Source organism: Pseudomonas sp. PsB (assembly GCF_043658375.1).
Lineage (GTDB): Bacteria > Pseudomonadota > Gammaproteobacteria > Pseudomonadales > Pseudomonadaceae > Aquipseudomonas > Aquipseudomonas putida_Z.
On record NZ_JBIGLU010000001.1, the window covers coordinates 56812 to 504043 of the forward strand.

Sequence of the window (447232 nt, forward strand, 5' to 3'; positions counted from 1 at the left end):
GCCAGCGGCAGGTGCAGCAGCACATTGCTGATGCCCAGGCCGACTTGCACCACCAGCGCCAGCAGCACCAGCCGCGCCAGGCCAGGGAGGCCGCAGCGGTGCAGCTTCCAGCTGAGCATCAGCAGCACGCAGGTCACCAGCAATGCGCCCAGGCGGTGGCTGATGTGAATGGCCGTGCGCGCATCACTGTCCAGCTGCCCGCCCAGGTAATTGGGCCCGACGTGCTGGGTCAGGTGGAACCCGTTGCTGAAGTCCGCCGCCGGCCACCACTGGCCGTGGCAGGTGGGCAGGTCGATGCAGGCGACGGCCGCGTAGTTGGCACTGACCCAGCCGCCCAGGGAGATCTGGCCGATCACCACCAGCAAGGCCAGCGCGGCGATCCGGCGCAGGCTCAATGGCAGCTTTGGCAAGGGCGCAAAGGCCCGCGACAGACGCAGGGACAACAGGAACAACAAACTCAGGGTAGTGAAGCCGCCGAGTAGATGCGCGGTGACCACCTGCGGCCACAGCTTGAGGGTGACCGTCCACATGCCGAAGGCTGCCTGGGCCAGCACCACGCCCAGCAGCAGCAAGGGCAGGCGGTAAGGCTGGCCATCGCGGGCATGCCGGCGCAGCGCCTGCAAGGCGAGCAGGGCGATCACCATCGCCAGGGTGCCGGCGAAGTAGCGGTGGACCATCTCGGCCCAGCCCTTGGCGGCTTCCACCGGGTGTTCGGGGAAATGCAGCTCGGCATGAGCCAGCTGCGCTTCGCTCTTGGGCACGCTGATGAAGCCGTAGCAACCCGGCCAGTCCGGGCAGCCGAGGCCGGCGTGGGTCAGGCGGGTATAGGCACCGAGCAGGACGACCAGCAGTGCCAGCAAGGTGGCGAACACAGCAAGGCGGAATCCGGGTCTGGCCATGGCAGGCTCCTAGCCGATGTTGGACAGCTTGAGCAGGTGGCGCAGGTCGTCCAGCACATGCTTGCCGTTGACCTTGGCGTCGTAGCGCAGCACCAGATTGCCGTGTGGGTCAACGATCCACAGCTGCGGGCCGGCCTCGCCGACCTTTTGCAGGTAGCGTTGCGCATCCAGCGGGTAACGCTGCAACTGTGGGTATTCGCGGCCGAGCAACGCCTGGTAATCGGCACTTGCCGGCTGGGCGGCCGCCAGGGCATGGCTGGCACGGCTGGCATCACGGCCCAGGCCGACCTGGATCTGCCGGGCCAGGTACACCAGCCGCTGGCAATCCTCGGCACAGGCTGTGGGTGTGCTCACCAGCAGCTGCCAGCGCTCGTCCTGGCCCGCCACGCCGATATCGGAAAGGCTCTCACCGTTGCCGATCATCACGCCGTGGTAGCTGCGGCCGTCCGGCACCCAGAACTTGAGCTTGTACATGCTGGTAGCCAGAACCATCGGCCCGAGCACCACCAGCAGAATCAACAGCAGCTGCAAACGCCCGCGGGTTCTGGGTTTGCTACGTTCAGGCACTTCCAGTGGAGTGGCGGTGGCCATGGCGTTTCTCCTTGTTGTGGTGCCAGCCGAAGTAGAGGTAGAGCAGTACCAAAGTGGTTGCCAGGGCAAACCACTGCACGGCGTAACCCAGGTGTTTTTCCGGGCCCATGGCAACGACCGGCCAGTCCAGGCGATAGGTCGCCGGGCCGGGTTCCAGGCGCAGCTCATGGGCGAAGCCTTCGCGATCGAGCTGTTGCCATAGCTGCGCGGCATCCACGGCAGTCAGCAGGTGCGGCCATTGGCCGCCTGCAGGGTCGGGGTGCAGCTGGAACGTGCTGCCAGGCGCGACATACACCGAAGCGTCCAGCGCCAACGCCTGGGCAGGGGTATCGAAATGCACCGGCACGCGGCGGTCCGGCCAGGGCAGCCAGCCGCGATTGACCAGCAGCCACACGCCGCTGGCCTGATCATGGAAGGGTTGCAGCAGCTCGACACCGGCCTGGCCATCACGCATGCGGTTGTCCAGCAGCAGGCTGTGCTCGGCGTCGAAGCGGCCATAGAGATGCACGCGGCGGAAGGCATTGTCCTGGTTCGCTGTCAGCTGGGCCGTGGCCACGGGCGCTTCGACCCGCCGCTCGGCATAGGCGGCCAGCAGCACGCGCTTTTCCTCGGCACGGCCGAGTTGCCAGCAGCCAAGCGCGATCAGCCCCGGCAGCAGCGCAAGCACCACCAGGGTTGGTACCCAGCCCGGACGAAACGGCCTCATCGGAGCCTCGTCGGGCCGATCGCTATACTTATCCACATCACCGCATCCCCCCGGAGTATCGCCATGCTCAAGGCCGCGATTGTCCTGATGCTGTTGGCCACGATTGCCAGCCTGTTCAGCGGCCTGGTGTTTCTGGTCAAGGACGATGAAAGCTCGACCCGTTTACTGAAAGCGCTGACCGTACGGGTGACCCTGGCGGCGCTGACCATCGGCCTTGTCGCCTGGGGCTTCATTAGTGGTCAGCTCGTATCTCACGCCCCCTTCTGATACCTGAACCTTGCGCGTTTCCTTGTAGGAGCGGCCTTGCGTCGCGATGGGCCGCAAAGCGGCCCCAAAACCTGCAACCTGATTCACCTGGCAGAGCGCCTTGGCTGCTTTGGGGCCGCTACGCGCCCCATCGCGACACAAGGCCGCTCCTACAAGGGTTCGCAGTCGGCTGTCAGAGTACGTAGACAAAGATGAACAACCCCACCCACACCACATCGACGAAGTGCCAGTACCAACTGGCCGCCTCGAAACCAAAGTGTTTCTCCGGGTTGAAATGCCCGCGCAAGATGCGCACGAACATCACGATCAGGATGATCGTGCCCAACGTCACGTGGGCGCCGTGGAAGCCGGTGAGCATGAAGAACGTCGCGCCGTAGATGCCCGACCCCAGCGTCAGCCCCAACTTGGTATAGGCCTCGTGGTACTCGTAGGCCTGCAACGCGATGAAGCTGGCGCCCAGGACGATGGTCAGCGCCATCCAGAATTTCAGCGGGCCACGGTGGTCGCGACGCAGGGCATGGTGGGCGATGGTGATGGTCACGCTGGAGCTGACCAGCAAGATGGTGTTGATCAGCGGCAGGTGCCACGGGTCGATCACTTCCTTGGGCGGCGGGAACAGTTTCGGGTCGGGCGTGTGCAGCAGCGGCCAGGTGAATTCGAAGGTCGGCCACAACATGTGCGCAACACCCTTGGCCCCTTCACCGCCCAGCCACGGCCCGGCCAGCACGCGCACGTAGAACAGCGCACCGAAGAAGGCCAGGAAGAACATCACCTCGGAGAAAATGAACCAGCTCATGCCCCAGCGGAACGAGCGGTCCAGTTGCGGGCTGTACAACCCCGCGCGGCTCTCCCGCACCACCGAACCGAACCAGCCGAACAGCATGTAGGCCAGGAACAACGCGCCGATGAAGAAGATCAGCGGCCCGTGCGACTCGGGGTGGCCGGCCTTCATGTCGTTGAACCAGGTACCCAGGCCGAACACCGTGATGAACATGCCGATGGTGGCGATGATCGGCCACTTGCTCTGCGCCGGAACGTAGTAGTGCTCATGACTTGCCATTGCTGTTCTCCTTCCCTTAACGGGCGCCCTGGACGTCCTGGGCCGCGACATGCGCGACCGGCGGGTGGCGAGCGGTGATGTCGAACAAGGTGTAGGCCAGTGTCAGGTGCTTCACGCTGGCCGGCAGGTCGCGGTCGACGATGAAGCGCACCGGCATCTCGATGCGTTCGCCGGGCTGCAGCACCTGCTGGGTGAAGCAGAAGCACTCGGTCTTGTGGAAGTACGCCGCGGCCTCGGCGGGGGTGATGCTGGGGATGGCTTGCGCACTCATCGGCCGATCGGTCGGGTTGTGGGCGATGAAGATCATCTGGTTCACCGCACCGGGGTTGACCTCCAATTGGTCGGCGGTGGAGTAGAAGTCCCAGACCATGTCGCTGGCATTGGTCGACATGAACTGCACCCGCACCGAACGCGTCGGGTCGCTGACCTGGCTGCCTTCGTACTGCCCTCCGGTCTTGCCGTTGATGCCGAAGGCCTTGCACATCACGTCATAGATAGGCACCAGGGCGAAGCCGAAGGCGAACATCACCACCGTCAGCATCAACAGGCGCAACACCAGGCGTTTCAGCGAAAGGCCGTTCATGGCACGGTTCCTATTTCACTTCCGGTGGCGTCTGGAAGGTGTGGTAGGGCGCAGGCGAAGGGATCGACCACTCCAGGCCCTCGGCGCCATCCCATGGCTTGGCCGGTGCCGGCGCGCCGCCGCGGATGCACTTGATGACGATGAACAGGAAGAAGATCTGCGTGGCGCCGAACATGAACGCGCCGATCGAGGACACCATATTGAAGTCGGCGAACTGCAGGTTGTAGTCGGGGATCCGCCGTGGCATGCCGGCCAGCCCCACGAAGTGCATGGGGAAGAAGGCCATGTTCATGCCGATGAACGATAGCCAGAAGTGCAGCTTGCCGAGGGTTTCGTCATACATGTGGCCGGTCCATTTCGGCAGCCAGTAGTAGGCCGAGGCGAAGATGCCGAAGATAGCCCCAGGCACCAGCACATAGTGGAAGTGCGCCACCACGAAGTAGGTGTCGTGGTACTGGAAGTCCGCCGGGGCGATGGCGAGCATCAGCCCGCTGAAACCGCCGATGGTGAACAGGATGACGAAGGCGATGGCGAACAGCATCGGCGTTTCGAAGGTCAACGAGCCTTCCCACATGGTGCTGACCCAGTTGAACACCTTCACCCCGGTAGGCACGGCGATCAGCATGGTGGCGTACATGAAGAACAGCTCGCCGACCACGGGAATACCGACCACGAACATGTGGTGGGCCCAGACGATGAACGACAGGAAGGCGATGGCGCCGGTGGCGTACACCATCGAGGTGTAGCCGAACAGCGGCTTGCGCGAGAACGCCGGGATGATCGAGCTGACCGCGCCGAAGGCCGGCAGGATCATGATGTACACCTCAGGGTGGCCGAAGAACCAGAACACGTGCTGGAACAGCACCGGGTCACCACCGCCGGCGGCACTGAAGAAGCTGGTACCGAAGTGGATGTCCATCAGCATCATGGTCACGACGCCGGCCAGCACCGGCATCACCGCAATCAGCAGGAATGCGGTAATCAGCCAGGTCCAGACGAACAGTGGCATCTTCATCAGGGTCATGCCCGGGGCGCGCAGGTTGAGGATGGTGGCGATCACGTTGATCGCGCCCATGATCGAGCTGATGCCCATCAGGTGGATGGCAAAGATGAAGAAGGTGACGCTGGCCGGCGCGTAGGTGGTGGACAGTGGGGCGTAGAAGGTCCAGCCGAAGTTGGGCCCGCCGCCCGGGCTGAACAGGGTCGAGACCAGCAGCAGGAAAGCCGCCGGCAGCAGCCAGAAGCTGAAGTTGTTCATCCGCGGCAGGGCCATGTCGGGCGCGCCGATCATCAGCGGGATCATCCAGTTGGCCAGGCCGACGAAGGCCGGCATCACCGCACCGAACACCATGATCAGGCCGTGCATGGTGGTCATCTGGTTGAAGAACTCCGGCTGGACGATCTGCAGGCCGGGCTGGAACAGCTCGGCGCGGATCACCATGGCGAACGAGCCGCCGAGCAGGAACATGATGAAGCTGAACCACAGGTACATCGTGCCGATGTCCTTGTGGTTGGTGGTCAGCACCCAGCGCATCAGGCCCTTGGCCGGGCCGTGCGCATGGTCATGGCCGTGGGCGTGGTCGTCGATCACTGCACTCATGTCCTGTCTCCTGCAATCCATTGATTGCCGCGAGTAACCCGGTTCATTGCGCTTCTGCCTGCTTCAGCGCCAGCACGTCCTTCGGCGTGACCATGTCACCCTTGTTGTTGCCCCAGGCGTTGCGCTCGTAGGTGACCACGGCGGCGATGTCGACTTCCGAGAGCTGCTTGCCGAACGCGGCCATGGCAGTGCCGGGCTTGCCGTGGAAGACGATGCCCAGGTGGGCTTCCTTCGGCCCGGTGGCGATCTTCGAGCCCTTGAGCGCCGGGAACATCGGCGGCAGGCCCTGGCCTTCGGCCTGGTGACAGGCCACGCAGGTGGTGTGGTAGATCTTGTCACCACGTTCCACCAGCTCCTCCAGGGTCCATTCCTTGCTGGTCAGCTCCTTGAGCTTGGCAGCTTCGGCCTTGCGCTCGCCCAGCCAGGTGTCGTAGTCGGCCTTGGACTTGACCTCGACCACCACCGGCATGAAGCCGTGGTCCTTGCCGCACAGCTCGGTGCACTGGCCGCGGTAGATGCCGGGCTTCTCGATACGGGTCCAGGCTTCGTTGACGAAGCCGGGGATGGCATCACGCTTGACCGCGAAGGCCGGCACCCACCAGGAGTGGATGACGTCGGCAGCAGTCACCAGGAAACGCACCTTGGCGCCCACCGGCAGCACCAGCGGCTGGTCGACTTCGAGCAGGTAGTGCTCGTCCTTGGGTGCCTTGTTGTGGATCTGCTCAGTGGGGGTGGCCAGGTTGCTGAAGAACTCCACGTCCTGGCCCAGGTATTTGTAGTGCCACTTCCACTGGTAGCCGGTAACCTGGATATCGATGTCCGACTCGCTGGCATCGTAGATGTCGATCAGGGTCTTGGTGGCCGGGATGGCCATGGCCACCAGGATCAGGAAGGGGACCACGGTCCAGAGGATTTCCACCCAGGTGTGCTCGTGGAAATGCGCAGCCTGCTGGCCGGTGGAACGGCGGTGGATGACCATGGACCAGAACATCGCGCCAAAGACAACGATGCCGATGATCACGCAGATCCAGAAGATGGTCATGTGCAGGTCGAAGACGGCGTTGGAGACTTCCGTCGCCCCTGGGTGCATGTTCACGGTCCAGGCGGCGTTCGCCTGACCAAAAACCGACCACAACAGGAGGCCCATCCAGACATGTGGATGTCGCATCATTGCGGGTTCCCCTTCTCGTTCTTGTAGTCCCGGAGGCGTGGCCTGCGGCAAGAGGGAACGGTGGTCAAGACTGCCTGGCTTCGACGACCGAGCCCCTGCTAAAAGCAGTTGGGCCTCATCAACGAATCACGTTCACCGGGAGTATAGACAGCGACCAACGGCACGCAACGAAGGCCGTGAAATGAACTTCATGAAAGGGCCGAACGCCCCGAAAACCGCGCGCTTGATAGGGTATGGCGCAATAATGGCATTTCGATATGCCTGAGCATGCACACGTTTGCGCGACTTATAACAAATACGTCTTAGGTATTCTGTATACCGAGCTAATTTAGTGTCTTCCGTTTGAAACGTAATGTCCCTGGAGTTGTCATGAACATCGCTGCTGTACGCGAGCAGGTAAGCCAAGCCCATCAACACGAAGGCCAGACCGGCCAACTGAAAAAGCGTCTCGAGCTGCAACTGCCCCACCTGCACCCCTCGATCCAACTGCCTGAGCAGGACGCCCAGGGTACTTTGGCGCGCTTCGTCAGCGCCTACATCGAACAGGTTCCGGAACTGCTGGAGGCGGCCCATGAGGTCGCCCGCGAGGCCGGGATCGAATCGCAGATCAAACCTGTACTGAAAATCGCCGAAGCCTATTTCCTGCAGCCGCCCAGCGTAATGCAAGGGCATGTGGGCCTGGACTGCCTGCTGGATGAGGCCTACTTGGCGCACCGCCTGGTGGAAGAGGTAAACGACCTGTACATCCGTCACTTCCAGCAGCCGCTGATCCCGGTCGACACCACCGTCGCCAACCTGATTGCCCACCAGTTGATTGGCGAGACGTTTGCCAACCAGCTGGATGAAGTGGTGCACCACTCGGTGGACGAAATGTTGGATGATGAAAGCTTCGCGGTGGAATCGGTGGAAGCCTACCGCGAGAAATTGAGCAGCCCGGAAACAGGCGCGGCGTGGAAGCGCTGGCCGTGCCTGTCACGGCAGCTAGGGGTGGAGCTGGGCCAGCCGGCCTGAGGTTCCTGGCCCGGCCTCTTCGCGGGCACGCCCGCTCCCACAGGGAAAGCACATGCCTTGATGACTGTGGATTACCTGTGGGAGCGGGCGTGCCCGCGAAAGGGCCGGCTCATGCAGCAAAGATTCCGGCTCTAGGCCCCAACCCCGGCGGTAGTCCGCATCCGCCCCTCGATCCGCCGCTTCAAGCGCCGCTGCTCGATCAGCAACCGCGACCCATTGGCCGAATTACTGCGTCCCCAATCTTCAAGCAGCTCAAGGCACGAGTGGTCGATATAGCTGAGGTTACCCAACGGCACATGCAGCGTGGTCCCCGCCGGCACGCTATCCAGCACCTGGGTCAGCGCCGGCACCTTGAGGAAGGTGGCCGCGCCACTAAGCCGCAATTCCATGTGCCCAGCCTTCTCCAGGCTGACCAGGTTGATCTTCAACCGCGCCGCCTTCAGTGCCAGCTTCAGCAAGGTCAGGGCAAAGCCCAGCAATACGCCAGTCAGCAGGTCGGTAAAGATGATCGCCAGCGCCGTCGCCGCGTAGGTGAACATCGGCATGCGGCCATAGCGGCCCAGCCCACGAAACGCCTTGAAATCCACCAGCTTGACCCCGGTAAACACCAGCACACCCGCCAGGCTCGCCACCGGGATCTGCTGCAGCACGCTGCTCAGCGCCACCACGAACGCCAGCAGCCACAGGCCATGGAAGATCGCCGAAGCCCGGGTCTGCGCACCCGCCTGCACATTGGCCGAGCTACGTACGATCACCCCGGTCATCGGCAACGCGCCGAGCACCCCGCACAGCATGTTGCCGATGCCCTGGGCCGACAGCTCACGGTCGAAGTCCGAACGCTGGCCGCTGTGCATGCGGTCAACCGCTGCAGCCGACAACAAGGTTTCGGCACTGGCGATGAAGGCCAGGGCAAAAGCGGCGACCAACAGGGTAGGGTCAGCCAGTTGCATCAGGTCACCAGGGCGGATCCAGTCGATGGCCTCGGACAGGTCGGCCGGCACCTGTACGCGGTTCACCGGCAAGGCCAGCCACATGCTGATGGCCGTCATGGCCGACACGCCCAGCAGGGCACCCGGGACGAAGCGCAGCCGCTGCGGCCGCAGGCGCTCCCAGCCCCACATGATGGCGATGGTGCCCAGGCCCAGCGCACCAGCCATCCAACCGGAGCCGGCGCTTTCCTGTGGCAGGGCCGCGGCCACGGTCGCCGGGAACTCCAGCAGGTTCTGCATGCCGGATGGTTGCGGCGCGGTGTCGAACATCACATGCACCTGCGACAGCACGATCAGCACGCCAATCCCCGCCAGCATGCCGTACACCACCGCCGGCGCGGTAACCCGGAACCAACAGCCCAGGCGCAGGCGCCCGGCCAGCAACTGCAGCAGGCCGGCCAGCAGCAGGATCGGCCCGAGCATGGCCATGCCATGTTGGCGTACCAGCTCGAACACCAATACCGCCAGGCCGGCGGCCGGGCCACTGACCTGCAGCGGCGAACCGGCGAGGAAACCTACGACAATGCCGCCGATAATGCCGGTAATCAGGCCTTTGGCCGGCGGCATGCCCGAGGCGATCGCAATGCCCATGCACAACGGCAGGGCCACCAGGAAGACCACCACCGACGCCAGCAACTCACGCGGCAGGGCCGCTTTCAACTGTGTAATGTTCACCGTGTTTCTCCTTTCTCTGTCACACAGCCATTCCGCTGGCCGTGGGCACGTTTGCCCCTGACGAGCGCGCAGGCGCGGGCCGCCAGCGGGCGTGCCGGCAGGCAGTCAGGGAATTCAAGGCAGCCGAAGGCCGCGCCACACCCCTGCAGGGTGCAGCCGGCTATCAAGGTTCAAGCGGGTGGATGGGTCGCTTAGTAGCGGCCTCTCGGAGTAGCGCAGGGGACCGGCTCGCCAGCAGCCAGGGGCAGGAAGGTGTCGCTGGCGGCGTCGTAGGCTTCGATCTTGCTGGTCTCGATGTCGTAAACCCAGCCATGGATGTACAGCTCACCGGCTGCCAGGCGCGAAGCCACCGAAGGGTGGGTGCGCAGGTGATGCAGCTGGGCGATGACGTTTTCCTTGGTCAGCACTTGCATGGTTTCGTGTTCGCTGCCGCACGAGCAGTTGTTCTCGACCACGGTGCGGGCCACTTCGGCGTGGCGCAACCAGGCGGACACGGTCGGCATCTTGGTCAGCGATTGCGGGTTGAGCACGGCACGCATGGCGCCGCAGTCGGAGTGGCCGCAGACGATGATGTGATGCACTTTCAACGCCAGTACGGCGTATTCGATGGCGCTGGAAACGCCGCCGTTCATCTGGCCATAAGGTGGTACCACGTTACCGACGTTACGGGTCACGAACAGGTCGCCAGGCGAACTCTGGGTGATCAGCTCGGGAACGATGCGCGAGTCGGCGCAGGTGATGAACATGGCACGCGGGGTTTGCGCGGTGGCGAGCTTCTTGAACAGCTCTTGCTGCTCGGGGAAAACGTCATGGTGAAAACGCAGGAAGCCGTCGACGATGTGCTTCAGGGCGGCATCGGCGCTCTCCGCGGGGACCTGCGGTACGACCTTGGATGGGTCCTTGACGGGCATGATTCATCCTCTTGACGGTGTGTAGGTAAATCCATTTTACCGGTGAAAGATTCTGGCTATGCAGGGATTTAGATGACACGCACGGGCCATAGATCACAGTCGGTGAAGACTGATTTCCTACGCTAGCGGGGAAAACTTAACTGAAACTTAATTCGAAGGCTCTAGAACGGGTGTTCCAGATAGGAAAGGCGGGTATTGGATAATAGCAAAAAAACATCAACTGCCAAGAGCCATTACTGCAATTATCAACTTTAATTAGTTGCATTGAGGGCTGGCAATGCGCCACATGCAGACACCCGGAACCTGCGCAGAACCTGTGGGAGCGGGCGTGCCCGCGAAGGAGGCAACTCGGTACATGGCACCGGCTGCGCCGGTGTTCGCGGGCGCGCCCGCTCCCACAAAGGCCGTGCTCTGCTCAAGCATCAGAACAACGCCATCTGCCCTCCCGGCGGGCAAAACGCCGAGCAATCCAGCGCCTGCGCTTCTCGCCCCTCGAACTCCAGCCGCTTCATGGCCTTGGCAAAGCGCTGCGCCAGCAACTCGGCAAACACGCCTTCACCGCGCATGCGCGCACCAAACCGGCTGTCATACAGTTCGCCGCCGCGGCTCTGGCGGATCAGGCTCAATACATGCGCCGCCCGCTGGGGGTAATGGTCCTGCAGCCATTGCTCGAACAACGGTGCCACTTCCAGCGGCAGGCGCAACATCATGTAGGCTGCGCTCTGTGCACCTGCCTCCCTCGCCGCCTCCAGCAGTCGCTCCAGTTCGCTGTCGTTGATCATCGGAATCATCGGCGAACACAGCACGCCCACCGGCACTCCCGCTTCGCGCAATACGCGGATCGCCCGCAAGCGCGCCTTGGGTGACGCCGCACGCGGTTCCAGCACCCGTTTCAGGTTATCGTCCAGCGTGGTCAGGCTGATCATCACCCGTACCAGGCGCTGGCGAGCCATCTCGGCCAGCAGGTCGAGGTCGCGCAGCACCAGCGCTCCCTTGGTGACGATGGTCACCGGGTGGCGAAAACGCAGCAGCACTTCGAGCAGGCGCCGGGTCAGCAGTTGTTCACGTTCGATCGGCTGGTACGGGTCGGTATTGGAACCCAGGTTGATCGGCGCGCACACGTAACCCGGTTTGCTCAACTGCTGCGCGAGCACCTCGGCGGCGTTGGTCTTGGCAATCAGCTTGGTCTCGAAATCCAGGCCGGGGGAAAGGTCCCAGTAGGCGTGGGAAGGGCGGGCATAGCAGTAGATGCAACCGTGCTCGCAGCCACGGTAAGGGTTGATGGAGCGGTCGAAGGGCAGGTCGGGCGAGGTGTTGCGGCTGATCACCGACTTGGCCGTCTCTACCCGCACCTCGGTGCCCTGGGTTTGCGGCACCTCCTGGTACCAGCCGTCATCCTCCGCCACCGAATGGCTGGGGGCAAAGCGGTTGTGCGGATTGTTCGCCGTGCCACGGCCCTTTTGCGGTGCTGGAGGAATCATGGCCTACCCCATATACTGTATTCATATACAGTATATTGCCTGCCTGATTCTTTCCAGCACCTCCGGTCAGCGCACCTTCACTTCAGGCCATGCCAACGTAGAAAGGGCAGCTGGCTCGACTGCCGGCCGAGGAACAGCTCGATATCTTCACGCAACGGTCGCGATGCCCCTGGGGCAAGCAATGTCTCCTGCAGCGTCCGGCCTCTATTCCGGTCCAGCAGGCCTTGGGCCTCGAAGCGGGTGAACAGGTCGAAGGCGTGCACGTCCGACCACAGATAGGCGTAATAACCGGCATCGTAGCCGTTTACCAGATGGTCGAAGGCATGCGCCGGGTGCTCGAAATCGGCCAAGGGCCAGTAGCCACAAAGCTCACGGGCATCGCCCAGGCGCTGCTCGAGGGATCGGCCATCGTTGGGTGTGCCATGAAGGTCCAGGTCGAACAGCGCCATGCTCAGGTCGCGCGCGGTTTCCTCCACACCTTGCTGCCGCAAGCGGCGCAGGCATTCATCGACCCGGGCCCGGGAAAGTTTGCTGCCATCCTGAAGTGGCGAAGAGATCGCCACCAGGTAATCCGCGTCCCAAACCCAGCGCTCAAACAGCTTGCCGAACAGTTCCACGCCATCGGTACCGAGTTCGGTGACGTTGGACATCACGTGGTTGGTCGTGCGCACCAGCAAATGGTGCAGGGCATGGCCAAATTCATGGAATAGCTTGCGCAGTGACAGATGGTCCAGCAACGGCTGGCTACCCGGCAGCGCTGCAGGCACGTCGCTGTAGACCACCACCGAGGCCGCCTGGAAGATGCCCTCGGCATCGACCCGACGATTGCGAATGTAGGTGGTGAACACCGAGTCAGGTTGCTTGCCGGCATGCTGTACGGCGTCCAGGTACAGGAAACCGATCAAGGCGTTGTCCTGCCACACCTCGAACGGTTGCACGCTGTCATCCCAGGTTGCCAGCGGCTTGGCCAGCAGCGTTAAACCAAACAGTTCTTCCGCCAACTGCTGCAATGCGCTGACCACGGCATTCAGCGGGAAGTGTTCGCGCAAGGCTTCGGTGGAAAGCACCTCGCGCGACGAGGCCTGCAGGTAGGCAATGTCCCAGGGTTGGACATTCCCCAGCCCTTTGGCTGAGGCCTGATGCTGCATATCTGCACGCCACTGCAGCACCGCCGGCCGCACATGGTCGGCCAGGTCATGAAGAAAGCCGCGCACCTGGGCAACCGAACCTGCGCTCTTCATCTGCAGGCTCTGCTCCAGATGGCTGGCAAAGCCGAGCAGGTGGGCCTTTTCTTCCAGCAGCCTCGCCAGTTGCTCCAGGTGCGAGCGATTATCCTGCTGTTGGTCAAGGCCGACGCCTCGGGTGTTATAAGCCCGGTACACGCGCTCGCGCAGCTGCCTGTTGTCAGCATGTTTGAGCACGGCGTCGGTGGTCACGCTTTCACACGCAATCAACCACCCCGGCTCACCCGCCTCCTGTGCCCTTGTAGCTAGCTCGTCACGAATGCGTTGAGGTACACCGCTCAGTTCAGATTCATCCGTGATGCTCAGCCCTGGCCGGTTGATGTTGCTGCGAAACGCCTCCCGCGCAGCGCCAATCTGTTTCAGCAGTTCAGCCAGGCGCAGCTTGCCTGCGGGGTCGAGCGATGCGCCACTGGAGGCGAACTTGTGCAGATGCCAGCGCAACGTAGCGCGTTTCTGGGCATCCAGCTGCTTGCCGATGTCGCTGTTGGCCAAGCGCTCATACAGGGCCTGCAGTGCGGAGTTGGTGAATTTCTGTTCGAACCGCTCCGTAGCCTTGGCGAAGAAGTCGGAAATGGCACCAGCCCAGGCTTCATCCCGACCAACCAATGGCGAGGCGGCATACAACACCGTCAGAAGCTGACTATCCAGCCCGTCCACCGCCAGCACCATGTCATCCCAGGTTGGCAGTGCCTGCTGGTCGCGGATGATGCGTTCGATGCCTTGCTCGTGCGCCAACAGCACGTGGTCGAAGGCAACTTGCATGTTTTGAAGCGTGATCGACGGATAATCGACGGGGATATGGCTATCTTGCAGAAGTGGGTTATCCATGGTGCAACACCTCGCTCGTAGGGAAGAGCAGGTGAGCTTGCATGGCCAGCGTGCGGCAGGTGGCCTGATTATCTACCACCCGGGCATGCCGGCCCGGGCACGGCGCCCGGGCGGCACGACGGCTTTATTCAGCCGGTTTCTTCAGCTTCGGGTTGGGGAAGAACTGCACCGTCTGTACCTTGGCCGGCGCGGCTTTCGGCTCCAGATGGTTGACCCGGGTGCCGAGTTCCTTCGGCACCGACAAGCCCTGCTCGTTGAGGGTGTCGGTAAAGCCGCAGGCCACGCACTCGCGGTGCGGTACGCCGTCTTCGTTCCACATCATCAACTTGTCGGTCTCGCTGCACACCGGGCATACCGCCCCGGCAATGAAGCGTTTCTTGGTCTTGTTCACGGCTACCTCGCTCATGCTGCAGCGTCCTCGCTCAGGCCACTATGGCGCAGCAAGGCATCGATGGAAGGCTCACGGCCACGGAAGTCGACGAACAGCTCCATCGGCTCGCGCGAACCACCGCGTGCCAGGATAGCCTCGCGGAAGGCACGGCCGGTTTCGGCATTCAGCACGCCTTCTTCCTCGAAGCGCGAGAAGGCGTCGGCCGACAGCACTTCGGCCCACTTGTAGCTGTAGTAGCCCGCGGCATAACCACCAGCGAAGATGTGCGCAAAGCTGTTGGGGAAGCGGTTGTACGCCGGTGGGCGCATGACCGACACCTCGTCGCGCACGCCTTCGAGCACCTGCAGCACGCTGCGGCCGTCGCCATGGGTGGCATGCAGCTCGAAGTCGAACAGCGAGAACTCCAGCTGGCGCACCATCATCATGCCCGACTGGAAGTTCTTCGCCGCCAGCATCTTGTCCAGCAGGTCCTGGGGCAGGGCAGCACCGGTTTCGTAATGGCCGGAGATCAGCGCCAGGCCTTCCGGCTCCCAGCACCAGTTTTCCATGAACTGGCTCGGCAGTTCGACTGCGTCCCAGGCCACACCGTTGATGCCGGAAACACCGGCGTGCTCGATGCGGGTCAGCATGTGGTGCAGACCGTGGCCGAACTCGTGGAACAGCGTGGTGACTTCATCGTGGGTCAGCAGCGCAGGCTTGCCAGGTGCTGCCGGGGTGAAGTTGCACACCAGATTGGCGACCGGGCTCTGCAGCTCACCGCCAGCCGTGCGGCGACGGTCGCGGGCGCCGTCCATCCAGGCACCGCCACGCTTGTTGGCGCGGGCGTAGAGGTCGAAGAAGAAGCGGCCGACGTGCTGGCCGTTTTCCTTGATCTCGAACAGGCGTACGTCCGGGTGCCAGCTGTCGAAGCCCTTGAGTTCAGCGATTTCGATGCCGTAAAGGCGCTGGACGATGCTGAACAGGCCGCTGAGTACCTTGTCGATCGGGAAGTAGGCGCGCAGGGTTTCCTGCGACACGCTGTAACGCTGCTCGCGCAGCTTCTCGCCGAAATAACCGGCGTCCCAGCTGGCCAGCTCAGGGCAGCCTTGCTCGGCGGCGTAGACCTTGAGCTGCTCTAGGTCCTGGGCGGCAAACGGCTTGGAGCGCTTGGCCAGGTCACGCAGGAAGCTCAGCACCTGGTCGCTGGACTCGGCCATCTTGGTCGCCAGGCTCAGTTCGGCGTAATTCTTGTAACCCAGCAGCCCGGCCAGTTCCTGGCGCAGGTCGAGGATTTCCTGCATCACCGGGCCGTTGTCGAACTGGCCGGCATTCGGGCCTTGGTCCGAGGCGCGAGTGCAGTAGGCAGCGTACACCTCTTCGCGCAGGGCGCGGTCGCTGGCATAGGTCATCACCGCGTAGTAGCTGGGGAATTCCAAGGTGATCAGCCAGCCGTCGAGGCCCTTGGCCTGGGCGGCGGCGGCCATCTGCGCCTTGGCCGAATCGGTCAGGCCAGCCAGCGCGGCTTCGTCGGTAACGTGCTTGGTCCAGGCCTGGGTGGCGTCGAGCAGCTGGTTGGAAAAACGGCTGCCCAACTCGCTGAGCTTGCTCTGCACTTCGGCGTAGCGCTGCTGTTTATCCGCCGGCAGGTCGATACCCGACAGGCGGAAGTCACGCAGGGCGTGCTCGAGGATAGTCTTTTGCGCCACGTCGAAACCGGCGGCCTCGGGGCTGTTGATCAGCGCCTGGTAGGCTTCGAACAGCGCACGGTTCTGGCCCAGTTCGGTAGAGTAGGCGCTCAGCGCTGGCAGGCACGACTCATAGGCTTCGCGCAGCTGCGCGCTGTTGCACACCGCATTGAGGTGGCTGACCGGGCTCCAGGCGGCGCCCAGGCGGTCGTTCAATTCGTCCATGGCCAGCACCAGGCCAGCCCAGGTAGGGTTCTTGCCCTGCTTTTCGAGGATCTCGGCAATGGCTTTACGGTTGTCGGCCAGGATCGCTTCGATTGCCGGCAATACGTGTTCGGCACGGATTTGCGAGAAGGGCGGCAGATCGTAGGACTGCAGAAGCGGGTTGTTCGCACTCACGGTTTGGATACCTTGGCAGAAGAAACACTGCCCCATCTTAATTACAATCGACGCCGACCGCAGCAGGCAGCCTGCCTATCGGCACAGATGAGAGACGCTATCATGGCTATCCGAAGCTTCCAGCAACACACTCCGAAAGTTGGGCCCAGGGCCTTCGTCGACCGATCGGCGGTAGTGCTGGGCGACGTGGAAATCGGTGAAGACAGCTCCGTCTGGCCGTTGACCGTGATACGCGGCGACATGCACCGCATCCGCATTGGCGCGCGTACCAGCGTGCAGGACGGCAGCGTGCTGCACATCACCCATGCCGGCCCGTTCAACCCGGACGGCTTCCCGCTGATCATCGGTGACGAAGTGACCATCGGCCACAAGGTCATGCTGCATGGCTGCACCCTGGGCAACCGCATCCTGGTCGGCATGGGCAGCACCATCATGGACGGCGCCATCGTCGAAGACGAAGTGATCATCGGCGCCGGCAGCCTGGTACCGCCGGGCAAGCGCCTGGTCAGTGGCTACCTGTACATGGGCAGCCCGGTGAAACAGGCCCGACTGCTGAACGAACAGGAACACGCATTTTTCGCCTACAGCGCCAGTAACTACGTGAAGCTCAAGGACCAGCACCTGGCCGAAGGCTACGATCAACCTGAATGACCGCATTCGCGGGTAAACCCGCTCCCACAGGTACGGCGCCGGCCTCAGGCCCTGTGATATCCCTGTGGGAGCGAGCGGGTTTACCCGCGAAGAAGACCACGCAGCATTCAAAGTGGAACCCGCAAATGCACCAGCAAAACATCCTCTTCGACCTCGACGGCACCCTGACCGACCCGCGCCAGGGCATCACCCGCTCGATCCAGTATGCCCTGGCCAAACTGGGCATCGACGAGCCGGACCTGACCCGCCTCGAGCACTTCATCGGCCCACCCCTGCTGCAGGCCTTCATGCAGTTCTACAGCTTCGACGAAGCCAAGGCCTGGGATGCGGTGAACTTCTATCGGGAACGCTTCAGCGTCACCGGCCTGTACGAGAACCTGGTGTTCGAAGGTGTGCCGGAGCTGCTCGAAGTACTCAACGGCCAGGGTCGCACGCTGTACATCGCCACCTCCAAGCCGTGGAAGTTCGCCCGTGAAATCGCCCGGCACTTCGCCTTCGACCACCACTTCAAGGTGATCTACGGCAGTGAACTGGATGGCACGCGCACCAACAAGGTCGAGCTGATTCGCCACCTGCTTGATGAAGAAGGACTGGACCCGGCGCAGACGCTGATGATCGGCGACCGCAAGCATGACCTGATCGGTGCGCGCAGCAATGGCTTGCAGGCGGTGGCGGTGGGGTACGGGTTTGGTAGCCAGGAAGAACTGGTGGCCGAAGTGCCGGCCTACCACTTTGCTACCTTGGCCGAGATGCATCAGGCTTTCCTCAAGGCTTGATGGCCCTGGGGGCTGCTTTGCAGCCCATCGCGACACAAGGCCGCTCCTACAGGCGATCGCGTACCTTCTGTAGGAGCGGCCTTGTGTCGCGATGGGCCGCAAGGCGGCCCCAAAATCTCACCGGCTAACCATCAACCGCCGTAAGGCCGCCTTCCTCTCATCGATCGGCAACCGCCCCAATTGCTCGACCCGGTGATAAAAACGCTGCCAATCCCCGCCAACCTCACGGAACACCGCCGCAAACGCCGGTACCCATTGGTCATACAGCCCGAACGGCAGCAACTTGGCATTGCTCATCGGCCCATACATCCAGGCGTCATAGCGCTTGTCACCACCCCACTGGGCATCACGCACCTGCCGGTATTCCCGCCTAAGCCGCTCGAACTCCGCCTGCTTGGCCGTCCGCTTCTGCGCATCATCCAGAGGCCCGGCATAAATCGCCTGCAACCGCTCGCGGCTGGCAAGCACCAACCGGATGAATTGCTCACGCTGCTGCCCCTGCTCCCCGCCAGAGGCAGCAAGGCCCCGCGCCACGCGCCATTGCTGCGTGCCTTCCTGCTCGACGAATGAGGCAAACGACTCGTTGAACTCGGTGTCGTCCTGCACATAGAAGCGCTGGTGGGCCAGCTCATGGAAGATCAGCGCGGCCAGGCGCTCGTCGCTCCAACCCACCATCGACGACAGGATCGGGTCGTCGAACCAGCCCAGGGTCGAATAGGCCTCCACGCCGCCCACGTATACATCCATGCCGTCCTGGCGCATCAACGCCGCCGCCCCACGCGCCGCGCCTTGCTGGTAATAGCCGCGATAGGCCACACACCCTGCGATCGGGAAGCAGTGCGTCACTGGCTGCAACGACAGCTCGGGGGTGGCGAACACATTCCATACCACGTAGGGCCGGCCAAGGTCGGCGTACACCCGGTAGCTGCGGTTGTCCGGCAGCTTCAGCTGCTGGCTGGCAAATGCCCGTGCCTGCTTGGCGTGTTCCAGGCGCGCGCGCAATTGCGCTGAAGTGGCCGGGTTGGCCACTACCTGATCCACTGGCTGCCGTGCGCGTAGCAGCTGCCACTGGCCCTCGGCCAACTGTCCATAGTAGGCGGCGCTGCTGCAACCGTTCAGCAGGAGCACCGCAAGCAGGGGAACCAAACGGGTGAAAACAAGGTCGAGTGGCCCAGGGCCTGAGCGCTGCATAAGAATAAGTCGAAGCATCCGGGACTGTCTGACTCGCTCAAGGCCGATTCACTCCAAGACTATCTCGCCAAGGGGGAGTTTCGCCATGCGTGCACTGTTGGTCACCGGGTCACTGTTGCTGATATCCGCCTGTTCGACCTTGCCAGACCCGGACCCGAACCAGGCCTGGATCGACCTCACGCCCTACGACAACACCTCGCTGCACGCCGTGCAGGTAGATGAACGCGACTGGGCCGACAGCCGTTATTTCGAAGTACAGCCCGGCAGCCACGAGCTGACCGTGCGCTACCAGTTTCCGGTTACCCCCAGCAATATCGGCCCGGTCGAGGAGCCTTTGTGGCGGGATTGCCAGGTCAAACTGACCTTCAAGGATTTCAGTGCCGGCCAGCGCTACCAGCTGCAGGCTGGCAGCATCGGTTTCCGCCCCTGGATCAAACTCTACGACCATCAGCAAAAACTGGTTGGCCAGGGCTTGCCTGCAGGTTGCCAGCGCACCTGAAACGCACAAACGGCGCTATGCTTGTAGCCTATGAATCGCAAGTGGGAGTCTTGCCATGCGCCAGCCCATGATGCTGATCGCCCTCAGTGCACTGGGGGCTTGCGCCAGCCCCTTGCCGCCCGTCGACCCCAAGCAGGCCTGGGTCGACCTGTACACCATGACTCCCGGCAGGGTGATCATGGCCGACCGCCTCGACGGCAAGCGCCTGGAGGATGGCCGCTACTTCCAGGTGACGCCAGGCAAGCACGAACTGGTAGTGCGCTTCGATTACGAGATATATGGGGGCGGCCTCATGACCCAGCCCAGGGACCGTACCTGTTACCTGACCGTGCGCTTTGACAACTTCAAGGCCGGTGAACGCTATCGCCTGGAGGCACGGGCGCCGGTGATGGAACCGCAGGTGCTGCTGTATGACGGCAGCCGCAAGGTGGTGGTGAACGAGCCTAGCGAGGTGTTCTGCATTCCTTGACCTGGGGCTGCATTGCTCCTACAGGAGATACGCGATCCCTGTAGGAGCGGCCTTGTGTCGCGATAGGGCCCAAAGCGGCCCCCAAAATCCTGAACCTACCGATCATTCTTCTGATAAATGATCTTCTTGGTCCCACCATCGCAGGTCCCGACGACCATGTTCTGGTCCTTGACCTCGCTGTTGGGCACGATCTCCAGGGTATAGGACGAAACACCCTGGGCCTGGATCTTGGCCTCGATCTCGGCTTTGAGCTCCTCGCACGGCTTGACCGCCGCCAACGCAGATGTGGCGACCAGGGAAGCCAACACGGTGATTGCTACGCGAATCATGAAACGGCTCCTGAAAGGGCAGCGTGCTGCCGACGCTGTTTAGACTACAACAAACCGCCCTCATTGCACTGCTTCAACCCACCAGTGCCGCATCCAGGCTGATCTTCGCGTTCAGCACCTTGGACACCGGGCACCCGGCCTTGGCCTTGTCGGCGATCTGCAAGAACTGCGCTTCACTCGCCCCAGGCACCTTGGCCCTGAGCACCAGATGCACCGCCGTAATGGCAAAGCCATCAGCTTGCTTGTCGAGTGTCACTTCGGCAGCGGTGTCGATCCTGTCCGGGGTGAACCCCGCTTCGCCCAGCATCATCGACAGTGCCATCGAGAAGCAGCCGGCGTGCGCCGCGCCGATCAGCTCCTCCGGGTTGGTCCCGGGCGAGCCCTCGAAACGGGTATTGAAGCCGTAGGGGTTCTGCTTTAGCGCGCCGCTTTCGGTAGAAAGCAGGCCTTTGCCGTCCTTCAGGCCACCTTGCCAGATCGCCGATGCTGTCTTTTTCATGATGCCTCCTGGTCTCGGGTTTACATGCTTATGGCTTCAGAGGTCAGCCGCCTACGGCAAGTTCAGAGCAATCGCACGGCAAGCATTGAATCCGTCGAATGTGCCCATACAGAGTTGAAAAGGCCTGTGGCCAAATACCTTTGCGGAGGCTCCATGACGCAGCTGCGTGACCTGAAGATTTCCACCCTCGACCTGGTGCCAGTACGCGCCGACGCCGGCCCGGCGCAGTCGCTGCGCAACTCGCTGGACCTGGCGCAGCACGTCGAGCGCTTTGGCTACAACCGCTTCTGGGTGGCCGAGCACCACAACATGGACGGCATCGCCAGTTCGGCGACTTCGGTGCTGATCGGCTACCTGGCGGGGGGTACCTCGAGCATTCGCGTGGGCTCTGGCGGGGTCATGCTGCCCAACCATGCGCCGCTGGTGATCGCCGAGCAGTTCGGCACCCTGGCCAGCCTGTACCCGGGGCGCATCGACCTGGGGTTGGGCCGCGCGCCGGGTTCCGACCAGATGACCGCCTACGCCCTGCGCCGCGACCGCGCCGGCGGCCCGGATGACTTCCCGGACGATGTCGAGGAACTGTCACGCTACCTCGGCCCGCGTACCGATGATCAAAAAGTGATCGCCGTGCCAGGGCACGACACCGACGTACCGATGTGGCTGCTCGGCTCCAGCCTGTTCAGCGCTCAACTGGCCGGCATGCGCGGCATGCCCTACGCCTTCGCCTCGCACTTTGCGCCGCGCTACATGCACGAGGCGATCCGCGTGTACCGCAACCACTTCAAGCCCTCGACCACATTGGACAAGCCGTATGTGATGCTGGGCATCCCCATGGTGGTGGCGGAAACCGACGAAAAGGCCGAGTACCTGGCCACGTCGGTGTACCAGCGCATCCTCGCGCTGATTCGCGGGCAGAGCCTGATGCAGAAGCCGCCGGTGGAAAGCATGGACGGGTTGTGGCTACCCCATGAACGGGATGCGGTGGGCAGCTTCCTCGGCCTGGCGATGATCGGTAGCCCGCAGAAGGTGCGGGCCAAGGTGGAAGTGCTGCTGGAGCAGACCGGGGCAGATGAACTGATCTTTACCTGTGATTTGTATGAGCATGCGGACCGGATTCGGTCCTATGAACTGATGGCGCAGGCTCTCAAGGCCGCGTGATCTTCTTCGCGGGCTTGCCCGCCCCCACAGGTACAGCGTCGCTCTCAGGCCTGTGATATCCCTGTGGGAGCGGGCGAGCCCGCGAAGAAGCCAGCACACTAGCCGCGCCGGTACACAATCTCCTTGGTACCAGCCTCGCAGCTGCCAATCACCTTGCCGGCCGGGTCGCCCTTGTCGACGATCTCCAGCTTGTAGCCGGTAACACCCTTGGCATCCAGCTTGGCCGCAATCTCTGCCTTGAGCTCCTCGCACGGCTTGCCCGCCGCCAGCGCACCACCGGCCAGGGTCATCAGGCCCAGCGCCAGAATCAGTTTGTTCATCACTCGCTTTCCTTGTGCAGATGAAATCAGAAAGGGCGCCCGCCAAGGCGCCCCCTCCCTAAATACCCCATCATGCCGGGCTCATCCAGCCCGGCAGTGTTTCAGCTATTGGCGATACGGAAGCCGACCTTCAGCGTGACCTGGAAGTGCGCCGCCTTGTTGTCACGGATATGGCCACGGGTATCTATCACTTCGAACCACTCCAGGTGCTTGATGCTCTTGCCGGCTTCGGCCAGGGCATTGTTGATCGCCTCTTCGATGCTGGTGGTCGAAGACCCCACCAGTTCTATCTTCTTGTAGGTGTGATGATCGGTCATGAGCGCTCTCCTCGGATGATGGTGAGATTGAGCCTAGCAGCGCAGGCCTGGTTTACCTGCGAGCGGTCACCATTGGCGAAAGTTCGATCGCACTTTCCTGCGGGCCCAAGGTCGCAATCCTTACAGTCCATACTGCAAAGGAGAGTCAACATGCACCGCAATTCGCTGCGTAGAACGTCCCTGGAAAGCATGGAAGCGGAGATCGAGAGCCTTCTGAAAAGCCTGGAAAACCTCAAGCATGATGCGTCGGAGGAGTCCCAGAAATCGGTGAAGGCAATCCGCAGCAACGCCGAGAGTGCCCTGCGTCATTCGCGCCACCTGTTGAGCGATGCCTACGAGGAAGTGAAGCACCGCACCCGCCAGACCGGCATCGCCACCCGCGACTATGCCCAGGAACACCCATACACCACCGCCGGCGTCGCCATTGGCGCGCTAGGCCTGCTGGCGGCGTACCTGATGTGCAAACGCAACTAAGCGCCCTGTCGCGCCAGTTCTGCCCTTAGCCACTGCGCCAACTGCTCGGCGCGCCCGTCCGCGGCGCGCCTGGGCACCCACAGCGCCAATGCCGCAGGGGTAGGTGAAAAGCCCCACGGCGCACTCAAACGGCCCGCCCGCAGGTCATCAGCGACCAGCGGCTGCGGCGCAATCGCCACACCCAACCCGGCCACCGCAGCTTCCAGCAGGTAATACAGGTGCTCGAAAGCCTGGCCATAGTGCAGGGTCGCCGGCTCCAACCCCTGTTCCAGCGCCCAGGTCGGCCAAGCCTGCGGGCGCGAGGTGGTGTGCAGCAAGGCTTCGCCCAGCAAAGCCTTGGCCGGCGCGCCCTGCAAGCGCTCGAAACCGGCGAAATGCGGGCTGAGCACCGGCCCGATGCGCTCCTCGGCCAGCACATGCACCTGCATGTCCGCCGGCCATGGCGGCTCGGCATACACCAGCAGCGCATCCAGCCCTGGCCGCCGCGGGTCCAGATCGCCTTCACCGGCCGACAGGTGTAGACGCAGCTCTGGCAAATCCGCCTGTAGCCGGCCCAACCGCGGGATGAACCAACGAGCCAGCAGGCTGCCCGAGCAGCCCAGCACGAACGGCGCCTCGCTGACATCGTGGCTGAGCTCGGCGCACACGCTGCGCAGGCGGTCGAAGGCTTCGCTACTGGCATCGCGCAGACGTACGCCGGCATCTGTGAGTTTGATGCCACGCCCGTCCTTCACGAACAGCGCGACGCCCAGGTGCTCTTCAAGTACCTTGATCTGCCGGCTGACGGCGCCATGGGTGACGTGCAGCGCTTCGGCCGCCTGGCTGACGCTGTTGAGCCGTGCGGTAGCCTCGAAGGCCCGCAGGGCATTGAGAGGAGGGAGGTCGTGGGCCATTTTACCTGTGAGTTTTTCTGACAAGTTTGCGCAATCTTATCGGTTTTCAGCCGGGCTTGCCGTGGTTAGAGTAAAGCCCATCACTCATTCATTACGCCCTGGAGCGCCCCATGACCCAGTCCCAATACCGCCCCGGCCCCGACGCCAACGGCCTGTTCGGCTCGTTCGGCGGCCGCTACGTGGCCGAAACCCTGATGCCACTGGTGCTGGACCTGGCCCGCGAATACGAAGCGGCCAAGGCAGACCCCAAGTTCCTCGAAGAGCTGGCCTACTTCCAGCGCGACTACATCGGCCGCCCCAACCCGCTGTACTTCGCCGAGCGCCTGACCGAGCACTGCGGCGGCGCGAAGATCTTCTTCAAGCGTGAAGAACTCAACCACACCGGCGCGCACAAGGTGAACAACTGCATCGGCCAGGTGCTGCTGGCCAAGCGCATGGGCAAGAAGCGCCTGATCGCCGAAACCGGCGCCGGCATGCACGGCGTGGCCACCGCCACCGTCGCTGCCCGCTTCGGCCTGCCTTGCGTGATCTACATGGGCGCCACCGACATCGAGCGCCAGCAGGCCAACGTGTTCCGCATGAAGCTGCTGGGCGCCGAGATCGTCCCGGTCACCGCCGGCACCGGCACTCTGAAGGACGCCATGAACGAGGCCCTGCGCGACTGGGTCACCAACGTCGAAGACACCTTCTACCTGATCGGCACCGTGGCCGGCCCGCACCCGTACCCGGCCATGGTCCGCGACTTCCAGTCGATCATCGGCAAGGAAACCCGCGCCCAGCTGCAAGAGAAGGAAGGCCGCCTGCCAGACAGCCTGGTTGCCTGCGTCGGTGGCGGCTCCAACGCCATGGGCCTGTTCCATGAGTTCCTCGAAGAGCCAAGCGTGCAGATCATCGGCGTCGAAGCCGGTGGCCATGGCGTGCACACCGACAAGCACGCCGCCAGCCTGAACGGCGGGGTACCGGGCGTGCTGCACGGCAACCGCACCTACCTGCTGCAGGACGAAGACGGCCAGATCACCGACGCCCACTCGATTTCCGCCGGCCTGGACTACCCGGGCATCGGCCCGGAGCACGCCTACCTGCACGAAGTGAAGCGTGTCGAGTACGTCAGCATCACCGACGACGAAGCGCTGGATGCGTTCCACGCCACCTGCCGCCTGGAAGGCATCATCCCGGCCCTGGAAAGCTCCCACGCCCTGGCCGAGGCGATCAAGCGCGCACCGAAGCTGCCCAAGGACCACCTGATGGTCGTGTGCCTGTCGGGCCGCGGCGACAAAGACATGCAAACCGTCATGAACCACATGGCCGCCCAGGAGAAACAGGCATGAGCCGTCTTGAACAACGCTTCGCCGAGCTGAAGGCCGAAGGCCGCTCGGCACTGGTCACCTTCGTCACCGCGGGCGACCCGGGCTATGACGCCTCGCTGCAGATCCTCAAGGGCCTGCCGGCAGCCGGTGCCGATGTGATCGAACTGGGCATGCCGTTCACCGACCCGATGGCCGACGGCGTGGCCATCCAGCTGGCCACCCTGCGTGCCCTGGAAGCCGGTCAGACCCTGGCCAAGACCCTGCAGATGGTTCGCGAATTCCGTGTGGATAACCAGGCCACACCGATCGTACTGATGGGTTACTACAACCCGATCCACCGCTTTGGCGTGGAAAAGTTCGTGGCCGAAGCCAAGCAAGCGGGTGTCGATGGCCTGATCATCGTCGACCTGCCGCCAGAGCACGACGCCGAACTGGCGACCCCGGCCCAGGCTGCGGGTATCGACTTCATCCGCCTGACCACCCCGACCACAGACGACGCGCGCCTGCCGCGCGTGCTGGAGCGCAGCTCCGGGTTCGTCTACTACGTGTCGGTGGCCGGTGTCACCGGCGCCGGCTCGGCGACCACCGAGCACGTGACCGAAGCCATTGCCCGCCTGCGTCGGCATACCGATCTGCCGATCAGCGTTGGTTTCGGTATTCGTACGCCGGAGCAGGCTGCGGCTATCGCCCGCCTGTCGGACGGCGTGGTGGTGGGCTCGGCACTGGTCGACAAGATTGCCCAGGCAAAGAGTGCCGAGCAGGCAGTCAACGATGTATTGAGCCTGTGCTCGGCACTGGCTGAAGGGGTGCGCGGCGCCCGCCGTTAAACCGCGTCGCCTGCTTCGCGGGCACGCCCGCTCCCACAGGGACAACACAGATGCTGAAAGCTGTGGAGGACCTGTGGGAGCGGGCTTGCCCGCGAAGAGGCCAGCACAGGCTATAGAGGCCTATCCCCCGAAAATCGACAGATCCAGCGGCCGCACCGCCCCCATCCAGATCGCATGGTCACGGTGGTCCGCCAGTTCATCACCGGTCAGCGGGTGCATGAACACCACCAACCCCTTCCGATACAGCGCCAACCACGGCAGCACCACCCCCACAAACTCCGGCTCGAAGGCCAGCTGGCAGCTCCAGTCCGGGTGCGGCCCCACCGGTTTCTGGTGCATGCGCCCCATGGTCACGGGAAACAGCCGCGCCGCCTCCTCGCACAGTTCACGGGCCTGGTCCATGGTCGCTGCGTCGTAGTAAACGTGGGCGTGGTAACCCTTGATCCTCTGCACGATAACTCCTGATTGCGGTCCAACCATCACCACCTGCAAAGGGAGTGATGCAGTGAAAAATGCCGAAACCCCAGTGTTCAAACTGGTCCTGTTCGGGCCTGAAAGCAGCCTGGGCAACGCCCTGATGGTAGAGCTGCTGTCGCGCCAGCACGAAGTCACCGCCGTGGTCGACGACCTCAACCGCCACGCGCCGCGCCCCGGCCTGCATTTCAAGATAGGCGGGCTGGGCGATGCCAACCAGGCGGAGCAGGGCGCGGCAGGCGGGTCGGCAGTAATTGCCCTGTTGTCGACGCTGGCGCCGGGCGATCTGCCCGGGCAAGCCCGCATGAGCGAGGCGCTGGTGGCGGGGCTGAAACGTACGACTATACGCCGGCTGCTGCTGGTGGGCGATTTCGATGTGCTGGATGAGCCGGGCAAGTACAGCGAGGCGGAGCGGGAGTGTGTGGACCAGGTGGTGGACGGGTTACAGCGCAGTGCGTTGCACTGGACGCTGATCAATGCCCCGCAGGAACTGGCCGGGTTGGGGATGGAGCATTTTCGCAGCACCGAAGGTACGCTGGAGCCGGGGTTGGCCGAGCCGTTGCGGCACCTGGCCAGGGTCGCGGCAGGGATGGTGGATATACTGGAGCTGGATTTGCACCGGGGCGAGCATCTGAACTTCGTGGTCTAGATTGCCGGGGCTGCTGTGCAGCCCATCGCGACACAAGGCCGCTCCTACACGGGCCGGCCTTGTAGGAGCGGCCTTGTGTCGCGATGGGCCGCAAAGCGGCCCCAAAATCTCAAAGGCTACGCTCTTGCTCCAGCCAATCCACAAACCGCTCGATCAACGCCCCACGCCGCTTGCGTGGTGGCAGCACCGCGTAATACCCGCGCGCCGAGCGCAAACTCCCCTCCAACGGCCGGCATAGCAACCCTTGCTCCACCAGCCCATCCACCAGGTGCCCCCAGCCAATCGCCACCCCTTGCCCGGCAATCGCCGCCTGGATCAACAACGTATAGTTATCAAACCGCAACTGCCCGGCCGGCGGCGGGCTGGCCACACCAAACCCGCGAAACACCCCCGCCCAGTCAAACCAACGGCTAGCCTGCTCGCCCTTCAAGTGCAGCAAGGGCAATCGTTGCAAAGCCACGGCTGACAAGGGTTTGCCATGAATCAGCCGGGGGCTGCACACAGGGAAAACCTCCTCATCGAAGAGCCAGCGGCTCTCGCCCTGGTGAAAACGCCCGTCGCCAAACAGCACCGCCACATCGATGTCCGGTCGCAACATGCCCTGACTGCGCTCACCGGTCACCAGGCTCACGTCCACCTGTGGATAAGCCTCGTGAAAACGCTGCAGCCGTGGCATCAGCCAGAACGCCGCAAAGGCGAAGTCGGTAGCCACCTGCAGCACTTCGCGCTGGCCGCGCCCACTGGCCTGGGCGATGCCGTCCTCCATGGCCTGCAGGCCCTGATGCACCTGTTCGAACAGCACCTGGCCAGCCTCGGTCAGCTCGATACCCCGGTAAATGCGGTCGAACAGGCGCGTGCCCAACTGTGCCTCCAGCCGTTTTACTTGCTGGCTCACCGCTGGCTGCGTGGTACCCAGCTCCAGCGCCGCGGCGGTAAAGCCGCGCAACCGTGCGGCGGCCTCGAACACGCGCAAGGTATCCAGCGACAGCTCGGCAAGGTGGTCAAACATAAGCGTGGCTAATCCCAGTCATTGCCCACCGTGGGCTTTACCCATGTTATCCACAGTCGCATCTTGATAGGCAAGCGGTTCGCATAACCCTCAACGATGGAAGCCACCATGACGCGCCCGAATATCCTGTTCATCATGGCCGACCAGATGGCCGCGCCCTTGCTGCCGATCTACGCCTCTTCGCCGATCCAGATGCCGCACCTGAGCCGCCTTGCCGAACAGGCGGTGGTGTTCGACTCGGCTTACTGCAACAGCCCGTTGTGCGCGCCGTCGCGCTTTACCCTGGTCAGCGGCCAGTTGCCCAGTCGCATCGGCGCCTACGACAACGCCGCCGACTTCCCCGCCGATGTGCCGACCTACGCCCACTATCTGCGCCGCCTTGGCTACCGCACCGCGCTGTCGGGCAAGATGCACTTCTGCGGCCCGGACCAACTGCATGGCTACGAAGAACGCCTGACCAGCGATATCTACCCCGCCGACTACGGCTGGGCGGTGAACTGGGATGAGCCGGACGTGCGCCCGAGCTGGTATCACAACATGTCCTCGGTACTGCAGGCCGGCCCGTGCGTGCGCACCAACCAGCTGGATTTCGACGAGGAGGTGGTGTTCAAGGCGCGCCAGTACCTGTACGACCATGTGCGCGAAAACGATGGCCGACCGTTCTGCCTGACCGTGTCGATGACCCACCCGCACGACCCCTACACCATCCCCCGGCGCTATTGGGATCGCTACGAGGGTGTGGATATCCCCATGCCCCGCGCCGAATTCGACCAGGCAGAACTCGACCCGCACTCACAGCGCCTGCTGAAGGTCTACGACCTGTGGAACAAGCCGCTGCCTGTGGACAAGATCCGTGACGCCCGCCGTGCCTACTTCGGCGCCTGCAGCTACATCGATGACAATATCGGCCTGCTGCTGCAGACCCTGGAGGAATGCAACCTGGCCGACGACACCCTGATCGTGTTCTCCGGCGACCACGGCGACATGCTTGGCGAGCGTGGCCTCTGGTACAAGATGCACTGGTTCGAGATGTCGGCGCGGGTGCCGCTGCTGGTGCACGCGCCGAAGCGCTTCGCGCCAGCCCGGGTCAGTGCCTCGGTGTCTACCTGCGACCTGCTGCCGACCCTGGTCGAGCTGGCCGGAGGTGCTGTGGATAACCACCTGCACCTGGATGGCCGCTCGCTGGTCGGCCACCTGCAAGGGCAGGGCGGCCATGACGAAGTGATCGGCGAATACATGGCCGAAGGCACCGTCGGCCCGCTGATGATGATCCGCCGCGGGCCGTACAAGTTCGTGTACAGCGAAGACGACCCATGCCTACTCTATGACCTGAGCCGCGACCCGCACGAGCGGGAGAACCTCACCGGCAGCCCGGAACACCAAGCGCTGCTGCAGGCATTTGTCGATGAAGCACAGCAACGTTGGGATATCCCCAGCCTGCGCCAGCAGGTTCTTGCCAGCCAGCGGCGCCGCCGCCTGGTGGCCGAGGCGCTGGCCATCGGCAAGCTGAAAAGCTGGGACCACCAACCGTTGGTGGATGCCAGCCAACAGTACATGCGCAACCACATCGATCTCGACGACCTCGAGCGCAAGGCACGTTATCCACAGCCCGCCCCCCTGGATTGAGAAAAGAGGCCGCCATGCACAAGTTCTCCGCCGCCGTGTTCGCCCTGGCCCTGAGCCTGGGTACCGCCACGGCCCACGCCGCCGACAGCGACGCGCAATGCACCACCGTGAAGATGGCCGACCCCGGCTGGAGCGACATCGCCACGACCAACGCCTTGGCCCGCCTGCTTCTGGAAAGCCTGGGTTACCAAGTGAAAATCGACAGCCTGGCCGTGCCGATCATCTACGGCGGCCTCAAGGATGGCCGCGTCGATGCCTTCCTCGGCAACTGGATGCCGGCACAGCAGGGCTTTCATGACAAGTTCATCGCCAACGGCGATGTGCAGCAGCTTTCACGCAACCTGGAAGGAACCGAGTTCACCCTGGCAGTGCCCGACTATGTGTGGAATGCCGGGGTGAAGGATTTCGCCGACTTGCAGAAACACGCCGACCAGTTCGACAAGAAGCTGTACGGGATCGGTTCCGGGGCACCGGCCAACCTGTCGTTGAAGGAAATCATCGACAAGAATGAATTCAACCTCGGCCAGTGGAAGCTGGTGGAGTCCAGCGAGCAGGCGATGCTGGCGCAGGTCGACCGAGCGGTGAAGAAACAGCAGTTCATCACCTTCCTCGGCTGGACCCCGCACCCGATGAACGTGAAGCTGAAGATGCATTACCTGAGCGGCGGGGAGAAGTGGTTTGGCAGCAAGGGCGAGGTGTATACCCTGACCCGCAAGGGTTATCCACAAGCCTGCCCGAATGCGGCCAAGCTGCTGGGTAACCTGAAGTTCACGCTGGACATGGAAAACACCATCATGGCCGAAGTTGTGGACAAGAAGATCAGCTTCGATGATGCGGCCAAGGCTTGGCTGAAGGCGCACCCCGAGTTGCTGGAAGGGTGGTTGGCCGGGGTGACGACCAAGGCCGATGGCAATGCGCTGGAGGCGGTCAAAGCCAAACTGTAACCTCACAAGCAAACCTCTATCCCTGTGGGAGCGGGTTCACCCGCGAATGCGACGGTAGATTCACTGCAGCATTCGCGGGTAAACCCGCTCCCACAGGGGACAGTGCAATTTCAGGATTGTGGATAACCCATGCATCGCCTCACTCACCTGCTGCCCTTCCTCTCCTGGCTCCCCCGCCAATCGGGCCGCAGCCTGCGCCAGGACCTGCTGGTGGGCCTGAGCGGTGCAATCCTCGCCCTGCCGCAATCCATCGCCTACGCCCTGATCGCCGGCCTGCCGGCCGAGTACGGGCTGTACGCTGCCATCGTGCCAGTGCTGATCGCCTGCCTGTGGGGCTCTTCCTGGCACCTGATCTGTGGCCCGACGGCTGCTATCTCCATCGTCCTCTACGCCAGCATCAGCTCGCTGGCCGTGGCCGGCAGCGCCGACTATGTCACCTTGGTGCTGCTGCTGACCTTCGTCGGCGGCATCTTCCAGTTGCTGCTGGGGCTTTTGCGCTTCGGCGCACTGGTCAATTTCGTCTCCCATTCCGTGGTGCTCGGCTTCACCCTGGGCGCCGCTGTCGTCATTGCCCTGGGCCAGTTGCCCAACCTGCTGGGCATGGACCTGCCAAGCCAGGCCACGGCGTTGAAGACCGTGCAGGACCTGGCCAGCCATGCCGGCGAGGTCGACCTGCCGTCCTTGATTCTGGGCCTGGCCACAGTAGTGATCGGCGTGGGCTTCAAGCTCTGGCGCCCACGCTGGCCCAGCCTGTTGATAAGCCTGATTTTGGTAAGCCTGCTGGCCTGGCTGCTGCCTGGGTTCTTTGGCCATGTGCCGCGTGTGCCGGCATTCACCGGCCAGCTGCCACCCTTCAGCCCGCTGCCCTTGCTGGATGTGGAACTGATCCTGCGCCTGCTGCCCAGCGCCGTGGCAGTGGGCATGCTCGGGCTGGTCACCAGCCTGTCGATCGCCCGCTCGTTGTCGGCACGTTCGGAGCAGTTGATCGACGCAGACCAGGAAATACGCGCACAGGGCCTGTCGAACATCGTCGGTGCGTTTTTCTCCGGTTACCTGTCTTCCGGCTCCTTCACCCGCTCCGGGCTGAGCTACGACGCCGGCGCCCGCTCGCCCATGGCCGGGGTATTCTCGGCGCTGTGGGTGGCGGTGTTCGCCGTTGCCGGGGCCGGTCTGATCGCGCACCTACCGATTCCGGCCATGGCCGGCAGCATCCTGCTGATCTGCTGGGGGTTGGTGGACCACCAGGGGATTCGTGCGCTGTTCCGGGTCAGCCGCTCGGAGTTTCTGGTAATGGCGCTGACGGCGGCAGCGACCTTGTTGCTGGAGCTGCAGACGGCGATCTATGCCGGAGTGCTGGCGTCGCTGTTCTTCTATCTGAAGCGCACCTCGCGGCCACGGGTGCAGCAGAGCCGTGAAGGGGAGGCGGATGTGCTGCGGGTTGGCGGGTCGATCTTCTTTGGTGCGGCGCATTACCTGCAGGTGCGCTTGCAGCGCTGCCAGGGGCCGCATGTGGTGATCGATGCGCGGCAGGTGAACTTCATCGATTACTCGGGTGTGGATATGTTGCACCGCGAGGCGCGGCGGTTGCGGCGGGCGGGGGGGAGTCTGACCCTGCACCGGGCCAGGCCACAGGTGATCGAGGAATTGCAGAAGCTGGAAGGGGTGGAGCTTTGTCCGATCCGGTTTGAAGAGTGATGTTGGGTTGAGATTTTTGGGGCTGCTGCGCAGCCCATCGCGACGCAAGGCCGCTCCTACACCGACCGAGCAATGCCTGCTGACGCGGTCCCCTGTAGGAGCGGCCTTGTGTCGCGATGGGCCGCAAAGCGGCCCCGGCAATCTCAGCCCCGAGCCAGCTGCCGGCGCAACTCAGCCAACACTGGCGCCGTATCCGGCCGCACCCCACGCCAGATAAAGAACGCCTCAGCCGCCTGCTCAGCCAGCATCCCCAGCCCATCCAGCACTTTGGCCGCCCCCAACTTCTCTGCCCACTGGCAAAACGGCGTAGGCTCCTTGCCATACATCATGTCGTAGCAAACCGTGCGCCCCGCCTCGACCAGGCTGTCGGCAATCGGCGGCAACTCACCGGCCAGGCTCGCCGAAGTGGCATTGATGATCACATCCACCGGCTCCTGCAACCAGGCAAACCCACTGGCCACCACCGGCCCCAGTTCATCGAACTCACGCGCCAGCTGCTCGGCCTTTTCCACGGTACGGTTGGCTATCACCAGCGACTGCGGTTTGTGCGCCAGGATCGGCTCCAGCACGCCACGCACCGCACCACCAGCACCCAGGATCAGAATGCGTTTGCCCGCCAGTTCGACCCCGGCATTCACCGTCAGGTCGCGCACCAGGCCAGCGCCATCGGTGTTGTCGCCCTGCAGGGTGCCATCGGCCAGCTTGCTCAGCGTGTTCACCGCGCCAGCGCGCTGGGCACGCGGGGTCAGGCTGTCGCACAGGCGGAAGGCCTCTTCCTTGAACGGCACGGTGACGTTGGCACCGCTGCCTTGCTTGAAGAAGCCGCGCGCGCAGTCGCTGAACTCGTCCAGCGGCGCCAGCAGGGTGGCGTATTCCAGGTCCTGGCCGGTCTGTTCGGCGAACAGACGATGGATCAGCGGCGACTTGCTGTGGCCGATGGGGTTACCAAAAACGACGTACTGGTCCATGACGGCTCCTTGATTGTCCACAGGCTTACTGGCCGAGCCAGTCGCGGTCCTGCAGGAAGTACTCGGTCAGGCGCGCTTCTTCACTGCCGGGCGCGGCCTTCCAGTCGTAGCCCCAGCGCACCTGCGGCGGCAACGACATGAGGATGGACTCGGTGCGGCCACCGGACTGCAGGCCGAACAGGGTGCCACGGTCGTAGACCAGGTTGAACTCCACGTAGCGGCCACGGCGGTATTCCTGGAACTCGCGCTGCTGCGGGGTGTAAGGGGTGTCCTTGCGGCGCTGGATGATCGGCAGGTAGGCGTTGACGTAGGCGTCGCCGATGGCGCGGATGAAGGCGAAGCAGGTGTCGAAGTCCCACTCGTTCAGGTCATCGAAGAACAAGCCACCGATGCCGCGTGGCTCGCCACGGTGCTTGAGGTGGAAGTAGCGGTCGCACCAGGCCTTGTAGCGCGGGTACACGTCGGCGCCGAACGGCGCGCAGGCCTGCTCGGCCACACGGTGCCAGTGGATGCAGTCTTCTTCATTGCCGTAGTACGGGGTCAGGTCGAAGCCGCCGCCGAACCACCAGACAGCCTCTTCACCTTCCTTTTCGGCGATGAAGAAGCGCACGTTGGCGTGGGAAGTGGGCACATGCGGGTTGTGCGGGTGGATCACCAGCGACACGCCCAGGGCCTCGAAGCCACGGCCCGCCAGCTCGGGGCGGTGGGCACTGGCCGACGGCGGCAGACCGGCGCCGAACACGTGGGAAAAGTTGACCCCGCCTTTCTCGATCACCTTGCCATCGCCGATCACCCGCGTGCGGCCCCCGCCGCCGGCTTCGCGCACCCAGGCGTCCTCGACGAAGCGGGCGCCGCCGTCTTCTGTTTCGAGGGCAGAGCAGATGCGGTCTTGCAGGTCGAGCAGGTAGGCTTTCACGGCCTCGGTGCGGCTAGTCATCGGGTCACCAGGAGCGGGCAGGGAAGAATTCGCCGGGTAGCATACCACCGCCAGCCCGCGTGCCGCAGTTGACGGCGATCAAGCAAAGGCGTCCGATAGGAAGCCTTTCCCGATCCCGACGACAGGAGTGCGAGATGGCCAAGCGTATCCAGTTCAGCCAGCATGGCGGCCCGGAAGTGCTGCAGTTTGTGGAGTTCGAACCTGCCCCGCCCGGGCCACAGCAGGTGCGTGTGCGTAACCATGCGATCGGCCTGAACTTCATCGATACCTACTTCCGCAGCGGGCTGTATGCGCCGCCATCCCTGCCTTCGGGGCTGGGTACGGAAGCGGCGGGCGTGGTCGAGGCTGTGGGCGAGGGCGTGACGCGGCTGAAGGTTGGGGACCGCGTGGCCCATGCCGGTGGCCCGCTGGGGGCATACAGCGAGGTACATACGTTGCCGGAGGCCAACCTGGTCAAGCTGCCCGATAACATCAGCTTCGAGCAGGCAGCGGCAGTGATGCTCAAGGGTTTGACCGTGCAGTACCTGCTGAAGCAGACCTATGAGGTGAAGGCGGGTGACGTGATCCTGTTCCACGCAGCAGCTGGCGGCGTGGGTTCGTTGGCGTGCCAGTGGGCCAAGGCCTTGGGCGCCAAGCTGATCGGGACCGTGAGCTCTGCCGAGAAGGCCGAGCGGGCCAAGACGCTGGGGGCGTGGGCGACCATCGATTACAGCCGTGAAGACGTGGCCCAGCGGGTGCTGGAGCTGACCGACGGCAAGAAATGCCCGGTGGTGTATGACGGTGTGGGTGCCGACACCTGGCTGACCTCTCTGGACTGCCTGCAGCCGCGCGGGTTGATGGTGAGCTTTGGCAATGCCTCGGGGGCGGTTAGCGGGGTTAACCTGGGGATTCTGGCGCAGAAGGGCTCGCTGTATGTGACCCGGCCCACGTTGGCGACCTATGCCAACAATGCCGAGAATACCCAGGCCATGGCCGATGACCTGTTTGCGATGATTGGCAGCGGCAAGCTGGTTGTGGATATCCAGCAGCGTTATCCGCTGAGTGAGGCGGCCAAGGCGCAGGCGGAGCTGTCGGCGCGCAGGACTGTGGGGTCGACTGTACTGATCCCCTGAGCCCACTCCCACAGGTTCCCAAGAACTGGGGCCAATCACTTTACCTGTGGGAGCGGGTTTACCCGCGAAGAAGACACCGCGGTGCATGGCACCGGCTACGCCGGTGTTCGCGGGTGAACCCGCTCCCACAGGTACTGCGTCGGCCTTGAATACGGCGCCATCCCTGTGGGAGCGGGCATGCCCGCGAAGCAGGCACCGCGGTGCATGGCCGGCTGCGCCGGTGTTCGCGGGCGCGCCCGCTCCCACAGGTACTGCACCAGCCTTGAATACAGCGTTATACCTGTGGGAGCGGGTTTACCCGCGAAGAGGGCACTGCGGTGTATGGCACCGGCTACGCCGGTGTTCGCGGGCGCGCCCGCTCCCACAGGTATTGCGTCGGCCTTGAATATGGCGCTATGCCTGTGGAGGACGGGTGGTTGGCATCGACTCGATACCATCGAGAATCGCCTCCACCAATCCCTCCGCCAGTTCAATGGAATGCAGGCTCGACCAATACATGCCACGGCCTTCTTCGCGCAGGTACTCGAGGGCTTTCGAACCCGTTTCGTAGGCGCCTCGCAGATACAGAGCTACATGAACCAAGGCGTCCTCGGCGGAAATGTTCGGGTTTACGGTGAACAGCGGTTCGTGGCCGGCGTCGCAGCGGCCGAAGGGGCGGGTGGATGTGCAGGGTAGGGGTGGATCGGGGACAATCTTCTTCATCACTAGATCTCGCTTCATGGCACCACCCAGTCGTTACCACACGAATAGGTGGCAGCTGTACGCAGGGTGGTAAACCGGGTGGGAGATCTAAAACCCAGCAGGCACGAAGCCTCCTGCGAACAGCCGCCATGGACTGCCAAGATCACCCAGAACCCGGGTTACCACACCCGATCGCCAAGTTATTCGGCGACGGCTGAAGCCTAAGGGCAGAGGTTCCCACTGAGAAGGTGATGGCAGAGGACGCGGCTCGTAGGATATTTCCCAAGCCGCAGGCTGGACAGCCATTCGAGACAAAATCAGAAAAATCTGCGGGGTTCTGGGGCCGCTTTGCAGCCCAATCGCCGGCAAGCCAGCTCCCACACCGACCGCGTCGATTTCAAGTCATGTGCAGTACCTGTGGGAGCTGGCTTGCCGGCGATCGAGGGCGAAGCCCTCGCCAGCGGTATCAGCCTGGACGAACGACTTCGCCAGTCACCAGGTCACGAATCACACTCGGGTTCTTCCTTCCACCCAATGCCCCGCCCAGTACCAGATCCAGCTGGCCATGGAAGTACTGCTCCACCCGCAACCGGGTCTTCGCCGCCGGGCGCCCGCCCGGGTTGCACGAAGTGGAAATCAACGGCCCCACCAACGCACACAGCTCACGTACCACCGGGTGGTCACTGACCCGCAGTGCCACGGTGTCATGTTGCCCGGTAACCCATTCGGGCAACAGGTCCTGGTGCGGTACCAGCCAGGTGTTCGGCCCCGGCCAGGTGCTGCCCATGCGGTCGATCCAGTCTTCGGGGAAATCCTCGAACAAGAAGTCGAACTGGCGGATGTTGTCTGCAACCAGGATCAGGCCTTTATCCACAGGCCGCGACTTCAGCGCCAGCAGGCGATACACCGCATCCTCGTTCCACGGGTCGCAGCCCAGGCCCCAGACCGCTTCCGTCGGATAGGCGATCACTGCGCCCGCCCGGATCTCACGTGCGGCTTGTTGCACACGAAAACTGCTCACCATTTCTGTTACTCCGCCTATATACCTTGCTTGTGAGCAGTGTACTTAGCCCGCGCGGGCAAACCAACGCCCGGCTTCATTGCTCACCCGGCCCTCCAGCTCCAGTTCGGTCAGCTGCGCCAGCACGTCGGCCAACGGCTGCTCGCTGCAGTGGGCCAGGCTTTCGCTGGTTTGTGGCGCAGCATGCAGCAGGGCGAGCAGGGGATGGTCGAATTTATCCACAACCGCAGGCGGCAGGTTCTGCCAGCCCTGCAGGCTTTCCAATATCTGCTCCACGCTCTCCACCAGCAGCGCGCCGTCACGGATCAACTGGTGGCAGCCCTTGGCCCCGGGGTGGTGAATGGAGCCTGGTATGGCATACACCTCGCGGCCTTGCTCGGCAGCCAGGCGTGCGGTGATCAGCGAACCACTGGCCAGGCTGGCCTCGACCACCAGCACGCCCAGCGACAGGCCACTGATGATGCGATTGCGCCGCGGGAAGTTGCCAGGTAGCGGCCCGGCATCCAGCGGGTACTCGGAAACCAGCGCGCTACCGTTGTCGATCATCGCTTGCGCAAGCGACTTGTGGCGCTGTGGATAAAGTTTTTGCAACCCCGTACCGAGCACGCCAATCGTGCCCCCACCAGCCTGCAATGCGGCCCGATGAGCGGCACCGTCGATGCCCACGGCCAAGCCGCTGGTAATGGTGAAACCGGCCTGCGCCAGGTAGCGGGAAAATGCCGCAGCAGTGTCGAGCGCCGGGGGTGAAGCACGCCTGCTACCCACAATTGCCAGCTGTGGGCGCTCGAGCAAGGCCGGGTTGCCAGCGACGAAAAGCAGCGGAGGGGCATCGTCGATTTCCGCCAATAGTGGCGGGTAGCCAGGGCCGTCCCACATCAGTAAATGCTGGCCCGGGCGCTCTAACCAGGCCATTGCGGCCAGTGCGCCTTCACGTACTTCGGCACTGCGCCGGGCATCGATGGTGGCCTGTGGTATGCCCAATGCGCGCCACGCGCCGGCCGGTGCGCACAGTGCCGAAGAGGCACTGCCAAAGGCCTCCAGCAAGGTGTTAAAACGACGCAATCCCGTTTCCGGCAGCTGGTGCAGGCGTAATCGCGCCTCCAGTTCGGCAGGCGGAAGAGGCGACGAATGGTAAGTCTGCATGGGGATCATCCTTGATCGAATTGGGGCCATCGACGTGGCACAAACTGTGGATAACTTTGTTGATAACGCTTTGACAACCTGTCCATCGAATGGGCTATAAGCGGCCCTTGAAAACCCTAGCCGAGCTTTGCCAGGTGCTGAAATCCCCGTTTCCCTTTATTATGTGTGCTCAGTTTTCAACCGAACGCACAGTGACTGCCTGACCTTATGGCCATCTTGAACATTCTCGAATTCCCGGACCCGCGCCTGCGCACCATCGCCAAGCCGGTGACGGTGTTCGACGACGCCCTGCGTCAGCTGATCGACGACATGTTTGAAACCATGTACGAAGCCCCTGGCATCGGCCTGGCCGCCACCCAGGTCAACGTGCACCAGCAAGTCGTGGTCATGGACCTCAGTGAAGACCGCAGCGAGCCGCGCGTCTTCATCAACCCCACGGTCGAAGAGCTGACCCACGACATGGGCCAGTACCAGGAAGGCTGCCTGTCGGTACCTGGCTTCTACGAGAACGTCGACCGCCCGCTGCGTGTGCGGGTCAAGGCCCAGGACCGTGACGGCAAGCCATACGAGCTGGAGTGCGAAGGCCTGCTGGCGGTGTGCGTGCAGCACGAATTCGATCACCTCAACGGCAAGCTGTTCGTCGACTACCTGTCGCAGCTCAAGCGCGACCGGATCAAGAAGAAGCTGGAAAAGCAGCACCGCCAGCAAGCCTGATCCCCACCTTCCAGAAGGCTTGCTCCGGCAAGCCTTTTTCTTTTTTGAAGCGAGAACTCCATGCGCATCGTCTTTGCAGGCACTCCAGAGTTTGCCGCCGAACACCTCAAGGCCTTGCTCGACAGCCCCTACGAGATCGTGGCCGTCTACACCCAGCCCGACCGCCCGGCCGGCCGTGGCCAGAAGCTGATGCCGAGCGCGGTCAAGCAACTGGCTGTGGCCCATGACATCCCGGTGTTCCAGCCGCCGACCCTGCGCAACGCCGAAGCCCAGGCCGAACTGGCCGCACTGAAGCCGGACCTGATGGTGGTGGTCGCCTATGGCCTGATCCTGCCGCAGGTGGTGCTGGATATCCCGCGCCTGGGCTGCATCAACAGCCATGCCTCCCTGCTGCCACGCTGGCGCGGTGCCGCACCGATCCAGCGCGCCGTGGAAGCCGGCGACGCCGAGAGCGGTGTGACCGTGATGCGTATGGAAGCGGGCCTGGACACCGGCCCGATGCTGCTCAAGGTGGTCACCCCGATCAGCGCCGAAGACACCGGTGGCAGCCTGCACGACCGCTTGGCCGAGATGGGCCCGCCCGCAGTCGTCCAGGCCATTGCCGGCCTGGCCGACGGTTCGCTGCAAGGCGAAGTGCAGGACGATGCCCTGGCCACCTACGCGCACAAGCTGAACAAGGACGAAGCACGCATCGACTGGAGCCGCCCGGCCGTCGAGCTGGAACGCCTGATCCGTGCCTTCAACCCGTGGCCGGTTTGCCACAGCACCCTCGATGGCGAAAGCGTGAAAGTGCTGGCCGCCAACTTGTCCACAGCGACAGGCACCCCCGGCGAGATCCTCTCCGCCAGCAAGGACGGCCTGGTGGTCGCCTGCGGTGACCAGGCGCTGAGCCTGACCCGTCTGCAACTGCCCGGCGGCAAGCCGCTGAACTTCAGCGACCTGTTCAACAGCCGTCGCGAGAAATTCGCCAGCGGCAAGGTGCTGGGCCAATGAACCCACGCCTCGCCGCCGCCCGTGCCCTTGCCGCTGTGCTCAGTGGCAAGGCCTCGCTGAACAGCTCGCTGCCGGCGCAACTGGACAAAGTCGATGAACGCGACCGCGGCCTGACCCAGGACCTGGCGTTCGGCACCGCGCGCTGGCAGCCACGCCTCGACCTGCTGGCCGCGCAGCTGCTGCAGAAGCCGTTCAAGGCCGCCGATGCCGATGTGCAGGCGCTGCTGCTGGTCGGCCTGTACCAGCTGTTCTATAGCCGTATCCCGGCCCACGCGGCCATTGGCGAGACTGTCGGCTGTGCCGACAAGCTGAAGAAGCCGTGGGCCAAGGGCCTGCTCAATGCCGTGCTGCGCCGCGCCCAACGCGAAGGCGAAGAATTGCTGGCCGGCATGGAGCGCGACCCGGTGGTACGCACTGCCCACCCGCGCTGGCTGCAGAAGTCGCTCAAGGCCTTCTGGCCGGAGCAGTGGGAGGCCATCTGCGCCGCCAATAACGCCCACCCGCCGATGATCCTGCGGGTCAACCGCCGCCACCACAGCCGCGATGCCTACCTGGCACTGCTGGCCGAGGCAGGTGTTGGCGCCAGCGCCTGCCAGTACAGCCGTGACGGTATCGTGCTGGCCGAAGCCTGCGACGTGCGCGGCCTGCCAGGCTTTGCCGAAGGCTGGGTGAGCGTTCAGGACGAAGCCGCGCAGCTGTCCGCCGACCTGCTGGAACTGGCCCCCGGCCAACGCGTGCTCGACGCCTGCTGTGCACCGGGCGGCAAGACCTGCCACCTGCTGGAAGCCGAAGCCGGCCTGGCCCACGTGGTGGCCATCGACCTCGAAGCCAAGCGCCTGACCCGCGTGCGCGAGAACCTCGACCGCCTGCAACTGGACGCCGAGCTGATCGCCTGCGATGCCCGCGACACCGCCAGCTGGTGGGACGGCAAGCCATTCCAGCGCATCCTGCTCGACGCACCATGCTCGGCCACCGGCGTGATCCGCCGTCATCCGGACATCAAGCTGACCCGTCAGGCCGACGACATCCCGGCCCTGGCCACGCTGCAAGGCGAGCTGCTCGATGCCCTGTGGCCGACCCTGGAAGTGGGCGGCATGCTGCTGTACGCCACCTGCTCCAGCCTGCCGACCGAGAACACCGAAGTGATCGATGCCTTCCTCGCCCGCACCCCGGGCGCCCGTGAGCTGGACCTGGCCACCGAAGCCGGCCTGCGCCAGCCTCACGGCCGCCAGTTGCTGGCCCAGGAAGGCGGCCACGACGGTTTCTACTATGCCAAGCTGATCAAGATCGCCGCCTCGCGCGGGTAAGAACAAAAGGTAGGGAGTAGCGGATGAAGATCATCATCCTCGGCGCAGGGCAGGTAGGCGGTACGCTGGCGGAGCACCTGGCCAGCGAAGCCAACGACATCACCGTGGTCGACACTGACGGCGACCGCCTGCGCGACCTGGGCGACCGCCTGGACATCCGCACCGTGCAAGGCCGCGGCTCGCTGCCTACGGTGCTGCGCCAGGCCGGTGCCGACGACGCCGACATGCTGGTGGCGGTAACCAACAGCGACGAAACCAACATGGTCGCCTGCCAGGTGGCCTATTCGCTGTTCCACACCCCGACCAAGATCGCCCGGGTGCGCGAGTCGGCCTACCTGACCCGCGAAGAGCTGTTCGACAACGACCATATCCCGGTCGACGTGCTGATCAGCCCCGAGCAGGTGGTGACCAACTACATCAAGCGCCTGATCGAGCACCCGGGCTCGCTGCAGGTGATCGACTTCGCCGAAGGCAAGGCCCAGCTGGTGGCAGTGAAGGCGTACTACGGTGGCCCGCTGGTAGGCCAGCAACTGCGCCAGATCCGCGCGCACATGCCCAACGTCGACACCCGCGTGGCGGCCATCTTCCGCCGCGACCGCCCGATCACCCCGCGGGGCGACACGGTGATCGAAGCCGACGACGAAGTGTTCTTCATCGCCGCGAAGAAGGACATCCGCGCGGTGATGGGTGAGCTGCGCCGTATCGACGAAACCAACAAGCGTGTGGTCATCGCCGGTGGCGGGCAGATCGGCGAACGCCTGGCCGAGGCCATCGAAAGCCGCTACCAGGTGAAGATCATCGAGATGAGCCCGGCCCGTTGCCGACACCTCTCCGACACCCTGGAAAGCACCGTGGTGCTGCAGGGCAGCGCCTCGGACAAGGACCTGATGCTGGAGGAGAACATCGCCGACGCCGACATCTTCCTGGCCCTGACCAACGACGACGAGGCCAACATCATGTCGTCGCTGCTGGCCAAGCGCCTGGGTGCGCGCAAGGTGATGACCATCATCAACAACCCGGCCTATGTCGACCTGGTGCAGGGTGGCGACATCGACATCGCCATCAGCCCGCAGCTGGCCACCATCGGCACCCTGCTGGCGCACGTGCGCCGGGGCGACATCGTCAGCGTGCACTCGCTGCGCCGTGGCGCTGCCGAAGCTATCGAAGCGGTGGCGCACGGGGATTCGAAGTCGAGCAAGGTGGTCGGCAAGGCGATCGAAGACATCGCCCTGCCGCCGGGCACTACCATCGGCGCGATCATTCGTGACGAAGAGGTGATGATTGCCCACGACGACACCATGATCGAATCGGGCGACCATGTGATCCTGTTCGTTGTGGATAAAAAGCATATTCGGGATGTGGAGAAGCTGTTCCACGTCGGCTTGAGTTTCTTCTAGGAGCACAGGGCATGCGCGAATCGCTGGAGAAGATGCTGGCCAAGGGTGTGGATAACCCGCTGCTGAGGTTTGGCTTGGGCAAGGCCTGGCTGGACGAAGGCAATGGTGCTGAAGCGGCAGTGCATCTGGCACGGTGCGTGGAACAGGACCCGAAGTACTCGGCGGCGTGGAAGCTGCTGGGCAAGGCGCATCAGCTGCAGGGCGACCTGGCGGCGGCGCGCAAGGCCTGGGAGGAGGGGATCGTGGCGGCGCAGGCCCATGGGGACAAGCAGGCCGAGAAAGAGATGACCGTGTTTCTGAAGAAACTGAACAAGGTCTGAAATCGCCGGGGCTGCTTTGCAGCCCATCGCGACACAAGGCCGCTCCTACAGGAGACCGCGATCCCTTGTAGGAGCGGCCTTGTGTCGCGAAAGGGGCGCGAAGCGCCCCCAGAAATATCAGTACCAGCGCGGCTCGCCAGCCGGGCGCTTCTTGAAGCGCTTCATGCTCCACATGTACTGGCTCGGGTACTCGCGCACATAGCGCTCGACCACCTTGCTCATCGCCGCTGCCGACACGGTCACGTCGGTGCTGTACATCTCTTCCGGCGCCGCCTCCAGGAACACCTTGAAGCCCGAGCCATCCGGCAGCCGCAGGGCATGCAGGAACACCCCCACCGCCTTGCCCCCGGCCAGCATGTTCGGCACGAACTTGCTGGTCAGCGCCTGGGTACCCAGGAACGGCACGAACACCCCCGCCGACTCTGCCGGCTCCGGGTCGGCAGGAATACCTACCTGGCCACCACGGCGCACTTCCTTGATCACGCTGAGGATGCCTTCCTTGGTCGAAGGCGCCACGCGGTTGCCCATCTGCACCCGCTGCTCGCGCAGCAGGTCATCCACCGCCTTCAGCTTCGGCGGGCGGTAGAAGATGATCGGTTTGCACTGGTTGCAGTAGAAGTGGTTCAGCACTTCCCAGTTGCCCAGGTGGCTGGTGATGCCGACCACGCCCTTGCCCGAGGCCAGGGCCTGCTCCAGCACTTCCAGGCCGTGCACTTCCTTGACCAGCTCCAGCGAGCGCTGCGGCGGCCAGATCCAGGCACAGGCACTTTCGACGAAGGATTTACCGATATCCTTCAACGCGCGGCCAACCAGCTGCTCGCGCTCGGCCGGGTCCATCTCCGGGAAGCACTTGGCCAGGTTGATGCGCACGACATTGCGCGAGCCGTTGGGGATCTTCCACATCAGCCAGCCGATACCGGCGCCGACGCGCTGCACAGCACCCCAGGGCAGCTTGGCAAACAGACGCAGCACCCCGACCATCAGGGCGCCCTTGAACTTTTCCACAGGCGAATTCCTTATTTCAGCAAGGCGCGCATTGTAACCCCTCAGCGCAACAAGGCGGCGTAGCGATCGCAATCGGTGGTGTGGTCCATGACCATGCCGGTGGCCTGCATGAAGGCATAGCAGATGGTCGGGCCAACGAACGTGAAGCCGGCTTTCTGCAGGGCTTTGCTCATCGCCTTGGCTTCATCGGTAACCGCTGGCACCTCGCTGCGGCCTGTGAAGTGGTTGATCTTCGGCGCACCACCAACGAATGACCAGAGCCAGTCGGCGGGGTTGTCCACAGCCAGCCAGGCCTGGGCATTGCGCCTGGCAGCCTTGAGCTTGAGGCGGTTGCGGATGATGCCGGCATCCTGCATCAGCTCCTCGATGCGTTCGTCGCTCATGACGGCGAGTTTCACCGGATCGAAGCCGTGCATCACCTCGCGATAACGCTCGCGTTTACGCAATACGGTGATCCACGAAAGCCCCGCCTGGAACCCTTCGAGCAAAAGCATCTCGAACAGCAACGCCGGGTCACGCTGGGGCGTTCCCCATTCCTGGTCGTGGTAGGCCTGGTACAACGGATCGTCGGTACACCAAAAGCAGCGTGGCATAAGGCTCCAATGAGTAGAGGGCGAGGCGAATCAGGTTATACTCCCGCTCTTTACATCCGCATCCCCAGATACAGGTGAATTTCGTGAGCCAGCCTACGCCAGCCGTGCGTACCTTCCAAGACCTGATCCTCGCCCTGCAGAACTACTGGGCCGAGCAAGGTTGTGTGGTGCTTCAGCCCTACGATATGGAAGTAGGCGCCGGCACTTTCCACACCGCTACATTCCTGCGCGCCGTGGGTCCAGAAACCTGGAACGCCGCCTATGTGCAGCCTAGCCGTCGCCCTGCCGACGGGCGGTATGGCGAAAACCCCAACCGCCTGCAGCACTACTACCAGTTCCAGGTGGTACTGAAGCCCAACCCGGCCAACTTCCAGGAGCTGTACCTCGGCTCGCTGAAAGCCATCGGCCTGGACCCGCTGGTCCACGACATTCGCTTCGTCGAAGACAACTGGGAATCGCCGACCCTCGGCGCCTGGGGCCTGGGCTGGGAAATCTGGCTCAACGGCATGGAAGTCACCCAGTTCACCTACTTCCAGCAGGTAGGCGGTATCGAGTGCTACCCGGTCACCGGTGAAATCACCTACGGCCTGGAGCGCCTGGCCATGTACATCCAGGGCGTCGACTCGGTGTACGACCTGGTGTGGGCCGACGGCCCGTTCGGCAAGGTCACCTACGGCGACGTGTTCCACCAGAACGAGGTGGAGCAGTCGACCTACAACTTCGAGCACGCCAACGTCGAGAAGCTGTTCGAGCTGTTCGACTTCTACGAAAGCGAAGCCAACCGCCTGATCAAGCTGGATCTGCCGCTGCCGACCTATGAAATGGTGCTGAAGGCCTCGCACACCTTCAACTTGCTGGACGCCCGCCGTGCCATCTCGGTAACCGAGCGCCAGCGCTACATCCTGCGTGTACGTACCCTGGCCCGGGACGTGGCGCAAAGCTATCTGCAAGCCCGCGCACGCCTGGGCTTCCCGATGGCCACCCCTGAACTGCGTGACGAAGTGTTGGCTAAGCTGGAGGCTGCACAATGAGTGCTCAAGATTTCCTGGTAGAACTGGGCACCGAAGAGCTGCCACCGAAGGCCCTCGCCAGCCTCGGCGAAGCCTTCCTGGCTGGTATCGAGAAAGGCCTGCAGGCCGCTGGCCTGAACTACACCGGCAAGCAGGTTTACGCCGCGCCGCGTCGCCTGGCCGTGCTGATCCGCCAGCTGGATGTGCAACAGCCTGACCGCAGCATCAATATCGACGGCCCGCCCCTGCAGGCTGCTTTCAAAGACGGCGAGCCGACCCAGGCTGCCTTGGGCTTTGCCAAGAAATGCGGTGTGGATCTGTCGGAAATCGACCAGACCGGCGCCAAGCTGCGTTTCTCCCAGCACATCCCGGGCAAGGCCACCGCTGGCCTGCTGCCGACCATCGTCGAAGACTCGCTCAACGACCTGCCGATCCCCAAGCGCATGCGCTGGGCGGCCAGCCGTGAAGAGTTCGTGCGCCCGACCCAATGGCTGGTGATGCTGCTGGGCGACCAGGTGGTCGACTGCACCATCCTGTCGCAGAAGGCCGGCCGTGAATCCCGTGGCCACCGCTTCCACCACCCGGAAAACGTGGTCATCACCACCCCGGCCAACTACGTCGAAGACCTGCGCAAAGCCTACGTGCTGGCCGACTTCGCCGAGCGCCGCGAGCTGATCAGCAAGCGTACCGCCGAACTGGCCATGCAGCAGGAAGGCAGCGCCATCGTGCCGCCGGCACTGCTGGACGAAGTGACCGCCCTGGTCGAGTGGCCGGTGCCGCTGGTGTGCTCGTTCGAGGAGCGTTTCCTCGAAGTGCCACAGGAAGCCCTGATCACCACCATGCAGGACAACCAGAAGTACTTCTGCCTGCTGGACAGCGAAGGCAAGCTGCTGCCGCGCTTCATCACCGTGGCCAACGTCGAAAGCCGCGACCCGAAGCAGATCGTGCAAGGCAACGAGAAGGTCGTGCGCCCACGCCTGACCGATGCCGAGTTCTTCTTCAAGCAGGACAAGAAGCAGCCGCTGGAAACCTTCAACGAGCGCCTGAAGAACGTGGTGTTCCAGGCTCAGCTGGGTACCGTGTACGACAAGGCCGAGCGCGTTTCCAGGCTGGCCGCCTTCATCGCCCCGCTGATCGGCGGCGACGCCCAGCGCGCCGGCCGTGCCGGCCTGCTGTCGAAGTGCGACCTGGCCACCGAGATGGTCGGCGAGTTCCCTGAAATGCAGGGTGTTGCCGGTTACTACTACGCGCTCAACGACGGTGAGCCGGAAGATGTGGCCCTGGCCCTGAACGAGCAGTACATGCCGCGCGGTGCTGGCGCCGAGCTGCCGCAGACCCTCACCGGTGCTGCCGTGGCCATCGCCGACAAGCTCGATACCCTGGTCGGCATCTTCGGCATCGGCATGCTGCCTACCGGCAGCAAGGACCCGTACGCCCTGCGCCGTGCCGCCCTGGGCGTGCTGCGTATCCTGATCGAGAAGCAGCTGGACCTGGACCTGACCGGTGCGGTCGAGTTCGCGGTCAAGCAGTTCGGCACCAAGGTCAAGGCCGCCGGCCTGGCCGAACAGGTGCTGGAGTTCATCTTCGACCGCCTGCGTGCGCGTTACGAAGACGAAGGCATCGACGTGGCCACCTACCTGTCGGTACGTGCCCTGCAGCCAGGTTCTGCCCTGGACTTCGACCAGCGCGTACAGGCTGTACAAGCCTTCCGCAAGCTGCCGGAAGCCGAGGCCCTGGCCGCGGTGAACAAGCGCGTGTCGAACCTGCTGAGCAAGGCCGAAGGCGCCATCGCCGATCACGTCGAGCCGAAGTACTTCGACAACGCCAACGAGTTCTCCCTGTACTCGGCCATCCAGCAGGCCGACCAGGCCGTGCAACCGATGGCTGCTGCACGCCAGTACAGCGAATCGCTGGCCCGCCTGGCGGCCCTGCGTGACCCAGTCGACGCCTTCTTCGAGGCGGTGATGGTCAACGCCGAGGATGCCAAGGTACGCGCCAACCGTTATGCCCTGCTCAGCCGCCTGCGCGGCCTGTTCCTGGGCGTGGCCGACATTTCGCTGCTGGGGTAAGCCTTGAAACTGCTGATTCTCGACCGTGACGGAGTCATCAACTACGACTCCGACGCCTATATCAAGACGCTGGACGAGTGGGTGCCGATTCCTGGCTCGGTCGAAGCGATCGCGCAGTTGAGCAAGGCGGGCTGGACGGTGGCCGTGGCCACCAACCAGTCCGGCATTGCCCGTGGCTACTATGCGCTGGCAACCCTCGAGGCCATGCACGCGCGCCTGCGCGCGCTGGTGGCCGAGCAGGGTGGCGAGGTGGGTCACATCGTGTATTGCCCGCACGGGCCGGACGAAGGCTGCGATTGCCGCAAGCCCAAGCCTGGCATGCTGCGGGCGATCGCCGAGCATTACCAGGTCGGCCTGGAAGGCGTCTGGTTCGTTGGCGACAGCAAAGGTGACCTGGAGGCCGCCCTGGCCGTCGGTGCACAACCTGTGCTGGTGAAAACCGGCAAGGGCGAGCGGACCCTGGAAAAAGGCGTCCCGGAAACTACACTGATTTTCGACGATCTGGCAGCTATCGCCAGAGAACTAATTTAAACAGTGCGCCTTCGGGCGCATTTTTCTCAGGCGGGCATGCCCCGCAATGGTACAAGCCACTATGTCGATCCTGCAGGCGATCAGAATCTTTCTTTTTTACCTGCTGCTGGGCACCAGTTCGCTGCTGTGGTGCTCGCTGAGCTTCTTCGTCGCGCCGTTCCTGTCGTTCCCCAAGCGCTACAAGTTCATCAACGTGTACTGGTGCCGTTGCGCGTTGTTCCTGGTGCGCACCATCCTGGGTATCGACTACAAGATCACTGGCGCCGAGAACGTGCCTGATGAGCCTTGCGTGATCCTGTCCAACCACCAGAGCACCTGGGAAACCTTCTTCCTTTCCCAGTATTTCTCGCCACTGAGCCAGGTGCTCAAGCGCGAGTTGCTGTACGTGCCGTTCTTCGGTTGGGCAATGGCCATGCTGCGGCCGATCGCGATCAACCGCGATAACCCCAAGGAAGCCCTGCGCCAGGTAGCCAGCAAGGGTGACGAGCTGCTCAAGCAGAAGACCTGGGTGCTGATCTTCCCGGAAGGCACTCGCGTGCCATTCGGCACCATGGGCAAGTTCTCCCGTGGTGGTACCGCGCTGGCGGTGAATGCCGGGCTGCCGGTGCTGCCGATTGCCCATAACGCCGGCAAGTTCTGGCCGAAGACCGGTTGGGGCAAGCGCGCTGGCACCATCGAGGTGGTGATTGGCGAACCGATGTACGCCAACGGCACCGGGCCACGGGCCATCGCCGAGCTCAACGACCGCGCCGCGGCGTGGAACGAAGCGACCCAGCGGGCCATGGGTTCGCTGCCGCCAGCAGAGGAAAAACCCCAGGAACAGATGGCCTGACCATCTGTGGATAACTTGTGAACTGTTTTTGGATTAAAAGCTTGAAGTGATCGCTAAGTGTTTGAATTAGCTGTTTATTTCTGTGTATGACATTTTTCTGAAAATCGTGCATAAGTTTTTTCGGAGCATAAGAAAACCGGCTTTTACAGCCGGTTTTTTTATGGGCTCATACGGGTGTGGGTGATCGGTGTAGGAGCGGCCTTGTGTCGCGATAGGGCTGCAAGGCAGCCCCAGCAATTTGTGCATCACTGCTGATGCCTCGGGGCCGCTTTGCGGCCCTTTCGCGACACAAGGCCGCTCCTACAAGAAGCCCGTGCCAACCGTCAGATCTTGTCGATATCCACGTCCTTGGTTTCCTTCAGGCAGAAGATCCCCACCACCAGGCTGACCCCGGTCACCAGCACCGGGTACCACAGCCCGTAGAAGATATCCCCGGTATACACCACCAGCGCGAACGACACCGTTGGCAGGAAGCCACCGAACCAGCCGTTGCCAATGTGGTAGGGCAGCGACATGGAGGTGTAGCGGATGCGGGTCGGGAACAGCTCGACCATCACCGCCGCCAGCGGGCCATAGGTCATGGTCGCGATCAGGATCATCGCCACGATCAGCACCACCACCATCACCTGGTTGACCTGCCCAGGGTCGGCCTTGGCCGGGTAGCCGGCCTGTTCCACCGCCGCACGCATGGCTGCTTCGTCGAAGCCGTTGATGGTCTTGTCACCGATGTTGACCACCACATCGCTGCCGGCCACATCCACAGAGCTGTACGGTAGGCCTTGCTTGACCAGGAAGGTCTTGACCTTGTCGCAAGGGCTGTCGAAACGCGCCTTGCCCACCGGGTCGAACTGGAAGGTGCAGCCTTGCGGGTCGGCAGTGACAACGATCGGCGCCTGGCGGCTGGCCGCGTCGATCTGTGGGTTGGCGTAGTGGCTCAGCGCCTTGAACAGCGGGAAGTACAGCACCGTGGCCAGGAGCAGGCCGAGCATCAGGATCGGCTTGCGGCCAATACGGTCGGACAACCAGCCGAAGAACACGAAGAACGGCGCACCAATGACCACGCTGATGATCAGCAGGGTGTTGGCCTGGGCCGGGTCCATCTTCAGCATCTGGGTCATGAAGAACAGCACGTAGAACTGCGCCGTGTAGAAGGTCACGGCCTGCCCGGCGTTGATGCTGAACAGGGCGGTGAGCACCACTTTCAGGTTCGGCCAGGAGGTGAACGACTCACGGATCGGCGACTTGCTGACCTTGCCTTGGGCCTTCATTTTCACGAAAGCCGGCGACTCGTGCATGCTCATGCGGATCCAGGTGGAAATCGCCAGCAGCACGATCGACAGCAGGAACGGCAGGCGCCAACCCCAGGTTTCGAACTGGTCGCCACTGATATAGCGGCTGCCCAGCACCACCACCAGCGACAACAACAGGCCAAGGGTGGCGGTGGACTGGATGAAACCCGTGTGGAAACCGCGCTTGCCGGGCGGAGCATGCTCGGCCACATAGGTGGCCGCACCGCCGTATTCACCACCCAGCGCCAGCCCCTGCAGCATGCGCAGGACCACCAGGATGATCGGTGCCGCGATGCCGATGCTGGCGTAGGTGGGCAACAACCCCACCGCGAAGGTGGACAGGCCCATCAGCACGATGGTGACCAGGAAGGTGTACTTGCGCCCGATCATGTCGCCCAGCCGGCCGAACACCAGCGCACCGAACGGCCGCACCAGGAAGCCGGCGGCAAAGGCCATGAGGGCGAAGATGAAGGCGGTGGTGTCGTTCACGCCAGCGAAGAACTGCTTGCTGATGACCGCTGCCAGCGCACCATAGAGAAAAAAGTCATACCACTCGAAAACTGTCCCGAGGGATGACGCGAAAATGATCTTGCGTTCTTCACGACGGCTGGAGCTGCTGGCCGCCGCACCCTGCTCTTGGATGTAATCCGACATCGTTGCTGTCCTCGGCCCGCAGGCCACAGTGATTATTCTTGTTGTTCCACTGTCGGCAGCTTCTGACCGCCAGCTGCCGGTACTGCACGCACCCGGGGTCAGGGCGTCGGTATTGCGTCTTCGTTCAGATAGGTCTGGGTAGCAGCTCCTTTGAGGATCAGTTGAGCCGCCTTCTCGGCGATCATCAGGGTGGGTGAACAAGTATTGCCGGAGGTGATCTGCGGCATGATCGAGGCGTCCGCCACGCGCAGGCCAGGGATGCCGTGTACGCGCAACTGGTTATCCACAACGTCCAGTTCGCCATTGCCCATGCGGCAGGTGCCTACCGGGTGGAAGATGGTGGTACCTATCTTGCCGGCGGCTTCGAACAGCTCTTCTTCGGTTTGCAGGGCTGGGCCCGGCAGGTATTCCTTTGGGTCGAACGCAGCGAGGGCAGGGGCCTGGACGATACGCCGGGTAAGGCGAATGGAATCGGCGGCGACGCGCAGGTCCTGGGGGTCGCTGAGGTAGTTGGGGTCGATCAGCGGTGTGCTGTTCATGTCGCTGCTGCGGATATCGATACGCCCGCGGCTGGCCGGGCGCAGGTTGCACACCGAGGCGGTAAAGGCCGGGAACCTGTGCAGTGGCTCGCCGAAGCGCTCAAGTGACAGCGGCTGCACGTGGTACTGCAGGTTGGCGGTGGCCTGCTCCGGGCTCGAACGCACGAACGCGCCCAGTTGGCTCGGCGCCATGGCCAGCGGGCCACTGCGGTCATAGAGGTAGCGCAGGCCCATGCCCATCTTGCCCCACAGGCTGTTGGCCATCTGGTTCAGGGTACGGGTATTGCGGATCTGGTAGATCAGGCGCAGTTGCAGGTGATCCTGCAGATTGCCGCCAACACCGGGCATGTCGTGACGCACGCCAATGCCCAGGCTTTCCAGTAACTGCCGCGGGCCGATGCCGGAGCGCTGCAGGATACCGGGAGAGCCCACAGCACCCGCACAGAGGATGATCTCGCGACGCGCCGCAAACTCGTGCCAGGCACCCTGCCAGAACGCCTTTACCGCCCGTGCACGGGTGTTGTTGAGCAGCACCTGGTCAACCTGAACGCCGGTCAGCACCGTGAGGTTGGGGCGGTCCTTGATCGGCCGCAGGAAAGCCTTGGAAGCGTTCCAGCGCACACCGCTGCGCTGGTTGACCTGGAAATATCCACAGCCCTGGTTGTCGCCGGTATTGAAGTCATCGACCTTGCCGATCCCGCTTTGCTCGGCGGCATCACGGAAAGCATCGAGGATCGGCCAGCTGTAGCGCTGGCGCTCGACCCGCCATTCGCCATCACCACCGTGGTGCTCGCTGGCGCCGGCAAAGTGGCTTTCGCTGGCCTTGAACAGCGGCAGTACGTCCTTCCAGGCCCAGCCGTCGTTGCCTTGCTCGGCCCAACGGTCGTAGTCGGCGGCCTGGCCGCGCATGTAGATCATGCCGTTGATCGAGGAGCAGCCACCCAGCACCTTGCCGCGTGGATAGCCCAGCGCACGACCGCCCAGGCCGGGCTGCGCCTCGGTCTTGAAGCACCAGTCGGTGCGCGGGTTGCCGATGCAATAGAGATAACCGACGGGGATATGGATCCAGGGATAGTTGTCGCGCCCACCCGCTTCCAGCAGCAGCACTCGGCAGGAAGGGTCGGCGGACAGACGATTGGCCAACAGGCAACCGGCGGGACCGGCCCCTACGACCACGTAGTCGAAGACAGAATCGGCTGATGGCATGTGCAACCTCGGGCCTGATTATTATTCTTGTCCCGATCCATCTTAGTGAGTAATTTCGTGGAGGAAACACGAGATTTCGCGCAGCCGCTGTGCGTTTTAGCACAGCGATCATCACGGCAACGGCGCGGCCCTGTAGGAGCGGCCTTGTGTCGCGATGGGGCGCGCAGCGGCCCTGAGTCAGCACATGTGGTCCTTCAGGTAGACCGATTTTGCTGAATTCAGGGCCGCTGCGCGCCCCATCGCGACACAAGGCCGCTCCTACAAAGGTTCGCGCGGTCTGGATGCATAGGGACAAGCATGTTCGACTGGAACGATCTGCGGTTTTTCCTCGAGTTGCAGCGCAGCGGCCGCCTGCTTACCGCCGCCAAGCGCCTCAACACCACCCACAGCACCGTGGCCCGGCACATCGAGAGCATCGAGCAAAGCCTGGGCACCGCGCTGTTCGTGCAGCATGCCCAGGGCTATGAACTGACCCCCTCGGGCCAGGCCCTGCTCAAGCACGCCGAAGCCATGGAAAACGTCGCCCTGCTGGCGCAGGAAGAAATCACCCAGGCCATCACGCCGCTGGGCAAGATTCGCCTGGGGGTGACCGAAGGCATCGGCATCATGTTCTTCACCCCGCGCATGAATGCGCTGTTCGACCGCTACCCCGGCCTGGAAGTGGAGCTGGTGGCAGTGCCGCGCTTCGTCAGCATCCTCAACCGCGAGGCAGAGATCAGCATCCACCTGGAACGGCCCAACGCCGACCTGCTGATCACCCGCAAGCTCACCGACTATCGCCTGGCCCTGTACGCCAGCCAGGACTACCTGGATCGCGCGCCCCCGCTGCGCAACCGCGAGGACCTGGCCCGGCACAGCTGGATCGGCTACGTCGACGACTTGCTGTTCAGCCAGGAACTGCTGTTTCTCAACAGCTTCTGCCGGGCCCCCAACGTGGTGTTTCGCAGCACCAGCGTGATCGCCCAGCAAACCGCCGCCCGCGCCGGGTTGGGCATCGCCGTACTGCCCAACTACATGGCCCGCCACGACCCCACGCTGGTGCGCGTGCTGCCTGGCGAAACCATCCAGCGCAGCTACTGGATCTGCACCCGCCGCGAACTGCACAAGTCGGTGCGCCTGCGGGTAGTGTGGGACTACCTGCTGGCGCTGTGCGCGGCAGAACAGAGCGAGCTGCTAGCCCAGTAGCGCCTTGCCGGCCAGCAGTAGGGCGGCAGCCCAACCGGCCACGGCAAACATCTGCTGCAAGCGCGGCCCGGCCAGCCTGGCCGCCAATGGCCGCGCCAGCAGCAGGCCGAGCACCGCACCGACGGCGAACGGGGCGCCAACCTGCCAGTGCATGACCCCTGCCAGGCTGGCGCTGACCACACTGCCGGTGGACACCAGCGCGATCACCGCCAGCGAGGTGGAGACGATGCTGGCCATGCGCAGGTTGGTGTAGCGGTTAAGGGCCGGGATGATGACAAAGCCACCGCCCACGCCGAGCAGGCCGGACAGCAGCCCGGACAATGCGCCGGTGAAGGCCAAGGCGCGCGCGCAGGGCAGGGTCCAGCGCAAACGGCCCTGCAGCGGGTTCAGCACGCAGGGTTCGATGTAGCGATGGGCATCATTGGCTTCGCCGCGCAGTTCCTTGGCCGCCTTGCGCCAGATGCGCAGGCAGGCATACACCAACACCCCGGCGAACACCAACTGCAGTGGCGTGTTCGGCAGGCGGTGCGCCAGCATCAGCCCGAACGGCGCCGCTGCCACACCGATCAATGCGATGAACAGCGCCGCGCGGTAGCGCACCAGGCCCTGACGCAAGCCCAGCACAGCACCCACCGCTGCCGCCATGCCTACGGCCAGCAGGCCGACCGGTGCCGCCTCGACCATCGACAGCCCCAGGCCGAACACCAGCAAAGGCACTGCAAGAATGCCACCGCCGGCACCGGTCAACGCCAGCACGGCACCGATGATCGCGCCCAGGCCCGCTCCCAGTATTTGATGTTCGATCACTGCCGACCCTCGGCTACCAACGGCTGTGGCCGTGCCAGCCACTCGCGGCCCTTGAGCATGCCTTTCCAGTACAAGGGTGGCAGCACCTGCGCCTTGAGCAACCAGGCCAGACGTGTCGGCTTGCGGCCATCCAGCAACCAGTTGGGGAAGCTTGGAGCCAGCTTGCCGCCATAGGTGAACTCGGCCAGGACGATCTTGCCGCGCTCGACGGTGAGCGGGCACGAGCCATAACCATCGTATTGGGCCAGGGTAGGCAACCTGCCCAGGGCCACCAGCACGTTGTTGGCCACGACCGGAGCCTGCTTGCGTGCAGCGGCGGCTGTCTTGGCATTGCTGGTGTTGGTCACGTCCCCAAGGGCATGGACATTGGTGAAGTGGCGATGGCGCAGGGTGTGCGGGTCGACATCGACCCAGCCGGCGCTGTCGGCCAACGGGCTTTCACGAATGAAGTCCGGTGCCACCTGCGGCGGTACCACGTGCAGCATGTCGAAGGCCTCGATACGGGTTTCGCTGCTGCCATCGGCCAAGGTGCGCACGAAGGTGGCGCGCTTGTTCGGGCCGTCCACGGCGACCAGGCGGTGGGAAAAATTGAGGTCCACGGCGTACTTGTCGATGTACTTCATCAGTGCGGGCACGTAGTCCGCCACTCCGAACAACACTGCGCCGGCATTGAAGAAGCTGGCTTTCACAGCCCCCAGGTGACCATGCCGCAGCCAGTGGTCGCAAGACAGGTACAGCGCCTTCTGCGGCGCGCCTGCGCACTTGATCGGCATGGGCGGCTGGCAAAACAGGGCTCGCCCTTGCTTGAGCTTCTGTACCAGTTCCCAGGTGTAGGGCGCCAGGTCGTAGCGGTAGTTGGAGGTGACGCCGTTGCGGCCCAAGGTCTCGCTGAGGCCATCAATGGCCGCCCAATCCAGCTTGAGGCCGGGGCAGACCACCAACTGTTCATAACTGATGGCGCGGCCGCCTTCGAGGAGGACCAGTTGGCCCAGCGGGTCAAACCCCTGCACACGTGCCTTTATCCAGCGCACGCCGCGCGGAATGGTCGAGGCCATGGTGCGGGCAGTGCTTGGCGCCTTGAACACACCGGCACCGACCATGGTCCAGCCGGGCTGGTAGTAATGCACTTCGGCGGGGTCGATCAAGGTCACATCCAGCGACGGGTCACGGCTGATCAGGCTGGAAGCGGTGGCGATTCCGGCGGCGCCGGCACCGACGATGACCACTTTGTGGTGGTCGGTATTGGCAGGGGACAACAAGGCAGGCATGGCGGTAAATCCTGTAAATCTGGTTATGGGGCAGGGCGGTCATAGCTTGTTCAGCGGAATCTTCAGGTAGCTCACACCGTTATCTTCCGGCGCGGGGAACTGGCCGCTGCGCATGTTCACCTGCACCGAAGGCAGGATCAGCACGGGCATGTCGAGGGTCTTGTCGCGGGCTTCACGCATGGCGACGAAGCTGTCCTCATCGATGCCCTGGTGGATATGAATATTGTTGGCGCGCTGCTCGGCCACGGTGGTGACGTACTGCATGTCACGGCCACCTGGCAGGTAGTCGTGGCACATGAACAGCCGGGTCTGGTCGGGGAAGGCCAGCAGGCGACGGATCGAGCGGTACAGGGTACGGGCATCGGCCCCAGGGAAGTCGCAACGGGCGGTACCGTAGTCGGGCATGAACAGGGTGTCGCCGACGAACACCGCAGTCTCGCCGGCGTCCTCGATCATGAAGCTCATGCACGCAGGTGTGTGCCCCGGGGTGTGCAACGCGCGGGCATGCAGGTTGCCAATGCGGAAACCTTCCTCGTCCTCGAACAACACATCGAACTGGCTGCCATCGCGGGCGAAGCCAGGCTCGGCGTTGAACAGGGCACCGAACACTTTCTGTACCTGGGTGATATGCGCGCCGATGGCGGTATGGCCGCCGAGCTTTTCCTTCAAATAGGCCGCTGCCGAAAGGTGGTCGGCATGCACATGGGTTTCCAGCACCCACTGCACGCTGGCTTCAAGCTCGGTCACGCGCTGGATCAGGCGGTCCGCCGACGCAGTGCAGGTGCACCCGGACTTTGGGTCGTAATCCAGCACACTGTCGATCAATGCGCATTGGCGGGTTTCACGGTCCATGACCAGGTAGCTGATGGTCGAGGTCGCCTTGTCGTAAAAGGCGTCCACGTGCAGGTTGTTGCCGATGATCATCGCGTTCTCCAATTTATCCGCCCAGCCTTGTACAGGCGTAGGCAGTGCCAGGAGGTTTATCAAGATGCATGCCAGGCATTTTCCTGCGCTTGGGCCAATGAAACCGGCCCGTTGCTGATAATTGCCGACGACAGTGGCAGCGCAGATGGCAGTCGACTGTCAGCCAATGGCAGTGTTTGGCAGTCCTTGTTACCCTGCGCCGGTCATCCAATCGGTGCCGTCATGCCTGAAGCCCATCCCCTCATCCTAGCTTTGGTTTCCTATCTAGAGCACGATGCCCTGCCAACCATCGTGCTGGATACCGACTACAACATCCTGGCGGCCAACGCTGCCTATCGCCGCCAGTTCGGTCGCCATGAGCAGGCGCCGCTGGGCGAGAAATGCCACAAGGTCTCGCACCACTACGCCGTGCCTTGCGACCAGGCCGGCGAGCATTGCCCGATGCGCAAGGCGTGGCAAAGCAAGGTTCCGGAGCGGGTGTTGCACATTCATCACACGCCACGCGGCCCCGAGCATGTGGATGTCGAGCTGCGGCCGATCCTGGATGAACAGGGCAGGGTGGTGGCCTTTGTCGAACGCCTGACCAGCATCACCCTCGCGTCGGCGCAGCCTCAGGAACAAGGCCTGGTCGGCCGGGCGCCAGCGTTCAAGGCGGCCCTGGCCAGCCTGCAACGTGCGGCGCCGGCGCAGATCCCGGTGTTGCTGCAGGGTGAGTCAGGTACCGGCAAGGAACTGTTCGCCCGTGCGGTGCACATGGGCAGCCCCAGGGCCAACGGCCCATTGGTGGTGGTCGACTGTACCGGCCTGACCGAGTCGTTGTTCGAGAGCGAGTTGTTCGGCTACGAGAAGGGCGCGTTCACCGGCGCCAACCAGCGCAAGATCGGCCTGGCTGAAGCGGCGCATGGCGGCACTCTGTTCCTCGATGAAATTGGCGAGGTACCGCTGGCGATGCAGGTGAAGCTGCTGCGCCTGATCGAGTCCGGCAGCTTCCGCCCGGTGGGTAGCCTGCGCACAGTGCATTCGGATTTCCGCCTGGTGTCGGCAACCCATAAACCGCTCAGGCAAATGGTCGCGGACGGCAGCTTCCGCGAAGACCTGTACTACCGCATCAGCGGCTTCCCGATCCGTCTGCCGGCGTTGCGCGAACGGGTAGAAGACCTGCCCTTGCTCGCCCAGAGCCTGCTGCAGCGCATGGCTGGCAAGCCGACGCCCAGGCTGAGCGACGAAGCTTTGCAGCAGCTTGGGCTGCATCCATTCCCGGGCAACATTCGCGAACTGCGCAATATTCTGGAAAGGGCGCGCTTGTTTGCCGATGACGGGCTGATTCGGCCCGAGCATTTGCCGGAGGATATTGGCCCAGCGGGGACGATCAAGACAGGTGGCCGGCGCAATCACCTGGGTGAGCTGGCGCAGGCACTGGAACAGTTCAAGGGCTCGCGCAGTGAACTGGCCCGTCACCTTGGCCTGAGCGAGCGCACGCTGTATCGTCGGTTGAAGGAGCTTGGCCTGAATTGACGCGTTCGGTTAACGCGGTCTACAAGGGCCCGCGTATCCCCGAGGGCAACACACATCCTGTGGGAGCGGGTTCACCCGCGAACACCGGCGAAGCCGGTGCCATCCGCCGCGCCTCCTCAGACCTTTACCGGACCTTTACCTCTGTCCTGACATTAAGCGGGAATGATTGTGGTCTGATCAGTTAACCGAACCTGGCAGCCAGTCAGCCCCCGCCAGGCGTCAACATGCAGAGGACCGCAAAATGAAGAAAACCCTGACCGTGATCTGCGCCGCGCTCATGCTAAGCGCCCCCTTGGCCAGTTTCGCGCAACCAGGCCCACCTGACCGGCATGATGGCCACCCATCGCACCAGGGCAACCCACCGCATGGGCAGCCACAGTACCAAGGCCGACATGATAATGGTCGCGGTCCCGCCTACCGCGACCCGAACTTCCGCCCACAACAGGGCATGCCGGTTCCGCATCAGCAGTGGAAGCGTGGCCATGTGGTTGACCCGCACTACCGTGGCGACCGGTACTGGGTGGCCGACTGGAAAGCACGCCACCTGTATGCGCCACCGCGTGATCACCGTTGGTTGTATGTGAACGGGGACTATGTGCTGGTGGCTATTGCCAGTGGTGTGATCGTCAACGTCCTCAGCGGTTACTGATTTCTGCAGGCACTAAAAAGCCCGCTTCCGCGGGCTTTTTAGTGCCTGACGATCTACACCGGATGTAGGTTCACAAAATAGGTGATAGGCCAGACCCCGTGAAATTGGAATCTTCGCCATTTTTTTTGTGAAATGAAGGGGTGCTTTTCACAGAAAAGCCGAGAAATCCCTACTCACCAATCACAAAAGTTGATTGGCCTGGAAAGGGCCGTTTACGACCGACGCGTGACTTTTCGGTAAGGGATGAGGAGTAGTCGCAGCGATCCTTTAGCTCCTAGTCTGGCGACCTTGGGTTCAGAATCCGACTGGCAATGCCCGCCGTCACTACTTCAGAGGAACCAGCTTCCTCTGCTGCCAAAATTGCGGGGGGCTCATGCTGGTACCCAGGCCCGACAAATGCGCAGTTGCAGCCCTCAATTGCAAGGCTATCCAAAGCGGCACGCGTGTCAATCAAGATCTGATGCATGACGATGGCCGGCCTCACGGAGGTGAAACCGGAGATTCAGATTGACTAAACCGACCCCGTAGACACCAACCTCCACGAAGGCCGCTATCGACCCAAAGCTGTCCTTCAAGAAAGGCAGCTAACGGCGAGAAGCGGTCATTTTGTATCTACAGGTTTCGGGGCGATTCACTCGTCTGATGCTCAGGAGCACCAGGATGGGCGTCAAGGAGGTGGTCATCTTGAGGTGGACTATGCTGACCAGTTGCTCTCAAATCTAATCGTGAGGTCCTCCATGGCAAACCCCAATCTGCTGGCTCTATTCAGAGATGAAGTCCTTCTGACCGGGCCTGAAAGCTCCCTTCCAAGCAACCTATCTCAGTTCTGGCTTGAGGAGCTCCAGAGTCATCTGGAGAGGTATTTCGACGGTTTGAACTCGGATTCAGATGCAGAAGAGAAGGATCTCGACATCTCTCTCCCACTCGCAGCGATCATCCACATCTTGTTCGCGAAGAATGGTGGGGAGGAGATATCCGAGAGCTCTGAAAAGCTGTACGAGTATTTCCAAGACTACCGGCTCGAACTGGCCCTTGAAGAGATCACGCGAAAGACTCATGTGGCTGCCGAGGCTGCAACCATTGAGACCATCTTCACCAACCGAGATGTCCTGGTGGAACAAGGCCCCCTTCTTCAATAGGTACCTCCACCGATGCCATCGCCGGCGGGCACGCTCCGAGGCATTGATGGAATGCATTTTGACGGCTGCCGAGATCAGCGAATGAAAGAAATTGCTGCGCCGATGTTCGATCTAATCGCTTTGTCGCTTCCACGAGGGTTGGGGTTTGGGGACAGCCCGCCAGTAGGGGCATGGCTTAGTGAGGACGGAATTTCTTGTGCCGCTCTAACCCGAAATATCCATTCCGGCAGCTTCGGAATTGTCACCTTGCGGCGTCGTGTCGATAGCGTGTGGGTGCTCCTCAGCCATAGTGAGCGCACCACTGGCGAGTCTGAAGCCCGCGCCTCAATCAGCCATTTTCTCTATACCCAAGCCCATCCGCTTCCACTCCCTTCAGGTGAACGACGACGTGCTCCTCTAAGCAGAATGGGTAAGCGCACACCAAGCGTGGTGTTCAAATCACTATTTGATCCAAGCCGCCGTATTGGGGCGTGGGCGCTGAATCAACTGTATCTCGCACTGCCATCCCCAGACAGAAATTGGGTTCCCGATTGCCAGACTGAGAATTTTCACACCCGCCTCTGGGAAGCCCACCTATTAGCGATTTTTCGTGAACAGGGACTCTTGGTCACCCAGCCTAAAGAATCACCCGATTTTCACATCGAGAATAGGCTGGGAGATGAGGCCTGGGTTGAAGCAGTGACAGCCAACCCGGAAGAGCGGTATGAGCATTTTGGCGCCTCGCCGGTCCCCCCCACCCGCTGACCGACATGAGCGTTTCTTAGGAGCGGCTGCAGAAAGGTTTGCGAGGACCATCCAAAACAAATTGGACAAGCGTTACGAATCCCTACCGCACGTGGAGGGTAAGCCGCTCATTCTGGCCTTAGCCGATTTCCATGCGCCCAGTTCAATGCTGTGGAGCAGGGAGTCGCTCATCAGCTATCTCTATGGCTTTGCAGTTCACTCATCTGCGCATCGTGGTACGCACCTGATAACTGTGGAGGAAGAGACATCTCTGCTATCAGGGCGCCCCAACGGCCTATTTACGCTAATGGAAAATGCCCATCTTTCAGCGGTCATTTTCACCAATGCCTGCACAGTGCCAAAGCTCAGCCGAGTGCCGATCTCAGGTGGAGCTCATCTAGACGGGTACCGATACTTGCGGTTTGGTGAGTTTTTCGACCGTTCTCCGGGAGCATCACGAGGTATCCCATTTCTGTTGGATGTAGCGTCCAGCGACTACGGTCAGCTCTGGCCGCAATATGGCTACGAGCCGTGGTCTGCTGAAGTGGAGGTATTCCATAACCCTATGGCACTATACCCGGTGCCTAATGAGTTGATACCAGAAGTCACCCACTGGAGAGAAGTAAACGGAAGAGTCGAGTGCGAATCTTTCTTTGATGTATCCATACTCCGATCCAGAACACTCGTCCTCAGTGCAAACGCTAAGGTTCCGTCACTCGATGAGTTGCTGACAGCAGCCAGTCCTCCAGAGCTCTGACGGCGGCGGGGTGGCCGCATCGTTGCCACGCAGGTAGATGAGAATTTCTCAGCAAGCTACCCAGCCAGGGGAAGGACATGAGATCCCCTGCGCAATTCAGGACCGTTGAAGCGTCACCTCTCTTCGGGTAAAAGCATGACCGTCATACAACGCTACAACAGCGTCATACCCGAGAGCATAGGAAGAAAAATGTCGATCCAAGGACTAAAACGATACTTTGGAAACAAGATTCACGCAGTGATAATGATGGCCCCGCTTAAGCGGGAAATGATACGCCTCGGCATATGCACCCTTATGGCGATTATTCTGAATATCATCTTGTATACCGGCGTTGAAGTAGACGGCACCATCAAGCCGTGGGCAGAAACCCCGATAAAACTGTTTGCATCGTCGATGTTATTCGCCTTCATGATCAAGGCTTTTCTGCCAGTTCTCGGCTGGACGATACTGAAAGCAATGCTGTTGAGTGCGAACAATGCCTTCAGCGGCATACTGAGTTTTTTGGGCAATCAGTTCACAGGCGTCATGTACTGTACCGGAATTATTATGGGTTCTATCACGATTAAATTGTATATGGTTTCCGGGGTTTTAGACTCTGAGTTTGCTTATCTGTCCGCAATCGTATTTGCTTCCGGGGTTTTATATTTCTATGTGCTGCAATGCGCCATTCAAAAAACAATGAGTCCGGCCCTGCGTACACCAGCAGTACCGCGTTAAACCACTAGGCTGTGACTATTCATCTCTGGTGCTCAGTAGGCGCTCGCTCTGCTGAACCCTCACCCATACACAACCATTAATGGACTGGCCCGCCTTCGACTTTATGAAGAAGGCGAGCGAGCACGTGACTGATTGCGCATGTATTCCGAGATGAGACTTTCGAAATTGATGTCCGCCTCCTCAACGAGAATATTGACGTGACAGTACAGCTCTTCAGGACCTCTGAGATAATTGAAAATCCTTGATCTAACGATGCCGCAAACCCCTTCTTTGACCGCCGTAGAGGGGAGGTTGATAACATCGCCAACGCACGGGATAAGAGCTAGGCCATGGTCGCTGTTGAAGACAATGTCAGCTGGACAGGCATCAATGCTGGCATCGGATTGTCCTTGCGAAACCTGCTGATAATCAATGCTATACCTCATGTACAGCCTACCTCATTTGTTGAGTGAGGAATCAGCGCCGCGGATCGTAAACAGAAACCTCAAGTTCGCAAGCGACGGGAGCATGTAGCGGATTTTCGGTACTAGAGAGCTTGGCAACTATCGTTTTTCAAGCACATACCCTACGCCCCGAAGCGTATGTATCAGTTTGGTCTCGAAAGGGTCATCTATCTTGGCTCTGAGTCTTCGAATCGACACCTCTACAACGTTTGTGTCGCAGTCAAAATTCATATCCCAAACCTGCGAAATAATTTGGGTGCGGCTCAGCACCACACCGGTATTACGCATCAGGTAATGCAGTAACGCGAATTCTTTCGTGGTCAGGTCAATGCGCTGACCGTCCCTGAATGCCCTGTGCCGGCTCTGATCAAGCTCCAGGTCAGCGACGCGAATGACCTCTACGGATGCAGGGTGATCTGACCTGCGCATCAAGGCGCGAACCCGGGCCAGCAGCTCAGGGAACTCAAATGGCTTGATCAGGTAGTCATCTGCTCCGTTCTCCAGCCCCCGGACCTTATCCGCCAGCCGGCTTCTCGCCGTCAGCATCATGATACGGGAAGGGCAGTTTTTACGACGCAACAACTCAAGGACCTGCCAACCGTCCATCTCTGGCAGATTTATATCCAGGATAATCAGCTCATATTCGTGCTGCTTAGCCAAGAATAATCCATCTGACCCGGTGTGGACGCAATCTACGACATAGCCACATTCCGTCAGACCTTGACGCACATACTCCGCAGTTTTTACTTCATCCTCAATTACCAGAATTCGCATGGGATTTTGTCTCGATATCACTGAGCAATTAACCGCGCACGCGCGCCGGCATTATTGAAAGGGATGGTAAATCAAAATGAGCGTGCCGGGGCTCAAATGACGGATTTGTAATTTCTAGGTAATACAGTTGATAGTCTGGCGGTATATCTTGTCGCGGTTTGGGTTTGACAGTTGCGGGCCCTCTCTCCAGCAGGTGATTTGACCTTATGAAGTATTGGGTTATTTTCTTCTTTGTGCTGGCTTCGTTCCGCTCAGACGACGGCGAGGTCGCTCACATTGAAGAGACTGGTCATTGGTGTAGTCATGAACTTCACCGGCATGCGATGCGTACAATCGAACGCCTACTTGAATTTTAGGCAAAAAAAGGCGCCCAATGGGCGCCAAATATCCACCTTTTACCAAAGGAGCACTTAAGCCACTCAAGGTGAATTCGTAATGCTCGTTTTACTAATAGGACCAGTTAATGAATAACTGGTCCAGTTAGCGAATTACAGAATCGAAAGCGGGTACTCAATGATCACACGGGTTTCATCCAGATCCGATTCGAATGCAGTGGCACGTGTGGTTGCCTGGCGCAACCGGAAGGACAGATCTTTTGCTGGACCGGTTTGGACAACGTATTTGACTTCGACGTCACGCTCCCAACGCTTCTGATTGTCGAGCGGGTTGCCGTTGTCATCAGTGCGCATGTAGAACTGGTTAGCGTTCGAGTAATCCGCGCCCGAGCCTCTGGCGTAGCGGGTCATGAACGTCAGGCCTGGAATGCCGTAGCTGGTGAAGTTCAGGTCATAGCGCAGCATCCAGGAACGCTCTTTCGGCGAGTTGAAGTCGCTGTACTGGATGGAGTTGTCGACGAAAATCGAGTCCGACTGACGCAGGTAGTCAAAATCGTCGTCGCCGTTGTTGCGCTGGTGCGACAGGGCTAGGGTATGGGCACCGTAACGCACGCCGACCTTGGCACTCCAGATGTTGTTGTCGAATTCACCCAGGCGCTTCTTACCTTCATCTACGGCTTTGTAGTAGTTGAAGCCACCGATCAGCGCCAGATCGTCGCTCAGCGGGTAAACCACGCTGGTGCCGGCGTAGTACTGATTCCAGACGTCTTTCAGCTGGCTGGCGTAGACGCTCACAGTCCAGTTGTCGTTGATCGAGTAGTCACCGCCACCGTAACCGATCCATGGCGAGTTGACCGGGCCGCCGTAGAACGTCACGAAGTTGTCGTTCAGGTTGCTTGAGACCGGCTGGCTCATCGCATGCAGACGACCACCCTGCAGGGTGAGGCCTTGGATGCTGGTGTTCTCAACGGTCACGCCGCGGAAGCTTTCTGGCAGCAGGCGAGAGTCGCCGGATGCAACGACCGGAGTCGATGGGAAAACATCACCTACTTTCACGATGGTATCGAACAAGCGGACTTTGGCTGCGCCGCCGACCTTGGTGTATTCGTCGCGAGCTTCGCCCTTGTTATCAACGGGTAGCACGTCGAAGGAGCTACGGCCGCCGTTGCGCCCATCACCGGTGTCGAGCTTGAGGCCGATCATGGCGAAGGCATCAACGCCAAAGCCAACGGTTCCCTGGGTAAACCCAGAGTTGAATTTGCTGATGATCGCGTGCGCCCAGGCTTCGGAGTAGCCGTTGGTGTTGCCCTTGCCACTGTTATAAGTGGGGGCAGTGCTGTCGCGGTTATCACGGTTGAAGTAGAAGTTACGGTTCAGCACTGTAAGGCTGCTGCCTTCAATGAAGCCTTCTGGCTTGTCTTCTGCCTGTGCCGAAATAGCATAGCTTCCAGACAGCGCAGAAACTGCCGCCAAATACAGTGGTACTTTGATTTTCATCCGATGCTCCTTTGATTCACGGCAGTTTTTATTATGTTTACCGGCGCGGGTGTCGTTAATTGTTCTGACCAGGCGGCGCGCCTAGCGTAGCGCGAGCTCATATTTGCAGGCCGAAGATAACGGGGGGGTGATAGGAAAATTACAATTTCGTCATCTACCTGTTGTTCGGGCCTTCGCACCGCGTGTTTGCCATCTCCGTTGCTTGTAACGAAATCATCGTGTCGGGTTTGGTTTCCCAGTATTTTCGGGCATTACAGGACATTCTTACGGAATTGTAATTTTCTAGCCACCCCTCTGATAGCTACCGCTCATTAGAGTGCCATCACCTAATCAAGTGGGGCTTGGCAGCTGTTTCGGCGTTCTCGCCAAGCTTTATCGAAGTTTGTGCACGAGGACCATCAAAGTGCCCCGGTATAACCGCAATGTCTTACCCAAGACCCCCGTCTCGCCCTGGAAGATCGCTGCACTCTGTGCAGTCATCTCTGGGTTGATGGCGCCTGCAGCCCTTGCCCAAAGCATCAGCTTGCCCCAGGCGCTTTCGACGGCCATGGATGCCAACCCAGACCTGGCCGCGGCCAGGCAAGAAATTGGGATCGCTGATGGTGCTCGCAAGCAGGCCGGGCTTATCCCCAACCCCACAATCTCGTATGACGTGGAAGACACCCGTCGTAACACCAGCCAGACGACTGTCTCTCTCAGCCAGACCCTTGAGCTGGGCGGTAAGCGGGGGGCTCGTGTTGACGTCGCCACATACGGGCAGACCGCCGCACAGCTTGAGTTAGACCGTCGCGTTAACGGCCTGCGTGCAGATGTCGTCCAAGCCTTTTACGCCGCGTTGCGGGCCCAGACAGGTCTCGACCTGGCCAAGCAATCTCTCGAACTGACTGAGCGCGGTCTTCGCATCGTCGATGGCCGTGTTCGCGCAGGTAAGTCGTCCCCAGTGGAGGCGACCCGCGCTCAAGTGCAACTGGCCGAAGCCCAGCTGCAAGTTCGACGTGCAGAAACGGAAAAAGCGACCGCTTACCAACAGCTCGCTCAAATTACCGGGAGCTCAGTCACCGTGTTTGATCGACTCGAATCGCCAACCCTCTCCCCGGGCTTGCCACCTCGCACTGAAGATCTGCTGGCTAAGCTCGACCAAACAGCAGAAATGCGTCAGGCCGTGGTGCAGATAGACAAGAGCGATGCCTCGCTCGGCTCAGAGAAAGCTCAGCGTATCCCGAACCTTACTGTCAGTGTAGGTAGCCAGTACGACCGCTCTGTGCGCGAGCGGGTCAACACTGTGGGCCTGTCTATGCCTTTGCCGCTGTTCGATCGTAACCAGGGCAACATTCTTTCCGCTTCTCGTCGTGCAGATCAGGCCCGGGACCAGCGCAATGCTGTTGAGCTGCGCCTGCGCACCGAAACCCAAACCGCGTTGAACCAATGGTCCACCGCCATGCAGGAGGTCGAGTCCTACGACAAGACCATTCTGCCTTCAGCCCAACAAGCCGTAGAGACCGCAACCCGCGGCTTCGAGATGGGCAAATTCGGTTTCATCGAAGTGCTGGATGCCCAGCGCACCTTGATCGTCGCTCGTGGCCAATACCTCGAATCGTTGGCAGCGGCGACCAATGCGCGTGCGCAGGTGGAAAGGGTTTATGGCGAAGTCGGCTCAACCGCCGGCACTCGCTGAACGGGCCAAACATTTTCTTCGGCACACAGCCTTGAACAAGCCGGTGCCTACGATCAGCAGGAGTAGCAATGGATAACAAACGCAAGATCGCCCTCGCGGTAGCCGCTGTGGCAGCCCTCGGATTTGGCAGCCTTGCCTGGAACAACAGTTCCGGACAGCAGGCCGCCAGTACTGCCGAGCATGGCGCTAACGATGGCCATGGCGACGAAAAGAAAGCCGCATCTGCCGCCAAAGAGGAAGGTGATGAGGGCCATGGTGAAGAAGGCCACAGCGAAGAGGGCGGTGAAGAAGAGGGCAAGCTGACGCTCAGCGCTGAACAGATCAAGGCCGCTGGTGTTGCCCTGGAAGCTGCAGCGCCTCGTGACCTCGGTACCGTCGTGAGCTTCCCTGGCGAAATTCGCTTCGACGAAGATCGTACTGCCCACGTGGTTCCTCGTGTTCCTGGCGTTGTTGAGGCTGTCCAGGCCAACCTGGGCGAGACGGTCAAGAAAGGGCAAGTCCTCGCGGTAATCGCCAGCCAGCAGATCTCTGACCTGCGCAGCGAACAACAGGCCGCACAGCGTCGCGTCGAACTGGCGCGTGTGACCTTCGAACGTGAGAAGCAACTGTGGCAGGACAAGATCTCTGCAGAGCAAGACTACCTCCAAGCACGCCAAGCGCTGCAAGAAGCGGAGATCTCCTTGGCCAACGCCAAGCAGAAGGTCGGCGCAATCGGTGCCTCGGTTAACTCCGTTGGCGGTAATCGTTACGAGCTCCGCGCTCCCTTCGACGCCGTGGTAGTGGAGAAACACCTGACCGTCGGCGAAGTCGTCAGCGAGGCGACCAACGCCTTCATCCTTTCCGACCTGAATCAGGTCTGGGCGACCTTCGCAGTTCCGCCGACAGATCTGGGCAAGGTCACGACTGGCCGTGCAGTGAAAGTCTCTTCGCCTGACATGAACGTCGAGGTCGAAGGGAAGGTGGGTTATGTCGGCAGCCTGCTGGGCGAGCAAAACCGTGCAGCTACTGTCCGCGTCACCTTGACCAACCCCAACGGCGCCTGGCGTCCAGGCCTGTTCGTAAACATTGCGGTCACCTCCCAGACCGATCGAGTTGCCGTAGCGGTCCCTGAGCACGCTGTGCAGACCGTTGAAGACAAACCTTCGGTATTCGTACGCACCCCAGATGGCTTTGACACCCGCCCGGTAAAACTGGGTCGCCGCGACAATGGGTACGTGGAAATCATCGACGGTATTGAAGCCGGCGCCCAGGTAGCAACCAGTGGCAGCTTCACACTCAAGTCCGAGCTCGGCAAAGCTTCTGCCGAACACGGTCACTGATGCGAACTGACAGGATGATTTCTCATGTTTGAACGTATCATCAGATTCGCCATCGAGCAGCGCATCGTAGTAATGATCGCCGTTCTGATCATGGCGGGTATCGGTATCTACAGCTATCAAAAGCTGCCCATCGATGCGGTACCCGATATCACCAACGTCCAGGTGCAGATCAACACTGCAGCGCCTGGTTACTCGCCCTTGGAAACCGAACAACGGATCACGTTTCCAGTTGAAACGGCCATGGCCGGTCTCCCGGGCCTTCAGCAGACCCGTTCCCTGTCTCGCTCTGGCCTGTCTCAGGTCACCGTGATCTTCAAGGATGGCACTGACATCTTCTTTGCCCGCCAGTTGATCAACGAGCGGCTGCAGGTTGCGAAGGAACAGCTGCCAGAAGGTGTAGAGGCCGTCATGGGTCCGGTATCTACCGGCCTCGGCGAGATCTTCCTGTGGACTGTTGAAGCCGAAGATGGCGCGGTCAAAGAGGACGGTACGCCGTACACCCCGACCGACCTGCGCGTGATCCAGGACTGGATCATCAAGCCTCAGCTGCGTAACGTCCCGGGTGTGGCCGAGATCAATACCATCGGCGGTTATGCCAAGCAGTTCCTGGTTGCGCCGGATCCAAAGCGCCTGGCTACCTACAAGCTGACACTCAATGACCTGGTCGCAGCGTTGGAAAGTAACAACGCCAACGTCGGTGCCGGCTACATCGAGCGTAATGGTGAACAGTTGCTCATCCGTGCACCGGGTCAGGTAGGCAATATCGAAGACATCGCCAACATCGTGATCACCAGTGTGGATGGTGCACCGATTCGCATCAGCAGCGTTGCTGACGTCAGCATCGGTAAAGAGCTCCGTACAGGTGCTGCTACTGAGAACGGCCGCGAAGTCGTGCTCGGTACCGTGTTCATGCTGATTGGTGAAAACAGCCGCACCGTATCTCAAGCTGTCGCCGCCAAATTGGCGGACATCAACCGCACCCTGCCAAAGGGCGTGGTGGCTGTGACTGTTTACGACCGTACCAACCTGGTTGAAAAAGCCATCGCGACGGTGAAGAAGAACCTGGTGGAAGGCGCGATCCTGGTTATCGCCATTCTGTTCCTGTTCCTCGGCAACATCCGTGCGGCTCTGATCACCGCGATGGTGATTCCGCTGTCCATGCTGTTCACCTTCACAGGCATGTTCAACAACAAGGTCAGTGCCAACTTAATGAGTTTGGGGGCACTCGACTTCGGCATCATCGTCGACGGTGCCGTGGTTATTGTAGAAAACGCGATCCGTCGACTGGCTCATGCGCAACATAAGCATGGCCGCATGCTCACCAAAACCGAACGCTTCCACGAGGTCTTTGCCGCGGCGCGAGAAGCTCGCCGGCCGCTGATCTTCGGTCAGCTGATCATCATGGTGGTGTACCTGCCGATCTTCGCCCTCACCGGCGTCGAAGGCAAAATGTTCCACCCGATGGCCTTCACCGTTGTGATGGCGCTGCTGGGTGCAATGGTCCTGTCCGTTACCTTTGTTCCTGCAGCTATTGCCATGTTCGTCACTGGCAAGGTGAAGGAAGAGGAAGGCGTGGTCATGCGCACAGCTCGACTGCGCTATGAACCGGTTCTGCAATGGGTGCTGGGACATCGGAACATCGCTTTCTCGGCCGCAGTAGCCTTGGTCGTGCTCAGTGGTTTGCTGGCAAGTCGTATGGGTAGCGAGTTCATCCCAAGCCTCAGTGAGGGTGACTTTGCGATGCAGGCCATGCGTGTGCCTGGAACGAGCCTCACTCAATCTGTCGAGATGCAGCAGCGTCTGGAGAAAGCGGTGATTGCGCAGGTGCCTGAAGTTGAGCGGATGTTCGCACGCTCGGGTACCGCAGAAATTGCATCTGACCCGATGCCGCCGAACGCCTCTGACGCCTACATCATGCTCAAGCCTCAGGATCAGTGGCCTAACCCGAAGAAGCCTCGTGATGAGCTGATTGCTGAAGTGCAGAAGGCCGCAGCGGGTGTTCCAGGAAGCAACTACGAGTTGTCGCAGCCAATCCAACTGCGTTTCAACGAGCTGATTTCGGGCGTGCGTAGTGACGTCGCTGTGAAAGTCTTCGGCGATGACATGGACGTGCTCAACAACACCGCCAACAAGATCGCGGCAGCGCTCAAAGCGGTCCCGGGCTCATCGGAAGTGAAAGTTGAGCAGACATCCGGCCTGCCGGTGCTGACCATCAACATTGACCGCGAAAAAGCAGCACGCTACGGCCTGAACATCGCGGATGTTCAGAACTCGATCGCTATCGCCGTGGGTGGCCGTCAGGCCGGCACGCTGTATGAGGGCGACCGTCGGTTCGACATGGTAGTACGCCTACCAGAGACCGTTCGCACCGACGTAGCGGGTATGTCCAGCTTGCTGATCCCGGTACCTGCCAATGCGGCACAGGGTGCCAATCAGATCGGCTTCATCCCGCTGTCCCAGGTCGCCAATCTGGACCTGCAACTGGGCCCGAACCAAATCAGCCGCGAGAACGGCAAACGTCTGGTTATCGTCAGCGCCAACGTTCGAGGCCGCGATCTGGGGTCCTTCGTTGAGGAGGCGACCGCATCGCTGGACAAGAAGGTGCAAATCCCTGCGGGCTACTGGACGACTTGGGGGGGCCAGTTCGAGCAGCTGCAGTCGGCTGCCAAACGCCTGCAGATCGTTGTTCCAGTCGCCTTGCTGCTGGTCATGACCTTGTTGTTCCTGATGTTCAACAACCTGAAGGACGGCATGCTGGTCTTCACCGGTATTCCATTCGCACTCACCGGTGGTGTTGTGGCGTTGTGGCTGCGGGACATCCCACTGTCGATCTCGGCAGGTGTCGGCTTCATTGCACTGTCCGGCGTTGCAGTACTGAACGGCCTGGTGATGATTGCCTTCATCCGCGGGCTAAGGGAGGAGGGACGAACGCTCAGACAGGCAGTCGATGAAGGTGCATTGACCCGTCTGCGACCTGTTCTGATGACAGCCTTGGTAGCGTCCCTGGGCTTCATCCCGATGGCTTTGGCCACCGGCACCGGTGCCGAAGTTCAGCGGCCATTGGCGACGGTGGTGATTGGCGGGATCCTGTCCTCCACCGCACTGACCTTGCTGGTACTGCCTGCCCTGTATCACTGGGCACACCGCAAGGATGAAGACGGCGACGAGGCCGAAGTGGTTAGCTAACAGCCTCCGCTAAAGAGAAGCCCACAACACGTGTTGTGGGCTTTTTTGTTTAAAGTGAAGTAGATGCACTTACCTTTCAAAATTGTAAGTTTCTCGTCATGCCGGTGATGCCTATGCATTGCTAAGGTTACGCCCGAGAAGTTTTGAAATTGAGAGGGTTTTATGAAAAAGCTAATTATCGCTGCTGCACTTGTTGTTTTCTCGGTGGCTTCGCAGGCCAACACTTTCTCCGAGAGCAAGCAGCTTCAATACACCAAGGAACACCAGACCGCAGTGGCCAAGTACGCGGAGAAAAATGGCAAGCCAATGCCAGAGATTCAGGATTACAAATATGGCATGAAGATAGACGTTGCGAAATTCGTACGTCAGTCGCAGGACCCCCGTACCTGCCAGGTCTATCCACGGTTGATGACCTTCGAGGACTCCCAGGGCACGCTCAAGACTGTTCGTTACTCGATGTATTCGCAATGCATCAACAACAAGTAGTAAACGATTTGAACAGAACAATTAGAGAATTCATAAATGCCAGGCAGTGCCTGGCATTTTTTATTACGCCCGATACCCCATAGCTTCGAAATGTTAACGCCTGGGCTCGGGCAAACCGTGCAATAGATCTTAGCCAACCAACAGAGACGGCTCCCCAACTGCAGAGGGCAATTGGAAGCCTTGACCCCAGAAGGGACGAGTTATGAAGAGTTTGCTTGAACGCCCTGATGACCAAGCCGGGCATGAAGGTCATAGCCATGAGCATGGCGGCATTTTTGGAATGAACACAGAGCTGATTTTCGCGCTGATCTGTGGTGCTCTCCTGGGTGCCGGAGCTCTCGCAGGAAAACTTGGCCTGATTGATCGTCTGCCTCTGATTCTGTACGTGTCGGCCTACGTGTTCGGTGGATGGTTCACCACTAAGGAAGCGGTTACCAACATCCGTCAGAAACGCTTCGAGATCGACTCGCTGATGCTTCTCGCCGCAGTCGGTGCCGCGAGCATCGGCGCCTGGGCGGAGGGGGCTCTGCTGCTGTTCCTGTTCAGTCTGGGGCATTCCCTTGAAAGCTACGCGATGGGGCGGGCCAAGAAAGCGATTGAGGCACTGTCCAAGCTCGCACCAGCCACCGCGATCGTACGCAGAGCAAATGGCACGGTGGAGATGCCCGTGGAGCTGCTGGTTCCCGGTGACGTTGTCATCGTGCGCCCCAATGACCGCCTGCCGGCCGATGGTTTTGTAGTCGTAGGCTCCTCAAGTATCAACCAGGCGCCAGTAACCGGTGAGAGCGTCCCCGTGGACAAGCAACCTGTTCCTGATGCCGAACTCGCACGCAGCAAGCCAGATGCAGTGGATGCAGCCTCGAAAGTCTTCGCCGGTACCATCAATGGCGAAACGCTCATCGAGGTTGAGGTAACACGGCGCTCTACGGAGAGTACCTTGGCGCGGGTCATCAAGATGGTCAGTGAAGCCGAAGTCAGGAAGTCACCGACCCAGCGATTCACGGACCGCTTCCAACGCATATTCGTCCCGTTGGTTTTACTGCTGGTAGTCGGGCTGCTATTTGCCGGCATTTTCCTTGACGAGCCGTTCCGTGACTCGTTCTACCGGGCGATGGCCGTACTGGTTGCAGCCAGCCCCTGCGCGCTCGCGATCGCTACACCAAGCGCCATTCTCTCTGGCATCGCCAGGGCAGCCCGAGGTGGCGTGCTGATCAAGGGCGGTGCGCCACTTGAAGAGCTTGGATCATTGAATGCCATGGCATTCGACAAGACCGGTACCCTGACCGAAGGGCGCCCACGTATCACCGATGTAATACCCATAGGCGGCACGCAGATCGAGGATCTGCTAAACGTCGCCATCGCTGTGGAGTCGATGAGCGACCATCCGCTGGCTGCGGCAATTGTGCGTGACGGTGAAGAGATGATTGGCACACGGCGCCGATTCCAAGCCAAGAACATGAGCAACATGATTGGCCGCGGCGTGCGTGCTGAGCTTGATGGGCAGTTCGTCTGGATTGGCAAGGTCGAGATGTTCGGTACCAATGGTATTCCCGCACTCAGCAAGGCAGCCCTGGAGGCTGCGGAGCGTCTACGTCAGTCAGGCCGTACCACCATGGTGGTACGGCGTGCTGACAAGGATCTGGGCGCTATCGGGCTATTGGACACACCCCGGGAGGGGGCCAAAGAGGCACTCCAGAAGCTTAGAGAGATGGGCATCGAACGCATGGTCATGATTTCTGGAGACCACAACCGCGTTGCAGAGGCTGTAGCCAAACAAGTTGGCTTAGATGAAGCGTGGGGAGACCTGATGCCGGAAGACAAGGTCAAGGCCATCAAAAACCTGCGCCTTAGCGCCAAGGTGGCCATGGTGGGTGACGGCGTCAATGATGCCCCTGCCATGGCCAGTTCGAGCGTTGGTATCGCAATGGGGGCTGCTGGATCTGATGTTGCCCTGGAAACGGCTGATATCGCGCTTATGGCTGACGACATCAGGCAACTCCCATTTGCGGTGGGGCTGAGCCGTCACACGCGATCGATCATCCACCAGAATCTGTTCGTCAGCTTGGGGATTGTGGCCATCCTGGTTCCGTCCACCATCATGGGCTTGAGCATTGGTGCCGCTGTTGCGATCCATGAGGGCTCCACACTGTTGGTCGTCTTCAACGCCTTGCGCCTGTTGGCCTACCGCAGAAGCACCTGATCCCTGAGCTTCAATCATGAAGCTAAGCAGGGAAATGACCTGAAGTAGAAGTACGGGTCGTGCGCGATCAGCGCACGACCCGTACTTTTCTCTCACTCGTCGATCCCGATGCGCTTGAGGCTTTCAAGGGCCTTTCCGCACTCAGGTGAGCCATGCCGTAAGCCGCAGGCCAATGCAGCTTTGAGGCTCATGACACCGGCTACGAAACCGACTTGATTGCCGACTCCGTGTCCGTCCGCAAATCCCTGATCATACGCAATCTCGACAAGCGCATTGATCGCCGCCAGGGTGTCCTGTTTGTTTTTACTCTTTTGCATATCTACTCCGCGAGCATTCAGCTCATATCGCTCGGTTAGGTGGCGGCGCCTTCAGGTTTGGGGTGAGCGAATCCCGCTCCCATAGCCAATCCCTAACGGGGGGCTCAGCCCGCCACCGTAAGGAAAATCAGCTATTGAGAGCAGATGACTCGTTTTGGTCACCCGTGCTGCTCGCCTCACCGCATTGGCACTGAGTGGGTACATCCGGGTAGTCGCTGTGATTCTCAATGAACAGCGTTCGGCAGGTTTCGCACCCATAGATCCGGGGCAGGGATTTAAGGCCGCTCGGAAGCACGTCACTCAGAGGCTCGTTATGCCAAGGAGCCCCGTCAAGGATTCTTGAACGCAGGATGTTTCCCAGGCGCCAGGTGTCACTTTGTGCGCGCCAGGACCACATCGGCGCAGAAAGCGAATACTGGATGAAGGTCTCTTGTGACTGCCTGGATAGCGGGTACTTGGGGCGGGTCCAGCCGGAATCGATGATGCTGAACCCCATGCCCATTTCTGCGCTCGGGTGGGTCTTTTCACCAAAGAAACGGTCATGCGTCGCTGGAGCCGTCGCATGATGGTCAGTCGGTGGGAATACCCACAGATAACACTCATCCCGGTTGACCATGCTGATGAGCTCGCTTGGCCCCCGCATGGGGGAATTTGCAGCCAGGGCGAAGCGATCCTTCCACGACATTTTGGGAGGCGGCGCAATACCAGCAGCGATGGCCAACGTGGCAGTCTTGGGGACGAAGCGATCGCCTAGCTCGTTCAGATCCAGGTTCTTGCAGAGAGCCTTGAAGGCCTTTTTGCGAGTCTTCGAGCTGAAGGAGGGGTCAAGGAGCAGGCGAACCTGGTTCACGCCGATTCCCGCAGTTCGTAGCACCTCAATGACTTCTTCAGCCACACCGACTGCTTGAAGATCGGTCAATCCTAAGCACGTTTTCGCCCGCTCGACCGCCGCGTAGAGGTTGTACTGCCGTGTCTCGTTGTCACGACAGACCTGAATTGGCAGCTTGTCTTGGATGGCAACTTGCGGTGCAACGGAGCCGATGGCCGCGTGGAACAGCTGGTGGAGGTGCAGATGAGAGTACGGGCGGCCAGAAGCCGAGAACGAGGCGTGCAGCTGAGCAGCGAGAGGTTGAAGCAGCTTTTTTGCAGACATGACTATCCCCTAATGAGCGACGTTGGGGTAGCTGCGCTTGTAGGGCCGTTAGACGCGAAGCTGGACGTCGAATCAGGTTCAATCATGAATAGGAGTCAGGTTTGATTTGCTTGCACGGCCACCATGCAAAGCCCGACGCGGCAATCACATCAGATTCGCCGAGCTTTGGCAAGAGCGGTCATCGGTAAGCGAAAGCAGGTAGGAGGAGGGCGCTCCATGCTTGATCACCTCCAGAAACAGGAAAGCCGGAAGCACGTTGAGCGCTTCCGGCTTTCTCACGTCAGACTGATGAGAGGGATCAGAAGACGTATTGCAGGCGGGTCACGATGGCATTGCCGCTGTCGTCGCCCACGGTGTTCTCGTTGTTGTCGGTGCGCACGTTGATGTAGTTGGCACTGACTTTCACCGCCTCGTTGACGTACCAGTTCACACCCACCGTGTGGCTCTTGGCCTTGCGCTCGTTCGATTGGTCCGCCGCGGTGACCAGGTTGCCGTCTTCGACCTTGATATCGTCAAAGCGGTAGAAGACTTCCCAGGCCCCCAGTTCCTTGTTCTCTGGTTTGATAGTGTCGAACTTGGCACCATCGAGCTTGTAGATACGCGGCTCGCCGGTCAGGGTGTAAGCCATCTGGGCGTAGTAACCGGAGGCCTTCATGTCGTTGTTGGCCTGGTCAGCTTTCAGCTTGCGGCGAAGGTATTCCGCTTGAACCGAGAACGGGCCGGTGGCCCAGGCACCTTCGAGACCCCAGACCGAGTCGTCCTTCCACAGGCCATCTTGTGCAGCAGCACCGCCAAACAGCATGCGGTTGCCGTTGGTGCCGGCATCGCCGCCGCCATTGGTATCTACACCGCGGACGCCCAGACGCGAACGAATCCGGGTATCGACCGCACTGTTTTTGAGGTCGCGGTAAGCGTACTGAGCACCGACGTGCAGGACGTTGCCATCACTGTGCAGCGGTGCGAACACGCCACGTACGTTGTAGCGCTTGGTGCTGTCGCCATCCGAGTTGTTATTGGTTTCGCTGAAAACGCTACCGGAAACATAAGCCATGTCAGCGATGGTGCTGGTGGCTTGAACACCCATGCCGGCGTTGTCGTTGATCCAGTCCGCCAGGTCGTACGAGAGGTTCCGCTCCATGGCGGTGGTCCACTTCGAACTGGTGGCTTTCTCAAGACCGAAGTCGGTGTAGAAACGGCCAAAGCGCAGTTGCACCGGCTTGAAACCCGTGTAGGTCAGGCTGGCTTCGTCGAAGTAGCCGTCGGAGTCGTTGCCCGTGTTGCGGGAAAGGTCGTAGTTGAGCTGATACTTCCAGTCGCGGTACAGCACGCCACCGAGCTCAAGGTAGGCGCGACGGAAGTAGCCTGCGTCAGCGGTATCGCCATTCTTGGTGAAGACACCATCGAAACGGCCGTAGTCGGCCTGAACTCGGCCGCCCAGTTTGAAACTGAATTCCTTGTCAGAAGTCGATACTTCAAGACCGCCCTTGGTCTTCAGAACGATGTCAGCTCCGTCAGTGGTTACTGTTCCGGAGAATGCTTGCGAGGAAAATGTGCCTATTATTGCGGCAGCCAACAGCTTTTCCCGCATGTTCGAAGAACGGATCATTGCTTGCCTCTCGTATGTTAAGTGCTTAGCTACCGACGTTATATTTCGCCCTGCGCCGGCCTAAATTTATCTTGCAGATGGGAGCAGGCCACGGTTGTCACCCGCTGTAACAAGATGCCTTTGTTCTAAGCACTCTGACTAGGTTGCAAGCGAATATGACAGTTGTGTTTCTGTAGTGTTAACGGAGGAGTTTGAAACCTAACAAAACTGTTACCGAACAAGCCAGTCCTTCTTATCAAAGAAGCTCTTCTTGATCAATCTTCGAATTTCCAAAACCTGCGGATTGCGGACAAGCTTCGTTTTGATAACAAGATAGACATCTTTCTCCTCCAGGTCGTCCAGGAAACCCGGCACGGGTAGGATATTTCTCTCCAGTTTTCGGCTGTAGTCGGGCAGCACTCCAATACACGCACCGCCAACGACAAGGCCTCGTGATAGGTTGTAGCTCTTGACCCGAGTGGTACCGCCCTGATGCTCAGCCATTATCGATGCCCACTTTCGTGAGCCCGCCAAGATCTCTTCATCCCAAGGGACAACGAGCATGAAGTTGTGCAAATCCAAGCTCTCCACTGGAAGGGTGACGCTTCTTGAATAGCGGCTGGAAATGAACAGGGCGTGCCCAATCCGGCCAAGCCTTTCAAACCTATACGTAGGATGGCGATCAAGCGCGCCTTTATCATCTGGGCTCACCAAAGCGATACCCACATCGACTTCACACTCAGAAAGCATCTGCGTTGTGCATTCTGAATGGATTTCCAGCTGCATTTCGGCATGATCACGCACGTAGGCGACTAGATCGCGGTTTACGATGTCGTTCAGCACTGGCTCTGTGATCGCGATGGTAAGCCTGGGGACTTCCTTTTCACCGGACTTGCCAAGGCCGTCTGGGCCGAAGAGCTGGCACAGGTAATGGCTGACCCTCTCGCCTGTGCGGGTCAGGGCAAGCTTGTTGTGTTTGTAGACAAACACGGGAGCACCAATGTGCTCTTCCAGTTTCTCCAAGCGTTTCCGCAGGCCTACCACTGGCACATTGAGCCCTCGGGCAGCCTGTTTGAAACTGGCACAACGTGCTGTTGCGAAAAACTCTACGGCCAGCTGATCATCAATTGGCAAATCATCCAATATGTCAGGGCTGTAAGGAACAACGCTGCTTGTATATGTTTCATTTTGTGTAACCATTAGGTCCCCCTTAATTCGGGGAATCTATCTCAATGCCACCCGGTGTTTCCTTATCTTGTCAACATTGTAATCCACGGGTCATGCATGCGTTATCGGAAGGCTTTTATTTCGAAAGCGTAATTTTCAGGCAATCCCTCTGATATTGTAGCGTGCTAGCCTAGTGCGCCGACTTGTTACTTACCATATATAGATTCGGCTAATTACGCATTTACATTTAGTTCACTATTTTTTCACCTTTGCCTCCATAGGCTTTGGGCATGGAAAATCAAACCCCACCTCTTACTACCTTACTGATTCGTTATCTGGGGATCGGCTTCATAGCAACGGGAGTCCATTATGCGGTGTTCCTATTGCTGGTTACGACAGAATTCGTTACTCCGTTACTGGCCAGTATCTGTGGCGGCATGGTTGGCGCAATCGCGAGCTTCATTGGAAATAGGGCGCTCTGTTTTGTGGCAGATGGCTCTCGTAAGTTTCAGCCTGTCAGGTTTGCACTGGTCGCGTTAACCACAAACTTCGGCAATGGCGTGGGTATGTGGTTCCTCATCAAGTCGAATCTGTCACCGCTCATCTCCCAAGTCGTAGTGACCTTAAGCCTCACTGCACTTGGATTCATTGCACATCGTTTTTGGACATTCAATCATGCAGACATTACATCGCTTTCCCGAGCGCCCTGATCCCTTGTTAACCATCGTGGTCCCTTGCTTCCAGGAAGAGGAAACCATCCCCGAGTTCCACCAGCGAATCACCCGCGTGGTGAAGCGCTTACCCGTCTCCTGCGAAATCCTCTATGTCGACGACGGCAGTAATGACCGGACGGCCGACATTCTTCGCCACTATCAGGATGGGTCATCTGTACGTTGCCTGTCCCTGAGTCGCAACTTCGGCAAAGAGGCTGCACTGAGCGCCGGGATAGACCATGCCCGTGGCAGTGCGCTGATCTTCATTGATGTCGACCTGCAGGATCCACCAGAGCTCATCGCGGCCATGGTGGACTACTGGCAACGCGGCTACGACGTGGTGAACATGCAGCGCAACCTGAGAATCGGTGATTCGTGGTTCAAGCGCATGAGTGCCCGGGCTTACTACTGGGTCATGCAGCGCCTGGTGGAGAAGGTGGACATGCCGGCCGATGTCAGCGATTTCCGATTGATTGGGCCTGCGCCGCTGGCAGCCCTGCGGGCCCTGGATGAACGCTCCAGGATTCTCAAAGGCATGATCGGCTGGGTAGGCTTTCGTACCATCGAACTGCCCTACAATCGCACTGTTCGCCATGCCGGGAGCACCAAATGGAATGCAGCTGGCCTGTTCAATCTGGCCATCGAGAGCATCGTCAGCTTCTCTCGCAAACCACTGCGCATTTTCAGCCTCATCAGTTTCGGTCTTTTCGTCTCCAGCATCTGCTACATGCTTGCGTCGCTTGTGGCAGGCAGTTTCGACATCCATCACCTGATCGTCGGAATGGCTTCATTCATGTGCGTCGGTGTCGCCATGGTGGGGGAGTACCTGGGCGTGACACTCGCGGAAGTGAAGCGCCGGCCTCTCTATTTCCTGAAGCACAGCAACAAGGCAGATCCCGTGTCACTCCACCCTTCGATGGCTTCGATCGAGGGTAAGAAATGCTGAACCTGAAGAACGAGAGGACGCTGTGGTGGGTCCTGGGTTCGATTTTGCTATTGCGTTTGGTGGGGCTGGGCATCTACCCGCTGATGGACACATCTGAGGCCCGTTACGCTGAAATGGCTCGCAAGATGGTCGAGTTGAATGACTGGATCACGCCCATGTTCGACTACGGGGTACCGTTCTGGGGCAAGCCTCCGTTGTCCTTCTGGACCCAGGCCGCGAGCATGACGGTCTTCGGCGTTAACGAGTTCGCTGCGCGCTTCCCAGCGTGGCTACTCCACCTGGCAAGCTGTTTCATCATCATCAAACTCGGCACGCAGCAGATTTCTCGTAACGCCGGCATCTGGGCTGCCATTATTTTTTCCAGCACCACACTTGGCCTGGTCTCCAGCGGTGTTGTGCTGACTGACCCTGTTTTGTCGTTCTCGATTCTGCTGGCCAGCTACGGTTTCTGGCGTTGGATGAAGTGCGCCAGCAAGGCGGATGCCTACCTGATGTTCGCAGGTCTCGGGCTGGGCTTGCTTGCCAAAGGGCCGCTGACCCTGGTGCTTATGGGGGCGCCGGCATTCGCCTGGTTCGTTATCTACAAGGAATGGGGACGGGTACTGAGGCTTCCCTGGATTAGCGGCCTTGTACTCATGTTCGGTATATCCGTGCCATGGTATGTCGCGGCCGAGATGAAAACGCCCGGCTTCATGGAGTACTTCTTCGTTGGTGAGCACTGGAGCCGCTACGTCGTCAGTAACTGGGCAGGGGACCTCTATGGTAGTGCTCATGCCAAGCCGTACGGCAGCATCTGGATCCAGCTCGGATTGTCGCTACTGCCATGGGCCTTGTTTCTACCACTGTTGATCCGCAAGCGTGGATCGATGCAGCGCTTCAAAGCCTACCTCTGGCTGTGGGCCTTGGCGACACCGGTCTTCTTCACATTTGCAGGCAACATTCTGTGGACCTACCTGCTACCCGCGCTGCCAGCGTGGGCATTGCTGCTGTCTGCACGGGTCAGCGAAGTTGGCCCGAAGACCACCTGGGCTGCCGCTGCGAGCGCATTGGTGTTGCCAATCATCGGTGCGGGCATCATCTACGCCGGGGTACTAGAGGAGCGCCCTCAGAATCAGCGGGATGTGGTTCAAGCCTGGCTCAATGTGCAGTCTGCTCATTCCGCTCCCCTGATCTATCCTGGCCGCCGCTCATACTCGTCGGAGTTTTACAGCAGCGGGAAGTCCGAGAACATCAAGGATCCTGCCAAGTGGCCGCGGGATGGCTCGTTCTATCTGTCCAGGCGCTTGCGAGACAGCAAGGATGGTCTGCCCGCTGATCTAGCTTGCACATCGATCACCGAAGCGAACGCCAGCCAGCTCCTGCTGTGCCATTGGAAACGCCCCGCACAAGGTGCCGAGGGTCTGGCCGGAGAAAGCAATGCGGAAACGCCTCGCAAGAACGAAGGCTAAATTCCAAGCACAAAAAAGCCAGGTTTTACCCTGGCTTTTTTGTCGATTTCTTTCGTCATTTGAAGTCCTATTTAACCGCCGATTAATTGTCGGCTTGTTCCTTACCATCCTTGCTTTCTTTCTTTTGCTCTTGAGCGACTTGTTGTTTGTTCTGGTCCGAAGAGTCATCGCTCCATAGGCGAGCCTGTTCGGTTCGGAAGTTCTCGTTGAACTGTTTCGTTCGCTCGAAGCCGCCTTCAGCGTAAGCGGTACCCATGAGACCCAGCAGCAGGCTGCCAATAGCGATAGATTTGACAAATTTCATTGTGAACCTCGGTTCATACTAGGCCAACCTGATTAGCGGCCTTTGTTGGTTTGTAGTTTAGGAACGCGAAGCTAACGACAAGGTGAGTCAATAATTACAATTCCGTAATTTTGGCTGCAGATAGGATGCGTTAAATCTTCAAATCTGGAAGGATCATGTCTATCTCGGCACTGTCGAGGGCGACTTCGAATTTTCTCTTAAATTACAATTTTGATATCTAGCGCGTTAATTCAGCGCGGCGTTGTTGGCCGCCCTAGGAGATAGCCATGAATGACATAGAGCCCTGGGCAGTTGCTATCGGTGACTTTCGCCGCTGCACTGAAAAACTCACTGTCCAGCTCGATGAGCTGACCTCGCAGACGCGCACCTCCAGCGCTGTTCTGGAGAGGTCGAACGAACTGGTGGAGCAGGTGGACGCTGTCGGCCGGCAGATTCAGGAGGAGGTGCGAAAGGCGGAGAAGGCTTGGTCGAACGCGGAGGAGGTTGCCTTGCGCGCCGCTGCATCAGCGTATTCAGCTGCATGCCGCGGAGTCGACACCGCCATCCAGCCACTGATCTCGGAGCTTACAGCAGCGACAAAGGCGGCGGACGCCTCTATCCAGGAGCTCAAGCGGGCACCGGTGCTGGCCAAGCGTTATGTGATGGTGGTCGCCACGGCGTTCTTCATTCTGGCGCTGATCTGTGTCTACTCGACCATGCGCCTGATCGATGCCGCCGGCAGCGTAAGTGCTCAAGAGAAAGTGAATGCTCAGTACTTCTCACACCTGTGGAAAAACGCCAATCCTGACGAACAGAAGATTATTAAGTCGGTGATTCTGCGGTCGCCCATGGACCCTGTGGTCCTTCGGCACTGATGCATTGAGGCAAACAAAAGGCCCGTCGATTGACGGGCCTAATCGTGTCTGCGCAATTTAAGCGGCGGTCATTGCCGGCTGCATTTGCTGGGCTTCCGGAAAGTGAAGGTGGAACCAGGTGAAGTTTTCTTCGGTCACCTCCACGCTCGCCGATCCCTGGTGCAGACTCATGATCGACTGCACAATGGCCAAGCCAAGACCGGTACCGCCTTCGCTCCGTGCTCGGCTCTTGTCCACACGGTAGAACCGCTCAAACAAGTGCGCGTGGTGTTCCTTGGCAATACCACGGCCGGGGTTGCCGACACTCAACGTCGTACCGCTCGCACTATGCTGCACCTTAACGTAGACCGTGCGGCCGCGAGGGCAGTAACGGATCGCGTTCGAGACCAGATTCGAGACGGCACGTTGAACCATCAGGCGATTCCCGCGCACCACGTCATCACTGCCGGAGATCTGCAGCTGAATCTCGCCTTCTTCTGCTGAAATGCTGAAGAGCTCGCACACTCGCTGAACCTCGTCGACCAAGGAGACGGATTCGAACTCCACCATTGATGCTGGATGACTGACCTGGGCCAAGAACAGCATGTCGGAAACCATGCGGCTCATGCGGTCCAGCTCTTCTGTGCACGACTCCAGAACCTCCCGGTACTCGGAAAGCGATCGTTCTCTGGTCAAGGCAACCTGGGCCTTGCCCATCAGGTTGGAAAGCGGTGCTCGAAGTTCGTGAGCAAGGTCGTCAGAAAACTGCGAGAGCTGCTGAACCCCATCATCCAGGCGAGCCAGCATGATGTTGATGCCGTCGGCGAGCATTTTGAGTTCTGCCGGCATCCCATCAGTTGGAAGGCGATGGTCGAGGCTCTCGGTTGAGATTTTCGAGGCGATCTTGAGGAACTTGGTCAGTGGTAGCAGGCCTCTGCGCACAGTCCACCAGCCAATGGCCAAGATCAGTGCGAGGATGACGGGGGACATCATCAAGGCCCAGGTCAGCAACGCATCGAGCAGCGCCTCACTGGATGACTGGTCCATGGTCATATAGACGCTGACCTCTGTTCCATCGCCCAAACGCATGATTCGAGAAGCACTCAGCAGAGGACGGTCCTGCGTATCACGCCATTCGTGCTCTTTGGGCTGGGCCGCCGGCTGAAACTTGTGCACCTCCAGATTGACCTGTTTCGAGCCAATCGAGAGCAGGGGAGTCTGATTCTGTGAGGTATCGAATATGCTCACATACAGGTTGTTGTGGCCCATGACCAAATCGACAAGCTGATGCGCATCCGCGTTGACGCCGGAGATGTCCGGGATGGTGGACAGGTTGTGAGCCATCCCCGCCATCTTTACTTCCAGGTCTGCTCTGGCATTTCTTTCCAGAGCCTTGCCTACCATCAGATAGCCAAAGGTGGCGAACAGAAGCAGCAACGCTGCGCTCATCAACCCAACTTTTAACCCCAGCTTTGCAGCCAGGCTGAATGGCCTCATGCGCGTTCCTCAAAAACGTACCCAACGCCACGAAGCGTGTGAATGAGCTTGGTTTCAAACGGCTCATCGATCTTCGAGCGCAAGCGCCGGATGGCTACATCGATGACATTGGTGTCGCAATCGAAATTCATATCCCAGACCAACGAGATGATCTGAGAGCGAGTCAGCGCTTCGCCCGTTCGGCTCATGAGCAGGTGCAGAAGCGCAAATTCCTTGGTGGTGAGATCGATGCGTGTGCCACCGCGGAAGACGCGATGGCGGACGGAGTCGAGTTCCAGATCGGCAATTTTCAGCGAGCTCTTCTCGACTAACTCATCACCACGGCGTTGCAGCGAACGGATGCGAGCAAGCAGCTCAGGGAATTCGAATGGCTTCACAAGGTAGTCATCCGCGCCGCCGTCCAAGCCCTTGAGCTTGTCATTGATGCGTCCGCGGGCGGTCAGCATGATGATGCGGACCCGGCTGGTCTTACGGATGGTTTCCAGCAGGTCCCAGCCGTCGATACCCGGGAGGTTCACGTCCAGGAGGACCAACGAATAGACATTAGTGTTGAACAAGTGCAGAGCATCTACACCGTTGTGCACGATATCTACGACATACCCGCTTTCGGATAGGCCCTGCTGAAGATATTCGGCAGTTTTAATTTCGTCTTCCACAACTAGAACGCGCATAACTTATCTCAAGGTGTGAGGAAGGAGTTGGCCTAATCCGCCAAGATTATGGTTGCAGGCTGTTCGAAAGTTTGGCTGAGGGTATGGCATGTGGTAGTCGCTACCTCTGTCCATACGCCGGGTCACCTGAGGACGCTTGAATCTTAACGCGAAGAAGCTGGCCGCGGCGAAATCCTACAAATTTGTAATGTAGCCGCAAGATTTCTGACAGTCATGCAGGCTCCACCCCTAAGCATAGCGGATTCTGGGGCCTGCGGCGGTGTATGACAGATTCGCCTGGCAGGTGGAATCGGCCAGGACAGGCAGCATTTCGGTCGTTAGCTTGCAAGGACTGGTACTGGCCTTGGATCGAGGGCGCCACGCAGGCAGACCCCATGCACGGCCGCAAACCGCAGCGCCTTTCTGCAAATTAGTTCACGTGGCGGCTCGATATTCTCTCGAATAATTATCTTACAATCTATTACATGTCCAAATTGTAATTGCCCGATCATCTTGGTGTTAGCCTCCTTTGCTAGTTTAAGGGCAGCGGAAGAGGCATCGCTGCTTTGGAAATTGTCTCATTTCAAAGCAGCTTGGCAAGAGCACCGAGCAGTTGTTCGCGCCAGTGCATTCACCTGTAAACCATACGCTCCTTTGGTAGGTGAATTTTAGCGCCCCCCTACGGGCGCTTTTTTATTAAGGGACTTCTTATGAACACTACTGTATCAGCGATCGCCGTGTTTTTGCTCTTTACATCACTAACAGCCAATGCCCAAAGCGGTATGGAGATCAATAAACGCATCGAGCGTACTGCTAGAGAGGCTACAGCGGATTATGCTCAACGCGTAAAAAAGCCCATGCCTCAACTAGAAGACTACGCCTATGGCATGGACCTGGACGTTGGTAAGTTGGTGTATGTATCACCCAGTGTGCGGTACTGCGGTAATGTAAGAAGCATGATGACCTACGAAGACTCGAAAGGCGAACTGCACATGGTTCGCTACCTGGTGAAGGGCGAGTGTGTTAATAGCCGTTAAGACTCATCAAGATGATCCCTGCGGCCACCGGATCATAGAAGCTCAATGCCGAACCGGCGCAGCAGTATGGCGAAGCCTCCGAAGCTGGCCATTGTGATGAGGATGCTGCTGATCAGTGTCGGCCAAAAGCCGAGCTTAGGTAGCAGCAATGGAAAAGCAATAAACATCGGTAGGGTCGGAAGCACGTACCAGAACGTGTACCAAGCATGGTTGGAGATCTTCTCCATGCTCTGGTTCTCTAAATAGAGCCAGACCAACGTCACGACCGTGACCAAGGGTAGGGCGGCGACCAAGCCGCCCAGCTTGTCGCTGCGTTTCGCCAGCTCTGACACGAGAATCACTATACCGGCAGTGAGTAGGTACTTCGTGATGATCCAGGCCATCGCTGAGCCTTCTGGAGGTTGTTGACGAGGGCAGGCGAAGCCATTCACCAACCCCCTTGAAGCGCTCCTGCCGTTTACGGCATCCCTCACCGCATTTTTTTTGCAACATCACCCTCAGCCAGGAGGGTGATGTGTTTGCATGGTGTTTACCGATCGGTCAGTGCGAGGGTGAGGGAACGCTCTCGTGGAAAGCTGCCCGCTCGATCTGGATGGTGCAGTGATGGATTTCGAATGCATCGCTGACAGCATCCACGACGGCCGCCAACACAGCATCCCCATCTGCAGAATCCCGAACCACTACGTGCGACGTCATCACGTTACTGCCACTGCTGACAGCCCACACGTGCAAGTCATGAACGTCCGTCACGCCATCTACTCCGAGGATGGTGGCCTCGATTGCCGTAACGTCGAGCCCCCTCGGGACACCCTCCATGAGGATCCCCAGGCTTTCGCGAAGCAACTGCCACGTCCGCGGCAGAACCCAAAGGCCGATCGCCACAGCGACAATCGTGTCGACCCAGGTCCAGCCGGTGAAGCGGATGATAAGTGCCGCGATGATTACGCCAAGCGAGCCGAGCATGTCGCTCCAAACTTCGAGGTAGGCTCCTTTGACGTTGAGGCTTTCGTTGCTCGCAGATGCCAGAAGGCGCATCGAAATTAGGTTGATGATCAGGCCGGCGATTGCGATCCACATCATCGCTCCGGTAGCGATCTCCGCCGGCATGAAGAAGCGCTGGTAGGCCTCATACAAGATGTACATCGCCACCAGGAAGAGCAGCACGGCGTTGAACGTCGAAGCCAGAATTTCCAGGCGCGCATAGCCGAAGGTTCTTTTCTGATCCGCCGGCCGCTTGGCTATCTGAAGTGCAATCAGTGAGATCGCCAAGGCGGCAGTATCTGTGAACATGTGAGATGCGTCCGACAGCAGCGCCAGGCTGCCGGTAATCCACGCACCGATCACTTCTGCAATCATGAAGCTGCCAGTCAAGCCGAGCGCCATGATTAGCTTCTTCTGATGCCCCTCGCGTACTGCAGCGCTGCCATGGTCATGATTTGAACCCACGTATTTCTCCTTGCGCAGGGTTGTGGTCTCGTTGGCCTTCCTGTCTACCTAGCCTTAGAGCGTCGCTTGGCCACAGTGACTGCAAAATCTTGCTCCTGCACTCAGCAGCGAGCCGCAGGCGGTGCAACCACTCGATAGCGGTGTTCCGCAGTTTAGACAAAAGCGTGCTGACGGATCGTTGGCCGTCCGGCACTGCCTGCAGCCCTGCAGATCTTTGATGGGGGCAGGAGTGGGAGGGCGCCCGCCGTCATACACCTGATTACCGCCGTCGCAGCCCTGCTGCCGGCCATGGCGATCATATTGCTCGGCCCCATGTCCCCCGCTGTGGTGCTTGCCTCCACCGTGGTTTCCACGGCCATGGTGCCCGCCCAGGATGTTTTTGAAAAAGCTCATGGTATTCGCCCCTCATTGATGGGTGACATATTAACGAGCAAAAGTTGAAAATAATATTCTGCTCGCGAGAAAGACTTGTAAGTTGAATTGAAAGTTCAAAATTAGCCTACGACAAAACGAAACCGTTTTGTTTGTGAAATTAAATTTATCTAGCTGAGCGGAGCATTGCTTTTGGTGGGTAGTATCCCCCTAATTTTGATCATAGCGTGATCAATGACAATCAAAACAGCAGTAATTGGATTTCTGTCAGCATTGTAATCCCGAGGTCATCGTGTCGTTATCAGGTCCCGGAAATAATGCGCTCAGCGAGATTCATTTCTCTTTTTATCCCTATGCCTCACACATACTAAGCGTCCCCAACGCCTAGGGGCCTAAGGCCTCTGACGCTCCGCACATTGCGCAATCGCTCAGCATCTGTCGACGGTTTGCCTTGTAGCTCCCGCTAACTCCATAGCTACCGCCATGGATAAGCAGCTTCCAGAGTTTGATAATGACACCTTCCAAATCCATTGTTCACACCCTGTTAAGCAAATGGATCTTTGCTATTCGCAATGCGCGGCAGAAAGGCATCAGTACTAATTTGCTAATCGGCCTGGTGACTTTTTGGTTACTGCTATTCGCGAACGCTGAGCTCTGGAACGTGCTCTGGAAGCTGGTATTCAAAACCGATGAAGTGAACTGGCAGCTAGCGGCTAGCCTCCCAGTCATAGTATTCGCATGGGTGTTTACCGTTCTGAGCTTGCTGTCATGGGGGCGGCTGGCCAAACCCATACTGTGCCTGGTACTGATCAGCGCGTCTTTTGCGAGTTACTTCATGAATGCCTACGGCATCGTGATCGATTACACAATGTTCACCAACGTTGTGGAGACCGACGTCGCTGAGGCAACCGAGCTGCTGAATTGGAAGCTCGGTCTTTGGGTCGCAATGGTTGGGGTGTTGCCCGTCTACCTGATTGCCCGGGTTCCCCTCCGGCGCAAGCCTTGGGCCAAAGCTTTGGTCAGCAGGTTCATTGCTCTGTCGCTCGCTCTGTTGACCTTATCTGGCATCGCGTTGAGTCAGTACCAGTCGTATGCCTCCTTGCTGCGCAACAATCGGGAGATCCGGCTGATTCTGGTACCTACCAACTTGTTTGCGGCTGGCCATGGGTACCTGAAGCGTCAGCTGGCCTCACCTAAAACGCTGACGGCCATTGGTACTGATGCGGTAGTTAATCGACAGGGTGCGGCTCGTAAACCCAGGCTGCTGGTACTGGCAGTAGGAGAGACCGCTCGCTCCGCCAACTTCTCCCTCAACGGCTACTCCCGTGAAACGAATCCGGAACTAGAAAAGCGAAATGTCATTAGCTTCACGAACGTGAGCTCCTGCGGTACCGCTACCGCGGTCTCGCTGCCATGCATGTTCCTGGACGTGGGTAAGGCCCAGTACAAAGATGGCTTGGCCAAGAGCCGAGAAGGGCTGCTCGACGTGCTTCAACGCGCTGGCATCAGTGTCATGTGGACTGACAACAACTCGGGGTGCAAAGGGGTCTGCGACAGGGTTCCCAACCACAAGGCTGCCTCTCACGCGGATTCCCAACTGTGCACCAGCGAGGAGTGTAAGGACGGGGTGCTGCTCACGGAGATGCAAGACTTCATCAAGCGCCAGGAAGGCGATGCTGTCCTGGTGCTCCACTACAAAGGCAGTCACGGCCCGGCCTACTACAAGCGCTACCCCTCGCAATTCAAGAAATTCGCACCGGTGTGCGAGACCAACGAGCTCGACAAATGTAAGCAGGAGGAGGTGGTCAATGCCTACGACAACTCAATCCTCTACACCGATTATGTGACTGCAAATCTCATCGATATCCTGGCGGCCAACACCAAGTTCGACACTGCGCTGATGTACGTTTCGGACCACGGCGAATCGCTGGGGGAGGGTGGGCTCTATCTACACGGGCTGCCTTACGCGATGGCTCCTGACGAGCAAACAAAGGTGCCGTTGGTACTTTGGATGTCTGACTCGCTCGCGAAGAGCGAAAAGGTCAACGTGGGTTGTTTGAAAGCTCAAACCACGTCACCGCTGAGCCACGACAACCTGTTCCACACCGTGCTCGGCATGATGAACGTCCAGACGTCTTCGTATCGCTCAGCGCTGGATTTCACTGCCCCTTGTAAGCCCTTTGTCGGAGGCTCTTATTCTGGCCTCTGAATGTTCGATGTGGACCGGATCATCGGCCAGGCGGTTCTGCACCAGCCTGCTTTGACAGCTGAGAGAAGCTGGACTAATTACATAGCTGCATTCAACAACCCAAGCGGAAAAGGAAGTTTTGCATGAGCATCAAGCCAGGCCCAAAGCGCACCAATGAAGATGGCACTCCGGACAAAAGGCAGCGAGTCACCCCTGAAAAGCAGAAGGACCATCCGGACCTGAAACCCCACAAGCACAAAAAGGGGGAGTAAGAAAAAAGCAGCTCTCGGGAGCTGCTTTTTTTTTGGGGCTGTGTGCAAACCCTCCCGACCGTCTCGCTGATCAATCGGACCGCGTCGTGAGTCTTCCGCTTGGCTTGATGGATTCTGAAGCTACCTCCGGATCGGTTATCCCTTCAGTGCGGACGACGAGACTGATATCCCAGAGCGTTGAGCTGATACTCGCTGACAGCCCGAAATTGTGATTCTGCGATTTGACGCAGGCGCTCAACCTCTTCGGCAGATGAGCCAGAAGCCTGCGCCTCGTGGTATTGCTTCATCGCATCCACTGCGTCGGTATACATGGGGTGGTCGGGGAGAAGAGCTGGTATCTTTTTCGTCATGTAGCGGCAGGTCCTCACTGGATAGTCGACGGTGGTTTACCTGCTTTGAGGAGCTGAAAATCAATGACCGCCTGATAGAGCGAATCTGCCAATAGGTGAAGACGCTGTACCTCAAGGTCTGGCAATCCAGCAGCCTCCGCTTCGTGGGCCTGTCGGATAGCTTCAAGCGCTTGCCTCATCAGTGGCTCACCAGCCTCGACCATTCCAATGAATGTGCGCTTCACAACATTTTGCTCCATTCAGCTGAAGATGAATTATAGGACACCGCGGCGTGGCAAGGCCCCGAGCAGCACAGGTGTTCGACGTCCGGCTGAACGAACCAATGAGGAGCGCGCTGGCCTGGGGAGTGGCCAGGGCGCGTGTCATAGCTACGTTGTAAACCACTTTTTTCACTGTAAACCACTGTGGTTTACAGTGAAAAAAAGTGGTTTACAGCAGGCCTCCTCAGGCCTGAGTCAGCTCCAGCAGATCGCCCAGTTCCTCCCGGGCCATCTTCACGATCGTTGCGGGGAGCTGGTTGACTGCTCATCTTTGATCCCCTGAGACACTATCCATCGGGCGCGTCACGGTATGCAATCTGAAGCCGTTCATCTAATCACACGTCTTCCTCTTGGCTTTTTCTTTGCCGCAGCTAGCACCCATTCTGGGGCGGATGACAGCAAGGCTTTGGGGGCGATACCGCCCAGAGACGAATTTTCTGATTGGAACCAAGCCGCCATAGACCACTCGTCCATGCGAGTCGAGAGAACGGACAATACGTCGCAAAGGCTGCTGATCGGTTGATAGCCGTTGCTACCGTCCAAAGCATAAGCGGGGAAGAAGTCGACCTTCCCAGGTCGAAGCGAGAAGATCTGACCATCAGCCAGTAGCTGGTCGGGGTCAACTCCACCCCCTGGGGTGGAGGTAGATGCGAGCTGAAGCCATTGCTTGCCTGATATCCAGTCTCCGCTTTGGAAGACCCTGGAGCGGATGAGCCCGGCTGAAACGCCACTCTTCAGGATGGATTGAGGCACCGACTCTGCGGGGAGAAAGCAGTCGATGATGAGATCTAGCGCTTCCTGGGGGTATTCATCCAGCCGCCACTCGAATAGATCGTTGTACATCTGCAGGCCACCAAGGTAAGCATCGATCGTCCGGTCTGAATTGGCTTCAATCGACAGGGTAGCAACCAAAGCGACCTTGCTTTTATTCAGGGCGGTTGAAGGCTCATGTCGGGTCTGGATGTGAGCAAAGGGAGTGGTCATATGCACCTCCCGCGATGGGGCTAGAGATAGCTGTAGGTCGGGTAGCTGAAATCCATTGGAGGTTTACTAGAGCGGTAGCAGCAGTATGCGGCACCCTGCGCTCTACGCTTGGTTTTCCGATCAAACGCGAGTGCTTTAGCTGGGATGTGCGGCCGTTACCGTGTTTACTGCAAGGGAGTCCCCGCTGCGGGGCTGAGGTGTGTCCAATGAGCAATTTGCAAAGAGCTGCTGAGGCTTTGCGCAGGTCCAAGAGGGTCGTTTTTTTCACGGGTGCTGGCATCTCTGCTGACAGCGGAATTCCGACCTTCCGCGACAAGCTGACAGGCCTCTGGGCGAAGCATGACCCTCAGCGTCTCGAAACAGCGGACGCCTTTCGCAAAAATCCAGCTCTCGTCTAGAGCTGGTATCTTTGGCGCCGGCAGCAGGTTGGCCAGGCCAAACCTAACTTGGCTCATCTATCTATTCCACGGATAGCTGATGCTGGCTGGAACGTATCTGTCGTTACCCAGAATATTGATGATCTGCATGAACGAGCCGGCTCCAGTTCGGTGATACACCTTCATGGCCGCTTGATGGACGTGAAATGCTTCGGATGCCACCGGCCAGCAGAGTTATCACCAGATCAACTGGCGGTTCCCCCGGCGGGACAGATGATCGAGCCTCCGCGGTGCACTCGATGCAACGGGAGGTTGCGCCCTGGGGTGGTCTGGTTCAGAGAGAATCTTCCAGAGGATGCGTGGCGTTCAGCAGTAAGGCTTGTGGAAGCCTGTGACTTGCTGATTTCGGTGGGTACATCTGGCGTAGTCATGCCGGCAGCCGGTATTCCAGATATGGCTCTGGCGGCCGGGGCAACCGTGATCCATGTGAACCTTGACGACGTGGGGATGGACGGGGCGGAAGAGATAATGCTCGTTGGGCCTGCAGGGGTGGTATTACCCGCTTTGCTTCAAGCCGCAGGAGTTGCAGGTCCGTTGCAGCTTGATGGTTTTACTTAAGGAGCCAAGCCAGCTCTCCAATCCGCAGATGCTGTGCACATTTTTTTGCACATATCTCACGCCACGATACCCCAGTAGATTCAGGCTTTTCGCAGCCTTTGCATAGGTGAGTCGCGATGGATTTCTACACATCTCAATGAGGAAACCTAAGCTCCGTTTTCCACGTATTCCTCCGCTACAGAACGCTTTTCTGCGGTGTGTCCCCTGACATTCGCTTTTCAGGGCGAGCTATGGGGGCCACTCAAGACGGCTATCTTTTGCCTGGCACCAATGAAAAGGCCCTCAATATTGAGGGCCTTAAATTCAATGCGGATCCGTCACGCGGGCATTTTTTGCAGCTGTCGAACTCGATCATGGACCACAAATTTAATGATTCCTTTGACATCGTTGGTGCAGTTTTCAAAGGCAAGGCGCGATACCACCTGGCGACCCTCCTTCAGAATCAGCGCCCCGATCAACTCGTCGACGAAGGACTGAGTGACATCGTTCCCAGCGAAATCTATGACAACGCTCTCACCACTGCTGAGCGAGCGTTCGATTTCGGTACGGTAGGGGATCGCTGAAGCTCGCATTCCGTACGTTCGGATAGAACTATCCCTACTTAATCGAATTTGAGTTTGCATGTCGTAACCCCTTGTATTGCATAATCCTTTTTTGCAGCCCGAGAGTTTCAGTTGACGCTGAATCTCCCATTTACCGCTCCTTGCATGATCGACTCTAGCCCTCGAGCTATCAAAAAGCCAGAGCTAGCGGAAATTCAGATCTAGGTCGAGATCGTCGTCAACCTGTCCTGCATCGTCCTTCGGCAGCAAGTCACTGATCGAAATGGTGGGCAGCAGCTCACGGGTACAGCTAAACGCGATCGATACACCATTCCACAGCGCATCATGCAGCTCCTGAGACTGCCGACGCTTTGTGTCATGTATGCCATTGCCGCTCACGATGATCAAACCACCGCCCGCCGCGTCTGCAATTTTTGCGGTAGTTGTTAACCCGATACCTTGGTTCTCGCTACCCAGGATCTGGGCCATCGCACCCCGGTTGCAGCTCACTCGCGGTTTGAGTGCCGCCTCGATCGCGTGCAAATGCGTGCGGTCATGAAGCTCAGGGTGATTCCTCAGTGTCGCGAGAAACCCACACCCATTATCGACGATGGCCATGCGTACAAGGTTCAATTTTGGATAAAACTGACAGGTCAGCCAAACGGCGGCGTCACCACGTCCCTCTCTGCGGGCGTGAGTAAGCGAGTTTTCCAATAGCTCCTTGAGCGAATACTCCAGAGGGCCCCGGTAGGAGTCAAACTCATTCCGTCCCGTGTGCTCGTCGACTGGGGCATCCGGGTCCGATTGAGTCAACCTTCCCGTAATAGCTCTAGCGAGGCGAGAGGCTGCAGCCTCTGCTTGATGGTGTTCGCTGATTTTGGTGATTTCCACCAACGAGGTGCTTCGGTCGTTTCGACGTCCTACCCCCGATAGATCTACACCCTCTACATCAATGTCCTTGAAAAAATCCATCCTGGCCAGGTAGGAGGTCAGGTCTCTGCTCAAAAACTGCATCGAAACTCGCTTCTGGACCAACTGGTTTTCAAACAACGCTCGCAGCGTGGCCATCCCTAACGGATCGATATACGAGAGGTTGCTAGCGTCTAAAACGATGTCACCAGGGCAGTTAATGATTTCTGCGCACACAGAAAACAGGTCATGGGGCGATCTTGAGCCAAGCCCCCAAGGAAGAACGATCGCGTTTTCAATATCGATGGCCTGCATGCAATTCCCTGGCAACGGAGCTAACCCTTTCGGATAGATATAGGGCTCGATAGTAGCCCATTGCCTGCCGGGTAAGCACTCACCTATTTTTTGACGAGTAGTGCCGGCATAGAATTGGCGCGCGGCAGTAGCGGCCTGTGGATGGTGGATCGCGCTCGCCTTGGGCTCAACACGCACGAAGAAAACACGGCCAACGCCCTGCCACGGGTCAGCCATTCAAGCAAAGATGGCCAGATCAAAGCCTTGTGCGAGAGCACTGGAGCAGGTTTGTGAGTCCGCCGAGCAGTTTCATCTCCGACGTCTGCTGTGGGCAAAGGCAAAGCTGGAAGGGGAACAGCGAAGAGTGACCCGATCAGCGCTGTACCGCACCGCATGTATCAGGTCTGGGGCTTGAGCTGTTAGATCGCATAAGGCTACCTTGGCCGGCAACTGGAGAACGAACTGCACCTCGTCTTCCAATGCGTTGGCGTGGAAGTAACTGAGGAAGTACTCGCTTTGACGGAACTGGTCAGAAGCGATCTCCTCCAGGCGTTACAGCCCACTGGGCAGGCCTTCCTGACAGGCCTGGTAGAAGGGGTCGAGCAAGTATAGGCCGTCCAGGCAGGAAAGCATGGACGGCGTTCCCCACCGGGAGCCGGCGTCGTACTCCTCCAGCGGCTTGGGCACTCCCTCGCCGGGGTACAAGGCAGCCAGCGCATTGTCGAAGGGCAACCACTGGTGCAGCAGCAGGATCAGCAACCTCCAGAAATGATCTATGCCATGACGCTACACCACAACAATAATCGACACGCTTACAGGAGCATTGATTGGCGTCACAGCTGTTCAAGGAGATGTTGTCTAGGCTGGACAATACGGCAGCGGCCGATATTTCCCACCCAGCTTGGGAGTTGATCATGACGGAGCCCATCGCCGTGGTACAGATCTGGCAATACCTTTTTGGCGGACTAAAGGCGGTATTGCACTGATCATGCTGGCCATATTTGGCCTGTTTTATGTGGCTCGTGCACTATGGCCACCTGTCACAGGCACTACAGTTATTTAATTTTGTTGCTCTGTCCGCTGACGCAACTCTTCGGGCACAACCATGGCGGGTATTCTCACCAGAAGGGTGAAAACTCGTCCAAACCGGACAACAAAGGGAACTACTTCATGCACACCGAATCGTGCCAGCATGACCATGACCATGACCATGACCATGACCACTCGCACCCGCATGAGCAACCGGATGGTAGTCAGCGCGATTTGGTATGCGGTATGACGGTGCCACCGGATAGTCGCTACTTCGAGCTATACGAGGGAAGGACATACCGCTTCTGCAGTGAAAAGTGCCTGACGAAATTCCGCGCAGCGCCTGTGCATTATCTTAGCCCTCCCCAGGACCAAGAACACGCGGGCCATCTCCACTCGGCTGCCCCGCAGCCAAGCAACGCGGCGGACGCCGAATACACTTGCCCGATGCATCCCCAAATCCGCCAGCGTGGGCCGGGCAGTTGCCCAATCTGTGGCATGGCCCTAGAGCCGGTAATACCGGAGCTTGAGGAAGACGAGAACCCGGAACTCAAGGACTTCTCCCGCCGCTTCTGGTGGACCTTGCCCCTGACGGTCATCGTGACCGTGTTGGCCATGACTGCCCACCAACTCCAATTGCTGCATGGTGCCACACAGAATTGGGTGGAGTTGATTCTGGCCACTCCCGTGACACTATGGGCTGGCTGGCCGTTTTTCGTGCGTGGGGTCGCATCGATTCGTAATCGCAGCCCGAATATGTGGACCCTGATAGGTTTGGGAACGGCTGCGGCGTACCTATACAGCGTTGCGGCCACAGTGTTCCCGCAGGTTTTCCCGACGACTTTCATGCAGGATGGCCGCATCGGTGTCTACTTCGAAGCGGCTGCAGTCATCATCTCATTAACGTTGCTCGGCCAAATGCTCGAGCTCAAGGCGCGCTCACAAACCTCCGCCGCCATCAAGTCGCTCCTGGGTCTTGCCCCCAAGACGGCCCGTCGCATCGGGGCCGATGGTCAGGAGGAAGATATTCCGCTCACCCACGTGCATACGGGCGACCACCTGCGCGTTCGCCCTGGCGAGAAGGTGCCGGTCGACGGGGTGGTCCTGGAAGGCGAAAGTGCTATCGATGAATCCATGCTGACAGGCGAGCCCGTGCCAGTGATGAAGAAAGCTGGGGATGCACTCATCGGTGCCACGCTGAATACCCACGGCAGCCTTGTGATGGCGGCGCAGAAGGTCGGCGCCGAGACAGTGCTCTCGCAAATCGTGCAGATGGTCGCGCGGGCTCAGCGCTCGAAAGCCCCGATGCAGCGGATGGCGGACACCGTGGCCGGCTATTTCGTCATGGGGGTGATTCTGGTCGCGCTGGTCACGCTCTTCGGCTGGGGGCTTTTCGGACCGGAGCCTGGCTGGGTCTTCGGCCTGATCAATGCGGTCGCGGTCCTGATCATTGCCTGCCCCTGCGCGCTCGGCCTAGCCACTCCCATGTCGATCATGGTCGCTACCGGGAAGGCTGCCAGCAGTGGCGTGCTCTTCCGAGACGCCAGTGCTATCGAGAACCTCTGCAAGATCGACACGCTGATCGTCGACAAGACCGGGACCCTCACCGAGGGCCGGCCAGTGTTTCATAGCGTGGTCGGTACCGGGCAGTTCATGCCACCCGAAGTCTTGCGCCTTGCCGCCAGCCTGGACCAAGGCAGCGAGCATCCGCTGGCACATGCGATTGTCGATCATGCGCGAGCGCATGGACACAGCTTGTCCAAGCCAGAGGCGTTTGAGTCGGGCTCTGGGATCGGTGTACGTGGCCAGGTGAACGGCAAACGGCTGCAGCTTGGCAACACGACCTTGATGGAAGAGGCTGGCCTCGACACCAGTCCGTTGCGAGACCGCGCCGAGCAGCTGCGTCTGGAAGGCATGAGTATCATGTACTTGGCCGTCGATGGCGTGCTCGCTGGCCTGCTAGCGGTGTCCGATCCGGTCAAACCCACCTCCAAGGAGGCGGTAACCCGGCTACAGGCAGAAGATGTGAAGGTCATCATGGCCACCGGCGACGGCCTGACTACGGCACGTGCGGTCGCGAAACAACTCGGCATCGAGGAAGTCCACGGAGAAGTGAAACCCGAGGACAAGGAGCAACTGGTGGCGCTCCTGCAGGGCGATAAGCGCCGGGTTGCCATGGCAGGAGATGGGATCAACGATGCCCCTGCGCTGGCCCGGGCTGATGTCGGGATCGCCATGGGAACTGGCACCGATGTTGCCATGAACAGCTCCCAGTTGACGCTGGTCAAGGGCGACCTGATGGGCATCCTGCGGGCCAGAACACTATCCGTGGCCACGGTGAAGAACATGCGTCAAAACTTGGGCTTCGCATTCTTCTACAACGCTATGGGCATACCGCTGGCGGCAGGTTTGTTCTACCCGCTTACCGGCCATCTATTGTCACCGATGATTGCGGCATTGGCCATGAGCGTAAGTTCGGCTTCCGTGGTATTCAACGCACTGCGGCTGAAGCGCGTAGTCACAGACTGAAATGGGCACACCGCAACCTATGAGAGGAAGTTCCGCCATCAGCGTTTCAACGCCTGATCCATATGACTGACTGTCTAGGGCTTTGGCCTTAGCGGGTATGTCCGCGAGTTCGGCGCCAATCTGGTCCTGATGGAGGACATCGGGCAACTGCGACGTCCGCCATCTTCTGCCAAGATCGTAAGGGACAATTGTGATGCAGCAGGGGCCGCCGCCAGAGGAGTTGGACAAGATTTCAGGGCGAAGATAAATCCTTTGACCGGGCCTTGACCTTGTCATCGTGTCAAGGTTGAAGCTGTAAATGCGGCGAGAAAAGCCGTACCAGCATGAGAGGCCCGCTATGTTCGTTTTGGAAGTTTCCGGTATGGGATGTGGCAGTTGTGTCAACAAGATCACCAAGGCCATCCAGGCTGCCGATGGCGACGCGAAGGTGATCGTTGATCGTGCTGCCGGTACAGTGAGTGTCCAAAGCAACATCGAGGCGGAACGCGTCGGTGCACTGGTCCAGGCGCTTGGTTACCCAACCAAAGTCAGTCGCTAAGTCTCGTTACCGCTCAGATGGCAAGCCGCCGTGCCATGTTTCATGGCGCGGTTTCTTCATATACAGCCTGATGTCGACTGACTCCGGGTCGGGATAGCCAGCAATACTCCCCAAGAAATGGACGGCCTTCGATCACCCAGTGCCGAGTCAAGCTGTGGACGTTGACGCTGATCAAGAAAATGCTTCGCGATTGGTGTTTATCTTGAGTAAATGTATAGGCCAGCCTGGCTCACATACCCCGGCCCCTCGTTGGAGCTCATTCACAATGATGACTGCCAAGCGGTTTAGTTCTATGGCCTTGGGGATATCCCTGCTCATCCCTCTGGGGCTGGTCATGGCAAACCCTACGGGTAACGTCTACACGGCCAATGAACGGTCCGCTTCCATTAGCCAGGTAAATCTTGCGACAGGTGATGTGAGCACGGTCGCCTTGCCGATCGCACCCCACAACCTACAGGTTTCGCCCGACGGCAGCTTGCTTCTGGTTGTTGGAGTGGCTGGACATGCGGGGCATTCGAGCGGTGAAAAGCCCGGTGGGCAGTTGCTGGTGTTCAGTACCAGCGCGCTGGACAGGCCACCGTTCAGCTTCCCGGCAGGCGATCACCCGGCTCATGTGGTCACCGACGTCACCGGGCTGCGAGCTTTTGTGACCGATTCCGCTGCCAACCAGGTGCGAGTATTTGACCTTGAGCAGCGAATCGAGTTGCCCGGTATTCCAACTGGGCGTTATCCCCATGGGCTGCGCTTGAGCCCTGATGGCCGGACACTCTATATCGCGAACATGAAGAGCGACAGCGTATCGCTTATCGATGTCGTCACACTCAAAGAAACCGCGCAGATTCCCGTGGGCAAAGGCCCTGTCCAGGTCGGCTTTGCCCCTGACGGTCGCCTGGCATTCGTCTCGCTCAGTGCGACAAATCAGCTTGGCATCATCGACACGGCCAGACGCAAGGTGATCAGCAAGGTTGATGTCGGCCGCACGCCAATCCAGATGATGGCCACCGTTGACGGTCGCCAGGTCTATGTCGCGAATCAGGGCAGTGGCCAGAATCCGGACGACCGAGTCTCCATCGTAGATCTCCAGACGCGTAGCAGCCTGGGCACCGTGACCACCGGCAAGGGTGCCCATGGTGTGGCCATCAGCAGCGACGGCGCTTATGTGTTTGTCAGCAATATTGAAGCGGGCACCGTATCTGTCATCGATACGAGCAGCCGAAAGGTCGTTGCTACCCATAAGGTTGGCGCCGGGCCAAACGGGATCAGCTTCGAGCCGCCGAGTGCCCAATAATAGCCCGTCGGTGTACAACCCGAGCACGACGCGAAAAATGAGCATTCACGCCGGCGCAGTAATTTGCTTGTCGTGCCAGGTGAGGCCTAGCGCCCAGACCAAGGCATCCGGCTTTAAAACAGTGCTAAGGAGATGATGATGAACAACGTTCGAAATTTACTGATCGGACTTTGTTTGGCCGCAGCGTCCGTGGGCGCCATGGCGCAAAACACCGATGAACACTCGACACATCACCCGGCCGATGCGCCAAGCGCGGCGGCTACCGAGAAGACGCCTTCTCAGCCAATGGACAAAGGGCAAATGGCGGCGATGGACCAGCAAATGAAGGCCATGCAAGCCATGCACGAAAAGATGGCTGCAGCCAAAACGCCGGAAGCCCGTCAGGCGTTGATGGCCGAGCATATGGCGCTGATGAAAAATGGCATGGCCATGATGAAGTCCATGGAGGGTGGCATGCCTGAAATGGGGGGCATGCATGGCGGCATGGGCGGGGATATGGCCGCCCGCCACCAGATGATGGAAAAGCGCATGGACATGATGGAGTCGATGATGCAGATGATGATGGACCGCATGCCATCTGCTGCATCGAAGTAACCCATCTCCTTTCCCAGGAGTCGCTATGAACCCTCACTTCGATGAAAACGGCTCACCACACAGTTTCTGGCGTTCACGCTATGCAATCGGCCTGGTGGTAATCGGTGGGATCGCCGTCTACTTCCTGCTCACCGAGCACCTTGCCCATGTCGTTGGAGCCCTGCCTTATCTGTTGTTGCTCGCCTGTCCGCTGATGCATGTCTTCATGCATCGAGGACATGGGGGACACCATCACCAGGGCCAGAGCAAACCGGCCCCCTCCGATAAGGCTGATATCCATAAGCCGGGAGATCCATCATGAATCATGGTGAAAGCGCGTATGGCCTCTGGTCGCTGGTTTTCATCAACTCCGCGATCTTCATCATGTTTGCCTTCAGTTTCTTCAAGCCGGCAACGGCGAGAGACTGGAGGAGCTTCGGTGCATTCTCGGCCTTCATCGTTGCCCTGTTTGTGGAAATGTATGGCTTCCCCCTGACGATCTATCTGTTGTCAGGCTGGTTGCAGGCCAGGTTCCCCAACCTCGATCTGCTTTCCCACGAATCCGGCCATCTGTGGTCGACGTTGCTCGGTGACCAGGGCAACCCACACTTCAGTGTTTTGCACATTGCCAGTTACCTATTCCTGGGTTTCGGCTTCTATTTGCTTTCTGCCGCCTGGAACGTGCTATATCACGCGCAACGCCGCCGTTCACTTGCAACGGTCGGGCCCTATGGCTGGATCAGACATCCGCAGTACGTGGCATTTGTGCTGATTCTTCTGGGCTTTCTCCTTCAGTGGCCGACGCTGCTGACGCTGGCAATGTTCCCGGTGTTGCTGGTGATGTACGGGCGTTTGGCGGTTTCCGAAGAGCGGGAAATGCACAAGCAGTTTGGCGCTGCCTACGAAGCTTATACCCGCGTTACGCCTAGGTTCGTTCCGCACCTGCGCGAAAGGTTGGGTGGGGGTCATAGAGGCTGAAGCGTAGGACGAAGGAGCTACATGCCAGGAGGGTTTCAGCGGCAGTGTTTCTAGCGGGAATAGGGTATCCAAAGTCTGTTTGCTCGGATAACACTCTGAGTTGTCGCGGGTTTTCTTGTCGACAAGCTCGGTGGAATCCTTGTTGGCGTTCGGATAACTCAGGCAGTTGGATGACTTTGCGATGCCCTGTCCGCTTTCGACCCATATAGATCGTGATGCACGAAGATCTCTGCTCAAACGTCAGCTACTACTCTGATCTGAATGCATCCCGGCTACAGAGCGCAAAGACCAACTAGCGTCCCGAGGCACAGAGCTGAAGGCGGCGCGGTCAGGAATTGCGGCAGCACTTTTTCCAAAGTTTGGCTAAATGACCCTGCCTATCAGCTCTAATAGGCAGGGTTAGAAGTCAATCCGTCACTGCTTGCGAATGCCTACGATCGTCGCTGTGCCCCCATTCATTCGGAAATCGAAGCTGACCTTGTCGCCTACCTTGAGTCCCTTGAGTTGCTGCTCGGTAGCGCTGAAGCCCATGGTCATTGCCGGCCATTTCAGGGCTGATACTGGTCCATGCGCCAAGGTAACTTTACCTGGTTCCAAAGCTTTGATGGTTCCCTCAGCCGATGCAGTCGGAGCCGCCTGGCTGCCTTGGGTCTCGTTGCCTTCCATGGGCATATTCTTCATATCCGTGCCATACATGTCTTGGGCCTGCACCGCCGCCGCAACGGCGAACACCAGGCCAGCGCTGATCAGTAGCTTCTTCATCGGGTTACTCCTGTTTGGGGGTTATCGTGTACAGCGAGTCCGCGGCGCCTGACGAGCCAGTAAGCCGCAGGGATTACAAATAGTGAGAGCAAAGGCGCGGTGAGCATGCCGCCGACCATGGGTACAGCGATCCGGCTCATGACTTCGCTGCCGGTACCGCTACTCCAGAGGATTGGCATCAAGCCTGCGACGATCACTGCTACGGTCATGGCTTTGGGGCGGATGCGCTGCACGGCCCCTTCGCGGATAGCATCCAGAAGCGCAGGTTGCCCCTGCGTACCGTTGCCGTTTCGTTCAGTCCAGGCATTGTTGAGGTAGATCAGCATGATGACTCCAAACTCTGCTGCGACCCCAGCCAAGGCGATAAAACCGACACCCGTGGCCACCGACAGGTTGTAGCCCATCATGTACAGCAGCCATACGCCGCCGGTTAGCGCAAATGGCAAGGTAGCCATGATCAGCAGCGCTTCACCGAGGCGGCCAAACGTGAGGTAGAGAAGGACGAAAATAATGGCCAGCGTCGCCGGTACTACCCATGCTAAGCGCGCATTGGCGCGCTCCAGGTATTCGAACTGCCCGGAATAGCTCAAGCTTATGCCAGGATCGAGCTTCACCTGCTGATCGACTAGCCGGCGCAGGTCGGCAACGACGGAGGACAGGTCCCGTCTCCGCACGTCGATATACACCCAGCCCGAGGGGCGCGCGTTTTCACTCTTGAGCATGGGTGGACCGTCCGCAATACGCACCCGTGCCACGGTTCCCAGTGTGATTCGCCCCCCTTGGCTGGTGTAAATCGGTAGCTGCCGCAGGGCATCAACAGAGTCACGCCACTCCCGTGGGTACCGAACACTGATGGGATATCGCGCCAGGCCTTCTACGGTTTCGCCGATGTTTTCGCCCCCAACGGCGCCGGCAACAATCGCTTGGACATCAGCAATGTTCAGGCCGTAACGCGCTGCGAATTGGCGGTCGATATCCAGATCGATGTAGCGTCCACCGGTTAATCGCTCGGCGAGGGCGGAAGTCACCCCTGGAACCGTTTTGGCCACCTTCTCGATAGCCAGAGTCACCCGGTCGATCTCATTCAAATTGCTGCCGGCAACCTTTACGCCGATCGGGCTTTTGATACCGGTTGCGAGCATGTCGATACGGTTTCGAATCGGTGGGATCCAGATATTGGTTAGCCCAGGTACCTGCACGGTACGGTCCAGCTCTTCGATCAGCTTCTCAGTGGTCATCCCTGCTCGCCACTGATCCTTCGGTTTAAGTCGGACAGTCGTCTCGAACATCTCCAGCGGGGCCGGGTCGGTCGCTGATTCAGCCCGGCCCGCTTTACCGAAGACACTGGCGACCTCCGGTACCGTTCGGATCAGCCGGTCCGTACGTTGCAAAAGCTCAGAGGCTTTCTGCGCCGAAAGACCTGGCAGGGCAGTCGGCATGTACAGCAAATCGCCTTCATCCAGTGGCGGCAAGAATTCGCCGCCGAGCTGGCTCAGGGGCCAGACACTGCTGAGCAAAATCAACAGTGCACCCGCCAACGTGAGCTTTGGCCGGCGTAGAACGATCTCCAATGCTGGGCGATAGAGCCGTATCAGGGTTCGATTGAGTGGGTTGCGCTCTTCTGCCGGTAAACGACCCCGAATCCAGTACCCCATCAGCACGGGTACCAGGGTAACCGAAAGGCCCGCTGCTGCTGCCATTGCATAAGTCTTGGTGAATGCGAGGGGCGCAAACAGCCTTCCCTCCTGAGCCTGCAAGGTGAATACCGGTATGAAGGACAGCGTAATGATCATGAGGCTGAAGAACAGCGCAGGCCCGACCTCGACTGCTGCCTCAGTCATCACTTTCCAATGATCTTCGCCACGCAACGACTTTCCAGGGTGCCACGTATGCCAAGCCTCAACCCGTTTGTGCGCGTTCTCAATCATCACCACAGCGGCGTCCACCATCGCACCGATTGCAATGGCTATGCCCCCAAGCGACATGATGTTGGCGTTGATGCCCTGGTGGCGCATGACGATCAGGGCAATGAGGACACCAACCGGAAGCGAGACGATGGCGACCAACGATGAGCGCAGATGCCAAAGAAATGCAGCGCACACCAGTGCGACCACGATGAACTCTTCAATCAGCTTCTGGCTCAGATTTTCCACAGCACGATCGATCAACTGGCTACGGTCGTAGGTAGTGACCAGCTCGACCCCGGCAGGCAGGCTTTTTTCCAGCGATTCAAGCTTGGATTTGACGTGAGCGATGGCATCTTTCGCATTCTTGCCACTGCGCAGAATTACTACGCCGCCCACCGCTTCGCCCTGTCCATCAAGCATCGCCGATGCCGCGACGTGCCTCAGGGCCCAGCTGTACAGTGGCTACATCGCCCAGTGTTACGGGTATACCCTTCGCAGCCAGGCGCAGGGGAATGGCTCGGAAATCATCGAGTGACTTCAGATAGCCGGAAGCCCTTACCATGAACTCAGCTTCGCCTTGTTCGAGCACGCCGCCACCGGTTTCCTGATTGGCCTTGGCGATGGCGTCCGAAACCTCAACTTGAGTGATTCCCAAGCTGGCCATGCGCAGCGGATCGAGCACTACCTGGTACTGCTTGACCATCCCGCCTATCGTCGCCACTTCGGCAACGTCCGGAAGAGTTTTCAACTCGAAGCGCAGGAACCAGTCCTGAAGGCTGCGCAGCTGTGCCAGGTCATGGGTACCACTGCGGTCCACCAGCGCATACTGGTAGATCCAGCCTACACCAGTGGCATCGGGTCCGAGCACTGGCTTAGCGGACGCCGGTAATCGAGACTGAACCTGGCTTAGGTATTCGAGCACCCTGGACCGCGCCCAATAGAGATCTGTGCCGTCCTCAAACAACACATATACGAAGCTGTCTCCAAATGCTGAAAAGCCCCGCACTGTCTTGGCTCCGGGTACGGAAAGCATTGTGGTGGTCAGGGGATATGTCACCTGATTTTCCACGATCTGCGGTGCCTGCCCTGGGTAGGAGGTGCGGATAATCACCTGCACATCTGACAGGTCAGGCAACGCGTCGATCGGCAAACTGCGCAGAGAGAAAACGCCCCAAGCTACGGCAAACAGTGTTGCCAGCAGGACCAGGACGCGGTTGCCAACCGACCAACGAATCAGGTTCGCGATCATGGCTGGTTCTCCTGCTGGGTTATTTGCTCGATGACCATGCCTTCATCGCGCTCGCGCACTCCAAACCGGATGCGTTCGCCAACCTTGAGTCCGGCAATCAAGCGGGGATCTGCCACAGGGAAAGTCATCGTCATACCAGGCATGCCCAGCGTCACGAACGGTCCATGAGCGATGGTCAGCTGATTACCTTCTATTTGAACGATGCGCCCATTGGCCTGATGTAGAGCCGGCTGTACAGGTTGCGCAAGTGGAGCATCGCCAGCAGTAACGGCCTCGATACCTTTCAAGCTCGCTTCGGAGTCCAGCAGAAACTGCCCGGACGCCACAACGCGCTGGCCCGCCTGAAGGCCTCGCAGCACGACCACCTGGCCAGCACTTTCCTGGCCGAGCACTACTTCCACCGGCCGGAATCGACCTCCGTCTTCTGACACCATTACGAGATCGCGTTTCCCCGTCCGAATGATCGCCTCGGCTGGCACCAGTAGGCTGTCATCCTGTTGCCCGGACGGATGGAGGGAAACCTGCGCGGTCATGCCTGGGCGCAACCGGCCGCCGGGGTTGGGCAGTTCTATACGAAGCCGCAAGGTGCGGCTTTGCAGATCCGCATCAGCCAGCAATGCGGTCAGCTTGCCGGGAACAGGTTCGCCTGGGAACGCTGCCAGATTCGCCTGCACTGCCTGTCCTTCCTGTAGGCCTTGGGCTTGCGCTTCAGGTACTGCGGCCTCAAGCCAGACGTTCGCGATACCATTGATCTTCGCCAACGTTGCACCCGGTGTCATTGTCATGCCTGGCCGCAATTCCAGAGCCTGAAGGACGCCTGCTGTTGGGGCCAAGAGCGTTACCGAATTCTGGACCCTTCCCGTACGGTCAATCCGGTTGATAAGATCGGCAGGCATACCCGCCAGCAGTAGTCGTTGCCGAGCTGCAGCGCGCAATTCATTGTCCCCAGATCGCTGAAGCGCCAGGTACTCTTCCTGCAAGCCCGCCCATTCAGGCGTCAACACATCTGCCAATGGGGCGCCCTTGGCAACCACGTCGCCTGTAGCGCGGCCATAGGTGCGTTCGACGTAGCCACCGGTACGAGCCTGCAGAACGCTAAAATCCCGCTCATCGAAGGTAAGCACGCCGCTCACCTGGAGGGTTCGAGCAAGCTGCCCTTTCGCTACGGTAGCCAGACGGACCCCCAGGTTTTGTTGGAGCCCCTGTGAAACTTGAACTGCGGGGCTCACCTCAGCAGCGGTGCTTTCCTGGTACTTCGGCACCAGTGGCATGTCCATGAAGGGCGACTTGCCCGGTGCTGGAAAGTGCTGCTGGGGGTACATCGGGTCATACCAATACAGCACCTTCTGTAGCGTTTCAGGGGAGGCAGTGGACACCTGCCCACGCTTTGCTAGCTGATAGCCAACGCCACCGCCGATAGCCAACGCGGCCAATACCACAAGGCTGATAGTTGAATTTCTCATGCGCGCACCTCTCCATACGCGAAGTGCAGCCGTGCAGCTGTCGCGGCCAACTGTCCTTGCAGATCGATGTCTTGCAGTCGTGTTTCAACCCGCTGACGTCGAGCGGTGAGAACCTCACTTAAGGGTGATTTACCGGCTCGATAGTCAGCAAGGGCGAGGCGGACTCGATCCTCCGCTAGCGGTAACAATGTTTCACGGCTGCGCTGCACTGCTCGCTGCAATCGCTGGTAATCCGCAAGATCTGTCTCCAGCTGCGCTTTATGCTCACGCAATGCCGCTTCCTGTTCGTCCTCCAGTTGCCGGACTTGTGCGCGACGTGCCGCGATCATCGGGTCCTGCCGTGAGCCAGCGAACAAGGGCAGTTGGAAACTTACCTGCAGGCTCACCATATTGCTGAATTCAGGCCCGCGCCGCTGGTAATCCACCTGCCACCCCCAGTCCGACTTCTTTTCTGCCAAGGCTTGGTGCACTTGAGCTTGTGCTTCCCGCGTAAGGGCGTTGTAGGTCGCCAATTCTGGATGTGCATGTATAGCGTGTAGATAGTCCGGCGCGCTCACTGGCCAGCGCGGAAATGCTTGAGCTTGCGGATCAGCATCCTCTCCAATCCATCGCTTGAGTGCAGCCCGTGCCTGAGCGGCCTGTGTGAGCAGAACATCTTTTTGCTCATCGAGTTGCGCAGCTTCCTGGTCAGGAGCAAGTGCGTCGGCCGTCGCGCCGGTACCGCCGGCCAGGCGTGCGCGGATTGCTGCGGCCAACAGACGGTTTTCTTTGTAGAAGTCCTCAAACTGCTGCAGTTTCCGTTGAACGGTGTACGCCGCGACCCAAGCTTGGGCTGTGGCAGCACGCACTTTTAAGCGCTCGAACACCGCCTCTGCATCGGCTCGCTCAACGCTCGCTCGTGCCGTCTCAACTCGTGCCTCCCGCTTGTCCCGGTTTGGTACTTCCTGGGAGAGGCCGACAACCTGCATCGTCATGAAATCGCGGTTCATGCTCCAACGATCACTGCCGTCAACAGGAAGGTTCTGCACTCCTAGGTTGAGACGTGGATCAGGCAGCTCGCCTGCTGGGATCACAGCGTGTCGAGCGGCCGTCATTTGCTCTTGCCTGGCCTGGAGGATGGGGGCATTGCGTTCGGCAAGTTGAAGCGCTTCCTCCAGAGACAACGGTGTAGCCTGAGCCGGTAACGTCGACAACAGGCTGATCAGAGCGGCCAGACATGCCATCCCTAATCGGTAACGTGGGGGAGTCATGGAAATGATTCCTCAAAAAATCAGCGCGCAAGCGCATGCCATCATCCGGCTGCAAAACAGGACGATGGGGTGAATTTAAGAGGTAATCAGGCGCGGGGTGGCCGCCAAGGGTCAGGAGGCGCCCTGTTTACGAGGCTCACCGCATAGGTATCTACTGGCCTAGGCGCAGAATAGGTGAGCGTGGGGTTAATTATTTCGACCTGAACTGTGCTCGCGGTTCTACACTCCTGGCCCACTTTGCAGGCTTTGGAGTGGTCGGCAGCTGATCCTGGATCAGTATCCTGGCAACAATCGTGATCCATCCCCGCCATCATCTCCATCCCCATGGTTTGCATGGGGCATGGTTCAATGGCTGAGTCGACTCCCGCCATGCCGTTGAGAGGAAGCGATGCGATTAGAAGCAGGATGGTGAACAGTCGTAGGAGCCGGTTCATGATGGCCGAGTATAGGTTACACGCATGAAATGAGCATTAAGCCGTTTGAGGCTTGGAAGTGGATTGTTTGGCGTGCGGCAGAGCGATGTGAAAACTCGTCACGCCGTCAGCGGAGGTACACCAAATTCGCCCACCATGAGCCTCGATGATCGAACGCGTTATGGCCAGACCCAAGCCGGCGTTGCTTGGGCTTCCTTCCCGCCTTGCAGGGTCAGCGCGATAGAACCGGTCGAAGATTTTGTTGATATGTTCCGGATCAATCGTGGCCCCATTGTTCTGGACGGACAGGTTCACTTGATCAGCCGCCTCGACAATCCGGACGGCGATATCGTGGCCTTCGGGGGTATAGCGCAAAGCGTTGGATAGAATGTTGGAAACCGCCCGGTCAATCATTAGCCGGTCACCACGGATCGTACCTTCGCCTTGAAGGGCAAGCCGAATGCTTCGGTCTTCGGCTGCAAGCTGGTAGTACTCAATCAGTCTGGACACTAGCCCGACCAGATCGATATCAACCTGCTCGGGGATGATCAAGCCGTTATCAGCTTTTGCCAGGAACAGCATGTCATCGATCATGCGCGACATGCGCTTGAGGTCTTCAAGATTGGAGTAGAGGTTGTCTTCGTAGGCATCGAGGTCGCGTTTTTTGGTCAGAACGACTTCGGTATGCGTCAGAAGATTACTTACCGGAGTCCGCAGCTCATGTGCGATGTCGGCTGAGAAGTTTGATAGCCGGACGAACGCGTCTTCCAGGCGTGCAAGCATTCCGTTGAAGGAGAGGATCAGCTCCTGCAATTCAAGCGGCACGGGCTCCAATGGAATTCGCTCGCGAAGGGACCGGGCAGACATGGATGTCGCCACCTTGGTGATCTGCCCAACCGGCCGAAGACCGCTCTTGGCCACGATCCACCCCAATCCTGCACTAACCAGAGCGCTGATGACCAAGCCAATGCCGAACCACCATTGCAGCGTCTTGAAAAAGTGGGCATGGCTGGTGACATCCAGCATCAACATGACTGTTACCGGCGCCTGCGCCTGCGCTATAGCCAGTTGAGAGGTAATCCCCCGGAAGTTCCGCGAGTCGATTTGCCAGTCCCAAACGGCGCCAGAAGAGGCCTGCTTAAAGCGCTCAGGGATGCGGGATGCCTTGGAGTCCGAGAACAGGACAGTACCGTCAGCATCAAGAATCTCCGCAGAAAGGTCCTGATGAGCCCCCAACAAAGCACGCAGTTGAGGCTCCTGATCCTCAAGTTCATCACGTGCTGCTGAAAGTGAAAGGATGTGCCGGGTGGATTCGAGTTTCTCGGCCAGGGCTTGCTCATCCAGCATCTGGAAATGGTGCTGACTGAGCATGTAGAAGCTCACGCCGGCAACGACCAATACGGCGATGACCGCGAACATGAACATGAGGGTAAGGCGTTTAACGAGCGACGATTGGGCGCGCATTACTCGGGAACATCCATCAGATAGCCCATGCCACGAACTGTATGTATGAGCTTGGGGGCGAAATCGTCATCAATCTTGGCCCGCAACCTACGAACAGCAACCTCGATCACGTTAGTGTCGCTGTCGAAGTTCATATCCCACACCTGCGATGCGATCAGGGACTTCGGCAGTACCTCGCCGCGTCGGCGCATGAGTAGTTCCAGTAAGGAGAACTCCTTGGCTGTGAGGTCGATCCGCTTGCCATTTCGGGTGGCCCGGCGCTTAAGCAGGTCTACCTCCAGGTCAGCCATCTTCATAGTGGTCTGAGCATAGCCACTGCTGCCTCTTCGCAGCAAAGTGCGCACACGCGCTAGCAGTTCCGAGAATGCAAAGGGTTTGACCAGGTAATCGTCAGCCCCGAGTTCTAACCCTTTCACGCGATCGTCCACGCCATCACGGGCCGTCAAAAACAAGACTGGGACCTCTTTCCCTGCCGCACGTACCATCCGCAGCACCTCCCAGCCGTCTAGCCCCGGCATCATTACATCAAGAATCAGCAGGTCATACGCCTCGCTCAAAGCGTATTGCAGCGCGTCGGTCCCTGTGACCACACGATCGACGGTAAAGCCTGCCTCCGTCAGCCCTTGCTGCAGGTAGGCCCCGATTTTTGGCTCATCTTCGGCTACGAGTAATTTCATCTGCTGCGCCCCCTTGGATGCCCTTCAGTGTGCAGCAAAAAAGGCACCCAACCAGAAGCTGACGGAAAAGTAATGTCGGGCTCAGCTTGCTGACAGTGCCGGGTAGCTAGCTTGAGCACTGTGAACGGCGCCAATCAGGCGAAACTGACCCTTAGAGGAAACGCAAATGAACATGATCAAAGCGATTGTGATGGTAGTCACCTTCGGCATGGCGAGCCTCGCCCTGGCTGAAGGCGGCGCGGATCGCACCTTCGCCAGGATGGAAGCTGCACGTGCATCTTCCATGCAGGCTTACCAGGTTGCTCAGGAGAAAAAAGCAGAGGCTCCTGTTACCGCCCAAAGCCAAAAGCACCCCGGCCACGAGAGCTGCTGAGCTTAGCTTACAGAAATGTAATCACCCCGGAATCTGAACTATGTCAGCTTTCGGGGTATTGCCTCCCGCAATCCTTGTGCTTTGGCGAAAGTCTACGAGGCTTGGGGGAGCTCAATTGAAACCAGATGGCTGCGGATCCCGCAGTCTGGATATCAGCGATCTACCTGATTGGACGCAACGGCATGCAAAGCAAAACCACGAGACGTTCATTCGTCAAAGGCCTGGCTGCTACCGGACTACTGGGTGGGCTGGGCATGTGGCGCGCGCCGGTCTGGGCCGTAACCAGCCCTGGCCAGCCTAACGTACTGACCGGCACCGATTTTGACCTGTACATCGGGGAGCTCCCGGTGAACATTACCGGGGCAGCTCGAACGGCGATGGCCATCAACGGTTCGCTGCCAGGACCAATACTCCGTTGGCGCGAAGGCGACACGGTCACGCTACGGGTTCGCAACCGCTTGAAGCAGGACACGTCCATCCACTGGCACGGCATCATCCTGCCGGCGAATATGGACGGCGTGCCGGGTCTAAGCTTCCATGGCATCGCTCCCGACGGCATGTACGAGTACAAGTTCAAGGTCCACCAGAACGGCACCTACTGGTACCACAGCCATTCGGGCTTCCAGGAGCAGGTCGGTGTTTACGGTGCGCTGGTGATTGATGCCAAGGATCCAGAGCCTTTCACCTACGATCGTGACTATGTCGTCATGCTGAGTGATTGGACCGACGAAGACCCGGCGCGGGTTATGTCCAAGCTCAAAAAACAGTCGGACTATTACAACTTCCACAAGCGCACCGTTGGCGACTTCGTCGACGACGTGAGCGAGAAAGGTTGGTCTGCTGCTGTGGCCGATCGAAAGATGTGGGCCGAGATGAAGATGAGCCCAACCGATCTCGCTGACGTGAGCGGGCACACCTACACCTACCTCATGAACGGCCAGGCGCCAAATGGGAACTGGACGGGAATCTTCAAGCCAGGGGAGAAAATCCGGCTTCGCTTTATCAATGGCTCGGCGATGACCTATTTCGACGTGCGGATCCCCGGCTTGAAAATGACGGTTGTCGCAGCCGACGGTCAGTACGTTAAGCCAGTGTCGATCGATGAATTCCGGATTGCCGTTGCTGAAACCTACGATGTCATTGTCGAGCCTGAAAACGAGCAGGCTTACACCATCTTTGCTCAATCCATGGATCGCACCGGCTATTCAAGGGGTACCTTGGCTGTCCGTGAGGGCCTGCAGGCACCGGTGCCGGCTGTAGATCCAAGGCCTCTCATCTCCATGAGTGATATGGGGATGGACCACGGCAGCATGGGTGGCATGGATCACGGCAGCATGGCCGGTATGGACCACAGCAAGATGGCTGGCATGGACCACGGCAGCATGGCCGGTATGGACCATAGCAAGATGGCTGGCATGGACCACGGCAGCATGGCCGGTATGGACCATAGCAAGATGGCTGGCATGGACCACGGCAACATGACCGGTATGGACCAAAGCAATATGGCCGCCAGCGGTGCCATGCAGAACCATCCCGCCTCCGAAACAAACAACCCTCTGGTCGATATGCAGACCATGACCCCTACGCCAAAGCTGAGCGATCCGGGGATCGGGCTTCGCGATAACGGGCGTCGGGTTCTCACGTATTCGGATTTGCGTAGCACCTTCATCGACCCTGACGGCCGGGAACCTGGCCGGACAATCGAACTGCACCTTACCGGGCATATGGAAAAGTTCGCTTGGTCCTTCGATGGGATCAAGTTTTCTGACGCAGAGCCGCTGCGGCTCAAGTACGGCGAGCGCCTGCGTATTACCTTGGTCAACGACACCATGATGACTCACCCCATCCATCTGCACGGCATGTGGAGTGACCTGGAGGATGAGGACGGCAATTTCATGGTGCGAAAACACACGATCGATATGCCGCCTGGCTCGAAACGAAGCTATCGCGTAACCGCAGATGCACTCGGGCGCTGGGCCTATCACTGTCACCTCATGTACCACATGGAGATGGGCATGTTCCGAGAAGTCCGCGTGGACGAATGAACTGGAGATACGAGATGAGCAAACCAATGAAACGAAGCGCCTTTTTCCTCTCTGCCGCGATGGTTGGCCTGCTCGCGGTGTACGCCCCGTCTTCCTGGTCCAGTGACAACCATGATCAGCACTCTCAAAAGTCGTCCAACGCGGCGCAATCGAACGGCTCGAAGAGCAAGCAAGCCCAGGGCATGAACCATGAAGGCATGGATCACGGCTCCATGAAAGGCATGGATCATGGCTCTATGGAGGGCATGGATCATGGTTCCATGGAAGGAATGGATCACAGCAAAATGATGGAATCGCATGGCAGCGACAAAGCTAAGGCAGGGAAAAATGGCCAATAGCGTTGCACGACCATCGCTGCTGGCATTCGCCGTTTCTTTAGGTGTGCTGGGCGTTTCGCCCAGCTTCGCCGCTGAAATGGATCATTCCGGAATGGACCACTCGGCAATGGGCCACGGTGCCATGCAGATGGACCACGCCTCATCACAGGCTGCGATGCCGGGCATGGACCACAGCCAGATGGGCGCGAGCAAGCAACCCACGCAACCTGCACCCGTTGATCACAGCAAAATGGGCCATGGCCAGCCCAAAGCGAAACCCGCCTCGATGGACCACAGCAAGATGGACCATGGAAGCATGAAAGGCATGGATCACGGGTCCATGGAAGGCATGGATCATGGCGCGATGGGTCATTCCACGATGGGAAACGGGAACGCTGATTCGCCGACCCCGACCAGCCGTACGCCAATCCCGGTGCTGACTGATGCCGACCGGCAGGCTGCCTTCCCCCCGCTTGACGGGCACAAAATGGATGACAGCGGGTTCAACAGCTTTTTCTTGCTAGACCAACTGGAATACCAAGATGCCGATGAAGGTAGCACGCTTGCTTGGGATGCATCCGGCTGGGTGGGCGGCGATATCAATAGGCTCTGGATTCGCTCGGAAGGTGAACGAACCAATGGTGTGACTGAAGATGCTGAGCTGCAGCTCCTCTATGGCCGCTCGGTAAGCCCGTGGTGGGATGTTGTCGCCGGCGTCCGGCAGGATTTCAAACCGGAGGATCCGCAGACCTGGGCTGCGTTCGGTATTCAGGGCCTGGCCCTGTATGACTTCGAAGCTGAAGCCACCGCCTTTATCGGCGAGAACGGTCAAACCGCTGCCCGTCTGGAGGGCGAGTACGACATCTTGCTAACCAATCGTTTAATTCTTCAGCCAACCGCTGAGGCCAACTTTTATGGCAAGAACGACCCGGAACGCGGCGTCGGCTCTGGCCTGGCAAACACCGAAGTCGGGCTGCGGTTACGGTACGAGATTGTTCGCCAGTTCGCGCCATACATAGGTGTCACCTGGAGCCGTTCCTACGGCAAAACCGCCGATTTCATTCGGGATGAAGGCGGGGACGTGGACGAAGCTCGTTTTGTGGCCGGTATTCGGATGTGGTTTTGAGAACTCAACATGAAAAAAACAATTACAACGCTGGTGGCGGCAGGTGCTGTTACTAGCGCAGCAGTGCTAGGTGCTGCTTACTTCGGTCTCGTGAACGTTGGTGCGGACGACCCACACTTCCCCGCTGTGCATGCGTTTTTGGCCATGGCGCGGGATCGCTCGATTGAAGTCCGAGCAAGCGACATTGAGGTGCCAAACCTTAAAGATCCTGCTCTCATCCAAGCAGGGGCAGGCAACTACAACGCCATGTGTATCGGTTGCCACCTCGCGCCAGGGGTGGAGAAAACTGAACTCAGCCAAGCCCTATACCCATCCCCACCAAACCTCACCGAGATAGGTGTAAGCGGTGACCCTGCTGCTGCGTTTTGGACCATCAAGCACGGTATCAAAGCGACAGGCATGCCAGCCTGGGGTAAGAGCATGGACGACCAGTACATCTGGGGAATCGTCGCGTTCCTGGACCAGCTACCGCAACTCAATGCTGAGCAGTACCAGATGATGGTCGCTTCCAGTGGTGGTCACCAACATGGCGGTGGCGAAAGCGATATGCATAACCATGAAGGCCAACACGGTGGTGCGAAATCAGGTCATGGAAATCATGATGATTCCGCAGCAAACGGCGTGGCTGAGGAAAGTCATGATCATGGCAGTTCGCATTCGGAGTCTTCATCAGTAGCGGAGCACCACGGTGAACACGAGTCCGGCGAGGCGCACTCGGACCACCACACAGGTTCTACTCCCAAAACCCATGTGCACAAAGACGGGAAGGAGCACACTCATGACAAGTAAGCGCCGCTTCCTCGGTTTAAGTACCGCAGCGTCACTTCTAATCGCCTCAGCCGCCTTTGCTGCGGAGCCCCTGACTATCGATGTGCACCGGGACGCTAATTGCGGTTGCTGTAAGAAATGGATAGCGCACTTGGAGGCAAACGGCTTCAAGGTCGTCGACCACGTTGAAACGGACATGAGGGCGGTGAAGCAAGAGCTAGGAGTAGCTCCGAGGCTGGCTTCGTGTCACACCGCGGTTATCGATGGCAAGTTTGTGGAAGGTCACGTCCCCGCAGCCCAGGTGCAGGAGCTCATAAAGCGCAACGACCTGGCAGGCGTCGCGGTACCTGGCATGCCCGCTGGCTCACCAGGTATGGAGGTTGATGGCATGAAACACGCCTATCAAGTCATCGGCCTCACCAAGAGTGGGGACGATCAAGTAGTTGCCAGTTATCCTGACACGTAATGCAAGATGCCCCGGGGGAAGGGCTTCTGCCGGCCAGCCGACCAGCTGCAGCGCTGGTCGTGGTCAGCTTACTCCAAGACTTACCCTGTCCCTTCGGTCAGTTTTGACCTCTACAGTTAATTCCAGCAGAGCGATATTCGAGGATTTTCAACTCACCTGTTGAGTCCTCGTAATTCATCTGTGTCGGCATCACGTCGCAGCTACCTTTGAGCGAAGTCATACTGATAACTCTCGCCACATCCAGTTTCATTCCGTAGCGATAATGGATCACTTCAGGTGGTTTTTTTCCATTGGCAGCGGCGTAGGCACGCATTGCTTGCTCATTTGCCTGAATCATCTTTCCGTGTAAGCGATCAGATCCTCCTTCAGCTAAAGCGGATGAGGAGGCGATTACGAGCATGAGGGCGGCAATGCTTTTAGCGGTGTTCATTTCTGTTACTCCATGAAGACATGAGTGAAGCTTACCGACTGGGAGCTGTCATCCACGTGATCCAGGAATTACATGTTTGTAAGCAGGCTATCGATAATGATGGCTCTGAATACACGTGAAAGCCGCGTCGTTTCAGGCTGCGACAGTTTTAATTCTCTAGCGAATCAGTCTGAACCGGCGTTTTGGGTGATTGCGACAGTTTTGCGTTTCCTCTCCAAATGGCTGCAGGCCGCGAAAGACGGGACCCTCTAGCGACAGTTTTAATTCTCTAAATCCACCACCCGCAGAAAATTTCGTCACGCCCCAGAATGGGAATTTGCATTCGGGGCGCACCACGATTCATCTCGTGCCAGAAGCCGCCTGCAGTGCAATCAATTGGCGAGCCAAGACTCGACTACCTCAGCGCCATACTCGTTTTTCCAGGCCTTAAGCGTACGCTGATTACCACCCTTGGTCTCAACAACCTCTCCGCTGTGTGGATTCTTGTAGACCTTCACTTCGCGTGGTTTCCGAGAGGTTTTTGGGGCCATATCAGTGGAAGCCACCGCTTGCGGATCGAGGATCAGCACCACTTGGCGCAGGCCGTAGCCATACTCGTTGAGCAAACTGCGCAGCTTCGTTTCAAATTCCATTTCCTGCTTCAGGGCAGAGTCATTTTTCAGCGCTTCCAGCTCCGCCAGTTGGGCTGCGAGCTGTTGTTCGAGCAGGCGGAATTCAGCGAGACGGGACATAAGATTCTCCAAAATGGGTTCGATGATTTTAGCAATCAAGAAAGAAAGCGTGCTAACTATCTTGATCCCACATGCCTGAATCGGCAATCACGAGGCTGAGCGATCGGTGTGGATAAAAACGTGATGGCTTCAGGATCGTCGATCTGGGCGGCTTCACTTGCGAGGTAATCGATCAGCTTTTTGCTTCTTACCCAAACGTACTGCCGGCAAGCCGCGTTTGGAATGGATGGCCCCGCAACGGGGCGAAACCTGGCCTCCCAAAGGTGCTTGAACGCCTCCCTGGTCGACTTCCCCAAATACACCGCAATCTCCGGTCCCAAGATATAGCCACGCCTGAATCTGTCGATGGCTTGAGGCTTAACCATCAATTGCGTACGCCGGCCTCGTTCGACAGCAGTGCTCCATAGCAGACCCAGTCGAACGAACGCGTATGCGCATTGTTCTTTGACGCCTAACAGCGCAGCAGCCTTGACTACCGACAGGCCGGGAAAGACCGGACTCTTGTTCTCAGCTCGGGCTTGTTGCCACGCTGCAAAATCTTGCGGCTTGAGTAACCACGCCCCTACCGCAACCGAGCCATTCTCAGCTGGGCCGTAAGCGCGAAGTTCACCTGCACGTATTGCCTGAACCAACTCGACCAACCCACCCCCCTTGGGCAGAGAATGCTTGGCCAAGTAGTTGATCGACACCAGGCTCTGGTCAGAGCTGGTAGGCAGCTTCTCATCAATCAATTCGTTGATCGAGCGGCAGTCAATCAGCCACCTTTCGCCTGGGCGCGGTTCTCCACCAAAGAACTGGAGGGTACCACCAGCTAGCAGCTGCCTAACCCGATTGCGACAGAGGCTTAGCAAAGTCGAGGTTTCTTTCATATCAGCCACGCCCTGGAGATGCTGCGAGATTGCCTTCAAATGATCCAGGTCCACGACCGTAAAGACTCGATCTTCATGGACCTTCTCCCGATAGGCGATTTGTCCCTCCTGATGAAGGCGTTTTATGACTGATACCCCGAGACCACAAGCTTCAGCAGCAGAATCGAACGACACCCAACGATGTCTCTCAATCGTCTCCTCACTCAAATTGCGATTTCGCTTCGCTAACGGTGCTTCCCACGCATGCTGCAGAAATGATTCGAACTCTCGACGAAGAAAGTCAAAACAAGAGTCATCCAGATCACGGTGGATGTCGTGGTATATCGGGCCGAACGATCTGCTGAGCGTCCAATGTTCGTTATCGGAATGGACTGCCTTGAGGCCACTCAGCAGTTCTCTGAATGCGAGAGGCCAGTTCATGAGAACCACGCCCGCCGCGTTTGCCATAAGCCGCGATATCTCTAGCGAACCCGAATCAGCAACCTTCAGCGGCTGGGTTCTTTCCGTAGGCAAACTTCTGACAGCGAGACGCGATGACAACTCGTGAAACTGTTCGTAGGTGAGGGCCGCCAATCCCGCGTCAGCTGGCAACGAGTCGGCGTAAAACCTATCTTCAAAGCCAGAGGTGAGCCAGGCGGCCGTATCACTCGCCGGCGCGATCTCAAAATTGGTCCCACTCAATGAGGTGCCACACGCTTGGCAACTATTCGCACTCATTGCGCTTGGATCGGTTTCCTTCAGACAGTTGGGGCACCGCCCGTGGAGTTCAGTGCCGTGGACAGAACACGTCGTAACCAGGGTCAAGCCCCAGCTTTCTCTCCAATAACCGGCTTCGCCCAAACAGATCGGACAGTAACGAGCGTGATGAGTCGTCCATAACTTGACCCCCTTGGGCCTTGGATCACGAAACTCAGCAGATACCGCAGGCCAGCTCAGTGGTCCTTCCATCATCTGCAGCCAGTCCGCAACATCGGTCTCGTCGGCTCGTGCAAAGGCGGTGAGCAGTTCCTTTCTGGGTAATCCGTTGGCTTTCGCCAGGCGCTGCAGGTACCCCAAAAGACTTTCGTCTTGGTGTGGTCGTGGGTTGATTAAAAGACCAAACATTCCTACACATCCATGAAATCGAAGACATAAAAATCAGGGGAGTAGAGCCGGGCCGATAAGCCCGGCCCTTGGCCGTCAGGTACTGCTCTCTTCGAACGTCTCAAACGGCTCCCGCTTCCCGAACAGAGGCTGGAAATTGAAGCTCGCACTGAAGGGGTTTCGATCCTCGGTGGCGTAGCTCCAAACCTCGTCTTCAAAAGCCTGGGCCAGCACAGGAAGTTCAATCCCGACAAGGTCCTGGACTTGAACCAGCCAAACAGCCCTGTCCACAATCTTGATGAGGTAGTCGATCAATCCATAGGAAGCCAGGTAGAAGCGTTTAATCATCGCTGGCTCTACAAAACTGATGGTTTGAACAGGCAGTTCGCCCTCGATTGCCTGCAACAACATCACGAAATGAAGAGACGTATTAGCGGAGAAGGTGAAGCGATCGTATGCCACCGTGGCCGAAAACCTGCGTCGCAGTTGCTCGTTTGCTAGCAGGAGATTTTCGGTGCGCTTCAGCCCAATCAGAACAAACGCGATACTGGTTTCATTCATCAGACTCTTGATCCAGTCTGCTGCCTCATACGCACCATTACGACGATAATCGACCAGGTGCTGCGCCTCATCGAGGACCAACATCTCCACGCCAAGGTTCTTCAGCAGCAGGACTACTCGCGCAAATTTAACCTCTGCCGAATGTCCTCGTGCCTCTGCGAAGGGATCCTTCAGCTCTGCCAAAATGGCTGCTGCCAGGTTCTTTTTGGTTGGAGACGAAGGCATCTCGACGAACAGAACTGTCCGCTTCTGTGGGTCATGGCTCTCCAATTCCTCCAATGACCGAATGTACTCCTTGACCAATGTGCTCTTGCCCACTCCGCTTGGACCTTGGATCAGCAACCCTTTACTTGCTCTGGTACGCCGACTATCGCCGTGGATATCGCCTAGTCGCGTCAACGCTCGCTCGACTTGAGGGCTGTGAATAAAACGATCGCGGAGCGTAAAGCTGTATTCACCATGCTCGTAGCATTCGTACAGATTGATGGCGTTCATGGCTTAGAACTCCCAGCAGGGCGACGAACCGAGACCTTGAAGGCTGCTGGCGGAATGTTAGGAATAGAGTCACCGGTCCATTCCACTTCAGCGAGTACCTTGGGTGGAGGCGTGCTTTCGGTCACTCGACCCTCCTTGTCGATTTTCGCTATGGCAGCTGCGCGTCGTTTTCTGAGCGTCTGCGAACGGCGGGCCTCGTCTGCATCTTCCATAATTTCCTGGTAGCACCTGTGCGTAGCCTCGAAGCTAGGCTGCTCATTATATTTTTCTCGCAGCGCTTTCTCGGCAGCCTTCCACACCTCCCTGCTCTTACCGGCCATTCGCTCATCTTTGGCGGGCACTTTGAAGAACAAGTTTCTGAAGCGGTCGTGAACCCAAACGTGCCCGGCTTCGTCTCGATAGCGGACGTTTACCTTTTCTCCGTCTGCCAAACGCATACGGAGCTCAGCAAGTTCCGTAGAGTGGTAGCCCACTTTGGCAACCTCGATGCCGTAATGGTGAACCTTCACCGAGGCCCGCTTGGCCAGAATGCACTCCAACGAGTCCAGGTCGACGGGAAGGCTGATGACATGGTTCGCCTCGCTAGTCCCCCAGACTTGAGCCGGTGTTCTGTTGTCCAGCCCCCGATGAGGAGTCTGGTGGTAACCATCGACGATCCATTTCACTACCACCGCCTCCAATTGAGGGAGCGTGAAACATGCATTCTTCTCCGAGTCGTAATCGCCACGCTGCTGGATATTCGAGAAGGTGGTACCCGGGAGGTTGTGGATAAGCCCCAGGTTCTGTGTGCTGAAAAAGCGTTCGACGGCACCTTTCCTTTGAGGGGCCCTTGAAGCGGGATACATGATCTCGATACCCAACTCGTTGAATCCCATGATGAGATCGCCCGCGTGAAATTCCGCTGCGTTGTCTGGGACTATTCGAGCCGGCAGCCCACGTGCCCACCATTCATTTCTCACTTTCGGAAAGCGCTTCAGCAATTCGGCTTTTGGACGGATTGAGCGTTCGATCACACGAAGCACGGTTTCCGTATTTGGCGCCGACAGGTGGAGCAAATATCCCATCACCATTCGAGAGAAGCGGTCGAGGACGATCGTCAGATAGGGGCGCCCAATGCACAGCCCCGAGGTTTCATCCACAAGCTGGACGTCCAACAAGGTGTGATCAATTTCCCAACGTTCCAAAATCTCATGGACACGTAGGACACCCGCCGCAACACGGTGCTTCTTGTCTGCTGCGTGTTTTCCGAGCCTCTCCTTATCCACAAGGTACGGATCCAGCTTGGCGATGTACCTTCGGACAGTCATTCCGCTTGGGATCTTGAGCTGATCCGAAGGCAAACGACTTTTGTTCCTCTCTTTTATCTGATCCTCGAATTCTGAAACGACCACGCTGACCGCTGGAATCGTATCCTGCAGGTAGGTTTTATTAATCACCCCTTCAAGAATAACTTCGAGCTCTCCCTGTATCGCGGCAGCCCGACCCTTTTTGGCATGCTGAGGGATAAGCTTTACTACGTTCTGGCCAATGTATTTGGCTGCCCAACGTCGAATAGTGGAAACCGAGGGTGCGCACGCATCCCCAATCTTTTTGGCGATATCTCTAAGCTTCTTGATCATGTCTTCGTCACCCGGTAGCTTGTATTTACCGCGCTTAGTTAGGTCGTCCAGATACTTGCGTCGACGCAATGCCTCATCTCCATGTTTTTTGGGGAAGCATGAAATATCTGGAGGGACGTTCCGCACATACGGAACCCTCCCAAGGTATGGCTGATCAGCGGAGATCTCGATCTCGCGCTTCTCGTAGGCCTCATAGAACTCCTTCTCGGATAGCTTCGTGGGCTCACCAAGCTCATCGAAAAAGAGCAGCTTCCGGTCAATAAGCCTCTTCTCAAGCACCATCAGTACGCCACGAACGATGACGACCAATTTCACCCTAAGGGAAAAGGTTTGCATGACGGTGCCCCCCTTGCAGGAAGACCGGGGAGTCAGTGTCAATTGACCTATCAAGGTCAATGCCCACCACCCCAAGGCCTAACAAGCGCCAGGCTTTCCCCTCACCAACCACGTAGAGCAGATCTGCAACGGTCATAGGCGGCCATTCGTTGAAGGTCGCCATTACCTCCTCCAACGCCTGATGCGAAAGCTCTGGACCGCGCCGGTGATACATCAGCCTTCTAAGATTGGTAGCCAGGGGTTCAGCTTCAATTAACTTTTCAGTGATCACCGAAAAGTTACGGGCAGTGGCGTTGAAGTAGCGCTCAGCGGCATCCAGTCGCTGCCTGACGCTGGCAATCTTCAGTCGGTCGTGAGGCTTCACTTCAAACCACCACTCGCGCCCATCCGCGAGGAAAACCTGTACGTCTGGGTAATATTTGAAGTAGCCCTGGAGCGATGGAACACGTTCCTCACTGGGCTGCGGGACGTAGCCGATGACCGCAGGAGACAGCTCAAGAAGCCGAAAAAGAGCGCCTTCGAGCTGGGACTCCCAGGGCACAGGCTTTTTATTTTTGAGCGATGGGAAGTAGCCGCGGTAATGGTTGGACCGCCGCGTGACCACCTTTCGTACTGTCATGAAACACCTCCGAAAATCTCGAAACGAGCGCCGACGCTGCGCCAAAAAATCAAGGCGCAGGGCGGGCGAAGTGAGGCCTTTCGACAGGCAACACTGTGCCGTCGAGTAACCTCGCTAAGGTCGAAAAAATGGGAGAGGATTGACAGTCGCTTCGAAAAAGCAGACATTGCGGGTTCTGAGGACGCAAGTCTGCTTCGCTAAGCGCGGTCAGTCCTCTCGGGATTGATCGCGTTTTTCTACATTTTCAGGTCTCCTTTTCTCTCATTGGTCATGACTCTCATGACTGATCAGAATCTAAAGCAATCGGCTTGCTCTCTTTATTTCTAAACGGCCACTTCGTGATCGCTGGAGCAATTTGGATCAGGTCTGAAGCTCTCGCTTCAAACAGCTGATTTGGCTGAAAATCTTCAGTGCAAAGCGGAAAAGTTGGTCATAGATCTTATTCCAACATCCCTTCGAAATCTACAAAAAATCCAAAATGGCAACTTCCACCAAATTCCATTTCCATACTAAATTGTTCAAATTAATACTTAACACGTACGCTTAATTAACTATTAAGGTGTTCAAATATTAGTTTTAAAGTCCTCTCAATCTCTCTGCTGCTCAGATCCGCCCGCCGACCCTCTCAGCACTTCCAGCGCCCCATCAAATCACTTCCTCAAATCCCCCCATCTGCATCATTTTCCAATGAGCGGAGTAGGGCGCCCCGGCAGGAATTCCAGGCAAAAAAAAGCCCGCGAAGGCGGGCTTGATGGTGACCGACAGGGGCCATGGTTGAAGCCCGGCCGGTCATCTATTTGTGAAAGCGTGCAGCTTTTCTGTGAACCTACACCGGATCAGAAGTCCAGGTTCGATACCGACAGCGCGTTGCTTTCGATGAAGTCACGACGCGGCTCGACCGCATCACCCATCAGGGTGTTGAAGATCTGGTCGGCAGCGATCGCATCCTCGATGGTGACCTTGAGCATACGGCGGACGGTTGGGTCCATGGTGGTTTCCCACAGCTGCTCAGGGTTCATCTCGCCCAGCCCTTTGTATCGCTGGATGGTGTGGCGCTTGGTGGTTTCGTTCATCAGCCAGTCCAGGCCTTCCTTGAACTCGACAATTGCCTTGCGGCGCTCACCGCGCTGCACATAAGCACCTTCGCCCAACAAGCTGGAAAGCTTGGCACCAATGTTGACTACGGTACGGTAGTCATTGCTGCCGAAGAAGTCCCGGTTGAAGGTGACGTAGCTGGCCAGGCCGTGGGAGGTAACTTCCACTTCTGGCAACCATACGTTGCGCTCTTTGTCTTCGCGCAGGCTGGCTTTGTAAACCAGGCCGGACTTCTGGCTGTTGTTCAAACGTTCCTGGAACTGGGCCAGCCAGGCTTGCATCACAGCGTGGTCACCCAGCTGTTCCAGGCTGACCTCCGGCAAGTAGATGAAATGCTCGGTCAGCTCTTCCGGGTACAAGCGCGACAGACGCTTGAGTGTCTTCATGACACTACGGAATTCGTTCACCAGTGCTTCCAGCTGCACACCGGAAACCGCTGGTGCCGACTCGTCCAGGTGCAGGCTGGCATCTTCCAGGGCCGACTGGGTCATGTACTCTTCCATGGCCTCGTCGTCCTTGATGTACTGCTCCTGCTTGCCTTTCTTCACCTTGTACAGCGGTGGCTGGGCAATGTAGATGTAGCCGCGCTCGACCAGCTCCGGCAGCTGACGGAAGAAGAAGGTCAGCAGCAGGGTACGGATGTGCGAACCGTCAACGTCAGCATCGGTCATGATGATGATGTTGTGATAACGCAGCTTGTCGATGTTGTACTCTTCGCGGCCAATACCGCAGCCCAATGCAGTGATCAGCGTGCCCACTTCCTGGGACGAGATCATCTTGTCGAAGCGCGCTTTCTCGACGTTGAGGATTTTACCCTTCAACGGCAGGATTGCCTGGGTACGACGGTTGCGGCCTTGCTTCGCCGAGCCACCCGCGGAGTCACCCTCCACCAGGTACAGTTCGGAAAGGGCAGGGTCCTTTTCCTGGCAGTCCGCCAGTTTGCCTGGCAGGCCGGCAATATCCAGCGCGCCTTTACGGCGAGTCATTTCACGGGCTTTACGTGCCGCTTCACGGGCACGGGCAGCGTCGATCATCTTGCCAACGACGGCCTTGGCCTCGTTCGGGTTTTCCAGCAGGAAGTCGGCGAAGTACTTGTTCATCTCCTGTTCCACGGCGGTTTTCACCTCCGAGGAGACCAGCTTGTCCTTGGTCTGCGAGCTGAACTTAGGGTCCGGCACCTTCACCGAGATGATCGCGGTCAGGCCTTCACGGGCGTCGTCGCCAGTGGTCGCCACCTTGTTCTTCTTAGCCAGGCCTTCCTGTTCGATGTAGCTGTTCAGGCTACGGGTCAGCGAGGACCGGAAGCCCACCAGGTGAGTACCGCCATCACGCTGCGGAATGTTGTTGGTGAAGCACAACAGGTTTTCGTTGAAGCTGTCGTTCCACTGCAGGGCGACTTCAACACCCACGCCATCGTCACGCTGGACGTTGAAGTGGAATACCTGGGAGTTGACCGGGGTCTTGTTGGTGTTCAGGTATTCAACGAACGCACGCAGGCCGCCTTCGTACTTGAAGAACTCTTCCTTGCCGCTACGTTCATCCTTCAGCAGGATGCCAACGCCCGAGTTGAGGAAGGACAGTTCGCGGATACGCTTGGCCAGGATGTCCCAGCTGAAGTGAATGTTCTTGAAGGTTTCAGCCGAAGGCTTGAAGTGGATGTGGGTACCGGTGGTTTCGCTGTCACCGACAACCGCCATCGGCGCCTGTGGAACACCGTGAACGTAGGTCTGTTCCCAGATTTTGCCGCTACGGCGAACGGTCAGTACCAGTTTCTCGGACAGGGCGTTCACTACAGAAACACCTACGCCGTGCAGACCGCCGGATACCTTGTAGGAGTTGTCGTCGAACTTACCGCCAGCGTGCAGCACGGTCATGATGACCTCGGCTGCGGAAACGCCTTCTTCTTTATGCACGTCGACCGGAATGCCGCGACCGTTGTCGCGCACACTGATGGATTCGTCCGGGTGGATGATGACGGTGATGTCATCGCAGTGACCGGCGAGGGCTTCGTCGATCGAGTTGTCGACCACCTCGAAGACCATGTGGTGCAGGCCGCTACCATCATCGGTGTCGCCAATGTACATGCCGGGGCGCTTGCGCACGGCATCCAAACCTTTCAGCACCTTGATGCTGGAGGAGTCGTACGTTTGATTTTCGCTCATGCATTCACTCCCGATGGTCGTGGGTCTGGGTGATACGGCCTTGTTCCACGTGGAACAAAGCAACTGGCGTTTCCGTCTGCCAGCCTTCCCTCAGTAATTCGTGATCTACACAGGTGATGAACACCTGGCAGCGTAATTCTTCAAGCAAGCGACACAGCGCGCGGCGATGCTGGTCGTCCAGTTCGGACGGCAAGTCATCCACGAGATAAATACAGTGACCGCGGCGAGCCTGACTAACGAGGTGGCCTTGGGCAATGCGCAATGCGCACACCACCAGCTTTTGCTGACCACGCGACAGGATGTCGGCTGCATTGTTGGCAGCCAGACGAAGACGCAGATCAGCACGCTGCGGACCGGCCTGGGTGTGGCCCATCTGCTGATCGCGAAGGAGAGAGGAAGCGAGTACTTCTTGCAGTTCCCGGTCCTTGTCCCAGCCTCGGTAGTAGCTAAGGGTCAACCCGTCCAGCTCGACCAGTTCGCTCAGGGTTCGCTCGAAGACGGGCTTCAAGGCCTTGATGTAGTTGCGACGGTATTCATCTATTTCCGCACTGGCCAGGCACAATTCCCGGTCCCAGGCGGCTTGCGAAGCTGGGTCAAGTGTACCATGCCGCAACCATGAGTTCCGCTGCCGCAGTGCCTTCTGCAGCCGTTGCCAGGCTGGCAGAAAACGAGGTTCCACGTGGAACACCCCCCAATCCAGGAACTGGCGGCGTATTTTCGGAGCGCCTTCCAACAAGCGGAAACTGTCCGGATTGATGAGCTGAAGCGGTAGCAATTCAGCCAGTTGCGCCGCACTCCGCGCATTCTGCCCATCGATGCGAATAGTGAACTCCCCCTGCCGCTCCCGGGATACACCCAGGTTACTGCTGCCACCCTCGGCCAATTGCACTTCGCCGAACACGGTACAGGCCGATTGTTCGTACTGGATAACCGGGTTCAGGCGGGTGCTGCGGAACGAGCGCGCCAGCCCGAGCAGGTGCACGGCCTCAAGCACGCTGGTTTTGCCGCTGCCGTTGGCGCCGTAAAGGATGTTGATGCGGGGGGACGGTGATAGTGTCACCGGGTGCAAGTTGCGCACCGCGGTGACCATGATACGTCGAAGAGACATTTCGCCTGCTACGTTACAGACGCATCGGCATGACAACGTAGGAAGAATCGTCATTGCCAGCTTCCTGCAGCAGGGCACTGCTGTTGGAATCGGACAGGATCAGACGAACTTGCTCGGTAGTCATTACGCCCAGCACGTCCAGCAGGTAGCTGACGTTGAAGCCGATTTCCAGCGAGCTACCTTCGTAGTCCACGCTGATTTCTTCTTCAGCTTCTTCCTGCTCGGGGTTGTTGGCCTGGATTTTGAGTTGGCCAGCAGCCAGTTGCAGGCGGATACCGCGGTACTTTTCGTTGGAAAGAATCGCAGTACGGCTAAAGGCTTCACGCAGCGCCTGACGGTCGCCGACCACCAGCTTGTCACCGCCCTTGGGCAGTACGCGCTCGTAGTCCGGGAACTTGCCGTCCACCAGCTTGGAAGTGAAGGTGAATTCACCGGTGGTGGCGCGAATGTGGTGCTGGCCCAGGACGATGCTGACCATGCCTTCCGGATCGGTCAGCAGGCGTGCCAGTTCGAGGATACCTTTGCGTGGCACGATGACTTGGTGGCGATCATCCTGCTCGATCGGTGCGCTCATGGAGCACAGCGCCAGGCGGTGACCGTCAGTGGACACAGCTCGCAGGGTGTTGCGGGAAACCTCCAGCAGCATACCGTTGAGGTAGTAGCGCACATCCTGCTGGGCCATGGCGAAACTGGTGCGCTCGATCAGGCGGCGCAGCTTGCTCTGTTCCAGGTTGCAGGTCAGCGAGCCCGGGCCTTCTTCCACGGTCGGGAAGTCATTGGCTGGCAGGGTCGACAAGGTAAAGCGGCTACGGCCGGCCTTGACCAACAGTTTCTGCTCGTCGACCTTGATATCGATCAGGGCGTCGTTAGGCAGGCTTTTGCAAATGTCCATCAGCTTGCGTGCCGGGACAGTGATTTCGCCAGGCTCGGCCGGCTCTTCCAGTTGCACGCGGCCTACCAGTTCGACTTCCAGGTCGGTACCAGTCAACGACAGTTGCTGGCCTTGCACGACCAGCAATACGTTGGACAGGACCGGCAAGGTCTGGCGGCGCTCGACGACACCGGCGACCAGTTGCAGGGGTTTCAACAGGGCTTCGCGTTGAATGGTGAAATGCATGGTCTAGTCCCTTGCCTTCAATTAGCTGCGCAGACGGCCATCAGGTCGTCAGCGTCCGCAGCAGGTTCTTGTAGTCCTCGCGGATGTCCGCGTCGGATTCCTTCAGTTCGTTGATCTTGCGGCAGGCGTGCAGCACGGTCGTATGGTCGCGACCACCGAACATGTCGCCGATTTCCGGCAGACTGTGGTTGGTCAGTTCCTTGGACAAGGCCATGGCCACCTGGCGTGGACGCGCCACGGAACGCGAACGACGCTTGGACAACAGATCGGAGATCTTGATCTTGTAGTACTCGGCGACGGTGCGCTGAATGTTATCCACACTGACCAGTTTGTCCTGGAGCGCCAGCAGGTCCTTGAGCGACTCACGAATCAGTTCGATGGTGATGTCGCGGCCCATGAAGTGCGAGTGAGCGATAACCCGCTTCAATGCGCCTTCCAGTTCACGGACGTTGGAACGGATGCGCTGGGCAATGAAGAAGGCCGCGTCATGCGGTAGTTCGACCTTGGCCTGGTCGGCCTTCTTCATCAGGATCGCCACGCGGGTTTCCAGCTCTGGTGGCTCGACGGCAACCGTCAGGCCCCAACCAAAGCGCGACTTCAGACGCTCTTCCAGGCCTTCGATCTCCTTGGGGTAGCGGTCAGAGGTGAGGATTACCTGCTGACCACCCTCGAGCAGGGCGTTGAAGGTGTGGAAAAACTCTTCCTGCGAGCGCTCTTTACGGGCAAAGAACTGGATATCGTCGATCAGCAACGCATCCACCGAGCGGTAGAAACGCTTGAATTCGTTGATGGCGTTGAGCTGCAGCGCCTTGACCATGTCCGCGACGAAGCGCTCCGAATGCAGGTACACGACCTTGGCGTTCGGGTTCTTCTTCAGCAGGTGGTTACCCACAGCATGCATGAGGTGGGTTTTACCCAGGCCCACACCACCATAAAGGAAGAGCGGGTTGTAACCATGCTTGGGGTTGTCTGCCACCTGCCAGGCAGCCGCGCGCGCCAGCTGGTTCGACTTACCTTCGACGAAGGTGTCGAACGTGAAGGTGCGGTTCAGGTAACTGGTGTGTTTGAGCGCACCTTCAACCTGCACGGTGCGCTGTTCGGTCCGGGCACTGCCGGCCGACGCTGAAGCCGGCTCGGCCATGGCATCGAAGCTGTCACGCGAGGATGGCTCGGCCAGTTCATCGACCAGCACAGGCTCGGCAGCCGCCACGGCGACGGGTTCGACCGCTGCCGGCACTGCCTTCTGTGTCTGGCTCTGGGCCTGGGTCTGGGCCAGCGAGGCGGCCACCGCAGCACTTACTGGCGCGTTGGGTGCGGCACGTGGCGCAGAGCTGCGACGGCTGCCGATCAACAAGGAAAGGGCAGGCGCTATGCCGCTGCCGTTTTCGCCCAACAGCTCGAGCAAACGACCCAGGTACTTTTCATTGACCCAATCGAGAACGAAACGGTTAGGCGCATAGACGCGCAACTCGTCGCCTTCGGCTTCGACCTGTAGCGGACGGATCCAGGTGTTGAATTGCTGGGCAGGCAGTTCATCGCGCAGAAGCTCCACGCACTGCTGCCAAAGTTCCACTGACACGGATATCCCCTGAGTTTGAAAGCCGGATGAGGCAAAAACAAACCGCCATTGTACCGGTCGAGCGTTCAGTTATCCACATGTGGACACGTTAGGAACCATGACAAAACAGCCATTTATCGACCAAAACGGCTTCTTCGCACTGTGAATAAGCCCTGTGGATAAGCAGCCATGAGCGCTATGCACAACCCTGAGGTCAAGCCTGTTGATAACTCTGCTGTGGATAAGCGGCTATTTAATCCACAGCTTTTGACCACGAATAAAACAAGCGCAGCACCGGTTGAGAACACAGTTATAAAACTCTGTACAGTCCGGATTTTCTGGCCTAAAGCAGGTTATCCACAGAAGGTTATCCACTTAAGATTTATAGATTCTTCAGAAAAGCTTTTTATATGTCTCTTCTTTTTTTTCATGTTGTCCCCAATTCGTGTGTCCGATCAAGCACCCTTCGGGGATGGACAAGCACGCACCGTCCATCACGTGCTCTATATGGAAAGACTGGTTGGAAATTGACCTACGGGCTTGCTTTCTCTAGAATCGCCGGTCTCTTAAAAAGGGGGCCATCCCGGCCCGTCGTCGACAAACCAGGTAACACGCCATGAAACGTACTTTCCAACCAAGCACCATCAAGCGCGCGCGCACCCACGGCTTCCGTGCCCGTATGGCTACCAAGAACGGCCGCGCTGTTCTGTCGCGTCGTCGTGCCAAAGGCCGTAAGCGTCTGGCCATTTGATTTTTCGGCACAGGTGGTGAGTCAGGACTTCAGTCGGGAAAAGCGACTGCTTACACCCCGACATTTCAAAGCGGTCTTCGACTCCCCAACCGGCAAGGTTCCAGGGAAAAACCTGCTGATCCTTGCTCGCGAGAACGGCCTCGATCACCCACGCCTTGGCCTGGTGATCGGCAAGAAGAGCGTCAAGCTCGCCGTTCAACGCAACCGCCTCAAGCGCTTGATGCGCGATTCCTTTCGCCTGAACCAGCAATTGCTTGCCGGGTTGGACATTGTGATCGTCGCGCGCAAGGGATTGGGTGAGATAGAAAACCCGGAATTGCACCAACACTTTGGCAAACTCTGGAAACGCCTGGCGCGCAGCCGGCCCACTCCAGCAGTGACCGCCAATTCCGCAGGGGTAGACAGCCAAGATGCGTAAACTGGCGCTCGTTCCGATCCAGTTTTACCGTTACGCCATTAGTCCTCTGATGGCCAACCACTGTCGTTTCTTCCCCAGTTGCTCCTGTTACGCTTATGAAGCCATCGAAAACCACGGCCTCTGGCGTGGTGGGTGGCTAGCCGTTCGTCGCCTGGGGCGTTGTCATCCGTGGAACGACGGCGGTTTCGATCCCGTTCCTCCCGCTCCTTCCTCCCGAACTTCTTCGATAGCCGAGTAATCATGGATATTAAACGCACGATCCTGATCGTCGCCCTGGCAATCGTGTCCTACGTCATGGTCCTCAAGTGGAACCAGGACTACGGCCAGGCTGCCCTGCCGACTCAGAATACTGCTGCCAGCACCGTTGCCCCGGGTTTGCCGGATGGCGTACCGGCCGGTAACGCCGGCGCCAGCGCCGATGTGCCAAGCGCCAACGCCGAAACCAGCGCAGCCGAACTGGCACCGGTTGCGGTCAGCAAGGACCTGATCCGGGTCAAGACCGATGTTCTGGAGCTGGCTATCGATCCGGTCGGTGGTGACATCGTCCAGCTGAACCTGCCGCAGTACCCACGTCGCCAGGACCACCCGGACATTCCGTTCCAGCTGTTCGACAACGGTGGCGAGCGTGTCTACCTGGCACAAAGCGGCCTGACCGGCGTCAACGGTCCGGATGCCCGTCCTGCCGGTCGCCCCCTGTACGCTACCGACAAGAAGGGTTACCAGCTGGCCGATGGCCAGGAACAACTGGTGGTCGACCTGAAGTTCAGCGACAACGGCGTCAACTACATCAAGCGCTTCAGCTTCAAGCGCGGCGAGTACGACCTGACCGTCAGCTACCTGATCGACAACCAGAGCGGTCAGGCCTGGAGCGGCAACATGTTTGCCCAGCTCAAGCGTGACGCCAGCTCCGATCCGTCGTCGAGCACTGCCACCGGCACCGCCACCTACCTGGGCGCTGCCCTGTGGACTGCTTCCGAGCCTTACAAAAAGGTCTCGATGAAGGACATCGACAAAGGTAGTTTGAAAGAAAATGTGTCCGGCGGCTGGGTTGCCTGGCTGCAGCACTACTTCGTGACCGCCTGGATTCCGGCCAAGTCGGACAACAACGTTGTTCAGACCCGCAAGGACAGCCAGGGCAACTACATCATCGGCTATACCGGCCCGGCCATCAGCGTGCCTGCTGGCGGCAAGGTCGAAACCAGCGCCATGCTGTACGCCGGCCCGAAAATCCAGTCCAAGCTGAAAGAGTTGTCCCCAGGCCTGGAACTGACTGTCGACTACGGCTTCCTGTGGTTCATCGCCCAGCCGATCTTCTGGCTGCTGCAACATATCCACAGCCTGCTGGGTAACTGGGGCTGGTCGATCATCGTGCTGACCATGCTGATCAAAGGCCTGTTCTTCCCGCTGTCGGCTGCCAGCTACCGTTCGATGGCGCGCATGCGTGCCGTTGCGCCGAAGCTCGCTGCACTGAAGGAGCGCTTCGGTGACGATCGCCAGAAGATGTCCCAGGCGATGATGGAGCTGTACAAGAAAGAGAAGATCAACCCGTTGGGCGGCTGCCTGCCGATCCTGGTGCAGATGCCAGTGTTCCTGGCCCTGTACTGGGTACTGCTGGAAAGCGTGGAAATGCGCCAGGCTCCATGGATGCTGTGGATTACCGACCTGTCGATCAAGGATCCGTTCTTCATCCTGCCGATCATCATGGGCGCCACCATGTTCATCCAGCAGCGCCTGAACCCGACGCCGCCGGATCCGATGCAGGCCAAGGTGATGAAAATGATGCCGATCATCTTCACCTTCTTCTTCCTGTGGTTCCCGGCTGGTCTGGTGCTGTACTGGGTTGTGAACAACTGCCTGTCGATCGCACAGCAGTGGTACATCACCCGCAGCATCGAAGCAGCCAGCAAAAAAGCTGCTGCTTGACAGGCTACTGCGCTAGCCTGTGAATAAAAAACGCCCCCTAGTGGGGCGTTTTTGCTATCTGTCGTTTTTGTCGTAGAGGCTTTCGAGCATGAACACTGTGCGTGAAACCATCGCCGCCATCGCCACCGCCCAAGGCCGCGGCGGTGTGGGTATTGTCAGGTTGTCCGGCCCTCTGGCTGCCAAGGCCGGCCAGTTGATCACCGGCCGTACGCTTACCCCGCGCCACGCCCATTACGGCCCGTTCCGCGACGAGGAAGGCCTGGTGCTGGACGAAGGGATCGCGCTGTTCTTCCCTGGGCCGAATTCGTTCACCGGCGAGGACGTGCTGGAACTGCAGGGCCATGGTGGCCCGGTGGTGCTGGATATGCTGCTGCAGCGCTGTGTACAGGTTGGCTGCCGGCTGGCTCGCCCAGGTGAGTTCAGCGAACGTGCATTCCTCAATGACAAGCTCGACCTGGCCCAGGCCGAAGCCATTGCCGACCTGATCGAAGCCAGTTCCAGCCAGGCTGCGCGCAACGCACTGCGTTCGCTGCAGGGCGAGTTCTCCAAGCGCGTGCACAGCCTGACCGAAGCACTGATAGCCCTGCGCATCTACGTCGAGGCGGCGATCGACTTCCCCGAGGAAGAAATCGACTTCCTCGCTGATGGCCATGTACTTTCGATGCTCGATAACGTTCGCGGCGAGTTGTCCACAGTGCAGCGGGAAGCCGGGCAGGGTGCCTTGCTGCGTGACGGCATGACCGTGGTCATCGCCGGTCGGCCGAATGCCGGCAAGTCGAGCCTGCTGAACCAGCTGGCCGGGCGGGAAGCGGCCATCGTCACCGATATTGCCGGCACCACGCGGGACATCCTGCGCGAACATATCCATATTGACGGCATGCCGCTGCACGTGGTCGATACTGCGGGCCTGCGCGACACCGATGACCATGTGGAAAAGATCGGCGTGGAACGTGCGCTGAAGGCTATTGGCGAGGCCGACCGGGTGTTGTTGGTGGTGGATTCCACCGCGCCCGAGGCCAGCGACCCGTTCGCCCTGTGGCCAGAATTTCTCGACCAGCGGCCAGACCCGGCCAAGGTGACGCTGATTCGGAACAAGGCCGATCTTAGTGGTGAGCGGGTAGCGCTGGAACAGTGCGATGACGGCCATGTAACGATCACCCTCAGTGCCAAAGGGGACGATGCAGGGCTGCAGTTGCTGCGTGACCACCTGAAGGCCTGCATGGGTTATGAACAGACGGCGGAGAGTGGTTTCAGCGCTCGCCGGCGCCATCTGGATGCCCTGCGCCAGGCCAGTGAGCACCTGGAACATGGCCGTGCACAACTGACCCTGGCTGGCGCGGGTGAGCTGTTGGCGGAAGACCTGCGGCAGGCGCAGCAGGCCCTGGGGGAGATTACCGGGGCATTCAGCTCTGATGACCTGCTGGGGCGGATTTTCTCCAGCTTCTGCATCGGCAAGTAACTCACAGCCAGGCAAAACCAAGAGCCGCTCCTTCGGGAGCGGCTTTTTTTTGCCTCAAATTCTTTGCAACAGATGACTGTGTTCAGGCGAACCGAGTACCAGTGGGAGCGGGCGTGCCCGCGAAGAGGCCCTTACCAGCCCTGAGTCTGTGTGGCTGTACCGACGCATTCGCGGGCTCGCCCGCTCCCACCTTGTCCGTATCTGGCCGCCAGCTCGAGGATTTTTTCAATCTCAGGCTGACTACGGGGCGCAGGAGCCCTGTGGAAAACTTGCCTTCAGCTCCGTTGATAAGCAGGCTTTTTTTCTGAGGACAAACCCGCTTGTGGGTAAACAGCCATTTAATCCACAGGCTAAATCGTGTTATCCATAGCCCTCATGGTACTCCAGCCACAGGGTTTAATTTTTCTCTACACGGCATGAATAAAGGCCTACATAACCTTATCCACAGAGAAGCTTGTGCATAAGAATAAACATAAAAACAAAGCTTTTTTAAATTTTTCCTCTTTGATTTCTGTTGGCTGCCACTCATCCACAGACTGGTCAAAATTTGCTCAGACGGTTTCTTTACAGGGGGTGAAGTCCCTATACTTGTCCGCTTACCTTCTCTATTCGCAAAAACAGGCACGAGGTGCGTGGTGGATTTCCCTTCCCGTTTTGAAGTGATCGTCATCGGCGGCGGCCATGCCGGTACCGAGGCTGCGCTTGCGTCTGCACGCATGGGTGTGAAAACCCTGCTGCTGACCCATAACGTGGAAACCCTCGGTCACATGAGCTGCAACCCCGCCATTGGCGGTATTGGCAAAAGCCATCTGGTCAAAGAGATCGATGCCCTCGGCGGCGCCATGGCGCTGGCCACCGACAAGAGCGGCATCCAGTTCCGCGTTCTGAACAACCGCAAGGGCCCGGCCGTACGCGCCACCCGTGCACAGGCCGACCGCGCCATCTACAAGGCAGTGGTGCGTGAAATCCTGGAAAACCAGCCGAACCTGTGGATATTCCAGCAGTCCTGCGACGACCTGATCGTCGAGCAGGACCAGGTCAAAGGCGTGGTGACCCAGATGGGCCTGCGTTTCTTCGCCGAATCGGTGGTACTGACCACCGGTACCTTCCTCGGCGGGCTTATCCACATTGGTTTGCAAAACCATTCCGGTGGTCGCGCCGGCGATCCGCCTTCGATTGCCCTGGCCCACCGCATGCGTGAACTGCCGCTGCGCGTCGGCCGCCTGAAAACCGGTACCCCGCCACGCATCGACGGCCGCTCGGTGGACTTCTCGGTGATGACCGAGCAGCCAGGCGATACGCCGATTCCGGTGATGTCGTTCATGGGCAATGCCCAGATGCACCCGCGCCAGGTGAGCTGCTGGATCACCCACACCAATGCGCGCACCCACGAGATCATCGCCTCGAACCTCGACCGTTCGCCGATGTACTCGGGTGTCATCGAAGGTGTCGGCCCGCGCTACTGCCCGTCGATCGAAGACAAGATCCACCGCTTCGCCGACAAGGAAAGCCACCAGGTGTTCATCGAGCCGGAAGGCCTGACCACCCATGAGCTGTACCCCAACGGTATTTCCACTTCGCTGCCGTTCGACGTGCAGCTGGAGCTGGTGCGGTCGATCCCCGGCATGGAGAACGCCCACATCGTTCGCCCGGGCTATGCCATCGAATACGACTACTTCGACCCGCGCGACCTCAAGTACAGCCTCGAGACCAAAGTCATCGGCGGTTTGTTCTTCGCCGGCCAGATCAACGGCACCACCGGTTACGAAGAAGCCGGCGCCCAGGGTTTGCTGGCCGGGACCAACGCGGCCCTGCGGGCGCAGGGCCGAGACAGCTGGTGCCCGCGCCGCGACGAGGCGTACATCGGCGTACTGGTCGACGACCTGATTACCCTGGGTACCCAGGAGCCGTACCGCATGTTCACTTCGCGTGCCGAGTACCGCCTGATCCTGCGCGAAGACAACGCCGACCTGCGCCTGACCGAAAAGGGCCGCGAACTCGGCCTGATCGACGACCAGCGTTGGGCCGCCTTCTGCGCCAAGCGCGACGGCATCGAACGCGAGGAGCAGCGCCTGAAGTCGACCTGGGTACGCCCGAACACCGAGCAAGGCCAGGCCATTGTGGATAAGTTCGGTACCCCGCTCAGCCACGAATACAGCCTGCTCAACCTGCTGGCGCGCCCGGAAATCGACTACGCCGGGCTGATCGAGGCAACCGGCGGCGAAGCGATCGATCCACAGGTCGCCGAGCAGGTCGAAATCCGCACCAAGTACGCCGGCTACATCGACCGCCAGCAGGATGAAATCGCACGTCTGCGCGCCAGCGAAGACACCCGCCTGCCTGTGGATATCGATTACTCGACGATTTCCGGCCTGTCCAAGGAAATCCAGGGCAAGCTGGGCCAGACCCGACCGGAAACCCTGGGTCAGGCTTCGCGTATCCCGGGCGTGACCCCGGCGGCGATTTCCCTGTTGCTGATTCACTTGAAAAAACGCGGCGCTGGCCGCGAATTGGAGCAAAGCGCTTGAGTTCCCTGGTCACCCCGCAACACGCTGAAGAGTTGTCCACAGGTGCGCGCCAGCTCGGTGTCGAGCTGAGCGCCGAGCATCACGAAAAGCTGCTCGGCTACCTGGCCCTGTTGATCAAATGGAACAAAGCCTACAACCTAACCGCCGTGCGCGACCCCGACGAGATGGTGTCGCGTCACCTGCTCGACAGCCTCAGTGTCATGCCGTTTATCCACAGCGAGCGTGACAACTGGCTGGATGTCGGCAGTGGCGGTGGCATGCCCGGTATCCCATTGGCTATCCTGCATCCGCACAAGCGCGTGACGGTGCTGGACGCCAATGGCAAGAAGACCCGCTTCCTGACCCAGGTGAAAATGGAGCTCAAGCTGGACAACCTCACGGTTATCCACAGTCGGGTCGAAGCCTTCCAGCCGACACAACCGTTCAGCGGAATCATCTCCCGCGCCTTCAGCAGCATGGAGAACTTCACCAACTGGACCCGCCACCTGGGCGACACCGGGACGCAATGGCTTGCAATGAAGGGGCTGCATCCTGCCGATGAACTGGTAGCATTGCCCGCAGACTTCACAGTGGAAAGCGAGCAGGCCCTGACCGTTCCAGGTTGCCAGGGCCAGCGCCATCTGCTGATACTGCGCCGCAAGGCATGACTGGGAACACACGCAACAATGGCTAAGGTATTCGCAATCGCGAACCAGAAAGGTGGTGTGGGCAAGACAACCACCTGTATCAATCTCGCCGCCTCGCTGGCCGCGACCAAGCGTCGTGTGCTGCTGATCGACCTCGATCCGCAGGGCAACGCCACCATGGGCAGCGGTGTGGACAAGCACGAGCTCGAGCACTCGGTCTACGACCTGTTGATCGGGGAATGCGACCTGGCCCAGGCCATGCATTACTCCGAGCACGGTGGTTTCCAGTTGCTGCCGGCCAACCGTGACCTGACCGCCGCCGAAGTGGTGCTGCTGGAAATGCAGGTCAAGGAGAGCCGCCTGCGCAACGCCCTGGCGCCGATTCGCGAGAACTACGACTACATCCTCATCGACTGCCCTCCGTCGCTGTCGATGCTCACGCTCAACGCCCTGGTCGCCTCCGATGGCGTGATCATCCCGATGCAGTGCGAGTACTACGCACTGGAAGGTCTCAGCGACCTTGTGGATAACATCAAGCGCATCGCCGCCCGGTTGAACCCGGAGCTGAAGATCGAGGGCCTGCTGCGGACCATGTACGATCCGCGCCTGAGCCTGAACAACGATGTCTCGGCGCAGCTGAAGGAGCACTTTGGCCCGCAGCTGTACGACACGGTCATTCCGCGCAACATTCGCCTGGCCGAGGCCCCGAGCTTCGGCATGCCGGCCCTGGCCTACGACAAGCAATCGCGAGGCGCGCTGGCTTATCTGGCCCTGGCCGGGGAACTGGTACGCCGTCAACGCCGTCAATCACGCACTGCACAAACAACTTAAGGAATCCGTATGGCCGTCAAGAAACGGGGTCTCGGACGTGGGTTGGATGCACTGCTCAGTGGTCCTTCCGTCAGCGCGCTCGAAGAGCAGGCTGTGAAGATCGACCAGAAAGAACTGCAACACCTGCCGGTCGAGCTGATCCAGCGTGGCAAGTACCAGCCGCGCCGGGACATGGACCCGGAGGCGCTGGAAGAGCTCGCGCACTCGATTCGCAACCATGGCGTGATGCAACCGATCGTGGTGCGCCCGATCGATGGCAACCGCTTCGAGATCATCGCCGGTGAGCGCCGCTGGCGCGCCACCCAGCAGGCTGGCCTGGACAAGATCCCGGCGATGGTCCGCGAAGTGCCCGACGAAGCCGCCATCGCCATGGCGCTGATCGAGAACATCCAGCGCGAAGACCTCAACCCGCTGGAAGAGGCCCTGGCCCTGCAGCGCCTGCAGCAAGAGTTCGAGCTCACCCAGCAACAGGTGGCCGATGCCGTGGGCAAGTCGCGGGTGACCGTGGCCAACCTGCTGCGCCTGATCACCCTGCCTGACGCGATCAAGACCATGCTCGCCCATGGCGACCTGGAGATGGGCCACGCCCGTGCATTGCTCGGCCTGGAAGAACACCGCCAGGAAGAGGGGGCGCGTCATGTTGTCGCACGTGGCCTCACCGTGCGCCAAACCGAGGCACTGGTTCGTCAGTGGCTCAGCGACAAACCTGATCCGGTCGAACCGAGCAAACCTGATCCGGATATCGCACGCCTTGAACAGCGGCTCGCAGAGCGCCTGGGCTCGGCCGTGCAGATCCGCCATGGCAACAAGGGCAAAGGCCAATTGGTTATTCGCTACAACTCGCTTGACGAGTTGCAAGGCGTGCTTGCTCACATCCGCTGAAACAATTCCCGTTGTAGCGCGCAGTCGGAAATCACTACCGAATAGTTGAATAGGGGTTAATCCACCCCTATACTCTGCGCGCATTTTGTCGGCACAAATTATGCCAAGTCATAACTGACTTGCTGGTCGACTTCCGAGGAGCAGTTGTGATGGAAATCCGCACGCCAAACCGCCTGCCTTTCCATCGCTGGGCGGTTTTCCCGGTACTGCTGGCTCAATTCGTCGTACTGCTGCTGGCAACGTTGGTGTTGTGGCAGTGGAAAGGGGCGGTCAGTGGATATTCAGGCCTTTGCGGAGGTTTGATTGCCTGGCTACCCAATGTGTATTTCGCCTGGAAGGCCTTTCGCTTCAGCGGGGCCCGGGCGGCACAAGCCATCGTCAAGTCGTTCTACGCTGGCGAGGCAGGCAAGATGATTTTGACGGCAGTGCTTTTTGCACTGACCTTCGCAGGAGTGAAGCCACTGGCGCCGTTAGCAGTATTCGGCGTCTTCGTGTTGACCCTTTTGGTCAGCTGGTTCGCGCCCCTGCTGATGAATAAAAGACTTTCGAGACCTTAGGGCGTTTGAGGCAACCATGGCAGCAGAAACCGCTTCGGGCTATATCCAGCACCACTTGCAGAACCTGACCTACGGTCAACTACCAGACGGCAGCTGGGGCTTCGCCCATTCGGCTGCAGAAGCCAAGGCAATGGGCTTCTGGGCGTTCCACCTGGACACCCTGGGTTGGTCCGTCGCGCTGGGTCTGATCTTCCTGTTCATCTTCCGCATGGCGGCCAAGAAGGCGACTTCCGGCCAACCTGGCGGCCTGCAGAACTTCGTAGAAGTGATGGTGGACTTCGTCAACGGCAGCGTGAAGGACTCCTTCCACGGCCGTAGCCCGGTAATCGCTCCGCTGGCGCTGACCATTTTCGTCTGGGTATTCCTGATGAACGCCGTCGACCTGGTACCGGTCGACTGGATTCCTCAGCTGGCCATCCTGATCTCCGGTGACCCGCACATTCCGTTCCGCGCCGTGTCGACCACCGACCCGAACGCGACCCTGGCCATGGCCTTCTGCGTGTTCGCCCTGATCATCTTCTACAGCATCAAGGTCAAGGGCCTGGGCGGCTTCATCGGTGAGCTGACCCTGCACCCGTTCGGCAGCAAGAACATCTTCGTTCAGATCCTGCTGATTCCGGTCAACTTCCTGCTGGAATTCGTCACCCTGATCGCCAAGCCGATCTCGCTGGCACTGCGTCTGTTCGGCAACATGTATGCCGGCGAACTGGTGTTCATCCTGATCGCTGTAATGTTCGGCTCCGGCCTGCTGTGGCTCAGCGGCCTGGGTGTGGTGCTGCAATGGGCGTGGGCTGTGTTCCACATCCTGATCATCACCCTGCAAGCTTTCATCTTCATGATGCTGACCATCGTCTACCTGTCGATGGCCCACGAAGATAACCATTAAGACCGCCTGGCGTGTCTGATAGCCTTCCCCGCCTGTTCGGGGGGAGGGCTTAAAAAGTCCGCAAGGGCATGCTGTACCAAACGATTTGTTTTACCGCTTCAAACTAAAAACCTAACCAATACGACGTAAAAGTCGGGAGGAAAGATGGAAACTGTAGTTGGTCTGACCGCTATCGCTGTTGCTCTGCTGATCGGCCTGGGTGCTCTGGGTACCGCCATTGGTTTCGGCCTGCTGGGCGGCAAGTTCCTGGAAGGCGCTGCTCGTCAACCAGAAATGGTTCCGATGCTGCAGGTTAAAATGTTCATCGTTGCCGGTCTGCTCGACGCCGTAACCATGATCGGTGTTGGTATCGCTCTGTTCTTCACCTTCGCGAATCCGTTCGTTGGTCAGATCGCCGGCTAATCACTCGTCACCACGAGTTGATGGCTGTATGAATTAAGACCGAGCGAGGTGTTGGCGTGAACATTAATGCAACCCTGATTGGCCAATCCGTTGCTTTTCTGATTTTTGTACTCTTCTGCATGAAGTATGTATGGCCTCCGGTCATCACTGCCCTGCAAGAGCGCCAAAAGAAGATTGCCGACGGCTTGGACGCTGCCAACCGCGCAGCTCGCGACCTGGAGCTGGCCCAAGAGAAAGCGGGTCAGCAACTGCGTGAAGCTAAAGCACAGGCAGCCGAAATCATCGAGCAAAGCAAGAAACGCGCTGCTCAGCTTGTCGAGGAAGCCCGTGATCAGGCCCGCGTCGAAGCTGACCGTGTGAAAGCTCAGGCTCTGGCCGAGATCGAACAGGAACTGAACAGCGCTAAAGACGCCCTGCGTGCCCAAGTGGGTGCCCTGGCCGTTGGTGGTGCTGAAAAGATCCTTGGCGCCACAATCGATCAAAACGCGCATGCGGAGCTGGTTAACAAACTGGCCGCTGAAATTTAAGCGAGGGCGATCATGGCAGAACTGACCACGTTGGCCCGACCTTACGCTAAGGCTGCCTTTGAGCATGCCCAGGCCCATCAGCAACTGGCCAATTGGTCAGCCATGCTCGGCCTGGCTGCTGCGGTGTCGCAAGACGACACCATGCAGCGCCTGCTCAAGGCCCCGCGACTGACGAGCGCAGAAAAGGCCGCCACGTTCATTGACGTGTGCGGTGACAAGTTCAATGCACAGGCACGGAATTTCATTCATGTTGCCGCGGAAAACGACCGTCTCCTGCTTCTGCCGGAGATTGCCGCCCTGTTCGACCTGTACAAGGCCGAGCAAGAGAAATCCGTGGACGTGGAAGTCACCAGTGCCTTCGCGTTGAACCAAGAACAGCAAGACAAACTCGCCAAGGTTCTCAGTGCACGGTTAGGCCAGGAAGTGCGCCTGCACGCGTCGGAGGATGCCAGCCTGATTGGCGGCGTCGTCATCCGCGCTGGTGACCTGGTAATCGATGGCTCTGTTCGCGGCAAAATCGCGAAACTGGCCGAAGCATTGAAATCTTGAGTTTGAAGGGGCAGCAGAGCAATGCAGCAACTCAATCCTTCCGAAATTAGTGAAATCATCAAGGGCCGCATCGACAACCTCGATGTGAGCTCCCAAGCCCGTAACGAAGGTACCGTTGTTTCGGTATCCGACGGTATCGTGCGGATCCACGGTCTGGCCGACGTCATGTACGGCGAAATGATCGAGTTCCCTGGCAGCGTATTCGGCATGGCCCTGAACCTGGAGCAAGACTCCGTAGGTGCAGTGATCCTGGGTGCCTATGACACCCTCGCCGAAGGCATGAGCGCCAAGTGCACCGGTCGCATCCTGGAAGTTCCGGTCGGCAAAGGCCTGCTGGGCCGCGTCGTCGACGCTCTGGGTAACCCGATCGATGGCAAAGGTCCTCTGACCACCACCGAAACCGACGCGGTCGAAAAGGTCGCTCCAGGCGTGATCTGGCGTAAGTCGGTAGACCAGCCTGTACAGACTGGCTACAAGTCCGTCGACGCCATGATCCCTGTCGGCCGTGGCCAGCGCGAGCTGATCATCGGTGACCGTCAGATCGGCAAGACCGCCATGGCCATCGACGCCATCATCAACCAGAAAGACTCCGGTATTTTCTGTGTTTATGTTGCTGTCGGCCAGAAGCGTTCCACCGTTGCCAACATCGTTCGCAAGCTGGAAGAAGCCGGTGCCCTGGCCAACACCATCGTGGTCGTTGCCAGTGCTTCGGAATCCGCCGCACTGCAGTTCCTGGCGCCATACGCCGGCTGCACCATGGGCGAGTTCTTCCGTGACCGCGGTGAAGACGCCCTGATCGTTTACGATGACCTGTCCAAGCAGGCTGTTGCCTACCGTCAGATCTCCCTGCTGCTGCGCCGTCCACCAGGACGTGAAGCGTACCCAGGTGACGTGTTCTATCTCCACTCCCGTCTGCTGGAGCGTGCATCGCGCGTTTCGGAAGAGTACGTCGAGAAGTTCACCAACGGTGCTGTGACTGGCAAAACCGGTTCCCTGACCGCCCTGCCGATCATCGAAACCCAGGCTGGCGACGTTTCCGCGTTCGTCCCGACCAACGTGATTTCCATCACCGACGGTCAGATCTTCCTGGAATCGGCCATGTTCAACTCGGGCATCCGCCCTGCAGTGAACGCCGGTGTTTCGGTATCCCGCGTAGGTGGTGCCGCTCAGACCAAGATCATCAAGAAGCTGTCCGGTGGTATCCGTACCGCTCTGGCTCAGTACCGTGAACTGGCTGCATTCGCCCAGTTCGCTTCCGATCTGGACGAAGCGACCCGCAAGCAGCTGGAGCATGGTCAGCGCGTTACCGAGCTGATGAAGCAGAAGCAGTACGCGCCGATGTCCATCGCGGACATGGCCCTGTCGCTGTACGCCGCTGAGCGTGGCTTCCTGACTGACGTAGAAGTCTCCAAGATCGGTAGCTTCGAGCAAGCACTGATCGCCTTCTTCAACCGTGATCACGCTGAACTGATGGCGAAGATCAACGTGAAGGGTGACTTCAACGACGAAATCGACGCAGGCCTGAAAGCCGGTATCGAGAAGTTCAAGGCCACCCAGACCTGGTAAGCCGCAGCGGGGGCTCAGGCCCCCGCTTGCTAACCTGATAGGTGATACATGGCAGGCGCAAAAGAGATTCGCAGTAAGATTGCGAGCATCAAAAGCACGCAAAAAATTACCAGCGCCATGGAGAAAGTGGCGGTCAGCAAGATGCGCAAGGCACAAATGCGCATGGCTGCTAGCCGTCCTTACGCGGAGCGTATCCGCCAGGTGATCGGTCATCTGGCCAACGCCAACCCGGAATACCGCCACCCGTTCATGATCGAGCGCCCTGTAAAGCGCGCCGGTTATATCGTGGTGAGCAGCGACCGTGGTCTGTGCGGTGGCTTGAACACCAACCTGTTCAAGGCCCTGGTCAAGGACATGAACGAAAACCGCGAACAGGGCGTGGAAATCGACCTGTGCGTGATCGGCAGCAAGGGTGCGACTTTCTTCCGCATCTTTGGCGGCAACGTCGTAGCCGCGATCAGCCACTTGGGCGAAGAGCCATCGATCAACGATCTGATCGGCTCCGTCAAAGTAATGCTGGACGCCTACCTGGACGGCCGTATCGATCGCCTCTCGGTGGTTTCGAACAAGTTCATCAACACCATGACCCAGAAGCCAACGGTCGAGCAATTGGTACCGTTGGTGGCAACCCCGGATCAGGATCTCAAGCATCACTGGGACTACCTGTACGAACCCGACGCAAAAGAGCTGCTGGACGGCTTGATGGTGCGTTACGTGGAGTCGCAGGTGTACCAGGCGGTGGTCGAGAACAACGCTGCTGAACAAGCGGCCCGGATGATCGCCATGAAGAACGCCACAGACAACGCCGGTGATTTGATCAAAGAGCTTCAGTTGATCTACAACAAGGCGCGTCAGGCTGCGATCACCCAGGAGATCTCGGAAATCGTCGGCGGCGCTGCCGCGGTTTAACGGTTCAAATATTCAGAGGATCCAGCTATGAGTAGCGGACGTATCGTTCAAATCATCGGCGCCGTCATCGACGTGGAATTCCCACGTGACGTCGTGCCGAGTGTTTACAACGCGCTGAAAGTACAAGGCGCGGAAACCACCCTGGAAGTTCAGCAGCAGCTGGGCGACGGCGTGGTTCGTACCATTGCGATGGGCTCGACCGAAGGCCTGAAGCGCGGTCTGGAAGTCGTTGACTCCGGCGCTGCCATTTCCGTTCCTGTTGGTAAGGCCACCCTGGGCCGTATCATGGACGTACTGGGCAACCCGATCGACGAGGCCGGCCCGATCGGCGAAGAAGAGCGTCGCGGTATCCACCAGCCAGCGCCTTCGTTCGCTGACCAGGCAGGCGGCAACGACCTGCTGGAAACCGGCATCAAGGTTATCGACCTGGTTTGCCCGTTCGCCAAGGGTGGTAAGGTTGGTCTGTTCGGTGGTGCCGGTGTCGGCAAGACCGTAAACATGATGGAACTGATCCGTAACATCGCCATGGAACACAGCGGTTACTCCGTGTTCGCTGGTGTGGGTGAGCGTACTCGTGAGGGTAACGACTTCTACCACGAGATGAAGGACTCCAACGTTCTCGACAAGGTAGCGCTGGTCTACGGTCAGATGAACGAGCCACCAGGAAACCGTCTGCGCGTAGCGCTGACCGGCCTGACCATGGCCGAGAAGTTCCGTGACGAAGGTAACGACGTTCTGCTGTTCGTCGACAACATCTATCGTTACACCCTGGCCGGTACCGAAGTATCCGCACTGCTGGGCCGTATGCCTTCGGCAGTAGGTTACCAGCCGACCCTGGCTGAAGAGATGGGCGTTCTGCAAGAGCGTATCACCTCCACCAAGGAAGGTTCGATCACCTCCGTTCAGGCCGTATACGTACCTGCGGACGACTTGACCGACCCGTCGCCTGCGACCACCTTCGCCCACTTGGACGCCACCGTCGTTCTGTCCCGTGACATCGCCTCCCTGGGTATCTACCCAGCGGTCGACCCACTGGACTCGACTTCGCGCCAGCTGGACCCGAACGTGATCGGCAACGAGCACTACGAGACCGCTCGTGGCGTTCAGTATGTTCTGCAGCGCTACAAAGAGCTGAAGGACATCATCGCGATCCTGGGTATGGACGAACTGTCCGAAGCCGACAAGCAACTGGTAGCCCGCGCTCGTAAGATCCAGCGCTTCCTGTCGCAGCCGTTCTTCGTGGCCGAAGTCTTCACCGGTTCGCCAGGCAAGTACGTTTCCCTGAAAGACACCATCGCTGGCTTCAGCGGCATCCTCAAAGGTGACTACGACCACCTGCCAGAACAAGCGTTCTACATGGTCGGCAGCATCGACGAAGCGATCGAGAAAGCCAAGAAACTGTAATTCCTGCGCCCCGCAAGGGGCGCTATCAGGTTGAGGCAAGCAGATGGCTATGACAGTCCATTGCGATATCGTCAGCGCGGAAGGAGAGATCTTCTCCGGCCTGGTCGAGATGGTAGTTGCGCACGGTAACCTGGGTGATCTTGGTATCGCTCCGGGTCACGCGCCGCTGATCACCAATCTCAAGCCTGGTCCGATCACGCTGACCAAGCAGGGTGGCGCCCAAGAGGTGTTCTACATCTCTGGTGGTTTCCTCGAGGTTCAGCCGAACATGGTCAAGGTGCTTGCCGATACCGTGCAACGTGCTGCAGACCTGGATGAAGCTCAGGCTCAGGAAGCCCTCAAGGCTGCCGAGAACGCCCTGAATCTGAAAGGCGCGGACTTCGACTACGGCGCCGCCGCCGCACGTCTGGCCGAGGCCGCAGCTCAGCTGCGTACCGTCCAGCAAATGCGCAGAGGCAAGTAATCGGCCCTCGGCTGATAACTTCTGTAGCGATTGAGTAAAAGGGTAGCCTCGGCTACCCTTTTTCTTTTTCTGATTTTTCCCCCCGGTCATTTCACTGACCACCCAGGATTGGTAGCCAGTAATGTCACTCGATATCGTTATTCTCGCCGCCGGCCAAGGCACCCGCATGCGCTCGGCGCTGCCCAAGGTGCTGCACCCGGTAGCCGGCAACTCCATGCTCGGCCATGTTATCCACAGCGCGCGCCAGTTGCAGCCGCAAGGTATTCATGTGGTCATTGGCCATGGTGCCGAGTTGGTTCGAGAGCGCCTGGCCGCCGACGACCTGAACTTCGTCATGCAGGACAAGCAGCTGGGTACCGGTCATGCGGTTGCCCAGGCACTACCGGCCTTGACCGCCGAAACCGTGCTGGTGCTGTACGGTGATGTGCCGTTGATCGAAGTGGAAACCCTGCAGCGTCTGCTGGCCAAGGCCAACGAGCAGCAACTGGGCCTGCTCACGGTTACCCTCGACGACCCGACCGGCTATGGCCGCATCGTGCGTGACGAGCAGGGCAAGGTGACCGCCATCGTTGAGCACAAGGACGCCAACGAAGCGCAGAAAGCGATCAAGGAAGGCAACACCGGTATTCTGGCCCTGCCAGCCGCGCGCCTGGCCGACTGGATGGGCCGCCTATCGAACAACAACGCTCAGGGCGAGTATTACCTGACCGACGTCATCGCCATGGCTGTGGCCGATGGCCTGGTGGTGGCTACCGAACAGCCGCACGACCCGATGGAAGTGCAAGGTGCCAACGACCGCCGCCAGTTGTCGGAGCTGGAGCGCCACTACCAGTTGCGCGAAGGCCGTCGCCTGATGGCCCAGGGTGTGACCCTGCGCGACCCGGCGCGCTTCGATGTCCGCGGTGAAGTGACCGTTGGCCGTGACGTGCTGATCGACATCAACGTGATTCTCGAAGGCAAGGTGGTCATCGAGGATGATGTGCAGATCGGCCCTAACTGCGTGATCAAGAACACCACCCTGCGCAAAGGCGCAGTGGTCAAGGCCAACAGCCACCTCGAAGGCGCCGTGATGGGCGAGGGCAGCGATGCCGGCCCGTTCGCCCGCCTGCGCCCGGGCAGTGTGCTGGACGCCAAGGCCCATGTGGGTAACTTCGTCGAACTGAAAAACGCCCACCTCGGGGAAGGTGCCAAGGCCGGTCACCTCACCTATCTGGGCGATGCCGAAATCGGTGCGCGCACCAACATCGGCGCCGGCACCATCACCTGCAATTACGATGGCGCCAACAAGTTCAAGACCGTGATGGGCGAGGACGTGTTCATCGGCTCGAACAACTCGTTGGTAGCGCCTGTGGAAATCAAGGCTGGTGCGACCACTGCTGCCGGTTCGACCATCACCCAGACCGTGGAGGCAGGCGACCTGGCGGTGGCTCGTGCACGGCAGCGCAACATCTCGGGTTGGAAGCGGCCGGAAAAGATCAAGAAGAGCTGAGTTATACACAGCTGTTTCGATCGAAAGCCGACTTATGTGAATAAGTCGGCTTTTTTCTTGGTCGTTTGGTGTTACTTGTGGGAGCGGCCTTGTGTCGCGAAAGGGCTGCGAAGCAGCCCCGGCAATATTCGCGTTACCTTTGAAATGATTGGGGCCGCTTTGCGGCCCTTTCGCGACACAAGGCCGCTCCCACAAGGGCATGGCGAGTGCCGGAAGAAACTATCCACAGGCAGTGACACCTTGACGAATCGCTCATCTTAGGTTTTGATTGCCACCATTATCTTTCGAATCGAAACTTAAGCGCTCATGTCGAAACGAAACACCCCGCAGCGGCGGCACAACATCCTGGCTTTGCTCAGCGAGCAGGGCGAGGTGAGTGTGGACGCGTTGGCCAAGCGTTTCGCTACCTCGGAAGTCACCATCCGCAAGGACCTCGCTGCCCTAGAAACCAACGGCCTGTTGCTGCGGCGCTACGGTGGCGCGGTCCCGGTGCCACAAGAGTTGCTCGGCGAACCTGCCCAGCCGGTGTCTTCCTATAAAAAGGCCATCGCCCGCGCCGCCGTCGCACGTATCCGCGAACATGCGCGCATCATCATCGACAGCGGTAGCACCACGGCAGCCATGATCCCCGAACTGGGGCGCCATCCTGGCCTGGTGGTGATGACCAATTCGATGAACGTGGCCCGAGCCATCTGCGACCTCGAACACGAGCCGGTGCTGCTGATGACCGGTGGCACCTGGGACCCGCATTCCGAGTCGTTCCAGGGCCAGGTGGCCGAGCAGGTGTTGCGCTCCTACGATTTCGACCAGCTGTTCATTGGCGCCGACGGCATCGACCTCGGTCGTGGTACCACCACCTTCAACGAACTTCTCGGGCTGAGCCGGGTCATGGCCGAAGTCGCCCGTGAAGTGATCGTGATGGTCGAATCGGACAAGGTAGGGCGCAAGATCCCCAACCTCGAGCTGCCCTGGGGCAGCGTGCACACCCTTATTACCGACGAACGCCTGCCCGCAGCGGCACGCGAACAAATTCAAGCCCGCGGCATCAACTTGATCTGCGCCGCGATCAGCCAGGAGCAATAAACCATGTGTGGAATCGTTGGTGCCGTCGCCGAGCGCAACATCACTGCCATCCTGATCGAAGGCCTCAAGCGTCTTGAGTACCGCGGGTACGACAGCGCCGGCCTGGCCGTCCTCACCCAGAACGGTGAACTGCAGCGCCGTCGCCGTATCGGCAAGGTCAGTGAACTGGAAGCCGCTGCTGCCGCCGAGCCACTGGCCGGCCAGCTGGGCATCGCCCACACTCGCTGGGCCACCCACGGTGCGCCGACCGAGGGCAACGCCCACCCCCACTTCTCGGGCAATGAAGTGGCCGTGGTGCACAACGGCATCATCGAGAACCACGAAGAACTGCGCGAAGAGCTGAAGGGCCTTGGCTATGTCTTCACTTCGCAGACCGATACCGAAGTCATCGTCCACCTGATCCACCACACCCTGAAGAGCATTCCGGACCTGACCGATGCCCTGAAGGCTGCGGTGAAGCGCCTGCATGGTGCTTACGGCCTGGCGCTGATCAGTGCCAAGCAGCCTGACCGCCTGGTAGCTGCACGCAGTGGCAGCCCGCTGGTCATCGGCCTGGGCCTGGGCGAGAACTTCCTGGCGTCCGACCAGCTGGCCCTGCGCCAGGTCACCGACCGCTTCATGTACCTGGAAGAAGGCGACATTGCCGAAATCCGCCGTGACCAGGTCTCCATCTGGGACCAGGATGGCCACAAGGTCCAGCGCGAAACCGTGCAGTACCACGAAGGTGCCGAAGCTGCCGACAAAGGCACCTACCGCCACTTCATGCTCAAGGAAATCCACGAGCAGCCAAGCGTGGTGCAGCGCACCCTGGAAGGTCGCCTGGGCAAGGACAACGTGATGGTCCAGGCCTTCGGCCCGCAGGCTGCCGAACTGTTCGCCAAGGTGCGTAACGTACAGATCGTTGCCTGCGGTACCAGCTACCACGCCGGCATGGTCGCCCGTTACTGGCTGGAAAGCCTGGCCGGCATCCCGTGCCAGGTCGAAGTGGCCAGCGAGTTCCGTTACCGCAAGGTGGTAGTGCAGCCGGACACCCTGTTCGTCTCCATCTCGCAGTCTGGCGAAACCGCCGACACCCTGGCCGCCCTGCGCAACGCCAAGGAGCTGGGCTTCCTCGGCAGCCTGGCGATCTGCAACGTCGGTATCAGCTCGCTGGTGCGTGAGTCGGACCTGACCCTGCTGACCCTGGCCGGCCCGGAAATCGGCGTGGCCTCGACCAAAGCCTTCACCACCCAACTGGTTTCGCTGATGCTGCTGACCCTGGCTCTGGGCCAGGTGCGCGGAACCCTGGAAGCCGGCGTCGAAGCCGAGCTGGTTGAAGAGCTGCGCCGCCTGCCGGCCCGCCTGGGCGAAGCCCTGGCCATGGACGCCACCGTCGAGAAGATCGCCGAACTGTTCGCCGACAAGCACCACACCCTGTTCCTCGGCCGTGGTGCGCAGTACCCGGTGGCGATGGAAGGTGCGCTCAAGCTCAAGGAAATCTCCTACATCCACGCCGAAGCCTACCCGGCAGGCGAGCTGAAGCACGGCCCGCTGGCGCTGGTGGACAGCGACATGCCGGTGGTTACCGTTGCGCCGAACAACGAACTGCTGGAGAAGCTGAAGTCCAACCTGCAGGAAGTACGCGCCCGTGGTGGCGAGCTGGTAGTGTTTGCCGATGAGCAGGCCGGCATGACCAATGGCGAAGGTACCCACGTGATCAAGGTGCCGCACATCGCCGACGCCCTGGCGCCGATCCTGTACACCATCCCGCTGCAGCTGCTGTCTTACTACGTCGCCGTGCTCAAGGGCACCGACGTGGACCAGCCGCGTAACCTGGCCAAGTCGGTTACGGTCGAGTAAGCCAGAAGCCAGGGGCGCTTTGCGCCCCATCGCGACACAAGGCCGCTCCTACAGGAGAACGCAATTTCCTGTAGGAGCGGCCTTGTGTCGCGATGGGCTGCAAAGCAGCCCCCGGCTATCTCACATCAAATCTGCATCGCCATCCCGTCCACATTCATCGCTGCCTGGCGCAAGGCCTCGGAGCGGGTCGGGTGGGGGTGGCAGGTGAGGGCGATGTCTTCCGCCGAGGCCGAGAACTCCATGGCCACGCAGAACTCACCGATCATCTCGCTGACACTTGGGCCTACCAGGTGCACACCCAGCACTTCGTCGGTCTCGGCATCGGCGATGACCTTGGCGAAGCCTTCGGTCTCGTGGTTGATCTTGGCCCGGCTGTTGGCCGTGAACGGGAACTTGCCGACTTTATAGGCACGCCCTTCGGCCTTGAGCTGCTCTTCGGTCTTGCCCACGGTGGCCAGCTCCGGGCGGGTGTAGATCACGCCAGGGATAAGGTTGTAGTTGACCTCGTGGGGCTTGCCGGCGATGCGTTCGATGCAGGCCACCGCTTCGTCTTCGGCTTTGTGCGCCAGCATCGGGCCGGAGGTGACGTCGCCAATCACCCAGATACCCGGCACGGAAGTGCGGTGGTGGTCGTTGCCGAGCATGCCGCGCTTGTCGGTTTCCAGGCCCACGCTTTCCAGGTTCAGCCCTTTGGTATAGGGGCGGCGGCCAATGGCGACCAGTACGTAGTCGGCCTGCAGCGTTTCTGCGGTGCCACCGGCGGCCGGCTCCAGGGTCAGGCTCACGCCTTCGGCGCTGGCGCTGGCCTGGGTCACCTTGCTGCCCAGCTTGAACACCATGCCTTGCTTGGCCAGGGCCTTCTGCAGGGTCTTGGCGGTTTCTTCGTCGGTGCCCGAGCAGATGCGGTCGAGGTATTCGATGACCGTGACCTGGCTGCCCAGGCGGCGCCATACCGAACCCAGCTCAAGGCCGATCACGCCGGCGCCGATGACGACCAGGTGCTTGGGCACCTGTGGCAGCGACAGCGCGCCGGTCGAGTCGATGATGCGCTGGTTGTCGATGGTCACGCCTGGCAGGGGCGTAGGTTCGGAGCCGGTGGCAATGACAATGTCCTTGGCCTGCAGTGCGGTTTCGCTACCGTCCTCAGCCTTGACCACGACCTTGCCGACGCCGTCCAGGCGGCCCCAGCCCTTGATCCAGTCGACCTTGTTCTTGCGGAACAGGTACTCGATGCCCTTGGTCAGGCCGGTCACGCTCTCGTCCTTCTGTTTCATCATCTGGGCGAGGTTGAGGGTAGGTTTGACTTCGATACCGAGGTGGGCGAACTCGTCACCACTGGCGGCTTCGTACAGCTCGGAAGCATGCAGCAATGCCTTGGAGGGCATGCAGCCCACGTTCAGGCAGGTGCCGCCCAAGGTCTGGCGGCCTTCCACGCAGGCTACGCTCAGGCCCAGTTGGCCGGCGCGGATGGCTGCGTTGTAGCCGCCAGGGCCACCGCCGATGATCACCACGTCATAGGATTTCATGGGTTCAACTCCAGGATGAAGAAGCGCAAGAGGGGCACAAGGTTAAGCTGAGATGCAAAAATTGTATACAATCTGCTGCGTGGATAAGATCAGTTGGTTCTAGACCATGGTCTCGTTTAGAGGAAACATCCCACGAATGAACTACTCTGATCCGGCGACGTTCGAAATATCAGGCGTCGTGGCCAAATACGGACAGGAGGGTCGTTCATGCTTGCGCAACTTCCACCGGCACTGCAGAGCCTGCATCTGCCGCTGCGGCTGAAACTGTGGGACGGTAACCAGTTCGATCTGGGGCCTAGCCCGCAGGTCACTATCCTGGTCAAGGAGCCACAGCTGATCAGCCAGTTGAGCCACCCGAGCATGGACCAGCTGGGCACAGCTTTCGTCGAAGGCAAGCTGGAGCTGGAGGGCGATATTGGTGAGGCCATCCGCGTATGCGATGAGCTGAGCGAAGCGCTACTGACCGATGAGGACGACGCCCCACCGGAGCGCCGGGCCCATGACAAGAGCACCGACGCCGAAGCCATTTCCTACCATTACGATGTTTCCAACGCGTTCTACCAGCTATGGCTGGATCAGGACATGGCCTACTCGTGCGCCTACTTCCGCGAGCCGGACAACACCCTGGATCAGGCACAGCAGGACAAATTCGATCATCTATGCCGCAAGCTGCGCCTGGACGCAGGTGAGTACCTGCTCGACGTCGGCTGCGGCTGGGGCGGGCTGGCGCGTTTCGCTGCTCGCGAATATGGCGCCAAGGTGTTTGGTATCACCTTGAGCAAGGAGCAACTCAAGCTCGGTCGCGAGCGGGTGAAGGCAGAGGGGTTGGCCGACAAGGTCGACCTGCAGATTCTCGACTATCGCGACCTGCCTCAGGATGGCCGCTTCGACAAGGTTGTCAGCGTTGGCATGTTCGAGCATGTCGGGCATGCCAACCTGGCGCTGTATAGCCAGAAGCTGTTCGGTGCCGTGAGGGAAGGGGGGCTGGTGATGAATCACGGTATCACCGCCAAGCATGTCGATGGCCGCCCGGTCGGGCGTGGCGCTGGCGAGTTCATCGATCGCTACGTCTTCCCCCATGGCGAGCTGCCGCACCTGTCGATGATCAGTGCCAGCATCTGTGAAGCGGGACTGGAGGTGGTAGACGTGGAAAGCCTGCGTTTGCACTACGCCAAGACCTTGCACCACTGGAGCGAGAACCTGGAGAATCAGCTGCACAAGGCGGCGGCGCTGGTGCCCGAGAAGACTTTGCGCATCTGGCGCCTGTACCTGGCCGGGTGTGCCTATGCCTTCCAGAAAGGCTGGATCAACCTGCATCAGATCCTGGCCGTGAAGCCGTACGCCGATGGGCACCATGACCTGCCTTGGACGCGTGAAGACCTGTATCGCTGAATTGCTCCAAAGCATGCAAGCGCGCCACCATACCCTGTGGGAGCGGGTTTACCCGCGAATGCGTCGGTACAGCCACTGACGTCTTCGCGGGTAAACCCGCTCCCACAAGGTCCGCGATAACCAGAGAGGGGCGTACTCGCATCAGAGAATCGGCGAAATCAGCCGCGCAATCCGCATCCCCAGTTGCTGCAGGCGGTGGGTATCGCGGCTGTCCTCCGCAGTAATTTCCCGTGCCTGTTCAAAGTCATTGTTCAGCATGTTCTCGACCTGGTCAGCGAAGCCGCGGTCGACCGTGAGCAGGGTAATTTCGAAGTTCAGGCGGAAGGAGCGGTTGTCCAGGTTGGCACTGCCAATCGCGCTGACATCGTCATCCACCAGCACCACCTTCTGATGCAGGAAGCCCGGTTGGTAGCGGAACATGCGCACACCCGCACGTACCGCTTCGAAGGCGAAAAGGCTGGAGGCGGCATAGACGATGCGATGGTCTGGGCGTGACGGAATCAGCACTCGCACATCGACCCCACGCAGTACCGCCAAACGCAATGCGGCGAACACCGCCTCGTCGGGGATGAAGTACGGGCTGGTGATCCACACGCGCCGGGTGGCTGAATGGATCGCCTCAAGGAAGAACAGCGAGCAGGTTTCCTGTGGGTCGGCCGGGCCGCTGGCCAAGGCTTGGCACAGCACGCCGTTGTCTGGGTAGGCATCCGGCAGAATCAGCGGTGGTAGCTGGCGCGTGGCCCAGTACCAGTCTTCGGCGAACGATTCCTGCAGGCAGGCCAGCACTGGCCCGCTGATCTGCACATGGGTGTCGCGCCAGGGTGAGAGCTGCGGATGGCCACCGAGGTACTCATCGCCCACGTTGTGCCCGCCGATGAAACCGAGCAAGCCATCCACCACCACGATCTTGCGGTGGTTACGGAAGTTCACCTGGAAGCGGTTGAACCAGCCACGACGGGTTGCGAAGGCATGAATCTGTACACCACCGTCGCGCAGCAACTGGCTGTAGCTTGCCGGCAAGGCATGGCTACCGACACGGTCATACAGCACGAACACCCGCACCCCCTCGGCGGCCTTGCGCAGCAGCAGTTGCTGCAGCGCTTTGCCAAGGTTGTCGTCATGGATGATGAAGAACTGCACCAACACCACGTCGCAGGCTTTTTCGATGGCGGCGAATATTGCATCGAATGTTGCCTTGCCATCGATCAGCAGCTTCACCTCGTTATTGGCAAGGCAGGGCATGCGCCCGAGTTTGGGCATGGCGCGCAAGGCCGCATAGCTTTCCGACTCGCGGGCGGTAAGGGCTTCTTCTACCCAAGGCCGCCAGTTGAGGTTGGCCATGGCCACATGCATTTCCTGGTTGGCCTGGCGCCGGGCCTTGATGTAGGCATAGAACGAGCGCGCACCGAAGATCAGGTAAGGGATCAGAGTGAGGTAGGGGATAAAGAACAACGGCATGGCCCAGGCGATTGCGCCTTGGGCAGTGCGCACGGTGAACAGTGCGTGCAGTGCGGCGACGATACCCAGCAGGTGAACCAGGCCGAGTAGGTAACCGAAGAAGTAGGGGCTGTGGTAGTCCATATGCATCCTGCTTGCCGAGTACACTTGAGTAACAGAACACGTTCCCGGTCCGCCTTGCAACCTGCAGGTGGATTTGGCGTCTAAGGCTCAGCCCGGCCCGCTTGGCCGGCTTTTTCCAGGAGCGTTCGTCCATGAAGATTCGTCTGCCACTGTTGGCGTTGGCCCTAGGTGTGAGCAGCCCGCTGGTGCATGCTCAGATGCTACAGCCAGGTTTGTGGGAGCTGACCACCAGCAACATGCAGGTCGATGGCAAGCCGTTACCCGACATGGAGTTCATGCTCGGCCAGTTGAAGAACCTGCCGCCAGAGCAGCGCGCGATGATGGAAGGGGTGCTGGCCAAGCAGGGAGTGACTGTTGGGGGTAAGGGGGTACGCTCGTGCCTGACGCCAGAACAAGTGGCAACCAACGATATCCCGCTGCAGGACCCGAAGTCAGGGTGTACCCAGAAGATCACCGACCGCACCGGCAATGTGTGGAAGTTCCAGTTCAGCTGCCCCAAAGCGCAGGGCAGCGGCCAGGCCACTTTCCTCAGTGACCGGGAATTCACCACCCAGGTCAATGGAACCTTCAACGCCTCGGGTGTACAGCAGCAAGGCAGCATGAACACCCGTGCCGTGTGGTTGGGCAATGACTGCGGCTCGGTCAAGCCGCGCAGCTGACATCCCATTGCCACTGGCTGGTCGCGACAGCATCGTGGGCATGCAGGCTTTCTGCATGTTCCACGCGCAGCTTGAAGGCCGTGCTCCATTCCATTTGCCGTAGCGCCTTGTGCAGGCGTCGTGCGGCGTCCTCGCAGAACATCAGGTTCTGGCCGTTGGCCAAGGCAAAGGCTTGTTCGTCTGCGCGCTTCACTGCGGTCTGCACCGCTGTCCCCAGGCTTGCTTCTATGCGGTCGATCAACTCGGTGATTGGCAGAACCTGCTGATTGCTGCGCAGTCTTACCTGGATTTGCGCGCTACTACGTTGGCTATGGGGCGTCGCTACGATGCCTTCGGCGCTGCCAAGCCACTGCAACACTGCGGATTTGTCGACCTGCTCGGCGCTGAAATGCGTCTGGAACTGCTGCTGAATCAGCTGCCGTGCAAGTGCAGCCGAGCATGGGCAGGTCGAGGAGTAAGGGACGGAAACGGATAGTTCCACGTGGAACATTTCATTTTCGATCCTTGCATCGACTGTGACGGCATAGCTTTTCCAACCCTCCAGCGGGCTGATCAATGCAGGCCTTTTCAGCAGATGCTCGAAGCGCAGACGCAGATAGGCGGCGGAAGAAAGGCCTTCGTGGCTGCTGAGGAAGTCACCCAGCAGCTGGCGGATGGTGAGCGGCGTCAGAGGCTGATGCTCCAACGACTCCAGGGCGAGATAAAGCCGCGACATATGGATACCGCGTGAGCTGCCGTCTACCAGGCTAACGCCGGCATCGACAGTGGCAGCTACTGTGCGCCCTTCGAACTGCACAGGTTGGGCGATCCCGCACATACCCACCCAGTTCAAAGGCAGGGCGTAGTCATGGGTTTGTGCGGCAATGTCGGGGAGCTTGAGCTGAGTCATCTGGTATTCCAAACAAAAGGGAGATCAGCGGCCACCACCGATCAAGCTGCAATGCCGGGAGGGGCACCCTGGCACGTGGCGGGTTCATTTGTAGTCCCGGTGGGCATTCGTTCGTCACGAACGGCTTGGCGAAATTGTATTGTTACTTGATAACATTGCGCAATGCATCGTTTCGAATGCGCTCGCCTGAAGAGGTTTCGCCATGTCCAACCGTCTCCCTGTCACCGTGCTGTCCGGCTTCCTTGGCGCCGGCAAGAGCACCTTGCTCAACCATGTGCTGCGTAACCGCGACAACCTGCGGGTTGCGGTCATCGTCAATGACATGAGCGAAATCAACATCGATGCCAGCGAGGTGCAGCGCAACGTAAGCCTCAACCGTGCCGAGGAGAAGCTGGTGGAGATGAGCAATGGCTGCATCTGCTGCACGCTGCGTGAAGACCTGCTCGAGGAAGTGGCGCGGCTGGCCGAAGAGGGGCGTTTCGATTATTTGCTGATCGAGTCCACGGGGATCTCGGAGCCACTGCCGGTGGCCGAGACCTTCACCTTCCGCGACGAACAGGGCCGCAGCCTGTCCGACATGGCGCGCCTGGACACCATGGTCACTGTGGTCGATGGCCTGAACTTCCTGCGTGATTACCAGGCAGCAGACAGCCTGGCCAGCCGTGGCGAAACCCTGGGTGAGGAGGACGAGCGCTCGATCAGTGACTTGCTGATCGAGCAGGTCGAGTTCGCCGATGTACTGTTGCTGAGCAAGATCGACCTGATCAGCCAGCACGAGCGCGAAGAGCTCATGGCCATTCTGCGCAGCCTCAATGCCCGGGCGCAGATCGTGCCCATGGTCATGGGCCAGGTACCGCTGGAACGCATCCTCGACACCGGCCTGTTCGACTTCGACCAGGCCGCCCAGGCACCGGGCTGGCTGCAAGAGTTACGCGGCGAGCATGTGCCGGAAACCGAAGAGTACGGCATTGCCGCCACCACCTGGCAGGCCCGGCGCCCCCTTCATCCACAGCGCTTTTTCGATTTTATCCACACGCCCTGGAGCAATGGCCGACTGCTGCGTTCGAAAGGCTTTTTCTGGCTGGCCAGCAAATACCAGGAGGCCGGCAGCTGGTCGCAGGCAGGTGGCATGATGCGCCATGGTCTGGCGGGCCGCTGGTGGCGTTTCGTGCCGCGCGAGCAGTGGCCACAGGATGTGGATAACACCACCGCGATCTTGAAGAACTGGGTTGCCGAGAGCGGTGACTGCCGCCAGGAACTGGTGTTCATCGGGCAGAATATCGACTTCGAAAAATTATCCACAGCACTCGATGCATGCCTTTTGACCGATCAGGAAATGGAATTGGGGCACATGGGCTGGTTGCGCCTGCCCGATCCGTTCGGTCCATGGCATGAGGAGGCGGCAGCATGAACCCTGCACGCAAGCCTGTGGATATTTTTCAGGTATTTGGCGAGACACCGCAGGTGCTGACCGATGTGCTGCAGGATGGCGTGAACCTGGCGGTATGGCGCCGACGCTTGCCGCCACAACTGGAGGACTTTGCCGCCCTGGTAGTCAGCCTCGGCCAGCCCTTGGCAGACCAGCGCGTTATCGATGTGGACGAGCAGCACATGCCGGTATTCACCGAACTCTTGCGCGAAGCGGCCGACTTGCACGGCTATGAGGCATTCGTGGCGGATGTGGCTTGGCTGGTGGCGGCCTATACCTGCCTGGTGGGTGCGCAGCGGGTAGGTTTGCGCCTGCGGGTACTGACAGGCCCGATGTGCCCGCGCTTCCATGTGGATAACGTTCCGCTGCGTCTGCTCACTACCTACGCAGGCCCAGGTAGCGAGTGGTTGAAAGAGGACGCGAGCCCTCGTGGCAACTTACACACAGCAATACTGCCTGTGGATAACGTTCAGCACCTGCAAGCTGGCGACGTGGCTGTGCTCAAAGGTGAAAAGTGGCAGGGCAACGAAGGCGCGGGTCTGGTGCACCGCTCGCCCTCGGGGCAGCTGGGGCGCCTGCTGCTCAGCCTTGACTGGCTGGCCTGACAGCGCATAGTGAGGCATCCCCATCGCCCGAAGCCGCCCCATGCTGCAGAACATTCCCACCCACGTGATTGCCGGCCCGCTGGGGGCCGGCAAGACCACCCTGATCCGTCACCTGCTGGCCCAGCGCCCCGCCAATGAGCGCTGGGCGGTATTGATCAACGAATTCGGCCTGGTAGGCCTGGATGCGGCCTTGCTCAGCCGTGACGAAGACGGCATCGCCATCGGCGAGGTCGCAGGTGGCTGCCTGTGCTGCGTCAATGGCATGCCGTTTCAGGTGGGCCTGGGCCGACTGCTGCGCAAATCCCGCCCTGACCGGCTGTTCATCGAGCCGTCCGGGCTGGGTCATCCCTTGCAGTTGCTTGCTCAGTTGCAAAAAGCCCCTTGGGCTGGAGTGCTGACAATACAGCCCCTTCTGATGGTCGTGGACGCGCAGTCGATGGTCCGGAACGAGCAGCTTCCGGAGGCTCAACAGCAGGCGTTCGATGCTGCTGAAAGCGTTGTCTTGAACAAATCAGAGGCTGTGGATGAAAGTACTAAGTTGTTGATAACTGATAGATTTCATCAAAAGAAAATCTTTTGGACCGTCCAAGGTAGGCTGCCCTTGTCGGACCTTCCGGCTGTAACTAATGGCATTGTCGACAGCTCGGTTGTGGATAACAGGATTGTCGACAATCTTGTAAATCCACCGACAGCGCTATGGGCAGACCCCGGGCAGCCGATCTGTCTTGCACAGCAGGGAGAGGGAGGTTGGAGCATCGGCTGGCGCTGGCACCCTGGCCAGCAGTTTTATCCACAGCGGCTGCAGGCGTTCTTGCGGGCTTGGCCGTGGCGGCGCGCGAAGGGGGTTATCCACAGCGTGGAGGGCTGGCAATCATTCAATGGCCTGAATGGGGACATGCCTGCCTGGCAGCCAAGCGACTGGCGCAGGGATACGCGTATCGAGCTGATTTTCGACCAGCCGCAATCGCAATCCGCGCTGCAGGCCGGGTTGAGCGAATGTCGTGTCGGTTGATCAGTTGCGCCAGCGGTTGTGCTCCTGGCGCCACTGCTGCATCTCGATGACATTGTCGGTGCGCGGTGGGGTCTTGATCTCGAAGGGGTAGGGCGCCAGTTCAATCTGCACGCTGTGGGCGCCGAACTGGGTCACGGTACCGGGGTGGCGCTGCTCGCCCGTGACGGTGAACTCGAAGGCGTAGACGCGCGCCAGGCGCTTGCGGCCGTTGGCGTCACGGACAAAGGCGATACGCTTGAGTGCGACCGCGTCGTCGAGCAGTTCGAGGTCGAGCTTGGCGCAATGCTGTTTGACCCGTTCCAGGGCTTTCTCGCGCAACCCGTGGTTGTGCCACAACCAGGCGCCTGCCGTGGCGACCAGCATCAGGACGAAGAGGTTTTCCAGGGTCAACATTTGCGTATGCTCCAAACAGGTCGATCCAGCTTAACTGCGTCCCTGGCCTGTCGTACAGGTGGCAATCGAGTTCATACTGCGTTGCGCACAATCCCTGAAACAGCTTTGGAAACCTCCTGCATGAAACGTACCCCGCACCTGCTCGCCATCCAGTCCCACGTGGTGTTCGGCCACGCCGGCAACAGCGCCGCGGTGTTTCCCATGCAGCGTATCGGGGTCAATGTGTGGCCGCTCAATACCGTGCAGTTCTCCAATCACACACAGTATGGCCAGTGGGCGGGTGAAGTGCTTGCCCCCGCGCAAATTCCTGCGTTGGTGGAAGGCATTTCCAACATCGGCGAACTGGGCCATTGCGACGCGGTGCTGTCCGGTTATCTGGGCAGCGCCGAACAAGGTCGGGCGATTCTGGCCGGCGTCGAGCGGATCAAGGCAGTCAACTCAAAGGCTTTGTACCTTTGCGACCCGGTCATGGGGCACCCTGAGAAGGGCTGCATCGTGCCAGCGGAAGTCAGCGAGTTCCTGCTCGACGAGGCGGCTGCCAGGGCTGACATCCTGTGCCCCAACCAGCTGGAACTGGACAGCTTCTGTGGCCGCCGAGCGCAGTCGCTGGAGGACTGCGTGAACATGGCGCGCAGCCTGTTGCAGCGCGGGCCGCAGGTGGTGCTGGTCAAGCACCTGGCCTACCCCGGGCGCGCCGAGGACCAGTTCGAGATGCTGCTGGTGACCGCCGAGCAAAGCTGGCACCTGCGCCGCCCGCTGCTGGCGTTCCCGCGGCAGCCGGTAGGGGTGGGTGACCTGACTTCAGGCCTGTTCCTGGCCCGCGTGCTGCTCGGCGACAGCTGGGTGCAGGCGTTCGAATTCACCGCTGCGGCCGTACACGAAGTGCTGCTCGAAACCCAGGCCTGCTCCAGCTATGAACTGCAGCTGGTGCGGGCCCAGGACCGCATTGCGCACCCGAGGGTGCGCTTCGAGGCACAGCTGCTGGCGCTTTAAATCGCGTCGGTTTTCAGGTCCTGGTAGCGCTTTTCCAGCTCCTGACGGATCTGTCGGCGCTGCTGGCCCTGCAGGAAGCGGCGCTTTTCTTCACTGCTTTGCGGCTGGCGCGGCGGCACCTGCACCGGGCGACGGTTGTCGTCGACCGCGACCATGGTGAAGAAGCAGCTGTTGGAATGGCGCACCGAGCGCTCGCGGATGTTCTCGGTCACCACCTTGATGCCCACCTCCATCGAGGTGTTGCCGGTGTAATTGACCGACGCCAGGAAGGTCACAAGTTCACCCACGTGCACCGGCTCACGGAAGATCACCTGGTCAACCGACAGGGTGACTACATAGCTGCCGGCATAGCGGCTGGCGCACGCATAGGCCACTTCGTCGAGGTACTTGAGCAGGGTGCCGCCATGTACGTTGCCAGAAAAGTTGGCCATGTCCGGGGTCATCAGGACGGTCATGCTCAGCTGGGCGTTTCCAGGTTCCATAGTGTGCTCACGGTGAGGTTGCGCTGAATCGGGCGAATGGGGGGCATTATCTGCAGACACTTCTGTTCCCCTCTTTTGAATTTGCCTTCCTGGTACGGGACGTTGGCTGACGCTCCATCGTCACGCCGATCATGCCATCAGCGGCGCTTTTCCAGCCGATCTGTTTCTGCATATTGCACCGCCTTTTTGCGGCGGGGTGCGATGTTAACCTGACTACACCCATGCAACATGGGCTTTTCCTGCATTCAAAACAGTATGTACTTGCTGCTCGCTCAGGGTTGCCTTGGCAGAGGAGCGGTCTGCCCAGGCATCCAGCAACGGACGAGAAAAGGAGTATCACGCCATGCATGCCATCAGCTTCATCCAGGACCTGGCAGTCATCATGCTGGTTGCTGGCGTGGTCACCATTCTCTTTCACCGCCTCAAGCAGCCTGTGGTGCTGGGCTACATCGTCGCCGGCTTCATCATCGGCCCGCACACCCCACCGTTCGGCCTGATCCACGACGAAGACACCATCAAGACCCTCGCCGAGCTGGGGGTGATCTTCCTGATGTTCTGCCTGGGGCTCGAATTCAGCCTGCGCAAGCTGTTCAAGGTAGGCGCCACGGCGTTCATCGCGGCGTTCCTGGAAATCGTGCTGATGATCTGGATCGGCTTCGAGATCGGCCGCTGGTTCGGCTGGAACACCATGGATTCGCTGTTCCTCGGCGCCATCCTGGCGATTTCCTCGACCACCATCATCGTCAAGGCGCTCAACGACCTGAAGATGAAGAACGAGCGTTTCGCCCAGCTGATATTCGGCGTGCTGATCGTCGAGGACATCCTCGGTATCGGCATCATCGCCCTGCTGTCGGGCATTGCCGTCAGCGGCACGGTCAGCTCGGGCGAGGTGTTCTCCACTGTCGGCAAGCTGTCGCTGTTCATGATCGTTGCGCTGGTCATCGGCATCCTGCTGGTGCCGCGCCTGCTGGCCTACGTGGCCAAGTTCGAAAGCAACGAGATGCTGCTGATAACCGTATTGGGCCTGTGCTTCGGCTTCTGCCTGCTGGTGGTGAAGCTCGAGTACAGCATGGTGCTTGGCGCCTTCCTGATTGGCGCGATCATGGCCGAATCGCGCCAGTTGCTGAAGATCGAGAGCCTGATCGAACCGGTACGGGACCTGTTCAGCGCCATCTTCTTCGTCGCCATCGGCCTGATGATCGACCCCCAGGTGCTGATCGACTACGCCTGGCCGATCGTGGTCATTACCCTGGCGGTGGTGTTGGGCAAGATGTTGTCGTGTGGCATGGGCGCGTTCATTGCCGGAAATGACGGGCGCACATCGCTGCGGGTGGGCATGGGGCTTTCGCAGATTGGCGAGTTTTCCTTCATCATCGCCGCGCTGGGCATGACCCTGCAGGTGACCAGCGACTTCCTCTACCCGGTGGCTGTGGCGGTATCGGCAATCACCACGCTGCTGACACCCTACCTGATCCGTGCCGCCGACCCGCTGTCGCTCAAGCTGGGCAAGGTGGTGCCCAGCCGCCTGGCGCGGGTGCTGTCGTTGTATGGCGAATGGTTGCGCAGCATCCAGCCGCAGGGCGAGGGCGCCATGCTCGCGGCGATGATCCGGCGCATCCTGTTGCAGGTTGGGGTGAACCTGGCGCTGGTGATCGCCATCTTCTTCAGTGGTGGCTATTTCGCCGGGCGGATCGGCAACTGGCTCAGCGAGTGGGTCAGCGATGCCAGCCAACAGAAAGCGCTGATCTGGGGCGCAGCGCTATTGCTGTCGCTGCCATTCCTGATTGCCGCCTATCGAAAGCTCAAGGCGCTGTCGATGCTACTGGCAGAGATGGGCGTCAAGCCGGAAACGGCCGGGCGGCATACCCAGCGCGTGCGCCGTGTGATTGCCGAGGTGATCCCCCTGTTGTCGCTGCTGGTGATTTTCCTGCTGCTGTCGGCGCTGTCGGCGAGCATTCTGCCCACCAGCGAGCTGCTGCTGGTGATTGCCGTGGTGGCTGCGGTGGTGGTGGCCTTGCTGTGGCGCTGGTTTATCCGCGTGCATACGCGCATGCAGATTGCCTTGCTGGAGACGCTGGAGAACAGCCGCGAGAATACGCACTGAAGGGGGCAATGCTCCCTGCGCAAGATTTCACCGTCGTCCGAGGGGATGGAGCGGTAGCGATGTCGCCAGGCGCAGAAAGCCTGGCGATTTTAACTACATTGATGGCACGGGGCCATATTTTTTCCTATTCCTGTGCCGGCCTCTTCGCGGGTAGACCCGCGAAGAGGCCGGCACAGGCAGCATCAAATCAGAGGTTGGAATCAGCTCTCCAGCCAGACATCCCGTGCCCAGTGCCACACCGATTCCCAGCTGTCTTCACCGACGATTTCCTCTTCGGCATCCCACAGCACCACGGTGCCATCCTCTTCGACGCAGTAGTAGTTGTCGCCGTCCTGGCACAGTGGAATCAGGTCACGTGGCACGCCGGCATCCCAGGCGTTGGCGGCGACTTCTGGCAGGTAGGTATGCGACTGTGGGTCGGTAACGGTCACCGGCTCCAGTGAGCCATACACCACGTCACTGACGGTCAGCAGGAACTCTTTGAACACGAACGGAATGTTGATGAACAGCTCTTCTTCGATCTCGACCAGTTGGTCCTCGTCGGGAAGCTCAAGGGGCACCGGCACTGGCTCGTTGGCTTCACGGAGTTGTTCGATCACTTCTTCCACGGTTCACTTCCTCTGACCTAGATGACAACGCTGCGCGTTATACCCTAGTAGGCCACTCTGGCAAAAGCAAAAACCCCGGGACAGGCCCGGGGTTTTTTGTGCAGCACGCAGCGGTTAGCCGTTTTGACGGATACCGGCCACCAGCCACGGCTGGTTTTCGCCCTGGGCGCGGACCATGTGCCAGCTTTCGCTGAACACTTCGCCCTGGTCGAAGCGCGAGTTCTTCGACACGCCACGGAAGGTCAGGGTGGCGTCGGTACGGTCGGCGCGGTCGTCGACACCGTCCAGCTGTACCTCGAGGTTGTCGATGTAGGTGGACTGGAAGCCATCACCCAGTTCGGCGCGCTCGCGCTTGAGGAACTCGAGCATCTGCGGGGTGACGAACTCGGCGATCTTGTCCATCTCGTTGGCGTCCCAGTGCTGCTGCAGCGCCTGGAAGTGGTTACGGGCAGCAGCCAGGAAGTTCTGCTCGTTGAACCAGGCCGGGGCGTTGATCACCGGGGCGGCTGCGGCAGCAGGTGCGGCCGAACCACCGAAGATCGACGGCTGGGCAGGCTGCGCGTGAGTTTCACGCTGCATCGGCGCATGGCCCGGCATGGCCATTTGCGGCTGCTGCTGACGACGGCGCGCGGCGATGAAGCGGAACACCAGGAAGGCGATGAGCGCCACGATCAGGAAGTCCATGATCTGGAAGCCTTCGAAACCGTCGCCCATGAACATGGAGGCCAGCAGGCCACCGGCGGCGAGGCCGGCCAGAGGGCCCAACCAGCGCGAAGCACCGCTGGTGGCCGGGGCGGCACGGCCAGGTGCGGTCGGCGCGGCGGCAGGCGTGGTTGGCGTGGCCTGGCGGGTCTGGTGAATAGGCGCGGAGCCCGAGCTCTTGCCGCCGCCAAAACGCTTGGCGTTGGCGTCCAGGCTCAGCGTCAGGCCGACGCAGAGCGCCAGAGCGATGCTAAGAAAACGTTGCATAAGTGGGATATCCCCTGTTGTGGATTGCACGCGCGTCATGGTGCACAGGTTCCCGGGCACATGACCAGCGACATAATGTTTCGAGCTTTTGCCTGAATGTTACAAACCCGGCACGACCTGCCCTCGGAATGCTGGCGCATTACCTGTGGGAGCGGCCTTGTGTCGCGATAGGGCTGCGAAGCAGCCCCAAGATATCAGCGTCAAAGCCACAATCGTGGGGCCGCTTTGCGGCCCTTTCGCGACACAAGGCCGCTCCCACAAAGGCCGATCCACAAGGGACCTCGCAGGCTTTTAGATGGCCTCGAGCTTGGCATACCCCAGCATCAGCCACTTGCTGCCTTCGGCAAAATTCACCTGCACCCGCGCCTGGGCGCCGGAGCCTTCGAAGTTGAGGATCACACCCTCGCCAAACACCGCATGCTGAACACGCTGGCCCAGGTTGAACGCGGTCTGCGGAATGCTGGCATTGGCGAACAGGTTGCTGTTCGTGGCCGTCTTGGCCCCGCCGAACGGGCGGCTGACGCTGTTGGACAGGCGCACTTCCTGAACCAGGCCTGCCGGAATTTCGCGTACGAAACGTGACACCTTGTTGTAGGTCTCGCTGCCATACAGGCGACGCGTTTCGGCGTAGGTCATGACCAGCTGGCGCATGGCGCGGGTGATGCCCACGTAAGCCAGGCGGCGTTCCTCTTCCAGGCGGCCAGGCTCTTCCAGGCTCATCTTGTGCGGGAACAGGCCTTCTTCCATGCCCACCAGGAACACATACGGGAACTCCAGGCCCTTGGCGCTGTGCAAGGTCATCAGCTGGACGCTGTCTTCATGCTCGTCGGCCTGGGCATCGCCTGCCTCGAGCGAAGCGTGGCCGAGGAACGCCGAGAGTGGCGAGAGGTCGGCGTCTTCTTCGGTGGACTCGAAGTTGCGCGCTGCGCTGACCAGTTCCTCAAGGTTTTCTACCCGTGCCTGGCCCTTCTCACCCTTTTCTTCCTGGTGATAGATGATCAGCCCGGACTGCTCGATGGTTGTCTGGGTCATGGTATGCAGTGGCATGTCCAAGACCTTTGTCGCCAACCCCTCGATCAGCTCGATGAACGCACCCAGGGCACTGGCCGCGCGGCCTTTCAGGGCTTTGGCAGCGAGCAGCTGGCACATGGCCTCCCACATCGACAGCTGGCTGTGGCGGGCGTGCTCGCGGATGGCTTCGACGGTTTTTTCGCCAATGCCACGTGGTGGCACGTTGATCACCCGCTCCAGGGCTGCATCGTTGCCACGGCCTTCGATCAGCCGCAGGTAAGCCATGGCATTCTTGATTTCGGCGCGCTCGAAGAAGCGCTGGCCACCGTAGATGCGGTAGGGGATGCGTTCGCGCAGCAGGGCTTCTTCCAGCACCCGCGACTGGGCGTTGGAGCGGTACAGAATGGCGATTTCGTTGCGCGCATTGCCCTGCTTGACCAGGCTCTCGATGGTTTCCACCACGTAGCGGGCTTCGTCGTGCTCGTTGTAGGCCGCATACAAGGTCAGCGGTTCGCCTTCGCCCATGTCGGTCCACAGCTCCTTGCCCAGGCGCCCGCTGTTGTTGGCGATCAGTGCGTTCGCTGCCTTGAGGATGCCGCCAGTGGAGCGGTAGTTCTGCTCCAGGCGGATCATCTCGGCGTCGGGGAAGTCGGCAGTGTACTGGTGAATGTTCTCGATCTTGGCACCGCGCCAGCCGTAGATCGACTGGTCGTCATCGCCCACCGCCATCAGGCTGTCACCGCCGCGCGCCAGCAGGCGCAGCCAGGCGTACTGCACGGCGTTGGTATCCTGGAACTCGTCCACCAGCACGTGGCGGAAGCGCCGCTGGTAGTGCTCCAGCAGGCCCGGGTGGTCGCGCCACAGGTCCAGGGCGCGCAGCAGCAGCTCGGAGAAGTCGATGACCCCGGCGCGCTCGCAGGCCTGCTCATAGGCGGTATAGACGTCGCGCATGGTCGACAGGAACAGGTCGCCCCCGGCCTGGATATGCTGTGGTCGCAGGCCTTCGTCCTTCTGCCCGTTGATGAACCACTGGGCCTGGCGTGCCGGCCATTTCTGCTCGTCCAGGCCCAGCTCGCGCATCACCCGCTTGATCAGGCGCTGCTGGTCGTCGCTGTCGAGGATCTGGAAGTTCTGCACCAGCCGTGCTTCCTGCCAGTGGGCCCGCAGCAGGCGATGGGCCAGGCCGTGGAAGGTGCCGACCCACATGCCCGCCGGGTTGATGCCCAGCAGTTGCTCGATCCGCTGGCGCATTTCTGCCGCGGCCTTGTTGGTGAAAGTCACCGACAGGATCGAGTGCGGCGATGCCTGCTCCACCTGGATCAGCCAGGCAATGCGGTGCACCAGCACGCGGGTTTTACCGGAACCGGCGCCAGCAAGCACCAGTTGACGCCCGAGCGTGGCCGCTACGGCCTGGCGTTGGGCATCGTTGAGGGAATTCAGCAGGAGGGAGAGGTCGTCTGTGCGCATCGGGCCATTCTAGGGCGCGGCAAGAAATGGGGCAAACCTCTACTGTATAAATATTCACCTGCCGCATGCCCGTTCATCGAGCCGATGGCAGGTGCCAGGCCACCGCTCGGGCGGCCTGGCAGGTAGCTGTTCAGTCAATCGCCTCGATGGTGCGAATTTCGCAGCGCTGCGAACCGCCGGCATGGATGATCTCCACTGTTTTCCAGCCAGTGCCGCCTGCACGTTCGAAAACCACGGTTTTTTCGGTCAGCACCTGCGGGGTGATTGCGCCGCTATCCAGCAGCTGAAGCTCCAGCACTTCCCAGCCACCCCGGTGGCGCAGCTTGGGTTCGACCAGCACCGGTTCGATGGCCGGGGAGGCGACCGTAACAGTGCCGTGAACCCTGAAAACCTGATTGCCGTGAGCGATGTCGTTGATTGCAACGAGGTTGGTGATAGTAGCCATTGTCTGCTCCTGTCTCGGGTTGAAAGTAGCGCCAGCGCGCCGGGGCTACTTTCTGCCCTTTCGCCTGCCGCAGGAGCAGGGCAGTGCTTCAGCTATGCCAGTGCCTGCCGTGCCTGGCCAGCAGGCTGTTGGCTTGCTCCGGCCCGTTACTGCCTGCCGGGTACGGTCGCGGTGCCTGGAAGTGCTCTTCACAGCCCTTGATGATCGGGTCGATCCAGGCCCAGGCCGCTTCCACTTCATCGCGGCGCATGAACAGCGTCGAGTCGCCCTCCAGCACATCCAGCAGCAGGCGCTCGTAGGCGTCCCAGCGGCGGGTCTGGCTGAACACCTGGGCCAGGTTCAGGTCCAGGTCCACAGGTTCCAGGCGCATGCCCTTGCCCGGGCTCTTGGTCATCATGCGCAGGCTGATGCGTTCGTCCGGTTGCAGCTGGATCAGCAGCTGGTTGACCTGGCCGCCATTGAAAAGCTCGTGGGGCACCGGCTTGAACTGGATGACGATCTGCGATGAGCGCCGTGCCATGCGCTTGCCGGTCCGCAGGTAGAAGGGCACGCCCGCCCAGCGCCAATTGTCGATGTGCGCCTCGATGGCGATGAAGGTTTCGGTGTCGCTGTCGTTGTCGACGTCCTTTTCGAAGTAATAGGCCGGCACTTCCTGGCCGCCGATGCGCCCGGCGCCATACTGGCCGCGTACGGTCTTGTCCTGCACGTCCTGGCCAGTGATGGGCTTGAGGGCCCGCAAGATCTTCACCTTCTCGTCACGCACCGCTTCGGCCTCGAACTGCGCGGGGGGCTCCATGGCCACCAGGCATAGTAGCTGTAGCAGGTGGTTCTGCAACATGTCGCGGGTCGCCCCGGCGCGGTCGTAGTAGGCGCCGCGGTTCTCTACACCCAGGGTCTCGCAAACGCTGATCTGCACGTGGTCGACCTGATTGTTGCGCCACACCGGCTCCAGCAGGGCGTTGGCAAAACGCAGGGCCATCAGGTTCTGCACGGTTTCCTTGCCCAAGTAGTGGTCGATGCGAAATACCTGGTTCTCCTCCAGCACTGCGCCAATCGCTTCGTTGATGGCGGTAGCCGATTCCAGCGAGTGGCCGATCGGCTTTTCCAGCACGATGCGCGCTTCGGCGTCGGCCAGGCCGGCGTTATGCAGGTGCTTGGCAATCGGCACGAACAGGTTGGGGGCGGTAGCCAGGTAGAAGATGCGCGTCAAGCCGCCGGGTTCGCCCAGGTAGCGCGCCAGGCGGCCGAAGTCGGCGCTTTGCGAAGCATCCATGGCGAAATAGTCGACCCGCGCGGAAAACCGCTGCCAGACCTCTTCGTCGAAGTCGTTGCGGGCAATTTGTGCCCGGCAATGGCGCTCGGCGAGCTTGAGATAATCGTTACGTGGCAAGTTGCGTCGTGCCAGCGCGATGATGCGCACGGCGCTGTTCAGACGGGCCTCGCGAAACAGGTGGTAGAGCGCCGGAAGCAGTTTGTGCAGGGCCAGATCGCCGGTGCCGCCGAAGACCAGAATGTCGCAAGGAATAGTCAAACCACCACTCTCCACGTTCGTTTAACTGGGCGGGTTGGCGTCCATGTAGTATAACTACAAGATAGCTACAACCCGGCCAGCCGATCATAACCGAGTCCAGCCTGTGAATCTGTTGCAACATATCGCCCAATCGCGCCACCTGCTGCGCAAATCGGAACTCAAAGTAGCCGACCACGTGCTACTCGACCCGGCTGCCGTCATGCACAGCTCCATGGCCGACCTGGCGCACAGCGTGGGTATAAGCGAACCGACCATCGTGCGTTTCTGCCGCGCGATCGGTTGCTCGGGCTTCCAGGACCTGAAGCTGAAGCTGGCGCAGAGCCTGGCTGCGGGGGCCAGTTTCGGCCAGTTCGCCATCCATGAAGACGACTCGGTCGCCGACTACAGCCTGAAGATCTTCGACACCACGCTGCACACCCTGATGGAAGTGCGCGAGCACCTCGACCCGCAGGCGCTGCAGCAGGCGGTGACCGCCATGGCCCAGGCGCAGCGTGTGGAGTTCTATGGCTTTGGCGCCTCCGGTGCGGTGGCGGCCGACGCCCAGCACAAGTTCTTCCGCCTGCTGCTCAGCGCGGCAGCCTATTCCGACCCGCACATGCAGGCGATGTCTGCGGTGACCCTGAAGCCGGGTGATGTGGCGGTATGCATTTCCCAGTCGGGCCGTTCCAAGGACCTGCTGATCACCGCCAACCTGGTCCGTGAGAGCGGCGCCAACCTGATTACCCTGTGCCCCAGCCAGACACCACTGGCGGAGCTGTCGACGGTCAACCTGGCGATCGACGTGCATGAAGACACCGAAATCTACACCCCGCTGACCTCGCGTATCGCCCACCTGGTGGTGATCGACGTGCTGGCCATGGGCGTGGCCATGGCGCGCGGGCCGAGCCTGGTCAACCACCTGAAGAGCGTGAAGCGCAGCTTGCGCAGCCTGCGCTTGTCGCCCAAGTCGATCAAGGCTACCGACGACTGATCTGCATTGCCTGTGCTGGCCCTATCGCCGGCAAGCCGGGCTCCCACACAGTCACCACAGGCCTCGAGTCCTGTGGAGTACCTGTGGGAGCTGGCTTGCCGGCGATAGGGCCAGCACAGGCAGCAAAAATTCACTGTTTTGTCACCATTCCACAGCCAAACCGTAAACCACTCGAGCCAGTCTGAAACTCCCGCATCCTATCTGGGAGACAGGCAATGGCTCGTGACTTCGACGGTACGTACCAACCCAGCGCCAAGGCTCGCAAGCAGCAGGAAAAGGATCAGCGCCGCATGGAATACCGCCGCGCGATCGAGAGCTATTGCGACCAACGTCAACTGCTCCGCGAACTAGTGGACTACCCCGAGCTGCAAGAGCTCACGGTCTGGCAGGCGTCGGCAGCATCTTCCCCGAAAAACGCTCAACCAGTGCGCTGATCAGCGCACGTTCGCTGCGGATGAACGCCAGGAAAGCCAAGGCCACCGGCGACTGCCGTTTGGCCTTGGACTGCACCACGCACCAACTGCGGTACAGGGGTAGTTCCTCCACGGGCAGCTCCCTCAGCACACCGGTGGCCAGCTCCAGGTTGACCGCATGGCGGGTAAGCATGGCAATGCCCAGGCCGGCGATCACGCACTCGCGCTGGGCGTCGGCCGAGGCCACCTCCAGGGTCTGGGTGAAATGCACGCGCTTGTCCTTGAAGTATTCCTCGCAAGCCTTGCGCGTGCCCGAACCCTGTTCGCGGACCAGCAGGGTATGAGGCTCCAGGTCCTGCAGACGCAGTTGCTCCAGCTTGCACAGCGGGTGCTCGGGCGGCGCCACCGCGACGATCGGGTTGTTGAGGAACGGCAGAAACTCCAGGCCCATGTCCTGCGGCACCATGGACATGATGATCAGGTCGTCGCGGTTGTCCGACAGGCGGCGGATGGCCTGGGCGCGATTGACCACCGTCAGGGTCAGGTTGACCTCCGGGTGACGCTGCTTGAAGGCCGCGAACAGGTGTGGCACGAAGTACTTGGCACTGGACTCGATCGCCAGTTTCAACTGCCCCTGCAATGAGCCCTGCATGTCCGAAAGCTGCATGTCCAGGCTCTCCAGGCGCCCGAAGATGTCGCGGCTGGCGCGTTGCAGGGCCTCGGCAGCTTCGGTCAGGTAGAGCTTCTTGCCCACGTACTCGAACAGCGGCTGGCCGATCAGCTCTTCGAGCTGGCGGATCTGTAGACTAACGGCGGGTTGCGTCAGCGCCATCTCTTCCGCCGCACGGCTGTACGAACGCAAATCGCATACCTCGTTGAAGATCTGCAATTGACGCAAAGTCATACGCATCAAGGACTTACGCATTTTTATCCGCCCTTCGGCAACACCTTGTTACCGCACTATAAGCTTTTGCTAATACAGCCCCTAACAAATATTGATTTTTGTTTATCAATCTACAGCGCTAGGGTGAATGTGCGACTGGCCAGCAACGTCTGGTCACGCGCCGACCGGGAGAACCGGCTCGACTGTTCCTACGGCTTTGGGAAGACTCCAGTGATAAAAAAAATCCTGATCGCCAACCGAGGTGAAATTGCAGTTCGGATCGTGCGTGCCTGCGCCGAGATGGGCATTCGCTCGGTGGCGATCTATTCCGATGCCGACCGCCACGCGTTGCACGTCAAGCGCGCCGACGAAGCCCACAGCATTGGTGCCGAGCCGCTGGCCGGTTACCTGAACCCGCGCAAGCTGGTGAACCTGGCTGTGGAAACCGGCTGTGATGCCCTGCACCCGGGCTATGGTTTCCTGTCGGAAAACGCTGAACTGGCAGAGATCTGCGCCGAGCGCGGGATCAAGTTCATCGGCCCGGCCGCCGAGGTCATTCGCCGCATGGGCGACAAGACCGAAGCACGCCGCACCATGATCGCCGCCGGTGTACCGGTAACCCCGGGTACCGAAGGCAACGTTGCCGATATTCACGAAGCCCTGAGTGAAGGTGACCGCATCGGTTACCCGGTCATGCTCAAGGCCACCTCTGGTGGTGGCGGCCGTGGTATTCGCCGTTGCAACAGCCGTGAAGAACTGGAACAGAACTTCCCCCGCGTCATCTCCGAGGCTACCAAGGCCTTTGGTTCCGCGGAAGTGTTCCTGGAAAAGTGCATCGTCAACCCCAAGCACATCGAGGCGCAGATCCTCGGTGACAGCTTTGGCAACGTCGTGCACCTGTTCGAGCGCGACTGCTCGATCCAGCGCCGCAACCAGAAGCTCATCGAAATCGCCCCGAGCCCACAGCTCACCCCCGAACAGCGCGCCTACATCGGCGACCTGGCGGTGCGTGCGGCCAAGGCAGTGAACTACGAGAACGCCGGTACCGTGGAGTTCCTGCTCGCCGATGGCGAGGTGTACTTCATGGAAATGAACACCCGGGTGCAGGTGGAACACACCATCACCGAGGAAATCACCGGTATCGACATCGTCCGTGAGCAGATCCGCATTGCCTCGGGCCTGCCGCTGTCGGTCAAGCAGGAAGACATCCAGCATCGCGGTTACGCGCTGCAGTTCCGCATCAACGCCGAAGACCCGAAGAACAACTTCCTGCCCAGCTTCGGCAAGATCACCCGTTACTACGCCCCCGGCGGCCCGGGCGTGCGTACCGACACGGCGATCTACACCGGCTACACCATTCCGCCGTTCTACGACTCCATGTGCCTGAAACTGGTGGTGTGGGCGTTGACCTGGGAAGAAGCCATGGACCGCGGCCTGCGAGCCCTGGACGACATGCGCGTGCAAGGGGTGAAGACCACCGCCGCGTACTACCAGGAAATCCTGCGCAATCCCGAATTCCGTAGCGGCCAGTTCAACACCAGCTTCGTCGAAAGCCACCCGGAACTGACCAACTACTCGATCAAGCGCAAACCCGAAGAGCTGGCCCTGGCCATCGCCGCTGCCATCGCCGCCCACGCAGGCCTGTGAGGAACCCCATAATGTCCAAGAAAATTCACGTAACCGACACGATCCTGCGCGACGCCCACCAGTCCCTGCTGGCCACCCGCATGCGTACCGAAGACATGCTGCCGATCTGCGACAAGCTCGACAAGGTCGGCTACTGGTCGCTGGAAGTCTGGGGTGGCGCCACCTTCGACGCCTGCGTGCGCTTCCTCAAGGAAGACCCGTGGGAGCGCCTGCGCAAGCTGCGCGCGGCGCTGCCCAACACCCGCCTGCAAATGCTGCTGCGCGGCCAGAACCTGCTGGGCTACCGCCACTACAGCGACGATGTGGTCAAGGCGTTCGTCGCCAAGGCAGCGGTCAACGGTATCGACGTGTTCCGCATCTTCGATGCGATGAACGACGTGCGTAACCTGCGCGTGGCAATTGAAGCGGTCAAGGCTGCCGGCAAGCACGCCCAGGGCACCATCGCCTACACCACCAGCCCGGTACACACCATCGAAGCCTTCGTGAAGCAGGCCAAGCAGATGGAAGCCATGGGTTGCGACTCGGTGGCGATCAAGGACATGGCCGGCCTGCTGACCCCGTTCGCCACCGGCGAACTGGTCAAGGCGTTGAAGGCTGAGCAGTCGCTGCCGGTGTTCATCCACTCCCACGACACTGCCGGCCTGGCCGCAATGTGCCAGCTGAAGGCTGTGGAAAACGGCGCCGATCACATCGACACCGCCATCTCCAGCTTCGCCTGGGGCACCAGCCACCCGGGTACCGAGTCGATGGTTGCCGCGCTCAAGGGCAGCGAATTCGATACCGGCCTGGACCTGGAGCTGCTGCAGGAAATCGGCCTGTACTTCTATGCCGTGCGCAAGAAGTACCACCAGTTCGAAAGCGAGTTCACCGCCGTGGACACTCGCGTGCAAGTCAACCAGGTACCGGGCGGCATGATTTCCAACCTGGCCAACCAGCTCAAGGAGCAGGGCGCCCTCAACCGCATGAACGAAGTGCTGGCTGAGATCCCGCGCGTGCGTGAAGACCTCGGCTTCCCACCGCTGGTAACCCCGACCTCGCAGATCGTCGGTACCCAGGCGTTCTTCAACGTGCTGGCCGGCGAGCGCTACAAGACCATCACCAACGAGGTGAAGCTGTACCTGCAAGGCGGTTACGGCAAGGCTCCGGGCGTGGTCAACGAGCAGCTGCGCCGTCAGGCGATCGGCAGTGAAGAAGTGATCGACGTGCGCCCGGCCGACCTGCTGAAGCCGGAAATGGCCAAGCTGCGTGCCGATATCGGCGCCCTGGCCCGTTGCGAAGAAGACGTGCTGACTTTCGCCATGTTCCCGGACATTGGCCGCAAGTTCCTCGAAGAACGCGAAGCCGGCACCCTGACCCCTGAAGTCCTGCTGCCAATTCCTGAAGCGGGCGCAGTGGCGTCTCATAGCGGTGAAGGCGTACCGACCGAGTTCGTCATCGATGTGCACGGCGAAACCTACCGCGTCGACATCACCGGTGTGGGCGTGAAGGCCGAAGGCAAGCGCCACTTCTACCTGTCGATCGACGGCATGCCGGAAGAAGTGGTGTTCGAGCCGCTCAACGAATTCGTCGGCGGCGGCAGCAGCAAGCGCAAGCAGGCCAGTGCCCCGGGCCATGTCAGCACCACCATGCCAGGCAACATCGTCGATGTGCTGGTCAAGGAAGGCGACATGGTCAAGACCGGCCAGGCCGTGCTGATCACCGAAGCCATGAAGATGGAGACCGAAGTGCAGGCGGGTATCGCTGGCAAGGTCGTGGCCATCCACGTGGCCAAGGGCGACCGTGTGACACCGGGCGAGATCCTGATCGAGATCGAAGGCTGAGATAAGCCCTCATCTACAAGCGGTTTACCTCTGGGGAGCGGATGCTCCCCTTTTTTTTGCGTTGAATCTGCCGGCCTCTTCGCAGCACAAGGCTGCTCCTACAGGACCCCGCAAGCCTAAGGTCAGTGTTGTACCTGTGGGAGCGGGTTTACCCGCGAATAGGCCGGCTGATCCAACACAACCCTCAACCTTTACGGCATGCCTCAAGTGTTTCTACCTGACCTCCAGGTTGTTGGTTGGTATCACTCAACCACCGCTCGAACCCGGCAACCACCGCCGGCCACTCATCATCAGTAATCGAATACCACGCCGTATCCCGATTGTGGTCCTTCACCACCAGGTGCTTGCGGAACACGCCTTCATAGACAAAGCCAAACCGCTCCGCCGCACGCTTGGAGCGTGCGTTGGCGTTGTTGCACTTCCATTCCAGCCGGCGGTTGCCCAGCTCGAAGCCCAGCTTGCCCAGCAAATACACCGCCTCGGTGCCCTTGGGCGTACGCTGCATGGCAGCGCCGAAGGCGATGTGGCCGATTTCGATGCGGCCGTGGTCGGGCACGATCGACATCAGGCTCAGGATGCCCTGGGCCTGGCCGCTGGCGCGGTCGATGACGGTGTAGAACAGCGGGTCGCGGCCAGCGGCGTTGCCTTCCAGCCAACGGTCGAAGGCGGCACGTTCGGTGAAAGGGCCATAGGGCAGGTAGTCCCACAGCGCCGGGTCGGCCGCCGGGCCTTGCAGCACCTCCCAGAGGTCGTCGCCATGGCGCGCCGGGTCGAGCTTTTCCAGGCGGATGAAGCGGCCGTCGATGGGCTCGGCCTGGGGAGCTGTGGCGGGTTTCCAGTTCAATGCGTCGGTCATGTTCGGCTTAGAACTCTTTGCGGAATTGGATGAAGCCCGAGCGCTCGGCAACCTGTTGGTACAGGCTGATGGCGGTGGCGTTGGTTTCGTGGGTCAGCCAGTGCACCTTGGCGCAGTTGTCGGCCTTGGCTTTGGCGTAGACGTGCTCGATCAGCTGGCGGCCGATGCCCAGGCCGCGCTGTGTGCTGTCCACGTACAGGTCCTGCAGGTAGCAGGCGTTCCCGATGCTCCAGTTGGAACGATGGTAGATGAAGTTGACCATGCCCACTGCCTTGCCATCGACCCAGGCAAGGGCCGAATGGGTCGGTTCGTTCGGGTCGAGCAGGCGTTGCCAGGTGCTGAGGCTGACCTCTTCGGTCAATTCGGACTCATAGAAGTGCAAGTAGGCCTGCCACAGGCCGAGCCAGGCAGCATGGTCTTGGGTGGTAACAGGACGCAGGGTAACGCTGGACATGGGCTATTCCTTCAGAGTTGGCGCATGTGCGCCGCGAGTTGGTTATCCAGGTAATCGGGGCTGGCGCTCAGGCCTTCACGCACGCCGGCAATGTCTTGCTCAGAGCGGTTCTGGCTGAGCTTGCGCGCGCCTTGCAGGCGGGCGATGGGCAGGCGGATGCCGACGATGGCGCGGAGCATGCCATCGAGGTAGTCACGCGGGGCATCGGTGACGTTCCACGGTTCGCCGCGGCCTTGTTCGTGGCGCTCGGTCAGGCGGCTGACAATGGCCAGCAATGGCTCGGCTTCGTGAATCACTTCGGCCGGGCCATAGGCGTGCACGGCCAGGTAGTTCCAGGTTGGCACCACCTTGGGGTTGTCGGCCTTGCTCGGGTAGTAACCGGGGCTGACATAGGCATCGGCGCCGGGGAACACCAGCAGGGCTTCGCCACCTTGCTTCAGGTCGTGCCACTGGGGGTTGGCCCGCGCCAGGTGGGCATAGACGGTGCCGAATTCGCCTTCGGCGATATCGACCAGCACGGGCAGGTGCGTGGCCAGCAGGCCTTGTTCGCCCTTGCTGACCAGGATGGCCAGGCGGGTGTCGAGCATGTGCTGGTGCAGGCGCCCGAGGTCGTGTTCCTGATGGGGTTTGCTGTTGTACATGCTCGGTTTCCTTGTGCGATGGCTCCATCCTAGGCAGGCTATTGGTTCATAGTAAGAGCCATTAACAGCTGTTTTTATAGGTCCAATACCGTGAGCGAGCGCACCCTAGTATTGCCTTTCGACCCTGCCGGAATCGCCCTCGATCGCCGCCGCGGGCTCAGCCAGCAGCTGTACCAGGCGCTACGTGCGCGGGTGCTGGATGGGCGCCTGAGCAGTGGCACGCGGCTACCGGCCACTCGTGATCTGGCCGCCATGCTGGCGCTGTCACGCAACAGCGTGGTGCGGGCATATGACCAGCTATATGCCGAGGGCTACATCGAAAGCCGGGTAGGCGACGGCACCTATGTCAGTCAGTTACCGAAACTCTCCACTGCAAAACTATCCACACAAGTATCCACAGGGTTATCCCGGGGGTTATCAACAGACTTATCCACATTCTCCTCAGAAAATACTGAGGATTTATCCAGCAAACGCTGTTCCAGCGAGCCTTTGCAGCGCCTGAAAAGTAACCATCTGCCGCCCCCAAGAAGCGGTGCACCGCGTGCTTTTCGCGTCGGTATTCCGGCGTTCGACCTGTTCCCGTTCGACGTCTGGGCCAAGCTGCAGGCGGGTTTCTGGCGCAACCCGGCTCCGGCGCAGTTGGGTTATGGTGACCCGGCAGGCGAGCCACTGCTGCGTGAACTGATCGCAGCCTACCTGCGTCGCTCGCGTGGGCTGAGTTGCACTGCTGAACAAATTGTGATCACCAGTGGTGCGCAGCAGGCCATCAGCCTTTGTGCACAGTTGCTGTTGCAGCCGGGCGACGGTGTGGCTGTGGAAAACCCGGGTTACCGCGCAGCCGGGCATGCCTTTGCGCTGGCCGGTGGCAGGTTGTGTGGCGTGCCGGTGGACGAGGATGGCATGGACTGTCGCCGGCTCGGGCAACTGACGGATTGCCGGCTGGCCTATGTCACGCCAGCTCACCAGTACCCGACCGGGGTGACCATGAGCCTGGCGCGCCGCCTGGAACTGCTGGCCTGGGCCGAGCGCAGCGAAGGCTGGATCATCGAAGACGACTACGACGGCGAGTACCGCTACAGCGGTGCGCCCTTGGCCCCGCTAGCGGCGCTCGACCGGCACGGGCGGGTACTGTACGTCGGTACCTTCGGCAAGATCGCTTTTCCGGCGTTGCGCCTGGGCTATCTGGTACTGCCGCCGCAACTGGCGCAGGCGTTCAGCCAGGGCAGGGCGCTGGCGGTGCGGCATTCGGAGGTCAGTAGCCAGTGTGTGATGGCCGAGTTCATGGCCCGGGGGCACTTCCAGCGGCATATCCGGCGCATGCGCAAGGCGGCGTTGAGCCGGCGAAATGTGCTCAAGGCCGGCTGGCCTGTGGATATTCCGGGGTTGGGCGGCATGCCGGAAGTGGCGGCCGGGCTGCATGTGAAAGTCGATGTGGATAACTTTGCGCGGGAGCAGGAACTGGTGGCCAAGGCTGAAGCGGTGGGGGTGGAGGTGACGCCGCTGAGCAATTTCTGGCTGGCGGACAGCGAGGTACCTGTGGATAAAAGGGCAGGGCTGGTGCTGGGGTTTGCGGCGGTGCCGGAGGGGGAGATTGCCGAGGCGTTGATGAAATTGCGCAAGGCTTGGCGGCCTATTCGCGGGTAAACCCGCTCCTACAGGTACAGCGCTGGCCTTGAGTGTGGCGCAGATCCTGTGGGAGCGGGCGTGCCCGCGAAGCAGGCGACTCAGGTACCGGACTTGATCCGCGTCCAGGCCCGGGTCCGCGCCCGCTCTGCATCTCGCGCCAGGGGCTTGAGGGTATACAGCTTGGCCATCGCCTCCGCCGTCGGGTACAGGTTGGGGTTGTTGCGAATCGCCGGGCTCACCTTGTCGGTCGCATCCTTGTTCGGGTTCGGGTACCCGACAAAGTCGCTGATCGGCGCAATCACTTCGGGCCGCAGCAGGTAGTTGATGAACGCGTGGGCATCTTCCGGGTTGGCCGCGTTCTTCGGAATCGCCAGCATGTCGAACCAGATCGGTGCACCTTCCTTGGGCAGGCGCATGTCCACCACTACGCCATTCTTCGCCTCGACAGCGCGGTTGGCGGCCTGCGAGAAGCTGCCGCTGTAGCCCACTGCCACGCAGATATCGCCGTTGGCGATGTCGGCCATGTATTTCGAGGAATGGAAGTAGGTGATGTGCGGGCGAATCTTCAGCATCAGCGCTTCGGCTTTCTTGTAATCAGCCGGTTTGTCGCTGTTCGGTGGCAAGCCCAGGTACTGCAACGCCAGCGGCATGATCTCCGACGGCGAGTCGAGCAGGGCCACGCCGCACTGCTTGAGCTTGGCGATGTTCTCTTCCTTGAAGATCAGGTCCCAGCTGTCCACCGGGGCGTTGTCGCCGAGCGCAGCCTTGACCTTGGCCGGGTTGAAGCCGATCAGCACGGTGCCGTACATGTAGGGCACGGCAAATTTGTTGCCGGGGTCGTTGGCCTCGATCAGCTTCATCAGCGCCGGGTCCAGGTGCTGCCAGTTCGGCAGCTTGCTGCGGTCCAGCGGCTGGAACACCCCCGCTTCGATCTGCTTGGCGAGGAACACGTTGGACGGCACTACCACGTCATACCCGGAGTTGCCGGTCAGCAGCTTGGCTTCCAGCGCCTCGTTGGTGTCGAAGATGTCGTAGACCAGCTTCACCCCGCTGTCTTTCTGGAACTCGGTGAGGGTTTGCGGGGTGATGTAGTCGAACCAGTTGTACACCCGCAGGGTGCGCTGTTCGGCCTGGGCATGCAGGGCACCGGTGAACAGGGTAGCGGCGATGAACGGGGCGAGCAGACGCTTGAGTCGGACCATTACCGGGCTCCTGGCTGGGCGCGCTGGAAGCCTTCCAGCACATTGACCGCGTTGATAGCGATTTCTTCCACAGCGTAGCCGCCTTCCATCACGAACAGGGTCGGCTTGCCGAGTTGAGCGATGCGCTTGCCCATTTCCAGGTAGTCCGGGCTGTCCAGCTTGAACTGCGAGATCGGGTCGTCCTTGAAGGTATCCACGCCCAGCGAGATCACCAGCACATCGGCGTCATAGGCGGCGATGCGCTGGCAGGCGTCCTCCAGGGCAGCGCTCCAGGCGGCCCAGTCGCTGCCGGCCGGCAGTGGGTAGTTGATGTTGCAGCCTTCACCGGCACCCTCGCCGGTTTCATCGGCATAGCCGAGGAAGAACGGGAACTCGTCGCGCGGGTCGCCATGGATCGAGGCGAAGAACACATCGTTGCGGTTGTAGAAGATGTCCTGGGTGCCGTTGCCGTGGTGGTAGTCGACGTCGAGGATGGCGACCTTGCGCCGGCCCTGGTCGAGGAAGGCCTGTGCGGCGATCGCGGCGTTGTTCAGGTAGCAATAGCCACCCATGACTTCGCCGGCGGCATGGTGCCCTGGCGGGCGGCACAGGGCGAAGGCGGAATGGGCACCTTGCTGGATAGCCGCCTGGGCGGTGAGGGCGACCTGGGCGGCGCTGTAGGCGGCCTGCCAGGTACCGGCGGTGATCGGTGCGCCGGCATCGAAGCTGTAGTAGCCCAGCTCACCGTGCAGGCCGATGGGTTTTACCTGGCGCAGGGTGCGTGCGGGCCAGGTGAACGGCAGCAAGTCGCCTTCCTGGCCCAGTGCGGCCCAGCGCGCCCAGGCGCCTTCGAAGAAGTCCAGGTAGCCGGCGCTGTGGATGCGCAGCAACGGTGCGCGACCGAAGTCGGTGGGGCCCTGGATGTCGCCAAGATTGCGCTTTTTGACCTGGTCGAGCACATGGTCGGCGCGTGACGGCATTTCGAAACAGGGCATCAGCTTGCCGTCGATCAGCTCGCAGCGGCCGTGGTGCAGGCGGTGGTCATCGGAATAGATCGTCAGCATTGTTGTTCTCCGGTGGGTACTGGCGTGGGCCCATTCTCATGGGCGGGCCAGTGGGGGAGAACGACGCAAGTGGCCAAAAGGGGATCGATATGGCCAAGCTCTTTGGCCCGCTTCTCCTGTACCGGCCTCTTCGCGGGCTTGCCCGCTCCCACAGGTATCCCGCAACACTGGAGAGTTGTGCAGAACCTGTGGGAGCGGGCAAGCCCGCGAAGAGGCCGGTACAGGTCAACCGCGGAAGTGACTGGGCGCGACGCCACTCCAACGCTGGAAGGCATGCCGAAAACTGGCGGTCTCGCTGAACCCCAGGCACTCGGCAATCCGATAGATCGGCATCTGCTCATCAGCCAGCATCTGTTTGGCCCGCTCGAACCTCAGTTCATCCAGCAGCTGTTGATAACTGCTGCCCAACGCCTGCAAATGCCGGCGCAGGGTGCGCGATGAGCAGTTCATCTGCCGCGCCAGCCCTTCCAGCCCGGGCGCTGCATCCAGTTGCTGCGCCAGCAGTTGGCGAATCCGCCCCAGCCAGGCCTGGCGGCCGGTGAATTCCAGGTTCAGGCGCCGGCAGCGTTCGCTCATGGCCTTGTGGGTAATCGGGTCGGCCAGCGGCAGTGGCGTGTCCAGCCAGCGCTGTTCGAAGGCAAAGGCATTGTCCTCGGCGTCAAAACCGACCGGGCACTGGAATGCCCCGGCATAGAGTGCGTGGTAACCGGGCCGTGGGTGTTCGAAACGGGCTGCCAGCAGGGGCAGCGGGCGGCCGAGCAGGTCGTCGCAGATGACCTTGAGCGACACCAGGCAGAACTCGGCGTTGAAGGCGGTCAGCGTCGGGCTGTCGTGGTAGTCGCTGGCGCTGAACCAGACGCGCTGGCCGTCGTCGAGCAAACGCAGCTTGAAGACTGTTCCCAGCAGTGCCGGATACTGCAGAGCCAGGCGCAAGGCGTCACCCAAAGTGGCACTGGAGAGCAGGGCGTAACCGAGCATGCCGTAGCATGACACATGCATGCGCCGGCCCAGTTCCAGGCCGATATCCTCGCGCCGGGCAACGGCGTTGGCGCACACCTGCAGTTCCTGCTGGGTGGTGATGCGCGCATCGGCATGGCCCAGGTCTGCCGGGCCGATGCCGCTGCCGGCCAGCAGCGCCGACGCGTCGCAACCGTCTGCCTGGAAGACGTTGAGGATCAGCGAAACCGCGTTGAGGGTGGTCAGGTGGCTGTGCAGCATGCTGGGTAATCCCGTTGGGCTGGGACGCATTATGGAGCAAGTTGTGTGCCGATGTTCGGGGGCCGCTCCCACATTGGCCGGTGTACGCAGGGCTCTTGCAGGAGCGGCCTTGCGTCGCGATGGGCTGCAAAGCAGCCCCAAATCCTTCAGGCAAAAAAAAAGGCCCGAAGCATAGGCTCGGGCCTTGGAAAGGTTGAGAGGTGTCTAGTCCCTCGACCTGGTGAGACTGTTTACAGCGGCCTGGTTACGCCTTCAGCGGAACCAGACGGGGAGCGATCATGTTTTCCGGACGCAGGATGTCGTCGAGCATCGCGTCGTCCAGCAGCTTCTCTTCGCGCACCAGTTCCAGTACGCCGCGGCCGGTTTCCAGGGCAACGCGGGCGATACGGGTGGCGTTTTCGTAGCCGATGTACGGGTTCAGGGCGGTGACCAGGCCGATCGAGTGCTCGACCAGTTCACGGCAGCGCTGTTCGTTGGCGGTGATGCCGACGATGCAGTGCTCGCGCAGCATGTCCATGGCGCGTTGCAGCAGGCGGATCGAGTCGAAGATCTTGTAGGCGATCAGCGGCTCCATAACGTTCAGCTGCAGCTGGCCACCTTCGGCGGCGACGGTCAGGGCCAGGTCGTTGCCCATGATGGCGAAGGCCACCTGGTTGACGGCTTCCGGGATAACCGGGTTGACCTTGCCTGGCATGATCGAGCTGCCTGGCTGACGCGCTGGCAGGTTGATCTCGTTGATGCCGGTGCGCGGGCCGCTGGACAGCAGGCGCAGGTCGTTGCAGATCTTCGACAGCTTGACGGCGGTACGCTTGAGCATGCCGGAGAACAGCACGAAGGCGCCCATGTCCGAGGTGGCTTCGATCAGGTCGGCAGCCGGTACCAGTGGCTGGCCGCTAATGGCAGCCAGGCGCTGTACGGCCAGGGCCTGGTAGCCAGGGTCGGCGTTGATGCCGGTGCCGATGGCGGTACCGCCCAGGTTGATTTCGGTCAGCAGTTCCGGGGCCAGCGAGCGCAGGCGCTGCAGGTCTTCGGTCATGGTGGTGGCGAAGGCGCGGAATTCCTGGCCCAGGGTCATCGGTACGGCGTCCTGCAGCTGGGTACGGCCCATCTTCAGTACGTGGTCGAACTCTTTACCCTTGGCAGCGAAGGCCTGGATCAGGCTGTCGAGGCTGGCCAGCAGGGCGTCGTGGCCCAGCAGCAGGCCCAGACGGATGGCGGTCGGGTAGGCGTCGTTGGTCGACTGCGCCATGTTCACATCGTTGTTCGGGTGCAGGTACTGGTACTCACCCTTCTGGTGGCCCATGGCCTCCAGCGCGACGTTGGCGATGACTTCGTTGGCGTTCATGTTGGTAGAAGTACCAGCACCGCCCTGGATCATGTCCACCACGAACTGGTCGTGGTAATCGCCTTTGATCAGGCGGGCGCAGGCTGCGGTGATGGCAGCGTGCTTGGCATCGCTCAGGTGACCCAGCTCACGGTTGGCGTCGGCAGCAGCCTGCTTGACCATGGCCAGGGCCACGACCAGTTTCGGGTAGTGCGACAGCGGAACACCGGAGAGGTGGAAGTTGTTGGCAGCGCGCAGGGTCTGGATGCCGTAGTAGGCATCTGCAGGAACTTCAAGGGTACCCAACAAATCTTTTTCGACGCGGAACGATGCAGCGGAGGACATGATGTATATCATCTCGATTTTGACCCGGCACATGCCGGAATGGCGCCAATCCTAGGCCTGAAGGTGATTTTGCGGCCAATGCTGTTGCACGCTAACCTATGCACAAACGGCATAGTGTTTCATGTGACGCCAATTGACATTCGAGCGTGTTCCATTTTGGTGCACGCCAGGAGATGTGCTTCGTGAACCTTGAAAGCAAATGGCTGGAAGACTTCAGCGCGCTGGCCGCCACCCGCAGTTTTTCCCAGGCGGCAGAGCGGCGTTTCGTCACCCAACCGGCCTTCAGCCGGCGCATTCGCAGCCTGGAAGCAGCCTTGGGCCTGCAATTGGTGAATCGTTCCCGCACGCCGATCGAGCTGACAGAGGCCGGCCAGCTGTTTCTCGTCACTGCGCGTACTGTTGTCGACCAGTTGAGCGAAATTCTCCGCCACTTGCATCATCTGGAAGGCGGGCAGGGTGAGGTGGTGCAGGTAGCCGCGGCACACTCCCTGGCATCGGGCTTTTTCCCGCGTTGGGTGGCCCAGTTGCGCAACGACGGGTTGAACATCGCCACCCGCCTGGTTGCGACCAACGTCGGAGATGCCGTGCATGCATTACGCGAAGGTGGCTGCGACCTGATGCTGGCCTTCTATGACCCGGATGCCGCCCTGCAGATGGATGCCGAGATCTTCCCGTCGCTGCACATGGGCACCACTGAAATGTTGCCGGTATGCGCCGTGGACGCCGACGGCAAGCCGTTGTTCGACCTGGAAGGCGAGGGCAGCGTGCCGCTACTGGCCTATACCGCCGGCGCCTTCCTCGGTCGCTCGGTCAATCTGCTGCTGCGTCAGCGCAACCTGCGCTATACCACCGTCTATGAAACCGCCATGGCCGACAGTCTGAAGAGCATGGCGCTGGAAGGCATGGGCATCGCCTGGGTGCCGCGCCTGTCGATGCGTGGCGAACTGGAACGGGGTGAACTGGCGATCTGCGGCGGCAGCCAGTGGCACGTGCCGCTGGAAATCCGCCTTTACCGCTGCGCCCTGGTGCGCAAGGCCAATGTAAGGCTGTTGTGGCGCAAGCTCGAGGGGGCGGCGATGGTTGACCCAAAAGTCAGTCAAAGCCCCGAAAAATAAGGGGCGACAGTTGGTCGCCGGGGTGCCTTAAACGCACCACCTTACGGTATACTGCGCGGCCTTTCGACCGGATGCGTCCGGTCCTGATCAGCAAACAAGCCACGCCGGTCGTCCCGCGTGGCTTGTTGTTTTTTGACGCGCCCAAGGGCGCACAAGCGAAGAGGCTCGACGATGAGTGCACTGGTTGGCGTGATCATGGGCTCCAAGTCCGATTGGTCCACCCTTAGCCACACCGCCGATATGCTGGAAAAACTCGGCATTCCCTACGAGGTGAAGGTGGTTTCCGCCCACCGTACCCCGGATCTGCTGTTCCAGTATGCCGAGGAGGCTGAGGGCCGTGGCATCGAGGTGATCATCGCCGGTGCCGGTGGCGCAGCCCACCTGCCAGGCATGTGTGCCGCCAAGACCCACCTGCCGGTGCTGGGCGTGCCTGTGCAATCGTCGATGCTGTCGGGTGTCGATTCGCTGCTGTCGATCGTACAGATGCCAGCCGGCGTGCCGGTTGCCACCCTGGCCATCGGTCGTGCCGGTGCGGTCAACGCCGCGCTGCTGTCGGCCAGCATCCTCGGCGCCAAGTACCCGCAGTACCACGCGGCGCTCAAGCAGTTCCGCACGGAACAGACCGACACCGTGCTGGACAACCCAGACCCGCGCCAGGCTTGAGGCTCAACCCATGAAGATCGGTGTAATCGGTGGCGGCCAGCTGGGCCGCATGCTGGCCCTGGCGGGTACCCCGCTGGGCATGAACTTCGCCTTCCTCGACCCGGCGCCGGACGCCTGCGCTGCGCCGCTGGGCGAGCACCTGCGTGCCGACTACGGCGACCAGGACCACCTGCGCCAGCTGGCCGACGAAGTCGACCTGGTCACCTTCGAGTTCGAAAGCGTCCCGGCCGAGACCGTGGCCTTCCTCTCGCAGTTCGTGCCGGTGTACCCCAGCGCCGAAGCGCTGCGCATCGCCCGTGACCGCCTGTTCGAGAAGAGCATGTTCCGCGACCTGGGTATCCCTACCCCGGCCTTCGCCGACATCCTCTCGCAGGCCGACCTGGACGCCGCGGTGGCCAACATCGGCCTGCCGGCCGTGCTGAAAACCCGCACCCTGGGTTACGACGGCAAGGGCCAGAAGGTGCTGCGCACGCCTGAGGACGTGGTCGGTACCTTTGCCGAGCTGGGCAGCGTACCTTGCCTGCTGGAAGGCTTCGTGCCATTCACCGGCGAAGTGTCGCTGGTGGCCGTGCGTGCCCGTGATGGCGAAACCCGCTTCTACCCGCTGGTGCACAACACCCACGAAAGCGGCATCCTGCGCCTGTCGGTCGCCAGCCAGGCGCACCCGCTGCAGGCCCTGGCCGAAGACTACGTGGGCCGTGTGCTCAAGCAACTGGACTATGTGGGCGTGATGGCCTTCGAGTTCTTCGAAGTCGACGGTGGCCTGAAGGCCAACGAAATCGCCCCGCGCGTGCACAACTCCGGGCACTGGACCATCGAAGGCGCCGAGTGCAGTCAGTTCGAGAACCACCTGCGTGCCGTCGCCGGCCTGCCGCTGGGCTCGACCGCCAAGGTCGGCGAGAGCGCGATGCTCAACTTCATCGGTGAAGTGCCGGCGGTGGACAAGGTGGTTGCCATCGGTGACTGCCACCTGCACCACTACGGCAAGGCCTTCAAGGTTGGTCGCAAGGTTGGCCACGCCACCCTGCGCTGCCACGACATGGCCACCCTCGAGCGCAAGATTGCCGAAGTAGAAGCCCTGATCGGCAACTGATCGAACTTCTACCAGCGGCTTGCCCTCTGAAATGGCAACAAGCCAAAGCGCTGTCTAGGCTTTGGCTTGTTCCATCTTCACTGCAGAGGGATTGCCATGGGTATCATTGGAACCATCTTCATCGGCCTTATCGTCGGCCTGCTGGCCCGCTTCATCAAGCCGGGCGACGACAGTATGGGCTGGATCATGACTATTCTGCTGGGGATTGCCGGCTCGCTGCTGGCCACCTACGGCGGCCAGGCGCTGGGTATCTACCAGGCCGGGCAGGCTGCCGGTTTCCTTGGCGCGCTGATCGGTGCGGTGATCCTGCTGGTGATCTACGGATTCATCAAGAAACGTTGAATACTGGTTAGAATGCCCGGCAATTCATTCGAGTTGCCGAGCATTTTGATGCGTGCCTTTTTTCTCGCCCCACTGCTGTTGGCCAGCGCCCTGGCCCATGCCGAACTGCCTGAAACCGACTGGCTGGAGCTGATGCCCAAGTCGGACCAGCAGGCACTCGAGCAAATGCCCGATATCGACCACAATTCGCCGGAAGCCATGGGCACCTTTACCGACAAGGGCGGCCTGAAGCAGAGCAAGGGCCTGCCGGCGGTGATGTACTCGACCAAGACCGTGGCGGCCATGAACGGCAAGGATATTCGCCTGGGCGGCTACCCGGTGCCGCTGGAGAGCGATGCCAAGGGCAACAGCACGTTGTTCTTCCTGGTGCCGTACCCGGGCGCGTGCATCCATGTGCCGCCACCACCACCGAACCAGCTGGTGCTGGTGCGCTACCCGAAAGGCCTGAAGATCGATGATATCTACACACCACTGTGGGTCAGCGGCAAGCTGAAGGTGGAGAAGGTCAGCAATGACCTGGCCGATGCGGCCTATGCGCTGGATGCCGGGAAGGTGAGGGTGGTGGAGGACGCAGACCTCTGATTGCCTTGAAGGGGCTGCTTTGCAGCCCGTCGCGACACAAGGCCGCTCCTACAGGCGACCGTATACCCTTGTAGGAGCGGCCTTGTGTCGCGAAAGGACTGCGCAGCGGTCCCAACGGCTTCAGATCAAAGCGCTTCGCTAGCCACCACCAAGCCAAGCGAATGACTGGCCCCAGGCTTCAATTCCACCAGGTCATCCCACACATTCGCCGTCTCGATGCACAGCATCCGCTGCCACCCGTCATCGGCCATGTCCGGCAGTTCCTTGGCCCGCTCGGTCCAAGGGTTCCAGATCACCGCCGAGCGCGACCCACTGCTGGTCAAGGTAATGCGCCGCTCCCAATGCGGGTCGACGATGCTCAGGGTTTGCGGGGTCGCCAGGTAGATCCGGTCTGTTTCCCCGACAAACCCCAGCGGCCCCTGCTGCTGGCGCTGCTCCCAGTCAGCCAGGGTCTCGATATAGCTCAGCCCCTCGACCCCTTCGACCCGCGCCTGGCGCACGTCACTGACCGCGAAGTAGCTGTGCAGGGCCTGGCTGATGGTAACGGGGGTATTGCCCATGTTGCGGCTGGTCAGGTTCAGCTGCAGGTCTTCGCCCAGCTCCACTACCAGCTTCAGTTCGACGTCATGAGGCCAGCCAGGCAGGTCACCCTGCGCTTCCGGCAGTTCGAATTCGATGCGCAGGCCTTCGCCCGCTTCCTCGATGCCCAGCAATTGCCAGTCGCGCGCGCGCGCCAGGCCGTGGGCGGGTGCCTGTTTGCCGTGGTACATGGCCTGCACGGCCTGGGGGTTGCGCTGCAGGTTGCCGAACCATGGCCAGCACACCGGCACACCGGCGCGTACCGACTTGCCCTGACGGAAGATGGCCTGGTCGCTCAGCCACAGCAGCGGTGGCTCGCCAACGCGCTGGTAGCTGAGGATCTGCGCGCCCTGCTGGGCGATCAGTAGTTCGGCTTGGTCGCTGCTGATACGCCAGCAGTTGAGTTCGCCATGTTGCTCGGTTACGACCTGGAAGGTAGCCATTGCATTCATCTCATTGATTGCCAGTGGGCCTTGGACCCGGGCACATGCAATGAGTTTACCGCCGGCGTGGCTCAGCGACGAGGTACGGAGCGGGTGCGGCCACTGCCGTCGATGGCGACGAAGACGAAGACTGCTTCGGTGACCTTGCGCCATTCGCTGGACAGCGGGTCGTCGCTCCATACTTCGACCATCATCTGGATCGAGCTGCGGCCGATTTCCAGGGTCTGGGTATAGAACGACAGCTGCGCGCCGACGGCGACCGGGACCAGAAAGGCCATGCGGTCGATGGCTACGGTGGCCACTCGGCCGCCGGCGACACGGCTGGCCATGGCGGTGCCGGCCAGGTCCATCTGGGCGACCAGCCAGCCGCCGAAGATGTCGCCAAACCCGTTGGTTTCGCGCGGCAGTGCGGTGATCTGCAAGGCCAGGTCGCCTTGCGGGATTGGATCTTCTTGTTCGAGCTCAATCATGCGATGGGGCCTCTGACCCGTGACGCTTTTCGTTGGTGTGGCGCAAAGGCCGGGTAAACGATTCAGCTTGAAACATACTACGCCGATTTCGTTTCACTGAGCGGCCGTAGGGAAACTCTGCGAAACCGCCTGACATAAAGACCGGCGTTTTCGCACAACATCCCACGCTAGCAGCAACCTTTTCCTACGAACTGCCAGTATATAGAGCATAACGGCCAGCGACGACCGTGCATTCATGAATATGTGTAGGGATTTTGTATCGCTTCCGGCGCAGCTCAGCAATTTGCTATCTTCGCCTGTCTCCCACTCCAGAAGCCGCGTGCCAAGCGGCCTGCATGCCTACAAAGAGAACAATCAGCGATGACTTCCGTGCCGAGCAGTATCGAGCAGCCCTCGCGGCCGCTGACCCGCAGTGACTACAAGACTCTCTCACTGTCCGCCCTGGGCGGCGCGCTGGAGTTCTACGACTTCATCATCTTCGTGTTCTTCGCCACGGTGGTCGGCAAGCTGTTCTTCCCCGCCGACATGCCCGAATGGCTGCGCCTGATGCAAACCTTCGGCATTTTTGCCGCCGGCTACCTGGCGCGGCCGCTGGGCGGCATCATCATGGCCCACTTCGGTGACCTGCTCGGGCGCAAGAAGATGTTCACCCTGAGCATCTTCATGATGGCCCTGCCAACGCTGATCATGGGCCTGCTGCCCACCTATGCACAGATTGGCATGTGGGCGCCGATCCTGTTGCTGCTGATGCGCGTGATCCAGGGCGCGGCCATCGGCGGCGAGGTACCCGGCGCCTGGGTATTCGTGTCCGAGCACGTGCCAGAGCGCAACACCGGCTACGCCTGCGGCACCCTCACCGCAGGCCTGACTGCGGGTATCCTGCTTGGCTCGTTGGTGGCGACCCTGATCAACAGCGTCTACAGCGCACAGGAAGTGGCCGATTACGCCTGGCGTATCCCGTTCCTGCTCGGCGGTGTATTCGGCCTGTTCTCGGTGTACCTGCGCCGTTGGCTGCACGAAACCCCGGTGTTCGCCGAGATGCAGCAGCGCAAGGCGCTGGCCGAGGAACTGCCGTTGCGCGCGGTGCTGCGTGACCATCGCGGTGCGATCATCCTGTCGATGCTGCTGACCTGGATGCTGTCAGCCGCCATCGTGGTACTCATCCTCATGACTCCGGCGCTGCTGCAGAGCATCTACCACATCAGCCCCACCGACTCGCTCAAGGCCAACAGCCTGGCCATCGTGCTGCTCAGCTTCGGCTGCATCGGCGCTGGCAGCCTGGCTGATCGTTTTGGCGCGGGCCGGGTGTTCGTGATCGGCAGCCTGTTGCTGCTGGCGACCTCCTGGACCTTCTACCACAGCCTGCCTACGCGCCCCGAGCTGCTGTTCCCGCTGTATGCGGTGACCGGCCTGTGCGTGGGCGTGATTGGCGCGGTGCCTTATGTGATGGTCAAGGCGTTCCCGGCGGTGGTGCGCTTCAGCGGGCTGTCGTTCTCGTACAACGTGGCCTACGCAATCTTTGGCGGGCTGACGCCGATGGTGGTGACTGCGCTGCTGAAAGTGAGCCCGATGGCGCCGGCCTACTATGTGGCGGGGCTGTGTGCCGTTGGTCTGGTTGTGGGCCTGTACCTGCTCGCCAACAAGCGCTGATCGGCACCGATTGGTCAACGCAGTCATTGTAGGAGCGGCCTTGTGTCGCGATGGGCTGCGCAGCAGCCCCAGAGATCGCAAACCCGGCACAAATTGCCGGGGCTGCTGCGCAGCCCATCGCGACACAAGGCCGCTCCTACAGGTATTGCCAAGCAGCTGAGCGGTGATGGCTTTTCATCCAATTGTCATATTCAAGTCATATCGTATTCATGCGGCCTGCAGATACTTGGGCCCGTTCCATCCAACACCCCAATATTCCTGCTAGGAGCAAGGCATGAAACTGAAGCGTTTGATGGCGGCCCTCACCTTTGCCGCCGCTGGCGTTGCAACCGCCAACGCGGTAGCCGCTGTCGATCCTGCGATCCCGACCTACACCAAGACCACCGGTGTGTCGGGCAACCTCTCCAGCGTCGGTTCGGACACCCTCGCCAACCTGATGACTCTGTGGGCCGAGGCCTACAAGAAGGAATATCCGAACGTAAACATCCAGATCCAGGCTGCCGGCTCCTCCACCGCGCCACCCGCGCTGACCGAAGGCACCGCCAACCTCGGCCCGATGAGCCGCAAGATGAAGGACGTCGAGCTGCAGGCCTTCGAGCAGAAGTACGGCTACAAACCGACCGCCATCCCGGTCGCCGTAGACGCCCTGGCTGTGTTCGTGCACAAGGACAACCCGATCAAAGGCCTGACCATGGCCCAGGTCGACGCTATCTTCTCTTCCACCCGCCTGTGCGGTGGCAAAGCCGACGTCAAGACCTGGGGTGACCTGGGCGTGACCGGCGACCTGGCCAACAAGCCAGTACAGCTGTTCGGCCGTAACTCGGTATCGGGCACCTACGGCTACTTCAAGGAAGAAGCCCTGTGCAAAGGCGACTTCAAGCCTAACGTCAACGAACAGCCTGGCTCGGCTTCGGTCGTGCAGTCGATCAGCTCCTCGCTGAACGGCATCGGCTACTCGGGTATCGGCTACAAGACCGCCAGCGTCAAGACCGTGGCCCTGGCCAAGAAGGAAGGCGGCGAGTTCGTTGAAGACAACGAAGCCAACGCCCTGAACGGCACCTACCCGCTGTCGCGCTTCCTGTACGTCTACGTCAACAAGGCCCCGAACAAGCCTCTGGCCCCGCTGGAAGCCGAGTTCGTCAAGCTGGTGCTGTCGCAAGCTGGCCAGCAGGTCGTGGTGAAGGATGGCTACATCCCGCTGCCGGCCAAAGTCGTCGACAAGACCTTGGCTGACTTGGGCCTGTCCCACGCTGGTAACGTCGCAAAAAAGTAAGTAATTGAAGGGGAGGCCGGCGCTGATGCCTGGCCTCTTCCACGAAATTCCAGTCCGAAGCCAGGTTTCCTGTGCGGCGGGCTTTCGTGCGTCACCACTTTGTAATGTTTTTGTCACACGGGACCGCTAGGGTGTGCGCATGAATGATCTGGCCAACTCCAACATGACCCAAAACTCCCAGCCCGTGCGGATTGATTTCAATACGCCGGAGTTGCAACGCAAGCGCCGCATGCGCGCGCTCAAGGACCGCCTGACCCGCTGGTATGTACTGGTGGGCGGGCTTGCCGTATTGGCGGCGATCACCCTGATCTTCTTCTATCTGGCCTATGTGGTGCTGCCGCTGTTCCAGGGCGCCGAGCTGACCAGCAAGAAAGCCCTGGAGCCGACCTGGCTGCAACAGGATGCCGGCAAGCCGCTGATGATCGCGCTTGAAGAGCAGAACCTGGTGGGCATGCGCGTTTCGGACAAGGGCCAGGCACTGTTCTTCGATACCAAGACCGGTAACGAGCTCAAGCGTGTCGACCTGCCACTGCCGGCAGGCACCCAGGTCACTTCGATCAGTGCCGACCAGCCGGGTAGCCCGCTGCTGGTGCTGGGCTTGTCCAATGGCCAGGCGCTGGTGTTCCACCACACCTACAAGATCACCTACCCGGACAACAAGAAAACCATCGCCCCCGGCATCGACTACCCGTACGGCGAGCAGCCGTTCGTGCTCGACGAGCAGGGCCGTGCGCTGGAGCATGTCAGCGTCAACGTCAATGGCGACACCCTGCTGATGGCCGGTTCCACCGGCGCGCACCTGCAGGTGGTCGAGCTGACCCGCACCGAAAACATGATGACCGAAGAGGTCACCACCGAGCAGAACCGCATCGAATTGCCGCAGATGACCGAAACGGTGAAGAACATCTTCATCGACCCGCGTCAGCAGTGGCTGTATGTGATCAACGGCCGCGCCACCGCGGACGTGTTCAACCTGCGCGACAAGAGCCTCAACGGCCGCTACAAGCTGTCTGAAAGCGCCGACACCGAAATTACCGCCACCGCCCAGCTGGTCGGCGGCATCTCGCTGATCATCGGCGACTCCAAGGGCGGCCTGGCCCAGTGGTTCATGGCCCGTGACCCGGATGGCGAATCCCGCTTCAAGCTGATCCGCACCTTCCAGATGGGCAAGGCCGCGGTCGTGCAGATCGACGCCGAAGAGCGCCGCAAGGGCTTCGTCGCCCTCGACGCCGCAGGCGAGCTGGGCGTGTTCCACAGCACCGCGCACCGTACCCTGCTGGTCGAGCCGGCCGCCGAAGGCCCTGGCATCCTGGCCCTTTCGCCACGTGCCAACCGCATCATCATCGAAGAAGGCGGCAAGCTGCTGCCACTGAGCCTGCGCAACCCGCACCCGGAAATTTCCTTCAGCGCGCTGTGGGGCAAGGTGTGGTACGAGAACTACGACGAGCCGAAATACGTCTGGCAATCGACCGCATCGAACACCGACTTCGAGCCCAAGCTGAGCCTGTCGCCGCTGACCTTCGGTACCCTGAAGGCCGCGTTCTACGCCATGATCCTGGCGGCCCCGCTGGCGATTGCCGCGGCCATCTACACCGCCTACTTCATGGCCCCGGGCATGCGCCGCAAGGTCAAGCCGGTGATCGAACTGATGGAAGCGATGCCGACCGTGATCCTCGGCTTCTTCGCCGGCCTGTTCCTCGCCCCGTACCTGGAAGGCCACCTGCCGGGCGTGTTCAGCCTGTTCCTGCTGATGCCGCTCGGCATCCTGCTGGCCGGCTTTGCCTGGACCCGCCTGCCCGAGTCGATCCGCCTGCGTATCCCGGATGGCTGGGAAGCGGCGATCCTGATCCCGGTCATCCTGTTCACCGGCTGGTTCGCCCTGACCATGAGCCCGCACCTCGAGAACTGGTTCTTTGGCGGCGACATGCGCCTGTGGATCACCAACGACCTGGGGATAACCTACGACCAGCGCAACGCCCTGGTCGTGGGTATCGCCATGGGCTTCGCGGTCATCCCGAACATCTACTCCATCGCCGAAGACGCCGTGTTCAGCGTGCCGCGCAGCCTGACCCTGGGCTCCCTGGCCCTGGGGGCGACGCCATGGCAGACCCTGACTCGCGTGGTCATCCTCACCGCCAGCCCGGGTATCTTCTCGGCGCTGATGATCGGCATGGGCCGTGCGGTGGGCGAGACCATGATCGTGCTGATGGCCACCGGCAACACCCCGGTGATGGAGCTGAACCTGTTCGAGGGCATGCGCACCCTGGCCGCCAACGTGGCCGTGGAAATGCCGGAGTCGGAAGTCGGCGGCAGCCACTACCGCGTGCTGTTCCTGGCCGCGCTGGTGCTGCTGATGTTCACCTTCATCATGAACACCTTGGCCGAGCTGATTCGCCAGCGTCTGCGCAAGAAATACTCGTCGCTTTGATAGAAAGGTAGCGATCCGTGAAAAAGGATTCCCTCAAAGGCTGGTTCAAGAGCGGCGCCCCAGGCGTCTGGATGAGCGGCGGCGCGGTGGCCATGGCAGTGATCATGACCGTTGGCCTGCTGGCGGTGATTGCCGTGCGCGGCCTGGGCCACTTCTGGCCGGCCGATCTTGTCCAGGCCACCTACAAGGTGCCGGGCCAGGCCGACCATGTCGTCATTGGCGAAGTGGTGCAAAAGGAAGAAGTACCCCGTGCCCGCCTGAAAGGCGCCGGCCTGCCAGTGCCTGACCAAGGCCCGGAGTTCATGACCCGTGAGCTGATCAAGGTGGGCAACCGCGACCTCAACGGCAGCGACTTCACCTGGGTGGTCGGCGACTGGCTGGTCGACGAAAAGCGCCCGACCGACCTGATCGCCCTGGAGCGTCGCGAGTGGGGCAACTTCTACGGCTACCTGGTCAGCGTCAAGGAAGAAGGCCGCGTGGTCGCCGAAGGTGCTGCCGCCTGGGCCGAGCTGCAGGCCCGCCTCAAGCGCGCCAACCAGCTCAACAGCGAACTGCAAAGCCTAGAGAAGAAAGACATCGGCGCCATCAACCATGGCCTCGAGCGCCTGCGTCTGCAGGCGCGCAAGCTGGAGCTGGACGGCAAGCTGGACGCCGCCGCCCAGGCCGACATGGACGCCGAGCGCGCCGAGCTGAACAGCCGCTACAAGGCCATCGAAGACCGCCTGACCGGCCTGCACCAGGCCTTCGCTCGCGACAGCCTGGTGGCCCGCGATGGCAACGGCCGTGAAGTGGAAATCAACCTCAGCAAGGTGGTGCACGCCATCCAGCCGAACGCCATGTCGGGGTTCACCAAGCTGGGCACCTACTTCACCAAGGTCTGGGAGTTCCTCAGCGACGACCCGCGTGAAGCCAACACCGAGGGCGGTATCTTCCCGGCCATCTTCGGTACCGTGATGATGACCCTGATCATGGCCGTGATCGTCACCCCGTTCGGTGTGCTGGCTGCCGTGTACCTGCGCGAATACGCCAGACAGGGCCCGGTGACCCGCCTGATCCGCATCGCGGTGAACAACCTGGCCGGTGTACCGGCGATCGTCTACGGCGTGTTCGGCCTGGGCTTCTTCGTCTATGTGCTGGGTGGCTCGATCGACCGCCTGTTCTTCCCCGAAGCACTGCCGGCGCCAACCCTGGGTACCCCGGGCCTGCTGTGGGCATCTTTGACCCTGGCGCTGCTGGCCGTGCCGGTGGTGATCGTGGCCACCGAGGAAGGCCTGGCGCGTATTCCGCGTACCGTGCGTGAGGGCTCGCTGGCCCTGGGCGCGACCAAGGCCGAAACCCTGTGGAAGATCGTCCTGCCAATGGCCAGCCCGGCGATGATGACCGGCATGATCCTCGCCGTGGCCCGCGCCGCCGGTGAAGTGGCACCGCTGATGCTGGTAGGTGTGGTGAAGCTGGCCCCGTCGCTGCCGGTGGACGGGAACTACCCGTACCTGCACCTGGACCAGAAGATCATGCACCTGGGCTTCCACATCTATGACGTCGGCTTCCAGAGCCCCAACGTCGAGGCCGCGCGGCCGCTGGTATATGCCACGGCGTTGCTGCTGGTGCTGGTGATTGCGGCCCTCAACCTCTCGGCCGTGTGGATCCGTAACCACCTGCGCGAGAAGTACAAGGCCCTCGACAGCTGATCCTGATTGCAAGCGTGCCGCCCGTGAGCCGGGCGGCCCTTTGAAACGAATTGTTAGCGTATGGAGTTGACCATGCAGCAAGAATCCCATACCCACGGCATCGACATGTCTGCCCTGGGCCGCGACAAGCAGAGCCTGCGCCTGGCCGAAGAAACCGTAGCCATCGAAGTGCCGGGCCTGAGCCTGTTCTACGGCGACAAACAAGCGCTGTTCGATGTGCAGATGAATATCCCCAAGCAGCGCGTGACCGCCTTCATCGGCCCGTCCGGCTGCGGCAAGTCGACCCTGCTGCGCACCTTCAACCGCATGAACGACCTGGTTGACGGCTGCCGCGTGGAAGGCGCCATCAACCTGTACGGCAACAACATCTACCGCAAGGGCGAAGACGTGGCCGAGCTGCGCCGCCGTGTGGGCATGGTGTTCCAGAAGCCCAACCCGTTCCCCAAGACCATCTACGAAAACGTGGTCTACGGCCTGCGCATCCAGGGCATCAACAAAAAGCGCGTGCTCGACGAAGCGGTCGAGTGGGCGCTGAAGGGCGCGGCCCTGTGGGACGAGGTCAAGGATCGCCTGCACGACTCGGCACTGGGCCTGTCCGGTGGCCAGCAGCAGCGTCTGGTCATCGCCCGCACCATCGCCGTGGAGCCGGAAGTGCTGCTGCTCGACGAACCGTGCTCGGCACTGGACCCGATCTCGACCCTGAAAGTCGAGGAACTGATCTACGAATTGAAATCCAAGTACACCATCGTCATCGTGACCCACAACATGCAGCAGGCGGCCCGTGTTTCGGACTACACCGCGTTCATGTACATGGGCAAACTGGTCGAATTCGGGGATACCGACACCTTGTTCACCAACCCGGCGAAGAAGCAGACCGAAGACTACATCACCGGTCGCTACGGCTAGCAGCCGCTCGGGATAGGTACCTGGCCCCTGTGGGAGCGGGTTTACCCGCGAAGCAGGCGCTGCGGTGCTTGGCACCGGCTTCGCCGGTGTTCGCGGGTGAACCCGCTCCCACAGGATGTGTTTGCCAGGGTGGGCCAGGGAATGACACGAACTACTTGAAGCTTGCAGCTTCTTCGCGGAGCGAACGATGATCAACAAAGAAAGCCTTACGCATCACATTTCCCAGCAGTTCAACGCCGAGCTCGAAGAGGTGCGTAGCCACCTGCTGGCCATGGGCGGCCTGGTCGAAAAGCAGGTCAACGACGCAGTTACCGCGCTGATCGAAGCCGACTCGGGCCTGGCCCAGCAAGTGCGCGAAGTCGATGAGCAGATCAACCAGATGGAGCGCAACATCGACGAGGAGTGCCTGCGCATCCTCGCCCGTCGTCAGCCGGCGGCCTCCGACCTGCGCCTGATCATCAGCATCTCCAAGTCGGTGATCGACCTGGAGCGCATCGGTGACGAGTCGACCAAGATCGCCCGCCGCGCCATCCAGCTGTGCGAGGAAGGCGAGTCGCCGCGCGGCTATGTCGAGGTGCGTCACATCGGTGACCAGGTGCGCAACATGGTCCGCGACGCGCTGGACGCCTTTGCCCGCTTCGACGCCGACCTGGCGCTGTCGGTGGCCCAGTACGACAAGACCATCGACCGTGAATACAAGACCGCCCTGCGTGAGCTGGTGACCTACATGATGGAAGACCCGCGCTCGATCTCGCGGGTACTGAGCGTTATCTGGGTCCTGCGTTCGCTGGAGCGTATCGGCGACCATGCGCGCAACATCTCCGAGCTGGTGATCTACCTGGTGCGCGGCACCGACGTGCGTCACATGGGCCTCAAGCGCATGACGGCAGAAGTGCAGGGCACTGCTGTTTCCGACGGCGAAAACGCTAATGTTCCGGCCGAACCTGACGATAAGTAAGGTTGCTCCCGAGCATCGACGCCCGGCCTTGGCCGGGCGTTTTCGTTTGCGGTCGAGGAGCCGGCAGGCACCCGCGAACGATGTGAAGAAGTCCCGGCGTGACCAGGTTGTAGCAAGTGGCCATTATTCGGCGGTAGGCTAGTCGGGATTCAGAAGGAGTATCGATGAGTAAAGTGAATGTGCTGGTCGTGGATGACGCCCCGTTTATCCGTGACCTGGTCCGCAAATGCCTGCGCAATGCCTTCCCGGGCATGACCATCGACGACGCCGTCAACGGTCGCAAGGCCATGGCCATGCTGGGCAAGGAAGCGTTCGACCTGGTTCTGTGCGACTGGGAGATGCCGGAAATGTCCGGTCTGGAACTGCTCACCTGGTGCCGCCAGCAGCCTGAGTTGAAGAACCTGCAGTTCATCATGGTGACCAGCCGTGGCGACAAGGAAAACGTCATCCAGGCTATTCAGGCGGGCGTTTCCGATTTTGTCGGCAAGCCGTTCACCAACGAGCAATTGCTGACCAAGGTGAAAAAAGCCCTGACCAAGATCGGCAAGCTCGACAGCCTGATGGCCAGCGGCCCGGCACGGGTCAACTCGGCGTTCGCCAATGACTCGCTGAATGCGCTGACGGCCGGCAAGCCTGAAGCGGTGAAGGTCACGGCGCCAGCGTCGGCACCAGCACCCGCCAGGCCAGTGGCCAATGCCCCCCGGCCCGCCGCTCCCGCGCCGACCGGCCGTGGCCAGGGCCAGTTGCGCCTGGCCGGCGGCATGCAGCCATGCGTGATCAAGGCGCTGAGCCTGAAAGAGGCCTTGCTGGTGGTGCGCCGTGGCGAAGCGCTGCCCCAAGTGCTGGAAGGCGCGGTGCTGGACCTGGAGCAGGGCGAGAACGCCGAAGTCGCGCGCCTGAACGGCTACTTGCATGCCGTCGCGGCACTGGAACCCAAGCCCGACAGTGACTGGTTGCAACTGACCTTCAAGTTCGTCGACCAGGATGCCCAGAAGCTCGACTATCTGTCGCGGCTGATTGCCCGCGGGACGGCGCAGAAGCATTTCACCCCGGGCGCCTGACCGCAGCCTCACACCGCGCTTTTTGTAGGAGCAGCCTTGTGCTGCGAATGGGCTGCGAAGCAGCCCCGGCAATGCTTGCGGCGGCATTGATACCTGGGGGCTGCTTTGCAGCCCATTCGCAGCACAAGGCTGCTCCTACAAAAAACTGTGCACCCCAGGGCCATCCGACCAACTGTCATACCCGCCGCAAAACCCCCTGCTAGGCTTCGACAAATCATAACTGTCAAAAAGCCACTATCATGCCCGCCCGCCTGCTGCTGTTCTGTGCATTGCTCATGGCCTCGGCGTCGAGCCTGGGCATGACTATCTACGAGATCACCGATGATGGCCGCGTGACCTCCTATTCCGACCGGCCCGGCCCCGGTGCCAAAACCTTTGTGCGGCGCGTACCTATGGTTGAGGTGCCCGAAGGCCAGGTTCTGCTGAACGCGATAACCTTCAACGGCGGCGTGAGCTTTTCGGCCCGCAACCAGCTACACGTGCCAGTGGAGGTGGAGTTGCGCCTGGACAACCTGGTGAATGCACAAGGTGGCAATGCCCCGCGTACCGTGCGCCGGGTACTGCCGCCGCGCACCACGCAAATGCTCAGCGTGCTCAGGGGGCGCCCCGGGATGCTGCTGAACTACCGCTCGACCCTGCTACAGGCCATGGGCGACCCGGGCAAGCGGCCCCAGGGCTTCCGCTATGCATTCCCTTGGATTGGCGGGCCGTTCCGCGTGACCCAGGGCCCCAATGGCCGGGTCAGTCATTTTGGGCCCAAGGGGCGTTACGCCATGGACATCGCCATGCCCGAAGGCACCACCATCATCGCGGCGCGGGAAGGGGTGGTGGTGAAGACGGAGAACAGCCAGAGCGGGCGCGGCCCCAACCCCTCGGGCAATTTCGTCAGGATCCTGCACCCGGACGGCACCATGGGCGTGTACCTGCACCTGATGCGCGGGTCGGTGGTAGTGGCGGAGGGGCAACGAGTGCGGCAGGGGCAGATGCTGGCCAAGTCGGGCAATACCGGCAACAGTACCGGGCCTCACCTGCATTTCGTGGTGCAGCGCAATGTGGGGTTGGCGCTGGAGTCGATACCTTATCGGTTCGACAGGCCGATCGGAGGGTTGCCTGACTTCACTGCGGGTAACCCTTGAGATTTTGGGGCCGCTTTGCGGCCCCATCGCGACACAAGGCCGCTCCTACAGGGATACGCGAACCCCTGTAGGAGCGGCCTTGCGTCGCGATGGGCTGCAAAGCAGCCCCCTTGCCCTCAATCCAGCTTGAGCACCTTGGCCAGCACGATCTTCGGCCCTTTCATCTTCTTGATGATGATGCGCAGCCCTTCGACCTCCAGCACTTCCTCTTCTTCAGGCACGCGCTTGAGCGTCTCGTAGACCAGCCCGGCGAGGGTTTCTGCTTCGATATGGTCAAGGTCGACGCCCAGCAGGCGCTCGACCTTGAACAGCGGCGTGTCGCCACGCACCAGCAGCTTGCCCGGCTGGTAGGCGAGGATGCCGCGCTCGGTCTTGCGGTGCTCGTCCTGGATGTCGCCCACCAGCACTTCCAGCACGTCTTCCATGGTCAGGTAGCCAATCACCTTGCCATCGGCTTCCTCCACCAGCACGAAGTGCGCGCCGCCCTTGCGGAACTGCTCCAGCAACTGCGCCAGCGGCATGTGCCGCGACACGCGCTCCAGTGGCCGTGCCAGGTCGTCGAGGTCGATGGTTTCGGGCAGGTGCTCGAGTTCGGCCAGCTCCAGCAGCAGGTCCTTGATGTGCAGCAGGCCGGTGAATTCTTCACGCTCGGCGTCGTACACCGGGTAGCGGCTGAACTTGTGGCGGCGCACCAGGGCCAGGATCTGCTTCAACGGCGCATGGGCGTCGATGCTGACCATGTCCTCGCGCGAGTTGGCCCAGTCGACCACCTCCAGCTCGCCCATTTCCACGGCCGAGGCCAGCACGCGCATGCCTTGGTCGCTGGGGTCCTGGCCACGGCTGGAGTGCAGGATCAGCTTGAGCTCTTCACGGCTGTAGTGGTGCTCGTGGTGTGGGCCGGGCTCACCCTGGCCGGCAATGCGCAGGATGGTGTTGGCACTGGCATTGAGCAGGTAGATGGCCGGGTACATCACCCAGTAGAACAGGTACAGCGGCACGGCGGTCCACAGCGACAGCAGCTCGGGCTTGCGGATGGCCCAGGACTTGGGCGCCAGCTCGCCGACCACGATGTGCAGGTACGAGATGACGAAGAAGGCGACGAAGAACGAGATGGCCTTGATCAGCTCGGGCGTGTCCACGCCCAGGTAGGCCAGCAGCGGCTCGAGCAGATGGGCGAACGCCGGTTCACCGACCCAGCCCAGGCCCAGCGAGGCGAGGGTGATGCCCAGTTGGCAGGCCGACAGGTAGGCGTCGAGCTGGTTGTGTACCTTGCGCAGGATGCTGCCACGCCAGCCATGCAGCTCGGCGATGGACTCGACGCGGGTGGCGCGCAGCTTGACCATGGCGAACTCGGCGGCAACGAAGAAGCCGTTGAGCAGCACCAGGAGCAAGGCAAAGATGATCATGCCGAAATCGGCGAATAACGAGGTGAGGCTGATACCAGGGGAAGGGTCCATGATGGAGTTTTTACGGGGTCCGTCTTCGAGATAAGGAGAAAAAAAGTGCCAGCTCTTGCTGGCACAGGGGGTCCAATGTAGCGGCTGGGGCCGTAAAAGCAAAGGGCGATGGATTCTTTGGGGGCGCTTTGCGCCCCATCGCGACACAAGGCCGCTCCTACAGGAGACCGCGATCCAGTGTAGGAGCGGCCTTGTGTCGCGATGGGCTGCAAAGCAGCCCCCGAAGCCCTCAAGCCTTGCCGTTGGCCAATTGTGCCGGCGCGAAGTGACAGGTAAAGGTACTGCCATGCCCCGGCACGCTGCTGATCTCCAGCTTGCCGCGGTGGCGCATCAGCACATGCTTGACGATCGCCAGCCCCAGCCCGGTGCCGCCGGTATTCGACGCACGGCTGGAATCGACCCGGTAGAAGCGCTCGGTCAGGCGTGGCAGGTGCTTGGCATCGATGCCCACCCCCGAGTCCTGCACCGACAGGTGCGCGCCCTGGGCATCGGCCCACCAGCGAATACGGATGCTGCCTTCGTCCTGGGTGTACTTGACCGCATTGAACACCAGGTTGGAAAAGGCACTGCGCAGCTCCGACTCGCTGCCTTTCAGCTGCACGCCGGGTGCGGCTTCCAGGGTGATGCGCTGGTTGCGGGGCCCGGACAGGGCCTGGGCGTCGTTCTTGATCGCGGCGAGCAAGGCATCGACCGCCACTGGCTGGTTGTCCGACGGGTAGTCGGTGGCCTCCAGCTTGGCCAGCAGCAGCAGGTCGTTGAGCAGTGTCTGCATGCGCGAGCCTTGCTGGCTCATCTGCTGCAGGGCTCGGCCCCAGCGCGGGTTCACGTCTTCGACGTTGTCCAGCAGGGTTTCCAGGTAGCCGGTGATCACCGTCAGCGGCGTGCGCAGCTCGTGGGACACGTTGGCGACGAAGTCCTTGCGCATCTGCTCCAGCTGGTGGATGCGGGTAACATCGCGCACCAGCATCAGGTGCTCGTTGTTGCCGTAGCGGGTGATGTGCAGCTGCACGCGCATGCGGTCGTTGATCGGCGAGGGGATTTCCAGCGGCTCGAGGTAGTTCTCCGCCTCGAAGTATTCCTTGAAGCGCGGGTGGCGCACCAGGTTGGTCACCTGCTGGCCGCCGTCCTGTGGGGTCTTGAAACCCAGCAGAGTCTCGGCGGCGCGGTTCCACCATTCCAGGTTGCCGTCACTGTCCAGCATGATCACCGCGTCACGCAGCGCGGCGGTAGACTCCTGCACCCGGTCGATTACCGCCTGCAGGCGGCCGCGCACGCGCTGGTCGCGGCGTTGCAGGTGGTAGATGCTGTCGAACACCTCGCCCCACAGGCCGTAGCCATCGGGCGGTGCTTCGTCGGGTTGGTGGTTGCGCAGCCAGTCATGCAGGCGCAGCAGCTGCTTGAGGGTCCAGCCCAGGTAGAGCGCCAGGCCGATGGCCAGGCTCCAGCCATAGTAGCCGCTGACCAGCCCGCCGATCAGGCAGACGGTTATCAGCAGCAGCAGGTGGCGAATCAGGGTCGCGTGCCAGTTCTGGTTCAATTGACGGTCCTTGTACAACGACGTGCAGCTTGGCGCTTTTCAGCTCGATCAGCTCTTGGTCGAGAAGCGGTAGCCGGTGCCCCGGACGGTTTGTACCAGATTTTCGTAGGCTTCACCCAGCGCCTTGCGCAGGCGGCGGATGTGTACGTCGACGGTGCGCTCTTCGACATAGACGTTACCGCCCCACACCTGGTCCAGCAGCTGGCCACGGGTGTAGGCGCGCTCCTGGTGGGTCATGAAGAACTGCAGCAGGCGGTATTCGGTAGGGCCCATCTCGGCCGGCTTGCCGTCGATGGTCACGCGGTGGCTGATCGGGTCGAGCAGCAGGCCGCCGACTTCGATCGGTGCCTCGCTATCGCTCGGGCCAGTGCGGCGCAGCACGGCTTTCAGGCGGGCGACCAGTTCACGCGGCGAGAACGGCTTGGTGATGTAGTCGTCGGCGCCCACTTCCAGGCCCTGGATCTTGTTGTCCTCTTCACCCTTGGCGGTGAGCATGATGATCGGGATGTCGCCGGTCAGCTCGTCGCGCTTGAGGCGGCGGGCCAGCTCGATGCCGGAGGTGCCCGGCAGCATCCAGTCGAGCAGGATCAGGTCCGGTTTGCGGTCGACGATGATCGCGTGGGCCTGTTGGGAGTTTTCCGCTTCCAGGCAGTCATAGCCGGCCATTTCCAGGGCAACGGCGATCATCTCGCGAATTGGTGCTTCGTCGTCGACGATCAGAATGTTCCTGCCAACCATGCTCAAAACCTCTCCTGGATACGGTGTCTTGGCCCGCATTAGATAACGGAATTATTGCAGCTGTGTGACAGGGTGTTGGCCGTTCTGGCGACATTCCATGACTGAACTAGGCTTGAAAGGGCCGTAGTTGTGGCAACCAGAACTCAATCCCCCCCGAAACAATGGTGAATCCAATGACACGACAAACGCTGAGCTGGATGGCCCTTTTCACTACGCTGGCGCTCCCGGGGGTGGCCTTGGCCGACCATGCGATGGAGAAGGGCGGGATGTTGGTCGATCATGCCGGCATGACCCTGTACACCTTCGACAAGGATGCGGGCGGCAAGTCGATGTGCAATGGCGAATGCGCCACCAACTGGCCGCCGCTGATGGTCAAGGCCAATGACGAACCGGCCAAGGACAAGTGGACAGTGGTGATGCGCGATGATGGCAGCAAGCAGTGGGCCTATGACGGCAAGCCGCTGTACACCTTCGTCAAGGACAAGAAGGCCGGCGATATGACCGGTGACGGCATGAAGGACGTTTGGCACGTTGCCAAGCCTTGAGATTGCCGGGGCCGCTTTGCGGCCCTCTCGCGACACAAGGCCGCTCCTACAGGAATGCGCGATCCCCTGTAGGAGCGGCCTTGTGTCGCGATGGGCTGCAAGGCAGCCCCAGAATCCTCAGCGCAACGCGTAATCCAGCACCACCCCGATAAACACCAGCATCCCCGCCCAGTGATTGTGCAGAAACGCCTTAAAGCACGACTCCCGGTCCAGCTTGCGCGTCGACCAGTACTCCCAGGCAAAGCACGCCGCCGCGCCCAGCAGCCCCAGGTGGAACCAGCCACCCAGCTCGAAGCGGCTGCCGGCCAACAACAGGCAGCCCAGCGACAGCAGCTGCAAGGTCAGGATGATGGTGCGGTCTGCGTCGCCGAACAGGATAGCGGTCGACTTCACGCCTATCTTCAGGTCGTCATCACGGTCGACCATGGCGTAGTAGGTGTCGTAGCCCACCGTCCACAGCAGGTTGGCGATATACAGCAGCCAGGCGCTGGCCGGCAGCTCGCCACCCGCTGCGGTGAAGGCCATGGGAATGCCCCAGGAATACGCCGCCCCCAGCACCACCTGCGGGTAATAGGTGTAGCGCTTCATGAACGGGTAGCAGAACGCCAGTGCCACCGCACCGAACGACAGCCAAACCGTGCGGCTGTTGGTACACAGCACCAGCAGGAAGCTCACTCCGACCAGGATGGCGAACAGCGCCAGTGCTTCGCGCGGGCGGACCCGGCCGCTGGCCAGTGGGCGGTCGGCGGTACGTTTGACGTGGCCGTCCACCTTGCGGTCGGCAAAGTCGTTGATGCAGCAACCTGCAGCGCGCATCAGCACCACACCTAGGCCGAAGATCACCACGTTGGCCAGGGTTGGTGAACCGTTGCCGGCAATCCACACCGCCGACAAGGTCGGCCACAGCAGCAGATAGATACCAATCGGCCGGTCCATGCGGCTGAGCTGGACGAAGTCCCAGGCCCGCGGGTGCAGGCGGTTGAGCGACTTGAGCAATTGCAGGTACATCAGCGGTTTTCCTCCTTGGCCGCTTGCCACAATGCTGGCAGAAACACCTCTGCCACCAGCAGGTCCAGGCCGCCACGTTCGAAGCGCGAACGGCGGCCCCACAGCGCCGCGTGGGCGGCTTCACCCGGCAGCCAGGCCTGTGGATAACTGCACACCTCGATGGGGTGGCGGATGAATGCCTGGTCACAGAACAGCAACTCGCCCAGCGAACGGCTGCCCAGGGTTTCCAGGTCCAGCCCGCCGCGCTCCAGGGCGCTGCGGCTGGCGACGCTGCGGGCGAACACCCAGGGTTGGCCATGGCCGCGCAGGTAAACCTCACGCACCCAGCCTTCGGCGCCAGCGGCGATGCCCAGTGCCTGGCATTCGTCATCGCGCAGCGGCTGCCAGCCCTCGAACAGCGGGGTGACGGAGAAGTGATCGTTGGACAGGCGGGTCAGGCGGCGGGTCAGCGAGCCCTCGTCGAACAGCCAGTCAAGGGTGGGCTGGTCGATGTCGGTCGCCAGCCGTGAATACGGCAGCCACGCGACAGCGGCTGCTTGCGGGGATTCGTACGACACGTCGGTCTGCTTGTTACAACCAGAGAGGCGGCGAGCTTAGCATGATTGCCCCGACTGCTTGCATACTGCCGACAGGGCCGCTACAAAGCCCCACGAATTGCGCGCTGGCCTCTTCGCGGGCGCGCCCGCTCCTACAGGTTATGCACAATTCCTGTGGGAACGGGCATGCCCGCGAAGAGGCCATCAGCAGCAACACAACGCTCCAGCCTGAACCGAGGAAACCCACCCCCATGAAAAAGTGGCAATGTATTGTCTGTGGCCTGATCTACGACGAAGCCGAAGGCTGGCCAGACGACGGCATCACCCCCGGCACCCGCTGGGAAGACGTGCCTGAAGACTGGCTGTGCCCCGACTGCGGCGTGGGCAAGAGCGACTTTGAAATGATCTCCATCGGCTAATCGAGGAAAGCACGACATGACGTCCCCTGTGGTAATCATCGGTACCGGCCTTGCGGGCTACAACCTGGCCCGTGAATTTCGCAAGCTCGATGCGCAGACGCCGCTGCTGCTGATCACCGCCGATGACGGTCGTTCCTACTCCAAGCCCATGCTGTCCACCGGCTTTGCCAAGCAGAAGGACGCCGATGGCCTGTGCATGGCCGAGCCGGGCGCCATGGCCGAGCAACTGAACGCCGAGATTCGCACCCATACCCGCATCAGCGGCATCGACCCGGGCCACAAGCGTTTGTGGATAGGTGAAGAGGCGGTGGAATACCGCGACCTGGTGCTGGCTTGGGGCGCGCAGACAGTGCAGGTGCCGATCGAAGGTGATGGCGGCGATCGGGTGTTCCCGATCAACGACCTGGAAGACTACGCGCGCTTCCGTGCCGCCGCCGTCGGCAAACAGCGCGTGCTGATCCTCGGTGCCGGCCTGATCGGCTGCGAATTCGCCAACGACATGAGCCTGGGCGGCTTCCGGGTCGATGTGGTGGCGCCGTGCGAGCAAGTCATGCCGACCTTGCTGCACCCGGCCGCTGCCACTGCCGTGCAGGCCGGGCTGGAAGGCCTGGGCGTGCGTTTTCACCTCGGCCCGGTACTGACCCGCCTGCAGCAGGTGGCCCAGGGCCTGGAGGCGCACCTGTCCGACGGCAGCGTGATCGCCTGCGACCTGGTGGTTTCGGCCATCGGCCTGCGCCCGCGCACCGACCTGGCCGCCGCCGCTGGCCTGCAGACCAACCGCGGCGTTTGCGTGGACCGCCAGTTGCGCACGTCCCACGCCAACATATTCGCCCTTGGCGACTGTGCCGAAGTCGATGGCATCAACCTGCTCTATGTGATGCCGCTGATGAGCTGTGCCCGGGCCCTGGCGCAAACCCTGGCCGGCAAGCCGACAACGGTCGCCTACGGACCGATGCCGATCACCGTGAAAACCCCGGCCTGCCCGCTGGTGGTCTCACCGCCGCCCCAGGGCCACGAAGGCACCTGGCAGGTAGAAGGGCAGGGCAGTGACCTCAAGGTGCTCTGCCTTGATGCAGAGGGCAAGCTGCTGGGCTACGCCCTCACCGGAGCGGCCGTGATGGAGAAGCTGGCCCTGAATCGCCAGCTGCCGGCCGTGATGGCGTAAATAGCTGGCGTTCTGTCGGATTTATCCTGTTGTTGCTTGCACAATGGCCGCCCAGATACTGGCGCGGCCCCTGTGCACGTGCCATCCTCACTTCCGTCTGCCGCAGATTAGAGCCTGCGGTGCCTTGAGCGCTGCTCCCAGGGCAGCACGGCATAACAACAAGAATTCCGTCAAAGAGGCTTCACTATGCGCAAACCAGAACTCGCCGCCGTCATCGCCGAAAAGGCCGATCTGACCAAGGAAAAGGCCAATCAGGTTTTGAACGCGATTCTCGACAGCATCACGGGTGCCCTGGACAAGGACACCGTGACCCTGGTCGGTTTCGGCACCTTCGAAAAACGTCATCGCGGTGCGCGTACCGGCAAGAACCCGCAAACCGGTGAACCGGTCAAGATCAAGGCCAGCAATACCGTGGCTTTCAAGCCAGGCAAGAACCTGCGCGACAGCGTCAACGCCCCTGTCAAGCCGGCCAAGAAAGGCAAGTGATCGCTCCCTGACAACCCCAGTGTCAGCCAAGCGGGCGCCCCAGGGCGCCCGTTGTGCTTTCTGCAGGCAAAATGTTTCGAACTTGCATAAATAGTTCCGGAAAAGGATAGACTGCGCGCCTTAGTCACTTTTAATTCGAGGCGCGTTGATGAAGTTCCGCTTTCTTCTCTGGGCCATGGGGCTGTTGATGGCCAGGGCCAGCCGCAACAACCCGGCATTCCAGCAGCAGCTCAAGGGCAAGGACCTGGTGTTCCAGATGCAGACCCTGGACGGCAAGGTCGCCCGGCACTTCATCGTCAACAACGAACGCGTCAGCAGCAAGGGCGGCGCGCACCCGCAGCCGGCGTTCGCCATTGCCTTCAAGGACGCCGCCTATGGCTTCGCCACCATGCAGGCAGGTAACAAGCAGTTGGCGTTCATGCAGGGGATCCAGGACAAGCACATCCAGATCAAGGGTAACCCGGCGCTGGTGATGTGGTTCCAGGGGTTGATGAAGTACCTGAAGCCGAAGAAGAAGGGCTGAAACTCAATAGGCCTGCTGACTCATACCCTGTGGGAGCGGGTTTACCCGCGAACACCGGCAACGCCGGTGCCATGCACCGCGTCGCGATCTTCGCGGGTAAACCCGCTCCCACAGGGGCCAATCATGTCAGTGCGGTGTGTGGAACTGCGAAGCCAGCTCACGCAGCAGGCTCTCTGCCTCGAGCACCTTGTTCACCACATCCTCGGCCTTGTCCCGGGTAATCCCCAGCCGTTCCAGCAACTCGTCTGGAATCTCCTGCTGCGGCCCCGAGCCAATCCCCCGCGAGCGCAGCAGGCGGGTGGCCAGGCACACCAGGTTGGGGAACGCCGAAAACTCGCCTTCATAGGCAGGGTCGTGCTGGAAGCGCAGCGCGGTGGACAGCTCTTCCGGCATGTCCCACAGCTTCATCAACCAGGCACCGATCTGCTCGCGGCTGATGCCCAGCAGGTGTTGTTCCACGTAGGTGTGGCACAAGTGCGGGTTGACCTCCAGGTGGCGGCAGATCAGCGAGAAGTGCGGCGGGAAAACGTGCGCCAACAGCAGGTAGCCAAAGTTGTGCAGCAGCCCGGCCAGGTAGGTCAGGCCGGCCTCGGGGCGCTCGGCCCGTGGCATGGCGCGGGTCAGGCCTTCGATGATCGCGGCGGTGTAGATCGACTGCTGCCAGTACGGCGTGGCTTGCTGCGGGTGGTCTTTCGGCAGGCTCAGGGTCTTGCCCAGCGCCAGGCCCAGGGCCAGGTTGATCACCAGATCGAAGCCCAGCACACGCACGATGGCATCTTCTACCGAACGGATCTTGCCAGGTGAGGCGTAGTAGGGCGATGCCGCCCAGCTCACCACCTGTGCTGCCAGCGCCGGGTCGGTTTCGACCACGCCGGTGATATCGTCGATGCTGGCGTTGGGGTCTACCCGCAGCTTGATGATCTTTTGCGCGGTGTCGGCCAGCGGCGGGATTTCGATGGTTTCTTCCAGGCGCTTCTGGATGCGCCGGGCAGTGAAGGCCTGGACGGCGTTGGTGATTTCCCGGGTGTCATCATCGGGGCGGTCGAGGTTGGGGCTGATGGCCTCGACTTCCTGGCCGAAGCTGCTGGCGCTGGCCTTGACCAGCATGCGCTTGAAGTGCGCGCGTTCGATTTCCAGCAGCAGGCCGGCTTCGCCAGACTGGATAAACACTTTATCAGCGTCGAGCAGGCTCTTTTCGTACTGGCACGGCGAGCTGGTCAGCGCCGGGATGCCCGGCAGGGCCTTGAGCTGGTGCTTGTCCAGCATCTGCTTCAGGCGTGGCACCGACACCGCGGTGAGCTTGCGCCCGGTCAGTTCGGCGAGGCGGTTGAGGTCCAGCAGCTGGCTCTGCGGGAACAGCACCATCAGGGCGCCGACCTCGTCGTCGAGCAGCACGGCCTGTACCCGCGACGCTGCCGGCAGGTGCGGATGTTCGACCACCTCGCGGTAGGCCACGCCGAGTTTGTCGAGCAGCAGCCGGATGACCGAGGGAGCGTGTGGGGTTGCGGTGTCCAGGGCAACTTCAGTCATGGTCCGTATCCACTGATTCTTTTAAACGCGAAGTATAACCAGCCTGGGAGCAAAACTGGATCCATTATGGGACCAGCGTCACACTTGGCCATATTGCTGGCCATGGCGCAGCCAGCGATCGAGCAGGGGGCTGACGTGCTCCGGCCAGCGTGCGATCAGGGCCTGGGCGGCGTCGCGCACGGCCGGCAGCAGGTCGGCGTCGCGCATCAGGTCGGCGACCTTGAACTGCAACAGGCCGGTCTGGCGGGTGCCGAGCATCTCGCCTGGGCCACGCAGTTCCAGGTCTTTCTCGGCAATGATGAAGCCGTCGTTGGTTTCCCGCATGATCCCTAGGCGCTCGCGGCCGATCTGCGACAGTGGCGGGTGGTACAGCAGCACGCAATGGCTGACGGCGCTGCCCCGGCCAACCCGGCCGCGCAGCTGGTGCAACTGGGCCAGGCCCAGGCGCTCGGGGTTCTCGATGATCATCAGGCTGGCGTTGGGCACGTCCACGCCCACCTCGATGACCGTGGTGGCAACCAGCAGCTGCAGGTTGCCGGCCTTGAACTCGGCCATGATCTCAGCCTTTTCCGCCGGCTTCATGCGCCCGTGGATCAGCCCCACCCGCAGCTCGCCCAGGGCGCTGCCCAGCTCCTCGTAGGTGCTTTCGGCGGCTTGGCAGGTCAGCTCTTCGGATTCTTCGATCAGGGTGCACACCCAATAGGCCTGGCGCCCTTCGGCGCAGGCGGCGCGCACCCGCTCGACCACTTCGAAGCGGCGGCTGTCGGCCACCAGCACGGTGTTCACCGGGGTGCGCCCGGGCGGCAGCTCGTCGAGCACCGAGGTGTCCAGGTCGGCGTAGGCGCTCATGGCCAGGGTGCGCGGAATGGGCGTGGCGGTCATGATCAGCTGGTGCGGGCACAATTCCCCGGCCACGCCCTTCTTGCGCAGGGCCAGGCGTTGCTGCACGCCAAAACGGTGTTGTTCATCGATGATCGCCAGGGCCAGGTGCTTGAACTTCACCTCTTCCTGGAACAGCGCATGGGTGCCGACCACCATTGGCGCACCGTTGGCGATCTGTTCCAGGGCGCCTGCCCGGGCCTTGCCCTTGAGCTTGCCGGCCAGCCAGGCCACTTCGATGCCCAGCGGTTCGAGCCAGCGCTTGAAGGTGATGTAGTGCTGTTCGGCGAGGATCTCGGTGGGCGCCATCAAGGCCACCTGGTAGCCGGCCTCCAGGGCCTGCAGCGCGGCCAGGGCGGCGACCACGGTCTTGCCGGCACCCACATCGCCCTGCACCAGGCGCATCATCGGCTCGTGCTGGCTGAGGTCGTAGGCAATTTCGTTGGCCACCCGCTGCTGCGCGCCGGTCGGCTGGAAGCCCAGGTTGGCCAGGTACTGCGCCTGCAGGCGCTGGGCCTTGGGCAGCACCGGCGCGCGCAGGCTGCGCAGGCTTTCGCGCAGGCGTTGCTGCGACAGCTGGTGGGTCAGCAGTTCTTCGAAGGCCAGGCGGTGCTGGGCCCAGTGCTGGCCTTCGGCAAGCTCGTCGAGGTCGGCGTCGGCCGGCGGGTTGTGCAGGTAGCGGATGGCATCGTCCAGCGGCGCCAGCTGGTAGTCCCGGGCCAGTTCGTCGGGCAGCCAGTCCGGCAGGCTGCGCGGGCCGAGCAGGCCCAGGCTCTGCTGGCACAGCAGGCGCAGGCGTTGCTGGGTAAGGCCTTCGGTGGACGGGTAGATCGGCGTCAGGGTCTGCTCGACCGGTGGCGGCGGCTCGTCGCCGTTCAGTGCGCGGTATTCCGGGTGGTAGATTTCCAGGCCCGAGGCGCCGGGGCGGGCTTCGCCGTAGCAGCGCAGGTGGGTACCACGCTTGAGCCCTTCCTTCTGCGCGTTGCTGAAGTGGTAGAAGCGCAGGCTCAGCACGCCGCTGCCGTCACCCAGGCGCACCACCAGGCTGCGGCGCTTGCCCATGGTCACGTCGGCGCCGCTGACCACGCCCTCGATCACCGCGTCCTGGCCAGGGCGCAGCTGGCCTATCGGCACCACGCGAGTGCGGTCCTGGTAGCGCAGGGGCAGGTGGAACAGCACGTCCTGCAGGTTCTCCAGGCCGACCTTGGCGAGTTTCTCCGCCATGGCCTCGCCAACCCCCTTGAGTACCGTGACCGGGACCTTCGACAGCTCACTCATGACTCAGGCCGGTTGTTCCGCAGGGGCTTTGGCGACCGAGCACAGGCGGATCGAGTCGGCGAGGATCTCGATGGCCTTCGGCCGCGGGAAGCTGGCGCGCCAGGCGATGGCCACGGTGCGGAATGGTGCCGGTGCGGTCAGTGGGCGGACCTCGATGACGCCGGGGGCGTAGTGGTGGCTGTGCACCGCCGACAGCGGCAGGATCGACACGCCAAGGCCCGAGGCCACCATGTGGCGGATGGTTTCCAGCGAGCTGGACTCGACCGTGGTGTGCTTGGAGCCTTCACCGCCCTTGTTCAGCGTTGGGCAGGCTTCCAGCACCTGGTCGCGGAAGCAGTGGCCTTCACCGAGCAGCAACAGGCTTTTGTCATTGAGCATGGCGGTGTCGATGGTCTTTTTCGCCGTCCATGGGTGGTCGGCCGGCATCAGGGCGCAGAACGGTTCATCGTACAGCGGCAGGGTCAGCACGTCGGCTTCGTTGAACGGCAGGGCGATGATCACCGCATCCAGTTCGCCATTGCGCAGCTTTTCGCGCAGTACATGGGTGAAGTTTTCTTCGATGTACAGCGGCATTTGCGGCGCCACGCGGTGCAACTGAGGGATCAGGTGGGGGAACAGGTACGGGCCGACGGTGTAGATGGCACCGACCTTGAGCGGGGCGGTCAGCTGGTTCTTGCCGGCCTGGGCCAGCTCGCGAATGCCCTGGGCCTGCTCCAGTACCTTTTGCGCCTGGGCGACGATGCTTTCGCCGACCGGGGTCAGGCGGACCGCGCTCTTGCTGCGCTCGAAGATCAGCACGCCAAGCTCATCCTCGAGCTTCTTCACACCGACCGACAGGGTCGGCTGGCTCACGTGACAGCGTTCGGCGGCATGGCCGAAGTGCTGCTCCTGGGCGAGTGTGACGATGTAGCGTAATTCTGTGAGGGTCATAACGTGCGTCCATGAAGTTGCGAGCCCAGCATAGCGGCTGCAATCGATAGACGCACGTTATCAGACTTGCCGATTTGTGACAGAAACAAAAGTCTCAGCGGCGGTCCAGCGAGTAGACGAACGGTGCCACGACTTCGATCGTGCCATTGTTCAGCAACTCGGGTGGCGGTTTGGGTACCGTGCCGGCCCGACGGATCATTTCCAGCGTCGCCCGGTCCAGGGCGGCACTACCCGAGCCACCGGCCATGGAGTACGACACCACCTTGCCTTCGGCGTCGACCACGAAGCGCAGGCGGTTGATGCCCTGCAGGCCGCGACGGCGCGCGTCTTCCGGGTAACGCTTGTACTTGGCCAGGTGACGCAGCAGGTCGCTCTGCCAGGTCGGCAGGGCGTTGCTGTTGGACGCAATGCTCGGCGCCGGTGCCGCGGACTTCTGCGGTGGCGTGTTGCTGGGCGGTGCGTCTACCGTTTGTTCGGTCGGCGGTGCTTCCTTCGGCGGTTCAGGCTTTTTCTCGGGCTTGGGCGGCTGTGGCTTGGCCTTTGGCTTGGGCGGCTTGGGAATGGCGATCTTGGGCTTGGGTGCCTCGGCCAGCTTCGGCAGCGGCGGTTCCTCGACCGGCGCCGGTGGCTGCGGCGCCGCTTTCGGGGGCGGTGGTGGCGCAGGCTCCGGCAATGGCGCCAGCTCGACCATCATGGCTGCCGGTGGCAGTTCGATGGCCTGGGGCACCGACCAGTTGAGCGTCAGCAGCACGGCGACCACGTGCACGCCCAGCACGATCGCCAGGCTGCCACCGTAGCGCGCCATGTTAGAGCGCGTTTTTGTCATTTCTTGGCTGCCGTCTCGAGACCTACCAGACCGACTTTCAGGTAGCCGGCCGCGCGCATGTTGTTCATCACTTCCATCAGATCACCGTAATCCACGCCTTTGTCAGCCTGGAAGAAGATGGTGGTTTCCTTGTCGCCCTTGGTCTTGGCATCGAGCATCGGGCCAAGCTGGTCGGGGGCAGGGACCTGATCGTCGCCGACGTACAGCTTCTGGTCGGCCTTGACGCTGACGAACACCGGTTTCTCGGGCCTCGGCGCCGGTTTGGCGGTCGAGGCCGGCAGGTCGACCTTGATGTCGACCGTGGCCAAGGGGGCTGCGACCATGAAGATGATCAGCAGCACCAGCATCACGTCGATGAACGGCGTAACGTTGATTTCGTGGTTTTCGGCGAGGTCGTCGCCACCTTCGTTGAGATGCAGGCCCATGGCTTACCCCACTTTCACCATGTGCGGGGCGGCGCGCTCGCTGCCCTGGTGGTCCAGGTCACGGCTGACCAGCAGCAGCACCTGGGCGGAGGCGTCGGACACCTGGGCCTTGTAGCCGGCGATGGAGCGGGCGAAGACGTTGTAGATGACCACGGCCGGGATTGCAGCGACCAGGCCCAGGGCGGTGGCCAGCAGGGCCTCGGCGATACCCGGGGCAACCACGGCCAGGTTGGTGGTCTGGGTCTTGGCGATGCCGATGAAGCTGTTCATGATGCCCCATACGGTACCGAACAGGCCGACGAATGGCGCAGTGGAGCCGATGGTGGCGAGTACGCCGGTGCCGCTGCTCATGGTGCGGCCGCTGGCGTGTACCAGGCGCTCCAGGCGGAAGCTGACGCGCTCCTTGATGCCTTCTTTTTCGCGGGCGTTGGCCGACAGGCGCATCTCTTCGAGGGCGTCGTGGACCAGGGTGTGGGCCAGGGTGCCTTCCTTGTTGGAAACGTCGCTGGCTTCCTTGAGGCTGGCGGATTTCTTCAGCAGGGCGATTTCACCACGCAGACGACGCTTGGCGCCCATCAGCTCGAAGCCTTTGGCGATCCAGATGGTCCAGGTGATGATGGAGGCGATGGCCAGGCCGATCATCACCGCCTTGACCACCACGTCGGCGTTCTTGTACATGCCCCATGGGGACAGGTCGTGGGCCATGCCCAGCGAGGTGTCTTCAACCAGGGCTTCGACGCTCGGGTCTGTAGCGACCGGGGCATCAACCGGGGTGGCGGCCACTGCGTCGGCAGCCGGTGCTGCGGCTGGGGCAGCGGCCGGCGCAGCTGGTGCGGTAGCGGCAGCAGGCGCGGCAGCATTGGCGGTTGGCTCATCGGCCATGGCCACCGGGGCCAGCACCAGGCTGAGCGTCAGCGCGGCGATGGCGCGCCAGGCGCGCGACGGGGTTGGCGAAGCGGAAGGTTGAGTACGTGTCATGCTGGCCGGACCTGATGAAGAATAAAGTGAACGTTCTCCAAGGCCTCGAGGTAGGCCGAGAACAATTTGGCGGCCATTATTGCAAGTAATTCTTGTTAACAAAAGTAATCTTGTTGCTTTTTTCGCCTATGGTCTAGCCATCCATCGTGTAGCGTGGTCGGGCTGATCAATTGGTCTAGGGAGTTTAGAGATGTCAGACCTTTCCGTGATGGTGGTGGGATGTGGTGATGTAGGCGGGCGTCTTGCCCGGCAGATGCTTGCGCGCGGCTGGCAGGTGAGCGGCCTGCGTCGCTCGGTCGGGCAGTTGCCTGCGGGGGTCGTGCCGGTGGCGGCGGACTTGTCCGAGCCATCGATCCCCGACGCCTGGCCGCAGCGCGCGCCGGACTACCTGGTGTATTGCGTGGCGGCCAGCCAGCACGACGAGGCGGGTTACCAGGCAGCCTATGTCGACGGTTTGCGCCATGTGCTGGGTTGGCTGGCCGAGCGCGGCCAACGCCCACGGCGCCTGCTGTTCGTGTCCAGCAGCAGCGTGTATGCACAGAAGGACGGCGAGTGGATCGAAGTAGGCGCGGCCACCGAGCCTGAAGGTTATTCCGGGCGGTTGATGCTGGAGGCCGAGCGGCTGGCGCTGGCCAGCGGCATCCCGGCCAGCGTGGTGCGCCTGACCGGCATCTATGGCCCCGGCCGCGAGTGGCTGCTCAGTCAGGTGCGCCAGGGCTACCGCGTGGCCGAGGAGCCACCGCTTTATGGCAACCGCATCCATGCCGAGGATGCCGCCAGCCTGTTGGCGTTCCTGTTGCAGGCCGATGCCGACGGCAAGGTGCTCGACGATTGCTACATCGGCGTCGACGACGACCCGGCACCGCTGGCCGACGTGGTGGCCTGGCTGCGGGCGTACATGGGGGTAACCGAGTGGTCGGATGAGCAGCGAGTGCGGCGTACCGGCAGCAAGCGCTGTAGCAATGCCCGGGCGCGGGCGTTGGGCTGGGCGCCGGTGTATCCGAGTTACAGGGAAGGCTATGCGGCCATCCTCGAGGGTAAAAACCAGCCTCAGGCCTGATGCGACCCCCTGTAGGAGCGGCCTTGTGTCGCGATGGGGCGCGCAGCGGCCCCAGGATTTCACAGGATTTCAGCGTCGCCGCATAGAATGCCGGGGCCGCTGTGCGGCCCATCGCGACACAAGGCCGCTCCTACAGGGACCGCGCAGGTTTTCAGTCCAGTTCCAGCACCCACTGGCGCTTGCCGGCCGCCAACACTGGCATTTCATCCGGCTGCGCGCGGTTCACCGCCTGGAAGATCTCCAGCTTGTCGCCATCGCGCTTGAGGATGAACGGCGCGCCACGCTGGTTACGCTCCAGCCACAGGCTGTCATTGCTGCCACCCATGGTCGCGCAATCACCCGCCAGGCACAGGGCGAAACGGTCTGGCCCTGGCAGGCCGGTGACGTTGCCGGTGTCGCCGAAGCGCACGCTGGCACCTTTGCCCTGGCCTTCGACGATCTTCCAGTTGCCGCCCAGATAGGCCTGGTACAGGGCTTTCTCGAAGCTGCTGCCCAGTGGCGCATTGGTCGCCGCCGGTGCTTTGGCGCGCACGAAGGTCTGCTTGCCGCCGCGTTGATCGACCGCCTGCAGTTCGTCGCCATCGAGCGACAGCTGTTCGGTCTGGCCACCCCGGAAGCTGGCCTGCCATTGCTTGTCGGTGGCGCTCAGCTGGCCGTCGGCCGCTTCGAAACCATTGCTGTAGCTGGCCTGTTGGCTGGCGACGTCGAGCTTCCACTCGAACACCGGCCCGTGCTCATTGAGCGCCTGACGCAGGCTGCCGCCCTTGACGGCCGCATTGATGGCGTCCTGGTTGATCCAGGTGCCGTTGAAATCTTCGGGTTTGTGGCTGGCGCAGCCGCCCAGAAGCAGGGCTGCCAGCGCGAGGGGCAGTGCTTGACGCATGACGGGGTAACCTTGCAGAGAAGGGAAGGTGACGGACAGGGCGCCCGTCACCGGGGGCATCATTCGATGACCAGGATGGCGTCCATTTCGACCTGGGAGCCTTTCGGCAGTGCGGCAACGCCGATGGCGGCGCGGGCCGGGTAAGGCTGCTCGAAGTAGCGGCCCATCACCTCGTTGACCTTGGCGAAGTGGCTCAGGTCGGTGAGGAAGATGTTCAGCTTGACGATGTCCTTGAACGAACCGCCAGCGGCTTCAGCCACGGCCTTGAGGTTCTCGAACACCTGTACGGTCTGGGCTTCGAAGCCTTCGACCAGTTCCATGGTCTTCGGGTCCAGCGGGATCTGGCCCGACATGTACACGGTGTTGCCGGCCTTGATCGCCTGCGAGTAGGTGCCGATGGCGGCAGGGGCCTTGTCGCTGTTGATGACGGTCTTGCTCATGATGACTCCTTGCGGTTGGCGGACTACGTACGCATGCGGGTGATGCGGACCACACCGGTCAGGGTACGCAGCTTCTTGATCACACGCGCCAGGTGCACGCGGTCGTGCACGCTGACCACCAGTTGGACCACGCTGATACGGCCGTCGCGTTCGTCCATGCTGATCTTCTCGATGTTGCCGTCGGCGGCGTTGACACTGCTGGCCAGCAGGGCAATCAGGCCGCGCTGGTGCTCCAGTTCGACACGTAACTCGACATTGAATTCACCGGTGATGTCCTTGGCCCAGGAGAGCTGTACGCACTTCTCCGGGTTGTGGCGGATTTCACTGATGTTGCGGCAGTTTTCCAGGTGCACGACCATGCCCTTGCCGGCTGACAGGTGGCCGACGATCGGGTCGCCCGGGATCGGCGTGCAGCACTTGGCGTAGCTCAGCACCAGGCCTTCGGTACCGCGGATCGCCAGCGGGCCTTCCGGTGCCGGCAACTGCTCGCCTTCGGCCGACAGCAGGCGGCGCGCGACCACGTAGGCCATGCGGTTGCCCAGGCCGATGTCTTCGAGCAGGTCTTCGATCAGCTCCAGGCGGTACTCGGCGAGAATCGCCTGGATACGCTCCTGGGGGATCATCTCAAGGCTGCTGTCGAAGCCGGTGAGCACCTTGTTCAGCAGGCGTTCGCCCAGGCTGATGGACTCGGAGCGGCGCTGTTGCTTGAGCGCGTGGCGGATGTGCGTGCGCGCCTTGCCGGTAACCACGAAGTTGAGCCAGGCCGGGTTCGGCCGTGCGCCCGGGGCGCTGACGATTTCCACCGTCGAGCCGCTTTGCAGCGGTTCGGACAGCGGCGCCAGGCGGCGGTTGATGCGGCAGGCGATGCAGCTGTTGCCGACGTCGGTGTGCACCGCGTAGGCGAAGTCGACCGCCGTGGAGCCTTTGGGCAGCTCCATGATGCGGCCTTTGGGCGTGAACACGTAGACCTCGTCCGGGAACAGGTCGATCTTCACGCTTTCGATGAATTCCAGCGAGTTGCCGGCACGTTGCTGCAGCTCGAGGATGCCCTTGACCCACTGGCGGGCGCGGGCGTGGCTGCCCTTGGGCTGCTCGTCGTCGTTGGATTTGTACAGCCAGTGCGCGGCGATGCCGTTGTTGGCCATCTCTTCCATCTCGCGGGTGCGGATCTGGATCTCGATGGGCACGCCGTGCATGCCGAACAGCGTGGTGTGCAACGACTGGTAGCCGTTGGCCTTGGGGATTGCGATGTAATCCTTGAAGCGACCGGGCAGCGGCTTGTACAGGTTGTGCACCGCACCGAGTACCCGGTAGCAGGTGTCGACCTTGTCGACGACGATGCGGAAGGCGTACACGTCCATGATCTCGTTGAAGGCGCGGCGCTTGCCGCGCATCTTCTTGTAGATGCCATAGAGGTGTTTCTGCCGGCCGCTGACCTCGCCCTCGATGCCGTCGGCGGCCAGGCAGTTGGCCAGCGAATGCTCGATCTTGGCGACGATCTCCTTGCGGTTGCCGCGAGCGCTTTTCACCGCACGGTGGATCAGCGACGAACGCATCGGGTGCATGGCCTTGAAGCCGAGGTCCTCGAACTCCACGCGCACGGTGTGCATGCCCAGGCGGTTGGCGATGGGGGCGTAGATCTCGAGGGTTTCCTTGGCGATGCGCCGGCGTTTTTCGCCGGACAGCACTTCCAGGGTGCGCATGTTGTGCAGGCGGTCGGCCAGCTTGACCAGGATCACGCGGATGTCGCGGGCCATGGCCATGGCCATTTTCTGGAAGTTTTCGGCCTGCGCCTCGGCCTTGGTCTCGAAGTTCATCTGGGTCAGCTTGCTGACCCCATCGACCAGCTCGGCCACGGTCTCGCCAAACTGCTGGCTGAGGGCTTCCTTGGCGATACCGGTATCTTCGATCACGTCGTGCAGCATGGCCGCCATCAAGCTCTGATGGTCCATGTGCATGTCGGCGAGGATGCTGGCCACGGCCAGCGGGTGGGTCACGTAGGGCTCGCCACTGCGGCGGCGCTGCCCATCGTGGGCCTGTTCGGCGTAGAAATAGGCGCGCCGGACCAGGTTGACCTGTTCGGGGCCAAGATAGGTCGACAGCCGTTCGGCCAAGGCTTCTATACCCGGCATGGGTTCACCTCCTGCCGAGGAAGGGGGCCTTGCGCCGTGCGACGTCGACCTGGCATCAATCAGACAGCCTCGTTGTTCTCGTCCTCGAACGCGGCGAACACCGGATCCTCGGTGACGATCTCTTCAGCGGCGATGAACTCGTTGGTGACGATGCCTTCGGCGATTTCACGCAGGGCAACAACGGTCGGCTTGTCGTTTTCCCACGCAACGCGTGGCTCTTTGCCGCCGGTCGCCAGCTGGCGAGCGCGCTTGGTCGAGAGCATGACCAGCTCAAAGCGGTTATCCACGTGTTCCAGGCAGTCTTCAACAGTTACGCGGGCCATGGTCTTCCTCAGTAGCAATTGCGGTGGGCGTGCAGCCCAATAATGGGCAGGCGGACTCGATAGTTTAAAAAATCACCAGCCAATAGGGAAGCGCTGTTTTGTCGGGTGGTTACCTTCAAGCCCTGTGTTGCCTTCTTCGCGGCTGAAGCCGCTCCCACAGGGACCGCATTGTCCTCAGGTTCATCACCGCACCCTGTGGGAGCGGCTTCAGCCGCGAAAAGGCCGGAGCAGACGCTATCAATACTTGAACCTGACGATAACCTCAGAGCATCGCGTCACGCAACCGCGGGGTCAGCTCCTCGAACAGGGTCTGCACCGAGCGCAACGCCCGGCAGTCCGGCCGGGTCAGCAGCCACAGCTGGGTGTCGCAACCCGGCAGCGGCCCGCTCAGCGCATCCACCCCGGGCAGCGCGTGCACCATGTAGTCCGGCAACGCTGCCACGCCGAGCCCGGCCGTGACCAGCTGGGCGATAGTCGACATGCCGCTGCACTGGTAGCGCGGGCTCAAACCCGGGTGCTGCTGGTTGCGCCAGACCACCGTGGGGTGGTCCTGCATCGAGTCGTCGGGGGCGATCCACGGCACGCTGGCAGGTGACTCGGCCAGGCGCTCGCGCCACTGCGGTTGGCCGCAGACCACGTAGGAGGTGGACCCCAGGTTGCGGCCCACCAGGTGCTCCGGCGGCGTGTTGGTCAGGCGCAGGGCAATGTCGGCATCGCGCCGGCTGAGGTTGGCGAAGGTGTTGGAGGTGCCCATCTCCAGCGACAAGGCCGGGTAGTTGGGCATGAACTCGGCCAGCGCCGGCAGCAGCAGGCTGTGCATCACCGCCTCGGTACAGGTCAGGCGCACGGTGCCGCTGACCACCTGCTCGCCACTGGTCATGGCGATGCGCGCCGCCTCCAGCGCCTGCTCGGCGCGTTCGGCCTGCTCGGCCAGGGCCTGGGCGGTGTCGGTCGGCAGGTAGCCTTTGCGGCTCTTGACGAACAAGGCTGTGCCCAGCGCCGACTCCAGCCGGCGGATCGAGCGGAACACCGTCGAAACATCGACCTTGAGCAACTCGGCAGCCTTGGCCAGCGAGCGGCCACGTTCCAGGGCCAGGACCAGGGAGAGGTCGGCATGGGTAATCTGATATTGCATTGGTGCACGCTCTGCTTGCCGAATTGCCAATGTCTGTTGCGTTTTGGCCATTTTATAGTGAAACGGCCCCCGGGAATCAATGCGCCCGGTCGGGTAACCAATCCCCACGATGGGAAAGTGAAAAGAACAACAGCTGCAACCATCGTCGCCCGTGAGGCGCCAGCCGTATCCCCCACATCGCCGCAGCAAATCAAAGGATGTACAGCCATGACGTCGGTAACCCCGTGCGCCAGTTCTTCCAGCGAGATGAATGACTTCCTCCAGGCCCATCCGGACACGCAGTACGTCGACCTGCTGATCTCCGACATGAACGGCGTGGTACGTGGCAAGCGCATCGAGCGGGCCAGCCTGCACAAGGTGTACGAGAAGGGCATCAACCTGCCGGCATCGCTGTTCGCCCTGGACATCAACGGGTCCACCGTCGAGAGCACCGGCCTTGGCCTGGACATCGGCGATGCCGACCGCATCTGCTTCCCGATCCCCGGCACACTGTCGGACGAGCCGTGGCAGAAGCGCCCCACCGCCCAGCTGCTGATGACCATGCACGAACTGGATGGCCAGCCGTTCTTCGCCGACCCGCGCGAAGTACTGCGCCAGGTGGTGAGCAAGTTCGATGACCTGGGCCTGGATATCTGCGCCGCGTTCGAGCTGGAGTTCTACCTGATCGACCAGGACAACCTCAACGGTCGCCCGCAGCCGCCGCGCTCGCCGATTTCCGGCAAGCGCCCGCAGTCGACCCAGGTGTACCTGATCGACGACCTAGATGAATATGCCGACTGCCTGCAGGACATGCTCGAAGCGGCCAAGGAACAAGGCCTGCCCGCCGACGCCATCGTCAAGGAAAGCGCCCCGGCGCAGTTCGAGGTCAACCTGCATCATGTTGCCGACCCGCTGAAGGCCTGCGACTACGCGATCCTGCTCAAGCGCCTGATCAAGAACGTTGCCTACGACCATGAAATGGACACCACCTTCATGGCCAAGCCCTACCCGGGCCAGGCAGGCAATGGCCTGCACGTGCACATTTCGTTGCTGGACAAGAAAACCGGCAAGAACATCTTCGCCAGCGACGACCCGCTGCAAAGCGACGCGCTGCGCCATGCCATCGGTGGTGTGCTGGAGACCATGCCGGCGTCGATGGCCTTCCTCTGCCCGAACATCAACTCCTACCGCCGCTTCGGCGCGCAGTTCTACGTGCCCAATGCGCCAAGCTGGGGCCTGGACAACCGTACCGTGGCGGTGCGCGTGCCCACCGACAGCAGCGACAACGTGCGCCTCGAGCACCGCGTGGCCGGTGCCGACGCCAACCCCTACCTGATGCTCGCGGCGATCCTCGCCGGTGTTCATCACGGCCTGACCAACCAGGTCGAGCCGCAGGCACCGATCGAAGGCAACTCCTACGAGCAGCTGGAGCAGAGCCTGCCGAACAACCTGCGCGATGCCCTGCGCGCGCTGGACGACAGCGAAGTCCTCAACCAATACATCAGCCCGGACTACATCGATATCTTCGTGGCCTGCAAGGAAAGCGAACTGGCCGAGTTCGAAGTGTCGATTTCCGACCTCGAGTACAACTGGTACCTGCACACGGTGTAAGCCCATGAGCGCAAATGCGGTCCCCTTGATCGGTGTCAGCGCCTGCCGCCAGCAGGTGGGGAAGAACTCGTCGCATACGGTAGGCGACAAGTATGTCGAGGCGGCCGGCTTTGCCGGCTTGCCATTGATCCTGCCGGCCCGTGACGGGGGCAGCGACACGCAGGCGCTGCTGGCCCGTCTGCACGGCATTGTTTTTACCGGCTCACCTTCAAATATCGAACCGCATCATTACAATGGCGCCCCCAGCGCGGCGGGTACCCGGCACGATCTGGCACGTGATCGCCTGACCCTGCCGTTGTTGCAGGCGGCCATTGCCGCCGGTGTGCCGGTGTTCTGTATCTGCCGTGGCTACCAGGAATTGAATGTGGCCCTGGGCGGCAGCCTGCACCAGCGCGTGCAGGAACTGCCCGGCTACCTTGACCACCGTGAACCTGAGGACGCACCCCTGGAGGTGCAATACGGCCCTCGTCACCTTGTCGGCATCGAGCCTGGCGGGTTGTTCGAGCGCCTGGGCCTGGCGGCGCAATTCGAGGTCAACTCGCTGCACAGCCAGGGCATCGACCGACTGGCCCCGGGCCTGCGCGTCGAGGCACGGGCCCCGGATGGCCTGATCGAAGCGGTGTCCATGCCGGCGGCGCCGGGCTTTGTGCTCGGCGTGCAGTGGCACCCGGAGTGGCGATTTACCGAAAACCCGGTCTCGCTGCGCCTGTTCCAGGCGTTTCGCGAGGCCTGCATTGCCTACGCAACACGGGAGGGCGCACGGCAGGAGGCATTCTGACGTCACCCGAAGGTCTCGGATGACTTGTTCCCGGCAGCAAGCTTTCAATGAGTGAAAGCGGGCCTTGTACGCAAGGCCTGTGAAAACAATTCCAAAATTTACGGCAAATACTCATGAGCAATTACACAGAAGCCGGCCGCCCACCCGACGTGGCGGCCGACGCGGGCAACACCCAGCGCAGCAAGGGCCTGGCCACCGGCCGGCTGGGCTTGCTGGCCAGCGTGGTGCTGGGCATTTCCACTATCGCCCCGGTCTACACCCTTACCGGTGCCCTTGGCCCGACCGTGCGTGAAGTGGGCGCGCACCTGCCGGCGGTGTTCATCGTCGGCTTCCTGCCGATGCTGCTGGTGGCCTTGGGCTACCGCGAACTGAACTCGGCGGAGCCGGACAGCGGTACTTCGTTTACCTGGTCGGCGCGTGCCTTCGGCCCGATGATCGGCTGGATCGGTGGCTGGGGCCTGGTGGTCGCCACCACCATCGTGTTGTCGAACCTGGCAGGGGTGGCGGTCGACTTCTTCTACCTGTTCCTTGGTCAGATCACCGGCAAGCATGAACTGGCGGCCTTGGCCGACAACCTGCTCATCAACATAACCACCTGTTGCGTGTTCATCGCCCTGGCGGTGTGGATCTGCTGCCGCGGCATGACTACCACCATGACGGTGCAATATGGCTTGGTGGCCCTGCAGTTGCTGGTGCTGATCGGCTTTGCCTTTGCCGCTTTCGGCGAAACCACCGCGCCGCCACCGCTGGAATTCGATTTCGCCTGGTTCAACCCGTTCGGCGTCGAATCGTTCTCGGCCTTTGCCGCCGGGCTGTCGCTGTCGATCTTCATCTTCTGGGGCTGGGACGTGTGCCTGACTGTCAGCGAGGAATCGGTCGGCAGTGACGAGGTGCCGGGCAAGGCGGCCACCTGGACCGTGCTGCTGATCCTCGGCCTGTACCTGTTCACCGCGATTGCCACCCTGCAGTTTGCCGGTATCAGCGAACAAGGCCTGGGCCTGAACAACCCGCGCATCCAGGAAAACGTCTTCGCCCACCTGGCCGGTCCGGTCATGGGGCCGCTGGCGATCCTGATGTCCATCGCCGTGCTGGCCAGCACCGCGGCGTCGCTGCAGTCGACCTTCGTGTCGCCGGCGCGCACCCTGTTGGCCATGGGTTACTACGGTGCGGTGCCGCAGAAGTTCGCCAGCGTCTGCCCTCGTTCGCAGACCCCGCGTTACGCCACCATCTGCGCTGGTGTGGCTGCGGGCCTGTTCTACGTGACCATGCGCACCCTGAGCGAGAACGTGTTGGCGGATACCATCACTGCACTGGGCATGATGATCTGCTTCTACTATTCGCTGACGGCCTTCGCCTGTGTCTGGTACTTCCGCCACAGCCTGTTCGACAGCCTGCGCCACTTCCTGATGCGCGGCTTGTGCCCGCTGGTGGGTGGGGTGATCTTGTCGGTGATCTTCGTGCGTACCGCCATCGACAGCGCCTCGCCGGACTTCGGCAGCGGCTCGCATGTGGGCGGGCTGGGGCTGGTGTTCGTGATCGCCGCGATCATTTCGGTGCTGGGGATCGTGCTGATGATGCTGTCGCGCCTGCGCGCGCCGGCGTACTTCCTGGGGGCTACCCTGCGTCAGCAGGCTACCTTGCCACTGCAGGAATAAGGCTGGGGGCGCTTCGCGCCCCATTCGCAGCACAAGGCTGCTCCTACAATGGCGCGATGTACGCCGTCGATGTAGGAGCAGCCTTGTGCTGCGAATGGGCTGCAAAGCAGCCCCATGCGGTCTTTCAGGAGAGCAGTTCTTTCAGCAGCCCGCTGTTGCGCTGTTGCTGCTTCTTCAGCACCAGGCGGTTCGAGCGGAACACTGCCTTCAAGTCTTCCAGCGCCACGTCGAAGTCATCATTGATGATCACGTAGTCGTACTCGTCGTAGTGCACCATCTCGCTGACCGCTTCTTTCATGCGCCCGGCGATGATCTCTTCGCTGTCCTGCCCGCGGCCATCCAGGCGCTCGCGCAGGGCCTGCTGGCTCGGCGGCAGGATGAACACCGACAAAGCCTCGGGCATCAGCTTGCGTACCTGCTGGGCGCCTTGCCAGTCGATTTCCAGGATCAGGTCATTGCCCTGGTCGAGTACCTCTTGCAGCGCGCTGCGCGAAGTCCCGTAGAAATTGCCGAACACTTCGGCGTGCTCGAGGAAGTCACCCTTGGCGATCAGCCCCTTGAAGTCGTCATGGCTGACGAAGTGGTAGTTCACGCCGTGCTGCTCGCCCGGGCGCATGGCGCGGGTGGTGTGCGAGACCGAGACGCTTACGCGCTTGTCGGCCTTGATCAGGGCGGTGACCAGGCTGGTCTTGCCGGCGCCCGAAGGGGCCGAAACGATGTAGAGGGTGCCGCTGCTGTGGTTCATGGTCGGGGTGGCCTTACTCGATGTTCTGTACTTGTTCACGCATCTGTTCGATCAATACCTTCAGGTTGACCGCCGCTTGCGTGCTGCGTGGGTCGAAGGCCTTGGAGCCGAGGGTGTTGGCCTCGCGGTTGAGTTCCTGCATCAGGAAGTCCAGGCGCCGGCCGGCGGCGCCGCCACCCTTGAGCACTCGGCGCACTTCGGTGACATGGGTGCTGAGGCGGTCGAGTTCCTCGGCCACGTCGCTCTTCTGGGCCAGCAGCACCATCTCCTGCTCCAGGCGCTGCGGGTCGAGTTCGGCCTGCATGTCGCCGAAGCGGTCGAGGATCTTCTGCCGCTGAGCTGCCAGCATTTGCGGCACCAGGGCGCGCAGGGTGGTGACTTCGCTGGCCATGTTGTCCAGGCGTTCGTTGATCAGCCGGGCCAGTTCCTGGCCTTCACGCTGGCGCCCGGCCTTGAGCTCGGCCAGTGCTTCATCGAACAGCGCCATGGCTTCGGTATTCAGTGCCTGCGGGTCGCTGGCGTCGGCCACCAGCACGCCTGGCCACGACAGCACCTCCAGCGGGTTCAGTGGTGCCGGCTGCTTGATCAGGCCAGCCACCTCCTCGGCGGCGGCAACCAGCTGCGCGGCGCGCTCGCGGTCCACCTTCAGCGGTTTGCCGTTGCTGTCTTCGTTGAGGCGCAAGGTGCATTCCACCTTGCCCCGCGACAGGCCCTGGCGCAGGCCTTCACGCACGGCGCCTTCGAGGTCGCGCAGGGCCTCGGGCAGGCGCAGGTGCGGCTCCAGGTAACGGTGGTTGACCGAACGCAGCTCCCAGACCAGGGTGCCTTGGCTGCCGGCGCGCTCGACACGAGCAAAAGCGGTCATGCTGTGCACCATGGGGAGTACCTCGCGTATATGAATGAACGGTGGGAGCCTCTCGGCTGCAAGGCGCAGGATTGTAGCGCAGTGGGGCCTTGGCGCCCAATCCACCCATGTTACCGACGGGTGGCCTGGCCGGCAGGAAAAGGCGACGGGCTGTGTCGGGCGCGACAATAGGCATGTCTTCCCCGGGCCGTGGGCTCTATAATGCTCGGCAGATTCAAAGTCCCAGTACAGGTATCCCAGATGAAACGTCCAAGTGGTCGCGCCGCCGATCAGCTCCGCTCGATCCGCATCACCCGCAACTACACCAAGCACGCCGAAGGGTCGGTACTGGTCGAGTTCGGTGACACCAAGGTCATCTGCACGGTCAGCGTGGAAAACGGTGTGCCGCGCTTCCTCAAAGGCCAGGGCCAAGGCTGGCTGACCGCCGAATACGGCATGCTGCCGCGTTCCACCGGCGAGCGTAACCAGCGCGAAGCCAGCCGTGGCAAGCAGGGTGGCCGCACCCTGGAAATCCAGCGCCTGATCGGCCGTTCGCTGCGCGCCGCGCTGGACATGAGCAAGCTCGGTGACATCACCCTGTACGTCGACTGCGACGTGATCCAGGCCGATGGTGGCACCCGTACCGCGTCCATCACCGGTGCCATGGTCGCCCTGTGCGACGCCCTGGCGGTGATCAAGAAGCGCGGTGGCCTGAAGGCCGGCAACCCGCTCAAGCACATGATCGCCGCAGTGTCGGTGGGCATGTACCAGGGCGAAGCGGTGCTCGACCTGGACTACCTGGAAGACTCCGCCGCCGAAACCGACCTGAACGTGGTCATGACCAGCGCCGGTGGTTTCATCGAAGTGCAGGGTACTGCCGAAGGTGCGCCGTTCCAGCCTGAAGACTTCAACGCCATGCTCGCCCTGGCACAGAAGGGCATGAGCGAGATCTTCGAACTGCAGCAGGCGGCACTGGCCGACTGAACCCAGCCAGGGAGGTGCGGGGCATGAGCGAATCGAACCTGTCGATCACCCCGCCCAATGCCGAAATCCGGCAGTGGGCGATGTTCTGCCACCTCTCCGCGCTGCTGGGCCTGGTGGTGCCGCTCGGGCACTTGCTGGGCCCGCTGGTGCTGTGGCACCTCAAGCGCGAGCAAGACCCTTTCATCGATGCCCAGGGCAAAGAGGCGCTGAACTTTCAGATCAGCGTGACCATTGCCGGGTTCATCTGCTTCCTGCTGATGTTCGTGTTCATCGGGCTGGTGCTGTTCGCCATGCTGATGGTCGCGGTGATGATCCTGATCATCATTGCGGCTGTGCGGGCGAATGAGGGCAAGCCGTATCGCTACCCGATGATCTGGCGGCCGATCAAATAATGCTGGGGCTGCTTTGCAGCCCTATCGCGACACAAGGCCGCTCCTACAAGGGATATGCATTCCCCTGTAGGAGCGGCCTTGTGTCGCGATAGGGCCGCAAAGCGGCCCCATGCCTTCAGATGGTCAACGTCCAGTCATAGTCGACAATCAGCGGCGCATGCTGGGAGAAGCGCGGCTGACGCGGCAGGCGGGCATTGCGCACGAAGCGGCGCAGGCCCGGGGTGAGGATCTGGTAGTCGAACCGGTAGCCCAGGTTGAGCATCTCGGCCTGCTCGTTGTCCGGCCACCAGCTGTACTGGTCGCCCTCACGGCTGACTTCGCGCAGGGCATCGACGTAACCCATCTCGCCTGTGATCGCGTCCATCCAGGCACGCTCCGGCGCCAGGAAGCCCGGCGACTGCTGGCTGTCACGCCAGTTCTTGATATCGAGCTTCTGCTGCGCCACGTAGAACGAGCCGCAGTAGATGTATTCGCGACGCTTGCGACGCTGTTTGTCCAGGTACTTGGCGAAGTCGTCCATCAACTTGAACTTCTGGTTCAAGTCTTCGTCGCCGTTCATACCCGAAGGCAGCAGCAGGCTGGCAATACTGACTTTGTCGAAATCTGCTTGCAGGTAACGCCCGTAGCGGTCGGCTGTCTCGAAGCCCAGGCCGGTGATGACTGCCTTGGGCTGCATGCGCGAATACAGGGCCACACCACCTTGGGCAGGCACCTCCGCGTCGCAGGCATAAAGGAAATAGCCATCGAGCTGGAAAGCTGGGTCATCGAGTTCAAAGGCCGAGGCGCGGGTATCCTGAAGGCAGATGACGTCGGCATTCTGGGCTTGCAGCCAGCTGAGCAAACCACGCTCGGCCGCAGCCTGAATGCCATTTACGTTCACACTGATGATCCGCATAAATGGCCCCAAAAATCTCGTGCGTGTATGATACCCGAGCTCAACCCATTTAGCTAAATCCGTGGTGTCCGGGACTATCCATGCAGCCGTATCAGCGCGACTTCATCCGTTTTGCCATCGATCGCGGGGTACTGCGTTTCGGTGAATTCACCCTGAAATCGGGGCGTACCAGCCCGTATTTCTTCAATGCCGGCCTGTTCAACACCGGTTCCGCCCTGGCCGAATTGGGCCGTTGCTATGCCGCAGCCATCGTCGACAGCAAGATCCCGTTCGATGTGCTGTTCGGCCCGGCTTACAAAGGTATCCCGCTGGCAGCGACTACTGCCGTGGCCCTTGCCGATCAGCATCAGCTCGACGTGCCATGGTGCTTCAACCGCAAGGAAGCCAAGGACCACGGTGAAGGTGGCAGCCTGGTCGGTGCCCCGCTGGCCGGTGACGTGCTGATCATCGACGACGTGATCACCGCCGGTACCGCCATTCGTGAGGTCATGCAGATCATCAATGCCCAGCAGGCCAAGGCCGCTGGCGTGCTGATCGCGCTGAACCGCGAAGAGCGCGGCAATGGCGAGCTGTCGGCGATCCAGGAAGTGGAGCGTGACTTCGGTATCCCTGTGGTCAGCATCGTTTCGCTGACCCAGGTGCTGGAGTTCCTGGCCGATGACCCACAGCTGAAGCAGCATCTGCCAGCTGTCGAGGCTTACCGGGCGCAGTACGGTATCTGATCCGGGCCCGGAAATGAAAAAGGCGACCTTCTTGTGAAGGTCGCCTTTTTTTGTCGCCGGTTTCGGCCCTGTCGCAGGCAATTCCTCGAAGGGGGCCGGAACAGGCCGGACTCAGTCGGTGCCGTACTTGGGCGACCGTGGCCCATAGAGGATGCCGCCGTTCGGGTGCGGCGTCAGCAGGCGTGCGCTGGTCATGCCAGCGATCGGGTAACCTGCATCATCCTGCACACTGCTGATGATCTGGTTGACCGCCGCAACGATCAGCATGCCGATGATGCCGCCCTGGTTCTGCTGGTTTTCCTGGCTGGAGGCAGTGGCGCTGCCAGTCCACAAGGTGGTACCGGTCTTCAGGTCGACCAGCTTGGCATTGGCGGTGACGATGGTCGCACTGCTAAGCACCATGTAGCGGGTGCCGTAGTCCGATACCGTGACGTACAGGCCGGCGTCGGCGCCAAAGATCTCATTCAGCTTGGTCGTCGGTAGCTGGTGGATGTCGGCTGGCGTGGTCATGCCGTTTTGGCGGAAGGTCTCGTCCACCAGCGCCACCGGCATTACATAGTAGCCGGCCTCGGCCAGCGGGTAGGTCACCTGCGACAGCATGCTGTAGCTCGCCTTCACATCGGGCGACTCGTTCAGTGGCGGCAGGATCAGGATCGACTTCGGGCGGCTCTGTTTGTAAGCCGAGTAGTCGATGGTCTTGCGCTCGGCGCAGCCCGCGAACAGGGCCAGCACGCAGGCGCCGACGACAAGGCGGCTAAGGCGCTTGATCATTGCTTGACCCCCTTGGTGGCGTTGCTTAGCAGAAAGTCCATGTACGCCGCCGACTCCGGGAAGAGCGCCTTCTCGGTGCGGAATTGCTGGATCATCTGGTCATCCTTGCCCAGGCTGGAATACAGCAGGCCCAACTGCGCATGGTAGCCAGGCGGGACGGCGCCATTCTTGGCCTTGATCTTTTCCAGGTCGCGCTCCAGCGCAATGACCTGTTCTTCTTTCGAATCGCCTTTGAGGTAGCCATAAACCTGGGGTTGATAGCTTTCCCATTGGTACAGCGGCTTGGGCGCATTGCAGCCGGCCAGCAAGACGCTGCCCAACACAAGGCCAGCGCAGATGCGCATAGCCGGGAGGGTGATGCTCATGGGAGGGGTCCTTCCTGGAAAAATCTTTTACTGGGCCTTTGGATTCCATTGGCCGTTTTCGACAGCGTTCACCAATTTGTTCACGGCTTCGCGCATGGCCAGGTCGAGAACCTTGCCGTTGAGCGTCGAGTCGTAGCTGGCGGTGCCGCCGAAACCGATGATTTCGCGGTTGGACAACGCGTATTCACCTGCCCCCTGGCTCGAGTAGACGACTTCGGAGGTGCTGATGTTGACGATGTTCAACGCCACCTTGGCGTAGGCGATCTGGGTCTTGCCACGGCCGAGGATGCCAAACAGTTGGTGGTCGCCGACTTCCTTGCGGCCGAACTCGGTGACATCGCCTGTTACCACGAAGTCCGCACCTTTCAGGCGTTGTGCCTGGCCCTTGATTGCGGCTTCCTGCTGGATCTCGCTCATGTTGTCGCGATCGAGCACGTTGAAGCGGTTGGTCTGCTGCAGGTGGGTGATGAGGATGGTCTTGGCCTGGCCGCCGAGGCGGTCGACGCCATCGGAGAAGATACCGCGCATGTAGCTGGAGCGGTTGTCGAACTTGCCTACGGCAATCGGCGCGCGCGCGCCGCTGTAGGGGCGGCTTACGCTTTCGACCTGTTGTACGGCAACAGCGGTGGAGGTTTCGGTGGCACAGCCGGCGATGGACCCGACAGCCAGGGCGGCTGCCAGCACGAGTCCGTGTGATGCGTATTTCACGCGTGTACTCCAGATGGATAGTGGCAATTTGCAGTGAGCCTGCATATTGCCACGTTGTATCGGCTGCTGGTCAGGAATCTTATGATCGAACCTGAATTGACCGCCTTGCACCACCTGTCCGCGTACATCGGGCTGAAAGCACAGCGGGCCAGCCGCCGTGTATTACAGCCGGATCAGTGACGCTTGCGGTTGGTAATCAGGGTACCCACGCCGCTGTCGGTGAAGATCTCCAGCAGCACCGCATTCGGCACGCGGCCGTCGATGATGTGCGAGCTGTTGACACCGCCCTGCACCGCATCCAGCGCGCACTTGATCTTCGGCAGCATGCCGCCGTAGATGGTGCCGTCGGCGATCAGTTCGTTGACCTGCTCGGTGGTCAGGCCGGTCAGTACTTCGCCCTGCTTGTCCATCAGGCCGGCGATGTTGGTCAGCAGCATCAGCTTCTCGGCCTTCAGCGCTTCGGCTACCTTGCCTGCCACCAGGTCGGCGTTGATGTTGTACGACTCACCATTGGCACCCACGCCGATCGGTGCGATCACCGGGATGAAGTCGCCCTTCACCAGCATGTTCAGCAGGTCGGTGTTCACGCTTACCACTTCGCCAACGTGGCCGATGTCGATGATTTCCGGGGTGGTCATCTCGGGCGTCTGGCGGCTGACGGTCAGCTTGCGGGCGCGGATCAGCTCCGCGTCCTTGCCGGTCAGGCCGATTGCGCTGCCGCCGTGGCGGTTGATCAGGTTGACGATGTCCTTGTTGACCTGGCCACCCAGCACCATCTCCACCACGTCCATGGTCGCCGAGTCGGTGACGCGCATGCCGTCGATGAAGTGGCTTTCGATCGACAGGCGCTTGAGCAGGTCGCCGATCTGCGGGCCACCACCGTGGACCACCACCGGGTTGATGCCCACAGCCTTCATCAGCACGATGTCACGGGCGAAGCCGGTCTTGAGCTCCTCGCTCTCCATCGCGTTGCCGCCGTACTTGATCACCAGGGTCTTGCCGACAAAGCGGCGGATGTAAGGCAGTGCTTCGGACAAAACCTCGGCTACATGGGAAGCGGCATCGCGATCGAGGGTCATGCAGGGCTCCTGTAAGGAACAGATAGTCGGTCAGAACGGCAGTTGCAGCTCAGGCTCAACCCGCAGCAACTGAGTACGGAAAACATCCTTGATACGTTGCAATTCGGCGTCGCTGTCGGCCTCGAAGCGCAGCACCAGCACCGGGGTGGTGTTGGAGGCGCGAACCAGGCCCCAGCCGTGCGCGTAATCCACCCGCACACCGTCGATGGTGGTCAGGTTGGCTTCGCCCCAGTCGGCGTCGCGTTGCAGTGCATCAATGATGCTGAATTTACCCTCGTCGGTCACATCAATATTGATTTCCGGCGTGGAAATATCGTTCGGGAACGCGGCGAACAGGTTTTCGGCGCTCTGCCCGGCCTTGCTGAGGATCTCCAGCAGGCGCACGGCGCTATAGATGCCGTCGTCGAAACCGTACCAGCGTTCCTTGATGAAGATGTGACCGCTCATCTCGCCGGCCAGCAGCGAGCCGGTCTGCTTCATCTTCTTCTTGATCAGCGAGTGACCGGTCTTCCACATCAGAGCGCGGCCGCCGTGCTGCTCGATCAGCGGGGTCAGGCGACGGGTGCATTTGACGTCGAAGATGATCTCGGCGCCCGGGTTGCGCGACAGCACGTCCTGGGCAAACAGCATCAGCAGGCGGTCGGGGTAGACGATGCTGCCGGTGTTGGTCACCACGCCGACGCGGTCGCCGTCACCGTCGAAGGCCAGGCCGATATCGGCGCCGGTTTCCTTGACCTTGGCGATCAGGTCTTCGAGGTTTTCCGGCTTGCCCGGGTCCGGATGGTGGTTGGGGAAGTTGCCGTCGACTTCGCAGAACAGCGGGATCACTTCGCAGCCCAGGGCTTCGATCAGTTGCGGCGCGACCACGCCGGCGGCACCGTTGCCGCAGTCCACGACCACCTTGAGCTTCCTGGCCAGCTTCACGTCCTCGACGATCTGCTGGAAGTAGCGGTCAAGGATCTCGACCTTTTCCACGCGGCCTTCGGCGCGGGTCAGGTCGTTGGTTTTCAGGCGCGTCAGCAGGGCCTGGATCTGTTCGTTGGCCAGGGTATCGCCAGCGATGACGATCTTGAAGCCGTTGTAGTCCGACGGGTTGTGGCTGCCGGTCAGCATCACACCGGACTTGCCGGCCAGCACGTTGGCTGCGTAGTACAGCGCCGGGGTGGGTACCAGGCCGACGTCGCTGACTTGGCAGCCGGCATCGACCAGGCCCTTGATCAGCTGTTCGACCAGCATCGGGCCGGACAGGCGGCCATCGCGGCCGACCGAAACCTGCGGTTCGCCCTGGGCCAGGCTCTGCGCGCCGATGGCGCGGCCGATCCAGTAGGCGGTTTCGGCGTGAAGGGTTTTGCCGACCACGCCGCGAATGTCATACGCGCGGAAAATGCTGTCTGGCAGTGCGGCGGGTACCAGGTGGGCCATGTCGTTCATCTCTGGAAGCTCCATTAGTCAAAGGCTTTCTGGGCAGGCGCAAACTGAACGCTTGGACGGTGGTTTCGCCAGAGAGTTCGCCATCCTTGGCCTGAACGGTCATTTCTCGGCTCAGTGGCTGCCGGAATGGCCGAAGCCGCCAGCACCGCGCTGGCTTTCATCGAACGCTTCGACGATGTCGAAATGGGCCTGTACCACCGGTACCAGCACCAGCTGGGCAATGCGCTCGCCAACGGCGATGGTGAACGGGGTGTTGCCGCGGTTCCAGCACGACACCATCAACTCGCCCTGGTAGTCCGAGTCGATCAGCCCGACCAGGTTGCCCAGCACGATGCCGTGCTTATGGCCCAGGCCCGAGCGCGGCAGGATCACCGCCGCCAGGCCCGGGTCGCCGATGTAGATCGACAGGCCGGTGGGGATCAGCAGGGTCTGGCCTGGCTCGAGGACGGTGTCTTCCTTGAGCAGGGCGCGCAGGTCCAGGCCGGCGGAGCCGGGGGTGGCGTACTGCGGCAGGGGGAATTCGGTGCCCAGGCGTGGGTCGAGGATCTTGGCTTGAAGAGCGTGCATGTAACTTATTGAACCTGATTGAGCCGTTCGGCGATGAAGGCGACCAGTTGCCGGGCAATCTTGCCCTTGCTGGTCTGCGCGAAGAGGGTCTGGTGCTGCTGGCGGTCGATCACGGTCAAGGCGTTTTCCTCGCTGTTGAAGCCGATGCTGGGGTTGGCCACATCATTGGCGACGATCAGGTCGAGGTTCTTGTCCTTGAGCTTGCGCGTGGCGTAATCGAGCAAGTGTTCGGTCTCGGCGGCGAAACCGACGCTGAACGGGCGGTCGGCGCGGCCAGCGATGGTGGCAAGGATATCGGGATTGCGCACCATCTGCAGCAGCATGCCGTCGCCGGTCGTAGGATCTTTCTTCAATTTTTGCGTGGCAACGACTTCCGGGCGGTAGTCCGCAACCGCCGCAGAGGCGATGAACAGGTCGCACGGCATGGCCGCTTCACAGGCCGCGAGCATGTCCCGCGCGCTGACCACGTCGATACGGCTGACCCGGTCGGGGGTTGGCAGGTGCACCGGGCCAGTGACGAGGGTCACCCGAGCCCCGGCTTCGGCGGCCGCTTCGGCCAAGGCGAAGCCCATCTTGCCGGAGCTATGATTGGTGATGTAGCGCACCGGGTCGATGTTTTCCTGGGTCGGGCCGGCGGTGATCAGCACGTGCTTGCCGGTCAGTGCCTGGCGCTTGAAGCTTTCCGCGGCACACCAGGCCAGGTCGGTGGCTTCGAGCATGCGGCCCAGGCCGACATCGCCACAGGCTTGGCTACCGGACGCCGGGCCGAACACCTGGATGCCACGGCTCTTGAGCAGTTCGAGGTTGGCCTGGGTGGCCGGGTCGCGCCACATGGCCTGGTTCATGGCCGGGGCCACGGCAACGGTGGCATCGGTAGCCAGCACCAGGGTGGTCAGCAGGTCGTCGGCCATGCCTTGGGCCATGCGCGCCATGAGGTCGGCGGTGGCCGGGGCGATCAGCACCAGGTCGGCCCATTTGGCCAGTTCGATGTGGCCCATGGCCGCTTCGGCGGCAGGGTCGAGCAGGTCCATGTGCACCGGGTGGCCCGACAGCGCCTGCAGGGTCAGCGGGGTGATGAACTCTGCACCACCACGGGTCATGACGACGCGCACCTGCGCGCCGTGCTCCAGGAGTCGGCGAATCAGTTCGGCGCTTTTGTAGGCGGCAATGCCGCCACCCACGCCGAGAACGATGCGCTTGCGATACAGCCGCTGCATAGGCTTGCCTTTTTCCAGTGAGAGCGGGCGGCGACGTTTGAAAATGCCTGCGGCAGAACGTCGCATGTACGAGGCGAAATAGATTAACACAGGGCCGAAATGGGCCGCAGCAAGGGCAGAGGGGCGGGATGAATATCAGGGAGTGGCCGGCTGAAGAGCGGCCGAGGGAGAAGTTGCTGCAGCGTGGGGCCGGAAGCCTGACGGACGCGGAATTGCTGGCTGTATTTCTCGGCTCAGGTGTGCGTGGGCGCAATGTCGTGGAGCTGGCGCGAGGTCTGCTCGTGAAGTTCGGGGGCTTGCGCCAGTTGCTGGAGGCCGACCGTGAGGCTTTCGTCGGCGAGCTTGGGTTGGGCCCGGTGAGGTTCAGCCAGCTGCAGGCGCTGCTGGAGATCGGGCGCAGGCACCTTGCAACTTCGATTGAGCGTGAATCCGCGATGGACAGCCCGGCAACGGTGAGGCGCTATTTGAAAGCGATGCTGCGACATGAAGTCAGCGAGGTGTTCGGATGCCTCTTTCTCGATACCAAGCACAGGCCGTTGGCGTTTGAAATCCTCTTCCGAGGCACGATAGATCGGGCCAGCGTCTACCCGCGGGAAGTGGTGCGGCGGGCATTGCTGCATAACGCAGCGGCCTTGATCTTGTGCCACAACCACCCCTCGGGCAACAGTGAGCCCAGCCAGGACGATGTGCACTTGACCCTGTCGTTGAAGCGGGGGCTGGCGTTGATCGATGTGCGGGTGCTGGATCACATCATCATCGGTGACGGGGAGCCGCTGTCGATGGTCGAGCATGGGTGGATTGTGGCTTAGGCACTTGTGCTGCCTGTCCCGGCCCTTTCGCGGGTAAACCCGCTCCCACAGGGAAAGTGCCATGTTGAAAGTTGGCGCGGTCCCTGTGGGAGCGGGTTTACCCGCGAAGAGGCCGGTGCAGGCTTACTTGTTCACAGACACCTTGCTGAAATCCAACCGCCCGAACGGGCTCACCTGATACCCCTCGACCCCTTGGCGCAGTAGCGTCGCCGCCGTCGGGTGCGCCAGCGGCACCCACAGCGCCTGCTGCTGGATCAGCGTCTGTGCCTGCTGGTAAAGCCGGCTGCGCACGCTCTGGTCGTTGGTGGTGCGTCCGGCGCTGATCAGCTGGTCCAGGCGGCTGTCGCAGAAGCGTGCGAAGTTGGTCCCCGACTGCACCGCCGCGCAGGAAAACTGCGGGCTGAGGAAGTTGTCCGGGTCGCCGTTGTCACCCGCCCAACCCATGAACAGCAGGTCATGCTCGCCCGCCTTGGCGCGGCGGATCAGCTCGCCCCACTCGATCACGCGGATCTCGGCCTTGATGCCAATCTTGGCTAGGTCGGCCTGCAGCATCTGCGCACCGAGGCTGGGGTTGGGGTTGAGCAGGCTGCCCGACGGGCGGGTCCAGATCGTGGTGCTGAAGCCCTCGGCCAAACCGGCCTTGGTCAGCAGGGCCTTGGCTTTCTTCAGGTCCAGCGGGTAGCCGGGCAGGTCCTTGGCGTAGCTCCAGGTATTGGGCGGGTAGGGGCCGTTGGCGGCCACCGCGGAGTCTTCGAACACGGCCTTGAGGTAGGCCTGCTTGTCGAAGGCCAGGTTGATGGCCTGGCGCACCTCCGGCTTGTCCAGCGGCGGGTGCTGGCTGTTGATGGCGACGAAGGCGGTCATGAACGCCGGGGTGGTGGCCACCTTGAGGTTGCCGTCCTTGCCGGCTTCGGCAATGTCCAGCGGCTTGGGCGACAACGCGACCTGGCACTCGCCGCGCTTGAGCTTCTGCAGGCGCACGTTGGCATCGGTGGTGATGGCGAAGATCAGCGGGTCGACCGCCGGCTTGCCGGCGAAGTAGTCAGGGTTGGCGCGGTAGCGCACCACGGCGTCCTTCTGGAAGCGCTGGAAGATGAACGGCCCGGTGCCGACCGGCTGGCTGTTGAGCTTCTCCGGCGTGCCGGCCTTGAGCAGTTTGTCGGCGTACTCGGCGGAGTAGATCGAGGCGAAGCCCATGCTCAGGGTGGCCAGGAAGGTGGCGTCCGGGTGGCTGAGGGTGAAGCGCACGGCGTTCGGTGCCGGCGCCTCGATCGCCTTGATCAGGCTGCCCAGTTGCAGCGACTGGGCATGCGGGTAGCCGCCTGGCGCAGTCTTGTGCCAGGCATGGGCGGGGTAGAGCATGCGCTGGAAGCTGAACAGCACATCGTCGGCGTTCAGTGCGCGGCTTGGCTTGAAGTAGGCGGTGGTGTGGAATTTCACGTCATCGCGCAGGGTGAAGTCGTAGATCAGGCCGTCGGCCGATACCGTCCAGCTGGCCGCCAGGCTCGGCACCACCTTGCCTTGCGCCGCGTCGAACTCCACCAGGCGGTTCATCAGCACATCGGCCGTGGCGTTGGTGGTGGTCAGCGAGTTGTACTGCACCACGTCGAAGCCTTCGGGGCTGGCCTCGCTGCAGACGCTCAGCGGGGCGGCCTGGGCAACGCCGGCGGCGAACAGGGCGCCTGCGGCGAACAAGGAGTTGAACAATAAGGAAAGGGCGGCTGTACGCATGGTGGCTCCTTGGCTGTCAGTGGCCCATCTGCCAGTGCAGTCTGGAAAAGGCCTACCCTAGTGTGCCCGTCGGGAAATGACCACACCCTTTTTTACAAAATTGGCGACGGGCGGTCGACGGCTGGCGGGGCCTGCCGCTATGCTGGCCCGGCGCGTTCCGGCTCGTGACAATGTGCATCTAATGTTGTTGCGGCCAAGTCTTTCTGGTATAAAGCAGCGCTCTTTTCTAGGGGCTCGGCCTGTCGCATAAGCGGATCCGGTCGATAAGACCTCCAGAATCACGGCGCCTAGGCGCCAAAGACTGAGAGATTAAGCGGCCAACCCATGCCGGGTTGGGCATGTGGTTTTAGAGGGCTGAGTCATGTCGAGAGTCTGTCAAGTTACTGGTAAGGGTCCAGTAACCGGGAACAACATTTCCCACGCAAACAACAAAACCCGTCGTCGTTTCCTGCCGAACCTGCAGCACCACCGTTTCTGGGTTGAATCCGAGAAGCGTTTCGTGCGTCTGCGCGTATCTGCCAAAGGCATGCGCGTTATTGACAAGCGTGGTATCGACGTAGTGCTGGCCGAGCTGCGCGCTCGCGGCGAAAAGTTCTAAGGAGAACGTCATGCGTGAATTGATCCGTCTGGTTTCGAGTGCTGGCACTGGCCACTTCTACACCACCGACAAGAACAAGCGCACCACTCCGGACAAAATCGAGATCAAGAAATACGATCCGGTTGTTCGCAAGCACGTGGTGTACAAGGAAGCCAAGATCAAGTAATTGATCGGCGACCTGAAAAAACCCGCATCCGAAAGGACGCGGGTTTTTTTATGCCTGCAAGAAAGCCGGGGCCGCTTCGCGCCCCTTTCGCGACACAAGGCCGCTCCTACAGGGACCGCGCAATGCCTGTAGGAGCGGCCTTGTGTCGCGAAAGGGGCGCGGAGCGGCCCCAGAGGCTTACTTCTGCTCGAACATCACATAGATCTTGCGGCAAGGCTCCAGCACCTCCCAGGTGCCCTTGAAGCCGGCCGGGATGACAAACCGATCACCGGCACGCAGGGTCTTGGCTCCGCCATCCTGGTCACGCAGCACCGAAACGCCCTGGACGATCTCGCAGTACTCATGCTCGGTGTAGTTCACCGTCCACTGCCCCACCTCGCCTTCCCACACGCCCGCGGCAAACTGCCCGCACGGGCTGGAATAATGGTTGTAGACCGCCTGGTCGGGCTCGCCCTTGAGGATTTTTTCCGCCGCCGGGCGGTAGCGTTCGGCCTCGGTAATGACCTGCGCGAAGTCGATGATGCTTTCGATGCTCATGGTTCGGCTCCTGTTGTTGTTTAATAAAATGCACATGAGTAGGCTTTTGAGCCATTCGTGTCAAATATATTGATAGTTTACACGGGCTGGTTTAGGGTGTCGGTAGCCAAAATGCCCTCGACGCTTGGGCAGAATTCTGACAACGCCTGTGAGTCCTCAGTGCGGCGTTGCACCTATACAAGAGGAGGAGTTTCGTATGACCACCCTGACTCGTGCGGACTGGGAACAACGTGCCCAGCAACTGAAGATCGAAGGCCGTGCCTTCATCAACGGCGAATACACCGATGCCGCATCCGGTGAAACCTTCGAGTGCCTGAGCCCGGTCGACGGACGCTTCCTGGCCAAGGTTGCCAGCTGCGACCTGGCCGATGCCAACCGCGCTGTGGAAAACGCCCGTGCCACCTTCAACTCCGGCGTGTGGTCGCAACTGGCCCCGGCCAAGCGCAAGGCCAAGCTGATCCGCTTCGCCGACCTGCTGCGCAAGAACGTCGAAGAGCTGGCGCTGCTGGAAACCCTGGACATGGGCAAGCCGATCGGCGACTCCTCCAGCATCGACGTACCTGGCGCGGCCAATGCCATCCACTGGACTGCCGAAGCGATCGACAAGGTCTACGACGAAGTCGCCCCGACCCCGCATGACCAGCTCGGCCTGGTCACCCGCGAAGCGGTGGGTGTGGTCGGTGCCATCGTACCGTGGAACTTCCCGCTGCTGATGGCCTGCTGGAAGCTCGGCCCGGCCCTGGCCACCGGTAACTCGGTAGTGCTCAAGCCGTCCGAAAAATCGCCGCTGACTGCCATTCGTATTGCCCAGTTGGCCATCGAAGCCGGTATCCCGGCTGGCGTGCTGAACGTGCTGCCAGGCTACGGCCACACCGTGGGCAAGGCCCTGGCCCTGCACATGGACGTCGACACCCTGGTATTCACCGGTTCGACCAAGATCGCCAAGCAGCTGATGGTTTACGCGGGCGAATCGAACATGAAGCGCATCTGGCTGGAAGCCGGCGGCAAGAGCCCGAACATCGTCTTCGCCGACGCTCCGGACCTGCAAGCTGCCGCCGAAGCTGCTGCCAGCGCCATCGCCTTCAACCAGGGCGAAGTGTGCACCGCCGGCTCGCGCCTGCTGGTCGAGCGTTCGATCAAGGACAAGTTCCTGCCGATGGTGGTCGAGGCCCTGAAAGGCTGGAAGCCAGGCAACCCGCTGGACCCACAGACCACTGTCGGTGCCCTGGTCGACACCCAGCAGATGAACACCGTGCTGTCGTACATCGAGGCTGGCCACAAGGACGGCGCCAAGCTGCTGGCCGGCGGCAAGCGCACCCTGGAAGAAACCGGTGGCACTTATGTCGAGCCGACCATCTTCGACGGCGTGACCAACGCCATGAAGATCGCCCAGGAAGAAATCTTCGGCCCGGTGCTGTCGGTGATCGCCTTCGATACCGCCGAAGAAGCCGTCGCCATTGCCAACGACACGCCGTATGGCCTGGCCGCTGGCATCTGGACCTCGGACATCTCCAAGGCTCACAAGACCGCCCGTGCCGTGCGCGCTGGCAGCGTCTGGGTCAACCAGTACGACGGCGGCGACATGACCGCGCCGTTCGGTGGCTTCAAGCAGTCGGGCAACGGCCGTGACAAGTCGCTGCATGCGCTGGAGAAGTACACCGAGCTGAAGGCGACCTGGATCAAGTTGTAATCCCGTGGGGCCGCTTCGCGGCCCATTCGCGGCACAAGGCCGCTCCTACAGGGGTATGCGTTTCCCTGTAGGAGCGGCCTTGTGCCGCGAATGGGCTGCAAAGCAGCCCCAAGAACTCAAGAGGTCAAGGATGCGTTGGGGTACCTACTTCGCCGTACTGGCATCGGTGCTAAGCGTCGGGCTGGCACTCGGCGTGAGCATGCCGCTGGTATCCCTGCGCCTGGAGGCCTGGGGCTACGGCAGCTTCGCCATCGGCGTGATGGCTGCAATGCCGGCGCTGGGCGTGCTGGTAGGTGCCAGCATGGCCAGCCGCCTGGCCGGCTGGGTCGGCGTGCCCTCGGCCATGCGCCTGTGCCTGTGGGGCGGGGCGCTGTCGATCGGCCTGGTCGCACTGCTGCCCAGCTACCCGTTGTGGCTGCTGTTGCGGCTGCTGATCGGTATGTCACTGACCGTGGTGTTCATCCTCGGCGAAAGCTGGATCAACCAGCTGGTGATCGAGCAATGGCGCGGCCGCCTGGTGGCGCTGTATGGCAGCAGCTATGCCCTCAGCCAGCTGGCCGGGCCGCTGGTGCTGGGCTTTCTCGGCTCGGATGACGACTTCGGCTTCTGGGCCGCTACCGGCCTGCTGCTGGTGGCACCGCTGATTCTCCTGGGCCGTGGCGGGGCACCCAGCACAGAGGCCTGCAGCGTCACCTTCGGCGACCTGTTCGCCTTCTGCCGGCGCTTGCCGGTGATCGCCTGGGCCATTGCCCTGTTTGCCTCGTTCGAGGCAATGATCCTGACCTTGTTGCCGGTGTATTGCCTGCAGCAAGGCTTTACCACTGAAATCGCCCTGTTCATGGTCAGTACCGTGGTGGTGGGCGATGCGGTGTTGCAACTGCCCATCGGTGCGCTGGCCGACCATATGTCGCGGCGCGCTCTGTTCACCGGCTGTGCGGTGACCCTGCTGGTATCCAGCCTGGCGATTCCGTTGCTGCTGCATACACCGGCGATCTGGCCGCTGTGGGTGCTGTTCGGGGCCAGTGCGGGGGGCTTGTTCACCTTGTCGCTGGTGCTGATTGGTGAGCGCTACCGGGATGATGCGCTGGTGCGGGCCAACGCCCATGTGGCGCAGCTGTGGGGTATTGGCTGCCTGCTCGGGCCACTGCTGGCCGGGGCAGGCAGCCAGTGGATCAGCGGGCATGCGTTGCCGTTGCTGATGGCGGCGGGGGCTGCGGGGTTGGTGGTGTTGACCCGGCGGCGCGGGGCGTTTGAGCCTGCCTCTGCCTGATGGATTCTGGAGCCGCTTTGCGGCCCATCGCGACACAAGGCCGCTCCTACAGGAGATACGCGATCCCATGTAGGAGCGGCCTTGTGTCGCGATGGGCTGCAAAGCAGCCCCAAAATCGCCGCTACAACATCTTCTCCAGGCCTACCGCCTTGCTGATCCAGGCATTGAACCGCCGCCACATCCCGCCCGGTTCGGATGTAAGCATGCGCCGCCTGCCATTTTCCTCGGTCACCCATACCATCTGGTTACCCACCAGCGTCGGCTGATAGCTCAAGGCCGGGGCCATGCCCTGTACCGCCAGTGCGCGGGTGTACTCGGCCAGCTCCGGGCTGTCCACCAGCACTCCGACCTCGGTATTCCACAACACCGAACGCGGGTCGAAGTTGAACGAGCCGATGAAGGTCTTGCGCCGGTCGAACACGATCGCCTTGCTGTGCAGGCTCGAGTCCGAGCTGCCATGGAAGCTCACGCGGTGCTGCGCGCTGGGGTCGCCGGGTTGGCGGCGCAGCTCGTACAGCTGCACGCCATGCTCCAGCAGCGCCCGCCGATACGGCGCATAGCCGCCATGCACCGCCGGCACGTCGGTAGCCTCCAGCGAGTTGGTGAGCAGCTTGACCGATATGCCCGCGTCGGCGCTGTGGGTCAGGTACAGCAGGCCGGACTCGCCGGGTACGAAGTACGCCGATACCAGGATCAGCTCGTGTTGCACCTTGCTCAAGTCCGGGGCCAGTTGCTGGGTCAGCAGCAGTTGCGGGTCCGGTTCGTCATCGGCCAGCACTTTGCTCGGCGCATCCCACAGAGCCTGGGCGTGTGCCCAGATAAGCTCGTTGCGCCACACATCCAGGCGCGGCTGCGACTGGTAGGCCATCAAGCGGTCATACAGGGCTTTGCGCTGGGTCCTGGCTTCGGCCAGTGAAACTTCCAGGCGGTGGCGGCTGGCGCGCAGGTCGCTGGCATCCGGGTCGCGCCAGAGGAAGTCGGTAATCGGCCGGCTCAGGGCGCTGTTCCAGTATTGGTCGAAGCTGTGGCCGAGCTGTTCGGCCACCGGGCCGACGCCCAGCAAGTCGATGTCGGTGAAGTTGAGGTTGGGTTCGGCATCGAAATACTCATCGCCCAGGTTGCGCCCGCCGACGATGGCCATGCTGTTGTCCACCAGGAACAGCTTGTTGTGCATGCGCCGGTGCTGGCGCGACAGGTTGAACAGGCGGCCCACTGCGCGCGTCACGCCGGTGCTGCGGCCCAGGTGCAGCGGGTTGAACACGCGTATCTGAATGTTCGGGTGGGCATCGAGGGTGCCCATGATGACGTCCAGGCCGTCGCTGGTGGTGTCGTCGAGCAGGATGCGCACGCGCACGCCACGGTCGGCGGCGCGCAGCAGTTCATGCACCAGGGCGCGGGTGCTGAGGCCATCGTGGACGATGTAGTACTGCAGGTCGATGCTCGCCTGGGCGTTGCGGATCAGTTCGGCGCGGGCGCGGAACGCCTCGTTGCTGTTGGGCAGCAGGCGAAAGCCCGAGCGGCCGCCGTAGGGCGCGGCCTGGCGCAGAACCGAACGGCCGAAGGCCGAGTCGTTGGCCGGCAGCGCCTGGCTGGTTTCGCGGGGCGTGCCGACGCTGGCGCAGCCGGCAAGGCCGAGCAGTAGCACCAGCAGCAGAGGCAGGGCTCGCTGGAGTCTCAAGGGTGGATCGTCCTGTGCAGCAAAGGCTTGATAGGTTGGACCGTGGCGGGCGGCGCAAAGTTACGCGCCGGCGCTTTCTTCATCCAGTAGACGAAGGGCGGTTTCACCAACTTTGCGCACGGCGGCTTCGATCTGCGGCGTCGGCCGCGCGGCGAAGTTCATGCGCAGGCAGTGGCGGAACTTGCCCGAGGCCGAGAAGATGCTGCCCACGGCAACCTGTACGTCCTGCTCCAGTAAAGCCCGGTTCAGGCGCAGCGTATCGAAATGTTCGGGTAATTCCACCCACAGCATGAAGCCACCTTGCGGCCGGCTGACCCGGGTGCCCGCCGGGAAGTAGCGGGTTACCCAGTCGCTCATCAGGTCGCGGCCACGCTGGTACTGGCTGCGCATGCGCCGCACGTGGGGTTGGTAGTGCCCGCCGGCGATGAAGTCGGCAATGGCCAACTGCGGCTGGCTGGCCGTGCTGCCGGTGCTGATGTACTTCATGTGCAGGACCCGCTCCAGGTAACGACCGGGCGCCACCCAGCCTATCCGCAGGCCGGGAGCGAGGGTCTTGGAGAACGAACTGCAAAGCAGCACGCGGCCGTCGTCGTCAAACGACTTGAGGGTGCGTGGGCGCGGGTAGGTGTAGGCCAGGTCGCCGTACACATCATCTTCGAGGATCGCCACGTCGTAGCGCTGGGCCAGGCTCAGCAGGGACTTCTTGCGGGCCTCGGGCATGATGTAGCCGAGCGGGTTGTTGCAGCTGGGGGTGATCTGGATGAGCTTGATCGGCCACTGCTCCAAGGCCAGCTCCAGCGCCTCCAGGCTGATGCCGGTGACCGGGTCGGTGGGGATTTCCAAGGCTTTCATGCCCAGGCCCTTGAGGGTTTGCATGGCGCCGTGGAAGCTGGGGGAGTCGACCGCGACGATATCGCCCGGCTCGCACACCGCGCGGATGCTGCATGACAGCGCCTCATGGCAGCCGGTGGTTATCACCAGGTCGCCCGGGCCCAGGCGGCAGCCGGAGTCGAGCATCAGCCGGGCCACCTGTTCGCGCAGGGCCAGGTTGCCGTGGATGTTGTCGTAGTACAGGCCGGGCATGTCCTGCCGCCGGCTCAGCTGGGCGAGGCTGCGCAGCAGTGGCTTGAGGGTGGGACTGTCGATGTCGGGCATGCCGCGGCCGAGCTGGATCACGCCTTGGCGTGGGGTGCTGCGCACCAGTTCCAGCACCTGCTCCCATTGCGAGATGTCTACCGGGCGCTGGGCCGGGCGGCTGACGGCGGGCAGGGCTGGCAGGTGGCGGTGGTCGTTGACGAAGTAGCCGGACTTGGGCCGGGGCGAGACCATGCCGCTGTCTTCCAGCATGCGGTAGGCCTGCTGCACGGTGCTCAGACTGACCCCGTGCTCCACACTCAGGGCGCGCACTGACGGCAGGCGCTGGCCGGGGCGGTAGAGGCCCTGTTCAATGCGCGCACCGAGCAGCTCGGCGAGGTTCAGGTAAAGGGTCACGGCATACTCCTTCGCTGCAATAGCGTGGCGACCGGTACAGTTGCGCTGAAAATACAGCATTCAGTCGGCCTGCGGCCAATTCTGTATGGGAATAATAAGGCTGTATTGGATCTGTATTGCCGGTGCTGCCGACGCGCATGCTTTCTCCACGGTATCAACTGAACGAGAGGATGCGGTGATGGGTGGCATGAGCGATGTGCGCTTGCAACTGTTGGCCAAGGAACTGGAAGCCGGGCAGCAAGCCAAGGTGTTCAACGCGCCGGAAGGGTTGGGGCGTTGGGGGCTGATGCTGCATCGCTGGCACACCCGCAGGGCGCTGCTGCAGTTGACCGATGACGAGTTGCGCGATGTCGGGCTGAGCTGGGAGCAGGCCCGGACCGAGGGGCGTAAGCCCTTCTGGAGAGACTGACCATACAGATGTTGCGCGGTCAATGTAGGAGCGGCCTTGTGTCGCGATAGGGCCGCAGAGCGGCCCCAGCGATATTTGCGGCAAAGCTGAAACCTGGGGGCGCTACGCACCCCTTTCGCGACACAAGGCCGCTCCTACAGGGACCGCGCGGCTTTCAGATCAGCTCTTTCAGACGATGCCACAGCATCCCCAGCGCCAGCAGCGGCGAGCGCAGGTGCTGGCCGCCGGGGAAGGTGATGTGCGGCACCTTGGCAAACAGGTCGAACCGCCCGCTTTCCTGGCCGCTGATGGCTTCGCCGAGCAGGCGCGCAGCCAGGTGGGTGGCGTTGAGCCCATGGCCGGAATAGGCCTGGGCGTAATACACGTTCGGCTGGCTTGCCAGGCGGCCAACCTGCGGCAGGCGGTTGGCGCCGATGCCGATCATGCCACCCCACTGGTAGTCGATGCGCACGTCGGCCAGTTGCGGGAAAACCTTGAGCATCTTTGGCCGCATGTAGGCGGCGATGTCCTTTGGGTCGCGGCCTGAATAGTGGCAGGCACCGCCGAACAACAGGCGCTGGTCGGCGGACAGGCGGTAATAGTCCAGTGCCACGCGCTGGTCACACACCGCCATGTTCTGCGGCAGCAGCGAACGGGCACGTTCCTCGCCCAGCGGCTCGGTGGCGATGATGTAGCTGCCGGCTGGCAGCACCTTGCCGCCCAGTTCGCGGTTGAGGTCGTTGTGGTAGGCGTTGCAGCACAGCACGAGAGTCTTGGCGCGCACCCGGCCCTGGGCGGTGTGTACCTGTACTTCCGGGCCGTAGTCGATGCGTGTGACCTCGGACTGCTCGAACAGCTTCACGCCCAGGCGGCTGGCCACGGCAGCCTCACCCAGTGCCAGGTTTAGCGGGTGCAGGTGCCCGGAGCCCATGTCGACCAGCCCGCCCACATAGCAGTCGGCGCCGACCACGCTGTGGATATCGTCCTTGCCGACCAGGCGCAGTTCATGTGCGTAGCCGAGGCTGCGCAGTTCTTCTGCATCCTCCGCAAAGCCCAGCAGTTCGGCGGGTTTGTTGGCCAGGTCGCAATAACCCCAGGTCAGGTCGCAAGCGATGGCATGCCTTTCGACCCGCTCGCGGACGATCTGCACGGCTTCCAGGCCCATCAGTTTCAGGCTGCGTACGCCTTCCTCGCCGATGACCGGGAGGAATTGTTCCAGGCCGTGGCCGACGCCACGGATCAGTTGCCCACCATTGCGCCCGCTGGCGCCCCAACCAAGCTTGCGCGCTTCCAGCAGGATGACCGAGAAGCCGCGTTCGGCCAGTTCGATGGCGGTGTTCAGGCCCGAGTAGCCGCCGCCGACGATGCACACGTCGGCGCTGTGCTCGCCTTGCAGGAAGGAGTGGTCGGGGTGTGGCGCGCTGCTGGCGGCGTAGTAGGAGGCGGCGTGCTGCGCGCTGTGGATCATTGGGCAGGTCCTGAGGCTGGTGGGCTGAGGGGGAGGAGGATAAGCCGGGGTAGGGTGGTGGGCAACAAGGCGAGGGCTGCGCCCGCGAATGGGCCTATAATCTGGCCAATTTCCTAGTTTTGAACCCAGCCATGTCCTGCAACCGCCACAAGATCCACTTCCTGCGCGAACTCATTCCTTCCTTCGAGTGCGAGCCCGGCTGCCACGACTGCTGCGGCCCGGTCACCACTTCGGCGGAAGAAATGGCCCGCCTGCCGCGCAAGTCCCAAGCCGAGCAGGACGCCGCCCTGGAGCGCCTGGACTGTGTGCACCTGGGCCCCAACGGCTGCACGGTGTATGAAGAGCGCCCGATGATCTGCCGCCTGTTCGGCACCACCCCGCGCCTGGCCTGCCCGCGTGGCCGTGGCCCTGAACAGATGATCGAGCCCGCTGCCGAGCAGTTGGTCCACCAGTTCATTGCCACCACCCGCCAGGTGCTGGTCTGACTTCAGTCCGGGATCGGCAGGCAAAGGCTCTCCTTCACCTCTTCCATCACGATGTAGCTCTTCGATTCGCGCACGTGCGGCAGCTTCAGCAGGATGTCGCCGAGCAGCTTGCGGTACGAGGCCATCTCGGAAATACGCGCCTTCACCAGGTAGTCGAAGTCGCCTGAAACCAGGTGGCATTCCAGTACGTGCGGCAGTTTCAGCACCGCGCGGCGGAACTCCTCGAAGGTGTCGCCCGATTTGTAGTCCAGGCTGATTTCCACGAACACCAGTAGGCTGCCCTTGAGGTGCTGCGGGTTCAGGCGGGCGTTGTAGCCCATGATGATGCCCTCGCGCTCCAGGCGGCGGACCCGCTCGGTGCAAGGGGTGGTGGAAAGCCCAACTTTCTCGCCCAGTTCGGTGAAGGAAATACGCCCGTCATTCTGCAGGATACGCAGGATGTTACGGTCGATCTTGTCCAGTTCACGCTTGCTCTGGTGCTGGGTTCTCATAGGGGATGCCCCTCCGTGAAAGGCGATTTTGCCGAGAATTCTCGCCAATAATAGGCTTTTATATAGTGAATTGCACTGCCTTCAAATTCCTATACTGCGCGCATTCATGCCATTTCAATAAAAGTCTGCGGCGCGCCGCGTGCGAGGGATAAAACGATGCGAGTTCTGGTACTTGGTAGCGGTGTGATCGGAACCGCCAGTGCCTACTATCTGGCCCGGCAAGGTTTCGAAGTAACGGTGGTCGATCGCCAGCCGGCGGTGGCCATGGAAACCAGCTTTGCCAACGCAGGCCAGATCTCGCCCGGCTATGCCTCGCCCTGGGCCGCCCCAGGCGTGCCGCTGAAGGCCATCAAATGGCTGCTGGAGCGCCACGCGCCCCTGGCCATCAAGCTCACCGGCGACGTCGACCAGTACCTGTGGATGGCACAGATGCTGCGCAACTGCACCGCTAGCCGTTACGCGGTGAACAAGGAGCGCATGGTGCGCCTGTCCGAGTACAGCCGTGACTGCCTCGACGAACTGCGCGCCGAAACCGGCATCGCCTACGAAAACCGCAGCCTGGGTACCACCCAGCTGTTCCGTACCCAGGCCCAGGTGGATGCCGCGGCCAAGGACATTGCCGTGCTGGAGCAGTCCGGCGTGCCTTACGAGCTGCTCGACCGCGACGGCATTGCCCGCGTCGAGCCGGCCCTGGCTGGCGTCAAGGACATCCTGGCCGGCGCCCTGCGCCTGCCAAACGACCAGACTGGCGACTGCCAGCTGTTCACCACTAAGCTTGCCGAAATGGCCGTGAAGCTGGGCGTGGAGTTCCGCTTCGGCCAGGACATCCAGCGCCTGGACTTCGCGGGTGACCGCATCAATGGCGTATGGATCGACGGCAAGCTGGAAACCGCCGACCGTTACGTGCTGGCGCTGGGCAGCTACTCGCCGCAGATGCTCAAGCCGCTGGGTATCAAGGCCCCGGTGTACCCGCTGAAGGGCTACTCGCTGACCGTGCCGATCACCAACGCCGACATGGCCCCGACCTCGACCATTCTCGACGAGACCTACAAGGTCGCCATTACCCGTTTCGACAACCGTATCCGCGTCGGCGGTATGGCTGAAATTGCCGGTTTTGACCTGTCGCTGAACCCGCGTCGGCGCGAAACGCTGGAGATGATCGTCAACGACCTTTATCCTCGCGGCGGTGATCTGAGCCAGGCCAGCTTCTGGACCGGCCTGCGCCCGGCGACCCCGGACGGCACGCCGATCGTTGGTGCCACGGCGTTCCGCAACCTGTTCCTGAACACCGGTCACGGTACCTTGGGCTGGACCATGGCGTGCGGCTCCGGTCGCCTGCTGGCCGACCTGATTGCGCGCAAGAAGCCGCAGATCAGTGCCGAAGGCCTGGACATTTCCCGTTATGGCAACAGCCCGGAAGTGGCCAAGCACGGGCAGACTGCGCCGGCTCACCAGCAGTAAGTTCGCCTGTACCGGCCTCTTCGCGGGCTCGCCCGCTCCCACAGGAACACCACAGATATTGAAAACTGTGCAGTACCTGTGGGAGCGGGCGAGCCCGCGAAGAACCCAACACCGTTTTCAACCTGTGAACCACCATAAGGCAGCCGCCATGCGTCCCGCCCGCGCCCTGATCGACCTCCAGGCCCTGCGCCACAACTACCGTCTGGCCCGTGAACTGACCGGTGCCAAAGCCCTCGCAGTGATCAAGGCCGACGCCTATGGCCACGGCGCCGTGCGCTGTGCCCTGGCCCTGGAGGCCGAAGCCGACGGCTTTGCCGTGGCCTGCATCGAAGAAGCGCTGGAGCTGCGCGCCGCCGGTATCAAGGCCCCGGTGCTGCTGCTGGAAGGCTTCTTCGAAGCCAGCGAACTGGCCCTGATCGCCGAACACGACCTGTGGTGCGTGGTGCACTCGCTGTGGCAACTGGAAGCGATCGAAAAGACCCAGCTGCACAAGCCGCTCACCGTCTGGCTCAAGCTCGACAGCGGCATGCACCGCGTCGGCCTGCACCCCAAGGACTACCACGAGGCCTACCAGCGCCTGCTGGCCAGCGGCAAGGTCGCGCGCATCGTGCTGATGAGCCACTTCGCTCGCGCCGACGAACTGGATGCCGACGCTACCGCCCAGCAGATCGCCGTGTTCGAGGCCGCGCGCCAGGGCCTGGCCGCCGAGTGCAGCCTGCGCAACTCCCCCGGTGTGCTGGGCTGGCCGCAGGCCCCCAGCGACTGGGTGCGCCCGGGCCTGATGCTGTACGGTGCCACACCGTTCGAAGTGGCCCAGGCCGAGGCCGAGCGCCTGCAACCGGTGATGACCCTGCAATCGCGGGTGATCAGCGTGCGCGAACTGCCTGCCGGCGAGCCGGTGGGCTATGGCGCCAAGTTCGTCAGCCCACGGCCAACCCGCGTTGGTGTGGTTGCCATGGGCTATGCCGATGGCTACCCGCGCCAGGCGCCCAACGGTACCCCGGTGCTGGTAGCCGGCAAGCGCACCCAACTGATCGGCCGGGTGTCGATGGACATGCTCAGCATCGACTTGACCGATGTGCCGGAAGCCACCGTCGGCAGCCCCGTCGAACTGTGGGGCAAGCATGTGCTGGCCAGTGAAGTGGCTGCGCACGCGGGTACCATTCCGTACCAGATTTTCTGCAACCTGAAGCGGGTACCTCGGGACTACGTCGGCGAATGACACGCTGAAGCGGACAGGTTGAGGGGCGGTGTGTTGTAAATACTGAACGGCATTGCCATGATATCGTTCACATCCACCCCCCTTTCCACCGTTTCAGGAGGCTCCAGCTTTGGACGTCGGCGAACGACTGCAAGCCATCCGCAAGCTCAAGGGCCTGTCCCAGCGTGAACTCGCCAAGCGTGCCGGCGTGACCAACAGCACCATCTCGATGATCGAGAAGAACAGCGTGAGCCCGTCGATCAGCTCGCTGCGCAAGGTGCTGAGCGGCATTCCCATGTCCATGGTCGAGTTCTTCTCGGTCGAACTGGAACCTGAAAGCCCCACGCAGATCGTCTACAAGGCCCATGAGCTGATCGATATCTCCGACGGGGCGGTGACCATGAAGCTGGTCGGCAAGTCGCACCCCAACCGTGCCATCGCCTTTCTCACCGAGGTGTATCCACCGGGTGCCGATACGGGTGCCGAAATGCTTACCCACGACGGCGAAGAAACCGGCATCCTGCTCGAAGGCCGCCTGGAGCTGGTGGTCGGCAACGAGATCTTCATCCTTGAAGAGGGCGACAGCTACTACTTCGAAAGCACCCGTCCGCACCGCTTTCGCAACCCGTTCGACCGGCCGGCGCGGCTGATCAGTGCGGCGACGCCTTCAAACTTTTGATCCAGCGCAGTGCATTGATTCGGCAATACCCCTTTCCTGTGTGGGGTCGTTTCACGGCCTCTGGGTTCCCGCTATACTTTTCAACGCTCGCCGATCCGTGGCCGCGAGCGTGATTAGCCACCATGAGGGTGTTCGCGTGAACCAAATCAAGAAGATGCTGGCCGTACCAGCAGCCGTATTCGCCCTCTGGGCAATGAGCGCAACCGCTGCGACCAATGATGACATCGCCAAGCGCCTGGAGCCGGTTGGCCAGGTGTGCGTCCAGGGCCAAGAGTGCAAAGGCATGGAAGTGGCCGCCGCCGCAGGTGGCGGTGGTGCCAAGACGCCGGACGAGATCATCGCCAAGCACTGCAATGCCTGCCATGGCTCCGGCCTGCTCGGCGCACCGAAGATTGGCGATACCGCGGCGTGGAAGGAACGCGCCGACCATCAGGGCGGCCTGGACGGCATCCTGGCCAAGGCCATTACCGGCATCAACGCCATGCCACCGAAAGGCACCTGCGCGGACTGCTCGGATGACGACCTGAAAGGGGCGATCAAGAAAATGTCCGGGCTGTGAGAAACAGCTGAATTGCATGAGGCCCGCCATTGATGGCGGGCTTTGTTTTTGTGGTGCCTGTGCCGGCCCTTTCGCGGCTAAAGCCGCTCCCACAGGTGCAGTGCAGGCTTCAAGGGCTGTGGGGCCCCTGTGGGAACTCACAGGTACAGCACAGGACTCAAGGGCGGTGAGGTCTCTGTGGGAGCGGCTTTAGCCGCGAAGAGGCCGGCACGGGCAACCAACCCACCAAAGCCCATGTCCAACCCCTGAACCCATGGATGTCTCAGGAGGCCCCGATGCACCTCTGCTCCATCGACCAGGCCGTCGAGCAAGTCCTGTCGCGCCTGCCAGCCCACATCCACATGGGCCTGCCGCTGGGCCTGGGCAAGCCCAACGCCTTCGTCAATGCGCTTTACGCCCGCATCCGCGAGCTGCCCGAACGGCAGCTGACCATCTACACGGCCCTGTCCCTCGGCCGTCCGTCACTGGGTGACGGTTTGCAACGGCGCTTTCTCGAACCCTTTGTCGAACGCGTTTTCGCCGACTACGAAGAACTCGCCTACCTCACCGACCTGCGCAACGACACGTTGCCATCCAACATTCGCGTCGAACAGTTCTTCATGCAGCCGGGCAGCCTGCTGCACAGCGCGTCGGCCCAGCAGAGCTACATCAGCAGCAACTACAGCCACGCCGCACGCGACATCAACGCCAAGGGCCTGAACCTGATCGCGCAGCTGGTGGCCGCCACCCCCGAGAGGCCGGTGCACCTGAGCCTGGCCTGCAACCCCGACATCACCCTCGACCTGCTGCCGATGATCGCCAAGCGCCGCGCCGCCGGCGAGACCATCCTCATGCTCGGCCAGGTGCATGCCGAGCTGCCCTACATGCCGGGTGACGCCGAGCTACCCATCGATACGTTCGACCTGCTGATCGATACAGCCGAGCAACGCCGCCTGTTCTCCACGCCGAACATGCCGGTCAACACCCAGGACCACTGCATCGGCCTGCACGCCAGCAGCCTGGTTCGCGACGGCGGCACGCTACAGATCGGCATTGGTGCCATGGGCGATGCGGTAGCTGCCGCATTGCTGGCGCGCCAGGGTGACAACGCCGGTTATCGTGCCGTGCTCGACGCGCTGGGTGCTGGCTCGTGGCAAGCGCTGATCGAACGGGAAGGGGGCCTGGATACCTTCGCCCAAGGCCTGTACGGCTGCAGCGAGATGTTCGTCAACGGCTTGCTGGCGCTGGCCGAAGCGGGCCTGTTGCGGCGCCCGGCGGACGAGCAGGGGGCGGCAGTGCTGCATGGCGGTTTCTTCCTCGGCCCCCAGGCGTTCTACCAGCGCTTGCGCGACATGCCGCTGGAACAGCGCGCACGGTTTGCCATGACCCGTATCAGCTTCATCAACGAGCTGTACGGGCAGGAGGAACTCAAGCGCCGCCAACGCCGTGATGCGCGCTTCATCAATACCGTATTCGGCATGACCCTGCTCGGCGCCGGGGTGGCCGACCAGCTGGAGGATGGCCGGGTACTCAGTGGCGTGGGCGGGCAGTACAACTTCGTCGCCCAGGGCCATGCGCTGGAGGGCGGGCGTTCGATCCTGCTGCTGCGCAGCTGGCGTGAGGCGGGCGGGGAGGTGACCTCGAACCTGTTCTGGAACTATGGCCATTGCACCATCCCCCGGCACTTGCGCGATATCGTGGTGACCGAGTACGGCATCGCCGACCTGCGTGGGCAGACCGACAGCGAGGTGATCGCACGGTTGCTGGCGGTATGTGATTCACGGTTCCAGCAGGGGCTGATCGAGCAGGCAAAGGATGCCGGCAAGCTGGCCAAAGATTTTCAACTGGAGGCGTGCTTTACCAACAATACGCCGCAGCACCTGGAGGCGATCAGGGCGCGGCACTCGCGGTTGTTCCCGGAGTATCCGCTGGGCACGGACTTTACGGCTGAAGAGCGGGATTTGCTGCGGGCACTGAACTGGTTGAAGAGCAAGTTCAAGCTGAGCGAGGTACTGGAGCTGGGCAAGGCAGCGCTGGATGCGCCGGGGCCGGAGGGGTATGCGAGGCATCTTGCGCGGATGCAACTGGATCAGCCGCAGGGGCTGAAGGAAGAGCTTTACCAGCGGTTGTTGCTGGCGGGGTTGGCGGCTGCCAGGTAGAGAGGGTTGAGGCCATTCGCGGGCATGCCCGCTCCCACAGGTACACCACAGCATTCAAAACCTGTGGTGTACCTGTGGGAGCGGGCGTGCCCGCGAAGCAGGCGCCGCGATTACTCGATGAAGGTAACCACACCACCTTCCAGCGACTTCACCCGGGCCAGCGACTCAACGCGATAGCCCTGGCTGTCCAGCTCGGCACGGCCGCCCTGGAACGACTTTTCGATCACGATACCCAGGCCGGCCACGGTGGCGCCGGCCTGCTTGATGATCGAGATCAGGGCCTGCGACGCCTTGCCGTTGGCCAGGAAGTCGTCGATCACCAACACGCGGTCGCTGCTGTTGAGGTGACGCGGCGAGATGGCCACGGTGTTCTCGGTCTGCTTGGTGAAGGAATACACCGAGGCGGTCAGCAGGTTCTCGGTCAGGGTCAGCGACTGGTGCTTGCGGGCGAAGATCACCGGCACGCCCAGCTTCAGGCCAGTCATCACCGCCGGGGCAATGCCCGAGGCTTCGATGGTGACGATCTTGGTCACGCCCGCGTCGGCGAACAGGCGTGCGAACTCGTCACCGATCAGCTGCATCAGCGCCGGATCGATCTGGTGGTTGAGAAACGCGTCGACTTTGAGAACCTGATCGGAAAGCACGATGCCTTCTTCGCGAATCTTCTGATGCAGTGCTTCCACTTTGTTTTCCTCGATGTAGCAAAGGTGGCCGCAAATAGCGGCAAAGTTAAAGAGTAATGGTTGATCAGCGTTTGAGCATTGCCCGGATATCGGCCAGGGCATTGTTGCCCCGTGCGGCCTTTACCTCGACCGGCGCATCGTCCAGGCCTTCCCAGGCCAGGTCGTCCGGTGGCAGTTCGTCGAGGAACCGGCTGGGCGTGCAGTCGATGATTTCACCGTACTGCTTGCGCTTGGCGGCGAAGGTGAAAGCCAGGGTCTGGCGCGCGCGGGTGATGCCCACGTAGGCCAGGCGGCGTTCCTCTTCGATGGTGTCGGCCTCGATGCTGGAGCGGTGCGGGAGGATTTCCTCTTCCATGCCCATGATGAACACGTAGGGGAATTCCAGGCCCTTGGAGGCATGCAGGGTCATCATCTGCACACCTTCGGCGTTCTCTTCCTCTTCCTGCTGGCGCTCGAGCATGTCGCGCAGCACCAGCTTGCCGATGGCGTCCTCGATGGTCATGTCACCCTCTTCGTCCTTCTCGAGGGTGTTCTTCAGCGCTTCGACCAGGAACCAGACGTTGCTGATGCGGAACTCGGCAGCCTTGTCGCTGGCGGTCTGCTGGCGGATCCAGTTTTCGTAGTCGATATCGCGGATCATCTCGTGCAGCGCGGCAATCGGGTCTTCCAGGGCAACCTTGTGGCGCACCCCGTCCAGCCAATGCTTGAAGCGCTGCAAACGCTCGGTATAGCGGGCGTCCAGATGCTCGCCCAGGCCAAGCTCCTCGCTGGCGGCGTACATCGAAATACCGCGCTCGGTGGCGTAATTGCCGAGCTTTTCCAGGGTGGTGGAGCCGATTTCGCGGCGCGGTACGTTGATCACCCGCAGGTAGGCGTTGTCATCGTCCGGGTTCACCAGCAGGCGCAGGTAGGCCATCAGGTCCTTGACCTCCTGGCGGCCGAAGAAGCTGTTGCCGCCCGACAGGCGATACGGCACCTGGTGGTGCTGCAGCTTCAGTTCGATCAGCTTGGCCTGGTAGTTGCCGCGGTAGAGGATGGCAAAGTCGCTGTACGGGCGGTTGGTGCGCAGGTGCAGGGTGAGGATTTCCATGGCCACGCGTTCGGCCTCGGCTTCCTCGTTCTTGCAGCGGATGACGCGGATCTCGTCGCCCACGCCCATCTCGCTCCACAGCTGCTTCTCGAACGCGTGCGGGTTGTTGGCGATCAGCACGTTGGCGCAGCGCAGGATGCGGCTGGTGGAGCGGTAGTTCTGCTCCAGCATCACCACTTTCAGGGAGGGGTAGTCCTCCTTGAGCAGCATCAGGTTTTCCGGCCGGGCGCCACGCCAGGCGTAGATCGACTGGTCGTCGTCGCCTACCACGGTGAACTGGTTGCGCATGCCGATCAGCATCTTCACCAGCAGGTACTGGCTGGCGTTGGTGTCCTGGTATTCGTCCACCAGCAGGTAACGCACGCGGTTCTGCCAGCGCTCCAGCACATCGGGGTGTTCCTGGAACAGCTTGACCGGCAGCAGGATCAAGTCGTCGAAGTCCACCGCGTTGAACGCCTTGAGCGTGCGCTGGTAGTGGTTGTAGACGATTGCTGCGGTCTGCTCGCGCGGGTTGCGCGCCTTCTCCAGGGCTTCGGCGGGCAGGATCAGGTCGTTCTTCCAGGCACCGATCATGTTCTTGATCTCGTCGATGCCGTCGTCGCCGGAGTATTCCTTCTGCATGATGTCCGACAGCAACGCCTTGATGTCGGACTCGTCGAAGATCGAGAAACCCGGCTTGTAGCCCAGGCGCTCGTGCTCCCTGCGGATGATGTTCAAGCCCAGGTTGTGGAACGTGCATACCGTCAGGCCACGGCCTTCCCCCGGGCGCAGCAGGGTGCCGACCCGCTCCTTCATCTCGCGCGCGGCCTTGTTGGTGAAGGTCATCGCCACGATGTACTGGGCACGGATGCCGCAGTTCTGGATGAGGTGGGCAATCTTGCGCGTGATCACGCTGGTCTTGCCCGAGCCTGCACCGGCGAGCACCAAAAGAGGGCCGCCGACATAGTCACGGGCTTCCTGCTGCCGGGGATTGAGTCGGGACATGCTAGAAACCGGGGGTCGCCAGAAAATAGCCGCGCATTCTAACAGGCATGGGGCGTTTGTGGCGCGACCGTCTGACGTCTGAGTCAAATATGTAAACGGGATTTGCCGGCTGGCGCAGTTTCGCGCAGGATGCACGACAAAATACGTCGGGATGCTACACCCGTAAAAACATGTATTAAATTGAAAATCATTTTCATTAATGCAGTAGCATACCTGGCAGTTTCCGTTGCACCGTGAAGCCCTAAGGAGCCCGCTTGTCCACGCCTGTCGAACCATTGCGTTTGCTGCTGTTGGCCGATGAGCCGGAATGGGGTGCGCTGCTACGCGAGTGCACGCCCGCACTGGGTGGCAGCGCCGTACTGCTGACGGCGCCGAACTGGGAGTCGGTCGACAGCCTGTTCAACCAGGACCGCCAGGCTGTCGTGCTGGCAACCCCGGCCCTGCAGCCCGCGCCCGGGCGCTGCGAGTTGCCGACCATCCTGCTGCTCGACCACGAGCCCCAGGTAGCGCCTAACGCTGTCAGCGACTGGCTGGTGCGCGACCAGCTCAATGTCGACACATTGCGCCGCTCGCTGCGCCATGTGCGCGAGCGCGGCGTGCTGGTGGCCACCCTGCAGCGCCTGGCCGAGCAGGACCCGCTGACCGGCATCGCCAACCGCCAGGGCTTCCAGGCCTTGCTGACCGCGCGGCTGGCCGAGAACGACGGCCGTGGCCTTGCCCTCGGCCACCTGGACCTGGACAACTTCCGCCACGTCAACGACGCGCTCGGCCACCAGAGTGGCGACCGCCTGATCCTGCAGGTGGTGGCGCGCCTGAAACAGCAACTGGAGGCGGGTGACCAGCTGGCGCGCCTGGGCAGCGACGAGTTCGCCCTGCTGATCGACACCCGACGCGACCCCAATCGTGCCGAATCGATTGCCGAGCGGATTGTCGAGGCGTTGGCCGAACCCTACTGGATCGACGGCGAAAGCCTGCTGCTGGGCTGCAGCCTGGGCCTGGCCCATGCCCGCGCCCAGGGTGGTGCCGACCCACTGATGTGGCACGCGCACATCGCCATGCGCCAGGCCAAGGGCAGCCAGGGTTGCACTTTCCATGTGTTCAACGAACGCATCAACCGCAACGCCCGCAGCCTTGCCGACCTGGAAAGCGAACTGCGCCGCGCCCTGCGCCGGGACGAACTGGAGCTGCATTACCAGCCGCGGTTGAACCTGGCCGACGGGCGCATCGTCGGCCTCGAGGCGCTGGTGCGCTGGCGGCATGCCGAGCGCGGCCTGTTGCCGCCCAGCGAGTTCGTGCCGCTGGCCGAGCAGAGCGGCCTGATCGTGCCGCTGGGCTACTGGGTGATTTCCCGTGCCCTGCGCGACATGCAGGCGCTGTGCGAGCGCGGCCTGGAGCCGCTGCACATGGCGGTCAACCTGAGCTTCCGCCAGTTCCAGGACAGCCAGTTGCTGGCGACCTTGAGCCGCCTGATTCTCGAACATGGCGTTGATGCCCGCTGGCTGGAGTTCGAACTGACCGAAACGGCGGTGATGCGCCGCAACGAACTGGTGCGCCAGACCATGGACGCCCTGGGGCGTCTGGGCGTGCGCTTTTCGCTCGATGATTTCGGTACCGGGTTCTCTTCGTTCGTGCACCTCAACAGCCTGCCGATCACCTTGCTCAAGGTGGACCGCAGCTTTGTCGCGGAAATGGAAATGCGCGAGGAGAACCGCAAGCTGGTGCACGCCATGATCAACCTGGCGCACAACCTCAATCTGGAGGTGGTGGCCGAAGGGGTGGAGAGCGAAGAGCAGATGGCGTTGCTGCGCGGGTTTGGCTGTGACCAGGTTCAAGGCTTCCTGGTCAGCAAGCCGCTGCCGGTGGGGGAGTTGATGGAGTTCTTGCTGCAGGCGACCGGCTGCCAGTTGGAGGCTGCCCGTTAGGGACCTTTCGCGGGCACGCCCGCTCCCACAGTGTCCGTGTCTGTACCTGTGGGAGCGGGCGTGCCCGCGAATAGGCCCTTGAGTCAGGCCGAGGCGGTAGCCTCTCGACTACCCCCTGCCTTGCCCAAAAGCCGCTTCATCCGCCACTCAAAGCCAAAGGTCAATGCCACCGCCGCACACGCCAGCCCCAACGCCAACCCCCACCACACCCCGACCGCGCCACCGCCCAGGGTGAAGGTGAACAGCCAGGCGCTCGGCGCCCCCACCAACCAGTAGCACACCAGGCCGATCAGGAAGGTGGTCTTGGCATCCTTCAGCCCACGGATCGAGCCCATCGCGATCGTCTGCATGCCATCGAACAGCTCGAACCACGCAGCCACCATCAGCAACTGCACCGCCAGCTGGAAGATCGCCGCAAATGCCGGGTCGTCACGGTCGATGAACAGCCCCACCAGCGCATCGGGCAGCAGCCAGAACAACGCGGCGAAGGCAAACATGATCATCGCCCCGAAGCCGATGCCCACCCGCCCGGCACTGCGCGCCGCCAGCAGGTTGCCGGCGCCGTAATACAGCCCCACGCGCATGGTCACCGCATACGACAACCCGGTCGGCACCATGAACGCCGTGGAGACGATCTGCAGGGCGATCTGGTGCGCCGCCAGCTCTGTACTGCCCAGCACGCCCATGCACAGCGCGGCGAAGGCGAACAGGCCGACTTCCACCATGTAGGTGCCGCCAATCGGCAGGCCCAGCCGCCACAGCTCGCGCAGGGCTGGCAGCGAAGGGCGCGACAGGCCCTTGCGCAGTGGGTAGGCGGTATAGGCCGGGTGCCAGCGGATATACAGCGCCAAGGCAATGGCCATGCCCATCGACACCACCGCGGTGACCAGGCCGATGCCCATCAGGCCCAGCTTGGGCAGGCCGAACATGCCTTCGATCAACGCCAGGTTGAACAGGTAGTTGAGTACCGTGCCGACCAGGCTGATGACCATCACCGGGGTCGAGCGGCCCAGCGCGCTGGTGAAGCCGCGCAAGGCCATGAAAGTCAGGTAGCCGGGCAGGGCCAGTGGCAGCAGGGTGAGGAATTCGGCGGCCGAGGCAACGTTCTCGGGCTTTTGCCCGAACAGCAGCAGTACCGGCTCAAGGTTCCACAGCACCAGCGCAGCGAACAGCGCCAGGCCCCAGGCCAGCCACAGGCCACCTTGCGCCAGGCGGGTGGCGCCCTCGATGTCGTTGGCGCCCTTGCGAATGGCCACCAGGGTACCGACCGCAGCGATCACGCCAAGGCAGAAGATCGACACGAACGAGTAGCTCGCCGCGCCCAGGCCGCCGCCAGCCAGGGCTTGCGGGCTGATGCGGGCCATCATCAGGGTATCGGTCAGCACCATCAGCATGTGCGCCAACTGCGAGGCGATCAGCGGCCCGGCCAGGCGCAGCAAAGCCTTGAGTTCTGTGGTGGGCGCGACGTGCATGGGGGCAGTCCTTTTCCTGGGGTGATCAACGAAGGGCGATTCTGAGGCTTTGGTCAACTTTGCACAAAAGGATAAAAGCGATCATTGGCATGAGTCTGACTCATGTATATATGCTTCCCGGTGATTCATATCACAGCCCCGTATGGCAGGTGCCTCATGTCCCGTCAGCTCCCCCCGCTGTATGCCCTGCGCGCATTCGAAGCCGCCGCGCGGCTAAGCTCCTTCACCCGTGCCGGCGAAGAGCTGTCGATTACCCAGAGCGCGGTCAGCCGGCATATCCGCACGCTGGAGGAGCATTTTGCCTGTCGCCTGTTCGTGCGCAGCGGCCGCAGCCTGCAACTGACCGAAGCAGCGCGGGTGTTGCTGCCCGGTGTGCGTGAAGGATTTGCCGCGCTGGAACGGGCTTGCGATACCTTGCGCGGTGAGGATGACATCCTGCGCATGAAGGCCCCCTCGACCCTGACCATGCGCTGGTTGCTGGCGCGCCTTAGCCGCTTTCGCCACTTGCAGCCTGGCAACGAAGTGCAGCTGACCAGCGCCTGGATGGATGTCGACCATGTGGACTTCAACCAGGAACCGTTCGATTGCGCGGTGTTGCTAAGCGACGGGGTGTTCCCGCCGGAATGGGAAGTGCGCAGGTTGTTCCCGGAGCTGCTGATCCCCGTGGGTGCGCCAGACCTGCTCGACGAGGAACCCTGGGACGAGCGTCGGCTGGCCTGCATCGAGCTGCTGCACCCCACGGTGGACAAGCGCGACTGGCGGGAATGGTTGGAGCGCATGGGGCTGAGTGACAAGGTTTCGCTCAAGGGCGGGCAGGTGTTCGACACCCTGGAGCTGGGCATGATTGCCGCGGCGCGTGGCTATGGCATTTCCATGGGTGATTTGCTGATGGTGGCCGAGGATGTCGCGCAGGGGCGCTTGAGCCTGCCTTGGCCGACGGCGGTGCCCAGCGGGATGGATTATTACCTGGTGTGGCCGCGCACTCGGCCAGGGGGCGAGCGGTTGCGGCGTTTGAGCGCGTTTCTGGAAGAGGAGGTGGCGGCGATGGATTTGCCGAATGTGCAGATCCTGCCGGCCCTTTGATCACCTGTACCGGCCTCTTCGCGGGCTTGCCCGCTCCCACAGGGTTATCGCATGCCTTGAAACCGGCACTGTACCTGTGGGAGCGGGCGAGCCCGCGAAGAGGCCGCAATGACTTACATCGAGCCCAGGTTCAACGCCTGTGCACACGCCTGCAGCGACCGACGCTCGCTCTGCGCATACAGCGCCAGCTCATCCTGCACCTGCAGCCCCAGCGCCGCTTCGAACGCGTCGCGGTTGGCGTTGCTGCCGTACTCGGCCTGCGCATCGTCACCCAGGTTGGACTGGAAGATCCCCGCCGCGCTCACCGGCAGGAAGTCCTCGTACACCAACGCCTCGAAGTGCACATGGCCAGCCTCGATCAGCCCTTCCAGAGTGGTCGGGCGGCCGTCCTGATCGCGCGCAGCCAGGCCTTTCTCGGTGGCGAAGTAGCGGAAGTAGGCCAGCCCTTGTTCACGCATCTGTGCCAGGTCATCCGGGAATTCGGCAAAGGTGTCCTTCAGCAACGCCATGTAGCGTTCGGCATTGGCCTCGGCCGGGGCGCCACCCAGGGCGGCGCGGGTGGCGTCGAGCAGCTTGTCGTACAGCTGGCGACCTTTCGGTGTCAGCGCCGCGCCGCGTTGCTCGATTTCGCCAAAGCGCGCGGTGTGGCTCCCTTCGCTGCCCTGCTGGTCGCTGAACGCGACCTTTTCCTGCAGGGCCTTGAAGCTGGTCTGGCGCAACAGGATCGGGTGGCGGCGGGTGGGCGGGCCTTCGACCACGGCCTTTGGCGGGATGCCCTTGGCCGGCATGCCAAGCTGGATTGCATCGATGTCCAGGGTGCGCGGGGTCAGGTGGTTGATGTGCGGGCCCTTGAAGGCCACCACATCGGCGATCAGGCGGTGCTGGTCGTGCAACTGCTGGTACTGCTCGGCAGTGACGGTGGCGTCATGGTGCCAGCGGAAGGTGTGCAGCGCTTCCTGCACGAACGCTTCGGCATCGGCGGCGTTCAGGCCACCATCGCGCTCGCATTGGGCGATCAGTTCGAGGGCACGGGCGGTGAAGATCTGGCGCTTGGCCAGGATGCTCTCTGCCAGCTCGCGCAGTTGCGGGTTGTCGATCAGTTCCAGGCGCAGCAGCGAGGTGAACACGCGGAACGGGCTGACGTGCAGCGACTGCTCGTGCACCGCGCGGAAGGCGGTGGAATGCACCGGCACGCCAGCGGAACTGAGGTCGTAGTAGCCGACTGGCTGCATGCCCATGACCGCGAACAACCGGGCGATGGTGGCCAGCTCTGCGGCGGTGCCCACACGGATGGCGCCGTGACGCTCCTGATCCAGGCGCTCGATTTCGCCGGTCCAGCGCAGGGCCTCGGCAACCTCGGGTTGCTGGGCCATGACCTGCTGGTTGATTTCGCTCACCAGCTCCAGCAGCGTGCCGTACAGGGGCACTTCCTGTTTGTACATGAGCGACATGGCGGCAGAGAACTGCGCGCGGATGCTGTCGGGGCTGACGAAATCGTGGGCGGGCATCGCTAGCTTCCTGGTTGGGTTCGGACGCTTACATGAAAGCTGGGAATGCACTTTGCTCACAAGCGAAAAAAAGTGAGTGTGTCATTCCTTTTTTGATCGACCTCAAGGGCCCTTTCGCGGGCACGCCCGCTCCCACAGGGTGCGCAGTCTGAACCTTATGAAGTACCTTGTGGGAGCGGGCGTGCCCGCGAAGAGGCCCTCAAGCCGATAACTGCTCACGAATCCATTCCACCAACGCCCTTACCTTGGGCACCTCCGCCGCATGCTCGGCATACGCCAGGTAATGCGCCCCGGCACTGCGCATCGCATGGTTCCACGGCACCACCAAACTCCCCTCGGCCAGCTCCTTCGCCGCCAGGTAGCGCGGCACCAACGCCACCCCGCACCCGGCCTGCGCCGCGCTCAAGGCCATGTAGAAGGTATCGAAGCGCGGCCCGTGGTAGGCGCTGACGCTCTGCAAACCCAATTCCAGGAACCACTCGTGCCAGGCTTCTGGCCGCGACGTGCTCTGCAGCAGCACCAGTTCGGCCAGCTCCCCGGCATCGTTCAGTTCTCGCCCGGCCAGCAACTCCGGCGCGCACACCGGCACCACCTCCTCACCGAACAGCTCCACGCAGGTGGCCCCCGGCCAGGTGCCCTGGCCATAGAAGAACACCACGTCCGCCGAGCCCTGCAGCAGGGCGAACGGTTCCATCTCGTTGCGGATGTCCAGGTGGATGTTGCTGTGGCGCTTGCCAAAGCCCTTTAGGTGCGGGATCAACCAGCGCACGCCAAAACTCGGCTGAGTGGCTACCTTCAATATCTCGGTCTGCTCGCCGTAGGTGAGCACGTAGCGGCTGGACATATCCACCTGGGTGAGGATCTTGTTGACCTCGGCCAGGTACAGGCTGCCCGCCGGCGTCAGCTGCAGGCGGCGACGGATACGCAGGAACAGGTGGTGGCGCAGCATGTCTTCAAGCTGCGCCACCTGCTTGCTGACCGCGCTCTGGGTCAGGTGCAGCTCTTCGGCGGCACGGGTAAAGCTCAAATGGCGGGCTGCAGCTTCGAAGCACTGCAGGGCGGTCATGGAGGGCACCAGGCGTTTGGACATAGCGGTCTCTGCGGCTCAAATCATTACCTGACGGAATGATATGCGGAATAAAGGTCGTTTGTTGCACCGGTGTGATCGGATTAATACTGATCCACATCATTTTTCCACCCCATCACCCGATGTAGGAGATGCACAAATGGTTGCTGGACTGCTCGAGCGCCTTGGCGTTGCTGCCGAGGCTTACACCCAGGGCGACTACCCTGTTCACACGCCGATCGACGGCAGCCAGATCGCCTCGGTGAAACTGCTCGGCAAGGCCGAGACCATCGCCCGCATCGATCAGGCCCAGAGCGCCTTCGAAGCCTGGCGCAGCGTGCCGGCCCCGCGCCGTGGCGAGCTGGTGCGCCTGTTCGGCGAAGTGCTGCGTGAGCACAAGGCCGACCTCGGCGAGCTGGTTTCGATCGAAGCCGGCAAGATCACCCAGGAAGGCCTGGGCGAAGTGCAGGAAATGATCGACATCTGCGACTTCGCCGTTGGCCTGTCGCGCCAGCTGTACGGCCTGACCATCGCTTCCGAGCGCCCTGGCCACCACATGCGTGAAACCTGGCACCCGCTGGGCGTGGTCGGCGTGATCAGCGCCTTCAACTTCCCGGTCGCAGTCTGGGCCTGGAACACCGCCCTGGCCCTGGTCGCCGGTAACTCGGTGGTATGGAAACCGTCCGAGAAGACCCCGCTGACCGCCCTGGCCTGTCAGGCGCTGTTCGAAAAAGCCCTGAAAGCCTTCGGTGATGCCCCGGCTGGCCTGGCACAACTGGTGATCGGCGGCCGTGAAGCCGGCGAAGCCATGGTCGACGACCCGCGCGTACCGCTGGTCAGCGCCACCGGCAGCACCCGCATGGGGCGCGAAGTCGGCCCACGTGTGGCTGCCCGCTTCGGCCGCAGCATCCTCGAACTGGGCGGCAACAACGCCATGATCCTGGCCCCGAGCGCCGACCTCGACCTGGCCGTGCGTGGCATCCTGTTCTCCGCAGTCGGCACCGCCGGCCAGCGTTGCACCACCCTGCGCCGCCTGATCGTGCACCGTTCGATCAAGGACGAAGTGGTTGCCCGCGTCAAAGCCGCCTACGGCAAGGTGCGCATCGGTGACCCACGCAAGGACAACCTGGTGGGCCCGCTGATCGACAAGCAGTCGTTCGACGCCATGCAGGGCGCGCTGGCCAAGGCCCGCGACGAAGGTGGCCAGGTATTTGGTGGCGAGCGTCAGCTGGCCGACCAGTACCCGAACGCCTACTACGTATCGCCTGCCATCGCCGAAATGCCGGCGCAGAGCGACGTGGTGCGCCACGAAACCTTCGCCCCGATCCTGTACGTGCTGGCCTACGACGACTTCGAAGAGGCCCTGCGCCTGAACAACGAAGTGCCACAAGGCCTGTCGTCGTGCATCTTCACCACCGACATCCGTGAGGCCGAACGCTTCCAGAGCGCCTCGGGCAGCGACTGCGGCATCGCCAACGTCAACATCGGCACCAGCGGCGCCGAGATCGGCGGTGCGTTCGGTGGCGAGAAGGAGACTGGCGGTGGCCGTGAGTCCGGTTCGGATGCCTGGAAAGGTTACATGCGTCGCCAGACCAACACCGTGAACTACTCGCGCGAACTGCCGTTGGCGCAGGGTATCGTGTTCGACTGATCGGCTGATGCTGCATGGCCGGGGGCCTGGCCCCCGGTTCGCGGGTAAACCCGCTCCCACAGGTACAACACAGTTCTTGAAACCTGTGATGCACCTGTGGGAGCGGGTTTACCCGCGAATGGGCCGCACAACGGCCCCAAACAAGAACAAATTGCTGGAGCCGGGCCATGTCCGAACTGCGTCAAGAATGCTTGTGGGAATTCGTCAGCAAACCGACCGTCGCCGCCCAGGCCCTGGCCGGTGAGCACAAGGCCGATGTCTGCGTGATCGGTGGCGGCATTACCGGCCTGTCGGCGGCCATCCACCTGCTCGAACAGGGCAAGTCGGTGATCCTGCTGGAGGCCTGGAAGATCGGTCACGGTGGCTCCGGGCGCAACGTCGGCCTGGTCAACGCCGGCACCTGGATCCGCCCCGACGATGTCGAGGCCACCCTCGGCTTGCAGCAGGGCAGCCGCCTGAACAAGGTGCTCGGCGAAGCCCCGGCCGAAGTGTTCGCCATGATCGAACGCCTTGGCATCGACTGCCAGGCCCAGCACAAAGGCACGCTGCACATGGCGCACAACGCCACCGGTATCGCCGACCTCGAGGCCCGCCACGAACAATGGCGCCGCCGTGGTGCCGATGTGGAGCTGCTGACCGGCGCCCAATGCCAGGAATACTGCGGCACCGACAAGATTTCCGCCGCGCTGCTCGACCGCCGCGCCGGCACCATCAACCCCATGGGCTACACCCAGGGCCTGGCCGCAGCGGTGGCACGCCTGGGTGGCAAGCTGTTCCAGCAGTCTTCGGTCGAAGGCCTGGAGCGTGACGGCGATGCCTGGCGGGTGAAGACCGCACGTGGTTCGGTGCGCGCCGACAAGGTGGTGATTTCCACCGGCGCCTACACCGAAGGCGACTGGAGCAACCTGCAGAAGCAGTTCTTCCGTGGCTACTACTACCAGGTGGCATCCAAGCCGTTGCAGGGTGCTGCAGCCGACAAGGTGCTGCCACATGGCCAAGGCTCGTGGGACACCCGCACCGTGCTCAGCAGCATCCGTCGCGACGACCAGGGCCGCCTGCTGCTCGGCAGCCTGGGCCGGGTCGACAACAAGCCGGCGTGGTTCGTGCGCAGCTGGGCCGACCGCATCCAGAGCCACTATTACCCGGAGCTGGGCAAGGTCGAGTGGGAAATGCACTGGACCGGCTGCATCGACTTCACCCCGGACCACCTGATGCGCCTGTTCGAACCGGCGCCGGGGCTGGTGGCGGTGACCGGCTACAACGGGCGGGGCAATACCACCGGGACCGTGATTGGCCGGGCGTTTGCCGAGTTTTTGCTGAAGGGGGAGGCGGGCAGCCTGCCGATTCCGTTTTCGCCGATGAAGGGCGTGAGTGCGCCTTCGCTGCGGACTGCGTTCTACGAGTCCGGGTTCTCGCTGTACCACGCGGGGCAATGTTTGAGAGTTGTGTTGTAAATACTGGCCTCTTCGCGGGTAAACCCGCTCCCACAGGTACTGCGCAGCGTTCAGATTTTGCGCGGTCTCTGTGGGAGCGGGTTTACCTGCGAAGAGGCCGGCACAGGCTTACTTGTGCAACCAGCTGAGAAAGCCGCCCTTCTTGATCGAAACCGGCTTCTGCAGCAACAACGACTCCCGGCTCTGCCGCCGAAACCGTTGCAACTTGCTCAACGCCGTCTGCACATCGCCGCGTTGCACCAGGCAGCTCTTCACCTGTTCCTTGTCGATCCGATACAGCACGCAACCGGTCAGCGTGCGGAACTCGGCCAGCGAATCCTCTTCGTCGATGATTCCTTCGATCCCCAGCACCTCGCCCGGCCCCATGCGCCCGGCCTCGACCAGCTTGTCGCCATCGCGGATCGACGCCGAAACCACCCCGCTGCCAATCACCAGCAAATGATCGGAATGCTCGCCCACGCCCAGGATTACCTGGTCGGCCAGGTATTCCACCGCCGTCATGCGCTGGCTAAGCGCATCGCGCTCTTCCGCGCTCAGCGAGCGGAACACCCGCACCTCGTCCAGCACCTCGCGCTGGCGGCTGCGTGGTGGCATGGCCAGGTCGGTGTTCCACATCACCCCACTGGCCTCCAGGTGCCGGTGGGCCAGGTCGAACAGTTGGTTGCGCGCGTCGCCCTTGGCGCCCGCATCGGCCACGAAGCCACTGGCTTCGTATTCCACTGATTCCAGCGTCGAGGCTTTCACCGTCACCTTTGGTCTTGGTGTAGCCAGGATGGCACTGACGCCTTGCAAGGCTTTTTCCAGAGCATCGAACACCCGTTTGGGCCGCACCTTGGCCGGTACCACCACGCTGACCGACACCCCGTGCACATCGGCAGGGCGGCTGTGGTTGAGCAGCCGGGCCTTGGCCGCCACCGAGTTGGGGATTACCGCCAGGCTTCCGGTGCTGGTGAGCAGGCGGGTGGCACGCCAGTCGATTTCCAGCACCTTGCCTTCGGTGCTGTCGATGGAGATCGAGTCGCCAATCTGATACGGCCGCGTGGTGTTCAGGATGATGCCACTGAACACGTCGGCCAGTGTGCTCTGCAGCGCCAGGCCGATGACGATGGCCATTACCCCCGACGTGGCCAGCAGGCCCTTGACCGGCAACTGCAACACATAGCCTGCGGCAGCGACCACGGCAGCCAGGAAGATCAGCGCCCCCAGCACATCCTGCAGCAAACGCCCGCCATGGCTGCCGCGGGCCACCAGCAACAGGCCGAACACCACCGTCACCGTGCGGGCGCCGAACAGCCACCAGCCGATCGCCAGTACCGTGGCGATCAGGTTGCGCGAGACATCATCGGGCCAGGGTGGTGGTTGCATCGGGCTCATGCCGGCAGCCACCAGTACCGAGCTGAACAGCAGGAACAGCACCAGCCGCGCGCCGATGCGCCAGGCGCGTTGCTGGAGAGGGATCAGTTGCCAAAGCACGAGGTCGAGCAGGATCAGGGCGGTGCCGAGCAACAACGGGTATGACTGGATGAACGCCAGCATGGTGGTCTCGGGTGAGGGGAGGGCTGTGGGTAGTAATAGAGCAGGTTGGCCGGGCAGGCAATGGGGCCTGTGCCGGCCTCTTCGCGGCTAAAGCCGCTCCCACAGGTACTGCACACGATTCAAATCCAGCGCAATGCCTGTGGGAGCGGCTTTAGCCGCGAAAGGGCCGGTCGAGCCTATACAAAGCCATCGTTCATAAAACAGAACGCTAGAGCAAAAAACTGCTATCTACCGCCAGAAAGGTCATGGTTTTAATCTTCTCCCATCAACGCGAAACACCCAACTTACTGAAAAGATCAAAACCCTTAGGAGCAACGACCATGACCAACTTCAAATACAACCGCCTGAACAAAGACGACGCCGCTGTCCTGCTGGTCGACCACCAGGCTGGCCTGCTGTCCCTGGTCCGCGACATCGAGCCGGACGCGTTCAAGAACAACGTATTGGCCCTGGCCGACCTGGCCAAGTTCTTCAACCTGCCGACCATCCTCACCACCAGCTTCGAACAAGGCCCGAACGGCCCGCTGGTACCAGAACTGAAAGCCCTGTTCCCGGACGCCCCCTACATCGCCCGCCCAGGCCAGATCAACGCCTGGGACAACGAGGACTTCGTCAAGGCGGTGAAGGCTACCGGCAAGAAGCAGCTGATCATCGCCGGCGTGGTGACCGAAGTGTGCGTAGCCTTCCCGGCGCTGTCGGCCCTGGAAGAAGAGTTCGAAGTGTTCGTGGTCACCGATGCCTCCGGCACCTTCAACGCCATGACCCGCGACGCCGCCCACGACCGCATGAGCCAGGCCGGCGCACAACTGATGACCTGGTTCGGCGTGGCCTGTGAGCTGCACCGCGACTGGCGCAACGATATCGAAGGCCTGGCCGCGCTGTGCTCCAACCACATCCCGGACTACCGCAACCTGATCACCAGCTACAACGCTTTCAACGCCAACAAGTAAGCCAGATGCGCGGGCACCGCCAGCCGGTGCCCGCCAAGGCAGCACACCTGTCCAATCCAGCGCCCGTCCGCCGTTGCACAGTGGATGCGGGCAAGCTCATCCCAAGGAACGCTGATGAACACCGCACTCCAAGACAACCGCGAAGTGGTAACCGTATGCCTGCAACACCAGGTTCTTGATAGCACCCCGGGCACCACGGCAGCGCAACCGCCGCGCTGGAAGCAGGCGCTGCTGACCTACCTGGTGATCTGCCCGATGACCATGATCATTCCGCAACTGCTGGCACCGCTGTTCGCACGCTTCCCGCAGCTGGGCGGTGTGATTGCCGGCAACCTGATCGTCAATGTGTTCGTCATCCTGCCCGTGGTGTTCTACATCATGCCTTGGGTAACCCGCCGCTGCGCCAACTGGCTGCGTGGCTGAGCCAGGCCTTTACCTCGACATTTTCAAGGAGATACCGACATGAGCACGTTCGTTACCCGCGATGGCACTTCGATCTACTTCAAGGACTGGGGTAGCGGCAAACCTGTGCTGTTCAGCCACGGCTGGCCACTGGATGCCGACATGTGGGATTCGCAGATGGAATTCCTGGCCAGCCGCGGCTACCGCGCCATCGCCTTCGACCGCCGTGGTTTCGGCCGTTCGAGCCAGCCATGGAACGGCTACGACTACGACACCTTCGCCGATGATATCGCCCAGCTGATCGAACACCTCGACCTGCGCGACGTGACCTTGGTGGGCTTCTCGATGGGTGGCGGCGACGTCAGCCGCTACATCGCCCGCCACGGCAGCGAGCGGGTGGCCGGGTTGGTGCTGCTGGGCGCGGTGACGCCGGTGTTCGGCAAGCGTGACGACAACCCTGAAGGTGTCGACCTGTCGGTGTTCGAGGGTATCCGCGCCGGCCTACGTGCCGACCGGGCGCAGTTCATCGCCGATTTCGCCGCACCGTTCTATGGCATCAACCATGGGCAGCAGGTGTCCCAGGGTGTGCAGACCCAGACCCTGAACATTGCGCTGATGGCATCGATCAAGGGCACTTTGGATTGTGTGACGGCGTTTTCCGAAACCGACTTCCGTCCAGATATGGCCAAGATCGACGTGCCAACCCTGGTGATCCACGGTGACGACGACCAGATCGTGCCGTTCGAGAGCACCGGCAAGCGGGCGGCGGAGCTGATTCGCGGGGCTGAGCTGAAGGTGTACGCGGGGGCGCCGCACGGGTTTGCGGTGACTCATGCACAGCAACTGAACGAGGACCTGCTGGCGTTCCTTCAGAAGTAACTGTGCTGGGGCATTCGCGGGTAAACCCGCTCCCACAGGGGATACCACAGTCTTCAAGGCCGGTGGTGTCCCTGTGGGAGCGGGCGTGCCCGCGAAGAGGCCAGCCCAGGCAGCACAAATGCTGAACAGGGCTAACCTTCAACCACCCACCGCACATCCATCCAAGCCTTGCCCCTACACCAACCGGCATGCTCCGCAGTTGCGCCTGCCCGCTGCCGCACCAGACGGAGAACCCCATGTCCCAAGACCGCAACGACAAGACCCGTCGCCAGTTCCTCGCCACCAGTACCGTGCTCGGTGCCGCCGGCGCGCTCTGGTCCGCATTGCCTTTTACCGGTTCCGCCGGTTCCGCTCACGCATCCACCCAAGGAGGTTCCATGACCGCCGATCTGATTCTGTTCAACGGCAAACTGCACACCGTTGATCGTGAAAAGCCCACCGCGACCGCTGTCGCCATCAAGGATGGCCGTTTCATCGCAGTGGGCAACGACGCCGAAGCCATGGCCCACAAGGGCGCCACCACGCAGATCATCGACCTCAAGCAGCGCACGGTCATCCCCGGCCTGAACGACTCGCACCTGCACCTGATCCGTGGTGGCCTGAACTACAACCTGGAACTGCGCTGGGAAGGCGTGCCTTCGGTGGCCGATGCCCTGCGCATGCTCAAGGACCAGGCTGCGCGCACGCCAACCCCGCAGTGGGTGCGCGTGGTCGGTGGCTGGAACGAGTTCCAGTTCGCCGAAAAGCGCATGCCCACCCTGGAGGAAATCAACCAGGCCGCACCTGACACCCCGGTATTCCTGCTGCACCTGTATGACCGCGCACTGCTCAACCGCGCCGCGCTCAAGGCCGTCGGCTACACCAAGGACACGCCCAACCCGCCGGGCGGCGAGATCCAGCGTGACAAGTTCGGCAACCCGACCGGCATGCTCATCGCCCGCCCCAACGCGATGATCCTCTACGCCACCCTGGCCAAGGGGCCGAAGCTGCCGCTGGAATACCAGGTCAACTCCACCCGCCAGTTCATGCGCGAGCTCAACCGCCTGGGCCTGACCAGCGCCATCGATGCCGGTGGTGGCTACCAGAACTACCCGGACGACTATCAGGTGATCCAGGAGCTGGCCGACAACAACCAGCTGACCGTGCGCATTGCCTACAACCTGTTCACCCAGAAGCCCAAGGAAGAGCTGGACGACTTCCGCAAGTGGACGTCCAGCGTGAAGCTGCACAGCGGTACCGACTTCCTGCGCCACAATGGCGCCGGCGAAATGCTGGTTTTCTCCGCCGCCGACTTCGAGGACTTCCTCGAACCGCGCCCGGACCTGCCGCAAACCATGGAACAAGAACTGGAGCCGGTGGTGCGCCACCTGGTCGAGCAGCGCTGGCCGTTCCGCCTGCATGCCACCTACAACGAATCGATCACGCGCATGCTCGACGTGTTCGAGAAGGTCAACCGGGACATTCCGTTCAATGGCCTGCCGTGGTTCTTCGACCACGCCGAAACCATCACCCCGCAGAACATCGAGCGTGTGCGTGCGCTGGGCGGCGGTATCGCCATCCAGGATCGCATGGCCTTCCAGGGTGAGTATTTCGTCGACCGCTACGGCGCCAAGGCTGCCGAGCAGACCCCGCCGATCAAGCGCATGCTCGACATGGGCGTGCCGGTGGGCGCCGGTACCGACGCCACTCGCGTGTCCAGCTACAACCCGTGGACCTCGCTGTACTGGCTGGTCAGCGGCAAGACCGTCGGTGGCATGGAACTGTACCCGGAAGGCCTCAGCCGTGACACCGCGCTGCAGCTGTTCACCCAGGGCAGCGCCTGGTTCTCCAGCGAGCAGGGCAAGAAAGGCCAGATCAAGGTGGGCCAGCTGGCCGACCTGGCGGCGCTGTCGCTGGACTTCTTCAGTGTCGATGAAGAGGCGATCAAGGGCATCGAGTCGGTGCTGACCGTGGTCGACGGCAAGGTGGTGTATGGCGCGGCGGAATTCGACAAGCTCGGCCCGCCCCAGGTGCCGGTGCTGCCGGAGTGGTCGCCGGTGACCAAGGTGCCGGGCCACTGGCGCGTGGGCACGCCGTCGCTGGCAGCGGTGGCGCACCAGTGTGTCGGGCCTTGCGGGGTGCATGCGCACAGCCATGAGAAGGCACGGCATTCGAGTGTGCCGGTGAATGACTTCCAGGGCTTCTGGGGGGCGTTGGGTTGTTCGTGCTTTGCTTTCTAAGCTGAGCTGATGTGAAAAAGGGGGCCAGTTATTGGCCCCCTTTTTTGTTCCTTCTGTGCTGGCCCTATCGCCGGCAAGCCAGCTCCCACAGGTACTGCACAGCCCTCAGGACCTGTGGAGACCTTGTGGGAGCTGGCTTGCCGGCGATAGGGCCGGAGAGGCCAGCATCAATGGTGAGCCTTGTGCTCAGCTCCAGCCAACAGATGCCGAATCTTCACTTTCACCCCATCGGTCTGCAGCATCCGCACCCTGGCCTCGATCTTCAGCTCACCCCGGGTAACCCGGTGGTGATGCCTCAAATGCTCCAGCCACGATTCCTCGAAGAAGAACTCCAGCCACAACGCCGGGTCCGCACTGTCGCGCATCAACCCCCACGACAACGCGCCATTGCGCTTGCGCATCGCCTCCAGCTCCCGCGCTGCCTGCTGGAACGCCTCGGCCTTGGCCGGGTCGATGTGGTATTCCACGGTGACCATCACCGGCCCGCTTTCCTTGTCCATGTCGTCGCTCAGCAGTGGCACCGGCCAATGCAGTGACGGCGTCAGCTCCTCGGCTGCGGTTTCCGGCAGCGTCACCTTGCAGGTCAGCAGCGTGCCCAGTGCCAAGCCTCCTGCGGCCAGCAGCAGGCTCAAGGTGATCGTTGCATGGCTGGCCAGCGTGCCCCATAGCAACCCGCCACTGGCCATGGCACCAAAGAAGATCAGGATGTACACCGACAGCGCCCGCGCCCGCACCCAGGCCGGCACCGAGGTCTGCGCCGCCACCTGCAGGTTGGACAGCACGGCAATCCACGCCGCGCCGCTGAGCAGCATTGCCGGCAGCAGCACATAGAAGTTGCGCACCAGCGCCAGGGCCAGCAGGAACAGGGCATACAGCAGGCTGGCCAGCAGCACCAGGCGGTCGCGGCTGATGCGTTCGCGCAGGCGTGGCAGCAAGGTGGCGCCGGCCACCGCGCCAATGCCGATGGCCGCCAGCAGCAGGCCGAAATCGGCGGCGGTGCCCTGCATCTCGCCACGCACGATCAACGGCAGCAGCGAGGTGCCGGCGCTGGCGCAGAAAAAGAATGCCAAGGCGCGCAATATCACCGCCTGCAAGGGCTTGGCACTGCGCGCGAAACGCAGCCCGGTGCGCATGGCGCCGACGAAGCGCTCGGCCGGCAGCAGCGGCTCCTTCACCTCGCGCTTCCACAGGAACAGCACCAGAATCACCCCGGCGAACGAGATGGCATTCAGGGCGAAGGTCAGCCACGGGCCGACCATGCTCACCACCACGCCCGCCAAAGCCGGGCCGATGGCGCGCGACACATTGATACCGACACTGGAAAGCGCCACCGCGTTGGCCAGGTCGTCCTTGCCCACCAGCTCCGGTGTCAGCGCGCTCCAGGCCGGCATCATCAGTGCCGTGCCGATGCCCAGCGCCAGGGTAAGCACCAGCAGCAGGGTGACGTTCATCAGCCCGAGCAGGGTCAGGGCCGCCAGCACCACGGCCACCGAAGACATCCACAGTTGCACCAGCAACAGGTAGCGGCGCTTGTCGACAATATCCGCCGCCGCGCCGGCCGGCAGGGCGAGGAAGAACATCGGTAGCGAGCCGGCTACCTGGATCAGGGCCACATGCAACGGGCTGGCCGACAGTGTGGTCATCAGCCAGCCGGCGCCCACCTCGTGCATCCAGGTGCCGATGTTGGAAGCGATGGTGGCGATCCACAGCATGCGGAAGGTGGCGTTGCGCAATGGGCTCCAGGCGCCTGAAGGGGTCGTGCTCATGTCAGAAGCTGCCTTTGAGTGGGTATTCGATGATCAGGTAGATCCGGTCGATGTCATCGCCGGCCTGTGCCTGGTTGGCGCGGTGGCTGACGTGGGAAAACGACAGGCTCAGGTCCTTGGCGGCGCCCGACTGCACCACGTATTTCAGGTCGATGTCGCGCTCCCAATGGTTGCCGCCGTCGCCGTACTGGCCCACATAGGCGCCGCCTGCCGGGGCATGGCTGCCGTCGATGCCACGGCCGCTGACGTAGCGGCCCATCAGGCTCAGGCCGGGGGCGCCGAGGGTGGCGAAGTCGAGGTCGTAGCGCAGTTGCCACGAGCGCTCGCCGGGGCCATTGAAGTCGGCGTACTTGATCGAGTTGGCCAGGTAGATGGAGTCGCCGCCGACGAAGTCGAACGGGGTATCGCCCTCGACCTTCTGGTAGGCCAGGCTCAGCGCCTGGGCGCCAAAGCTGTACCTGGCCAGCAGGCTGTAGGCGAGGGTGTGGATTGCCCCGGCACTGGCATTGCCGGTGTCGCGGGTCTTGTACAGGTTGCCGTCCAGGCGCCAGTTGCCCTCGGCCAGGTTCAGGTTGAGGTAGGCCTGGCGCCAGGTGTCCTCCAGTTGGCCTGCGTACAGTGCGCCACCAAATGGCCCGTCGGGTGCGAACGCGGCGCCGGCCAGGCTGATGGCACGGTTGTCGGTGATAGCGCCGTAGCCGCTGAAGTCATCATGGCTGGAGCTGTTGTCCTGGTTGTTGAAGGCGGTGAAGTGCCCGGCCTGCAGGCGCCAGTCGGGCAGGTCGGTGTTGTCCAGGAACCAGCCGGTGGCGTACTCCGGGTGCAGGCGTTTGTCGCTGGTGTCGAACACCGGGGTTTCCACGGTCATTTCGCCGTAGCGCAGTTGGGTGTTGCCCATCCGCAGCTTGAGTGCGGCGCCGGCGCTGGAGTAGTCGGACTCGGCGCGGCCATCGCTGTCGCGCGGCAGCAGGCCGGTGCCGGCATGGCCGCGGCCGCCGTCCAGCTTGAGGCCGAGAAAACCATGGGCATCGATGCCGACGCCGAGTGTGCCCTCGGTGAAGCTGGAGCGGATTTCGCCAATGAAGCCCTGGGCCCATTCCTGGCGGTAGTTCTGGCCACTGCCGGAGGGCGAGCGGAAGTCGCTGTGCAGGAAGTAGTTGCGGCTGAGCAGCGACCAGCCGGGCTCTTCGGCCTGGCTGAGCGCCGGGCACAGGGCGAGGGTGGCGAGCAGGGCGCGGCCTGGTCCGTGAGTGGCGCGGATCATGGGGGCTCCGGGAGGGATGATCCGGGAATGTGGAGGAAGGATAGGCCAGGGGTCTTGTATGTGTGTGCTCTGGCTGGGTTTGCCTGTGCCGGCCTCTTCGCGGGCTCGCCCGCTCCTACAGGTTTTGCACAGGGTTCAGAGCCTGTGGTGAACCTGTGGGAGCGGGCGAGCCCGCGAAGAGGCCGGTACAGCCAACCCAGAACTCAAGCCATGTCGCTGATCGCAAACTCCTCGGCCAGATGATCGATCAGCGCCCGCACCGACGGTAGCAACCCCCGCCGCGACGGGAAGATCGCATGCACGATGCCGCAACGCGGGTGCCATTCCGGCAACAACTCCACCAGCCGCCCCGCCGCCAGGTCTTCACGCACCGCCACCCGCGGCAGGTGCGCGATACCCACCCCGGCCACCACGAAATGGCGCAGGGCGAACAGGTCGTCCGTCACCATGCGCGGTGTGTGCGGGATGACGATGCTGCGGCTGCTGTCCTCTCCCTGGAACAGCTCCCATTGGTACTCACGCTGGGCGCTGCCCCAATGCAGGCTCGGCAGGGTGCCGAGCAGCTGCGGGTCGAAGCCCTTGGGCAACTGCTCCAAGTACTGCGGCTGGCCGACCAGGCACTGGGTACTGTTGCTCAGTACCTTCATCACCATGTCGGTGTTCTCCAGCGGCGGAAAGCGCACCCGCAGGGCAATATCGAAGCCCTCGTGCAGCAGGTCGACGCGGCGGTTGGTGCTCTCGATGAACAGCTCCACCTGCGGGTACTTGAGCATGTAGCGGGTCAGCATCGGCCCGACCCAGGAATTGAGCAGGGTGGTCGGGCAACTGATACGCACCAGACCGCGCGGTTCGCTGCGGTTGCGCTCGATGATCTCCGCCGCGCCCTCGGCCTCCACGCGCATGGCCAGGCAGCGGTTGTAGTAGGCCTGGCCGATCTCGGTGAGCGAACAATGGCGGCTGGTGCGGTGCAGCAGCCGCACGCCCAGGCGGTCTTCGAGATCGGCGATGCGCCGGCTTAGCTTCGACTTGGGCATGTCCAGCGCCCGGCCAGCCGGGGCGAAGCCGCCGTGCTCGACTACCTGGGTGAAGTAGTAGAGGGAGTTGAGGTCTTCCAATGATCGGTCTCCGGATTGTTGGCTGCCTGTACTGGCCTCTTCGCGGGCACGCCCGCTCCCACAGGGATCGCACAAGATTCAAAGCCAGTGCAGTAGCTGTGGGAGCGGGCATGCCCGCGAAGAGGCCAGTAACTCCAGCGCCAATCTATCGTTCATAAAACGGAACGCTAAAGCCAAATTCTGCTATCTACCGCCACAAAGGTGATGATTTTAATCTGTGCCCATCAACGCGAAACACCCCCGAATGCTGAAAAATTCATAACCCTTAGGAGCACAGACCATGAGCAAATTCACCTACAACCGCCTGAACAAAGACGACGCCGCTGTCCTGCTGGTCGACCACCAGGCCGGCCTGCTGTCCCTGGTCCGTGACATCGAGCCGGACAAGTTCAAGAACAACGTGCTGGCCCTGGCCGACCTGGCCAAGTTCTTCAACCTGCCGACCATCCTCACCACCAGCTTCGAGCAAGGCCCCAACGGCCCGCTGGTACCAGAGCTGAAAGCCCTGTTCCCGGACGCCCCGTACATCGCCCGCCCGGGCCAGATCAACGCTTGGGACAACGAAGATTTCGTCAAGGCGGTGAAGGCCACTGGCAAGAAGCAGCTGATCATTGCCGGCGTGGTGACTGAGGTCTGTGTAGCGTTCCCGGCGCTGTCGGCCCTGGAAGAGGAGTTCGAAGTGTTCGTGGTAACCGATGCTTCCGGCACCTTCAACGAAATGACCCGCGATGCTGCCCATGACCGCATGAGCCGCGCCGGCGCGCAAATGATGACCTGGTTCGGCGTGGCCTGTGAGCTGCACCGCGACTGGCGCAACGACATCGAAGGGCTGGCGGCGCTGTGCTCCAACCACATTCCGGATTATCGCAACCTGATTACCAGCTACAACGCGCTGACTGCGGGTAAGTAACAGCCCGTTAGTTGAATGCAAAAAGGCCGGCTTCCTCTGTAGGGAGCTGGCCTTTTTTGTTTGCTGCGCTGGCCCTTTCGCGGGTAAACCCGCTCCCACAGGTACTGCACAGTTTCAGCGCCTGTGGTGATCCTTGTGGGAGCGGGTTCACCCGCGAAGAGGCCAGCAAGGACAACATCAATTCATGGGCTGCGACTCAATCCCATCCAGCAATGCCTCAACCAATCCTTCTGCCATTTCGAGCGCATTCAGGTTGCTCCAGAACAGGCTCTTGCCGGTTTCATCCAGGTGTTCCAGGGCTTTGTAGCCACAGTCGTAGGCGCCGCGCAGGTACTGGGCGACATGCACCAGGGCGTCGTGGGCAGAGACGCCCGGGTTTACTGTGAACAAAGGTGGATGGCCGGCATCGCAGCGGCTGAAAGCGCGCTCTTTGGTGTCGGGAAGAGGTGGATTGGGGACAATTTTTTTCATAGCCAAACTCCGATAGAGGTTGGCCGGCACCATCCGTTTCCACGCGAAGGGTGGCGGCTGCACGCGGGGTGGAAAGCCAGGCTATCGGAACCCCGGCAGGCCATTCGGCCTCCCGCGCGCAGCTGCCATGACAACAGCTATTCCGATTTACCTGCCGGGTTTCCACACCCGATCGCTGAACCGACAGCGACCCGGCAAGCCTAGAGAGCAGGCTTTCCCCGGACAATCAGACGGGCTTCGACACGGTGCGTAGGATAATTCGTCAGATGGTATGGCTGAGTAGGAAATGGCTCGCAACGAAGTAGGATGCTGCTGATATTTTTGTGCACTGGGTCCGCTGCGCGGCCCTTCGCGGGCACGCCCGCTCCCACAGGAATAGCGCAAGCCTGGCAAGCGGTGCAGTACCTGTGGGAGCGGGCATGCCCGCGAAGGGCTGCATAGCAGCCCCAGTTGTGGGAAGGATCAGGAACGCTCTGACAATGCGGTCAGACGTTGCGACCTGATGTCTAGAGCTGAAAGGGAGGAGCATTGGGGAGCCAATCTAGGAGATTTCAAATGCCCCTCTATAACCCACCGCATCCGGGAGAGTCGCTGCTCTGCGATGTGCTGCCAGCGATTGAAATGACAGTTTCGGGATTAGCCCAGCACCTTGATTATCCACAGGTGCAATTGGCCGCTGTACTTGATGGTAGTGCCGCCATTTCACCCGATCTAGCTTATAGACTTGAGCGCGCCGGCCTCGGCCCAGCCCGGCAGTACCTCCGCGAGCAGGCTGCTTATGATCTTTGGCAGGTCACTCACGGTGATCATCCTTAGTTAGCGCTGTTTTGCCTGTTTACTCGCTTGACGGGGCATTGAGTCACGGCCACCAAGAGTATGTCGTGAGGCCTCTGGCGCCTATGAGATCGAGCGCCGCCCGCGCGGCGCTTCGCAGCACAAGGCTGCTCCTACATCTGTTTCGGGCCAATTATTCCTGGGACAGAAGCGCGCGGCCTCCTGGTGTCCATCTCTAATCGCGCCGGACAAACAAGGCGGTCGCGCGCGCAGGTACAGGCGTTACTGGCCCGAAACAGATGTAGGAGCAGCCTTGTGCTGCGAAGCGCCGCGCGGGCGGCGCTCGATCGCAAGGGCGCTGCATCTCTACAGCCAATGCGCTCGAAACCCTCAATCCGCATCCGAATCAAACAACCGCTCCAACTCCGCCCGGGCCTCCTTGGCCGTCTGCATCACCTTGGCCCGGTCATCACGCACCTGCCCCTGGGCCACCAGCACTTCTTCGTCATGCTGGGTAAACCGCGCAATCCGGTCCGCCGCCTGCGCGTCGCTCAACCCCAACCCCACCAATGCCCGGCGTGTCATCTCCAGGCTGGAGTAGAACGTCTCGCGAATCGGCTCGGCGCCGACATCCGCCAACTTGTGCACATGCTGGCGGTTACGCGCGCGGGCCAGCACTTTCAGGTGCGGGTACAGGCGTTTCACCCGTTCCGCCGTGTGAATGGCAGCTTCCGGGTCATCGATGGTGATGATGAAGTATTCTGCCTCGCCCACCTTGGCGGCATGCAGCACCTCGGGGCGCAGTGGGTCGCCGTAGAACACGGGTACCTGTTCGAACATACGGGTCATCTCGATGGTGTCCACCGAGGTTTCCAGGGCAATGAACGGAATCTTCTGTGCCCGCAGGATGCGCGCGACGATCTGGCCCATGCGGCCCATGCCGACGATCACCACCCGTGGCGTGTCAGCCTGGATCTGCTTGTAATGCTCCGGCACCTCACGCGCCGGTTGCGGGCGCTTGAGGGCGTGGGCGCAGCCAATCATCAGCAGCGGGGTAATGGCCATCGACAGGGTGATGGTCATCAGCAGCAGGTCGTAGGTCTGGGTGTCGAACAAGCCTTGGTCCTTGCCCAGCTTGAACACCACGAAGGCAAATTCGCCACCGGCAGCCAGCACCATGCCCAGGCGCAGGGCGCTGGCGCTGTTCAGGCCACCGGCCAGGCGCCCGACGCCGATCAGCAGTACCAGCTTCACGGCCACCAGCAGCAGGGTCAGGCCCAGCACCACCAAAGGCATTTCCAGCAGCAGGCGCAGGTTGGCGCCCATGCCGACGCTGATGAAGAACAGCCCCAGCAGCAGGCCCTTGAACGGTTCGATCTGCGATTCCAGCTCGTGGCGGTATTCCGAGTCGGCCAGCAGCAGGCCGGCGAGGAAGGCACCCAGGGCCATGGAAATGCCGGCTTCTTCCATCAGCCAGGCAGTGCCGATCACAACCAGCAGCGCGGTGGCGGTGGACACTTCCGGCAGGCCGGTGCGGGCCACGGTGCGGAACACCGGGCGCAGCAGGTAGCGGCCACCGACGATGACCACGGCGATGCTGGCGAACACCTTCAGGCCATGCTCCAGGCTGTCGCCGTGGCTGGTGTCCGGGCCACTGGCGGCCAGCAGCGGAACCAATGCGATCAGTGGGATGGCGGCGATGTCCTGGAACAGCAGGATGGCGAACGCCAGGCGGCCGTGCGGGGCGTTGAGCTGCTTGCTTTCGGCCAGGCTCTGCAGGCCAAGGGCGGTGGACGACAGCGCCAGGCCCAGACCGAGCACGATGGCCGCCGGTAGCGTCTGGCTGAAGCCGAACAGGGCGATGGCGCCGATCAGCGCACCGGTCAGCAGCACCTGGGCGGTACCGACGCCGAATACCGACTTGCGCATCAGCCACAGGCGCTTGGGCGACAGCTCGAGGCCGATGATGAACAGCAGCAGGACCACGCCCAGCTCGGAAATGTGCGCCACGCTTTCGGTGTCGCGGATCAGGCCCAGCGCCTGCGGGCCGATGATCACGCCGGCGAGCAGGTAACCGAGCACGGCCCCCAGGTGCAGGCGCTTGGCCAGGGGGACGGCGAGGACAGCGGCGAGCAGGAAGATCACCGCGGTTTGCAGAAGGCTGCCTTCGTGTGGCATTGGCTCTTACTCCATGAGCTGCCGGGGCAGCGTTAGATCAGTTTGGCGGACAATTCTGGGGGTTGAGATGGAGTCAGACAATCTGCCATCGGGGAGAAACATTGTCCCGGTACAGGTGACAACCTGTGGTGGCCTCTTCGCGGGCACGCCCGCTCCCACAGGTACAACACTGCCCCTGAGGCCGGTGTTATCGCTGTGGGAGCGGGCGTGCCCGCGAAGAAGGCAGCGCAGATCTGACTATTCACCGCCACCAAACTGCGCCCGATACTGCGCCGGCGTCATGCCAATCCGCTCGCAGAACACCTTGCGCAAATGCCGGTCACTGCCAAACCCGCACTGCGCAGCCACTACCTTCAACGGCAGGTCGGTGCCTTCCAGCAGTTTGCGCGCGCGGTCGATGCGTGCGTTCTGCAGGTATTGCAGCGGCGTGATGCCCACCTCGCGTTGAAAGGTGCGGGCGAAGTTGCGCCCGCTCATGGCCACCAGGTCGGCCATCTTCTGCACGGTGAAGGCTTGCTCGATATGGTCGACGATATACGCCTGCACCCGGGCAATCGGCGAATCATCCCGCGGTACAGCCGCCAGCAGTGGCCCGTAGGGTGTTTGCCCACCCTGGCGATGGCGGGCGACCAGCAGCACCTTGGCCACTTCCAGGGCCAGCGCCTTGCCGTGGTCTTCGGCCACCACCGCCAGTGCCAGGTCGATGCCAGCGGTGATGCCGCCCGAGGTAATCAGGCAGCGGTCGATCACGTAGATCTGTTCGGTCTCGACCTTCGCCTCGGGGAACGCCTGTGCCAGGCGCTCCACGTAGTTCCAGTGGGTGGTGCAGCGATAGCCGCCCAGCAGCCCGGCCCGGCCCAGCAGGAATACCCCGGTGCAGATGGCACCAAAGCGTTTGGCCTGGCGCACGGCCTGGGGCAGCCAGCGCTCGATGCCTGGCAGGGCGATGTCATAGGCCCCCGGGCCGCCTGGCACCAGCAACAGGTCGACGGCTTCCGGCAAGTCCTCCAGGCGCAGGTCGGCTACCACTTTCAACCCGCAGGAGCCGCGCACCGCTGCCTGCCCTTCGGCCAGGGTCAGCAGCCGGTACTTCCGCTCGGCAGGAAGGAAGCGGTTAGCAATGGCAAACGCGTCCATGGGCCCGGTCACGTCCAGCAACAGCACATCATTGAACAGCACCATGGCCACGGTGCGGTGGGCGGGTTTTTCCTGCATGGCTCTTTTGCCTTGAATGCCGGCCGCCACTGGCGGCCTGAAGCTGAATACGAAACGCATCTTAAGGTATCGGTAAAACAGCCAGGGCCAGCAGCGCGCAATTAACAACAATTCAGGTTTGGCTCAGGACTTTGTCATGTGCCGGGGGCGAGACTTCCTGCATTGAACAGGAGAGTCGCCATGCACCCCGGGACGCCCCAAGCACCGCTGCAAACCCCCGGCGCACTGACGCCAGCACGGTTGCGCCGGGCCAAGGAACTGATGTTGCACAGCCCGTTGTCGATCATCGAAATCGCCGGGGTATGCAACCTCACCCGCAGCCACTTCTCCCGCGCATTCAAGGTCAACACCGGCCTCTCGCCCCAGGCCTGGCGCCTGCTGGCACGCATGGAAAAGGCCAAGCGCCTGCTCGCCACCGAGGCGCCGATCACCCACGTGAGCCTGGAATGCGGCTTCTGCGACCAGGCCCATTTCACCCGTGCCTTCAGCCGCCTGGTCGGCCAGCCGCCCAAGGCCTGGCGCCAGGCGCAGGCCCATCCTTAAGCCGAACCTATCCGCCGGTATAGCCCCTTGTGGACAGTGCCGGCCCGTTTTCCCAACCCAAGGAGTCACCCCGATGAGCCAACCCGATTACAAGCGCCTGAACAAAGACGACGCCGTGGTGCTGCTGGTCGACCACCAGACCGGCCTGATTTCGCTGGTGCAGGACTTCTCGCCCAACGAGTTCAAGAACAACGTGCTGGCCCTGGGCGACCTGGCCAAGTTCTTCGGCCTGCCGACCATTCTCACCACCAGCTTCGAGCAAGGCCCGAACGGCCCGCTGGTGCCCGAGCTGAAAGAGATGTTCCCGGATGCGCCGTACATTGCCCGCCCTGGCCAGATCAACGCCTGGGACAACGAAGACTTCGTCAAGGCGATCAAGGCCACTGGCCGCAAGCAGTTGATCATCGCTGGCGTGGTGACCGATGTGTGTGTGGCGTTCCCGACCCTGTCGGCGCTGGCGGAAGGTTTTGAAGTGTTCGTGGTGACCGATGCTTCCGGCACCTTCAACGAAACCGTGCAGCAGGCGGCCTGGGTGCGCATGACCCAGGCGGGTGCACAGATGATGAACTGGTTCTCGGTGGCCTGTGAGCTGCACCGCGACTGGCGCAATGACATCGAAGGGCTGGGTAACCTGCTGTCGCAGCGCATTCCCAACTACCGCAACCTGATGAACAGCTATGCGGCCCTGAGCGCCCGTTGATGTAAACCTGTACCGGCCCCTTCGCGGGTGAACCCGCTCCCACAGGAACCGTGCAGTTCTCAAGCTGTGCACTATCCCTGTGGGAGCGGGTTCACCCGCGAAAGGGCCGGTACAGGCTCAAGAAGGATTCACAGGCAGCGTAAAGCGAACCCGACACCCCCCCAACTCCGACACCAGCGCCTGCAACTGCCCACCATGGGCCTGCACCACCGAGTTGCAGATCGCCAAGCCCATCCCCATGCCGCCGATCTTGGTGGTATGAAACGCATCGAACACTCGCTCGCGCTCATCCGCTGCAATCCCCGGCCCGTTGTCGTCCACGCAGATTTCCACCCCATCCCCGACCACCGCCGACGCAATCCGCAGCACCCCATCGCTGCGATACCCCGCCAGCGCCTCCAGGCCATTGGTAATCAGGTTGAACACCAACTGCTGCAACTGCACCGGGTCGGCCATCACGCTCACCCCCGCCTGCAAGCGCATCTGCACATCCACCATGCCCTTGGCGGCATCGGCCGAGGTCAAGCGCACCACTTCGCGGATCAGTTCGTCCAGCTTCACTACCTTGAGCTGCATCGGTGACTGCTTGGCCAGCGAGCGCAGTGCACGCACGATGTTGGCGGCCCGTTCGCTGTCGTTGCGGATGTCTTCCAGGCCGGCAATCGCCTCTTCCAGGTCGGGCTTGGCGCGTTTCAGCCAGCGCAGGCTGGCAGCGGCGTTGGAGGCGATGCCCAGCAGCGGCTGGCTGATCTCGTGGGCGATGGACGCGGACAGCTCGTTCATCACCTGCAGATGCGCCGTGCGCGCCAACTCCGCGCGGGAGCGGCGCAACTCGGCCTCCATCTGGGCGCGGGTCTGGTTGTCTTCGGCCAGGCGTGTGTAGAACTTGGCGGTTTGCAGCGACACCGCTGCCTGCGAGGCGAGGATTTCCAGCATGGCCAGGCGCTGACTGCCGAACAGGTTCGGGACCAGGCGGTTTTCCAGGTACACCAGGCCGATCAGCACGCCCTGGATCACCAGCGGCAGGCACAGCACCGAACGGGCCTTGCGCGCCTGCAACTGCTGGCGGAAGGCCTCGGGGCAATCGCTTTGGGCATCGTTGAGCACCAGGGGCTTCTTGGTGCGCATGGTGGCGTTGATGATCGACAGCGGCGCCTGGGTCATGAACTTCTGGCAGTCGTCCATGCTCACGTGCAGCCCGGCGTCGTCGATGTAGGCGAGGGCCGCCATCTGGAATTCGGCACCGCTGACGATCAGCAGCGCACCGTGGTCGGCGCCGGAATGCTGGGTCAGCTGGCCCATCAGGGTTTCGATCAGGCCCTCGAGCAGCACTTCCTCGGACAGCGCCCGTGCTGCCTCGATGCCGGCTTCCAGGTCGAGCTTGGCCTGGTGGGTGGCGCGGTGGCATTCCTGGATCGGCTGGGTGCGCAGGAACGGGTGCAAAGCCTCCAGCTGGTGCACCTTGCCGGTCGCGCCCCAGATATGGAAACAGTCGCGGGCGATGCGCAGGTGCAGGTTGGCGCCGGAGATCAGGCCGCTGGGGATGCATACCTCGGCCAGCTGTTCGTGGGCCAGCGCCTGCTCGTGGATGAAACCGGCGGCGGTGGCGGCGATCTGTGCCTGGTCGAAGCAGCGGATGGCGGCCAGGCCGTCGCCTTCGAGCTTGGCGATCACACCTTCGATCAGCAACAGCTTGTTGCGGAAGGTGGCCGGGTTGAAGCCGGCCCAGCGGCCGAAGCGCTCGCGCAGGGCGTGTAGCTCGCGCAGCTTGTCGGCAAGGCTGCCAATGGCCTCGGGGCTGCCAAGGGCCAGGCCGCGGAACAGGTGATAGTCGGCCAGGTTGATGTGCGCCGGTACCGCCCAGGTGTTGTCGCCGGTCAGTGCCAGGTTGCGCATGGCCTGCGGGATGTTGCCCAGGTAGAAATCGCACATGCCGGCCATCAGGTACTGGAAGAACCGCGTGGCAGGCGATTTCGAGGCTGTGGCCGAGGCCGGGCAGGGCGTGCCGCTCAATTTGGCGACGAACGCTTGCTGGGCCTGCAGGATCTGCTCGATGTCGCGGTAACCGTAGCGACGCACGGTGGCCAGGCCTTGCGCCAGTTCCTCCACCACGTCCGGCAGGTAGCGGCCCATGAACAGCGAATCGGAAACCAGGTGGTTGCAGGCATAGCAGCTCATCGCCAGGTCACCGCTCACGCGCCCTGAATCGACCGCATCCAACGCGGTGCGGCGGGCGAACTCCATGGGCGAGGTCCAGGCGCTGACCTGGTCCAGGGCCAGCAGCGCGCTGGTCAAGTCAGCGTCGAAACCGTGTCGTTCTATCAGCTTGAGCGCAGCCAGGCAGCAAGCATGGCCATCATGGTAGGCGCCGAAGCGCTCGGCAATCATCACCCCGTACCAGGCCATGCCGTAGGTGCTGCCCGGGGCGACGCCGTGCAGCAGCGACAGCTCCATGAGCTTGGCCAGGTGCAGGAAGCAGATGTCGTCCTTTACGAAAAACGATGACGACAGGGTGGCCAGCAGGCTGATGGCAACCGTCACTTCCTCCGAATCGGTGCGCTGCAGCGACTCCAGGCAGTGGCGGCCTTTCTGTTCGACCAAGGCCTGTACATGGGCATGACTGGCCTCGACCTGTTGCCAGTCGACACCCCGCACCGGGCTTATACCCAGCAAGTCCAGGCCGGATATGGCGCTGTCGATGGCCGCCTGATAGTCGCCGCGCAAGGTGTACAGCAGCGCCTGCAGGCGGCACACCCGCGCCTGGTCCAACGCCGAGCGAGCGCGCTGGCGGCATTCTGTGATGCGGGCCTCGGCCGCGATCATTCGCGACAGTTGCATGTCGCACTCGGTGGCCATGCAGGCGATGGCAAAGCCATGCGTGGCGCGGCTTTCCAGCGTTGCGCCGTGGTGCAGCAACTGCTCGGCCGTGTGCAGGTAGCCAGCTGTCTGTTCGAAAGCGCCGCCGTCGCGTGCGCGTGCTGCGGCTTCGCGTAAAAGCTGCAGGAACGCTTCGCAGTCATCCGCTGCAAACCCGCATGGGCTGGCGCGTTGCAGCTGGTTGGCAAGCTCGAACAGTGCCTCGTGCAGGCGCCCCGGCCAGGCCTGGCGCATGGCCAGGGCGATATTTGCATGCAGCTGGGCGCGCTCGCGCGCGGGCGTGAGAGCGTACGCGGCTTCCATCACCCGCTCGTGAGCGAAGCCCAGGCCGTTCTGGCCCGATTGCAGGAAACCCGCGCCAATCAAGGCTTTCAACGGTTCGCCGGGCACTTGAGAGAGCACCTGCTGAAGCAGGCGTTCATCGCAGCGGCTGCCCGCTGCGCTGGCCACTCGCAGCAGGTCGCGCTGCGGCTCTGGCAGGCGCGCCAGGCGGTGGATCATCAGGTCGGCGACATTGTCGGAATAGCGGTGGCGGGCCACGGCCTTCAGGCACCATGACCAGCGCATGGCCTGGGTGTCGAAGGTGAACAGCTGGTCCTCGACCAGGGCCCGGAGAATCTGATTGATGAAGAACGGGTTGCCCGCCGTCTTGTCGTGCACCAGCTCGGCCACCTGCAATGCGTCCTCGGGGCCGACGTGGTAGCGCTCGCCGATCAGCTCGGTCACCGCGCCCACCGCCAGGGGCCGCAGGTTCAGCGTGGTGCTGCGCACCGCTGCAGGCAGGGCAAGGGGTGTACTGCTGGCTGGCGCATCATTGCGCCGGGCGAAGATCAGCAACAGGTTGCCGGGCGCGTGAGCCAGCAGTTGCGCCAGCAGTTGCTGGCTGGCGTCGTCGACCCACTGCAGGTCATCGAAGAATAGCACCAGCGGCTGGCCGGGGCGGCTGAACACCTGCAGGAATTCGACGATCGCCCGCAGCTCCTTCTGCAGCGCCAGGCGTGTGGGCTTGGCTGGCAATTCGGGCAGGGGGCCGAGGACCAGTTGCAGGTCTGGCGCCAGCTTGCCGAGCAGCCGGCCGTGGCCCTTGATGCGGCGCAGGATCTCGCGGCGCAGAGTGTCGAGGTCCTGGCTGTTCTGGGCCAGCAACTGGGTGGTCAGCGCGCCGAGAATTTCGACCCAGGGCGCGTAGGGCACGGCCTGGGCAACGCCGTTGCACTTGCCGGTGGCCCAGTAACCCTGGGCGTTGGCCTTGAGTGCTGCCTCGACCAGGCTCGACTTGCCCATGCCGGTAGCCCCATTGATGAACAGGGCCTGTGGCTTGCTGTCACGGCGCAGGGCCTTGAGCAGCAGGGCGATGGCCTTCTGCTCGGCGCAGCGGCCATACAGGCGTGCGCGGTCGGGCGTGACCGGGTCGGCACAGCCTGGTTCGAAGGCCTCCATGGACTTGCTGGCGGCCCACTGCCGCTGGCAATGGGCCAGGTCCACCGCCAGGGCGCGGGCACTCTGGTAGCGGGCGTCCGGCTCTTTGGCCAAGGCCTTGGCCAGGATCCTGCTGAGCGGTTGCGGCACATTGCTGTCCACTTCGCAGGCCGCTCGTGGCTGCACGCCGGCATGCAGCTGGCGCCAGTGCTGGGTGTCGCGTCCGGCTAGCGGCAATTCGCCCAGCAGTAGCTGGTAGAGGATCGCGCCAAGGGCATAGATGTCGGTGCGTCGGTCGCTGCTGCTGCCGTGCGGGCAGACCTGTTCCGGTGCCAGGTACGCCCAGTTGCCGAGCGCGGTGCCCTGTTCGCTGATCAGCTCCGCCGGGTCGGCGCGAAAGCAGCCCAGCCGCACTCGCTGGTTGGAGTGCAGGCACACATGTTCGGGCTGCAGCGCGCCGTGCAGCACGTTGCGTTCGTGGGCCTGGGCCAAGGCAGTGGCCGCGTTTACCGCAATCTCGAGAAACGGCGTCAGGGCTGCAGGGCCTTCTGCGATAAGGTCGGCGATGGAGCGGCCGGCCGGGTACACCAGTAGCGGGCCTTCGGCCGAACGCACGAACGCCGAGGGGATCACCGCCCACTGCGGGTCGAGTTGCAGGCGGTAGTCACGTTCCAGGCGCTGGCAGGCGGCGGGGGCCTCGCGCGGGGCGCGCACGGCGATCCAGGCCTGGTGGGTGGCAGGGTCGCGCAGGCGGAAGTAGCTGAGCTCACCTTCCTGGCCCAGCGCGCTGATGTCGCACCGGTTCAGCCAGCCCTCGTCGACGGTCTGGTCGTAATCGATGGGCCTGTGGGCAAGGCGTTCATCGAGCATAAGGCACCCCTGCTAGCGACATCCTGACGCGCGAGTATACGCAGCGAGCCCAGCACGGATGCGGCCTGCAGCCTGCTTGGCAGGAACGGGCACGCTGTTGTCCGTTATCGTCCCCTGGGGGCTGGCGGGCTTTTGTATAGTCCCCAGGCCAACCTATCCCTCGGGATAATTGTCTGAAGGCGTACGCTGGCCTAGGCTGCCCGGGGCTGGGAAACGCCCATGCCCGCGCGAGGAAGCCATGATCCGAATAGGTAATGCCCAGGTGTCGCTGGAGCGGCGCGAAGCCTTTGTTGATGGCAAGCCGATCCTGTTGGGCGGGCGTGCCTTCGAGGTGCTGGCGACGCTGATCAAGGCCAAGGGCCGGGTGGTCGGCAAGGACGAGCTGTTCAGCCAGGTGTGGGCTGGCACGGTGGTGGAGGACAACAACCTCCAGGTGCAGGTGTCCTTGCTGCGCAAGGCCTTTGGTGACCGTGGCCTGATCCAGACCGTGCCGCGCCGGGGCTACCGCCTGGCCGCCGAGATCAGCCTCGAGGTGCCTGGCGAGGCGTTGGGCAAATCGCCGCTGTGCGCCGTGGCCGACACTGTCGAGTTGTTCGATGAGCACTTGAACGTGCCGGTGCTGGTGGTGGATGACGACCCGTCGGTGCGTACGGCGTTAGGCCGCCTGCTGCGCTCGCAGGACATTCCGCATCATTTGTTCGCCAGTGCCGAGGCGTTGTTCGAGGCCCGCCTGGAAACCCCCTATGCCTGCCTGTTGCTGGACATGCACCTGCCCGATACCAGCGGCCTGGAGGTACAAGACGCGCTGCGCCGGCTGGCGCTGCCCTGGCCGATCGTGTTCATGACCGGCTTCGGCACCATCCCGATGACCGTCCAGGCCATGCGTGCCGGGGCCGTGGAGTTCCTGACCAAACCGTTCGACGAAGACCAGCTGCTGACACTGCTGCAGGCGGTGCGCACGCGTGCCGTGGCCGAAGGACGCAGGTGGCACCATGCGCGGCAGGTCGAGGAAAAGTACCAGCGCCTGACCCAGCGCGAGCGCCAGGTGTTCTCGCTGGTGGTTGGCGGCCTCTCGCACAAGCAGATCGCCAAGCAGATCGGCACCAGCGAGGTGACGACCAAGGTGCACAAGAAGAACATCATGAACAAGATGCAGTCCCGCTCGCTCTTGGAGCTGGTGGCCATGCACAACGTCATCGGGGCGCAGCCTGAAGGCCTGGGCGGCGCATGAGCAGAGCGGTGTGCATCGTCGACGACGATGCGTCGGTGCGCAAAAGCCTGGCAAACCTGCTGCGTTCGGCAGGTTTCGAGACCTTGTCGTTTGCTGCAGGGGACCTGTTCCTGGCCTCGGCACTGGCGCGGCAAGCGGGGTGTGTGCTGCTCGACCTGAGGATGCCTGGAATGAGCGGGCTGGCGGTGCAGCGCGAACTGGCCCGGCTGGAGTGGCGTTTGCCGGTGATCTGCATGTCGGCGCATTGGGATGAAGGGGCGGTGCGGGCGGCGATGGCGCTTGGGGCGCTGGTCTGCCTGGGCAAGCCATTTTCTGAAGAGGTGCTGCTGAAGGTGGTTGAAGATGCTTTGCTGGGCAGCCAGTGATGCCTGTGTCGGCCCTTCGCGGGCTTGCCCGCTCCCACAGGGATCTCCACAACCCTTGAAACTGTGGTGTCTCTTGTGTCGCGATGGGCTGCAAGGCAGCCCCGGCGATCTAGCTGCTCCCCGGCCGGTACTGCAGGGCCTCGGCCAGATGCGCCCGGCCAATTGCCTGGCTGCCTTCCAGATCCGCCAGCGTCCGCGCCACCTTCAACAACCGGTGTGCCGCGCGCAACGACAGGGTCAGCCGTTCACAGGCCCCCTCCAGCCAGGCCTGGTCCGCCGCTGCCAACCCACAATGGTGGCGCAACCCCTCAAGGTCGAGAAACGCATTCGCACACCCTTGCCGCCGCTGTTGCAGTTCACGTGCCTCGGCTACCTTGGCCGCCACATCGGCACTGGTCTCACCGCAGGGCTGGTTGTTCAGCGTGGTGCTCTCCCGGGCCACGGTCAGGTGCAGGTCGATACGGTCCAGCAACGGCCCGGACAGCTTGTTGCGATACCGCGCGATCTGCTCGGTACTGCAGCGGCAGCGGCCAGTGGGGTCGCCCAGGTAGCCGCAAGGGCAGGGGTTCATTGCCGCCACCAGTTGGAAACGTGCCGGGAAGCGCACCTTGTCGCGGGCCCGGGCAATCACGATCTCGCCCGACTCCAGCGGCTCGCGCAACACCTCCAGCACGCGCCGCTCGAATTCCGGCAATTCATCCAGAAACAGCACGCCATGGTGGGCCAGGGTGATTTCGCCCGGTTGCGGCCGGCTGCTGCCGCCGACCAGCGCCGGGCCGGAGGCGGAGTGGTGTGGATGGCGAAAAGGCCGCTGCGGCCAGCTGCTCAGAGGCGCATGGCCGCTGACCGACTGGATCGCCGCCACTTCCAGTGCCTCGTGCTCGTCCAGCGGTGGCAGCAGCCCTGGCAGGCGGCTGGCGAGCAAGGTCTTGCCGGTACCGGGAGGCCCGGTGAACAGCAGGTTATGTGCCCCGGCCGCCGCTAGCAGCAGTGCACGCTTGGCAGCTAGTTGGCCCTGCACCTCGCTCAGGTCCGGGTACGGGCGTTGCTGCAGGATCAGGCCGTTGGCCGCATACGGCGGCAACGGCACCTGGCCGTTCAGGTGGGCGACTAGCTCCAGCAGGTGCCCCACCGCATAAACCACCAGCCCGCCTGCCAGGCTGGCCTCCTCGGCATTCTCCCGTGGCACCACCAGCGCCCGGCCTGCTTCGCGTGCCGCCAGTGCCGCGGGTAGCACGCCCTGCACCGGGCGCAACTTGCCAGACAGTGCCAGTTCGCCCAGGCACTCGACCTCGGCAAGGGTGGCCGTTGGTACCTGGCCATCGGCGGCGAGGATACCCAGGGCAATGGCCAGGTCATAGCGCCCGCCATCCTTGGGCAGGTCGGCGGGGGCGAGGTTCTGGGTGATGCGCCGCTGCGGATAGTTCAAACCGGAGTTGACGATGGCGCTGCGTACCCGGTCCTTGCTCTCTTTGACCGTGGTTTCCGGCAGACCGACCAGCGTGAGATGGGGCAAGCCGTTGGCCAGGTGGGTTTCGACGCTGACCGCCGGTGCCTGCACGCCCACCTGGGCGCGACTGTGGACGAGGGCTAGGGACATGGACGCTCCGTTGTCGCTGAAAAGGGCCGCTTCCTGCGGCTTTGCAAGCATAGCCAGCGCGGCCCGGGCCGGAGCTACAAGTGTGCGTCGTGGTTTTTCAGGCTAGGGCGTTACCCTGTATTTTCATGCCCTTGCGCATTCATTCATCCTGCGGGGCTGGATTCAGCCGTGCTTCCAGTTCGGCTACCTGTTTTTCCAGGGCCTCGAGGCGCGCGCGGGTGCGCGCCAGGACGACCATCTGGCTGTCGAATTCTTCGCGGCTGACCAGGTCCAGCTTGCTGAAGGCACCTTGCATCAGCACCTTGAACTGGCTTTCCAGTTCGGCGCGGGGCTGGGCGGTATCGCTGCTGAACAGGCGCGAGGCCTGGTCGCTCAGGGCATCGAGAAGGGCTTTGGGCGCGAGCATGGGGCTGTCCACTGATACTGGGAAATGGCCGGCAGTGTAACACGGGCGAACCTGGCCCTTGATTGCACATTGGTCCTTGTGGGAGCGGCCTTGTGTCGCGAAAGGGCTGCGCAGCAGCCCCGGGATATCGGTTGCGCAGCATGCATTGCCGGGGCCGCTGTGCGGCCCTTTCGCGACACAAGGCCGCTCCCACAAAAATCATTCGCCCTCGCCACGCGGTTGCACATTTTTCGAGCAATGCGCCAGGTCGGTATGCACCGAAATTGTGCATGTTACGCATGCTGGCGACTGGCCAATCCCGACTGATTCACATAACTCGCTGTTTTCCCGTGCTTTGACGGAACTGGCAAGGTTTCTGCAAAGACCACTGCGAGCCATGCACTGATGCAGTTCCTTGTGACCAGGCAGTGCGCACGCGGAGCCGGATGCCGACGACGCGTTACAAAGCCAAGCGCTGCGCTTAGACTTGAGACGGGTTTGTTTTCCTGGGGCAAGTCCACCAAATCGGGAGAGAGTTTCATGAAGCTAGTCACAGCCATCATCAAGCCGTTCAAGCTGGACGACGTGCGCGAGTCGCTGTCGGAAATCGGCGTGCAGGGCATCACCGTCACCGAAGTCAAAGGCTTCGGTCGGCAGAAGGGCCATACCGAGCTGTATCGCGGTGCTGAATACGTGGTCGATTTCCTGCCCAAGGTGAAGATCGATGTCGCCATCGATGACAAGGACCTTGATCGGGTAATCGAAGCCATCACCAAGGCAGCCAACACCGGCAAGATCGGTGACGGCAAGATTTTCGTGGTGAATCTGGAGCAGGCGATCCGTATCCGTACCGGCGAAACCGATACCGACGCGATCTAAGCAGCAACAAAGCCTCACCAAACCCAACGCCCCAGGAGAAAACAACATGACTCTGCGTAAGATCGCAGGGCTAGGAGCCCTATTGTCCCTCGTAATGCCCGGGCTTGCCCTGGCCGAGGAAGCTGCCCCAGCGCTGAACTCCGGCGACACCGCCTGGATGCTGACCGCAACGGCGCTGGTGCTGTTCATGACCATTCCGGGCCTGGCCCTGTTCTATGGCGGCATGGTGCGTTCCAAGAACGTGCTGTCGGTGATGATGCAGTGCTTTGCAATCACTGGCCTGATGAGCATTCTCTGGGTCGTCTACGGCTACAGCATGGCCTTCGATACCACCGGTATGGAAAAGGGCGTGCTCAACTTCAATTCCTTCGTCGGCGGCTTCTCCAAGGCATTCCTCAGCGGCGTCACGCCCTCGAACCTGACCTCGGCTGCCGCGCTGTTCCCTGAAGCGGTATTCATCACCTTCCAGATGACCTTCGCCATCATCACCCCGGCGCTGATCGTCGGTGCCTTCGCCGAGCGCATGAAGTTCTCCGCGATGCTGGTGTTCATGGGCATCTGGTTCACCCTGGTCTACGCGCCGATCGCGCACATGGTCTGGAGCGGCGACGGTGCTCTGATGTGGGACTGGGGCGTGCTGGATTTCGCCGGCGGCACCGTGGTGCACATCAACGCCGGTATCGCGGGCCTGGTCTGCTGCCTGGTGCTGGGCAAGCGCAAGGGCTACCCGACCACCCCGATGGCCCCGCACAACCTGGGCTACACCCTGATGGGCGCGGCCATGCTGTGGATCGGCTGGTTCGGCTTCAACGCGGGCTCTGCCGCTGCCGCCAACGGCACCGCCGGCATGGCCATGCTGGTGACCCAGATTGCCACCGCCGCCGCGGCCCTGGGCTGGATGTTCGCCGAGTGGATCGGCCACGGTAAGCCGAGCGCCCTGGGTATCGCTTCGGGCGTGGTCGCCGGCCTGGTCGCCATCACCCCGGCTGCCGGCACCGTAGGCCCGATGGGTGCCCTGGTGATCGGCCTGGTCTCGGGTGTGGTCTGCTACTTCTGCGCCACCAGCCTCAAACGCAAGCTGGGCTATGACGACTCGCTGGACGCCTTCGGCGTGCACGGCATCGGCGGTATCATCGGCGCCATCCTCACCGGCGTGTTCGCAGCCCCGGCATTGGGCGGCTTCGGTGCCGTCACCGACATCGGCATGCAGGTCTGGATCCAGGCCAAGGGCGTGATCTTCACCGTGGTCTACACCGCCATCGTCACCTACGTGATCCTCAAGGTGCTGGATGTAGTGATGGGCCTGCGGGTCAGCGAAGAAGAAGAGTCGGTCGGCCTCGACCTGGCTCAGCACAACGAGCGCGGCTACAACCTGTAACTGCGACGCGGTAAAAACTTGCCCGGCTTGCCGGGCATTTTTTTGCCAGATTTTTAGCATTTCCCGCACGGCAAACGGTTTATCCGACACGTTCGCGACGTAGGCGGAAATCTTACAAAACGCAGAGCATTCATGGTGCTTTGCTTTTTCTGCTGGCGCGCTAGAATGCGCGCCGAAGGGTGTTTGACGAGTAGTCCACACGCTTCGCCAGCCTTTGCTAGGCTTGCCAATAGCGTGTGGCCAGCAGGGGCTAAAGGATTTGTCAGGTCCTGCCAGGAGCAGGGCCTGCTGGGTGCCGCCTCCCATCAGGAGCGCCGACCCTAGGGCAGTGGCCTAACCCACGGCCAGTTGAATTTTCACTGGTGGCTGCCGGTCTACGGCTGCACTGGTCTATAACTAACCTGCTTTTCGCAAGTCATGAGGTAGAACATGAGCGACGACGATCTGGAAAATGATGACCTCGAAGTAGGCGACGAAGACGAGGGCGATGAAGGCCTCGAAGCGGCAGCTGATGACGGCGCCGAAGACGCTGGCGATGACGACAGCAGCCCGGCACCCGCTGCCAAGGGCAAATCCAAGGCCGCGGTCTCGGTAGACGAGATGCCGAGCATGGAAGCCAAGCAGAAGGAGCGTGACGCCCTGGCCAAGGCCATGGAAGAGTTCCTCGCTCGCGGCGGCAAGGTTCAGGAAGTCGAGGCCAACGTGGTCGCCGACCCGCCCAAGAAGCCGGACAACAAGTACGGCAGCCGCCCTATCTGAGTGGCTGATCGAAAAAAAGCCCGCCGTCGCTGCGGGCTTTTTTGTGCCTACTGTTCAGGCCAGGTTGACGCGGTCCCTGTAGGAGCGGCCTTGTGTCGCGAAAGGGCTGCGAAGCAGCCCCAGGGTTTTCGCGTAGATGCACGAATTGCTGGGGCTGCTTCGCAGCCCTTTCGCGACACAAGGCCGCTCCTACAACGGGCCGCGCAGGCTTCGAGGGCTGTGCAGTACCTGTCAGCGCCAGCGCGCGAGGATGTCGGGTAACTGCGACAGGCGCTGGATCTCGGCATCAGGCGCCTGTTCGCCTACCCACGCCTTGCCCTGCGGGTTGAACCACACCGCGCGCAGCCCGGCACGCTGGGCGCCGGCGATGTCATCGCCCGGGTGGTCACCGATGTGCACCGCCGCGCTGGCCTCAACGGCACCGCGGCGCAGGGCTTCGAGGAACGGCGCCGGGTCCGGCTTGCCGATACCGAGGTCCTCGGCACACAGGGCAAAGCGGAAATAGTCCGCCAGCCCCAGCCGGCTCACGTCGGCATTGCCGTTGGTGACCACGCCCAAGGTGTAGTGATGGCGCAGGATCTCCAGCACCGGCTGCACCTCCGGGAAGATCTCCACCTGGTGGCGGGCATGCAGGAATACTTCGAAACCTTCGTTGGCCAGCTCCTGCGCATGCTTTTCGCTGTAGCCGACTTCTTCCAGGGCATGGAACAGCACCCGTCGGCGCAGGGCGCTGATGCGGTGCTTCAGGCCGGGTTCGGCCTGCACCAGGCGCTCGCGAATGGCGAACAGGTGCTCCACCGGCACGCCGCCAAGGATTGGGGCGTTGGCTTCGAGCCAGTCGCGCAGCACGACTTCCGCGCTGGCAATCACCGGCGCGGTATCCCACAGGGTGTCGTCGAGGTCGAAGGTGATCAGCTTGATGCTCATGAGTCTGTGCCTTTGCTGCGTTTGGCCCGAGGGTGGGCGCTGTCGTACACCGCGGCCAGGTGCTGGAAGTCCAAGTGGGTATAGATCTGCGTGGTGCCGATGTCGGCATGGCCGAGCATCTCTTGCACTGCGCGCAGGTCCTGGGACGATTCCAGCACGTGGCTGGCGAAGGAATGGCGAAGCATGTGTGGGTGCAGGTGCTGGCCCAGCTCGCGCTCACCGGCTGCCTTCACCCGTTGCTGAACGGCCCGTGGGCTGATGCGGTTGCCCTGGCGGGTGATGAACACCGCGCGGTCGCGCGGGTTGCCGATGCCGCGCAGGCGGTACCAGGCCTGCAACGCTTCGCGGGCCTTGCGGCCGACCGGCAGCACGCGGGCCTTGCCGCCCTTGCCCAGCACCTGCACCAGGCCGGCGGCGAGGTCCAGGTGATCGAGGTCGAGGTTGGTCAGCTCGGACAGGCGCAGGCCCGACGAATAGAACAGTTCGAGGATGGCCTGGTCACGACGGGCGATGAAGTCATCGTCGACACCGCCATCAAGCAGTTGCAGGGCGCGGTCGGTGTCCAGCACCTTGGGCAGCCGGCGTTCGCCCTTGGGCGCGCTCAGGCCGCTGGCCGGGTCGTGCTGGCACAGGCCTTCGCGGTTGAGATAGCGGTACAGGCCACGCACCGCCGACAGTAGCCGGGCCAGGCTGCGCGAGGACTGGCCGTGGTGGTGCTGGCGGGCGATCAGCTGGCGCAGCTGCTGGATCTGCAGCGCCTGCCAATCGGCAATGCCGTGCTCCTTGCAGTAGGCGACCACCTTGTCGAGGTCGCGACGGTAGCCCAGCAGGGTGTGCTCGGACACCTGGCGCTCGTTGCGCAGGTGTGCGCAATAAGCCTCCAGCTGGCGTTCCATCAGCGTACCGGGCGCAGGGTCTGGGTAACGCGTGGCACAACGCGGCCAAGTACCTCGGCAATGTAGCCAAGGAACAAGGTACCGACGCTGCTCTTGTAGTGTTGCGGGTCGCGGCTGCCGATCGCCAGCACCCCGTGCAGGCCCTGGTATTCCAGGGCAGCCACGGCGCTGGAGCCCACTTCCCGGCGCTGTTCTTCACCGAACAGGAAGGCCAGCTCGTGCTCGCGCAGGTTGCCGCTGACCGTCTTGCCGCCGCCCAGCAGGGCACCGATGGCCTGCTGCGCTTCGGCGTTGCTGACCCAGCGCCCGACCGGCGCGACGTTTTCGCCGAACAGGATCAGGCTGACGAAGGGCACCTGGAACTCCTGGCGCAGGCTGTCTTCGACCGCCATCACCACTTCTTCCAGGCTGCCGGCGTCGAGCAGGTCGAGGATCAGCCGGCGGGTCTTGTCGAACAGCCGATCGTTGTCGCGGGCCACGTCCATCAGTTGCGACAGGCGGTGGCGCATCTCGATGTTGCGGTCGCGCAACAGCTTGAGCTGGCGCTCCACCAGCGACACGCTGTCGCCACGCTGGTGCGGGATGCGCTGTTCGATCAGCAGCTCGTCGTGCTCGGCGAAGAAGGTGGGGTGGGCGCGCAGGTAGGCGACCACCGCTTCGGCATCGAGCTCGGCGGACTGCTGGGGTACAACCTGGGGCTGATCGGTCATGGCGGTTACTCGCTTAGAGACGAACCTGTCCTTCGTAGACGCGTACGGCCGGGCCGGTCATCAGCACGGGCTTGCCGGGGCCGGCCCATTCGATGTGCAGGCGGCCACCGGGCAGGTCGAGGGACACCGGGGAGTCCATCCAGCCCTGGCTGATCGCCGCCACGGCGGCGGCGCAGGCGCCGGTGCCGCAGGCCTGGGTTTCGCCCGCACCACGTTCCCACACACGCAGGTTGGCGCGGTGGCGGTCGATGACCTGGAGGAAGCCGGCATTCACCCGCTGCGGGAAGCGTGGGTGGTTCTCGATCTTCGGGCCCAGCTGGTGCACAGGGGCGGTACGCACATCGTCGACACGCAGCACGGCATGCGGGTTACCCATGGACACGGCGGCAATCGAATGCACCTGGCCGTCGACTTCCAATGGGTAGTTCAGCGCCTGCTCGTCGGCGACGAAGGGGATTTCGGCAGGGATGAAGCGCGGTGGGCCCATGTCGACACTGATCTGGCCGTCGTTCTGCACGTCCAGCTCGATGATGCCGCTCTTGGTTTCCACGCGGATGCGCTTTTTCGCGGTCAGGCGCTTGTCCAGCACGAAGCGGGCGAAGCAGCGCGCACCGTTGCCGCACTGCTCGACCTCGGAGCCGTCGGCATTGAAGATGCGGTAGCGGAAGTCCACTTCCGGGTTGTTCGGCGCCTCGACGATCAGCAACTGGTCGAAGCCGATGCCGGTGTGGCGGTCACCCCATTGCTTGGCGTGCTTGGGCTGGATGTGCGCGTGCTGGCTGACCAGGTCGAGGACCATGAAGTCGTTGCCCAGCCCATGCATCTTGGTAAAACGCAGCAGCATGGGCTTACTCCGGCAGCAGGCTTTCGCCAGCGTACAATTCGGCGATGGTCTCGCGGCGGCGTACTTCGAAGGCCTGGTCGCCGTCGACCAGGATTTCAGCGCAACGGCCACGGGTGTTGTAGTTGGAGCTCATGACAAAACCATAGGCGCCCGCGGACTGTACGGCCAGCAGGTCACCTTCGGCCAGGTTCAGCACGCGGTCCTTGCCGAGGAAGTCGCCAGTCTCGCAGATCGGGCCGACCAGGTCGTAGGCACGGCCTTCGCCTGCGCGTGGCTTGACCGCGCTGACACCCATCCAGGCCTGGTACAGGGCCGGGCGGATCAGGTCGTTCATCGCCGCATCGATGATGGCGAAGTCCTTGTGCTCGGTGTGCTTGAGGTATTCCACGCGGGTCAGCAGGACGCCGGCGTTGGCCACGATGTAGCGGCCCGGCTCGAACACCAGGGCCAGGTCGCGGTCGCCGACGCGCTCGCGGATCGCCTTGATGTAGTCGGCCACCAGCGGCGGCTCCTCATCGCGGTAACGCACGCCGACACCGCCACCCAGGTCCAGGTGGCGCAGGTGGATGCCGCACTCTGCCAGGCGGTCGACCAGCACCAGCAGGCGGTCGAGGGCATCGAGGAAAGGCTCGACGGTGGTCAGTTGCGAACCGATGTGGCAGTCGACACCGACCACTTCCAGGTTCGGCAGCTGCGCGGCGCGCACGTAGATGGCCTCGGCGTCGGCGATGGCGATGCCGAACTTGTTCTCTTTCAGGCCGGTGGAGATGTACGGGTGGGTGCCGGCGTCGACGTCCGGGTTGACCCGCAGCGAGATCGGGGCAACCTTGCCCATCTCGGCGGCCACCACTTGCAGGCGCTCCAGTTCGTCGGTGGATTCGACGTTGAAGCAGTGCACGCCGACTTCCAGGGCACGGCGCATGTCGTCGCGGGTCTTGCCGACGCCGGAGAACACCACGCGGTCGGCACGGCCGCCAGCGGCCAGCACGCGCTCCAGCTCACCGCCGGAGACGATGTCGAAGCCTGCGCCCAGGCGCGCCAGCACGTTCAGTACGCCGAGGTTGGAGTTGGCCTTGACCGCGAAGCACACCAGGTGCTCGGTGCGTTGCAGGGCGTCGGCGTAGCTACGGTACTGGGCCTCGATGTGGGCGCGCGAATACACGTAGGTCGGGGTGCCGTAGCGTTCGGCGATGGCCGACAGGCCCACGCCTTCCGCGAACAGCTCGCCGTCGCGGTAGTTGAAAGCGTTCATCTGGTTTCCTTACTGCGCTGGCGACTGCTCGGGCTCGGGCTCGAGCTCCGGCTCTGGCTGCTGCTCTTGTACCGGGGCCGGCTTGGCTTTTGGCTGGTGCTGGTGCGACTTGTGCGCTTTGCCGTTATCGCTGTCTTCTGGCAGATACAGCGGACCTTTCTGGCCGCAGGCCGAAACGAGGCAGGCAACAGCGACCAGCGCCGCGAGGGAGGAAATCAGGCGCTTCATGGGTGAAATCCTTAGAAATATGCAGTATTGCGCCCGAGTATACCGAGCGACCGACGGCTTGCCTATGCAAGGGCCGGCCCGCCGGGCGGGCTATTCTTACCGCCTGCAAGGGCCCTTTCGCGGCTGAAGCCGCTCCCACCTCGACCGCATCGGCCTCACGCCATGTGCAGTACTGTAGGAGCAGCCTTGTGCTGCGAAGAGGCCGGTACTGGCAACACATATCTGCAGCCTTGCCGGCCTCTTCGCAGCACAAGGCTGCTCCTACAGCTACTGCACTGGTCTCGGGCCCTGTAGGAGCGGCTTTAGCCGCGAAGGGGCAAGTGAAGGTAGCGGCTAAACCTTTGCATTCGGCGGCAAGCGCCCGTATCTTGCCGGGCTTGCCTGTAACGCAGCCAATTTCGAGGTTCCTGCAATGAGTTTGAGTGAAGCGCGTTTCCATGATCTGGTCGACGCGACCCAACAGGCCCTGGAAGACCTGTTCGACGAGAGCGGCCTGGACCTGGACATGGAGAACTCCGCTGGCGTCCTCACCGTCAAGTTCGAAGGCGGCGCCCAGCTGATCTTCAGCCGCCAGGAGCCGCTGCGCCAGCTGTGGCTGGCCGACCGTTCCGGCGGTTTCCACTTCGACTACGACGAAGACAGCGGCAAGTGGGTGTGCGAGAAGAGCGAAGAGCTGTTGGGCGAAATGCTCGAGCGCATCGTCTGGGAGCGGGCCGGCGAGAAGCTGGACTTCGACGAGATCTGACATGAGCAGCACCCAGGCCCGGCCGCCCAAGCCGCTCTACAGCAACGTCAGCCCCGCAGTACCGTCGCCCTGCATCAGCGTTTGCCGGCTGGACGAACAGCGGGTCTGCACGGGTTGCCACCGGCATGTCGAGCACATCCGCGAATGGCGTTCGGCCGATGACGAACGGCGCCGGCAGATCTGCCGCGAGGCCCAGGCCCTGCGCGACCAGGCTAAGGCACACTGATCGCAGGGGCTTGAGTATTTACCCGGCTGTGGTAACGTCGGGTTCTGCGTCGGTGACGCCAAAGCCTTCACAAACCCCGCCCTTGGGCGGGGTTTTGCTTTATCTGCACGATGAAAACCGCCTGTTCAAAGGAGTCTGACTGGATCATGAGCACCAAGCCTTCCCTCATCCTCACCCGATTGGACGTACAACGTCTGGAGCGTCTGATCGACAGCCTCGACGAGAGTACGCCGGGTGTGCTCGCCCTGCAGGACGAGCTGGACCGCGCCGAGCAGGTGGTCGGTCACGAGGAAGTCCCGGCTGGCGTGGTGACCATGAACTCGCGCGTGCACTGCCGTGAGGAAGCCAGCGGCAAGGACTACCATCTGACCCTGGTGTACCCGAAGGATGCCGGGCCGGAAGGCAAGGTCTCGATCCTGGCGCCGATCGGTTGCGCCTTGCTGGGGTTGTCGGTGGGCGCGCAGATCGACTGGCCGGCCCCGGGGGGCAAGACCCTCAAGCTGAAGCTGCTGGAAGTGGAATACCAGCCGGAAGCGGCGGGCGATTTCGACCTGTAAGGGCCAGGGGGCCGCTGTGGGAGCGGGTTTACCCGCGAAGAAGGCGACGCGGTGTATGGCACCGGCTTCGCCGGTGTTCGCGGGTGAACCCGCTCCCACATGTGTCCCCCGGCAACTCAGGATCCTTCTGCCAAAACCTGCTCCAACCCCTCATTCAAAGCCTGCTCCAGCTCCCGCTTGTAGCGCAGGTACAGCTGCGTCGACCCCAGCTGGTCATCCAGCAACTCGGACAAATCCAGGTCAGTGATGTAGCAGCGGTACTGTCCTGCACCACGTCGCTGCCCGAGGATTTGCCGGGCCGCTACCGCATATAGCTGTTCACCATGCTCCAGTTCGGAAAACTCCTGCTGGTCGCAATACAGCGTCACGTGCGCCGCACCCGCCACCCCGGCCTGGATGATCGCCTGCACCTCATAGTAAGGCTGGTCGCTACCCTCGAGCGGGGCCTGGCGCGGCTCGATGCTGCGCGCCTTGCCTGGCCCGGAAGGCAACAGTTGCGCGTAGTGGATGTCCAGTGAGGCCGCGCGCTGGGTGTCCAGCGGCAGCCGGGCATCACGGCGCATCACCACCGAGCGCAGAAAGCGCTGCAGCGGCAACAGCAGGTGGGCTTCGTCGTGCAGGGGCAGGCGTTGCTGCCACAGGGCATTGTATTCATCCAGCACGTACAGCTCGGCCCAGCCACCCTGCAGGCGGTAGAACACCTGGATGCAGGCCGGCCGGCCCTGCTCCAGCACCAGGTGCAGGTCGTGGTCCTGCAGGGCGTTGGCATCCAGGTATAGCGGGCTGTAGGCGCTACGCTCTTCGCCCAGGTGGTCCAGCAGTGCCTCGTGCTCGGCCAAGGTGGTGAGGCCGACATGCCCGGCCAGCAGCTCCAGCACATGGGTGTGCTGGGCCACCTGCAGCAGGTAGCGGTGGTTCAGGCCCTGGTCCAGCAGCAGCTGCACGGTGTCGAAGATTTCCTCCACGCGTTGGCCGATGGCTTGGGCGCGGCTGTGGCAGAAGCAGCGCACCCGCACCCTCGGCCGGTGGCCGCGCAGCACGGGGCTGTTGAGGAAGTCGCGCAGGCAGCGCACCAGCGCGTGCTCGCCGTCATAGCGCTGGACCAATACCTCGTTCCAGCTGTTGAGGGTGACCTGGTCCAGGGTCAGGACCAGGTTTTCGCGCACGCCTGCATAGCTCAACGAGTCGGTACGCTCGGTGGTCATCAGGATGTTCAGGTCGCGGTGGTGGCGCAGTGGGTCGATGGCGACGTTGACCAGCAGCAGCACCTCGTCGGCAACGCTGGGTTGCAGCAGGCGCACTTCGCTGACGGTCGGCAAGGGCAGGGGGATGCTCTGCTGCAGGCAGCCGACCAGGTTGAACAGCTCGAATTCGCTGAGGTCGCTGACACCCGGGTGCAGCGCCAGGCGCGTGCTGCTGTCGATCACCCCGTTGCGATGGGCCCAGGTCAGCAGTTCGAGCAGTTCGCGGCAACGCTTGAGCGGGCTGAAGTGGTCCACCTCATGGGGGCTCAGGTTGCCGGTGTACAGCTCCCAGTGGTGGCTGCCGGGCTCTTTGCGGTTAGGCGCCTGGACCAGGGTCAGGGTGCCTTCGGCCAGGTCCGGCGCGATACCGGGGTTGATCACTTCGACCTTGCCGGCGCGGCGCTCGAAGGCCGCGTAAAGGCGCCGGCCCAGCACATTGAGATCGCGCTGGTCGGCGCGGCTGCTGGCGTTCTGGGTGCGGGCGAACTGGCTGAGAAAGCGGTAGCTGTGGTTCAGTTCGGCCACCAACTCGCGGCGCTCGACGGCAACCTGTTGCACTTTCCATTGGTTGCGACTGTCCAGCAGGGCCAACTGGCGCTCGTCCCAGCCCCACTCGTCGGCCAGGCGCTGCAACAGCCGGCGTTGCCAGCCATTGGCCCGGGCCGGGTCGCTGAGCTTCTTGTTCACCTTCAGGTACAGGCTGCGCCGCACCAACTCCAGGCGCGCGTGTTCGCCACGCTGCAGCAGGTAGCGCTCGATGCGCCGGTACACCATCACGTACGGGTCCAGCTCGTCGAGGTCGAGCTGGTTGGCGAACACTGCCTGCTTGTAGTCCAGGCTCAGGCAGCGTACTGCGGGGTGTTCGCTGGCATAGGCCTCGGTCAGCAGCAGCTTGAGCAGCGACTTGTAGGGCGAGTCGATGCCTTTGAACAGTTGCCACAAGCCGGCGCCGACGAATTCGCCGGGCGGAATGTGCGCCAGGTTGCCGAGATCGAGGGCATCCTGGCTGCGGATGAAGCGCTTGGACAGCAGGGTCTGGGTATAGGTGTGGTAATCGTGTTCCTGGTAGACCGGCACCAGCCACCACAGTGGCGTGCGCCCGGCCAGCCAGATAGTCGTGCGGTAGAACTCGTCCAGCAGCAGGTAGTGCTGGGTGGTGCCGCAATCGTCGGAACCGAGCTGGCCCTCGCGTTGGCCCTGGGCGAAACCTTGCGTGTCGATCAGGAAGAAGTGTGCCTCGGCACCCAGGCTTTCCGCCCATGCCTCCAGCAGTTGGCATTTGCGGCGCAACTCGCCCAGCAGCTCGTCGGCCAGACCGGGTGCATGGCACACCCACAGGTCCATGTCGCTGTGCTCGGCCTGGGCCAGCGAGCCCAGGCTGCCCATCAGGAACAGGCCGTGGATCGGCCGCGGCGGGTTGCCATGGCGGGCCTTGTAGGTGAACGAGCGGGCCAGGCGCTGGGCCTCGACTACCAGGTCGGCGCTTGGCTCGTAGCCCGATACGCCGGCGGGGGTGCTGCCGGAGACATAGCCCGGCAGCAACGGGTGGTTCACATGAAACAGCAGCGGCAGCAGCGTCAGCACCTGTTGCTGGCGCGTCGACAGGCCCTCCAGGGCCCGCTGCAGCCGGCCCTGGTTGAGCCGCAGGAAGCGCGCACGCAATGTCGCCAGGACCTTGCGGTCGACGCCTTCGTCCAGGTCGGGGCGGATTTCGTGGGGGTGGTTCATTGCGCACTCGGGCAGGCCAGCGGAGCTGTGGCGAGTGTAGCCTGAGTGGCGGGGTCGGATAAGCGGCAATTGAAATATTGGCGCCATTTTCCCAGCGCGCGTGGGCGGCGGCTGCAGCTTTCGTTGCGCTTGAGGCATGATGGGGGTCTCAAGCTGATTGCGAGGTTTTCCGATGCGTGTGTGGATCGATGCCGACGCCTGCCCCAAGGCGGCCAAGGATCTGATCGTCAAGTTCGCCCTCAAGCGCAAGTTCGAGGTAGTGATGGTGGCGGGCCAGGCTGTGGCCAAGCCGGCGTTCGCGATCGTGCGCCTGATCGTGGTGCCCAGCGGCATGGACGCGGCCGATGATTACCTGGTGGAGCACGCCGTGCCTGGCGAGCTGGTGATCTGCAGTGACGTGCCGTTGGCCGACCGCCTGGTGAAAAAGGGCGTGGCGGCACTGGACCCGCGCGGGCGCGAGTTCGACGAGCGCAACATGGGTGATCGGCTGGCGGCGCGCAACCTGTTCACCGAGCTGCGCGAGCAGGGCCAGGTGGGGGGAGGGCAGGCGCCTTATGGCGAGCGCGAGAAACAGGCGTTTGCCAATGCGCTGGACCGGATCATTGCCCGGTTGTCCAAACCCTGAAGCGACCCGGCTGGCGGGATGGACACGACGTGTGGGAGCGGCCTTGTGTCGCGAAAGGGCCGCGAAGCGGCCCCAGGATTTCAGCTTCGCCGCATAAATTGCCGGGGCCGCGCTGCGGCCCTTTCGCGACACAAGGCCGCTCCCACAGGGACCGCGTCAGATTCTGAATCTTGCACCCGTTACTCGTGCGTCAGCTCCAGCACCCGGTCCACCAGCTTGTAGATCCCGCCAGCCGCTTCACTGATCGACTTGGCCTCCATGTACGCCGGGGTGGTCACCAGCTTGCGCTGGGTGTCCTCGACAATATCGTGCACATCGCACTCTTCATGGGTGCCACCCATCTTCGTCACGGCCGCCGCAGTGCCGGCGTCGGTACCGATGGTGCAGACCACGCCTGGCCCGTAGATCTTCGCCGCCAGCGCCGGCGAGATGCAGATCAGGCCAACTGGCTTGCAGGCATCGGCAAAGGCTTCGGCCAGGGCCAGCACATCTGGGTGGACGCTGCAGTTGGCGCCTTCCACGGCAAAGTTGGACAGGTTCTTCGCCGCCCCGAAACCGCCCGGCACGATCAGCGCATCGAAGTCTTCGGCCTTGGCTTCGCGTATGTCCTTGACCTCGCCGCGGGCAATGCGCGCCGACTCCACCAGCACATTGCGCGATTCGGGCATTTCCTCGCCGGTCAGGTGGTTGATCACATGCATCTGCGCAATGTTCGGCGCGAAGCACTGCACCTGCGCACCACGCTGGTCGAGGCGCAGCAGGGTGATCACGCTTTCGTGGATCTCGGCGCCGTCATAAACGCCACAGCCGGAAAGAATCACCGCTACTTTTTTTGTCATGCTTTTTACTCCAGTGTCGAGGCGCTAAATGTCCTCTAGTTTGGCAGATGTAGCCATAGGGATTCCTGCAAGCGCGGCCTAATCTTGGCGGATAACACCTGAGGTCGTACCCATGGACCTGATCCTGCTGGCCGTGCCGTTCTTCTTCGTGCTGATCGCCGTCGAACTGCTGGCCGACCGTGTGCGCGGCCAGCGCAACTTCACCCTGGCCGACTCGATCAACAGCCTCAGCACCGGTGCGCTGTCGACCAGTACCGGGTTGCTGACCAAAGGGGTGGGGCTGGTGACCTATGCCCTGGCGTTCGAGCACATGGCGTTGCTGCGCCTGCCGCCGCAGGCCTGGTGGGTGTGGCTGCTGGCCTTTGTCCTGTACGACTTCTGCTACTACTGGCTGCATCGTCTTGGCCACGAGCGCAACGTGCTGTGGGCTGCGCACTCGGTGCATCACCAGAGCGAGGAATACAACCTCACCACGGCGCTGCGCCAGACCAGCAGCGGGTTCATCTTCTCGTGGCTGTTCTACCTGCCGCTGGCGTTGCTCGGTGTGCCGCCGCTGGTGTTCATCACGGTGGCGTCGCTCAACCTGCTGTACCAGTTCTGGGTGCATACCCGGCACATTCCCAAGTTGGGCTGGCTTGAGTGGGTGTTGATCACGCCATCCAACCATCGCGTCCACCATGCGCAAAATCCTGCTTACTTGGATCGCAATTACGGCGGCGTGTTCATTCTCTGGGATCGTCTGTTCGGCACCTTCAAAGAGGAAGACCCGGCCGAGCCGGTGGTGTTCGGGGTGACCACGCCGCTGGCCAGCTGGAACCCGCTGTGGGCCAACCTGCAGTTCTATGCCCAGCTCTGGCACGACGCCCGTCGCGCCGGCAGCCTGTGGGACAAACTGCGCATCTGGTTCATGCCCACCGGCTGGCGCCCGGCCGATGTGGCTGCACGCTACCCGCAGGCCAAGCAGGACCTGGCGTTGTTTCGCAAGTTCGAGGTTGCCCTGGGCCGTGCGCAGCAGGCCTATGTGGCGGTGCAATTCGTGGGTTACGTGGCGCTGGGCAGCTATCTGATGGAGGTGGCCGAGCGCGTGCCAACCGCCGCCCTGGTACTCGGCTGGGCGCTGATGGCGTTTGGCTTGTTCGTGCTTGGCGCGCTGCTGGAGAACCGGCCATGGGCCGTGCGCCTGGAGCTGGTACGGCTGCTGGCGAACGCGCCGGCGCTGTACCTGGCCGGCGCACTGGGCCTAGCGGTGGTCGTGCCGCTGGCCTGGTTGCTGCTCGTGGCTTACAGCCTGCTCAGCCTCTGGGGCCTGGGCCTTGCCCGCCGCCTTGCGCTCCGCGCGCAACGTGCGGAAGCGCCGGCGCAGCCACAGCAGGCCGCCCAGCGCCAACAGGCCACCGAGCACCCATAGCTCGTAGCGCTTCACGTTGCCCAGCAGGCCTTCGAGGATGGCGCCGAAGTGATACGCGGCCGCGCCCAGGGCCACTGCCCAGATGGCAGCGCCAAGACCATTCAGCAGCAGATAGCGGCGTGGCGGGTAGCCGGACAGGCCAATGGCCACCGGCATGACCGTGCGCAGGCCATAGACGAAGCGGAAACTCAGTACCCAGATGTCGGGGTGGCGACGGATGTGGTCCAGCGCCCGGTCACCCATCGCCTGCCAGCGTGGTTTGCGTGCCAGGATCCTGCGCCCGTGGCGACGGCCCATGAAGTACCACAGCTGGTCGCCGGCATAGCTGCCGAAAAACGCCACCAGGCACACCAGGTTGATGTCCATGTAACCGCGGAACGCAAGGAATCCCGCAAGCACCAGAATGGTCTCGCCTTCGAAGAAGGTGCCTAGAAAAAGGGCGAAGTAGCCGAAATCCTGCAGGAATTGTTGAAGCATTTTCTGAGGTGCTGGCGAAATGAACGCGAAGCCTACCCCTTCGCGCGCGTTCGTGAAAGTGTCCAAATGTGTCTCGACATGAACAATTCCTGCTCGGAGAATGCCAAAAGCCACGCGCCATGGCTTGCCCTGGCGTGTAACACAGGCGTCATAATGGGCGCTTATCTTGCCGCTCAATAGATGATAGGGCGTTAACGTCCTCAGGAACGCCAGATGAATAATGAAGTGCTAACCCCTGTCGCGATCAAGGATGCCCAGGAACTCCCCGAAGAGATGGTGCAGACCCCGCCAGACCTGCCGCCGGCGCCCCTGCCTGCCGTGGAACCGGTGGCAGAGCCTGCGGCTCCGGCACCCGCGCCGGCCCCTGCAATCATCATCCCAGGCCTGGACGACAGCAGCCTGTACATTCATCGCGAACTCTCGCAGCTGCAGTTCAATATCCGTGTGCTGGAACAGGCGCTGGACGAGAACTACCCTCTGCTCGAACGCCTCAAGTTCCTGTTGATCTTCTCCAGCAACCTCGACGAGTTCTTCGAGATCCGCGTCGCCGGCCTGAAGAAGCAGATCAACTTCGCCCGTGAACAGGCCGGTGCCGACGGCCTGCAGCCGCACCAGGCGCTAGCACGCATCAGCGACCTGGTGCACAGCGAAGTGGAGCGCCAGTACGCGATCCTCAACGACGTGCTGCTGCCAGAGCTGGAAAAGCACCATATTCGCTTCATCCGCCGGCGTTACTGGACACCCAAGCTCAAGACCTGGGTGCGCCGCTACTTCCGCGACGAAATCGCCCCGATCATCACCCCGATCGGCCTCGACCCTACCCACCCGTTCCCGCTGCTGGTGAACAAGAGCCTCAACTTCATCGTCGAGCTCGAGGGTGTCGACGCCTTCGGCCGCGATTCGGGCCTGGCGATCATCCCGGCCCCGCGCCTGCTGCCGCGGGTCATCCGGGTGCCGGAAGAGGTGGGTGGCCCGGGCGCCAACTACGTGTTCCTGTCGTCGATGATTCACGCGCACGCCGACGACCTGTTCCAGGGCATGAAGGTGAAGGGCTGCTACCAGTTCCGCCTGACCCGTAACGCCGACCTGGCGCTGGACTCCGAAGAGGTCGACGACCTGGCCCGCGCCCTGCGCGGCGAGCTGTTCTCGCGCCGCTACGGTGACGCCGTGCGCCTGGAGGTGGCCGACACCTGCCCGAAACACTTGTCGGACTACCTGCTCAAGCAGTTCAGCCTCAGCGAAAGCGAGCTGTACCAGGTCAACGGCCCGGTCAACCTTACCCGTCTGTTCAGCATCACCGGCCTGGACAGCCACCCCGAGCTGCAGTACACGCCGTTCACCCCGGCGATCCCCAAGCTGCTGCAGAACGCCGACAACATCTTCAGCGTGATCGGCAAGCAGGACATCCTGCTGATGCACCCGTTCGAGTCCTTCACCCCGGTGATCGACTTGCTGCGCCAGGCCGCCAAGGACCCGCACGTACTTGCCGTGCGCCAGACCCTGTACCGTTCCGGGGCCAACTCGGAAATCGTCGACGCGCTGGTGGACGCGGCACGTAACGGCAAGGAGGTCACTGCGGTGATCGAGTTGCGGGCGCGCTTTGACGAAGAGTCCAACCTGCAGATGGCCAGCCGCCTGCAAGCGGCCGGTGCGGTGGTGATCTACGGCGTGGTCGGCTTCAAGACCCACGCCAAGATGATGCTGATCCTGCGCCGCGAGCAGGGCGAGATCGTGCGTTATGCGCACCTGGGCACTGGTAACTACCACGCCGGCAACGCCCGCCTTTACACCGACTACAGCCTGCTGACCTCCGACGACGCCCTCACCGAGGACGTCGGCAAGCTGTTCAGCCAGCTGATCGGCATGGGCAAGACCCTGCGCATGAAGAAACTGCTGCACGCGCCGTTCACCCTGAAGAAGGGCATGCTCGACATGATCGCGCGGGAAACCCAGTTCGCCCTCGAAGGCAAGCCGGCGCATATCATCGCCAAGTTCAACTCGCTGACCGACGCCAAGGTCATCAAGGCGCTGTACAAGGCCAGCCAGTCGGGCGTGAAGATCGACCTGGTGGTGCGTGGCATGTGCTGCCTGCGCCCAGGCATTCCGGGGGTTTCGCACAACATCCAGGTGCGCTCGATCATCGGCCGCTTCCTCGAGCACACGCGGGTGTTCTACTTCCTCAATGGCGGCGAAGAGCAGATCTACCTGTCCAGTGCCGACTGGATGGAGCGCAACCTCGACAAGCGTGTCGAGACCTGCTTCCCGGTGGAAGGCAAGAAGCTGTTGCTGCGGGTGAAGAAGGAGCTGGAAGGCTACCTGACCGACAACACCCACGCCTGGACCTTGCAGCCGGACGGGCGCTACGTGCGCAGCACGCCGACCGGCAACCAGAACCCACGCAGTGCCCAGGCGACCCTGCTGGAGCGCCTGAGCAACCCGGTCCTCAACGTACGCTGAGGACGAAGCCGACCCGGGCCAGCCACTCCGCCTCGTTGGCGAAGTCGGCCTGGGTCAGCTGGTTCTGTTCCAGCCAGCCCTCTGGGAAGGCCACATCGAGGCTGCTGTCGGCAGCCTTGAGCTCGACCTTCGGCATCTGCTGGTTGCCACGGATGTGGTGGAACAGGATGGCGAAGCGCAGCAGCACGCACAGGCGCAGAAGCTTGACCCCTTCCTCACCCAGTTCGGCGATCTTGTCCTTGGGGATGTTGCGGCGGTGGCCGCGCACCAGCAAGGCCATCATCTGCTGGTCCTCGCGGGAGAAGCCCGACAGGTCGGAGTGTTCGATCAGGTAGGCGCCGTGCTTGTGATAGTGGTAGTGGGCGATATCCAGGCCGATTTCGTGCACTTTCGCCGCCCAGCCCAGCAGATCGCGCCAATTCCCGTCTTTGAGGTCCCACGCGTCAGCCACCTGGTCGAAGGCGTGCAATGCCTTGCGCTCGACGCGCGCAGCCTGGCCCTGGTCCACGTGGTAGCGCTCCATCAGCGAGTTCAGGGTGCGTTCGCGCACGTCTTCGTGGTGGTGGCGGCCCAGCAGGTCGAACAGCACGCCTTCGCGCAGGGCGCCGTCGCAGTGGTCCATGCGTTGCAGTTCCAGGGCATCGAAGATCGCTTCGAGAATCGCCAGGCCCGCCGGGAAGATGGTGCGGCGGTCCGGCTTGACGCCTTCGAAGTCGATCTTGTCGACCTCGCCAAGCTTGAACAGCTTGCGCTTGACCCAGGCCAGCCCCTCGGCGTTGACCTCGCCATTGCCCAGGCCGCCTGCCTTGATGGCGGCGCCGATGGCTCGAATGGTACCGGACGAGCCGATGGCCTCGTCCCAGGTCAGGCGGTGCAGGGCATTCTCGATGCTCATCAGCTCGAGGCGCGCGGCGGTGTAGGCCTGCGCGTAGCGGGCCGGGGTGATCTTGCCGTCGCGGAAGTAGCGCTGGGTGAAGCTGACGCAGCCCATCTGCAGGCTTTCGCGCAGCAGCGGCTCGAAGCGCTGGCCGATGATGAACTCGGTACTGCCGCCGCCGATATCGGCCACCAGGCGCTTGCCGGGGGTATCGGCCAGGGTATGCGACACGCCCAGGTAGATCAGGCGCGCTTCTTCACGGCCGGAGATCACCTCGACCGGGTGGCCAAGGATGGCTTCGGCGCGCTGGATGAATTCGTTGCGGTTGCGCGCTTCGCGCAAGGCGTTGGTACCGACGATGCGCACCGAGCCTGCCGGCATGCCGTTGATCAGTTGGGAAAAGCGCTTGAGGCAATCCAGGCCTCGTTCCATTGCCTCTTCACTGAGCTTGCGTTCTTCGTCGATGCCAGCGGCCAGCTGAACCTTCTCGCCGAGCCGCTCGAGAATGCGGATTTCGGTATGGTGGGCCTTGGCCACGACCATATGAAAGCTGTTGGAGCCAAGGTCGATGGCGGCGATCAGGGACAGGTTCTTCGCGATGGTTTGCGGCATGATCTGGTTGTTCTCGGTCGTTAACCCGGCAATCGTGCCACGATAGCAGGCTGTCGCCAACGCGTGGTACATAGCCGTTGAGCTGGCCTTGATGCAAGGCAATGTGCCATTCGATGCTATGACGTTTGTATGACAGTTTCGATTCGTGGCGTCTTGCACAACTATAGTTACACTCAATCGTCCGCGGCTTCCTGTAGGAGACGGGTGCGGCTATGATGGGCAACGTTTTTTATTGCTTACGACCTTGGAGATTTCCATGAGCGACAAAATCAAACACGTCACCGACGCCAGCTTCGAAGCCGACGTACTGCAGGCTCAAGGCCCGGTGCTGGTCGACTACTGGGCTGAATGGTGCGGCCCATGCAAGATGATCGCTCCGGTTCTGGACGACATCGCTGCTACCTACGAGGGCAAACTGACCGTCGCCAAGCTGAACATCGACGAGAACCAGGAAACCCCGGCCAAGCACGGCGTGCGTGGTATCCCGACGCTGATGCTGTTCAAGAACGGCAACGTCGAAGCCACCAAGGTCGGCGCCCTGTCCAAATCGCAGCTGGCCGCGTTCCTCGACGCCCACCTGTGATGTGAAAAAGCCCCGCAGATGCGGGGTTTTTTTTGCCTCTGCAAAGGCAGTCTTGCCCATGTAGGAGCAGCCTTGTGCTGCGAAAGGGCCGGTAAGGCTGACGTTGTCGCTGCGGCTGATGGCCTCTTCGCAGCACAAGGCTGCTCCTACTGACAGGTGTGTTGCAGCAGAAAATGGCAGGGCAAAACCACTAGACGCAGAAAAAAGCAAGTGTTACATTCGGCCTCGCACTGCTTCTCCAGTGCCCTCTACACGCCGTCGCCGAAGCATCCCTAATTCGAATCAGTACGCGATCCTGTCGCCATCTAGCGGCGCGGCCTCATTAAGCCAGAAGCTTAATTCTCCCTTCTTACATGATTACGTCACTCCCCTTATGAACCTGACTGAACTCAAGCAAAAGCCGATTACCGATCTTTTGGAAATGGCCGAACAGATGGGCATCGAAAACATGGCCCGTTCGCGCAAACAGGACGTGATTTTCGCCCTGCTGAAGAAGCACGCGAAAAGCGGCGAAGAGATCTCGGGTGACGGCGTGCTGGAGATTCTCCAGGATGGTTTCGGTTTCCTGCGTTCGGCTGATGCGTCCTACCTGGCCGGCCCTGACGATATCTACGTCTCGCCCAGCCAGATCCGCCGCTTCAACCTGCGTACCGGTGACACCATCGTCGGCAAGATCCGCCCGCCGAAGGAAGGGGAGCGTTACTTCGCCCTGCTGAAGGTCGACACCATCAACTTCGACCGCCCGGAAAACGCGAAGAACAAGATCCTGTTCGAAAACCTGACGCCGCTGTTCCCGAACAAGCGCCTGAAGATGGAAGCCGGTAACGGCTCCACCGAAGACCTGACCGGCCGCGTCATCGACCTGTGCGCCCCGATCGGCAAAGGCCAGCGTGGCCTGATCGTTGCTCCGCCGAAAGCGGGCAAGACGATCATGCTGCAGAACATCGCGGCCAACATCACCCGCAACAACCCCGAGTGCCACCTGATCGTCCTGCTGATCGACGAGCGCCCGGAAGAAGTGACCGAAATGCAGCGCACCGTGCGCGGCGAAGTGGTTGCTTCCACCTTCGACGAGCCGCCAACCCGCCACGTGCAGGTCGCCGAAATGGTGATCGAGAAGGCCAAACGCCTGGTCGAGCACAAGAAGGATGTGGTCATCCTGCTGGACTCCATCACCCGTCTGGCGCGTGCCTACAACACCGTGATCCCGAGCTCCGGCAAGGTATTGACCGGTGGTGTCGACGCCCACGCCCTGGAGAAGCCGAAGCGCTTCTTCGGTGCCGCGCGTAACATCGAGGAAGGCGGTTCGCTGACCATCATCGCCACCGCGCTGGTCGAAACCGGCTCGAAGATGGACGAAGTGATCTACGAAGAGTTCAAGGGCACCGGCAACATGGAGCTGCCGCTGGACCGCCGCATCGCCGAGAAGCGCGTGTTCCCGGCCATCAACATCAACCGTTCCGGTACTCGCCGCGAAGAGCTGCTGACCGCCGACGACGAACTGCAGCGCATGTGGATCCTGCGCAAGCTGCTGCACCCGATGGACGAAATCGCCGCCATCGAGTTCCTGGTCGACAAGCTCAAGCAGACCAAGACCAACGACGAGTTCTTCCTGTCGATGAAGCGCAAGTAAGCGTTTCAGGCCGGAATTGATTGGGGCCGCTTCGCGCCCCATCGCGACACAAGGCCGCTCCTACAGGGGAATGCGTAATCCTGTAGGAGCGGCCTTGTGTCGCGATGGGGCGCGAAGCGGCCCCAAGTCATTTTTGGCTATTAGGCACTGAACGGCGCTACACTCTGCACCCCCGACCGATACGGCCAACACGAGGCTCCTGCATGCAGTATCGCGACTTGCGCGACTTCATCCGTGGCCTGGAACAGCGCGGCGAGCTCAAGCGCATCCAGGTTCCGATCTCCCCCGTCCTGGAAATGACCGAGGTCTGCGACCGCACCCTGCGTGCCAAGGGCCCTGCATTGCTGTTCGAAAAGCCCACCGGCTTCGACATCCCGGTGCTGGGCAACCTTTTCGGCACCCCGGAGCGCGTGGCCATGGGCATGGGCGCCGAGTCGGTCGATGAACTGCGGGAAATCGGCAAGCTGCTGGCCTTCCTCAAGGAGCCTGAGCCGCCGAAGGGCCTGAAGGATGCCTGGTCCAAGCTGCCGATCTTCAAGAAAGTCGTGTCGATGGCGCCGAAAGTGGTCAAGGACGCGGTGTGTCAGGAAGTGGTGGTCGAGGGGGACGATGTCGACCTCGGCGCTCTGCCGATCCAGCACTGCTGGCCGGGCGACGTGGCGCCGCTGATCACCTGGGGCCTCACCGTCACCCGCGGCCCGAACAAGGACCGCCAGAACCTGGGCATCTACCGCCAGCAGGTGATCGGCCGCAACAAGGTCATCATGCGCTGGCTCAGCCACCGTGGCGGGGCCCTGGACTACCGCGAATGGTGCGAGAAGAACCCTGGCCAGCCGTTCCCGGTCGCCGTGGCCCTGGGCGCTGACCCGGCCACCATCCTCGGCGCCGTGACCCCGGTGCCGGACACCCTCTCCGAGTACGCCTTCGCCGGCCTGCTGCGCGGCAACCGCACCGAACTGGTCAAGTGCCGGGGTAGCAACCTGCAGGTACCGGCCACCGCCGAAATCATCCTGGAAGGTGTGATCCACCCGGGCGAAATGGCCCCGGAAGGCCCGTACGGCGACCACACCGGCTACTACAACGAAGTGGACAGCTTCCCGGTGTTCACCGTCGAGCGCATCACCCATCGGCAGAAACCGATCTACCACAGCACCTACACCGGCCGCCCGCCAGATGAGCCGGCGATCCTCGGCGTGGCGCTGAACGAAGTGTTCGTGCCGATCCTGCAGAAGCAGTTCCCGGAAATCGTCGATTTCTACCTGCCGCCGGAAGGCTGCTCGTACCGCATGGCGGTGGTGACCATGAAGAAGCAGTACCCGGGCCACGCCAAGCGTGTGATGCTGGGTGTGTGGTCGTTCCTGCGACAGTTCATGTACACCAAGTTCGTTATTGTCACCGATGACGATATCAATGCCCGCGACTGGAACGATGTGATCTGGGCCATCACCACACGCATGGACCCCAAGCGTGATACGGTGATGATCGACAACACCCCGATCGACTACCTGGACTTCGCGTCGCCGGTATCCGGGTTGGGGTCGAAGATGGGCCTGGACGCCACGCACAAGTGGCCGGGCGAGACTACACGCGAATGGGGACGGGTCATCGTCAAGGACGAAGCCGTCACCCGCCGTATCGATGAGCTGTGGGATCAGTTGGGAATAGATTGATGCAGGTAACGTTGCAGCCGTCCGGGGCGGTGCTGGCGCTCGAACCCGGGGAACGGATCCTGGATGGAGCGCGGCGGCTGGGCTATGACTGCCCGAACAGCTGCCGCAATGGCAATTGCCATGTCTGCGCCGCGTTGTTGGTCGAAGGCCGGGTACGCCAGGAAGGTGAAGTCCGCGACCATGGCGAGCTGTTCACCTGCATTGCCGAACCGCTGGAGGACTGCGTGTTGCTCTGGGATGGTGTGCTCGCCCTGGGCGAGTTGCCGGTGCGCAAACTGGCGTGCAGTGTCAGTGAGTGCGTCGAGGTCGGTGGCGACGTCTGGCGCGTGCGGTTGCGCGCGCCGGCTGGCAGGCCGCCGCGCTACCACGCGGGGCAGTATCTGATGATCGAGCGCGAAGGCGGCAAGCAGGCAGCGTTTTCGCTGGCTTCCGCACCCCATGCCGGGCGCGAGCTGGAGCTGCATGTGCTGGCGCGCGAGCCCAGTGCGGTGCAACTTATCGAGCAGCTCAAGCGCGACGGCCTGGCGCGCATCGAAATGCCGTTCGGCGACACCCACCTGGCCGAGTTGCCCGACGGGCCGCTGGTGCTGATAGCTGCTGGCACCGGCATGGGCCAGATGCACAGCCTGGTCGAGCATTGCCGGGCTCAGGGTTTCAAGCACCCGGTGCACCTGTACTGGGGCGTGCGCCGGCCCGAGGACTTCTACCAGATCGAGCACTGGGACGAATGGCAGCGCCTGCCCAACCTGTTCCTGCATCAGGTGGTCAGCGACCTGTGCGGCTGGGAAGGCCGTTGCGGCATGCTGCATGAGGCGGTCTGCGAGGACATCGCCGACCTCAACAGCGTGCATGTATATGCCAGCGGCTCGCCGAACATGATCTATGCCACTCTCGACGCCCTGGTCGAAGCCGGCATGGATGCGCACCGCATGCGCGCCGATGTGTTTGCCTACGCACCACGCGGCTAATAACCGAAGTTTGAAAGTATGGGTATAAGGCGGTAATTGTTACCGCCTTGGCTAATAACTTTCACAGTTGTCGAAACAGTACTTTCCAGTCGTCGGGAGCGCGGATGAAACTCTGGCGCGAGGGCTTGAGTATTCCTGCATTTCTGTCCTATGGTTACTGCAAGCGCCCTTGGTACAGAGGTTGGGGGCGCATCGTAATCGAATCTCGCTACATCCGTAGTTCACAGGGATAATGGCGGCAGCTTATGTCGGCACTTGAAAGTATGTCCTGGGAAGTTTCATATCCACCGACACTCGACTTCGGTCAGCAACATACTCGCGAACAGTTGTTCAATTCCATGAAGACAACCATGTCTCGCCATCAGGGTGGGCCGGTGTGGCTGTTCGCCTATGGTTCGTTGATCTGGCGACCGGAGTGCAACTCGGTGGAGCGCCAACGCGCGCGGGTACATGGTTACCACCGTGGTTTGTATCTGTGGTCGCACGAACACCGCGGCACCCCGGAAACCCCCGGGCTGGTGTTCGGCCTGGACCGTGGGGGCTCCTGCAGTGGTTTTGCCTACCGGCTGGATGAAAGCAGCCTGGACGAGTCGCTGATGGCCCTGTGGCAACGCGAGATGCCGTACCCGGCGTACCGGCCGCACTGGCTCAGTTGCCGGTTGGGTGATGGCAGCAAGGTGCAGGCCCTGGGCTTCGTGCTGGAGCGGCATTTGCCGTGCTATGCCGGGAACCTGCCGGACACCCTGCTAAGCCAGATCCTGGCCAGTGCCAAGGGGCGCTATGGCACCACGCGTGATTATGTCGAACAGACCTTGAATGCCCTGCGCAGCCACCAGATGCCCGATCGCAACCTGGAGGCGCGGTTCAGGCGCTGCCATAACCTGCGCGAAGTTTGATTAGCCTGCACCGGCCTCTTCGCGGGCACGCCCGCTCCCACAGGATCACCACAGCCTCGAACGGCATGGTATTCCTGTGGGAGCGGGCGTGCCCGCGAAAAGGCCGGAACTGTCTTACCTGGCCAGCACCACCAACTTACCCACAGCCTGACGCTGCCCCAACTTTTCAATGGCAGCCCCTGCCTCAGCCAGTGGATAAGTCTGCGACACCAGCGGCTTCAACTTGCCTTCGGCATGCCATGCAAACAGCTGCCGGAAGTTGGCCGCATTGTCCTCCGGCTGACGCTGGGCAAACGCCCCGCAGAACACCCCGAGCACCGCCGCGCCCTTGAGGAGCACCAGGTTGGCCGCCAGCTGCGGGATGGTCCCGCTGGCAAAACCCACCACCAGCAACCGGCCATTCCAGGCCAGCCCGCGCACTGCCTGCTCGAACAACTCGCCACCCACCGGGTCGTAGATCACGTCCACGCCCTGGCCGCCGGTCAGGCGCTTGATCTCGTCACGCAGTCTGGCCTGGCTGTAGTCGATTAGTTCATCCGCGCCGGCTGCCTTGGCCACGGCCAGTTTTTCCGCACTGCTGGCGGCCGCGATCACCCGCGCGCCCATGGCCTTGCCGATCTCCACCGCCGCCAGGCCGACCCCGCCGGACGCGGCTAGCACCAGCAGGGTTTCGCCCGCCTGCAACTGGCCGCGCTGGCGCAGGGCGTGCATGGAGGTGCCGTAGGTCATGCCGAATGCCGCTGCGGTGGTGAAGTCCATGCTCGGCGGGATCGGCAGCACATTGTAGAACGGCACCGCCACCTGCTCGGCGAATGCACCCCAGCCGGTCAGCGCCATGACCCGGTCGCCGACCTTGAACGCGCCGGCCTTTTCCCCGACGGCGGCCACCACGCCCGCTGCCTCGCCGCCGGGGGAGAACGGCAACGGTGGCTGGAACTGGTACTTGCCTTCGATGATCAGGGTGTCGGGGAAGTTGACCCCGGCGGCCTGCACATCCAGCAGGATCTCGTTTTTCTTCGGCACCGGGCTGGCCACCTCTTCCAGCACCAGGTCGCGCGCCGGGCCCAGGGTTTTGCACAACACAGCTTTCATCGGGGCTATTCCTTTGCGGGTCGTGGCCGATAAGTGTAGGAGTGCCGCCTGCCCGGTCAACGAGCATGGGGCGCCCTGATGTGCAGGCATAAGTGGCGGCACAAGCCCGGGCTTGGGTTTGAGCGGCATGCTGGGTAAGCTGGCGCCAACTGTATTGAGGAGCAAATTCGTGAAAGCGTGGATCTTGATGGTGCTGGCGCTGCTGCTGCCGGCTGCGGCCATGGCCGAGGAAGCCAAGGAAGGGGCGCCGAAAGTCGCCTACATCAGCCTGAGCCCGCCCTTTGTCGGCAACTACGCCCTCGACGGCAGCCCGCGGCTGCGCGTGTACAAGGCCGACGTGGCCCTGCGCGTGACTGGCGACGAAGCCGCCAAGGCGGTGAAGCACCACGAGCCGCTGATCCGCAACCAGCTGGTGGCCCTGTTCACCCAACAGTCGGTGGACAGCATGAGCAACGTCGAAGCCAAGGAGCATCTTCGCCAGGAAGCGCTGAAACAGGTGCAGCAGGTGATGGAAGCCGAAGAGGGCAAGCCGATCGTTGAAGACCTGCTGTTCAACAACCTGATCGTGCAGTGATCCACTTTGTCTGACTAACTCGGTCCCTGTAGGAGCGGCCTTGTGTCGCGAAAGGGCTGCATGGCAGCCCCTGGCAATTGATGCGGTATAGCCGAAATCCGGGGGCCGCTATGCGGCCCTTTCGCGACACAAGGCCGCTCCTACAAGTGCCCGCTGAGCCTGAGCATCATCAAGACGCCAGGCTTCGGCGAAACCGCGCCAGCGCCACACCGAAGAACACCAGCCCGATCACGGCCAGCGCCAGGATGTCCGGCCACACCACCGTCCAGCCGGCATCACGGAACAGGATTGCGGCGCCAAGGCTGACAAAGTGCGTCGACGGCGACCCTTGCATCACCCACTGCAGCCACTGCGGCATGCTGTCCAGCGGTGTGCTGCCGCCGGACAGCAACAGCATCGGGATGATCACCGGGATTGCCAACAGGCCGAATTGTGGCGTCGAGCGCGCCAGGGTGGCGAGGAAGATGCCCAGTGCGGTGCTGGCAAACAGGTACAGCGCGGTCACGGCCAGGAACAGGCCCATCGAACCGGAGAGCGGCACGCCAAGCGCGCCCTTGACCACCACCACCAGCGAAATCCAGGTGCAGATCACCACCACCAGCGCGTTGCTGGCGATTTTCGCCAGCATGATTTCCAGCGCGGTCAGCGGCAGCACCAGCATGTGGTCGAGGGTGCCGTGCTCGCGCTCGCGCAGCAACGCGGTGCCGGTGAGGATGATCGCCAGGATGGTGATGTTGTTGACGATCTGGATCACCGCCAGGAACCAGCCACCCTCCAGGTTGGGGTTGAAGAGGGCCTTGGCGTTTATTACCACCGGGCTCTGTGTGTTGTTGCGCTGGCTGTAGTCGAGCAACTCGCGTTCGAAGATGTGGCCGATATAGCCGGCCCCCATGAACGCCTGGCTCATGGCCGTGGCGTCGACATTGATCTGCAGTTCCGGCGAGCGCCCGGCCAGCAGGTCGCTTTGGAAATTCACCGGCACGTTGATCACGAAGGTGTACTGGCCGCTGTCCATGGCCTGGTCCAGGCGCCCCGGGGCCAGCGGCACGGCGGGCTGGAATTCGGGTGGTTGCAGGGCTTCGCCGAGCTTGCGTGACAGCAGGCTGTGGTCTTCGTCCACCACCGCGACGCTGGCGTTGTGCACGCCGATCACCGAGCCGGCTGCGGGCATGTAGATGGCCACGCTGAAGGCATACAGCAGGAACAACAGCAGCACGCTGTCATGGTGCAGGCTGGTCAGCTCTTTCAGGCCCAGGCGCAGGGTGTGGTTCAGGCGCGACATTTCAGGCCTCCTGCTTCTTCAGCATGGCCAGGCTCAGGCCGGTGAACACAACAAAGAAACTGAGCAGGATCAGGCACTGCGGCCACAGTTCGCGCAGGCCCAGCGCCTTGGTGAAGGTGCCGACCGCAATGTCGAGGAAGTAGCCCGCCGGGAACAGCTGGCCCATCACCGCCGCCGCGCCGTCCAGCGACGAGCGTGGCACGATCAGCCCGGAGAACTGGATGGTCGGCAGGCTGGTGATGATCATGGTGCCCAGGATGGCGGCGATCTGTGTGCGGGTGAAGGCCGAGATCAGCAGGCCCAGGCTGGTGGTCGCCAGCAGGTAGGCGACGCCGCCACAGGCCAGGGCCAGCACGCTGCCCTTGAGCGGCACGGCGAACAGCCAGCGGTTCATCGCCACCAGCAACGCCAGGTTGACCAGGCTCACGGCCAGATAGGGCATCTGCTTGCCAAGCAGAAACTCCAGGCGGGTGAGGGGTGTGGCGTAGAAGTTGGTGATGGAGCTGAGCTCTTTCTCGCGGACGATACCCAGCGCGGTGAGCATGGCCGGGATGAAGGCCAGGATCAGCGCCATTACTCCCGGGCCGATGGCGTTCACGCTGACCACATCCTGGTTGTAGCGAAAACGGGTTTCCAGGCGCACCAGGTCTTGGCGCGGCTGCGGCTGTGGGCTGGCCTTGGCCAGTTGCTCGAGGTTGGCCTGATGCACGGCTTCCACGTAGTTGCGGCTGGTTTCCGCGCGGAACGGCATACCGCCATCAAGCCGGGCAGCCACCACCGGTTGACGCCCGGCGTACAGGTCGCGGCCAAAGCCGGGCGGAATTTCCAGCGCCAGTTTGATTTCCGAGCGCTGCAGGCGCTGGTGCATTTCGCGGGTATCGCGGATTGGCGCCTGTTCGGCGAAATATCGTGAACCACGGAAAGCTTCGAGGTAGGCCCGGCTTTGCGGGCTCTGGTCCTGGTCGTGTACGGCGAAGGCGAGGTTTTCCACATCCAGCGAAATGCCATAGCCGAAGATCACCATCATGAACACCGCCCCCAGCAGAGCGAAGGCCAGGCGTACCCTGTCGCGCAGCAGCTCCTTGCCCTCACGGCTGGCCACCGCCAGCAGGCGACGCAGGCTGAAACCCTGGCGCAGCGCCGGCGCAGGCGTGGCGGCCTGTTCCAGCACGGCGTTGTCGGTGGCTTGCGGCGCCAGTTCCTGGGCCTGTTCCAGGCAGCGCACGAACGCGTCTTCCAGGGTGTTGCCTTGGTACTGGCGTTGCAGGGCTCCCGGCGTGTCGCAGGCCAGCACCCGGCCTGCATGCATCAGCGAGATGCGGTCGCAGCGTTGGGCTTCGTTCATGAAGTGGGTGGAAAGGAAAATGGTCACGCCCTGCTCGCGTGACAGCTCCACCAGCAGGCGCCAGAAGTCGTCACGGGCAGCCGGGTCGACGCCGGAGGTGGGTTCGTCGAGGATCAGCACTTCCGGGCGGTGCAGCACCGCCACCGCCAGTGACAGGCGCTGGCGCAGGCCGAGGGGCAGGGCGCCGGATGGCTGGTCGGCGATGGCACCCAGGTCGAAGCGCTCGATCAGTTCGTCGATACGCTGGGCGCTCTCGGCCTTGGGCAGGTCGAACAGGCGGGCATGCAGGGTCAGGTTCTGCCGGGTGCTGAGCTCCCCATACAGCGAAAAACTCTGCGACATGAAACCGACCCGCTTGCGCGTGGCCAGGTCGCTGGCATCCACCGGGCGGCCGAGCAGGCTGGCGCTGCCTTCGCTGGCCGGCATCAGGCCGGTGAGCACTTTCATGGTGGTGGTCTTGCCGCAGCCGTTGGAGCCCAGGAAGCCGAAGATCTCCCCGCGGCCAATGGCGAAGCTGACCTTGTTCACTGCCGTGAAATCGCCAAAGCGCAGGGTCAGGTCGTGGGCCTCGATGGCGACCGAGGTGTCAGTGGCTGGGCGCGGTGGAATGATGAGCGGAGGGTGTTGTGCCTTGCCCGCGCCTTGGTAATGGGTGAAGGCGTCGTCCAGCTTGCCGCTGGGGGTGACTGCGGCAAGTTCATGGCTGGGGCCGGCGGCCAGCAGGCGGCCGCCATCGAGCATCAGGCAATGCTCGAATTGTTCGGCTTCCTCCATGTAGGCGGTGGCCACCAGCAGGGTCAGTTGCGGGCGTTGCGCGCGCACCTGTTCGACTAGCTCCCAGAAACGCCGCCGTGACAGTGGGTCGACGCCGGTGGTCGGCTCGTCGAGGATCAGCAGGTCCGGCTCGTGGATCAGCGCGCAGCACAGGCCCAGCTTCTGTTTCATGCCGCCCGACAGCTTGCCCGCTGGGCGCTCGGCAAAGCGCAGCAGGTCGGTGGCCAGTAGCAGGTTGGCCATGCGCTGTTCGCATTCGCGGCGGCCGAGGCCGAACAGGGTGGCGAAAAAACGGATGTTCTCGCTGATCGACAGCTCCGGATACAGGTTGTTGCCCAGCCCCTGCGGCATGAACGCCACTTTCGGGTACAGCGCCGCGCGATGGCGCCGCTGGCGGATCGAGCCACCCAGCACCTGCAGTTCGCCCTGTTGCAGGCGCTTGACGCCGGCGATCAGCCCCAGCAGGGTCGATTTGCCAGCCCCGTCAGGGCCGATCAGCGCGCAACGGGTGCCCGCCGGCAGGCTGAATTCGAGGGGATGCAGGGCCACCAGATCGCCGTAGCGATGGCTGATACCCTCGGCCAGCAGTGCCGGGGCGTTCATTGCAGGTTGGCCGGCCAGTCCACCTCAGCCGTGCGTACATAGCCGGCGCCTGGCATGCCCGGCTTGGCCTGCGGTACGGCGCCCGGGTCGGTCAGGCGCAACTTGACCCGGAACACCAGCTTCTGCCGCTCGTCGCGGGTTTCCACCTGCTTGGGGGTGAACTGGGCCTTGGCCGCGACAAAGGCCACCTTCGCCGGCAGCGCCCGCTCGGGCAGGGCGTCGAGCACGATCCGCGCCTGGTCGCCGACGGTCAGCCGGCCGCTGGTGGAGGCGGGCAGGTAGAGGTTCATGTACTGGTCGCTGGGGTCGATCAGCATCAGTACGCGGCCGCCGGCACCCAACACTTCACCGGGCTCGGCCAGGCGCAGCTGGATGATGCCGTCGATCGGTGCGCGCAGGCTGCTGTCGTCGATCTCGCTGGTGAGCTGCGCCACCTGGGCCTCGGCGGCGCCGATGGCGGCCTTGATCGCCGCCAGTTGGGCGCGGGCGGCGACCACGGCGGCGTTGGCCGTGTCGAAGCGCGCCTGCTGTTGGTCGAGCAACTGCTGGCTGGCGTATTTGCGCTGGAAGATCTCGCGCACGCGCTTGAGCTCCTGGCTGGCCAGCAGCAGTTCGCTTTGGCGCAGCTGCACGCTGGCCTGGGCGGCGGCGTAGTTTTCCCGGGCGCGCAGCACTTCGGCTTCGGCCTGGCTGCGCTGGGCTTCCATGGTACGGGTGTCGATACGCGCCAGCAGCTGGCCGCGAGTTACCTTGTCACCTTCGTCGACCAGCACTTCGGCCAGGCGGCCGGGGATTTTGCTGGCGATCTGCACTTCGGTGGCTTCCAGGCGGCCGTTGCCCATGCTCAGGCCTTCGGGCAACTGGTCGTGGAGCGACTTCCAGTACCCCAGCCCACCGGCTGTTGCGAGTAGGGCGATCAGCGCGGTGGCGAAGATCCTGGGGGCGTATCGGTTCATCGGTCTGCATCCTTGCGGTCATGCACACTGCATCATGGCCTGCGGCCATGAGCGACGTGTTGATATCAATCAAAGGCCCCCACAGTCCCTGTAGGAGCGGCCTTGTGTCGCGAAAGGGCTGCAAAGCAGCCCCGGCAATCCATGGGGTGACGCTGAAATCCCGGGGCCGCTGTGCGCCCCATCGCGACACAAGGCCGCTCCTACAGGGGACCGCGCCGGTCAGCAAGATCTGACCTTAGTCGCAGTTTCAACGCAAAGCGACAATCACCGCCCATTGCTCTGGCGTTACCGGCATCACCGACAGGCGGCTGCCCTTCTGCACCAGCGGCAATTCGGCCAGGCCTGCCTGCTGTTTCAGCCAGCCCAGCTCCAGCACCCGTGGCAGGGTTTGCACATGGGCCACATCCACCGCGCTCCACGGGTTCTTGTCGGCCGTGGCCTTGGCATCGTAGTAGTGGCTTTGCGGGTCCAGCGCGGTCGGGTCGGGGTAGGCGGCGCGGGTGATCCTGGCAATGCCGGCGATGCCCGGCTGCGGGCAGCTGGAGTGATAGAAGAAGAACTCGTCGCCAACGCTCATGGCCCGCAGGAAATTGCGCGCCTGGTAGTTGCGCACGCCGTCCCAGCGCGCTTCGCCGAGGCGGCCGAGGGCTTCGATGGAGAGCTCGTCGGGCTCGGATTTCATCAGCCAGTAGGCCATGGGTGCTGCTCCTGAAAAGGTTTGAAATAACCTGTTGCATGAAACCGACAGTCGGTTGGCGTCAAGGTTTGCGTGCAGACGCAGGTTGTCGGAAAATGCGCCCCGTTTAAAGCGCGATGCTCCGGCGATACCCAGAAAATTGCCGAGCCTGAACAGTTTGCCTGGGGGGCAATCTTCGATGAATCAACGTAACAAGCCGGATCTGCTGTGGATCCTGGTGTTCATTTTCGGCCTGGGTGTGGTCACGACCGGTTATGCGCAAGGTATCTGGGAGCGCAAGCTGGACAACGCCTATCAGATGCCGGTCGACGCCAGCCAGCCGCAACGTTGATGCCCCCGCCGGCGCCGCTCAACGCGGCGCCAGGTACCAGCCACGGTCCGAGACCGTCCCCTGCAGCGGTACATCCCAACTGGCCTGAGCCAGCCGCTCGACCTTCTGGCATTCATGTGCCAGCCCCAACAGCAATGGTTTTTTCCAGGTCTGGCGACGTGCTTGGTAGGCCAGGCTGCGATCATAGAAACCACCGCCCATTCCCAGGCGACCGCCCACTTCGTCGAAACCGACCAACGGTAGCAGGATCAGGTCCAGCGACCAGATCGGGCGCTGGCGCTTGCGCTCGGTGACCGGCTCGGGAATGCGAAAGCGGTTGGGCTTGAGCTTCTCGCCCTGCTCGAAGCGCTGGAACACCATGCGCGTGCGCGGCCAGGCGTGCAGCACCGGCAGGTAGGTGCGCTTGCCGCGGCGCTGGGCTTCGCGCAGCAGCAGGTAAGGGTCGATCTCGCCGTCGTTGGGCAGGTACAGGGCAATATGCCGGGCGCGTCGGAACAGCGGGTGCTGCGCCAGCTGGCGGTACAGGCCAAGGGCGGCCTGGCGTTGCTGGGCAGGGGTAAGGGCGCGGCGGGCATTGCGGAGCAGGCGACGGAGCTGGGGGCGGGTGAGCTGCGCGGTGTCGGTCATGGCACGGGCGATCCCAGGTGCTGGCCGACGTGGTCGGCCAAAACGAATTGCCCGCCGGAAGGGGGCGGGCAAGAGAATTCAGGCTCCCCGATAAGACCGCTATCGGTGTAGCCCTTGAACCCGAAAGTTCAAGGTGGAGATTGCAGGGGGCGTTAAGGCTTTCCGTCGGGCGGACATGCACACCGGCCCCAGCGTGCAACCCCCGTGGTTGTGCGTATCGGCTCAGGGACATAACCGACTGGCGCATCCCCCAGGGAGTGGCGCCAGTATACCAATCTCAGCCGATTTTGGTATCCGCGTCGTCGGACAGTGCCTGGTCGACCCGTTCCAGCAGGTCGCGCACCTGTTCGCGGGTGGTGCCGCCTGCCGGGGCATCGTTACGGTCTTCCTGGCGGTGCAGCATTTCGTGGGTGATGTTCAACGCTGCCATGACCGCGATGCGGTCGGCGCCGATCACCTTGCCGCTGCTGCGGATCTCGCGCATCTTGCCGTCCAGGTAGCGCGCGGCGCTGACCAGGTTGTTGCGCTCTTCCGGCGGGCAGATGATCGAATATTCCTTGTCGAGGATCTGCACGGTGACGCTATTGCTTGAACTCATGAGTCTTGCTCCAGAGCCTTGAGGCGTAAAATCATCGACTCGACCTTGCGCTTGGCGATCTCGTTCTTTTCGATGAGGTGGGCGCGCTCTTCGCGCCAGGATTTTTCCTGAGCTACTAGGAGTGCATTTTGCCGTTTTAGTTGCTCGACACGTTCGATCAGCAACTCGAATCGGCTCATCAGTGCCTGCAGGTCGTTCTCTTGCGTGGGTTGCACTCGATTCGCTCCGTCGTTGAGTCACCTGGCGATGATGCCTCTCCCTGGGCGGCGACGGCCAGTGCCGATGGTCTTGGCGCGCCTGCCGGTGCTAGGATACAAGGTCTCCATTCTAGTCATTGCGCCGTCTGGCGCCTAGCTGCCCATGCCCAATACCCAATCGCCCTACATCGCCTTCGCCATGCTGCTGTCCAGCAATGGTCATCCTGTCACCCCGGCCGAACTGCACGGCCTGCTGATCGGCCGCAGCTGCGCCGGTGCCGGCTTCGACGCCGACGGCTGGCTGGCCGATGCCGCCCAGCTGCTGGAAACCGAGCCCGGTGACACCGTGCGCAACGCCCTGGTCGGCCTGCAGGAAATGGTCAAGGGCGAGCTGACCAGCGACGACATGGCCATCGTCCTGCTGCTGCCTTCCGACGACGCCGCCCTGAGCGACCGCGCCACCGCGCTGGGCCAGTGGTGCCAAGGCTTCATCACCGGTTTCGGCCTGAATGCCGGTGGCAAGGACCTGTCCGACGAGGCCAAGGAAGTGCTGCAGGACCTGGTAGCCATTTCCCAGGTCCAGGAAGCCCTCGAGGAATCCGAGGACGGCGAGAGCGACTACATGGAAGTCATGGAATACCTGCGCGTGGCGCCGTTGCTGCTGTTCTCCGAGCTGGCCAAGCCGGCCGCCCCCGCACCCAAGCCATCGCTGCACTGATCAACCGGGGGTAGTCTGCCCATGAGCCACATTCCCAAGGCCGAGTATGCCCGTCGGCGCAAGGCGCTGATGGCGCAGATGGTCCCCAACAGCATCGCCATCCTGCCCGCCGCCGCGGTTGCCATCCGCAACCGCGACGTCGAGCACGTTTACCGCCAGGACAGCGACTTCCAGTACCTCAGCGGTTTCCCCGAGCCGGAAGCGGTGATTGCGCTGATCCCAGGGCGCGAGCATGGCGAATACGTGCTGTTCTGCCGTGAACGCAACCCCGAGCGCGAGCTGTGGGATGGTCTGCGGGCCGGCCAGGAAGGTGCGGTGCGCGATTTTGGCGCAGACGATGCCTTCCCCATCACCGACATCGACGAGATCCTGCCGGGCCTGATCGAAGGCCGTGAGCGGGTGTACAGCGCCATGGGCAGCAACCCCGAGTTCGACCGCCGGCTGATGGACTGGATCAACGTGATCCGCTCCAAGGCCCGCCTGGGTGCCCAGCCGCCGAACGAGTTCGTTGCGCTGGATCATCTGCTGCACGACATGCGCCTGTATAAATCGGCAGCGGAAGTGAAGGTGATGCGCGCTGCCGCAGACATCTCGGCGCGGGCTCACGTGCGGGCCATGCAGGCCTGCCGGGCCGGGTTGCACGAATACAGCCTGGAAGCCGAGCTGGACTACGAGTTCCGCAAGGGCGGGGCGAAGATGCCGGCCTACGGCTCGATCGTCGCGGCCGGGCGCAATGGCTGCATCCTGCACTATCAGCAGAACGACGCCCCGCTCAAGGATGGCGACCTGGTGCTGATCGACGCCGGCTGCGAGATCGACTGCTACGCCAGCGACATCACCCGTACCTTCCCGGTCAGCGGGCGCTTTTCGCCCGAGCAGAAGGCCATCTACGAGCTGGTGCTCAAGGCGCAGGCCGCGGCGTTTGCCGAAATCGCCCCCGGCAAGCACTGGAACCACGCCCATGAGGCGACCGTGCGGGTCATCACCGAGGGCCTGGTGGAGCTGGGCCTGCTGACGGGCGAGGTGCAGGCGCTGATCGACAGCGAGGCCTATCGTGCCTTCTACATGCACCGTGCCGGGCACTGGCTGGGCATGGATGTGCACGATGTGGGCGAGTACAAGGTGGGCGGCGAGTGGCGGGTGCTTGAACCCGGCATGGCGCTGACCGTCGAACCGGGCATCTACATAGGCGCCGACAATCAGGCCGTGGCCAAGAAATGGCGCGGCATTGGTGTAAGGATCGAGGACGACGTGGTAGTGACCAGGCAAGGCTGTGAAATCCTGACTTCGGGCGTGCCGCGCACGGTCGCCGAGATCGAGGCGCTGATGCAGGCCGCCCGCAAGGACGCGGCATGAATCGGGTAAACCTGGCGATCATCGGTGGCGGCCTGGTGGGCGCGAGCCTGGCCCTGGCCCTGCAGGCGGGGGCCAAGGCGCGAGGCTGGAAGATCCTGCTGATCGAGCCGTTCGCCCCCGGTGACAGCTTCCAGCCCAGCTACGACGCGCGTTCGTCGGCACTGTCGTTCGGTACCCAGCAGATCTACCAGCAGCTGGGCCTGTGGCAGGCCATCGGCCATCGCGCCGAGCCGATCCGGCAAATTCACGTATCCGACCGCGGCCGCTTCGGCGCCACCCGCCTGGATGCCCTGGAAGAGGGCGTGCCGGCGCTTGGCTACGTGGTGGAAAACGCCTGGCTGGGCCAGTGCCTGTGGCAAGGGCTGGACAGCGAGGTGGTGAGCTGGCGCTGCCCGGCGGAGGTGACCGCGATGCAGGCCATCGAAGGTGGCTACCGCCTGCTGCTGAACGACGACACCCAGCTGGAGTGCGACCTGGCGGTACTGGCCGACGGTGGCCGCTCCGGCCTGCGCGAACAGCTGGGCATCCATGTGCGCCACACGCCCTACCAACAGAGCGCGTTGATCGCCAATATCACCCCGGGCGAGGCCCACGGTGGCCAGGCCTTCGAGCGTTTCACCGAAGAAGGCCCCATGGCCCTGCTGCCGCTGCCGGATAACCGCTGCGCGCTGGTCTGGACCCGCCAGGGCATGGACGCGCGACGCCTGGCCGACATCGACGAGCGCAGTTTCCTGCGCGAGCTGCAGGGCGTGTTCGGCTATCGCCTGGGCGCCTTGCGCCAGGTCGGCGCGCGGCACCTCTACCCACTGTCGCTGATCGAGGCCCAGGAACAGGTGCGGCCGCATCTGGTGGTGCTGGGCAACGCCGCGCACAGCCTGCACCCCATTGCCGGCCAGGGCTTCAACCTGTCGCTGCGTGACGTGCAGGCGCTGGCCGAGGCGCTGCTGGCCGGGCCGCAGCAGCCTGGTGACCTGACCACGTTGCAGGCCTACCACCAGCGCCAGCGCCTGGACCAGGCCATGACCATCGGTTTTTCCGACCAGGTCACCCGTCTGTTCGGCAGCAGCCAGCCATTGCTGGCCGCAGGCCGCAACCTTGGCCTGCTCGGGCTCGACCTGCTGCCACCGGCCAAAAGCTGGTTCGCCCGCCAGGCCATGGGCCTGGGCACCCGCCCCGATCCGCGAGGTCAGGCATGAGTGACGCCGCGCGCAGGCTGGCGCGCCGGGCGTGCCTGTTGCGCTGGCGGCTTAACCTGTTCCCGCCGCACCTCGGGGCTGGTATCCGCGTGCAGCACATCAGCCCGGACCTGCGCAGCGTCAAGGTGGCGATGAAACTGACCCGCTGGAACCGCAACTACGTCGGCACCCAATGCGGCGGCAGCCTGTACGGCATGGTCGACCCGTTCTACATGCTGCTGTTGATCGAGCAGCTGGGGCGTGACTACATCGTCTGGGACAAGGCTGCCAGCATCGATTTCATTTCGCCGGGCAAAGGCCCGGTGTATGCCGAACTCCACGTCGATGACGCGCTGCTGGACGAAATCCGCCAGCAGACCGCCACCGGCAAGAAGTGCCTGCCGCGTTTGCAGGTCGATATCCGCGACGGCGCCGGCGAGCTGGTGGCGCGGGTCGATAAAACCCTATATGTGCGGCTCAAGCCGCAAGCGAGGCTGGCGTAAGGCATGGAAATGCGCGCAGATCTGTTGATTGTCGGTGCCGGTATGGTCGGCAGCGCCCTGGCCCTGGCGTTGCGCCACAGTGGCTTGCAAATCCTCTTGCTCGACGGCGGCCCGCTGACGGTCAAGCCGTTCGATGCCCAGGCCCCGTTCGAGCCGCGTGTCAGCGCGCTGTCGGCAGCCAGCCAGCGCATCCTCGAGCGCCTTGGCGCCTGGGATGGCATTGCCAAGCGGCGTGCCACGCCATACTCGGACATGCATGTGTGGGATGGCAGCGGCACCGGGCAGATTCACTTCTCGGCTGCCAGCGTGCATGCCCAGGTGCTCGGCCACATCGTCGAGAACCGGGTGGTGCAGGATGGCCTGCTGGAGCGCCTGCATGACAGCGACATCGGCCTGCTGCCCAATGCGCGGCTCGAACAGCTGCGCCGCTCCGGCGACGAGTGGCTGCTGACTCTCGCCGATGGCCGCCAGCTGCGTGCGCCGCTGGTGATCGCGGCCGACGGTGCCAACTCGGCAGTGCGGCGCCTGGCCGGCTGCGAAACCCGCGAGTGGGATTACCTGCACCATGCCATCGTCACCAGCGTGCGTTGCAGCGCCGGGCACCAGGCCACGGCCTGGCAGCGCTTCACCGATGAAGGGCCACTGGCGTTCCTGCCGCTGACCCGCGATGGCCAGCAGGACTGGTGCTCGATCGTGTGGTCGACCACCCCGGAGCATGCCGAGCAATTGATGGCGCTGGATGAAGCGGCCTTCCTGAAGGCCCTGGAGCGGGCTTTCGAGGGGCGCCTGGGTGATGTGCTGCAGGCCGACCCGCGGGTGTGCGTGCCGCTGCGCCAGCGCCACGCCAAGCGCTATGTGGATGAAGGCCTGGCATTGATCGGCGATGCCGCGCACACCATTCACCCGCTGGCCGGGCAGGGCGTGAACCTAGGCTTCCTCGATGCTGCGGTGCTGGCCGAGGTGCTGGTCAACGCCTGCGAGCGTGGCGAGCGGCTGGCGGATGTGAAGGTGCTGAGCCGTTACGAGCGGCGGCGAATGCCGCACAACCTGGCGCTGATGGCGGCGATGGAAGGGTTCGAGCGGTTGTTCCAGGCCAACCCGTTGCCGTTGCGCTGGTTGCGTAACAGCGGGTTGAAGCTGGTGGAACAGATGCCGGAGGCCAAGGCGCTGTTCGTGCGGCAGGCGCTGGGTTTGAGCGGTGACCTGCCCGATCTCGCCAAAGCCTGAAGATCTTGCACGATCAGTTGTAGGAGCAGCCTTGTGCTGCGAAGAGGCCCGTGAAGCCAGCCAATCATTTAGATTGGGCTGCCGGCCCTTTCGCAGCACAAGGCTGCTCCTACAAAGGCGGCGCAAGTTCTGCAACATCCGGTAACGCCTATGTAGATGAGTCGGAAAATGGGATTCACTACCATTTGCGCCTCTCATACGATCCGAGGAGTGCTTTCCATGTTGCCACGCAAGCCCCTACTGGCCGCCCTGGCCCTGACCCTGTTCGGCGGCACCGCCCACGCAGCGGACGAAGTGGTGGTGTACTCCTCGCGCATCGACGAGCTGATCAAGCCGGTGTTCGATGCCTATACCGCCAAGACCGGGGTCAAGATCAAGTTCATCACCGACAAGGAAGCCCCGCTGATGCAGCGCATCAAGGCCGAGGGCGAAAACGGCGTGGCCGACCTGCTGCTGACCGTCGATGCCGGCAACCTGTGGCAGGCCGAGCAGATGGGCATCCTGCAGCCGATCAAGTCCGACATCATCGACCAGAACATCCCGCCGCAGTACCGCGCCTCGTCTCACGACTGGACCGGCCTGAGCCTGCGCGCCCGCACCATCATCTACTCCACCGAGCGGGTCAAGCCACAGGAGCTGAGCACCTACGAAGCCCTGGCCGACAAGCAGTGGGAAGGCCGCCTGTGCCTGCGCACGGCGAAGAAGGTGTACAACCAGTCGCTGACCGCCACCCTGATCGAGACCCACGGCGAGGCGAAGACCGAGCAGATCGTCAAAGGCTGGGTCAACAACCTGTCCACCGACGTGTTCTCCGACGACAACGCAGTGATCCAGGCCATCGAGGCCGGCCAGTGCGACGTGGGCGTGGTCAACACCTATTACTACGGCCGCCTGCACAACCAGAACCCGAAACTGCCGGTGAAGATCTTCTGGCCCAACCAGGGTGACCGTGGCGTGCACGTGAACCTGTCGGGCATCGGCCTGACCAAGCATGCGCCACACCCGGAGGCGGCGAAGAAGCTGGTGGAATGGATGACAGGTGAAGAGGCGCAGAAGCTGTTCGCCGACATCAACCAGGAGTTCCCGGCCAACCCGAAGGTCAAGCCATCGGAAGAAGTGGCAGCGTGGGGCAGCTTCAAGGCTGACAGCATTCCGGTGGAAATCGCCGGCAAGCGCCAGGCTGAAGCGATTCGCTTGATGGATCGGGCTGGCTGGAACTAAGCGCCAGGCTTTATCCTTCCGGGGCCTTTCAGGGCCTCTTCGCGGGCATGCCCGCTCCCACAGGGACCGCACAACCCTCAAAGGCAGTGCAGATCCTGTGGGAGCGGGTTCACCCGCGAACGACCGCGCAGCGGTCGCCATCGCAATCGAGAATCAAGCCTTGCCCCACACCCCCCAACGCCGCTGGTACCTCCCGGTCACCCTGGTCGCCGCCCTGGTGCTCCTGCCCCTGAGCGTCCTGCTGTTGTCCTGGCAGTCGATCGACCTGCAGATCTGGTCGCACCTGCTCGACACCCAGATGACTCGCCTGCTGGGCAATACCCTGACGCTGGTGGTGGGTGTGGGCATCGGCGTCACCGTGCTGGGCGTCAGCCTGGCCTGGCTGACCAGCCTCTGCGAGTTCCCTGGCCGGCGCTGGCTGGACTGGGCGCTGATGCTACCATTCGCCATCCCGGCCTATGTGCTGGCGTTCGTCTTCGTCGGCCTGCTGGACTTCGCCGGCCCGGTGCAGAGTGCCCTGCGCGAGGTGTTCGGGCCGATGCGCCTGCCGCGGGTGCGTTCCACCGGCGGGGTGATCGTCGTCCTGGTGCTGGTGTTCTACCCCTATGTCTACCTGCTGGCGCGCAGCGCATTCCTGGCCCAGGGCAAGGGCCTGATGGAAGCGGCGCGGGTGCTGGGGTTGTCCCCGTTGCAAGCGTTCTGGCGTGTGGCCCTGCCCATGGCACGGCCCGCGATCGGCGCCGGTATTGCCCTGGCCCTGATGGAAACCCTGGCCGACTTCGGCGCGGTGGCGGTGTTCAACTTCGACACCTTCACCACGGCCATCTACAAGACCTGGTACGGCTTCTTCAGCCTGTCCAGCGCGGCCCAGCTGGCCAGCCTGTTGCTGCTGGCGGTGATGCTGGTGCTGTATGGCGAGCGCCGTGCCAGGGGGGCCAGCCGCAGCGGCAACGAGCGGCCGCGCGGGCAGGCGCTGTATCACCTGCGCGGGTTCAAGGCGTTGCTGGCCAGTGGCTGGTGCCTGCTGGTGTTCGCCTGCGCCTTCGTCATCCCGCTGCTGCAACTGCTGGCGTGGTTCTGGCAGCGCGGCCGGCATGACCTGGACGAGCGCTATGTCGGCCTGGTGCTGCACACCCTGTACCTGGGCGGCATGGCGGCGCTGGTCACGGTGTGCGTGGCGTTGCTGCTGGCCTTTGCCCGGCGCCAGGCGCCGACGGGCGGTATCCGCGCCGGGGTAGGCCTGGCCAACCTGGGCTATGCCTTGCCCGGCTCGGTGCTGGCGGTGTCGATCATGCTGGCCTTCAGTTACCTCGACAACCACCTGGTCATCCCGCTGTCCAGCTGGCTGGGCGGTGCCGGCAAGCCGCTGCTGCTGGGCAGCCTGGCCGCATTGCTGCTGGCCTACCTGGTGCGCTTCATCGCGGTGGCCTACGGGCCGCTGGAGAGCAGCCTGGAGCGGATCCGCCCGTCACTGCCCGAGGCATCCCGCAGCCTGGGCGTCGGTGGCGCGGGACTGTTTTTCAAGGTGTATCTGCCGCTGCTGGTGCCTGGCGCGCTCAGCGCCGCCCTGCTGGTTTTCGTCGACGTGCTCAAGGAAATGCCGGCCACCTTGCTGATGCGCCCGTTCGGCTGGGACACCTTGGCGGTGAGGGTGTTCGAGATGACCAGCGAGGGCGAGTGGGCGCGTGCATCGTTGCCGGCACTGACCCTGGTGCTGGTGGGCCTGCTGCCGGTCATCGGCCTGATCCGCCGTTCGGCACGTCGACCCGGTCACAGTTACTGAGGGTGCCAGCCCGCGCCCTTGCGGCTACAATGCGCGGCATTCGCGCGGCGGGTCCTACACAAGAAGAGCTGACGACCCGACGTCATCGACCGCCGCCGCTTCGCCACGCCCGGAAGGAGAAACCCATGGGACAGCGCACGCTTTTGTATGACCTGCACCTGGCGCTTGGCGCCAAGACGGTCGATTTCGGTGGCTGGGACATGCCCCTGCACTATGGCTCGCAGGTCGAGGAGCACCATCAGGTGCGCAGCGATTGCGGGGTGTTCGATGTTTCCCACATGACCGTGATCGACGTCGATGGCAACGATGCCTGCGTATGGCTGCAGCGTTTGCTGGCCAACGACGTGGCCCGCCTCGACGACGTCGGCAAGGCACTGTACAGCCCGCTGCTCCACGAGCAGGGTGGGGTAATCGACGACTTGCTCGTCTACCGCATGGAAAACGGCTACCGCCTGGTCACCAATGCCGCCACCCGAGCCAAAGTGCTCGAATGGCTAGAGCAGCAGCGGGCCGGTTTCGCCGTGAACTTCCAGCCCCGTCCCGACCTTGCCATCCTCGCCATCCAGGGGCCGCATGCCCGAGATAAGGTTGCAGCCCTGCTCAGCCCCTCGCGTGCGGCGCTGATCCGCGAACTGCGTCATTTCGAAGGCTTTGCCGAAGGCGACTGGTTCATTGCCCGCACCGGTTATACCGGTGAAGACGGCCTGGAGATCATCCTCCCCGGCGAGCAGGCCGTGGCCTTCTTCAACGACCTGGTCGGTGCCGGCATCGCCCCCAGCGGCCTTGGTGCCCGCGATACCCTGCGCCTGGAAGCCGGCATGAACCTGTACGGCCAGGACATCGACGAAACCCACACACCGCTTACCTCCAACCTGGGCTGGAGCATCGCCTGGGAGCCGGCCGAGCGCGATTTCATCGGCCGCGCCGGGCTGCTGGCAGAAATCGAGCACGGCGTGCAGGAAAAACTGGTCGGCCTGGTGCTGGAAGAGCGCGGCGTGCTGCGTGCCCACCAGGTGGTGCGTGTAGCCGGGATTGGCGAAGGGGAGATCACCAGTGGTAGTTTCTCGCCTACGCTGAGCAAGTCCATTGCCCTTGCACGCGTGCCCATGGCCACCGGCGACCGGGCCGAGGTGGAAATCCGCGGCAAGTGGTACCCGGTGCGGGTGGTCAAACCGACCTTCGTGCGCCACGGCAAGATCCTGATCTGAACAATTTTTAACCGGCGGGCGTACCGCTGAGCCAATCGAGGAATTCAAGACATGAGCAATATCCCCGCCGACCTGCGTTTTGCCGAAAGCCACGAGTGGGCTCGCCTGGAAGCCGACGGCACCGTGACCGTGGGTATCAGCGACCACGCCCAGGAAGCCCTGGGTGACGTGGTGTTCGTCGAGCTGGCTGAAGTCGGCAAGGTATTCGCCGCTGGCGACGCGGCCGGTGTGGTCGAGTCGGTCAAGGCCGCTTCGGACATCTATGCCCCGGTCGGTGGCGAAGTGATCGCGGTCAACGAAGAGCTGGCTGACAGCCCTGAGCTGCTCAACGAAGAACCTTACGAGTCGTGGATCTTCAAGCTGAAGCCAAGCAACCCGGCCGAGCTGGACAAGCTGCTGGATGCTGCTGGTTACGCAGCCGCTATCGGCGAGTAAGACCGCGTTGCCTTCTTCACGGCTAAAGCCGCTCCCACAGGGACTGCACAGCGTCTGATACCTGTGCGGTCCCTGTGGGAGCGGCTTTAGCCGCGAAGAGGCCGGGCCTGCAAGCAACTTTCCCCGCAGAATCGGCAATCCCTTCCTAGACTTGTAAGTCTCCATGAGAGCTGTTCCAGGAAGAGAGCGTCGTCATGTCCCAGTCGCCATCCCTGCATCAACTGCAAGAGCTCAACCCATTCCTGCGTCGCCACCTGGGCCCGGATGCCACGGAGCAGCAGGCCATGCTCAATGCGCTGGGTGTCGCCAGCCGCAGTGAGCTGATCGAGCAGACCGTACCACCAGACATTCGCCTCAATCGCCCCCTCGACCTGCCGCCGGCACTGGACGAACAGGCCGCCCTGGCCAAGCTCGCCGGTTACGCCGGGCAGAACCAGGTCTGGACCAGCCTGATCGGCATGGGCTACCACGGCACCATCACCCCCACGGTCATCCTGCGCAACGTGCTGGAAAACCCGGGCTGGTACACCGCCTACACGCCTTATCAGCCCGAGATTGCCCAAGGCCGGCTGGAGGCGCTGCTGAACTTCCAGCAGATGGTCATCGACCTCACCGGGCTGGCCCTGGCCAATGCCTCGCTGCTCGACGAAGCCACCGCCGCCGCCGAGGCCATGGCCCTGGCCAAGCGGGTGGCGCGCAACAAGAGCAATGCCTTCTTCGCCGACGAGCACTGTCACCCGCAGACCCTGTCGGTACTCAAGACCCGTGCCGAGGGCTTCGGCTTCGAGCTGATCGTCGACTCTGTGGATAACCTTGGCAAACACGCGGTTTTCGGGGCCTTGCTGCAGTACCCGGATACCCACGGCGAGGTGCGCGACCTGCGCCCGCAAATCGACCATTTGCACAGCCAGCATGCCTTGGCCTGCGTAGCCGCCGACCTGCTCAGCCTGGTGGTGCTGGCACCGCCCGGGGAGCTGGGAGCCGATGTGGTGCTGGGCTCGACCCAGCGCTTTGGCGTACCGATGGGCTATGGCGGCCCCCACGCGGCCTATTTCGCCTGCCGCGATGACTACAAGCGAGCCATGCCGGGGCGCATCATCGGCGTGTCGCGCGATGCCCGTGGCAACACCGCGTTGCGCATGGCCCTGCAGACCCGCGAGCAGCATATCCGCCGCGAGAAGGCCAACTCCAACATCTGCACGGCCCAGGTGCTGCTAGCCAACATTGCCGGCTTCTACGCGGTGTACCACGGCCCGGAAGGCCTGCAGCGCATTGCCCAGCGCGTGCACCGGCTGACCTTCATCCTGGCCGCCGGCCTCGAGGCCAAGGGCATCAAGCGCCTCAACCAGCACTTCTTCGACACCCTCACCCTGGACGTCGGCGGTGCCCAGGCGGCCATCATCGAAAGCGCCGAAGCCGCGCAGATCAACTTGCGCATCCTCGGCCGCGGGCACCTGGGCGTGAGCCTGGACGAGACCTGCTCGGAGCAGACGGTGCTGCGCCTGTTCGACATCTTCCTGGGGGTGGACCACGGCCTGGATATAGCCGCACTCGACCAGCTGGCCCTGCCCGAAGGCATCCCCGCCAGCCTGGTGCGGCGCACGCCGTTCCTCGCCCACCCGGTGTTCAACCTGCACCACAGCGAAACCGAGATGCTGCGCTACCTCAAGCAGCTCGAGAACAAGGACCTGGCGCTGAACCAGTCGATGATCCCGCTGGGTTCGTGCACCATGAAGCTCAACGCCACCAGCGAGATGATCCCCATCACCTGGCCTGGCTTTGCCCAGCTGCATCCGTTTGCCCCGGCGGCCCAGGCAACCGGCTACAAGGCGATGATCGAAGAACTGGAAAGCTGGCTGTGCGCCATTACCGGCTTCGATGCTATCTGCATGCAGCCCAACTCCGGTGCCCAGGGCGAGTACGCCGGCCTGATGGCCATTACCCGCTACCACCGCAGCCGCCACCAGCCGCAACGCACGCTGTGCCTGATCCCGTCGTCGGCCCACGGCACCAACCCGGCGTCGGCGCAAATGGCCGGCATGGAGGTGGTGATCGTCGATTGCGACGACGATGGCAACGTCGACCTGGCCGACCTCAAGGCCAAGGCCCACTCGGCCGGGGATCGGTTGTCGTGCCTGATGATCACTTACCCGTCGACCCACGGCGTGTATGAAGAGGGGATTCGCGAAATCTGCGAAGTGGTCCACCAGCACGGTGGCCAGGTGTACATGGATGGCGCCAACCTCAATGCCCAGGTGGGCCTGGCGCGGCCGGCGGATATCGGCGCCGACGTTTCACACATGAACCTGCACAAGACCTTCTGCATCCCCCACGGTGGTGGCGGGCCGGGCATGGGCCCGATCGGCATTCGCGCGCACCTCAAGCCGTTCGTCGCCAGCCACCCGGTGGTGCCGGTACCCGGCCTGGACCCGAACAACAGCGCGGTCAGTGCCGCGCCCTGGGGCAGTGCGAGCATCCTGCCGATCAGCTGGATGTACATAGCCATGATGGGCCCGCAGCTGGCCGATGCCAGCGAGGTGGCGATCCTCTCCGCCAATTACCTGGCCAGCCAGCTGGGTGGCGCCTTCCCGGTGCTCTACCGCGGGCGCAACCAGCGGGTGGCGCATGAGTGCATCCTCGACCTGCGGCCGCTGAAGGCGCTGACCGGCATCAGCGAAGAGGACGTGGCCAAGCGCCTGATGGACTATGGCTTCCACGCGCCGACCATGTCGTTCCCGGTGCCGGGCACGCTGATGGTCGAGCCGACCGAGAGTGAGTCGAAGGCCGAACTGGACCGCTTCGTCGAGGCGATGTTGGCGATTCGGGCGGAAATTGGCGAAGTGCAGGAGGGCAACTGGCCGGCGGAGAACAACCCGCTCAAGCATGCGCCGCATACCCTGGCCGATGTGCTGGCGGTGTGGGACAGGCCCTACAGCCTGGAACAGGCGGTGGCGCCCAGTGCTCACGTGCGCCAGCACAAGTACTGGCCAGCGGTGAACCGGGTCGACAACGTGTATGGGGACAGGAATCTGTTCTGTGCTTGTGTGCCGGTGGAGGTGTATCGCTAATTGTGGTTTGCCTGTGCCGGCCTCTTCGCGGGTAAACCCGCTCCCACAGGGCTTGTACAAGTTTTGAATACTGTGCAGTACCTGTGGGAGCGGGTTCACCCGCGAAGCAGGCGATGCGGTTACTCGGCTACCGCATTCTTGGCCAGGATGGCATTGGCCAGTTCCATGTCAGAAGCCTGCATCCCCGGGTTTTCCGCGCGGGCCTGGCGAATCGCCGCTTCAAGGAACGGCCCGCGGATCGCGCCTTCGCTGGCCACGAAGCTGCCGGCGTCATCCTGCGCCGCCATCACCAGCTTGTGATCCCCGGAAGTCAGGTAGCTCGATGCCGTGGTAGCACCGGTAGTCATCACGTTACGCCAGAAGGTATCGGCCATGGCCGAGCCGATAGGCAGCGAAAGCAAGGCAGCGGCAGCGATGGCGGTTTTGAAACGCATGTTGAAACACCTCGAAGGGTGAGGGTTGAAGATGCGCGATTTGATCCTGCCACAGGGGTGCAAGTTCCTTGAATACAAAGGATTTTTGCTCAGGAACAGGCCCGTAGCACTTCCTCTTGGCGGGTCTGCCCGCAGGCTACCTTGGCTTCGCCGCAGCGGCGCAGATCGAGCAAGCCATCGGCCACGGCCTGGCGCCGCAAACTGGCCAGATCGCTGCCCGGCCCTATCAGGGCGCGCAGGCTGTCGCTGGGCACCAGCAGCTCGAACAACCCTGTGCGGCCATGGAACCCCGTGCCACGACAGGTACGGCACGGCTGGCCTTCGGCCAGCGCTGCACCACCCCGGCAATCCGCGCACAGTGTGCGCACCAACCGCTGGGCCATTACCCCCACCAGCGTTGCCTTGATCAGGTAGTCGGCCACACCCAGCTCCTGCAGGCGGGTGATCGCGCTACAGGCGTCGTTGGTATGCAGGGTCGACAGCACCAGGTGCCCGGTCAGGGCCGCCTGCACCGCCACCAGGGCGGTCTCGCGGTCACGGATTTCGCCGATCATGATGATGTCCGGGTCCTGGCGCAGCATGGCCCGCACACCGTTGGCGAAACCCAGGTCCAGGGCGGGCTGCACCTGCAACTGGTTGAAGGTGGGATCCAGGCGCTCGATCGGGTCCTCGATGGTGCACAGGTTGACCTGCGGCGTGGCCAGCAGCTTGAGGCTGGCGTACAGCGTGCTGGTCTTGCCGGACCCGGTGGGGCCAGTGACCAGGATGATGCCCTGGCGCTGGCGCAGCAGGCCTTGCCACTGGTCCAGCTGTGGCCCATCCAGGCCCAGCCGGTCGAAGCCTTCTTGCAGCTGTTGCGGGTCGAACAGGCGCAGCACCAGTTTTTCGCCGAACGGGGTCGGCAAGGTCGACAGCCGCAGTTCCACCTCGCCGCCGCCAGGCAGGCGGCTTTGCAGCCGGCCATCCTGCGGCCGGCGCTTTTCCGCGACGTCCATGCGCCCCAGGTGTTTCAGGCGGCTGACCAGCGCCAGGGTCACCCCGGCGGGGAAGGCATAGACGTTGTGCAGCAGGCCGTCGATGCGGTATCGCAGCTGGCCCTGCTCGCGGCGTGGTTCCAGGTGGATATCGCTGGCGCGTTGCTCGATGGCGTACTGCAGCAGCCAGTCGACGATATGCACGATGTGCGCGTCGTCCGCACTGGCCTCGGCCTGGCGCTTGCCCAGCTCCAGCAGCTGTTCGAGTTCGCCCAGGCTGGCTGACTGCTGGTGTTGCGCGCCCTTTACCGATTGGGCCAGGCGGTGGAACGACTGCCCTGCCTGGCGGACCTGCTGCGGGTTGGCCAGCACGCGACGGATCGGCCGGCCCAGGCTGCGGGTGAGGTCGGCCAGCCAGTCGTCCTGGTAGGGCTGGGCGCTGGCGACGGTGACGCTGGAGGCGTCGGCGGCGACGATAAGGATGCCGTGGCGCTGGGCGAAGGCCGGGGATATCAGGCCGGTGACCTGGGGCAGGTCCAGTTGCAGCGGGTCGATGCGCAGGTAGGGCTGGCCGAGCTTGCTGGCCAGCCATTGGCAGAGGCGGTCCAGGTCCAGGGGCTGGCCAGGGTGTCGACGGTCTTCCAAGGCGCAGGCGGCGATCTGTTCCAGCGGGTGGGCGGTGGGGTGAGTGGCGGCGTGCTCGAGTACCTGCAGGGTGTCGTTGGCGTGCAGGTGCTGGTCGGCGAGCAGGGCCTGGAGTACGCGCTTGAGGTCGAGTGCCGGGTTGTCGGGTGTGTGCATGGTTGGCGTCCGTGCCTGATAGGGGAGTGCTGATCAAGGCTAGCCGGGCGAGGGAGAATTACCGAGGGTGAAAGGTTGCGGAATCTTGCAGTGCCTGTACTGGCCTCTTCGCGGGCTCGCCCGCTCCCACGGGTACACCACAGGGCTGAGGCCGGTGGTAATCCTGTGGGAGCGGGCGAGCCCGCGAAGGGGCCAAAGTGGATGGCTCAGACCACCGCCAGCTCCACCCGCTGCAGGTTGCTCAGGCTCACCTCACCCACACACACCAGGTTACGCAGTTTCTGCGCAATCACCTCGGCCCGGTGCCAGCTCAGGCCGCCGATGCCGACCTCGATATCCAGCCAGTCATCCTGCTGGCTGACCTGCACGCTGTGCGGGGTCAGGAACTGCAGGGCAAACAGGTTGAGCACCCGGCACAGGCTGTCAGGCTCGGCCTCGGCCTGCAGGCGATAGTGCACGGTGCTGTGGGCGCTGCTGGCGGCCCAGGCGTCGGTACGGGGCTGTGCGTTCATGCTGGTCTCCGCAAATGTGGGAGAAATTCTTGCACGTTGGCGGCGGTATTTTTTCGCTATGATTTGATCATTTCGCTGTATTGGCGAATTGTTCTATTCATGAAGTGCTGTTCAGGAGAATTATTGATGCACAGCGAGCTGGACGCCTACGACCGCCGTATCCTCGAACTGCTGCAGGAGGACGCTTCGCTGTCCAGTGCGCAGATCGCCGAACGCGTGGGGCTGTCGCAATCGCCGTGCTGGCGGCGTATACAGCGGTTGAAGGAGGAGGGGGTGATTCGCGGGCAGGTGACCTTGCTGGACCGCAAGAAGGTCGGCCTGAACACGCAGATATTCGCCGAGGTGAAACTGAACGCCCACGGGCGCTCCAACTTCACCGAATTCACCGACGCAATCCGCGGGTTTCCGGAGGTGCTGGAGTGTTATGTGCTGATGGGGTCGGTGGACTTTCTGTTGCGCATAGTCACCCCGGATATCGAGGCTTATGAACGGTTCTTCTTCGAAAAGCTGTCGAACGTGCCGGGGATACAGGAAGTGAACTCGATCGTGGCGCTGTCGGAGATCAAGTCCACCACCAGCCTGCCACTGTCGCGGTAAGACCGTTTCAGACCCGCTGACGCGGTCCCTGTAGGAGCGGCCTTGTGTCGCGAAAGGGGCGCGAAGCGCCCCCAGGCTTTGTGCACCAAGCAGATATTGCCGGGGCCGCTGTGCGGCCCTTTCGCGACACAAGGCCGCTCCTACAAAGGCTGCGTCAGCCTTCAGAAGGGCTCACGCCTTGAGCAGGTGCTTCCAGCCGCGGCTCTGATCCACCGCCCGAGCCTGTTCGATACGCGCTTCCAGCACTTCATCGCTGATCGGCTGTTCAGCCAGCTCATGCAGCTTCTTCAGGTCGCCATACAGGCGGTCCATCTGCGGCGCTTCCAGCACCTGACGGGCATGGTGCAGCCAGGCCAGCAGCTGTTCGATACGCGGCAGTTGCTCGGCCAGGTCTTCCGGACGCTGGGTGTACAGCGGCAGCTTCAACGCTCGGCCTTCTTCGCCCAGCAGGTGCGCCAGCCAGCTTGCCAGCTGCGCCTTGCCTTGGCGCTCGCCACGGCCTTTGCGCTCCACGGTCCAGGCACGGGCCAGCAGCCAGCGCGAGGTTTCCAGCGAGAACTGGCCCCAGCGCACGTCCTCCAGCTCTTCGGCGAACTGCTCGGGGGCGGCGCGGCGGATATCTTCGTCTTCGTTGCCGGCCTGCACCAGCGGGCGCCAGTCTTCGAGCAGGGCGTCGAGGCTGCTGCGCAGGTCGCGGGTGGTGGCGCGCGGCGCGGCCTGGCCCAGGCTGGCGGTAATGGCACGCAGCTCGCTCAGGCACTCGACCCAGTCCTGCAGCAAGCGCCAGTGGCCGTTGTGGCGGTATTGCTCGGCCAGGCGCTGGCTGCTGCCCAGCAGTTGCCAGGCCAGTGCGGCGTAGGCGTCGTCCACGGCCATTTCGGCTTCCAGCTCGGTGTGCGGCAGGCCCAGCTCGTAGCTGTCCGGCTCCAGCAGGCGGTAGCCACGCTCGGCCTTGCTGATGTCGCATGGCATCAGCGGCAGGCTGGCGGCCAGCTCGGCGGCCAGTTCCAGCAGTGCCTGCGGCTCGCCTTCACGCAGTTCCAGTTCCAGCTCGCAGATTTCTTCCTTGCGCTTGCCGGCGATCACGAAACCCTGGTCCAGCGCGGCCTCGATCACCACCTTGCTCTTGCCACGGCCCCAGGCGATTTCGGCGTATTCACGGCTGAAGTCGGTGGTGAACAGCGGTTTGATGGTCTTTTTGTCCAGGTTGGCCAGTTGCGCGGGCCAGCAGCTGTCGTCGAGCTTCTTCAGGTCGAGCTTGACCTTGTCCAGCTGCCATTCGTGCTCGTTGCGCTCGGACAGGCCGGCCACGCTGGTGCCGCGGCACTTGAGGGTCTGGATGATGGCCTCGCCATCGCGGCGCAGGCGCAGGGCGACACGGGCGGCGGAGAGCTCGCGCTCGGGGGTGTCGAAGTACTGGTTGAGCAGTTCGCGGGTCTGCCAGCCGGACTTGTTGCGCTTTTTCAGCAGAGGGTGCTCGCGCAGGGCGGCAAGGGTCTCGCGGCTGGCGCGGAGCTTGAGTTCGGTTTCTTTGTGCATCACAGGCTCGAAGGAGGGGGCGTGGTTACCCAGCAGTCTACAGGAGTCGGCTCTCGTCTGTTGGATCGTGGTGGCCTTCTTCGCGGGCTTGCCCGCTCCCACAGGTACAGCATCGCTTTCAAGGGCGGTGCAGTCCCTGTGGGAGCGGGCAAGCCCGCGAAGAAGCCCACACGGTTGGACGGCATTGCTATGATGGGCAACGCTTCCGAGGAGTACGCGCATGCCGTTGCCGACGCTGAAAGACCAGTTCGCCGCCCTGATCGCCGCGCCCTCGGTCAGTTGCACCCAGCCTGCGCTGGACCAGTCCAACCGCCAGGTCATCGACCTGCTGGCCGGCTGGCTGGGTGACCTGGGTTTCAAGTGCGACATCCAGCAGGTCAGCCCCGGCAAGTTCAACCTGCTGGCCAGCCGTGGCACCGGCCCGGGTGGCCTGGTGCTTGCGGGGCACAGCGACACCGTACCCTATGACGAACAGCTGTGGGCCAGCGACCCGCTGAAGCTGACCGAAACCGATGGCCGCTGGGTCGGCCTGGGCAGCTGCGACATGAAGGGCTTCTTCGCCCTGATCATCGAGGCGGTCATCCCGCTGCTGGAGCACGATTTCAAGCAACCGCTGCTGATCCTCGCTACCTGTGACGAAGAAAGCTCCATGTCCGGTGCCCGCGCCCTGGCCGAGGCCGGCCAGCCACTCGGCCGTGCGGCGGTGATCGGCGAGCCCACCGGGCTGCGGCCGATCCGCATGCACAAGGGCATCCTCATGGACCGCATCGACATCCTCGGGCGCAGCGGCCATTCGTCGGACCCAAGCCTTGGCCGCAGCGCCATGGAGGCCATGCACGCGGTGATGGGCGAGTTGATGGGCCTGCGCCAGCAATGGCAGCAAACCTACCGCAACCCGCAATTCACCGTACCGACCCCGACCATGAACTTCGGCTGCATCCACGGCGGCGACAACCCCAACCGTATCTGCGGTCAGTGCGCCCTGGAATTCGACCTGCGCCCGCTGCCAGGCATGGACGTGGAGCAACTGCGCGCAGCCATCCGCTCCAAGCTGGTGCCGGTGGCAGAGCGTTTTGAGGTGCGCATCGACTATGCGCCGCTGTTCCCGGAGGTGCCGCCATTCGAGCAGGCTGCCGACGCCGAGCTGGTGCAAGTGGCGGAGCGCCTGACCGGCCATCGCGCCGAAGCGGTGGCGTTCGGCACCGAAGCGCCTTATCTTCAGCAACTGGGTTGCCAGACCATCGTGCTGGGCCCCGGCGACATCGCCTGTGCTCACCAGCCCGGCGAATACCTGGAAATGTCACGAATCGAGCCTACCGTGCGTCTATTGCGTGACCTGATCCGGCACTATTGCCTGGACTAAACGTCAACCGAACTGTTTCGTTCCTGCCTAGAGGAGACCGCGCGTGACCGCAAGCCTGTTCCGACGATGATCCTGAACGCCCCCTGTATCGCCGTTCTCCGTCCACTTATCCACAGGCCCTGTCATGCCCGACTACGTCAACTGGCTGCGTCATGCCTCCCCGTATATCAATGCCCATCGCGACTGCACCTTTGTGGTCATGCTCCCTGGCGATGGGGTGGAACACCCTAATTTCGGCAACATCGTCCACGACCTGGTGCTGCTGCACAGCCTGGGCGTGCGCCTGGTGCTGGTGCATGGCTCGCGCCCGCAGATCGAAAGCCGCCTGGCTGATCGCGGCCTGACCCCGCACTACCACCGTGGCCTGCGCATCACCGATGCCGCCACCCTGGATTGCGTGATCGATGCCGTCGGCGCCTTGCGCCTGGCCATCGAGGCACGCCTGTCGATGGACATCGCCGCTTCTCCGATGCAGGGCTCGCGCCTGCGCGTGGCGTCCGGCAACCTGGTCACTGCGCGGCCGATAGGCGTGCTCGAAGGCGTGGACTACCACCACACTGGCGAAGTGCGCCGGGTCGACCGCAAGGGCATCAGCCGCCTGCTCGACGAGCGCTCCATCGTGCTGTTGTCGCCGCTGGGCTACTCGCCCACGGGTGAAATCTTCAACCTGGCCTGTGAAGACGTGGCCACCCGTGCCGCCATCGAACTGGGTGCCGACAAGCTGCTGCTGTTCGGTGCCGAGCCGGGCCTGCTGGATGCCGATGGCAAGCTGGTGCGTGAGTTGCGCCCGCAGCAGGTTGCCCCGCATCTGCAGCGCCTGGGCAGCGATTACCAGGGCGAATTGCTGGATGCCGCGGCCGAAGCCTGCAAAGGCGGCGTGGCGCGCAGCCATATCGTCAGCTATGCCGAGGACGGCGCCTTGCTGACCGAGCTGTTCACCCGTGGCGGTGGCGGCACGCTGGTGTCGCAGGAGCAGTTCGAAGTGGTGCGCGAGGCGACCATCGAGGACGTGGGCGGTTTGCTGGAACTGATCAGCCCGCTGGAAGAGCAGGGCATCCTGGTGCGCCGTTCGCGTGAGGTGCTGGAGCGGGAGATCGAGCAGTTCAGCGTGGTCGAGCGCGAGGGCATGATCATCGCCTGTGCGGCGTTGTACCCGATTGCCGACTCCGATGCCGGCGAACTGGCGTGCCTGGCGGTGAACCCGGAGTACCGCCATGGCGGGCGTGGCGACGAGTTGCTGGAGCGCATCGAAAGCCGGGCGCGGCAGTTGGGGCTGAACACCCTGTTCGTGCTGACGACGCGTACTGCGCACTGGTTCCGCGAACGCGGGTTTGCGCCGAGCGGGGTCGAGCGGCTGCCAGCGGCGCGGGCTTCGCTGTACAACTACCAGCGCAATTCGAAAATCTTCGAGAAGCCTCTGTAAGCCTGTACCGGCCTCTTCGCGGGTGAACCCGCTCCCACAGGATCTTCACCGGACCTGAGGCCGGCACGGTCCCTGTGGGAGCGGGTTTACCCGCGAAGCAGGCGACACCGATCTCGAACAAAAACGCCGCCCTTGTGGGCGGCGTTCTTGTTTACACGGTATGCAGGTACCAGTTGTACTCGAGGTCGGAGATCGAGTGCTCGAACTCCTCCAGCTCGCTCTCCTTGCACGCGACGAAGATGTCGATGTACTTCGGATCGATGTACTTGTTCAGGATCTCGCTGTCGTCCAGCTCGCGCAGGGCATCGCGCAGGTTGTTCGGCAGGCTCTGCTCCAGCTGCTCGTACGAGTTGCCTTCGATCGGCTCACCCGGCTCGACCTTGTTGGTCAGGCCATGGTGCACGCCGGCCAGTACGGCGGCCATCATCAGGTACGGGTTGGCGTCGGCACCGGCCACGCGGTGCTCGATGCGCACGGCGTCCGGCGAACCGGTCGGCACGCGCAGGGCCACGGTGCGGTTGTCCAGGCCCCAGCTTGGCGCGTTCGGCACATAGAACTGCGCGCCGAAGCGGCGGTACGAGTTGACGTTCGGGCAAAGGAACGCCATGGACGCGGGCAGGGTCTCGAGCACACCGCCGACAGCGTGACGTAGCGCGGCGTTCTGCTCGGGATCCTCGCTGGTGAAGATGTTGTTGCCATCTTTGTCCAGCACGGAAATGTGTACATGCAGGCCGTTGCCTGCCTGGCCCGGGTAGGGCTTGGCCATGAAGGTGGTGTCCATTTCATGGTCGTAGGCGATGTTCTTGATCAACCGCTTGAGCAGTACCGCGTAGTCGCAGGCCTTGAGCGGGTCGGCCACGTGGTGCAGGTTGACTTCGAACTGCGCCGGGGCGCTTTCCTTGACGATGGCGTCGGCCGGGATGCCTTGCTCCTTCGCGCCTTCCAGGATGTCCTGCAGGCAGTCGGCATATTCGTCGAGGTCGTCGATCAGGTACACCTGGGTCGACTGCGGGCGCTTGCCCGAAATTGGCGAGCGTGGCGGCTGCGGGCGGCCGTTCACGTTCTCCTGGTCGATCAGGTAGAACTCCAGCTCGAACGCGGCGCAGATGGTCAGGCCCATCTCGGTGAACTTGTCGACCACCTGGCGCAGCACTTCACGCGGGTCGGCAAAAAACGGCTCACCTTCGAGCTCGTGCATGGTCATCAGCAGCTGGGCGGTCGGGCGCTTCTGCCAGGGTTCGTTGGAGAGGGTGCCGGGGATCGGGTAGCAGATGCGGTCAGCATCGCCGATGTCCAGGCCCAGCCCGGTGCTTTCAACGGTGGAACCGTTGATGTCCAGGGCGAAGAGGGAGGCAGGCAGGTTGATGCCTTTCTCGTAAACCTTGTGGAGGCTGGTGCGCTCTATGCGCTTGCCACGCACCACACCATTCATATCTGCAATCAGAAGGTCAACGTAGAGAACCTCAGGATGTTCCTTAAGGAACGCGTTCGCTTCGTTAAGCTGAACGGCACGCGGGGGTACCGACATGATGCAACACCTTTGTTGTTAAAAATATCAATCAAGGGGGGCTTGCAAGACCAGTCAATCGAAAAGACAAACTGATGTCAAGCCAACCCCATGATGCCCTGAAATGGCACATCGACGGCAGATTTGCTGCATCTCGGGGCAAACCATTATCCGCTATTTCCCGCGCAAAGGGCTATCTCCGACCAACCGTGTTTTATTTTTTACGGAGGTGTTGTGTAAAAAAATGAACAAGGCTAAGCTCGGTCTCAACCCAGAACACAATAATACGAGGGTCACATGGTCCGCTTGCCGAGACCTGAAAGCACTGCCTGCGCAGTGCCATCGGGTACATCCGTCATTTTTGCAAGCTTCGTCAATGGCGTGGCCGCCCTGGCCGCAATAATTGACGTTTGGCGCTCCCGGACCTGCCCTCGTAGCGGCTTGCCGCCCTTCGTTTCGTCTTCCTGCCCTTCGAACTCATTACGGACGCACCTGTTTTCAGTGTATCCACTGTGGCTCTGCGCGGGGGTTTTTGCTTTAGCAATGTACTCCATCCAGAATCAGTGCGCGGACCACCTTACCTCCTGAGGTATTTATGAGTAACAACCTCGACCAGCTCACCGATTGGTTGAAAGAGCACAAGATCACCGAAGTCGAATGCATGATCAGTGACCTGACCGGCATCACGCGCGGCAAGATTTCGCCTACCAACAAATTCATCGCCGAAAAAGGCATGCGCCTGCCCGAGAGCGTGTTGCTACAGACCGTGACCGGCGACTACGTCGACGACGACATCTATTACGAACTGCTGGACCCGGCGGACATCGACATGATCTGCCGCCCTGACGAGAACGCCGTGTTCCTGGTGCCATGGGCCATCGAGCCGACCGCCCAGGTGATCCACGACACCTACGACAAGAAGGGCAGCCCGGTCGAACTGTCGCCGCGCAACGTGCTGAAGAAAGTCCTCAAGCTTTACGCCGACAAGGGCTGGCAGCCGATAGTCGCGCCGGAGATGGAGTTCTACCTGACCAAGCGCAGCGAAGACCCGGACTTCCCGCTGCAGCCCCCGGTAGGCCGTTCGGGCCGCCCGGAAACCGGCCGCCAGTCGTTCTCGATCGAAGCCGCCAACGAATTCGACCCGCTGTTCGAAGACGTCTACGACTGGTGCGAACTGCAGCAGCTGGACCTCGACACGCTGATCCATGAAGACGGCACGGCGCAGATGGAGATCAACTTCCGTCATGGCAACGCCCTGCACCTGGCTGACCAGATCCTGGTGTTCAAGCGCACCATGCGCGAGGCCGCGCTCAAGCACAATGTGGCCGCCACCTTCATGGCCAAGCCCATGACCGGCGAGCCAGGCAGTGCCATGCACCTGCACCAGAGCGTGGTCGACGTGGCTACCGGCAAGAACATCTTCAGCAACGACGACGGCAGCATGAGCGAACTGTTCCTGCACCACATCGGTGGCCTGCAGAAGTTCATCCCCGAAGCATTGCCGCTGTTCGCTCCCAACGTCAACTCGTTCCGCCGCTTCCTGCCCGACACCTCGGCGCCGGTGAACGTGGAATGGGGCGAGGAAAACCGTACCGTCGGCCTGCGCGTGCCGGACGCCGGCCCGCAAAGCCGCCGGGTCGAGAACCGCCTGCCAGGCGCCGACGCCAACCCTTACCTGGCCATCGCCGCCAGCCTGCTGTGTGGCTACATCGGCATGGTCGAAGGCATCGACGCCAGCGCGCCGGTGCAGGGGCGTGGCTACGAACGCCGCAACCTGCGCCTGCCACTGACCATCGAAGATGCCCTGGAACGCATGGAAAACAGCCGTGCACTGGTGCAGTACCTGGGCAAGAAGTTCATCACCGGCTACGTCGCCACCAAGCGCGCCGAGCACGAGAACTTCAAGCGAGTCATCAGTTCCTGGGAGCGTGAGTTCCTGCTGTTTGCTGTCTGATCAACTTGGTGCCGCAGGACGCGGCTGTCGAACAACGGAGAAGCACATGAGCGTCAACAACCCGCAAACCCGTGAATGGCAAACCCTGAGCGGGGAGCATCACCTCGCGCCCTTCAGCGACTACAAGCAGCTGAAGGAGAAGGGGCCGCGCATCATCACCAAGGCCCAGGGTGTGCATTTGTGGGATAGCGAGGGGCACAAGATCCTCGACGGCATGGCTGGCCTGTGGTGCGTGGCAGTGGGTTATGGCCGTGAAGAACTGGTTCAGGCGGCAGAAAAGCAGATGCGCGAGCTGCCGTACTACAACCTGTTCTTCCAGACTGCCCACCCGCCTGCGCTGGAACTGGCCAAGGCAATCTCCGACGTGGCGCCGCAAGGCATGACCCATGTGTTCTTCACCGGCTCCGGCTCCGAAGGCAACGACACCGTGCTGCGCATGGTCCGCCATTACTGGGCGCTGAAAGGCAAGCCACAGAAGCAGACCATCATCGGCCGCATCAACGGCTACCACGGCTCCACCGTGGCTGGTGCCAGCCTGGGCGGCATGAGCGGCATGCACGAGCAGGGCGGCCTGCCGATCCCGGGCATCGTGCATATCCCGCAGCCTTACTGGTTCGGCGAAGGCGGCGACATGACCCCGGATGAGTTCGGGGTGTGGGCGGCCGAGCAATTGGAGAAGAAAATCCTCGAAGTCGGCGAAGACAATGTCGCCGCCTTCATCGCCGAGCCGATCCAGGGCGCCGGCGGCGTGATCATCCCGCCGGAAACCTACTGGCCGAAGGTGAAGGAGATCCTCGCCAGGTACGACATCCTGTTCGTCGCCGACGAAGTGATCTGCGGTTTCGGCCGTACCGGCGAGTGGTTCGGCTCCGACTACTACGACCTCAAGCCCGACCTGATGACCATCGCCAAGGGCCTGACTTCCGGTTACATCCCCATGGGCGGTGTGATCGTGCGTGACACCGTGGCCCAGGTACTCAGCGAAGGCGGCGACTTCAACCACGGCTTCACCTACTCCGGCCACCCGGTAGCGGCCGCCGTGGGCCTGGAAAACCTGCGCATCCTGCGTGACGAGAAAATCGTCGAGAAGGCGCGCAGCGAAGCGGCACCGTATTTGCAAAAGCGTTTGCGTGAACTGCAGGACCACCCTCTGGTGGGCGAGGTACGCGGCCTGGGCCTGCTCGGCGCGATCGAGCTGGTCAAGGACAAGGCCACCCGCAGCCGTTACGAGGGCAAGGGCGTGGGCATGATCTGCCGCACCTTCTGCTTCGAAAACGGCCTGATCATGCGCGCGGTGGGTGACACCATGATCATTGCGCCGCCGCTGGTGATCAGCCATGCAGAGATCGACGAACTGGTGGAAAAGGCACGCAAATGCCTCGATTTGACCCTTGAGGCGATCAACTGAGCACCTGCTAGGCTAGCGATGTGGCATTAAGTCGTTACTAGGCCCTGCTTTCCTTGATACAGGGCCTTGTAACTTGCCAGACTAGCGGCTGTTTCAGTCGCCGCGCGCTCTGCACCGTAGGTCCTGGCTGCTGAACAGATGGCTAAATAAAAAATTCTGGAGCATTACGCATGAATAAAATGGGCAAGACGTTGCTGGCCGCCGCCCTGATGGGTGCCATGGCTACCGCTGTTCAGGCTGAAGACAAGGTGTTGAACGTCTACAACTGGTCGGACTACATCGCTCCGGACACCATCGCCAAGTTCGAGAAACAGTCGGGCATCAAGGTCAAGTACGACGTCTTCGACAGCAACGAAACCCTCGAAGCCAAGCTGCTGGCAGGCAAGTCGGGCTATGACATCGTCGTGCCTTCGAACAACTTCCTGGCCAAGCAGATCAAGGCTGGCGTGTACGAGGAACTGGACCGCTCCAAGCTGCCGAACTGGAAGAACCTCGACCCTGACCTGCTCAAGGCCGTTGGCGATGCCAGCGACAAGGACAACAAGCACGCCTTCCCGTACATGTGGGGCTCGATCGGCATCGGCTACAACCCGGAGAAGGTCAAGGCCGCGCTGGGCGTGGACAAGATCGACTCGTGGGATGTGGTGTTCAAGCCTGAGAACATCGCCAAGCTCAAGAGCTGCGGCGTGAGCTTCCTGGATGCCCCGACCGAAATGCTGCCGGCTGCGCTGCACTACCTGGGCCTGCCGAGCAACAGCACCAAGAAGGAAGACCTGAAGGCCGCCGAGGACCTGTTCCTCAAGATCCGTCCTTCGATCACCTACTTCCACTCGTCCAAGTACATCGGCGACATGGCCAACGGCAACATCTGCGTAGCCGTCGGTTACTCGGGTGACCTGGAGCAGTCCAAGGCCCGTGCCCACGAAGCCGGCGACAAGGTCAAGGTGGACTACGTCATTCCGAAGGAAGGTGCCGGTACCTTCTACGACATGGTCGCAATCCCCAAGGATGCCGAGCATAAAGATGCTGCCTACCAGTTCATGAACTTCCTGATGCAGCCGGAAATCATGGCCGAGATCACCAACGCCGTGCGCTTCCCGAACGGCAACGCTGCCGCCACCCAGTTCGTGGACAAGGAAATCACCAGCGATCCGAGCATTTATCCGCCAGCTGAAGTGAAGAAGCAGCTGTACGCGATCGCTGCGCCTGAAGCGTCTGCCCAGCGTGTGATCACCCGCAGCTGGACCAAGATCAAGTCGGGCAAATAAGCCCGATGCGGTACCTCTGGGCCGGGGAATCCCGGCCCAGAGCCAGTGAAAGGCAATTGATGATTGCGGCATCGAAGCTGCGAAGGTAAGTTGCGCGCCGGTTTTGCGTGTGCGGCAGCATTGTCGCTACCCAGGCACTGATTGTGAGGACCACCCACTTGTCCATTTCTGTATTCCGCAAGGCCTTGATGGCTGGAGCGGGCCTGACGCTGGCATGCAGCGTCCAAGCGGCGCCTACGGTGCACTTCTACAACTGGTCCGACTACGTCGGCCCGACCACACTCGCGGACTTCGAGAAAGCCACGGGCATCAAGCCCGTGCAAGACGTGTTCGACTCCAACGAAACCCTGGAAGGCAAGCTGCTGGCCGGCAACACCGGCTATGACGTGGTAGTGCCATCCAACCATTTCCTCGGCAAGCAGATCAAGGCGGGCGCGTTCCAGAAGCTCGACAAGAGCCTGCTGCCCAATTATTCCAACCTGGACCCGGCGTTGATGAAACGCCTGGAAAAGAACGACCCGGGCAACCAGTACGCCGTGCCTTATCTGTGGGGCACCAACGGCATCGGTTACAACGTCGACAAGGTGAAGGCCGCGCTGGGCGTGGACACCATCGACTCCTGGGCGGTGCTGTTCGAGCCCGAGAACATGAAGAAGCTCGCCAAGTGCGGCGTGGCCTTCCTCGACTCGGCGGACGAAATGCTGCCGGCGGTGCTCAACTACATGGGGCTGGACCCCAACAGCACCAATGCCAAGGACTACCAGGCCGCCGAGAAGAAACTGCTGGCGGTACGCCCGTACGTGACCTACTTCCACTCGTCCAAGTACATCACCGACCTGGCCAACGGCGACATCTGCGTCGCGGCAGGTTTCTCGGGTGATGTGTTCCAGGCCAAGGCCCGCGCCGAAGAAGCGAAGAAGGGCGTGAACCTGGCCTACGCCATTCCCAAGGAAGGCGGCAACCTCTGGTTCGACGTGCTGGCGATCCCCAAGGACGCCAAGAACGTCAAAGAGGCGCATGCCTTCATCAACTATTTGCTGAAGCCTGAGGTTATCGCCCAGGTCAGTGATTACGTCGGTTACGCCAACCCGAACCCCAAGGCTGGCGACCTGATGGACCAGGCCGTGAGGACTGACGCCGCGGTTTACCCACCGCAGGAAGTGCTGGACAAGATGTTCGTGAACTCAGAGTTGCCACCCAAGGTGCAACGGCTGATGACCCGTAGCTGGACCAAGGTCAAGTCGGGCAAGTAAAAATCCAGGCCCGTGGCGGCACCTGTAGAACAGGGCTCGCGGGCACAAAAATCTTGTTGGGAGTTTCACTCATGGCAGTTGCCTCCGGTGCCTATAAAAAAGCCCTCGAGGGTGGCCAGCAACCCAAGCAGGTGCTGGTCAAGATCGACCGGGTCACGAAAAAGTTCGACGAAACGGTAGCCGTGGACGATGTGTCCCTGGAAATCCGCAAGGGCGAGATCTTCGCCCTGCTGGGTGGCTCCGGTTCCGGCAAGTCCACCTTGCTGCGCATGCTGGCCGGCTTCGAACGCCCGACCGAAGGGCGGATCTTCCTCGATGGCGTCGACATCACCGACATGCCGCCCTACGAGCGGCCGATCAACATGATGTTCCAGTCCTACGCGCTGTTCCCGCACATGACCGTGGCGCAGAACATCGCCTTCGGCCTGCAGCAGGACAAGATGCCCAAGGCCGAGATCGACGCCCGCGTGGCCGAGATGCTCAAGCTGGTGCACATGACCCAGTACGCCAAGCGCAAGCCGCACCAGCTGTCCGGCGGCCAGCGCCAGCGCGTGGCCCTGGCCCGCTCGCTGGCCAAGCGCCCCAAGCTGCTGCTGCTCGATGAGCCGATGGGTGCACTGGACAAGAAACTGCGTTCGCAGATGCAGCTGGAACTGGTAGAGATCATCGAGCGTGTGGGCGTGACCTGCGTGATGGTGACCCACGACCAGGAAGAGGCCATGACCATGGCCCAGCGCATCGCCATCATGCACCTGGGCTGGATCGCCCAGATCGGTTCGCCGGTGGACATCTACGAGACGCCTACCAGCCGCCTGGTGTGCGAGTTCATCGGCAACGTCAACCTGTTCGAAGGTGAAGTGGTCGACGACGCCGAAGGCCACGCGATCATTGCCAGCCCGGAGCTGGAGCGCAAGATCTATGTCGGCCACGGCATCACCACGTCGGTGGAAGACAAGCACATCACCTATGCCCTGCGCCCGGAAAAGATGCTGGTCACCACCCAGCAACCGACCTGCGAGCACAACTGGTCGCGCGGCAAGGTTCACGACATTGCCTACCTGGGTGGCCACTCGGTGTTCTACGTCGAGTTGCCGAGCGGCAAGGTCGTCCAGTCGTTCGTCGCCAACGCCGAGCGCCAGGGCACCCGCCCGACCTGGGGCGATGAAGTGTACGTGTGGTGGGAAGACGACAGCGGCGTGGTACTGCGGTCATGAAACTGCGCAAGCTCAAGCGAGCCTTCCAGCGTATTACCCCGGAGGGGCGGCACCTGGTGATCGGCGTGCCGTTCATCTGGCTGTTCCTGTTCTTCATGCTGCCGTTCTTCATCGTGCTGAAGATCAGCTTCGCCGAAGCCGACGTGGCGATCCCGCCGTATACCGAGATCTACAGCTACGTCGAAGACAAGCTGCAGCTGGTGCTCAACCTGGCCAACTATGGCCTGTTGACCGAGGATGAGCTGTATATCTCGGCCTACCTGGGCTCGCTGAAGATGGCCTTCTTCAGCACCCTGCTGTGCCTGCTGATCGGCTACCCGATGGCCTATGCCATCGCCAACGCCAAGAAGGAAACCCAGACGGTCCTGCTGTTGCTGATCATGATGCCGACCTGGACCGCGATCCTGATCCGCGTCTATGCCTGGATGGGCATTCTCAGCAACAACGGCCTGCTCAACGGCTTCCTGCTGTGGACCGGGTTGATCGACCAGCCGCTGCAAATCCTCAACACCAACCTGGCGGTGTACATCGGCGTGGTCTATTCGTACCTGCCGTTCATGATCCTGCCGCTGTTCGCCAACCTGGTGAAGCACGACCCGAGCCTGCTCGAGGCCGCCTCGGACCTGGGTTCGAGCACCTTCAACAGCTTCTGGAAGATCACCGTGCCACTGTCGAAGAACGGCATCATCGCCGGCTGCATGCTGGTGTTCATCCCGGTGGTGGGCGAGTTCGTGATCCCTGAACTGCTTGGTGGCCCGGAAACCCTGATGATCGGCAAGGTGCTGTGGCAAGAGTTCTTCAACAACCGTGACTGGCCGGTGGCCTCTGCGCTGGCGGTAGTGATGCTGGCGATCCTGATCGTGCCGATCCTGCTGTTCAACCGCAGCCAGGCCAAAGAAATGGAGGGCAGGGCATGAAGCGCTTCAGTTTCTCCAAGCTGATGCTGGTGCTCGGCTTGCTGTTCATCTACCTGCCGATGCTGATCCTGGTGATCTACTCGTTCAACGCCTCCAAGCTGGTGACGGTGTGGGGTGGCTGGTCGGTGAAGTGGTACGTCGGCCTGCTCGACAACACCCAGTTGATGGGTTCGGTGATGCGGTCGCTGGAAATCGCCTGCTATACGGCGGTGGCGGCGGTGGCGCTGGGTACCCTGGCGGCGTTCGTGCTGACCCGGGTTACCCGCTTCAAGGGCCGCACGCTGTTCGGTGGCCTGGTCACCGCGCCGCTGGTAATGCCTGAGGTGATCACCGGCCTGTCGCTGTTGCTGCTGTTCGTGGCCATGGCGCAGATGATCGGCTGGCCGCAGGAGCGCGGCATCGTCACCATCTGGATCGCCCATACCACGTTCTGTGCCGCGTATGTGGCGGTGGTGGTGTCGGCACGCCTGCGTGAGCTGGACCTTTCGATCGAGGAAGCGGCGATGGACCTGGGTGCCAAGCCGTGGAAGGTGTTCTTCCTGATCACCATCCCGATGATCGCGCCGTCGCTGGCGGCGGGCGGCATGATGTCGTTCGCCCTGTCGCTGGATGACCTGGTACTGGCGAGCTTCGTGTCAGGCCCGGGTTCGACCACCTTGCCGATGGAAGTGTTCTCGGCGGTGCGCCTGGGCGTGAAGCCGGAGATCAACGCCGTGGCAAGCTTGATCCTGCTGTCGGTGTCGCTGGTGACCTTCTTCGTCTGGTACTTCAGCCGCCAGGCCGAAGAGCGCCGTCGCAAGGCGATACAGCAGGCGATCGAAGAGGGCGCTGCGGCGAATGCTTCGCAGCCACAGGTCAAGCGCCCGGCGCAGGTGGCTGCGTCGGCCTGACCCGGCCTCTTCGCGGGTGAACCCGCTCCCACAGGGTCATGTGCAGTCTTCAAGACCTGCGCAGTACCTGTGGGAGCGGGTTCATCGGGGCGCCGAACCGCCGCGAATGCCCCAGCACAGATTCAAAGCCAGACTGCATCCCAATGTGGATAGTCCCTGACACTACTGACCAAGCCAGCCCGCAAGGGGTTGGCAACAATGTATCTGGCAACATGCACCATGCTCTCCTCCCGCCGCAGTGCCCGGTCTTGATACCCAGGCTGCCATACCGGATCATGCTCAACCCCCGCCTGATGCAAAACCAGACTGGACCTGAACTTGAACCTGCGCATCAAGGTGCCCAACGTCCTACCTTTCAACTCGATCAGCCAATGCAGATGGTCCGGCATCAGCACCCAGGCCAGTGATCGGCAGGCATGTTCCTGGTCTGATTGTCGCAGTTGGTGAATGACCAGCCGGGCATGGTGGAAATCATGGAACAGCGGCTTGCGCTGGTGGGTGACGGTGGTCAGCAGATAGAGCCGGCCAAGTTCTGAGTAGCGACCAGGGCGAAGCAGGTGAGACTGGGCTCGCGACATTGGCTTCTTCCATGAAAAGCAGGTGACTTTTCAAAGGTAGTGGCTGAGATACAGGTGCTGTGTAGATCATGGTTTCTGGATATGACAGAGACTTGCGGATGGCAGTACCGGCCCTTTCGCGGGTAAACCCGCTCCCACAAGGATCTGTGCAGCCTTCAGGGCTTGCGCATGCCCCAGTGGGAGATGCAGGTGCTGTGTAGATGATTGTTTCTGAATATGGCAGAGATTTGTGGATGGCAGTACCGGCCCTTTCGCGGGTAAACCCGCTCCCACAGGTATTGCACAGGTCCTGAAGGCTGCACATAACCCTGTGGGAGCGGGTTCACCCGCGAAGAGGCCCTCGAGGTGTACGACTTTTCATCAACTCAAACCAAAGGCTTCAGTCGGATCGGCTTGGGAATTATCCTACGAGCCGTGTGGAAGCTGCTCTGTTGCTGGGGAAATGCCCCAGGGATAACGTACTTGGGACTGGGTGTGAGAACCCAACGATATAGTGCTTTCGTCATGGCAACCGTGCGCGGGCAGACTTACGTCTGGCTGCGTTCCTATATCCGCGGTTTCTCACCTCGCGTACGGTTGCCGCCCTGATCCGTGAGAAAGATGAAGGTGGCAACTCCTTGTCCAGATATAGGAGATCCACCATGACCAATTCTGCTCCAGGCACTCCCCATCCATCACACAGCAGCACCGTCGGTAAAGAAACCTGCATGGACCTTTTCCGCGTCCAGGCCAATATCCCCTTCAACCATGCCTTCTCCGAACTCTCCGTAATGCTCGGTTGCATCAATCACCTGACGACCGAAGCCGAGATGGAAAATGACCGGCTGGCCGGTAGTGCCGCGAGAATTCTCAGTGGCTTTGCCAAAGCACTGATCGATGACATCGAGCTGGGACTGAACAAGGCTTCAGTTCAACTCTGACCTGTACCGGCCTTTTCGCGGGCACGCCCGCTCCCACACAGTCATGTGCAGCCTTCAGGGTTTGCTCAATACCTGTGGGAGCGGGTTCACCCGCGAAAAGGCCCGCGCAGGCGCTGAAAATGCCGACTAATCTCCATCATTGTCGGTTATCCAACCCTTAACTCCATTCCGGGTTGCGAACATCATTAGCAGACATAGCCACGTGGTAAGGGGGAGGTGCAGCTCCGGGAGTGCTGACTCCCGGACTGCCTTCAATATTAGCAAGTGGGGTCATCTCAATATTCGTGGTAGGAGTTACATCCGCGTAAGGCGGTGGACCGAAAGGTGCGTAGTCAGGAGGCGGTCCAGATTGGACAGGAGATTGGACAGGTACTTCTGTTTGCCGCCGGCGCCGAAGGAACGGGGCAGATAGTCGACTAGATGAAGTGACACGCATTATAACCAAGCCGGTCCCTACTGCAGCCGCAGTGAGTGCCAAGAACGAATAGAGTTCAGCCTTTTTGGGCTTCGTAACCGCCGTCGCAATTGCTCCTGCAATTGATGCTGCTATCAAGGTTAACGATAAAACATCCAAGAGCATTTTACGCGGGAAGTGCCCCGAGGGATCAGTACTATTCACCGGATCCCCCACACAATACGCATAAGCGTTCAGGCCACCCTCCTCAAACGGGCTTAGATTATCTGGGCTAAAGAACCTTCGGAGTATCGGGCTAAAGAGACGATAACCATTGCCTAGGAAGTAACAGCCTGTTGTCGTGTCTAGCTGCTCGCCGTTGAATGCGAAGGGGTTATTCGATTTGCTCTCGCCTGGGCGTCGGCCATAGGGGGTATAAGCGAACTGCGTCTTACCGGTGTGTCCAAATTCGCTCATGACGGTGTTGGTATTGGTTACCGTCATGATAGAACGCGATACCTCAGCACCTGATGTGCATTGCGCCAGGAGGCTACCCTGATGCCGGAAGATGGAGCGTGTTACAGACCCGCCGAGTTCGGTGGAAACACGGCCGTTCTGGTAGAAGCGGCGTGAACTTTTTGCAGCGGCCATGGGGCCTCCGAGGGTTCAAGGGTGAACAGAAAAATGCCTCTCTGTGGTGCCACTATCGGGGCGACCGGTTGGGGACACTATGTAATGCCCTGGCGATAATCGGCTACTGGCAGAAATGCCAGGTTTTCAACGAACAAGTTGTGCCGAACCTGCCCTGTGTCGCCGGCATTCGGAATGCCTCCCTTGCGCATATGGCCAGTGCCGTTTGTCCAACCCTGAACTACGCTGACAGTCGCATCCCACGAATCATTTGCGCGCAAGCAAGGAGCCTGCATGACGTTGATACGTCCGCTGTTGGTCGTCTGCCTGGGGCTTGTGTCCCTGCTGTCGGGCTGTAGTAAGGAAGAAACCACCGAAACACTGCCACGCGTAGGCGTGCAACAGGTATCACCCACCGATTTCGCTGCCAGGGTCACCCTGACTGGCGATGTGCAGGCGCGGGTGCAGACCGACCTGTCGTTCCGGGTGGGCGGCAAGATCATTTCGCGCAGTGTCGATGTCGGCGACCATGTAAAGGCCAACCAGGTGTTGGCGCGGCTGGACCCGAAAGACCTGCAGAACAATGTCGACTCGGCCAAGGCCGAGGTGTTCGCCGCGCAGGCGCGGGTCACCCAGACCAGCGCTGCCTTCGTACGCCAGCAAAAGCTGTTGCCCAAGGGCTACACCAGCCAGAGCGAATACGATTCCGCCGAAGCCGCGCTGCGCAGCAACCAAAGCGCGCTCAAGGCCGCGCAGGCGCAATTGGCCAATGCCAACGAACAACTGAGCTATACCGCGTTGGTCTCCGAGGCCGATGGGGTCATCACCGAGCGCCAGGCCGAGGTCGGCCAGGTGGTGCAGGCGACCATGCCAATCTTCAGCCTGGCCACCGATGGCGACCGTGATGCCGTGTTCAATGTCTACGAATCGCTGCTGGTGGCCCCGCCCAGCGATGCCGGCGTGATCGTCAGCCTGCTGGACGACCCCAAGGTTCAGGCCCGTGGCTTCGTGCGCGAAATCACCCCCACGGTGTCCGCGCAAAGCGGCACGGTACAGGTCAAGGTCGGGCTGAGGGATGTGCCGCCAGGGATGCAACTGGGTGCACCGGTGACGGCCACCACCAATGCCCAGGGCCGACCAAGTATCGAGCTGCCATGGTCGGCACTGACCAAGGCCCTGCATGAGCCCGCCGTCTGGGTGGTGGGCGAGGGTGACAAGGTAGAGCTGCGCAAGGTCGAGGTCAGCCGTTACCTCACCGGCAGGATCGTGGTCGCCAGTGGCCTGAAAGGCGGCGAGACCGTGGTGGTCAATGGCGGGCAGTTGCTGCACCCCGGCATGCAGGTGCTGAAGATCGATGCCAAGGCCAACGGGGGTGAGCTATGAAGCGCCTGCTGCTGATGCTGTCGGCCGGCGTGCTGTTGGCCGGCTGCAGTAGCGAGGATGAAGTGCCGGAGCCGATTCGGCCGGTGCTGTCGGTCAAGGTCGAACCCCAGGTGCAGTCGCAGCTGGGCCGTTTCGCCGGCAGTATCCAGGCCCGTTTCGAAAGCACCTTGGGCTTCCGGGTATCCGGGCGTATCGCCCGGCGCTGGCTGGATGTGGGCGCCCAGGTGAAACCGGGCGACACCCTGGCCACCCTCGACCCGACCGACCAGCAGAACCAGTTGCGCGCCGCCGAAGGCGACCTGGCCAAGGTGCAGGCGCAGTGGATCAACGCCCAGGCCGATGCCCGCCGCCAGCAACAGCTGTACGACCGCGGCGTAGGCGCCCAGGCACAGTTGGATATCGCCCAGACCAACCTGAAAACCACCAGCGCGGCGTTGGAGCAGGCGCGCTCTGCACTCAGCCAGGCGCGTGACCAGCTCGACTACAGCACCCTGCGCACCGACCACGCCGCGGTAATCACTGCCTGGCAGGCCGAAGCCGGGCAAACCGTCACCGCCGGCCAGGCCGTGGTAACCCTGGCCAGGCCGGATGTGAAGGAAGCGGTGATCGACCTGCCGATCGGCCTGGCCGAGCAGTTGAGCAAAGGCCTGACCTTCACCGTTGCTTCGCAGCTGGACCCGACCATCAACACCACCGCCAGCCTGCGGGAACTGGAACCCCAGGCCGACGCCACCACCCGCACCCGCCGCGCGCGCCTGACCCTGGCCAGCACCCCGGCGGCCTTCCACCTGGGCACCGCCATCAGCGTGACCCTGAGTTCGGAGGTGTCGCCGCGCAGCGAACTGCCCTTGAGTGCCTTGCTCGAGCGCGACGGCAAGACCCAGGTATGGGTGATCGATACGCAGCAGAAGACCGTGGCCACTCGTGACGTGGCCCTGATCGGCCGCACCGCCGACAGCGTCGTCCTGAGCTCGGGCGTACAGCCCGGCGAGCGGGTGGTGACTGCGGGCGTGAACAGCCTCAAGCCTGGCCAGAAGGTCACCTTCGACGAGGATGCGCAATGAAAGGAAGCTTCAACCTGTCCGACTGGGCACTCAAGCATCAATCGTTCGTCTGGTACCTGATGTTCGTTGGCCTGCTGATGGGGATCTTCTCCTACTTCAACCTGGGCCGTGAGGAAGACCCGTCGTTCACCATCAAGACCATGGTCATCCAGACCCGCTGGCCCGGCGCGACCCAGGACGAAACCCTGTACCAGGTCACCGACCGTATCGAGAAGAAGCTCGAGGAACTCGACTCCCTCGACTACACCAAAAGCTACACCCGCCCCGGTGAATCCACGGTCTACGTGTACCTGCGCGACACCACCAAGGCCAAGGACATCCCGGAAATCTGGTACCAGGTGCGCAAGAAGATCCAGGACATTCGCGGTGAATTCCCTGCGGGCATACAGGGGCCCGGGTTCAACGATGAATTCGGCGATGTGTTCGGTTCTATCTATGCCTTCACCGCCGACGGCCTGACCCTGCGCCAGCTGCGCGACTACGTGGAACAGGCGCGGGCCGAAGTGCGCGATGTGCCCAACATCGGCAAGATCGAGCTGATCGGCACCCAGGACGAAGTGCTTTACCTGAACTTCTCCACCCGCAAGCTGGCAGCCCTGGGCATCGATCAGCGCCAGGTCATGCAGGCCCTGCAATCGCAAAACGCCGTGACCCCTGCCGGTGTGATCGAGGCCGGGCCGGAACGTATCTCGGTGCGTACCTCCGGGCAGTTCACCTCGGAAAAAGACCTGCAAACCGTCAACCTGAAGATCAACGACCGCTTCTTCCGCCTGGCCGACATCGCCGATATCGAGCGTGGTTACGTCGACCCTCCTTCGCCGATGTTCCGCTACAACGGCCAGACGGCGTTGGGTCTGGCCATCGGCATGAAGGCCGGCGGCAATATCCAGGTGTTCGGCGCGGCGCTGAAAAAGCGCATGGACAAGGTGATCGAAGACCTGCCGGTGGGCGTCGGGGTGCACACTGTTTCCGACCAGGCGGTGGTGGTCAAGCAAGCGGTCGGCGGCTTCACCAGTGCGCTGTTCGAGGCGGTGGTGATCGTGCTGGCGGTGAGCTTCGTAAGCCTCGGCGTGCGTGCCGGGCTGGTGGTGGCCTGTTCGATCCCGCTGGTGCTGGCCATGGTGTTCGTGTTCATGGAATACAGCGGCATCACCATGCAGCGGATTTCGCTGGGGGCGCTGATCATCGCCCTGGGCCTGCTGGTGGACGATGCGATGATCACCGTGGAGGTGATGGTCACACGGCTGGAGATGGGCGAAAGCAAGGAGCAGGCGGCGACTTTTGCCTATACCTCCACAGCCTTCCCCATGCTTACCGGCACCCTGGTGACGGTGGCCGGCTTCGTGCCGATCGGCCTCAACGCCAGTTCGGCGGGCGAGTACACCTACACGCTGTTTGCGGTAATTGCCGTGGCGCTGATGGTGTCGTGGGTGGTAGCGGTGTTCTTCGCCCCGGTGCTCGGCGTGCACATTCTCAGCAGCGCCAAGCTCAAGCCCCACGAAGCCGAGCCTGGCCGTGTCGGCCGGGTCTTTGAGCATGGTTTGTTGTGGTGCATGCGCAACCGCTGGCTGACCATCATCGGCACCGTGGTGCTGTTCGCCCTGGCGATATTCTGCGAGCGTTTCGTGCAGAACCAGTTCTTCCCGTCCTCGGACCGCCCGGAAATCCTCGTCGACCTCAACCTGCCGCAGAACGCCTCGATCGAGGAGACGCGCAAGGTGGTCGACCGCTTCGAGGCGCGGATCAAGGACGACCCGGACCTTGTGCACTGGAGTACCTATATCGGCCAAGGCGCGATCCGCTTCTACCTGCCCCTCGACCAGCAGCTGCAGAACCCGTACTACGCGCAGCTGGTCATCGTCAGCAAGGGCTTCGAGGAACGCCAGGCCATGATGGACCGCCTGCAGAAGATCCTGCATGAAGAGTTCGTTGGCGTCGGCACCAACGTGCAATCGCTGGAAATGGGCCCGCCAGTGGGCCGGCCGATCCAGTATCGGGTCAGCGGCGCCAATATCGACCAGGTACGCAAGCACGCCATCGAGCTGGCCACCTTGCTCGACCAGAACGAGCACATCGGCGAGATGATCTACGACTGGAACGAGCCGGGTAAGGTGCTGCGCGTGGAAATCGCCCAGGACAAGGCGCGCCAGCTGGGCCTGTCGTCGGAGGACGTGGCCAATCTGATGAACAGCATCGTCAGCGGTGTGCAGATCACCCAGGTCAACGACAACATCTACCTGGTCGACGTGGTCGCCCGTGCCGAGGACAGCGAGCGTGGCTCGCCCGATACCCTGCAGAACCTGCAGATACTGACGCCCAACGGCACCTCGATCCCGCTGCTGGCGTTCGCCACCGTGCGCTACGAGCTGGAGCAGCCGCTGGTGTGGCGCCGTGACCGCAAGCCGACCATCACCATCAAGGCATCGGTCAACGGCGACATCCAGCCCACCGACCTGGTGGCCCAGCTGAAGCCGAAGATCGACGAGTTCGCCAGCAAGCTGCCGGTGGGCTTCGAAGTGGCCACCGGCGGTACGGTGGAGGAGAGCGCCAAGGCGCAGGGGCCGATCCGCAAGGTCATCCCGCTGATGCTGTTCCTGATGGCGACGTTCCTGATGATCCAGCTGCACAGCGTGCAGAAGCTGTTCCTGGTGGTCAGCGTGGCGCCGTTGGGGCTGATTGGCGTGATCATTGCGCTGGTGCCAACAGGTACGCCCATGGGCTTTGTGGCGATTCTCGGCATTCTCGCGCTGGCGGGCATCATCATTCGTAACTCGGTGATCCTGGTGACCCAGATCGACGAGTTCGAAGCCCAGGGCTTGTCGCCGTGGGATGCGGTAGTGGAGGCTACCAACCACCGGCGCCGGCCGATTCTGCTGACCGCGGCGGCGGCGAGCCTGGGCATGATCCCGATTGCCCGCGAGGTGTTCTGGGGGCCGATGGCCTACGCCATGATTGGCGGGATCATCGTGGCGACCCTGCTGACGCTGCTGTTCCTGCCGGCCCTGTATGTGGCCTGGTACAAGATCCGCGAGCCACAGAAAAATTCCTGAGACCTTCACGGCCCTATCGCCGGCAAGCCAGCTCCCACAGGAAACTCACTGCTCTTGAGTATTGTGAGGCCCCTGTGGGAGCTGGCTTGCCGGCGATAGGGCCCTCACATCATAAAGATAATTCAGTTATATAAACATTCTTAAACAGTATTTTTAAGAATAACCCCACCTCACTACTATTGCCCTCAAGCCAGGCGCAAATCCCCTTCAAACCTCAGCCCGGCACCCTCACTCCAAGGAGAACGAGCATGAGTGCATCTCTGCGTAGCATCGACGGTCAGGACGAAGCCACCATTCTGCGTGAAATCCAGAGCGCTCTGCGCGACCTGCGATTCGGTGCGGTGGAGATTACCGTGCACAACGCTCAGGTCGTACAGATCGAGCGCAAGGAGAAGTTCCGCCTGCAGCAGCCCGGCAACAAGACCGGCTGATCGCACCACACATTCAAAACTAGAAAAATGCCAATCGGGAGCTTCACCATGTCCATCCGCCGTTATGCGCTCGCCGCCCTGGCCAGTGCTGTTTTTGCCGGTTCCGCCATCGCCAAGGACTACGAACTGCTGAACGTGTCCTACGACCCGACCCGCGAGCTGTACCAGCAGTACAACGCCGAGTTCATCAAGCACTGGCAACAGGCCCACCCGGGCGACAAGGTGAAGATCCAGCAATCCCACGGCGGTTCGGGCAAGCAGGCCCGTGCGGTGATCGATGGCCTGCGTGCCGACGTGGTGACCCTGGCCCTGGCCGGCGACATCGATGAAGTCGCCAAGCTTGGCAAGACCCTGCCGGACAACTGGCAGACCCGCCTGCCGGATGCCAGCACCCCGTACACCTCGACCATCGTGTTCCTGGTGCGCAAGGGCAACCCGAAAGGCATCAAGGACTGGGGCGACCTGATCAAGAAGGACGTGTCGGTCATCACCCCCAACCCGAAAACCTCCGGCGGCGCCCGTTGGAACTTCCTGGCTGCCTGGGCCTATGGCCTGAAGACCGGCGGTAGCGAAGAGAAAGCCAAGGCCTACGTGCAGGAGCTGTTCAAGCACGTGCCGGTGCTGGACACCGGCGCCCGTGGCTCGACCATCACCTTCGTCAACAACGGCCAGGGCGATGTGCTGCTGGCCTGGGAAAACGAAGCCTTCCTGGCACTGAAGGAAGACGGTGGCGCCGACAAGTTCGAGATCGTCGTGCCGTCGCTGTCGATCCTCGCCGAGCCGCCGGTGGCGGTGGTGGACAAGAACGCCGAGAAGAAGGGCAATACCGAGATTGCCAACGAATACCTCAAGCACCTGTACAGCCCGGCCGGGCAGAAGATCGCCGCCGAGAACTTCTACCGCCCGCGTGACGAGAAGGTCGCTGCCGAGTTCGGCAAGCAGTTCCCGAAACTGGACCTGGTGACCATAGACAAGGACTTTGGTGGCTGGAAGACTGCACAACCTAAATTCTTCAATGATGGCGGTGTGTTCGACCAGATCTATCAGGCACAGTAAGGGCCAAGGAAAAGCGGGGCCGCGCTGCGGCCCATCGCGACACAAGGCCGCTCCTACAGAGGTACGCGCACCCCTGTAGGAGCGGCCTTGCGTCGCGATGGGCTGCAAAGCAGCCCCAGGATTTCAGAAGCTAGCACCAGCCCGGGATCGTTCCCGGGCCAAGTGCGTTCAACCAGGGATATTTATGTCACGCCGCATTTCCCCCGTCATACCCGGCTTCGGGCTGACGCTGGGCTACACCTTGGTGTACCTCAGCCTGATCGTGCTGATACCGCTGGCCGCCATGTTCGTGCATGCCGCGCAGCTTACCTGGGAGCAGTTCTGGAACGTCATCAGTGCGCCGCGGGTGATCGCCGCGCTCAAGCTGAGTTTCGGCACCGCCCTGTTCGCCGCCATCATCAACGGAGTGATCGGCACCCTGCTGGCCTGGGTGCTGGTGCGCTACACCTTCCCCGGGCGCAAGATCATCGATGCGATGATCGACCTGCCGTTCGCCCTGCCCACGGCCGTAGCCGGTATCGCCCTGACCGCCCTGTACGCGCCTTCGGGCTGGGTCGGCCAGTTCGCCACCGACCTGGGTTTCAAGATCGCCTACACCCCGCTGGGCATCACCCTGGCGCTGACCTTCGTCACCCTGCCGTTCGTGGTGCGGACGGTGCAGCCGGTACTGGCCGACATTCCGCGTGAAGTGGAGGAGGCTGCCGCCTGCCTGGGCGCCAAGCCGCTGCAGGTGTTCCGCCACGTGCTGGCGCCAGCGCTGCTGCCTGCCTGGCTGACAGGCTTTGCCCTGGCCTTCGCCCGCGGCGTGGGCGAGTATGGTTCGGTGATCTTCATTGCCGGCAACATGCCGATGAAGACCGAGATCCTGCCGCTGCTGATCATGGTCAAGCTCGACCAGTACGACTACACCGGCGCGACCGCCATCGGCGTGCTGATGCTGGTGGTTTCCTTCATCCTGCTGCTGCTGATCAACCTGCTGCAGCGCCGCATCGAAACCCCTTGAAGGAGGCCGGCATGTCCAGTTCATCCCTGAATGCAACCGCCGCCGCCAACGCCGCCCGCCGGGGCAGCGTCACTTCGCGGCGTATTCTGATCGGCCTTGGCTGGCTGGTGTTCGCGCTGTTCCTGCTGCTGCCACTGGTGATCGTGGTATCGCAGGCACTGAAGAACGGCTTTGGCACCTTCTTCGAAGCGATCTTCGAGCCTGACGCGTTGTCGGCGCTGAAGCTGACCCTGCTCGCCGTGGTCATTTCGGTACCGCTGAACCTGGTGTTCGGCGTCAGCGCCGCCTGGTGCGTGAGCAAGTACACCTTCCGTGGCAAGAGTATCCTGGTCACCCTGATCGACCTGCCGTTCTCGGTATCGCCGGTGATCGCCGGCCTGGTCTACGTGCTGATGTTCGGTGCGCAAGGCCTGTTCGGGCCGTGGCTGCAGGACCACGATATCCAGATCGTGTTCGCCCTGCCGGGCATCGTCCTGGCCACTATCTTCGTCACCGTACCGTTCGTGGCCCGTGAGCTGATCCCGCTGATGCAGGAGCAGGGCACGCAGGAAGAGGAGGCCGCGCGCCTGCTCGGCGCCAATGGCTGGCAGATGTTCTGGCACGTGACCCTGCCGAACATCAAATGGGGCCTGATCTACGGCGTGGTGCTGTGCACCGCGCGGGCCATGGGCGAGTTTGGCGCGGTGTCGGTGGTGTCCGGCCACATTCGCGGCGTGACCAATACCTTGCCGCTGCATGTGGAGATCCTCTACAACGAGTACAACCATGTCGCGGCCTTCAGCGTGGCCAGCCTGTTGCTGATCCTGGCGCTCTTCATCCTGCTGCTCAAGCAGTGGAGCGAGAACCGTATTAACCGCCTGCGCCACAGCGCCGCGGAGGAATGATTCATGTCGATCGAAGTTCGTAACGTCAGCAAGCGCTTCAACAGCTTCCAGGCCCTGGACAACATCAACCTGGACATCAACAGCGGCGAGCTGGTGGCCCTGCTCGGCCCGTCCGGCTGCGGCAAGACCACGTTGCTGCGCATCATCGCCGGCCTGGAAACCCCCGACCAGGGCAATATCGTGTTCCATGGCGAGGACGTGTCCGGCCATGACGTGCGCGACCGCAACGTCGGTTTCGTGTTCCAGCACTACGCGTTGTTCCGCCACATGAGCGTGTTCGACAACGTTGCCTTCGGCCTGCGCATGAAGCCCAAGGGCGAGCGCCCGAGCGAGAGCAAGATTGCCGAGAAGGTGCATGAACTGCTGAACATGGTGCAGCTGGACTGGCTGTCCGACCGCTACCCCGAGCAGTTGTCCGGTGGCCAGCGCCAGCGTATCGCCCTGGCCCGTGCGCTGGCGGTGGAGCCCAAGGTGCTGTTGCTGGACGAGCCTTTCGGTGCGCTGGATGCCAAGGTGCGCAAGGAGCTGCGCCGCTGGCTGGCACGCCTGCACGAGGATATCAACCTGACGTCGGTGTTCGTCACCCACGACCAGGAAGAAGCCATGGAGGTGGCCGACCGCATCGTGGTGATGAACAAGGGTGTGATCGAGCAGATCGGCTCGCCGGGCGAGGTGTACGAGCACCCGGCCAACGATTTCGTCTACCACTTCCTCGGTGATTCCAACCGCCTGGCCCTGAGCGAAGGGCATCATGTGCTGTTCCGCCCGCACGAAGTGTCGTTGTCGCGACACGAGACCGAAGGGCACCATGCGGCCGAGGTGCGCGACATCCGGCCGTTGGGCGCGACCACGCGGGTGACCTTGAAGGTGGAAGGGCAGAGCGAGCTGATCGAGGCCGAAGTGGTCAAGGACCATGACAGCCTGACCGGGTTGGCGCGGGGGGAGACATTGTTCTTCCGGCCGAAGGTTTGGCAGAAGGTGGCGGATATCTGAGTCGTCTTTGATGATGAAAAGCCCGGGGTGGTCCCGGGTTTTTTATTGCCTGGGAGATTGTCGGGGCTGCTTTGCAGCCCATCGCAGCACAAGGCTGCTCCTACAAGGACCGCGCATTGCCTGAACTTGCGCGGTCCCTGTAGGAGCAGCCTTGTGCTGCGAATCGAGGGCGTAGCCCTCGCGGCAATCTCATGCCTTGCGCGAATATTTTGAATGCCTGCAAAGCATGATTCATGGCTCGCTCTGCTACACCCCGCGAAACTCGCGGCGTTGAGAAACTCGCCAAAATCTATATTCAGTAAAGTTCTAATCATAACTGTAAACATTACTTTAAGAGATAAGCCCCTGACCCCGATGATTCAGCCACACACCTGAATCGAGTCCCAGGAGTTTGATCAATGGGTAATGTCCAGTCGGCCGTCAGGGCCTACGACCAGCCATGGCGCCCGGCACCGGGTGACCTGGTCGACCTTGGACGCACGCTTCGCCTCCCGCTTGGCCAGCTGCGCCTGCAACGCACGCCTGTCAGCGGGCTCAAGCGCCGCGACAAGCTGGTGTTGGGCCTGCTGGTGCTGGCCCTGCATGGCGCTGCAGCGTACTGGGTCAGCCAGGCACCAACGCCCGAGCTGCCGGTGGTGCCACCGCAAGTACCGCCGATGACCATCGAGTTCGCCGCGCCGGCACCACCTGTAGTCGAGCCACCGCCACCAGCCCCGGCACCGCCGGTGGTCCAGCCGCCACCGCCGCCCGTGGTCGACGAGCTGGCCGCCAAGCCCAAACCCAAGCCAAAGCCCGTGCCCAAGCCGGTGGTCAAGCAACAGCCCAAGCCGCAGCCCAAGCCGGTCGTAGCGCCGCCGCCAGCCCCTGTGGCTGCCCCGGCCCCGCCAGCGCCACCCGCGCCGGCCCCGGTCACCCCGGCATCGGCCAACGCGGCGTACCTGAAGAACCCGGCGCCGGAGTACCCGCAGATGGCCCAACGCCGCGGTTGGGAAGGCACCGTGCTGCTGCGCGTCGAGGTGCTGCCCAGCGGCAAGCCCGGGCAGATCCAGATCCAGAAGAGCAGCGGCCGTGATGCCCTCGACGCTGCCGCACTGGCCGCGGTCAAGCGCTGGAGCTTCGTGCCTGCCAAGCAGGGCGACGTGGCCCAGACCGGCTGGGTCAGCGTGCCGATCGATTTCAAGCTTCGCTAACTTTTTCGCAGAACACAGGAAGACATCATCATGAGCCTGCTGGCATCCCCCCTCGAATCCGTTGAAAGCGCAGTCATCTGGCTGCTGGTCGGTTTTTCTGTCGTCACCTGGGGCCTGGCCCTGGTCAAGGTCGTGCAGTTCGTGCGGCTGAAGAACCAGGACAAACGCTTCCACCAGCAATTCTGGGCCGCCTCGAGCCTGGACTCGGCTGCCGAGCCCAGCCACGAACTGCCTGGCCCTGCCGCCCGTGTTGCCCAGGCCGGTTATGCCGCCATCGCTGTCGGTGACAGCCAGGCCAATGACCTGAGCCACGCCATCAACCACCAGGACCGCCTGGAGCGCGCCCTGCGCCAGCAGATCGTGCGTGAGCGCCGTTCGCTGGAAACCGGCCTGGCGGTGGTCGCCAGTATTGGCAGTACCTCGCCCTTCATCGGCCTGTTCGGCACCGTCTGGGGCATCATGGAAGCGCTCAAGGGCATCAGCGCGGCCGGTTCCGCCAGCCTGGAAACCGTGGCCGGGCCGATTGGCGCGGCACTGGTGGCCACCGGCGTGGGTATCGCCGTCGCGGTGCCGGCGGTGCTGGTCTACAACTACTTCCTGCGCCGCCTCAAGCTCACCGCCGCCGACCTCGATGACTTCGCCCACGACTTCTACAGCCTGGCGCAGAAGAGTGCCTTCCGCGTGCTGGTGCACCCGGCCGTGCACAGGCCCCAGGCCGGTTTCACCCAACCGGTGAAGGAGGCGTCCTGACATGGCCTTTTCGACCCAGGACAGCGACGAAGTCCTCAGTGAAATCAACGTCACGCCGTTGGTGGACGTCATGCTGGTGCTGCTGGTGGTGTTCATCGTCACCGCGCCGCTGCTGACCAATGCCATCCCCATCAACCTGCCCAAGACCGAGGCCGTGGCCCCGGTGGAGCAGAAGGACCCGCTGGTGGTCAGCATCGACGGTGATGGCAAGTTGTTCATCAACAAGGACGAGATCCAGCCCGACCTGCTGGAAACCAGCCTCAAGGCCGCCAAGGACAAGGACGTGGACGTGCGCGTACAGCTGCAGGCCGATGACGGCGTGAACTACGGCGAAGTGGCGCGGGCCATGGCGGCTATCGAACGTGCGGGGATCAGCAAGCTGGCGGTGATTACCGCGCGCTGAACCCGTCAACTTTCTTCAGGCAAGTGCTTAGGGGCCATATCTCTTGGCAGGGGATGGCCCTTTTTTTTTGCCGGATTTCATGGCTATCAATGCCCCCTGTGGGAGCGGGTTCACCCGCGAATGCGATGTAGGCATCACCGACGCATTCGCGGGTAAACCCGCTCCCACAAGGATTGCATTTTGGTTATTAATAAATAGCTCCTTATTCCTTTACTGATATAACTCCCTCCCTATACTTGTCTCCAAGCACGCAAACTTACTGGAGGCGTCCCCATGCGCAATGAGTCGATTCGTTACCTGATTGTGCCGGGCTGGCAAGGATCGCCAGACAACCATTGGCAAAGTCACTGGCAGCGCACCCTGCCCAACAGTGCCCGGGTCGAGCAGCACGACTGGCTTACCCCGCAACGTAAGGACTGGGTGCAGGCACTGGAGCAGGCGATTGCCGCCGAGCGCTCGCCGGTGATTCTGATTGCCCATAGCCTGGGCTGCATAACCGTCGCTCATTGGGCCGCGCAAGCCAGCCCGGCCCTGCTGCGGCGGGTACGTGGCGCGCTGCTGGTGGCACCCGCTGACGTAGAGCGGCCAACCTGCGCGCCGGCTCTGCGCAACTTCGCGCCGATCCCGACCGAAGCACTGCCATTTCCCAGCCAGGTGGTCAGCTCGGACAACGACCCGGCCGTGAGCGTGCCAAGGGCGTTGTACCTGGCCCAGGTCTGGGGCGCCGAAGCAGGGCTGCTGACCAACGCCGGGCACATCAACGTCAAGTCCGGCCATGAGCGCTGGGAACAAGGTTTCGCCTACTTGTATCGCTTGCAGAGCCGGGTCGAGCAGCGCGCACTGCGCCGCGCCTGATCGCCCTTATTGTTTACCGTTTGCCTGACGCCCGGCCATTGAAGGCCTTGGGCGGGAGTTTGTCATGACTTTTCAAAACCCTTTTGGCCAGCCGTTGCTGACCTTCCCTGAGCTGGACAAGAGCCCGTTGAGCATCCGCGCCAAGGCGCTGGTGTTCATCGACCCACGTTCGCAGCAGCTGCGCGAGGAGCTCGAGCACCTGGCGCCACAACCCTTGCCAGTGCTGATCCGTGGCGAAACCGGTACCGGCAAGGAACTGCTGGCTCGGCAAATCCACCGTGCCAGTGACCGCAGCGGGTTGTTCGTGTCGGTCAACTGCGCGGCCATCAGCCCCACCTACGCCGATGCCGAGCTGTTCGGCTACAGCGCTGGCAGCCAGGGCGGCACAGCCAGCAGCCGTGCCGGCTGGTTCGGCTCGGCCAACGGCGGCACGTTGTACCTGGACGAGATCGCCGACTTGCCGCTGGCCATCCAGGGCAAGCTGCTGGCGGCCCTGGAAAACCGCGAGGTTACCCGGGTGGGCGCGCCGCAGCCGCAACCGGTGGACGTGCGCCTGGTGGCCGCTACCAGTATCGACCTGGCGCGGGTAGTGCGCGCAGGGCGCTTCAACGAGCGCCTGTACCAGTACCTGCGCGAGGGGTCGCTGGAGCTGCCGCCACTGCGCGAGCGGCCGGGCGATATCCTGCCGTTGGCCGAGTACTTCGTGGGCATCTACAGCGTGCGCCTGCAACGGCCTGTGCCGCTGGTGAGCGAGGCGGCGCAGCAGGCGCTGGAGGCACACCCATGGCCCGGCAACACCCGTGAACTGGAGAACGTCATCCACTTCGCCTTGCTGGTGAATGACGGCGAAGAGATCCTGGCTGAAGACCTCGACCTGCCAAACCCCGCGCGCTAGACATCGCTCATAAGCAAAATGGCTGATGGCAGTTTGTTTTTGGAATAAGAAGCTAAATAAAAGATATTGTTACGGAATAAAAAATCTGGGTATTGTCCGCCTCACGCCCGCTGGTGAACCGGTTGGGCACCCGATTCGCCATCGTCGATGGCCCAGACCAGAACAAGGACCACCATGAAGAAGACCCTGCTGACCACTGCCCTGGCTGCTGCCCTGTCGTTTGCCGGCCTGGCTGCCGCCGCCGAGAAACTGGTGGTTGCCGCCACCCCGGTACCGCACGCCGAAATCCTCGAGCTGATCAAGCCGACCCTGGCCAAGGAAGGTGTGGACCTGCAGATCAAGGTCTTCACTGACTACGTGCAGCCGAACGTGCAGGTTGACCAGAAGCGCCTGGACGCCAACTACTTCCAGACCCTGCCGTACCTGCAGAACTTCAACGAAGGCAAGGGCACCCACCTGGATACCGTGATCGGCGTGCACGTCGAACCCTTCGGTGGTTACTCGAAGAAGGTCAAGAGCCTGAGCGAACTGAAAGAAGGCGCTACCGTTGCCATCCCTAACGAGGGCAGCAACAGCGGCCGAGCCCTGCTGCTGTTGCAGAAGGCTGGCCTGATCACCCTGAAGGACCCGAAGAATGCCCTGGCCACCCCCAAGGACATTGCCGAGAACCCGAAGAAGCTGAAATTCCGCGAGCTTGAGTCGGCCATGCTGCCGCGTGTGCTGGACCAGGTCGACCTGGACATGATCAACACCAACTACGCCCTGGAAGCCGGCCTGAACCCGGCCAAGGACGCGCTGGTGATCGAAGGCAGCGACTCGCCATACGTGAACTTCCTGGTCGCCCGCCCAGACAACAAGGACAGCGAAGCCATCCAGAAACTGGCCAAGGCCCTGACCAGCCCGGAAGTGAAGGAATTCATCGCCAAGAAGTACCAAGGTGCGGTGCTGCCGGCGTTCTGATGCGCTTGCATTACCTTGCATGACCCAACGCCGACACCCTTGTGTCGGCGTTTTTGTTTGTGGGCTTAGTTACCTGTGGGAGCGGGTTTACCCGCGAACACGGGCGAAGCCCGTGCCATCCACCGCGTTGTCTGCTTCGCGGGTAAACCCGCTCCCACAAGGTCCTGCGTGCGCCGTCAGTACATGCATCCAGCGCGGAACACTCAGTGATATGCATATGCTACAAAGGTATTTATCAAAAAGTTTTTAGATCATTAGAGTCTAGCTATCGTGCCCACGCGCACCCTGCAGACCTGCTTCACCATGACCCTCGACACCGCATTCATCCTCGGCACGCTGCCCGCCTTCCTCAAGGCCGTGGGCGTGACCCTGCAGGTCGGCCTGATCGCCATCGCCACCTCGCTGCTGGTCGCCCTGGTCAACGCCACACTGCTGGTATTACGCACCCCGTACCTGTCGCGCCTGGTAAAAGCCTACGTGGAACTGGCCCGCAACACGCCGCTGCTGATCCAGCTGTTCTTCGTCTACTTCGCCTTGCCCAGCCTGGGCCTGAAGATTTCCGGATTTGCCGCAGCGATCATCACCATGACCTTCATGGGCGGTGCCTACCTCACTGAGGTACTGCGTGCCGGCATCGAGGCCGTGCCTCGTGCCCAGCTGGAGTCCGGGCGCTCCATCGGCCTGTCCGAAGGCCAACTGCTGCGCCATGTGGTGTTGCCCCAGGCCGGCATCCTCAGCCTGCCGGCACTGTTTGCCAACTTCATCTTCCTGCTCAAGGAAACCACCGTGGTGTCGGCGGTGGCCGTGCCGGAAATTCTCTACACCACCAAGAACTACATCGCGCTGTACTACAAGACCTATGAAATGCTCACCGTGCTGACCCTGCTCTGTGTGCTGCTGTTCCTGCCGCTGTCGTTGCTGCTGCGCTATGTCGAAAGGAGGCTGCAACATGGCCAGTTCGGCGTCTGAACTGCTGCTGCAGGCATTGCCGCAGCTGGCTGGCGGCGCGGCGCAGACCCTGGCCATCTCTGCGCTGGGCATCCTCTTCGCGACGCTGGGCGGTGTGCTCTATGGCGTGCTGGCAACCTTGGGCAACCGGGCCCTGAACATTGCCTTGCAGGTGTACATGGAGCTGTTCCGTGCCATACCGGTGCTGGTCTGGCTGTACCTGGTGTTCTTCGGCCTGCCGATCTTCCTGGCCCTGAGCATCCCCAGCTTCTGGTGCGCGGTGCTGGTGCTGGGCCTGTGGGGCGCCAGCGAGGTGGGCGAGGTGGTGCGTGGCGCGCTGCGCTCGCTGCCGCGCGGCCAGCGCGAGGCGGGGTTGTCGATCGGCCTGGCCGGCTGGCAGCTGTATGGCTACGTGCTGTTGCCACAGGCGCTCAAGCGCATGACCCCGCCGACCATCAACATTTACACGCGGATCATCAAGACCAGCTCGCTGGCGGTGCTGATCGGCGTGGTCGAGGTAATCAAGGCCGGCCAGCAGATCATCGAACGCACCTACGAGTCGGTGCTGATCTACGGCGCCTTGTTCCTGTTCTTCTTCATCGTCTGCTATCCGCTGTCCGCCGCTTCACGCGTGCTGGAACGCCGCTGGGCCCGCTCATGAGCGCATTGATCGAATTTCAGGGTTTCAACAAGTTCTTTGGCGAGCACCAGGTGCTCAAGGACGTCGACCTCCAGGTGGCGGCCGGCGAGGTGGTGGTCATCCTCGGCCCCAGCGGTTGTGGCAAAAGCACGCTGCTGCGCTGCCTCAACGGCCTGGAGCAGGCCCACGGCGGCCACCTGCGCCTGGCCGGGCAGGAGCTGCTCGACCCGCGCACCGATTGGCGCGAAATCCGCCAGCGGGTCGGCATGGTGTTCCAGAGCTATCACCTGTTCGGCCACATGAGCGTGATCGACAACCTGCTGCTTGGCCCGCTCAAGGTGCAAAGGCGCGAGCGCGCCGAAGCCCAGGCCCAGGCCGAGGCGCTGCTGGCGCGGGTCGGCCTGCTGGACAAGCGCGACGCCTTTCCCCGGCAGTTGTCCGGGGGCCAGCAACAGCGCATCGCCATCGTGCGTTCGCTATGCATGAACCCCGAGGTGATGCTGTTCGACGAGGTTACCGCGGCCCTCGACCCAGAAATGGTCAAGGAGGTGCTGCAGGTGATCCAGGGCCTGGCCCGCGACGGCATGACCTTGCTTATCGTTACCCACGAAATGGCCTTCGCTCGCGCGGTGGCCGACCGCATCGTGTTCATGGAGGCCGGCAGGATCCTTGAACAGGGCGACCCCGAGAGCTTCTTCACACGACCGCGGACCGCACGCGCGCAGCAGTTCCTGGAGAAATTCTCCTTCGTAGAAAGCCTGCCGAAGACACTGCACAAGGAACTGTCATGAAAACTGCCAACCTCACCAAACTGCTGGCGCCGTTGTTCGGCCTGGCCCTGCTGGCCGGCTGCAACAAGGCTGAAGAACCACCCAAGCCCGCGGCGGCCTCGCCGGCCACCAGCTACCTGGAAACCATCAAGGCCCGCGACAAGCTGATTGTCGGGGTGTTCACCGACAAGCCACCGTTCGGTTTCGTCGATGAGCAGGGCCGCTACGTGGGCTTTGACACCGATATCGGCCGGCGCCTGGCCAAGGACCTGCTGGGTGATGAAAACAAGGTCGAGTTTGTTGCCGTGGAGCCGGCCAGCCGTATCCCGTTCCTGCAGAGCGACAAGGTCGACCTGATCCTCGCCAACATGACCGTGACCCCGGAGCGCAAGGAAGCGGTGGACTTCACCAACCCCAACCTGCGCGTTGCCGTGCAGGCCATCGTCGCGGATGGCAGCCCGGTGCAGAAGCTCGACGACCTGGCCGACAAGACCATCATCGTCACCACCGGCACTACCGCTGATATCTGGCTGACCAAAAACCACCCGGACTGGAAACTGCTCAAGTTCGAGAAGAACAGCGAGTCGCTGCAGGCGCTGGCCACCGGGCGTGGCGATGCCTATGCGCAGGACAACCTGATTCTGTTCAGCTGGGCCAAGCAGAACCCGGGTTACCGCGTGCTGCCTGAGCTGCTGGGTGACGAGGCACCGATTGCACCGGCGGTTAAGAAGGGCAACACCGAGCTGCGTGACTGGGTGAATGCCGAGCTGGCCAAGCTGGGGGAGGAGAAGTTTCTGCTGAAGCTGTATGACCAGTATGTGCGCAAGGAACTGAGCGATGACACCAAGCCGGAAAGCGTGATTGTGGAAGGGGGCAAGTGGCAGGGGTGACTGTGCCATTGGGGCTGCTTTGCAGCCGTTCGCGGGCATGCCCGCTCCCACATTGATCGGCGTATGCAGGACCCTGTGGGAGCGGGCGAGCCCGCGAAGGGCCGCAAGGCGGCCCCAATGACTTCAACGGTTACGCGGTAGCCAATTCAGCAAGAACTCATTCACCACCCGCGGGTTCTCCAGGCTGGAGATATGCCCCGCAACCGGAATCTGCGCCGCCAGGCAGCCAATGATCCGCGCCATTTCATTGGACTCTTCCGGCGGCCGCGGAATGTCCTGGTCGCCGCACATCAGGATGGTTCTCTCGCTCGGCAGCTGCTCGAGTTGCTCCAGCAGGTCGTGTCGTCCAAAGATTATCCGCCCCATGGGATCGAGGCTCTCGCGAATGGTTTGTGCACTGCTTGCTTTTAGCTGAGCACGAAACCGCTCACGGATTTCAGGCACGGTCTGGCCGCCTGCGTGGAAGAAAATAGGCACGATGATGTCGAGCAGCAGCTCGCTGAATTCGCCGGCTTCGCTGGCGGCATCCAGCAAGGCGAAGTACTTGAGCCGAGTCTCCTCCGGCTCGGCGCCCAGGTAAGTGTCCATGAGCACCAGGCGATCAATTCGTTCAGGATGGGTAGCGGCCAGCGGTGCGCCCCACATACCGCCTACCGACAGCCCGACCAGGTGGCACTTGGTAATTTCCAGTTTGTCCAGCAACGTCAGGTGCTGGCGGACCAGGCTGTTCATGTCGATGGTCGTGGCAGGCGGAGCATCGGAGCCGCCGTGGCCCCACAGCTCGGGGACGATGACGCGGAAGTGTGCTGACAAGGCTTCGATTTGTGGCTGCCACATCTCGGCGGACCACAGGTAGCTGTGGCCGAGCAGGACCGGAAAACCCTGGCCCTGGTCGATGTAGCTCATGCGGGCGCCGTCGATTTCGATGAAGTGTCTTTGCATGGAATGGGTCTCGGCTGGGAGTGCTGTAGGGTATTCGAAATTGTCGGGGCCGCTTTGCGGCCCATTCGCAGCACAAGGCTGCTCCTACAGGGGATCGCGGTTTCTTGTAGGAGCAGCCTTGTGCTGCGAATGGGCTGCATGGCAGCTCCTTTACTGAGCTGGCACCAGACGCAAGGTACTCTGCGCCGGAATCACCCCCATCTGCGCCTTCTGGTACTGCCCCTGCACATACCCTTCGGCCTGATCCGCAAAATGCCTGTCGAACGGCACGCCACTCTGCCCGACCGGGTTGGTGGTCAGCGCCTGCCCGGCATCGGCAAAGTCGACCAGCCGCCGCGTCGACGGCCCATAGGTCACCGGCCATGGCGCCGGGCCGATCTTAGCCGAGAGGTTGTTCGGCACTTCATGGGTGCCCGGTGCGGCGAACGGGCCGACGTTGAACAGCAGGTTCAGCGGCTTTTTAACCCCCAGCGGGTGGTTGTGGGTCAGGGTATGGGCCTTGCCCCACTGCCAGCTGGCCGGGTCACTGCCCAGGGTCTCCCGCAGGTGCTTCAAGCTGTTCTGCCACGCCGTGCGCACCACGGCGGTGCGGTCGGTGCGCTGGTTGGCTCCGCGGGTGTTCCACCACGGCGAATCGGCATCCGCCGCCAGGCGCGGCAGGGCTGCGTCGATGGCGCGGGTGCTGATCAGCACCGGAAACCAGGTGTCGCCCAGCTCGTCATGCAGGGCCGCGAATGCCAGCTCGTAGAGGAACTGGTTGAACAGCGTGGCACTGGTAGAGTCCAGCGGGTAGTCGCCGCTCCAGGCTGCCAGTTGCTCGACCAGCTCCTTCTCTTCGTCACCTTCGGCCACTGCGCGCAGCGTTGCCAGCAGTGGTGCAAGGGTGCGCGGGCCATGGTCGCTGGCAGTGTCCAGCTGCAGCGCCTGGCTGTTTTGGGTATCCCACTTCACCTCGGGGTTGGACAGGTGGCGGTCGAGCTGGCGGCCTCGGTCCGGCAGGTTGTAGTAACCGGGTATCGGCACCGCCGCCGGAGGCTGGTAGTTGGCCGAGACAATGTAGCCGCGCGCCGGGTTCTCCTGCTGCGGGTTGACGCTGAAGGGATAGAAGCCGAGCTTGTCGGCCTGCGCACTGGCACCGTCAAGGATGAACGCGGGGTCGACGCCGTCGGGGCGGATCGGCAACTGCGCCGCCGCCCACCAGCCGATATCGCCACGGGCATTGGCCCACACCAGGTTCAGCCCCGGCGCATGCACCTTGGCCGCGGCCTCGCGCATCTTGCCCAGGGTATCGGCGCGGTTGAGCTGGTAGAACCCGTCGAGGATCGGGTTTTCGGTTTCCAGGAACGCCCACCACATGGCGATTGGCGTGGGCCCGGCAGTGGCGCCCAGCACGTCGTTGACGATCGGGCCATGGGGCGAGCGGCGCAGGCTGAGGGTGACCGGTGCTTCGCCTTTGACGGCAATCTGTTGCTCGGTCTTTTCCAGCGCCTGCCATTTGCCATCGACCATCACCTGGTTGGCGTCGGCCGGGTTGGTGCGCTCGGCGATCAGGTCGACGTCGTCGTTTTGGAACATGGTCAGGCTCCAGCCGAAGTCGCGGTTGTGGCCGAGCAGGGCGAACGGGTTTAGCGCCTGGAAGTAGCCATACAGGTTGAAGCCCGGCGCCGACAGCTCGGCCTCGTACCACACCGCCGGCACCGCAAAACCGATGTGCGGGTCGCCGGCCAGCAGCGGCCTGCCGCTGCGGGTGCGGCTGCCGGCCACGGCCCAGGCGTTGCTGCCCTCGAATTGCGGGATGCCCGCATCGCCCAGCGCGTCATGGCTGAGGCGGGCGAGGGCCTCCAGGCTTTGCCAGTCGGCAGCCGCCAGCGGTGTACCCAAGGCGCCCTTGGGCTGCCAGGCGAGATCGAAGATGTGCAGGTACTCAGGGCCCAGTTGGTCGCGGATGTAGGTCAGCGCGGGCTCGGTGCGAAACGCGGCGGCAAAGCTGTAGGCCAGGTAGCCGGCGATGCTCAGGGTGTCTTCGGCGCTGAATGGGCGCGGGGTGATGCCGAGCAGGTCGAATTCCATGGGCTTGGGGTGGCTGGCCTGCCAACTGTTCACCCCGTCGAGGTAGGCTTGCAGGGCTTGCCAGGCGGGCGATTGCCGGTCCTGACGCTTGGCCATCAGTGCTGCCTGTTCGCGAATGCGCAGGCTGCGGAACAGGGTGTCGGTGGGCAGCAGCTTGTCGCCCAGCACCTCGGCCAGCTCACCCCGGGCCAGGCGGCGCAGGATCTCCATCTGGAACAGCCGGTCCTGGGCATGCACGTAACCGAGGGCACGGTACAGGTCTGGCTCGCTCTGCGCCTGCAGGTGCGGCACGCCGCGGGCATCGTAGCGCACGCTGACCGGCGCCTGCAGGCCGGCGATGGCCACCTCGCCCTCGCGTTGCGGCAGCTTGCCCTGCACGTACCAGTATCCGGCGCCGGCGGCCACGGCAACCACCACGGCCAACAGGGTAAGGCTGCGCTTCATGCAGGCTCCTTGTGCGTTCAAGCGAAAAATGTGGTCCGATGATCGGCGGATTCGCGAACAGAGCATAGCCCCAGGAAGGAGTTTCCATGTCCCTCAGCGAAAAACAGAAAATGCTTACAGGCCAGCTCTATCACGCTGGCTGCCCCGAGCTGCAGGCCGAGCAGATCGCCAACAAGCACTGGATGCACCGCTACAACAGCAGTATCGAATTGCTCAACGACGCACGTCATGGGCTCCTGGTCGAGCACTTTGGCCAGGTCGGCGAAGGCGCGGTAATCCGCCCGCCGTTCTATTGCGACTATGGCTACAACATCAGCGTCGGCCGCAATACCTTCATGAATTTCAACTGCGTGATCCTCGATGTGCTGCCGGTGCATATCGGTGATGACTGCCAGATCGGCCCCAACGTGCAGATCTATACCGCCGACCACCCGCTCGACCCCGAGGTGCGCCGCACAGGGCTGGAGAGTGGCCGGCCGGTGACTATCGGCAACAACGTGTGGATCGGCGGCGCGGCGATCATCCTGCCGGGGGTGACCATTGGCGATAACGCCGTGGTGGGTGCCGGTAGTGTGGTCACCCGTGACGTGCCGGCAGGCGCGGTGGTGGTGGGCAACCCTGCGCGGGTGCGTCAGCCGGCCCAGGGGCAGTAGCAGCCCACCGCCAGGGTATTGGAGGCACTCACCTGGCGGCCGTCGAGTAGCGCCTTGAGGATCGGTTCGATGAAGCTGTTGCTGGCATTGCACACGGCGCCTTCGCTGTAGGGGCCGAAATAGGCCAGGTGGCCTTGCCGGTCCCAGATGGCCACGGCCGGGGAGGCGGGCAGGTGTTCGCTGCCGGGCACGCTGGCGAGTGGCTTGAGGGCGGTGAGGTTGGCGGGCAGCTGGCCGTGGCTGTCGGGCTTTTGCAGCACGTGGAAGGTCACGCCCTGGCTGGCGAACTGGTTGACCAGGTCGCCCAAGTGCTGCTGGTTGCCGACGTTGCACGGGCAGGCAGGGTCCCAGAAATGCACTACCCGGATCGGGCCGGGGCCGGCCAGCTCGGCGGGCAACTGCAGCTGGCTGCCGTCGAACAGCGTGGCCTGGTTGTCGAACGGGCGCAGGTAGCGGGCCTTGAAGGTGGTGTAGGCCTGCCAGAGGATGATGGCGCCGACGATGAGGACGAGAGCCATGCACAGTGGTTTGATGATCCGAGTCTTCATGAAGGTTCCGCGGCCCCCTGTAGGAGCGGCCTTGCGTCGCGATGGGGTGCGAAGCGCCCCCAGGATTTGTGCCACACGCTGAGATTGCCGGGGCCGCTGTGCGGCCCTATCGCGACACAAGGCCGCTCCTACAGGGGATCGGTGGTTGATGTTCGATAGTGAGCAAGCTTGCCATGGCGCGGGCCAGAGCTGAATATCCCAGATCAATACTTGCTTCACTGTGGATGTACCCGATGCCCGCTGCCTTTCACCCCGACCTCCTGCGCACCAGCCTGGCGCCGTTGAACGCTCGCCGGCCGTTGTCGGCGCAGGCGCAGGACTACCAGCGCTTCTATGGCCTGAACCTGTCGGCCCACAGCTGGCTGGGCGGCTTCCAGGCCGCAGGCTTCGAGCTGGTCGGGCAGGCCTGGCTACCCGAGCAGCCGAGCGCGACGCTGTTCCTGCTGCACGGCTATTACGATCACATGGGGTTGTACCGTCACGTGATCGATTGGGCGCTCAAACAGGGTTTCGCCGTGATCAGTTGCGACCTGCCCGGCCATGGCCTGTCCAGCGGCGAGCGGGCCAGCATCAGTGATTTCGCGGTTTACCAGCAAGTGCTGGATGCTTTGTTCGAACAGGCGCGCACGCTGCAACTGCCGCGCCCCTGGCACCTTTGCGGGCAAAGCACCGGTGGCGCCATCGCCGTGGACCACCTGTTGTACCAGGGCGCGCGCAGCCCCATCGATGGCCAGGTCATCCTGTTGGCGCCGCTGGTGCGGCCCTGTGCCTGGCGCTGGTCGAAGCTGAGCTATCGCGTGTTGCGTCACTTCGTGAATGGCATCGAGCGGCGCTTCAGCGAGAACACCAATGACCCGACCTTCCTGCCGTTCCTCGAAGCCGACCCGCTACAACCGCGCCGCCTGCCTACAGCCTGGGTGGGTGCCTTGATTGCCTGGGTCAAACGCATCGAGGCCGCGCCGCGCAGCACGCGGCGGCCGTTGATCGTGCAAGGAGAGGCGGATGGCACAGTGGACTGGCCGTACAACCTCGAAGTGCTCAAGGCCAAGTTCGCCGAACCGCAGATTCTGATGCTGCCCGAGGCCCGTCACCACCTGGCCAACGAGCTGCCGGGCATTCGCCAGCGCTACTTCGACTTCATCGATCAGCGCCTGGGCTGATCACTTCAGGTCGCTGCTGCTCTGGCCAACCGCCAGGCCTGCGCGAACGGCGGCCAGGGCGGCCTGGTAGTAAGCCTTGCCGTCTGGCGACTCGGCAAAGGTGGCGAACTCTTCCAGCTCGGCATCGGACAGGTCGCGATAGACATACAGCAGGGTGTTGTTGAGGTCTTCGCCGATCTGGCCCATCAGGCGCTGGCGCTGGCCGTCGAGCAGGTTCTGGGCCTGGCCGCCGCCGAACAGGCCGGGGATCATCGAGCTGAGGCTGTCGGCCGCCACGCCGGCGATGGCCAGGCTCACTTCGGCACCGGCTTCGCGCGCCGGCAGGGCCTGGGCCAGGTGGCCGATTATCAGCAGGCGGTCATCACTGGCCTGGATCTTCGGCAAGCCTTTGGCATTCCTGGCCAGTTCGTCCTTGCGTGTGGCCTTGAGCTCCGCAGCCACCACCTTGCGCCCCAGCGGCGACCGGAAGAAGGCCAGCGCTGGTGCCGGGTTGGCCAGGGTTGCGCGCAGCTGCGCCTGGGCGCGACGGTCCACCGCCTGGGCCTGGAAGCGCTGGTTGCTGTTGTTTACCAGCGCCTGGTACACGGCGGGTGGCAAACTGTTGCGGTAGCGTTCCTGGGCGGCGGTCAGGGCATCATTGAAATGGGCGCGCTGGTCGGGCCAGCCGGCGGCCTTGTACAGTTGATCCAGGTTGTCTGCCCAGACAGGCACGGTGCAGATCATCAGCAGAATCAGGGAAAACAGACGGCGCATTCAGGACTCCTGTCGGCAGGTGGCTATTGTCCGTGGCCGGGCGCCGGTTTGTCGAGATATCCGCGTGCTTCTCGGCCAAGTGGCGCTGTGCGCCGACATGGCTAATGGATATGATGCGCGCCATGCACATCTCCCCTGAACACTCGATGCTTGCGGCCGTCGTCGACGATCTGGTCACCCATGGCTGGTCCCAGCAGGCGCTTTTTCTGCCTGCCGACCTGGTGCGCGCGCTCGCGGCTGAGTGCCGGCGCCGTGATGCCGAAGGCGAACTCAACCCCGCAGGGGTTGGGCGCGGTGCTGCCCAGGAGGTGCGCGAGGCCATTCGCGGCGACCAGATCCAGTGGATCGACCCTGGCCAGGCCGAGGCCTGCGACCAGTACCTGAGCGCCATGGACCAGCTGCGCCAGGCCATCAACCGGGGCCTGTTCCTCGGCCTGGAAGACTTCGAGTGCCATTTTGCCTTGTACCCGCCGGGGGCGTTCTATCGCCGGCACCTGGACCGCTTCCGCGATGATGACCGGCGCATGGTGTCGGCAGTCCTGTACCTGAATGAAGGCTGGCAGCCGCAGGACGGTGGCCAGTTGCGCATGTTCCTGGCGGACGGTGTCGAGCATGATGTCGAGCCGGTGGCGGGCTGCCTGGTGGTGTTCCTGTCGGGCGAGGTGCCCCATGAGGTGCTGCCGGCAGGGCGTGAGCGGCTTTCGTTGACCGGCTGGTTCCGGCGCCGTGGCAATGACCCGTTCTGACCTGCCCAAGGTGCTGGTCAGTGCTTGCCTGCTGGGGCAACCGGTGCGCTATGACGGCCGCGCCAGTGGCCACCCCGACCTGTTGCAGCGCTGGCAGGCCGAAGGGCGCGTGGTGCCGTTGTGCCCGGAAGTGGCCGGTGGCTTGCCGACCCCACGTCCGCCTGCAGAGATACCGGGCGGGCAGGGTGGGGAGGTGCTCGACGGTGGCGCGCAGGTGCTGACGGTGACGGGCGAGGATGTCAGCGCCGAGTTCCTGGCTGGGGCGCAGCGGGCGCTGGAGCTGGTGCACCGGCATGGCATTCGTGTGGCCGTGCTGAAGGCTGGAAGCCCGTCGTGTGGCAACCGGTTGACCTATGACGGCACGTTCAGTGGTGTGAAGGTGGCCGGGGAAGGGGTGACTACGGCATTGCTGCGGCGGGCGGGGGTGCTGGTGTTCAGCGAGCTGGAGCTGGACGAGGCACAGCAGGCTCTGGCCGGGCTTTCAGCTTAAGCCTGTACCGGCCGCTTCGCGGGCTCGCCCGCTCCCACAGGGATAGCACCCGCTCCCGGGCCTGTGATTAACCTGTGGGAGCGGGCGTGCCCGCGAAGAGGCCAGTACAGGCAATAAAGAACTTACTGCCCGGCCGCAGTCTCAGGCACACCCTTGAACCACTTCTGCTCAAGCTCGGCAGTCCGCCCGCTGTCCTTGAGCCGCTGCAGTGCATTGTTCACCGCGCTCTCGAACGCCGGGTTGTTCTTCTGGAACGGGATCACCAGCTGCTTCTCGCCAAACGGCAGGCTCACATCGAGCGGGCCGTCACCTTTGGGCGATTCGCTAGACGGGGTCAGTGCGATGTCGTACTTGCCACTTTCGACACCGGGCAGTACCTCTGCCGCAGGGGCTTCGATGAACTCGGCGCGCAGGTCCAGCTCCCTGGCCAGGTCCTGGCCAAACTCGATCTCGAAACCGGTCAGGTGGTCATTTTCCTTGAATGCGTACGGCGAGTTGTCGGCCTGTACGGCAATGCGCAGTTCGCCCCGGTCGGCAATTTCGTCTATCAGCTCGGCCTGAGCCAATGGCGTGATCAGTACCGCCAGCATTACTCCGATGATCGAACGCATTAAAGCCCCTTTCTCTTTGGCAGATGAATAACCTTCGCCACGGCTTTCTTCCTCGCCGTGGTCGAGCGCAGCCTATGACCTTGAAGCCTCGGCATTGTTTAACCCTGATTGAAATATTTCTGCCTGAGGATGTGAACATCTGGGCAAACATATCAACTAAGGTGAACCACCGCCGCCACTGGAATACTGGCGGCGGTCAATAAGTGAATCACAGGAGAAGTGAATGAACAGCCTATTTTCGCGTGCTGCCGTTGCTGGTCTGTTGATGGGAGCGTCAATGTTCGCCAGTGCCGCAGATGCCCTGAAGAGCCAGGAGCCGCCCAAGGATGCCAAGGTCTTCATCGTTTCCCCCGCCGATGGCGCCACGGTCGACAAGACCTTCACCGTCAAGTTCGGCATCGAGGGCATGGCGCTCAAGCCTGCGGGCGACAGCACCCCGCACACCGGGCATCACCACCTGCTGGTGGACGTGGATAAAGAGCCGGTGGCCGACATGGCGCTGCCATCCAGCCTGATGCCACAGGCCGGCACCGCGCTGCCGGATGGCCCGCAAGTGCTGCACTTCGGCAAGGCGCAGACCGAGACCAGCATTACCCTCACCCCGGGCAAGCACACCCTGCAACTGGTGCTGGGTGACCAGTATCACGTGCCGTTCAAGCCCAGTGTCGTGTCGCAGAAGATTACTGTCGACGTGAAATAGGTGTCGGGTTCTTCGCGGGCTCGCCCGCTCCCACATGATCACCACTGGCTTCAAGGCTGGTGTGGACCCTGTGGGAGCGGGCAAGCCCGCGAAGCAGGCGACACCAATGTCACAGGCAAAAAAAGGGAGGCCACCAGGGCCTCCCTTTTTCATGCCGCCAGCGAACTTAGAACAGGACGCGGGAACGGATGGTGCCCTTGACCTGTTGCAGCTTCTCTTGCGCCAGGTCGGAGTACTCGGCGTCAACGTCGATCACCACGTAACCGACTTTCTCGTTGGTCTGCAGGAACTGACCGGAGATGTTGATGCCGTTCTCGGCGAAGACCTTGTTGATCTCGCTGAGCACGCCCGGGATGTTTTCGTGGATGTGCAGCAGGCGGTGCTTGCCTGGGTGCGCCGGCAGGGCCACTTCCGGGAAGTTGACCGAGGATACCGAGGTACCGTTGTCGCTGTACTTGACCAGCTTCTCGGCCACTTCCAGGCCGATGTTGGCCTGGGCTTCGGCAGTGGAACCACCGATGTGCGGGGTCAGGATCACGTTGTCCAGGCCACGCAGCGGGCTTTCGAACTGCTCGTCGTTGGAGCGCGGCTCCACCGGGAACACGTCGATGGCGGCGCCGATCAGGTGCTGGTCCTTGATGGCGGCGGCCAGGTGGTCCAGCTCGACCACGGTGCCGCGTGCGGCGTTGATCAGGATCGCGCCCTTCTTCATCGCGCGGATTTCCTTCTCGCCGATCATCCACTGGGTGGACGGCAGCTCAGGCACGTGCAGCGAAACGATGTCGGCCAGGCCCAGCAGCTCGTGCAGGCTGGTGACCTGCACGGCGTTGCCCAGTGGCAGCTTGGTCAGCGGGTCGTAGAAATACACCTGCATGCCCATGTTCTCGGCCAGGACCGACAGCTGGGTGCCGATCGAGCCGTAACCGACGATACCCAGCTTCTTGCCGCGGATTTCGAAGGAGTTGGCCGCGCTCTTGATCCAGCCGCCACGGTGGCAGGAAGCGTTCTTCTCGGGGATGCCGCGCAGCAGCAGGATGGCTTCGGCCAGTACCAGTTCGGCTACCGAACGGGTGTTGGAGTATGGCGCGTTGAACACGGCGATACCGCGCTCGCGGGCAGCTTCCAGGTCGACCTGGTTGGTGCCGATGCAGAAGCAGCCAACGGCGACCAGTTTCTTGGCGCAGTCGAAGATCTCTTCGGTCAGCTGGGTGCGCGAACGGATACCGATGAAGTGGGCATCGGCGATCTTTTCCTTCAGCTCGGCTTCCGGCAGCGAACCAGTGAGGTATTCGATGTTGGTGTAGCCGGCGGCCTTGAGGGTATCGACCGCGTTCTGGTGCACACCTTCAAGAAGAAGGAACCGGATCTTGCTCTTGTCGAGAGAAGTCTTGCTCATCTGCGTAAACCTGTATCCCGGAGAAAAAATGGCGAGGGTGATGCCAGGCGCAAAGGCAGCCTTAGCATGAACAGCGGGAGGGCTATGCTAGCATACGCGACACAATCTGAGCTTATCCCGACAGGTGAAGAGTGCTCAGGGTGACTATGAATAAGTCGAGAGTTCCAGCGATGACTCACCCCGCTGTTATTGATGAACTGATGACCCTTGTCGACCCTGGCAAGGTCCTGACCGACGCAGCTTCCCTGGAAGCCTATGGCAAGGACTGGACCAAGCATTACCCACCGGCGCCCAGCGCCATCGTCTTCCCCAAGACGGTGGAGCAGGTGCAGGCGATCGTGCGCTGGGCCAATACGCACAAGGTGGCGCTGGTGCCGTCGGGCGGGCGTACCGGGCTCTCCGCAGGCGCCGTGGCGGCCAATGGCGAAGTGGTGGTCGCCTTCGACTACATGAACCAGATTCTCGGCTTCAATGCCTTCGACCGCACCGTGGTCTGCCAGCCAGGGGTGATTACCCGCCAGCTGCAGGCCTACGCCGAAGAACAGGGCCTGTATTACCCGGTGGACTTCGCCTCCAGCGGCTCCAGCCAGATTGGCGGCAATATCGGCACCAATGCCGGCGGGATCAAGGTGATTCGCTACGGCATGACCCGCAACTGGGTGGCCGGCTTGAAAGTGGTCACCGGCAAGGGCGAGCTGCTGGAGCTGAACAAGGACCTGATCAAGAACGCCACCGGCTACGACCTGCGCCAGCTGTTCATCGGTGCCGAAGGTACCCTGGGCTTCGTGGTCGAGGCCACCATGCGTCTGGACCGTGCGCCGCGCAACCTCACCGCGATGGTGCTGGGGACCCCGGATTTCGACTCGATCATGCCGGTGCTGCATGCCTTCCAGGGCAAGCTGGACCTGACCGCCTTCGAGTTCTTCTCCGACAAGGGCCTGGCCAAGATCCTGGCGCGTGGCGATGTGCCGGCGCCGTTCGAGACCGACTGCCCGTTCTATGCGCTGCTGGAATTCGAGGCCAGCACCGAGGAGGTGGCCAACGAAGCCCTGGCCACCTTCGAGCACTGCGTCGAGCAAGGCTGGGTGCTGGACGGGGTGATGAGCCAGAGCGAGACCCAGCTGAAAAACCTGTGGAAACTGCGCGAGTACCTGTCGGAAACCATCTCGCACTGGACCCCGTACAAGAACGACATTTCCGTCACGGTATCGAAAGTGCCAGCGTTCCTGCGCGATATCGACGCCATCGTGGCCGAACATTACCCGGATTACGAAGTGGTGTGGTACGGCCACATCGGCGACGGCAACCTGCACCTGAACATCCTCAAGCCCGAGCACATGAGCAAGGATGACTTCTTCGCTTCGTGCACCAAGGTCAACAAGTGGGTGTTCGATATCGTCAAACGCTACAACGGCTCGATCTCGGCCGAGCACGGCGTGGGCATTACCAAGCGAGACTACCTGGGCTACAGCCGCTCGCCCGAAGAAATCGCCTGCATGAAGGCAATAAAGGCCGTGTTCGACCCTAACGGCATCATGAATCCGGGTAAGATCTTCGCACCTGAATAGAAAGCAGTATCCAGAGGAGTCGGCCATGAGTTACCAGCACCAGTACGTAGACGGCACACGCATTCACTTCCCGCTGGGCAAGGTGGTGTGCATCGGCCGTAACTATGCCGAGCATGCCAAGGAGCTGGACAACCCGATCCCCACCGAACCGCTGCTGTTCATCAAGCCGGGCAGCTGCGTGGTGCCGGCCGAGGGCGGCTTCAAGATTCCGGTCGAGCGTGGCTCGGTGCACTATGAGGCGGAAATTGCCGTGCTGCTGGGCAAGCCGCTGTCGACTCATCCGAGCGAGGAAGAGGTGCTGGACGCCATTTCCGGTTACGCCCCGGCGCTGGACCTCACCCTGCGCGATGTGCAGGCCAAGCTGAAAGAGAAGGGCCTGCCATGGGAGTTGGCCAAGTGCTTCGACGGCGCCTGCGTACTGCCGCCGTTCGTGTCGGCCGCCAGCTTCGAGGATGTGACCGACATTCCGGTGCGTCTGACCGTCAACGGCGAAGTTCGCCAGGACGGTAACAGCGCGATGATGCTGAACCCGATCGTGCCGATGATTCAGTACATGGCGGCACATTTTTCGCTGCAGGCAGGGGATGTGATTCTCACCGGCACCCCGGCGGGTGTGGGGCCGTTCAATGTCGGTGACGAACTGGTGCTGGAGCTGCCGGGTGTGAGCCGCTTCGAAAGCCGGGTGCTCTGACTCGAGACCGCGTCGCCTTCTTCGCGGGTAAACCCGCTCCCACAGGTAATGCGCAACCCTCAAGGGCGACGCTATGCCTGTGGGAGCGGGCATGCCCGCGAAGAGGCCGGTCCTGTTTACCGATTTTTCACACCTGATCCGGATAATGCGCGAACCTACGCCCATTTCCCCAGGACCCCCGCATGCCATCTCCCTCCAGCGCCCCGGCAACCCCCAAGCGTCGTTTCTTCCTGCGCTGGCCCTTCGGCCTGGCCGCGGCGGCGGTAATCGGCTATGGCGTGGCTGTGGCCATGCACTGGGATGACCGCGGCGCGCTGTGGGTCAAGGAAAGCTTCGAAAGCACCGCCGAGCGCAGCGAAAGCGTATGGCTGCCGGACTACCAGGTCGACATCGATGCCAAGCCGCTGCCGGGCATGGACGACGATGAAGCTTCGGATGTGGCCTTCAACCCGCGTACCCGCACCCTGTTCGCAGTCATGGGCAAGAACCCGATCCTGGTCGAACTGAGCCTGGATGGCGATGTACTGCGCAAGATCCCCCTCAACGGCTGGAACAACCCGGAAGGCGTCGCCGTGCTGGAGGACGGCTACCTGGCAATCACCGATGAGCGCCTGCACGACCTGACCGTGGTCAAGGTGGATGCGCAGACCACCTCGTTGAACCATGATGATTTCCAGAGCCACGACCTGGGCCAGTCGGTGAAGAGCAACAAGGGCTTCGAGGCGGTGGCCTGGGACCCGCTGCGCCAGCGCCTGGTCATCGGCGAGGAGCGCCCGCCAAGGCTGTACACCTGGAACACCGATGGCCGCAGCCCGCTCACGGGCGAAAAGCAGCCGTTGCCCAACGATGAACTGGACCTGCGCAACCTCTCGGCGCTGGGCGTCGACCCGCGTACCGGCCACCTGCTGGCGCTGTCGGCCGATTCCAACATGCTGCTGGAACTGGACGAGCAGGGGCAGCAGGTCAGCTTCATGACCTTGCTCGGCGGTTTCAACGGCCTGCAGGACACCATTCCGCGTGCCGAAGGGGTGGCCATGGACGACAAGGGCAACCTGTACATGGTCAGCGAGCCGGCCCTGTTCTATCGCTTCAGAAAGAACTGAACCCAATATCCGACTTTTCGGATGCTGGCATTAAGCTTTAATTCAGTGGTTCATGGTTAGATTCGCCACCCCTATGTCGAGTCTGCCTTCATGCGCCGTTCTGTTCGCCTGTTCCTTGTTTTGGCCGCCATCGGCCTGCTGCTGCTCGGCCTGGCCGGGCAGGAGTTCCGCCTGTTCGAGCGTGGCTGGTTCAACCTCAAGGCCTGGTGGCAGCCCGCCGAGCAGAGCATCGGCCTGGACCGCTACCGGGTGGTGGTGGAGGCGCAGCCGGTCGAAGGGCTGGATGACGACATATCGGCGCTGACCTACGACCCCGACCGCAAGACCCTGTTTACCGTCACCAATGCCCGCTCGGAGCTGATCGAGCTGTCGCTGGACGGCCGCATCCTGCGCCGGGTGCCGCTGACCGGCTTCGGCGACCCGGAAGCCGTGGAGTACGTCGGGCCCAACAGCTATGTGATCACCGACGAGCGTCAGCAGCGGCTGATTCGCGTGCGCCTGGAGGACGACACGATGTTCCTCGATGCCGGCGATGCCGAGCAGCTGACCCTGGGCATTGGCCTGAACGGCAACAAGGGTTTCGAGGGGCTGGCTTACGATTCGGCGGGCAAGCGCCTGTTCGTGGCCAAGGAGCGTGACCCGATGCTGATCTACGAGGTGCATGGCTTCCCGCACGACAACCCTGAGCAGCCCTATGCGGTGCATGTGGTGCAGGACCGCAAGCGCGATTCGCGGCTGTTCGTGCGGGACCTGTCGAGCTTGCAGTTCGATGAGCGCAGCGGGCACCTGCTGGCGCTGTCGGACGAGTCGCGGCTGGTGCTGGAGCTGGATGTGGAGGGCCGGCCGCTGAGTACCTTGTCGTTGCGCAAGGGGTTCCAGGGGTTGCAGGCGACGGTGCCACAGGCGGAGGGGATTGCGATGGATGAGACAGGGACCATCTATATGGTCAGTGAGCCGAACCTGTACTATGTGTTCAAACAGCCAGCGGAGTGAGCAGGTGGGGCTGCTTTGCAGCCCATTCGCAGCACAAGGCTGCTCCTACAGGAAATCGCGTACCCTTGTAGGAGCAGCCTTGTGCTGCGAATCGAGGGCGAAGCCCTCGCCGCAGGTTACTCGGCCTTCAGGCTTTTCACGCCTTCAGAGGTACCCAGCAGCAGCAAATCCGCCGGACGCGCCGCGAACAGGCCGTTGGTCACCACGCCAACGATGGCGTTGATCTGTGCTTCCAGCTCCACCGGGTTGGTGATCTGCAGGTTGTGCACATCGAGGATCACGTTGCCGTTGTCGGTAACCACGCCCTCACGGTACACCGGGTCACCACCCAGCTTGACCAGCTGGCGCGCCACGTGGCTGCGGGCCATCGGGATCACTTCGACCGGCAGTGGGAAGGCGCCCAGCACCGGTACCAGCTTGCTGGCGTCGGCGATGCAGATGAAGGTCTTGGCCACGGCGGCGACGATCTTCTCGCGGGTCAGGGCTGCGCCGCCGCCCTTGATCAGGTTCAGGTGCGCGTCGCTCTCGTCGGCGCCGTCCACGTAGAACTCCAGTTCGCTGACGCTGTTCAGCTCGTAGACCGGGATGCCATGGCCCTTCAGACGCTGGGCAGTGGCTTCGGAGCTGGCGACCGCGCCGTCGAAGGCGGTCTTGTGCTGAGCCAGGGCGTCGATGAAGAAGTTGGCGGTCGAACCGGTGCCGACGCCGACGACGCTCTTTTCATCCAGCTTGGGCAGAATGAAGTCGACAGCGGCCTGGGCGACGGCCTGTTTGAGTTGGTCCTGGGTCATGCGGGCTCCGAGAGGGGCAGGGCGGTTTTGAAAAGAGCCTAGTATAACGGCTCGGGCGGCTTTGCTGTGGTCGCCCGACGTAGCGCTGGGGTAGACTCCCAGCCCTTGTCCCGCGGCCCAGTGATGCATTCCCGATGCTCGAACAGTACGTCAAGAAGATCCTCACCTCGCGCGTCTACGACGTTGCGGTCGAAACCCCGCTGCAGAGCGCCGGGCAGCTGAGCAAGCGCCTGGGCAACCAGATTCTGCTCAAGCGCGAAGACCTGCAGCCGGTGTTCTCGTTCAAGATCCGCGGGGCCTACAACAAGCTGGCCCAACTGACCCCGGAAGAACTGGCCCGTGGCGTGGTCACCGCCTCGGCCGGCAACCACGCCCAGGGCCTGGCCCTGGCTGCGCGCGAGATGGGCATCAAGGCCACTATCGTGATGCCCAAGACCACCCCGGAAATCAAGGTCGAAGGTGTGCGTTCGCGGGGCGGCAAGGTGGTGCTGCATGGCGACTCGTTCCCCGAGGCGCTGGCCTATTCGCTGAAACTGGTCGATGAAAAGGGCTTCGTCTACGTGCACCCCTACGACGACCCGCACACCATCGCCGGGCAGGGCACCGTGGCCATGGAGATCCTGCGCCAGCACCCAGGCCAGTTGGACGCGATCTTCGTGCCGGTGGGTGGCGGTGGCCTGATCGCCGGCATTGCTGCCTACGTGAAGTACCTGCGCCCGGAAATCAAGGTGATTGGCGTCGAGCCGGACGACTCCAACTGCCTGCAGGCGGCCATGGCGGCCGGCGAGCGCGTGGTGCTGCCGCAGGTCGGGCTGTTCGCCGATGGCGTGGCGGTGGCTCAGATCGGCCAGCACACCTTCGATATCTGCCGCCATCATGTGGATGAAGTGGTCACCGTCAGTACCGACGAGATCTGCGCGGCTATCAAGGATATCTACGATGATACCCGCTCGATCACCGAACCTGCCGGTGCCCTTGGCGTGGCGGGCATCAAGAAGTACGTCGAACTGTACGGCGTGGCCGGGCAGACCCTGGTGGCCATCGACTCCGGTGCCAACGTCAACTTCGACCGCCTGCGCCATGTGGCCGAGCGTGCCGAGCTGGGTGAAAAGCGCGAAGCGATCATCGCCGTGACCATCCCCGAACGCCCGGGCAGCTTCAAGGCCTTCTGCGAGGCTATCGGCAAGCGCCAGATCACCGAGTTCAACTACCGCAAGCACACCTCCGACGAGGCGCATATCTTCGTCGGCGTGCAGACCCACCCGGAAAACGACCCGCGTGCGGCACTGGTACAGCAACTGACCGAGCAGGGCTTCCCGGTTACCGACCTGACCGACAACGAGCTGGCCAAGCTGCATATTCGCCACATGGTCGGTGGCCATTCGGCCGGTGCCAGTGACGAGATGGTGCTGCGCTTCGAGTTCCCCGAGCGGCCGGGGGCGCTGTTCAACTTCCTCAACAAGCTGGGCGGGCGCTGGAACATCTCGATGTTCCATTACCGCAACCATGGTGCCGCTGACGGGCGCGTGGTGGCGGGGTTGCAGGTGCCGGAGGACGAGCGCCACCTGGTGCCGGCGGCGCTGGCGAAGATCGGCTACCCGTACTGGGACGAGACTGACAACCCGGCTTACAAGCTGTTCCTGGGCTGAGCGGCTAAGCTGGGGCTGATGGCCCTTTCGCGGGCTTGCCCGCTCCCACAGGTACTGCGCAGGCTTCAGGGCCTGTGATATCCCTGTGGGAGCGGGCAAGCCCGCGAAGAAGCCTGCACAAAATGGCCTGCTTAAGGACAACCGAGACATGGAACACCTGACCACCCTCAAGACCCTGCACATCCTCGCCACCGCGCTCCTGCTGCTGGGTGCTCTGGGTCTGGCGCTCTGGACCGTGCGCGCCCGCCGCCAGGGCGATGCCGAGGCCTACGCCAAGCTGCTGCGTCGGCCGCTGGTGTTCGTCTGGCTGGTGATGGGCCTGTGCCTGGTGAGCATGCCGTTCACCGGCTGGTGGCTGGTGCACCTGGTGGGCTGGCCGCTGGGGCAGACCTGGGTGCTGGCGTCCAGCATCATCTATACGCTGGGCGCGTTTGCCGTGTGGTGGCTGCTGGTGCGGCTGAACCGGCTGCGCAAGGCCGAGGTGGTGGGGTTGCGCTTTACCTTGGCACTGGCGGTGTTCAGTGGGGTTTGCTTCCTGTCCATCGCCGGGTTGATGGGGGCCAAGCCGGTCTGACAGCTTTGTGCTGTATGTGCCGGCCTCTTCGCGGGCGCGCCCGCTCCCACAGGTACGGCGCAGCCCTCCAGGCTTGTGGTGATCCCTGTGGGAGCGGGCATGCCCGCGAAGAGGCCGCTACAGGAAAACCTCAATCCCGCAGCGAAACCACCGGCCACCCACGCATCTCGGCCTCCGCCCGCAGCTTCGGGTCGGGGTCCACCGCCACCGCATGCGCCACTCGCTGCAACAGCGGCAAATCGTTCATCGAGTCGCTATAGAAATAGCTGTCCTCAAGATCGAAGCCGTTCTCCAGCATCCAGCGCTCCAGCCGCGTCACCTTGCCTTCACGGAAACACGGTATATCGGTACTACGCCCGGTATAGCGGCCATCACGCATCTCGCATTCGGTCGCCAGCAACACGCGAACTCCCAGGCGCCGGGCAATCGGTGCGGTGACGAAGCGGTTGGTGGCGGTGATGATCACCAGCTGGTCGCCGGCCTCGCGGTGCTGCTGCAGCAAGCTCAGCGCCTTGGGCAGGATTATCGGCTCGATGCAGTCGCGCATGAAGTCGCGGTGCCATTCGTCGAGCTGGGCTACCGGTGTTGCCGCAAGGATTTCCATGGAAAAGGCCAGGTAGGCCTGCAGGTCCAGGGTGCCGTTCAGGTATTCCTGATAGAAGCCATCGTTGCGTTGTTTGTAGGCAACCGGGTCAAGGATGCCGCGCTGGCAAAGGTAGTCACCCCAGGCATGGTCGCTGTCGCCACCGAGGAGGGTATTGTCCAGGTCGAATAAAGCCAGGCGCATCGCGGTCACTCGCATAAGCCACAGGGTAGGCCCGCAGAATACGGAGTTTTCACGCTGCTGCACATAAGCTTGGCGGGCGCGTTGCTGCGCTCGCAAGCTTTGTGGAACAATGCGGTGACATGCGTTTGCGAGGTTGCTGCCGTGATCGACCCGGATGGTTTTCGCCCCAATGTCGGGATCATTCTCACGAATGATGCCGGGCAGGTGCTATGGGCTCGACGGATCAACCAGGATGCCTGGCAGTTTCCCCAGGGTGGCATCAACCCTGACGAGACGCCGGAAGATGCCCTGTACCGCGAGCTGAACGAAGAAGTTGGCCTTGAACGCGATGATGTGGAAATTCTTGCCTGCACCCGTGGCTGGTTGCGTTATCGTTTACCCCAGCGACTGGTGCGTACGCATAGCCAGCCGCTGTGCATCGGCCAGAAGCAGAAGTGGTTCCTGCCGCGTCTGGTCAGCAACGAACAACGGGTGCGGATGGACCTGACCGGCAAGCCGGAATTCGACGGCTGGCGCTGGGTCAGCTATTGGTACCCGCTGGGCCAGGTTGTGACATTCAAGCGCGAGGTCTACCGACGCGCCCTGAAAGAGCTAGCACCGCGTCTGCTGACGCGCGACTGACGACGGAGTTCGACCCCGAGCCATGCTCAATACGCTGCGCAAGATCGTCCAGGAAGTAAACTCCGCCAAAGATCTCAAGTCGGCGTTGGGGATCATTGTCTTGCGTGTCAAGGAGGCCATGGGCAGCCAGGTCTGCTCGGTCTACCTGCTCGACCCGGAAACCAACCGCTTCGTGCTGATGGCCACCGAAGGCCTGAACAAGCGCTCCATCGGCAAGGTCAGCATGGCCCCCAACGAAGGCCTGGTCGGCCTGGTCGGTACCCGGGAAGAGCCGCTGAACCTGGAAAACGCTGCCGACCACCCGCGTTACCGCTACTTTGCCGAAACCGGCGAGGAAAAATTCGCCTCCTTCCTCGGTGCGCCGATCATCCACCACCGCCGCGTGGTCGGGGTATTGGTCATCCAGCAAAAGGAGCGCCGCCAGTTCGACGAGGGCGAAGAAGCCTTCCTGGTCACCATGAGCGCCCAGCTCGCAGGGGTTATCGCCCACGCCGAGGCCACCGGCTCGATCCGTGGCCTGGGCCGCCAGGGCAAAGGTATCCAGGAAGCGCGCTTCGTCGGTGTACCGGGCTCGCCTGGCGCCGCCGTGGGGCGCGCAGTGGTGATGCTGCCGCCAGCCGATCTGGAAGTGGTACCGGACAAGACCGTCGATGACATCGACGCCGAGCTGAAGCTGTTCCAGAACGCCCTCGAAGGTGTGCGCGACGATATGCGCAAGCTGTCGGCCAAGCTGGCCACCCAGCTGCGCCCGGAGGAGCGTGCACTGTTCGATGTGTACCTGATGATGCTCGAAGACGCGGCCCTGGGCGGTGAGGTGACCGAAGTCATCAAGACCGGCCAGTGGGCCCAGGGCGCACTGCGCCAGGTGGTGGGCGAGCACGTCAACCGCTTCGAGCTGATGGACGATGACTACCTGCGCGAGCGCGCCTCCGACGTCAAGGACCTGGGCCGGCGCCTGCTGGCCTACCTGCAGGAAGCCCGTGCGCAGTCGCTGGTGTATGCCGACAACACCATTCTGGTCAGTGAAGAGCTGACCCCGGCGATGCTCGGCGAAGTGCCGGAAGGCAAGCTGGTCGGCCTGGTCTCGGTACTGGGCTCGGGCAACTCCCACGTCGCCATCCTGGCTCGCGCCATGGGCATCCCCACGGTGATGGGCCTGGTCGACTTGCCTTATTCCAAGGTCGACGGCATCGAGATGATCGTTGACGGCTACAAGGGCGAGGTGTTCACCAACCCCAGCGAAGTGCTGCGCAAGCAGTACAGCGACGTGGTCGAAGAGGAGCGCCAGCTGGCCCAAGGCCTGGATGCCCTGCGCGAACTGCCGTGCGTTACCCCGGACGGCCACCGCATGCCGCTGTGGGTCAACACCGGCCTGCTCGCCGACGTGGCCCGTGCCCAGCAGCGTGGCGCGGAAGGGGTGGGGCTGTACCGCACCGAAGTGCCGTTCATGATCAACCAGCGCTTCCCCAGCGAGAAAGAGCAGCTGGCCATCTACCGCGAGCAGCTGGCGGCCTTCCACCCGCTGCCGGTGACCATGCGTACCCTCGACATCGGTGGCGACAAGTCGCTGTCGTACTTCCCGATCAAGGAAGAAAACCCGTTCCTCGGCTGGCGCGGGATCCGCGTCACCCTCGACCACCCGGAAATCTTCCTGGTGCAGACCCGCGCCATGCTCAAGGCCAGCGAGGGGCTGAACAACCTGCGTATCCTGCTGCCGATGATTTCCGGCATCCACGAGCTGGAAGAGGCGCTGCACCTGATCCACCGCGCCTGGGGCGAGGTGCGTGACGAAGGCACCGATGTGCCGATGCCACCGGTTGGCGTGATGGTGGAAATTCCTGCGGCGGTGTACCAGACCAAGGAGCTGGCGCGGCAGGTGGACTTCCTGTCGGTCGGTTCCAACGACCTGACCCAGTACCTGCTGGCGGTGGACCGCAACAACCCGCGGGTCGCCGACCTGTACGACTACCTGCACCCGGCGGTGTTGCAGGCGCTGAACACGGTGGTGCGCGACGCCCATGGCGAAGGCAAGCCGGTGAGTATCTGCGGTGAGATGGCCGGCGACCCGGCAGCGGCGATCCTGTTGATGGCCATGGGCTTCGACAGCCTGTCAATGAACGCCACCAACCTGCCGAAGGTGAAGTGGATGCTGCGTCAGGTGAATATGAGCAAGGCCAAGGAGCTGCTGGTGGAGGCCTTGAGCCATGACAACCCGCAGGTTATCCACAGCTCGCTGCAACTGGCCCTGAAAAACCTTGGGTTGGCGCGGATGATCGGGCCTGGGGCCAATAAAACCCTCTGAATGTGAGGTGGCCTGTTCCGGCCTCTTCGCGGGTAAACCCGCTCCCACAGGTACAGCGCAGCCTTCAGATGCGGCGCAGTACCTGTGGGAGCGGGTTTACCCGCGAAGAGGCCGGAGCAAGCAACATCAAATTATCAGACCAGCAACTCAACTTCCCCCAAGTGCCCACCAAAGGGCCCGAAACTGCGTTCAATCAGTCGCCTTTTGCCCTGATCATCCACAATCAGCACCGTACTCGCCCGAGTCCCGTAGTTCTGGCTGGCAATGAACACACTCGACAGCAGCTTCTCGGTCGCCAACCCCACGCCCGTCTCCGGCAACTCGCCCTCCGGCGCCGGTTCGGCATCGGCCAGCAACGCCAGCAAGCGCTGTGGCTCCGGCGTTTCCAGTAGCCCCTCCAGCCCACTGCGCGCCTTCACCAGCTTCGGCCAAGGCGTATCCAGCCCGGCATTGGAAAGCCCGTAAACCCCGGCCTCCAGCAAGCGCGGCGCCGCGTCCCGGGCATGCAGATAGCCCAGCTGTCGCCCATCGCCCACCAGCAGGTTGAACCCTGAATACTGCCTGCTGCGGCTGGCCACCTGGTCCAGATAGGCCTCGACCCCCAACTCACCCAGCAGATACGCCGCCACCAGCTCGCCCCGCGAGCGCGGCCCCAAAGCCTGCGCCGGGTCGCGAATATTGGTCAGCGCCGCGAACCGCCCCTGCGGGCCGACGCCCAGCCAGGTGCCGCCGGCCTCCAGGTCGCGCCCGGCATATACCCCGGGAGCATCCTCCCAGGCCGCCAGGGCCTGGGTGGGGCGGGCATAGAACTCATCGCGGTTGGCCGCCACGATCAGCGGCAGGGCATGCCCCGGCCGCCAGGCGAATACGATCAGGCACATCGGTCGGGCCTCTGGGTTTTTTGCCACTGTACCCACAGCGGCGGGGAGGATCCATCCTGACACACTGTTCACTAGAGCCCCGAGCCCGGCTTCCGTTACCATGCCGCATTGTTTTTTCGGGGAAGACGAATGGAATTCGTGCTCTATCTGCTGTTGGGCGCCTGCGCCGGTGTGCTGGCCGGGCTGTTCGGCGTGGGCGGCGGTATCATCATCGTGCCGGTGCTGGTGTTCAGCTTCACCTTGCAAGGTTTCGATGCCTCGGTGCTGACCCACCTGGCTGTCGGTACATCGCTGGCAACCATCGTCTTCACCTCGATCAACGCCGTGCTCGAGCACCATCGCAAGGGCGCGGTGCAATGGCCGATCTTCGCCTGGATGACCCTCGGCATCCTCCTCGGGGCCGGTGTCGGCGCCAAGACCGCCTCGCTGATCCAGGGGCCACTGCTGCAAAAGATCATCGGTGTGTTCGCCCTGGTCATCGCCGCGCAGATGGCCCTGGACCTCAAGCCCAAGGCCAGTCGCGGCATCCCCGGCAAGCCCGCGCTGATCGGTGCAGGTGGGGTGATCGGCTGGGCTTCGGCCATTTTCGGCATCGGCGGCGGTTCGCTGACCGTGCCGTTCCTGACCTGGCGCAGCCTGCCCATGCAGCAGGCAGTGGCCACGTCTTCGGCCTGTGGCCTGCCGATTGCCTTGGCCAGTGCCCTGAGTTTCATGCTGCTGGGTTGGCACGAGGAGCACCTGCCGGCCCACAGCCTGGGTTACGTGTACCTGCCGGCGCTGCTCGGCATTGCCGTGACAAGCATGTTTTTCGCCCGCTTCGGCGCGCGCCTGGCGCACAAGCTGTCGCCACGTTTGTTGAAACGCCTGTTCGCAGCCCTGCTGTTCTGTGTCGGCCTCAGCTTTTTGATTTGAATCGAGAGGAAGTTCCATGCTGCCTTACCCGCAGATAGATCCCGTGGCCGTGGCCATCGGGCCGCTGAAAATCCATTGGTACGGCCTGATGTACCTGGTCGGCATCGGCGGTGCCTGGCTGCTCGCCTCGCGCCGGCTGAACCGCTTCGACCCCACCTGGACGCGCGAAAAGCTCTCCGACCTGGTGTTCTGGCTGTCGATGGGTGTGATCGTCGGTGGTCGCCTGGGCTATGTGCTGTTCTACGACCTGCACGCCTACCTGGCCAATCCGACGCTGATCTTCGAGGTGTGGAAGGGTGGCATGTCGTTCCACGGCGGTTTCATCGGCGTGATGCTGGCGGCCTTGTGGTTCGGCAAGCGCAACAACAAGTCGTTCTTCGAGCTGATGGACTTCGTCGCGCCGCTGGTGCCGATCGGCCTGGGGGCCGGGCGCATCGGCAACTTCATCAACGCCGAGCTGTGGGGCAAGGCCACCGACGTGCCATGGGCGATGGTCTTCCCGCCGTTCAGCGACCCGGCGCAGCTACCGCGTCACCCATCGCAGCTGTACCAGTTCGCACTCGAAGGTGTGGCGCTGTTCCTGATCCTCTGGGCGTTCTCGCGCAAGCCGCGGCCGACCATGGCGGTATCCGGCATGTTCGCGCTGTTCTACGGCATCTTCCGCTTCATCGTCGAATTCGTCCGCGTACCGGATGCCCAGCTTGGCTACCTGGCCTGGGGCTGGCTGACCATGGGTCAGATTCTGTGCGTACCGATGATCCTGGCTGGCCTTGGCCTGATCTGGTGGGCTTATAATCGCAAGCCTACGGCGAAACCCGCCTGATTAATCCCACGGCAGGGGCGATCCCCCTGCCGTTTTTGCTACAGGTAAGCCATGAAACAGTATCTGGACCTGGTCCGCGACGTCATCGACAACGGCACGCTGCAGGGCAACCGCACCGGCATCCGCACAATCAGCCTGCCGGGCGCCATGCTGCGTTTCGACTTGCAGAAGGGCTTCCCGGCCATTACCACGCGCAAACTGGCGTTCAAGTCGGCGATCGGCGAAATGGTCGGTTTCCTGCGTGGCGTGAAGAACGCCGGTGAATTCCGCGAACTGGGCTGCAAGGTCTGGGACCAGAACGCCAACGAGAACGCCCAGTGGCTGGCCAACCCGTTCCGCCAGGGCCATGACGACCTGGGCGAGATCTACGGCGTGCAATGGCGCCAGTGGCCGGGCTACAAGCGCATCCCGCTGAACAACCCAGCGGCCATCGAAATGGCCGAGAAGGCGGGCTTCCGCCGCATCGCCCAGGACGAGGAGGACGGCGTCGCGTTCGTCATCCTGTACAAGGCCATCGACCAGGTGCGCCAGTGCCTGGACACCATCGCCAACGACCCGGGCAGCCGCCGTATCCTGTTCCACGGCTGGAACTGCGCGCAGCTGGACGAAATGGCCCTGCCGCCGTGCCACCTGCTGTACCAGTTCCATCCGAATGTGGAGACCAGGGAGATTTCCCTGACCCTCTACATCCGCTCCAACGACCTGGGCCTGGGCACGCCGTTCAACCTCACCGAAGGCGCGGCGCTGCTGTCGCTGTTCGGCCGCCTGACCGGCTACACCCCTCGCTGGTTCACCTACTTCATCGGCGACGCTCATGTGTATGAGAACCACCTGGACATGCTCAACGAGCAGCTCAAGCGTGAGCCGCTGGAAGCGCCGAAGCTGGTGATCAGCGACCGTGTGCCGGCGTTTGCCGAGACGGGCAAGTACGAGCCGGAGTGGCTGGAGAAGATCGAGCCGAGCGATTTCTGGCTGGAAGGGTATGAGCACCATGCGCCGATGACGGCGCCGATGGCGGTGTGACAGATCTCTATTGCCTGTACCGGCCTCTTCGCGGGTAAACCCGCTCCCACAGGGACCGCACAAAGCTCAGGCCTGTGCAGTACTTGTGGGAGCGGGTTTACCCGCGAAGCTTTTGGCTTAATGCCCGTGGCTTCGCCCCACATGCGAATGCTCGGTTTCCGGCACCGATACCGCCCCGTTCGTCTCCAGTTGCTGCAAGATCGCGCATTCCGCCCCTTGCGCATTGCAGCGCCGCCGCAGCTCCACCAGCTGTTCCTGCAACGCCACCAGACCATCGATCCGTGCCTGCACATGCTCGATATGCTCGTCGATCAGCGCATTGACGCTGCCGCACGAATCATCGGGGCTGTCGCGCAGGCGTAGCAGGCTGCGGATTTCATCCAGGGTCATGTCCAGGGTGCGGCAGTTGCGGATGAACGTCAGCCGCTCGACATGGGCCTGGGTGTACAGCCGGTAGTTGCCGTCGCTGCGCGCCGGCTCCGGCAGCAGCTGTTCACGCTCGTAGTAGCGGATGGTTTCCACGGCGCAGTCGGTGGCTTTGGCCAGTTCTCCGATCTTCATCACGAAATTCTCCAGCAAGTGGCTTGACCCTATAGTGGCTACAGGGTGTTCACTTGGCAACAGGCTCAAATTAAGGATGACCCCATGAACCAGCCTGTCAGCCACGAACACAAGCACGATCACCACGCCCACAGCTGCTGTGGCAGCGCTGCTGCGCCAGCCTTAGTCCAGCTGAGCGAAAAGGCCAGCAGCCACGCCCAGTTCAGCCGTTTTCGCATCGAGGCCATGGACTGCCCTACCGAGCAGACCCTGATCCAGGACAAGCTGGGCAAGCTGGCCGGTATCGAGCAGCTGGAATTCAACCTGATCAACCGTGTGCTTGGCGTGCGCCACACCCTGGGTGGCACTGCTGAAATCGAGCAGGCCATCGACAGCCTGGGCATGAAGGCCGAGCCGCTTGGCGCCGAAGACGAGGGCACCGCCAGCGCGCCACAAGTGGTCAAGACCCGCTGGTGGCCGCTGGCGCTGTCCGGCATTGCCGCGATCGCCGCTGAAATCGTGCACTTTGCCGCGCTGGCCCCGGAGTGGGCGGTGGCGGCTCTGGCGCTGGCAGCGATCCTCGGCTGTGGCCTGGGTACCTACAAGAAGGGCTGGATCGCCCTGAAAAACCGCAACCTCAACATCAACGCGCTGATGAGCATTGCCGTGACTGGCGCGGTGCTGATCGGCCAGTGGCCGGAAGCGGCCATGGTGATGGTGCTGTTCACCGTCGCCGAGCTGATCGAAGCCCGCTCGCTGGACCGCGCGCGCAACGCCATTGGCGGCCTGATGCAGCTCACCCCGGACATGGCCACCGTGTGCCAGGCCGATGGCCAGTGGCGGGAAGTGGAGGTGCGGGAGGTGGCCATCGGGGCCCTGGTGCGGGTACGCCCCGGCGAACGCATTGGCCTGGACGGAGAAGTGACCAGCGGGCAATCCACCGTCGATCAGGCGCCGATCACCGGCGAAAGCCTGCCTGTGGAGAAGGCCGTGGGCGACAAGTTGTTCGCCGGCACCATCAACCAGGCAGGGGCGCTGGAGTTCCGCGTTACCGCTGCTGCCGGGCAATCGACCCTGGCGCGGATCATCAAGGCCGTCGAGGAAGCGCAAGGCGCGCGGGCGCCTACCCAGCGTTTCGTCGACCGCTTCTCGCGCATCTACACCCCGGTGGTGTTTGCCATTGCCCTGGCCGTTGCGGTGATACCGCCGCTGTTCATGGCCGGTGCCTGGTTCGACTGGGTCTATCGCGCCCTGGTGCTGCTGGTGGTGGCCTGCCCATGCGCCCTGGTGATCTCGACCCCGGTGACCATCGTCAGCGGCCTGGCCGCCGCCGCGCGCAAGGGCATCCTGATCAAGGGTGGCGTGTACCTGGAAGGCGGGCGCCAGCTAGACTTCCTGGCCCTGGACAAGACCGGCACGATCACCCACGGCAAGCCGGTGCAGACCGACGCCAAGGTACTGGAGCCGCTGTTCGAAGGCCGCGCGCAAGCCCTGGCCGCCAGCCTGGGCGAGCGTTCGGATCACCCGGTTTCCCGCGCCATTGCCCAGTTCGGCAAGGAGCAAGGCCTGGCCTTGAGCGAGGTCGATGACTTCGCCGCCCTGGCCGGGCGCGGCGTGCGCGGTACCATCGCGGGTGAGGTTTACCACCTGGGTAACCACCGTCTGGTCGAGGAGCTGGGGCTGTGCTCGCCCGAGCTCGAGGCCCAGCTGGATGCGCTGGAGCGCCAGGGCAAGACCGTGGTGCTGCTGCTCGACCGCTCCGGCCCGTTGGCGCTGTTCGCGGTGGCCGACACGGTCAAGGAAAGCAGTCGCCAGGCCATCGCCGAGCTGCACGAGCTGGGCATCAAGACTGTCATGCTGACCGGTGACAATCCGCATACCGCCCAGGCCATCGCCACCGTGGTGGGCATCGACCGTGCCGAAGGCAACCTGCTGCCTGCCGACAAGCTCAAGAGCATCGAAACGCTGTACGCCCAGGGCCATCGGGTGGGCATGGTCGGTGACGGTATCAACGACGCCCCTGCGCTGGCTCGTGCCGAGATCGGTTTTGCCATGGCGGCGGCCGGTACCGACACCGCCATCGAGACCGCCGATGTGGCGCTGATGGACGACGACTTGCGGAAAATCCCGGCCTTCGTCAGGCTGTCGCGCCAAAGTGCGGCGATCCTCATGCAGAACATCGTTCTGGCGTTGGGCATCAAGGCGATATTCCTGGCGATCACCTTTGCCGGCATGGCCACCATGTGGATGGCGGTGTTTGCCGACATGGGCGTGAGCCTGCTGGTGGTGTTCAACGGCTTGCGCCTGTTGCGCAAATAGAGGACGTGCATGCTGAGTTCGGAGATTAAAGCCTTCTACATGGTGGCCCGCCTGGGCAGCATCACCCTGGCGGCGAAGAAGCTCGGCCTCAGCCAGCCCACGGTGACCACGCAGATTCGCAACCTGGAGAGCCAGTACGCGGTGGAGCTGTTCTACCGCGGCGGGCGGCGCCTGGTGCTGAGCGAGGAGGGCGTGCGCCTGCTGCCGATGGTCAAGGCACTGCTGCAGCAGGAGGCCGACATCGAGTTCGAGCTGCGCAACAGCGGCCAGGCCCAGGGCAGCCTGCGCATCGCGGCCACGGCGCCTTACTACATTCTTGACCTGGTGAAGATCTACCGCGAACGCCTGCCGCAGGTGGAAGTGGCGGTGGAAATCGGCAACTCGCAGCAGGTGCTGGAGATGCTCGAGGACTACCGGGTGGATATCGCCGCTTCGTCGCAACTGCTGGAAGACGCGCGGCTGGTGCGGCGGGTGCTGGGGACTGACCCGTTGGTGGTGGCGGTGCATCGCAACCACCCGCTGGCACACCGCCAGGCAGTGTCCATTGACGTGGTGGCCGGCCATTGCCTGCTGATGCGCGAGAAGGGCTCGACCACACGCAAGCTGACCGAGCAGATGATGCAGGAGGCCGGGGTGAAGGCCGGCGCCTTGCTGGAGATTGGCAGCCGCGAGTCTATCCGTGAGGCGGTGCTGCGCAATATCGGCATCAGCGTGATTGCCCGGCACGAGGTGCCGCACAACCCTGAGTTGCGGGTGCTGGCGCTGGAGAACGCGCCGGTGATGCATGAGTACCTGTATTGCCTGAAAGAGCGGCGCCAGGCCCGGTTGCCAGCAGCCTTCCTTGGGGTGGCGCAGGAAGTGGCCGGTTCGCACTTCTAGATTTGTGTTGGCTTTTTCGCGGGCTTGCCCGCTCCCACAGGTACTGCACAGCCTTCAGATGCGGCGCGATCCCTGTGGGAGCGGGTTTACCCGCGAAGAGGCACGCGAAGGCCAATACAAAATCTGCCTATACCACTATCACCCGCTTTTGCCCTAAAGCCACAGAACCTTCGCACAGCCTTCCTAGCATGGCCCCATCTCTTCGATGAGGCCCTGCCATGAACCACACCACCCCCGGCGCACAGATGAAAGTGCGCAACATCCACAAGCGCTTCGGCGCCTTCACGGCGCTGAACGATGTCTCGCTGGACATCGCCGCCGGCGAACTGGTGTGCCTGCTCGGCCCGTCCGGCTGCGGCAAGACCACGCTGCTGCGCTGCATCGCCGGCCTGGAGCGCCAGGACCGCGGTACGTTGTACATCGGCGAGCGCGATATCTCCGAGCTGCCACCCCAGGCCCGTGACTACGGCATCCTGTTCCAGTCCTACGCGCTGTTCCCCAACCTCACCGTCGAAGCCAACATCGCCTATGGCCTGACTGGCAGCGGCCGCGATCAGGCCCGCCAGCGAGTGGCCGAAATGCTCGAACTGGTGGGCCTGGCCGGCAGCGAGAAGAAGTACCCCGGTCAGCTTTCCGGTGGCCAGCAGCAGCGTGTGGCCCTGGCCCGTGCGCTGGCACCGTCGCCGTCGTTGCTGCTGCTGGACGAGCCGATGTCGGCGCTGGACGCCCGGGTGCGCGAGCACCTGTGCACCGAACTGCGCCAGCTGCAGCGCCAGCTGGGCATCACCACGCTGATGGTCACCCACAACCAGGACGAGGCCATGCTGATGGCCGACCGCATTGCGGTGATGAACAACGGCCAGGTCGAGCAGTACGCCACCCCGCAGGAAATCTACGACCAGCCGGCCACGCCGTTCGTTGCCGAGTTCGTCGGCCAGGGCAACTGGTTGCCGTTCCAGCGCAGCAGTGACAGCCATGCCCAGGTCGGTGGCATGAACATGCGTCTGGCACCAGGTTCGGCCCGACCCAGCAGCGGCCGGCTGTTCTGCCGCCCGGAGGCGATCACGGTCAACCCGGCGGTGCACGAAGAAAACCTGTTCCCGGCCATGGTCCGTGAAATCACCTTCCTCGGTAACCGCTGTCGCATGAGCTTCGAGCTCAAGGCGCTGCCTGGCCATGCACTGCTGGCGGAGCTGGCCCCCGAGGCCATGCCGCGGCTGGGCTCGCAGGACATCTGGGTGGCGCTGCCGCCGCAGAGCCTGCAGGTGTTTGCCTGAGATGGCCGCGCCAATGTCCCTGCCGCTGAGCCAGGCCAAGGCCACGCCGCGTGCTGGCGTCGCCCTGGGCGACCGGTTGTTTGTCGTCGGCGGCAAGAGCCTGCTGCTGATCCTTCTGGTGCTGGCGGTGCTGATGCCGCTGCTGGCGATCTTCTGGCGCGGCTTCAGCGCAGAAGCGGGCCAGGGTGGCGGCCTGCTGGCGGCCCGCGAACTGTTGGCCAGTGAAAACTTCCACTGGCTGCTGGGCAACAGCCTGTCGGTGGCCTTCACGGTGGCAGCCATCGTGGTGCCGCTGGCCTACCTGTTCGCCTATGCCCTGCAACGCACACTGATTCCGGGCAAAGGCCTGTGGCGGGGGATTTCGTTGCTGCCGCTGCTGGCGCCGTCAATGCTGCCGGCCATCGCCCTGGTCTACCTGTTCGGTAACCAGGGGCTGCTGCGCGGGTTGCTCAGCGACAACATCTATGGCTTCTGGGGCATTGTGCTGGGCGAGGCTATCTACACCTTCCCGCATGCCCTGATGATCCTGCTGTCGGCACTATCGCTGGCCGATGCACGCCTGTTCGACGCAGCGTCCAGCATGGGTGCCGGCCCTTGGCGAGCGTTCACCAGCATCACCTGGCCGGCCACGCGCCAGGCAGTATTCGCAGCGTTTTGCCTGGTGTTCACCCTAACCATCACCGACTTCGGTGTACCGGTCGTGGTCGGTGGCGACTATCAGGTGCTGGCGCTGGAAGCCTACAAGGCTGTGGTCGGCCAGCAGCAGTTCGGCCGCGGCGCGCTGATCGGCATGGTGCTGCTGTTGCCGGCGCTGTTCAGCTTTACCGTCGATGCCTGGCTGCGCCGGCGCCAGGGCGAGGCCATGAGCGGCCGTGCCCAGGTGTTCGAGCCCAAGCCGTCGCGGGGCCGTGATGCCTGCTTCCTGGCGATCGTGCTGCTGGTGTGCGCGGCATTGCTGCTGGTGATCGGCATGGCGGTGTATTCGTCGCTGGTCACTTTCTGGCCCTACAACCTGTCGTTGTCGCTGCGTCACTACATGTTCGAGGACACCGCCGGTGGTGGCTGGCTGGCCTACCGCAACAGCGTGACCATGGCCATCGGCACCGCGCTGATCGGCAGCATCGTGATCTTCACCGGCGCCTACCTGATGGAGAAGACCCAGGGCCAACGCCTGCTCAACCAGGCGCTGCGCCTGCTCAGCTTCATCCCCATGGCCGTGCCGGGCCTGGTGCTGGGCCTGGGCTACGTATTCTTCTTCAACCTGAACGGCAACCCGCTGCATGTGTTCTACGGCGGCATGGGGCTGCTGGTGGTGTGCACCATCGCCCACTATCTGACCACCGCGCAGATGACCGCGACCACCGCCCTGCGCCAGCTCGACGGCGAGTTCGAGGCCGCCGCGCTGTCGCTGAAGGCGCCGCTGTACAGGCACTTCCTGCGGGTGACCGTGCCGATCTGCCTGCCGGCGCTGCTGGACATCATCCGCTACCTGTTCGTCTCGGCGATGACCACCGTGTCGGCGGCGATCTTCCTGTACAGCCCCGACACCATCCTGGCTGCCGTCGCCGTGCTGAACATGGATGACGCCGGCAACGTCGGTGGTGCCGCCGCCATGTCCACCCTGATCCTGCTGACCAGTGCCGGCGCTTCACTGCTGCTGGCCGCAGCCTCACGCGGCCTGCTGCGCCGCTCCCAAGCCTGGCGCCAACGCGCCGCGACTGTCTGACCTGTAAGGAACCTACCCATGTACAAGCACCTTGCACTTGCCGCTGCCGTTTCCGCCGTGTTCAGCCTGCAGGCTTCGGCCGCTGGTACCCAGCTGACGGTCTACACCGCCCTGGAAGCCGAACAGCTGAAGAGCTACAAGCAGGCCTTCGAGAAGGCCAACCCGGACATCGAGATCAAGTGGGTTCGTGACTCCACCGGCATCATCACCGCCAAGCTGCTGGCCGAGAAAGACCGCCCGCAAGCCGACGCAGTGTGGGGCCTGGCTGCTTCCAGCCTGGCCATCCTCGACCAGAACGGCATGCTCGAAGCCTACGCACCGAAGGACCTGGGCAAGATTGCCGCCAATTACCGCGATGCTGCCAACCCTCCAGCCTGGGTCGGTATGGACGTGTGGGCCGCGACCATCTGCTTCAATACCATCGAGGCCGAGAAGCAGGGCCTGAGCAAGCCGGTGAGCTGGCAGGACCTGACCAAGCCCGAGTACAAGGGCAAGATCGTCATGCCGAACCCGGCCTCGTCCGGCACCGGCTTCCTGGATGTCAGCGCCTGGCTGCAGACCTTTGGCGAGCCGCAGGGTTGGGCGTACATGGATGCGCTGCACCAGAACATCGGCCAGTACGTTCACTCCGGTTCCAAGCCGTGCAAGCTGGCAGCAGCGGGCGAGTTCCCGATCGGCATCTCGTTCGAGTACCCGGCGGTGCAGCTCAAGCGCCAGGGCGCGCCGCTGGACATCGTGCTGCCGAAGGAAGGCCTGGGTTGGGAGATCGAGGCGACTGCGGTAATCAAAGGCTCGCCAAAAGCGGATGCGGCCAAGCGCCTTGCTGATTTCTCGGCAAGCCCGGCGGCCATGGAACTGTACAAGGAGAACTTCGCCGTGCTGGCCGCGCCGGGCATTGCCAAGCCGCAGACCGAACTGCCGGCGGACTATGAACAGCGTCTGATCAAGAACGACTTTGCCTGGGCCTCGAAGAACCGTGACCAGATCCTGGCCGAGTGGCGCAAGCGCTATGACGGCAAGTCGGAGAAGGTGGCTCAGCAGTAACCTGCACCGGCCTCTTCGCAGCGCAAGGCTGCTCCTACAGGTCGGCGACAACCTGTAGGAGCAGCCTTGCGCTGCGAAGAAGCCACCACCCAATCAAGCCAGGAGAAGACGGTGATGCCCACCCCAGCCCAGATCATCGACAGCACCTTCGCGCTGTACGAACGCCACGGTAGTGACGACTACATCGGCGAAGCCATCACCCAGCTCGAACACATGTCCCAAGCCGCGCAACTGGCCATGGCAGAAGGCTTCGACGACGAAGTGGTGCTGGCGGCGTTCTTCCACGACATCGGCCACCTGTGCGGCGGTGACGCCAGCATGGGCGGCTATGGCGTGGTCAGCCATGAGCGCATCGGCGCCGAGTATTTACGCCGCTGTGGTTTTGGCGAACGCATGGCGCGGCTGGTGCAGTATCACGTGGAGGCCAAGCGCTACCTGACTTTGCGCCAGCCTGGGTATTACCAGCGGTTGAGTGAAGCGAGCCGGCGGACCCTGGAGTATCAGGGGGGCGTGATGAGCGAGGGCGAAGCGGATGTGTTCGAGCGGGATCCGCTGTTCGAGGTGAGCTTGCGGATGAGGGAGTGGGATGAGCGGGCCAAAGTGGTCGGGGTGGCGGTGATTGACCTGGATGGGTTGAAGCGGAAGGCTTTGGCTTTACTTTGAGATGTGGGCTGCCTGTGCGGGCCTCTTCGCGGGTGAACCCGCTCCCACAGGAGTAGTGCACATCTCAAGGAATGTGAGATACCTGTGGGAGCGGGTTTACCCGCGAAGAGGCCAGACCTGCTTGATCAAAACTGTGAAACCAGCGCCTCCAGCTGTTCCTGCCGCTCAGCCTGGTTCAGCTTCGCCCCAGGGTTCAGAGTGGACCACTGCGGATGCGCCCGCGCCTTGCTCAGCGCATCCGGCAACTTGCCCTCCCGCCAGGCCTTCTCATCCAGTTCCCCCAGCCGAATGCTGTCCTGCGCCGCATGCCCGCGGTTTTCCAGCGCCACCATCAATTGCTGCTGACGCAAGGCCAACAAGCGCAACACCGTATCGTCCACCGTCAGTTCGCGCTTGCCCTTGAGCTTGCCCATCAACCGCGACCCATAGTTGCGCGCCGTCTGCAGCGCGCCGCCGGCAATCGCCCCGGCCAGGGCGGCAGCCCCCAGTGTCAGGCCGCCGACCAGCAGGTCCACCCCGGCACCCGCCGCAGCACCGGCGGCCACACCACTGCCCAAGCGCACGCCCAGCAGCTTCAAGGTTTCGGGATTGAACAGGTCATCGCCCCAACGGCCATCCAGCAACGGCAGGTCGCTGGCATGGGCGTCCTCGCGGCGGAAGGCATACAGCTTGAGCAGTGCCTCGACACAGCGCTGCTCGCGCTGGCGCACCTCTTGCCGCAATGCCTCGATGGCCTGGGCTTCGGCAGCCGGTTCGGCCTCGACGCTGCGCCGGCAGGCGGCGCAGTCCAGCAGCAGCTCGGCAATCAGGCGCTTGCCGCTGTGCCGGCGCGCCAGGCGCTGTGCCTGCTGGTCGTCGATCAGTCGCTGCAGGGCCGGGCGGGCGTTTTCCAGCAGCAGGGCCAGGCTTTCGTACAACCGGCGCTCGCCATCCTCTGGCGGGGCCACGCTGTCGAACCGCACCAACGCGTGAAGCCCAAGCCTGGCAAGGGCTTCACGCCATTGCGGCTCGCGGTGCTGGTGGCTGGCGACGAAGTTGAGCACCGGTAGCAGCGGCTTGCCGCAGCTGGCCAGCACTTCCAGTTCGTCGCGGTATTTGGCCAGCACCGGTTCGCGGGCGTCGATCACATACAAGCCGGCATTGCTGGCCAGCAGCTGGCGCAGCACCTTGGCCTCCTGCTCGAAACGCTGGCGTGCCTCGCTGCCTTGCAGAAAGCGCTCGAGGCGGGCCGGGCCGTCCAGGCGCTCGCCCGGGCGCTCCAGGCGTTCGAGGTAGTCGAGCAGGGCGATGGCGTCTTCCAGGCCCGGGGTGTCGTACAGTTCGAGCAAGGGTTCGCCGTCCACCGACAGCCGCGCACCTTCCACATGGCGGGTGGTGCTGGGGCGGTGGGAGACTTCGCCAAAGCCGACGTCACGGGTCAGGGTGCGCAGCAGCGAGGTCTTGCCGACGTTGGTGTGGCCGACCACGGCCAGTTTCAGCGGCTCAGTCATGGCCATGCTCCAGCCAGGTCAGCGGCGAGGTATCGGCATGCGCCAGGCCAAGGCGGTCGAGGGCTTCGTGCCAGTCGCCCAGGCGCTGGGCGTCCAGGGCCTCGCCCGGTGCGGCCTGCAGTAGCCAGATGCGGGTGGCGCCGGCATTGCGTGCCAGCTCGGCGAGCAGCGCCAGGCTGCCGCGGTCGGGCGAACGGCGCGGGTCGCAAGCGATGGCCAGGCGTGCCGGCGGAAAACGGCTGAGCTGTTCGAGCAGGCGGTTACGCGATTCGCGGCTGTCGAGCACGCCGGCGCTGGTCACGCTTTTCGGCAGCGCGGGCGGCCAGGGGTGCTGGTCGTCCAGCTCCAGGCCGACCAGCAGGGCGCCGCTGCTGCCGCTTTCCAGCTGGCCAGCGGCAAACTGCGGCAAGGCTTCGGGCGCGGCATCCTGGACGCCGATGCGTTCGCTGCGTGGCATCAGCGCTTCACGCAGCTGCGCGTAGCCGGGCAGGCTGAGGTCCAGCGCCAGGCGTTGGCGGCCTTGGCGCCAGCGCCACAGGCACACCCCGGCCAACAGCAGGCGCGGCAGCAGGCCGTACACCAGCACCACGCCAAGCAGCCAGCTGGCCCAGGCCTGGCGCGCCAGGTCCAGGGCCGGCTGGCTGTCGCCGCTGGCGCGGATCATGGCCTCGTCGGGTACCGTGAAACCCAGCAACGAAGGCAGCGCGCCCAAGGCTTGGGTCAGGTGGATGAACGGGTCGGCGGCGAGCAGGGTGGTCTCCCAGACAAAGCCATAGCGCCGGGTCGCCAGCAAGGCCAGCAGCATGCCCAGTGCGGTGACCATCGCCAGCAGCCACAGGCCATGCACCAGCAGGCCGAGCAGCCAGCGGTTCAGGCGCTGGCGTTGCAGCAGCACCAGCAGCGCCGGTGCCAGGTGTGCGGCCTTGGCGTCACGGGCAAAGCGTTCGCTCAGCCACAGCCACAGGCGGCCCAGCCCCGCGCCATGCTCGCCGCTCAAGGTAAAGCCGATGGCCCAACCCAGCAGCATCAGCAGGTTCAGCCCGAGCAGGCTGCCCAGGGCCCAGAACACATTCACCGGGCGCTGCCCGTCGCCCAGGGCGGCCAGTGCCAACCCTGCGCCGCTGAGCACGGCCAGCACCAGCAAGGCCAGCAGCGCCAGGCGTGCGCCCTGTTTCCAGTGGCGCAGGGCGGTGCTGATGCCGTCGCGTTCGGCCAGGAACAGGGCGCGGGTTTCGATGCGGGCTGCCAGGTCACCGCCTGCCTGGCGGGCGCGGCGGTTGGCTTCCTGGTCCTCCAGGGGGCCGGCATGTTCCTCGCGCAGGCGTACCGCTTCGGTGAGCCAGCGCTTGTCCAGTGAAGTGGGTGCAGTCACAAGGTCTTCCATTGCACAGGTCAGGGCAGAAGCATAACCCACACGCCCGGTGCTATCCTCGCTGGCATGAATACATCACTCCCCCTCAGCCTGATCGCGGCTCACGCCGAGAACCGCGTGATCGGCATCGACAACTCCATGCCCTGGCATCTGCCGGGGGACTTCAAATACTTCAAGGCCACTACCCTGGGCAAGCCGATCATCATGGGGCGCAAGACCTGGGACTCGCTGGGCAGGCCATTGCCTGGGCGGTTGAATATCGTCGTCAGCCGGCAGGCCGGGCTGGAACTGGCGGGGGCCGAGGTGTTCGGCTCGCTGGAAGAGGCGCTGGTGCGGGCCGAGCAGTGGGCGCGGGAGGCCGGTGTCGATGAGCTGATGCTGATTGGCGGGGCGCAGCTGTATGGGCAGGCGCTGGAGAAAGGGCTGGTCAGCCGCATGTACCTGACGCGGGTCGAGTTGTCGCCGGAAGGGGATGCGTGGTTCCCTGAGTTCGATCGGGGGCAGTGGAAGCTGGTGTCGAGCGAGGCGCAGGCTGAGGAAGGCAAGCCTGGGTATCACTTCGAGGTCTGGGACAAGGTTTGAGATTGCCGGGGCTCCTTTGCAGCCCTTTCCGGCCGGACGGGCGCTCAGGTGAGCAGCTTGATGATCAATGCGGTGACAGTAGCCACCGTGATGACGAAACCGACGGCGATGGCAACCGGGTACCAGAAGGTTTCGCGGGTCATTTTGCCGGCTTCAGCATTCAGCTTGCGTGTCTCGGCCATCAACTTATCCACTTCGACGCGGATCTTGGCAACCTCAACTCGGATCTTTTCGGCTTCTGCCTGGGTCATGTCGTACTGCTGCATGGTGGTTCCTTTCCATCGGCGTATTCGCTAGCCCGGCTAGCAGTATAGCAACGCCAATAGCCATCTATTGCTTGCTTCCCATGCCATTGCGTTACTGGATATTGGGGCCGCATAGCGACCCCTTCCTTATCAGGAATGACTCAACTCGGCATGTTCATCGCCAGCCAGCACTTCCTTGTCGGTCTCTTTCAACAGCTGGCTGGTCACCACCCCTGCGGTCATCGAACCGTTCACGTTCAACGCCGTGCGGCCCATGTCGATCAGCGGCTCTACCGAAATCAGCAACGCCACCAGCTCCACCGGCAAGCCCATGGCCGGCAGCACGATCAGCGCGGCGAAAGTGGCACCGCCACCTACGCCGGCAACACCTGCCGAACTCAAGGTGACGATGGCCACGAGGGTGGCGATCCACAGCGGGTCGAAGGTATCGATGCCCACCGCCGGCGCCACCATCATCGCCAACATGGCGGGATAGAGGCCGGCGCAGCCGTTCTGGCCAATGGTGGTACCGAATGATGCGCTGAAGCTGGCAATCGACTGCGGTACGCCCAGGCGGCGGGTTTGCGCTTCGATGTTCAGCGGAATGCTGGCGGCACTGGAGCGGCTGGTGAAGGCGAAGGTCAGCACCGGCCACACCTTGCGGAAGAAGCGCAGCGGGCTCACGCCGGTGGCGGCGAGGATAACGCCGTGCACCACGAACATCAGCGCCAGGCCCAGGTACGACACCACCACGAAGCTGCCCAGCTTGAGGATGTCATCCATGTTCGAGCTGGCCACCACCTTGGTCATCAGCGCCAGTACGCCATACGGGGTCAGCTTCATCACCACCCGCACCAAGCGCATCACCCAGGCCTGCAGGGTGTCGATGGCCGACAGCGCGCGTTCGCCTTTCTCGGCATCGTCCTTGATCAGCTGCAGCGCGGCCAGGCCGAGGAACACGGCAAAGATCACCACGCTGATGATCGAGGTCGGCTTGGCCCGTGCCAGGTCACCTACCGGGTTGCTGGGGATGAACGACAGCAGCAGCTGCGGGATGTTGAGGTCGGCGACCTTGCCGGCGTAGTCGCTGTGAATAACCTGCATGCGCGCGCTTTCCTGCGCGCCGGCCACCAGGCCTTCGGCGCTCAGGCCGAACAGGTTGGTCAGGACGATGCCGATCAACGCGGCGATGGCGGTGGTCAGCAGCAGGGTGCCAATGCTCAGCACACTGATGCGGCCCAGTGACGAGGCATTGTGCAGGCGCGCCACGGCACTGAGGATCGAGGCGAAGATCAGCGGCATGACGATCATCTGCAACAGGCCGACGTAGCCGTTGCCGACCAGGTCGAGCCAGGCGATGGTGGCCTTGAGTACGGGGTGGCCAGCGCCATACACGGTATGCAGGATCAGGCCGAACACCACGCCCAGCACCAGGCCCAGCAATACTTTCCTGGCCAGGCTCCAGTCGGTGCGGCGGGTTTGTGCCAGGCCCAGCAACAGGGCCAGGAACGCCAGCAGGTTAAGGGACAGCGGCAGGTTCATTGAAGCTCCAGCAGAAAAAAGCAGAAGAGGCATCGCCTCTGTGAGCGATTGCGAACGGAAATGCTAACAGGCTGAAAACAAACGAATTTATACCCAAATGGAATGTGCATAGTCGTTTATGGAATAACGGCGTGTCGCGGATTGCAATGAACACGACGTTTGCAGCTGCATGGGGGTCGTTATCAAGGGCTGCCGGCGGGGATTGTTGCACTAGCGTTTCGGGGTCATTTCAGGAGATTCGTACATGAAGTTCGCTCCGAAAGCCGTCGCCATCGGCCTGTCCCTGCTGTTCAGTATCGAAACCTTCGCCACCGAGCTCAAGCACTGGCCCGCCGAGGCAGCCAGGCAGCTCGACGGCATGATTGCCGCCAATACCAACAAGGGTAACTACGCTGTCTTCGACATGGACAACACCAGTTACCGCTACGACCTTGAAGAGGCCTTGCTGCCGTTCATGGAAAACAAGGGCCTGCTGAGCCGCGACAAGCTCGACCCCTCGTTGAAGCTGATGCCGTTCAAGGACACCGCCGAGCACAAGGAAAGCCTGTTCAGTTACTACTACCGGCTGTGCGAAGTGGACGACATGGTCTGCTACCCGTGGGTGGCCCAGGTGTTCTCCGGCTTTACCCTGCAGGAGCTGAAAGTGCAGGTGGATGAGCTGATGGCCTCCGGCAAACCGATCCCGGCCACCTATTACGAAGGGGACCAGGTCAAGGCCATCGAGGTACAGCCACCCAAGGTCTTCAAGGGCCAGGCCGAGCTGTACAACAAGCTGATGGAGAACGGTATCGAGGTCTATGTGATATCCGCTGCTTCCGAGGAGCTGGTGCGCATGGTCGCGTCGGACCCCAAGTACGGTTACAACGTGAAGCCGCAGAATGTGATTGGCGTGAGCCTGTTGCTGAAGGACCGCGCTAGCGGCCAGTTGACCACCGCGCGCAAGCAGATCAGCGCCGGGCACTATGATGCCAAGGCCAACGTGGGGCTGGAGCTGACCCCGTACCTGTGGACCCCGGCCACCTGGATGGCAGGCAAGCAGGCGGCGATCCTGACCTATATCGATGAGTGGAAGAAACCGGTGCTGGTGGGGGGCGATACGCCGACCAGTGATGGCTACATGCAGTTTCATGGGGTGGATGTGGGCAAGGGCGGCATCCACCTGTGGATAAACCGCAAGGCCAAGTACATGGACCAGATGAACGGGATGATTGCCAGGAATGCCGCGGCGCAGGCCAAGGAAGGGCTGCCGGTGACGGCGGACAAGAACTGGGTGATCGTGACGCCGGAGCAGATTCAGTAAGCCATGTGGTGCCTGTGCTGGCCTCTTCGCGGGTAAACCCGCTCCCACAAGGACCCCGCAGCCTTTGAGCCAGGCACTGTACCTGTGGGAGCGGGTTTACCCGCGAAAGGGCCCTTACAGGCATAAAAAACCGGCGCCCAGGGCGCCGGTTCTTCATTCATACCGTCAGAGCCTCACAGCCCTTCCAGCATCGCCTTGTTACGCACAGCGCCCTTGTCGGCACTGGTCGCCAGCAGGGCATAGGCCTTCAGCGCGGTGGTCACCTTGCGTGGGCGTACTTCAGCCGGTTTCCAGCCCTTTTTGTCCTGCTCGACACGGCGCTCGGCCAGCTCTTCGTCGCTGACCTGCAGGTTGATCGAACGATTCGGGATGTCGATCAGCACCTTGTCGCCGTCGCGCACCAGGCCGATGGCGCCGCCAGCGGCGGCTTCCGGCGAGGCATGGCCGATCGACAGGCCCGAGGTGCCGCCCGAGAAGCGGCCGTCGGTGAGCAGGGCGCAAGCCTTGCCCAGGCCCTTGGACTTCAGGTACGAGGTCGGGTACAGCATTTCCTGCATGCCCGGGCCACCTTTCGGGCCTTCGTAGCGGATGATCACGATGTCGCCGGCCTTCACTTCGTCGGCGAGGATGCCGCGTACGGCGCTGTCCTGGCTTTCGAAGATCTTCGCGGTGCCTTCGAACACCAGGATCGACTCGTCGACACCGGCGGTTTTCACCACGCAGCCATCCAGCGCGATGTTGCCGTACAGCACGGCCAGGCCGCCTTCCTGCGAATAGGCGTGCTCGACACTGCGGATGCAGCCGTTCTCACGGTCGTCATCCAGGGATTCCCAACGGGTCGACTGGCTGAATGCCGTCTGGGTCGGGATGCCGGCAGGGCCGGCCTTGAAGAAGGTGTGTACGGCTTCGTCATCGGTCTGGGTGATGTCCCACTTGGCGATGGCTTCTTCCATGCTGCGGCTGTGCACGGTCGGCAGGTCGGTGTGCAGCAGGCCGCCACGGGCCAGCGAGCCGAGGATGCTGAAGATGCCGCCGGCACGGTGCACGTCTTCCATGTGATATTTCTGGATGTTCGGCGCAACCTTGCACAGCTGCGGCACCTTGCGCGACAGGCGGTCGATGTCGCGCAGGTCGAACGCCACCTCGGCTTCCTGGGCGGCGGCCAGCAGGTGCAGGATGGTGTTGGTCGAGCCGCCCATGGCGATGTCGAGCATCATGGCGTTCTCGAACGCCTTGAAGTTGGCGATGTTGCGCGGCAGTACCGACTCATCGTTCTCGCCGTAGTAGCGCTTGCACAGCTCGACGATGGTGCGGCCGGCGGTGAGGAACAGCTGCTCGCGGTCGGCGTGGGTGGCCAGGGTCGAACCGTTGCCCGGCAGGGCCAGGCCCAGGGCTTCGGTCAGGCAGTTCATCGAGTTGGCGGTGAACATGCCGGAGCACGAACCGCAAGTCGGGCAGGCGCTGCGCTCGTATTCGGCGACTTTTTCGTCGGAAGCCGAGGAGTCGGCGGCAATGACCATGGCGTCGACCAGGTCCAGGCCGTGGCTGGCCAGCTTGGTCTTGCCGGCTTCCATCGGGCCGCCGGAGACGAAGATTACCGGGATGTTCAGGCGCAGGGCGGCCATCAGCATGCCGGGGGTGATCTTGTCGCAGTTGGAGATGCACACGATGGCGTCGGCGCAGTGGGCGTTGACCATGTACTCCACGGCGTCGGCGATGATCTCGCGGCTTGGCAGCGAGTAGAGCATGCCGTCGTGGCCCATGGCGATGCCGTCATCGACCGCGATGGTGTTGAATTCCTTGGCCACGCCACCGGCGCGTTCGATTTCGCGGGCGACCAGCTGGCCCAGGTCCTTCAGGTGCACGTGACCCGGGACGAACTGGGTGAACGAGTTGGCGATGGCGATGATCGGTTTCTTGAAATCTTCGTCCTTCATCCCGGTGGCGCGCCACAGGGCACGGGCGCCGGCCATGTTGCGGCCTTGGGTGGAAGTCTTGGAACGATAATCAGGCATGAAACACTCCTGGCGGCTTAATCAGGTCACAAAAAGGGGAGTGAGCTTCTCTTGTCCTTTGTACCGCAGGCCGGTTGCCACTGGCACGGATGGGGCCGAAGACCGCGCGGGATCGCCGCGTGCTTGGGCAGAGCTCATAAACCCGCCGGGGATGACTGGCGATGAATAGGCCGATTCTACACCGCTGGCGCGGCGAGGGAATGCAGATGTGGATAGCTGGCGGGGAGATTGCAGCAGGAAAGGGCCGCTTGGCGGCCCTTTTTAGCGGATATCAGCTGTTTGGCAGCAAGCGGCAGGTGATGCTCTTGATGTAGCGGGTTTCGGCGATGGCCGGGTGCACCGGGTGGTCCGGGCCCTGGCCGCCGCGTTCGAGCAACTGCAGGTTGCGGTCCAGGTGACGGGCGCTGGTCAGCAGGATGTTGTGCAGGTCGTCCTCGGGCAGGTGCATCGAGCACGAGGCGCTGACCAGGATGCCGTCCTTGGTCAGCATGCGCATGGCCTGTTCGTTCAGGCGGCGGTAGGCCGCTTCACCGTTCTTCAGGTCTTTCTTGCGCTTGATGAAGGCGGGTGGGTCGGCAATGATCACGTCGAAGCGCTCTTCGGCGGCCTTCAGTTCGCGCAGGGCCTCGAACACATCGCCTTCGATGCAGGTCAGTTTCTCGCTGATGCCGTTCAGCGCGGCGTTACGCTCCACGCCGTCCAGGGCGAAGCCCGAGGCGTCGACGCAGAACACTTCGCTGGCGCCGAAGGCACCGGCTTGCACGCCCCAGCCACCGATGTAGCTGAACAGGTCGAGCACGCGCTTGCCTTTCACGTACGGTGCCAGGCGTGCACGGTTCATGCGGTGGTCGTAGAACCAGCCGGTCTTCTGGCCTTCGCGTACCGGGGCTTCGAACTTGACGCCGTTTTCTTCCAGCGGCACCCAGTCCGGCACTTCGCCATAGACGGTCTCGACATAGCGCTGCAGGCCTTCGGCGTCACGTGCGGAGGAGTCGTTCTTGAACAGGATGCCGCTTGGCTTGAGCACCTGTACCAGGGCTGCAATCACGTCGTCCTTGTGCGCTTCCATGGTGGCCGAGGCCAATTGCACCACGAGGATGTCGAAGAAGCGGTCGACAACCAGGCCTGGCAACAGGTCGGAATCGCCATAGACCAGGCGGTAGCACGGTTGGTCGAACAGGCGCTGGCGCAGCGACAGGGCGACGTTCAGGCGGTGCACCAGCAGCGACTTGTCCAGCGGCAGCTTGGCGTCGCGCGACAGCAGGCGGGCGCAGATCAGGTTGTTCGGGCTCAGTGCGACGATACCCAGCGGCTTGCCGTTGGCCGCCTCGAGAACAGCCTGCTGGCCGGCCTGGAAGCCTTGCAGCGGGGTCGCGCTTACGTCGACTTCGTTGCTGTAGACCCACAGGTGGCCGGCGCGCAGGCGGCGGTCGGCATTGGCTTTGAGGCGTAGGCTGGGCAGGGACATGACGTCGCTCCGGGAAAAAAGAGCGGGATTATAGCCTGTTGCCGGGCCGCATGCCCGTTGTGGGAGCGGCCTTGTGTCGCGAAAGGGCTGCGCAGCAGCCCCAGGGTTTCAGCAGCGCTGCATGGATTGCCGGGGCCGCTTTGCGGCCCTTTCGCGACACAAGGCCGCTCCTGCAGGCCTCGCGTAGGCCATGAGATGGCGTCAGGCTGCCAATGCCTTGATCAGTTGCTGGTTGAACGCCGGAATGTCGTCGGGTTGGCGGCTGGTGATCAGGTTGCCATCGACTACCACTTCTTCATCCACCCAGTCTCCGCCGGCATTGCGGATGTCGTCCTGCAGGGTCTTGTAGCTGGTCAGCCGCTTGCCCTTGGCTAACCCGCACGACACCAGCAACCAGCCACCGTGGCAGATCACCGCCAGCGGCTTGCCAGCCGAATCGTGGCTTTTCACCAGTTTCTGCGCGGCGGGGATCAACCGAATCGTGTCAGAGTTTTGCACGCCGCCGGGCAGCACCAGGGCATCGTAGAGGTCCAGGTGGGCGCTTTCGAAGGTTGCGTCCACGGCGAATGCGTCGGCCGGCTGGTCGTGGTTCCAGCCGCGTACCGTGCCCTCCTTGTCGCTGAGGATGTCCACCACCGCGCCGCTCTGTTCCAGGGCTTCGCGAGGGCCTGTCAGTTCCACTTGCTCGAAGCCGTCGGTGACCAGGAAAGCCACTCGCTTGCCGTTCAGTTCTGTACTCATGGGCCTTGCTCCTTTCCTTGATGAATATGAGAGAGAGGCCCGCATGGATAGAGTAAAGTTCCGGCGCAACGATTCAGTGGTTGGTCCCTTTCCGGTCTGGAGGGTTAGAATCGCCGGTCCCAAACGAGTGTGCACGTATGTCCCAAGAACTCAGCGCCGAACAGATCCAGCAAGCCTTGCAAGGCATCACCATCCCGCCGCAACCGCAGATCATGGTCGATCTGCAGTTCGAGCAGTACATGCCTGACCCGGACCTGGAAACCATCGCCAAGCTGATTTCCCAGGACCCGGGCCTCTCGGGCGCCTTGCTCAAGCTGGTCAACTCCCCGCATTTCGGCCTTTCCAACAAGATCGGTTCGATCCAGCGCGCGGTGAACCTGCTGGGCAGCCGTTCGATCATCAACCTGATCAACGCCCAGTCGATCAAGGGCGAGATGAGCGACGAGACCATCGTTACCCTCAACCGCTTCTGGGACACCGCCCAGGACGTGGCGATGACCTGCCTGACACTGGCCAAGCGCACCGGCATCCAGGCGGCGGACGAGGCCTACACCCTGGGCCTGTTCCATGACTGTGGCGTGCCGCTGATGCTCAAGCGCTTCCCCGACTACATGGATGTGCTGGAAGAGGCCTATGCCAAGGCCGACGAGGAAACCCGCGTGGTCGACACCGAAAACCGCGCGTTCAATACCAATCATTCGGTGGTCGGCTATTTCACTGCCAAGTCCTGGCGCCTGCCCGAGCACCTCAGCGCGGCCATTGCCAACCACCACAACGCCCTGGCGGTGTTCCGCGACGAGAGTTCGCGCAATACCCAGAGCCAGCTTAAAAACCTGCTGGCGGTGCTGAAGATGGCCGAGCACATCTGCGCGTCGTACCGGGTGCTGGGCAACCAGGCAGTGGACCACGAATGGAATGTGGTCGGCCCGCTGGTGCTCGATTACATTGGCTTGTCGGAATACGATTTCGAAAACCTCAAGCAGAACATTCGCGAGTTGGGCGGGCACTGACACATGCCGGAATTGCCAGAAGTAGAAACCACCCGGCGCGGTATTGCGCCCCACCTGGAAGGCCAGCGCGTCAGCCGGGTGGTGGTGCGTGACCGGCGCCTGCGCTGGCCGATTCCGGAAGACCTGGATGTGCGCCTGTCGGGGCAGCGCATCGTCAGTGTCGAGCGGCGCGCCAAGTACCTGTTGATCAATGCCGAGGTCGGCACCCTGATCAGCCACCTGGGCATGTCGGGCAACCTTCGCCTGGTCGAGCTGGGCTTGCCGGCGGCCAAGCATGAGCACGTGGATATCGAGCTGGAGTCGGGGTTGATGCTGCGCTACACCGACCCGCGCCGCTTTGGCGCGATGCTGTGGAGCCTGGACCCGCTCAACCACGAACTGCTGCTGCGCCTGGGGCCGGAGCCGCTGACCGACCTGTTCGACGGCGAGCGGCTGTTCCAGCTGTCCCGTGGGCGGTCGATGGCGGTCAAGCCGTTCATCATGGACAACGCGGTGGTGGTGGGGGTGGGCAACATCTACGCCACCGAGGCGCTGTTTGCCGCTGGCATCGACCCTCGTCGGGAAGCGGGCGGGATTTCCCGGGCGCGTTACCTGAAGCTGGCGATCGAGATCAAGCGCGTGCTGGCGGCGGCGATCGAGCAGGGCGGCACCACGCTACGCGACTTCATCGGTGGCGACGGGCAGCCGGGGTACTTCCAGCAGGAATTGTTCGTGTACGGGCGGGGCGGGCAGCCGTGCAAGCTGTGTGGCACGGAGTTGCGCGAGGTGAAGCTGGGGCAGAGGGCGAGTGTGTATTGCCCGCGCTGCCAGCGCTGAGGCAAGTCACGCGGAAACTTGTAGGAGCGGCCTTGTGTCGCGATGGGCCGTGAAGCGGCCCCGGCAATTTCTGCTGCGGAGCTGAAATTTGGGGGCGCTTCGCACCCCATCGCGACACAAGGCCGCTCCTACAGGTACAGCGTAGGGCCGAGCGGATCAGGCCTTGCCAGTAATCCGGCGGTACTTGGCCATCAGCTCTTCTTCGGTTTCCGGGTGCGCTTCATCCAGCGGGATGCAGTCGACCGGGCAGACCTGCTGGCATTGCGGCTCGTCGTAATGGCCCACGCACTGGGTGCACAGGTTAGGGTCGATCACGTAGATCTCTTCGCCTTGGGAGATGGCCTCGTTCGGGCACTCGGGTTCGCAGACGTCGCAGTTGATGCAATCGTCGGTGATGATCAGGGACATGGGGACTCCGGCCGGGGCTCTGCGCCCGGGCATGTTCAACGCAGTGGGCACAATTGTGCCGCATTCGCGCCCGCAGTGCACGCGGGCGCGATGATCAGCCGCTAAAGGTCACTTCTTGAAGCGTTCGGTCAGCGCCTCGGCCACCACCGGGTGGACGAACTTGCTGATATCACCGCCCAGCGCGGCAATTTCCCGGACCAGGGTCGAGGAAATGAACGAATAGCGCTCCGAAGGCGTGAGGAACAGGCTCTCGACGTCGGGAGCCAGTTGCCGGTTCATGTTCGCCAGCTGGAACTCGTACTCGAAGTCGGACACCGCGCGCAGGCCACGCAGGAAGACGTTGGCGCCCTGTTCCTTGGCGAAATGCGCCAGCAGCGAGGAGAAGCCGATGACTTCGACATTGGGCAGGTGCTTGGTGACCTCACGGGCGAGCTCCACCCGTTGTTCCAGCGGGAACAGCGGGTTTTTCTTCGGGCTGGCCGCCACCGCGATGATCACGTGGTCGAACAACCGCGAGGCGCGCTCGACCAGGTCGCCATGGCCTTTGGTAATGGGGTCGAAAGTACCCGGGTACAACACTCGGTTCATCGCGTCATCCTGGCTGGAGTGCGTTGGGGAGTCGGATGGTAGCGCAGCGACGGCGCCCCGGCCAAGTCATGCGGCCGGCTGATGGCACTATAGACAGGGGGCCTGTTCCTTGTCATGCGCTGTGTGCCAGGCGGGCGACCAGCGCTTCGGTGAGCCTGGCGCTGATGGCATACACCGACAGTTGCGGGTTGGCGCCGATACTGGTGGGGAACAGCGAGCCGTCGTGAACCGACAGGTTTTCCAGCTGGTGATGGCGGCCAAGGCTGTCGCATACCGCCTGGCGCGGGTCGTCGCCGAGGGCGCAGCCACCCATCACGTGAGCGCTGCCCAGGCGCGTGCGGAACGGCTCCAGGCGCAACTGGTCGATCATGGCCAAGGCCTGCTCCAGGCTGGACGCGGCGCTGGCATCGCTGTGCACGGGGGTGACCTGGGTGGCGCCGGCGGCGAACTGGATCTGCGCCATGCTGCGGTAGGCGCGGCGCAGGCCGTCGCGCAGGTAGTCGGTGACCGGGTAATCGAGCACCGGTGAGCCATCGCCGCGCAGCTCCACGGCCCCGCCCTGGCTTTGTGGGTGGAAGCCGTCACGCAGCAGCGCCAGCATCACGTGGGTATGTGGCAGCTCGGCCATGCGCCGGGCATTCTCGTGGCCGTGCCCGCCCAGCAGCGTGCTGGCCAGGGCGGGGTGCAGCGGTGGTACTTCCAGCTTGTAGCCAACCGGGCCGTCGCTGCCGCCTTGCCATTGGAAATGGTCGCTGTAGATGGACTGCGGGGCGCCGTAGTAGGGGTCGATACGGTCGTTGAAGCGTGCTGCGCTGAAGTTGACCAGGTGCAGGAAGGTGCGTTTGCCCAGGCGGCCATGCGGGTCGGGCGCGTCGGAACGCAGCAGCAGGGCCGGGCTGTTGATGCCGCCACCGGCAAGGATGTAGTGACGCGCGCGAACGCGGATCTGACGGCCCGTGGTGTGCACGCCCTGGCTATCCAGCGCTTGGCATGACAGGCCCTGAATGCGCTCGCCGTTGTGTTCGAAGCGTTCGGCCCGAGCCAGGTACAGCAGCTCGCCGCCCTGTTCGAGGGTGGCGGGAATACGCGTGACCAGCATCGACTGCTTGGCATTCACCGGGCAACCCATGCCGCAGTAGCCCAGGTTCCAGCAGCCGCGCACGTTGCGCGGGATCACCGCCCAGCGGTAGCCCAGCTGTTCGCAGCCACGGCGCAGCACGTCGTTGTTGGCGTTCGGTGGCAGGGCCCAGGGGGTGATGCCCAGTTCCTGCTCGATGCGCTCGAACCAGGGGCGCATCTGCTCCTCGCCCAGGCCGGTCACGTTGTGGGCTGCGGCCCAGTGCGCCAGGGTCTGTGGCGGCGTGCGAAAGCTCGAGGTCCAGTTGACCAGCGTGGTGCCGCCCACGGCGCGGCCCTGGAGGATGGTGATGGCGCCATCCTTGCTCATGCGGCCCAGGCCTTCCTGGTACAGGCTGGCATAGGCTTCGTTTTCCAGCAGGTGGAAATCGCTGCTGGTCTTCAGCGGGCCTTCTTCGATCAGCAGCACCTTGAAGCTGGCAGTGCTGAGCATTTGCGCGCTGGTAGCGCCACCGGCACCGCTGCCGATCACGGCAACGTCGGCTTCCAGCGTGAGGTCGTGCTCCAGGCGCGAGGCGTCGTGGGTGATCCAGCCGCTTTCCAGGCCTTGGCGAAACGGGTCGGGTACAGGCATTGGCGCTGCTCTTGTTGTTTTCAGATTTTCGGTGGCCCGGGGTAGCCGCAGGCAGCCCAGGATTCGGGGCGTTCGTACCAGGCCATCTGCAGCAACTGCAGCAGCGAGGCGTGGCCCATGCGCAGCAGGTTCAGCGAGCTGTCCTGCCAACGTTGCAGGAAGGCCGTGACCTGCGCAGTGCCGGCTTGCTCCCAGGCGCCCCAGACCCCGGTCAGGGGGCCGCGGGTGAGTGGCAGGTTGAGCACGTCGAACAATTGCCGGGTGAGTTTGAGCATTTCCGGCGATAGCGCCGCCAGCTTGTGGTCGAGGCTATGCAGCACCAGTGTCTCGGCGGCCTGGGTGCCGGCCAGTACCACCGGGATCAGCGCGCGCAGCAGCGGCAAGTCGTCGTCGCGCAGTACCTGGTAACCCGTTGCGGCTGTCTGTGCGCTGCAGCCGACCAGGCTGGTACCGGCCAGAAAGACGCTGGCGCCAAGGCTGAAGCGCAGCAGTTCGCGGCGGTGCATGGGCCGGCCCTCAGCGGATGAAAAGCTTGAAGACCAGGCGCTGCAAGGCTTTGCCATAAGGCGGGTAGATCAGCCGGGCAGCGTTGAAGCGTTGCTTGGCCAGCACCGCCTTGGCCTTGCTGAAGGTCAGGAAGCCGTCGTGGCCATGGTAATGGCCCATGCCTGAAGGGCCTATGCCGCCGAACGGCAAGTCATCCTGGGCCACGTGCAGCAGGGTGTCGTTCAGGCACACTCCGCCGGAGTGGGTGTGGCGCAGCACCTGCTCCTGGGCTGCGCGGTCATAGCCGAAGTAGTAAAGCGCCAGCGGGCGCGGGCGCTGGTTGATGTAGGCCAGTGCCTGCTCGAGGCTGTCGTAGGGCACCAGCGGCAGCAATGGGCCGAAGATTTCGTCCTGCATCACCTGCATGCCGTCGTTCACCCCCAGCAGCAGGTGGGGTGGCAGGCGCCGGCCCTGGCGGGTTTCACCGGGGTACAGGTCGAGTACCTGCGCACCTTTGGCGTGGGCATCGTCCAGTAGATGTTGCAAGCGCTGCAGCTGGCGCTGGTTGATGATGGCGGTGAAGTCGGGGTTGCCGGCGATGCGCGGATACAGCCGGCGCACGGCACGCTGGTAGGCGTCGCTGAAGGCCTCCAGGCGCTCGCGTGGCACCAGCACGTAGTCGGGGGCGACGCAGGTCTGGCCGGCATTGAGGGTCTTGCCGAAGGCGATGCGCTCGGCGGCGCTGTCCAGCGGTACGTCGGCAGAGACTATGGCCGGCGACTTGCCACCCAGTTCCAGGGTGACGGGGGTCAGGTTGTGCGCTGCAGCCAGCATTACCTGGCGCCCCACGCTGGTGGCGCCGGTGAACAGCAGGTGATCGAACGGCAGGCGGGCAAAGGCCTGGCCTACCTCGACCTCGCCTAGCACCACGCTGACCAGGTCGGTGGGGAACACCTGCTCCAGCAGTTGCTTGAGCGCCTGGCCAGTGGCAGGGGTGGCTTCGCTGAGCTTGAGCATGACCCGGTTGCCGGCGGCCAGGGCGCAGGTCAGCGGGCCGATGGCAAGGAACAGCGGGTAGTTCCACGGCACGATGATGCCGACCACGCCCAGGGGTTGGTAGCGCACCTGAGCGCTGGCCGGCTGGAAGGCCAGGCCTACCTTGCGCCGGCTGGCGCGCATCCAGCGCTGCAGGTGCTTTTCGGCGTGGCGCAGGCCTTGCACCGAGGGTAGCAGCTCGGCCAGCAGGGTCTCGTCGGCGCTGCGCCCCTCAAAGTCCTGGCCGATTGCCTCAATCAGGTCGGCCTGGCCGGCCAGCAAGGCTTCCCGCAGGCTTTTCAGCCATTGGCGCCGCTGCGCCGCCGCTGGCAATGGGTTGCCGGCAAAGGCCTGGCGCTGGGTGGCGAACGTCGCCGCAAGGTCGAGGTCGGATTGCACAGGGGGCAAGGCACTGGGCGAGTTCATGGCGGCGTCGAGTCCGGGCAGGGAATCCCTAGAGCCTATACTCTAATTTGTACGATGGTGCGAATTTTTCCGCGTTGTCGAGCGGTGCATTCCACCGCCAATACGCCGTAAGATGACCCTTTGATGAAGGCCCGCAGACTGGGAGCTGAGCATGGCCCCGCGCATGAAGACCCGAGAGCGCATCGTGCAGAACAGCCTCGAGCTGTTCAACCAGCAGGGCGAACGCAGCGTCAGTACCAATCACATTGCCGCGCACATGGAAATTTCGCCCGGCAACCTGTATTACCACTTCCCCAACAAGCAGGCGATCATCGCTTTGCTGTTCAGCCAGTACGAAGAACTGGTGGACAGCTTCCTGCGCCCGCCGCAAGGCCGCGCGGCGACCGTGGAGGACAAGCGCTTCTACCTCAAGGCCCTGCTGGCGGCGATGTGGAACTACCGTTTTCTGCACCGCGACCTGGAGCACCTGCTGGACAGCGACCCGGAGCTGGCCGCCCGTTATCGGCGCTTTTCCGAGCGCTGCCTGCGCCAGGGCCAGGCGATCTACCGCGGCTTTGTCGAGGCGGGCATCCTGGCCATGGCACCAGCGCAGATCGAATCGCTGACCATCAACGCCTGGATCGTGTTGACGTCCTGGGTACGTTTTCTCAGCACCACGCGGGAGCATTCCGCGCACCTGGGTGAAGAAGCCTTCAAGCGCGGCGTCTACCAGGTACTGGTGCTGGAGCTCGGCTTCGTCACCGACAACGCCCGCAATGCCGTGGACGCCCTGTGCCAGGAATTCCATGTACCGTTCAACCAGGCCCTGGAGCACTAACCCAGGGCCTAAGTGCTATCGATAGTGCCATCGATCAGGAGATTGTCATGCCCCTTGCGCAATTGATCACCCCGCAGCAGTTGGCCGAGCGTCTGGGCTCGCCCAAGTTGGTGATCCTCGACTGCCGCTTTGCCCTCGAGGATGTGGACTATGGCCAACGCAGCTATGCCCAGGGGCATATTGCCGGGGCGCATTTTGCCGACCTGGAGCGTGACCTCAGCGGGCCGGTGAGCAAGGGGCGTACCGGGCGCCACCCGTTGCCGGATGCGCGCCGGCTGGTCGAGCGCCTGCGAGAGTGGGGCCTGGACGATGACAGCGAGGTGGTGCTGTACGACGACGGCCCTGGCGCTTTTGCTGCCCGTGCCTGGTGGCTGCTGGCCTGGCTGGGCAAGCGCAGCGGCGTGGCGATCCTCGACGGTGGCCTGAAGGCCTGGCATGCGGCGCACCTGCCGCTCAGCCTGGACCCGCCGCTCAAGCGGGAAGGCACCTTCAACGGTGAGCCGGACGGCAAGCTGCTGATCGATGCCGAGCACCTGGCCAAGCGCTTGGGTAACGCAGACCTGACCTTGATCGATGCGCGTGCCTTGCCGCGTTTCCGTGGCGAAGTGGAACCGATCGACCCGGTGGCGGGGCATATTCCGGGGGCGCAGTGCGCGGCGTTTACCGACAACCTGGGGGCTGATGGGCGTTTTCTGCAGCCGGACCAGCTAAAACAGCGCTTTGCCGAAAAGCTGGCCGGGCGGGCGCCGGAGCAGTTGGTGGCGTATTGCGGGTCAGGGGTGACGGCGTGTCATAACCTGTTTGCCCTGGCGTTGGCCGGGTACCCGCTGGGCAAGCTGTATGCCGGGTCGTGGAGTGAGTGGATCAACGATCCGCAGCATGGCGTAGCCACTGGCGAGTAAGCCGGTCAAATCCTGTAGGAGATCGCCCAGGCCCTGTGGGAGCGGGCGAGCCCGCGAAGCATGCAACGCGGTGGCTGGCACCGGCTGCGCCGGTGTTCGCGGGCGCGCCCGCTCCCACAGGGTTCCTGCAAAACAATCGCTTATGTGCCCTCCACCAGCCACTGTGGAATCCGCCGCTCCAGGTAATAGCCCGGGTTGCGCAGGCTGCCATCGACAAAGCCCACATGGCCGCCGCGGCTGTGCAGTTCGAAGCGGGTTTGCGGCGCCAGTTCGCGGGCCGTTGGCAGGCTGTGGCCGGAGACGAAAGGGTCATCGCTGGAGTGGATGATCAGCGTCGGCGTGCGGTTCTGGCCGAGGAAGAAATGACTCGATGAGCGGCGGTAGTAGTCGTGCGCATCGCGAAAACCGTTCAGCGGTGCGGTGACCTTGCCGTCGAAATCCCAGAACGTGCGCAGGTTGCCCAACGGCCCCAGCCGTTGCAGCGTCGCCAGCCCTTCATGCTGGCCCTTGTCGTGGAAGTGCCGCTGCTTGAGCTGCACATAAGCCAGCATCTCGCGCATGAAATGCGCCTGGTACACCTTTGAAAAGCCCTGGCCGATGCGGTCGGCGCAGTGGTCCAGGCGAAACGGCACCGACACCGCTACCGCAGCCTGCAACTGGCTGGCGACACCGCTTTCGCCCAGGTATTTCAGCAGCACATTGCCCCCCAGCGAATAACCCACCGCATACAACGGCGCCAACGGGCGCTGGGCGCGCAGGTGGCTGACGATTTCGGCCAGGTCTTCGCTGGCGCCGGAATGGTAGCTGCGTGGCAGCAGGTTGGGCTCGCCCGAGCAACCGCGCCAGTTCACCGCCACGCTGGCCCAGCCGAGGCCTTGCAGCGCTTGCTGCAAGCCTTTGACGTAGGGCGAGTGGGAGGAGCCGGTCAAACCGTGCAGCACCAGTACCAACGGCGCGTGGGGCTGGTGCGGGCCGTGCCAGTCCAGGTCGATGAAGTCGCCATCGGCCAGCCATAGCCGCTCGCGGTTGCGCTGCAGCTCAGGCAGCTTGCGCCACAGTGGCCCCCACAGAGTTTGCAGGTGGGGGTTGGACAGGCCGATGGCCGGGCGGAATGTGGCGCTGGGGCTGGGCATGCTAGGCGACTCGTGATGTGCCTGCCTAGAGTGCCATGAAACAACGCCACTGTACCTGCGCTATTGGTCGGTGGCTGGCAGCGGTTGCTGGTCGACACGTGGGCCGACACTGACCAGTACCTCGCAGTTCAAGTCGAGACGGTCTTGCATCGCCGCGCAGATATCTGCCGGGCTCAGCCTACCGATGCGCTCGATGTAGCTGTTCAGGTGGTCTGCAGGCTGATGTTGGTGGGTTATCTCCGTCAGCAATGCTGCCAGGCTGTTGTTTTGCGCCACACCACGCAGTAATTGCCCGGCCAGCTGTTTGCACGCCAGCTGCAGTTCGGCCTTGGTTGGCCCTTGCTCGATGAAATCGCACAGCAAGGTTGCTACCAGTTCCTGCGAGCATTGCACGTACCGTGGCGCGATGTCCCACTCTATGGTGAACAGCCCGCCGGCACTCAACGGCGAAGCGCGGCTGTAGATGCCGTAGGTCAACCCGCGACGTTGGCGCAGTTCCACCATCAGGCGCGATTCAAGGCCTGAAGCCAACACTTCACTGGCTAGCACAATGGCTGGGAAATCCGGGTCATTGGCGGGAACGTTCATGGGCAATGCCAGCAGCACTGCGCTGCTGTTGCCGGGCTGTTCGACGTTGATGGTTGCATGGGTAGCTTCCGGAACGGCTGGCAGGTCAGCGGCGGACCAGCCTTGCGGCAGGGCTTGGCTGATCTGTTGCGCGATGGCTTGCGCCTCGCTCAGGGTCAGGTCCCCGACAAGCACCATTTCCAGGTTGCTGGCGCTGTAGGCGCGTTGGTGGAATGCCCGCAAGTCTTCAGGGCTGACGGCGTTCACGCCTTGAATGGTGCTGCCCAGCGGGTTGCCATAGGGATGGCCCTGGAACAGATGGCGAAACGCCTCGCTACGCGCCCTGAGCCTGGGGCGCCGTTCGCGGGATGCGTTGTGCTGCACGAGCTGGCGCTTGATCTTTTCCAGGGCAGGCGCGGGGAAAGCCGGGTTTGCCACAAGGTCGGTAAACAGGTCCAGGGCTGGTGTGAGTATCGTTTTCGTGCTCACGCTGCGCAGGCTCAGCGTTGCATGCTCCAGGCGTATCTGCTTTTCCATGATCGCGCCCAGGCGCTCCATGCCCTCAGCTTGCCTGGCGCTGGTATAGCGCCGGCTGCCCTCGTCGAGCATGTACAGCGTCAAGGCTGCCAGGCCGGGTTGCAAGGTGTCCTGGGCCGTGCCTGCCTTGAACCGCAAGACCACATCGACGATAGGCAGCCCGCGGGCTTCGACGAACTTCACGCCTGTACCTGCTTCCGTGGTCCACGCCTGCACCTGCGTCTGAGGGGTTTCGAGCTGGTCCAGATCAACGCCTTGGACCGAGACCAGACCACTGTGACTTCCGTTGGCTACAGCCGGTTGCGGGATGCTCGCGATCTTGTCATTCATCGGTACTTTCCTTGTGGTGCATGAAGGTGAAGGCCGCACGGGCTTCAGTCAGGAATTCCAGCGCAATCAGGCCTACCTGCTCGGCTGTCACGGCTTCGATGGCTTGTCGCTCATCGTCCAGGGCAACGGGGTCCAGACCGCAGGCGGCCTGTTTGCCGATGGCCTCTGCCTGTTTGCCGATGTCGTCTCTTGCGAATAGTTGCCTGGCCAGCAGGCGAGCCTTGGCGCGTTGAAGATCTTCCTTGGAGGGGGCCGACTGGCGGAACGCTTCGATTTCCTGCATCAGCCTTTCGGCTGCTGCCTCCGGCGTAACCTGCGGGCTGCAGAACGCGTACAAGGTCAGCAGGCTGTCACCGCGCTGCCATGGCTCATAGGTCGCTCTCAGGCCCTGTAGCAGCGGAGTGTCTTGTATCAACAGGCGCTGCAGCGTGCTGGCGTGGCCTTCAGCAAGAATGTCCGGCAGCAGGCGCAGTGCGCAGGCTTGTGAGCCAGAGCGGGCGGTGCATTGGCTGGGAAGGTTGAAGCTGATGAGCACGCCGGTGTTCAGGCCATGCCAGCGCAGGGTCTGGCTGCGCCGAACCTGCCCAGAAGGCATTGTGGGTTTTTGCCGTGTTGGCAGGCGGTTGGCGGGGATCGCTGCAAAGTGCCGTGTAACCAGCTTTTGCAGCTGGGCCAGGGCAATGTCACCAGCCACGGCGAGCGTGGCATTGTTGGGGTGGTACCAGGTCTGGTACCAGGTGCGCGCCGCCGTCGGGGTCATATGGTCGAGGTCGGTCTTGTGGCCGGTCACGGGGTTGCCATAGCCGCTGTTGCCATAGACCAGCAACTGGTGATGTTCCACTGCCAGTGCCAAGGGGCTGTTGTCGATATCCTCGCGGCGCTCGGCCATGACTACTGCCAGTTCACGGGCAAAAGGCATGTCGCTGAGGGTGGCGCTGGCCATGACGTCGGCCAGCGCCTCCAAGGCAATTTCCAGGCGGTTGCGTGGCAAAGTCAGCGGAAAGACCGTGGCATCGGGGTAGGTAAAGGCATTTGGGTCACCGCCCAGGCGGCTCATGAGGGCTGAATACTGGCCTGGAGCCAGTTTGCTGCTGCCCTCGAACAGCAGATGCTCCAGGGCGTGGGACAGGCCGGTGTGGCCCTCAGGCTCGTAGCTGGAGCCTACGTGGTACCACAGCTGCACGCTGACCAGCGGCGCGCGGTTGTCTTCACGCAGGTAGACGCGCAGGCCGTTGGCGAGGGTGAAGGTGTACACCGAGCCTGCCAGCGCGGGTGGGGCGGGGTGGTCGGTCATGGTTGAAGTGCTCCTGCAAAATTGGAGGAGCAGCTTCAGCCATGAAGGCGATGAGTTTGTGGTAACTAAATACGGCAAACTCAGGCTTAGCGGATCAACCCCGTTGCCAAAGTGCGTAGTGCACCTGGCCGGTCTTCTTCTCGCGGTGCAGGCGCCAGTTGCCTGGTAACTGCAAGGTCGATGGTGCCGCCTCGCTTTCGGTATAGACCCATGCCTGTTCCCGCAGCCACTGGTTCTTCTCCAACAGGTTGCAGGTGTCGGCCAGCAGGTCCTGGTGGAACGGCGGGTCGAGGAACACCACGTCGAACTGCTGCTTGGCCGGGCCTTGCAGATAGCGCAGGGCGTCGGTCTGCAGGATCTGCCCGCGCGGGCAGCGCAGGATCTCGAGGTTGTTCTTCAGGTTGGCGATGGCAGCCGGATTGCTGTCCAGCGCGACGGCGTCCTCGGCCCCGCGGGACAGGGCTTCGAGCACCAGGGCGCCGCTGCCGGTGAAGGCGTCCAGCACGCGGGCACCCTCGATATAGGGCGCCAGCCAGTTGAACAGGGTTTCGCGCACACGGTCGGGCGTTGGCCGCAGGCCTTCGCCTTCCGGCACCGCCAGACGGCGGCTGCGCCATTCGCCGGCGATGATGCGCAGGTGGCCCTGGCCCTTGCTTTGGCCCGGTTGCGGGCGGGCGGGAGGGGTGGATCTTGGCATTAGTGCTCCGGTACCCCGAGCGGCTGCTCGGAGGGCTTGTCAGTGGGTGCTGGCAGCGGTTTTTGCGGCACTTTCGGGCCAGCGGTGACGATCACCAGTTTATCGGCTGACAGGTGTTTGTTCATGGCCGTTCTTACCTGCTCGACGGTGAGGGCCTGGGACTGCTGCATGAAGTCCTCCAGCCAGGTCAGCGGCAGGTTGTAGAAGCCAATGGCACCCAGTTGGCCGACGATGCTGGCGTTGCTGGCATTGGACAGCGGGAAGCTGCCGGCCAGTTCGCGCTTGGCATCGTCCAGCTCCTGCTGGGTGGGGCCGGCTTTGAGGTAGTCGGCGAGAATATCCTGCACCAGCTTGAGCGTGCCCTCGCTGAGTTCGGCACGGGTCTGCAGGTTGATCATGAACGGGCCGCGAACCTGCATCGGGCTGAACACCGAGTACACGCCGTAGGTCAGGCCGCGCTTTTCACGTACCTCGCTCATCAGCCGGGTGCCGAACGCACCGCCGCCGAGGATCTGGTTGCCCAGTGACAGGGCCGGCCAGTCCGGGTCCTGGCGGTCGATGCCGAGTTCGGCCAGCATCAGGTGGGTCTGCTTGGACGGGAAGTCGATGTGGGTCAGGCCTGCCTTGGCTTCGCCGGGTTGGGCCGGTGCGGCCAGCGCGGGGCCTTTGGGCAGACCGGCTGACACCTGGGCGGCGATGGCTTCGGCCTCGGCGCGGCTGAGGTCGCCGACCAGGGCGATGACCGCGTTGCCGCTGGTGTAGGCCTTGGCGTGGAAGGCGCGCAGCTGTGCCAGGGTGATGCCGCTGATGCTTTCGGCAGTGCCGTCGCTCGGGTGGGCGTAGGGGTGGTCGCCGTAGAGCTTGGCGAACAGGGCCTTGCCAGCGACCTTGCCGGGGTTCTGCTTTTCATACTCGAAGCCGGCCAGCATCTGGTTCTTGATGCGCTTGAGGGCGTCTTCGGGGAAGGTCGGCTTGCCAGCCACCTCGGCGAACAGCTTGAGCGCCGGTTCGCGCTTGTCCTTGGCGCTGAGGCTGCGCAGCGAGGCCACGGCCATATCGCGGTAGGAGCCGTTGCCAAAGTCGGCGCCCAGGCCCTCGAAGCCTTCGGCGATGGCAGTCACATCCTTGCCGGCTACGCCCTCGTTGAGCATGGCGTTGGTCAGGGCAGCCAGGCCTGGCGTGCCGCCATCCTGGCTGCTGCCGGCGGCGAAGGTGATGCGCAGGTCGAACATCGGCAGTTCGCGGGCCTCGACGAACAGTACCCGGGCACCTTCGGCGGTGTTCCAGTGCTGGATGTTCAACTGGCGCCGGCTGGGCGCCTTGCCATCCAGCTCGGCCAGCGACTGCAAGGTGTTGGCCGGGCGTGCCGCGTTGCTGTCGGCCTTGGCGGCGTTGTCGGCCATGGCCGGGGCGGCCAGCACCGCCGCCAGCGCCAGGGCGCGGATGCCCGTGGCCAGCAGGGTTGGGCGTGGTGCGCGGCGATCACTCATGAGCGGACTCCTCGGGCAATACATGGGCAACGCTCAGGCGTTCGCGGGTGAAGTAGGTGCGCGCGGCGCTCTGGATGTCCTGCGGGGTAACGCGCTTGAGCTCGTCCAGCTCGCTGTCGATCAGCTTCCAGGACAGGCCGACGGTTTCCAGCTGGCCGATGGTGGTGGCCTGGCTGCTGATGGAGTCGCGGTCGTAGACCAGGCCGGCAATGACCTGGGCGCGTACGCGCTCCAGCTCTTCGGCGCTGGGTGGGGTGGTCTTGAGCTCATCCAGCAGCTGCCAGACGCCTTTCTCGACATCGGCGAGGGTTTTCTGCTTCTGCACGTTCGGCGTGGCCGAGATCAGGAACAGGCTGTCGCCGCGGGTGAAGGCGTTGTAGCTGGAAGAAGCACCGGCCACCAACTCCTGGCCACGTTCCAGGCGTGCCGGCATGCGGGCGCTGTAGCCGCCGTCGAGCAGCGCCGAGATCAGGCGCAGGGCATGCACCGTACGCGGGTCCTTGGCGGTGGACAGGCCAGGTACGTTGAAACCGTAGATCAGGCTCGGCAACTGGGTGCGCACGTGCAGGGTCAGCTGGCGCTGGCCTGGTTCGGCCAGTTCGAGCGGCAACTTGGCCGGCGGCACGGCACGCTTGGGGATGCTGCCGAAGTACTTCTGCGCCAGGCCCTTGACCTCATCGGCGGTGACATCGCCGACTACCACCAGAGTGGCGTTGTTGGGGGCGTACCAGGATTCGTACCAGTGGCGCAGTTCCTCGACCTTCATGCGCTCCAGGTCGGCCATCCAGCCGATGGTCGGGGTGTGGTAGCCGCTGGCCGGGTAGGCCATGGCGCGGAACAGCTCGAACGCCTTGGAGTTGGGCTGGTCGTCGGTGCGCAGGCGGCGTTCTTCCTTGATCACCTCGATTTCACGGCTGAATTCGTCAGCGGGCAGGCGCAGGCTGGCCAGGCGGTCGGCCTCGAGTTCCAGGGCCACCGGCAGGCGGTCGCGTGCCAGCACCTGGTAATAGGCGGTGTAGTCGTCGCTGGTGAAGGCGTTTTCTTCGGCGCCAATGTCACGCAGTATGCGCGAAGCCTCGCCGGGGCCGACCTTGGCGCTGCCTTTGAACATCATGTGTTCCAGCGCGTGGGACAGGCCAGTCTGGCCCGGGGTTTCATAGCTGGAGCCAACCTTGTACCAGATCTGCGAGACCACCACCGGGGCGCGGTGGTCCTCGCGCACGACCACTTTCAGGCCGTTGTCGAGGATGAATTCGTGGGTGGGTTGCACATCGGCGGCGAAGGCCGCGAGCGGCAGGCAGAGCGTGCCGAGCAACAGGCCAGCGGCGCGGCGGGCTAGAGCATTCATACGGTGTTTAACCTGTTCGGCGGCCCGCTGGTTTAGCGTCGGCGGGCCAGGAGGTGCTAGGATACTGATCCGGTTGCCTGGCGACCATGCCTGTCGCCGTTCTGGCCCGCAGGACACTAAGACAAAACGTTGCGCATGAACCAGCCGGCTTCAAGATAGTCTGTTCTGCGTAGAGAGAATTCCCGATGCGCCATAGCTGGCCCATCGCTACCCTGAGATAGCCGTCTTCCATGTTTGGTTCCAACGACGACAAAAAAGCGCCGGCCGAGGCTGGTGAGAAGAAAGGCCTGTTCAGCTGGTTTCGCAAGAAACCGCAGCAACCTGTGGCAACGGGCGTGCCCGCGAATGAACCCCCAGCCGTCGAGCAGCCTGCAGCCGCTCCGGTCGAAGGGGCTACCGCCGAAGCGCCACAGGCCCCTGAACCCGTTCAGGCCCCTGCGGCCCCACAGCTGACAGAACCGCAGCAGGTCGCCGCACCCGTTCAATCCCCGGTGGTCGAGGCCCCTGTCCCCGAACCGGTTGCTTCCCAGCCGTTGCAGGCCCCTGAACCCGAGCCGGTCGCGTCCCAGCCACTGGTGGCACCTGCACCGCAGCCGGTCGCTTCCATGCCCTTGCAGGCGGCCCCGGTCGAGCCGGCCCCGGTCGTCGAGCCGGTCGCGCCGGTCAGCAACCTGGTGCTGCCGGTTGCCGAAGAGCCCGTGGCCCTGGTGCCGGATCTGGAGCCGAAAGCGCCGCCCGCCATCCCGGAACGCCCTGCACCAGAGCCTGCTGCCCCTGTGGCTGCAGCCCCGGTCGCCGCGCAGGCCGAGCAGGCCAAGCCCGGCTTCTTCGCCCGCCTCAAGCAGGGCCTGTCGAAGACCAGCGCCAGCATCGGCGAGGGCATGGCCAGCCTGTTCCTGGGCAAGAAGGTCATCGATGACGACCTGCTCGACGAAATCGAAACCCGACTGCTGACCGCCGACGTTGGCGTGGAAGCCACTTCCACCATCGTCCAGAACCTGACCCAGAAGGTTGCCCGCAAGCAGCTGGCTGACGCCGATGCCCTGTACAAGTCGCTGCAGGAAGAACTGGCTGCGCTGCTGCGCCCGGTCGAGCAGCCGCTGGTGGTGCAGGCGCAGAACAAGCCCTATGTGATTCTGGTGGTCGGTGTGAACGGCGCCGGCAAGACCACCACCATCGGCAAACTGGCCAAGAAGCTGCAGCTCGAAGGCAAGAAAGTGATGCTGGCTGCTGGCGACACCTTCCGTGCCGCTGCAGTCGAGCAGCTTCAGGTGTGGGGCGAGCGTAACCAGATCCCGGTGATCGCCCAGCACACCGGCGCCGACTCTGCTTCGGTGATCTTCGATGCCGTACAGGCCGCCAAGGCCCGTGGCGTCGACGTGCTGATCGCCGACACCGCTGGCCGCCTGCACACCAAAGACAACCTGATGGAAGAACTGAAGAAGGTTCGCCGGGTCATCGGCAAGCTCGACGCCGAGGCGCCGCACGAGGTGCTGCTGGTACTCGATGCGGGCACCGGCCAGAACGCCATCAGCCAGGCCAAGTACTTCAACCAGAGCGTCGAACTGACCGGCCTGGCCCTGACCAAGCTGGACGGCACTGCCAAGGGCGGGGTGATCTTCGCCCTGGCCAAGCAGTTCAAGCTGCCGATCCGCTTCATCGGTGTCGGAGAAGGCATCGACGACCTGCGTACCTTCGAAGCCGAGCCGTTCGTCAAGGCTCTGTTCGCCGAGCGAGACTGAACATGATCCGATTCGAACAGGTTGCCAAGCGCTATCCCAATGGTCATGTGGGTTTGCATGAGCTGAGTTTCCGGGCGCGCCGGGGCGAATTCCTGTTCGTCACCGGCCACTCGGGCGCGGGCAAGAGCACCTTGCTGCGCCTGCTGCTGGCCATGGAGCGCCCGACCAGCGGCAAGCTGATGCTGGCCGGGCAGGACCTGGGCCAGATCAGCAATTCGCAGATCCCGTTCCTGCGCCGGCAGATCGGCGTGGTGTTCCAGAACCACCAGCTGTTGTTCGACCGCACGGTGTTCAACAACATCGCCTTGCCGCTGCAGATTCTCGGCCTGTCCAAGGCCGAGGTCGCCAAGCGCGTGGACTCGGCACTGGAGCGAGTGTCGCTGGCCGACAAGGGCGAGCTGTTCCCGGCCGACCTGTCCACCGGGCAGCAGCAACGGGTAGGCATCGCCCGCGCCATCGTTCACCAGCCAGCCCTGCTGCTGGCCGACGAACCCACCGGTAACCTCGACCCGCGCCTGGCCGCGGAGATCATGGGGGTGTTCGAGGACATCAACCGCCTGGGTACCACGGTATTGATCGCCAGCCACGACCTGGCACTGATTGCGCGCATGCGCCACCGCATGCTGACCTTGCAGCGCGGCCGCTTGATCGGCGATGGGGAGGCCGGGCAATGAGCACTACACGTACGCCGAAGGTTTCCGAGCGGGTTGCGCCGAAACCGGCCGACCCGCAACCGGCGAAGAAAAAGCACGACGACGATGACGGCCCGGATTTCCGCACGCTGCTGCATGCCTGGCTGGAAAGCCACCGTGCCAGCATGGCCGACAGCCTGCGTCGGCTGGGCAAGCAGCCGATCGGCAGCTTCTTCACCTGCCTGGTGATGGCGGTGGCGCTGAGCATGCCCATGGGCCTGTCGCTGCTGCTGAAGAACGTCGAGAAGCTTGGCGGCTCGTGGCAGCGCGCCGCGCAGATTTCGCTGTATCTCAAGCTCGATGCAGGCAGCCGCGAAGGCGAGGCGCTGCGCGACGAGATCAAGGGCATGCCTGGCGTGGCCGACGCGCAGTATGTCAGCCGCGAGCAGGCGCTGGAGGAGTTCCAGCAACAGTCCGGCCTGGGCGAAGCCCTGCGTGAGCTGCCTGACAACCCGCTGCCTGGCGTGGTGGTGGTGACCCCTACCGAAGTCGACAAGCCGGCCCTGGAAGCCCTGCGCCAGCGCCTGTCGGAGCTGCCGCGGGTGGAAGTGGCGCAACTCGACCTGGTTTGGGTCGAGCGCCTGGCGGCCATCCTCAAGCTGGGTGACCGCTTTGTCTTTGGCCTGGCCGTGATGCTGATTTCCGCCCTGCTGTTAGTAATCGGTAACACAATTCGTCTACACATTGAAAACCGCCGTACCGAGATCGAAGTGATCAAGCTGGTCGGTGGCACGGATGCCTACGTACGCCGGCCTTTCCTGTACATGGGCGCGCTGTATGGCCTGGGTGCTGGGGTGATCGCATGGGGCATCCTGGCGTTTGGCCTGAACTGGCTGAACGAGGCGGTGGTAGGGCTTTCCGGGCTGTACGGCAGCGACTTCGCCCTGGGCGGGGTGCCGGCGTCCGATGGTCTGTCGCTCTTGATCGGAGCGGTGCTGTTGGGGTATATCGGTGCATGGATCGCAGTGGCCCGCCATTTGAACGAGCTGGCGCCGCGATAGTTTTTACGTGCCAGCATTGACAAATTCTTCACTATGGAACTTGTACCGTCGTTCCAGGTCAATGTTGGCAGCGCCCACAAGGCGCGAGTTCTGTAAGTCGGAGGTTCTTGAATGACCACATCGTTGCAACCTGCCTATGCCCTGGTACCCGGTGCAAACCTGGAAGCCTACGTGCACACGGTCAACAGCATCCCGCTGCTGACTGTCGAGCAGGAGCGTGATCTGGGCGAGCGTCTCTATTATGAGCAGGATGTCGAGGCCGCTCGTCAAATGGTGATGGCCCACCTGCGTTTCGTCGTACATATCGCCCGTAGCTATGCCGGCTACGGGCTGGCCCAGGCCGACCTGATCCAGGAAGGCAACGTCGGCCTGATGAAAGCCGTCAAGCGCTTCAACCCGGAAATGGGCGTGCGCCTGGTGTCGTTCGCCGTGCACTGGATCAAGGCAGAGATCCACGAGTTCATCCTGCGCAACTGGCGCATCGTCAAGGTGGCCACCACCAAGGCCCAGCGCAAACTGTTCTTCAACCTGCGCAGCCAGAAGAAGCGTCTGGCCTGGCTGAACAACGACGAAGTGCACCGCGTGGCGGAAAGCCTGGGCGTAGAGCCGCGTGAAGTGCGCGAGATGGAAAGCCGCCTCAGCGGCCAGGACATGGCGTTCGACCCGGCAGCGGAAGCTGACGACGACAGTGCCTTCCAGTCGCCTGCGCATTACCTGGAAGACCACCGTTACGACCCGGCGGTGCAGCTGGAGGATGCCGACTGGAGCGACAACTCCACCAGCAACCTGCACGAAGCACTGCAAGGGCTGGACGAGCGTAGCCGCGACATTCTCTACCAGCGCTGGTTGGCGGAAGAGAAGGCCACGTTGCATGAGCTGGCGGACAAGTACAGCGTTTCGGCTGAGCGGATTCGCCAGCTGGAGAAGAATGCGATGAACAAGGTCAAGGCGCTGATCGCGGCCTGATCGAGCCCTGGCTGCAAGGAAAAGCCGCTGGCCCGCATAGGGTGAGCGGCTTTTTTTTGGCCGGGGATTTTGGGGCCGCTTTGCGGCCCTTTCGCGACACAAGGCCGCTCCTACAAGAGACTGCGATCCCCTGTAGGAGCGGCCTTGTGTCGCGATGGGCTGCGCAGCAGCCCCAAAAAGGCTCAAAGTTTGCGCGAAGTGTCGAGCTGCATCAGGTAGCTGGGCCCACCCAACTGGCTCATCTGCCGGCGAATCCAGCCGGCCCGGCTGGCCACGTAGGTGCTCGGCCGGCTGGCACTCCACTTGATCGGGCTCGGCAGCACCGCCGCCAGCTGCGCCGCCTGCTGGCGGCTAAGCCTGCTCGCATCGACGCCAAAGTGGTAGCGCGCTGCCGCCTGGGCGCCAAACACACCTTTTCCCCATTCGGCACTGTTCAGGTAGACCTCGAGAATCCGCTCCTTCGACCAGAACAGCTCGATCAACGCGGTGAACCAGGCCTCCAGCCCTTTGCGGAACCAGCTGCGCCCGGACCACAGGAACAGGTTCTTGGCCACCTGCTGGGTCAGGGTGCTGGCACCGCGAATGCTGCCGCCGCGCTCGTTGTAGGCCAGCGCCGCCTGGATAGCCGGGATGTCGAAGCCCCAGTGGTTGGCGAACTTCTGGTCCTCGCCAGCAATGACCGCGACCTTGAGGTCGTCGGAGATGTTCTCCCACGGCTCCCAGTCGCGCTGCAGGTCGATCGGCTCGCCATTCACCCAGGACTGCACCTTGCGCTCGACCATCAGCGCCGTACCGGGTGGTGGCACCCAGCGGAACACCAGCACCAGCACGATGCTGCCGGCAGCGAACCAGAGCAGGGCGCGGGAGAGGCGGCGGAGAAGGGTTGGCAGCATGACGATGGCTTGGCCGTACGGGTGGAAGGGGCCATTATACAGACCCGATCCAAGGAGTCGTCCCATGCTTCGCAGCTTCCTGATGCTTGCCGCCTTTTTCGGCTTCACCGGTGTGGCCTTGGGCGCTTTCGCCGCCCACGGCCTGAAAAGCCGGCTGACGGCCGACTATCTGGCGATCTTCCAGACTGGTGTGACCTACCAGTTGGTGCATGCCCTGGCGATCTTCGCTGTCGCCGTGCTCTCGGTGCACCTGCCAGGGCGCCTGGTCGGCTGGGCTGGCGGCCTGTTTGCCGTGGGGATAGTACTGTTCTCCGGTAGCCTGTACCTGCTGACCCTCAGCGGCCTGGGCAAGCTCGGCATCATCACCCCGATTGGTGGCCTGTGCTTCCTCGCCGGCTGGCTGTGCCTGGGCCTGGCAGCCTGGCGGCTCGGTTGACCGAGTGGTCCACAATCGCGACTAATGGCGTGCAGCGCCCTTGGGTTGCAGGGCGGTTCAGCGCTAGAATGCGGGCCCCCAAAGAACAATGGTGGCCGTGCGCATGCGCATTCAACTGAACGGTGAACCTTACGAATTGCCCGCTGGCGAAAGCGTCGCGGCCCTGCTGGCCCGCCTGGAGCTGACCGGGCGCCGCGTCGCGGTGGAACTTAACCTGGATATCGTGCCGCGTAGCCAGCACGACAGCACGCTGTTGAACGACGGCGACCAGGTCGAAGTGGTCCACGCCATCGGTGGCGGCTGATTCCGGCCGGCGATTCACCTGCAAGCCCAGCAACCTTTTCCCGAGGAACAACCATGAGCAACGTTCGTAGCGACAAGCCCTTCACCCTGGCCGGGCGTACTTTCCAGTCGCGCCTGCTGGTCGGTACCGGCAAGTACCGTGACATGGAAGAAACCCGCCTGGCCATCGAAGCCTCGGGTGCCGAGATCGTCACCGTTGCCGTGCGCCGCACCAACATCGGCCAGAACCCGGGCGAGCCGAACCTGCTCGATGTGCTGCCACCGGACCGCTACACCATCCTGCCGAACACCGCTGGCTGCTACGACGCGGTCGAAGCCGTGCGCACCTGCCGCCTGGCCCGCGAACTGCTGGATGGCCACAACCTGGTCAAGCTGGAAGTACTGGCTGACCAGAAAACCCTGTTCCCCAATGTGATCGAAACCCTCAAGGCCGCCGAAGTGTTGGTCAAGGATGGTTTCGACGTGATGGTCTACACCAGCGACGATCCGATCATTGCCCGCCAGCTGGCCGAAGCCGGCTGCATCGCGGTCATGCCGCTGGCGGGCCTGATCGGTACCGGCCTGGGTATCTGCAACCCCTACAACCTGCAGATCATCCTGGAAGAGTCCAAGGTGCCGGTGCTGGTCGATGCTGGCGTGGGTACCGCCTCCGACGCCACCATCGCCATGGAAATGGGCTGTGAAGCGGTGCTGATGAACTCGGCCATCGCCCACGCCCAGCAGCCGGTGCTGATGGCCGAGGCCATGAAGCACGCCATCGTCGCCGGTCGCATGGCCTACCTGGCCGGCCGTATGCCGAAGAAACTCTATGCCAGCGCCTCTTCGCCGCTGGATGGTCTGATCAAGTAAGAGCCCCTGATGACTGAATCGCACGATACGCCGATCACCCCCGACGGCGAAGCCCGCCCGCACCGCCGCATCAAGAGTTTCGTGATGCGCGCCGGGCGCATGACCGAAGGCCAGCAACGTGGCCTGGAGCAGGGCGGCCCGCTGTACATCCTGCCGCTGGCCGACAGCCCGGTGGACTACGACCAGGTGTTCGGCCGCTCGGCGCCGCGTACCCTGGAGA

At 62.3% G+C, this 447232-nt stretch carries 417 protein-coding genes, 1 other RNA gene and 5 pseudogenes (2 of these 423 running past the window's edge); 232 read left to right on the plus strand and 191 right to left on the minus strand.

Features of this window, described 5'->3' with window-relative positions:
* The 3 genes in view from ACGLHT_RS00265 to ACGLHT_RS00275 are tightly spaced (at most 9 nt apart) and all read right to left on the minus strand, a layout consistent with a single transcriptional unit that may run on beyond the window.
* A protein-coding gene (locus ACGLHT_RS00265) for a heme A synthase (RefSeq protein WP_274119899.1) crosses the window boundary here: on the minus strand, positions 1-899 show its 5' portion. The gene continues 181 nt to the left of window position 1, outside the view; only the first 899 of its 1080 coding nucleotides appear in the window; its start codon is at positions 897-899; its stop codon lies off the left edge, out of view.
* Between the two features lie 9 nt (positions 900-908).
* Entirely contained in the window at positions 909-1490 is a 582-nt protein-coding gene (locus ACGLHT_RS00270) for a hypothetical protein (protein WP_274119898.1), read from the minus strand.
* Positions 1459-2196 carry an SURF1 family protein gene (locus ACGLHT_RS00275; RefSeq protein WP_075046854.1) on the minus strand — a complete coding sequence of 246 codons (738 nt, stop codon included), beginning with the start codon at positions 2194-2196 and terminating at the stop codon, positions 1459-1461. Before ACGLHT_RS00275 ends, ACGLHT_RS00270 begins: the two co-directional genes overlap by 32 nt.
* A 63-nt stretch (positions 2197-2259) precedes the next feature.
* Here ACGLHT_RS00275 and ACGLHT_RS00280 point away from each other — a divergent pair, with 63 nt between their 5' ends.
* Positions 2260-2463 (plus strand): twin transmembrane helix small protein, encoded by a 204-nt coding sequence (locus ACGLHT_RS00280; RefSeq protein WP_025337210.1) that lies wholly within the window; start codon positions 2260-2262, stop codon positions 2461-2463.
* 172 nt (positions 2464-2635) lie between these two features.
* On the opposite strand, the gene ACGLHT_RS00285 is transcribed toward ACGLHT_RS00280, so the two are convergent.
* Genes ACGLHT_RS00285 through coxB form a run of 4 tightly spaced genes read right to left on the minus strand, consistent with a single transcriptional unit; the run spans position 2636 to position 6877 of the window.
* Positions 2636-3523 (minus strand): cytochrome c oxidase subunit 3, encoded by an 888-nt coding sequence (locus ACGLHT_RS00285; RefSeq protein WP_100413576.1) that lies wholly within the window; start codon positions 3521-3523, stop codon positions 2636-2638.
* A 16-nt stretch (positions 3524-3539) separates the two neighbouring features.
* The gene (locus ACGLHT_RS00290; RefSeq protein ID WP_015268464.1) at positions 3540-4106 is read right to left on the minus strand and encodes a cytochrome c oxidase assembly protein; all 567 of its coding nucleotides are present in this window, start codon (positions 4104-4106) and stop codon (positions 3540-3542) included.
* A gap of 10 nt (positions 4107-4116) precedes the next feature.
* Positions 4117-5706 (minus strand): cytochrome c oxidase subunit I, encoded by a 1590-nt coding sequence (gene ctaD, locus ACGLHT_RS00295; RefSeq protein WP_013970300.1) that lies wholly within the window; start codon positions 5704-5706, stop codon positions 4117-4119.
* Between the two features lie 43 nt (positions 5707-5749).
* A complete protein-coding gene (gene coxB, locus ACGLHT_RS00300; RefSeq protein WP_137162712.1) occupies positions 5750-6877 on the minus strand; it encodes a cytochrome c oxidase subunit II in 1128 nt (375 codons plus the stop codon).
* Between the two features lie 369 nt (positions 6878-7246).
* On the opposite strand from coxB, the gene ACGLHT_RS00305 reads away from it, so the two are divergent.
* A complete protein-coding gene (locus tag ACGLHT_RS00305) occupies positions 7247-7888 on the plus strand; it encodes a hypothetical protein (protein ID WP_274119897.1) in 642 nt (213 codons plus the stop codon).
* Positions 7889-8019: 131 nt separating this feature from the next.
* Here the strand turns inward: ACGLHT_RS00305 and ACGLHT_RS00310 are convergent, their stop codons facing one another.
* The 6 genes from ACGLHT_RS00310 to prlC all read right to left on the minus strand — a co-directional run bounded on the left by ACGLHT_RS00310 (position 8020) and on the right by prlC (position 16470).
* Positions 8020-9552, minus strand: coding sequence for a SulP family inorganic anion transporter (locus ACGLHT_RS00310; RefSeq protein ID WP_085588915.1), 1533 nt, complete (start codon positions 9550-9552; stop codon positions 8020-8022).
* A gap of 191 nt (positions 9553-9743) precedes the next feature.
* Positions 9744-10463, minus strand: coding sequence for a carbonic anhydrase (locus ACGLHT_RS00315; RefSeq protein WP_013970295.1), 720 nt, complete (start codon positions 10461-10463; stop codon positions 9744-9746).
* Between the two features lie 422 nt (positions 10464-10885).
* The gene (locus tag ACGLHT_RS00320; protein ID WP_137162710.1) at positions 10886-11944 is read right to left on the minus strand and encodes a PA0069 family radical SAM protein; all 1059 of its coding nucleotides are present in this window, start codon (positions 11942-11944) and stop codon (positions 10886-10888) included.
* A gap of 77 nt (positions 11945-12021) precedes the next feature.
* A complete protein-coding gene (locus ACGLHT_RS00325) occupies positions 12022-14016 on the minus strand; it encodes a M3 family metallopeptidase (RefSeq protein WP_137162709.1) in 1995 nt (664 codons plus the stop codon).
* Between the two features lie 124 nt (positions 14017-14140).
* Complete coding sequence (locus ACGLHT_RS00330) at positions 14141-14422, minus strand: YheV family putative zinc ribbon protein (RefSeq protein ID WP_274119896.1); 282 nt, start codon at positions 14420-14422, stop codon at positions 14141-14143.
* On the minus strand, positions 14419-16470 hold the full coding sequence (prlC, locus tag ACGLHT_RS00335; RefSeq protein WP_354316979.1) for an oligopeptidase A: 2052 nt from the start codon (positions 16468-16470) through the stop codon (positions 14419-14421). The genes ACGLHT_RS00330 and prlC overlap by 4 nt, the downstream gene beginning before the upstream one ends.
* 102 nt (positions 16471-16572) lie before the next feature.
* On the opposite strand from prlC, the gene ACGLHT_RS00340 reads away from it, so the two are divergent.
* The gene (locus ACGLHT_RS00340) at positions 16573-17121 is read left to right on the plus strand and encodes a gamma carbonic anhydrase family protein (protein WP_133969827.1); all 549 of its coding nucleotides are present in this window, start codon (positions 16573-16575) and stop codon (positions 17119-17121) included.
* A 125-nt stretch (positions 17122-17246) separates the two neighbouring features.
* Positions 17247-17897: an HAD family hydrolase gene (locus ACGLHT_RS00345; RefSeq protein WP_274119894.1), complete on the plus strand. Its 651-nt coding sequence runs from the start codon at positions 17247-17249 to the stop codon at positions 17895-17897.
* A 117-nt stretch (positions 17898-18014) separates the two neighbouring features.
* Here the strand turns inward: ACGLHT_RS00345 and ACGLHT_RS00350 are convergent, their stop codons facing one another.
* On the minus strand, positions 18015-19088 hold the full coding sequence (locus tag ACGLHT_RS00350; protein WP_274119893.1) for an aminopeptidase: 1074 nt from the start codon (positions 19086-19088) through the stop codon (positions 18015-18017).
* 85 nt (positions 19089-19173) lie between these two features.
* Here ACGLHT_RS00350 and ACGLHT_RS00355 point away from each other — a divergent pair, with 85 nt between their 5' ends.
* Positions 19174-19587 (plus strand): hypothetical protein, encoded by a 414-nt coding sequence (locus tag ACGLHT_RS00355; RefSeq protein ID WP_015268455.1) that lies wholly within the window; start codon positions 19174-19176, stop codon positions 19585-19587.
* A gap of 55 nt (positions 19588-19642) precedes the next feature.
* Positions 19643-20056 (plus strand): hypothetical protein, encoded by a 414-nt coding sequence (locus ACGLHT_RS00360; protein WP_013970286.1) that lies wholly within the window; start codon positions 19643-19645, stop codon positions 20054-20056.
* 95 nt (positions 20057-20151) lie between these two features.
* On the opposite strand, the gene ACGLHT_RS00365 is transcribed toward ACGLHT_RS00360, so the two are convergent.
* Complete coding sequence (locus ACGLHT_RS00365; protein ID WP_003261043.1) at positions 20152-20385, minus strand: DUF1161 domain-containing protein; 234 nt, start codon at positions 20383-20385, stop codon at positions 20152-20154.
* Between the two features lie 73 nt (positions 20386-20458).
* Positions 20459-20884: an OsmC family protein gene (locus ACGLHT_RS00370; protein ID WP_013970285.1), complete on the minus strand. Its 426-nt coding sequence runs from the start codon at positions 20882-20884 to the stop codon at positions 20459-20461.
* A gap of 153 nt (positions 20885-21037) precedes the next feature.
* Between ACGLHT_RS00370 and ACGLHT_RS00375 the strand changes: the two genes are divergently transcribed.
* On the plus strand, positions 21038-22042 hold the full coding sequence (locus ACGLHT_RS00375) for an LLM class flavin-dependent oxidoreductase (protein WP_025337197.1): 1005 nt from the start codon (positions 21038-21040) through the stop codon (positions 22040-22042).
* 98 nt (positions 22043-22140) lie between these two features.
* Here ACGLHT_RS00375 and ACGLHT_RS00380 read toward each other — a convergent pair whose 3' ends face one another.
* Positions 22141-22362, minus strand: coding sequence for a DUF1161 domain-containing protein (locus tag ACGLHT_RS00380; protein ID WP_003261041.1), 222 nt, complete (start codon positions 22360-22362; stop codon positions 22141-22143).
* Positions 22363-22463: 101 nt separating this feature from the next.
* Positions 22464-22679 (minus strand): dodecin, encoded by a 216-nt coding sequence (locus tag ACGLHT_RS00385; protein WP_013970282.1) that lies wholly within the window; start codon positions 22677-22679, stop codon positions 22464-22466.
* 150 nt (positions 22680-22829) lie between these two features.
* Here ACGLHT_RS00385 and ACGLHT_RS00390 point away from each other — a divergent pair, with 150 nt between their 5' ends.
* Positions 22830-23153 (plus strand): YqjD family protein, encoded by a 324-nt coding sequence (locus ACGLHT_RS00390; protein ID WP_003261039.1) that lies wholly within the window; start codon positions 22830-22832, stop codon positions 23151-23153.
* Here the strand turns inward: ACGLHT_RS00390 and ACGLHT_RS00395 are convergent.
* Complete coding sequence (locus tag ACGLHT_RS00395) at positions 23150-24046, minus strand: LysR family transcriptional regulator (protein ID WP_025337196.1); 897 nt, start codon at positions 24044-24046, stop codon at positions 23150-23152. The genes ACGLHT_RS00390 and ACGLHT_RS00395 overlap by 4 nt on opposite strands.
* A gap of 110 nt (positions 24047-24156) precedes the next feature.
* Here ACGLHT_RS00395 and trpB point away from each other — a divergent pair, with 110 nt between their 5' ends.
* Together trpB and trpA are read left to right on the plus strand one after the other, a co-directional pair.
* Positions 24157-25374 carry a tryptophan synthase subunit beta gene (gene trpB / locus ACGLHT_RS00400; protein ID WP_015268451.1) on the plus strand — a complete coding sequence of 406 codons (1218 nt, stop codon included), beginning with the start codon at positions 24157-24159 and terminating at the stop codon, positions 25372-25374.
* Complete coding sequence (gene trpA, locus ACGLHT_RS00405) at positions 25371-26180, plus strand: tryptophan synthase subunit alpha (protein ID WP_015268450.1); 810 nt, start codon at positions 25371-25373, stop codon at positions 26178-26180. The genes trpB and trpA overlap by 4 nt, the downstream gene beginning before the upstream one ends.
* Before the next feature lie 120 nt (positions 26181-26300).
* Here trpA and ACGLHT_RS00410 read toward each other — a convergent pair whose 3' ends face one another.
* Entirely contained in the window at positions 26301-26633 is a 333-nt protein-coding gene (locus ACGLHT_RS00410) for a DOPA 4,5-dioxygenase family protein (protein WP_013970278.1), read from the minus strand.
* Between the two features lie 52 nt (positions 26634-26685).
* On the opposite strand from ACGLHT_RS00410, the gene ACGLHT_RS00415 reads away from it, so the two are divergent.
* Entirely contained in the window at positions 26686-27303 is a 618-nt protein-coding gene (locus ACGLHT_RS00415; protein WP_137162706.1) for an NAD(P)-dependent oxidoreductase, read from the plus strand.
* 109 nt (positions 27304-27412) lie between these two features.
* Here the strand turns inward: ACGLHT_RS00415 and ACGLHT_RS00420 are convergent, their stop codons facing one another.
* Complete coding sequence (locus tag ACGLHT_RS00420) at positions 27413-28312, minus strand: choline sulfate utilization transcriptional regulator (RefSeq protein ID WP_025337194.1); 900 nt, start codon at positions 28310-28312, stop codon at positions 27413-27415.
* 108 nt (positions 28313-28420) lie between these two features.
* Here ACGLHT_RS00420 and betC point away from each other — a divergent pair, with 108 nt between their 5' ends.
* From betC to ACGLHT_RS00435, 3 genes are all read left to right on the plus strand, one after another.
* A complete protein-coding gene (gene betC, locus ACGLHT_RS00425; RefSeq protein WP_025337193.1) occupies positions 28421-29938 on the plus strand; it encodes a choline-sulfatase in 1518 nt (505 codons plus the stop codon).
* Positions 29939-29952: 14 nt separating this feature from the next.
* Positions 29953-30882 carry a choline ABC transporter substrate-binding protein gene (gene choX / locus ACGLHT_RS00430; protein WP_013970274.1) on the plus strand — a complete coding sequence of 310 codons (930 nt, stop codon included), beginning with the start codon at positions 29953-29955 and terminating at the stop codon, positions 30880-30882.
* Between the two features lie 129 nt (positions 30883-31011).
* Complete coding sequence (locus tag ACGLHT_RS00435; protein WP_274119892.1) at positions 31012-32577, plus strand: SulP family inorganic anion transporter; 1566 nt, start codon at positions 31012-31014, stop codon at positions 32575-32577.
* Positions 32578-32720: 143 nt separating this feature from the next.
* Here ACGLHT_RS00435 and aroE read toward each other — a convergent pair whose 3' ends face one another.
* Positions 32721-33545: a shikimate dehydrogenase gene (gene aroE / locus ACGLHT_RS00440; RefSeq protein ID WP_274078981.1), complete on the minus strand. Its 825-nt coding sequence runs from the start codon at positions 33543-33545 to the stop codon at positions 32721-32723.
* Positions 33546-33570: 25 nt separating this feature from the next.
* Complete coding sequence (hemF, locus tag ACGLHT_RS00445; protein ID WP_104833667.1) at positions 33571-34482, minus strand: oxygen-dependent coproporphyrinogen oxidase; 912 nt, start codon at positions 34480-34482, stop codon at positions 33571-33573.
* Between the two features lie 134 nt (positions 34483-34616).
* Between hemF and ACGLHT_RS00450 the strand changes: the two genes are divergently transcribed.
* Positions 34617-35594: an NADPH:quinone reductase gene (locus tag ACGLHT_RS00450; RefSeq protein ID WP_137162703.1), complete on the plus strand. Its 978-nt coding sequence runs from the start codon at positions 34617-34619 to the stop codon at positions 35592-35594.
* 393 nt (positions 35595-35987) lie between these two features.
* On the opposite strand, the gene ACGLHT_RS00455 is transcribed toward ACGLHT_RS00450, so the two are convergent.
* The 3 genes from ACGLHT_RS00455 to dprA form a co-directional block, all read right to left on the minus strand.
* The gene (locus tag ACGLHT_RS00455) at positions 35988-36296 is read right to left on the minus strand and encodes a hypothetical protein (protein WP_178076904.1); all 309 of its coding nucleotides are present in this window, start codon (positions 36294-36296) and stop codon (positions 35988-35990) included.
* A 445-nt stretch (positions 36297-36741) separates the two neighbouring features.
* On the minus strand, positions 36742-37299 hold the full coding sequence (locus ACGLHT_RS00460) for an L-threonylcarbamoyladenylate synthase (protein WP_024087945.1): 558 nt from the start codon (positions 37297-37299) through the stop codon (positions 36742-36744).
* A gap of 42 nt (positions 37300-37341) precedes the next feature.
* Complete coding sequence (gene dprA, locus ACGLHT_RS00465) at positions 37342-38439, minus strand: DNA-processing protein DprA (protein WP_274119891.1); 1098 nt, start codon at positions 38437-38439, stop codon at positions 37342-37344.
* A 207-nt stretch (positions 38440-38646) separates the two neighbouring features.
* Here dprA and def point away from each other — a divergent pair, with 207 nt between their 5' ends.
* Genes def through ACGLHT_RS00490 form a run of 5 tightly spaced genes read left to right on the plus strand, consistent with a single transcriptional unit; the run spans position 38647 to position 43170 of the window.
* Positions 38647-39153: a peptide deformylase gene (def, locus tag ACGLHT_RS00470; RefSeq protein WP_003260000.1), complete on the plus strand. Its 507-nt coding sequence runs from the start codon at positions 38647-38649 to the stop codon at positions 39151-39153.
* Positions 39154-39213: 60 nt separating this feature from the next.
* The gene (fmt, locus tag ACGLHT_RS00475) at positions 39214-40146 is read left to right on the plus strand and encodes a methionyl-tRNA formyltransferase (RefSeq protein ID WP_085691543.1); all 933 of its coding nucleotides are present in this window, start codon (positions 39214-39216) and stop codon (positions 40144-40146) included.
* Positions 40143-41453 carry a 16S rRNA (cytosine(967)-C(5))-methyltransferase RsmB gene (gene rsmB, locus ACGLHT_RS00480; RefSeq protein WP_013970265.1) on the plus strand — a complete coding sequence of 437 codons (1311 nt, stop codon included), beginning with the start codon at positions 40143-40145 and terminating at the stop codon, positions 41451-41453. The genes fmt and rsmB overlap by 4 nt, the downstream gene beginning before the upstream one ends.
* Before the next feature lie 23 nt (positions 41454-41476).
* Positions 41477-42850: a Trk system potassium transporter TrkA gene (trkA, locus tag ACGLHT_RS00485; RefSeq protein WP_013970264.1), complete on the plus strand. Its 1374-nt coding sequence runs from the start codon at positions 41477-41479 to the stop codon at positions 42848-42850.
* Positions 42851-42861: 11 nt separating this feature from the next.
* Positions 42862-43170, plus strand: coding sequence for a tetratricopeptide repeat protein (locus ACGLHT_RS00490; protein WP_075046834.1), 309 nt, complete (start codon positions 42862-42864; stop codon positions 43168-43170).
* A 117-nt stretch (positions 43171-43287) separates the two neighbouring features.
* On the opposite strand, the gene ACGLHT_RS00495 is transcribed toward ACGLHT_RS00490, so the two are convergent.
* Positions 43288-44175 carry a lysophospholipid acyltransferase gene (locus ACGLHT_RS00495; RefSeq protein ID WP_003260003.1) on the minus strand — a complete coding sequence of 296 codons (888 nt, stop codon included), beginning with the start codon at positions 44173-44175 and terminating at the stop codon, positions 43288-43290.
* Positions 44176-44216: 41 nt separating this feature from the next.
* The gene (locus ACGLHT_RS00500; protein ID WP_003260004.1) at positions 44217-44768 is read right to left on the minus strand and encodes a DNA-3-methyladenine glycosylase I; all 552 of its coding nucleotides are present in this window, start codon (positions 44766-44768) and stop codon (positions 44217-44219) included.
* Between the two features lie 83 nt (positions 44769-44851).
* On the opposite strand from ACGLHT_RS00500, the gene glyQ reads away from it, so the two are divergent.
* Genes glyQ through ACGLHT_RS00520 form a run of 4 tightly spaced genes read left to right on the plus strand, consistent with a single transcriptional unit; the run spans position 44852 to position 49210 of the window.
* The gene (gene glyQ / locus ACGLHT_RS00505; RefSeq protein ID WP_025337182.1) at positions 44852-45799 is read left to right on the plus strand and encodes a glycine--tRNA ligase subunit alpha; all 948 of its coding nucleotides are present in this window, start codon (positions 44852-44854) and stop codon (positions 45797-45799) included.
* Positions 45796-47847 carry a glycine--tRNA ligase subunit beta gene (glyS, locus tag ACGLHT_RS00510; RefSeq protein ID WP_085588885.1) on the plus strand — a complete coding sequence of 684 codons (2052 nt, stop codon included), beginning with the start codon at positions 45796-45798 and terminating at the stop codon, positions 47845-47847. Before glyQ ends, glyS begins: the two co-directional genes overlap by 4 nt.
* A gap of 3 nt (positions 47848-47850) precedes the next feature.
* On the plus strand, positions 47851-48378 hold the full coding sequence (gene gmhB, locus ACGLHT_RS00515; protein ID WP_025337180.1) for a D-glycero-beta-D-manno-heptose 1,7-bisphosphate 7-phosphatase: 528 nt from the start codon (positions 47851-47853) through the stop codon (positions 48376-48378).
* Between the two features lie 46 nt (positions 48379-48424).
* Positions 48425-49210: a 1-acyl-sn-glycerol-3-phosphate acyltransferase gene (locus ACGLHT_RS00520; protein ID WP_025337179.1), complete on the plus strand. Its 786-nt coding sequence runs from the start codon at positions 48425-48427 to the stop codon at positions 49208-49210.
* Positions 49211-49533: 323 nt separating this feature from the next.
* Here ACGLHT_RS00520 and ACGLHT_RS00525 read toward each other — a convergent pair whose 3' ends face one another.
* Together ACGLHT_RS00525 and ACGLHT_RS00530 are read right to left on the minus strand one after the other, a co-directional pair.
* The gene (locus tag ACGLHT_RS00525) at positions 49534-51153 is read right to left on the minus strand and encodes an MFS transporter (protein ID WP_025337178.1); all 1620 of its coding nucleotides are present in this window, start codon (positions 51151-51153) and stop codon (positions 49534-49536) included.
* 98 nt (positions 51154-51251) lie between these two features.
* Positions 51252-52898, minus strand: a complete 1647-nt coding sequence (locus ACGLHT_RS00530) for a GMC family oxidoreductase (RefSeq protein WP_137162699.1) — start codon at positions 52896-52898, stop codon at positions 51252-51254.
* A gap of 297 nt (positions 52899-53195) precedes the next feature.
* On the opposite strand from ACGLHT_RS00530, the gene ACGLHT_RS00535 reads away from it, so the two are divergent.
* A complete protein-coding gene (locus ACGLHT_RS00535; protein ID WP_013970255.1) occupies positions 53196-54083 on the plus strand; it encodes a LysR family transcriptional regulator in 888 nt (295 codons plus the stop codon).
* Here the strand turns inward: ACGLHT_RS00535 and ACGLHT_RS00540 are convergent.
* Genes ACGLHT_RS00540 through ACGLHT_RS00550 form a run of 3 tightly spaced genes read right to left on the minus strand, consistent with a single transcriptional unit; the run spans position 54072 to position 57082 of the window.
* Positions 54072-54890, minus strand: coding sequence for a sulfite exporter TauE/SafE family protein (locus tag ACGLHT_RS00540; protein WP_013970254.1), 819 nt, complete (start codon positions 54888-54890; stop codon positions 54072-54074). The two genes, ACGLHT_RS00535 and ACGLHT_RS00540, sit on opposite strands and share 12 nt — an antisense overlap.
* Positions 54887-56158 (minus strand): FAD/NAD(P)-binding oxidoreductase, encoded by a 1272-nt coding sequence (locus ACGLHT_RS00545; RefSeq protein ID WP_123085931.1) that lies wholly within the window; start codon positions 56156-56158, stop codon positions 54887-54889. Before ACGLHT_RS00545 ends, ACGLHT_RS00540 begins: the two co-directional genes overlap by 4 nt.
* Positions 56159-56197: 39 nt before the next feature.
* A complete protein-coding gene (locus ACGLHT_RS00550) occupies positions 56198-57082 on the minus strand; it encodes an MBL fold metallo-hydrolase (RefSeq protein WP_075046828.1) in 885 nt (294 codons plus the stop codon).
* A gap of 222 nt (positions 57083-57304) precedes the next feature.
* Between ACGLHT_RS00550 and ACGLHT_RS00555 the strand changes: the two genes are divergently transcribed.
* The 5 genes from ACGLHT_RS00555 to ACGLHT_RS00575 all read left to right on the plus strand — a co-directional run bounded on the left by ACGLHT_RS00555 (position 57305) and on the right by ACGLHT_RS00575 (position 62582).
* On the plus strand, positions 57305-58597 hold the full coding sequence (locus ACGLHT_RS00555; protein WP_274119890.1) for a sigma-54-dependent Fis family transcriptional regulator: 1293 nt from the start codon (positions 57305-57307) through the stop codon (positions 58595-58597).
* A gap of 241 nt (positions 58598-58838) precedes the next feature.
* The gene (locus ACGLHT_RS00560) at positions 58839-59246 is read left to right on the plus strand and encodes an RcnB family protein (protein WP_274119889.1); all 408 of its coding nucleotides are present in this window, start codon (positions 58839-58841) and stop codon (positions 59244-59246) included.
* A 737-nt stretch (positions 59247-59983) separates the two neighbouring features.
* Positions 59984-60385: a hypothetical protein gene (locus ACGLHT_RS00565; protein ID WP_012269857.1), complete on the plus strand. Its 402-nt coding sequence runs from the start codon at positions 59984-59986 to the stop codon at positions 60383-60385.
* Positions 60386-60466: 81 nt separating this feature from the next.
* Positions 60467-61129, plus strand: a complete 663-nt coding sequence (locus tag ACGLHT_RS00570; RefSeq protein ID WP_226342902.1) for a hypothetical protein — start codon at positions 60467-60469, stop codon at positions 61127-61129.
* 925 nt (positions 61130-62054) lie between these two features.
* The gene (locus tag ACGLHT_RS00575) at positions 62055-62582 is read left to right on the plus strand and encodes a hypothetical protein (RefSeq protein WP_012269855.1); all 528 of its coding nucleotides are present in this window, start codon (positions 62055-62057) and stop codon (positions 62580-62582) included.
* Positions 62583-62683: 101 nt separating this feature from the next.
* Here the strand turns inward: ACGLHT_RS00575 and ACGLHT_RS00580 are convergent, their stop codons facing one another.
* The 3 genes from ACGLHT_RS00580 to ACGLHT_RS00590 all read right to left on the minus strand — a co-directional run bounded on the left by ACGLHT_RS00580 (position 62684) and on the right by ACGLHT_RS00590 (position 65631).
* Entirely contained in the window at positions 62684-63007 is a 324-nt protein-coding gene (locus ACGLHT_RS00580; RefSeq protein ID WP_010951457.1) for a hypothetical protein, read from the minus strand.
* Between the two features lie 117 nt (positions 63008-63124).
* The gene (locus ACGLHT_RS00585; protein ID WP_003253420.1) at positions 63125-63799 is read right to left on the minus strand and encodes a heavy metal response regulator transcription factor; all 675 of its coding nucleotides are present in this window, start codon (positions 63797-63799) and stop codon (positions 63125-63127) included.
* Positions 63800-64287: 488 nt separating this feature from the next.
* Entirely contained in the window at positions 64288-65631 is a 1344-nt protein-coding gene (locus tag ACGLHT_RS00590) for an OprD family porin (RefSeq protein ID WP_003253422.1), read from the minus strand.
* A gap of 403 nt (positions 65632-66034) precedes the next feature.
* Here ACGLHT_RS00590 and ACGLHT_RS00595 point away from each other — a divergent pair, with 403 nt between their 5' ends.
* The 5 genes from ACGLHT_RS00595 to ACGLHT_RS00615 all read left to right on the plus strand — a co-directional run bounded on the left by ACGLHT_RS00595 (position 66035) and on the right by ACGLHT_RS00615 (position 74497).
* A complete protein-coding gene (locus tag ACGLHT_RS00595) occupies positions 66035-67306 on the plus strand; it encodes a TolC family protein (RefSeq protein ID WP_010951456.1) in 1272 nt (423 codons plus the stop codon).
* Positions 67307-67374: 68 nt separating this feature from the next.
* The gene (locus tag ACGLHT_RS00600) at positions 67375-68625 is read left to right on the plus strand and encodes an efflux RND transporter periplasmic adaptor subunit (RefSeq protein ID WP_010951455.1); all 1251 of its coding nucleotides are present in this window, start codon (positions 67375-67377) and stop codon (positions 68623-68625) included.
* A gap of 24 nt (positions 68626-68649) precedes the next feature.
* Positions 68650-71811, plus strand: a complete 3162-nt coding sequence (locus ACGLHT_RS00605; protein ID WP_010951454.1) for a CusA/CzcA family heavy metal efflux RND transporter — start codon at positions 68650-68652, stop codon at positions 71809-71811.
* Between the two features lie 162 nt (positions 71812-71973).
* A complete protein-coding gene (locus ACGLHT_RS00610) occupies positions 71974-72297 on the plus strand; it encodes a DUF2790 domain-containing protein (protein ID WP_003253432.1) in 324 nt (107 codons plus the stop codon).
* A 202-nt stretch (positions 72298-72499) separates the two neighbouring features.
* Positions 72500-74497 carry a heavy metal translocating P-type ATPase gene (locus tag ACGLHT_RS00615; protein WP_010951452.1) on the plus strand — a complete coding sequence of 666 codons (1998 nt, stop codon included), beginning with the start codon at positions 72500-72502 and terminating at the stop codon, positions 74495-74497.
* 92 nt (positions 74498-74589) lie between these two features.
* On the opposite strand, the gene ACGLHT_RS00620 is transcribed toward ACGLHT_RS00615, so the two are convergent.
* From ACGLHT_RS00620 to ACGLHT_RS00635, 4 genes are all read right to left on the minus strand, one after another.
* The gene (locus ACGLHT_RS00620) at positions 74590-74814 is read right to left on the minus strand and encodes a hypothetical protein (RefSeq protein WP_010951451.1); all 225 of its coding nucleotides are present in this window, start codon (positions 74812-74814) and stop codon (positions 74590-74592) included.
* 127 nt (positions 74815-74941) lie between these two features.
* Complete coding sequence (locus ACGLHT_RS00625) at positions 74942-75967, minus strand: hypothetical protein (RefSeq protein WP_011953109.1); 1026 nt, start codon at positions 75965-75967, stop codon at positions 74942-74944.
* A gap of 298 nt (positions 75968-76265) precedes the next feature.
* On the minus strand, positions 76266-77573 hold the full coding sequence (locus tag ACGLHT_RS00630) for an OprO/OprP family phosphate-selective porin (RefSeq protein WP_009395904.1): 1308 nt from the start codon (positions 77571-77573) through the stop codon (positions 76266-76268).
* Positions 77574-77783: 210 nt separating this feature from the next.
* A complete protein-coding gene (locus ACGLHT_RS00635) occupies positions 77784-78752 on the minus strand; it encodes a LysR family transcriptional regulator (RefSeq protein ID WP_011953108.1) in 969 nt (322 codons plus the stop codon).
* A 257-nt stretch (positions 78753-79009) separates the two neighbouring features.
* Here ACGLHT_RS00635 and ACGLHT_RS00640 point away from each other — a divergent pair, with 257 nt between their 5' ends.
* From ACGLHT_RS00640 to ACGLHT_RS00650, 3 genes are read left to right on the plus strand one after another with little or no spacing between them, the layout of a single operon-like run.
* The gene (locus ACGLHT_RS00640) at positions 79010-79429 is read left to right on the plus strand and encodes a GtrA family protein (protein WP_010951446.1); all 420 of its coding nucleotides are present in this window, start codon (positions 79010-79012) and stop codon (positions 79427-79429) included.
* On the plus strand, positions 79395-80378 hold the full coding sequence (locus tag ACGLHT_RS00645) for a glycosyltransferase family 2 protein (protein ID WP_010951445.1): 984 nt from the start codon (positions 79395-79397) through the stop codon (positions 80376-80378). The genes ACGLHT_RS00640 and ACGLHT_RS00645 overlap by 35 nt, the downstream gene beginning before the upstream one ends.
* Entirely contained in the window at positions 80372-81826 is a 1455-nt protein-coding gene (locus ACGLHT_RS00650) for a phospholipid carrier-dependent glycosyltransferase (protein WP_010951444.1), read from the plus strand. The genes ACGLHT_RS00645 and ACGLHT_RS00650 overlap by 7 nt, the downstream gene beginning before the upstream one ends.
* Before the next feature lie 82 nt (positions 81827-81908).
* On the opposite strand, the gene ACGLHT_RS00655 is transcribed toward ACGLHT_RS00650, so the two are convergent.
* On the minus strand, positions 81909-82130 hold the full coding sequence (locus ACGLHT_RS00655; RefSeq protein ID WP_010951443.1) for a hypothetical protein: 222 nt from the start codon (positions 82128-82130) through the stop codon (positions 81909-81911).
* 266 nt (positions 82131-82396) lie between these two features.
* Here ACGLHT_RS00655 and ACGLHT_RS00660 point away from each other — a divergent pair, with 266 nt between their 5' ends.
* Positions 82397-82984 (plus strand): hypothetical protein, encoded by a 588-nt coding sequence (locus tag ACGLHT_RS00660; RefSeq protein ID WP_010951442.1) that lies wholly within the window; start codon positions 82397-82399, stop codon positions 82982-82984.
* Between the two features lie 57 nt (positions 82985-83041).
* Here ACGLHT_RS00660 and ACGLHT_RS00665 read toward each other — a convergent pair whose 3' ends face one another.
* Both ACGLHT_RS00665 and ACGLHT_RS00670 read right to left on the minus strand, forming a co-directional pair.
* A complete protein-coding gene (locus ACGLHT_RS00665; protein WP_011953107.1) occupies positions 83042-84460 on the minus strand; it encodes a heavy metal sensor histidine kinase in 1419 nt (472 codons plus the stop codon).
* Positions 84457-85131, minus strand: coding sequence for a heavy metal response regulator transcription factor (locus ACGLHT_RS00670; RefSeq protein WP_015268421.1), 675 nt, complete (start codon positions 85129-85131; stop codon positions 84457-84459). The genes ACGLHT_RS00665 and ACGLHT_RS00670 overlap by 4 nt, the downstream gene beginning before the upstream one ends.
* Before the next feature lie 689 nt (positions 85132-85820).
* Between ACGLHT_RS00670 and ACGLHT_RS00675 the strand changes: the two genes are divergently transcribed.
* On the plus strand, positions 85821-86147 hold the full coding sequence (locus ACGLHT_RS00675; RefSeq protein WP_011953106.1) for a DUF2790 domain-containing protein: 327 nt from the start codon (positions 85821-85823) through the stop codon (positions 86145-86147).
* A gap of 32 nt (positions 86148-86179) precedes the next feature.
* On the opposite strand, the gene ACGLHT_RS00680 is transcribed toward ACGLHT_RS00675, so the two are convergent.
* From ACGLHT_RS00680 to ACGLHT_RS00690, 3 genes are all read right to left on the minus strand, one after another.
* A complete protein-coding gene (locus tag ACGLHT_RS00680; protein ID WP_011953105.1) occupies positions 86180-86530 on the minus strand; it encodes a DUF3147 family protein in 351 nt (116 codons plus the stop codon).
* A 157-nt stretch (positions 86531-86687) separates the two neighbouring features.
* On the minus strand, positions 86688-87593 hold the full coding sequence (locus ACGLHT_RS00685; RefSeq protein WP_010951438.1) for a cation diffusion facilitator family transporter: 906 nt from the start codon (positions 87591-87593) through the stop codon (positions 86688-86690).
* 54 nt (positions 87594-87647) lie between these two features.
* Positions 87648-87986, minus strand: a complete 339-nt coding sequence (locus ACGLHT_RS00690; protein WP_071890582.1) for a zinc ribbon domain-containing protein — start codon at positions 87984-87986, stop codon at positions 87648-87650.
* A 490-nt stretch (positions 87987-88476) separates the two neighbouring features.
* Between ACGLHT_RS00690 and ACGLHT_RS00695 the strand changes: the two genes are divergently transcribed.
* Positions 88477-90174, plus strand: a complete 1698-nt coding sequence (locus tag ACGLHT_RS00695) for a phosphoethanolamine transferase (RefSeq protein ID WP_003298414.1) — start codon at positions 88477-88479, stop codon at positions 90172-90174.
* A gap of 122 nt (positions 90175-90296) precedes the next feature.
* Positions 90297-90425, plus strand: a complete 129-nt coding sequence (locus tag ACGLHT_RS00700; protein ID WP_003253468.1) for a hypothetical protein — start codon at positions 90297-90299, stop codon at positions 90423-90425.
* 143 nt (positions 90426-90568) lie between these two features.
* Here the strand turns inward: ACGLHT_RS00700 and ACGLHT_RS00705 are convergent, their stop codons facing one another.
* The 3 genes from ACGLHT_RS00705 to ACGLHT_RS00715 all read right to left on the minus strand — a co-directional run bounded on the left by ACGLHT_RS00705 (position 90569) and on the right by ACGLHT_RS00715 (position 92019).
* A complete protein-coding gene (locus ACGLHT_RS00705) occupies positions 90569-90775 on the minus strand; it encodes a hypothetical protein (RefSeq protein WP_011953104.1) in 207 nt (68 codons plus the stop codon).
* A gap of 14 nt (positions 90776-90789) precedes the next feature.
* Positions 90790-91014 (minus strand): hypothetical protein, encoded by a 225-nt coding sequence (locus tag ACGLHT_RS00710; RefSeq protein WP_011953103.1) that lies wholly within the window; start codon positions 91012-91014, stop codon positions 90790-90792.
* 348 nt (positions 91015-91362) lie between these two features.
* Positions 91363-92019, minus strand: coding sequence for a hypothetical protein (locus ACGLHT_RS00715; protein ID WP_012312014.1), 657 nt, complete (start codon positions 92017-92019; stop codon positions 91363-91365).
* Between the two features lie 206 nt (positions 92020-92225).
* On the opposite strand from ACGLHT_RS00715, the pseudogene ACGLHT_RS00720 reads away from it, so the two are divergent.
* Positions 92226-93014: pseudogene (locus ACGLHT_RS00720) on the plus strand (NAD-dependent deacetylase).
* Positions 93015-93331: 317 nt separating this feature from the next.
* On the opposite strand, the gene ACGLHT_RS00725 reads toward ACGLHT_RS00720, so the two are convergent.
* The 3 genes and pseudogenes from ACGLHT_RS00725 to ACGLHT_RS00735 all read right to left on the minus strand — a co-directional run.
* Positions 93332-93637 (minus strand): STAS-like domain-containing protein, encoded by a 306-nt coding sequence (locus ACGLHT_RS00725; protein WP_080516231.1) that lies wholly within the window; start codon positions 93635-93637, stop codon positions 93332-93334.
* A gap of 123 nt (positions 93638-93760) precedes the next feature.
* Positions 93761-94780 (minus strand): ATP-binding protein, encoded by a 1020-nt coding sequence (locus ACGLHT_RS00730; protein ID WP_015268415.1) that lies wholly within the window; start codon positions 94778-94780, stop codon positions 93761-93763.
* A 423-nt stretch (positions 94781-95203) separates the two neighbouring features.
* Positions 95204-95539 (minus strand): annotated as a pseudogene (locus ACGLHT_RS00735) (helix-turn-helix transcriptional regulator); the annotation flags it as partial.
* Between the two features lie 47 nt (positions 95540-95586).
* Between ACGLHT_RS00735 and ACGLHT_RS00740 the strand changes: the two are divergent.
* The 7 genes from ACGLHT_RS00740 to ACGLHT_RS00770 all read left to right on the plus strand — a co-directional run bounded on the left by ACGLHT_RS00740 (position 95587) and on the right by ACGLHT_RS00770 (position 101694).
* Positions 95587-95745 (plus strand): hypothetical protein, encoded by a 159-nt coding sequence (locus tag ACGLHT_RS00740; RefSeq protein WP_015268414.1) that lies wholly within the window; start codon positions 95587-95589, stop codon positions 95743-95745.
* Positions 95746-95788: 43 nt separating this feature from the next.
* Entirely contained in the window at positions 95789-98317 is a 2529-nt protein-coding gene (locus tag ACGLHT_RS00745; protein WP_135192439.1) for a heavy metal translocating P-type ATPase, read from the plus strand.
* Positions 98318-98654: 337 nt separating this feature from the next.
* Positions 98655-98855, plus strand: coding sequence for a heavy-metal-associated domain-containing protein (locus tag ACGLHT_RS00750; protein ID WP_004575963.1), 201 nt, complete (start codon positions 98655-98657; stop codon positions 98853-98855).
* 265 nt (positions 98856-99120) lie between these two features.
* Complete coding sequence (locus ACGLHT_RS00755) at positions 99121-100143, plus strand: cytochrome D1 domain-containing protein (protein ID WP_011953096.1); 1023 nt, start codon at positions 99121-99123, stop codon at positions 100141-100143.
* A gap of 138 nt (positions 100144-100281) precedes the next feature.
* Entirely contained in the window at positions 100282-100737 is a 456-nt protein-coding gene (locus ACGLHT_RS00760; protein WP_011953095.1) for a hypothetical protein, read from the plus strand.
* A gap of 25 nt (positions 100738-100762) precedes the next feature.
* Positions 100763-101038 (plus strand): DUF2933 domain-containing protein, encoded by a 276-nt coding sequence (locus tag ACGLHT_RS00765; RefSeq protein ID WP_011953094.1) that lies wholly within the window; start codon positions 100763-100765, stop codon positions 101036-101038.
* A complete protein-coding gene (locus tag ACGLHT_RS00770; protein ID WP_011953093.1) occupies positions 101035-101694 on the plus strand; it encodes an isoprenylcysteine carboxylmethyltransferase family protein in 660 nt (219 codons plus the stop codon). The genes ACGLHT_RS00765 and ACGLHT_RS00770 overlap by 4 nt, the downstream gene beginning before the upstream one ends.
* Before the next feature lie 414 nt (positions 101695-102108).
* Here ACGLHT_RS00770 and ACGLHT_RS00775 read toward each other — a convergent pair whose 3' ends face one another.
* The 6 genes and pseudogenes from ACGLHT_RS00775 to ACGLHT_RS00800 form a co-directional block, all read right to left on the minus strand.
* Entirely contained in the window at positions 102109-102456 is a 348-nt protein-coding gene (locus tag ACGLHT_RS00775) for a copper-binding protein (RefSeq protein WP_011953092.1), read from the minus strand.
* Positions 102453-105612: pseudogene (locus ACGLHT_RS00780) on the minus strand (efflux RND transporter permease subunit). Before ACGLHT_RS00780 ends, ACGLHT_RS00775 begins: the two are co-directional and overlap by 4 nt.
* The gene (locus ACGLHT_RS00785) at positions 105609-107075 is read right to left on the minus strand and encodes an efflux RND transporter periplasmic adaptor subunit (RefSeq protein ID WP_011953090.1); all 1467 of its coding nucleotides are present in this window, start codon (positions 107073-107075) and stop codon (positions 105609-105611) included. Before ACGLHT_RS00785 ends, ACGLHT_RS00780 begins: the two are co-directional and overlap by 4 nt.
* Positions 107072-108325: a TolC family protein gene (locus ACGLHT_RS00790; protein ID WP_011953089.1), complete on the minus strand. Its 1254-nt coding sequence runs from the start codon at positions 108323-108325 to the stop codon at positions 107072-107074. The genes ACGLHT_RS00785 and ACGLHT_RS00790 overlap by 4 nt, the downstream gene beginning before the upstream one ends.
* A gap of 470 nt (positions 108326-108795) precedes the next feature.
* Complete coding sequence (locus ACGLHT_RS00795) at positions 108796-110202, minus strand: heavy metal sensor histidine kinase (protein ID WP_011953087.1); 1407 nt, start codon at positions 110200-110202, stop codon at positions 108796-108798.
* Positions 110202-110879: a heavy metal response regulator transcription factor gene (locus ACGLHT_RS00800; protein WP_011953086.1), complete on the minus strand. Its 678-nt coding sequence runs from the start codon at positions 110877-110879 to the stop codon at positions 110202-110204. Before ACGLHT_RS00800 ends, ACGLHT_RS00795 begins: the two co-directional genes overlap by 1 nt.
* A 166-nt stretch (positions 110880-111045) precedes the next feature.
* Between ACGLHT_RS00800 and ACGLHT_RS00805 the strand changes: the two genes are divergently transcribed.
* The 6 genes from ACGLHT_RS00805 to ACGLHT_RS00830 all read left to right on the plus strand — a co-directional run bounded on the left by ACGLHT_RS00805 (position 111046) and on the right by ACGLHT_RS00830 (position 115974).
* Positions 111046-111252 carry a co-regulatory protein PtrA N-terminal domain-containing protein gene (locus tag ACGLHT_RS00805; RefSeq protein ID WP_011953085.1) on the plus strand — a complete coding sequence of 69 codons (207 nt, stop codon included), beginning with the start codon at positions 111046-111048 and terminating at the stop codon, positions 111250-111252.
* A 182-nt stretch (positions 111253-111434) separates the two neighbouring features.
* The gene (locus ACGLHT_RS00810; protein ID WP_031314465.1) at positions 111435-113297 is read left to right on the plus strand and encodes a copper resistance system multicopper oxidase; all 1863 of its coding nucleotides are present in this window, start codon (positions 111435-111437) and stop codon (positions 113295-113297) included.
* A gap of 14 nt (positions 113298-113311) precedes the next feature.
* Positions 113312-113635: a hypothetical protein gene (locus ACGLHT_RS00815; RefSeq protein WP_012269845.1), complete on the plus strand. Its 324-nt coding sequence runs from the start codon at positions 113312-113314 to the stop codon at positions 113633-113635.
* Entirely contained in the window at positions 113625-114740 is a 1116-nt protein-coding gene (locus ACGLHT_RS00820) for a copper resistance protein B (protein ID WP_011953082.1), read from the plus strand. Before ACGLHT_RS00815 ends, ACGLHT_RS00820 begins: the two co-directional genes overlap by 11 nt.
* Before the next feature lie 9 nt (positions 114741-114749).
* Positions 114750-115529: a cytochrome c gene (locus ACGLHT_RS00825; protein ID WP_011953081.1), complete on the plus strand. Its 780-nt coding sequence runs from the start codon at positions 114750-114752 to the stop codon at positions 115527-115529.
* A complete protein-coding gene (locus ACGLHT_RS00830; RefSeq protein ID WP_011953080.1) occupies positions 115519-115974 on the plus strand; it encodes a DUF411 domain-containing protein in 456 nt (151 codons plus the stop codon). The genes ACGLHT_RS00825 and ACGLHT_RS00830 overlap by 11 nt, the downstream gene beginning before the upstream one ends.
* Before the next feature lie 97 nt (positions 115975-116071).
* Here ACGLHT_RS00830 and ACGLHT_RS00835 read toward each other — a convergent pair whose 3' ends face one another.
* The 10 genes from ACGLHT_RS00835 to dnaA all read right to left on the minus strand — a co-directional run bounded on the left by ACGLHT_RS00835 (position 116072) and on the right by dnaA (position 129778).
* Positions 116072-116404, minus strand: coding sequence for a DUF2790 domain-containing protein (locus ACGLHT_RS00835; RefSeq protein WP_011953079.1), 333 nt, complete (start codon positions 116402-116404; stop codon positions 116072-116074).
* Between the two features lie 371 nt (positions 116405-116775).
* Positions 116776-117135, minus strand: a complete 360-nt coding sequence (locus tag ACGLHT_RS00840) for a histone-like nucleoid-structuring protein, MvaT/MvaU family (RefSeq protein WP_010951431.1) — start codon at positions 117133-117135, stop codon at positions 116776-116778.
* A gap of 56 nt (positions 117136-117191) precedes the next feature.
* A complete protein-coding gene (locus ACGLHT_RS00845) occupies positions 117192-119108 on the minus strand; it encodes a TniQ family protein (protein ID WP_010951430.1) in 1917 nt (638 codons plus the stop codon).
* A gap of 75 nt (positions 119109-119183) precedes the next feature.
* On the minus strand, positions 119184-120143 hold the full coding sequence (locus ACGLHT_RS00850) for a TniB family NTP-binding protein (protein WP_010951429.1): 960 nt from the start codon (positions 120141-120143) through the stop codon (positions 119184-119186).
* On the minus strand, positions 120140-122098 hold the full coding sequence (locus ACGLHT_RS00855; RefSeq protein WP_011953078.1) for a DDE-type integrase/transposase/recombinase: 1959 nt from the start codon (positions 122096-122098) through the stop codon (positions 120140-120142). The genes ACGLHT_RS00850 and ACGLHT_RS00855 overlap by 4 nt, the downstream gene beginning before the upstream one ends.
* Entirely contained in the window at positions 122079-122717 is a 639-nt protein-coding gene (locus ACGLHT_RS00860; protein WP_011953077.1) for a TnsA endonuclease N-terminal domain-containing protein, read from the minus strand. Before ACGLHT_RS00860 ends, ACGLHT_RS00855 begins: the two co-directional genes overlap by 20 nt.
* 836 nt (positions 122718-123553) lie before the next feature.
* Positions 123554-125974, minus strand: coding sequence for a DNA topoisomerase (ATP-hydrolyzing) subunit B (gyrB, locus tag ACGLHT_RS00865; RefSeq protein ID WP_013970249.1), 2421 nt, complete (start codon positions 125972-125974; stop codon positions 123554-123556).
* A gap of 4 nt (positions 125975-125978) precedes the next feature.
* Positions 125979-127082 carry a DNA replication/repair protein RecF gene (gene recF, locus ACGLHT_RS00870; protein ID WP_087500993.1) on the minus strand — a complete coding sequence of 368 codons (1104 nt, stop codon included), beginning with the start codon at positions 127080-127082 and terminating at the stop codon, positions 125979-125981.
* Between the two features lie 13 nt (positions 127083-127095).
* The gene (gene dnaN / locus ACGLHT_RS00875) at positions 127096-128199 is read right to left on the minus strand and encodes a DNA polymerase III subunit beta (protein ID WP_003260019.1); all 1104 of its coding nucleotides are present in this window, start codon (positions 128197-128199) and stop codon (positions 127096-127098) included.
* Between the two features lie 40 nt (positions 128200-128239).
* The gene (dnaA, locus tag ACGLHT_RS00880) at positions 128240-129778 is read right to left on the minus strand and encodes a chromosomal replication initiator protein DnaA (RefSeq protein ID WP_025337171.1); all 1539 of its coding nucleotides are present in this window, start codon (positions 129776-129778) and stop codon (positions 128240-128242) included.
* Between the two features lie 168 nt (positions 129779-129946).
* Here dnaA and ACGLHT_RS00885 point away from each other — a divergent pair, with 168 nt between their 5' ends.
* The 22 genes from ACGLHT_RS00885 (at position 129947) to glmS (ending at position 150849) form a co-directional block, all read left to right on the plus strand.
* Positions 129947-130288 (plus strand): hypothetical protein, encoded by a 342-nt coding sequence (locus tag ACGLHT_RS00885; protein WP_274119888.1) that lies wholly within the window; start codon positions 129947-129949, stop codon positions 130286-130288.
* Positions 130289-130373: 85 nt separating this feature from the next.
* Positions 130374-130508, plus strand: a complete 135-nt coding sequence (gene rpmH, locus ACGLHT_RS00890; protein WP_003253163.1) for a 50S ribosomal protein L34 — start codon at positions 130374-130376, stop codon at positions 130506-130508.
* 13 nt (positions 130509-130521) lie between these two features.
* On the plus strand, positions 130522-130926 hold the full coding sequence (gene rnpA, locus ACGLHT_RS00895) for a ribonuclease P protein component (protein WP_003253166.1): 405 nt from the start codon (positions 130522-130524) through the stop codon (positions 130924-130926).
* On the plus strand, positions 130919-131164 hold the full coding sequence (yidD, locus tag ACGLHT_RS00900) for a membrane protein insertion efficiency factor YidD (RefSeq protein ID WP_015268406.1): 246 nt from the start codon (positions 130919-130921) through the stop codon (positions 131162-131164). The genes rnpA and yidD overlap by 8 nt, the downstream gene beginning before the upstream one ends.
* 2 nt (positions 131165-131166) lie before the next feature.
* Positions 131167-132849: a membrane protein insertase YidC gene (gene yidC / locus ACGLHT_RS00905; protein WP_025341164.1), complete on the plus strand. Its 1683-nt coding sequence runs from the start codon at positions 131167-131169 to the stop codon at positions 132847-132849.
* Positions 132850-132937: 88 nt separating this feature from the next.
* Positions 132938-134308, plus strand: coding sequence for a tRNA uridine-5-carboxymethylaminomethyl(34) synthesis GTPase MnmE (gene mnmE, locus ACGLHT_RS00910; protein WP_075046822.1), 1371 nt, complete (start codon positions 132938-132940; stop codon positions 134306-134308).
* A gap of 635 nt (positions 134309-134943) precedes the next feature.
* Positions 134944-136836, plus strand: a complete 1893-nt coding sequence (mnmG, locus tag ACGLHT_RS00915; RefSeq protein ID WP_274119887.1) for a tRNA uridine-5-carboxymethylaminomethyl(34) synthesis enzyme MnmG — start codon at positions 134944-134946, stop codon at positions 136834-136836.
* Entirely contained in the window at positions 136833-137483 is a 651-nt protein-coding gene (rsmG, locus tag ACGLHT_RS00920; protein ID WP_013970242.1) for a 16S rRNA (guanine(527)-N(7))-methyltransferase RsmG, read from the plus strand. The genes mnmG and rsmG overlap by 4 nt, the downstream gene beginning before the upstream one ends.
* A gap of 18 nt (positions 137484-137501) precedes the next feature.
* Entirely contained in the window at positions 137502-138293 is a 792-nt protein-coding gene (locus ACGLHT_RS00925; protein ID WP_012274913.1) for a ParA family protein, read from the plus strand.
* Between the two features lie 9 nt (positions 138294-138302).
* Positions 138303-139175: a ParB/RepB/Spo0J family partition protein gene (locus ACGLHT_RS00930; RefSeq protein ID WP_075046821.1), complete on the plus strand. Its 873-nt coding sequence runs from the start codon at positions 138303-138305 to the stop codon at positions 139173-139175.
* A 149-nt stretch (positions 139176-139324) separates the two neighbouring features.
* On the plus strand, positions 139325-139732 hold the full coding sequence (locus ACGLHT_RS00935; RefSeq protein ID WP_008092225.1) for a F0F1 ATP synthase subunit I: 408 nt from the start codon (positions 139325-139327) through the stop codon (positions 139730-139732).
* Positions 139733-139748: 16 nt separating this feature from the next.
* Positions 139749-140618, plus strand: a complete 870-nt coding sequence (atpB, locus tag ACGLHT_RS00940) for a F0F1 ATP synthase subunit A (protein WP_003260030.1) — start codon at positions 139749-139751, stop codon at positions 140616-140618.
* Positions 140619-140762: 144 nt separating this feature from the next.
* A complete protein-coding gene (atpE, locus tag ACGLHT_RS00945; RefSeq protein WP_003097235.1) occupies positions 140763-141020 on the plus strand; it encodes a F0F1 ATP synthase subunit C in 258 nt (85 codons plus the stop codon).
* 56 nt (positions 141021-141076) lie between these two features.
* Positions 141077-141547 (plus strand): F0F1 ATP synthase subunit B, encoded by a 471-nt coding sequence (locus ACGLHT_RS00950; protein ID WP_003260032.1) that lies wholly within the window; start codon positions 141077-141079, stop codon positions 141545-141547.
* A 12-nt stretch (positions 141548-141559) separates the two neighbouring features.
* Positions 141560-142096: a F0F1 ATP synthase subunit delta gene (locus ACGLHT_RS00955; RefSeq protein ID WP_003260034.1), complete on the plus strand. Its 537-nt coding sequence runs from the start codon at positions 141560-141562 to the stop codon at positions 142094-142096.
* Positions 142097-142117: 21 nt separating this feature from the next.
* Entirely contained in the window at positions 142118-143662 is a 1545-nt protein-coding gene (gene atpA, locus ACGLHT_RS00960) for a F0F1 ATP synthase subunit alpha (protein ID WP_013974906.1), read from the plus strand.
* A gap of 48 nt (positions 143663-143710) precedes the next feature.
* Positions 143711-144571, plus strand: a complete 861-nt coding sequence (gene atpG / locus ACGLHT_RS00965) for a F0F1 ATP synthase subunit gamma (RefSeq protein ID WP_013974905.1) — start codon at positions 143711-143713, stop codon at positions 144569-144571.
* A gap of 27 nt (positions 144572-144598) precedes the next feature.
* Positions 144599-145975 carry a F0F1 ATP synthase subunit beta gene (atpD, locus tag ACGLHT_RS00970; RefSeq protein WP_013974904.1) on the plus strand — a complete coding sequence of 459 codons (1377 nt, stop codon included), beginning with the start codon at positions 144599-144601 and terminating at the stop codon, positions 145973-145975.
* Between the two features lie 43 nt (positions 145976-146018).
* Complete coding sequence (locus ACGLHT_RS00975; RefSeq protein WP_003260039.1) at positions 146019-146438, plus strand: F0F1 ATP synthase subunit epsilon; 420 nt, start codon at positions 146019-146021, stop codon at positions 146436-146438.
* Between the two features lie 121 nt (positions 146439-146559).
* Entirely contained in the window at positions 146560-147927 is a 1368-nt protein-coding gene (gene glmU / locus ACGLHT_RS00980) for a bifunctional UDP-N-acetylglucosamine diphosphorylase/glucosamine-1-phosphate N-acetyltransferase GlmU (protein WP_075046820.1), read from the plus strand.
* A gap of 306 nt (positions 147928-148233) precedes the next feature.
* Positions 148234-149010 carry a DeoR/GlpR family DNA-binding transcription regulator gene (locus tag ACGLHT_RS00985; protein ID WP_015268400.1) on the plus strand — a complete coding sequence of 259 codons (777 nt, stop codon included), beginning with the start codon at positions 148234-148236 and terminating at the stop codon, positions 149008-149010.
* A 3-nt stretch (positions 149011-149013) separates the two neighbouring features.
* Positions 149014-150849 carry a glutamine--fructose-6-phosphate transaminase (isomerizing) gene (gene glmS / locus ACGLHT_RS00990; protein ID WP_025341159.1) on the plus strand — a complete coding sequence of 612 codons (1836 nt, stop codon included), beginning with the start codon at positions 149014-149016 and terminating at the stop codon, positions 150847-150849.
* Between the two features lie 125 nt (positions 150850-150974).
* Here glmS and lpdA read toward each other — a convergent pair whose 3' ends face one another.
* Positions 150975-152375 carry a dihydrolipoyl dehydrogenase gene (gene lpdA, locus ACGLHT_RS00995; RefSeq protein WP_274119886.1) on the minus strand — a complete coding sequence of 467 codons (1401 nt, stop codon included), beginning with the start codon at positions 152373-152375 and terminating at the stop codon, positions 150975-150977.
* Between the two features lie 207 nt (positions 152376-152582).
* Here lpdA and cfaB point away from each other — a divergent pair, with 207 nt between their 5' ends.
* The gene (gene cfaB / locus ACGLHT_RS01000; RefSeq protein WP_025341157.1) at positions 152583-153767 is read left to right on the plus strand and encodes a C17 cyclopropane fatty acid synthase CfaB; all 1185 of its coding nucleotides are present in this window, start codon (positions 152583-152585) and stop codon (positions 153765-153767) included.
* Positions 153768-153908: 141 nt separating this feature from the next.
* On the opposite strand, the gene cls is transcribed toward cfaB, so the two are convergent.
* Positions 153909-155348, minus strand: coding sequence for a cardiolipin synthase (gene cls / locus ACGLHT_RS01005; RefSeq protein WP_274119885.1), 1440 nt, complete (start codon positions 155346-155348; stop codon positions 153909-153911).
* Between the two features lie 131 nt (positions 155349-155479).
* Between cls and ACGLHT_RS01010 the strand changes: the two genes are divergently transcribed.
* Positions 155480-156007, plus strand: a complete 528-nt coding sequence (locus ACGLHT_RS01010; protein ID WP_015272374.1) for a DUF3617 domain-containing protein — start codon at positions 155480-155482, stop codon at positions 156005-156007.
* Here the strand turns inward: ACGLHT_RS01010 and folE2 are convergent.
* On the minus strand, positions 155991-156896 hold the full coding sequence (folE2, locus tag ACGLHT_RS01015) for a GTP cyclohydrolase FolE2 (protein WP_137162689.1): 906 nt from the start codon (positions 156894-156896) through the stop codon (positions 155991-155993). The two genes, ACGLHT_RS01010 and folE2, sit on opposite strands and share 17 nt — an antisense overlap.
* Before the next feature lie 202 nt (positions 156897-157098).
* Between folE2 and zigA the strand changes: the two genes are divergently transcribed.
* Genes zigA through ACGLHT_RS01030 form a run of 3 tightly spaced genes read left to right on the plus strand, consistent with a single transcriptional unit; the run spans position 157099 to position 159942 of the window.
* Positions 157099-158307, plus strand: a complete 1209-nt coding sequence (zigA, locus tag ACGLHT_RS01020; protein ID WP_137162688.1) for a zinc metallochaperone GTPase ZigA — start codon at positions 157099-157101, stop codon at positions 158305-158307.
* Complete coding sequence (locus ACGLHT_RS01025; RefSeq protein WP_075046795.1) at positions 158304-158930, plus strand: DUF1826 domain-containing protein; 627 nt, start codon at positions 158304-158306, stop codon at positions 158928-158930. The genes zigA and ACGLHT_RS01025 overlap by 4 nt, the downstream gene beginning before the upstream one ends.
* A gap of 40 nt (positions 158931-158970) precedes the next feature.
* Positions 158971-159942, plus strand: coding sequence for a GTP-binding protein (locus tag ACGLHT_RS01030; RefSeq protein ID WP_137162687.1), 972 nt, complete (start codon positions 158971-158973; stop codon positions 159940-159942).
* On the opposite strand, the gene ACGLHT_RS01035 is transcribed toward ACGLHT_RS01030, so the two are convergent.
* Complete coding sequence (locus ACGLHT_RS01035) at positions 159943-160335, minus strand: DUF3301 domain-containing protein (RefSeq protein ID WP_015272369.1); 393 nt, start codon at positions 160333-160335, stop codon at positions 159943-159945.
* Between the two features lie 120 nt (positions 160336-160455).
* Here ACGLHT_RS01035 and pdxY point away from each other — a divergent pair, with 120 nt between their 5' ends.
* Positions 160456-161328, plus strand: coding sequence for a pyridoxal kinase PdxY (gene pdxY, locus ACGLHT_RS01040; protein ID WP_137162686.1), 873 nt, complete (start codon positions 160456-160458; stop codon positions 161326-161328).
* On the opposite strand, the gene ACGLHT_RS01045 is transcribed toward pdxY, so the two are convergent.
* Entirely contained in the window at positions 161325-161810 is a 486-nt protein-coding gene (locus ACGLHT_RS01045) for an acyl-CoA thioesterase (protein WP_003260046.1), read from the minus strand. The two genes, pdxY and ACGLHT_RS01045, sit on opposite strands and share 4 nt — an antisense overlap.
* A gap of 343 nt (positions 161811-162153) precedes the next feature.
* On the opposite strand from ACGLHT_RS01045, the gene ACGLHT_RS01050 reads away from it, so the two are divergent.
* On the plus strand, positions 162154-163914 hold the full coding sequence (locus tag ACGLHT_RS01050) for a cation:proton antiporter (RefSeq protein WP_085615998.1): 1761 nt from the start codon (positions 162154-162156) through the stop codon (positions 163912-163914).
* 200 nt (positions 163915-164114) lie between these two features.
* Here ACGLHT_RS01050 and ACGLHT_RS01055 read toward each other — a convergent pair whose 3' ends face one another.
* From ACGLHT_RS01055 to zwf, 5 genes are all read right to left on the minus strand, one after another.
* A complete protein-coding gene (locus ACGLHT_RS01055; protein ID WP_025341149.1) occupies positions 164115-164522 on the minus strand; it encodes an SMI1/KNR4 family protein in 408 nt (135 codons plus the stop codon).
* 114 nt (positions 164523-164636) lie between these two features.
* Positions 164637-165491, minus strand: coding sequence for a Tim44 domain-containing protein (locus ACGLHT_RS01060; protein ID WP_025341148.1), 855 nt, complete (start codon positions 165489-165491; stop codon positions 164637-164639).
* Between the two features lie 291 nt (positions 165492-165782).
* Positions 165783-167969, minus strand: coding sequence for a DNA helicase II (gene uvrD / locus ACGLHT_RS01065; protein WP_075046788.1), 2187 nt, complete (start codon positions 167967-167969; stop codon positions 165783-165785).
* A gap of 130 nt (positions 167970-168099) precedes the next feature.
* Positions 168100-168414: a hypothetical protein gene (locus ACGLHT_RS01070; RefSeq protein ID WP_274119884.1), complete on the minus strand. Its 315-nt coding sequence runs from the start codon at positions 168412-168414 to the stop codon at positions 168100-168102.
* An 88-nt stretch (positions 168415-168502) separates the two neighbouring features.
* A complete protein-coding gene (zwf, locus tag ACGLHT_RS01075) occupies positions 168503-169945 on the minus strand; it encodes a glucose-6-phosphate dehydrogenase (RefSeq protein ID WP_274119883.1) in 1443 nt (480 codons plus the stop codon).
* A 103-nt stretch (positions 169946-170048) separates the two neighbouring features.
* Between zwf and hexR the strand changes: the two genes are divergently transcribed.
* Complete coding sequence (hexR, locus tag ACGLHT_RS01080) at positions 170049-170915, plus strand: transcriptional regulator HexR (protein WP_011536461.1); 867 nt, start codon at positions 170049-170051, stop codon at positions 170913-170915.
* Positions 170916-171130: 215 nt separating this feature from the next.
* Positions 171131-171349: a PA3496 family putative envelope integrity protein gene (locus ACGLHT_RS01085; RefSeq protein ID WP_274119882.1), complete on the plus strand. Its 219-nt coding sequence runs from the start codon at positions 171131-171133 to the stop codon at positions 171347-171349.
* Here ACGLHT_RS01085 and ACGLHT_RS01090 read toward each other — a convergent pair.
* The gene (locus tag ACGLHT_RS01090) at positions 171291-172253 is read right to left on the minus strand and encodes a LysR family transcriptional regulator (RefSeq protein WP_274119881.1); all 963 of its coding nucleotides are present in this window, start codon (positions 172251-172253) and stop codon (positions 171291-171293) included. The genes ACGLHT_RS01085 and ACGLHT_RS01090 overlap by 59 nt on opposite strands.
* Positions 172254-172442: 189 nt before the next feature.
* Between ACGLHT_RS01090 and ACGLHT_RS01095 the strand changes: the two genes are divergently transcribed.
* Positions 172443-173858 carry an acetyl-CoA carboxylase biotin carboxylase subunit gene (locus tag ACGLHT_RS01095; RefSeq protein ID WP_013974837.1) on the plus strand — a complete coding sequence of 472 codons (1416 nt, stop codon included), beginning with the start codon at positions 172443-172445 and terminating at the stop codon, positions 173856-173858.
* A gap of 11 nt (positions 173859-173869) precedes the next feature.
* Positions 173870-175678 (plus strand): sodium-extruding oxaloacetate decarboxylase subunit alpha, encoded by a 1809-nt coding sequence (oadA, locus tag ACGLHT_RS01100; RefSeq protein ID WP_025341144.1) that lies wholly within the window; start codon positions 173870-173872, stop codon positions 175676-175678.
* Between the two features lie 184 nt (positions 175679-175862).
* Here oadA and ACGLHT_RS01105 read toward each other — a convergent pair whose 3' ends face one another.
* The 3 genes from ACGLHT_RS01105 to ACGLHT_RS01115 are packed head-to-tail and all read right to left on the minus strand — an operon-like array spanning position 175863 to position 177629.
* Entirely contained in the window at positions 175863-176534 is a 672-nt protein-coding gene (locus ACGLHT_RS01105) for a GNAT family N-acetyltransferase (RefSeq protein ID WP_274079284.1), read from the minus strand.
* A 7-nt stretch (positions 176535-176541) separates the two neighbouring features.
* On the minus strand, positions 176542-176988 hold the full coding sequence (locus ACGLHT_RS01110) for a GNAT family N-acetyltransferase (protein WP_274079285.1): 447 nt from the start codon (positions 176986-176988) through the stop codon (positions 176542-176544).
* 11 nt (positions 176989-176999) lie between these two features.
* The gene (locus tag ACGLHT_RS01115; RefSeq protein ID WP_085615992.1) at positions 177000-177629 is read right to left on the minus strand and encodes an FMN-binding negative transcriptional regulator; all 630 of its coding nucleotides are present in this window, start codon (positions 177627-177629) and stop codon (positions 177000-177002) included.
* Between the two features lie 90 nt (positions 177630-177719).
* Between ACGLHT_RS01115 and ACGLHT_RS01120 the strand changes: the two genes are divergently transcribed.
* Positions 177720-179273 carry a PLP-dependent aminotransferase family protein gene (locus ACGLHT_RS01120; protein WP_137162680.1) on the plus strand — a complete coding sequence of 518 codons (1554 nt, stop codon included), beginning with the start codon at positions 177720-177722 and terminating at the stop codon, positions 179271-179273.
* An 80-nt stretch (positions 179274-179353) separates the two neighbouring features.
* Here the strand turns inward: ACGLHT_RS01120 and ACGLHT_RS01125 are convergent, their stop codons facing one another.
* From ACGLHT_RS01125 to aspA, 4 genes are all read right to left on the minus strand, one after another.
* Entirely contained in the window at positions 179354-180457 is a 1104-nt protein-coding gene (locus tag ACGLHT_RS01125; protein WP_137162679.1) for a polyamine ABC transporter substrate-binding protein, read from the minus strand.
* Positions 180457-181500 carry a histone deacetylase family protein gene (locus ACGLHT_RS01130; protein ID WP_274119880.1) on the minus strand — a complete coding sequence of 348 codons (1044 nt, stop codon included), beginning with the start codon at positions 181498-181500 and terminating at the stop codon, positions 180457-180459. The genes ACGLHT_RS01125 and ACGLHT_RS01130 overlap by 1 nt, the downstream gene beginning before the upstream one ends.
* Before the next feature lie 225 nt (positions 181501-181725).
* Positions 181726-182718, minus strand: a complete 993-nt coding sequence (locus tag ACGLHT_RS01135) for an AraC family transcriptional regulator (RefSeq protein ID WP_025341135.1) — start codon at positions 182716-182718, stop codon at positions 181726-181728.
* A 244-nt stretch (positions 182719-182962) separates the two neighbouring features.
* The gene (aspA, locus tag ACGLHT_RS01140; protein WP_003260072.1) at positions 182963-184387 is read right to left on the minus strand and encodes an aspartate ammonia-lyase; all 1425 of its coding nucleotides are present in this window, start codon (positions 184385-184387) and stop codon (positions 182963-182965) included.
* A 182-nt stretch (positions 184388-184569) separates the two neighbouring features.
* Between aspA and ACGLHT_RS01145 the strand changes: the two genes are divergently transcribed.
* From ACGLHT_RS01145 to ACGLHT_RS01165, 5 genes are all read left to right on the plus strand, one after another.
* Complete coding sequence (locus ACGLHT_RS01145) at positions 184570-185502, plus strand: LysR substrate-binding domain-containing protein (RefSeq protein ID WP_161797629.1); 933 nt, start codon at positions 184570-184572, stop codon at positions 185500-185502.
* Between the two features lie 171 nt (positions 185503-185673).
* Positions 185674-186165, plus strand: a complete 492-nt coding sequence (gene purE, locus ACGLHT_RS01150; protein WP_003253304.1) for a 5-(carboxyamino)imidazole ribonucleotide mutase — start codon at positions 185674-185676, stop codon at positions 186163-186165.
* A gap of 10 nt (positions 186166-186175) precedes the next feature.
* Positions 186176-187258 (plus strand): 5-(carboxyamino)imidazole ribonucleotide synthase, encoded by a 1083-nt coding sequence (locus ACGLHT_RS01155; RefSeq protein ID WP_075046776.1) that lies wholly within the window; start codon positions 186176-186178, stop codon positions 187256-187258.
* Positions 187259-187354: 96 nt separating this feature from the next.
* The gene (locus tag ACGLHT_RS01160; RefSeq protein WP_012274863.1) at positions 187355-187600 is read left to right on the plus strand and encodes a GlsB/YeaQ/YmgE family stress response membrane protein; all 246 of its coding nucleotides are present in this window, start codon (positions 187355-187357) and stop codon (positions 187598-187600) included.
* Positions 187601-187648: 48 nt separating this feature from the next.
* Positions 187649-188182 (plus strand): DUF3299 domain-containing protein, encoded by a 534-nt coding sequence (locus ACGLHT_RS01165; protein WP_161797630.1) that lies wholly within the window; start codon positions 187649-187651, stop codon positions 188180-188182.
* Positions 188183-188307: 125 nt separating this feature from the next.
* Here the strand turns inward: ACGLHT_RS01165 and ACGLHT_RS01170 are convergent, their stop codons facing one another.
* Both ACGLHT_RS01170 and ACGLHT_RS01175 read right to left on the minus strand, forming a co-directional pair.
* On the minus strand, positions 188308-189204 hold the full coding sequence (locus ACGLHT_RS01170) for a D-hexose-6-phosphate mutarotase (RefSeq protein WP_274119879.1): 897 nt from the start codon (positions 189202-189204) through the stop codon (positions 188308-188310).
* 71 nt (positions 189205-189275) lie between these two features.
* Positions 189276-189674 carry an acyl-CoA thioesterase gene (locus ACGLHT_RS01175; protein ID WP_003253317.1) on the minus strand — a complete coding sequence of 133 codons (399 nt, stop codon included), beginning with the start codon at positions 189672-189674 and terminating at the stop codon, positions 189276-189278.
* Between the two features lie 360 nt (positions 189675-190034).
* On the opposite strand from ACGLHT_RS01175, the gene ACGLHT_RS01180 reads away from it, so the two are divergent.
* The 8 genes from ACGLHT_RS01180 to ACGLHT_RS01215 all read left to right on the plus strand — a co-directional run bounded on the left by ACGLHT_RS01180 (position 190035) and on the right by ACGLHT_RS01215 (position 200774).
* Positions 190035-191324, plus strand: coding sequence for an MFS transporter (locus ACGLHT_RS01180; protein WP_003258167.1), 1290 nt, complete (start codon positions 190035-190037; stop codon positions 191322-191324).
* A 274-nt stretch (positions 191325-191598) separates the two neighbouring features.
* Entirely contained in the window at positions 191599-192597 is a 999-nt protein-coding gene (locus ACGLHT_RS01185; protein WP_013974822.1) for a phosphate ABC transporter substrate-binding protein PstS, read from the plus strand.
* 139 nt (positions 192598-192736) lie between these two features.
* Entirely contained in the window at positions 192737-195025 is a 2289-nt protein-coding gene (locus tag ACGLHT_RS01190) for an ABC transporter permease subunit (RefSeq protein WP_137162675.1), read from the plus strand.
* Positions 195026-195096: 71 nt separating this feature from the next.
* Positions 195097-196713, plus strand: a complete 1617-nt coding sequence (gene pstA, locus ACGLHT_RS01195; RefSeq protein WP_170978884.1) for a phosphate ABC transporter permease PstA — start codon at positions 195097-195099, stop codon at positions 196711-196713.
* Between the two features lie 72 nt (positions 196714-196785).
* Positions 196786-197619, plus strand: coding sequence for a phosphate ABC transporter ATP-binding protein PstB (pstB, locus tag ACGLHT_RS01200; protein WP_003258171.1), 834 nt, complete (start codon positions 196786-196788; stop codon positions 197617-197619).
* 187 nt (positions 197620-197806) lie between these two features.
* Positions 197807-198577, plus strand: a complete 771-nt coding sequence (gene phoU / locus ACGLHT_RS01205; protein WP_013974818.1) for a phosphate signaling complex protein PhoU — start codon at positions 197807-197809, stop codon at positions 198575-198577.
* A gap of 164 nt (positions 198578-198741) precedes the next feature.
* The gene (locus ACGLHT_RS01210; RefSeq protein WP_137162673.1) at positions 198742-199638 is read left to right on the plus strand and encodes a response regulator; all 897 of its coding nucleotides are present in this window, start codon (positions 198742-198744) and stop codon (positions 199636-199638) included.
* A 239-nt stretch (positions 199639-199877) separates the two neighbouring features.
* Entirely contained in the window at positions 199878-200774 is an 897-nt protein-coding gene (locus ACGLHT_RS01215; protein WP_013974816.1) for a M23 family metallopeptidase, read from the plus strand.
* Between the two features lie 116 nt (positions 200775-200890).
* Here the strand turns inward: ACGLHT_RS01215 and ACGLHT_RS01220 are convergent, their stop codons facing one another.
* The 3 genes from ACGLHT_RS01220 to phoB all read right to left on the minus strand — a co-directional run bounded on the left by ACGLHT_RS01220 (position 200891) and on the right by phoB (position 204506).
* Positions 200891-202231 carry a hemolysin family protein gene (locus ACGLHT_RS01220; protein ID WP_013974815.1) on the minus strand — a complete coding sequence of 447 codons (1341 nt, stop codon included), beginning with the start codon at positions 202229-202231 and terminating at the stop codon, positions 200891-200893.
* 229 nt (positions 202232-202460) lie between these two features.
* Positions 202461-203768: a phosphate regulon sensor histidine kinase PhoR gene (phoR, locus tag ACGLHT_RS01225; RefSeq protein WP_025341127.1), complete on the minus strand. Its 1308-nt coding sequence runs from the start codon at positions 203766-203768 to the stop codon at positions 202461-202463.
* Between the two features lie 48 nt (positions 203769-203816).
* The gene (phoB, locus tag ACGLHT_RS01230) at positions 203817-204506 is read right to left on the minus strand and encodes a phosphate regulon transcriptional regulator PhoB (protein ID WP_003253341.1); all 690 of its coding nucleotides are present in this window, start codon (positions 204504-204506) and stop codon (positions 203817-203819) included.
* A 173-nt stretch (positions 204507-204679) separates the two neighbouring features.
* On the opposite strand from phoB, the gene ACGLHT_RS01235 reads away from it, so the two are divergent.
* Entirely contained in the window at positions 204680-205051 is a 372-nt protein-coding gene (locus tag ACGLHT_RS01235) for a hypothetical protein (protein WP_274119878.1), read from the plus strand.
* 117 nt (positions 205052-205168) lie between these two features.
* On the opposite strand, the gene ubiA is transcribed toward ACGLHT_RS01235, so the two are convergent.
* Both ubiA and ACGLHT_RS01245 read right to left on the minus strand, forming a co-directional pair.
* Complete coding sequence (gene ubiA, locus ACGLHT_RS01240; protein ID WP_137162670.1) at positions 205169-206059, minus strand: 4-hydroxybenzoate octaprenyltransferase; 891 nt, start codon at positions 206057-206059, stop codon at positions 205169-205171.
* The gene (locus tag ACGLHT_RS01245) at positions 206059-206616 is read right to left on the minus strand and encodes a chorismate lyase (RefSeq protein WP_075046768.1); all 558 of its coding nucleotides are present in this window, start codon (positions 206614-206616) and stop codon (positions 206059-206061) included. Before ACGLHT_RS01245 ends, ubiA begins: the two co-directional genes overlap by 1 nt.
* 230 nt (positions 206617-206846) lie before the next feature.
* Here ACGLHT_RS01245 and ACGLHT_RS01250 point away from each other — a divergent pair, with 230 nt between their 5' ends.
* The 4 genes from ACGLHT_RS01250 to ACGLHT_RS01265 all read left to right on the plus strand — a co-directional run bounded on the left by ACGLHT_RS01250 (position 206847) and on the right by ACGLHT_RS01265 (position 209188).
* The gene (locus ACGLHT_RS01250; protein WP_085621504.1) at positions 206847-207014 is read left to right on the plus strand and encodes a rubredoxin; all 168 of its coding nucleotides are present in this window, start codon (positions 206847-206849) and stop codon (positions 207012-207014) included.
* Positions 207015-207030: 16 nt separating this feature from the next.
* On the plus strand, positions 207031-208179 hold the full coding sequence (locus ACGLHT_RS01255) for an NAD(P)/FAD-dependent oxidoreductase (protein WP_274119877.1): 1149 nt from the start codon (positions 207031-207033) through the stop codon (positions 208177-208179).
* A 186-nt stretch (positions 208180-208365) separates the two neighbouring features.
* Positions 208366-208665 (plus strand): HU family DNA-binding protein, encoded by a 300-nt coding sequence (locus tag ACGLHT_RS01260; protein WP_013974808.1) that lies wholly within the window; start codon positions 208366-208368, stop codon positions 208663-208665.
* A 148-nt stretch (positions 208666-208813) separates the two neighbouring features.
* Positions 208814-209188 (plus strand): SCP2 sterol-binding domain-containing protein, encoded by a 375-nt coding sequence (locus ACGLHT_RS01265; RefSeq protein WP_025341122.1) that lies wholly within the window; start codon positions 208814-208816, stop codon positions 209186-209188.
* Between the two features lie 126 nt (positions 209189-209314).
* On the opposite strand, the gene ACGLHT_RS01270 is transcribed toward ACGLHT_RS01265, so the two are convergent.
* The 6 genes from ACGLHT_RS01270 to exbB form a co-directional block, all read right to left on the minus strand.
* Positions 209315-210718, minus strand: a complete 1404-nt coding sequence (locus ACGLHT_RS01270; protein ID WP_075046765.1) for an aminoacyl-tRNA deacylase and HDOD domain-containing protein — start codon at positions 210716-210718, stop codon at positions 209315-209317.
* Between the two features lie 78 nt (positions 210719-210796).
* Positions 210797-212875 carry an ATP-dependent DNA helicase RecG gene (gene recG / locus ACGLHT_RS01275; RefSeq protein ID WP_025341120.1) on the minus strand — a complete coding sequence of 693 codons (2079 nt, stop codon included), beginning with the start codon at positions 212873-212875 and terminating at the stop codon, positions 210797-210799.
* A gap of 3 nt (positions 212876-212878) precedes the next feature.
* A complete protein-coding gene (locus ACGLHT_RS01280) occupies positions 212879-213805 on the minus strand; it encodes a hydrogen peroxide-inducible genes activator (RefSeq protein ID WP_013974805.1) in 927 nt (308 codons plus the stop codon).
* Positions 213806-213899: 94 nt separating this feature from the next.
* Complete coding sequence (locus ACGLHT_RS01285; protein WP_016489831.1) at positions 213900-214631, minus strand: energy transducer TonB; 732 nt, start codon at positions 214629-214631, stop codon at positions 213900-213902.
* Entirely contained in the window at positions 214628-215056 is a 429-nt protein-coding gene (exbD, locus tag ACGLHT_RS01290) for a TonB system transport protein ExbD (protein ID WP_013974803.1), read from the minus strand. The genes ACGLHT_RS01285 and exbD overlap by 4 nt, the downstream gene beginning before the upstream one ends.
* Positions 215057-215059: 3 nt before the next feature.
* On the minus strand, positions 215060-216034 hold the full coding sequence (gene exbB, locus ACGLHT_RS01295; protein WP_274119876.1) for a tonB-system energizer ExbB: 975 nt from the start codon (positions 216032-216034) through the stop codon (positions 215060-215062).
* A gap of 190 nt (positions 216035-216224) precedes the next feature.
* Here exbB and ACGLHT_RS01300 point away from each other — a divergent pair, with 190 nt between their 5' ends.
* Entirely contained in the window at positions 216225-217094 is an 870-nt protein-coding gene (locus ACGLHT_RS01300) for an NAD-dependent epimerase/dehydratase family protein (RefSeq protein ID WP_274119875.1), read from the plus strand.
* Positions 217095-217245: 151 nt separating this feature from the next.
* Here the strand turns inward: ACGLHT_RS01300 and ACGLHT_RS01305 are convergent, their stop codons facing one another.
* The 5 genes from ACGLHT_RS01305 to ACGLHT_RS01325 all read right to left on the minus strand — a co-directional run bounded on the left by ACGLHT_RS01305 (position 217246) and on the right by ACGLHT_RS01325 (position 222007).
* Positions 217246-217977 carry a hypothetical protein gene (locus tag ACGLHT_RS01305; RefSeq protein ID WP_274119874.1) on the minus strand — a complete coding sequence of 244 codons (732 nt, stop codon included), beginning with the start codon at positions 217975-217977 and terminating at the stop codon, positions 217246-217248.
* A 59-nt stretch (positions 217978-218036) separates the two neighbouring features.
* A complete protein-coding gene (locus tag ACGLHT_RS01310; RefSeq protein WP_003253379.1) occupies positions 218037-218417 on the minus strand; it encodes a RidA family protein in 381 nt (126 codons plus the stop codon).
* 23 nt (positions 218418-218440) lie between these two features.
* Positions 218441-220549, minus strand: coding sequence for a bifunctional GTP diphosphokinase/guanosine-3',5'-bis pyrophosphate 3'-pyrophosphohydrolase (gene spoT / locus ACGLHT_RS01315; protein ID WP_013974799.1), 2109 nt, complete (start codon positions 220547-220549; stop codon positions 218441-218443).
* A 59-nt stretch (positions 220550-220608) separates the two neighbouring features.
* Positions 220609-220872 carry a DNA-directed RNA polymerase subunit omega gene (rpoZ, locus tag ACGLHT_RS01320; protein ID WP_003253383.1) on the minus strand — a complete coding sequence of 88 codons (264 nt, stop codon included), beginning with the start codon at positions 220870-220872 and terminating at the stop codon, positions 220609-220611.
* A gap of 262 nt (positions 220873-221134) precedes the next feature.
* Positions 221135-222007: a LysR family transcriptional regulator gene (locus ACGLHT_RS01325; protein WP_013974798.1), complete on the minus strand. Its 873-nt coding sequence runs from the start codon at positions 222005-222007 to the stop codon at positions 221135-221137.
* 207 nt (positions 222008-222214) lie between these two features.
* Between ACGLHT_RS01325 and ACGLHT_RS01330 the strand changes: the two genes are divergently transcribed.
* The 3 genes from ACGLHT_RS01330 to ACGLHT_RS01340 all read left to right on the plus strand — a co-directional run bounded on the left by ACGLHT_RS01330 (position 222215) and on the right by ACGLHT_RS01340 (position 226030).
* The gene (locus ACGLHT_RS01330) at positions 222215-223597 is read left to right on the plus strand and encodes a glutamine synthetase family protein (RefSeq protein ID WP_015272334.1); all 1383 of its coding nucleotides are present in this window, start codon (positions 222215-222217) and stop codon (positions 223595-223597) included.
* Between the two features lie 4 nt (positions 223598-223601).
* Positions 223602-224375: a gamma-glutamyl-gamma-aminobutyrate hydrolase family protein gene (locus tag ACGLHT_RS01335; protein WP_046613698.1), complete on the plus strand. Its 774-nt coding sequence runs from the start codon at positions 223602-223604 to the stop codon at positions 224373-224375.
* Between the two features lie 113 nt (positions 224376-224488).
* Positions 224489-226030: an APC family permease gene (locus ACGLHT_RS01340; RefSeq protein WP_013974795.1), complete on the plus strand. Its 1542-nt coding sequence runs from the start codon at positions 224489-224491 to the stop codon at positions 226028-226030.
* A 124-nt stretch (positions 226031-226154) separates the two neighbouring features.
* On the opposite strand, the gene gmk is transcribed toward ACGLHT_RS01340, so the two are convergent.
* A complete protein-coding gene (gmk, locus tag ACGLHT_RS01345; protein WP_085588808.1) occupies positions 226155-226775 on the minus strand; it encodes a guanylate kinase in 621 nt (206 codons plus the stop codon).
* A gap of 13 nt (positions 226776-226788) precedes the next feature.
* Complete coding sequence (locus ACGLHT_RS01350) at positions 226789-227652, minus strand: YicC/YloC family endoribonuclease (protein WP_025341114.1); 864 nt, start codon at positions 227650-227652, stop codon at positions 226789-226791.
* Positions 227653-227880: 228 nt separating this feature from the next.
* On the opposite strand from ACGLHT_RS01350, the gene rph reads away from it, so the two are divergent.
* Together rph and ACGLHT_RS01360 are read left to right on the plus strand one after the other, a co-directional pair.
* Positions 227881-228603 (plus strand): ribonuclease PH, encoded by a 723-nt coding sequence (rph, locus tag ACGLHT_RS01355; protein ID WP_013974792.1) that lies wholly within the window; start codon positions 227881-227883, stop codon positions 228601-228603.
* Positions 228604-228626: 23 nt separating this feature from the next.
* On the plus strand, positions 228627-228995 hold the full coding sequence (locus tag ACGLHT_RS01360; RefSeq protein ID WP_003258195.1) for a DUF4870 domain-containing protein: 369 nt from the start codon (positions 228627-228629) through the stop codon (positions 228993-228995).
* A 115-nt stretch (positions 228996-229110) separates the two neighbouring features.
* Here ACGLHT_RS01360 and ACGLHT_RS01365 read toward each other — a convergent pair whose 3' ends face one another.
* Positions 229111-229890 (minus strand): exodeoxyribonuclease III, encoded by a 780-nt coding sequence (locus tag ACGLHT_RS01365; protein ID WP_003253401.1) that lies wholly within the window; start codon positions 229888-229890, stop codon positions 229111-229113.
* Positions 229891-229970: 80 nt separating this feature from the next.
* Here ACGLHT_RS01365 and pyrE point away from each other — a divergent pair, with 80 nt between their 5' ends.
* A complete protein-coding gene (pyrE, locus tag ACGLHT_RS01370) occupies positions 229971-230612 on the plus strand; it encodes an orotate phosphoribosyltransferase (RefSeq protein WP_003253405.1) in 642 nt (213 codons plus the stop codon).
* Positions 230613-230723: 111 nt separating this feature from the next.
* Here pyrE and ACGLHT_RS01375 read toward each other — a convergent pair whose 3' ends face one another.
* From ACGLHT_RS01375 to coaBC, 7 genes and pseudogenes are all read right to left on the minus strand, one after another.
* Positions 230724-231383 (minus strand): DUF799 domain-containing protein, encoded by a 660-nt coding sequence (locus tag ACGLHT_RS01375; protein ID WP_025341113.1) that lies wholly within the window; start codon positions 231381-231383, stop codon positions 230724-230726.
* The gene (locus ACGLHT_RS01380) at positions 231380-231748 is read right to left on the minus strand and encodes a DUF4810 domain-containing protein (protein ID WP_274119873.1); all 369 of its coding nucleotides are present in this window, start codon (positions 231746-231748) and stop codon (positions 231380-231382) included. Before ACGLHT_RS01380 ends, ACGLHT_RS01375 begins: the two co-directional genes overlap by 4 nt.
* Before the next feature lie 27 nt (positions 231749-231775).
* On the minus strand, positions 231776-232456 hold the full coding sequence (locus tag ACGLHT_RS01385; protein WP_025341111.1) for a CsgG/HfaB family protein: 681 nt from the start codon (positions 232454-232456) through the stop codon (positions 231776-231778).
* Between the two features lie 173 nt (positions 232457-232629).
* Positions 232630-233535 carry an acetylglutamate kinase gene (gene argB, locus ACGLHT_RS01390; RefSeq protein ID WP_025341110.1) on the minus strand — a complete coding sequence of 302 codons (906 nt, stop codon included), beginning with the start codon at positions 233533-233535 and terminating at the stop codon, positions 232630-232632.
* Between the two features lie 30 nt (positions 233536-233565).
* Positions 233566-234933 (minus strand): annotated as a pseudogene (locus ACGLHT_RS01395) (phosphomannomutase/phosphoglucomutase); the annotation flags it as partial.
* 144 nt (positions 234934-235077) lie between these two features.
* The gene (gene dut / locus ACGLHT_RS01400) at positions 235078-235533 is read right to left on the minus strand and encodes a dUTP diphosphatase (protein WP_015272329.1); all 456 of its coding nucleotides are present in this window, start codon (positions 235531-235533) and stop codon (positions 235078-235080) included.
* Positions 235534-235538: 5 nt separating this feature from the next.
* A complete protein-coding gene (gene coaBC, locus ACGLHT_RS01405) occupies positions 235539-236750 on the minus strand; it encodes a bifunctional phosphopantothenoylcysteine decarboxylase/phosphopantothenate--cysteine ligase CoaBC (protein WP_003253409.1) in 1212 nt (403 codons plus the stop codon).
* Positions 236751-236878: 128 nt separating this feature from the next.
* Here coaBC and radC point away from each other — a divergent pair, with 128 nt between their 5' ends.
* On the plus strand, positions 236879-237559 hold the full coding sequence (radC, locus tag ACGLHT_RS01410) for a DNA repair protein RadC (protein WP_025341108.1): 681 nt from the start codon (positions 236879-236881) through the stop codon (positions 237557-237559).
* 123 nt (positions 237560-237682) lie between these two features.
* Here radC and ACGLHT_RS01415 read toward each other — a convergent pair whose 3' ends face one another.
* A complete protein-coding gene (locus ACGLHT_RS01415) occupies positions 237683-239290 on the minus strand; it encodes an ABC transporter substrate-binding protein (RefSeq protein ID WP_137162664.1) in 1608 nt (535 codons plus the stop codon).
* 361 nt (positions 239291-239651) lie between these two features.
* Between ACGLHT_RS01415 and rpmB the strand changes: the two genes are divergently transcribed.
* Both rpmB and rpmG read left to right on the plus strand, forming a co-directional pair.
* Positions 239652-239888 (plus strand): 50S ribosomal protein L28, encoded by a 237-nt coding sequence (gene rpmB / locus ACGLHT_RS01420; RefSeq protein WP_003258972.1) that lies wholly within the window; start codon positions 239652-239654, stop codon positions 239886-239888.
* A 10-nt stretch (positions 239889-239898) separates the two neighbouring features.
* A complete protein-coding gene (gene rpmG, locus ACGLHT_RS01425) occupies positions 239899-240054 on the plus strand; it encodes a 50S ribosomal protein L33 (protein WP_003253507.1) in 156 nt (51 codons plus the stop codon).
* A 177-nt stretch (positions 240055-240231) separates the two neighbouring features.
* On the opposite strand, the gene ACGLHT_RS01430 is transcribed toward rpmG, so the two are convergent.
* The gene (locus ACGLHT_RS01430; protein WP_085615957.1) at positions 240232-240591 is read right to left on the minus strand and encodes a cupin domain-containing protein; all 360 of its coding nucleotides are present in this window, start codon (positions 240589-240591) and stop codon (positions 240232-240234) included.
* A gap of 196 nt (positions 240592-240787) precedes the next feature.
* On the opposite strand from ACGLHT_RS01430, the gene ACGLHT_RS01435 reads away from it, so the two are divergent.
* Positions 240788-242281: an aldehyde dehydrogenase gene (locus tag ACGLHT_RS01435; protein WP_013974786.1), complete on the plus strand. Its 1494-nt coding sequence runs from the start codon at positions 240788-240790 to the stop codon at positions 242279-242281.
* A gap of 130 nt (positions 242282-242411) precedes the next feature.
* Positions 242412-243551, plus strand: coding sequence for an MFS transporter (locus ACGLHT_RS01440; protein WP_274119872.1), 1140 nt, complete (start codon positions 242412-242414; stop codon positions 243549-243551).
* A 121-nt stretch (positions 243552-243672) separates the two neighbouring features.
* On the opposite strand, the gene ACGLHT_RS01445 is transcribed toward ACGLHT_RS01440, so the two are convergent.
* Both ACGLHT_RS01445 and ACGLHT_RS01450 read right to left on the minus strand, forming a co-directional pair.
* Positions 243673-245229 (minus strand): phospholipase D family protein, encoded by a 1557-nt coding sequence (locus ACGLHT_RS01445; RefSeq protein WP_025341104.1) that lies wholly within the window; start codon positions 245227-245229, stop codon positions 243673-243675.
* Between the two features lie 60 nt (positions 245230-245289).
* A complete protein-coding gene (locus ACGLHT_RS01450; RefSeq protein WP_170978804.1) occupies positions 245290-246720 on the minus strand; it encodes a PLP-dependent aminotransferase family protein in 1431 nt (476 codons plus the stop codon).
* Between the two features lie 178 nt (positions 246721-246898).
* On the opposite strand from ACGLHT_RS01450, the gene ACGLHT_RS01455 reads away from it, so the two are divergent.
* On the plus strand, positions 246899-247129 hold the full coding sequence (locus ACGLHT_RS01455) for a DUF1127 domain-containing protein (protein WP_137162662.1): 231 nt from the start codon (positions 246899-246901) through the stop codon (positions 247127-247129).
* Between the two features lie 154 nt (positions 247130-247283).
* On the opposite strand, the gene ACGLHT_RS01460 is transcribed toward ACGLHT_RS01455, so the two are convergent.
* Positions 247284-248576 carry an FAD-binding oxidoreductase gene (locus ACGLHT_RS01460; RefSeq protein WP_085588791.1) on the minus strand — a complete coding sequence of 431 codons (1293 nt, stop codon included), beginning with the start codon at positions 248574-248576 and terminating at the stop codon, positions 247284-247286.
* 131 nt (positions 248577-248707) lie between these two features.
* On the opposite strand from ACGLHT_RS01460, the gene ACGLHT_RS01465 reads away from it, so the two are divergent.
* Positions 248708-249061 (plus strand): YkgJ family cysteine cluster protein, encoded by a 354-nt coding sequence (locus ACGLHT_RS01465; RefSeq protein WP_013974780.1) that lies wholly within the window; start codon positions 248708-248710, stop codon positions 249059-249061.
* Positions 249062-249063: 2 nt separating this feature from the next.
* Here ACGLHT_RS01465 and dadR read toward each other — a convergent pair whose 3' ends face one another.
* Entirely contained in the window at positions 249064-249552 is a 489-nt protein-coding gene (gene dadR, locus ACGLHT_RS01470; RefSeq protein ID WP_003258963.1) for a transcriptional regulator DadR, read from the minus strand.
* Positions 249553-249708: 156 nt separating this feature from the next.
* Here dadR and dadA point away from each other — a divergent pair, with 156 nt between their 5' ends.
* The 5 genes from dadA (at position 249709) to ACGLHT_RS01495 (ending at position 255590) form a co-directional block, all read left to right on the plus strand.
* Positions 249709-251013 carry a D-amino acid dehydrogenase gene (gene dadA / locus ACGLHT_RS01475; protein ID WP_013974779.1) on the plus strand — a complete coding sequence of 435 codons (1305 nt, stop codon included), beginning with the start codon at positions 249709-249711 and terminating at the stop codon, positions 251011-251013.
* 148 nt (positions 251014-251161) lie between these two features.
* Positions 251162-252235, plus strand: coding sequence for an alanine racemase (gene alr / locus ACGLHT_RS01480; RefSeq protein ID WP_025341100.1), 1074 nt, complete (start codon positions 251162-251164; stop codon positions 252233-252235).
* Between the two features lie 109 nt (positions 252236-252344).
* Positions 252345-252893: a cupin domain-containing protein gene (locus tag ACGLHT_RS01485; protein WP_013974777.1), complete on the plus strand. Its 549-nt coding sequence runs from the start codon at positions 252345-252347 to the stop codon at positions 252891-252893.
* A 154-nt stretch (positions 252894-253047) separates the two neighbouring features.
* Positions 253048-253452 (plus strand): cytochrome c5 family protein, encoded by a 405-nt coding sequence (locus ACGLHT_RS01490; protein WP_038408395.1) that lies wholly within the window; start codon positions 253048-253050, stop codon positions 253450-253452.
* A 275-nt stretch (positions 253453-253727) separates the two neighbouring features.
* Entirely contained in the window at positions 253728-255590 is a 1863-nt protein-coding gene (locus ACGLHT_RS01495; protein ID WP_274119871.1) for an acetyl-CoA hydrolase/transferase C-terminal domain-containing protein, read from the plus strand.
* Between the two features lie 110 nt (positions 255591-255700).
* On the opposite strand, the gene ACGLHT_RS01500 is transcribed toward ACGLHT_RS01495, so the two are convergent.
* Entirely contained in the window at positions 255701-256273 is a 573-nt protein-coding gene (locus ACGLHT_RS01500; RefSeq protein WP_009683322.1) for a xanthine phosphoribosyltransferase, read from the minus strand.
* Between the two features lie 64 nt (positions 256274-256337).
* Entirely contained in the window at positions 256338-258347 is a 2010-nt protein-coding gene (gene rep / locus ACGLHT_RS01505; protein ID WP_274119870.1) for a DNA helicase Rep, read from the minus strand.
* Positions 258348-258601: 254 nt separating this feature from the next.
* Between rep and ACGLHT_RS01510 the strand changes: the two genes are divergently transcribed.
* Positions 258602-260269 (plus strand): bifunctional diguanylate cyclase/phosphodiesterase, encoded by a 1668-nt coding sequence (locus ACGLHT_RS01510; protein ID WP_137162659.1) that lies wholly within the window; start codon positions 258602-258604, stop codon positions 260267-260269.
* An 83-nt stretch (positions 260270-260352) separates the two neighbouring features.
* Here the strand turns inward: ACGLHT_RS01510 and ACGLHT_RS01515 are convergent, their stop codons facing one another.
* On the minus strand, positions 260353-261741 hold the full coding sequence (locus ACGLHT_RS01515) for a NorM family multidrug efflux MATE transporter (protein ID WP_274119869.1): 1389 nt from the start codon (positions 261739-261741) through the stop codon (positions 260353-260355).
* A gap of 156 nt (positions 261742-261897) precedes the next feature.
* On the opposite strand from ACGLHT_RS01515, the gene ACGLHT_RS01520 reads away from it, so the two are divergent.
* Positions 261898-262824 carry a LysR substrate-binding domain-containing protein gene (locus ACGLHT_RS01520; RefSeq protein WP_085664279.1) on the plus strand — a complete coding sequence of 309 codons (927 nt, stop codon included), beginning with the start codon at positions 261898-261900 and terminating at the stop codon, positions 262822-262824.
* A gap of 113 nt (positions 262825-262937) precedes the next feature.
* Here the strand turns inward: ACGLHT_RS01520 and ACGLHT_RS01525 are convergent, their stop codons facing one another.
* Together ACGLHT_RS01525 and ACGLHT_RS01530 are read right to left on the minus strand one after the other, a co-directional pair.
* A complete protein-coding gene (locus tag ACGLHT_RS01525; RefSeq protein WP_025341095.1) occupies positions 262938-264332 on the minus strand; it encodes a VOC family protein in 1395 nt (464 codons plus the stop codon).
* Positions 264333-264531: 199 nt separating this feature from the next.
* Positions 264532-265422, minus strand: coding sequence for a LysR family transcriptional regulator (locus tag ACGLHT_RS01530; protein WP_137162658.1), 891 nt, complete (start codon positions 265420-265422; stop codon positions 264532-264534).
* Positions 265423-265558: 136 nt separating this feature from the next.
* On the opposite strand from ACGLHT_RS01530, the gene ACGLHT_RS01535 reads away from it, so the two are divergent.
* On the plus strand, positions 265559-267049 hold the full coding sequence (locus ACGLHT_RS01535; RefSeq protein WP_003253547.1) for an aldehyde dehydrogenase family protein: 1491 nt from the start codon (positions 265559-265561) through the stop codon (positions 267047-267049).
* 167 nt (positions 267050-267216) lie between these two features.
* The gene (locus ACGLHT_RS01540; RefSeq protein ID WP_013974769.1) at positions 267217-268503 is read left to right on the plus strand and encodes an FAD-binding oxidoreductase; all 1287 of its coding nucleotides are present in this window, start codon (positions 267217-267219) and stop codon (positions 268501-268503) included.
* 108 nt (positions 268504-268611) lie between these two features.
* Here ACGLHT_RS01540 and ACGLHT_RS01545 read toward each other — a convergent pair whose 3' ends face one another.
* Complete coding sequence (locus ACGLHT_RS01545) at positions 268612-270039, minus strand: mechanosensitive ion channel family protein (RefSeq protein ID WP_274119868.1); 1428 nt, start codon at positions 270037-270039, stop codon at positions 268612-268614.
* 320 nt (positions 270040-270359) lie between these two features.
* On the opposite strand from ACGLHT_RS01545, the gene ycaC (ACGLHT_RS01550) reads away from it, so the two are divergent.
* The 4 genes from ycaC (ACGLHT_RS01550) (at position 270360) to ACGLHT_RS01565 (ending at position 274489) form a co-directional block, all read left to right on the plus strand.
* Positions 270360-270989: an isochorismate family cysteine hydrolase YcaC gene (gene ycaC / locus ACGLHT_RS01550; RefSeq protein WP_085691498.1), complete on the plus strand. Its 630-nt coding sequence runs from the start codon at positions 270360-270362 to the stop codon at positions 270987-270989.
* 114 nt (positions 270990-271103) lie between these two features.
* A complete protein-coding gene (locus ACGLHT_RS01555) occupies positions 271104-271412 on the plus strand; it encodes a hypothetical protein (protein WP_085664283.1) in 309 nt (102 codons plus the stop codon).
* A gap of 39 nt (positions 271413-271451) precedes the next feature.
* On the plus strand, positions 271452-272270 hold the full coding sequence (locus ACGLHT_RS01560; protein WP_274119867.1) for an alpha/beta fold hydrolase: 819 nt from the start codon (positions 271452-271454) through the stop codon (positions 272268-272270).
* A gap of 377 nt (positions 272271-272647) precedes the next feature.
* Entirely contained in the window at positions 272648-274489 is a 1842-nt protein-coding gene (locus ACGLHT_RS01565) for an amidohydrolase (protein ID WP_015272310.1), read from the plus strand.
* A gap of 167 nt (positions 274490-274656) precedes the next feature.
* Here ACGLHT_RS01565 and ACGLHT_RS01570 read toward each other — a convergent pair whose 3' ends face one another.
* From ACGLHT_RS01570 to ACGLHT_RS01580, 3 genes are all read right to left on the minus strand, one after another.
* Positions 274657-276255 carry an MFS transporter gene (locus ACGLHT_RS01570; RefSeq protein WP_137162655.1) on the minus strand — a complete coding sequence of 533 codons (1599 nt, stop codon included), beginning with the start codon at positions 276253-276255 and terminating at the stop codon, positions 274657-274659.
* Position 276256: 1 nt separating this feature from the next.
* Positions 276257-277519: an OprD family porin gene (locus tag ACGLHT_RS01575; protein ID WP_274119866.1), complete on the minus strand. Its 1263-nt coding sequence runs from the start codon at positions 277517-277519 to the stop codon at positions 276257-276259.
* Between the two features lie 203 nt (positions 277520-277722).
* Positions 277723-278634, minus strand: coding sequence for a LysR substrate-binding domain-containing protein (locus ACGLHT_RS01580; RefSeq protein ID WP_075046740.1), 912 nt, complete (start codon positions 278632-278634; stop codon positions 277723-277725).
* Between the two features lie 280 nt (positions 278635-278914).
* Here ACGLHT_RS01580 and ycaC (ACGLHT_RS01585) point away from each other — a divergent pair, with 280 nt between their 5' ends.
* Entirely contained in the window at positions 278915-279544 is a 630-nt protein-coding gene (ycaC, locus tag ACGLHT_RS01585) for an isochorismate family cysteine hydrolase YcaC (RefSeq protein ID WP_013974760.1), read from the plus strand.
* A gap of 177 nt (positions 279545-279721) precedes the next feature.
* Here ycaC (ACGLHT_RS01585) and ACGLHT_RS01590 read toward each other — a convergent pair whose 3' ends face one another.
* Positions 279722-280015 (minus strand): hypothetical protein, encoded by a 294-nt coding sequence (locus ACGLHT_RS01590; RefSeq protein ID WP_015272306.1) that lies wholly within the window; start codon positions 280013-280015, stop codon positions 279722-279724.
* A 555-nt stretch (positions 280016-280570) separates the two neighbouring features.
* Here ACGLHT_RS01590 and ACGLHT_RS01595 point away from each other — a divergent pair.
* Positions 280571-280831, plus strand: coding sequence for a HigA family addiction module antitoxin (locus tag ACGLHT_RS01595; RefSeq protein ID WP_123085540.1), 261 nt, complete (start codon positions 280571-280573; stop codon positions 280829-280831).
* A 348-nt stretch (positions 280832-281179) separates the two neighbouring features.
* Here ACGLHT_RS01595 and ACGLHT_RS01600 read toward each other — a convergent pair whose 3' ends face one another.
* On the minus strand, positions 281180-282967 hold the full coding sequence (locus ACGLHT_RS01600; RefSeq protein ID WP_085588765.1) for a monovalent cation:proton antiporter-2 (CPA2) family protein: 1788 nt from the start codon (positions 282965-282967) through the stop codon (positions 281180-281182).
* A 237-nt stretch (positions 282968-283204) separates the two neighbouring features.
* Positions 283205-284182 carry a GlxA family transcriptional regulator gene (locus ACGLHT_RS01605; RefSeq protein WP_274119865.1) on the minus strand — a complete coding sequence of 326 codons (978 nt, stop codon included), beginning with the start codon at positions 284180-284182 and terminating at the stop codon, positions 283205-283207.
* Between the two features lie 180 nt (positions 284183-284362).
* On the opposite strand from ACGLHT_RS01605, the gene ACGLHT_RS01610 reads away from it, so the two are divergent.
* Both ACGLHT_RS01610 and ycaC (ACGLHT_RS01615) read left to right on the plus strand, forming a co-directional pair.
* Positions 284363-284725, plus strand: a complete 363-nt coding sequence (locus ACGLHT_RS01610; protein ID WP_046613660.1) for a helix-turn-helix domain-containing protein — start codon at positions 284363-284365, stop codon at positions 284723-284725.
* Between the two features lie 73 nt (positions 284726-284798).
* Positions 284799-285425 (plus strand): isochorismate family cysteine hydrolase YcaC, encoded by a 627-nt coding sequence (ycaC, locus tag ACGLHT_RS01615; RefSeq protein WP_004375560.1) that lies wholly within the window; start codon positions 284799-284801, stop codon positions 285423-285425.
* Positions 285426-285542: 117 nt separating this feature from the next.
* Here the strand turns inward: ycaC (ACGLHT_RS01615) and ACGLHT_RS01620 are convergent, their stop codons facing one another.
* On the minus strand, positions 285543-290591 hold the full coding sequence (locus tag ACGLHT_RS01620; protein ID WP_274119864.1) for an ATP-binding sensor histidine kinase: 5049 nt from the start codon (positions 290589-290591) through the stop codon (positions 285543-285545).
* 238 nt (positions 290592-290829) lie between these two features.
* On the opposite strand from ACGLHT_RS01620, the gene ACGLHT_RS01625 reads away from it, so the two are divergent.
* Positions 290830-291822, plus strand: coding sequence for a response regulator (locus ACGLHT_RS01625; protein WP_085615914.1), 993 nt, complete (start codon positions 290830-290832; stop codon positions 291820-291822).
* Positions 291819-292187, plus strand: coding sequence for a response regulator transcription factor (locus ACGLHT_RS01630; RefSeq protein ID WP_075046733.1), 369 nt, complete (start codon positions 291819-291821; stop codon positions 292185-292187). The genes ACGLHT_RS01625 and ACGLHT_RS01630 overlap by 4 nt, the downstream gene beginning before the upstream one ends.
* Before the next feature lie 109 nt (positions 292188-292296).
* Here the strand turns inward: ACGLHT_RS01630 and ACGLHT_RS01635 are convergent, their stop codons facing one another.
* Complete coding sequence (locus tag ACGLHT_RS01635) at positions 292297-293787, minus strand: YifB family Mg chelatase-like AAA ATPase (RefSeq protein WP_137162651.1); 1491 nt, start codon at positions 293785-293787, stop codon at positions 292297-292299.
* Positions 293788-293926: 139 nt separating this feature from the next.
* The gene (locus ACGLHT_RS01640; protein WP_025341076.1) at positions 293927-294193 is read right to left on the minus strand and encodes an accessory factor UbiK family protein; all 267 of its coding nucleotides are present in this window, start codon (positions 294191-294193) and stop codon (positions 293927-293929) included.
* Between the two features lie 519 nt (positions 294194-294712).
* On the opposite strand from ACGLHT_RS01640, the gene glnK reads away from it, so the two are divergent.
* From glnK to sutA, 3 genes are all read left to right on the plus strand, one after another.
* Complete coding sequence (gene glnK / locus ACGLHT_RS01645; RefSeq protein WP_002555808.1) at positions 294713-295051, plus strand: P-II family nitrogen regulator; 339 nt, start codon at positions 294713-294715, stop codon at positions 295049-295051.
* A gap of 46 nt (positions 295052-295097) precedes the next feature.
* Positions 295098-296429, plus strand: a complete 1332-nt coding sequence (locus ACGLHT_RS01650; protein ID WP_025341075.1) for an ammonium transporter — start codon at positions 295098-295100, stop codon at positions 296427-296429.
* Between the two features lie 429 nt (positions 296430-296858).
* The gene (gene sutA, locus ACGLHT_RS01655) at positions 296859-297188 is read left to right on the plus strand and encodes a transcriptional regulator SutA (RefSeq protein WP_013974748.1); all 330 of its coding nucleotides are present in this window, start codon (positions 296859-296861) and stop codon (positions 297186-297188) included.
* A 231-nt stretch (positions 297189-297419) separates the two neighbouring features.
* Here sutA and ACGLHT_RS01660 read toward each other — a convergent pair whose 3' ends face one another.
* Genes ACGLHT_RS01660 through ACGLHT_RS01685 form a run of 6 tightly spaced genes read right to left on the minus strand, consistent with a single transcriptional unit; the run spans position 297420 to position 302045 of the window.
* On the minus strand, positions 297420-298115 hold the full coding sequence (locus ACGLHT_RS01660; protein WP_025341074.1) for an HAD family hydrolase: 696 nt from the start codon (positions 298113-298115) through the stop codon (positions 297420-297422).
* Entirely contained in the window at positions 298112-299011 is a 900-nt protein-coding gene (gene xerC / locus ACGLHT_RS01665; RefSeq protein ID WP_013974746.1) for a tyrosine recombinase XerC, read from the minus strand. The genes ACGLHT_RS01660 and xerC overlap by 4 nt, the downstream gene beginning before the upstream one ends.
* Positions 299011-299721, minus strand: a complete 711-nt coding sequence (locus tag ACGLHT_RS01670) for a DUF484 family protein (protein ID WP_015272252.1) — start codon at positions 299719-299721, stop codon at positions 299011-299013. Before ACGLHT_RS01670 ends, xerC begins: the two co-directional genes overlap by 1 nt.
* A 13-nt stretch (positions 299722-299734) precedes the next feature.
* Complete coding sequence (gene dapF / locus ACGLHT_RS01675; RefSeq protein WP_075046727.1) at positions 299735-300565, minus strand: diaminopimelate epimerase; 831 nt, start codon at positions 300563-300565, stop codon at positions 299735-299737.
* 4 nt (positions 300566-300569) lie between these two features.
* Complete coding sequence (gene lysA, locus ACGLHT_RS01680; protein ID WP_274119863.1) at positions 300570-301817, minus strand: diaminopimelate decarboxylase; 1248 nt, start codon at positions 301815-301817, stop codon at positions 300570-300572.
* A 9-nt stretch (positions 301818-301826) separates the two neighbouring features.
* On the minus strand, positions 301827-302045 hold the full coding sequence (locus ACGLHT_RS01685; protein WP_025341070.1) for a lipoprotein: 219 nt from the start codon (positions 302043-302045) through the stop codon (positions 301827-301829).
* 412 nt (positions 302046-302457) lie between these two features.
* Here ACGLHT_RS01685 and cyaY point away from each other — a divergent pair, with 412 nt between their 5' ends.
* The 3 genes from cyaY to rnk all read left to right on the plus strand — a co-directional run bounded on the left by cyaY (position 302458) and on the right by rnk (position 303573).
* Positions 302458-302790, plus strand: a complete 333-nt coding sequence (gene cyaY / locus ACGLHT_RS01690; protein WP_004575827.1) for an iron donor protein CyaY — start codon at positions 302458-302460, stop codon at positions 302788-302790.
* A gap of 1 nt (position 302791) precedes the next feature.
* Positions 302792-303016: a DUF1289 domain-containing protein gene (locus ACGLHT_RS01695; RefSeq protein ID WP_013974742.1), complete on the plus strand. Its 225-nt coding sequence runs from the start codon at positions 302792-302794 to the stop codon at positions 303014-303016.
* A gap of 146 nt (positions 303017-303162) precedes the next feature.
* On the plus strand, positions 303163-303573 hold the full coding sequence (gene rnk / locus ACGLHT_RS01700; protein WP_025341069.1) for a nucleoside diphosphate kinase regulator: 411 nt from the start codon (positions 303163-303165) through the stop codon (positions 303571-303573).
* A 116-nt stretch (positions 303574-303689) separates the two neighbouring features.
* Here the strand turns inward: rnk and ACGLHT_RS01705 are convergent, their stop codons facing one another.
* Complete coding sequence (locus ACGLHT_RS01705) at positions 303690-306545, minus strand: class I adenylate cyclase (protein WP_274078270.1); 2856 nt, start codon at positions 306543-306545, stop codon at positions 303690-303692.
* 172 nt (positions 306546-306717) lie between these two features.
* Between ACGLHT_RS01705 and ACGLHT_RS01710 the strand changes: the two genes are divergently transcribed.
* The gene (locus tag ACGLHT_RS01710) at positions 306718-307170 is read left to right on the plus strand and encodes a YaiI/YqxD family protein (protein WP_013974739.1); all 453 of its coding nucleotides are present in this window, start codon (positions 306718-306720) and stop codon (positions 307168-307170) included.
* Positions 307171-307349: 179 nt separating this feature from the next.
* Here the strand turns inward: ACGLHT_RS01710 and elbB are convergent, their stop codons facing one another.
* A complete protein-coding gene (elbB, locus tag ACGLHT_RS01715) occupies positions 307350-308009 on the minus strand; it encodes an isoprenoid biosynthesis glyoxalase ElbB (protein WP_025341066.1) in 660 nt (219 codons plus the stop codon).
* A gap of 310 nt (positions 308010-308319) precedes the next feature.
* Between elbB and ACGLHT_RS01720 the strand changes: the two are divergent.
* Positions 308320-308748 (plus strand): annotated as a pseudogene (locus tag ACGLHT_RS01720) (sterol desaturase family protein); the annotation flags it as partial.
* Positions 308749-309249: 501 nt separating this feature from the next.
* Here the strand turns inward: ACGLHT_RS01720 and ACGLHT_RS01725 are convergent.
* The gene (locus tag ACGLHT_RS01725; RefSeq protein ID WP_085704029.1) at positions 309250-309894 is read right to left on the minus strand and encodes a DedA family protein; all 645 of its coding nucleotides are present in this window, start codon (positions 309892-309894) and stop codon (positions 309250-309252) included.
* Between the two features lie 213 nt (positions 309895-310107).
* On the opposite strand from ACGLHT_RS01725, the gene ppk1 reads away from it, so the two are divergent.
* Positions 310108-312351, plus strand: coding sequence for a polyphosphate kinase 1 (gene ppk1 / locus ACGLHT_RS01730; protein ID WP_025341064.1), 2244 nt, complete (start codon positions 310108-310110; stop codon positions 312349-312351).
* On the opposite strand, the gene ppx is transcribed toward ppk1, so the two are convergent.
* Complete coding sequence (gene ppx / locus ACGLHT_RS01735; RefSeq protein WP_025341063.1) at positions 312338-313840, minus strand: exopolyphosphatase; 1503 nt, start codon at positions 313838-313840, stop codon at positions 312338-312340. The two genes, ppk1 and ppx, sit on opposite strands and share 14 nt — an antisense overlap.
* A 256-nt stretch (positions 313841-314096) precedes the next feature.
* On the opposite strand from ppx, the gene trxA reads away from it, so the two are divergent.
* The 5 genes from trxA to ACGLHT_RS01760 all read left to right on the plus strand — a co-directional run bounded on the left by trxA (position 314097) and on the right by ACGLHT_RS01760 (position 319590).
* Complete coding sequence (trxA, locus tag ACGLHT_RS01740; protein ID WP_012274768.1) at positions 314097-314423, plus strand: thioredoxin TrxA; 327 nt, start codon at positions 314097-314099, stop codon at positions 314421-314423.
* Between the two features lie 373 nt (positions 314424-314796).
* A complete protein-coding gene (gene rho / locus ACGLHT_RS01745; RefSeq protein ID WP_003253661.1) occupies positions 314797-316056 on the plus strand; it encodes a transcription termination factor Rho in 1260 nt (419 codons plus the stop codon).
* Between the two features lie 203 nt (positions 316057-316259).
* Positions 316260-317726: a 4-hydroxy-3-polyprenylbenzoate decarboxylase gene (gene ubiD / locus ACGLHT_RS01750; RefSeq protein ID WP_025341062.1), complete on the plus strand. Its 1467-nt coding sequence runs from the start codon at positions 316260-316262 to the stop codon at positions 317724-317726.
* The gene (locus ACGLHT_RS01755) at positions 317726-318694 is read left to right on the plus strand and encodes a CDP-6-deoxy-delta-3,4-glucoseen reductase (protein ID WP_274078269.1); all 969 of its coding nucleotides are present in this window, start codon (positions 317726-317728) and stop codon (positions 318692-318694) included. Before ubiD ends, ACGLHT_RS01755 begins: the two co-directional genes overlap by 1 nt.
* A gap of 245 nt (positions 318695-318939) precedes the next feature.
* Positions 318940-319590, plus strand: a complete 651-nt coding sequence (locus ACGLHT_RS01760; protein WP_025341060.1) for a gamma-glutamylcyclotransferase — start codon at positions 318940-318942, stop codon at positions 319588-319590.
* Positions 319591-319704: 114 nt separating this feature from the next.
* Here ACGLHT_RS01760 and ACGLHT_RS01765 read toward each other — a convergent pair whose 3' ends face one another.
* Positions 319705-320682, minus strand: coding sequence for an NADPH:quinone oxidoreductase family protein (locus tag ACGLHT_RS01765; RefSeq protein ID WP_274119812.1), 978 nt, complete (start codon positions 320680-320682; stop codon positions 319705-319707).
* Between the two features lie 169 nt (positions 320683-320851).
* On the opposite strand from ACGLHT_RS01765, the gene ACGLHT_RS01770 reads away from it, so the two are divergent.
* Positions 320852-321256: a flagellar basal body-associated protein FliL gene (locus tag ACGLHT_RS01770; RefSeq protein ID WP_025341058.1), complete on the plus strand. Its 405-nt coding sequence runs from the start codon at positions 320852-320854 to the stop codon at positions 321254-321256.
* Positions 321257-321425: 169 nt separating this feature from the next.
* On the opposite strand, the gene ACGLHT_RS01775 is transcribed toward ACGLHT_RS01770, so the two are convergent.
* From ACGLHT_RS01775 to ACGLHT_RS01790, 4 genes are all read right to left on the minus strand, one after another.
* On the minus strand, positions 321426-322538 hold the full coding sequence (locus tag ACGLHT_RS01775) for an ABC transporter permease (RefSeq protein ID WP_274119813.1): 1113 nt from the start codon (positions 322536-322538) through the stop codon (positions 321426-321428).
* Position 322539: 1 nt separating this feature from the next.
* On the minus strand, positions 322540-325260 hold the full coding sequence (gene rbbA, locus ACGLHT_RS01780) for a ribosome-associated ATPase/putative transporter RbbA (RefSeq protein WP_274119814.1): 2721 nt from the start codon (positions 325258-325260) through the stop codon (positions 322540-322542).
* A complete protein-coding gene (locus ACGLHT_RS01785; protein ID WP_085704041.1) occupies positions 325257-326216 on the minus strand; it encodes an HlyD family secretion protein in 960 nt (319 codons plus the stop codon). Before ACGLHT_RS01785 ends, rbbA begins: the two co-directional genes overlap by 4 nt.
* Positions 326217-326463: 247 nt before the next feature.
* Positions 326464-326913: an EVE domain-containing protein gene (locus ACGLHT_RS01790; protein WP_025341054.1), complete on the minus strand. Its 450-nt coding sequence runs from the start codon at positions 326911-326913 to the stop codon at positions 326464-326466.
* A 178-nt stretch (positions 326914-327091) separates the two neighbouring features.
* Here ACGLHT_RS01790 and ACGLHT_RS01795 point away from each other — a divergent pair, with 178 nt between their 5' ends.
* A complete protein-coding gene (locus tag ACGLHT_RS01795) occupies positions 327092-327244 on the plus strand; it encodes a hypothetical protein (RefSeq protein WP_013974724.1) in 153 nt (50 codons plus the stop codon).
* Positions 327245-327262: 18 nt separating this feature from the next.
* Here the strand turns inward: ACGLHT_RS01795 and ACGLHT_RS01800 are convergent, their stop codons facing one another.
* The 4 genes from ACGLHT_RS01800 to ACGLHT_RS01815 all read right to left on the minus strand — a co-directional run bounded on the left by ACGLHT_RS01800 (position 327263) and on the right by ACGLHT_RS01815 (position 328648).
* A complete protein-coding gene (locus ACGLHT_RS01800; RefSeq protein WP_003259369.1) occupies positions 327263-327871 on the minus strand; it encodes a 5-formyltetrahydrofolate cyclo-ligase in 609 nt (202 codons plus the stop codon).
* An 80-nt stretch (positions 327872-327951) separates the two neighbouring features.
* Positions 327952-328131: non-coding RNA, 6S RNA (ssrS, locus tag ACGLHT_RS01805), on the minus strand.
* A 17-nt stretch (positions 328132-328148) separates the two neighbouring features.
* Complete coding sequence (locus ACGLHT_RS01810) at positions 328149-328469, minus strand: cell division protein ZapA (RefSeq protein ID WP_003259368.1); 321 nt, start codon at positions 328467-328469, stop codon at positions 328149-328151.
* A complete protein-coding gene (locus ACGLHT_RS01815) occupies positions 328466-328648 on the minus strand; it encodes a TIGR02449 family protein (protein ID WP_029886233.1) in 183 nt (60 codons plus the stop codon). The genes ACGLHT_RS01810 and ACGLHT_RS01815 overlap by 4 nt, the downstream gene beginning before the upstream one ends.
* A 181-nt stretch (positions 328649-328829) precedes the next feature.
* Between ACGLHT_RS01815 and ACGLHT_RS01820 the strand changes: the two genes are divergently transcribed.
* From ACGLHT_RS01820 to gcvP, 10 genes are all read left to right on the plus strand, one after another.
* Positions 328830-329384: a YecA family protein gene (locus ACGLHT_RS01820; protein WP_003259367.1), complete on the plus strand. Its 555-nt coding sequence runs from the start codon at positions 328830-328832 to the stop codon at positions 329382-329384.
* 21 nt (positions 329385-329405) lie between these two features.
* A complete protein-coding gene (gene pepP, locus ACGLHT_RS01825; RefSeq protein WP_025341052.1) occupies positions 329406-330740 on the plus strand; it encodes a Xaa-Pro aminopeptidase in 1335 nt (444 codons plus the stop codon).
* Positions 330737-331936 (plus strand): 2-octaprenyl-6-methoxyphenyl hydroxylase, encoded by a 1200-nt coding sequence (gene ubiH, locus ACGLHT_RS01830; RefSeq protein WP_046613628.1) that lies wholly within the window; start codon positions 330737-330739, stop codon positions 331934-331936. The genes pepP and ubiH overlap by 4 nt, the downstream gene beginning before the upstream one ends.
* Entirely contained in the window at positions 331933-332418 is a 486-nt protein-coding gene (locus ACGLHT_RS01835) for a DUF4442 domain-containing protein (protein WP_274119815.1), read from the plus strand. The genes ubiH and ACGLHT_RS01835 overlap by 4 nt, the downstream gene beginning before the upstream one ends.
* A gap of 9 nt (positions 332419-332427) precedes the next feature.
* Complete coding sequence (locus ACGLHT_RS01840) at positions 332428-333645, plus strand: 2-octaprenyl-3-methyl-6-methoxy-1,4-benzoquinol hydroxylase (RefSeq protein WP_274119816.1); 1218 nt, start codon at positions 332428-332430, stop codon at positions 333643-333645.
* 219 nt (positions 333646-333864) lie between these two features.
* Positions 333865-334866 carry an extracellular solute-binding protein gene (locus ACGLHT_RS01845; protein ID WP_274078265.1) on the plus strand — a complete coding sequence of 334 codons (1002 nt, stop codon included), beginning with the start codon at positions 333865-333867 and terminating at the stop codon, positions 334864-334866.
* A gap of 160 nt (positions 334867-335026) precedes the next feature.
* Entirely contained in the window at positions 335027-336649 is a 1623-nt protein-coding gene (locus tag ACGLHT_RS01850; protein WP_274119817.1) for an iron ABC transporter permease, read from the plus strand.
* 125 nt (positions 336650-336774) lie between these two features.
* The gene (gene gcvT, locus ACGLHT_RS01855) at positions 336775-337857 is read left to right on the plus strand and encodes a glycine cleavage system aminomethyltransferase GcvT (protein WP_274078264.1); all 1083 of its coding nucleotides are present in this window, start codon (positions 336775-336777) and stop codon (positions 337855-337857) included.
* 51 nt (positions 337858-337908) lie between these two features.
* Positions 337909-338292, plus strand: a complete 384-nt coding sequence (gene gcvH, locus ACGLHT_RS01860; RefSeq protein ID WP_274078263.1) for a glycine cleavage system protein GcvH — start codon at positions 337909-337911, stop codon at positions 338290-338292.
* Between the two features lie 194 nt (positions 338293-338486).
* On the plus strand, positions 338487-341360 hold the full coding sequence (gcvP, locus tag ACGLHT_RS01865; protein WP_274119818.1) for an aminomethyl-transferring glycine dehydrogenase: 2874 nt from the start codon (positions 338487-338489) through the stop codon (positions 341358-341360).
* A gap of 119 nt (positions 341361-341479) precedes the next feature.
* Here the strand turns inward: gcvP and ACGLHT_RS01870 are convergent, their stop codons facing one another.
* From ACGLHT_RS01870 to ACGLHT_RS01880, 3 genes are all read right to left on the minus strand, one after another.
* Entirely contained in the window at positions 341480-341794 is a 315-nt protein-coding gene (locus tag ACGLHT_RS01870) for a DUF2388 domain-containing protein (RefSeq protein WP_003259356.1), read from the minus strand.
* An 89-nt stretch (positions 341795-341883) separates the two neighbouring features.
* Positions 341884-343569: a GspE/PulE family protein gene (locus ACGLHT_RS01875; protein WP_274078261.1), complete on the minus strand. Its 1686-nt coding sequence runs from the start codon at positions 343567-343569 to the stop codon at positions 341884-341886.
* A gap of 206 nt (positions 343570-343775) precedes the next feature.
* Positions 343776-344081 carry a hypothetical protein gene (locus ACGLHT_RS01880; protein WP_003259353.1) on the minus strand — a complete coding sequence of 102 codons (306 nt, stop codon included), beginning with the start codon at positions 344079-344081 and terminating at the stop codon, positions 343776-343778.
* A 126-nt stretch (positions 344082-344207) separates the two neighbouring features.
* On the opposite strand from ACGLHT_RS01880, the gene ACGLHT_RS01885 reads away from it, so the two are divergent.
* Positions 344208-344678 (plus strand): Lrp/AsnC family transcriptional regulator, encoded by a 471-nt coding sequence (locus ACGLHT_RS01885; protein WP_015272225.1) that lies wholly within the window; start codon positions 344208-344210, stop codon positions 344676-344678.
* Positions 344679-344849: 171 nt separating this feature from the next.
* Here the strand turns inward: ACGLHT_RS01885 and ACGLHT_RS01890 are convergent, their stop codons facing one another.
* A complete protein-coding gene (locus tag ACGLHT_RS01890; protein WP_003259352.1) occupies positions 344850-346217 on the minus strand; it encodes a CYTH domain-containing protein in 1368 nt (455 codons plus the stop codon).
* A 220-nt stretch (positions 346218-346437) separates the two neighbouring features.
* Between ACGLHT_RS01890 and argE the strand changes: the two genes are divergently transcribed.
* Together argE and argA are read left to right on the plus strand one after the other, a co-directional pair.
* Entirely contained in the window at positions 346438-347580 is a 1143-nt protein-coding gene (gene argE / locus ACGLHT_RS01895; RefSeq protein WP_274119819.1) for an acetylornithine deacetylase, read from the plus strand.
* Positions 347581-347704: 124 nt separating this feature from the next.
* Positions 347705-349003 (plus strand): amino-acid N-acetyltransferase, encoded by a 1299-nt coding sequence (gene argA / locus ACGLHT_RS01900; protein ID WP_013974710.1) that lies wholly within the window; start codon positions 347705-347707, stop codon positions 349001-349003.
* Between the two features lie 151 nt (positions 349004-349154).
* Here the strand turns inward: argA and ACGLHT_RS01905 are convergent, their stop codons facing one another.
* Positions 349155-350531 (minus strand): glutamine synthetase family protein, encoded by a 1377-nt coding sequence (locus ACGLHT_RS01905; protein WP_015272222.1) that lies wholly within the window; start codon positions 350529-350531, stop codon positions 349155-349157.
* A 272-nt stretch (positions 350532-350803) separates the two neighbouring features.
* Positions 350804-351064 (minus strand): hypothetical protein, encoded by a 261-nt coding sequence (locus tag ACGLHT_RS01910; RefSeq protein ID WP_085664312.1) that lies wholly within the window; start codon positions 351062-351064, stop codon positions 350804-350806.
* A gap of 41 nt (positions 351065-351105) precedes the next feature.
* Here ACGLHT_RS01910 and ACGLHT_RS01915 point away from each other — a divergent pair, with 41 nt between their 5' ends.
* From ACGLHT_RS01915 to ACGLHT_RS01945, 7 genes are all read left to right on the plus strand, one after another.
* Positions 351106-352464, plus strand: a complete 1359-nt coding sequence (locus ACGLHT_RS01915) for a glutamine synthetase family protein (protein WP_274119820.1) — start codon at positions 351106-351108, stop codon at positions 352462-352464.
* Positions 352465-352510: 46 nt separating this feature from the next.
* Positions 352511-353872 (plus strand): aspartate aminotransferase family protein, encoded by a 1362-nt coding sequence (locus ACGLHT_RS01920; RefSeq protein WP_274119821.1) that lies wholly within the window; start codon positions 352511-352513, stop codon positions 353870-353872.
* A gap of 170 nt (positions 353873-354042) precedes the next feature.
* Positions 354043-355140: a polyamine ABC transporter substrate-binding protein gene (locus ACGLHT_RS01925; protein ID WP_025341036.1), complete on the plus strand. Its 1098-nt coding sequence runs from the start codon at positions 354043-354045 to the stop codon at positions 355138-355140.
* Positions 355141-355298: 158 nt separating this feature from the next.
* A complete protein-coding gene (locus ACGLHT_RS01930; protein WP_274119822.1) occupies positions 355299-356393 on the plus strand; it encodes a polyamine ABC transporter substrate-binding protein in 1095 nt (364 codons plus the stop codon).
* 71 nt (positions 356394-356464) lie between these two features.
* Complete coding sequence (gene potA / locus ACGLHT_RS01935) at positions 356465-357607, plus strand: polyamine ABC transporter ATP-binding protein (protein ID WP_013974704.1); 1143 nt, start codon at positions 356465-356467, stop codon at positions 357605-357607.
* Positions 357604-358524, plus strand: a complete 921-nt coding sequence (locus ACGLHT_RS01940) for an ABC transporter permease subunit (RefSeq protein WP_013974703.1) — start codon at positions 357604-357606, stop codon at positions 358522-358524. The genes potA and ACGLHT_RS01940 overlap by 4 nt, the downstream gene beginning before the upstream one ends.
* Positions 358521-359414: an ABC transporter permease subunit gene (locus ACGLHT_RS01945; protein ID WP_003258560.1), complete on the plus strand. Its 894-nt coding sequence runs from the start codon at positions 358521-358523 to the stop codon at positions 359412-359414. Before ACGLHT_RS01940 ends, ACGLHT_RS01945 begins: the two co-directional genes overlap by 4 nt.
* A 122-nt stretch (positions 359415-359536) precedes the next feature.
* Here ACGLHT_RS01945 and ACGLHT_RS01950 read toward each other — a convergent pair whose 3' ends face one another.
* Positions 359537-359992, minus strand: a complete 456-nt coding sequence (locus tag ACGLHT_RS01950; protein ID WP_274119823.1) for a transposase — start codon at positions 359990-359992, stop codon at positions 359537-359539.
* 641 nt (positions 359993-360633) lie between these two features.
* Between ACGLHT_RS01950 and ACGLHT_RS01955 the strand changes: the two genes are divergently transcribed.
* Positions 360634-360912: a DUF3077 domain-containing protein gene (locus ACGLHT_RS01955; RefSeq protein WP_025341033.1), complete on the plus strand. Its 279-nt coding sequence runs from the start codon at positions 360634-360636 to the stop codon at positions 360910-360912.
* 157 nt (positions 360913-361069) lie between these two features.
* Here the strand turns inward: ACGLHT_RS01955 and ACGLHT_RS01960 are convergent, their stop codons facing one another.
* On the minus strand, positions 361070-361957 hold the full coding sequence (locus ACGLHT_RS01960) for an RHS repeat-associated core domain-containing protein (RefSeq protein ID WP_394518361.1): 888 nt from the start codon (positions 361955-361957) through the stop codon (positions 361070-361072).
* 273 nt (positions 361958-362230) lie between these two features.
* Here ACGLHT_RS01960 and ACGLHT_RS01965 point away from each other — a divergent pair, with 273 nt between their 5' ends.
* The 18 genes from ACGLHT_RS01965 (at position 362231) to ACGLHT_RS02050 (ending at position 380101) form a co-directional block, all read left to right on the plus strand.
* Complete coding sequence (locus ACGLHT_RS01965) at positions 362231-363319, plus strand: efflux RND transporter periplasmic adaptor subunit (protein ID WP_085691465.1); 1089 nt, start codon at positions 362231-362233, stop codon at positions 363317-363319.
* Positions 363316-364383 carry an efflux RND transporter periplasmic adaptor subunit gene (locus tag ACGLHT_RS01970; protein WP_025341031.1) on the plus strand — a complete coding sequence of 356 codons (1068 nt, stop codon included), beginning with the start codon at positions 363316-363318 and terminating at the stop codon, positions 364381-364383. Before ACGLHT_RS01965 ends, ACGLHT_RS01970 begins: the two co-directional genes overlap by 4 nt.
* Complete coding sequence (locus tag ACGLHT_RS01975; protein WP_274119824.1) at positions 364380-367433, plus strand: efflux RND transporter permease subunit; 3054 nt, start codon at positions 364380-364382, stop codon at positions 367431-367433. The genes ACGLHT_RS01970 and ACGLHT_RS01975 overlap by 4 nt, the downstream gene beginning before the upstream one ends.
* Positions 367434-367681: 248 nt before the next feature.
* Positions 367682-367864, plus strand: a complete 183-nt coding sequence (gene oscA / locus ACGLHT_RS01980) for a sulfur starvation response protein OscA (RefSeq protein WP_003258557.1) — start codon at positions 367682-367684, stop codon at positions 367862-367864.
* Positions 367865-367912: 48 nt separating this feature from the next.
* The gene (locus tag ACGLHT_RS01985) at positions 367913-368920 is read left to right on the plus strand and encodes a sulfate ABC transporter substrate-binding protein (RefSeq protein WP_085621607.1); all 1008 of its coding nucleotides are present in this window, start codon (positions 367913-367915) and stop codon (positions 368918-368920) included.
* A 184-nt stretch (positions 368921-369104) separates the two neighbouring features.
* A complete protein-coding gene (gene cysT, locus ACGLHT_RS01990) occupies positions 369105-369923 on the plus strand; it encodes a sulfate ABC transporter permease subunit CysT (RefSeq protein ID WP_046613605.1) in 819 nt (272 codons plus the stop codon).
* 11 nt (positions 369924-369934) lie between these two features.
* Positions 369935-370807, plus strand: a complete 873-nt coding sequence (gene cysW, locus ACGLHT_RS01995; protein ID WP_137162628.1) for a sulfate ABC transporter permease subunit CysW — start codon at positions 369935-369937, stop codon at positions 370805-370807.
* A gap of 3 nt (positions 370808-370810) precedes the next feature.
* A complete protein-coding gene (locus ACGLHT_RS02000) occupies positions 370811-371800 on the plus strand; it encodes a sulfate/molybdate ABC transporter ATP-binding protein (protein ID WP_013974693.1) in 990 nt (329 codons plus the stop codon).
* Positions 371801-372198: 398 nt separating this feature from the next.
* Entirely contained in the window at positions 372199-372990 is a 792-nt protein-coding gene (locus tag ACGLHT_RS02005) for an energy transducer TonB (protein ID WP_274078256.1), read from the plus strand.
* Positions 372991-373020: 30 nt separating this feature from the next.
* Positions 373021-373740 carry a MotA/TolQ/ExbB proton channel family protein gene (locus ACGLHT_RS02010; protein ID WP_046613603.1) on the plus strand — a complete coding sequence of 240 codons (720 nt, stop codon included), beginning with the start codon at positions 373021-373023 and terminating at the stop codon, positions 373738-373740.
* Position 373741: 1 nt separating this feature from the next.
* Positions 373742-374143 carry a biopolymer transporter ExbD gene (locus ACGLHT_RS02015; protein ID WP_025341024.1) on the plus strand — a complete coding sequence of 134 codons (402 nt, stop codon included), beginning with the start codon at positions 373742-373744 and terminating at the stop codon, positions 374141-374143.
* Between the two features lie 273 nt (positions 374144-374416).
* Positions 374417-374998, plus strand: a complete 582-nt coding sequence (locus ACGLHT_RS02020) for an alpha/beta hydrolase (RefSeq protein ID WP_025341023.1) — start codon at positions 374417-374419, stop codon at positions 374996-374998.
* A gap of 64 nt (positions 374999-375062) precedes the next feature.
* Positions 375063-375893: a sigma 54-interacting transcriptional regulator gene (locus ACGLHT_RS02025; protein ID WP_137162626.1), complete on the plus strand. Its 831-nt coding sequence runs from the start codon at positions 375063-375065 to the stop codon at positions 375891-375893.
* Positions 375894-376067: 174 nt separating this feature from the next.
* Positions 376068-376853 (plus strand): MetQ/NlpA family ABC transporter substrate-binding protein, encoded by a 786-nt coding sequence (locus tag ACGLHT_RS02030; protein WP_025341021.1) that lies wholly within the window; start codon positions 376068-376070, stop codon positions 376851-376853.
* A gap of 303 nt (positions 376854-377156) precedes the next feature.
* Positions 377157-377822, plus strand: a complete 666-nt coding sequence (locus ACGLHT_RS02035; protein WP_075047059.1) for an amino acid ABC transporter permease — start codon at positions 377157-377159, stop codon at positions 377820-377822.
* On the plus strand, positions 377803-378462 hold the full coding sequence (locus tag ACGLHT_RS02040; RefSeq protein ID WP_274119825.1) for an amino acid ABC transporter permease: 660 nt from the start codon (positions 377803-377805) through the stop codon (positions 378460-378462). The genes ACGLHT_RS02035 and ACGLHT_RS02040 overlap by 20 nt, the downstream gene beginning before the upstream one ends.
* Positions 378459-379232 carry an amino acid ABC transporter ATP-binding protein gene (locus ACGLHT_RS02045; protein WP_054573408.1) on the plus strand — a complete coding sequence of 258 codons (774 nt, stop codon included), beginning with the start codon at positions 378459-378461 and terminating at the stop codon, positions 379230-379232. The genes ACGLHT_RS02040 and ACGLHT_RS02045 overlap by 4 nt, the downstream gene beginning before the upstream one ends.
* A complete protein-coding gene (locus tag ACGLHT_RS02050; protein WP_015272203.1) occupies positions 379229-380101 on the plus strand; it encodes a transporter substrate-binding domain-containing protein in 873 nt (290 codons plus the stop codon). The genes ACGLHT_RS02045 and ACGLHT_RS02050 overlap by 4 nt, the downstream gene beginning before the upstream one ends.
* Positions 380102-380224: 123 nt before the next feature.
* On the opposite strand, the gene ACGLHT_RS02055 is transcribed toward ACGLHT_RS02050, so the two are convergent.
* A complete protein-coding gene (locus ACGLHT_RS02055; RefSeq protein ID WP_274119826.1) occupies positions 380225-381043 on the minus strand; it encodes an alpha/beta fold hydrolase in 819 nt (272 codons plus the stop codon).
* 150 nt (positions 381044-381193) lie between these two features.
* On the minus strand, positions 381194-383557 hold the full coding sequence (locus ACGLHT_RS02060) for a penicillin acylase family protein (protein WP_274119827.1): 2364 nt from the start codon (positions 383555-383557) through the stop codon (positions 381194-381196).
* 86 nt (positions 383558-383643) lie between these two features.
* On the opposite strand from ACGLHT_RS02060, the gene ACGLHT_RS02065 reads away from it, so the two are divergent.
* Positions 383644-384210 (plus strand): sugar O-acetyltransferase, encoded by a 567-nt coding sequence (locus ACGLHT_RS02065; protein ID WP_137162620.1) that lies wholly within the window; start codon positions 383644-383646, stop codon positions 384208-384210.
* Here ACGLHT_RS02065 and ACGLHT_RS02070 read toward each other — a convergent pair.
* Positions 384189-384758: a DUF6436 domain-containing protein gene (locus ACGLHT_RS02070; protein WP_137162619.1), complete on the minus strand. Its 570-nt coding sequence runs from the start codon at positions 384756-384758 to the stop codon at positions 384189-384191. The two genes, ACGLHT_RS02065 and ACGLHT_RS02070, sit on opposite strands and share 22 nt — an antisense overlap.
* Before the next feature lie 233 nt (positions 384759-384991).
* Here ACGLHT_RS02070 and ACGLHT_RS02075 point away from each other — a divergent pair, with 233 nt between their 5' ends.
* Entirely contained in the window at positions 384992-385918 is a 927-nt protein-coding gene (locus tag ACGLHT_RS02075; RefSeq protein ID WP_137162618.1) for an alpha/beta hydrolase, read from the plus strand.
* Here ACGLHT_RS02075 and ACGLHT_RS02080 read toward each other — a convergent pair whose 3' ends face one another.
* On the minus strand, positions 385919-386671 hold the full coding sequence (locus tag ACGLHT_RS02080; protein WP_003258544.1) for a DUF2059 domain-containing protein: 753 nt from the start codon (positions 386669-386671) through the stop codon (positions 385919-385921). It abuts the gene before it with no gap.
* Between the two features lie 113 nt (positions 386672-386784).
* On the opposite strand from ACGLHT_RS02080, the gene ACGLHT_RS02085 reads away from it, so the two are divergent.
* Together ACGLHT_RS02085 and ACGLHT_RS02090 are read left to right on the plus strand one after the other, a co-directional pair.
* Positions 386785-387417 carry a 2OG-Fe(II) oxygenase gene (locus ACGLHT_RS02085; RefSeq protein ID WP_137164749.1) on the plus strand — a complete coding sequence of 211 codons (633 nt, stop codon included), beginning with the start codon at positions 386785-386787 and terminating at the stop codon, positions 387415-387417.
* A complete protein-coding gene (locus tag ACGLHT_RS02090) occupies positions 387404-387907 on the plus strand; it encodes a DUF523 domain-containing protein (protein WP_061304697.1) in 504 nt (167 codons plus the stop codon). Before ACGLHT_RS02085 ends, ACGLHT_RS02090 begins: the two co-directional genes overlap by 14 nt.
* A 122-nt stretch (positions 387908-388029) precedes the next feature.
* On the opposite strand, the gene ACGLHT_RS02095 is transcribed toward ACGLHT_RS02090, so the two are convergent.
* Positions 388030-388518 (minus strand): ABC transporter substrate-binding protein, encoded by a 489-nt coding sequence (locus tag ACGLHT_RS02095; protein ID WP_137162617.1) that lies wholly within the window; start codon positions 388516-388518, stop codon positions 388030-388032.
* Between the two features lie 223 nt (positions 388519-388741).
* Here ACGLHT_RS02095 and ACGLHT_RS02100 point away from each other — a divergent pair, with 223 nt between their 5' ends.
* A complete protein-coding gene (locus ACGLHT_RS02100; RefSeq protein ID WP_025341008.1) occupies positions 388742-389218 on the plus strand; it encodes a DUF4399 domain-containing protein in 477 nt (158 codons plus the stop codon).
* A gap of 166 nt (positions 389219-389384) precedes the next feature.
* Here the strand turns inward: ACGLHT_RS02100 and serA are convergent, their stop codons facing one another.
* Positions 389385-390614 (minus strand): phosphoglycerate dehydrogenase, encoded by a 1230-nt coding sequence (serA, locus tag ACGLHT_RS02105; RefSeq protein ID WP_003258542.1) that lies wholly within the window; start codon positions 390612-390614, stop codon positions 389385-389387.
* 170 nt (positions 390615-390784) lie between these two features.
* On the opposite strand from serA, the gene ACGLHT_RS02110 reads away from it, so the two are divergent.
* The 4 genes from ACGLHT_RS02110 (at position 390785) to ACGLHT_RS02125 (ending at position 394969) form a co-directional block, all read left to right on the plus strand.
* Entirely contained in the window at positions 390785-392182 is a 1398-nt protein-coding gene (locus tag ACGLHT_RS02110) for an FAD-binding oxidoreductase (RefSeq protein WP_137162616.1), read from the plus strand.
* A gap of 25 nt (positions 392183-392207) precedes the next feature.
* Positions 392208-392873 carry a fumarylacetoacetate hydrolase family protein gene (locus ACGLHT_RS02115; RefSeq protein ID WP_019472496.1) on the plus strand — a complete coding sequence of 222 codons (666 nt, stop codon included), beginning with the start codon at positions 392208-392210 and terminating at the stop codon, positions 392871-392873.
* A gap of 182 nt (positions 392874-393055) precedes the next feature.
* Positions 393056-393976, plus strand: a complete 921-nt coding sequence (locus tag ACGLHT_RS02120; RefSeq protein WP_137162615.1) for an SdiA-regulated domain-containing protein — start codon at positions 393056-393058, stop codon at positions 393974-393976.
* A 90-nt stretch (positions 393977-394066) separates the two neighbouring features.
* Positions 394067-394969 carry an SdiA-regulated domain-containing protein gene (locus tag ACGLHT_RS02125; protein ID WP_137162614.1) on the plus strand — a complete coding sequence of 301 codons (903 nt, stop codon included), beginning with the start codon at positions 394067-394069 and terminating at the stop codon, positions 394967-394969.
* Positions 394970-395085: 116 nt separating this feature from the next.
* On the opposite strand, the gene rpiA is transcribed toward ACGLHT_RS02125, so the two are convergent.
* Positions 395086-395760 (minus strand): ribose-5-phosphate isomerase RpiA, encoded by a 675-nt coding sequence (gene rpiA / locus ACGLHT_RS02130; RefSeq protein WP_013974672.1) that lies wholly within the window; start codon positions 395758-395760, stop codon positions 395086-395088.
* Positions 395761-395894: 134 nt separating this feature from the next.
* Between rpiA and ilvA the strand changes: the two genes are divergently transcribed.
* Positions 395895-397409 carry a threonine ammonia-lyase, biosynthetic gene (gene ilvA / locus ACGLHT_RS02135; RefSeq protein ID WP_085664328.1) on the plus strand — a complete coding sequence of 505 codons (1515 nt, stop codon included), beginning with the start codon at positions 395895-395897 and terminating at the stop codon, positions 397407-397409.
* Positions 397410-397557: 148 nt separating this feature from the next.
* The gene (locus ACGLHT_RS02140; protein ID WP_137162612.1) at positions 397558-397983 is read left to right on the plus strand and encodes a DUF2269 domain-containing protein; all 426 of its coding nucleotides are present in this window, start codon (positions 397558-397560) and stop codon (positions 397981-397983) included.
* A gap of 130 nt (positions 397984-398113) precedes the next feature.
* Here ACGLHT_RS02140 and ACGLHT_RS02145 read toward each other — a convergent pair whose 3' ends face one another.
* Positions 398114-398770 carry an HAD family phosphatase gene (locus tag ACGLHT_RS02145; RefSeq protein WP_137162611.1) on the minus strand — a complete coding sequence of 219 codons (657 nt, stop codon included), beginning with the start codon at positions 398768-398770 and terminating at the stop codon, positions 398114-398116.
* A 141-nt stretch (positions 398771-398911) separates the two neighbouring features.
* Here ACGLHT_RS02145 and ACGLHT_RS02150 point away from each other — a divergent pair, with 141 nt between their 5' ends.
* Positions 398912-399391, plus strand: a complete 480-nt coding sequence (locus ACGLHT_RS02150) for an RNA pyrophosphohydrolase (protein ID WP_274119859.1) — start codon at positions 398912-398914, stop codon at positions 399389-399391.
* Positions 399392-399413: 22 nt separating this feature from the next.
* Positions 399414-401693 (plus strand): phosphoenolpyruvate--protein phosphotransferase, encoded by a 2280-nt coding sequence (gene ptsP / locus ACGLHT_RS02155; protein WP_013974668.1) that lies wholly within the window; start codon positions 399414-399416, stop codon positions 401691-401693.
* Between the two features lie 134 nt (positions 401694-401827).
* Here ptsP and ACGLHT_RS02160 read toward each other — a convergent pair whose 3' ends face one another.
* A complete protein-coding gene (locus ACGLHT_RS02160) occupies positions 401828-402574 on the minus strand; it encodes an NRDE family protein (RefSeq protein WP_137162610.1) in 747 nt (248 codons plus the stop codon).
* A gap of 129 nt (positions 402575-402703) precedes the next feature.
* Here ACGLHT_RS02160 and ACGLHT_RS02165 point away from each other — a divergent pair, with 129 nt between their 5' ends.
* The 3 genes from ACGLHT_RS02165 to ACGLHT_RS02175 are packed head-to-tail and all read left to right on the plus strand — an operon-like array spanning position 402704 to position 405332.
* Positions 402704-403486, plus strand: a complete 783-nt coding sequence (locus ACGLHT_RS02165) for a sulfite exporter TauE/SafE family protein (RefSeq protein WP_024087873.1) — start codon at positions 402704-402706, stop codon at positions 403484-403486.
* A gap of 16 nt (positions 403487-403502) precedes the next feature.
* Entirely contained in the window at positions 403503-404309 is an 807-nt protein-coding gene (gene lgt / locus ACGLHT_RS02170) for a prolipoprotein diacylglyceryl transferase (RefSeq protein WP_013974665.1), read from the plus strand.
* A gap of 51 nt (positions 404310-404360) precedes the next feature.
* Positions 404361-405332 carry a thymidylate synthase gene (locus ACGLHT_RS02175; RefSeq protein WP_137162609.1) on the plus strand — a complete coding sequence of 324 codons (972 nt, stop codon included), beginning with the start codon at positions 404361-404363 and terminating at the stop codon, positions 405330-405332.
* A 117-nt stretch (positions 405333-405449) separates the two neighbouring features.
* On the opposite strand, the gene cadR is transcribed toward ACGLHT_RS02175, so the two are convergent.
* A complete protein-coding gene (gene cadR, locus ACGLHT_RS02180) occupies positions 405450-405893 on the minus strand; it encodes a cadmium resistance transcriptional regulator CadR (protein ID WP_015272183.1) in 444 nt (147 codons plus the stop codon).
* 84 nt (positions 405894-405977) lie between these two features.
* Here cadR and ACGLHT_RS02185 point away from each other — a divergent pair, with 84 nt between their 5' ends.
* From ACGLHT_RS02185 to ACGLHT_RS02210, 6 genes are all read left to right on the plus strand, one after another.
* Entirely contained in the window at positions 405978-408191 is a 2214-nt protein-coding gene (locus ACGLHT_RS02185) for a heavy metal translocating P-type ATPase (RefSeq protein WP_137162608.1), read from the plus strand.
* Positions 408192-408200: 9 nt separating this feature from the next.
* Complete coding sequence (locus ACGLHT_RS02190) at positions 408201-409070, plus strand: LysR family transcriptional regulator (protein WP_137162607.1); 870 nt, start codon at positions 408201-408203, stop codon at positions 409068-409070.
* 218 nt (positions 409071-409288) lie between these two features.
* Entirely contained in the window at positions 409289-410347 is a 1059-nt protein-coding gene (locus tag ACGLHT_RS02195; protein WP_075046676.1) for a putative 2-aminoethylphosphonate ABC transporter ATP-binding protein, read from the plus strand.
* A gap of 1 nt (position 410348) precedes the next feature.
* Positions 410349-412073: a putative 2-aminoethylphosphonate ABC transporter permease subunit gene (locus ACGLHT_RS02200; RefSeq protein ID WP_015272179.1), complete on the plus strand. Its 1725-nt coding sequence runs from the start codon at positions 410349-410351 to the stop codon at positions 412071-412073.
* A gap of 18 nt (positions 412074-412091) precedes the next feature.
* Positions 412092-413117 carry a putative 2-aminoethylphosphonate ABC transporter substrate-binding protein gene (locus ACGLHT_RS02205; RefSeq protein ID WP_085592463.1) on the plus strand — a complete coding sequence of 342 codons (1026 nt, stop codon included), beginning with the start codon at positions 412092-412094 and terminating at the stop codon, positions 413115-413117.
* A gap of 114 nt (positions 413118-413231) precedes the next feature.
* Positions 413232-413780 (plus strand): phosphonate degradation HD-domain oxygenase, encoded by a 549-nt coding sequence (locus tag ACGLHT_RS02210; RefSeq protein ID WP_137162606.1) that lies wholly within the window; start codon positions 413232-413234, stop codon positions 413778-413780.
* Between the two features lie 125 nt (positions 413781-413905).
* On the opposite strand, the gene ACGLHT_RS02215 is transcribed toward ACGLHT_RS02210, so the two are convergent.
* Both ACGLHT_RS02215 and ACGLHT_RS02220 read right to left on the minus strand, forming a co-directional pair.
* Positions 413906-415270 carry a GTPase/DUF3482 domain-containing protein gene (locus tag ACGLHT_RS02215; RefSeq protein ID WP_137162605.1) on the minus strand — a complete coding sequence of 455 codons (1365 nt, stop codon included), beginning with the start codon at positions 415268-415270 and terminating at the stop codon, positions 413906-413908.
* Positions 415263-416654 (minus strand): DUF2868 domain-containing protein, encoded by a 1392-nt coding sequence (locus ACGLHT_RS02220; RefSeq protein WP_137162604.1) that lies wholly within the window; start codon positions 416652-416654, stop codon positions 415263-415265. Before ACGLHT_RS02220 ends, ACGLHT_RS02215 begins: the two co-directional genes overlap by 8 nt.
* A gap of 54 nt (positions 416655-416708) precedes the next feature.
* On the opposite strand from ACGLHT_RS02220, the gene ACGLHT_RS02225 reads away from it, so the two are divergent.
* Positions 416709-417224: a dihydrofolate reductase gene (locus ACGLHT_RS02225; protein WP_025340992.1), complete on the plus strand. Its 516-nt coding sequence runs from the start codon at positions 416709-416711 to the stop codon at positions 417222-417224.
* 44 nt (positions 417225-417268) lie between these two features.
* Here the strand turns inward: ACGLHT_RS02225 and ACGLHT_RS02230 are convergent, their stop codons facing one another.
* Together ACGLHT_RS02230 and ACGLHT_RS02235 are read right to left on the minus strand one after the other, a co-directional pair.
* On the minus strand, positions 417269-417475 hold the full coding sequence (locus ACGLHT_RS02230) for a hypothetical protein (protein ID WP_274119860.1): 207 nt from the start codon (positions 417473-417475) through the stop codon (positions 417269-417271).
* A gap of 144 nt (positions 417476-417619) precedes the next feature.
* The gene (locus ACGLHT_RS02235; RefSeq protein WP_274119828.1) at positions 417620-419011 is read right to left on the minus strand and encodes an L-cystine transporter; all 1392 of its coding nucleotides are present in this window, start codon (positions 419009-419011) and stop codon (positions 417620-417622) included.
* Positions 419012-419255: 244 nt separating this feature from the next.
* On the opposite strand from ACGLHT_RS02235, the gene ACGLHT_RS02240 reads away from it, so the two are divergent.
* Positions 419256-420311, plus strand: a complete 1056-nt coding sequence (locus ACGLHT_RS02240) for a haloacid dehalogenase-like hydrolase (RefSeq protein ID WP_137162602.1) — start codon at positions 419256-419258, stop codon at positions 420309-420311.
* Between the two features lie 173 nt (positions 420312-420484).
* Here ACGLHT_RS02240 and ilvD read toward each other — a convergent pair whose 3' ends face one another.
* The 3 genes from ilvD to ACGLHT_RS02255 all read right to left on the minus strand — a co-directional run bounded on the left by ilvD (position 420485) and on the right by ACGLHT_RS02255 (position 424535).
* Positions 420485-422326, minus strand: a complete 1842-nt coding sequence (ilvD, locus tag ACGLHT_RS02245) for a dihydroxy-acid dehydratase (RefSeq protein WP_025340988.1) — start codon at positions 422324-422326, stop codon at positions 420485-420487.
* A gap of 271 nt (positions 422327-422597) precedes the next feature.
* Entirely contained in the window at positions 422598-423794 is a 1197-nt protein-coding gene (locus tag ACGLHT_RS02250) for a class I SAM-dependent rRNA methyltransferase (protein WP_013974648.1), read from the minus strand.
* A gap of 201 nt (positions 423795-423995) precedes the next feature.
* Entirely contained in the window at positions 423996-424535 is a 540-nt protein-coding gene (locus ACGLHT_RS02255) for a type 1 glutamine amidotransferase domain-containing protein (RefSeq protein ID WP_137162601.1), read from the minus strand.
* 191 nt (positions 424536-424726) lie between these two features.
* On the opposite strand from ACGLHT_RS02255, the gene ACGLHT_RS02260 reads away from it, so the two are divergent.
* Together ACGLHT_RS02260 and mutM are read left to right on the plus strand one after the other, a co-directional pair.
* Positions 424727-425545: an HDOD domain-containing protein gene (locus ACGLHT_RS02260; RefSeq protein WP_170929260.1), complete on the plus strand. Its 819-nt coding sequence runs from the start codon at positions 424727-424729 to the stop codon at positions 425543-425545.
* A gap of 3 nt (positions 425546-425548) precedes the next feature.
* Positions 425549-426361, plus strand: coding sequence for a bifunctional DNA-formamidopyrimidine glycosylase/DNA-(apurinic or apyrimidinic site) lyase (gene mutM, locus ACGLHT_RS02265; RefSeq protein WP_274119829.1), 813 nt, complete (start codon positions 425549-425551; stop codon positions 426359-426361).
* Positions 426362-426517: 156 nt separating this feature from the next.
* Here the strand turns inward: mutM and ACGLHT_RS02270 are convergent, their stop codons facing one another.
* From ACGLHT_RS02270 to ACGLHT_RS02290, 5 genes are all read right to left on the minus strand, one after another.
* Positions 426518-426769 (minus strand): YfhL family 4Fe-4S dicluster ferredoxin, encoded by a 252-nt coding sequence (locus ACGLHT_RS02270; protein ID WP_013974644.1) that lies wholly within the window; start codon positions 426767-426769, stop codon positions 426518-426520.
* Positions 426770-426877: 108 nt separating this feature from the next.
* Complete coding sequence (gene coaD, locus ACGLHT_RS02275; protein ID WP_014861498.1) at positions 426878-427357, minus strand: pantetheine-phosphate adenylyltransferase; 480 nt, start codon at positions 427355-427357, stop codon at positions 426878-426880.
* 112 nt (positions 427358-427469) lie between these two features.
* On the minus strand, positions 427470-429068 hold the full coding sequence (locus ACGLHT_RS02280; protein ID WP_274119830.1) for a GMC family oxidoreductase: 1599 nt from the start codon (positions 429066-429068) through the stop codon (positions 427470-427472).
* A 20-nt stretch (positions 429069-429088) separates the two neighbouring features.
* Positions 429089-429574: a twin-arginine translocation pathway signal protein gene (locus tag ACGLHT_RS02285; protein WP_274078233.1), complete on the minus strand. Its 486-nt coding sequence runs from the start codon at positions 429572-429574 to the stop codon at positions 429089-429091.
* A 10-nt stretch (positions 429575-429584) separates the two neighbouring features.
* Positions 429585-431015 carry a coniferyl aldehyde dehydrogenase gene (locus ACGLHT_RS02290; protein WP_137162598.1) on the minus strand — a complete coding sequence of 477 codons (1431 nt, stop codon included), beginning with the start codon at positions 431013-431015 and terminating at the stop codon, positions 429585-429587.
* Between the two features lie 151 nt (positions 431016-431166).
* Here ACGLHT_RS02290 and ACGLHT_RS02295 point away from each other — a divergent pair, with 151 nt between their 5' ends.
* Entirely contained in the window at positions 431167-431832 is a 666-nt protein-coding gene (locus ACGLHT_RS02295; protein WP_025340981.1) for a TetR/AcrR family transcriptional regulator, read from the plus strand.
* A gap of 47 nt (positions 431833-431879) precedes the next feature.
* Positions 431880-432734 carry a sulfurtransferase gene (locus ACGLHT_RS02300; protein ID WP_025340980.1) on the plus strand — a complete coding sequence of 285 codons (855 nt, stop codon included), beginning with the start codon at positions 431880-431882 and terminating at the stop codon, positions 432732-432734.
* A 140-nt stretch (positions 432735-432874) separates the two neighbouring features.
* Here the strand turns inward: ACGLHT_RS02300 and ACGLHT_RS02305 are convergent, their stop codons facing one another.
* The 6 genes from ACGLHT_RS02305 to ACGLHT_RS02330 form a co-directional block, all read right to left on the minus strand.
* Positions 432875-433867, minus strand: coding sequence for a hydrolase (locus ACGLHT_RS02305; RefSeq protein ID WP_274119831.1), 993 nt, complete (start codon positions 433865-433867; stop codon positions 432875-432877).
* Positions 433868-433927: 60 nt separating this feature from the next.
* Entirely contained in the window at positions 433928-435301 is a 1374-nt protein-coding gene (locus ACGLHT_RS02310) for a pitrilysin family protein (RefSeq protein WP_137162596.1), read from the minus strand.
* Entirely contained in the window at positions 435294-436595 is a 1302-nt protein-coding gene (locus ACGLHT_RS02315; RefSeq protein WP_274078232.1) for a pitrilysin family protein, read from the minus strand. Before ACGLHT_RS02315 ends, ACGLHT_RS02310 begins: the two co-directional genes overlap by 8 nt.
* Before the next feature lie 94 nt (positions 436596-436689).
* A complete protein-coding gene (gene rsmD, locus ACGLHT_RS02320; protein ID WP_274078231.1) occupies positions 436690-437292 on the minus strand; it encodes a 16S rRNA (guanine(966)-N(2))-methyltransferase RsmD in 603 nt (200 codons plus the stop codon).
* Complete coding sequence (locus ACGLHT_RS02325) at positions 437292-438782, minus strand: pitrilysin family protein (RefSeq protein ID WP_274078230.1); 1491 nt, start codon at positions 438780-438782, stop codon at positions 437292-437294. Before ACGLHT_RS02325 ends, rsmD begins: the two co-directional genes overlap by 1 nt.
* Entirely contained in the window at positions 438775-440130 is a 1356-nt protein-coding gene (locus tag ACGLHT_RS02330) for a pitrilysin family protein (protein WP_274078229.1), read from the minus strand. Before ACGLHT_RS02330 ends, ACGLHT_RS02325 begins: the two co-directional genes overlap by 8 nt.
* Before the next feature lie 230 nt (positions 440131-440360).
* Between ACGLHT_RS02330 and ftsY the strand changes: the two genes are divergently transcribed.
* From ftsY to rpoH, 4 genes are all read left to right on the plus strand, one after another.
* Positions 440361-441872 (plus strand): signal recognition particle-docking protein FtsY, encoded by a 1512-nt coding sequence (ftsY, locus tag ACGLHT_RS02335; RefSeq protein WP_274078228.1) that lies wholly within the window; start codon positions 440361-440363, stop codon positions 441870-441872.
* Positions 441873-441874: 2 nt separating this feature from the next.
* On the plus strand, positions 441875-442546 hold the full coding sequence (ftsE, locus tag ACGLHT_RS02340; RefSeq protein ID WP_013974630.1) for a cell division ATP-binding protein FtsE: 672 nt from the start codon (positions 441875-441877) through the stop codon (positions 442544-442546).
* Complete coding sequence (gene ftsX / locus ACGLHT_RS02345; protein WP_013974629.1) at positions 442543-443565, plus strand: permease-like cell division protein FtsX; 1023 nt, start codon at positions 442543-442545, stop codon at positions 443563-443565. Before ftsE ends, ftsX begins: the two co-directional genes overlap by 4 nt.
* A 111-nt stretch (positions 443566-443676) precedes the next feature.
* Positions 443677-444531 carry an RNA polymerase sigma factor RpoH gene (rpoH, locus tag ACGLHT_RS02350; protein ID WP_003249083.1) on the plus strand — a complete coding sequence of 285 codons (855 nt, stop codon included), beginning with the start codon at positions 443677-443679 and terminating at the stop codon, positions 444529-444531.
* Positions 444532-444713: 182 nt separating this feature from the next.
* Here rpoH and mtgA read toward each other — a convergent pair whose 3' ends face one another.
* The gene (gene mtgA / locus ACGLHT_RS02355) at positions 444714-445424 is read right to left on the minus strand and encodes a monofunctional biosynthetic peptidoglycan transglycosylase (protein WP_137162590.1); all 711 of its coding nucleotides are present in this window, start codon (positions 445422-445424) and stop codon (positions 444714-444716) included.
* Between the two features lie 64 nt (positions 445425-445488).
* Here mtgA and ACGLHT_RS02360 point away from each other — a divergent pair, with 64 nt between their 5' ends.
* The 4 genes from ACGLHT_RS02360 to trmB all read left to right on the plus strand — a co-directional run.
* A complete protein-coding gene (locus ACGLHT_RS02360) occupies positions 445489-445860 on the plus strand; it encodes a DUF423 domain-containing protein (RefSeq protein WP_015272153.1) in 372 nt (123 codons plus the stop codon).
* Positions 445861-445963: 103 nt separating this feature from the next.
* Positions 445964-446164, plus strand: coding sequence for a sulfur carrier protein ThiS (gene thiS, locus ACGLHT_RS02365; protein WP_003257817.1), 201 nt, complete (start codon positions 445964-445966; stop codon positions 446162-446164).
* Positions 446165-446217: 53 nt separating this feature from the next.
* Positions 446218-447012 carry a thiazole synthase gene (locus ACGLHT_RS02370; protein WP_013974625.1) on the plus strand — a complete coding sequence of 265 codons (795 nt, stop codon included), beginning with the start codon at positions 446218-446220 and terminating at the stop codon, positions 447010-447012.
* 9 nt (positions 447013-447021) lie between these two features.
* A protein-coding gene (gene trmB / locus ACGLHT_RS02375) for a tRNA (guanosine(46)-N7)-methyltransferase TrmB (RefSeq protein WP_013974624.1) crosses the window boundary here: on the plus strand, positions 447022-447232 show its beginning. 512 nt of this gene lie beyond the right edge of the window; the window shows 211 of its 723 coding nt (coding positions 1-211); it begins with the start codon at positions 447022-447024; the stop codon falls past the right edge of the window.

Coding starts and splice junctions, on each gene's coding strand:
- ACGLHT_RS00270 (WP_274119898.1), bottom strand. CDS start 1,490: ATGGCCACCGCCACTCCACTGGAAGTGCCTGAACGTAGCAAACCCAGA.
- ACGLHT_RS00275 (WP_075046854.1), bottom strand. CDS start 2,196: ATGAGGCCGTTTCGTCCGGGCTGGGTACCAACCCTGGTGGTGCTTGCG.
- ACGLHT_RS00280 (WP_025337210.1), top strand. CDS start 2,260: ATGCTCAAGGCCGCGATTGTCCTGATGCTGTTGGCCACGATTGCCAGC.
- ACGLHT_RS00285 (WP_100413576.1), bottom strand. CDS start 3,523: ATGGCAAGTCATGAGCACTACTACGTTCCGGCGCAGAGCAAGTGGCCG.
- ACGLHT_RS00290 (WP_015268464.1), bottom strand. CDS start 4,106: ATGAACGGCCTTTCGCTGAAACGCCTGGTGTTGCGCCTGTTGATGCTG.
- ctaD (WP_013970300.1), bottom strand. CDS start 5,706: ATGAGTGCAGTGATCGACGACCACGCCCACGGCCATGACCATGCGCAC.
- coxB (WP_137162712.1), bottom strand. CDS start 6,877: ATGATGCGACATCCACATGTCTGGATGGGCCTCCTGTTGTGGTCGGTT.
- ACGLHT_RS00305 (WP_274119897.1), top strand. CDS start 7,247: ATGAACATCGCTGCTGTACGCGAGCAGGTAAGCCAAGCCCATCAACAC.
- ACGLHT_RS00315 (WP_013970295.1), bottom strand. CDS start 10,463: ATGCCCGTCAAGGACCCATCCAAGGTCGTACCGCAGGTCCCCGCGGAG.
- ACGLHT_RS00320 (WP_137162710.1), bottom strand. CDS start 11,944: ATGATTCCTCCAGCACCGCAAAAGGGCCGTGGCACGGCGAACAATCCG.
- ACGLHT_RS00325 (WP_137162709.1), bottom strand. CDS start 14,016: ATGGATAACCCACTTCTGCAAGATAGCCATATCCCCGTCGATTATCCG.
- ACGLHT_RS00330 (WP_274119896.1), bottom strand. CDS start 14,422: ATGAGCGAGGTAGCCGTGAACAAGACCAAGAAACGCTTCATTGCCGGG.
- ACGLHT_RS00340 (WP_133969827.1), top strand. CDS start 16,573: ATGGCTATCCGAAGCTTCCAGCAACACACTCCGAAAGTTGGGCCCAGG.
- ACGLHT_RS00345 (WP_274119894.1), top strand. CDS start 17,247: ATGCACCAGCAAAACATCCTCTTCGACCTCGACGGCACCCTGACCGAC.
- ACGLHT_RS00350 (WP_274119893.1), bottom strand. CDS start 19,088: ATGCAGCGCTCAGGCCCTGGGCCACTCGACCTTGTTTTCACCCGTTTG.
- ACGLHT_RS00355 (WP_015268455.1), top strand. CDS start 19,174: ATGCGTGCACTGTTGGTCACCGGGTCACTGTTGCTGATATCCGCCTGT.
- ACGLHT_RS00360 (WP_013970286.1), top strand. CDS start 19,643: ATGCGCCAGCCCATGATGCTGATCGCCCTCAGTGCACTGGGGGCTTGC.
- ACGLHT_RS00365 (WP_003261043.1), bottom strand. CDS start 20,385: ATGATTCGCGTAGCAATCACCGTGTTGGCTTCCCTGGTCGCCACATCT.
- ACGLHT_RS00370 (WP_013970285.1), bottom strand. CDS start 20,884: ATGAAAAAGACAGCATCGGCGATCTGGCAAGGTGGCCTGAAGGACGGC.
- ACGLHT_RS00375 (WP_025337197.1), top strand. CDS start 21,038: ATGACGCAGCTGCGTGACCTGAAGATTTCCACCCTCGACCTGGTGCCA.
- ACGLHT_RS00380 (WP_003261041.1), bottom strand. CDS start 22,362: ATGAACAAACTGATTCTGGCGCTGGGCCTGATGACCCTGGCCGGTGGT.
- ACGLHT_RS00385 (WP_013970282.1), bottom strand. CDS start 22,679: ATGACCGATCATCACACCTACAAGAAGATAGAACTGGTGGGGTCTTCG.
- ACGLHT_RS00390 (WP_003261039.1), top strand. CDS start 22,830: ATGCACCGCAATTCGCTGCGTAGAACGTCCCTGGAAAGCATGGAAGCG.
- ACGLHT_RS00395 (WP_025337196.1), bottom strand. CDS start 24,046: ATGGCCCACGACCTCCCTCCTCTCAATGCCCTGCGGGCCTTCGAGGCT.
- trpB (WP_015268451.1), top strand. CDS start 24,157: ATGACCCAGTCCCAATACCGCCCCGGCCCCGACGCCAACGGCCTGTTC.
- trpA (WP_015268450.1), top strand. CDS start 25,371: ATGAGCCGTCTTGAACAACGCTTCGCCGAGCTGAAGGCCGAAGGCCGC.
- ACGLHT_RS00420 (WP_025337194.1), bottom strand. CDS start 28,312: ATGTTTGACCACCTTGCCGAGCTGTCGCTGGATACCTTGCGCGTGTTC.
- betC (WP_025337193.1), top strand. CDS start 28,421: ATGACGCGCCCGAATATCCTGTTCATCATGGCCGACCAGATGGCCGCG.
- choX (WP_013970274.1), top strand. CDS start 29,953: ATGCACAAGTTCTCCGCCGCCGTGTTCGCCCTGGCCCTGAGCCTGGGT.
- ACGLHT_RS00435 (WP_274119892.1), top strand. CDS start 31,012: ATGCATCGCCTCACTCACCTGCTGCCCTTCCTCTCCTGGCTCCCCCGC.
- aroE (WP_274078981.1), bottom strand. CDS start 33,545: ATGGACCAGTACGTCGTTTTTGGTAACCCCATCGGCCACAGCAAGTCG.
- hemF (WP_104833667.1), bottom strand. CDS start 34,482: ATGACTAGCCGCACCGAGGCCGTGAAAGCCTACCTGCTCGACCTGCAA.
- ACGLHT_RS00450 (WP_137162703.1), top strand. CDS start 34,617: ATGGCCAAGCGTATCCAGTTCAGCCAGCATGGCGGCCCGGAAGTGCTG.
- ACGLHT_RS00455 (WP_178076904.1), bottom strand. CDS start 36,296: ATGAAGAAGATTGTCCCCGATCCACCCCTACCCTGCACATCCACCCGC.
- ACGLHT_RS00460 (WP_024087945.1), bottom strand. CDS start 37,299: ATGGTGAGCAGTTTTCGTGTGCAACAAGCCGCACGTGAGATCCGGGCG.
- dprA (WP_274119891.1), bottom strand. CDS start 38,439: ATGCAGACTTACCATTCGTCGCCTCTTCCGCCTGCCGAACTGGAGGCG.
- def (WP_003260000.1), top strand. CDS start 38,647: ATGGCCATCTTGAACATTCTCGAATTCCCGGACCCGCGCCTGCGCACC.
- fmt (WP_085691543.1), top strand. CDS start 39,214: ATGCGCATCGTCTTTGCAGGCACTCCAGAGTTTGCCGCCGAACACCTC.
- rsmB (WP_013970265.1), top strand. CDS start 40,143: ATGAACCCACGCCTCGCCGCCGCCCGTGCCCTTGCCGCTGTGCTCAGT.
- trkA (WP_013970264.1), top strand. CDS start 41,477: ATGAAGATCATCATCCTCGGCGCAGGGCAGGTAGGCGGTACGCTGGCG.
- ACGLHT_RS00490 (WP_075046834.1), top strand. CDS start 42,862: ATGCGCGAATCGCTGGAGAAGATGCTGGCCAAGGGTGTGGATAACCCG.
- ACGLHT_RS00500 (WP_003260004.1), bottom strand. CDS start 44,768: ATGCCACGCTGCTTTTGGTGTACCGACGATCCGTTGTACCAGGCCTAC.
- glyS (WP_085588885.1), top strand. CDS start 45,796: ATGAGTGCTCAAGATTTCCTGGTAGAACTGGGCACCGAAGAGCTGCCA.
- ACGLHT_RS00520 (WP_025337179.1), top strand. CDS start 48,425: ATGGTACAAGCCACTATGTCGATCCTGCAGGCGATCAGAATCTTTCTT.
- ACGLHT_RS00525 (WP_025337178.1), bottom strand. CDS start 51,153: ATGTCGGATTACATCCAAGAGCAGGGTGCGGCGGCCAGCAGCTCCAGC.
- ACGLHT_RS00530 (WP_137162699.1), bottom strand. CDS start 52,898: ATGCCATCAGCCGATTCTGTCTTCGACTACGTGGTCGTAGGGGCCGGT.
- ACGLHT_RS00535 (WP_013970255.1), top strand. CDS start 53,196: ATGTTCGACTGGAACGATCTGCGGTTTTTCCTCGAGTTGCAGCGCAGC.
- ACGLHT_RS00545 (WP_123085931.1), bottom strand. CDS start 56,158: ATGCCTGCCTTGTTGTCCCCTGCCAATACCGACCACCACAAAGTGGTC.
- ACGLHT_RS00550 (WP_075046828.1), bottom strand. CDS start 57,082: ATGATCATCGGCAACAACCTGCACGTGGACGCCTTTTACGACAAGGCG.
- ACGLHT_RS00555 (WP_274119890.1), top strand. CDS start 57,305: ATGCCTGAAGCCCATCCCCTCATCCTAGCTTTGGTTTCCTATCTAGAG.
- ACGLHT_RS00560 (WP_274119889.1), top strand. CDS start 58,839: ATGAAGAAAACCCTGACCGTGATCTGCGCCGCGCTCATGCTAAGCGCC.
- ACGLHT_RS00565 (WP_012269857.1), top strand. CDS start 59,984: ATGGCAAACCCCAATCTGCTGGCTCTATTCAGAGATGAAGTCCTTCTG.
- ACGLHT_RS00570 (WP_226342902.1), top strand. CDS start 60,467: ATGAAAGAAATTGCTGCGCCGATGTTCGATCTAATCGCTTTGTCGCTT.
- ACGLHT_RS00575 (WP_012269855.1), top strand. CDS start 62,055: ATGTCGATCCAAGGACTAAAACGATACTTTGGAAACAAGATTCACGCA.
- ACGLHT_RS00580 (WP_010951457.1), bottom strand. CDS start 63,007: ATGAGGTATAGCATTGATTATCAGCAGGTTTCGCAAGGACAATCCGAT.
- ACGLHT_RS00585 (WP_003253420.1), bottom strand. CDS start 63,799: ATGCGAATTCTGGTAATTGAGGATGAAGTAAAAACTGCGGAGTATGTG.
- ACGLHT_RS00590 (WP_003253422.1), bottom strand. CDS start 65,631: ATGAAAATCAAAGTACCACTGTATTTGGCGGCAGTTTCTGCGCTGTCT.
- ACGLHT_RS00600 (WP_010951455.1), top strand. CDS start 67,375: ATGGATAACAAACGCAAGATCGCCCTCGCGGTAGCCGCTGTGGCAGCC.
- ACGLHT_RS00605 (WP_010951454.1), top strand. CDS start 68,650: ATGTTTGAACGTATCATCAGATTCGCCATCGAGCAGCGCATCGTAGTA.
- ACGLHT_RS00610 (WP_003253432.1), top strand. CDS start 71,974: ATGAAAAAGCTAATTATCGCTGCTGCACTTGTTGTTTTCTCGGTGGCT.
- ACGLHT_RS00615 (WP_010951452.1), top strand. CDS start 72,500: ATGAAGAGTTTGCTTGAACGCCCTGATGACCAAGCCGGGCATGAAGGT.
- ACGLHT_RS00620 (WP_010951451.1), bottom strand. CDS start 74,814: ATGCAAAAGAGTAAAAACAAACAGGACACCCTGGCGGCGATCAATGCG.
- ACGLHT_RS00625 (WP_011953109.1), bottom strand. CDS start 75,967: ATGTCTGCAAAAAAGCTGCTTCAACCTCTCGCTGCTCAGCTGCACGCC.
- ACGLHT_RS00630 (WP_009395904.1), bottom strand. CDS start 77,573: ATGATCCGTTCTTCGAACATGCGGGAAAAGCTGTTGGCTGCCGCAATA.
- ACGLHT_RS00635 (WP_011953108.1), bottom strand. CDS start 78,752: ATGGTTACACAAAATGAAACATATACAAGCAGCGTTGTTCCTTACAGC.
- ACGLHT_RS00640 (WP_010951446.1), top strand. CDS start 79,010: ATGGAAAATCAAACCCCACCTCTTACTACCTTACTGATTCGTTATCTG.
- ACGLHT_RS00645 (WP_010951445.1), top strand. CDS start 79,395: ATGCAGACATTACATCGCTTTCCCGAGCGCCCTGATCCCTTGTTAACC.
- ACGLHT_RS00650 (WP_010951444.1), top strand. CDS start 80,372: ATGCTGAACCTGAAGAACGAGAGGACGCTGTGGTGGGTCCTGGGTTCG.
- ACGLHT_RS00655 (WP_010951443.1), bottom strand. CDS start 82,130: ATGAAATTTGTCAAATCTATCGCTATTGGCAGCCTGCTGCTGGGTCTC.
- ACGLHT_RS00660 (WP_010951442.1), top strand. CDS start 82,397: ATGAATGACATAGAGCCCTGGGCAGTTGCTATCGGTGACTTTCGCCGC.
- ACGLHT_RS00665 (WP_011953107.1), bottom strand. CDS start 84,460: ATGAGGCCATTCAGCCTGGCTGCAAAGCTGGGGTTAAAAGTTGGGTTG.
- ACGLHT_RS00670 (WP_015268421.1), bottom strand. CDS start 85,131: ATGCGCGTTCTAGTTGTGGAAGACGAAATTAAAACTGCCGAATATCTT.
- ACGLHT_RS00675 (WP_011953106.1), top strand. CDS start 85,821: ATGAACACTACTGTATCAGCGATCGCCGTGTTTTTGCTCTTTACATCA.
- ACGLHT_RS00680 (WP_011953105.1), bottom strand. CDS start 86,530: ATGGCCTGGATCATCACGAAGTACCTACTCACTGCCGGTATAGTGATT.
- ACGLHT_RS00690 (WP_071890582.1), bottom strand. CDS start 87,986: ATGAGCTTTTTCAAAAACATCCTGGGCGGGCACCATGGCCGTGGAAAC.
- ACGLHT_RS00695 (WP_003298414.1), top strand. CDS start 88,477: ATGACACCTTCCAAATCCATTGTTCACACCCTGTTAAGCAAATGGATC.
- ACGLHT_RS00700 (WP_003253468.1), top strand. CDS start 90,297: ATGAGCATCAAGCCAGGCCCAAAGCGCACCAATGAAGATGGCACTCCG.
- ACGLHT_RS00705 (WP_011953104.1), bottom strand. CDS start 90,775: ATGACGAAAAAGATACCAGCTCTTCTCCCCGACCACCCCATGTATACC.
- ACGLHT_RS00710 (WP_011953103.1), bottom strand. CDS start 91,014: ATGGAGCAAAATGTTGTGAAGCGCACATTCATTGGAATGGTCGAGGCT.
- ACGLHT_RS00715 (WP_012312014.1), bottom strand. CDS start 92,019: ATGACCACTCCCTTTGCTCACATCCAGACCCGACATGAGCCTTCAACC.
- ACGLHT_RS00725 (WP_080516231.1), bottom strand. CDS start 93,637: ATGCAAACTCAAATTCGATTAAGTAGGGATAGTTCTATCCGAACGTAC.
- ACGLHT_RS00730 (WP_015268415.1), bottom strand. CDS start 94,780: ATGCAGGCCATCGATATTGAAAACGCGATCGTTCTTCCTTGGGGGCTT.
- ACGLHT_RS00745 (WP_135192439.1), top strand. CDS start 95,789: ATGGCCACCTGTCACAGGCACTACAGTTATTTAATTTTGTTGCTCTGT.
- ACGLHT_RS00750 (WP_004575963.1), top strand. CDS start 98,655: ATGTTCGTTTTGGAAGTTTCCGGTATGGGATGTGGCAGTTGTGTCAAC.
- ACGLHT_RS00755 (WP_011953096.1), top strand. CDS start 99,121: ATGATGACTGCCAAGCGGTTTAGTTCTATGGCCTTGGGGATATCCCTG.
- ACGLHT_RS00760 (WP_011953095.1), top strand. CDS start 100,282: ATGAACAACGTTCGAAATTTACTGATCGGACTTTGTTTGGCCGCAGCG.
- ACGLHT_RS00765 (WP_011953094.1), top strand. CDS start 100,763: ATGAACCCTCACTTCGATGAAAACGGCTCACCACACAGTTTCTGGCGT.
- ACGLHT_RS00770 (WP_011953093.1), top strand. CDS start 101,035: ATGAATCATGGTGAAAGCGCGTATGGCCTCTGGTCGCTGGTTTTCATC.
- ACGLHT_RS00775 (WP_011953092.1), bottom strand. CDS start 102,456: ATGAAGAAGCTACTGATCAGCGCTGGCCTGGTGTTCGCCGTTGCGGCG.
- ACGLHT_RS00785 (WP_011953090.1), bottom strand. CDS start 107,075: ATGAGAAATTCAACTATCAGCCTTGTGGTATTGGCCGCGTTGGCTATC.
- ACGLHT_RS00790 (WP_011953089.1), bottom strand. CDS start 108,325: ATGACTCCCCCACGTTACCGATTAGGGATGGCATGTCTGGCCGCTCTG.
- ACGLHT_RS00795 (WP_011953087.1), bottom strand. CDS start 110,202: ATGCGCGCCCAATCGTCGCTCGTTAAACGCCTTACCCTCATGTTCATG.
- ACGLHT_RS00800 (WP_011953086.1), bottom strand. CDS start 110,879: ATGAAATTACTCGTAGCCGAAGATGAGCCAAAAATCGGGGCCTACCTG.
- ACGLHT_RS00805 (WP_011953085.1), top strand. CDS start 111,046: ATGAACATGATCAAAGCGATTGTGATGGTAGTCACCTTCGGCATGGCG.
- ACGLHT_RS00810 (WP_031314465.1), top strand. CDS start 111,435: ATGCAAAGCAAAACCACGAGACGTTCATTCGTCAAAGGCCTGGCTGCT.
- ACGLHT_RS00815 (WP_012269845.1), top strand. CDS start 113,312: ATGAGCAAACCAATGAAACGAAGCGCCTTTTTCCTCTCTGCCGCGATG.
- ACGLHT_RS00820 (WP_011953082.1), top strand. CDS start 113,625: ATGGCCAATAGCGTTGCACGACCATCGCTGCTGGCATTCGCCGTTTCT.
- ACGLHT_RS00825 (WP_011953081.1), top strand. CDS start 114,750: ATGAAAAAAACAATTACAACGCTGGTGGCGGCAGGTGCTGTTACTAGC.
- ACGLHT_RS00830 (WP_011953080.1), top strand. CDS start 115,519: ATGACAAGTAAGCGCCGCTTCCTCGGTTTAAGTACCGCAGCGTCACTT.
- ACGLHT_RS00835 (WP_011953079.1), bottom strand. CDS start 116,404: ATGAACACCGCTAAAAGCATTGCCGCCCTCATGCTCGTAATCGCCTCC.
- ACGLHT_RS00840 (WP_010951431.1), bottom strand. CDS start 117,135: ATGTCCCGTCTCGCTGAATTCCGCCTGCTCGAACAACAGCTCGCAGCC.
- ACGLHT_RS00845 (WP_010951430.1), bottom strand. CDS start 119,108: ATGTTTGGTCTTTTAATCAACCCACGACCACACCAAGACGAAAGTCTT.
- ACGLHT_RS00850 (WP_010951429.1), bottom strand. CDS start 120,143: ATGAACGCCATCAATCTGTACGAATGCTACGAGCATGGTGAATACAGC.
- ACGLHT_RS00855 (WP_011953078.1), bottom strand. CDS start 122,098: ATGCAAACCTTTTCCCTTAGGGTGAAATTGGTCGTCATCGTTCGTGGC.
- ACGLHT_RS00860 (WP_011953077.1), bottom strand. CDS start 122,717: ATGACAGTACGAAAGGTGGTCACGCGGCGGTCCAACCATTACCGCGGC.
- gyrB (WP_013970249.1), bottom strand. CDS start 125,974: ATGAGCGAAAATCAAACGTACGACTCCTCCAGCATCAAGGTGCTGAAA.
- recF (WP_087500993.1), bottom strand. CDS start 127,082: ATGTCTCTTCGACGTATCATGGTCACCGCGGTGCGCAACTTGCACCCG.
- dnaN (WP_003260019.1), bottom strand. CDS start 128,199: ATGCATTTCACCATTCAACGCGAAGCCCTGTTGAAACCCCTGCAACTG.
- ACGLHT_RS00885 (WP_274119888.1), top strand. CDS start 129,947: ATGAGCGCTATGCACAACCCTGAGGTCAAGCCTGTTGATAACTCTGCT.
- rpmH (WP_003253163.1), top strand. CDS start 130,374: ATGAAACGTACTTTCCAACCAAGCACCATCAAGCGCGCGCGCACCCAC.
- yidD (WP_015268406.1), top strand. CDS start 130,919: ATGCGTAAACTGGCGCTCGTTCCGATCCAGTTTTACCGTTACGCCATT.
- yidC (WP_025341164.1), top strand. CDS start 131,167: ATGGATATTAAACGCACGATCCTGATCGTCGCCCTGGCAATCGTGTCC.
- mnmE (WP_075046822.1), top strand. CDS start 132,938: ATGAACACTGTGCGTGAAACCATCGCCGCCATCGCCACCGCCCAAGGC.
- ACGLHT_RS00925 (WP_012274913.1), top strand. CDS start 137,502: ATGGCTAAGGTATTCGCAATCGCGAACCAGAAAGGTGGTGTGGGCAAG.
- ACGLHT_RS00930 (WP_075046821.1), top strand. CDS start 138,303: ATGGCCGTCAAGAAACGGGGTCTCGGACGTGGGTTGGATGCACTGCTC.
- ACGLHT_RS00935 (WP_008092225.1), top strand. CDS start 139,325: ATGGAAATCCGCACGCCAAACCGCCTGCCTTTCCATCGCTGGGCGGTT.
- atpB (WP_003260030.1), top strand. CDS start 139,749: ATGGCAGCAGAAACCGCTTCGGGCTATATCCAGCACCACTTGCAGAAC.
- atpE (WP_003097235.1), top strand. CDS start 140,763: ATGGAAACTGTAGTTGGTCTGACCGCTATCGCTGTTGCTCTGCTGATC.
- ACGLHT_RS00955 (WP_003260034.1), top strand. CDS start 141,560: ATGGCAGAACTGACCACGTTGGCCCGACCTTACGCTAAGGCTGCCTTT.
- atpA (WP_013974906.1), top strand. CDS start 142,118: ATGCAGCAACTCAATCCTTCCGAAATTAGTGAAATCATCAAGGGCCGC.
- atpG (WP_013974905.1), top strand. CDS start 143,711: ATGGCAGGCGCAAAAGAGATTCGCAGTAAGATTGCGAGCATCAAAAGC.
- atpD (WP_013974904.1), top strand. CDS start 144,599: ATGAGTAGCGGACGTATCGTTCAAATCATCGGCGCCGTCATCGACGTG.
- ACGLHT_RS00975 (WP_003260039.1), top strand. CDS start 146,019: ATGGCTATGACAGTCCATTGCGATATCGTCAGCGCGGAAGGAGAGATC.
- glmU (WP_075046820.1), top strand. CDS start 146,560: ATGTCACTCGATATCGTTATTCTCGCCGCCGGCCAAGGCACCCGCATG.
- ACGLHT_RS00985 (WP_015268400.1), top strand. CDS start 148,234: ATGTCGAAACGAAACACCCCGCAGCGGCGGCACAACATCCTGGCTTTG.
- glmS (WP_025341159.1), top strand. CDS start 149,014: ATGTGTGGAATCGTTGGTGCCGTCGCCGAGCGCAACATCACTGCCATC.
- lpdA (WP_274119886.1), bottom strand. CDS start 152,375: ATGAAATCCTATGACGTGGTGATCATCGGCGGTGGCCCTGGCGGCTAC.
- cfaB (WP_025341157.1), top strand. CDS start 152,583: ATGCTTGCGCAACTTCCACCGGCACTGCAGAGCCTGCATCTGCCGCTG.
- cls (WP_274119885.1), bottom strand. CDS start 155,348: ATGGACTACCACAGCCCCTACTTCTTCGGTTACCTACTCGGCCTGGTT.
- ACGLHT_RS01010 (WP_015272374.1), top strand. CDS start 155,480: ATGAAGATTCGTCTGCCACTGTTGGCGTTGGCCCTAGGTGTGAGCAGC.
- folE2 (WP_137162689.1), bottom strand. CDS start 156,896: ATGACTCAGCTCAAGCTCCCCGACATTGCCGCACAAACCCATGACTAC.
- zigA (WP_137162688.1), top strand. CDS start 157,099: ATGTCCAACCGTCTCCCTGTCACCGTGCTGTCCGGCTTCCTTGGCGCC.
- ACGLHT_RS01025 (WP_075046795.1), top strand. CDS start 158,304: ATGAACCCTGCACGCAAGCCTGTGGATATTTTTCAGGTATTTGGCGAG.
- ACGLHT_RS01030 (WP_137162687.1), top strand. CDS start 158,971: ATGCTGCAGAACATTCCCACCCACGTGATTGCCGGCCCGCTGGGGGCC.
- ACGLHT_RS01035 (WP_015272369.1), bottom strand. CDS start 160,335: ATGTTGACCCTGGAAAACCTCTTCGTCCTGATGCTGGTCGCCACGGCA.
- pdxY (WP_137162686.1), top strand. CDS start 160,456: ATGAAACGTACCCCGCACCTGCTCGCCATCCAGTCCCACGTGGTGTTC.
- ACGLHT_RS01045 (WP_003260046.1), bottom strand. CDS start 161,810: ATGGAACCTGGAAACGCCCAGCTGAGCATGACCGTCCTGATGACCCCG.
- ACGLHT_RS01050 (WP_085615998.1), top strand. CDS start 162,154: ATGCATGCCATCAGCTTCATCCAGGACCTGGCAGTCATCATGCTGGTT.
- ACGLHT_RS01060 (WP_025341148.1), bottom strand. CDS start 165,491: ATGCAACGTTTTCTTAGCATCGCTCTGGCGCTCTGCGTCGGCCTGACG.
- uvrD (WP_075046788.1), bottom strand. CDS start 167,969: ATGCGCACAGACGACCTCTCCCTCCTGCTGAATTCCCTCAACGATGCC.
- ACGLHT_RS01070 (WP_274119884.1), bottom strand. CDS start 168,414: ATGGCTACTATCACCAACCTCGTTGCAATCAACGACATCGCTCACGGC.
- ACGLHT_RS01085 (WP_274119882.1), top strand. CDS start 171,131: ATGGCTCGTGACTTCGACGGTACGTACCAACCCAGCGCCAAGGCTCGC.
- ACGLHT_RS01090 (WP_274119881.1), bottom strand. CDS start 172,253: ATGCGTAAGTCCTTGATGCGTATGACTTTGCGTCAATTGCAGATCTTC.
- oadA (WP_025341144.1), top strand. CDS start 173,870: ATGTCCAAGAAAATTCACGTAACCGACACGATCCTGCGCGACGCCCAC.
- ACGLHT_RS01105 (WP_274079284.1), bottom strand. CDS start 176,534: ATGACCGACGCATTGAACTGGAAACCCGCCACAGCTCCCCAGGCCGAG.
- ACGLHT_RS01110 (WP_274079285.1), bottom strand. CDS start 176,988: ATGTCCAGCGTTACCCTGCGTCCTGTTACCACCCAAGACCATGCTGCC.
- ACGLHT_RS01115 (WP_085615992.1), bottom strand. CDS start 177,629: ATGTACAACAGCAAACCCCATCAGGAACACGACCTCGGGCGCCTGCAC.
- ACGLHT_RS01125 (WP_137162679.1), bottom strand. CDS start 180,457: ATGGTCCGACTCAAGCGTCTGCTCGCCCCGTTCATCGCCGCTACCCTG.
- ACGLHT_RS01130 (WP_274119880.1), bottom strand. CDS start 181,500: ATGCTGACGATCTATTCCGATGACCACCGCCTGCACCACGGCCGCTGC.
- ACGLHT_RS01135 (WP_025341135.1), bottom strand. CDS start 182,718: ATGCTGCACAGCCACCTGACCACCCTCAACGCGGTTTCGCTGATCCTC.
- aspA (WP_003260072.1), bottom strand. CDS start 184,387: ATGTCCTCCGCTGCATCGTTCCGCGTCGAAAAAGATTTGTTGGGTACC.
- purE (WP_003253304.1), top strand. CDS start 185,674: ATGAGTGCACTGGTTGGCGTGATCATGGGCTCCAAGTCCGATTGGTCC.
- ACGLHT_RS01155 (WP_075046776.1), top strand. CDS start 186,176: ATGAAGATCGGTGTAATCGGTGGCGGCCAGCTGGGCCGCATGCTGGCC.
- ACGLHT_RS01160 (WP_012274863.1), top strand. CDS start 187,355: ATGGGTATCATTGGAACCATCTTCATCGGCCTTATCGTCGGCCTGCTG.
- ACGLHT_RS01165 (WP_161797630.1), top strand. CDS start 187,649: ATGCGTGCCTTTTTTCTCGCCCCACTGCTGTTGGCCAGCGCCCTGGCC.
- ACGLHT_RS01170 (WP_274119879.1), bottom strand. CDS start 189,204: ATGGCTACCTTCCAGGTCGTAACCGAGCAACATGGCGAACTCAACTGC.
- ACGLHT_RS01175 (WP_003253317.1), bottom strand. CDS start 189,674: ATGATTGAGCTCGAACAAGAAGATCCAATCCCGCAAGGCGACCTGGCC.
- ACGLHT_RS01180 (WP_003258167.1), top strand. CDS start 190,035: ATGACTTCCGTGCCGAGCAGTATCGAGCAGCCCTCGCGGCCGCTGACC.
- ACGLHT_RS01185 (WP_013974822.1), top strand. CDS start 191,599: ATGAAACTGAAGCGTTTGATGGCGGCCCTCACCTTTGCCGCCGCTGGC.
- ACGLHT_RS01190 (WP_137162675.1), top strand. CDS start 192,737: ATGAATGATCTGGCCAACTCCAACATGACCCAAAACTCCCAGCCCGTG.
- pstA (WP_170978884.1), top strand. CDS start 195,097: ATGAGCGGCGGCGCGGTGGCCATGGCAGTGATCATGACCGTTGGCCTG.
- pstB (WP_003258171.1), top strand. CDS start 196,786: ATGCAGCAAGAATCCCATACCCACGGCATCGACATGTCTGCCCTGGGC.
- phoU (WP_013974818.1), top strand. CDS start 197,807: ATGATCAACAAAGAAAGCCTTACGCATCACATTTCCCAGCAGTTCAAC.
- ACGLHT_RS01210 (WP_137162673.1), top strand. CDS start 198,742: ATGAGTAAAGTGAATGTGCTGGTCGTGGATGACGCCCCGTTTATCCGT.
- ACGLHT_RS01215 (WP_013974816.1), top strand. CDS start 199,878: ATGCCCGCCCGCCTGCTGCTGTTCTGTGCATTGCTCATGGCCTCGGCG.
- ACGLHT_RS01220 (WP_013974815.1), bottom strand. CDS start 202,231: ATGGACCCTTCCCCTGGTATCAGCCTCACCTCGTTATTCGCCGATTTC.
- phoB (WP_003253341.1), bottom strand. CDS start 204,506: ATGGTTGGCAGGAACATTCTGATCGTCGACGACGAAGCACCAATTCGC.
- ACGLHT_RS01235 (WP_274119878.1), top strand. CDS start 204,680: ATGACACGACAAACGCTGAGCTGGATGGCCCTTTTCACTACGCTGGCG.
- ubiA (WP_137162670.1), bottom strand. CDS start 206,059: ATGTACCTGCAATTGCTCAAGTCGCTCAACCGCCTGCACCCGCGGGCC.
- ACGLHT_RS01250 (WP_085621504.1), top strand. CDS start 206,847: ATGAAAAAGTGGCAATGTATTGTCTGTGGCCTGATCTACGACGAAGCC.
- ACGLHT_RS01255 (WP_274119877.1), top strand. CDS start 207,031: ATGACGTCCCCTGTGGTAATCATCGGTACCGGCCTTGCGGGCTACAAC.
- ACGLHT_RS01260 (WP_013974808.1), top strand. CDS start 208,366: ATGCGCAAACCAGAACTCGCCGCCGTCATCGCCGAAAAGGCCGATCTG.
- ACGLHT_RS01265 (WP_025341122.1), top strand. CDS start 208,814: ATGAAGTTCCGCTTTCTTCTCTGGGCCATGGGGCTGTTGATGGCCAGG.
- ACGLHT_RS01270 (WP_075046765.1), bottom strand. CDS start 210,718: ATGACTGAAGTTGCCCTGGACACCGCAACCCCACACGCTCCCTCGGTC.
- recG (WP_025341120.1), bottom strand. CDS start 212,875: ATGAGTGAGCTGTCGAAGGTCCCGGTCACGGTACTCAAGGGGGTTGGC.
- ACGLHT_RS01280 (WP_013974805.1), bottom strand. CDS start 213,805: ATGACCCTCACAGAATTACGCTACATCGTCACACTCGCCCAGGAGCAG.
- ACGLHT_RS01285 (WP_016489831.1), bottom strand. CDS start 214,631: ATGACAAAAACGCGCTCTAACATGGCGCGCTACGGTGGCAGCCTGGCG.
- exbD (WP_013974803.1), bottom strand. CDS start 215,056: ATGGGCCTGCATCTCAACGAAGGTGGCGACGACCTCGCCGAAAACCAC.
- exbB (WP_274119876.1), bottom strand. CDS start 216,034: ATGACACGTACTCAACCTTCCGCTTCGCCAACCCCGTCGCGCGCCTGG.
- ACGLHT_RS01300 (WP_274119875.1), top strand. CDS start 216,225: ATGTCAGACCTTTCCGTGATGGTGGTGGGATGTGGTGATGTAGGCGGG.
- ACGLHT_RS01305 (WP_274119874.1), bottom strand. CDS start 217,977: ATGCGTCAAGCACTGCCCCTCGCGCTGGCAGCCCTGCTTCTGGGCGGC.
- ACGLHT_RS01310 (WP_003253379.1), bottom strand. CDS start 218,417: ATGAGCAAGACCGTCATCAACAGCGACAAGGCCCCTGCCGCCATCGGC.
- spoT (WP_013974799.1), bottom strand. CDS start 220,549: ATGCCGGGTATAGAAGCCTTGGCCGAACGGCTGTCGACCTATCTTGGC.
- rpoZ (WP_003253383.1), bottom strand. CDS start 220,872: ATGGCCCGCGTAACTGTTGAAGACTGCCTGGAACACGTGGATAACCGC.
- ACGLHT_RS01325 (WP_013974798.1), bottom strand. CDS start 222,007: ATGCAATATCAGATTACCCATGCCGACCTCTCCCTGGTCCTGGCCCTG.
- ACGLHT_RS01330 (WP_015272334.1), top strand. CDS start 222,215: ATGACGTCGGTAACCCCGTGCGCCAGTTCTTCCAGCGAGATGAATGAC.
- ACGLHT_RS01335 (WP_046613698.1), top strand. CDS start 223,602: ATGAGCGCAAATGCGGTCCCCTTGATCGGTGTCAGCGCCTGCCGCCAG.
- ACGLHT_RS01340 (WP_013974795.1), top strand. CDS start 224,489: ATGAGCAATTACACAGAAGCCGGCCGCCCACCCGACGTGGCGGCCGAC.
- gmk (WP_085588808.1), bottom strand. CDS start 226,775: ATGAACCACAGCAGCGGCACCCTCTACATCGTTTCGGCCCCTTCGGGC.
- ACGLHT_RS01350 (WP_025341114.1), bottom strand. CDS start 227,652: ATGGTGCACAGCATGACCGCTTTTGCTCGTGTCGAGCGCGCCGGCAGC.
- rph (WP_013974792.1), top strand. CDS start 227,881: ATGAAACGTCCAAGTGGTCGCGCCGCCGATCAGCTCCGCTCGATCCGC.
- ACGLHT_RS01360 (WP_003258195.1), top strand. CDS start 228,627: ATGAGCGAATCGAACCTGTCGATCACCCCGCCCAATGCCGAAATCCGG.
- ACGLHT_RS01365 (WP_003253401.1), bottom strand. CDS start 229,890: ATGCGGATCATCAGTGTGAACGTAAATGGCATTCAGGCTGCGGCCGAG.
- pyrE (WP_003253405.1), top strand. CDS start 229,971: ATGCAGCCGTATCAGCGCGACTTCATCCGTTTTGCCATCGATCGCGGG.
- ACGLHT_RS01375 (WP_025341113.1), bottom strand. CDS start 231,383: ATGATCAAGCGCCTTAGCCGCCTTGTCGTCGGCGCCTGCGTGCTGGCC.
- ACGLHT_RS01380 (WP_274119873.1), bottom strand. CDS start 231,748: ATGAGCATCACCCTCCCGGCTATGCGCATCTGCGCTGGCCTTGTGTTG.
- argB (WP_025341110.1), bottom strand. CDS start 233,535: ATGACCCTCGATCGCGATGCCGCTTCCCATGTAGCCGAGGTTTTGTCC.
- dut (WP_015272329.1), bottom strand. CDS start 235,533: ATGCACGCTCTTCAAGCCAAGATCCTCGACCCACGCCTGGGCACCGAA.
- coaBC (WP_003253409.1), bottom strand. CDS start 236,750: ATGCAGCGGCTGTATCGCAAGCGCATCGTTCTCGGCGTGGGTGGCGGC.
- radC (WP_025341108.1), top strand. CDS start 236,879: ATGAATATCAGGGAGTGGCCGGCTGAAGAGCGGCCGAGGGAGAAGTTG.
- ACGLHT_RS01415 (WP_137162664.1), bottom strand. CDS start 239,290: ATGCGTACAGCCGCCCTTTCCTTATTGTTCAACTCCTTGTTCGCCGCA.
- rpmB (WP_003258972.1), top strand. CDS start 239,652: ATGTCGAGAGTCTGTCAAGTTACTGGTAAGGGTCCAGTAACCGGGAAC.
- rpmG (WP_003253507.1), top strand. CDS start 239,899: ATGCGTGAATTGATCCGTCTGGTTTCGAGTGCTGGCACTGGCCACTTC.
- ACGLHT_RS01430 (WP_085615957.1), bottom strand. CDS start 240,591: ATGAGCATCGAAAGCATCATCGACTTCGCGCAGGTCATTACCGAGGCC.
- ACGLHT_RS01435 (WP_013974786.1), top strand. CDS start 240,788: ATGACCACCCTGACTCGTGCGGACTGGGAACAACGTGCCCAGCAACTG.
- ACGLHT_RS01440 (WP_274119872.1), top strand. CDS start 242,412: ATGCGTTGGGGTACCTACTTCGCCGTACTGGCATCGGTGCTAAGCGTC.
- ACGLHT_RS01455 (WP_137162662.1), top strand. CDS start 246,899: ATGGGTGGCATGAGCGATGTGCGCTTGCAACTGTTGGCCAAGGAACTG.
- ACGLHT_RS01460 (WP_085588791.1), bottom strand. CDS start 248,576: ATGATCCACAGCGCGCAGCACGCCGCCTCCTACTACGCCGCCAGCAGC.
- ACGLHT_RS01465 (WP_013974780.1), top strand. CDS start 248,708: ATGTCCTGCAACCGCCACAAGATCCACTTCCTGCGCGAACTCATTCCT.
- dadR (WP_003258963.1), bottom strand. CDS start 249,552: ATGAGAACCCAGCACCAGAGCAAGCGTGAACTGGACAAGATCGACCGT.
- dadA (WP_013974779.1), top strand. CDS start 249,709: ATGCGAGTTCTGGTACTTGGTAGCGGTGTGATCGGAACCGCCAGTGCC.
- alr (WP_025341100.1), top strand. CDS start 251,162: ATGCGTCCCGCCCGCGCCCTGATCGACCTCCAGGCCCTGCGCCACAAC.
- ACGLHT_RS01490 (WP_038408395.1), top strand. CDS start 253,048: ATGCTGGCCGTACCAGCAGCCGTATTCGCCCTCTGGGCAATGAGCGCA.
- ACGLHT_RS01495 (WP_274119871.1), top strand. CDS start 253,728: ATGCACCTCTGCTCCATCGACCAGGCCGTCGAGCAAGTCCTGTCGCGC.
- rep (WP_274119870.1), bottom strand. CDS start 258,347: ATGTCCCGACTCAATCCCCGGCAGCAGGAAGCCCGTGACTATGTCGGC.
- ACGLHT_RS01515 (WP_274119869.1), bottom strand. CDS start 261,741: ATGCACGTCGCGCCCACCACAGAACTCAAGGCTTTGCTGCGCCTGGCC.
- ACGLHT_RS01520 (WP_085664279.1), top strand. CDS start 261,898: ATGTCCCGTCAGCTCCCCCCGCTGTATGCCCTGCGCGCATTCGAAGCC.
- ACGLHT_RS01525 (WP_025341095.1), bottom strand. CDS start 264,332: ATGCCCGCCCACGATTTCGTCAGCCCCGACAGCATCCGCGCGCAGTTC.
- ACGLHT_RS01530 (WP_137162658.1), bottom strand. CDS start 265,422: ATGTCCAAACGCCTGGTGCCCTCCATGACCGCCCTGCAGTGCTTCGAA.
- ACGLHT_RS01535 (WP_003253547.1), top strand. CDS start 265,559: ATGGTTGCTGGACTGCTCGAGCGCCTTGGCGTTGCTGCCGAGGCTTAC.
- ACGLHT_RS01540 (WP_013974769.1), top strand. CDS start 267,217: ATGTCCGAACTGCGTCAAGAATGCTTGTGGGAATTCGTCAGCAAACCG.
- ACGLHT_RS01545 (WP_274119868.1), bottom strand. CDS start 270,039: ATGCTGGCGTTCATCCAGTCATACCCGTTGTTGCTCGGCACCGCCCTG.
- ycaC (WP_085691498.1), top strand. CDS start 270,360: ATGACCAACTTCAAATACAACCGCCTGAACAAAGACGACGCCGCTGTC.
- ACGLHT_RS01555 (WP_085664283.1), top strand. CDS start 271,104: ATGAACACCGCACTCCAAGACAACCGCGAAGTGGTAACCGTATGCCTG.
- ACGLHT_RS01560 (WP_274119867.1), top strand. CDS start 271,452: ATGAGCACGTTCGTTACCCGCGATGGCACTTCGATCTACTTCAAGGAC.
- ACGLHT_RS01565 (WP_015272310.1), top strand. CDS start 272,648: ATGACCGCCGATCTGATTCTGTTCAACGGCAAACTGCACACCGTTGAT.
- ACGLHT_RS01570 (WP_137162655.1), bottom strand. CDS start 276,255: ATGAGCACGACCCCTTCAGGCGCCTGGAGCCCATTGCGCAACGCCACC.
- ACGLHT_RS01575 (WP_274119866.1), bottom strand. CDS start 277,519: ATGATCCGCGCCACTCACGGACCAGGCCGCGCCCTGCTCGCCACCCTC.
- ycaC (WP_013974760.1), top strand. CDS start 278,915: ATGAGCAAATTCACCTACAACCGCCTGAACAAAGACGACGCCGCTGTC.
- ACGLHT_RS01590 (WP_015272306.1), bottom strand. CDS start 280,015: ATGAAAAAAATTGTCCCCAATCCACCTCTTCCCGACACCAAAGAGCGC.
- ACGLHT_RS01595 (WP_123085540.1), top strand. CDS start 280,571: ATGCCCCTCTATAACCCACCGCATCCGGGAGAGTCGCTGCTCTGCGAT.
- ACGLHT_RS01600 (WP_085588765.1), bottom strand. CDS start 282,967: ATGCCACACGAAGGCAGCCTTCTGCAAACCGCGGTGATCTTCCTGCTC.
- ACGLHT_RS01605 (WP_274119865.1), bottom strand. CDS start 284,182: ATGCAGGAAAAACCCGCCCACCGCACCGTGGCCATGGTGCTGTTCAAT.
- ACGLHT_RS01610 (WP_046613660.1), top strand. CDS start 284,363: ATGCACCCCGGGACGCCCCAAGCACCGCTGCAAACCCCCGGCGCACTG.
- ycaC (WP_004375560.1), top strand. CDS start 284,799: ATGAGCCAACCCGATTACAAGCGCCTGAACAAAGACGACGCCGTGGTG.
- ACGLHT_RS01620 (WP_274119864.1), bottom strand. CDS start 290,591: ATGCTCGATGAACGCCTTGCCCACAGGCCCATCGATTACGACCAGACC.
- ACGLHT_RS01625 (WP_085615914.1), top strand. CDS start 290,830: ATGATCCGAATAGGTAATGCCCAGGTGTCGCTGGAGCGGCGCGAAGCC.
- ACGLHT_RS01630 (WP_075046733.1), top strand. CDS start 291,819: ATGAGCAGAGCGGTGTGCATCGTCGACGACGATGCGTCGGTGCGCAAA.
- ACGLHT_RS01635 (WP_137162651.1), bottom strand. CDS start 293,787: ATGTCCCTAGCCCTCGTCCACAGTCGCGCCCAGGTGGGCGTGCAGGCA.
- ACGLHT_RS01640 (WP_025341076.1), bottom strand. CDS start 294,193: ATGCTCGCGCCCAAAGCCCTTCTCGATGCCCTGAGCGACCAGGCCTCG.
- glnK (WP_002555808.1), top strand. CDS start 294,713: ATGAAGCTAGTCACAGCCATCATCAAGCCGTTCAAGCTGGACGACGTG.
- ACGLHT_RS01650 (WP_025341075.1), top strand. CDS start 295,098: ATGACTCTGCGTAAGATCGCAGGGCTAGGAGCCCTATTGTCCCTCGTA.
- sutA (WP_013974748.1), top strand. CDS start 296,859: ATGAGCGACGACGATCTGGAAAATGATGACCTCGAAGTAGGCGACGAA.
- ACGLHT_RS01660 (WP_025341074.1), bottom strand. CDS start 298,115: ATGAGCATCAAGCTGATCACCTTCGACCTCGACGACACCCTGTGGGAT.
- xerC (WP_013974746.1), bottom strand. CDS start 299,011: ATGGAACGCCAGCTGGAGGCTTATTGCGCACACCTGCGCAACGAGCGC.
- ACGLHT_RS01670 (WP_015272252.1), bottom strand. CDS start 299,721: ATGACCGATCAGCCCCAGGTTGTACCCCAGCAGTCCGCCGAGCTCGAT.
- dapF (WP_075046727.1), bottom strand. CDS start 300,565: ATGCTGCTGCGTTTTACCAAGATGCATGGGCTGGGCAACGACTTCATG.
- lysA (WP_274119863.1), bottom strand. CDS start 301,817: ATGAACGCTTTCAACTACCGCGACGGCGAGCTGTTCGCGGAAGGCGTG.
- ACGLHT_RS01685 (WP_025341070.1), bottom strand. CDS start 302,045: ATGAAGCGCCTGATTTCCTCCCTCGCGGCGCTGGTCGCTGTTGCCTGC.
- cyaY (WP_004575827.1), top strand. CDS start 302,458: ATGAGTTTGAGTGAAGCGCGTTTCCATGATCTGGTCGACGCGACCCAA.
- ACGLHT_RS01695 (WP_013974742.1), top strand. CDS start 302,792: ATGAGCAGCACCCAGGCCCGGCCGCCCAAGCCGCTCTACAGCAACGTC.
- rnk (WP_025341069.1), top strand. CDS start 303,163: ATGAGCACCAAGCCTTCCCTCATCCTCACCCGATTGGACGTACAACGT.
- ACGLHT_RS01705 (WP_274078270.1), bottom strand. CDS start 306,545: ATGAACCACCCCCACGAAATCCGCCCCGACCTGGACGAAGGCGTCGAC.
- ACGLHT_RS01710 (WP_013974739.1), top strand. CDS start 306,718: ATGCGTGTGTGGATCGATGCCGACGCCTGCCCCAAGGCGGCCAAGGAT.
- elbB (WP_025341066.1), bottom strand. CDS start 308,009: ATGACAAAAAAAGTAGCGGTGATTCTTTCCGGCTGTGGCGTTTATGAC.
- ACGLHT_RS01725 (WP_085704029.1), bottom strand. CDS start 309,894: ATGCTTCAACAATTCCTGCAGGATTTCGGCTACTTCGCCCTTTTTCTA.
- ppk1 (WP_025341064.1), top strand. CDS start 310,108: ATGAATAATGAAGTGCTAACCCCTGTCGCGATCAAGGATGCCCAGGAA.
- ppx (WP_025341063.1), bottom strand. CDS start 313,840: ATGCCGCAAACCATCGCGAAGAACCTGTCCCTGATCGCCGCCATCGAC.
- trxA (WP_012274768.1), top strand. CDS start 314,097: ATGAGCGACAAAATCAAACACGTCACCGACGCCAGCTTCGAAGCCGAC.
- rho (WP_003253661.1), top strand. CDS start 314,797: ATGAACCTGACTGAACTCAAGCAAAAGCCGATTACCGATCTTTTGGAA.
- ubiD (WP_025341062.1), top strand. CDS start 316,260: ATGCAGTATCGCGACTTGCGCGACTTCATCCGTGGCCTGGAACAGCGC.
- ACGLHT_RS01755 (WP_274078269.1), top strand. CDS start 317,726: ATGCAGGTAACGTTGCAGCCGTCCGGGGCGGTGCTGGCGCTCGAACCC.
- ACGLHT_RS01760 (WP_025341060.1), top strand. CDS start 318,940: ATGTCGGCACTTGAAAGTATGTCCTGGGAAGTTTCATATCCACCGACA.
- ACGLHT_RS01765 (WP_274119812.1), bottom strand. CDS start 320,682: ATGAAAGCTGTGTTGTGCAAAACCCTGGGCCCGGCGCGCGACCTGGTG.
- ACGLHT_RS01775 (WP_274119813.1), bottom strand. CDS start 322,538: ATGTCGCGCCTGAACCACACCCTGCGCCTGGGCCTGAAAGAGCTGACC.
- rbbA (WP_274119814.1), bottom strand. CDS start 325,260: ATGAACGCCCCGGCACTGCTGGCCGAGGGTATCAGCCATCGCTACGGC.
- ACGLHT_RS01785 (WP_085704041.1), bottom strand. CDS start 326,216: ATGAACCGATACGCCCCCAGGATCTTCGCCACCGCGCTGATCGCCCTA.
- ACGLHT_RS01790 (WP_025341054.1), bottom strand. CDS start 326,913: ATGGCCTACTGGCTGATGAAATCCGAGCCCGACGAGCTCTCCATCGAA.
- ACGLHT_RS01795 (WP_013974724.1), top strand. CDS start 327,092: ATGAATCAACGTAACAAGCCGGATCTGCTGTGGATCCTGGTGTTCATT.
- ACGLHT_RS01800 (WP_003259369.1), bottom strand. CDS start 327,871: ATGACCGACACCGCGCAGCTCACCCGCCCCCAGCTCCGTCGCCTGCTC.
- ACGLHT_RS01810 (WP_003259368.1), bottom strand. CDS start 328,469: ATGAGTTCAAGCAATAGCGTCACCGTGCAGATCCTCGACAAGGAATAT.
- ACGLHT_RS01815 (WP_029886233.1), bottom strand. CDS start 328,648: ATGAGCCGATTCGAGTTGCTGATCGAACGTGTCGAGCAACTAAAACGG.
- ACGLHT_RS01820 (WP_003259367.1), top strand. CDS start 328,830: ATGCCCAATACCCAATCGCCCTACATCGCCTTCGCCATGCTGCTGTCC.
- pepP (WP_025341052.1), top strand. CDS start 329,406: ATGAGCCACATTCCCAAGGCCGAGTATGCCCGTCGGCGCAAGGCGCTG.
- ubiH (WP_046613628.1), top strand. CDS start 330,737: ATGAATCGGGTAAACCTGGCGATCATCGGTGGCGGCCTGGTGGGCGCG.
- ACGLHT_RS01835 (WP_274119815.1), top strand. CDS start 331,933: ATGAGTGACGCCGCGCGCAGGCTGGCGCGCCGGGCGTGCCTGTTGCGC.
- ACGLHT_RS01840 (WP_274119816.1), top strand. CDS start 332,428: ATGCGCGCAGATCTGTTGATTGTCGGTGCCGGTATGGTCGGCAGCGCC.
- ACGLHT_RS01845 (WP_274078265.1), top strand. CDS start 333,865: ATGTTGCCACGCAAGCCCCTACTGGCCGCCCTGGCCCTGACCCTGTTC.
- gcvT (WP_274078264.1), top strand. CDS start 336,775: ATGGGACAGCGCACGCTTTTGTATGACCTGCACCTGGCGCTTGGCGCC.
- gcvH (WP_274078263.1), top strand. CDS start 337,909: ATGAGCAATATCCCCGCCGACCTGCGTTTTGCCGAAAGCCACGAGTGG.
- gcvP (WP_274119818.1), top strand. CDS start 338,487: ATGTCCCAGTCGCCATCCCTGCATCAACTGCAAGAGCTCAACCCATTC.
- ACGLHT_RS01870 (WP_003259356.1), bottom strand. CDS start 341,794: ATGCGTTTCAAAACCGCCATCGCTGCCGCTGCCTTGCTTTCGCTGCCT.
- ACGLHT_RS01875 (WP_274078261.1), bottom strand. CDS start 343,569: ATGCACACACCCGACAACCCGGCACTCGACCTCAAGCGCGTACTCCAG.
- ACGLHT_RS01880 (WP_003259353.1), bottom strand. CDS start 344,081: ATGAACGCACAGCCCCGTACCGACGCCTGGGCCGCCAGCAGCGCCCAC.
- ACGLHT_RS01885 (WP_015272225.1), top strand. CDS start 344,208: ATGCACAGCGAGCTGGACGCCTACGACCGCCGTATCCTCGAACTGCTG.
- ACGLHT_RS01890 (WP_003259352.1), bottom strand. CDS start 346,217: ATGCACAAAGAAACCGAACTCAAGCTCCGCGCCAGCCGCGAGACCCTT.
- argE (WP_274119819.1), top strand. CDS start 346,438: ATGCCGTTGCCGACGCTGAAAGACCAGTTCGCCGCCCTGATCGCCGCG.
- argA (WP_013974710.1), top strand. CDS start 347,705: ATGCCCGACTACGTCAACTGGCTGCGTCATGCCTCCCCGTATATCAAT.
- ACGLHT_RS01905 (WP_015272222.1), bottom strand. CDS start 350,531: ATGTCGGTACCCCCGCGTGCCGTTCAGCTTAACGAAGCGAACGCGTTC.
- ACGLHT_RS01910 (WP_085664312.1), bottom strand. CDS start 351,064: ATGGAGTACATTGCTAAAGCAAAAACCCCCGCGCAGAGCCACAGTGGA.
- ACGLHT_RS01915 (WP_274119820.1), top strand. CDS start 351,106: ATGAGTAACAACCTCGACCAGCTCACCGATTGGTTGAAAGAGCACAAG.
- ACGLHT_RS01920 (WP_274119821.1), top strand. CDS start 352,511: ATGAGCGTCAACAACCCGCAAACCCGTGAATGGCAAACCCTGAGCGGG.
- ACGLHT_RS01925 (WP_025341036.1), top strand. CDS start 354,043: ATGAATAAAATGGGCAAGACGTTGCTGGCCGCCGCCCTGATGGGTGCC.
- potA (WP_013974704.1), top strand. CDS start 356,465: ATGGCAGTTGCCTCCGGTGCCTATAAAAAAGCCCTCGAGGGTGGCCAG.
- ACGLHT_RS01940 (WP_013974703.1), top strand. CDS start 357,604: ATGAAACTGCGCAAGCTCAAGCGAGCCTTCCAGCGTATTACCCCGGAG.
- ACGLHT_RS01945 (WP_003258560.1), top strand. CDS start 358,521: ATGAAGCGCTTCAGTTTCTCCAAGCTGATGCTGGTGCTCGGCTTGCTG.
- ACGLHT_RS01950 (WP_274119823.1), bottom strand. CDS start 359,992: ATGTCGCGAGCCCAGTCTCACCTGCTTCGCCCTGGTCGCTACTCAGAA.
- ACGLHT_RS01955 (WP_025341033.1), top strand. CDS start 360,634: ATGACCAATTCTGCTCCAGGCACTCCCCATCCATCACACAGCAGCACC.
- ACGLHT_RS01960 (WP_394518361.1), bottom strand. CDS start 361,957: ATGGCCGCTGCAAAAAGTTCACGCCGCTTCTACCAGAACGGCCGTGTT.
- ACGLHT_RS01965 (WP_085691465.1), top strand. CDS start 362,231: ATGACGTTGATACGTCCGCTGTTGGTCGTCTGCCTGGGGCTTGTGTCC.
- ACGLHT_RS01970 (WP_025341031.1), top strand. CDS start 363,316: ATGAAGCGCCTGCTGCTGATGCTGTCGGCCGGCGTGCTGTTGGCCGGC.
- ACGLHT_RS01975 (WP_274119824.1), top strand. CDS start 364,380: ATGAAAGGAAGCTTCAACCTGTCCGACTGGGCACTCAAGCATCAATCG.
- oscA (WP_003258557.1), top strand. CDS start 367,682: ATGAGTGCATCTCTGCGTAGCATCGACGGTCAGGACGAAGCCACCATT.
- ACGLHT_RS01985 (WP_085621607.1), top strand. CDS start 367,913: ATGTCCATCCGCCGTTATGCGCTCGCCGCCCTGGCCAGTGCTGTTTTT.
- cysT (WP_046613605.1), top strand. CDS start 369,105: ATGTCACGCCGCATTTCCCCCGTCATACCCGGCTTCGGGCTGACGCTG.
- cysW (WP_137162628.1), top strand. CDS start 369,935: ATGTCCAGTTCATCCCTGAATGCAACCGCCGCCGCCAACGCCGCCCGC.
- ACGLHT_RS02000 (WP_013974693.1), top strand. CDS start 370,811: ATGTCGATCGAAGTTCGTAACGTCAGCAAGCGCTTCAACAGCTTCCAG.
- ACGLHT_RS02005 (WP_274078256.1), top strand. CDS start 372,199: ATGGGTAATGTCCAGTCGGCCGTCAGGGCCTACGACCAGCCATGGCGC.
- ACGLHT_RS02010 (WP_046613603.1), top strand. CDS start 373,021: ATGAGCCTGCTGGCATCCCCCCTCGAATCCGTTGAAAGCGCAGTCATC.
- ACGLHT_RS02015 (WP_025341024.1), top strand. CDS start 373,742: ATGGCCTTTTCGACCCAGGACAGCGACGAAGTCCTCAGTGAAATCAAC.
- ACGLHT_RS02020 (WP_025341023.1), top strand. CDS start 374,417: ATGCGCAATGAGTCGATTCGTTACCTGATTGTGCCGGGCTGGCAAGGA.
- ACGLHT_RS02025 (WP_137162626.1), top strand. CDS start 375,063: ATGACTTTTCAAAACCCTTTTGGCCAGCCGTTGCTGACCTTCCCTGAG.
- ACGLHT_RS02030 (WP_025341021.1), top strand. CDS start 376,068: ATGAAGAAGACCCTGCTGACCACTGCCCTGGCTGCTGCCCTGTCGTTT.
- ACGLHT_RS02035 (WP_075047059.1), top strand. CDS start 377,157: ATGACCCTCGACACCGCATTCATCCTCGGCACGCTGCCCGCCTTCCTC.
- ACGLHT_RS02040 (WP_274119825.1), top strand. CDS start 377,803: ATGGCCAGTTCGGCGTCTGAACTGCTGCTGCAGGCATTGCCGCAGCTG.
- ACGLHT_RS02045 (WP_054573408.1), top strand. CDS start 378,459: ATGAGCGCATTGATCGAATTTCAGGGTTTCAACAAGTTCTTTGGCGAG.
- ACGLHT_RS02050 (WP_015272203.1), top strand. CDS start 379,229: ATGAAAACTGCCAACCTCACCAAACTGCTGGCGCCGTTGTTCGGCCTG.
- ACGLHT_RS02055 (WP_274119826.1), bottom strand. CDS start 381,043: ATGCAAAGACACTTCATCGAAATCGACGGCGCCCGCATGAGCTACATC.
- ACGLHT_RS02060 (WP_274119827.1), bottom strand. CDS start 383,557: ATGAAGCGCAGCCTTACCCTGTTGGCCGTGGTGGTTGCCGTGGCCGCC.
- ACGLHT_RS02065 (WP_137162620.1), top strand. CDS start 383,644: ATGTCCCTCAGCGAAAAACAGAAAATGCTTACAGGCCAGCTCTATCAC.
- ACGLHT_RS02070 (WP_137162619.1), bottom strand. CDS start 384,758: ATGAAGACTCGGATCATCAAACCACTGTGCATGGCTCTCGTCCTCATC.
- ACGLHT_RS02075 (WP_137162618.1), top strand. CDS start 384,992: ATGCCCGCTGCCTTTCACCCCGACCTCCTGCGCACCAGCCTGGCGCCG.
- ACGLHT_RS02080 (WP_003258544.1), bottom strand. CDS start 386,671: ATGCGCCGTCTGTTTTCCCTGATTCTGCTGATGATCTGCACCGTGCCT.
- ACGLHT_RS02085 (WP_137164749.1), top strand. CDS start 386,785: ATGCGCGCCATGCACATCTCCCCTGAACACTCGATGCTTGCGGCCGTC.
- ACGLHT_RS02090 (WP_061304697.1), top strand. CDS start 387,404: ATGACCCGTTCTGACCTGCCCAAGGTGCTGGTCAGTGCTTGCCTGCTG.
- ACGLHT_RS02095 (WP_137162617.1), bottom strand. CDS start 388,518: ATGCGTTCGATCATCGGAGTAATGCTGGCGGTACTGATCACGCCATTG.
- ACGLHT_RS02100 (WP_025341008.1), top strand. CDS start 388,742: ATGAACAGCCTATTTTCGCGTGCTGCCGTTGCTGGTCTGTTGATGGGA.
- serA (WP_003258542.1), bottom strand. CDS start 390,614: ATGAGCAAGACTTCTCTCGACAAGAGCAAGATCCGGTTCCTTCTTCTT.
- ACGLHT_RS02110 (WP_137162616.1), top strand. CDS start 390,785: ATGACTCACCCCGCTGTTATTGATGAACTGATGACCCTTGTCGACCCT.
- ACGLHT_RS02115 (WP_019472496.1), top strand. CDS start 392,208: ATGAGTTACCAGCACCAGTACGTAGACGGCACACGCATTCACTTCCCG.
- ACGLHT_RS02120 (WP_137162615.1), top strand. CDS start 393,056: ATGCCATCTCCCTCCAGCGCCCCGGCAACCCCCAAGCGTCGTTTCTTC.
- ACGLHT_RS02125 (WP_137162614.1), top strand. CDS start 394,067: ATGCGCCGTTCTGTTCGCCTGTTCCTTGTTTTGGCCGCCATCGGCCTG.
- rpiA (WP_013974672.1), bottom strand. CDS start 395,760: ATGACCCAGGACCAACTCAAACAGGCCGTCGCCCAGGCCGCTGTCGAC.
- ilvA (WP_085664328.1), top strand. CDS start 395,895: ATGCTCGAACAGTACGTCAAGAAGATCCTCACCTCGCGCGTCTACGAC.
- ACGLHT_RS02140 (WP_137162612.1), top strand. CDS start 397,558: ATGGAACACCTGACCACCCTCAAGACCCTGCACATCCTCGCCACCGCG.
- ACGLHT_RS02145 (WP_137162611.1), bottom strand. CDS start 398,770: ATGCGCCTGGCTTTATTCGACCTGGACAATACCCTCCTCGGTGGCGAC.
- ptsP (WP_013974668.1), top strand. CDS start 399,414: ATGCTCAATACGCTGCGCAAGATCGTCCAGGAAGTAAACTCCGCCAAA.
- ACGLHT_RS02160 (WP_137162610.1), bottom strand. CDS start 402,574: ATGTGCCTGATCGTATTCGCCTGGCGGCCGGGGCATGCCCTGCCGCTG.
- ACGLHT_RS02165 (WP_024087873.1), top strand. CDS start 402,704: ATGGAATTCGTGCTCTATCTGCTGTTGGGCGCCTGCGCCGGTGTGCTG.
- lgt (WP_013974665.1), top strand. CDS start 403,503: ATGCTGCCTTACCCGCAGATAGATCCCGTGGCCGTGGCCATCGGGCCG.
- ACGLHT_RS02175 (WP_137162609.1), top strand. CDS start 404,361: ATGAAACAGTATCTGGACCTGGTCCGCGACGTCATCGACAACGGCACG.
- cadR (WP_015272183.1), bottom strand. CDS start 405,893: ATGAAGATCGGAGAACTGGCCAAAGCCACCGACTGCGCCGTGGAAACC.
- ACGLHT_RS02185 (WP_137162608.1), top strand. CDS start 405,978: ATGAACCAGCCTGTCAGCCACGAACACAAGCACGATCACCACGCCCAC.
- ACGLHT_RS02190 (WP_137162607.1), top strand. CDS start 408,201: ATGCTGAGTTCGGAGATTAAAGCCTTCTACATGGTGGCCCGCCTGGGC.
- ACGLHT_RS02195 (WP_075046676.1), top strand. CDS start 409,289: ATGAACCACACCACCCCCGGCGCACAGATGAAAGTGCGCAACATCCAC.
- ACGLHT_RS02200 (WP_015272179.1), top strand. CDS start 410,349: ATGGCCGCGCCAATGTCCCTGCCGCTGAGCCAGGCCAAGGCCACGCCG.
- ACGLHT_RS02205 (WP_085592463.1), top strand. CDS start 412,092: ATGTACAAGCACCTTGCACTTGCCGCTGCCGTTTCCGCCGTGTTCAGC.
- ACGLHT_RS02210 (WP_137162606.1), top strand. CDS start 413,232: ATGCCCACCCCAGCCCAGATCATCGACAGCACCTTCGCGCTGTACGAA.
- ACGLHT_RS02215 (WP_137162605.1), bottom strand. CDS start 415,270: ATGACTGAGCCGCTGAAACTGGCCGTGGTCGGCCACACCAACGTCGGC.
- ACGLHT_RS02220 (WP_137162604.1), bottom strand. CDS start 416,654: ATGGAAGACCTTGTGACTGCACCCACTTCACTGGACAAGCGCTGGCTC.
- ACGLHT_RS02225 (WP_025340992.1), top strand. CDS start 416,709: ATGAATACATCACTCCCCCTCAGCCTGATCGCGGCTCACGCCGAGAAC.
- ACGLHT_RS02230 (WP_274119860.1), bottom strand. CDS start 417,475: ATGACCCAGGCAGAAGCCGAAAAGATCCGAGTTGAGGTTGCCAAGATC.
- ACGLHT_RS02235 (WP_274119828.1), bottom strand. CDS start 419,011: ATGAACCTGCCGCTGTCCCTTAACCTGCTGGCGTTCCTGGCCCTGTTG.
- ACGLHT_RS02240 (WP_137162602.1), top strand. CDS start 419,256: ATGAAGTTCGCTCCGAAAGCCGTCGCCATCGGCCTGTCCCTGCTGTTC.
- ilvD (WP_025340988.1), bottom strand. CDS start 422,326: ATGCCTGATTATCGTTCCAAGACTTCCACCCAAGGCCGCAACATGGCC.
- ACGLHT_RS02250 (WP_013974648.1), bottom strand. CDS start 423,794: ATGTCCCTGCCCAGCCTACGCCTCAAAGCCAATGCCGACCGCCGCCTG.
- ACGLHT_RS02255 (WP_137162601.1), bottom strand. CDS start 424,535: ATGAGTACAGAACTGAACGGCAAGCGAGTGGCTTTCCTGGTCACCGAC.
- mutM (WP_274119829.1), top strand. CDS start 425,549: ATGCCGGAATTGCCAGAAGTAGAAACCACCCGGCGCGGTATTGCGCCC.
- ACGLHT_RS02270 (WP_013974644.1), bottom strand. CDS start 426,769: ATGTCCCTGATCATCACCGACGATTGCATCAACTGCGACGTCTGCGAA.
- coaD (WP_014861498.1), bottom strand. CDS start 427,357: ATGAACCGAGTGTTGTACCCGGGTACTTTCGACCCCATTACCAAAGGC.
- ACGLHT_RS02280 (WP_274119830.1), bottom strand. CDS start 429,068: ATGCCTGTACCCGACCCGTTTCGCCAAGGCCTGGAAAGCGGCTGGATC.
- ACGLHT_RS02285 (WP_274078233.1), bottom strand. CDS start 429,574: ATGCACCGCCGCGAACTGCTGCGCTTCAGCCTTGGCGCCAGCGTCTTT.
- ACGLHT_RS02290 (WP_137162598.1), bottom strand. CDS start 431,015: ATGAACTCGCCCAGTGCCTTGCCCCCTGTGCAATCCGACCTCGACCTT.
- ACGLHT_RS02295 (WP_025340981.1), top strand. CDS start 431,167: ATGGCCCCGCGCATGAAGACCCGAGAGCGCATCGTGCAGAACAGCCTC.
- ACGLHT_RS02300 (WP_025340980.1), top strand. CDS start 431,880: ATGCCCCTTGCGCAATTGATCACCCCGCAGCAGTTGGCCGAGCGTCTG.
- ACGLHT_RS02305 (WP_274119831.1), bottom strand. CDS start 433,867: ATGCCCAGCCCCAGCGCCACATTCCGCCCGGCCATCGGCCTGTCCAAC.
- ACGLHT_RS02310 (WP_137162596.1), bottom strand. CDS start 435,301: ATGAATGACAAGATCGCGAGCATCCCGCAACCGGCTGTAGCCAACGGA.
- ACGLHT_RS02315 (WP_274078232.1), bottom strand. CDS start 436,595: ATGACCGACCACCCCGCCCCACCCGCGCTGGCAGGCTCGGTGTACACC.
- rsmD (WP_274078231.1), bottom strand. CDS start 437,292: ATGCCAAGATCCACCCCTCCCGCCCGCCCGCAACCGGGCCAAAGCAAG.
- ACGLHT_RS02325 (WP_274078230.1), bottom strand. CDS start 438,782: ATGAGTGATCGCCGCGCACCACGCCCAACCCTGCTGGCCACGGGCATC.
- ACGLHT_RS02330 (WP_274078229.1), bottom strand. CDS start 440,130: ATGAATGCTCTAGCCCGCCGCGCCGCTGGCCTGTTGCTCGGCACGCTC.
- ftsY (WP_274078228.1), top strand. CDS start 440,361: ATGTTTGGTTCCAACGACGACAAAAAAGCGCCGGCCGAGGCTGGTGAG.
- ftsE (WP_013974630.1), top strand. CDS start 441,875: ATGATCCGATTCGAACAGGTTGCCAAGCGCTATCCCAATGGTCATGTG.
- ftsX (WP_013974629.1), top strand. CDS start 442,543: ATGAGCACTACACGTACGCCGAAGGTTTCCGAGCGGGTTGCGCCGAAA.
- rpoH (WP_003249083.1), top strand. CDS start 443,677: ATGACCACATCGTTGCAACCTGCCTATGCCCTGGTACCCGGTGCAAAC.
- mtgA (WP_137162590.1), bottom strand. CDS start 445,424: ATGCTGCCAACCCTTCTCCGCCGCCTCTCCCGCGCCCTGCTCTGGTTC.
- ACGLHT_RS02360 (WP_015272153.1), top strand. CDS start 445,489: ATGCTTCGCAGCTTCCTGATGCTTGCCGCCTTTTTCGGCTTCACCGGT.
- thiS (WP_003257817.1), top strand. CDS start 445,964: ATGCGCATTCAACTGAACGGTGAACCTTACGAATTGCCCGCTGGCGAA.
- ACGLHT_RS02370 (WP_013974625.1), top strand. CDS start 446,218: ATGAGCAACGTTCGTAGCGACAAGCCCTTCACCCTGGCCGGGCGTACT.